Source organism: Wolbachia endosymbiont (group A) of Cephus spinipes (assembly GCF_964026895.1).
GTDB classification, from domain to species: Bacteria; Pseudomonadota; Alphaproteobacteria; order Rickettsiales; family Anaplasmataceae; genus Wolbachia; species Wolbachia pipientis.
Map to the genome: position 1 here is coordinate 115,344 of NZ_OZ034713.1, position 461,373 is coordinate 576,716.

407 protein-coding genes, 13 tRNA genes, 3 rRNA genes and 12 pseudogenes (2 of these 435 running past the window's edge) are annotated in these 461,373 nt (G+C 35.1%); 243 read left to right on the forward strand and 192 right to left on the reverse strand.

Features of this window, described 5'->3' with window-relative positions; genetic code table 11:
* Positions 1-1,130, forward strand: partial view of an acyl-CoA carboxylase subunit beta gene (locus tag AAGD59_RS00590; RefSeq protein ID WP_341812931.1) — the 3' portion only. Its footprint begins 397 nt before the window's first position; 1,130 of the gene's 1,527 nt are visible here — the last part of the coding sequence; its start codon lies off the left edge, out of view; the stop codon is at positions 1,128-1,130.
* 53 nt (positions 1,131-1,183) lie between these two features.
* Here the strand turns inward: AAGD59_RS00590 and AAGD59_RS00595 are convergent.
* A tRNA-Thr gene (locus AAGD59_RS00595) sits at positions 1,184-1,256 on the reverse strand.
* 247 nt (positions 1,257-1,503) lie between these two features.
* Between AAGD59_RS00595 and mutM the strand changes: the two genes are divergently transcribed.
* Positions 1,504-2,319, forward strand: a complete 816-nt coding sequence (mutM, locus tag AAGD59_RS00600) for a bifunctional DNA-formamidopyrimidine glycosylase/DNA-(apurinic or apyrimidinic site) lyase (protein WP_015589411.1) — start codon at positions 1,504-1,506, stop codon at positions 2,317-2,319.
* Positions 2,320-2,335: 16 nt separating this feature from the next.
* Entirely contained in the window at positions 2,336-2,929 is a 594-nt protein-coding gene (gene pdxH, locus AAGD59_RS00605) for a pyridoxamine 5'-phosphate oxidase (protein WP_015589412.1), read from the forward strand.
* Between the two features lie 3 nt (positions 2,930-2,932).
* Here pdxH and AAGD59_RS00610 read toward each other — a convergent pair.
* Positions 2,933-3,009 (reverse strand) — tRNA-Met (locus AAGD59_RS00610).
* Between the two features lie 62 nt (positions 3,010-3,071).
* Between AAGD59_RS00610 and AAGD59_RS00615 the strand changes: the two genes are divergently transcribed.
* The 3 genes from AAGD59_RS00615 to AAGD59_RS00625 all read left to right on the forward strand — a co-directional run bounded on the left by AAGD59_RS00615 (position 3,072) and on the right by AAGD59_RS00625 (position 7,919).
* Positions 3,072-5,225 (forward strand): ComEC/Rec2 family competence protein, encoded by a 2,154-nt coding sequence (locus AAGD59_RS00615; protein WP_015589413.1) that lies wholly within the window; start codon positions 3,072-3,074, stop codon positions 5,223-5,225.
* A 61-nt stretch (positions 5,226-5,286) separates the two neighbouring features.
* A complete protein-coding gene (locus AAGD59_RS00620) occupies positions 5,287-6,984 on the forward strand; it encodes a hypothetical protein (protein WP_141456661.1) in 1,698 nt (565 codons plus the stop codon).
* A complete protein-coding gene (locus AAGD59_RS00625; RefSeq protein WP_041573544.1) occupies positions 6,975-7,919 on the forward strand; it encodes an RluA family pseudouridine synthase in 945 nt (314 codons plus the stop codon). The genes AAGD59_RS00620 and AAGD59_RS00625 overlap by 10 nt, the downstream gene beginning before the upstream one ends.
* 11 nt (positions 7,920-7,930) lie before the next feature.
* Here the strand turns inward: AAGD59_RS00625 and AAGD59_RS00630 are convergent, their stop codons facing one another.
* The 5 genes from AAGD59_RS00630 to AAGD59_RS00650 all read right to left on the reverse strand — a co-directional run bounded on the left by AAGD59_RS00630 (position 7,931) and on the right by AAGD59_RS00650 (position 10,419).
* Positions 7,931-8,281 (reverse strand): diacylglycerol kinase, encoded by a 351-nt coding sequence (locus AAGD59_RS00630; RefSeq protein WP_007549043.1) that lies wholly within the window; start codon positions 8,279-8,281, stop codon positions 7,931-7,933.
* A 97-nt stretch (positions 8,282-8,378) separates the two neighbouring features.
* Positions 8,379-8,567, reverse strand: coding sequence for a hypothetical protein (locus tag AAGD59_RS00635; protein WP_041573545.1), 189 nt, complete (start codon positions 8,565-8,567; stop codon positions 8,379-8,381).
* Positions 8,545-8,889 carry an EndoU domain-containing protein gene (locus AAGD59_RS00640; RefSeq protein WP_227738569.1) on the reverse strand — a complete coding sequence of 115 codons (345 nt, stop codon included), beginning with the start codon at positions 8,887-8,889 and terminating at the stop codon, positions 8,545-8,547. Before AAGD59_RS00640 ends, AAGD59_RS00635 begins: the two co-directional genes overlap by 23 nt.
* Positions 8,886-9,173: a hypothetical protein gene (locus AAGD59_RS00645; RefSeq protein ID WP_012673373.1), complete on the reverse strand. Its 288-nt coding sequence runs from the start codon at positions 9,171-9,173 to the stop codon at positions 8,886-8,888. Before AAGD59_RS00645 ends, AAGD59_RS00640 begins: the two co-directional genes overlap by 4 nt.
* Positions 9,174-9,222: 49 nt before the next feature.
* Positions 9,223-10,419 carry a phosphoglycerate kinase gene (locus tag AAGD59_RS00650; RefSeq protein WP_015589416.1) on the reverse strand — a complete coding sequence of 399 codons (1,197 nt, stop codon included), beginning with the start codon at positions 10,417-10,419 and terminating at the stop codon, positions 9,223-9,225.
* Positions 10,420-11,470: 1,051 nt separating this feature from the next.
* Between AAGD59_RS00650 and AAGD59_RS00655 the strand changes: the two genes are divergently transcribed.
* From AAGD59_RS00655 to AAGD59_RS00685, 7 genes are all read left to right on the forward strand, one after another.
* Positions 11,471-11,992 carry a cytochrome b gene (locus AAGD59_RS00655; protein ID WP_265027904.1) on the forward strand — a complete coding sequence of 174 codons (522 nt, stop codon included), beginning with the start codon at positions 11,471-11,473 and terminating at the stop codon, positions 11,990-11,992.
* A 5-nt stretch (positions 11,993-11,997) separates the two neighbouring features.
* Positions 11,998-13,026 carry an NAD(P)H-dependent flavin oxidoreductase gene (locus AAGD59_RS00660; RefSeq protein WP_015589418.1) on the forward strand — a complete coding sequence of 343 codons (1,029 nt, stop codon included), beginning with the start codon at positions 11,998-12,000 and terminating at the stop codon, positions 13,024-13,026.
* Positions 13,027-13,148: 122 nt separating this feature from the next.
* On the forward strand, positions 13,149-14,372 hold the full coding sequence (locus AAGD59_RS00665; RefSeq protein WP_265027905.1) for a hypothetical protein: 1,224 nt from the start codon (positions 13,149-13,151) through the stop codon (positions 14,370-14,372).
* A gap of 94 nt (positions 14,373-14,466) precedes the next feature.
* Positions 14,467-14,841, forward strand: coding sequence for a hypothetical protein (locus AAGD59_RS00670; protein ID WP_022626145.1), 375 nt, complete (start codon positions 14,467-14,469; stop codon positions 14,839-14,841).
* Between the two features lie 44 nt (positions 14,842-14,885).
* Positions 14,886-17,240: a type VI secretion protein gene (locus tag AAGD59_RS00675; protein WP_265027906.1), complete on the forward strand. Its 2,355-nt coding sequence runs from the start codon at positions 14,886-14,888 to the stop codon at positions 17,238-17,240.
* On the forward strand, positions 17,221-20,007 hold the full coding sequence (locus AAGD59_RS00680) for a hypothetical protein (RefSeq protein WP_265027907.1): 2,787 nt from the start codon (positions 17,221-17,223) through the stop codon (positions 20,005-20,007). Before AAGD59_RS00675 ends, AAGD59_RS00680 begins: the two co-directional genes overlap by 20 nt.
* A gap of 121 nt (positions 20,008-20,128) precedes the next feature.
* Positions 20,129-20,566: a hypothetical protein gene (locus AAGD59_RS00685; RefSeq protein ID WP_265027908.1), complete on the forward strand. Its 438-nt coding sequence runs from the start codon at positions 20,129-20,131 to the stop codon at positions 20,564-20,566.
* A gap of 54 nt (positions 20,567-20,620) precedes the next feature.
* Here the strand turns inward: AAGD59_RS00685 and AAGD59_RS00690 are convergent, their stop codons facing one another.
* Positions 20,621-21,112, reverse strand: a complete 492-nt coding sequence (locus tag AAGD59_RS00690; RefSeq protein ID WP_015589424.1) for an SH3 domain-containing protein — start codon at positions 21,110-21,112, stop codon at positions 20,621-20,623.
* Positions 21,113-21,182: 70 nt separating this feature from the next.
* Between AAGD59_RS00690 and AAGD59_RS00695 the strand changes: the two genes are divergently transcribed.
* Positions 21,183-22,511 (forward strand): pyruvate dehydrogenase complex dihydrolipoamide acetyltransferase, encoded by a 1,329-nt coding sequence (locus AAGD59_RS00695; protein ID WP_265028054.1) that lies wholly within the window; start codon positions 21,183-21,185, stop codon positions 22,509-22,511.
* 69 nt (positions 22,512-22,580) lie between these two features.
* On the forward strand, positions 22,581-23,405 hold the full coding sequence (locus tag AAGD59_RS00700) for a hypothetical protein (protein ID WP_015589426.1): 825 nt from the start codon (positions 22,581-22,583) through the stop codon (positions 23,403-23,405).
* 45 nt (positions 23,406-23,450) lie between these two features.
* On the opposite strand, the gene AAGD59_RS00705 is transcribed toward AAGD59_RS00700, so the two are convergent.
* From AAGD59_RS00705 to ndk, 3 genes are all read right to left on the reverse strand, one after another.
* Entirely contained in the window at positions 23,451-24,671 is a 1,221-nt protein-coding gene (locus AAGD59_RS00705) for a P-loop NTPase fold protein (RefSeq protein ID WP_015589427.1), read from the reverse strand.
* Between the two features lie 3 nt (positions 24,672-24,674).
* Positions 24,675-25,280 carry a recombination mediator RecR gene (recR, locus tag AAGD59_RS00710; protein ID WP_010963080.1) on the reverse strand — a complete coding sequence of 202 codons (606 nt, stop codon included), beginning with the start codon at positions 25,278-25,280 and terminating at the stop codon, positions 24,675-24,677.
* A gap of 1,040 nt (positions 25,281-26,320) precedes the next feature.
* The gene (gene ndk, locus AAGD59_RS00715) at positions 26,321-26,740 is read right to left on the reverse strand and encodes a nucleoside-diphosphate kinase (RefSeq protein WP_015589428.1); all 420 of its coding nucleotides are present in this window, start codon (positions 26,738-26,740) and stop codon (positions 26,321-26,323) included.
* Between the two features lie 113 nt (positions 26,741-26,853).
* On the opposite strand from ndk, the gene AAGD59_RS00720 reads away from it, so the two are divergent.
* From AAGD59_RS00720 to AAGD59_RS00730, 3 genes are all read left to right on the forward strand, one after another.
* Positions 26,854-27,675 (forward strand): hypothetical protein, encoded by an 822-nt coding sequence (locus AAGD59_RS00720; RefSeq protein WP_015589429.1) that lies wholly within the window; start codon positions 26,854-26,856, stop codon positions 27,673-27,675.
* Positions 27,676-28,623, forward strand: a complete 948-nt coding sequence (hemH, locus tag AAGD59_RS00725; protein ID WP_010082099.1) for a ferrochelatase — start codon at positions 27,676-27,678, stop codon at positions 28,621-28,623. It begins immediately after the preceding gene.
* Positions 28,624-28,693: 70 nt separating this feature from the next.
* Positions 28,694-29,491, forward strand: coding sequence for a hypothetical protein (locus tag AAGD59_RS00730; protein WP_006280195.1), 798 nt, complete (start codon positions 28,694-28,696; stop codon positions 29,489-29,491).
* A 3-nt stretch (positions 29,492-29,494) separates the two neighbouring features.
* On the opposite strand, the gene gshA is transcribed toward AAGD59_RS00730, so the two are convergent.
* A complete protein-coding gene (gene gshA / locus AAGD59_RS00735; protein WP_015589431.1) occupies positions 29,495-30,655 on the reverse strand; it encodes a glutamate--cysteine ligase in 1,161 nt (386 codons plus the stop codon).
* Between the two features lie 115 nt (positions 30,656-30,770).
* Between gshA and hslV the strand changes: the two genes are divergently transcribed.
* Together hslV and hslU are read left to right on the forward strand one after the other, a co-directional pair.
* The gene (gene hslV / locus AAGD59_RS00740) at positions 30,771-31,325 is read left to right on the forward strand and encodes an ATP-dependent protease subunit HslV (RefSeq protein WP_006280198.1); all 555 of its coding nucleotides are present in this window, start codon (positions 30,771-30,773) and stop codon (positions 31,323-31,325) included.
* A gap of 1 nt (position 31,326) precedes the next feature.
* Positions 31,327-32,817, forward strand: a complete 1,491-nt coding sequence (gene hslU, locus AAGD59_RS00745) for an ATP-dependent protease ATPase subunit HslU (RefSeq protein WP_006280200.1) — start codon at positions 31,327-31,329, stop codon at positions 32,815-32,817.
* A 68-nt stretch (positions 32,818-32,885) separates the two neighbouring features.
* Here hslU and AAGD59_RS00750 read toward each other — a convergent pair whose 3' ends face one another.
* Both AAGD59_RS00750 and AAGD59_RS00755 read right to left on the reverse strand, forming a co-directional pair.
* The gene (locus AAGD59_RS00750; protein ID WP_015589432.1) at positions 32,886-33,827 is read right to left on the reverse strand and encodes an FKBP-type peptidyl-prolyl cis-trans isomerase; all 942 of its coding nucleotides are present in this window, start codon (positions 33,825-33,827) and stop codon (positions 32,886-32,888) included.
* Positions 33,820-34,611: a polyprenyl synthetase family protein gene (locus AAGD59_RS00755; RefSeq protein ID WP_265027909.1), complete on the reverse strand. Its 792-nt coding sequence runs from the start codon at positions 34,609-34,611 to the stop codon at positions 33,820-33,822. Before AAGD59_RS00755 ends, AAGD59_RS00750 begins: the two co-directional genes overlap by 8 nt.
* Before the next feature lie 145 nt (positions 34,612-34,756).
* On the opposite strand from AAGD59_RS00755, the gene acpP reads away from it, so the two are divergent.
* From acpP to thyX, 5 genes are all read left to right on the forward strand, one after another.
* Positions 34,757-35,017, forward strand: a complete 261-nt coding sequence (gene acpP / locus AAGD59_RS00760; RefSeq protein ID WP_006279836.1) for an acyl carrier protein — start codon at positions 34,757-34,759, stop codon at positions 35,015-35,017.
* Positions 35,018-35,030: 13 nt separating this feature from the next.
* Positions 35,031-36,302 carry a beta-ketoacyl-ACP synthase II gene (gene fabF / locus AAGD59_RS00765; protein WP_015589434.1) on the forward strand — a complete coding sequence of 424 codons (1,272 nt, stop codon included), beginning with the start codon at positions 35,031-35,033 and terminating at the stop codon, positions 36,300-36,302.
* Between the two features lie 251 nt (positions 36,303-36,553).
* Entirely contained in the window at positions 36,554-37,378 is an 825-nt protein-coding gene (locus AAGD59_RS00770) for a CPBP family intramembrane glutamic endopeptidase (protein ID WP_022626149.1), read from the forward strand.
* Between the two features lie 155 nt (positions 37,379-37,533).
* On the forward strand, positions 37,534-38,811 hold the full coding sequence (gene murA, locus AAGD59_RS00775; protein WP_006279833.1) for a UDP-N-acetylglucosamine 1-carboxyvinyltransferase: 1,278 nt from the start codon (positions 37,534-37,536) through the stop codon (positions 38,809-38,811).
* A 9-nt stretch (positions 38,812-38,820) separates the two neighbouring features.
* On the forward strand, positions 38,821-39,675 hold the full coding sequence (gene thyX, locus AAGD59_RS00780) for an FAD-dependent thymidylate synthase (protein ID WP_015589436.1): 855 nt from the start codon (positions 38,821-38,823) through the stop codon (positions 39,673-39,675).
* Between the two features lie 72 nt (positions 39,676-39,747).
* Here thyX and AAGD59_RS00785 read toward each other — a convergent pair whose 3' ends face one another.
* Complete coding sequence (locus AAGD59_RS00785; protein ID WP_265027910.1) at positions 39,748-41,532, reverse strand: hypothetical protein; 1,785 nt, start codon at positions 41,530-41,532, stop codon at positions 39,748-39,750.
* Positions 41,533-41,676: 144 nt separating this feature from the next.
* Here AAGD59_RS00785 and priA point away from each other — a divergent pair, with 144 nt between their 5' ends.
* Positions 41,677-44,019 (forward strand): primosomal protein N', encoded by a 2,343-nt coding sequence (gene priA / locus AAGD59_RS00790; RefSeq protein ID WP_015589438.1) that lies wholly within the window; start codon positions 41,677-41,679, stop codon positions 44,017-44,019.
* A 9-nt stretch (positions 44,020-44,028) separates the two neighbouring features.
* Here priA and petA read toward each other — a convergent pair whose 3' ends face one another.
* The 6 genes from petA to AAGD59_RS00820 all read right to left on the reverse strand — a co-directional run bounded on the left by petA (position 44,029) and on the right by AAGD59_RS00820 (position 50,346).
* On the reverse strand, positions 44,029-44,628 hold the full coding sequence (gene petA, locus AAGD59_RS00795) for a ubiquinol-cytochrome c reductase iron-sulfur subunit (RefSeq protein ID WP_015589439.1): 600 nt from the start codon (positions 44,626-44,628) through the stop codon (positions 44,029-44,031).
* An 86-nt stretch (positions 44,629-44,714) separates the two neighbouring features.
* Complete coding sequence (gene gyrA, locus AAGD59_RS00800) at positions 44,715-47,423, reverse strand: DNA gyrase subunit A (RefSeq protein WP_141456691.1); 2,709 nt, start codon at positions 47,421-47,423, stop codon at positions 44,715-44,717.
* 52 nt (positions 47,424-47,475) lie between these two features.
* A tRNA-Val gene (locus AAGD59_RS00805) sits at positions 47,476-47,548 on the reverse strand.
* 840 nt (positions 47,549-48,388) lie between these two features.
* On the reverse strand, positions 48,389-49,264 hold the full coding sequence (locus tag AAGD59_RS00810; RefSeq protein ID WP_174516848.1) for a tetratricopeptide repeat protein: 876 nt from the start codon (positions 49,262-49,264) through the stop codon (positions 48,389-48,391).
* 168 nt (positions 49,265-49,432) lie between these two features.
* The gene (locus tag AAGD59_RS00815) at positions 49,433-49,822 is read right to left on the reverse strand and encodes a DUF1284 domain-containing protein (RefSeq protein WP_006279825.1); all 390 of its coding nucleotides are present in this window, start codon (positions 49,820-49,822) and stop codon (positions 49,433-49,435) included.
* Positions 49,819-50,346 (reverse strand): biotin transporter BioY, encoded by a 528-nt coding sequence (locus AAGD59_RS00820; protein WP_015589442.1) that lies wholly within the window; start codon positions 50,344-50,346, stop codon positions 49,819-49,821. Before AAGD59_RS00820 ends, AAGD59_RS00815 begins: the two co-directional genes overlap by 4 nt.
* Before the next feature lie 85 nt (positions 50,347-50,431).
* Between AAGD59_RS00820 and AAGD59_RS00825 the strand changes: the two genes are divergently transcribed.
* Both AAGD59_RS00825 and dapF read left to right on the forward strand, forming a co-directional pair.
* Positions 50,432-51,019, forward strand: coding sequence for a nitroreductase family protein (locus AAGD59_RS00825; RefSeq protein WP_077188423.1), 588 nt, complete (start codon positions 50,432-50,434; stop codon positions 51,017-51,019).
* Complete coding sequence (gene dapF / locus AAGD59_RS00830) at positions 51,000-51,788, forward strand: diaminopimelate epimerase (RefSeq protein ID WP_006279822.1); 789 nt, start codon at positions 51,000-51,002, stop codon at positions 51,786-51,788. The genes AAGD59_RS00825 and dapF overlap by 20 nt, the downstream gene beginning before the upstream one ends.
* An 8-nt stretch (positions 51,789-51,796) precedes the next feature.
* On the opposite strand, the gene sucD is transcribed toward dapF, so the two are convergent.
* The 8 genes from sucD to hemF form a co-directional block, all read right to left on the reverse strand.
* Positions 51,797-52,672, reverse strand: a complete 876-nt coding sequence (gene sucD / locus AAGD59_RS00835; protein ID WP_015589444.1) for a succinate--CoA ligase subunit alpha — start codon at positions 52,670-52,672, stop codon at positions 51,797-51,799.
* 3 nt (positions 52,673-52,675) lie between these two features.
* The gene (gene sucC, locus AAGD59_RS00840; protein WP_015589445.1) at positions 52,676-53,827 is read right to left on the reverse strand and encodes an ADP-forming succinate--CoA ligase subunit beta; all 1,152 of its coding nucleotides are present in this window, start codon (positions 53,825-53,827) and stop codon (positions 52,676-52,678) included.
* Between the two features lie 37 nt (positions 53,828-53,864).
* Positions 53,865-54,065, reverse strand: coding sequence for a 30S ribosomal protein S21 (gene rpsU / locus AAGD59_RS00845; RefSeq protein ID WP_265027911.1), 201 nt, complete (start codon positions 54,063-54,065; stop codon positions 53,865-53,867).
* Positions 54,066-54,264: 199 nt separating this feature from the next.
* Positions 54,265-54,338, reverse strand: a tRNA-Pro gene (locus AAGD59_RS00850).
* 209 nt (positions 54,339-54,547) lie between these two features.
* Complete coding sequence (locus AAGD59_RS00855; RefSeq protein WP_341812932.1) at positions 54,548-55,234, reverse strand: 16S rRNA (uracil(1498)-N(3))-methyltransferase; 687 nt, start codon at positions 55,232-55,234, stop codon at positions 54,548-54,550.
* 28 nt (positions 55,235-55,262) lie between these two features.
* Positions 55,263-55,334: transfer RNA gene (locus AAGD59_RS00860), tRNA-Glu, on the reverse strand.
* Between the two features lie 68 nt (positions 55,335-55,402).
* Complete coding sequence (locus AAGD59_RS00865; RefSeq protein ID WP_227738571.1) at positions 55,403-56,614, reverse strand: ankyrin repeat domain-containing protein; 1,212 nt, start codon at positions 56,612-56,614, stop codon at positions 55,403-55,405.
* Between the two features lie 81 nt (positions 56,615-56,695).
* Entirely contained in the window at positions 56,696-57,520 is an 825-nt protein-coding gene (gene hemF / locus AAGD59_RS00870; RefSeq protein ID WP_341812933.1) for an oxygen-dependent coproporphyrinogen oxidase, read from the reverse strand.
* A 160-nt stretch (positions 57,521-57,680) separates the two neighbouring features.
* Here hemF and AAGD59_RS00875 point away from each other — a divergent pair, with 160 nt between their 5' ends.
* The 3 genes from AAGD59_RS00875 to AAGD59_RS00885 all read left to right on the forward strand — a co-directional run bounded on the left by AAGD59_RS00875 (position 57,681) and on the right by AAGD59_RS00885 (position 61,945).
* Positions 57,681-60,164 carry a response regulator gene (locus AAGD59_RS00875; protein ID WP_265027912.1) on the forward strand — a complete coding sequence of 828 codons (2,484 nt, stop codon included), beginning with the start codon at positions 57,681-57,683 and terminating at the stop codon, positions 60,162-60,164.
* Between the two features lie 90 nt (positions 60,165-60,254).
* Positions 60,255-61,097: a ParA family protein gene (locus AAGD59_RS00880; RefSeq protein WP_006280226.1), complete on the forward strand. Its 843-nt coding sequence runs from the start codon at positions 60,255-60,257 to the stop codon at positions 61,095-61,097.
* On the forward strand, positions 61,094-61,945 hold the full coding sequence (locus AAGD59_RS00885) for a ParB/RepB/Spo0J family partition protein (RefSeq protein ID WP_006279814.1): 852 nt from the start codon (positions 61,094-61,096) through the stop codon (positions 61,943-61,945). The genes AAGD59_RS00880 and AAGD59_RS00885 overlap by 4 nt, the downstream gene beginning before the upstream one ends.
* A 116-nt stretch (positions 61,946-62,061) precedes the next feature.
* Here AAGD59_RS00885 and AAGD59_RS00890 read toward each other — a convergent pair whose 3' ends face one another.
* The 3 genes from AAGD59_RS00890 to AAGD59_RS00905 form a co-directional block, all read right to left on the reverse strand.
* The gene (locus AAGD59_RS00890; protein WP_265027790.1) at positions 62,062-62,697 is read right to left on the reverse strand and encodes a transposase; all 636 of its coding nucleotides are present in this window, start codon (positions 62,695-62,697) and stop codon (positions 62,062-62,064) included.
* Positions 62,681-63,010 carry a transposase gene (locus tag AAGD59_RS00895; RefSeq protein WP_141456678.1) on the reverse strand — a complete coding sequence of 110 codons (330 nt, stop codon included), beginning with the start codon at positions 63,008-63,010 and terminating at the stop codon, positions 62,681-62,683. Before AAGD59_RS00895 ends, AAGD59_RS00890 begins: the two co-directional genes overlap by 17 nt.
* Before the next feature lie 904 nt (positions 63,011-63,914).
* The gene (locus tag AAGD59_RS00905) at positions 63,915-64,529 is read right to left on the reverse strand and encodes a hypothetical protein (RefSeq protein ID WP_015589452.1); all 615 of its coding nucleotides are present in this window, start codon (positions 64,527-64,529) and stop codon (positions 63,915-63,917) included.
* Positions 64,530-64,682: 153 nt separating this feature from the next.
* On the opposite strand from AAGD59_RS00905, the gene AAGD59_RS00910 reads away from it, so the two are divergent.
* The 17 genes from AAGD59_RS00910 to rnc all read left to right on the forward strand — a co-directional run bounded on the left by AAGD59_RS00910 (position 64,683) and on the right by rnc (position 82,800).
* Positions 64,683-66,187: ribosomal RNA gene (locus AAGD59_RS00910) — 16S ribosomal RNA — on the forward strand.
* A 100-nt stretch (positions 66,188-66,287) separates the two neighbouring features.
* Positions 66,288-66,665 carry a succinate dehydrogenase, cytochrome b556 subunit gene (sdhC, locus tag AAGD59_RS00915; protein ID WP_015589453.1) on the forward strand — a complete coding sequence of 126 codons (378 nt, stop codon included), beginning with the start codon at positions 66,288-66,290 and terminating at the stop codon, positions 66,663-66,665.
* Entirely contained in the window at positions 66,662-67,018 is a 357-nt protein-coding gene (sdhD, locus tag AAGD59_RS00920) for a succinate dehydrogenase, hydrophobic membrane anchor protein (protein ID WP_010963113.1), read from the forward strand. The genes sdhC and sdhD overlap by 4 nt, the downstream gene beginning before the upstream one ends.
* 84 nt (positions 67,019-67,102) lie before the next feature.
* Positions 67,103-68,341 carry a hypothetical protein gene (locus AAGD59_RS00925; RefSeq protein ID WP_141456696.1) on the forward strand — a complete coding sequence of 413 codons (1,239 nt, stop codon included), beginning with the start codon at positions 67,103-67,105 and terminating at the stop codon, positions 68,339-68,341.
* A 112-nt stretch (positions 68,342-68,453) separates the two neighbouring features.
* Positions 68,454-69,743, forward strand: a complete 1,290-nt coding sequence (locus AAGD59_RS00930) for a sugar phosphate nucleotidyltransferase (RefSeq protein WP_265027913.1) — start codon at positions 68,454-68,456, stop codon at positions 69,741-69,743.
* Between the two features lie 133 nt (positions 69,744-69,876).
* On the forward strand, positions 69,877-71,106 hold the full coding sequence (locus AAGD59_RS00935) for a lipoprotein-releasing ABC transporter permease subunit (RefSeq protein WP_012673387.1): 1,230 nt from the start codon (positions 69,877-69,879) through the stop codon (positions 71,104-71,106).
* Positions 71,099-71,830: a hypothetical protein gene (locus tag AAGD59_RS00940; RefSeq protein WP_015589456.1), complete on the forward strand. Its 732-nt coding sequence runs from the start codon at positions 71,099-71,101 to the stop codon at positions 71,828-71,830. The genes AAGD59_RS00935 and AAGD59_RS00940 overlap by 8 nt, the downstream gene beginning before the upstream one ends.
* Positions 71,827-73,047, forward strand: a complete 1,221-nt coding sequence (locus tag AAGD59_RS00945) for a hypothetical protein (RefSeq protein ID WP_007548692.1) — start codon at positions 71,827-71,829, stop codon at positions 73,045-73,047. Before AAGD59_RS00940 ends, AAGD59_RS00945 begins: the two co-directional genes overlap by 4 nt.
* 198 nt (positions 73,048-73,245) lie before the next feature.
* A complete protein-coding gene (gene atpG, locus AAGD59_RS00950) occupies positions 73,246-74,118 on the forward strand; it encodes an ATP synthase F1 subunit gamma (RefSeq protein ID WP_010081973.1) in 873 nt (290 codons plus the stop codon).
* An 18-nt stretch (positions 74,119-74,136) separates the two neighbouring features.
* Positions 74,137-75,471 carry a TldD/PmbA family protein gene (locus tag AAGD59_RS00955; RefSeq protein WP_010081974.1) on the forward strand — a complete coding sequence of 445 codons (1,335 nt, stop codon included), beginning with the start codon at positions 74,137-74,139 and terminating at the stop codon, positions 75,469-75,471.
* Positions 75,472-75,645: 174 nt separating this feature from the next.
* Positions 75,646-75,897 carry a cold-shock protein gene (locus AAGD59_RS00960; protein WP_006279919.1) on the forward strand — a complete coding sequence of 84 codons (252 nt, stop codon included), beginning with the start codon at positions 75,646-75,648 and terminating at the stop codon, positions 75,895-75,897.
* A 35-nt stretch (positions 75,898-75,932) separates the two neighbouring features.
* Positions 75,933-77,159, forward strand: a complete 1,227-nt coding sequence (locus AAGD59_RS00965) for a DEAD/DEAH box helicase (protein WP_015589458.1) — start codon at positions 75,933-75,935, stop codon at positions 77,157-77,159.
* Positions 77,160-77,362: 203 nt separating this feature from the next.
* Positions 77,363-79,669: an AAA family ATPase gene (locus AAGD59_RS00970; RefSeq protein WP_265027914.1), complete on the forward strand. Its 2,307-nt coding sequence runs from the start codon at positions 77,363-77,365 to the stop codon at positions 79,667-79,669.
* 64 nt (positions 79,670-79,733) lie between these two features.
* Positions 79,734-80,630, forward strand: a complete 897-nt coding sequence (locus AAGD59_RS00975) for a class I fructose-bisphosphate aldolase (protein WP_041573616.1) — start codon at positions 79,734-79,736, stop codon at positions 80,628-80,630.
* 5 nt (positions 80,631-80,635) lie between these two features.
* Positions 80,636-80,707 (forward strand) — tRNA-Cys (locus tag AAGD59_RS00980).
* Positions 80,708-80,837: 130 nt separating this feature from the next.
* Positions 80,838-81,914: a quinone-dependent dihydroorotate dehydrogenase gene (locus tag AAGD59_RS00985; RefSeq protein ID WP_015589461.1), complete on the forward strand. Its 1,077-nt coding sequence runs from the start codon at positions 80,838-80,840 to the stop codon at positions 81,912-81,914.
* A gap of 187 nt (positions 81,915-82,101) precedes the next feature.
* Positions 82,102-82,800, forward strand: coding sequence for a ribonuclease III (gene rnc, locus AAGD59_RS00990; RefSeq protein ID WP_006279914.1), 699 nt, complete (start codon positions 82,102-82,104; stop codon positions 82,798-82,800).
* Between the two features lie 338 nt (positions 82,801-83,138).
* On the opposite strand, the gene AAGD59_RS01000 is transcribed toward rnc, so the two are convergent.
* The 3 genes from AAGD59_RS01000 to AAGD59_RS01010 all read right to left on the reverse strand — a co-directional run bounded on the left by AAGD59_RS01000 (position 83,139) and on the right by AAGD59_RS01010 (position 86,012).
* Entirely contained in the window at positions 83,139-83,681 is a 543-nt protein-coding gene (locus AAGD59_RS01000) for a hypothetical protein (RefSeq protein WP_006279913.1), read from the reverse strand.
* Positions 83,682-83,790: 109 nt separating this feature from the next.
* A complete protein-coding gene (locus AAGD59_RS01005) occupies positions 83,791-84,321 on the reverse strand; it encodes a phospholipase D family protein (RefSeq protein ID WP_015589462.1) in 531 nt (176 codons plus the stop codon).
* Between the two features lie 857 nt (positions 84,322-85,178).
* Positions 85,179-86,012, reverse strand: coding sequence for a hypothetical protein (locus AAGD59_RS01010; RefSeq protein WP_015589463.1), 834 nt, complete (start codon positions 86,010-86,012; stop codon positions 85,179-85,181).
* 151 nt (positions 86,013-86,163) lie between these two features.
* On the opposite strand from AAGD59_RS01010, the gene AAGD59_RS01015 reads away from it, so the two are divergent.
* Genes AAGD59_RS01015 through AAGD59_RS01030 form a run of 4 tightly spaced genes read left to right on the forward strand, consistent with a single transcriptional unit; the run spans position 86,164 to position 88,442 of the window.
* Positions 86,164-86,802: an HAD family hydrolase gene (locus AAGD59_RS01015; protein WP_015589464.1), complete on the forward strand. Its 639-nt coding sequence runs from the start codon at positions 86,164-86,166 to the stop codon at positions 86,800-86,802.
* Complete coding sequence (locus tag AAGD59_RS01020; protein WP_015589465.1) at positions 86,802-87,287, forward strand: RDD family protein; 486 nt, start codon at positions 86,802-86,804, stop codon at positions 87,285-87,287. Before AAGD59_RS01015 ends, AAGD59_RS01020 begins: the two co-directional genes overlap by 1 nt.
* A 59-nt stretch (positions 87,288-87,346) precedes the next feature.
* Positions 87,347-87,823, forward strand: coding sequence for a bacterioferritin (gene bfr / locus AAGD59_RS01025; RefSeq protein ID WP_007549093.1), 477 nt, complete (start codon positions 87,347-87,349; stop codon positions 87,821-87,823).
* Position 87,824: 1 nt separating this feature from the next.
* A complete protein-coding gene (locus tag AAGD59_RS01030; protein ID WP_015589466.1) occupies positions 87,825-88,442 on the forward strand; it encodes an SURF1 family protein in 618 nt (205 codons plus the stop codon).
* A 30-nt stretch (positions 88,443-88,472) separates the two neighbouring features.
* Here AAGD59_RS01030 and AAGD59_RS01035 read toward each other — a convergent pair whose 3' ends face one another.
* Both AAGD59_RS01035 and AAGD59_RS01040 read right to left on the reverse strand, forming a co-directional pair.
* Positions 88,473-90,191 (reverse strand): monovalent cation:proton antiporter-2 (CPA2) family protein, encoded by a 1,719-nt coding sequence (locus tag AAGD59_RS01035; protein WP_141456699.1) that lies wholly within the window; start codon positions 90,189-90,191, stop codon positions 88,473-88,475.
* A 5-nt stretch (positions 90,192-90,196) separates the two neighbouring features.
* Positions 90,197-90,769, reverse strand: a complete 573-nt coding sequence (locus tag AAGD59_RS01040; RefSeq protein ID WP_015589468.1) for a thioredoxin family protein — start codon at positions 90,767-90,769, stop codon at positions 90,197-90,199.
* Positions 90,770-90,877: 108 nt separating this feature from the next.
* On the opposite strand from AAGD59_RS01040, the gene tmk reads away from it, so the two are divergent.
* A complete protein-coding gene (gene tmk / locus AAGD59_RS01045) occupies positions 90,878-91,468 on the forward strand; it encodes a dTMP kinase (protein ID WP_015589469.1) in 591 nt (196 codons plus the stop codon).
* Here tmk and AAGD59_RS01050 read toward each other — a convergent pair.
* From AAGD59_RS01050 to AAGD59_RS01065, 4 genes are all read right to left on the reverse strand, one after another.
* Positions 91,461-92,129: a hypothetical protein gene (locus tag AAGD59_RS01050; RefSeq protein ID WP_007548786.1), complete on the reverse strand. Its 669-nt coding sequence runs from the start codon at positions 92,127-92,129 to the stop codon at positions 91,461-91,463. The genes tmk and AAGD59_RS01050 overlap by 8 nt on opposite strands.
* Before the next feature lie 154 nt (positions 92,130-92,283).
* A complete protein-coding gene (ftsH, locus tag AAGD59_RS01055; RefSeq protein ID WP_012673393.1) occupies positions 92,284-94,122 on the reverse strand; it encodes an ATP-dependent zinc metalloprotease FtsH in 1,839 nt (612 codons plus the stop codon).
* A 12-nt stretch (positions 94,123-94,134) separates the two neighbouring features.
* Complete coding sequence (gene tilS / locus AAGD59_RS01060; RefSeq protein WP_015589470.1) at positions 94,135-95,430, reverse strand: tRNA lysidine(34) synthetase TilS; 1,296 nt, start codon at positions 95,428-95,430, stop codon at positions 94,135-94,137.
* Between the two features lie 177 nt (positions 95,431-95,607).
* Complete coding sequence (locus tag AAGD59_RS01065; protein WP_010081889.1) at positions 95,608-96,087, reverse strand: OmpA family protein; 480 nt, start codon at positions 96,085-96,087, stop codon at positions 95,608-95,610.
* A 275-nt stretch (positions 96,088-96,362) separates the two neighbouring features.
* Between AAGD59_RS01065 and AAGD59_RS01070 the strand changes: the two genes are divergently transcribed.
* The 9 genes from AAGD59_RS01070 to AAGD59_RS01110 all read left to right on the forward strand — a co-directional run bounded on the left by AAGD59_RS01070 (position 96,363) and on the right by AAGD59_RS01110 (position 105,936).
* Entirely contained in the window at positions 96,363-97,784 is a 1,422-nt protein-coding gene (locus tag AAGD59_RS01070) for a carboxypeptidase (RefSeq protein ID WP_265027915.1), read from the forward strand.
* Positions 97,785-97,807: 23 nt separating this feature from the next.
* Positions 97,808-98,884 (forward strand): rod shape-determining protein, encoded by a 1,077-nt coding sequence (locus AAGD59_RS01075; RefSeq protein ID WP_141456703.1) that lies wholly within the window; start codon positions 97,808-97,810, stop codon positions 98,882-98,884.
* A 202-nt stretch (positions 98,885-99,086) separates the two neighbouring features.
* Complete coding sequence (gene mnmA, locus AAGD59_RS01080) at positions 99,087-100,190, forward strand: tRNA 2-thiouridine(34) synthase MnmA (RefSeq protein ID WP_015589473.1); 1,104 nt, start codon at positions 99,087-99,089, stop codon at positions 100,188-100,190.
* Between the two features lie 883 nt (positions 100,191-101,073).
* A complete protein-coding gene (locus AAGD59_RS01085; protein WP_015589474.1) occupies positions 101,074-102,297 on the forward strand; it encodes a hypothetical protein in 1,224 nt (407 codons plus the stop codon).
* 62 nt (positions 102,298-102,359) lie between these two features.
* The gene (gene ppa, locus AAGD59_RS01090; RefSeq protein WP_012673395.1) at positions 102,360-102,875 is read left to right on the forward strand and encodes an inorganic diphosphatase; all 516 of its coding nucleotides are present in this window, start codon (positions 102,360-102,362) and stop codon (positions 102,873-102,875) included.
* A 389-nt stretch (positions 102,876-103,264) separates the two neighbouring features.
* Positions 103,265-103,355, forward strand: a tRNA-Ser gene (locus tag AAGD59_RS01095).
* A gap of 176 nt (positions 103,356-103,531) precedes the next feature.
* Positions 103,532-104,677: a SurA N-terminal domain-containing protein gene (locus AAGD59_RS01100; protein ID WP_141456704.1), complete on the forward strand. Its 1,146-nt coding sequence runs from the start codon at positions 103,532-103,534 to the stop codon at positions 104,675-104,677.
* A 103-nt stretch (positions 104,678-104,780) separates the two neighbouring features.
* Complete coding sequence (locus AAGD59_RS01105) at positions 104,781-105,401, forward strand: hypothetical protein (RefSeq protein ID WP_015589476.1); 621 nt, start codon at positions 104,781-104,783, stop codon at positions 105,399-105,401.
* On the forward strand, positions 105,385-105,936 hold the full coding sequence (locus AAGD59_RS01110; protein WP_015589477.1) for a 5-formyltetrahydrofolate cyclo-ligase: 552 nt from the start codon (positions 105,385-105,387) through the stop codon (positions 105,934-105,936). The genes AAGD59_RS01105 and AAGD59_RS01110 overlap by 17 nt, the downstream gene beginning before the upstream one ends.
* A 44-nt stretch (positions 105,937-105,980) precedes the next feature.
* On the opposite strand, the gene AAGD59_RS01115 is transcribed toward AAGD59_RS01110, so the two are convergent.
* Entirely contained in the window at positions 105,981-107,015 is a 1,035-nt protein-coding gene (locus AAGD59_RS01115; protein WP_015589478.1) for a hypothetical protein, read from the reverse strand.
* Positions 107,016-107,151: 136 nt separating this feature from the next.
* On the opposite strand from AAGD59_RS01115, the gene elbB reads away from it, so the two are divergent.
* Positions 107,152-107,859 (forward strand): isoprenoid biosynthesis glyoxalase ElbB, encoded by a 708-nt coding sequence (elbB, locus tag AAGD59_RS01120; RefSeq protein ID WP_022626165.1) that lies wholly within the window; start codon positions 107,152-107,154, stop codon positions 107,857-107,859.
* A 175-nt stretch (positions 107,860-108,034) separates the two neighbouring features.
* The gene (locus AAGD59_RS01125; RefSeq protein ID WP_039963709.1) at positions 108,035-108,343 is read left to right on the forward strand and encodes a hypothetical protein; all 309 of its coding nucleotides are present in this window, start codon (positions 108,035-108,037) and stop codon (positions 108,341-108,343) included.
* 2 nt (positions 108,344-108,345) lie between these two features.
* Here AAGD59_RS01125 and AAGD59_RS01130 read toward each other — a convergent pair whose 3' ends face one another.
* The gene (locus AAGD59_RS01130; RefSeq protein WP_141456705.1) at positions 108,346-110,181 is read right to left on the reverse strand and encodes a peptidoglycan D,D-transpeptidase FtsI family protein; all 1,836 of its coding nucleotides are present in this window, start codon (positions 110,179-110,181) and stop codon (positions 108,346-108,348) included.
* Positions 110,182-110,201: 20 nt separating this feature from the next.
* Between AAGD59_RS01130 and ispH the strand changes: the two genes are divergently transcribed.
* The 4 genes from ispH (at position 110,202) to hemA (ending at position 119,456) form a co-directional block, all read left to right on the forward strand.
* Positions 110,202-111,131, forward strand: a complete 930-nt coding sequence (gene ispH, locus AAGD59_RS01135; RefSeq protein WP_015589482.1) for a 4-hydroxy-3-methylbut-2-enyl diphosphate reductase — start codon at positions 110,202-110,204, stop codon at positions 111,129-111,131.
* A 1,521-nt stretch (positions 111,132-112,652) separates the two neighbouring features.
* Positions 112,653-114,548 carry a molecular chaperone HtpG gene (htpG, locus tag AAGD59_RS01140; RefSeq protein ID WP_141456863.1) on the forward strand — a complete coding sequence of 632 codons (1,896 nt, stop codon included), beginning with the start codon at positions 112,653-112,655 and terminating at the stop codon, positions 114,546-114,548.
* A 38-nt stretch (positions 114,549-114,586) separates the two neighbouring features.
* Positions 114,587-118,189, forward strand: a complete 3,603-nt coding sequence (locus AAGD59_RS01145) for a hypothetical protein (protein WP_341812934.1) — start codon at positions 114,587-114,589, stop codon at positions 118,187-118,189.
* Positions 118,190-118,253: 64 nt separating this feature from the next.
* Positions 118,254-119,456: a 5-aminolevulinate synthase gene (gene hemA / locus AAGD59_RS01150; protein ID WP_174516755.1), complete on the forward strand. Its 1,203-nt coding sequence runs from the start codon at positions 118,254-118,256 to the stop codon at positions 119,454-119,456.
* Here the strand turns inward: hemA and AAGD59_RS01155 are convergent.
* From AAGD59_RS01155 to AAGD59_RS01170, 4 genes are all read right to left on the reverse strand, one after another.
* Positions 119,448-120,146, reverse strand: a complete 699-nt coding sequence (locus tag AAGD59_RS01155; RefSeq protein ID WP_015589485.1) for an inositol monophosphatase family protein — start codon at positions 120,144-120,146, stop codon at positions 119,448-119,450. The two genes, hemA and AAGD59_RS01155, sit on opposite strands and share 9 nt — an antisense overlap.
* Before the next feature lie 8 nt (positions 120,147-120,154).
* Positions 120,155-120,721 (reverse strand): elongation factor P, encoded by a 567-nt coding sequence (gene efp, locus AAGD59_RS01160; RefSeq protein ID WP_012673415.1) that lies wholly within the window; start codon positions 120,719-120,721, stop codon positions 120,155-120,157.
* Between the two features lie 62 nt (positions 120,722-120,783).
* Positions 120,784-121,290, reverse strand: coding sequence for a ribosome maturation factor RimM (rimM, locus tag AAGD59_RS01165; protein ID WP_015589486.1), 507 nt, complete (start codon positions 121,288-121,290; stop codon positions 120,784-120,786).
* A 15-nt stretch (positions 121,291-121,305) separates the two neighbouring features.
* The gene (locus tag AAGD59_RS01170; RefSeq protein WP_015589487.1) at positions 121,306-122,481 is read right to left on the reverse strand and encodes an aspartate aminotransferase family protein; all 1,176 of its coding nucleotides are present in this window, start codon (positions 122,479-122,481) and stop codon (positions 121,306-121,308) included.
* A 66-nt stretch (positions 122,482-122,547) separates the two neighbouring features.
* On the opposite strand from AAGD59_RS01170, the gene AAGD59_RS01175 reads away from it, so the two are divergent.
* The 3 genes from AAGD59_RS01175 (at position 122,548) to recF (ending at position 125,723) form a co-directional block, all read left to right on the forward strand.
* Positions 122,548-123,975: a sensor histidine kinase gene (locus AAGD59_RS01175; RefSeq protein WP_015589488.1), complete on the forward strand. Its 1,428-nt coding sequence runs from the start codon at positions 122,548-122,550 to the stop codon at positions 123,973-123,975.
* Between the two features lie 184 nt (positions 123,976-124,159).
* Entirely contained in the window at positions 124,160-124,627 is a 468-nt protein-coding gene (gene bcp, locus AAGD59_RS01180) for a thioredoxin-dependent thiol peroxidase (RefSeq protein WP_015589489.1), read from the forward strand.
* 16 nt (positions 124,628-124,643) lie between these two features.
* Positions 124,644-125,723 (forward strand): DNA replication/repair protein RecF, encoded by a 1,080-nt coding sequence (recF, locus tag AAGD59_RS01185; protein ID WP_015589490.1) that lies wholly within the window; start codon positions 124,644-124,646, stop codon positions 125,721-125,723.
* Positions 125,724-126,532: 809 nt separating this feature from the next.
* On the opposite strand, the gene AAGD59_RS01190 is transcribed toward recF, so the two are convergent.
* The 3 genes from AAGD59_RS01190 to AAGD59_RS01200 form a co-directional block, all read right to left on the reverse strand.
* Positions 126,533-126,853, reverse strand: a complete 321-nt coding sequence (locus tag AAGD59_RS01190) for a TrbC/VirB2 family protein (RefSeq protein ID WP_012673416.1) — start codon at positions 126,851-126,853, stop codon at positions 126,533-126,535.
* 207 nt (positions 126,854-127,060) lie between these two features.
* Positions 127,061-127,417 carry a TrbC/VirB2 family protein gene (locus AAGD59_RS01195; protein ID WP_015589491.1) on the reverse strand — a complete coding sequence of 119 codons (357 nt, stop codon included), beginning with the start codon at positions 127,415-127,417 and terminating at the stop codon, positions 127,061-127,063.
* Between the two features lie 20 nt (positions 127,418-127,437).
* Positions 127,438-127,758 carry a TrbC/VirB2 family protein gene (locus AAGD59_RS01200; protein ID WP_015589492.1) on the reverse strand — a complete coding sequence of 107 codons (321 nt, stop codon included), beginning with the start codon at positions 127,756-127,758 and terminating at the stop codon, positions 127,438-127,440.
* A 135-nt stretch (positions 127,759-127,893) separates the two neighbouring features.
* On the opposite strand from AAGD59_RS01200, the gene AAGD59_RS01205 reads away from it, so the two are divergent.
* Both AAGD59_RS01205 and AAGD59_RS01210 read left to right on the forward strand, forming a co-directional pair.
* Positions 127,894-128,709, forward strand: a complete 816-nt coding sequence (locus tag AAGD59_RS01205; protein ID WP_015589493.1) for a YihY/virulence factor BrkB family protein — start codon at positions 127,894-127,896, stop codon at positions 128,707-128,709.
* Entirely contained in the window at positions 128,696-129,451 is a 756-nt protein-coding gene (locus tag AAGD59_RS01210; RefSeq protein WP_174516753.1) for an SDR family oxidoreductase, read from the forward strand. Before AAGD59_RS01205 ends, AAGD59_RS01210 begins: the two co-directional genes overlap by 14 nt.
* 132 nt (positions 129,452-129,583) lie before the next feature.
* On the opposite strand, the gene AAGD59_RS01215 is transcribed toward AAGD59_RS01210, so the two are convergent.
* Complete coding sequence (locus tag AAGD59_RS01215) at positions 129,584-129,757, reverse strand: hypothetical protein (protein ID WP_167471214.1); 174 nt, start codon at positions 129,755-129,757, stop codon at positions 129,584-129,586.
* Between the two features lie 138 nt (positions 129,758-129,895).
* On the opposite strand from AAGD59_RS01215, the gene carB reads away from it, so the two are divergent.
* From carB to AAGD59_RS01230, 3 genes are all read left to right on the forward strand, one after another.
* Positions 129,896-133,351, forward strand: coding sequence for a carbamoyl-phosphate synthase large subunit (gene carB / locus AAGD59_RS01220; protein ID WP_341812935.1), 3,456 nt, complete (start codon positions 129,896-129,898; stop codon positions 133,349-133,351).
* A gap of 376 nt (positions 133,352-133,727) precedes the next feature.
* On the forward strand, positions 133,728-133,988 hold the full coding sequence (locus tag AAGD59_RS01225; RefSeq protein ID WP_010082049.1) for an IS110 family transposase: 261 nt from the start codon (positions 133,728-133,730) through the stop codon (positions 133,986-133,988).
* On the forward strand, positions 133,939-134,322 hold the full coding sequence (locus AAGD59_RS01230; RefSeq protein WP_227738574.1) for a hypothetical protein: 384 nt from the start codon (positions 133,939-133,941) through the stop codon (positions 134,320-134,322). The genes AAGD59_RS01225 and AAGD59_RS01230 overlap by 50 nt, the downstream gene beginning before the upstream one ends.
* A gap of 175 nt (positions 134,323-134,497) precedes the next feature.
* On the opposite strand, the gene AAGD59_RS01235 is transcribed toward AAGD59_RS01230, so the two are convergent.
* The 9 genes from AAGD59_RS01235 to AAGD59_RS01275 form a co-directional block, all read right to left on the reverse strand.
* Positions 134,498-135,478: an SGNH/GDSL hydrolase family protein gene (locus tag AAGD59_RS01235; RefSeq protein ID WP_010082050.1), complete on the reverse strand. Its 981-nt coding sequence runs from the start codon at positions 135,476-135,478 to the stop codon at positions 134,498-134,500.
* Between the two features lie 140 nt (positions 135,479-135,618).
* The gene (rpoD, locus tag AAGD59_RS01240) at positions 135,619-137,571 is read right to left on the reverse strand and encodes an RNA polymerase sigma factor RpoD (RefSeq protein WP_265027919.1); all 1,953 of its coding nucleotides are present in this window, start codon (positions 137,569-137,571) and stop codon (positions 135,619-135,621) included.
* Positions 137,572-137,709: 138 nt separating this feature from the next.
* The gene (locus AAGD59_RS01245) at positions 137,710-138,021 is read right to left on the reverse strand and encodes a cation:proton antiporter subunit C (RefSeq protein WP_006279706.1); all 312 of its coding nucleotides are present in this window, start codon (positions 138,019-138,021) and stop codon (positions 137,710-137,712) included.
* A complete protein-coding gene (locus AAGD59_RS01250) occupies positions 138,018-138,437 on the reverse strand; it encodes a Na(+)/H(+) antiporter subunit B (protein ID WP_006279705.1) in 420 nt (139 codons plus the stop codon). The genes AAGD59_RS01245 and AAGD59_RS01250 overlap by 4 nt, the downstream gene beginning before the upstream one ends.
* Positions 138,430-138,957: a DUF4040 domain-containing protein gene (locus tag AAGD59_RS01255; protein WP_015589497.1), complete on the reverse strand. Its 528-nt coding sequence runs from the start codon at positions 138,955-138,957 to the stop codon at positions 138,430-138,432. Before AAGD59_RS01255 ends, AAGD59_RS01250 begins: the two co-directional genes overlap by 8 nt.
* A 1-nt stretch (position 138,958) precedes the next feature.
* Entirely contained in the window at positions 138,959-139,246 is a 288-nt protein-coding gene (gene mnhG, locus AAGD59_RS01260; RefSeq protein WP_006279703.1) for a monovalent cation/H(+) antiporter subunit G, read from the reverse strand.
* A gap of 6 nt (positions 139,247-139,252) precedes the next feature.
* Positions 139,253-139,498 (reverse strand): monovalent cation/H+ antiporter complex subunit F, encoded by a 246-nt coding sequence (locus AAGD59_RS01265; protein WP_007548527.1) that lies wholly within the window; start codon positions 139,496-139,498, stop codon positions 139,253-139,255.
* A gap of 28 nt (positions 139,499-139,526) precedes the next feature.
* On the reverse strand, positions 139,527-139,934 hold the full coding sequence (gene rpoZ, locus AAGD59_RS01270; RefSeq protein ID WP_007548528.1) for a DNA-directed RNA polymerase subunit omega: 408 nt from the start codon (positions 139,932-139,934) through the stop codon (positions 139,527-139,529).
* Between the two features lie 60 nt (positions 139,935-139,994).
* Positions 139,995-140,291, reverse strand: a complete 297-nt coding sequence (locus tag AAGD59_RS01275; protein WP_012673420.1) for a helix-turn-helix domain-containing protein — start codon at positions 140,289-140,291, stop codon at positions 139,995-139,997.
* Between the two features lie 436 nt (positions 140,292-140,727).
* On the opposite strand from AAGD59_RS01275, the gene purE reads away from it, so the two are divergent.
* The 4 genes from purE (at position 140,728) to AAGD59_RS01295 (ending at position 147,613) form a co-directional block, all read left to right on the forward strand.
* Positions 140,728-141,219 (forward strand): 5-(carboxyamino)imidazole ribonucleotide mutase, encoded by a 492-nt coding sequence (gene purE / locus AAGD59_RS01280; RefSeq protein WP_015589499.1) that lies wholly within the window; start codon positions 140,728-140,730, stop codon positions 141,217-141,219.
* A gap of 7 nt (positions 141,220-141,226) precedes the next feature.
* Complete coding sequence (gene mutL, locus AAGD59_RS01285) at positions 141,227-143,044, forward strand: DNA mismatch repair endonuclease MutL (RefSeq protein ID WP_141456850.1); 1,818 nt, start codon at positions 141,227-141,229, stop codon at positions 143,042-143,044.
* Positions 143,045-143,925: 881 nt separating this feature from the next.
* Complete coding sequence (locus AAGD59_RS01290; protein ID WP_141456848.1) at positions 143,926-146,580, forward strand: 2-oxoglutarate dehydrogenase E1 component; 2,655 nt, start codon at positions 143,926-143,928, stop codon at positions 146,578-146,580.
* Positions 146,581-146,824: 244 nt separating this feature from the next.
* Positions 146,825-147,613 carry a hypothetical protein gene (locus tag AAGD59_RS01295; protein ID WP_015589502.1) on the forward strand — a complete coding sequence of 263 codons (789 nt, stop codon included), beginning with the start codon at positions 146,825-146,827 and terminating at the stop codon, positions 147,611-147,613.
* Positions 147,614-147,743: 130 nt separating this feature from the next.
* Here AAGD59_RS01295 and AAGD59_RS01300 read toward each other — a convergent pair whose 3' ends face one another.
* The 3 genes from AAGD59_RS01300 to AAGD59_RS01310 all read right to left on the reverse strand — a co-directional run bounded on the left by AAGD59_RS01300 (position 147,744) and on the right by AAGD59_RS01310 (position 150,741).
* Complete coding sequence (locus tag AAGD59_RS01300; RefSeq protein ID WP_141456846.1) at positions 147,744-148,340, reverse strand: TIGR02217 family protein; 597 nt, start codon at positions 148,338-148,340, stop codon at positions 147,744-147,746.
* Positions 148,341-148,393: 53 nt separating this feature from the next.
* A complete protein-coding gene (locus AAGD59_RS01305) occupies positions 148,394-149,761 on the reverse strand; it encodes a hypothetical protein (protein ID WP_255498570.1) in 1,368 nt (455 codons plus the stop codon).
* 221 nt (positions 149,762-149,982) lie between these two features.
* Complete coding sequence (locus AAGD59_RS01310) at positions 149,983-150,741, reverse strand: DsbA family protein (protein WP_015589505.1); 759 nt, start codon at positions 150,739-150,741, stop codon at positions 149,983-149,985.
* Positions 150,742-151,072: 331 nt separating this feature from the next.
* Here AAGD59_RS01310 and AAGD59_RS01315 point away from each other — a divergent pair, with 331 nt between their 5' ends.
* The 3 genes from AAGD59_RS01315 to AAGD59_RS01325 all read left to right on the forward strand — a co-directional run bounded on the left by AAGD59_RS01315 (position 151,073) and on the right by AAGD59_RS01325 (position 153,881).
* The gene (locus tag AAGD59_RS01315; RefSeq protein ID WP_007548541.1) at positions 151,073-151,225 is read left to right on the forward strand and encodes a hypothetical protein; all 153 of its coding nucleotides are present in this window, start codon (positions 151,073-151,075) and stop codon (positions 151,223-151,225) included.
* Between the two features lie 10 nt (positions 151,226-151,235).
* On the forward strand, positions 151,236-152,315 hold the full coding sequence (locus tag AAGD59_RS01320) for a Fic family protein (RefSeq protein WP_341812936.1): 1,080 nt from the start codon (positions 151,236-151,238) through the stop codon (positions 152,313-152,315).
* Positions 152,316-152,402: 87 nt separating this feature from the next.
* Positions 152,403-153,881 carry a UbiD family decarboxylase gene (locus AAGD59_RS01325; RefSeq protein ID WP_015589507.1) on the forward strand — a complete coding sequence of 493 codons (1,479 nt, stop codon included), beginning with the start codon at positions 152,403-152,405 and terminating at the stop codon, positions 153,879-153,881.
* A 785-nt stretch (positions 153,882-154,666) separates the two neighbouring features.
* Here AAGD59_RS01325 and ubiA read toward each other — a convergent pair.
* From ubiA to AAGD59_RS01350, 5 genes are all read right to left on the reverse strand, one after another.
* Positions 154,667-155,524, reverse strand: coding sequence for a 4-hydroxybenzoate octaprenyltransferase (gene ubiA / locus AAGD59_RS01330; RefSeq protein WP_015589508.1), 858 nt, complete (start codon positions 155,522-155,524; stop codon positions 154,667-154,669).
* 3 nt (positions 155,525-155,527) lie between these two features.
* Positions 155,528-155,926: a ribosome-binding factor A gene (locus AAGD59_RS01335; RefSeq protein WP_015589509.1), complete on the reverse strand. Its 399-nt coding sequence runs from the start codon at positions 155,924-155,926 to the stop codon at positions 155,528-155,530.
* A 9-nt stretch (positions 155,927-155,935) separates the two neighbouring features.
* Entirely contained in the window at positions 155,936-158,260 is a 2,325-nt protein-coding gene (infB, locus tag AAGD59_RS01340; protein ID WP_265027920.1) for a translation initiation factor IF-2, read from the reverse strand.
* A gap of 9 nt (positions 158,261-158,269) precedes the next feature.
* On the reverse strand, positions 158,270-159,832 hold the full coding sequence (nusA, locus tag AAGD59_RS01345) for a transcription termination factor NusA (protein WP_015589511.1): 1,563 nt from the start codon (positions 159,830-159,832) through the stop codon (positions 158,270-158,272).
* A gap of 88 nt (positions 159,833-159,920) precedes the next feature.
* Positions 159,921-162,995: an efflux RND transporter permease subunit gene (locus AAGD59_RS01350; protein ID WP_265027921.1), complete on the reverse strand. Its 3,075-nt coding sequence runs from the start codon at positions 162,993-162,995 to the stop codon at positions 159,921-159,923.
* 175 nt (positions 162,996-163,170) lie between these two features.
* Between AAGD59_RS01350 and AAGD59_RS01355 the strand changes: the two genes are divergently transcribed.
* The gene (locus AAGD59_RS01355) at positions 163,171-163,911 is read left to right on the forward strand and encodes a hypothetical protein (protein ID WP_015589513.1); all 741 of its coding nucleotides are present in this window, start codon (positions 163,171-163,173) and stop codon (positions 163,909-163,911) included.
* A 3-nt stretch (positions 163,912-163,914) separates the two neighbouring features.
* Here AAGD59_RS01355 and AAGD59_RS01360 read toward each other — a convergent pair whose 3' ends face one another.
* Positions 163,915-164,652, reverse strand: coding sequence for a glutamine synthetase (locus tag AAGD59_RS01360; protein WP_015589514.1), 738 nt, complete (start codon positions 164,650-164,652; stop codon positions 163,915-163,917).
* Between the two features lie 322 nt (positions 164,653-164,974).
* Between AAGD59_RS01360 and dnaA the strand changes: the two genes are divergently transcribed.
* Entirely contained in the window at positions 164,975-166,357 is a 1,383-nt protein-coding gene (dnaA, locus tag AAGD59_RS01365; protein WP_010962298.1) for a chromosomal replication initiator protein DnaA, read from the forward strand.
* A gap of 27 nt (positions 166,358-166,384) precedes the next feature.
* Here the strand turns inward: dnaA and AAGD59_RS01370 are convergent, their stop codons facing one another.
* Positions 166,385-167,659, reverse strand: a complete 1,275-nt coding sequence (locus tag AAGD59_RS01370; RefSeq protein WP_341812937.1) for a metallophosphoesterase — start codon at positions 167,657-167,659, stop codon at positions 166,385-166,387.
* 190 nt (positions 167,660-167,849) lie between these two features.
* Between AAGD59_RS01370 and AAGD59_RS01375 the strand changes: the two genes are divergently transcribed.
* The 8 genes from AAGD59_RS01375 to AAGD59_RS01410 all read left to right on the forward strand — a co-directional run bounded on the left by AAGD59_RS01375 (position 167,850) and on the right by AAGD59_RS01410 (position 176,100).
* Positions 167,850-167,937 (forward strand) — tRNA-Leu (locus AAGD59_RS01375).
* 29 nt (positions 167,938-167,966) lie between these two features.
* Entirely contained in the window at positions 167,967-169,049 is a 1,083-nt protein-coding gene (locus AAGD59_RS01380; RefSeq protein WP_015588756.1) for a GTP cyclohydrolase II, read from the forward strand.
* Positions 169,050-169,121: 72 nt separating this feature from the next.
* Positions 169,122-169,802, forward strand: a complete 681-nt coding sequence (locus AAGD59_RS01385; protein ID WP_015588757.1) for a virB8 family protein — start codon at positions 169,122-169,124, stop codon at positions 169,800-169,802.
* Complete coding sequence (virB9, locus tag AAGD59_RS01390) at positions 169,789-170,589, forward strand: P-type conjugative transfer protein VirB9 (protein WP_015588758.1); 801 nt, start codon at positions 169,789-169,791, stop codon at positions 170,587-170,589. The genes AAGD59_RS01385 and virB9 overlap by 14 nt, the downstream gene beginning before the upstream one ends.
* Positions 170,590-170,605: 16 nt before the next feature.
* A complete protein-coding gene (locus AAGD59_RS01395) occupies positions 170,606-172,102 on the forward strand; it encodes a TrbI/VirB10 family protein (protein WP_015588759.1) in 1,497 nt (498 codons plus the stop codon).
* Position 172,103: 1 nt separating this feature from the next.
* The gene (gene virB11, locus AAGD59_RS01400) at positions 172,104-173,096 is read left to right on the forward strand and encodes a P-type DNA transfer ATPase VirB11 (RefSeq protein ID WP_141456834.1); all 993 of its coding nucleotides are present in this window, start codon (positions 172,104-172,106) and stop codon (positions 173,094-173,096) included.
* A gap of 30 nt (positions 173,097-173,126) precedes the next feature.
* Positions 173,127-175,130 (forward strand): type IV secretory system conjugative DNA transfer family protein, encoded by a 2,004-nt coding sequence (locus tag AAGD59_RS01405; RefSeq protein WP_077188467.1) that lies wholly within the window; start codon positions 173,127-173,129, stop codon positions 175,128-175,130.
* Positions 175,131-175,251: 121 nt separating this feature from the next.
* Positions 175,252-176,100, forward strand: a complete 849-nt coding sequence (locus AAGD59_RS01410) for a P44/Msp2 family outer membrane protein (protein WP_141456832.1) — start codon at positions 175,252-175,254, stop codon at positions 176,098-176,100.
* 164 nt (positions 176,101-176,264) lie between these two features.
* Here AAGD59_RS01410 and prmC read toward each other — a convergent pair whose 3' ends face one another.
* Complete coding sequence (prmC, locus tag AAGD59_RS01415; RefSeq protein ID WP_010962305.1) at positions 176,265-177,104, reverse strand: peptide chain release factor N(5)-glutamine methyltransferase; 840 nt, start codon at positions 177,102-177,104, stop codon at positions 176,265-176,267.
* Positions 177,105-178,218: 1,114 nt separating this feature from the next.
* Between prmC and rpsL the strand changes: the two genes are divergently transcribed.
* From rpsL to AAGD59_RS01475, 12 genes are all read left to right on the forward strand, one after another.
* Positions 178,219-178,593, forward strand: coding sequence for a 30S ribosomal protein S12 (gene rpsL / locus AAGD59_RS01420; RefSeq protein ID WP_006279787.1), 375 nt, complete (start codon positions 178,219-178,221; stop codon positions 178,591-178,593).
* A gap of 5 nt (positions 178,594-178,598) precedes the next feature.
* Positions 178,599-179,078: a 30S ribosomal protein S7 gene (gene rpsG / locus AAGD59_RS01425; RefSeq protein WP_007549313.1), complete on the forward strand. Its 480-nt coding sequence runs from the start codon at positions 178,599-178,601 to the stop codon at positions 179,076-179,078.
* A gap of 21 nt (positions 179,079-179,099) precedes the next feature.
* A complete protein-coding gene (fusA, locus tag AAGD59_RS01430; RefSeq protein ID WP_141456828.1) occupies positions 179,100-181,175 on the forward strand; it encodes an elongation factor G in 2,076 nt (691 codons plus the stop codon).
* Positions 181,176-181,186: 11 nt separating this feature from the next.
* The gene (gene tuf / locus AAGD59_RS01435) at positions 181,187-182,359 is read left to right on the forward strand and encodes an elongation factor Tu (RefSeq protein WP_010962759.1); all 1,173 of its coding nucleotides are present in this window, start codon (positions 181,187-181,189) and stop codon (positions 182,357-182,359) included.
* Between the two features lie 13 nt (positions 182,360-182,372).
* Positions 182,373-182,445: transfer RNA gene (locus AAGD59_RS01440), tRNA-Trp, on the forward strand.
* Between the two features lie 19 nt (positions 182,446-182,464).
* The gene (gene secE / locus AAGD59_RS01445) at positions 182,465-182,665 is read left to right on the forward strand and encodes a preprotein translocase subunit SecE (protein WP_022626186.1); all 201 of its coding nucleotides are present in this window, start codon (positions 182,465-182,467) and stop codon (positions 182,663-182,665) included.
* Positions 182,655-183,491: a transcription termination/antitermination protein NusG gene (nusG, locus tag AAGD59_RS01450; RefSeq protein WP_015588764.1), complete on the forward strand. Its 837-nt coding sequence runs from the start codon at positions 182,655-182,657 to the stop codon at positions 183,489-183,491. The genes secE and nusG overlap by 11 nt, the downstream gene beginning before the upstream one ends.
* Before the next feature lie 2 nt (positions 183,492-183,493).
* The gene (locus AAGD59_RS01455; RefSeq protein WP_015588765.1) at positions 183,494-183,934 is read left to right on the forward strand and encodes a 50S ribosomal protein L11; all 441 of its coding nucleotides are present in this window, start codon (positions 183,494-183,496) and stop codon (positions 183,932-183,934) included.
* 4 nt (positions 183,935-183,938) lie between these two features.
* A complete protein-coding gene (gene rplA / locus AAGD59_RS01460; RefSeq protein ID WP_015588766.1) occupies positions 183,939-184,592 on the forward strand; it encodes a 50S ribosomal protein L1 in 654 nt (217 codons plus the stop codon).
* Positions 184,593-184,604: 12 nt separating this feature from the next.
* Positions 184,605-185,123, forward strand: a complete 519-nt coding sequence (gene rplJ / locus AAGD59_RS01465) for a 50S ribosomal protein L10 (protein WP_015588767.1) — start codon at positions 184,605-184,607, stop codon at positions 185,121-185,123.
* 26 nt (positions 185,124-185,149) lie between these two features.
* Complete coding sequence (gene rplL, locus AAGD59_RS01470) at positions 185,150-185,551, forward strand: 50S ribosomal protein L7/L12 (RefSeq protein ID WP_015588768.1); 402 nt, start codon at positions 185,150-185,152, stop codon at positions 185,549-185,551.
* A 58-nt stretch (positions 185,552-185,609) separates the two neighbouring features.
* Positions 185,610-194,123 carry a DNA-directed RNA polymerase subunit beta/beta' gene (locus tag AAGD59_RS01475; RefSeq protein WP_174516863.1) on the forward strand — a complete coding sequence of 2,838 codons (8,514 nt, stop codon included), beginning with the start codon at positions 185,610-185,612 and terminating at the stop codon, positions 194,121-194,123.
* A 6-nt stretch (positions 194,124-194,129) separates the two neighbouring features.
* Here AAGD59_RS01475 and dusB read toward each other — a convergent pair whose 3' ends face one another.
* Both dusB and AAGD59_RS01485 read right to left on the reverse strand, forming a co-directional pair.
* On the reverse strand, positions 194,130-195,092 hold the full coding sequence (gene dusB, locus AAGD59_RS01480) for a tRNA dihydrouridine synthase DusB (RefSeq protein ID WP_012673040.1): 963 nt from the start codon (positions 195,090-195,092) through the stop codon (positions 194,130-194,132).
* A 5-nt stretch (positions 195,093-195,097) separates the two neighbouring features.
* Positions 195,098-197,020, reverse strand: coding sequence for a C48 family peptidase (locus tag AAGD59_RS01485; protein ID WP_265027923.1), 1,923 nt, complete (start codon positions 197,018-197,020; stop codon positions 195,098-195,100).
* A gap of 143 nt (positions 197,021-197,163) precedes the next feature.
* Between AAGD59_RS01485 and serS the strand changes: the two genes are divergently transcribed.
* Positions 197,164-198,441 (forward strand): serine--tRNA ligase, encoded by a 1,278-nt coding sequence (gene serS, locus AAGD59_RS01490; RefSeq protein WP_141457322.1) that lies wholly within the window; start codon positions 197,164-197,166, stop codon positions 198,439-198,441.
* Positions 198,442-198,475: 34 nt separating this feature from the next.
* Positions 198,476-199,747 (forward strand): phosphoribosylamine--glycine ligase, encoded by a 1,272-nt coding sequence (purD, locus tag AAGD59_RS01495; protein WP_015588772.1) that lies wholly within the window; start codon positions 198,476-198,478, stop codon positions 199,745-199,747.
* 636 nt (positions 199,748-200,383) lie between these two features.
* Here the strand turns inward: purD and AAGD59_RS01500 are convergent.
* Positions 200,384-202,510: a hypothetical protein gene (locus AAGD59_RS01500; RefSeq protein WP_341812938.1), complete on the reverse strand. Its 2,127-nt coding sequence runs from the start codon at positions 202,508-202,510 to the stop codon at positions 200,384-200,386.
* Between the two features lie 449 nt (positions 202,511-202,959).
* On the opposite strand from AAGD59_RS01500, the gene AAGD59_RS01505 reads away from it, so the two are divergent.
* The 3 genes from AAGD59_RS01505 to gatC all read left to right on the forward strand — a co-directional run bounded on the left by AAGD59_RS01505 (position 202,960) and on the right by gatC (position 205,399).
* Entirely contained in the window at positions 202,960-203,826 is an 867-nt protein-coding gene (locus tag AAGD59_RS01505) for an ankyrin repeat domain-containing protein (RefSeq protein WP_006280296.1), read from the forward strand.
* Positions 203,827-204,129: 303 nt separating this feature from the next.
* Positions 204,130-205,056: a ribose-phosphate diphosphokinase gene (locus tag AAGD59_RS01510; RefSeq protein WP_015588775.1), complete on the forward strand. Its 927-nt coding sequence runs from the start codon at positions 204,130-204,132 to the stop codon at positions 205,054-205,056.
* Positions 205,046-205,399 carry an Asp-tRNA(Asn)/Glu-tRNA(Gln) amidotransferase subunit GatC gene (gene gatC / locus AAGD59_RS01515; protein WP_015588776.1) on the forward strand — a complete coding sequence of 118 codons (354 nt, stop codon included), beginning with the start codon at positions 205,046-205,048 and terminating at the stop codon, positions 205,397-205,399. Before AAGD59_RS01510 ends, gatC begins: the two co-directional genes overlap by 11 nt.
* A gap of 41 nt (positions 205,400-205,440) precedes the next feature.
* On the opposite strand, the gene AAGD59_RS01520 is transcribed toward gatC, so the two are convergent.
* The 7 genes and pseudogenes from AAGD59_RS01520 to AAGD59_RS01550 all read right to left on the reverse strand — a co-directional run bounded on the left by AAGD59_RS01520 (position 205,441) and on the right by AAGD59_RS01550 (position 212,577).
* On the reverse strand, positions 205,441-206,703 hold the full coding sequence (locus tag AAGD59_RS01520; protein ID WP_015588777.1) for a Tol-Pal system protein TolB: 1,263 nt from the start codon (positions 206,701-206,703) through the stop codon (positions 205,441-205,443).
* 5 nt (positions 206,704-206,708) lie between these two features.
* Positions 206,709-208,343: a ribonuclease J gene (locus AAGD59_RS01525; RefSeq protein WP_341812939.1), complete on the reverse strand. Its 1,635-nt coding sequence runs from the start codon at positions 208,341-208,343 to the stop codon at positions 206,709-206,711.
* A gap of 331 nt (positions 208,344-208,674) precedes the next feature.
* Positions 208,675-209,793, reverse strand: coding sequence for a molecular chaperone DnaJ (gene dnaJ / locus AAGD59_RS01530; protein WP_265027925.1), 1,119 nt, complete (start codon positions 209,791-209,793; stop codon positions 208,675-208,677).
* Positions 209,794-209,875: 82 nt separating this feature from the next.
* A tRNA-Arg gene (locus AAGD59_RS01535) sits at positions 209,876-209,953 on the reverse strand.
* Between the two features lie 66 nt (positions 209,954-210,019).
* Positions 210,020-210,943, reverse strand: a complete 924-nt coding sequence (locus tag AAGD59_RS01540; RefSeq protein ID WP_015588779.1) for a hypothetical protein — start codon at positions 210,941-210,943, stop codon at positions 210,020-210,022.
* 214 nt (positions 210,944-211,157) lie between these two features.
* Positions 211,158-211,430, reverse strand: a pseudogene (locus AAGD59_RS01545) (hypothetical protein); the annotation flags it as partial.
* Positions 211,431-211,629: 199 nt separating this feature from the next.
* Complete coding sequence (locus AAGD59_RS01550; protein WP_015588780.1) at positions 211,630-212,577, reverse strand: IS110 family transposase; 948 nt, start codon at positions 212,575-212,577, stop codon at positions 211,630-211,632.
* Positions 212,578-212,796: 219 nt separating this feature from the next.
* On the opposite strand from AAGD59_RS01550, the pseudogene AAGD59_RS01555 reads away from it, so the two are divergent.
* Positions 212,797-213,201, forward strand: a pseudogene (locus AAGD59_RS01555) (IS4 family transposase); the annotation flags it as partial.
* Positions 213,202-213,208: 7 nt separating this feature from the next.
* Here AAGD59_RS01555 and AAGD59_RS01560 read toward each other — a convergent pair.
* Positions 213,209-213,794: pseudogene (locus AAGD59_RS01560) on the reverse strand (DUF6444 domain-containing protein); the annotation flags it as partial.
* Between the two features lie 430 nt (positions 213,795-214,224).
* Between AAGD59_RS01560 and AAGD59_RS01565 the strand changes: the two are divergent.
* From AAGD59_RS01565 to AAGD59_RS01600, 8 genes are all read left to right on the forward strand, one after another.
* Positions 214,225-214,857, forward strand: coding sequence for a protocatechuate 3,4-dioxygenase (locus tag AAGD59_RS01565; RefSeq protein WP_197907334.1), 633 nt, complete (start codon positions 214,225-214,227; stop codon positions 214,855-214,857).
* A 96-nt stretch (positions 214,858-214,953) separates the two neighbouring features.
* Complete coding sequence (locus AAGD59_RS01570; protein WP_010962337.1) at positions 214,954-216,456, forward strand: leucyl aminopeptidase; 1,503 nt, start codon at positions 214,954-214,956, stop codon at positions 216,454-216,456.
* A gap of 371 nt (positions 216,457-216,827) precedes the next feature.
* Positions 216,828-218,015, forward strand: a complete 1,188-nt coding sequence (locus AAGD59_RS01575) for an MFS transporter (RefSeq protein ID WP_141456806.1) — start codon at positions 216,828-216,830, stop codon at positions 218,013-218,015.
* 60 nt (positions 218,016-218,075) lie between these two features.
* Positions 218,076-218,381, forward strand: a complete 306-nt coding sequence (locus tag AAGD59_RS01580) for an integration host factor subunit alpha (protein WP_006279881.1) — start codon at positions 218,076-218,078, stop codon at positions 218,379-218,381.
* On the forward strand, positions 218,381-218,707 hold the full coding sequence (locus AAGD59_RS01585; RefSeq protein WP_006279880.1) for a MerR family transcriptional regulator: 327 nt from the start codon (positions 218,381-218,383) through the stop codon (positions 218,705-218,707). The genes AAGD59_RS01580 and AAGD59_RS01585 overlap by 1 nt, the downstream gene beginning before the upstream one ends.
* 45 nt (positions 218,708-218,752) lie before the next feature.
* Positions 218,753-219,349: a murein hydrolase activator EnvC family protein gene (locus tag AAGD59_RS01590; protein ID WP_006279879.1), complete on the forward strand. Its 597-nt coding sequence runs from the start codon at positions 218,753-218,755 to the stop codon at positions 219,347-219,349.
* A 12-nt stretch (positions 219,350-219,361) separates the two neighbouring features.
* The gene (leuS, locus tag AAGD59_RS01595) at positions 219,362-221,812 is read left to right on the forward strand and encodes a leucine--tRNA ligase (RefSeq protein WP_265027926.1); all 2,451 of its coding nucleotides are present in this window, start codon (positions 219,362-219,364) and stop codon (positions 221,810-221,812) included.
* 118 nt (positions 221,813-221,930) lie between these two features.
* Positions 221,931-222,536, forward strand: coding sequence for an OmpA-like protein (locus AAGD59_RS01600; protein WP_015588785.1), 606 nt, complete (start codon positions 221,931-221,933; stop codon positions 222,534-222,536).
* 518 nt (positions 222,537-223,054) lie between these two features.
* Here AAGD59_RS01600 and AAGD59_RS01605 read toward each other — a convergent pair.
* Genes AAGD59_RS01605 through AAGD59_RS01615 form a run of 4 tightly spaced genes read right to left on the reverse strand, consistent with a single transcriptional unit; the run spans position 223,055 to position 224,098 of the window.
* Positions 223,055-223,219, reverse strand: a complete 165-nt coding sequence (locus AAGD59_RS01605; protein WP_010082072.1) for an IS3 family transposase — start codon at positions 223,217-223,219, stop codon at positions 223,055-223,057.
* Positions 223,212-223,373 carry a DDE-type integrase/transposase/recombinase gene (locus AAGD59_RS06895; RefSeq protein WP_010082071.1) on the reverse strand — a complete coding sequence of 54 codons (162 nt, stop codon included), beginning with the start codon at positions 223,371-223,373 and terminating at the stop codon, positions 223,212-223,214. The genes AAGD59_RS01605 and AAGD59_RS06895 overlap by 8 nt, the downstream gene beginning before the upstream one ends.
* Before the next feature lie 3 nt (positions 223,374-223,376).
* Positions 223,377-223,811 (reverse strand): IS3 family transposase, encoded by a 435-nt coding sequence (locus tag AAGD59_RS01610; RefSeq protein ID WP_141456787.1) that lies wholly within the window; start codon positions 223,809-223,811, stop codon positions 223,377-223,379.
* Positions 223,796-224,098, reverse strand: a complete 303-nt coding sequence (locus AAGD59_RS01615; RefSeq protein WP_081600753.1) for a transposase — start codon at positions 224,096-224,098, stop codon at positions 223,796-223,798. The genes AAGD59_RS01610 and AAGD59_RS01615 overlap by 16 nt, the downstream gene beginning before the upstream one ends.
* A 136-nt stretch (positions 224,099-224,234) precedes the next feature.
* Here AAGD59_RS01615 and AAGD59_RS01620 point away from each other — a divergent pair, with 136 nt between their 5' ends.
* The gene (locus tag AAGD59_RS01620; protein ID WP_141456804.1) at positions 224,235-224,942 is read left to right on the forward strand and encodes a pyridoxine 5'-phosphate synthase; all 708 of its coding nucleotides are present in this window, start codon (positions 224,235-224,237) and stop codon (positions 224,940-224,942) included.
* On the opposite strand, the gene AAGD59_RS01625 is transcribed toward AAGD59_RS01620, so the two are convergent.
* From AAGD59_RS01625 to rplM, 3 genes are all read right to left on the reverse strand, one after another.
* Positions 224,935-225,246, reverse strand: coding sequence for an HU family DNA-binding protein (locus AAGD59_RS01625; RefSeq protein WP_006279876.1), 312 nt, complete (start codon positions 225,244-225,246; stop codon positions 224,935-224,937). The genes AAGD59_RS01620 and AAGD59_RS01625 overlap by 8 nt on opposite strands.
* Before the next feature lie 146 nt (positions 225,247-225,392).
* Positions 225,393-225,848, reverse strand: a complete 456-nt coding sequence (gene rpsI, locus AAGD59_RS01630; RefSeq protein WP_007548415.1) for a 30S ribosomal protein S9 — start codon at positions 225,846-225,848, stop codon at positions 225,393-225,395.
* Positions 225,849-225,858: 10 nt separating this feature from the next.
* Entirely contained in the window at positions 225,859-226,317 is a 459-nt protein-coding gene (rplM, locus tag AAGD59_RS01635; protein WP_010082596.1) for a 50S ribosomal protein L13, read from the reverse strand.
* A 129-nt stretch (positions 226,318-226,446) separates the two neighbouring features.
* On the opposite strand from rplM, the gene AAGD59_RS01640 reads away from it, so the two are divergent.
* The 3 genes from AAGD59_RS01640 (at position 226,447) to AAGD59_RS01650 (ending at position 228,920) form a co-directional block, all read left to right on the forward strand.
* The gene (locus AAGD59_RS01640; protein WP_006279873.1) at positions 226,447-227,670 is read left to right on the forward strand and encodes a TolC family protein; all 1,224 of its coding nucleotides are present in this window, start codon (positions 226,447-226,449) and stop codon (positions 227,668-227,670) included.
* Between the two features lie 19 nt (positions 227,671-227,689).
* A complete protein-coding gene (locus tag AAGD59_RS01645; RefSeq protein ID WP_010082598.1) occupies positions 227,690-228,265 on the forward strand; it encodes a PopZ family protein in 576 nt (191 codons plus the stop codon).
* A gap of 76 nt (positions 228,266-228,341) precedes the next feature.
* Positions 228,342-228,920: an RlmE family RNA methyltransferase gene (locus tag AAGD59_RS01650; RefSeq protein ID WP_015588787.1), complete on the forward strand. Its 579-nt coding sequence runs from the start codon at positions 228,342-228,344 to the stop codon at positions 228,918-228,920.
* Positions 228,921-229,504: 584 nt separating this feature from the next.
* Here the strand turns inward: AAGD59_RS01650 and AAGD59_RS01655 are convergent.
* On the reverse strand, positions 229,505-229,825 hold the full coding sequence (locus AAGD59_RS01655) for a toluene-4-monooxygenase system B family protein (protein ID WP_242049588.1): 321 nt from the start codon (positions 229,823-229,825) through the stop codon (positions 229,505-229,507).
* Positions 229,826-229,981: 156 nt separating this feature from the next.
* Here AAGD59_RS01655 and rplU point away from each other — a divergent pair, with 156 nt between their 5' ends.
* From rplU to ruvC, 8 genes are all read left to right on the forward strand, one after another.
* Positions 229,982-230,284: a 50S ribosomal protein L21 gene (gene rplU / locus AAGD59_RS01660; protein ID WP_015588788.1), complete on the forward strand. Its 303-nt coding sequence runs from the start codon at positions 229,982-229,984 to the stop codon at positions 230,282-230,284.
* 10 nt (positions 230,285-230,294) lie between these two features.
* Positions 230,295-230,564, forward strand: a complete 270-nt coding sequence (gene rpmA, locus AAGD59_RS01665) for a 50S ribosomal protein L27 (RefSeq protein WP_006279564.1) — start codon at positions 230,295-230,297, stop codon at positions 230,562-230,564.
* Positions 230,565-230,573: 9 nt separating this feature from the next.
* A tRNA-Ile gene (locus tag AAGD59_RS01670) sits at positions 230,574-230,650 on the forward strand.
* Between the two features lie 57 nt (positions 230,651-230,707).
* Positions 230,708-231,880: a methionine adenosyltransferase gene (metK, locus tag AAGD59_RS01675; RefSeq protein ID WP_174516991.1), complete on the forward strand. Its 1,173-nt coding sequence runs from the start codon at positions 230,708-230,710 to the stop codon at positions 231,878-231,880.
* A 126-nt stretch (positions 231,881-232,006) separates the two neighbouring features.
* Positions 232,007-232,690: a TenA family protein gene (locus AAGD59_RS01680; protein WP_341812940.1), complete on the forward strand. Its 684-nt coding sequence runs from the start codon at positions 232,007-232,009 to the stop codon at positions 232,688-232,690.
* Positions 232,691-232,734: 44 nt separating this feature from the next.
* Positions 232,735-233,394, forward strand: coding sequence for a TenA family protein (locus AAGD59_RS01685; protein ID WP_265027927.1), 660 nt, complete (start codon positions 232,735-232,737; stop codon positions 233,392-233,394).
* Between the two features lie 47 nt (positions 233,395-233,441).
* A complete protein-coding gene (locus tag AAGD59_RS01690) occupies positions 233,442-234,269 on the forward strand; it encodes a cytochrome c oxidase subunit 3 (protein WP_006279354.1) in 828 nt (275 codons plus the stop codon).
* A complete protein-coding gene (gene ruvC, locus AAGD59_RS01695) occupies positions 234,270-234,758 on the forward strand; it encodes a crossover junction endodeoxyribonuclease RuvC (protein WP_015588791.1) in 489 nt (162 codons plus the stop codon).
* A gap of 44 nt (positions 234,759-234,802) precedes the next feature.
* On the opposite strand, the gene ruvX is transcribed toward ruvC, so the two are convergent.
* Entirely contained in the window at positions 234,803-235,270 is a 468-nt protein-coding gene (gene ruvX, locus AAGD59_RS01700) for a Holliday junction resolvase RuvX (protein ID WP_010082183.1), read from the reverse strand.
* A gap of 1,518 nt (positions 235,271-236,788) precedes the next feature.
* Between ruvX and gatB the strand changes: the two genes are divergently transcribed.
* The 5 genes from gatB (at position 236,789) to AAGD59_RS01725 (ending at position 242,894) form a co-directional block, all read left to right on the forward strand.
* Positions 236,789-238,210, forward strand: a complete 1,422-nt coding sequence (gene gatB, locus AAGD59_RS01705; RefSeq protein WP_015588792.1) for an Asp-tRNA(Asn)/Glu-tRNA(Gln) amidotransferase subunit GatB — start codon at positions 236,789-236,791, stop codon at positions 238,208-238,210.
* Between the two features lie 73 nt (positions 238,211-238,283).
* On the forward strand, positions 238,284-239,417 hold the full coding sequence (locus AAGD59_RS01710) for an ATP-binding protein (RefSeq protein WP_265027928.1): 1,134 nt from the start codon (positions 238,284-238,286) through the stop codon (positions 239,415-239,417).
* A gap of 154 nt (positions 239,418-239,571) precedes the next feature.
* Positions 239,572-240,918, forward strand: coding sequence for an IS110 family transposase (locus AAGD59_RS01715; RefSeq protein ID WP_341812900.1), 1,347 nt, complete (start codon positions 239,572-239,574; stop codon positions 240,916-240,918).
* 155 nt (positions 240,919-241,073) lie between these two features.
* On the forward strand, positions 241,074-242,297 hold the full coding sequence (locus AAGD59_RS01720) for an ankyrin repeat domain-containing protein (protein WP_265027929.1): 1,224 nt from the start codon (positions 241,074-241,076) through the stop codon (positions 242,295-242,297).
* 9 nt (positions 242,298-242,306) lie between these two features.
* The gene (locus AAGD59_RS01725; protein ID WP_265028055.1) at positions 242,307-242,894 is read left to right on the forward strand and encodes an ankyrin repeat domain-containing protein; all 588 of its coding nucleotides are present in this window, start codon (positions 242,307-242,309) and stop codon (positions 242,892-242,894) included.
* 32 nt (positions 242,895-242,926) lie between these two features.
* Here the strand turns inward: AAGD59_RS01725 and AAGD59_RS01730 are convergent, their stop codons facing one another.
* The 6 genes from AAGD59_RS01730 to AAGD59_RS01755 all read right to left on the reverse strand — a co-directional run bounded on the left by AAGD59_RS01730 (position 242,927) and on the right by AAGD59_RS01755 (position 247,358).
* Positions 242,927-243,346, reverse strand: a complete 420-nt coding sequence (locus AAGD59_RS01730; protein WP_015588794.1) for a DedA family protein — start codon at positions 243,344-243,346, stop codon at positions 242,927-242,929.
* 6 nt (positions 243,347-243,352) lie between these two features.
* A complete protein-coding gene (cysS, locus tag AAGD59_RS01735; RefSeq protein ID WP_265027930.1) occupies positions 243,353-244,726 on the reverse strand; it encodes a cysteine--tRNA ligase in 1,374 nt (457 codons plus the stop codon).
* A complete protein-coding gene (locus AAGD59_RS01740) occupies positions 244,719-245,375 on the reverse strand; it encodes an exopolysaccharide biosynthesis protein (RefSeq protein ID WP_015588796.1) in 657 nt (218 codons plus the stop codon). The genes cysS and AAGD59_RS01740 overlap by 8 nt, the downstream gene beginning before the upstream one ends.
* Positions 245,376-245,465: 90 nt before the next feature.
* Positions 245,466-246,122 (reverse strand): exopolysaccharide biosynthesis protein, encoded by a 657-nt coding sequence (locus AAGD59_RS01745; protein ID WP_010962397.1) that lies wholly within the window; start codon positions 246,120-246,122, stop codon positions 245,466-245,468.
* A 166-nt stretch (positions 246,123-246,288) separates the two neighbouring features.
* Positions 246,289-246,456: a twin-arginine translocase TatA/TatE family subunit gene (locus AAGD59_RS01750; protein WP_006013840.1), complete on the reverse strand. Its 168-nt coding sequence runs from the start codon at positions 246,454-246,456 to the stop codon at positions 246,289-246,291.
* A gap of 128 nt (positions 246,457-246,584) precedes the next feature.
* Complete coding sequence (locus AAGD59_RS01755; RefSeq protein ID WP_141456795.1) at positions 246,585-247,358, reverse strand: ABC transporter ATP-binding protein; 774 nt, start codon at positions 247,356-247,358, stop codon at positions 246,585-246,587.
* A 147-nt stretch (positions 247,359-247,505) separates the two neighbouring features.
* Here AAGD59_RS01755 and AAGD59_RS01760 point away from each other — a divergent pair.
* A tRNA-Arg gene (locus AAGD59_RS01760) sits at positions 247,506-247,582 on the forward strand.
* Positions 247,583-247,676: 94 nt separating this feature from the next.
* Here the strand turns inward: AAGD59_RS01760 and uvrC are convergent.
* From uvrC to def, 10 genes are all read right to left on the reverse strand, one after another.
* Entirely contained in the window at positions 247,677-249,494 is a 1,818-nt protein-coding gene (uvrC, locus tag AAGD59_RS01765) for an excinuclease ABC subunit UvrC (protein WP_174516859.1), read from the reverse strand.
* Complete coding sequence (gene glyS / locus AAGD59_RS01770; RefSeq protein WP_015588799.1) at positions 249,478-251,595, reverse strand: glycine--tRNA ligase subunit beta; 2,118 nt, start codon at positions 251,593-251,595, stop codon at positions 249,478-249,480. Before glyS ends, uvrC begins: the two co-directional genes overlap by 17 nt.
* Before the next feature lie 3 nt (positions 251,596-251,598).
* The gene (locus AAGD59_RS01775) at positions 251,599-252,438 is read right to left on the reverse strand and encodes a glycine--tRNA ligase subunit alpha (protein ID WP_015588800.1); all 840 of its coding nucleotides are present in this window, start codon (positions 252,436-252,438) and stop codon (positions 251,599-251,601) included.
* Positions 252,439-252,482: 44 nt separating this feature from the next.
* Positions 252,483-253,241, reverse strand: a complete 759-nt coding sequence (locus tag AAGD59_RS01780) for a phosphatidylglycerophosphatase (protein WP_138265045.1) — start codon at positions 253,239-253,241, stop codon at positions 252,483-252,485.
* Positions 253,242-253,387: 146 nt separating this feature from the next.
* Positions 253,388-254,383, reverse strand: a complete 996-nt coding sequence (gene hemB, locus AAGD59_RS01785) for a porphobilinogen synthase (RefSeq protein ID WP_265027931.1) — start codon at positions 254,381-254,383, stop codon at positions 253,388-253,390.
* Positions 254,376-255,401 carry an NADH-quinone oxidoreductase subunit NuoH gene (gene nuoH / locus AAGD59_RS01790; RefSeq protein WP_015588803.1) on the reverse strand — a complete coding sequence of 342 codons (1,026 nt, stop codon included), beginning with the start codon at positions 255,399-255,401 and terminating at the stop codon, positions 254,376-254,378. Before nuoH ends, hemB begins: the two co-directional genes overlap by 8 nt.
* Positions 255,385-257,433, reverse strand: a complete 2,049-nt coding sequence (gene nuoG / locus AAGD59_RS01795) for an NADH-quinone oxidoreductase subunit NuoG (protein WP_141456792.1) — start codon at positions 257,431-257,433, stop codon at positions 255,385-255,387. The genes nuoH and nuoG overlap by 17 nt, the downstream gene beginning before the upstream one ends.
* Before the next feature lie 5 nt (positions 257,434-257,438).
* A complete protein-coding gene (locus AAGD59_RS01800; protein ID WP_006279675.1) occupies positions 257,439-257,651 on the reverse strand; it encodes a hypothetical protein in 213 nt (70 codons plus the stop codon).
* Between the two features lie 941 nt (positions 257,652-258,592).
* Positions 258,593-259,414 carry a uracil-DNA glycosylase family protein gene (locus AAGD59_RS01805; protein ID WP_015588805.1) on the reverse strand — a complete coding sequence of 274 codons (822 nt, stop codon included), beginning with the start codon at positions 259,412-259,414 and terminating at the stop codon, positions 258,593-258,595.
* Positions 259,404-259,943 carry a peptide deformylase gene (gene def, locus AAGD59_RS01810; protein ID WP_015588806.1) on the reverse strand — a complete coding sequence of 180 codons (540 nt, stop codon included), beginning with the start codon at positions 259,941-259,943 and terminating at the stop codon, positions 259,404-259,406. The genes AAGD59_RS01805 and def overlap by 11 nt, the downstream gene beginning before the upstream one ends.
* A 138-nt stretch (positions 259,944-260,081) precedes the next feature.
* Between def and ftsA the strand changes: the two genes are divergently transcribed.
* From ftsA to map, 3 genes are all read left to right on the forward strand, one after another.
* Positions 260,082-261,320 (forward strand): cell division protein FtsA, encoded by a 1,239-nt coding sequence (gene ftsA, locus AAGD59_RS01815; protein ID WP_015588807.1) that lies wholly within the window; start codon positions 260,082-260,084, stop codon positions 261,318-261,320.
* 41 nt (positions 261,321-261,361) lie between these two features.
* On the forward strand, positions 261,362-261,763 hold the full coding sequence (locus AAGD59_RS01820; RefSeq protein WP_015588808.1) for a nucleoside triphosphate pyrophosphohydrolase: 402 nt from the start codon (positions 261,362-261,364) through the stop codon (positions 261,761-261,763).
* 149 nt (positions 261,764-261,912) lie between these two features.
* The gene (gene map / locus AAGD59_RS01825; RefSeq protein ID WP_265027932.1) at positions 261,913-262,695 is read left to right on the forward strand and encodes a type I methionyl aminopeptidase; all 783 of its coding nucleotides are present in this window, start codon (positions 261,913-261,915) and stop codon (positions 262,693-262,695) included.
* A 27-nt stretch (positions 262,696-262,722) separates the two neighbouring features.
* On the opposite strand, the gene AAGD59_RS01830 is transcribed toward map, so the two are convergent.
* Positions 262,723-263,970 carry an MFS transporter gene (locus AAGD59_RS01830; RefSeq protein WP_265027933.1) on the reverse strand — a complete coding sequence of 416 codons (1,248 nt, stop codon included), beginning with the start codon at positions 263,968-263,970 and terminating at the stop codon, positions 262,723-262,725.
* 220 nt (positions 263,971-264,190) lie between these two features.
* Here AAGD59_RS01830 and rsmH point away from each other — a divergent pair, with 220 nt between their 5' ends.
* Together rsmH and AAGD59_RS01840 are read left to right on the forward strand one after the other, a co-directional pair.
* Positions 264,191-265,072: a 16S rRNA (cytosine(1402)-N(4))-methyltransferase RsmH gene (gene rsmH / locus AAGD59_RS01835; RefSeq protein WP_015588811.1), complete on the forward strand. Its 882-nt coding sequence runs from the start codon at positions 264,191-264,193 to the stop codon at positions 265,070-265,072.
* The gene (locus tag AAGD59_RS01840) at positions 265,069-265,380 is read left to right on the forward strand and encodes a hypothetical protein (protein ID WP_010962410.1); all 312 of its coding nucleotides are present in this window, start codon (positions 265,069-265,071) and stop codon (positions 265,378-265,380) included. The genes rsmH and AAGD59_RS01840 overlap by 4 nt, the downstream gene beginning before the upstream one ends.
* Before the next feature lie 636 nt (positions 265,381-266,016).
* On the opposite strand, the gene AAGD59_RS01845 is transcribed toward AAGD59_RS01840, so the two are convergent.
* A complete protein-coding gene (locus AAGD59_RS01845; RefSeq protein WP_015588813.1) occupies positions 266,017-266,316 on the reverse strand; it encodes an NADH dehydrogenase ubiquinone Fe-S protein 4 in 300 nt (99 codons plus the stop codon).
* 145 nt (positions 266,317-266,461) lie between these two features.
* Here AAGD59_RS01845 and AAGD59_RS01850 point away from each other — a divergent pair, with 145 nt between their 5' ends.
* Together AAGD59_RS01850 and pth are read left to right on the forward strand one after the other, a co-directional pair.
* A complete protein-coding gene (locus AAGD59_RS01850) occupies positions 266,462-267,073 on the forward strand; it encodes a 50S ribosomal protein L25/general stress protein Ctc (RefSeq protein ID WP_010962412.1) in 612 nt (203 codons plus the stop codon).
* Positions 267,073-267,621, forward strand: coding sequence for an aminoacyl-tRNA hydrolase (pth, locus tag AAGD59_RS01855; protein ID WP_265027934.1), 549 nt, complete (start codon positions 267,073-267,075; stop codon positions 267,619-267,621). The genes AAGD59_RS01850 and pth overlap by 1 nt, the downstream gene beginning before the upstream one ends.
* Positions 267,622-267,623: 2 nt before the next feature.
* Here the strand turns inward: pth and AAGD59_RS01860 are convergent, their stop codons facing one another.
* On the reverse strand, positions 267,624-268,586 hold the full coding sequence (locus AAGD59_RS01860) for an IS481-like element ISWpi4 family transposase (RefSeq protein ID WP_015588815.1): 963 nt from the start codon (positions 268,584-268,586) through the stop codon (positions 267,624-267,626).
* A gap of 443 nt (positions 268,587-269,029) precedes the next feature.
* Positions 269,030-270,178 carry a 2-octaprenyl-6-methoxyphenyl hydroxylase gene (gene ubiH, locus AAGD59_RS01865; RefSeq protein ID WP_341812941.1) on the reverse strand — a complete coding sequence of 383 codons (1,149 nt, stop codon included), beginning with the start codon at positions 270,176-270,178 and terminating at the stop codon, positions 269,030-269,032.
* Between the two features lie 364 nt (positions 270,179-270,542).
* Between ubiH and AAGD59_RS01870 the strand changes: the two genes are divergently transcribed.
* Entirely contained in the window at positions 270,543-271,463 is a 921-nt protein-coding gene (locus tag AAGD59_RS01870) for an Rpn family recombination-promoting nuclease/putative transposase (RefSeq protein ID WP_341812942.1), read from the forward strand.
* Here the strand turns inward: AAGD59_RS01870 and AAGD59_RS01875 are convergent, their stop codons facing one another.
* From AAGD59_RS01875 to AAGD59_RS01885, 3 genes are read right to left on the reverse strand one after another with little or no spacing between them, the layout of a single operon-like run.
* Positions 271,464-272,504, reverse strand: coding sequence for an Mrp/NBP35 family ATP-binding protein (locus AAGD59_RS01875; protein WP_015588818.1), 1,041 nt, complete (start codon positions 272,502-272,504; stop codon positions 271,464-271,466).
* Between the two features lie 7 nt (positions 272,505-272,511).
* Positions 272,512-272,922 (reverse strand): hypothetical protein, encoded by a 411-nt coding sequence (locus AAGD59_RS01880; RefSeq protein ID WP_174517022.1) that lies wholly within the window; start codon positions 272,920-272,922, stop codon positions 272,512-272,514.
* Complete coding sequence (locus AAGD59_RS01885; RefSeq protein WP_039963646.1) at positions 272,919-273,194, reverse strand: HNH endonuclease signature motif containing protein; 276 nt, start codon at positions 273,192-273,194, stop codon at positions 272,919-272,921. The genes AAGD59_RS01880 and AAGD59_RS01885 overlap by 4 nt, the downstream gene beginning before the upstream one ends.
* Before the next feature lie 194 nt (positions 273,195-273,388).
* Here AAGD59_RS01885 and AAGD59_RS01890 point away from each other — a divergent pair, with 194 nt between their 5' ends.
* The 4 genes from AAGD59_RS01890 to AAGD59_RS01900 all read left to right on the forward strand — a co-directional run bounded on the left by AAGD59_RS01890 (position 273,389) and on the right by AAGD59_RS01900 (position 274,432).
* Positions 273,389-273,691 (forward strand): transposase, encoded by a 303-nt coding sequence (locus AAGD59_RS01890; protein ID WP_081600753.1) that lies wholly within the window; start codon positions 273,389-273,391, stop codon positions 273,689-273,691.
* A 71-nt stretch (positions 273,692-273,762) separates the two neighbouring features.
* Positions 273,763-274,110: an IS3 family transposase gene (locus AAGD59_RS01895; protein ID WP_081600752.1), complete on the forward strand. Its 348-nt coding sequence runs from the start codon at positions 273,763-273,765 to the stop codon at positions 274,108-274,110.
* 3 nt (positions 274,111-274,113) lie between these two features.
* Positions 274,114-274,275 carry a DDE-type integrase/transposase/recombinase gene (locus AAGD59_RS06900; protein WP_010082071.1) on the forward strand — a complete coding sequence of 54 codons (162 nt, stop codon included), beginning with the start codon at positions 274,114-274,116 and terminating at the stop codon, positions 274,273-274,275.
* A complete protein-coding gene (locus AAGD59_RS01900) occupies positions 274,268-274,432 on the forward strand; it encodes an IS3 family transposase (RefSeq protein WP_010082072.1) in 165 nt (54 codons plus the stop codon). Before AAGD59_RS06900 ends, AAGD59_RS01900 begins: the two co-directional genes overlap by 8 nt.
* Positions 274,433-274,523: 91 nt before the next feature.
* Here AAGD59_RS01900 and AAGD59_RS01905 read toward each other — a convergent pair whose 3' ends face one another.
* The 3 genes from AAGD59_RS01905 to AAGD59_RS01915 form a co-directional block, all read right to left on the reverse strand.
* Positions 274,524-275,927, reverse strand: coding sequence for an NAD(P)H-dependent flavin oxidoreductase (locus AAGD59_RS01905; protein WP_015588855.1), 1,404 nt, complete (start codon positions 275,925-275,927; stop codon positions 274,524-274,526).
* Between the two features lie 684 nt (positions 275,928-276,611).
* Positions 276,612-277,199 carry a dephospho-CoA kinase gene (gene coaE / locus AAGD59_RS01910; protein WP_006280338.1) on the reverse strand — a complete coding sequence of 196 codons (588 nt, stop codon included), beginning with the start codon at positions 277,197-277,199 and terminating at the stop codon, positions 276,612-276,614.
* 311 nt (positions 277,200-277,510) lie between these two features.
* Positions 277,511-278,689 (reverse strand): ribonuclease D, encoded by a 1,179-nt coding sequence (locus tag AAGD59_RS01915; protein WP_141457325.1) that lies wholly within the window; start codon positions 278,687-278,689, stop codon positions 277,511-277,513.
* Between the two features lie 133 nt (positions 278,690-278,822).
* Here AAGD59_RS01915 and AAGD59_RS01920 point away from each other — a divergent pair, with 133 nt between their 5' ends.
* Positions 278,823-279,221 (forward strand): hypothetical protein, encoded by a 399-nt coding sequence (locus tag AAGD59_RS01920; RefSeq protein WP_007548550.1) that lies wholly within the window; start codon positions 278,823-278,825, stop codon positions 279,219-279,221.
* 989 nt (positions 279,222-280,210) lie between these two features.
* Here the strand turns inward: AAGD59_RS01920 and mutS are convergent.
* The 3 genes from mutS to AAGD59_RS01935 all read right to left on the reverse strand — a co-directional run bounded on the left by mutS (position 280,211) and on the right by AAGD59_RS01935 (position 284,386).
* Entirely contained in the window at positions 280,211-282,721 is a 2,511-nt protein-coding gene (gene mutS, locus AAGD59_RS01925) for a DNA mismatch repair protein MutS (protein ID WP_141457327.1), read from the reverse strand.
* Positions 282,722-283,199: 478 nt separating this feature from the next.
* On the reverse strand, positions 283,200-284,018 hold the full coding sequence (locus tag AAGD59_RS01930) for an ankyrin repeat domain-containing protein (protein ID WP_141456816.1): 819 nt from the start codon (positions 284,016-284,018) through the stop codon (positions 283,200-283,202).
* 185 nt (positions 284,019-284,203) lie between these two features.
* Complete coding sequence (locus AAGD59_RS01935; protein ID WP_006279522.1) at positions 284,204-284,386, reverse strand: hypothetical protein; 183 nt, start codon at positions 284,384-284,386, stop codon at positions 284,204-284,206.
* Between the two features lie 397 nt (positions 284,387-284,783).
* Here AAGD59_RS01935 and AAGD59_RS01940 point away from each other — a divergent pair, with 397 nt between their 5' ends.
* On the forward strand, positions 284,784-285,491 hold the full coding sequence (locus AAGD59_RS01940) for a TerC family protein (protein ID WP_038199715.1): 708 nt from the start codon (positions 284,784-284,786) through the stop codon (positions 285,489-285,491).
* A 32-nt stretch (positions 285,492-285,523) separates the two neighbouring features.
* Here the strand turns inward: AAGD59_RS01940 and guaA are convergent, their stop codons facing one another.
* From guaA to AAGD59_RS01955, 3 genes are all read right to left on the reverse strand, one after another.
* Positions 285,524-287,086 carry a glutamine-hydrolyzing GMP synthase gene (gene guaA, locus AAGD59_RS01945; RefSeq protein ID WP_265027937.1) on the reverse strand — a complete coding sequence of 521 codons (1,563 nt, stop codon included), beginning with the start codon at positions 287,084-287,086 and terminating at the stop codon, positions 285,524-285,526.
* 968 nt (positions 287,087-288,054) lie between these two features.
* Positions 288,055-289,839, reverse strand: a complete 1,785-nt coding sequence (locus AAGD59_RS01950; protein WP_006280151.1) for a ribonucleoside-diphosphate reductase subunit alpha — start codon at positions 289,837-289,839, stop codon at positions 288,055-288,057.
* Between the two features lie 58 nt (positions 289,840-289,897).
* The gene (locus AAGD59_RS01955; protein ID WP_265027939.1) at positions 289,898-290,974 is read right to left on the reverse strand and encodes a methyltransferase domain-containing protein; all 1,077 of its coding nucleotides are present in this window, start codon (positions 290,972-290,974) and stop codon (positions 289,898-289,900) included.
* Between the two features lie 335 nt (positions 290,975-291,309).
* On the opposite strand from AAGD59_RS01955, the gene AAGD59_RS01960 reads away from it, so the two are divergent.
* A 23S ribosomal RNA gene (locus AAGD59_RS01960) occupies positions 291,310-294,075 on the forward strand.
* Between the two features lie 66 nt (positions 294,076-294,141).
* Positions 294,142-294,248: ribosomal RNA gene (gene rrf, locus AAGD59_RS01965) — 5S ribosomal RNA — on the forward strand.
* 85 nt (positions 294,249-294,333) lie between these two features.
* Here rrf and AAGD59_RS01970 read toward each other — a convergent pair.
* The 3 genes and pseudogenes from AAGD59_RS01970 to rpmH all read right to left on the reverse strand — a co-directional run bounded on the left by AAGD59_RS01970 (position 294,334) and on the right by rpmH (position 295,161).
* Positions 294,334-294,597: a hypothetical protein gene (locus AAGD59_RS01970; RefSeq protein WP_141456820.1), complete on the reverse strand. Its 264-nt coding sequence runs from the start codon at positions 294,595-294,597 to the stop codon at positions 294,334-294,336.
* Positions 294,598-294,683: 86 nt separating this feature from the next.
* Positions 294,684-294,959: pseudogene (gene rnpA / locus AAGD59_RS01975) on the reverse strand (ribonuclease P protein component); the annotation flags it as partial.
* A 67-nt stretch (positions 294,960-295,026) separates the two neighbouring features.
* Positions 295,027-295,161, reverse strand: coding sequence for a 50S ribosomal protein L34 (rpmH, locus tag AAGD59_RS01980; protein WP_006279898.1), 135 nt, complete (start codon positions 295,159-295,161; stop codon positions 295,027-295,029).
* A 107-nt stretch (positions 295,162-295,268) separates the two neighbouring features.
* Here rpmH and pstC point away from each other — a divergent pair, with 107 nt between their 5' ends.
* The 4 genes from pstC to AAGD59_RS02000 all read left to right on the forward strand — a co-directional run bounded on the left by pstC (position 295,269) and on the right by AAGD59_RS02000 (position 298,849).
* Positions 295,269-296,357, forward strand: a complete 1,089-nt coding sequence (gene pstC, locus AAGD59_RS01985) for a phosphate ABC transporter permease subunit PstC (RefSeq protein WP_038199744.1) — start codon at positions 295,269-295,271, stop codon at positions 296,355-296,357.
* Between the two features lie 101 nt (positions 296,358-296,458).
* Complete coding sequence (gene atpD / locus AAGD59_RS01990) at positions 296,459-297,886, forward strand: F0F1 ATP synthase subunit beta (protein ID WP_015588864.1); 1,428 nt, start codon at positions 296,459-296,461, stop codon at positions 297,884-297,886.
* A 12-nt stretch (positions 297,887-297,898) separates the two neighbouring features.
* On the forward strand, positions 297,899-298,243 hold the full coding sequence (locus tag AAGD59_RS01995) for a F0F1 ATP synthase subunit epsilon (protein WP_265027940.1): 345 nt from the start codon (positions 297,899-297,901) through the stop codon (positions 298,241-298,243).
* 387 nt (positions 298,244-298,630) lie between these two features.
* Positions 298,631-298,849 carry an ankyrin repeat domain-containing protein gene (locus tag AAGD59_RS02000; RefSeq protein ID WP_010962434.1) on the forward strand — a complete coding sequence of 73 codons (219 nt, stop codon included), beginning with the start codon at positions 298,631-298,633 and terminating at the stop codon, positions 298,847-298,849.
* 176 nt (positions 298,850-299,025) lie between these two features.
* Here the strand turns inward: AAGD59_RS02000 and AAGD59_RS06905 are convergent, their stop codons facing one another.
* The 4 genes from AAGD59_RS06905 to AAGD59_RS02015 form a co-directional block, all read right to left on the reverse strand.
* Positions 299,026-299,211: a DDE-type integrase/transposase/recombinase gene (locus tag AAGD59_RS06905; RefSeq protein ID WP_338062968.1), complete on the reverse strand. Its 186-nt coding sequence runs from the start codon at positions 299,209-299,211 to the stop codon at positions 299,026-299,028.
* 447 nt (positions 299,212-299,658) lie between these two features.
* Positions 299,659-299,793 carry a hypothetical protein gene (locus AAGD59_RS02005; protein ID WP_007548509.1) on the reverse strand — a complete coding sequence of 45 codons (135 nt, stop codon included), beginning with the start codon at positions 299,791-299,793 and terminating at the stop codon, positions 299,659-299,661.
* Positions 299,790-299,924: an IS3 family transposase gene (locus AAGD59_RS02010; protein WP_007548354.1), complete on the reverse strand. Its 135-nt coding sequence runs from the start codon at positions 299,922-299,924 to the stop codon at positions 299,790-299,792. The genes AAGD59_RS02005 and AAGD59_RS02010 overlap by 4 nt, the downstream gene beginning before the upstream one ends.
* Positions 299,925-299,996: 72 nt before the next feature.
* Complete coding sequence (locus AAGD59_RS02015; protein ID WP_041573502.1) at positions 299,997-300,707, reverse strand: class II aldolase/adducin family protein; 711 nt, start codon at positions 300,705-300,707, stop codon at positions 299,997-299,999.
* Between the two features lie 280 nt (positions 300,708-300,987).
* On the opposite strand from AAGD59_RS02015, the gene AAGD59_RS02020 reads away from it, so the two are divergent.
* The gene (locus AAGD59_RS02020; protein ID WP_015588891.1) at positions 300,988-301,611 is read left to right on the forward strand and encodes a hypothetical protein; all 624 of its coding nucleotides are present in this window, start codon (positions 300,988-300,990) and stop codon (positions 301,609-301,611) included.
* On the opposite strand, the gene tsaB is transcribed toward AAGD59_RS02020, so the two are convergent.
* From tsaB to AAGD59_RS02035, 3 genes are all read right to left on the reverse strand, one after another.
* Complete coding sequence (tsaB, locus tag AAGD59_RS02025; RefSeq protein ID WP_265028045.1) at positions 301,606-302,190, reverse strand: tRNA (adenosine(37)-N6)-threonylcarbamoyltransferase complex dimerization subunit type 1 TsaB; 585 nt, start codon at positions 302,188-302,190, stop codon at positions 301,606-301,608. The genes AAGD59_RS02020 and tsaB overlap by 6 nt on opposite strands.
* Complete coding sequence (locus AAGD59_RS02030) at positions 302,190-303,320, reverse strand: cation:dicarboxylate symporter family transporter (protein WP_015588889.1); 1,131 nt, start codon at positions 303,318-303,320, stop codon at positions 302,190-302,192. Before AAGD59_RS02030 ends, tsaB begins: the two co-directional genes overlap by 1 nt.
* A 138-nt stretch (positions 303,321-303,458) precedes the next feature.
* Positions 303,459-304,448, reverse strand: coding sequence for a ribonucleotide-diphosphate reductase subunit beta (locus tag AAGD59_RS02035; RefSeq protein WP_265028046.1), 990 nt, complete (start codon positions 304,446-304,448; stop codon positions 303,459-303,461).
* Positions 304,449-304,579: 131 nt separating this feature from the next.
* On the opposite strand from AAGD59_RS02035, the gene AAGD59_RS02040 reads away from it, so the two are divergent.
* On the forward strand, positions 304,580-304,918 hold the full coding sequence (locus AAGD59_RS02040) for an outer membrane protein assembly factor BamE (protein ID WP_006279908.1): 339 nt from the start codon (positions 304,580-304,582) through the stop codon (positions 304,916-304,918).
* Between the two features lie 204 nt (positions 304,919-305,122).
* Here AAGD59_RS02040 and AAGD59_RS02045 read toward each other — a convergent pair whose 3' ends face one another.
* The gene (locus tag AAGD59_RS02045; protein ID WP_015588888.1) at positions 305,123-305,743 is read right to left on the reverse strand and encodes a hypothetical protein; all 621 of its coding nucleotides are present in this window, start codon (positions 305,741-305,743) and stop codon (positions 305,123-305,125) included.
* Positions 305,744-305,914: 171 nt separating this feature from the next.
* On the opposite strand from AAGD59_RS02045, the pseudogene AAGD59_RS06910 reads away from it, so the two are divergent.
* The 3 genes and pseudogenes from AAGD59_RS06910 to recO all read left to right on the forward strand — a co-directional run bounded on the left by AAGD59_RS06910 (position 305,915) and on the right by recO (position 307,867).
* Positions 305,915-306,938: pseudogene (locus AAGD59_RS06910) on the forward strand (PDDEXK nuclease domain-containing protein).
* Positions 306,939-307,014: 76 nt separating this feature from the next.
* Positions 307,015-307,161 (forward strand): hypothetical protein, encoded by a 147-nt coding sequence (locus AAGD59_RS02060; RefSeq protein WP_007548499.1) that lies wholly within the window; start codon positions 307,015-307,017, stop codon positions 307,159-307,161.
* Positions 307,145-307,867 carry a DNA repair protein RecO gene (gene recO, locus AAGD59_RS02065; RefSeq protein ID WP_141456877.1) on the forward strand — a complete coding sequence of 241 codons (723 nt, stop codon included), beginning with the start codon at positions 307,145-307,147 and terminating at the stop codon, positions 307,865-307,867. Before AAGD59_RS02060 ends, recO begins: the two co-directional genes overlap by 17 nt.
* A gap of 815 nt (positions 307,868-308,682) precedes the next feature.
* On the opposite strand, the gene AAGD59_RS02070 is transcribed toward recO, so the two are convergent.
* The 10 genes and pseudogenes from AAGD59_RS02070 to AAGD59_RS02115 form a co-directional block, all read right to left on the reverse strand.
* Positions 308,683-310,065 carry a PleD family two-component system response regulator gene (locus tag AAGD59_RS02070; RefSeq protein ID WP_015588886.1) on the reverse strand — a complete coding sequence of 461 codons (1,383 nt, stop codon included), beginning with the start codon at positions 310,063-310,065 and terminating at the stop codon, positions 308,683-308,685.
* Positions 310,037-310,333 (reverse strand): hypothetical protein, encoded by a 297-nt coding sequence (locus AAGD59_RS02075; RefSeq protein ID WP_010082258.1) that lies wholly within the window; start codon positions 310,331-310,333, stop codon positions 310,037-310,039. The genes AAGD59_RS02070 and AAGD59_RS02075 overlap by 29 nt, the downstream gene beginning before the upstream one ends.
* 4 nt (positions 310,334-310,337) lie before the next feature.
* On the reverse strand, positions 310,338-315,089 hold the full coding sequence (locus AAGD59_RS02080) for an NAD-glutamate dehydrogenase (RefSeq protein WP_174516771.1): 4,752 nt from the start codon (positions 315,087-315,089) through the stop codon (positions 310,338-310,340).
* Between the two features lie 27 nt (positions 315,090-315,116).
* Entirely contained in the window at positions 315,117-317,678 is a 2,562-nt protein-coding gene (clpB, locus tag AAGD59_RS02085; protein ID WP_015588884.1) for an ATP-dependent chaperone ClpB, read from the reverse strand.
* Positions 317,679-318,647: 969 nt separating this feature from the next.
* A pseudogene (locus AAGD59_RS02090) lies at positions 318,648-318,893 on the reverse strand (PD-(D/E)XK nuclease family transposase); the annotation flags it as partial.
* Positions 318,894-318,955: 62 nt separating this feature from the next.
* Positions 318,956-320,785: a translational GTPase TypA gene (gene typA / locus AAGD59_RS02095; RefSeq protein WP_015588882.1), complete on the reverse strand. Its 1,830-nt coding sequence runs from the start codon at positions 320,783-320,785 to the stop codon at positions 318,956-318,958.
* A 97-nt stretch (positions 320,786-320,882) separates the two neighbouring features.
* On the reverse strand, positions 320,883-321,479 hold the full coding sequence (pyrE, locus tag AAGD59_RS02100) for an orotate phosphoribosyltransferase (protein ID WP_015588881.1): 597 nt from the start codon (positions 321,477-321,479) through the stop codon (positions 320,883-320,885).
* A gap of 3 nt (positions 321,480-321,482) precedes the next feature.
* Positions 321,483-322,667 (reverse strand): dicarboxylate/amino acid:cation symporter, encoded by a 1,185-nt coding sequence (locus tag AAGD59_RS02105; protein WP_015588880.1) that lies wholly within the window; start codon positions 322,665-322,667, stop codon positions 321,483-321,485.
* Between the two features lie 198 nt (positions 322,668-322,865).
* Complete coding sequence (locus AAGD59_RS02110) at positions 322,866-324,191, reverse strand: dihydroorotase (protein WP_141456873.1); 1,326 nt, start codon at positions 324,189-324,191, stop codon at positions 322,866-322,868.
* Positions 324,192-324,305: 114 nt separating this feature from the next.
* A complete protein-coding gene (locus AAGD59_RS02115; RefSeq protein ID WP_015588878.1) occupies positions 324,306-325,547 on the reverse strand; it encodes a hypothetical protein in 1,242 nt (413 codons plus the stop codon).
* A gap of 312 nt (positions 325,548-325,859) precedes the next feature.
* Here AAGD59_RS02115 and AAGD59_RS02120 point away from each other — a divergent pair, with 312 nt between their 5' ends.
* From AAGD59_RS02120 to secF, 3 genes are all read left to right on the forward strand, one after another.
* Positions 325,860-327,812, forward strand: a complete 1,953-nt coding sequence (locus AAGD59_RS02120; RefSeq protein WP_341812943.1) for a heme lyase CcmF/NrfE family subunit — start codon at positions 325,860-325,862, stop codon at positions 327,810-327,812.
* A 173-nt stretch (positions 327,813-327,985) separates the two neighbouring features.
* Positions 327,986-330,040, forward strand: a complete 2,055-nt coding sequence (locus tag AAGD59_RS02125) for a hypothetical protein (protein ID WP_174516768.1) — start codon at positions 327,986-327,988, stop codon at positions 330,038-330,040.
* A 206-nt stretch (positions 330,041-330,246) separates the two neighbouring features.
* A complete protein-coding gene (gene secF, locus AAGD59_RS02130; protein WP_141456869.1) occupies positions 330,247-331,122 on the forward strand; it encodes a protein translocase subunit SecF in 876 nt (291 codons plus the stop codon).
* Between the two features lie 6 nt (positions 331,123-331,128).
* Here secF and AAGD59_RS02135 read toward each other — a convergent pair whose 3' ends face one another.
* Positions 331,129-331,632 carry a TIGR02281 family clan AA aspartic protease gene (locus AAGD59_RS02135; RefSeq protein ID WP_015588875.1) on the reverse strand — a complete coding sequence of 168 codons (504 nt, stop codon included), beginning with the start codon at positions 331,630-331,632 and terminating at the stop codon, positions 331,129-331,131.
* Between the two features lie 134 nt (positions 331,633-331,766).
* Here AAGD59_RS02135 and yidC point away from each other — a divergent pair, with 134 nt between their 5' ends.
* From yidC to nusB, 3 genes are read left to right on the forward strand one after another with little or no spacing between them, the layout of a single operon-like run.
* Positions 331,767-333,476, forward strand: coding sequence for a membrane protein insertase YidC (gene yidC / locus AAGD59_RS02140; protein ID WP_341812944.1), 1,710 nt, complete (start codon positions 331,767-331,769; stop codon positions 333,474-333,476).
* The gene (locus tag AAGD59_RS02145; protein ID WP_015588873.1) at positions 333,454-333,882 is read left to right on the forward strand and encodes a 6,7-dimethyl-8-ribityllumazine synthase; all 429 of its coding nucleotides are present in this window, start codon (positions 333,454-333,456) and stop codon (positions 333,880-333,882) included. Before yidC ends, AAGD59_RS02145 begins: the two co-directional genes overlap by 23 nt.
* Positions 333,882-334,364, forward strand: coding sequence for a transcription antitermination factor NusB (nusB, locus tag AAGD59_RS02150; RefSeq protein WP_015588872.1), 483 nt, complete (start codon positions 333,882-333,884; stop codon positions 334,362-334,364). The genes AAGD59_RS02145 and nusB overlap by 1 nt, the downstream gene beginning before the upstream one ends.
* Positions 334,365-334,482: 118 nt before the next feature.
* On the opposite strand, the gene AAGD59_RS02155 is transcribed toward nusB, so the two are convergent.
* The 4 genes from AAGD59_RS02155 to yihA form a co-directional block, all read right to left on the reverse strand.
* A complete protein-coding gene (locus AAGD59_RS02155; protein WP_015588871.1) occupies positions 334,483-335,121 on the reverse strand; it encodes a hypothetical protein in 639 nt (212 codons plus the stop codon).
* 78 nt (positions 335,122-335,199) lie between these two features.
* Positions 335,200-335,661 (reverse strand): dUTP diphosphatase, encoded by a 462-nt coding sequence (gene dut / locus AAGD59_RS02160; protein ID WP_015588870.1) that lies wholly within the window; start codon positions 335,659-335,661, stop codon positions 335,200-335,202.
* Positions 335,662-336,053: 392 nt separating this feature from the next.
* Positions 336,054-336,965 carry an acetylglutamate kinase gene (argB, locus tag AAGD59_RS02170; protein ID WP_015588869.1) on the reverse strand — a complete coding sequence of 304 codons (912 nt, stop codon included), beginning with the start codon at positions 336,963-336,965 and terminating at the stop codon, positions 336,054-336,056.
* Positions 336,966-336,969: 4 nt separating this feature from the next.
* The gene (gene yihA, locus AAGD59_RS02175; RefSeq protein ID WP_015588868.1) at positions 336,970-337,563 is read right to left on the reverse strand and encodes a ribosome biogenesis GTP-binding protein YihA/YsxC; all 594 of its coding nucleotides are present in this window, start codon (positions 337,561-337,563) and stop codon (positions 336,970-336,972) included.
* Between the two features lie 98 nt (positions 337,564-337,661).
* Here yihA and prfA point away from each other — a divergent pair, with 98 nt between their 5' ends.
* Positions 337,662-338,741 (forward strand): peptide chain release factor 1, encoded by a 1,080-nt coding sequence (gene prfA / locus AAGD59_RS02180; RefSeq protein WP_015588867.1) that lies wholly within the window; start codon positions 337,662-337,664, stop codon positions 338,739-338,741.
* A 27-nt stretch (positions 338,742-338,768) separates the two neighbouring features.
* On the opposite strand, the gene AAGD59_RS02185 is transcribed toward prfA, so the two are convergent.
* Positions 338,769-339,932, reverse strand: a complete 1,164-nt coding sequence (locus AAGD59_RS02185; protein ID WP_010962461.1) for a multidrug effflux MFS transporter — start codon at positions 339,930-339,932, stop codon at positions 338,769-338,771.
* Positions 339,933-340,405: 473 nt separating this feature from the next.
* Between AAGD59_RS02185 and AAGD59_RS02190 the strand changes: the two genes are divergently transcribed.
* From AAGD59_RS02190 to rmuC, 5 genes are all read left to right on the forward strand, one after another.
* Positions 340,406-341,335, forward strand: a complete 930-nt coding sequence (locus tag AAGD59_RS02190; RefSeq protein WP_141456821.1) for an AEC family transporter — start codon at positions 340,406-340,408, stop codon at positions 341,333-341,335.
* Between the two features lie 209 nt (positions 341,336-341,544).
* Positions 341,545-341,679, forward strand: a complete 135-nt coding sequence (locus AAGD59_RS02195; protein WP_007548354.1) for an IS3 family transposase — start codon at positions 341,545-341,547, stop codon at positions 341,677-341,679.
* Positions 341,676-341,810, forward strand: a complete 135-nt coding sequence (locus AAGD59_RS02200) for a hypothetical protein (RefSeq protein ID WP_007548509.1) — start codon at positions 341,676-341,678, stop codon at positions 341,808-341,810. Before AAGD59_RS02195 ends, AAGD59_RS02200 begins: the two co-directional genes overlap by 4 nt.
* Before the next feature lie 447 nt (positions 341,811-342,257).
* Positions 342,258-342,443 (forward strand): DDE-type integrase/transposase/recombinase, encoded by a 186-nt coding sequence (locus AAGD59_RS06915; RefSeq protein ID WP_338062968.1) that lies wholly within the window; start codon positions 342,258-342,260, stop codon positions 342,441-342,443.
* A 256-nt stretch (positions 342,444-342,699) separates the two neighbouring features.
* On the forward strand, positions 342,700-344,031 hold the full coding sequence (gene rmuC, locus AAGD59_RS02205; protein WP_007548651.1) for a DNA recombination protein RmuC: 1,332 nt from the start codon (positions 342,700-342,702) through the stop codon (positions 344,029-344,031).
* Between the two features lie 36 nt (positions 344,032-344,067).
* Here the strand turns inward: rmuC and AAGD59_RS02210 are convergent, their stop codons facing one another.
* On the reverse strand, positions 344,068-345,396 hold the full coding sequence (locus AAGD59_RS02210; RefSeq protein ID WP_041573564.1) for an IS4-like element ISWosp9 family transposase: 1,329 nt from the start codon (positions 345,394-345,396) through the stop codon (positions 344,068-344,070).
* 97 nt (positions 345,397-345,493) lie between these two features.
* On the opposite strand from AAGD59_RS02210, the gene AAGD59_RS02215 reads away from it, so the two are divergent.
* The 3 genes from AAGD59_RS02215 (at position 345,494) to argS (ending at position 349,026) form a co-directional block, all read left to right on the forward strand.
* Positions 345,494-346,066: a hypothetical protein gene (locus AAGD59_RS02215; protein WP_265028049.1), complete on the forward strand. Its 573-nt coding sequence runs from the start codon at positions 345,494-345,496 to the stop codon at positions 346,064-346,066.
* 86 nt (positions 346,067-346,152) lie between these two features.
* Positions 346,153-347,226, forward strand: coding sequence for a hypothetical protein (locus AAGD59_RS02220; protein WP_341812945.1), 1,074 nt, complete (start codon positions 346,153-346,155; stop codon positions 347,224-347,226).
* Positions 347,227-347,319: 93 nt separating this feature from the next.
* Positions 347,320-349,026 carry an arginine--tRNA ligase gene (argS, locus tag AAGD59_RS02225; protein ID WP_015589069.1) on the forward strand — a complete coding sequence of 569 codons (1,707 nt, stop codon included), beginning with the start codon at positions 347,320-347,322 and terminating at the stop codon, positions 349,024-349,026.
* Positions 349,027-349,184: 158 nt separating this feature from the next.
* On the opposite strand, the gene AAGD59_RS02230 is transcribed toward argS, so the two are convergent.
* The 3 genes from AAGD59_RS02230 to AAGD59_RS02235 form a co-directional block, all read right to left on the reverse strand.
* Positions 349,185-349,349: an IS3 family transposase gene (locus AAGD59_RS02230; protein WP_081600772.1), complete on the reverse strand. Its 165-nt coding sequence runs from the start codon at positions 349,347-349,349 to the stop codon at positions 349,185-349,187.
* Between the two features lie 238 nt (positions 349,350-349,587).
* Positions 349,588-349,941, reverse strand: coding sequence for an IS3 family transposase (locus tag AAGD59_RS06920; protein ID WP_095866555.1), 354 nt, complete (start codon positions 349,939-349,941; stop codon positions 349,588-349,590).
* 1 nt (position 349,942) lies between these two features.
* Complete coding sequence (locus AAGD59_RS02235; RefSeq protein ID WP_265028051.1) at positions 349,943-350,227, reverse strand: transposase; 285 nt, start codon at positions 350,225-350,227, stop codon at positions 349,943-349,945.
* A gap of 198 nt (positions 350,228-350,425) precedes the next feature.
* Here AAGD59_RS02235 and AAGD59_RS02240 point away from each other — a divergent pair, with 198 nt between their 5' ends.
* Entirely contained in the window at positions 350,426-350,569 is a 144-nt protein-coding gene (locus tag AAGD59_RS02240; RefSeq protein ID WP_153296793.1) for a hypothetical protein, read from the forward strand.
* Between the two features lie 27 nt (positions 350,570-350,596).
* Here the strand turns inward: AAGD59_RS02240 and AAGD59_RS02245 are convergent, their stop codons facing one another.
* On the reverse strand, positions 350,597-351,769 hold the full coding sequence (locus AAGD59_RS02245; RefSeq protein ID WP_010962676.1) for an NADH-quinone oxidoreductase subunit D: 1,173 nt from the start codon (positions 351,767-351,769) through the stop codon (positions 350,597-350,599).
* A 275-nt stretch (positions 351,770-352,044) separates the two neighbouring features.
* Here AAGD59_RS02245 and AAGD59_RS02250 point away from each other — a divergent pair, with 275 nt between their 5' ends.
* The 5 genes from AAGD59_RS02250 (at position 352,045) to folD (ending at position 356,314) form a co-directional block, all read left to right on the forward strand.
* Positions 352,045-353,223: an aspartate aminotransferase family protein gene (locus AAGD59_RS02250; protein WP_015589068.1), complete on the forward strand. Its 1,179-nt coding sequence runs from the start codon at positions 352,045-352,047 to the stop codon at positions 353,221-353,223.
* A gap of 88 nt (positions 353,224-353,311) precedes the next feature.
* Positions 353,312-354,595 carry an HlyC/CorC family transporter gene (locus AAGD59_RS02255; RefSeq protein ID WP_015589067.1) on the forward strand — a complete coding sequence of 428 codons (1,284 nt, stop codon included), beginning with the start codon at positions 353,312-353,314 and terminating at the stop codon, positions 354,593-354,595.
* A gap of 13 nt (positions 354,596-354,608) precedes the next feature.
* Positions 354,609-354,875, forward strand: coding sequence for a DUF2312 domain-containing protein (locus tag AAGD59_RS02260; RefSeq protein WP_010082293.1), 267 nt, complete (start codon positions 354,609-354,611; stop codon positions 354,873-354,875).
* A complete protein-coding gene (locus AAGD59_RS02265) occupies positions 354,868-355,443 on the forward strand; it encodes a UbiX family flavin prenyltransferase (RefSeq protein ID WP_006280027.1) in 576 nt (191 codons plus the stop codon). Before AAGD59_RS02260 ends, AAGD59_RS02265 begins: the two co-directional genes overlap by 8 nt.
* Entirely contained in the window at positions 355,427-356,314 is an 888-nt protein-coding gene (gene folD, locus AAGD59_RS02270; RefSeq protein WP_141456891.1) for a bifunctional methylenetetrahydrofolate dehydrogenase/methenyltetrahydrofolate cyclohydrolase FolD, read from the forward strand. Before AAGD59_RS02265 ends, folD begins: the two co-directional genes overlap by 17 nt.
* Positions 356,315-356,689: 375 nt before the next feature.
* Here the strand turns inward: folD and AAGD59_RS02275 are convergent, their stop codons facing one another.
* Entirely contained in the window at positions 356,690-357,001 is a 312-nt protein-coding gene (locus AAGD59_RS02275; protein ID WP_041573519.1) for an NUDIX domain-containing protein, read from the reverse strand.
* Between the two features lie 1,219 nt (positions 357,002-358,220).
* Here AAGD59_RS02275 and AAGD59_RS02280 point away from each other — a divergent pair.
* Entirely contained in the window at positions 358,221-359,309 is a 1,089-nt protein-coding gene (locus tag AAGD59_RS02280) for an IS481-like element ISWpi2 family transposase (RefSeq protein WP_015588908.1), read from the forward strand.
* 109 nt (positions 359,310-359,418) lie between these two features.
* Here AAGD59_RS02280 and AAGD59_RS02285 read toward each other — a convergent pair whose 3' ends face one another.
* Both AAGD59_RS02285 and AAGD59_RS02290 read right to left on the reverse strand, forming a co-directional pair.
* On the reverse strand, positions 359,419-361,860 hold the full coding sequence (locus AAGD59_RS02285) for an ankyrin repeat domain-containing protein (RefSeq protein WP_341812946.1): 2,442 nt from the start codon (positions 361,858-361,860) through the stop codon (positions 359,419-359,421).
* Between the two features lie 62 nt (positions 361,861-361,922).
* Positions 361,923-363,647 (reverse strand): ankyrin repeat domain-containing protein, encoded by a 1,725-nt coding sequence (locus AAGD59_RS02290; RefSeq protein ID WP_141456897.1) that lies wholly within the window; start codon positions 363,645-363,647, stop codon positions 361,923-361,925.
* A gap of 685 nt (positions 363,648-364,332) precedes the next feature.
* Between AAGD59_RS02290 and AAGD59_RS02295 the strand changes: the two genes are divergently transcribed.
* The 3 genes from AAGD59_RS02295 (at position 364,333) to AAGD59_RS02305 (ending at position 379,587) form a co-directional block, all read left to right on the forward strand.
* On the forward strand, positions 364,333-365,568 hold the full coding sequence (locus AAGD59_RS02295) for a hypothetical protein (protein ID WP_265028005.1): 1,236 nt from the start codon (positions 364,333-364,335) through the stop codon (positions 365,566-365,568).
* 101 nt (positions 365,569-365,669) lie between these two features.
* Complete coding sequence (locus AAGD59_RS02300) at positions 365,670-379,403, forward strand: ankyrin repeat domain-containing protein (RefSeq protein WP_341812947.1); 13,734 nt, start codon at positions 365,670-365,672, stop codon at positions 379,401-379,403.
* 28 nt (positions 379,404-379,431) lie between these two features.
* Complete coding sequence (locus AAGD59_RS02305) at positions 379,432-379,587, forward strand: hypothetical protein (protein ID WP_265027959.1); 156 nt, start codon at positions 379,432-379,434, stop codon at positions 379,585-379,587.
* 127 nt (positions 379,588-379,714) lie between these two features.
* On the opposite strand, the gene AAGD59_RS02310 is transcribed toward AAGD59_RS02305, so the two are convergent.
* Complete coding sequence (locus AAGD59_RS02310; protein WP_265027960.1) at positions 379,715-380,608, reverse strand: Rpn family recombination-promoting nuclease/putative transposase; 894 nt, start codon at positions 380,606-380,608, stop codon at positions 379,715-379,717.
* A gap of 97 nt (positions 380,609-380,705) precedes the next feature.
* On the opposite strand from AAGD59_RS02310, the pseudogene AAGD59_RS02315 reads away from it, so the two are divergent.
* The 5 genes and pseudogenes from AAGD59_RS02315 to AAGD59_RS02335 all read left to right on the forward strand — a co-directional run bounded on the left by AAGD59_RS02315 (position 380,706) and on the right by AAGD59_RS02335 (position 385,579).
* Positions 380,706-381,614: pseudogene (locus AAGD59_RS02315) on the forward strand (helix-turn-helix domain-containing protein).
* Positions 381,615-381,776: 162 nt separating this feature from the next.
* The gene (locus AAGD59_RS02320) at positions 381,777-382,433 is read left to right on the forward strand and encodes a RadC family protein (RefSeq protein ID WP_265027961.1); all 657 of its coding nucleotides are present in this window, start codon (positions 381,777-381,779) and stop codon (positions 382,431-382,433) included.
* A 102-nt stretch (positions 382,434-382,535) separates the two neighbouring features.
* Entirely contained in the window at positions 382,536-383,669 is a 1,134-nt protein-coding gene (locus AAGD59_RS02325) for a hypothetical protein (RefSeq protein ID WP_265027962.1), read from the forward strand.
* 67 nt (positions 383,670-383,736) lie between these two features.
* Positions 383,737-384,651 carry a helix-turn-helix domain-containing protein gene (locus AAGD59_RS02330; RefSeq protein WP_265027963.1) on the forward strand — a complete coding sequence of 305 codons (915 nt, stop codon included), beginning with the start codon at positions 383,737-383,739 and terminating at the stop codon, positions 384,649-384,651.
* Positions 384,652-384,676: 25 nt separating this feature from the next.
* Positions 384,677-385,579 (forward strand): helix-turn-helix domain-containing protein, encoded by a 903-nt coding sequence (locus AAGD59_RS02335; RefSeq protein ID WP_265027964.1) that lies wholly within the window; start codon positions 384,677-384,679, stop codon positions 385,577-385,579.
* Between the two features lie 38 nt (positions 385,580-385,617).
* On the opposite strand, the gene AAGD59_RS02340 is transcribed toward AAGD59_RS02335, so the two are convergent.
* The 17 genes from AAGD59_RS02340 to AAGD59_RS02420 form a co-directional block, all read right to left on the reverse strand.
* The gene (locus tag AAGD59_RS02340) at positions 385,618-386,547 is read right to left on the reverse strand and encodes a patatin-like phospholipase family protein (protein WP_265027965.1); all 930 of its coding nucleotides are present in this window, start codon (positions 386,545-386,547) and stop codon (positions 385,618-385,620) included.
* Between the two features lie 20 nt (positions 386,548-386,567).
* On the reverse strand, positions 386,568-386,792 hold the full coding sequence (locus AAGD59_RS02345) for a hypothetical protein (protein ID WP_151807986.1): 225 nt from the start codon (positions 386,790-386,792) through the stop codon (positions 386,568-386,570).
* Positions 386,793-386,933: 141 nt separating this feature from the next.
* The gene (locus AAGD59_RS02350; RefSeq protein ID WP_320157620.1) at positions 386,934-387,362 is read right to left on the reverse strand and encodes an ankyrin repeat domain-containing protein; all 429 of its coding nucleotides are present in this window, start codon (positions 387,360-387,362) and stop codon (positions 386,934-386,936) included.
* Between the two features lie 151 nt (positions 387,363-387,513).
* Positions 387,514-388,479 carry a phage late control D family protein gene (locus AAGD59_RS02355; protein WP_265027967.1) on the reverse strand — a complete coding sequence of 322 codons (966 nt, stop codon included), beginning with the start codon at positions 388,477-388,479 and terminating at the stop codon, positions 387,514-387,516.
* Positions 388,476-388,685, reverse strand: coding sequence for a tail protein X (locus AAGD59_RS02360; protein ID WP_406833161.1), 210 nt, complete (start codon positions 388,683-388,685; stop codon positions 388,476-388,478). Before AAGD59_RS02360 ends, AAGD59_RS02355 begins: the two co-directional genes overlap by 4 nt.
* Entirely contained in the window at positions 388,682-389,029 is a 348-nt protein-coding gene (locus AAGD59_RS02365) for a phage tail protein (RefSeq protein WP_265027968.1), read from the reverse strand. Before AAGD59_RS02365 ends, AAGD59_RS02360 begins: the two co-directional genes overlap by 4 nt.
* On the reverse strand, positions 389,029-391,305 hold the full coding sequence (locus AAGD59_RS02370) for a phage tail tape measure protein (RefSeq protein ID WP_265027969.1): 2,277 nt from the start codon (positions 391,303-391,305) through the stop codon (positions 389,029-389,031). The genes AAGD59_RS02365 and AAGD59_RS02370 overlap by 1 nt, the downstream gene beginning before the upstream one ends.
* Positions 391,306-391,414: 109 nt before the next feature.
* Complete coding sequence (locus AAGD59_RS02375; protein WP_010405430.1) at positions 391,415-391,672, reverse strand: phage tail assembly protein; 258 nt, start codon at positions 391,670-391,672, stop codon at positions 391,415-391,417.
* A gap of 340 nt (positions 391,673-392,012) precedes the next feature.
* Positions 392,013-392,213 (reverse strand): hypothetical protein, encoded by a 201-nt coding sequence (locus AAGD59_RS02380; RefSeq protein WP_007303020.1) that lies wholly within the window; start codon positions 392,211-392,213, stop codon positions 392,013-392,015.
* A gap of 61 nt (positions 392,214-392,274) precedes the next feature.
* On the reverse strand, positions 392,275-392,781 hold the full coding sequence (locus AAGD59_RS02385; RefSeq protein WP_253303050.1) for a phage major tail tube protein: 507 nt from the start codon (positions 392,779-392,781) through the stop codon (positions 392,275-392,277).
* An 11-nt stretch (positions 392,782-392,792) separates the two neighbouring features.
* Positions 392,793-393,980: a phage tail sheath subtilisin-like domain-containing protein gene (locus tag AAGD59_RS02390; RefSeq protein WP_265027970.1), complete on the reverse strand. Its 1,188-nt coding sequence runs from the start codon at positions 393,978-393,980 to the stop codon at positions 392,793-392,795.
* Complete coding sequence (locus tag AAGD59_RS02395; protein WP_264685697.1) at positions 393,973-394,524, reverse strand: hypothetical protein; 552 nt, start codon at positions 394,522-394,524, stop codon at positions 393,973-393,975. The genes AAGD59_RS02390 and AAGD59_RS02395 overlap by 8 nt, the downstream gene beginning before the upstream one ends.
* 10 nt (positions 394,525-394,534) lie before the next feature.
* Complete coding sequence (locus tag AAGD59_RS02400; RefSeq protein WP_265027971.1) at positions 394,535-395,986, reverse strand: hypothetical protein; 1,452 nt, start codon at positions 395,984-395,986, stop codon at positions 394,535-394,537.
* Complete coding sequence (locus AAGD59_RS02405; RefSeq protein WP_149168981.1) at positions 395,983-396,186, reverse strand: hypothetical protein; 204 nt, start codon at positions 396,184-396,186, stop codon at positions 395,983-395,985. Before AAGD59_RS02405 ends, AAGD59_RS02400 begins: the two co-directional genes overlap by 4 nt.
* A gap of 4 nt (positions 396,187-396,190) precedes the next feature.
* On the reverse strand, positions 396,191-397,375 hold the full coding sequence (locus tag AAGD59_RS02410) for a hypothetical protein (RefSeq protein ID WP_265027972.1): 1,185 nt from the start codon (positions 397,373-397,375) through the stop codon (positions 396,191-396,193).
* Positions 397,376-397,387: 12 nt separating this feature from the next.
* Positions 397,388-399,334, reverse strand: coding sequence for a DUF4815 domain-containing protein (locus AAGD59_RS02415; protein ID WP_341812948.1), 1,947 nt, complete (start codon positions 399,332-399,334; stop codon positions 397,388-397,390).
* Between the two features lie 6 nt (positions 399,335-399,340).
* The gene (locus AAGD59_RS02420) at positions 399,341-400,027 is read right to left on the reverse strand and encodes a hypothetical protein (protein ID WP_264686082.1); all 687 of its coding nucleotides are present in this window, start codon (positions 400,025-400,027) and stop codon (positions 399,341-399,343) included.
* A 251-nt stretch (positions 400,028-400,278) separates the two neighbouring features.
* Between AAGD59_RS02420 and AAGD59_RS02425 the strand changes: the two genes are divergently transcribed.
* The 8 genes from AAGD59_RS02425 to AAGD59_RS02460 all read left to right on the forward strand — a co-directional run bounded on the left by AAGD59_RS02425 (position 400,279) and on the right by AAGD59_RS02460 (position 409,272).
* Positions 400,279-400,767, forward strand: coding sequence for a sigma-70 family RNA polymerase sigma factor (locus AAGD59_RS02425; protein ID WP_265027974.1), 489 nt, complete (start codon positions 400,279-400,281; stop codon positions 400,765-400,767).
* A gap of 52 nt (positions 400,768-400,819) precedes the next feature.
* Positions 400,820-401,623, forward strand: a complete 804-nt coding sequence (locus AAGD59_RS02430) for an ATP-binding protein (RefSeq protein WP_265027975.1) — start codon at positions 400,820-400,822, stop codon at positions 401,621-401,623.
* Positions 401,624-401,646: 23 nt separating this feature from the next.
* Positions 401,647-402,456, forward strand: coding sequence for a helicase RepA family protein (locus AAGD59_RS02435; protein ID WP_265027976.1), 810 nt, complete (start codon positions 401,647-401,649; stop codon positions 402,454-402,456).
* 26 nt (positions 402,457-402,482) lie between these two features.
* Positions 402,483-402,986, forward strand: a complete 504-nt coding sequence (locus tag AAGD59_RS02440; RefSeq protein WP_265027977.1) for a hypothetical protein — start codon at positions 402,483-402,485, stop codon at positions 402,984-402,986.
* Positions 402,987-403,023: 37 nt separating this feature from the next.
* Positions 403,024-403,476, forward strand: coding sequence for a hypothetical protein (locus AAGD59_RS02445; RefSeq protein ID WP_265027978.1), 453 nt, complete (start codon positions 403,024-403,026; stop codon positions 403,474-403,476).
* A 61-nt stretch (positions 403,477-403,537) separates the two neighbouring features.
* Positions 403,538-405,691 carry an AAA family ATPase gene (locus AAGD59_RS02450; RefSeq protein ID WP_265027979.1) on the forward strand — a complete coding sequence of 718 codons (2,154 nt, stop codon included), beginning with the start codon at positions 403,538-403,540 and terminating at the stop codon, positions 405,689-405,691.
* A gap of 1,241 nt (positions 405,692-406,932) precedes the next feature.
* Positions 406,933-408,351, forward strand: a complete 1,419-nt coding sequence (locus AAGD59_RS02455; protein ID WP_265027980.1) for an AAA family ATPase — start codon at positions 406,933-406,935, stop codon at positions 408,349-408,351.
* A 69-nt stretch (positions 408,352-408,420) separates the two neighbouring features.
* Positions 408,421-409,272 carry a BRO family protein gene (locus AAGD59_RS02460; RefSeq protein ID WP_047759514.1) on the forward strand — a complete coding sequence of 284 codons (852 nt, stop codon included), beginning with the start codon at positions 408,421-408,423 and terminating at the stop codon, positions 409,270-409,272.
* Positions 409,273-409,746: 474 nt separating this feature from the next.
* Here AAGD59_RS02460 and AAGD59_RS02465 read toward each other — a convergent pair whose 3' ends face one another.
* Both AAGD59_RS02465 and AAGD59_RS02470 read right to left on the reverse strand, forming a co-directional pair.
* On the reverse strand, positions 409,747-410,862 hold the full coding sequence (locus AAGD59_RS02465) for a hypothetical protein (protein WP_265027981.1): 1,116 nt from the start codon (positions 410,860-410,862) through the stop codon (positions 409,747-409,749).
* Positions 410,828-412,000, reverse strand: coding sequence for a hypothetical protein (locus tag AAGD59_RS02470; RefSeq protein WP_265027982.1), 1,173 nt, complete (start codon positions 411,998-412,000; stop codon positions 410,828-410,830). The genes AAGD59_RS02465 and AAGD59_RS02470 overlap by 35 nt, the downstream gene beginning before the upstream one ends.
* 277 nt (positions 412,001-412,277) lie before the next feature.
* On the opposite strand from AAGD59_RS02470, the gene AAGD59_RS02475 reads away from it, so the two are divergent.
* The 32 genes and pseudogenes from AAGD59_RS02475 (at position 412,278) to AAGD59_RS02630 (ending at position 440,550) form a co-directional block, all read left to right on the forward strand.
* Complete coding sequence (locus AAGD59_RS02475) at positions 412,278-412,745, forward strand: Holliday junction resolvase (protein WP_341812888.1); 468 nt, start codon at positions 412,278-412,280, stop codon at positions 412,743-412,745.
* 102 nt (positions 412,746-412,847) lie between these two features.
* A pseudogene (locus tag AAGD59_RS02480) lies at positions 412,848-413,468 on the forward strand (ParB N-terminal domain-containing protein); the annotation flags it as partial.
* Between the two features lie 590 nt (positions 413,469-414,058).
* Positions 414,059-415,531: a group II intron reverse transcriptase/maturase gene (ltrA, locus tag AAGD59_RS02485; protein WP_264378235.1), complete on the forward strand. Its 1,473-nt coding sequence runs from the start codon at positions 414,059-414,061 to the stop codon at positions 415,529-415,531.
* A 155-nt stretch (positions 415,532-415,686) separates the two neighbouring features.
* Positions 415,687-416,292 (forward strand): annotated as a pseudogene (locus AAGD59_RS02490) (DNA-methyltransferase); the annotation flags it as partial.
* Positions 416,293-416,305: 13 nt separating this feature from the next.
* A complete protein-coding gene (locus AAGD59_RS02495) occupies positions 416,306-416,791 on the forward strand; it encodes a hypothetical protein (protein WP_341812949.1) in 486 nt (161 codons plus the stop codon).
* Between the two features lie 19 nt (positions 416,792-416,810).
* Complete coding sequence (locus tag AAGD59_RS02500) at positions 416,811-418,295, forward strand: ankyrin repeat domain-containing protein (protein ID WP_281508714.1); 1,485 nt, start codon at positions 416,811-416,813, stop codon at positions 418,293-418,295.
* Positions 418,292-420,127, forward strand: a complete 1,836-nt coding sequence (locus tag AAGD59_RS02505; RefSeq protein ID WP_341812950.1) for a phage terminase large subunit family protein — start codon at positions 418,292-418,294, stop codon at positions 420,125-420,127. The genes AAGD59_RS02500 and AAGD59_RS02505 overlap by 4 nt, the downstream gene beginning before the upstream one ends.
* Complete coding sequence (locus AAGD59_RS02510; protein WP_253309294.1) at positions 420,117-420,332, forward strand: gpW family protein; 216 nt, start codon at positions 420,117-420,119, stop codon at positions 420,330-420,332. Before AAGD59_RS02505 ends, AAGD59_RS02510 begins: the two co-directional genes overlap by 11 nt.
* A gap of 26 nt (positions 420,333-420,358) precedes the next feature.
* Complete coding sequence (locus tag AAGD59_RS02515) at positions 420,359-421,390, forward strand: YhcG family protein (RefSeq protein WP_253309293.1); 1,032 nt, start codon at positions 420,359-420,361, stop codon at positions 421,388-421,390.
* Entirely contained in the window at positions 421,390-422,796 is a 1,407-nt protein-coding gene (locus AAGD59_RS02520) for a phage portal protein (RefSeq protein ID WP_341812951.1), read from the forward strand. Before AAGD59_RS02515 ends, AAGD59_RS02520 begins: the two co-directional genes overlap by 1 nt.
* The gene (locus AAGD59_RS02525) at positions 422,796-423,839 is read left to right on the forward strand and encodes a S49 family peptidase (RefSeq protein ID WP_341812962.1); all 1,044 of its coding nucleotides are present in this window, start codon (positions 422,796-422,798) and stop codon (positions 423,837-423,839) included. The genes AAGD59_RS02520 and AAGD59_RS02525 overlap by 1 nt, the downstream gene beginning before the upstream one ends.
* Positions 423,840-423,916: 77 nt before the next feature.
* Complete coding sequence (locus AAGD59_RS02530) at positions 423,917-424,285, forward strand: head decoration protein (RefSeq protein WP_077188124.1); 369 nt, start codon at positions 423,917-423,919, stop codon at positions 424,283-424,285.
* Positions 424,286-424,310: 25 nt separating this feature from the next.
* A complete protein-coding gene (locus tag AAGD59_RS02535; RefSeq protein ID WP_341812952.1) occupies positions 424,311-425,315 on the forward strand; it encodes a major capsid protein in 1,005 nt (334 codons plus the stop codon).
* Positions 425,315-425,626: a hypothetical protein gene (locus AAGD59_RS02540; RefSeq protein ID WP_265028035.1), complete on the forward strand. Its 312-nt coding sequence runs from the start codon at positions 425,315-425,317 to the stop codon at positions 425,624-425,626. The genes AAGD59_RS02535 and AAGD59_RS02540 overlap by 1 nt, the downstream gene beginning before the upstream one ends.
* A 19-nt stretch (positions 425,627-425,645) precedes the next feature.
* The gene (locus tag AAGD59_RS02545) at positions 425,646-426,137 is read left to right on the forward strand and encodes a phage tail protein (RefSeq protein WP_406833201.1); all 492 of its coding nucleotides are present in this window, start codon (positions 425,646-425,648) and stop codon (positions 426,135-426,137) included.
* The gene (locus tag AAGD59_RS02550) at positions 426,134-426,607 is read left to right on the forward strand and encodes a hypothetical protein (protein WP_265028036.1); all 474 of its coding nucleotides are present in this window, start codon (positions 426,134-426,136) and stop codon (positions 426,605-426,607) included. The genes AAGD59_RS02545 and AAGD59_RS02550 overlap by 4 nt, the downstream gene beginning before the upstream one ends.
* Positions 426,594-427,058 carry a phage baseplate assembly protein V gene (locus tag AAGD59_RS02555; protein WP_038251007.1) on the forward strand — a complete coding sequence of 155 codons (465 nt, stop codon included), beginning with the start codon at positions 426,594-426,596 and terminating at the stop codon, positions 427,056-427,058. Before AAGD59_RS02550 ends, AAGD59_RS02555 begins: the two co-directional genes overlap by 14 nt.
* A complete protein-coding gene (locus AAGD59_RS02560) occupies positions 427,055-427,309 on the forward strand; it encodes a PAAR domain-containing protein (RefSeq protein WP_038250997.1) in 255 nt (84 codons plus the stop codon). Before AAGD59_RS02555 ends, AAGD59_RS02560 begins: the two co-directional genes overlap by 4 nt.
* Positions 427,310-427,311: 2 nt before the next feature.
* The gene (locus tag AAGD59_RS02565; RefSeq protein WP_265028037.1) at positions 427,312-427,647 is read left to right on the forward strand and encodes a GPW/gp25 family protein; all 336 of its coding nucleotides are present in this window, start codon (positions 427,312-427,314) and stop codon (positions 427,645-427,647) included.
* A 2-nt stretch (positions 427,648-427,649) separates the two neighbouring features.
* On the forward strand, positions 427,650-428,450 hold the full coding sequence (locus AAGD59_RS02570) for a baseplate J/gp47 family protein (RefSeq protein WP_341812953.1): 801 nt from the start codon (positions 427,650-427,652) through the stop codon (positions 428,448-428,450).
* 75 nt (positions 428,451-428,525) lie between these two features.
* Positions 428,526-429,598, forward strand: a pseudogene (locus AAGD59_RS02575) (IS481 family transposase).
* Positions 429,599-429,907: 309 nt separating this feature from the next.
* Complete coding sequence (locus AAGD59_RS02580) at positions 429,908-431,074, forward strand: phage tail protein (RefSeq protein WP_265028039.1); 1,167 nt, start codon at positions 429,908-429,910, stop codon at positions 431,072-431,074.
* Positions 431,075-431,242: 168 nt separating this feature from the next.
* Positions 431,243-431,953, forward strand: a complete 711-nt coding sequence (locus AAGD59_RS02585) for an ankyrin repeat domain-containing protein (RefSeq protein ID WP_265028041.1) — start codon at positions 431,243-431,245, stop codon at positions 431,951-431,953.
* Positions 431,954-431,990: 37 nt separating this feature from the next.
* Positions 431,991-432,446, forward strand: a pseudogene (locus AAGD59_RS02590) (ankyrin repeat domain-containing protein); the annotation flags it as partial.
* A 110-nt stretch (positions 432,447-432,556) separates the two neighbouring features.
* Positions 432,557-432,832, forward strand: a complete 276-nt coding sequence (locus AAGD59_RS02595; protein WP_252153916.1) for a hypothetical protein — start codon at positions 432,557-432,559, stop codon at positions 432,830-432,832.
* On the forward strand, positions 432,741-434,393 hold the full coding sequence (locus AAGD59_RS02600; RefSeq protein ID WP_265028042.1) for a recombinase family protein: 1,653 nt from the start codon (positions 432,741-432,743) through the stop codon (positions 434,391-434,393). Before AAGD59_RS02595 ends, AAGD59_RS02600 begins: the two co-directional genes overlap by 92 nt.
* A 917-nt stretch (positions 434,394-435,310) precedes the next feature.
* Positions 435,311-437,317 carry an ankyrin repeat domain-containing protein gene (locus AAGD59_RS02605; protein WP_341812954.1) on the forward strand — a complete coding sequence of 669 codons (2,007 nt, stop codon included), beginning with the start codon at positions 435,311-435,313 and terminating at the stop codon, positions 437,315-437,317.
* Between the two features lie 328 nt (positions 437,318-437,645).
* Complete coding sequence (locus AAGD59_RS02610) at positions 437,646-437,957, forward strand: hypothetical protein (protein ID WP_015588824.1); 312 nt, start codon at positions 437,646-437,648, stop codon at positions 437,955-437,957.
* A 136-nt stretch (positions 437,958-438,093) separates the two neighbouring features.
* Positions 438,094-438,642, forward strand: a complete 549-nt coding sequence (locus AAGD59_RS02615) for a head-tail connector protein (RefSeq protein WP_015588823.1) — start codon at positions 438,094-438,096, stop codon at positions 438,640-438,642.
* A 291-nt stretch (positions 438,643-438,933) separates the two neighbouring features.
* Complete coding sequence (locus tag AAGD59_RS02620) at positions 438,934-439,344, forward strand: DUF3168 domain-containing protein (RefSeq protein ID WP_015588822.1); 411 nt, start codon at positions 438,934-438,936, stop codon at positions 439,342-439,344.
* Positions 439,319-439,708: a phage tail tube protein gene (locus AAGD59_RS02625; protein ID WP_174516995.1), complete on the forward strand. Its 390-nt coding sequence runs from the start codon at positions 439,319-439,321 to the stop codon at positions 439,706-439,708. The genes AAGD59_RS02620 and AAGD59_RS02625 overlap by 26 nt, the downstream gene beginning before the upstream one ends.
* 65 nt (positions 439,709-439,773) lie before the next feature.
* Positions 439,774-440,550 (forward strand): hypothetical protein, encoded by a 777-nt coding sequence (locus AAGD59_RS02630; RefSeq protein WP_265028043.1) that lies wholly within the window; start codon positions 439,774-439,776, stop codon positions 440,548-440,550.
* A 403-nt stretch (positions 440,551-440,953) separates the two neighbouring features.
* Here AAGD59_RS02630 and AAGD59_RS02635 read toward each other — a convergent pair whose 3' ends face one another.
* From AAGD59_RS02635 to AAGD59_RS02655, 6 genes are all read right to left on the reverse strand, one after another.
* The gene (locus AAGD59_RS02635) at positions 440,954-441,118 is read right to left on the reverse strand and encodes an IS3 family transposase (protein ID WP_010082072.1); all 165 of its coding nucleotides are present in this window, start codon (positions 441,116-441,118) and stop codon (positions 440,954-440,956) included.
* Positions 441,111-441,272 carry a DDE-type integrase/transposase/recombinase gene (locus AAGD59_RS06925; RefSeq protein WP_010082071.1) on the reverse strand — a complete coding sequence of 54 codons (162 nt, stop codon included), beginning with the start codon at positions 441,270-441,272 and terminating at the stop codon, positions 441,111-441,113. The genes AAGD59_RS02635 and AAGD59_RS06925 overlap by 8 nt, the downstream gene beginning before the upstream one ends.
* 3 nt (positions 441,273-441,275) lie before the next feature.
* A complete protein-coding gene (locus AAGD59_RS02640) occupies positions 441,276-441,710 on the reverse strand; it encodes an IS3 family transposase (RefSeq protein ID WP_141456787.1) in 435 nt (144 codons plus the stop codon).
* A complete protein-coding gene (locus AAGD59_RS02645) occupies positions 441,695-441,997 on the reverse strand; it encodes a transposase (RefSeq protein ID WP_081600753.1) in 303 nt (100 codons plus the stop codon). Before AAGD59_RS02645 ends, AAGD59_RS02640 begins: the two co-directional genes overlap by 16 nt.
* 170 nt (positions 441,998-442,167) lie before the next feature.
* The gene (locus tag AAGD59_RS02650; RefSeq protein WP_141456814.1) at positions 442,168-443,340 is read right to left on the reverse strand and encodes a porin; all 1,173 of its coding nucleotides are present in this window, start codon (positions 443,338-443,340) and stop codon (positions 442,168-442,170) included.
* Positions 443,341-443,402: 62 nt separating this feature from the next.
* Positions 443,403-444,218 carry a hypothetical protein gene (locus AAGD59_RS02655; protein ID WP_015588853.1) on the reverse strand — a complete coding sequence of 272 codons (816 nt, stop codon included), beginning with the start codon at positions 444,216-444,218 and terminating at the stop codon, positions 443,403-443,405.
* 233 nt (positions 444,219-444,451) lie between these two features.
* On the opposite strand from AAGD59_RS02655, the gene AAGD59_RS02660 reads away from it, so the two are divergent.
* Positions 444,452-445,237 (forward strand): enoyl-ACP reductase, encoded by a 786-nt coding sequence (locus tag AAGD59_RS02660; protein WP_015588852.1) that lies wholly within the window; start codon positions 444,452-444,454, stop codon positions 445,235-445,237.
* Here AAGD59_RS02660 and secD read toward each other — a convergent pair.
* The 6 genes from secD to rsmA form a co-directional block, all read right to left on the reverse strand.
* Positions 445,234-446,742, reverse strand: a complete 1,509-nt coding sequence (secD, locus tag AAGD59_RS02665; protein ID WP_265028044.1) for a protein translocase subunit SecD — start codon at positions 446,740-446,742, stop codon at positions 445,234-445,236. The two genes, AAGD59_RS02660 and secD, sit on opposite strands and share 4 nt — an antisense overlap.
* Positions 446,743-446,989: 247 nt before the next feature.
* Positions 446,990-447,175: a DDE-type integrase/transposase/recombinase gene (locus AAGD59_RS06930; protein WP_338062968.1), complete on the reverse strand. Its 186-nt coding sequence runs from the start codon at positions 447,173-447,175 to the stop codon at positions 446,990-446,992.
* 447 nt (positions 447,176-447,622) lie between these two features.
* A complete protein-coding gene (locus AAGD59_RS02670) occupies positions 447,623-447,757 on the reverse strand; it encodes a hypothetical protein (RefSeq protein WP_007548509.1) in 135 nt (44 codons plus the stop codon).
* Positions 447,754-447,888 carry an IS3 family transposase gene (locus tag AAGD59_RS02675; protein WP_007548354.1) on the reverse strand — a complete coding sequence of 45 codons (135 nt, stop codon included), beginning with the start codon at positions 447,886-447,888 and terminating at the stop codon, positions 447,754-447,756. The genes AAGD59_RS02670 and AAGD59_RS02675 overlap by 4 nt, the downstream gene beginning before the upstream one ends.
* Positions 447,889-447,951: 63 nt before the next feature.
* On the reverse strand, positions 447,952-449,445 hold the full coding sequence (guaB, locus tag AAGD59_RS02680) for an IMP dehydrogenase (RefSeq protein ID WP_065095043.1): 1,494 nt from the start codon (positions 449,443-449,445) through the stop codon (positions 447,952-447,954).
* 116 nt (positions 449,446-449,561) lie between these two features.
* Positions 449,562-450,374 carry a 16S rRNA (adenine(1518)-N(6)/adenine(1519)-N(6))-dimethyltransferase RsmA gene (gene rsmA / locus AAGD59_RS02685; RefSeq protein ID WP_015588849.1) on the reverse strand — a complete coding sequence of 271 codons (813 nt, stop codon included), beginning with the start codon at positions 450,372-450,374 and terminating at the stop codon, positions 449,562-449,564.
* 78 nt (positions 450,375-450,452) lie between these two features.
* Here rsmA and AAGD59_RS02690 point away from each other — a divergent pair.
* Positions 450,453-450,525, forward strand: a tRNA-Thr gene (locus tag AAGD59_RS02690).
* Between the two features lie 24 nt (positions 450,526-450,549).
* Complete coding sequence (locus tag AAGD59_RS02695) at positions 450,550-451,278, forward strand: triosephosphate isomerase (RefSeq protein ID WP_015588848.1); 729 nt, start codon at positions 450,550-450,552, stop codon at positions 451,276-451,278.
* A gap of 223 nt (positions 451,279-451,501) precedes the next feature.
* Here the strand turns inward: AAGD59_RS02695 and dprA are convergent, their stop codons facing one another.
* A complete protein-coding gene (gene dprA / locus AAGD59_RS02700) occupies positions 451,502-452,590 on the reverse strand; it encodes a DNA-processing protein DprA (RefSeq protein WP_015588847.1) in 1,089 nt (362 codons plus the stop codon).
* A gap of 61 nt (positions 452,591-452,651) precedes the next feature.
* Here dprA and AAGD59_RS02705 point away from each other — a divergent pair, with 61 nt between their 5' ends.
* The 8 genes and pseudogenes from AAGD59_RS02705 (at position 452,652) to AAGD59_RS02740 (ending at position 460,018) form a co-directional block, all read left to right on the forward strand.
* Positions 452,652-453,026 (forward strand): ferredoxin family protein, encoded by a 375-nt coding sequence (locus AAGD59_RS02705; RefSeq protein WP_141456813.1) that lies wholly within the window; start codon positions 452,652-452,654, stop codon positions 453,024-453,026.
* A 193-nt stretch (positions 453,027-453,219) separates the two neighbouring features.
* Complete coding sequence (locus AAGD59_RS02710) at positions 453,220-454,005, forward strand: hypothetical protein (RefSeq protein ID WP_015588845.1); 786 nt, start codon at positions 453,220-453,222, stop codon at positions 454,003-454,005.
* An 89-nt stretch (positions 454,006-454,094) separates the two neighbouring features.
* Entirely contained in the window at positions 454,095-455,048 is a 954-nt protein-coding gene (locus AAGD59_RS02715) for a D-alanine--D-alanine ligase (protein WP_041573499.1), read from the forward strand.
* Positions 455,029-455,787, forward strand: coding sequence for a cell division protein FtsQ/DivIB (locus tag AAGD59_RS02720; RefSeq protein WP_341812955.1), 759 nt, complete (start codon positions 455,029-455,031; stop codon positions 455,785-455,787). The genes AAGD59_RS02715 and AAGD59_RS02720 overlap by 20 nt, the downstream gene beginning before the upstream one ends.
* Positions 455,788-456,726: 939 nt before the next feature.
* On the forward strand, positions 456,727-457,833 hold the full coding sequence (locus tag AAGD59_RS02725; RefSeq protein ID WP_010082605.1) for a D-alanyl-D-alanine carboxypeptidase family protein: 1,107 nt from the start codon (positions 456,727-456,729) through the stop codon (positions 457,831-457,833).
* 99 nt (positions 457,834-457,932) lie between these two features.
* Complete coding sequence (locus tag AAGD59_RS02730; protein WP_010082606.1) at positions 457,933-458,247, forward strand: DMT family transporter; 315 nt, start codon at positions 457,933-457,935, stop codon at positions 458,245-458,247.
* 16 nt (positions 458,248-458,263) lie between these two features.
* On the forward strand, positions 458,264-458,608 hold the full coding sequence (locus AAGD59_RS02735) for a DMT family transporter (protein ID WP_006279756.1): 345 nt from the start codon (positions 458,264-458,266) through the stop codon (positions 458,606-458,608).
* Positions 458,609-458,874: 266 nt separating this feature from the next.
* Positions 458,875-460,018: pseudogene (locus AAGD59_RS02740) on the forward strand (transposase).
* Positions 460,019-460,159: 141 nt separating this feature from the next.
* On the opposite strand, the gene putA reads toward AAGD59_RS02740, so the two are convergent.
* Positions 460,160-461,373, reverse strand: the end of a protein-coding gene (putA, locus tag AAGD59_RS02745; protein WP_341812956.1) for a bifunctional proline dehydrogenase/L-glutamate gamma-semialdehyde dehydrogenase PutA. 1,927 nt of this gene lie beyond the right edge of the window; the window shows 1,214 of its 3,141 coding nt (coding positions 1,928-3,141); the start codon falls outside the window, past its right edge — the gene reads right to left on this strand; its stop codon occupies positions 460,160-460,162.

Sequence of the window (461,373 nt, forward strand, 5' to 3'; positions counted from 1 at the left end):
CCAGAATTCAGGAAGGAGTAAATTCTCTTGCTGGTTATGGAGAAATTTTTCAAAGAAACGTAAATGCATCGGGTGTTATACCACAAATTTCTTTAATTATGGGCCCATGTGCAGGAGGTGCAGTTTATTCCCCAGCATTAACTGACTTTACTTTCATGGTGAAAAACAGTTCATATATGTTTATAACCGGGCCAGATGTAGTAAAAAAGGTTACCTACGAAGATGTAAGTTTCGAAGACCTCGGTGGAGCAAAAATTCATACAAGCAAAACAGGAGTAGCGGATTTTGCATTCAATAATGATGTTGAAATGCTGCTAAAAATGCGTGAATTCTTTACTTTCTTACCAGCAAATAATCAAGAATCACCAAAATCTGCATCAATCTGTAATGATGTTGACGACATTGATGAATCCTTAAACACTCTAATTCCTACCAATCCTAATACTCCTTATGATATGTATGAACTCATTGAAAAAGTTTGTGATGAAAGGAATTTCTTTGAACTGAAACCTGATTTTGCTCGTAATATCATAACTGGTTTTGGTAGAATTGGAGGAAATACTGTCGGTATTGTTGCAAATCAACCTATGCACCTTGCAGGATGTTTGGATATTGATTCTTCAAGAAAAGCTGCGAGGTTTGTAAGGTTTTGTGACGCATTTAACATTCCGATCATCACACTTATTGATGTTCCAGGATTTTTGCCGGGTACAAATCAAGAATACAATAATATAATACAACACGGAGCGAAACTGCTTTACGCTTACGCTGAAGCGACCGTGCCGAAAATTAGCCTTATCACTAGAAAAGCGTATGGTGGTGCATACATTGTTATGAATTCGAAACATCTAAAAGGTGATATAAATTATGCCTGGCCAACTGCTGAAATAGCTGTGATGGGCCCTGAAAGTGCAGTTGAGATTATATTTCGACACGAAAAAGATCAGCAAACGTTAATTAAAGAATATAAAGAAAAATTTGCTAACCCATTTTTTGCTGCATCATATGGATACATTGATGACATTATAGTGCCAAGTAAAACAAGGTATCACTTTTGTAAAGCATTAGAGCTACTCAAAAACAAGAAGGTAGAAAGGATATGGAAAAAGCATGACAACTTACCTCTGTAACTTTCTTCTAAGCCTTGCTTACAAGTTATGCAATATTATAAGTATAATCAGTGTGCCGTTACCAAGACTCGAACTTGGGACCTCGTCATTACCAATGACGTACTCTACCACCTGAGCTACAACGGCAAGTTTATATATTATGATAATGAATAACACAAAAAAGAATAAGGAAAAAGAAGAGGAGAAAAAAAGATTAGCGAAAGCTTTAAAGCAAAATATTTTGAAAAGAAAAAAGCAGCAACAGAGTAGACAGAGAACCCTTTCAAAACTCGTTTGTGGTGAGGAATTTTTAGGAGAAAGCACCGCAGAATACTCGAATGTATTTGAGAACGACAAAATTACCATCAGAAACTTAAGTTTTGAAGGAGGTATCATGCCAGAACTACCGGAAGTGGAAGTAATCTCTAATTTTTTGCTTGATAAAATTAAAAACAAGCAAATCAGTAATGTTATAGTGAATAATTGGAATTTACGTGCCCCAATAACAAAAAATATTGATGATATGCTAAAGGGCAAAGTCATACGCAACATCAAGCGTAGAGGTAAGTATACCATCTGGAATACAGATGGTAGTGTGGCTGTAATCATACATCTTGGCATGAGCGGAAAGCTTATATATGCTGACCACGATCAAATGCGGAATAAGCATGATCACGTGGTATTTTTATTTTCTGACAATACTTCAATAATTTTTAATGACCCAAGAAGATTTGGATTAGTTATCGTTTTAAATAAAGAACAAGAAACGGATTTTTTTAGCGATTTTGGAATAGAGCCCCTCACGGATGAATTCAGTGGAGACTATTTACAGGAGTTGCTGAAAAACAAAAAAGTGAATATCAAATCAGCGTTAATGGACAATAAATCAATAGTTGGCGTAGGCAACATATATGCTTCTGAGAGCTTGTTTAGAGCCTGTATATCACCACTCAGGTCAGCAAAAAACTTGACCTATAGAGAGTGCGAAAAACTTGCTGCTGAAATAAAAAATACTCTGAGTGATGCAATTGCTGCAGGCGGTTCAACACTGAAAGATTATGCACAGCCATCTGGATCTGCTGGATACTTTCAAAATAACTTTTACGTATATGGTAAAGTTCAAAAACCTTGCAAGATTTGCAATAATATCATAACACTTATACGACAAAATGGCCGTAGCACTTATTTTTGCAACGCGTGCCAGAATTAAGATTTTATTTTTTGATATGATATTTTCACTTGAAAAAGATCCATTTGATTTGTTTTCAAAGTGGTACAAAGCAGTACTTAATTCTCCGTGTGAACAACCAACTGCAATGACGCTAGCAACTTGTAGCAAAGACTGTATTCCATCTGCAAGAGTGGTATTACTAAAGGAATATAGCAAAGAAGGTTTTGTGTTTTTCACTAACGTAAACAGTAAAAAAGGGAAAGAATTGACTGAGAACCCCAAAGCTGCGTTAGTGTTTCACTGGATAGAATTTTCTAGGCAGGTAAGAATTGAAGGAGAGGTTAAACTTCTAAACGATGAAAGAACTGACAAATACTTCTCTTCTCGAGCACGTGATAGTCAAATTAGCGCATGGTGCTCAAAACAATCGAGCATTCTGAAAGATTGGCAAGATTTTGAGCAAGCTATTGAATTGAAGAATAAAGAATTTTATGATCAAAAGGTCCCTCGTCCTGATTTTTGGGTGGGATTTTGCGTAATCCCAAAAGTAATTGAATTTTGGCAAGAAGGTGAATATAGGAAGCATATTAGATTTAGATACACTCTTGTTGAGGGAAGCGATTGGAAAGTGGAACAACTATATCCTTAAAAATGGTTGCGGGAGTAGGATTTGAACCTACGACCTTCAGGTTATGAGCCTGACGAGCTACCGAGCTGCTCCATCCCGCGTCGTTGCTTATTTAGTTATTATATATACAAATAATGAAAAAAGAAAAATAAAATTTCACCACATGCAAATATCGACACACTTATTAACTTTTCTTGACATAATAGTTAGTTATATACGTAACAATCTGCGCAATGAACAATATAACTTGATACTGTGGTTTCCTGTTTTTCAGTGTGTAGGAATTCTAACCTATTTTTCCCTAAGTTTTGAACCAAGCTGCATATCTATTTTTCTTTTGCTTTTACCCACACTAATTTTGATTGCAATATTGTATAAAAGGTACGCGATATTGTGTATCGCTTTAATAGCAGTGCTCATAGGATTTACAGCTAGTAAATTAAGAACAGCTTTAGTTGATACTCAAATTCTTGATAAAGAGAGATATGTAAAAGATATCGTTGCCACAGTGAAGGATATTAACGACAGGGGCTCATATAAACAATTTCTGCTTTCTGTTGAAAAATCCCCTACTATCTCAAAATCCTCTCCTGTCATCCCAGCGCCCCCTTTTGTCATCCCAGTACTTGATACTGGGATCCAGAAAAAAAAGATATGGATTCCAGCGTCACGCGCTGGAATGACACCGGATAGAGCTCTAGATAACATCAGAATATCAGTTAGAACCAAAGTGGAAAAAGGCATTAAAATAGGCGATCAAGTAAAATTATCAGCAAAACTCTTCCCTCTAAAGATTGCGCCCTCGGAGTATGCATACGATTTTGCAAGAATAGCATATTACCAGAAAATAAGTGCAACAGGCTTTGCAACAAGCAAAATAGCCCTGCACAAAAAGGCTGAAGCAAGGAAATTTCAAGAATATATAGAATCTTTCCGTCAATACATTTATGAAAACCTGCAGCAAAATATCAAGAAACCACATGCGGATATAATCTCTGCATTACTGATCGGTAAAAAAGATGGCATAGATCAAAAAACTATGGACGCGATACGAGATTCAGGTATAGCACATTTGTTTGCCATATCTGGTTTGCATTTATCATTCGTTGCTGGTCTGTTTTTTGTAGTGTTTCGTAATTTATTCGCAATATCTGAAACTTTGACTCTTAAGTATAACACCAAGAAAATATCTGCATTCCTTACTATCTTGCCAACCACGTTTTATTTGTTGATTACCGGTATGCAAATTTCTGCTCAGCGTGCCTACATCATGGTGATTTTAGTACTCGTTGCAATAATGATAGAGAGAAAATATCGAGGGTTAATAGCAATTGCGTTTGCTGCTTCAGTGATACTCTCAGTAGAACCAGAAGCAATTTTAAAGCCTGGCTTTCAGATGTCATTTTCTGCTGTTTTGGCACTGGTTGCCAGTTATCAGATCAATGCCAACAAATTATTCAAAATAAAAATAATGAAATATTTTGTGTCGATAATGATCAGCTCAGTAATAGCAAGTTTAGCAACTGTTCCGTATACGATATATAATTTTAATTATTTTTCAATTAGTGGCATTATCACAAATTTAGTTGCTATACCGATAGTTACATTAATTATTATTCCACTTGGAATAATCTATGTTTTTTTGATTCCTTTGGGTATTGAGTGGATTATAGCGCCACTTATAGAGCGCCCAATTGACAGCATTTTGTATATAACAAACGCTATCGCTAGTCTTCAGTATTTGGTTATTCCCATTCGTACTTTTCCTGCCTCATCAATTATTATAATAACATTTGGGTTATTGTGGCTGTGCTTGTGGGAAAGAAATTGGCGTTTTTTGGGATTTTTTTTTATTGTACTAGGTATTTGCTTTAGCGCTGCATATAAAACCCCCGACATCCTAATAAATGCTGATAATGTTGCTGCAAAGGAGAGTGATAACTTACTATATTCTCTCACTAGAAAAAGCAGAAATTTTGTTATCAAAACGTGGGCAAAGCAAAACGGACAGAACCAAATTTTGAATCATACAAAATATAGCAATCCAGATAAAAGACTAAAGTATGGCTGCATATATAATAAAGGAAATAATAAATTAGTGCTGCTAGCTTATAAAAAAGAAGATATTTCAGAAAATTGTGATAAAGTTGATTTAACAATTCAATTAAGTGAGTTTGACTATTCAGCTTGCAACGCTAAAATTATTAAACATGCTGATCTAGAAACGTATGGCACACATTCTGTTTGGTTAACAAATCGTTACGTAAAGATTAATACAGTGCGCTCCAATAGGCCTTGGCACATGTTGAAAAATTAAGAAACTTGATTTTAAGGTTTGGTTAATGTATACCTAAATAAGTTTAAACTAGAAAAATGTTATGGTTACAGACACTCAAGATCCTTTCAAAGACTATTTTGATTTTTTAGGATTTAGAAAACTTTCTGACCAGCCCAGTAGAATTTTGAGCTCTATAAGAAAGTATTCTGGTACTATATCGATAGCAAGTACCATTGCTACTCTTATAGCATTTACTGCCTTTTCTATTCAGCCTGTTACAGTAAGTATTGCTGGGTTTGCGTTCACGCCAGCACCTCTTGCCTTTATTCCTCTTATAGTTCTCTTATTTACTGCTGTTATAAACTTTATAAATACACAAAAAATAAAAGAGAATGAGATAGATAAAAAAGTAGGAAACTATCAAGTTGATGAACAGTACAGCCAGATTGTTCAAGAAGCCGAAAAAATTGAAATTGTAACAAATTTAGATAAAAAGGGGGAAAAGCTTTCAATAGTTTTACCAATTTCTAAGACGCAGAGAGAAATACTAGAAGATATAGAAGCAGAAAATAGAAATAGGATTCTCTTGTTTACTGGATCATATGTATTTGGTACTATTATAGTAGTTTCAGCAATATCACAATCCATTAATGCTCCAATAATATTAATAGCTTTATTAGTCGCTATTCTTTTATGCATCATATCAACACTTAGCAATCTAATAAGTAATAGCGTGGATCATGAAAATCATACTATTAGAAAACACAGTTCTTTAGGTCTTCTATTTCCATACTGGTCTGGAAAGGGCATGATTGTATCAGTAGTAGAAAATAAGCTTGGTAAAAGGGAAAATGAACTAATATCTCTAATGAAAAAACTACTTAGTCCGCTTTGCAACTCATTTGACAGTAACCTTAAAAAAGCTTGCGATTTACTTGATAATAGTCTTTTAAAGCCTGCAAATATTAACATTAAAGAAACGCTTGATCACCTAAAAAAAATCAGAGAAGACATCAAAAAAGATTTAGATTGGCTACATGCAGAAATTTCAGAAGTTTTAAATAACACTAAAGAATTGACAAAAAAAGCACATTCACTAGATATTGAAGGTACTTTTTCTAGGTTAGAGAATGCTATTAAAATTGCTGAAGATAAAATTGAACGATTTGAACCAAGCCGCTTTGTAGGCTGGCTTCAATCAACTACGCAGTCTAATAATAACGAGTTCCTTAGCATGCTAAAAAAGTTAAAAGAGGATACAGAAAAGGAAAAAACGGAATTGAAGAAGCAATTAAACGTAGTAAGGAATGAATTAGAAGAAATAAAAAAGAAGCAAGCTCAACCAAGTACGCCTGATTTAGAAGCTAACAATGGAAATAATACTAATAAATTATTAGTATTAGAAAATAAAGTCAAAGAACTACGTGACACAGTTAGAAAGTTAGAGCTGGAAGCAGAACAAAATAAGCTGCAGCAAAAGAAGGAAAAGTTAGAGCAAAAAAAATCTGAACAAGAAAAAACAGATGAATGGAAAGAAAAAATCAACGGCAAACCAAGTGACTTTCTATATTATTTATTAGAATCTATTAAGCTGGAAGAAAAAGATAATAAAGAAAAAAAGGTTGAGGCAACATTACGAGATTTTGATAATAAAGTTACAATCTACTGGAAAGATGGCTCTCAAACAATTTGCCATATTAAAAAACAAGGTGATCTGCAAATTGAGTCTAGTGCAACAATGTTTACAGACCCAAATGTTCAAGCAGCATGGGAAATGGCGCGGGGTAAATCACTATAGATCACTCAATAATAACCTTAAGTGTTAATAATGATAAAGAGAAATTAAGGTTAGACACCTATATAGCTGAAAAATGCAACATATCACGCAGTAAAGCTCAAAGATTGATACAAAATGAGCAGGTGAAATTACTTGGCATACCGATAATTAATAATGATCACATAGTAAAACCAGGTGAAGAGTATATAGTACATCTCGTTCAACCTGACATATCCACATCAATTGAGCCTAATTATGACATAAAACTTGATATCGTCTATGAAGATGAGGATATTATAGTTCTGAGTAAACAAAGTGGATTAACAGTGCACCCAGGTGCTGGGACAAACAATGATACGCTTTTGAACGCAGTTATCGCTCACCTTAATGTAAGACCAGGAATTGTTCATAGACTCGATAAAGATACTAGTGGGCTAATGGTAATTGCAAAAAATGAAGCAGCCCATAGTTTTTTGTCTGAATTGTTATCGAATCGCAAAATAAAGCGGGAATACTTAGCAGTAGTTTGGGGAACATTATCTTCTCAGCAAGGCACGATAAAAACTAACATTGCTCCCAAACGCGGTAATAAAGAAATGATGTGTGTAACAAAAATCACAGGCAAATTAGCAATCACTCACTATTTAGTGCAAAAAGTTATAGGACAAGTAAGCCTCGTTAAATGCACTTTAGAGACAGGCAGAACACACCAAATTCGAGTCCACATGAGCCACATAGGACATTCCATAGTTGGTGATCAAGTTTATGGAAAAAATAGTAGTAAAAGCACAAAATATGCTAAAAACTCTAGTTTTATTCGTAATTTCAATAGACAAGCACTACATGCTTATACACTGGGCTTATATCACCCCAAAAGTAAGGGATACATGGAATTTGTCTCTGATTTACCGCAAGATATAAAAACTTTAATTGGTGAGTTTGACAACATATCTTAATAACATTCGTATTAACCTATCAATATTATCATCCATGTTATCAGGAAGTTAATTAATGAAAGAAAAACTGCTGCACTACCTAGATCTTTCACCTTTTTTGAAAGTATGTGTTGTTCACTGGAAATACGCTCAATTGTCGTTTCAAAAGCAGTGTTAACAATTTCCACAATTAACACCAGGAATAGGCTGCTTATCATTACTGCACGTTCTAGATTACTTACATCCAAAACAAACAAAATTGAGACACATACTATAAAAAGCAGTAACTCCTGTCTGAACGCAATTTCTGATATAAAAGCTGATTTTATTCCTTCACAAGAGTATTGAATTGCTTTTATTAGACGAATAATGCCCTTCTTCATTATTATTCACAAAACCCTTTAATCAAAATTTTAACTCATTTGGATTTGCTACACCCTATAGCATTTTTATCATTTGTTTACCCTATTGGTTTTGAAATTAAGATTTACCGCAACTACAATAAGTACTCTTATCATCACATTTTGGTGTTAAGTCAGGATAGAACGTGAGTATAGCATCATTCTTTCTTACAAACACTGATTGATAATCGTCATCTTCCATTTCATATAGACACATTCCATCTTTTCCTAATTCCTTAAACGCCTTAGTTGCAGAAATTATCGGCATGAAGGTTATATGCGTATCCATTTGGGCATTTAACTTTCACTTCCCCATCCTTACCTAAATATTTCATTCCAAATGTATAAACTGGCGGCTTAATATCTGATTTATTGCATAGGGACTTATCATTCCAAATTGCACCTGCCCATTTATCTTCTTGAGCTTCAACATATCTACCTACAAAATGCATACCACCTAGTTTATCGTTTGGCTCACCACAAAAAATATGTCCAAACCCTATAGTTTCTTTTTCACTTTCACTATTTGTAAACCAAATGTTAGCCAGTTCATCTTTAAGTAACTCCAAATCCGCATCTGGCGTAATCACTTATATATTCCTTTCACTACTTCTTGATGCTGCGGACAACTAAGTAAAATTTTGAAATCTTCTTTATCTGGATGTGCTCCCCAATCTCCACAAACTTTCAACACTCCTCTATCGAAGTCAGTTAATTCTGAAACGGTGGCTGGTTGTGAACTGAAAAATGGTTCAAAATTGACTTCAACATTTTCTTCTACATAGCCGGTGTGAAAATAATGATCCTTAATATAAAAAATAAATCCTATTATTGGTATTATTAAACACAAAATTAGTTTAACTGTCTTCGACATAATCACGTTCACAAAAAAGCTAGCCTATAAGAAATAATTTAAAAAAGTTTTAATCTAATCGTTTTTGCAGAGCAGCAACTCCCGGCATTTCATCGCCACTTAACCAATCTAAAAATGCTCCTCCACCAGTGGAAACATATGTAAAATCCTTATCGGTAAGGCCTGCAGCGCTTATTGCAGATAGACTATCGCCTCCCCCTATTATGCTGGTTAACTTTCCTTTGTGCGTTAAGTCACTTACGATTTTCATTACCCCTATTGTACCACTTGCAAAAGCTGAATGTTCAAAAACACCAATAGGTCCATTCCACAGCAGAGTCTTACTGCTTGCTATTATACTGCTTATTGTACTCAAAGTTTGTGGTCCGATATCCAAAATTATATCACCGTCCAAAATGGACTCAGTTCTTCTTGAAATACTAGTGCTGTAATCAGAGTTTACTGCAACCAGAACGTCTTCTGGCACAACTATTTTGCAATTGTTTTTATTTGCTGTTTCAACAATATTATGTAGAAGGTCGTCAACACCATTTTGAAAGAAAGATTTCCCTATATTTACTTTGCTAAATGACAAAAAATTATTGGCTATTGCACCACCTAGAACTAGGTAATCAACCTTTTCTGTTAGCTTCATAAGCACTTTTATTTTAGTTGATATTTTAGCTCCCCCAACTATCGCAGTAATAGGTTTAGCTTTAAATGATACAGCTTTTTCAAGATACTTTAGCTCATCTTGCAAGCAAAATCCCGCATAAGAAGGTAAAAATTCTGTAATGCGTGAAATAGAAGCGTGAGCTCTGTGAGAGCAAGAAAATGCATCATTTACATATATATCCGCTAGAGATGCTAGTTGTTTGGCAAAATTTGAGTCACTTTGCTCTTCCTCTTTATAAAATCTTAGATTCTCTAGTAATATTATATCTCCTGCATCCATAACACTTACTGCTCTTTGTACTTTTTCACCAAAGCAATCGTCAATGAATTTCACTTTTTTATTTAGTAACTGCGATAAAGTGTCAATTACATTTTTTAGCGACAGATTATTGTCTCTGGCCTTTGGGCGTCCAAAATGTGATATAATAATAATCTTTGCACTCGCATTCACTAAATACTGAATAGTAGGCAATGCTCTCAAAATACGAGTGACGTCACGAATTTCTCCATCTTTTATAGGAACATTGAAGTCAACTCTGAGTAAGACGGCTTTATTGTGAAGATCACAATTTTCTATACTAGGTATACTCATTGTAAAACTAAAGCTATAAAGTCACTATACAGCAGTTTGATCTAAAGTAAAGTTTTAAGCTTACGAACGTTTAAGGAAATTTGCATGCCAAACGCTTGACACTGGAACCTTATCGTCATGCCGCCACGAACCGTCATACCGCTGCGGCGCTAACAAGAGATCCCGCTAACACGTAGCGGGATGACGAATTACTTAACCATCATCTACACCGTCATACCGCGATTCATTCGCGGTATCTCAAAGCATAGATCCCGCTAACACGTAGCGGGATGACGAGGTCATGCCACCGCGCGAACCGTCATACCGCCACGAACCGTCATACCGCCGCAGACCGTCATACCGCGATTCATTCGCGGTATCTCTTAACATAGATCCCCTACTATACCTTAACATAGATCCCGCTAACACGTAGCGGGATGACGGTTGTCGTTTAGCTATAAATATTTAAGAAATTTACTAAATGAAAAAAAAGGCAAAAGAAGCCCTGAGGTTATTATCCGCTTTAAAATATTGGCGTTTTTTATGTTTTAAACGCTTGACAAGCGAGATTCAGCCGCTTTTAATTGCAACTAACCTACGCTGCAAATGTTTAAGAAATTTACTAAGCAGAAAAAAAGACAAAGAATCCCCGAGTTAGCTAGTCTTTTACTATCTCTGTCGAGTATTGGCATTTTTTGATGTCTTGTAACGCTTTATAAGCGCGTTCAGCTTATTTAGATAAAAATCTAGATGTAGATGAAGTTTTGTAAAGACATACAGTATCTATATACTGCAAAAAATTGAACATAAGACGCCGATACATTAAGTAATCCTTACCTTTTAATCTGCAGATTGGCGAAAGCAAATACAATAGCTTCAGTTTCATGATAAGGGCGCTGGCGAAGGGTGTCAAGTAAGTTTTTCGTTTAATCCGTTTCTTGATTTAGGTGCCCTTGACTTCCGGCTGGGTCGAATTTGTATAGCTACATTGTTGGTAAATCTAAATTGCTTTAATAATTTTGATTGAAAAATAGTTTTTCTATTATATAAATGCTACTTTAGAGTAATCAAAATGGAAGAAAATAAATATAGCCTAGGTTTAAGAGTTATCCATTGGTTGATGGCTGTTTTTATTATCGGTATGCTTTGCTCTGGACTTTATATGAAAAGCTTACCACTTAGCAATGAAATTAAGTTCAACATATACGCTATTCATAAGGCTTGCGGTATCACTATTCTTGGATTAATCATAGTACGCATATTTTTTCGCGTCTTTACTTATGTTCCACCACTTCCAGCAAATTTTTCTCGGTTTGTAATCAATATAAGTAAAGCAGTGCACTTTGGTTTGTATTCTTTAATGGTGCTAATGCCACTATCTGGCTATGTCATGTCTTCTGCTTCTGGCAAACAGATCAAATATTTTTTCCATATCCCTTTGTTGATTAATCAAAACAAAGATCTAGCTAACACGGCTAACGAGCTACATTCGATGCTTGCATATTTTATGGTACTCTTTATAATCTTACATATACTTGGCGCTTTGAAGCACACATTTATAGATAAGCAAAACATTTTTAAACGTATGATATAGGTTATATGTTAAGTAGCCTCTGGAAAAAAGGAACAGATTTTCTTGGCAGTGAGTTTGCTATAATGGGTGGTGCTATGAGCTGGGTTTCAGAGAGAAACTTGGTCTCAGCAATCTCAAACGCTGGTGGTTTTGGTGTGATTGCATGTGGTGCAATGTTCCCAGACTTACTGGAAAAAGAAATCATAGAGACACAAAAATTAACTAACAAGCCATTTGGTGTAAACCTAATTACTATGCACCCAAAGTTGAGTGAGTTGATAGATGTGTGTATTGAAACGAAAGTGAGCCATATAGTGCTTGCCGGTGGACTGCCAACAAAGCCTAATATAGAAAAAATCAAGGGTGCAGGCATTAAAGTTATGTGCTTTGCACCAGCATTAAGCCTTGCGAAAAGGTTAGTAAAAATGGGAGTAGATGCATTAATAATAGAAGGAATGGAAGCAGGTGGGCATATAGGTCCAGTGAGCACTTCTGTTCTTGCACAAGAGATATTGCCTCATTTTAAAAATGAACAAATACCAGTGTTTGTTGCAGGTGGAATAGGCAGAGGCGAAGTGATAGTTAATTACTTAGAAATGGGAGCAAGTGGCTGTCAAATAGGCACATTATTTGTCTGCACTAATGAGTCAATTGCCCACAAAAATTTTAAGGAAGTGTTTATTAAATCGGCCGCACGTAATGCAATACCTTCTGTACAGATAAGTGCTGATTTTCCTGTAATTCCTGTAAGAGCTATAGCCAACAAAGCAAGTGATGACTTCATGAAGCGTCAAAAAGAAGTTATTGATGAATACCAAAAGGGCCAGATCTCAAAAGAAGATGGGCAGCTTGAAATAGAAAAATTCTGGGCTGGAGCTTTAAGAAGAGCAGTAATTGATGGAGATGTTGAAACAGGATCTCTAATGGCTGGCCAAAGTGTTGGCATGGTTGATAGGGAAAAGCCTGTAAAAGAAGTAGTGAATATGTTAGTTCAACAAGCAAAGAATCATATTAATAGCAAATCTGTAGAAGTAGAAAGCCCAGAAAGCAAATAGTTAAGCGACCTTCCAATAAGCAAGTTGCCGCAATTATTTATAATATGGCATAATTGCCCAGTTTTAATGTAAAATTAACGCTAAAGAGGTATCTATACATTTTGTTATGTATGGAGGAGTCTATGCTAAGTTCTAAAAAAGATATTAACCAACAATTGCACGACACTATATACAAAAAGGTAACAAAAGAAAATCATAAATATGGAAGCCCACAAAAGGGAGATGGAGCTATCAAAAAATGCATAGAGTTGTTCAAGGAAGGAGCTAGTCCTGAGGTATTAACTGAATTAGAAAAATCGCTGAGAGAACAATTAGAAAAATCACCAGAAAAACAAGAGGAATATCAAAAACATTATAAGTATTATATCGAAAACTTTCTTCCTGCATTGAAAGATGAAGTAATAAAATCAGAAGAACTAGCTGTACCTACAGTATTTAACAATGAAAGAGAACAATCACAAAGACCACAAACAATAAGAGGAAAAATAGTAAAAACAATTTTGGATATTACTAACAGGAGCAGCAGTGTAAGCTCAATACCAAATGCTGTTGAAGAAAATATTGAAGATCAAATGCAGCTAAAACATATTGAAGAGCAAAACAACACACAAGAAACACCCTTGAATGTAGCTGAGAAAAAAAGTGGTGATAATAAAATACTTAGTAATTCAGATGTTGCAGAGGAAGTGTTTGAAAAATATAGCAAGGTTGTGAAAGAAATAGAGGAGAAGAAAACTTCTAAACTCAGTAGTGGCAATGACTCAGATAGTGGAATAGACTCACCTAGAACGAGTAAAGAAAGTTTGAAATCACCAGTAAGTAGCAGAAGGAGCAGTTTAACTTTAGTAACAAGCACTTCATCTGAGGAAAGTTTAAACTCAACATTGAGCTCTGTTGAAGGAGATAATGGCTTACAACCAGAGGGTGGAGAAAAAACTGAGTTATTAGAATCAAATTTGGAATCCCCAAAAGAAAACGAGACTCAAGTGCAGCCAGAGCAGACTGTAAAAAAAGAGCCAAAAATGCAAGAAAATGAAAACTCAGATGGTCAAGCAAATCCAGATCAAGTTAAGAAAGATATCCTACTTAAAAACCAACCCAATAACAGAAATCTTCACGTTGCACTTGTAGCAGGTTGTGCTCTCTCCACAATAGGGTGCATTGTTGCAGGAGCAATGACATCAGGATTGATAGGAGCAGGACTACTTGCTATGGTTGCAGTGCTTGCTATAGCAGCAGTAGCTGAATTGCATTCAAACTTCCTATCAAGTAAATTAACATCCATTAATGTGAGTCCTCTTGTTGATGATAAGAGCTTACAGCATGTTCACAGCGGTAAAAATTAAATATGTGTTACTTGTAGTGGATAAGTGAATTCAGTTCTTGCCTATTGATATAAAAGTTGTTATATTTGAGGAATGTTTAAAAGGTGTTTAGTTGATGCGCATTCAATTGAATAAAGTTTTGGTTTTTATAGCCTTATTAAGTTTCATTTTTGCATCATATTCTAGCGAAGCAAGTTCGGCGAGTGATGAATTAAAGGGTATACAAGAAACGGTAAAAAATTTTATTTCTTCATTTTCAGTTAAAGATACTGTAGAAAATATGAGTCCTTCAACAATCATAGGGTTGTGTATAGCTGCAGTGATACTTGCAGTAGTGTTCAGAGGTCTAATCTTTTTTATGATAATGTTTGGTGTACTGGTCCTGATGTTCGGTAGTACAGAAAAGGCAACAGACTACTTAAAAGAAAAATTTAACTTTGCAAAAGATATAAAATTACAATCCGATAGCGAAAAAAAAGATAAAAATTAAGATAGTATTTTTATCTTTTTTAATTATCTTTATTGAATACGCATATGCAGTTAAAAGTACCAACAGTTAACTCTAAGCTTAAAAAAAAGAACAACTTAGCATTACTAGAAAGCATTGATTTAGATTTTGTTCCTTATGCTTGTCATTACGATGAAGAAACCATACTAACAAAACAGGGAGAATTGTTAAAAATAATCAAGTTAGAAGATTATTCTTCTGTTGATAACTACAGCGACCTCAGAACTGAAATTAGAAAAAGCATATCAAAAAATATTAATAGCCTGTGTTTTACCGTTTGGATTCATACCGTTAGAAAGCGCAATAAACTGAGCTTGAAATGGAATAAAACTGAAGACTTCTCTGACAACCTACATTCAACGTGGTTTAATAAACTAACTGATAGTAAATTACAGTATATAAATGAACTATACATTGTAATATTGTTTAGCGATTTTGGCAAGCATACTAATAATTCGTTTTTTTTCAATAGAATAAAGAATAAGCATAAGTTGTCTTTACAAGAAAGCCATCAGGAGTTGCAAAAGATAACTGACGTAATTCAAAATGATTTAGGACCTTTTGGAGCTAAAAAACTGAGTCTAAGGTTTAGTGAAGGTAAAATATATTCTGAAATGATAGAATTTCTCCACTATATTGTTACATTAACGCACAAAGATTATCCAATACATGAAAGGGACCTGTCGCAATATATTAGAAATTTTAAAATAGCTTTTGGTTTCAATACGTTTCAAACAATATTTGAAAATCAACAGAAATTTGGCTCTATTTTCAGCATAAAAGAATACCGGGAAATCTCTTTAGGTAATATAGATAGATGCTTGCAGCTTGAATCTGAATTTATCATTACAGAAATAATGATATTTACTAGTAATAACAAAGCAATAAAAGAATTTAAAAAACAAATCAACATGCTGCAAATTAGTGAGGATAATACCTTACTTAAAAGCTCAGGAATTGAAGAAATAATAGAGCTTGAAAAGACCTCTAGTATAGACTTCTGCCAACAGAAAATTATTTTTACAATATTTGCAGATGATAGGAATAAGTTAGCTGAAAGTATTAGTGATTTATCTTCTATAATGTCATTAGTTGGCTTCATGATGTTTAGAACTGATTTACATATGGAAAGTCATTTTTGGGCACAACTTCCAGGCAATTTTGCTTTTATTACGCAACCGAAAAATATCTTAACAAAATACGCTTGCAGCTTTGCTATGCTGCACGATTTTACGTCAGGTACATTAAAAGGAAGAAGGTGGAAAGAAGCGGTAATGATTTTTTTCTCAAAAAAAGGAAATCCTTACTTCTTTAATTTTCATGGAAAAAGAAATAATGGCCATACTACGATACTCGGAGCTCCAAATTCAGGCAGAACTTCACTCATTAATTTTCTATTATCAGAATCAAGAAAGTTTAACCCAAGAATTGTCATATTGGATAACACTGGAAAATCAATAATTTTTACTAAAGCAGTGAGTGGTAAATATTACATAATCGATTCAAAATATAAGGACAAAAGCCTAAAATTTAATCCACTAAACATTGAAGATAGTGCTTCCAATCGCAATATGTTGGTTGAACTGATCAGAAGAATGGTAGCCGATACGAGCTTGGTGGACGTAGAAGAAAAGATAAGAAAAATTGTGGATTCTATATTTGCTATACCCAAGGAATCACGTTCTATTTCACAAATTTCTGAGGTGCTCTTGCTCCTTGGGGGTAAGATAAGTAGATGGTGTGACGATGGTGACTTTGCTTACTTATTTCAAGATGGTAATGAATCAGATATTGACTGGGAAACAAAAATTATATCTCTCAACACCGCAAACCTTACAAAACAAAAGGAATGTATGTCCGTGATACTTTACTATTTTTTATATTCTTTTGAGGCAAAATGTGATGGCTCGCCTGCAATACTTGTTTTGGATGAAGCATGGGAGATAAGTAATATTTTTCCTACAGAGAAAGAGTTTGATAACTGGATGCAAAGAATGACGGAACTAAATGTTGTAGTAATCCTAAGTACTGAAAATTTAAATCTCGCATTTGCTAGCAAATTTACTCAATATTTAGATAAACATGTTGATACAAGAATCTTGATGCCGAACGTCAATGCAAATAGATTATACATGAAAGCATTTTCTTTATCAAAAGAGGAGCTGAATATAATTCTGCAGACGCCAACGCAGGAAGGTTTATTTTTGATAAAACAGTATAAAGGATTAGTAACTTTAAATTTAGATTTAAAGAATATGCAAGAAATACATGTACTTTCAGCTAACAAAGAGACGATAAAGTATATGTACGAGGCAATAAAGGAAAAAGGAGAAGAAGTTAATGAGTGGTTACCGGTATTTTATGAGAAGTGTAAGGCTTAATTTCTTATTGATATTTTTTTTGATACTTGGTCTTTCGTATCAAGGATATGCTGATTGTCCAACATTTGTAGAAAGTAATACTTGGTTGGAAGCAATAGTTGGTGGAGATTGGGTAAAGGAAATTAAGGTGCAAGCAATAAAAGATCAAGGAGTTGATGGTTACTTTAATCCCAAAATTAGAGTATGTGCTTATGATGGACAAAGTTATTGTTATGACTTACAAAGTGGGGAATCCTGCCGCCAGATATATGGAACGCAAGGTACAGGAGCTGGAGTTTCTGCTGCAGCTTTTATCGACTGGGAAGGAGATAAAACAAAAGCTGGAGGAGAAATTGCTCGGGGTCTTAAATGGGAATGGGCAGACGGTGTTACTGATGAGGAAAAAAGAAGATTCGCTAACTCTCCTAAAATATGTGCTTGCAGTCAAAAAGGGGCTTGTATGTCAGGAATTTCTTCATGGGGTTCTAGAGTATTTTCGGGTGAGAATATTTTCCGTCCTGGGGAGATGGAAAAAGTCTGTGATACCTGCTACCAAACGGCAGTAAAATGTGCTCCTGTGCCACTTGCACCTAGCCCCCCTCCATTCTGTGAACAACTTGCGATGTCACCTCCACAAGTTAGAATTGTTCCTATAACAAATGAAGATAATGATTACTTCGATCCAAGAGTTGGGGTGATAATTAGCGGACTGGAGGAAAGAAAAGAGTTAGGTTTTCCACACGTTGTTTCAAATAATGAGAACATTCCAAATCACTCATATACTGTTACAGATAAGGATACTCACTATTACTTCAAAACCTATAGAAAAAAGGGCCAGCTCTGTGCTGAATACCTTGGAACTCAAAGTATAAATGAACAAAATCCACGGTTCGTCCGCTGTTTTCCTGCACCACCTGCTCCAGAACCTGAGATAGTGGAGATAGTAAATAAAAATACATTGAAAGTAGAAATGAAGATGAGTGAGAGCACTTGTGCTAAAGCACATGGAACCTATAGTAATGGTTCCTGTACTTTTAATGTTAATACTGACCTCAACCATCCTATAAACATTGGCCCCCTATCTTTAAAAGTAGTAAAACCAGCAATAGTAGCAAAAACAACTGATAGTAATATTGATAATATTATAGAAGGTATATTAGAAAGTAATCCGCAACAATTTAAAGTTCTGAAAGAATATGGCTATGTTCCTGATGTGCAAATTAAATGTTCTAAAGGCGGAAGTTTTTATAGTTTTAATGATTTTGAGAAAAAGTTAAAAGACAAATCTATTCAATGTGAATTTAATAACTCTGGGCAGCCGGAAATAGAAGTAAAGTATAAAGGAAATTCTAACAGTAAAATGCTTTGTCTTTCTGGATGGCAGCCAGAACCAGAGGAGTTTGTTCTTAAAAGAGAAAATAAAATAATACCACTAAAATTAATGGGAACAAGATATACTAAATACAATGCTGTTTACTCCAAGGAATCAAATCAGTTCTATTATCTTCCAAGCAAGGAAAATAAAAGAGCCGATCTCTTAAACAGAGATCAGAGTGAGTTAGATAAAATAATATTCAATAAACAAGGGTATGTTTTCTTCCCTGATGAAAATGAGCAGAAGAAGAGAGAATGCAGTTACTGTGTAAAAAGAAATGATGAGATAGACGATACATTTAAATCTAGTAAAGGACTGAAAGTAGTATACAAATTGACGGATGTAGAGCATAGAGAAAAATGTAATCAAGGTGATGATGGTTGTATCTGCTTTACTGGAACATGCAGCCGTTCAACACGATATGTAGACAAAGAAAACACTCAACCTTTTTATACAAAGATTTCACAAAATACAAATGGCGTTGTCACACAACAAGAAGCACCAATTAAAGCAAACAGAACGGAGGTCTTTTACGCTGATAAATTGTGTAGGTTCGATTTAGAAGGTCTCAAAGAGAAGTTAAAAGAGATAATCGAGAAACAACTGGAAAAAGAGAAACAAGAACCGGAAAAAAAGAGCGAAAAGTCCCATGTTTTTGGAAGTGGAGATTATGATGTGGATGGCTCACAAATAACATCTAGCCGTGTTGAAATAGAAGTGTGGGGATGTGGTGAAGCAGGTCACATAAAAGATACACCTTACACTTACACACCTAATTCCACTGAAAGTAGAGTAGGAATGCCAGGAGATTATATTAAAGCTGAATTGGAAATTGATCTTGATTATCCTATAATTAACATTAAAGTTGAACAGGGAGGAGGTAACAGGGAAAAGGAATATACAGATAAGGATGGGGGTCCTATTTTTATAAGAAAGTGTCGTTTAGGTAAACAAGAGTGCAAGGATTTAATCACTATGGGAGGCGGAGGCATCTATAAAATATATGAGTATAAGGATTATACCGAACCAATAATTGATGATAGTGTAAAATTAAAAGAAAAAACCACAACAACAGGATTGCGGGTTACTGAAGATAATAAAATAATATATATAGAAAATGGTGAAATCAAGCATGAAACAGTAAATTGTAGCAAGGGTTTTGGAAGCAGTAAACCTGGTGCAGGTGGTTGCATTGATAAAAGCAAAAGAATTTATGGTAAAGGCTCTGCAGGGCAGGTGAAGGTAACGCCTATTATAAAGGGATTTGACATAAACATAATAAATGATGCTATTGAAAAAATGATAGGAAATCGATATGATCCCGGGGAGGTTAGGGATTTTTCGAGGAGTGAGTTTGACACGAGTTTAACTAAGATGATTGAAGAGGAACTCAAAAAAGAATTGTTAAGGTAAAAAGATATAACTCTGAAAATTATGCTCTCGTTTTAATAATTAATTAAAGTAAAGCATGTAGTAAATGGTGTAATTGCTGTATCTTAACAAAAAGGTATAACGAATGTAAGGAGGGTACTTTATGTCTCTAAAGAATAAAATTTCTGAGCTAATAGAACAACAATTTAGCATTAAATACCATGACAATTATTTGGCTTACGCTATACATAAGTGGGCTGCAAGCGAAATATCTAATTCCATTGCTTTTTGCATAATTGGTTGTGGAAATTGCAAGATTGGATATCAAGATGCTGCAAATTCGTTCAACATAACAAAAGAAGAAATTGAACAAGGTAATATTGCAAGCATAGAAAGTAGAATAAAAAGTGAAGCTGAAAAATCAGGTAGCGAGTTTTCTGAGTTGATTTCTAGAGTGGATCAATCGCTAAGAGAACAAAGTGAAAAGTCTATTGTACAAATTTTAGATTCATCCGCTGAGGAGATGTTAAGGAGTTTCTGTGATAGCCCTGTACAGTCTCCAGAGCATGAAGAAGTCAGTGCCATCCTCTGCTTCACATGAAGAGCATGCTACAGAAGGCCTAGAAACTAGTGTTAATTCAGATCTTTTGTCAACCTAATCAACCCCATATATATGTTTTTTTTGTACCCATGCTTTGCGTTTTGGGGTAGAAAGAAAACACCACTCTTCGTTACACTTTTCTATTTTCATTACAACAAATTTGTCTATTTTTATAGTAATCTTGCTGTCTACACTCTGTTTTTGATATCCATAAGTATCTTCTTTTACAATCGCGTAGCGCTTATCACTAAGAAGATTGCCTTTTATCCATCCGCAGTCTTCATCTATATCGCAGACCTTTTTCCAACTCTCAAACTCTTCTATCACTTTCAGGGGCAGATTTTTGCAAGTGTATATCCATTTTACAGGATAGTGAAACCCTGGCCCCGTTCTCATGTTGATCTTATTTGATTTGGTTGAAACAAAGTTGTTAGCAAACAAGCTATGGCTAAATAATAAAAACAATAGGATAATAGTACTGAACCAAGATCCCAGTGTCACGCACTGGGATAACGTGAGGGATAGTGTAACAGACTTATTCATCATAATTCACGATTAGGTTGACATAAGATAAAGAGTAAATTAAAAATTGAATAGATCTTTAAATGCAAAATCAATGCCTATAGAAATATTAATGCCTGCTCTTTCACCGACAATGAGCAAAACTGGAGGAAAAATTGTAAAGTGGCATAAAAAAGAACAAGACAAAGTTGAAGTAGGCGACGTAATTGCTGAGATAGAGACTGATAAAGCCATAATGGAGTTTGAATCTGTAGATGAAGGAGTTGTAGCAAAAATTTTAGTAACAGAAGGAACAAGTGGCGTGCCTGTAAATCAACCAATAGCTTTAATGCTGGAAGAAGGGGAGGATGAAAATGCACTTAACAACTATACCTCAACTTCCATCAATAGTGCAGTTAAAAAGGAAGTGACAAAATGTGCTGTTGATAATCAAAAATCAGAACACCAAGATTTAAACGGAAAGCCAATAAGTCATTCTTCGGTGTCATTCCAGCGCGTGACGCTGGAATCCAACCTCTCAATGTCATCCCAGTGCTTGACACTGGGATCTAGAAAAGAAGAAGATACTAAGACAACAGAAGGTAGAATAAAAATAAGCCCATTAGCTAAGAAAATAGCTCAAAATGAAGGGGTTAATGTGCAGCAATTAAAAGGTACAGGACCATACGGTCGCATAATTAAGGCTGATGTGTTGGAGTTTTTAGGCAGTGGTATACATACTGAAAGTCCTGAGATAGTTGAAGTAAGCAACATACGCCAAGTGATAGCACAGCGCCTGACTGAATCCAAACAGAATGTTCCACATTTTTATTTAACTGTAGACTGCCAGGTTGATAAGTTAATATCGTTAAAAAACGAGATTAACTCAGCAGATGAAAACAATAAAGTAACAATCAATGACTTAATTATCAAAGCTGTGGCTTTTAGCATGAAAAAATTTCCTGATATAAATTCTTCGTGGATAGATAATAAAATACTTAAATACTCGAATGTAGATATCTCAATCGCTGTGGCACTTGAAGATGGGCTAATTACTCCTATAGTAAAAAATGCTGATAAAAAGGGTATTTTATCTATATCAAAAGAAGTGAAAGATTTAGTAAGCAGAGCAAGATCTGGAAAATTGAAACCTGAAGAGTTTCAAGGAGGAGGGTTTACTATCTCCAACTTAGGGATGTTTGGTATAAAAGCCTTCAGTGCTATAATCAATCCGCCGCAATCTTGCATTATGGCAGTTGGTGCATCTAAAAAACAACCAATTGTTATGAATGAGAAAATAGAAACAGCAGAAATAATGACAGTAACGTTCTCTGTTGACCATAGAGCAGTTGATGGGGCACTCGGAGCAAAGTTTTTAAATGCCTTTAAGCATTATATAGAGAATCCTCTGGTGATGCTTATTGAAACTGCGGTAATCTATTAGCATTGTTATTACAAAATTAATACCTCTAAGTTTATACTTTTATTAGTTAATAGGTTTAGAGGTAAAAAAATGAATACTACAGTAGAAAAAAATAATCCAAAAATTTTTCCTCAAAATGAAGGAAAGATTAACTCAAAAGGCATGGTTGCCCCACCTGTTCCTCCGAAATCTTCCCAAGCTAAATTTGCTGGAATAAAAGCAATTTTTGAGCGAAATGTACCTCATTCTCAAGCAAATGATAGTAATGAAACAGTGAGTAGCAATCTTGGAAGAACATTTGGCCCAACAATGCAAAAACTCATGGAAGACAACATTCATAGCACTCCTAACAAACAACGCCGCAATTCAGGGGATAGTGGTATCAGTGATATTAGTAGCAGCACTTCTGATGATGAGGATAGAACAATAAAAGATAAAATGATGGAAAATGTTAAGCAGGATAACCATCAAAAAAGCTTTGATTTACATAAAGTACAAGCAACTGATGAATTAGAAACCGTAAAATTTCTCAAAACGCTAAGCAAGAAAGAAAGAGAAAAACTTGGTTTTTCTCCTAAACAGCAAAATAACCAAAAGGTTGAGACTAGCAAAAAAACTTATAATCCACTTGATTGGAATCCAATCTATCAAGGTAAAAAGCTCTTTAGCTTAGGCAATATGTCGAGTAATTCGTCTTCATGTAGTGAAAAAAGCAATATTTCAGATGTAAGCGATAAGTCTAATAATTCAAACATTGTTAGATGTAATATTACTAGGAGTAACAGTAAGGAAGACCTTCGTAAACCTGATGCTTCACATAATGACAAATCTGCAGGTAAAAAATTATCTAATGTCAATGTAAGCGAATTAATCAGAAAGTTTGAACAAGGTAATGACATAGTAAAAGGGCGTTAATCAAATGTTACCCTATCTTTGTATATGTGAAGGTAGGGTATCTTTTCAAAATAGTATATCCTTTATAGCTTTGTTAATTTTTGACTCCCTCTCTGCAAAAGCAGTTTCTAGAGAGGTTTTAAGTTTTTCCCATTCTTCTTGACCATTTAGAACTAAAGATTTATATTCATTTTCAATTTTTTCCAATGCTCTTTGATATGAAAAACCTAATTCCTCATATATATCAATATTTATCGATTGCAGTATTACCAAAAATGAAAACAAATTCGGATCAGGTAATTCTTCTCTTGTGTGATTCAGAAGACACAGCTTTATTTTTTTTACGCAGTATTCTATTGTTTTTAACGATAGTGACAGGCTTTCTGCATAAAATATAAAACTATCTACAATCAAATTTTTTGACTTTTTCGGTAATTTAATATTTTCAAATAGTTCTTTTGTAAATTTTTCTATCGGTTGTTTTGGCAAATGTAAAGAGAGATCAGTAAAAGATTTTAGGTCAAAATTTGGTCCAAGTATTGTGCTGATTGCTCTTTGTACATTACTCTTATCTTTACTTACAGGAATAATGAAAACCAGCCCCTCCACATCAAGCATATACTTTATAGATTCCAAAAAATCGACAACGAATTTAGGACGGCACACATCAAGATTATCCACCATTATATAAATGTTTTTGTCTTTTCTGATTTTATTAACCACATCCGCTAACTGTGTTTTAAAATCTCTAGTACTCTCTTTTCTTCTTTGGAGAAGACTTAATTCACTCAAGACAAAACCTATGTCTTTTTTATCAGCCTCTTTTGCAGCATCAAGAAATACTGAAAGCATAGCAAGTGGAGATTTACTGATCAGCTTTCCTAGTGTGTTTAGAGAAAATAGCTCTTGGTTTATGTTCTTGAACTGTTGTATAACACTTCTTTTTACTTTATACGATACAAATAAATCTTCAAATAGGAAATTTAAAAAAGAAGGCAGTGGTTGGTCCAATGCATTGATATCCCATGCACTATAATAAGCTGCAATTTCATTTTGCTGTTTTAACTCTTTTACCCATTCTTTCAAAAAAAACGTCTTGCCCCATCCATCATATCCTTCCAAAGATATTATTGTAAAAGACTGATCAATTGTTTTAATTATATTGTTAAATTTACCTGAAAATTGCTTATAGTTTAGACGGTCATTTTCCCAAGCCACCACTTTAAGTGGTGGCGCTATTTCTTTCTTTTTGAATGTTATTAGCGATATAAGTTTTTTTAAGCACATGTCTTATTTTATATTTAACTCATATTCTTGTCTTGAAGTAAGTGCTATCCTCAGCGTTCCTTCATCAAGATAGTCAATTTCTCCGCCCATTGGTATGCCGCAAGCAAGACGTGATATTTTCACATCCAAATTTTTTAGCAATTCAATTATATATTGTGCAGTAACTTGACCCTCTAATGTCGGATTAATTGCGATAATTATCTCTTCAATTTTAGACTCTGTCACTCTTTTCAGAATAGTATCAAGGTTGAGTTCTTTTGGACCTATGCCATTTATCGCAGACAATCTGCCCCCCAAAACATGGTATAAACCTGAATATATATTTCCTTTTTCAAACGCCCATAAATCACCCAATTCTTCTACTACACACAGTAACTTAGTGTCACGTTTTGGGTTAGTACAAATAGAACAAGGTGATTTAGTATCTAGATTTCCGCAAACTTCACACTCTATTATAAGATCTGCTAGCTCTTTAATCAAAGATGCAAGTGGTAGCATAACTTTTTCTTTGTTTTGGAGTAAATGTATAACTAACCTGCGTGATGATGATGGCCCTAAACTTGGCAATTTAGAGAAAGCATGAACTAGATTCTTTATGTTAACGTTCATTCAATAAATTCAGAATAGGCAGTCAAATGGTAACATCAAACCCTTTGTAAAGAAAGTGGTAAGTTTCTCTTGATCCACTTTGATTAGCTATAGAAAAAATTTTTTACTCTAACGCAAAAAATTACTTCCGCACACTTAAAGCCTGATTATAATAGACTTCTTGCATAACCCAAACTAAGTAGAAAAAGGTATCATCCGAGTAGCTCTCCTTTGTCATCCCAGTGCCCAGACACTGGGATCCAGGAATTTTATTAAGTTTGTAAGCATAAAAGTATAGCTAACGTGAGCTCTACGTCATACTGCCGCGAACCGTCATACCGCGATTCATTCGCGGTATCTCGGCCGCTAACAAGTAGCGGGATGACGGTTGTCAGGCTAGCTGTCATCCCAGTGCCCAGACACTGGGATGACAAAAAAAGGAGCACTGGAATGACAGCAATCTACGTCATACCGCGATTCATTCGCGGTATCTCAGCCGCTAACAAGAGATCCCGCTAACAAGCAGCGGGATGACGGTTGTCGTTTAGCCATAAACATTAAGAAATTTACCAAATAAAAAAAAAGGCAAAAGAAGCCCTGGGGTTATTATCCGCTTTAAAATATTGGCGTTTTTTATGTTTTAAACGCTTGACAAGCAAGATTAAGCTGCTTTTAATTGCAACTAACTTACGCTGCAAATGTTTAAGAAATTTACTAAGCAGAAAAAAAGACAAAGAATCCCCGAGTTAGCTAGTCTTTTACTATCTCTGTCGAGTATTGGCATTTTTTGATGTCTTGTAACGCTTTATAAGCGCGTTCAGCTTATTTAGATAAAAATCTAGATGTAGATGAAGTTTTGTAAAGACATACAGTATCTATATACTGCAAAAAATTGAACATAAGACGCCGATACATTAAGTAATCCTTACCTTTTAATCTGCAGATTGGCGAAAGCAAATACAATAGCTTCACTATCATGATAAGGGGGCTGGCGGAGGGTGTCAAGCAAGTTTTTTCGTTTCTATGTTGTCAGCTACTTGGATGACGCCAATCTGAGTTGACTACACCAACTCACATTCAGCAAAAAAGAAAGCTATCTCCTTACGAGCATTTTCTAGACTATCTGAGCCGTGAACTCTATTTTCACTAATATCATCAGCAAAATCACCCCTGATTGTGCCTTTATCTGCCTGCTTTGGATCGGTAGCTCCCATGATTTGTCTGTATTTACTTACTGCATTTTCACCAACTAAAACTTGAACTACCACAGAACCAGAGGTCATAAACTCTACTAATTCCCCAAAAAAAGGCCTATCTTTATGAATTTCATAAAACAGCTCTGCTTGTTTTTTTGTTAGTAACATCATTTTTTGTGCTGTGATTTTCAGCCCAGATTGTTCGATGTAGGAATTTATATTGCCTGTAATATTATTTTTTACTGCATCAGGTTTTAATATCGAAAGTGTCTTCTCAATTGCCATATTATTCCCTTATATAAGATTGTATATTTATGGATTCATTTTATTGCAAATTTTGATTTGATAAAAGTAGTTTTTTATTTATAGTTAAGAATAAACCATCAAGGAGGTATTGTATGGGTGAATGTTGTAAAAATAACACTACTAAACAAGCTGAGCCTACCACTAAAAAACAAGCTAAATCTACTACTAAAAAATTAGTAAGTAACTTTAAGTCATCACTTTTTTGTGGAACAAAAGGATTTTTAACTTTTAATTTGGCCTTTTTAAGCTTTTTGGAATATAGCTTACATCATAATACAGAATTAAAAAAAGGTGCTGCTTTTGCAATGAAAAGAAACACTATTCCATTTCTTGAAATGGCTATCATAGTGCCATTTGTTTGTTTTGCACTGCCAGCTATGCTAGGCAGTATGAGCCTCATGCAATGCGCACTTTTATGTGCTTCCTTAATGATTGCCACATGTTTTATTGTCAGAACTTTTCATCTGCGTGAGAAGTTAATGGAAAAAATCACTAACCATAGTAGAAAAGAAATAGACGCGGAATTTAAGAAAGATACTATAAAATTTCCTATCTTTGATCAAAATAGAAAACACACCGAGTATAATTCGCCTAACTCAGGGCGACTACTGGATGAAACAAGTAGCACCTCTCTTTTCGTTAAAGTTTTACTTTTTCCCCTCAAGGTTCTTCTGAATGTCCTGCAAAGTTGTATAATGCTATCTTTAGCTGCTGTTGAACTTCTTGAAACGGTACCAAGTCTTTTTGTCGATACATTTTTCGATTGGAACTTCACATCTACCAAGAGTAACCTGAAGAGATCAGGCCACTTATTGTATGCCAGTGTAAGAAATTTAGTGCCTATAACTAAATTTGATGAGTGTGTAGCTAATTTTATAGGCACCCCAGAAGTAACTTGTTGTAGTAGTGCGTAGGTGAAAAAGGCAGTTATCTTATTTAATCTTGGCGGGCCTGATTCACTAAATGCGGTCCGTCCTTTTTTATTCAACCTTTTTTATGACAGGAGAATAATCAATCTACCGAATCCCTTTCGGTTTCTTTTAGCAAAGTTTATATCTGCGAAACGAGAAAATACTGCACGAAAAATATACGAGGAAATTGGAGGTAAATCGCCAATTCTAGAGAATACAAAAATGCAAGCTAATGCTTCAGAACTAAAATTAAACGAAAATAGAAACCATGTACACAAGGTATTCATCTGCATGCGCTATTGGCGTCCATTTGCTGACGAAGTTATTGAAAGTGTAAAACAGTTTGATCCTGACGAAGTAATTCTGCTGCCACTGTATCCACAATATTCAACTACCACAACTCTGTCATCCATCGAGAATTGGCAAAAAAATGCTAAACGGTATGGCCTAAAATGCAATACAAAAATGATTCACCGTTATTATGATAACCAAGATTTTATTGAAGCTCACACTAATCTGATAGCTAAGTACTATAAATTGGCTAGAAAAATCGGTAAACCAAGAGTCCTATTTTCAGCCCATAGCTTACCTCTTAGTATCATTAAAAAGGGCGACCCTTACGCTTCACAGGTAGAAAGAAGCGTAGAGTTAATAGTAGAAAAGTTAGCTATCAATAACTTAGATTGGTCAATATGTTATCAGAGTAAGATTGGTCCTGTAAAATGGCTAGAGCCAAGCACTGAAAGTGAGCTATTACGCGCAAAAGCTGATGGTGTACCTGTAGTTCTATCACCTATATCTTTTGTTTCTGAGCATTCAGAAACTCTAGTTGAACTTGATATAGAATATAAAGCAATTATCAAGGATGGATATTACTTTCGTGTGCCAACTCTCAGTACCGATCCCTTGTTTATAAAATGCTTAGCCGATTTGTGCATAAATCTCCCTTAAAGTCCTGATTCATAGGGCTTTTCTTTTAGGATTTTATGTGATAGAATAACAGGAAGTTATTAACTATTTCATGCCAAACAAGCTAAAAAAGAAATCTAACATACTCGCACAAAGGGTGCATGATATTTATGATCATGATTTCAGGAAGGTAATCTGCATCACAACAGGTTTAACAGCCCTATTGTGTAAGATTTCACTGCAATTTTGCTGCGAGTTCATTGACAATAATAGATCCAATATCTTTCTTATACGGAATGTTGCTCGACTAGTAAAGTTTCCGACATCTATTCTATACATTGCCCATTCTGCATTTACTCTACAGGATCTAATTAAGGATTACAGAAACCCTGAGAGTAAAAAAGAGCTGGCAAAAATTGTGGGTAAATCGGCTAATCTTGCAAGCAGCACCATAGAAGCGCTAATGATGTTGAAAATCATCCATTTTTGCACTGGAAGCAATACAGACATAATAAGTTATATTAACTTAACCTCAACGATCCTATTTTTGTTCATTTCAGAACCTATAAGCTATTATTATACATGCAAGGAATATCTGGATAATAAGGATCCTGAAAAGTCTGCTGAGTGTAAGAAGGACCTTATTATTAGCACATTAACTTTGTCGTTAGGTTTATTAAACTTCATATTAAGAAGGATAGAGACTCCAACTATACCAATAAACTTAGGTAATGGTATAATCTATAATTTCAACTTAAGCGTAACAGTCAGCATAATATATAGTGCAGTATTTCTTGCAGTTCAGCTTGACAAATTGTTTCAACAACCTGTCAATGATGATCCTTCCACTGAACTTGATGATGTTCATAATATAAACGGTCATTCTAATGACAGCACTGTAGAGGTATAAGAATTAGGGATGAAAAGATTTTATTTCTACTGCCAACGCTAGTACTGCTAATTTGCTAACAATACTCCAAAGTGATAGAATTTTACCTTCTACAACCTGGCTAACATCATGAAACTCACAGTCAGTGGCATTCAAGCTAGAATATACATCTTTTCTGCTATTACATCGGTATAAGTAACATGTTGGAGTATCTCCTATATAGTATATTAGCGGTTCTGCAGAACTGCTTTTAAACATGTCAATGGTTGGTACACCTTCTTGTATAATAACGCTATTGATTGCTATTCCTTCTTTTATCTTTTTCATTTTATGACGCTTTTTTTTATTGAGGTTTAATATTTCCTCTCCACTTGTTGCTGTTATAATGCCCATCCCATATGTGCCATTGCTTGCTTTGATAAAAACGTAAGGTTGTGTTTTTATTTCATATTCCTCATATTTTTTTTGCACTAGAGATAATATTTGGTCAACTTTAGTTGCTACTGCTCCTAGTGACAAATCATCATCAAAATCAACTCCATCACAGCTCTCTGTAAGCACAGAAATTAGCCATGGGTCTATTTTAAATTCGCCACAAAACTCAGATGCTAATTCTTGATAGATTTCAAAATACTTAAATTTCTGCCTGCTATGCCAACCGTATAGTGGGCTTGGTACTATATCTTGCTTTACGTCTTTCAGCGTGTCTGGAATGTGGCTCGTCATATCACGGTTCAGTATAATAACATCAGGCACAAATCCTGAAGTTGTCTTTAGCAGAGAGTTTTCTTTCACAACAGTTTCATACTGTTCTATTAAATTGTATACTTCATTATATAAAAGGCCAATTCTAGTCTCAAAACCTGCGAGTTGTAGTATTTTCTCTATAACAAATACGTTTTCTATATACATTTTATTGCGTGTATAATTTTCCGGTATTATAAGAACCTTTTTGTATTGATGTCTTTTAAAATAGCTTTTTATCAATCTTGCTGCCATCGTTCTTGATTCTTCACTTAAGTTATTGAACCCCGCAGGAAATAAATTAGCGTCTACTGGAACGATTTTATAGCCAGAGTTTCTAAGATCTATAGAGCTATAAAATGGCGATGTAAGGCCATTAAATTTTGCTTCGAACCAATTATTTATACTTTTTTCCAAATCTGGGTGAATTATGTTTTGCATCTGCACTTTAAATGTTATAAGGAAGGTATTATATTATAAGCTATAGTTGAACATATTTAGTAAATTTGACTAAAGATTAAAGTATAATGAGATTCTTATTTAAAGTGATAGAAAAATGATTCAACACGATAACAATAAAATGTATGGCACTACTATATTATCAATTAGAAAAGATAAAAGTGTAGTAGTAATAGGTGACGGACAAGTTTCACTGGGCCACACTGTTATAAAATCTGGAGCAAAAAAAGTTAGGCGTCTTTCTGGTGATTCCGTAATTGCTGGATTTGCCGGGGCAACAGCCGACGCATTTACTCTTTTTGAAAGATTAGAATCTAAACTTGACAAGCACCCAGGGCAATTAATGAGAGCATGTGTTGAACTTGCAAAAGACTGGAGAATGGATAAATATCTGAGGAAATTAGAAGCTATGATGATCGTTGCAGATAAATCTATTTCATTAGTAATTACGGGAACAGGTGATGTTCTTGAACCTGAAGATGGAGTCGCAGCTATTGGCTCTGGGGGAAATTTTGCTCTATCTGCAGCAAGAGCTTTAATTGACATTAAAGGAATATCAATAGAGGAAATTGCGAAAAAGGCTATGAAGATAGCTGGCGATATATGTGTTTATACAAATCATAATGTAGTTATTGAAAAGATAGAGGAGTGATATGTCTTCCAAGCAAAAAACTTTATGCACCAATTTTTCCAATCAGCCCATAACCCTTTCAGAAGGGCGGTCTTGTAGTAGTGACACCTACGATGAAAAAGATAACCTCTATAAAGATACTAAGAGTGGTTTTGATTCAAATGACAGCGATGTTCAAGTTAATGACAGCACTCAAGTTTTGTTAGATGACCTGCCACCACAGAAGATAGTTAAAGAATTGGACAGATTCATAATCGGACAGGATGATGCAAAGCGTGCTGTTGCTATTGCGCTCAGAAATCGTTGGCGTCGCAATCAGGTTCCATTTCCATTGCGTGATGAAATCATACCTAAGAATATATTGATGATCGGTCATACAGGGGTTGGTAAAACTGAAATAGCTCGTCGCTTAGCAAAACTTGCCGGTGCACCGTTCATAAAAATTGAGGCAACGAAGTTTACTGAAATAGGGTACGTTGGACGTGACGTTGATTCGATAATACGCGATTTAGTTGATGCAGCAATAGTTTTAGTTAAAGAGAAAGCCCGTAAAGCCTTAGCTAAAAAGGCTTTAATTTTAGCTGAGAAAACAATAGTAAACTCTATGGTAGGCGAAAATGCAACCGAAGAGAGTAAAAAAATTTTTAGAGAAAGGTTGAGGAATAAAGAGTTTGAGGACGGAGAAGTTTCTATTAACGTCAGAGAGAGCAAGAGTATGTTACCTACTTTCGATATACCAGGCATGCCAGGTGGGCAAGTTGGTGTGATGAATGTAACAGAAATAATGGGCAAGATGTTTAACGGGAGCAAAAAAACAAAAACTATTACGGTGAAGGTAAAAGAAGCGCGTGAAATATTAATTAATGAAGAAAGTGAAAGGCTAATGGATGAAGATAAGATAATCAAAGAAGCCATTGATCTTGTTAGTAATGACGGTATAGTATTTTTGGATGAAATAGACAAAATTGCAGCGCGTACAGAAGTAAAAGGTGAAGTAAACAGAGAAGGAGTGCAACGCGATCTGTTACCATTACTTGAAGGAACAACTGTTACAACTAAGTATGGCCATGTAAAAACAGACTATATATTATTTATTGCATCTGGTGCTTTTCATCAGTCTAAACCATCTGACCTCTTACCGGAATTGCAGGGCAGATTACCGATCAGGGTAGAACTTAAGGCACTTACTCAAGAGGATTTAATAAGAATATTAAAGGAACCAGAATCTAGTTTGTTAAAGCAGTACATAGCTTTAATGAAAACAGAAAATGTGACACTTGAGTTCACTGATGATGGTATAAAAACCATAGCTGAAATAGCGTTTACAGTTAATAGGCAAGTGGAAAATATAGGCGCAAGAAGGCTTCACACTGTCATGGAGAAGCTTTTAGATGAAATAAGTTTCATTGCTTCTGAGAAAAATAGCGAAAAATTCATTATAGACAGCAAGTATGTAAAAGATAAACTTGAGTCAATTTCGAAGCAGCTTGATTTATCTAAGTTTATACTTTAGGAAAAACGAAAAGCCTACTTTAAGTAGTATAGAGAGTGTTCAGAAGATTAGCCAGTAGACCTAAAATTTCAGCTATATTCTTTAGGCTGTTTTTCAACAGTAGAATGGTGTGCTGCGACCTCTTGCTTAACATCTAAGCTTAAGTCAATTATTGAGATATTTTTTTCATCATAATCTATGTCTTTTATTAACATATCGTCAGTAATAGTCAAAAGGTCAGGCGGAGAAAGAATAGTTCTTTTATTACCAGCTCTCATTCCCACAACTCCAAGCTCTATAGCAAGTGGTATTTTTTTATCGCCAACCCTAAATTGCACTGTTTGATCTTTGACTATATATTCCCCATTATGCTCCTTTACGCTATATTTAACCGATATCTCATCACCGCACCTTACTTGTTTTCCAGTCTTGTTAATTAAGTCATTAAAAACCATCAGATTATTTACTGAGTCGGGATATTTATCCTTTACTTCGATCAGTTTGACGTAATAAGAATTAAAATTCATTTTGTTCTCATTGGCAATAGTAACTACACGCTCTCCGCCTTCTTTCATACCTATTGCCCCTAAACTCACTTCTTTTAGGTCATCTTGACCTATTTTCAAAGTAACATCAGAAACTTTGCTAGGGAGTGTTGCTGAGTTATTATTAGAAATTTTATATATTTGCAATAGGACTTCCAGGCCACAAAAAGCCTTGCTGCCACTGCCTTCAGTAATTTCATAAAAATTTATCGAATCCTCTTCTTTTTGCTGCGTCATTTCTTCTAAATATTCTGTTAGCCCATGCTTTTCAATATAGCGGTCAAGTGCTGATTCAAGTATTGGCTTCACTAGGTAATATGCTATCGTCTGTATCAAACCACCATGCGTGGCATTTATCTCATAAAGCTTGTCCTTTTTTTCCGGTTTACCTTTGTTTATATAGACAATAGTAAACACAAAAGCAGAAGTTAAAGTGAGAATCATTACTACGGAAATAAGCATTTGTAATATAATTTTTCTAACCATCTTTCTTTACTTGATTCAATAAATCATATAAATAATTAGTATCCCCTGAAAGCGCACTCAAATTATCCAAGCCTTGTTTAAAGAGGCCGTCTATATAGTCCTCTACTTCACTTTTACCAAGCACAGACATTAGGTTATTTGTTTTATCTTGTTCGTAGTCTTCAATATCATCCTTAGCTTGAAAGATAAGCCCTAGGTTTATCCCGTAGTTATATAACGCTCTCCGTTGTTCATCTGTAGCACCCCCTATTATAGCACCTATTTCACATGAAGCTGCAAATAGTTTTGCGGTTTTCATCAAATGAATTTCTTTTATTTTGTTAAAATCTGTGTCAATACCTAAAGCCTGTCCTCCCACCATTCCCCTAATTCCTATTGCTTGAGAGAGCACTTTTATGATCTCACAGCGTTTCTCATTTAACGAAGATAATACCTCAAAAGCCAGAGTAAGTAGTGCATCTCCGGCAAGCACTGCTGTTGCTTCATCAAATTTTTTATGGCAGCTTAGCTGGCTTCTGCGAGTATCACTGTTGTCCATGCACGGTAAATCATCGTGAATTAGAGAGTAAGCATGAACAAATTCAATTGCTGCAGCAACTGATATTACTTTTTTAGCTTCCGCGTTAAACACTTGCGATGAAGCTATGACTAAAAAGGAGCGTATATGTTTTGCAGGAGCAAGGAGTATATAACGCATAGCTGATATAAGCTTATTCTCGCTATTTTCGGGTAAGAGTTTGTTTACTTCTACAATAAGCAAATTTTTTGTTGTTTCGTCTAGCATTTTTGAATTGTTAATTGTTTAGCACGTAACGCTAGCCAGCTAGGGCAGTAGAAAACTTTGCTGTAGTTTACCAGTTATAAAAGATATTGCAAACATAAAAATTTTTTATAACATCAAAGAATAGGTTATTTTTTTGGTAAGAAATGTGAATAGCGAACTAGCAAAGAGCACTAGAGAAGACATAGAAGAAAAAGTGAAAAAGATTATACTAGAGCACATTAGTAAGGATGTAGAGAAATTCAACAGCTCTTCAAAGCTTTCGGAGCATGGTACGGACAGTTTAGATGCAGTTGAAATCATCATGGCGGCAGAAGAAGAGTTCGGGATAGAAATTCCAGATGAAGACGCACAAAAAATGGAAACTATGGAGCAAATAGTTGAGTACATTAATAATAAAAAAGGCTAATAGTTAGTGTTAAATGAGCAGAAGAGTAGTAGTCACTGGTGTTGGTTTAATCACTCCACTAGCAGCAGATGTTGACAACACTTGGTTAAGGCTAATAAAAGGTGAATCCGGCATAAAAGCAATCAATACGGATAGATTTGACTCTTCTGATCTTGCTTGCAAAATTGCAGGGCAGGTGCCGTTGCAATCAGACAACATTGAGCACCATTTCAATCCACTAGATTATATTTCTGAGAAAGACTCAAAAAGGACAGATCGTTTTATCCATTACGGTATTGCAGCAGCTATTCAGGCAGTAGATGATTCATTAATTTTGGAAAGCCAAAATATCAATCGGGAACGTGTTGGTGTGACTATTGGCTCTGGTATAGGTGGTCTTCCGTCAATTCAGGAAAATGTTATTACCATGCAGGAAAAAGGGCCCAGACGTGTCAGTCCATTTTTTGTCCCTGCAAGTCTAATAAATTTGATATCTGGCCATATTTCTATTAAATACGAATTTACAGGTCCAAACGATTCAGCAGTAACCGCATGTGCAACAGGTGCGCATGCAATCATAAACTCAGCAAGAACTATAAAACTTGGTGAAGCGGATGTGATGATTGCAGGTGGAGCAGAAAGTGCACTGTGTAGAGTTGGAATTGCAGGTTTTGCATCTATGAAAGCGTTATCAACTAAATTCAATGATAAACCCAAAGAAGCTTCCAGACCATGGGATGCAGAACGCGATGGTTTTGTTATGGGTGAAGGAGCAGGTATATTGGTGTTGGAAGAATACGAACATGCAAAAAAAAGGGGAGCAAAAATATATGCTGAACTGAATGGATATGGACTCACAGGAGACGCACACCACATCACTGCACCGCATCCAGAAGGAAGAGGCGCATTTAAAGCAATGCAACTTGCTCTTCATAGTGCACAAATTAATCCCAATCAAGTAGGGTATATCAATGCACATGGAACTTCAACACCACTTGGAGATAAAATCGAAGTGATAGCAATGAAAAAGTTGTTCGGCGATTACGCTTATAAAATACCCGTTTCTTCAACTAAATCCTCTACAGGGCACTTGCTTGGTGCTGCAGGAAGCGTTGAGGCAATATTCAGTATTCTTGCATTAAATAATGGGATTATTCCACCAACCTTAAATTTACACAAGCCTTCAGAAGGATGTGATTTAAATTTTGTACCGTTTAAAGCTCAGGAGCATAAAATTCAATATGCACTTTCTAATTCGTTTGGTTTTGGTGGCACTAATGCATCGCTCATATTTGGACAAGTTTAGTTGATGTCACCCCAGTGTCTTCCTCTTGTCATTCCAGTACCCTCCTCTTGTCATGCAAGCAGCTCTCCTACTGTCATCCCAGCACGTGACACTGGGATGACAAACGGTTGTGAAATGGAATACATATAAAAATTAAACTATCAATAGCAATTCAAAAAGAAAAAATATTCTATTCATCCCTGAAGAAGTATTTTATTGACAATTTATGAATAAAGATCAATAATGCAGAAAAGGAATTGATGGGCGTATGCATGAATTTAACCACTATTAATTGTACATTATTTGTTGTAATTACATATTTTTTGACGTGCATTATAGCTTGGTGCTTACCTTTCAAAGACATAACATTATTAACAACATTTGTTCCGGCTTCAGTTGCAATTTTGCTAACCATTTATAATAAACAGAAGGTAAGGGATCTTTTTAAACTTAGTTCGCCAAAAAACTGTCTATTAGGGTTTATACTTATTCTGGTAAGTATGCTAATTTCCAATGGTCTTTTGTCAATTTACTGCGGTTTTTCATTTTTCCGAGAGTCTTTTACGTTAGACCGTGTAAAGGATTTGAGTGCAGTTTTGAGTCCATTAGTGATGTTATTTGTTTTATTATCAACCTTTGTGATGTGGATCATTATGTCTCTTGGTGAAGAGATCGGTTGGCGTGGCTATCTTTTGAAAAATCTTAAAAGCAAAATATCAAATTTTTATATCAGAGCAATTATTGTCGGTATTATTTGGTCAGTATGGCACATACCAACTTATGTGGTTGCTGGCTCAGCTTTGTGGAAGGATGGCTTTACATTCCCGACTATTTGTGCTTATACCCTTTATATTTGTGCAATGTCTATAATGTTTACCTGGTTGTTTGAAAAAGACAACTCGATTTGGCCAGTAACTATTGCTCATGCAACAAATAATCTTGTGTATAGTGTTTTGAGCATTCTAATGCCGTCTCCTCCTCTGTCAACTTTCGATGCAGTAATTCGCCTTACATTAGGAGCAGCTGGTTATTTCATTGTTGCAATTGGTGTTATTTGGTTTGATAAAGCTCGAGAGCGTCATTTGAGTAATTCATAGTATAAAATTTCGGGGGCAATTCGCATCAGGTGTCATGCAGGTAGCATGACACTGGGATGATGAGGAAGAAAAAGCAAATTTTGCCTTTTACGGTCAATCTATTATACTTAGTAAGACTTCAATAAACTAATGAATTATACTTTATATCTAATTAAATGCACAAGATATTAATAAGAAATAACTACAAACCTTTGGTCGGAAAAATCAAGATTAATGGCTCAAAAAATGCTGTTTTACCAATAATGGCAGCAAGTCTATTAAGTAGCTCCCCGGTAATTTTGCATAATGTACCTGATTTAATTGATGTGCATCTAATGTCTAAGTTGCTTGAAAGTCTTGGAGCAGAAGTGAACTTTATGCACAATAAAAATTATAAAGCGAACCATACTTTGAAAATTGACTGCAGCAATATCAACAATCACGTGATGCCATATAAAACCGCAAGTAAGCTAAGAACTTCTTTTCTAATATTGGGTCCAATGCTTAGCAGATTTGGCAAAGCGAGAACAGCATTTCCTGGTGGATGCAACATTGGAAAGCGTCCCGTTGATATGCATATTAAAGCATTAGAAGAAATGGGAGCTAAAATTGAAATTGACGGCTATAATATAATTGCAACAGTGAAAGGAAAGCTACAAGGAAAAGAAATCACATTTGAGAAAATAAGTGTTGGCGCAACAGAAAATGTAATAATGGCAGCAACATTTGCAGAAGGAGTGACAACAATAAACAATGCTGCAACTGAGCCGGAAGTTCTTGATTTAATAGATTTTCTGAAGAAAATGGGTGCTGATATTGAAATTGATAATACAAAGGTCATAATAACAGGAGTTGAAGCACTAAATGGATGTGTTCATAAAATAATACCAGATCGCATAGAAGCAGGCACCTATGCACTAGCTGCTATAATAACCGGTGGTAAGTTGGAGTTGGAAGGAATAAATCTATCTGATATAAGGTGTATTACAAATGAGTTGGAGACTATAGGAGCTATGGTTGAACTGTATGATGGAGGCATTGTTATTTCCAGAAAAAATGGCTCTATTAAGTCTGCTAACGTTGCGACAGATCCATATCCCAATTTTCCCAGTGATATGCAACCACAACTGATGTCTGCAATGTGCATCGCTGATGGGATATCAGTAATTGAAGAGAACATTTTTGAAAACAGATTTACACATGCAGATGAATTGAGAAAGTTAGGTGCTAATATCAGCATCGAGAAAAGCAAAGCTACTATAAGTGGAATAAAAAGCTTATCTGGAGCTAATCTATATGCTACTGACTTAAGATCAACAGCAGCTTTGGTGCTTGCTTCTTTGGTAGCCGGTGGAGAAACTATAATAAACAATTCACATCATTTATGGAGAGGATATGAAGCAATGCATGAAAAACTCAATTCATGTGGAGCTGATATCTCCATTTCGTCTTGAGGATATTTTATGAATGAAGCAACCAAACGAACTATAGTAAAAGAAATAGATGCAATCTTATATGAAGAACATAAGGTATTAGACCATGGATTTATTCGAGTAGTGGATTATATGGGCTCTGATAGCGCTATAGTTCAAGCTGCTCGTGTTTCTTATGGCAAGGGAACAAAACAGATAAGTCAGGATGAAGCACTTATAAAGTATTTAATGAGACATCATCATACAACTCCATTTGAAATGTGTGAAATTAAGTTTCACGTGAAACTTCCAATTTTTGTTGCAAGGCAATGGATAAGGCATAGAACTGCAAATGTGAATGAATATTCAGCAAGGTATTCAATACTTGATAATGAATTTTATACACCTAAACCAGAACAAGTTGCAAAACAATCTGACAATAATAAACAAGGTAGCGGGGAAGCTTTTGATCCAGATACCTCAAAGGAAATAATAGATTCTCTAACAAATGACTCTAATTTAGTATATTCTCATTATGAAAAATTTATTGAGCAGGGGCTTGCAAGAGAAATTGCCAGAACTAACCTAATGCTTAATTACTACACGCAATTTTATTGGAAAATAGATCTGCATAATCTCCTTCATTTTTTGAAGCTTAGAGCTGATAAGCATGCCCAATATGAAATCAGAGTTTATGCAGAAGTTATGCTGGATATAATAAAAAAATGGGTTCCACTGGCCTACAATGCCTTTGTTGAATATTGCCTAGAATCAGCCTGTATTTCAAGAACTGGTCTAGAAATAATTCGCAAATTAATTAAAGGGGAAAACGTTACTAGAGAAGAAAGTAATATTGGTAAAAGAGAATGGGGCGAGCTGATGTCTATACTTGATAAACAATCTTAAAGATAAAGGCATACGTGTCAATCTCCTCTGTCAGTTAACTCTCGTTCACCAGATTGAATCTTGCTTTTTACATCACATTAACTCATCACTTTTATAGAACATCTCATTAAAATCATTTAGAGTTCCAAAATCCTGACCCTTGATAAACAGGTGATCATTAGCAACATGTGCTTCATCAAGAGTAAACAGCTCGTAATGATGATTGTGAGCGGGCCTAACAATTTCATTATATAAAACCATTACTTGTTCGTAGTTATATCCATCGCCAGCATGATATTTACCACGTACGGTATCATAAAAATTCTTTACATCATCATATGTCACTTGCAGCTCCACCTTATACTTTCCCACTTCAAGAGGACTTCCTGTCTTTATTTTTAAGGGATGTTGTGAATTTGCAACACTGTTAGAAGTTTCTGCTTCAATATCAGAATTTTTATCCATATTTTCTATCACACTTGCCATAACAGTTTCTTGTTCATCTTCTGTTGGTTTTGTTTGTTTTTCAGTCTTATTACTGCTACTGTCAGTTTCCACAGTTACTTTTTTTACTTCTATATCTTTTTGAGCTTTCTCATTACTTTGCTTGTGTATTTCATCTCCATGCAATTTTTCCTGCAGAGCTTTTTTCGTATCAGCATAATCATCACGATTGCTTTGCAAAGCTGGTTTATAACTGCTGCTATCATCCGCTTGCATTTGATCTATATAGTTAGATTCTTCTTCCTGTATAGTATTTTTTGCGTTATCCTCACCAACCGTTCCTTTCTCCCCAGACTTGGCTTCACTCTCTACCACAACTTCTTCGTCTACTTGCTCATCATCAATTGTAAATTCAGTACCTATCTGATTGCTATCTTCCTCCAATTCATTAGATAATTTTTCAGATAGCTGGTCACCACTCAAATATGGTTCCTTTGAATATTTAGCATAATTATGGGGATCGGTTCTGTTTTCTGAATAAAACCCACTTTCAAAGTCTGAGTAGGAGCTTTGATTGAGCACAAAAAATAAGTTTTCATAATTAACCAGCATATCACTATCAGGGCTAACAAAATTTAAATATTCATCGCCTTCCCATTCTGGGTGGTGTCTATACTCTGCTATGTAGTATTTACTAGAGTCGAGAGGTATCTTGTCACCTTCTTCCCCATCAAGTTGTAAAACTACTGCTGAATGCCCATTACCTAAATCATTACCTTTTACCACTTTGAATATTTTAATCTCATCCTTTTCTACAAGTTCTTTTAACTCCTCGTTCTTTTCATTTAACTCTTCCTCCCTTTGTCTTTCTGCTTCTCTTTCTCTTGCCAATCTTTCTGCTTCTTCATCAGCTTTCTTCTGCAGTTGTGAGAATACATTTTGTAATATATCTTGTGTGGTTAAGCTATTTGTGTTGCTTAAAAAATTATCTAACACATTTGATGCAATTGGTGACAATTCACCGTGATCATCAAATACTTTTTCCTTTGCTTTATTATAGTGATTTGGGTTATAGATTGCATACAGAGGATAAAAACCATAATCTGCAATTGACGCTCCGTCAGGTGATAGTTCCATTGAGAATCCATAGTAATTAAGTGGAAGATTGGAGGTTAAATATTTACCGTTATCATCCCTAACGTGTAGCTCACTTCTACCATTGTGCTCACTATATTTGTTGTAGTAGATATAAAAATTCTCATGGTTAAGATTGAAGTGATCATCTAGATTATCGAATTGAATTGTACTGCCAAGCTTCTCCCGCAAAAGATTTTTGCTTTCATCTGTAAGCTTTATATGTGCAGAAAAGTAGTATCGATCTATAGGTTTGCCTTTTTCTATTTCAAAGTTCAAAGTAATCTTGTCGTTGACCATTGGTAGCCTCCACAAATTCTATAAATCATTTTATTTATCAATCATACGGTCTGTACTATGAAAAATGTGTTAAACGTTAAGATTTTCTCTGTACCGATTCATCTATATTGCCAGGCTTAATAAAGTTACAAGCTCTTTAAAACAATGTTAAACTCAATCACTATGGCAAAAACAGTTGACGTATTACTATCACTTCCAATTGATCAGTTATTTTCATATGCAATTGAGGAAAATACTGAGATTTTACTTGGAGATTACGTAGTGGTGCCATTTGGCAAAAAACGCTTAATCGGAATAGTTTGGAAATACAGTGATAAAAGTAACCGAGAATTAAAATTTATTGAGCAAAAAATCGATTTACCAAATATTAGACCAAAATTGATTGCATTTGCAGAGTGGGTTGCACAATACAATTTAATACCTATTGGTATGCTTGCCAAAGTGATAATGGGAGGAGTGTTAAAAGTAAATCACATAGATAAATTGGTTTGTGTTGAACAAAAGCAGGAAACAAGTGAAATAAGTTGCCAATTAAGCCCTGAACAGCAGATAGCTAGTGATAAAATAATAAGCAATTTGAACGAGTATTCAGTGACTTTGCTTGACGGTGAGACAGGATCTGGAAAAACCGAAGTTTATCTCTCTGTGATTGCACAATTGATTAAGAATTACACTGCCGTTCCAAATGCTGCTCAGACTTTACCATCCCAGTGCCCAGAGACACAACTGTACGAACATTGTGATTTGGGTCTACCAAGAGGGTGTTATCCGAGTAGCCTGACACTGGGATCCAGTTTTTCATATAACCTCATTACAAATGTTTATTTTAACTTAAAACCAATACCTAATTTACAATCAAAATTCCTGGATTCCAGTGTCAAGCACTGGAATGACACCTTTATACTCAAGGCAAAACCCACTGTAACATTTAGCATACCGTCTTTGCCACGTACTAGTATGACACCAGAATATGTTGAAATGACATCAGGAGAAGGTAATACACAAATTTTAATCCTCCTACCTGAAATTGTTTTAACTTCACAATTGGTAAATCGTGTTCGCGGTCAGATATCAAAAAACTTAGTTGAATGGCACTCAGGGCTCACTCCAAAAACTCGCCGGAATAATTGGCTCAATATAGCAAATGGAAATGCGCAGATAATTATTGGTGCACGGTCAGCGCTTTTTTTGCCTTATAAAAACCTAAAATTGATTATCGTTGATGAAGAGCACGACTCATCTTTTAAACAAGAACAGGGAATTATATATAATGCTCGAGATATGGCGATAATCTTAGCCAAATTTGAAAATATTCCGATTATTTTATCATCAGCTACTCCACTGCTTGAAACGATTCATCATGTTAAAAACGGGAATTACAATCATGTAAAGCTAACTAAGCGATTTGGTGGTGCAGAATTGCCACTCATTAAAGTAGTAGATATGAGGAACAACAAGCAATGGATCTCCTCTGAGCTTTTTGAAAGCATCAAACAAACCATAGAGAAAAAACAGCAGGTTATGCTTTTTCTAAACCGCAGAGGGTATGCACAACTGGCAATTTGTAAAAAGTGTGGATATAAAATTTCCTGCTTAAATTGTGCTGTTTGGCTTACATATCACAAGAAAAAAAATGCTCTTTTGTGCCACCACTGCTCTTATCAATTGAAACTTCCAGAAAAATGCTCTAATTGCCAAAGTGAACAGCCATTGTCCCTCTACGGCATAGGAATTGAAAGGTTACTTGAAGAAATGGTGAAATTAATACCAAACGCAAAAACTGCGATGATAAGCAGCGATCAGAAGTCGGTTAGTAACATCATTGATTTAGTGTTAAAGGAAGAGGTGAACATTATAATCGGCACACAGATAATTGCTAAGGGGCACAATTTTCCCAAATTAACTTTGGTTGGAGTAATAAATGCAGATTTGAGCCTCGAAAATTCTGATTTAAGAGCAGCGGAAAAGACGTATCAATTATTGCACCAAGTTGCAGGCAGATCAGGAAGGTTTAATGAAAAAGGAATGGTAATAGTGCAAACTAATAATCCTGAAAGTTCAATAATAAAAGCATTGCTGCATCAAAAAAGAGACTCATTTTATGAAATCGAACTTAAGTCAAGACGCGAAGCCAAAATGCCACCATTTAGCAGATTAATAGCGCTTATAATTTGTGGTAAGAATCAGATTGCAACACAAAAAGCAGCGAATGAAATAGTAAAATCTCTTCTTTGTTATCCAAGTAGCTTAACTACTTGTATCCAGGAAAAAAATGTAGGTGTAGACAAAAAGGAATTTGAAATTCTTGGCCCATCACCAGCAGCAATAAATTTTTTAAATAATAAGTATCGGCATAGGGTATTATTAAAAATACACAATAAACACAGTTTATCTATACAAAAAAAGCTGAAATATTGGATTAAAAATTGTAACTTGAATTCGAGTATTGCAGTGATAATAGATGTTGATCCTGTGAGTTTTTTTTAACGAGTTCCGTTAAGCCTTCTTGCCAATTACCACAACATTCTCACTGGGAAAAAAATAATCAGGTACAGCCATATTTTTCGGTGCAGGACCCCCAATCACTCGGCCTGATGTATCATAATATGAACCGTGGCAAGGACAGAACCAACCATTACCATCTCTTGTAGCGTGGTCAACCGGTACACACCCAAGATGTGTACATATTCCAAGCATAATTAACCATTCGTCTTTTCCTTCGTATACTCTCTGCTCATCTAATTGAGGATCCCTCAAGCTCTTCACATTCACAGCTCTTGCAGCCTCAATTTCTTGCTTTGTGCGTCTACGAATGAATACTGGTTTACCTTGCCACTTTACTTTTACTCCGTGTCCTTCCTGAATTCCAGACAAATTCACCTCCACTGTGGAAGTTGCTAGAACTTCAGCAGAAGGATTCATAGATTTAACCAGTGGCCAAAGTCCGCTTGCAGCTCCTATACCTGCCATAGCGCATGTAGTTAATGTTATAAAATCTCTCCTACTCTTATTTTTAGTAAGGTCTTTAACAGGAGGTGTTTTTTTATCCTCTTTGTTTGCCAGTGGTTTTTTATTTTTAGTTAAATTTTTGTCCATTGATCTTTACTTAGCCATAAGTATATATTTTAATTTAAATACTGCGTATTAATCAACAAAAACTTGCGCTTTTTGTTTAACCTGTACTACGGTTGAGAAGAGATAGAGTTTTCAACTTCAAAAATACTATCTTCAGTGGAATCAGGATCTTCAATTTTCGCTACTGACACCACTTTTTCTCTACTTTCTGTTTTAAACAGAGTGACTCCTTGAGTGCTGCGTCCTGCAATTCTAATCTCATTGACCGAAATGCGAATTAACTTTCCTTTATCTGTAATAAGCATTATATTATCACCCTGCTCAACTGGAAAACTAGCAACAACATTACCGTTTCTGCTAGTAGTAAGAATATTGGTGATACCAACACCACCCCTGTTAGTTACTCTATATTCATACGCAGAAGTTCTTTTACCAAAGCCATTTTCAGTAATAGTTAATATAAACTCCTCATTCACTGCAAGTTTTAAGAATAATTCGTTATCTATTCCTAAATCATTCAAAGTCTTTTCCAATTTAGAATCAATGGAGTTATTAATTGCAGTCCCCAGTCTTTTTGCAAGTGGAACTTTTAAGTAAAGTTCTTTTGTTTCTGTTGCTACACCTATCCCATTTAATATGGTCATGGATATCACGCTGTCATTCTTTACAAGTTTGATACCTCTTACGCCATCTGAATTGCGACTCTTAAATTGACGCACATCACTTACAACAAATCTGATACTTTTTCCAAGCGTTGTTGAAAGTAAAACATGGTCAATTTCATTACATACCTTAACCGATACTAATTTGTCTCCTTCATCGAGCTTTATTGCTATTTTTCCATTGCTTGGAATATAGTGAAAGTCCGCTAAGGAGTTACGCCTTATGTTTCCATAGGCAGTAGCAAAAACTATGTTTTGATTTTCGTCATTTTCACTTGGCAATGGCATGATATTAGTTATAGTTTCACCATCGCTAAGCGGAAATATGTTAACAAGTGCTCTTCCACGTGCGGTTGGCTCTGCAAGAGGTAACTTATAAACTTTTAATCTATAAACTCGACCAATGTTAGAAAAGAATAAAAAGCTAGTATGGGTATTTCCAACAAATAATTCTGTGATTACATCCTCTTCTTTTAATCCCTGTCCTAGCTTTCCTTTTCCACCACGACGCTGAGTTCTGTAGTGAGAAAGTTTTACACGCTTGATATAACCATTCATAGTTACGGTTATCACCATATCCTCTTGTGGAATTAGATCTTCAGCTTCAATGTCCGCGTCTGACTCTTCTATTGAAGTTTTTCGCGGCACAGCAAATCTGTTCTTTATTTCTTGTAGATTGTTTTTTATTTCTTTCATCAACTTCTCTCCTGAGCCAAGAAAAGCGATATATTCTTTTATCAGGTTGATCATTGAACTTAGCTCAGCTTCTAATTTGTCTTTTTCAAGGCCTGTTAAACGCTGCAGTTTCATATCAAGGATAGCTTTAATTTGTAGCTCAGTTAATCTATACACTCCATCTTTCAAAAAACTTGCGCTATCTGAAATCAACTCGATAATAGTGTTGATTTCATTCGAAGTTTTCCATTCTTTATTTAAAAGTTCTCTACTTGCTTCCGCAGGATCTTTTGCACCGCGGATGATTTTTATCACTTCATCTATGCTGAGGACCGCAATGTAGAGCCCTATATATATATGAGCTTTTTCTCTCGTTTTTCTTAGACGAAATTCTGTTCTCCTGATTAACACTTCTTTTCTAAAATCAATAAAGGCCTCTATGATTTCTTTCAATGACATCAAAGCAGGCCTGTTGTTATTGAGCACTAAAGTGTTAACACTAAAACTACTTCTTAGTGGAGTTAGCCCCAATATTTGATTAAGTATAAAACTTGCTTCAGCATTTCTTTTGAGGTCAATTACTACTCTAATACCAGACTTATCGGACTCATCCCTAATTTCTGTTATACCATCAATTCTTTTTTCTTTTACAAGCTCACCTATCTTCTCAATTAATTTTACTTTATTTACCTGGTAAGGTATTTCATCAATCACTATTGCTTGCCTATCTTGTGGCAGATCTTCTATATGAGTCTTGCCTTGCACAACAATTGATCCACGACCAGTTGCAAATGCTGATCTTATTCCAGACCTTCCAAGAATTGTTCCCCCAGTTGGAAAATCCGGCCCTGGCATCACTTCAAGTAACTCATCCAAAGTAACTTCAGGATTATTTACATATAATATACAAGCATCTATTATTTCTCCAAGATTATGAGAAGGAATATTGGTTGCCATACCAACTGCAACACCACTTGCACCGTTTACCAATAGATTCGGAAACTCTGCAGGCAGCACAACTGGTTCTGTTTCATTTCCATCGTAGTTTGGCCTAAAATTAACTGTATCTTCATCAATATCATTCAGTAAAAAGTGCGACACTTTTTGAAGTCTTGCTTCTGTGTATCGCATTGAAGCTGGTGGATCTCCATCTATCGAACCAAAGTTACCTTGCCCATCAACAAGTGGTAAAAGAAGAGAGAAATCTTGGGCCATTCTAACCAAGGAATCGTAAATAGCTGCATCACCATGTGGGTGATATTTCCCCATTACATCCCCAACTATACGAGCTGCCTTTTTATATGGCTTACCGGCATCGAATCCAGCTCTTGACATTGCATATAATATGCGCCTGTGAACAGGTTTAAATCCATCCCGCACGTCAGGTATAGCCCGGCTTATGATAACGCTCATTGCGTAGGAAAGATAAGAATCTTCCAGCTCTTTTACTATTGAGATTGGTACTATATTATCCTGCATTTTCTATACTTTAATTGAAGTAATTAATAATACTAACATTCAGTTAAGCAAATGGGCAATGACAGACTTGAACTGCCGACCTCCTCGGTGTAAACGAGATGCTCTACCAGCTGAGCTAATTGCCCCTTTAGATCTAATTCTATAGCTCAATATTATTATTGTAAACAAAAATAGCAATAAATTGTATCCGTTCAGCAGAGTGGCAAAATAGGTAGACAAGGTGATCTAAAAAGATAATCATAGAGTAAATGTGAGGTAAGTCCTTACAATAAATGGTGTCATCCAAGTAGCCGACACTGGGATCCAGAAAAAAGAATGGTGTCATTCCAGTGCTTGACACTGGAATCCAGCTTTTTCATAATCATTAAAACGTTGTATTTTTACATAAAACAGCTATTTTTATGCTCGCCAACTTAATAAAATTCCTGGATCCCAGTGGGCTTTGTTGCATCGCTAGCTATGATGGATTAAAGATAAAAAAGATAGGGAATATCAGTAGCTTATTATTCTGGTATTTATAACAAGAACGGTCAATGAATACCTAAATTTGAGTAAAAGAAATTTCACTACCATTTACCAATCCGGCTAAAATTCAAGAATTTCAATGCTTTAGCTATTTTCAATAGAATTAAATTTATTAATATAAATAACAAATTACTATTCTTAAATTTGATCAGATTGATTGCAAAAAAACAAGATTTTCAATAGGTTGCTTATAATCCTAACTATAGTTAGCCTTTCATAAGTAGCGATGCAACAAAGCCATCCCAGTGTCAAGCACTGGGATGACACCCTCCTGATGGGCCAAAATCACAATGTTCGTACAGTTATGCATTTGTTGTGCAAATTACCTTTGCAAACAAATGTTCGTACAGCTGTGTGTCACACACTTTGCTTCAATATTTGCACATTAGCCACTCCCTTGAACAGATACGATAAATTAGCTTTAGGTAAGCTATAAGCTTTTATGAAATCTTTGGGTGCGTGCTGTGAAGTTTTATAAATTTTAGTCTTGCTGTCACTTTGTATAAAGGTATTTTTTCACTCACATCTTTCGAAGTTGTAGCCATGTTTAACAACTTTAAGTAGAATATTGTAGCATTTTGAAAATCTGAAAGTTTATCTAGAATAACAGCTAAATTATAAGTATAAAAAATATTGTTTTCATCGAGGGAAATAGCAGTTATCATATACTCTTTACCTTTTACATAATCCTCCTTTTTCATATAGATCAGACCTAAATTTGCTAATAAAGGAGCATAATTTTTATGTATATCATACAATTTTAACATTTCACTCAACGCCAGATCAGGATCATATTGTGAGATTATCGTCAGAAAATTTTTTAATATGTAAGGGTTACTAGGGTGTTCTTTTAACAGTCTTGTGTAAATCTCTACAGCTTTTTTGTATTCTTTATTAGCGTAATAAATATTTCCCAATCCAATTAAAGCATTTTTATGATAAGGAAACTTTGCGATAATCTGATTAAGGAGAGAAATAGCTGCTTCATTATCTCCTGATTCAAAGGAATCTTTTGCTTTTTTTAAAGTAGAGTATATGTCAAAACTCTTGCCAGAATTCTGCGAAATTTTGATATTAAATTTGTCACTTTTTCTCTCAATAACATCAAAATCTTTATATTTTTTATCAGCTTTTATATGCTTGACAACACTATCGAAGGCCTTTTGTATCTCCAAATTTTCACTAGCATAGGTAACAGAAGACCTCCATAAAATCACAACGCAAATTAACATGCAGATAAACATAGGTCCTAGTGTTGTGGCATTGGCTGCAGCGTGTAACCAGTAAACCTTATTTCTTTGAGCTATGCGTAACACATTACAAATTCATAAATGCTAAATTACCTATCTCATACAATAATAAAGATATTATTAATTAGCGGGACGAACATGCTGTGTAGCTTTTCAGAATGCATTTATCTTTTGTCTTCCATATTTCGCTTTATTTCCACAAAAATGCTTCAATTTATCTTAACATTTTGTCAACTACCTTTGTAGATTTAAAAGGGCATTTTTACATATTCCATATGGCTGCCAGTTGCACCCCTCACATGCGTACTCGAATTTCTTTAAAGACATTTTCTCCCTAATCTTTTTTACTGCCTCATTCCAAGTTAAAGTCTCGCCAATTTTAATTCCTAAAATTTCCATATGCCTTCTATCTAGCTCTAAAACTTTAGCTTGTGTGGTGCATTTACCTTGTTTAGTCTGATTTGGACAAGCACTACAGATATTATCAAGGTTACCAACTACTTCGATTTGAGTACTAATTACTTTGCTTGCTATCCTTTTATAATTTTCTACAAAACCCTGAGAATACCCATATCCCCGAAACGCGAGGGTGCACATGAAATGATGAGGGCGAAATTTTATCATTTTTTCAAATATTGCAAAGCTGCTACAAGTAGAAAAATTTTTATCAAACCAGGAAGGATAAATGGTAAAACACCCACCATTATTGCTTGTCCCAGACCCAAGTAAACAGCAAGCCAACTAACACCACAAATAAAGATTACAACTGTACCAGCCAGACAACTTAAAGAATTACATACAAATGATTTATACTTAGAGTTCAGTAATTCATTTACTTTGCTCATTACCATAACAGCAGCTAAACAGCCAATTAAATATCCACCGGTTGGTCCAAGAAGAGCGTGATAACCACCAGAAAAATTCGCAAGAACAGGCAATCCTGCTGCACCAAGTGATAGATATGTAAGCACAGAATAGAATGCTGTTCTGCGGTTAAATTTAAGCCCAATAAGCATTACTCCTAAAGTTTGCAATGTGATAGGCACAGGCTGCAATGGTATGCTTATTTGAGCCATCAAGAATAAAAGTAAAACGCAAGACAATATTTCAGCCAGTGTTGATCTGCTGCTAGATTGTGTTATAAACATACCTTCCCAATAAAAATAACTTATTAAATGTAATATATGTGTATGAGAGGTTTTGCAATTTAAATTTTGCTTATATTGTGCTACAATGAATTATTTATGCACTATTAAATTAAAAATGATGAGTAAACAAGATCTATTATCGTTGATGAAAGCAAGACACAGCGGACGTTCATACGATCCTACAAGAGCAATATCTCAGGAAGACATGGATATTTTAATGGAAGCTGTAAGGCTGACTCCCTCATGTTTTGGTGATGAACCCTGGAGATACGTAATATGCAACAAACAGAACAATCAAAGCGTATGGGAAAAGCTGCTAAATTGCCTTGATGAATCTAATCAAAAATGGGCAAAAGATGCACAAGTGTTAATCATATCTTTAAGTGCTAAAAACTTCCGTAAACAAGGTAAAGGAGAAAATCTTTGGGCTAATCATGATACTGGTGCAGCAAATTATGGACTTATGTTACAAGCTGCAGTTATGAACTTAATGGCCCATCAAATGGGTGGATTTGATAGAGATAAAATAGTGAAAGAGTTCAATATACCCAATGACTTTAACGTAATGTCAGTGATAGCGGTTGGTTACGAAGAAGAGGGTGCTGAAACAAGTAAGAAGAAAAGAAGACCAATAGAAGAAATATTTTTTTATGATGAGTGGCCAAAATTCTGAAAATTTTATCAAAATGCACGGCACTGGTAACAATTTCGTTATCATAGACTCACGTTCAACAAACAATTTAGACTGGAACCATAGACAAATTGCTGATCAAAGCAGTTGTGATCAAGTGATAATTATAACAATGTCTAATGCTGCAGACTGTTTTATGCATATCTATAATGCTGATGGCAGTCGAGCTGAAATGTGCGGAAACGCAGCACGCTGTGTTGGATATTTGATAATGTCAGAAAAAGGTGCTGAATACTCCATTATTGAGCTAACAAGCAAACGCATTTTAGAGTGTTTTAAAGTGGGTGATAAATCCATAAAGGTTAACATGGGTAAACCTTTGCTAAAATGGCATGAAATTCCCTTGTCTACTGAGTGTGACACTCTTCACTTACCTATAGAGCTTGAAATGCTAAAAGATCCTGTTGCAGTAAATATTGGCAATCCTCACATAGTTTTTTTTGTTGATAACATAAGTGAAATACCATTGCGAAATTTAGGACCAAAGCTAGAAAATCACGCATTATTTCCTCGGAAAATTAATGTTAGTATTGCACAAGTTGAAAAGTCTGGAGAAATAGCTTTAAGAGTTTGGGAAAGAGGTACAGGCATTACTGCATCATGCGGTAGTGCAGCCTGTGCAGCACTTGTTGCATCCACACTACGTGGATATCTGGTTGCCCAACAGACTTCAGTAAATTTACCAGGAGGCAAGTTATTAATCGAATGGGCAAATAACGTATTCATGACCGGTGATATAGGGTTTTTGTGACCCTAATTCTAGTGATGCATTACTTCCAATACCTTCTTACCAATTACTGCAGGGGTTTCAGCAATTGCAATCCCGGCACTCCGCATAACTTCTAGTTTTGCACCAGCACTTCCACCGCTGGAGGAGATGATTGCTCCAGCGTGTCCCATACGTCTTCCTGGAGGTGCCGTTTGGCCTGCTACAAAACCAACGATTGGCTTTTTAGTTTTTTCTGTTTTCACAAAATGTGATACATCTTCTTCTTCGTTTCCACCTATTTCACCAATAACTACAATACCATGAGTATCGTCATCTTTTAAAAAGAGCTCCATACAGTCGACAAATGTCATACCATGAATTGGATCCCCCCCAATTCCGATACACGTGGATTGACCAAGACCAACAGCGGTTGTTTGTGCTACTGCCTCGTAAGTTAAAGTTCCGGAGCGAGACATAATTCCTATGTGTCCACGCTTATGGATATGGCCAGGCATAATTCCTATTTTGCATTCTTCAGGTGTAATAATTCCCGGACAGTTGGGACCAATCAATCGACTTTTTGAGCCGATAAGCGCACGCTTAACTTTCACCATATCAAGTATAGGAATGCCCTCTGTAATACAAATTATCAATTCTATTTTTGCATCTATTGCTTCAAGTATTGCAGCAGCAGCAAATTTAGCAGGTACATATATAACTGTAGCATTTGCACCGGTTTTTTCTTTGGCTTCTGCTACAGTATTAAAAACCGGTAAATTAAGGTGAGTGCTACCACCCTTTCCAGGAGTTACACCTCCCACCATTTTCGTTCCGTAATCAATTGCTTGCTCTGAATGAAATGTGCCTTGTGCACCAGTAAAACCCTGGCATATTAATCTTGTATCTTTGTTTACTAAAACGGACATGCTTTATTTTACCTCTTTTACTATCTTTTGTGCAGCATCACCCAGTTCATCTGCAGCAATAATATTTAATCCTGACTCTTCTAAGATTTTTTTTCCTTCTTCAAAATTAGTACCTGATAATCTAACCACTAGAGGAACTTTAATGCTCATTTCTTTTGCAGCCGCAACAATTCCACTTGCGATAATATCGCAACGCATTATACCACCAAATATGTTAACCAGAATTCCTTTTACGTTGCTATCAGACAATATGATTTTAAATGCTTCAGTTACAGTTTCTTTACTCGCTCCACCACCAACATCCAAAAAGTTAGCAGGCTCTGCTCCGTAGTATTTTATTATATCCATTGTTGCCATAGCAAGACCTGCACCGTTTACCATGCAACCAATACTGCCATCCATTTTGATGTAACTGAGCCCATATTTTGAAGCCTCTATCTCTTCTTTCACTTCTTCATCATAATCACGAAGTTCCATAATTTCTGGGTGACGATATAAAGCATTGTCATCGAAATTAATTTTCGCATCGAGCGCAATAAAATCTCCAGAATTTGTTTCAACCAGTGGATTAATTTCAATTTGGCTCGCGTCAGTTGCAATAAACGCATCATATATTTTTTTTGCAATGTTCGATATCTTTTCTATTTGTTCTGGACTCAAATCAAAACTGCTGCTTAACTTGCTGCTATCAAAACTTGTAGCAGAATCAATATCAAATTTCACAATTTTTGCAGGAGAATTTTTCGCCACTTCTTCAATGTCCATTCCACCTTCTGAGGAAAATATGAATATTGGCCTACTGAGCTTCGGGTCGATTACCAGGCTTAAATAATACTCTTTCTTAATGCTTGAGCCTTCTTCAACGTACACTTTTCTTACTTGCTGCCCGCTTGGCCCTGTTTGATGAGTAACTAAAGTCATACCAATCATGTCCTTTACAAACTGTTGAGCTTCTTCAACTGACTTTGCTAGCTTTACGCCACCGGCTTTACCCCTACCACCTGCATGAATTTGAGCTTTAACTACAAACACGTCAGATTTTAATTGACTTACTTGAGTCTTTACTTCTTCCGCAGATGTAGCAACAAAACCTTTTGGCACTGGGACATTAAATTTATGCAAAACTTCTTTCGCTTGATATTCGTGAATATTCATAAAATAACCAATGATAAACTATTAACCTGAGTACAAACTACCAACCATAACGCTGCCTTCTGCACTCTTGTTGGTACCTCTTTTTTTTAGCTTCAGCTTTCTTTTTAGCTCTTTTTTCTGATTTTTTTTCATGATATTGTTTTTTCATTTTCAACCCTCTTCCTTCCTTTTGAATTGTTTTTTTCAATACTGGAAGAGCTCTCTCTACATCACCATAATGGACTGATACTTCTATCAAACTCTATACCTCCTTCGGTAATCATTTCAAAATCTATTTATAAATTAGAAAATTAACATTGTCAATTATTTTATAAACTTGAGCGTTAAAATGTAATATGCCATAATTTACATGGTGAATAATGTCATTCCAGTGTCAGCTACTTGCTTACTGATGGAGATTACTCTTATGTTACAGCGTTCTTACAATTATACTAACATCGGGGCGGAGAGATTTGAACTCCCGACCCTTTGGTCCCAAACCAAATGCGCTACCAGGCTGCGCTACGCCCCGACTTCTTTACTCAGAGTATCAATAACTCAGGCAAAATGCAAGATTCATTTGTTTACTTTAGAAAAAATATAATATGAGATTTAATATTATCTTAGAATATGTTTTTTATTAGCTCCTCTTTAACAACAGACTGCTTCGTAGAAAGTCTACAGGGTTTTTGTGCGCGCAACACTGAACCAGATTTCTTTATCTTAGCCATATTTAAAAATCTAGCTACACCAATTGGTGAAAGTTAGTGCAGCAACCACAGCGGTATCGACTCTTAAAATTCTTTTTCCTAGACTCAATTTTTGACAAAACTTATCGGCAAGATCAAGTTCATAAGATGAAAAACCACCTTCAGGGCCAACAATAATAGCAACATTTTTCTTACCTTTCAGCACTTTATCAGCTTTACCTGTTTCATCACATAAAACAAAATTTTTACTCTGGGAATCAGGTAATTCGCAAAAGTTAATAGGAGGCAAAATCTCTGGTATACTCATCCTACCGGATTGTTCCGCTGCTTCGATTGCTTGTAATTTTGCTCTACTTAGGTTAATGTTTTTTACTACTGTACGTTCCGTTGAAATAAATTGAATGCAAGTTATTCCCATTTCAGTTGCCTGTCTTACTATGTTGTTCAAAGCAGCACTTTTTACCATGGCACAATACAGGTATAAATTTTCCTCATATTGCTGTTGTTTGGCACATTCTTTGAGTGTAATTTTTGTCAATTTACGCGATATATTAACTACTTCTCCTAACCATTCTCCATCTTTTCCATTAAAAAGAGAGAGATTATCATACTTCTTAAGCCGCATTAAATTGCAAATATAGTGACTTTGTTGTGGATTAAGTGCTAAACTCACGCCTTGTGATAAAGCTTCTTCAACATAAAGCCTAATTTTTCCCATTTAAAACTTTAATTATATTCTATTTGAGTGACTCTTACGGGATTTGAACCCGTGTTACCACCGTGAAAGGGTGGTGTCCTAACCACTAGACGAAAGAGTCAACTTGAATCTAACTAGGTTATATCGATTACATATATAAAGTCAATTCAATTATTTTGAATCACATAGTTAGAGGGATATATCAGTAATCTTATATCGACAGCCTCCTATTACTCCATGCTCAATACTCACTGAACCTATCTCAGATTTAGGAGCTAATTCTAATTGTTGTTCAACTTTTGTATCGGAATCATAGCCAGAATCGTAGCCAGAATCTCTACGCTCATATTTCTGCCTTATTTCTTCTACACTAAAGCCAGCCTTGGTCTTAATTTTTTGATCATTAGTCTGTTGCTGACTTATCGACTTATTAGCACTTAGCTCATTTAGCTTCACTTGCCAATCATTCACTTTATCTTGCACTAACCCATGGCAAGTTCCAGAATTAGCTTTTATGTCTTTTGCTTTTCTTTCTGCTCTTTTCTTGGACAAATCTACCCTAGCATAAATAGGTTCTGACGACTGTTCTGGCTCTTTCTGTTTTAGGCTAGCAGGCTTTTTTTGTTCTGAAAGATCATCTATAGTGCAATAAATAGGTTCTTCTGATATACTCAAATAACCACTATCTTCCAATGATAAATTTTCAGTGGATTTTTTATGTGAATCATATATTTCAGCATAAATAGATTCTTCTGATACACTCAAATAACCATTCTCCCCTAATGAGTTACTAACCTTAGCATCATACACCTCAGCGTAAATTGGCTCTTTTGAAGGCAAAGCATCATAATTAGTGCTCTTTGGCTTATACTCAAAAGTTCTAGAAGGTTTTTGAGGTGGTATTACATTGTTGTTCACCTCAGCGTACATAGTTATTGGCTCATATTCAGAGGTTCTAGGAGGTTTTTGTTGTATAGCTTCAACATTCAAATCATCTGTAGAATAATACTCTGCGCCTTTTCCTAGTAAAAAGGAAACTGTGGGGTGAAGAATTATCTCTGCTGGTAAGTTTTTCTCACTATCCAATTTTAGATTTTTTGATTCTGCTAAACTCTCAATAACACGAATTATAACATTCTTTCCATTCTCATCTATTGAGTGGATATCAGCTCCACGATTAATCAGCAATTCCATTATTTTGTGATCTGTAGCATGTCCTAAAGCCTGATTTAAAGCTTGATTATTATTTATATCAAATGATCCTGTATTCTTGAGAGACATAGTCTTTGAAAAGAATTTTCTAAAACTATTTAATGCATCATAGAGAATTAGAGTCAGTTTAACACCTTTTATGTCATTGTTTTTGACAGATTTAATTAAAAAATTATCTATTATGCCCATGATTATACCCCCTATATAAAAGCTCACTATCATGGTGCAATTTTAAACTATGATGATTTATTTTCTACTAATAGCAGCTCTCTATAACCACTTAACAAGTGGTGGCATTGACATCATAATTGCATCTGGATTGCCGTCCGTCATTAAACCAAACCTTGTGCCACGATCGTATAACAGATTGAATTCTACATATCTGCCACGTTTTATTAATTGATTTTCTCGTTGTTCTTTTGTCCAAGATTTTTGCATATGTTTACGTATGACGTGCGAATAAATTTCCAAAAAGGCTTCACCTACTGCTTTTGTGAACTCAAAATCGTTTTCCCAGTTGCCAGAACTCAGATTATCATAGAAAATGCCACCAATGCCACGTGGCTCTTTTCTGTGTTGTAAGAAAAAATAATTGTCACATTGCTCTTTAAATTTTGGATAATATCCGGTGTCAAATCTATCACATGTCATTTTGATTGATTCATGAATATACTTGCAATCTTCTTCATTTCTATATATTGGCGTAAAATCCATTCCTCCACCAAACCATTGTTTTGAAGTATATATCAGCCTTGTGTTCATATGCGCTGCAGGGATAAGGGGCGATTGCATATGAGACACTAAAGATATACCGCTTGCCCAGAACTCTCCGTTACTTTCACTTGCACCAGGAATTTCATTGATGGCTGAATCTGCAAATTTTCCGTGTACTTTTGAAACGTTTACTCCAACTTTTTCAAAAACATTACCAAAAATAATTGTAGATTCACCACCTCCACCACCTGGGCAATCCCACTTTCTCTTTTCGATCTTTGGCTCTGCGGATGATTGTTTTTCAATTAATAAGAAAGATTCTATGATCTTATCTCTTAGTGCACAGAACCATTTAAATGCTTGTGTTCTTTGTTTTTCCATAATACCCTCTCGCTAGCTTATTAACATTGTTATATCTGATATTTAAGGAACTTAATTAGATTTGGATGATAATTATCTATCAAAGACGTTAATAAATCTATAATAATTAAATCAATATAATAAAACATTTTCGTATGTACAACAATGCCAAGTAACAATAATGAGTAAAAGATACATAGATAACAAAAAAGAGAACAGGGTTGACTTCATACTAAGAAATTATGGAATGTCAATTGTTGTGATGGCAGTTATTATGCTCTTACCTCCAGTAGCAATATCGATACTCTACTTTTTTGATATATATAGTCAGCATATTAATATAGAGATTAATTTATTAGTTAGCATTCTAACAACTCTCTTTATGATGTATAATGTAAAACGCTACAGATACCTACTTAATACTATAGAATTTCAAAATGCAATATTTGCAAATGCACTAAATCATAATACAGAATTTTGCCTTATTTTACATAAAGATGAGGGTGTTATTTATGCTGATGCAAGGTTCTACGAAAGGTTTAAAGATCATATAATAGATGATGACATTACGTTAGGCAAGATTCTTGAAATAGGAGATGTTTCAGAAGCAGACAAAAAAGTACTCTATCATGCACTAAAAAATAACTCTTCTGTACAGGTATGCATTTCCTTAAACAAGAAGAATAGAGTATCTAACTTTCTTTTGCTCTTTGAGCCAATACCAGATAATCCCCAAATTGCTATAAATAGTAATAAGATTTTAAATTTATCATTAGTGCCAATAGCAAGGCCAGATGGGTATTTTGTGTTAAAAGCAACACAGATAAACAAGGAGCAGATATATGAAGAGTTAATAGAAAAACACAGTATAGGAACTTACATTGCAAATGCCAAAGGAGTGATTTTATCTGTAAATAAAAGATTTTTAGACATATTTGAACTGAAAAAACTGGAAAAAGGTAGCTCAATCAGTGATTTTATATCTCAATCTAAGTATAACAATACAATAACCGATAATGAAATTTTGTTTTTTACTATAAGTGGTATTCCATTCAAGGCTTATATGAGCACTGCTATATTTTGTGATAAATACAGCCATAGCTATATATATGGCTTTATAACACCAACCGAATCAAATCTTGTTGATTATCAATTACACCCTTGTTTTGCAAATTCATCAATTGCTATTGCACAATGTGACATAAACGGCAACTTTGTAAAGAAAAATACGGCACTAATAAAGCTTGCAGGGTCAGATAATAATTCAATCTTTACATTGATATTGGATAGTTATCATGTGAAAATACGTGAATATTTTTCGAGTAATAGAATAAATAATGCGTCCTTTGATGTACAGCTCAACGGCGGTAATAACATAAAAATATATTTCAATAAGTTTCTTCATAATAAAATGATCTTCATACTTTGTTATTTTATTGACAATACTGAACACAAAAACCTAGAGATAAAGCTTGAGCATTATCAAAAGATGCAAGCTATAGGGCAGTTAGCAGGTGGTATTGCGCATGATTTCAACAATATATTGACTGGGATAATAGGATTTTGCGATTTGCTTTTACTCCAACACTCAGCTGGTGACCCATCTTTTGGAGATATAATACAGATACAGCAAAATGCAAAGCGTGGATCAAATTTAGTAAGACAATTGCTTGCTTTCTCAAGAAGACAGACCTTGCAGCCAAAAATTATTGATGTAAATAATACTATAGCTAATCTTTATGAAATGATAAAAAGATTAATAGGTGAAAATATAAAATTTAATATTTATTATGGTAGAGACTTGGGTGCTGTTAGGGCTGATCAAGGGCAATTAGAGCAAGTTATACTTAACTTAGCAGTCAATGCTAGTGCTGCTATGGAAAAGGGCGGAGAATTAACTATACGAACCTTTAATCAAAAGATTGACTCATTAAATTCTACACCTCAGGATATGTTTTCTCCAGACAAGGAAGCGATTGAACATGGAAATTATGTTGTGATTGAAGTAATTGATACTGGATGTGGAATGACGAGTGATACAACTGAAAAGATCTTTGATCCATTTTTTTCTACCAAAGATATTACCTCTGGTACAGGTCTTGGCCTCTCTACTGTATATGGCATTATTAAACAAACTGAAGGATACATCTATGTTGCTAGCAAAGTAAATCATGGAACTAAATTTAGCATATTTTTGCCCATGGTTTACATATCAGATGAAAATGATAGAGAGGAAGATAGTGAAGAAACAGAAAAACCGGTAGTAAGTGAAATTAAAGGTAATGGTATAATTTTATTAATCGAAGATGAAGATTCAGTAAGGGAATTCATCTCTAAAGCACTCAAAAGAAAAGGATTTGATGTAATAGAAGCAAGCATAGGCAGCGAGGCGCTAGAAATAATCAGTAAAAAAAGTCAACACATAGATCTTATAATCACTGATGTAATTATGCCAGAGGTGAGCGGCCCAGAAATAGTTAAAGAAGCATTGATCCATAGGCCAAATATCAACGTTATTTTTATTTCTGGGTATGCAGAAGATGCTTTTTTAAAGAGTGATGACATCAATATAGAAGATTTTCACTTTTTGCCAAAACCATTCACTCTGAATGAATTAGGAAACAAGGTTCAAAGTGTGTTACACAAAGCAAAAAAGACAGTCTAATTTTAGTGTGGTTAACAACAAAAAAATTTTCTAATGCAAAAGTTTCTTGCATATATACAATAGAATTATTTTATACATAAGATAAAAGGCGTGAGCAAGATTATTGCAATAGTAAATCAAAAGGGTGGAGTTGGCAAAACCACAACTAGTATAAATTTATCGACAGCCTTTGCTGCTGTGGGAAAAAGCACTTTATTGGTAGATCTTGATCCTCAAGGAAATGCTAGCACCGGGCTCGGGATTTCTTATCGTAGTAGGGAAGAAAAAAATATATACAAAATACTACTAAGCAGCGAAAATAAATTGATAGAATCGGCAATTTTCAATATAAAGGAAATTCCAAATTTATCACTAATTTCGTCAGTAGTTGATTTATCAGCTGCAGAAATTGAATTATCGCAACTTGAGCGAGGAAAATTTGTGCTAAAAAGCGCATTAGAGAAGATACGCGATAATTATGAGTATATAATCATCGATTGCCCTCCATCACTTGGGCTTCTAACCATAAATGCTTTGACTGCTGCTAATTCTATTATTGTCCCTCTTCAGTGTGAATTTTTTGCTTTGGAGGGATTAAGCCATTTAGTTAAAACTGTAGAGCTGATAAAAAGAAATAACCTAAACCCTTTTTTGGCAATAGAAGGGATAGTGTTAACAATGTATGACAGGCGCAACAAACTCAGTGAACAGATTAAAAACGATATTTGCCAGTATTTAAATGATAAAGTATACAAAACTATCATCCCATTGTATGAGACTGTTATTCCACGTAACGTACGGTTATCAGAAGCGCCTTCTCATGGAAAACCTGCTATTGTGTATGATCTTAAGTGTCCTGGTGCACAAGCATATATAAGTTTGGCAAGGGAAATTTTAAAAAAGCACGCGAGCAGTTGTAAGGAGAAGAAACTAGTAAGCGAGGGCGTAGTATGAAGGATGATAGACGCCTCGGCAGAGGTCTTGCCGGCCTCATAGGCGATAATTATGATAATAAAGAAGATCGACAAGAGCATTTGCCTATTTCATTACTGCACCCAAGCAAATTTCAACCGAGGAAACATTTTGACGAGGAGTCATTAAGAGAACTTGCAAATTCGATAAAGAAAAGTGGCATTATACAGCCTATCGTGGTACGCAAAGATTCAAATGATGATGGTTATGAAATAATAGCTGGAGAACGTCGTTGGCGAGCAAGCAAGATTGCAAATCTTGATAGTGCACCGGTTATCATAAAAGATCTGAGCGACAAGGAATGCTTGGAAGTATCCATTATTGAAAACATACAAAGGCAAGATATTAATCCAATAGAGGAAGGTGAAGCTTACAGAAAACTGATAGATGAGTTTTTCTATACACATGAGGAATTAGCTTCAGCTATAGGCAAAAGCCGCAGCCACATAACCAATATGATTCGGATGTTGTTGCTCCCTGATAGGGTGAAAACAATGATCAATGAGAAAAAATTGTCTATGGGTCATGCAAGAGCGTTGATTAATGTTGAAAATGCGGAAAGTATTGCAGAAAAAATAGTTTCTCAGGGCTTAAGCGTTAGACAAACTGAAAAACTGATAAAGGACCTACATCAAAACAACAATCAAAAAGAGCAGAGATATACTAGAAATCAAGATATGACAGTAATAGAAGGCGCTATATCTTCTCAACTTGGTTTAAAGATCAAAATTAATGACAACAATTCTAAGGGTAAAGTTATGATACGGTATGATAATCCAAATGAATTGGATTTGATATTGAAAATTTTGAATAGGAAACTTGAGGCATAGCTAGTAGTTGGCTAGCAAAGCAACAAACCAATATCAACTGTTGGTGTCATGAAAGTAGCTGACACTGGGATGGCTTTGTTGCATCACACTTTATGAGATGGTGATTTATGGTAAATTCATGTAACTATCTCAAATTTAGCCATACCAATATCAGTGAATTTATTAAGCAAATAGCATTTGATTAGCAGTTCTTTTTCTCGATTTATCTCAGATTTATTCCTCAAACTAAATCCGAATATTTGCTTTAATCTTGAGAAAAACCCTTCAATATAAGATCTTTTCCCATAATTTACTTCTTTTTTCCATTCTTTCATGCCATCTTCACCGTATAATTTTATTAACCTAATAGCAGCATTCCTGTCAGACATATAATCTATTTCTGGATGTTCTGCCGCATTGTTTATTGGTGGAATTTTTGTCTTTATATCATATTCGTTACACAACTTATAAAACTTGTGCCTATCACATGCTCTATCTGCATATAGTGCTTTTATGGCATGCTGAAAATCAACTTCTTTTAGCAAATCACAAGCTCCATAGTGATCAGAGTAGACACCGTTACTGTATTTTACAGCTATGGCTTTTTTGTTGTTTATATTCAACATTACGTGCAATTTTCTCGTTTGCTCATAGCCACGATATTTTCTGTCAGTGCTATTTTCCTTGCTGTGACCAGGAGTGTTGTTGTATATACTAATTCCTGTACTGTCTATAGCAATTTCGATATCTTCCATATTATTTTCTGCAATCATTTATCTTAATATTAAGTTTCTTAAACCTTCTTGATGCTTGTGAATAGCTGATAACTGCCAAATCTCTTCCTATTTGTTGCAAATACCCTTTTATAAACCCGACTGTTTGTCTTAAACCAATTCTAAAGAAACTGACGATTATATGCACCAAAATCACAACTTTATCACTATAAATATAGTTGCCGCCCTGCATTTTTGGACAATTCTCGTACCAATTTTCTATGGCGTCATTGATATAACAAAAAATGCTTCCTCTTTCTTGGAGAAATTTGTTATATTCATGGCAGTTACTGACTCTCATTTTTTGTGGCATATTTTTTCTTCAACAGTTAAATGGCTATTTATAATGAATTTTGTCAGTAACTGCCAGTTCTTTTCACTTGAGCGATGCAACAAAGCCCACTGGAATCCAGGAATTTTATTAAGTTGGTAAGCATAAAAGTATAACTTCTACGTCATACCGCCGCGGTATCCGCTAACAAGCAGCGGGATGACGATTGTCAGGGTAGCTGTCATCCCAGTGCCCTGACTACTTGGATCCAGGAAAAAGAATGGTGTCATCCCAGTGCGTGACACTGGGATCCAGAAGACTTAATTTCAACCAAGTGGCTGCATAATAAAGGCTGGATTCCAGTGTCACGCACTGGGATGACACCCTAGTAGAAATCGTTTTTGTAATTGCAACATTCGTGCAATCTTTAGCCATAAATATTAAGAAATTTACCAAACGAAAAAAAAGGCAAAAGAAGCCCTGGGGTTATTATCCGCTTTAAAATATTGGCGTTTTTTATGTTTTAAACGCTTGACAAGCAAGATTAAGCTGCTTTTAATTGCAACTAACTTACGCTGCAAATGTTTAAGAAATTTACTAAGCAGAAAAAAAGACAAAGAATCCCCGAGTTAGCTAGTCTTTTACTATCTCTGTCGAGTATTGGCATTTTTTGATGTCTTGTAACGCTTTATAAGCGCGTTCAGCTTATTTAGATAAAAATCTAGATGTAGATGAAGTTTTGTAAAGACATACAGTATCTATATACTGCAAAAAATTGAACATAAGACGCCGATACATTAAGTAATCCTTACCTTTTAATCTGCAGATTGGCGAAAGCAAATACAATAGCTTCACTATCATGATAAGGGGGCTGGCGAAGGGTGTCAAGTAAGTTTTTTCGTTTCATCCGATGCGCTGCCAAAAGCTATGCAAAAAGTCCAATGAGTTAACTCCCATATATCCTGAGTAATTCTTGTGCATTAGCTTTGATTAGGATAGGGCATTTTCTATCATTTAATAGGGAACGCAATATTTCAGTTGCACCCTTAACGTCGTTATTGTGTATCTTTACTACAGCAATAGCTTCTTGGCTTGAATAAGGATACACTGCACTTGATTCTAAATTATCAATTTTATCTTTATTTATTTTTTCACCGTTGGAGTGAAGTAAGCTCATTACTTCTAAATATTGTGCTAACTCACGCAAAACATTAGGAGCATCTTTATCATCTGCCAAATCATTATAAATAGATGCTGTGTCTGTTGGCATTGAATCTGAGATATGATTGAATGCGCGTTCAAAATTTGCTAAATACTCCCAATTTGAATCTATTTCTTCTAGCAGCGGCTTATTATCTTTTTTTAAGAATAATACTTCGTAAAACTTGTCACCTGCAGTTATAGATTGTTTTGTGTTATCAATGTTGCGCAATAAGTATAATGTGATGCCAACTAACATTGGCGCGAGTGCAAGCAGAAAGATGTATTTTTTCATGGTAATATTCCAAATAGTTATATATTTATACATTAATGCTTTTGATTTGCAAAAACATATTGACATAGTGATTATATCACATAATAATATTCTTAAAGTTGTTTGAATAGTTGGAGATTAAAATATTTCTAAAGTAGAAATAAAGACAGCAGTATTAAGCTAAATTATTTTTTGTCGGATTTATCCGATGTACCCTCAACCTTTTATAGGTTGAAGTCTAAATTTGAGAGTTTGATCCTGGCTCAGAATGAACGCTGGCGGCAGGCCTAACACATGCAAGTCGAACGGAGTTATATTGTAGCCTGCTATGGTATAACTTAGTGGCAGACGGGTGAGTAATGTATAGGAATCTACCTAGTAGTACGGAATAATTGTTGGAAACGGCAACTAATACCGTATACGCCCTACGGGGGAAAAATTTATTGCTATTAGATGAGCCTATATTAGATTAGCTAGTTGGTGGAGTAATAGCCTACCAAGGCAATGATCTATAGCTGATCTGAGAGGATGATCAGCCACACTGGAACTGAGATACGGTCCAGACTCCTACGGGAGGCAGCAGTGGGGAATATTGGACAATGGGCGAAAGCCTGATCCAGCCATGCCGCATGAGTGAAGAAGGCCTTTGGGTTGTAAAGCTCTTTTAGTGAGGAAGATAATGACGGTACTCACAGAAGAAGTCCTGGCTAACTCCGTGCCAGCAGCCGCGGTAATACGGAGAGGGCTAGCGTTATTCGGAATTATTGGGCGTAAAGGGCGCGTAGGCGGATTAGTAAGTTAAAAGTGAAATCCCAAGGCTCAACCTTGGAATTGCTTTTAAAACTGCTAATCTAGAGATTGAAAGAGGATAGAGGAATTCCTAGTGTAGAGGTGAAATTCGTAAATATTAGGAGGAACACCAGTGGCGAAGGCGTCTATCTGGTTCAAATCTGACGCTGAGGCGCGAAGGCGTGGGGAGCAAACAGGATTAGATACCCTGGTAGTCCACGCTGTAAACGATGAATGTTAAATATGGGAAGTTTTACTTTCTGTATTACAGCTAACGCGTTAAACATTCCGCCTGGGGACTACGGTCGCAAGATTAAAACTCAAAGGAATTGACGGGGACCCGCACAAGCGGTGGAGCATGTGGTTTAATTCGATGCAACGCGAAAAACCTTACCACTCCTTGACATGGAAATTATACCTATTCGAAGGGATAGGGTCGGTTCGGCCGGGTTTCACACAGGTGTTGCATGGCTGTCGTCAGCTCGTGTCGTGAGATGTTGGGTTAAGTCCCGCAACGAGCGCAACCCTCATCCTTAGTTACCATCAGGTAATGCTGGGGACTTTAAGGAAACTGCCAGTGATAAACTGGAGGAAGGTGGGGATGATGTCAAGTCATCATGGCCCTTATGGAGTGGGCTACACACGTGCTACAATGGTGGCTACAATGGGCTGCAAAGTCGCGAGGCTAAGCTAATCCCTTAAAAGCCATCTCAGTTCGGATTGTACTCTGCAACTCGAGTGCATGAAGTTGGAATCGCTAGTAATCGTGGATCAGCACGCCACGGTGAATACGTTCTCGGGTCTTGTACACACTGCCCGTCACGCCATGGGAATTGGTTTCACTCGAAGCTAACGACCTAACCGCAAGGAGGGAGTTATTTAAAGTGGGATCGGTGACTGGGGTGAAGTCGTAACAAGGTAGCAGTAGGGGAATCTGCAGCTGGATTACCTCCTTAGGCTTTGCACATAATTTACCATTTTTAATGATGGTGTTGTTATGTGCTATACTGCTGTCTTTACTTCTACTTTATTTTAATTTCCCGATAACGGAATTTTATGAGTGATAGACCTCTTTCTCCACATTTACAAATATATAAAGTACAAGTTACTAGTTTTTTCTCTATTATGCATAGATTGACTGGTATCTTGCTATTCCTTTTATTAATGATACTTTCTTGGTATTTCATATTACATGTTTACTTTCCTGAGTTACTTATAGTAAGGTACTTAAATGCATTATTATTCACTCCTGTTGCTAAATTAGCTTATGTCTTATGTTTTATAAGTTTTGTATATCATTTTCTTAATGGTATTCGTCATTTATTGTGGGATGTTGGGCTTAATTTAGAAATTACTGGCGTTTCAAGGGGTGCTATACTGCTGACAGTAACGCTACTTCTTTCTACTATGGCTTTTTTATTTATGTTTATATGAGTCAGTCTGGAAATTCAGTACATCATTGGTGGGTTCAGCGTGTTTCTGCGGTAATTTTACTGTTCCTGTTTCCTTGGTTTATCTATTCATTTTCTTGCACATTTTATACTGATAGCTCTTTGTCTTTTAGTGAAAAATTTATTAATCACCCTCTAGAGCTTTTATTTTTTGTTGTATTGTTGTTTTGCATTTTTTGGCACGCAGTTCTTGGAATGCAGGTAGTATGCGAAGATTATATACACAGCGTACCTTTGAGGATTTTTACAATTACATGCATAAAGTACTTATCAAGCATTACTTATATAACCCTCGCTTTTACAATCTTTATCTTCTACAGGCATATTTTCTTGTAAAATCACCGGTGCTGTGTTAATATATTATTAGTGTACTAGTTTTATTATTGAACTATAGCATTATAGCGATTTTGGTTTGACAATATGTTTGAAGCATTAAAAAAGGGAGCAATAGATCTTACACTTAAAGCAAAAGGTCTGCTTACTTCACCTGAATCTCAAGTTTACGTCGAAGACCTTAGAAAGGTAATGATGTATGATGGAAGGAAATGCCAGTATCCAAAAAATTATGATCAAATTGTACAGTCTGCTAAAATCATAGAAAACAGGGATATGCATGGAAATGCTATACTAGATAAAGATAAAAATCCAACCTATAAACTTTTGTATGGTCAAAAAGATGAGAATAGAAAACAACCAAGTTTCAGATTATCTTTAGTTCCCAAAAATGAAGATAATGATAGATCTTATTTTACTATCAATTATATAGACAATCAGGGTAAGCAAATTCCTATAGATTGGTTAAATAAGTCATACTTTGAGCCATTAGGCTTTTCGAGAATGGATTTGAAAAAACACGCGCCAATTTTCGAAGCTCAAAAAACTAAGAATCCTCAATATCCGTTTGAATTAACTAACTCTTCTGTGCTAACTAAAGAGGTGAAAAATAAAGAAGGTAAAGTTCAGGAAGTTGTTGATGAAAAAGGAAGAAATGGAGAATTATTATACACTAGTGATGACAAAAAGCTAAGCACCCATTTTTCAGAAATTAGAGATCAGAATGGTAATCTAGAGCTAGATAAAAGTCTTATATCTGTTCCTATCGTTTTTGCTACAAGCTTGGCTAAAGTTTGTACTAAATTGTTGACTTCTCTTCCTATAAAGTTAGGGAAGTATTTAATAAGCGAACAAAACCCAATTGCAAAGTCTTTTGGTTATCTTTTATTTACTCCTGCAATGGCAATAAAAAATTTAGTGAATATGGGAGCTACTATACTTAAGGCTCCAATTTTATTGTTTGTAGCAAATGAGAAAAAATATGGTGATGCTTACTACACCATGTGGAAACACCAACTGAAAGGATGTTTGGAAGAAGCAAAAAGTGACTTTAATGTTATTAAAGGTGAAGAAAGGCTAAAGCCGGATCATGGGAATCGTGATTCACTAGTGGGCACATGGGATGAGCTTAACGCTAGAAGGCCAAAGAAACAAGGGGATGATAAAGAAGTTAGCAAGAGTAATGAAATACTAAAGAGTCCTGAGGAAGAACAAAATAAGGGTAATGAAATATTAAGTGATAAAAGAAAAGGTCATGTTGAGGAATTACAAAATAGAAGAAATTCACAGCAAGGGCAAGGCGCTACACATGATCACTCTCATTAGCAATTACTTTAAATCAACATTTACTTTCTTTATTAACTATTCCACAACAAAAACTTGCATGTATTTTGCCCTCAGTATAAGATATTAATTATTTAATTAATATCTTAACTAAATGCGCCCTGTAATATTGTGTGGTGGTAGTGGTAGCAGACTTTGGCCTTTATCTAAGCCAAAGCAATTTCAGAAAATATTTAGTCAGAACACTATGTTTCACAACACTTTGTTGAGGCTAAAAAGCGATTATATGCCGCCCATAATTGCTACAAATATACAGTACGAGTCATTAGTGATGGAGGAATTGCATGCACTGCAAGAATATAAAGTGATTTTCGAACCAGTGAAAATTGGAACAACAGCGGCAATATTAATTGCTGCACTTCTCTGCAATGAAAACGAGACAATGTTAATTCTGCCTTCAGAACATTTTATAGGTGATTTGAATAGTTTTTATGCTTCTACTCAAAAAGCGTCTAAGTTAGCCTCTGAAACTAACTCTATAGTCACTTTTGGGGTTAAGCCTCATGAATTCAATTCTGAATACGGCTATATAAATGCAGTATATGATCAGAAAGAAAAATGTCATATAGTGAAAGATTTTACAGAAAAGCCCGAGCGTAAGTTAAGTAACGATCATTATTGGAACTCTGGAATATTTGTGTTTAAAGCAAAACGCTACATAGATGAGATTAAAAAATCTGCCCCGAATCTTTACAATTTATGTTTTAAATATTTCACACCGCAAGAGAGATTTCTGTATTTAAAACAACGAGATTTTGCAGGAATTGAAGGCATATCCATTGATTACTTGGTGATGGAGAAAGCAAAAAACGTTGCAATGATAGAAGCTAATTTCGATTGGTTGGATGTTGGAACTTGGAATTCAGTTTTAGAATTGAGTGAGAAGTTTAGTAAAGAACCGGTGTCATTTCAGCATGTGATTAGAGAAAAAGAACCAGTTTCAACGACAAAAAGTAATAAAAATTTATTGGGTGGAGCTTGTAAGCAACCAAACAAAAGTCTAATTTCATTTATTCATAAAGTTAAGAAAGTAAAGGTGATAAGGAAAGAAGTTAAACCATGGGGATTTTGTAGTATAATTTTAATGAGCGAAAATTTTCTTATAAAATATCTTTTTATAAATCCATTAAGCTGCACTTCTAAGCAATTCCATCACTATAGAGATGAATACCATATAGTGCTATCAGGAGTTGGGTATGTTAGTTTAGAAGACAAAGAATATGCTATAGCAAAAGACCATATGATAGAAATCCCAAGGGAAGTTTCCCATAGGATTGAAAATAGAAGCATAAGCTCTCCACTTGAAATAGTTGAATTTCAGATAGGAGAGCATTTATCTGATAATGATATAGTGAGGTTGGATGATGTATATGGAAGATTTTGAAATTCTAATGTTAAAGATACTCTATAAGCCTGCTAAATTTAAGGAAGCAAAAATCTCTAGTTTTCAAATAAAGAAAAGTCTACAATTATACGAAGTTTCAAAAATATAATGTTTAACCTCAAAATATTTTGTAATGTCCATTGCCTTTGAAATTACTATGGCTGCTTGCTATTTGCGAGCGAAAAATGCCAGATTTTGCTCTATAATGACTTTGTTCTCTATTATCGGCATTGCCCTTGGAGTTGCAACACTAATAGTGGTGATGTCTGTGATGAACGGATTCAGAGCAAAGTTGCTTGACTCAATACTTGGCATTGATGGCCATATTAATGTTTATTTTGATAGGAACATAAATTCAGATTACTACGCAGTTTCAAAATCTATTGAGAGAATTCCTGGTATATTAAAAGCTACTCCTATGACCAATGATCAAGTTATTATTGTAGCAAACGGTAAAATTGCAGGTAGCGTAGTGCGAGGTGTATCAACTAAAGACTTGCTTGATAGTACTGCCGTTACAAATAATGTAATTATAGGTGATGTAAAAAAATTTGATGAAGGAATAATAATAGGAGCACGCTTAGCAGAAGCTTTGAACGTTGACTATGGCGACGAAATTACGTTTATATCATCTGAAGAATTTGATGCATTACTTGGTGAAATGCCGCGAATGAAAAAATATAAAGTTATAGCAATATTTGATATGGGTATGTTTGAGTATGATAATACCTTGATATATATGCCTCTAAAATCAGCACAAGCCTTTTTTAATTATAAAAATAGCATAAAAAATATAGAAGTACTTGTAGACGACGTTACTAGAGCTGATAAGCTGGCAGATGCTATAGAAAAAGAAATAGGAATGGAAGCTGAAAGTTGGCAATCACAGCAAAGCCATTATTTTAGTGCTTTAAAAACTGAAAGAAATGTGATGTTTTTAATTCTCACTTTGATTATAGTTGTAGCAGCGTTTAATATTATCTCAAATTTAATGATGATAGTGCAAGAAAAGAAATCCGCGATTGCAATTATGCGTACATTTGGTGCAACAAGTGGAAGCATTATGCGTATATTTTGCGCTTGTGGTCTATTAATCGGTTTTACGGGAACTTGTCTTGGCTGTATTATAGGTGTCGTTTTTTCTCTCAATATCGAAAGCATTAGAGTGTTTTTAGAAAACATTACTAACGTCAAGCTGTTTGATCCTATGATATACTTTTTTTCAAGTTTGCCAGTGATATTAGTACCCCAAGACGTAGTAAATATTTCTGCACTTGCGTTACTCTTATCATTTTTAGCGACAATTGCTCCTGCGTTGCAGGCAGCTGCACAAGATCCTGCGGAGATACTACGTTATGAATGATACTCAGCAAAAGTACATAGGTTGGTTCTTAATTGTATTGTTATTTACCGGTTACATCACAATAAATAACATAATCTTTTTAAAAATAAATCAGCAAGAGAGTGAAAACAATGTGAAAGCTTTAACGGAAAACATGGATGAATTTAGAATGTTGCTTGAAGTTAATCAATCTAGAATAGAAAAAAAGATATTTGACCTCAAGAGAAGTCAGCATACTCAATGTGAGCAAGGTGATAATAACTCAAGATGTAAGAACCTTGCAAAATTGCTATTACTTGTGGTTAAAATGAAGAATTCGTTATTGCGAGAAGCAAAATTTGATAACCATATAAATTCAATAAAGCCTTTGATATCAGAGCTTGACGATCCAGAGATAGAAAATGCAGTAGATGAATTAGAAAATTTGAAAGAGATAAATACCTTACACGAATTGAAGTTATCTTTTGAAAAAACTATTGATACTATCGATTACAACAAAAGTACATTGTCTAAAAAAATCATTTCAAACTGGATAAAGGTAGACGACCGAAATGATCCATTAAGAGTAAAATTCGCAGAAATTGAGGAGTCAATAAATGATAATGATTGGCAAAATATAACTGTTACAGTAAGCAATTTAACGCATTCAGAATTCAAGCCATGGCTGAATAAATTGAATGGTTTTATTGTAGCTTCTAAGAATATTTCAACAATATATCATCGCTTATTACAATATATCTCATGATTTATTTTATAATTTTCGCTTTTTCGTTTTTATTTGGTATATGGGTCAAGGTAAGTGGTGAAGTAATAAAATTGGAATTAGGCAATTACACTATAAGTATTGATCTATATTTCATTATTTTTACTTGTGTAGTTTTATTATTTTTATTAATTACACTTGTACGCTTTTTTTCCTCCATTTCATCAACATTTGCCAACATAAGAAATAGAAGAAGGGATAGGGAAGAATTGCTTCTCTTTGAAGCTTTCTTTAGCATAGACTTAGACAATATAGAGAATGCCCAAAAGCTAGTTAAAAGTCTGAGTGAGGAGAGCGATAGGTTGTCTTTAATAAAGCTCTTTAACTCAGGTAAGACGGGAAATTACAGCTTTTTCAGTAACGGTTTAACAAATATTGCAAATAAAAATCGTAACTTAGCTCTACTTCTAGCCAATAAGCTGATTGTCCACCTCAAACAAGAAAAAGTAGTCTTTCAAAAATTTATAGAATATTGCTCTAGTTCAATTAACGATAAAATGCTATCTATTCCCTTTCAAATAGAGCATTGCATATTGAAAGAAGATTGGATTAATGCAATTTTGAGGTTGAAGGAAGCAGTTAAGTCCAATATTTTTCTCCCCTTTGATCATAAAGAAATGTTTGCAGTGTTTTATTGCGCTTTAGCAAAGCAATATGAAAGTAAAGGAAATTTTAAGGAGGCTATAAAGTCTTTATTTAGAGCACAACGTTATAGTGCAATTTTTCAGCCCATCAATTATTTAAAGGCAGAATTATATATTAAACTTGGAAAAATCAGAAAAGCTTCTGCAGTGCTAGAGGCAGAGTATACAGTAAATCCTACTCCTCAGTCAGCTAAAATGTACATCAATTTAAATAGTAAAGGTGCTGAAAGACTATACAACTTACGCCCTGATTATTATTTTAGTTACTGTTTACTTGCTTTGTCCTCAATGAGTTCAGGTAAATATGATCTTGCAAGTCAATATTTAGACACTGCTATGAAAAAAGCTAATTACATGTCAATCTACTTTATTGTAATACAACTCAAGGTTACATTGCAAGAACACGACAAGGTAATTTATTGGCTAAACAAGATGGGCTCAGAAGCTTTGCCTGATCCAGGCTGGAAATGTAAAAATTGTAACAGGGAACTAGAACAATGGGATCATAAGTGTTCAAGTTGTAATAGTTTTAATTGTGTTTATTATATATTATAAAATTCCACAAAGTGTAGAAATTACCATTAGGCTACTTTCACATTGATATTGCTGAAGTTAGAGCACTTTCTTAATATAATCCTTATCTCCAAACAATAAACCTGCAAGTTTCTTAGCTAGACTTGGTTTTAATGTCAAAAAAACTTGCTTTTAGACACTAACAGTTATATATTTTAATAAATCAGGGTTGTATACAAAATGAAGAGCTTAAAGGAATTATCCTTAAGAATTAAGAATATTAGGTCTGTACAGAAAACCACGAAAATAATGCAAATGGTTTCTGCAGCAAAGTTGTTACAAAGCCAAAAGAAGTTATTAAATTCAAAATTATATGTATCTAAGCTGCATAACATTATTTTTTCATTAATGCTATCAGTTGATCAAGAATTACTGGCAAAAATTCTAAATGTCAGTAACGACGGTTCTTACCTAGTATTCATTATTGCGTCTGATCGTGGCTTGTGCGGCAACTTTAACTCTTCTATTGTCAAATTTAGTCAAGAGCGTGTAAATAAGTCAATCGCAAATGGCAAAAAAGTAGATATTGTATTTCTTGGTAAAAAAGCTTTTGATGTAGGTAAAAATAGATTTGACTCTAAAAGTATCTTAAAAATTGAAAATAGTAAGGGAATCACGTTAAAGCACGTAGAAGCTTTGGTTGATGGTATAGATTTAAGTAAATACGATAAAGTTAAAGTTTTTTATAGTAAATTCTATAATACCTTCACGCAAAAACCAATGTTGGAAACAATAAAACCATGGAGTAAAGACTCATCCTTGATTGATAGCTCTCTGGCTGGTCCAACAACAGATTACGGCTATGAGTATGAACCACAAAATATTGAATTTATTTTAAAATCTTTGGTTCAAGATTACGTTGTAATTGCTCTTTACTCTGCTTTACTTGAAAGTGCAACGAGTGAGAATAGTGCTAGAATGGTTGCTATGGAATCAGCAAACAGAAACACTAAAGAGATACTGAACAAATTAGCATTGCTTTATAATCGTTCTCGTCAAGCAGCGATTACGACTGATTTAATTGAAGTTATAGGTGGTGCAGAATCTTTATAGAAATCTAAGGAATAGAAAATGAATATATTAAATATTGCAGCAGATATTACTAAACTAATAAAAAAGCAAAATCAAGATGCGGAAGTTACAATATATGAAACTAATAAGACTTCAGTTTCTCAGCGTCTATCAAAAATTGAGCAAATATCACAATCTAAAAATTGCACTGTAGGAATCAGAGCTATAGCAGGTAAAAACAAAGCTGCGTATATTTCTACAAACGATTTGAATAATCTGAGTGATACAGTAAGCCAAGTGGTAGAAATGGCAAAGAATGCGCCAGAAGATCCTTGCATTAATTTTGCTGTAAATGGTAGTAATTATATCTCTTCTGCAGATTTAAGTATCTCAGATAATAATGTTGTAACCGTTGATAACCTAAAAGAAATTGCTGAAGCTGCAGAAAATTCAGCCCTTGCACATAAGAGTATCACTAATTCTGAAGGAGCCTCTTCTTCATACGCTTTAGTGAATACAGTATTATCGACTGTTTCTGGTTTTATTGGCTCGTTTAGTAAATCAACCTTTGCTAATCAGGTCTCTGTTGTTGCTGGAAGAGAAAGTGAAATGAAGGTTGGTTACGATTATGATATAGCATGTAATTTTAGTGATTTAAAGTTGCCAGAGTTAATGGGAAAAGAAGCAGCAAAAAGAGCAGTTGATCAATTGAATTCACGTACAATGAAAACTGGTAAATTTCCAGTTATTTTTGAAAAAAGAGCAGCAAAAGGGCTAGTAAAAAGTTTTGCTTCTGCTATAAATGGGAGCAGTATTATAAGCAACAGTTCTTTCTTGAGGGGTAGTTTAAACGCTCAGATTTTCAACGATAGAATTAATATTATCGATGATCCATTGTTGCCAAGAGGCATAGCATCGAGACCATTTGATGGAGAAGGGATAACTAGCAAGAAAAATATATTTGTAAAAAACGGAATATTACAAAATTGGATTTTAGACTTATACTCGGCTAGAAAATTAGATTCAGAAACAACCGGAAGTGCAACTCGTGCAAGTAATGCTGCAGTTATTCCTGCAGCTAGTAACCTCTACATTGAGAATGGTGATGTATCGTTTGAAGAATTAATTCAGGAAGTGAAAGAGGGAATATATGTAACTGATTTATTTGGTTTTGGTGTCAATTTAATCAATGGCGATTACAGCCAAGGCGCTTCCGGATTTTTTATAGAAAATGGAAAAATAACGTATCCAATACATGAGATTACCATTGCTAGCAATTTGAAGGATATGTTTAGCAATTTAGTCGTTGCAGATGATCTAACTTTTTGTGGGCAATTTAATTCACCAACGATTAAAGTTAGCGAAATGACGGTTGCAGGTTCGCTTAACGATTAAAAAATTTATTTGCATCAAGTACAACAATTGTGTATTATTATCATGTAATGTTAAGAATAGACTATGGAGTATAAAGGTTTAGTTTCAATAGCTAAGCTTAAAGCATTCTCAATCGTAATTTCAAAGTTTTTCATCACATTAGTAATGTTAGTTAATAATTTAGGAGTTGTTTAAATGGAATTTGGTAATGTAAAATGGTTTAATGCCGAAAAAGGCTATGGTTTCATCAAGCCAGAAGGTAAAGGGGGTGACGTTTTTGTACATATTAGCACATTGGAACGTTCGGGAATAAGACCTGAGGCACTTAAAGGAGAGAATAAAGAGAAGGGAATAAAAGGAGAAAGGGTGAGTTATGAGGTTAAAGAGGAGCGCGGTAGAAACGGAGAAGATAAAAAATCTGCAATAAATTTAAGATTGGAAGATTAATCTATTATGAAGTCTTTTAACAGGATTAACGTATTGTGAATAATTTTCATGAGATGGGTCTCCCAGCTTCGCTTAGACAAGCTCTAGATAAAAATAATCTTTTCGTCCCAACTCCGATTCAAATACAAGCGATTCCCTTAGCGCTACAAGGTAAAGATATTCTCGGATCTGCTCAAACGGGGACTGGAAAAACTTTAGCATTTGCTATTCCGTTGGTTGCTAAGTTGCTGAATGAGCCTAACACTGGTTCAGCTTTAGTCATCGTGCCAACCAGAGAGCTTGCGCATCAGGTAACAAATGAGATAAGAAAACTCTTATCTCAAAATTCTGCACTAAGGGTCGCTTTGTTGATTGGTGGTGAGCCTATTTTTAGGCAGCTAAATCAGCTTCAGAAAAAACCACAAATTGTAATAGGTACTCCTGGTCGTATTATAGACCATATTGAGCGTAAAACTTTGATTACTCGCAATGTTAGCGTTCTTGTGCTTGATGAAACGGATCGTATGTTTGATATGGGCTTTGGAGTTCAGATTGAAGAAATTATGAAGCATTTGCCTAAAATAAGGCAAACTCTTATGTTTTCTGCAACTCTTCCTGGAGATATAGTAAAACTTGCTGAGAAGTACCTTAATCGACCAGAACGTATTTCTGTTGATTGTGAGGTTACAACTTCTGTAAAAATTAAGCAAGAAATTGTTTATGCATCAGAATCAGAAAAATATGAAAAGCTTGTTACACAACTATGTCAGCGCGAAGGATCAATCATTATCTTTGTCAAAACAAAGCGAGGAGCGGATCAGCTAGCTAACAGATTGCACAAAGATGACTATAGCGCTTTAGCAATTCATGGTGATTTAAGGCAGCACAAGCGCGAAAGGGTCATTAATTCTTTTCGTCGTGGCCGTAATCAAATCATGGTTGCAACAGATGTTGCTTCTCGCGGCCTTGATATTCCCCACATTCAACATGTTATCAATTATGATGCACCACAATCGCAAGCTGACTATATTCATCGTATAGGTAGAACTGCACGCGCTGGAGCTGAAGGGTATGCGCTATCTTTTGTTACACCTCAAGATAAGAGAAGACTGCCTGTACTGGCAGACAAAGAAGGAGAGCTAAATTTTGATTGTAGTGTGCAATTTAAAAAACGTAACAGCAAAAAGGTCTTTAAAAGGCCAAGTACGTTAAAGACTAAATACGGTAGAAAAAAGATCAATGCATTTAAGAAGAAAAGCAGAGTACTAGAAAAAGCGTATTAAATAGGATTTACCTACAATTTGATAAGCGTAAAACTCGTCATTCCGCTACTCATTAGCGGAATCTATGCTGAGATATTGCGGTGCTATGACGTAGATCCAGAGTGGGATTCAAATTGGCTACAGCGAACTGCTGGATTTCAAATTTTTTAATAATTGTGTGCTATTCATTATATATGAGTTCCCACTTTTAAAGAGAATAGGAGATGATTTCCAAAAACTTAGAGGCAAGTTTGAATAGAGCACTATTCATTGCTTCTAATTTTAATCTTAAATATGCGAAAGTAGAACATTTATTGCTGGCGTTAACTAAAGACGTGGATGTAAATTACGTTTTATCAAGATGTAATATCAGAGCCGATGAAATCATCAGTATGGATAACATTCTATCAAGATGCAATATTAAGGCTAATGATTATAATAATAATATAAAAGGGTTTTTACAAAGCAGTTCTGAATTGATTATCAGTGGAGTTAAACCTAGCTCAATGTTTCAATGCATAATACACAGAGCAATAATACGGGCTCATAGCTTGGGAAAAAAAGAAATAAATGGAGCAAATGTTCTAGTAGAAATTTTGTCTAGGCAAGACTTATACGTTGAAAATCTATTGCAGAAACAAAATGCGAAAGATTCCAATTTGATTTACCATATATCTAATATGAAATACTTGAGCGATATAGATGAATACACCACCAATCATAAAGTAAAACTTGATAAAAATAATGACGCTCCTACTACAGTAAATAAAGGTGAGCTACTAAAAGATGAGGAAATTCTACAAAGTTATTGTAAAAATTTAAATGACTATGCAAGAAGCAAAAAAATAGATTATGTTATTGGTCGTGATTATGAGTTAAATCGCACTATAGAAATATTATTGAGGCGTAGAAAAAACAACCCTTTATATGTTGGAGACCCAGGTGTTGGCAAAACAACAATAGTTGAGGGTTTGGTACTCAAGATCATTGAAGGCAGTGTTCCAAGTGCGCTCAGGTCCAGTATAATTTATGCTTTGGATTTAGGATCACTCCTTGCAGGGACACGCTACAGAGGTGATTTTGAAGAGAGAATAAAATCTATAATAAAAGCAATTGAGGCAAAACCAGGTGCTATCCTTTTTATTGACGAAATACACACTATCATTGGAGCAGGTTCTACAAGTGGTAGCTTTCTTGATGCAGGTAACCTACTCAAACCTGCGCTTGCAAGAGGTACACTGCGTTGTATAGGTGCAACTACATATAGAGAATACAGCGCTAGTTTTGAAAAAGATAAAGCACTAGCGAGAAGGTTTCAAAAAATTAATGTTAAAGAATCTTCTGTTAATGAAACGATAAAGATACTAGATGGCATAAAGCACTACTATGAAGGGTATCATGGAGTATATTATACAAAGAATGCCATTAGGTCTGCGGCTGAACTTTCGCATAAGTATATTACTGGGCGAATATTACCTGATAAAGCGGTTGATGTTATTGATGAGGCAGGGGCATATTGTAAATTGCTAAGAAACAGGGGTAAAATTGTAAATAGTAGAGATATTAAGAATACCATTACTAGAATTACAAATGTGCCTTGTGGATCTGAATCTGATGATTTGCAGAAAGTAAAATCTTTAAAAGCTAATCTAGAGAAGGTGATTTTTGGCCAAGAGCAGGCAATAGAATCTCTTGTTAGTTCTATTAAAATTGCTAAATCTGGGTTGAGAAATTACAATAAGCCTTTAGCAAATTATCTTTTTGCAGGACCAACCGGTGTTGGTAAAACCGAGCTAGCAAAACAATTAGCAGAAAGCATGGGCATGAATCTTATACGCTTTGATATGTCCGAATATATTGAATCTCATACGATATCAAGGATGATTGGTTCTCCTCCTGGATATGTAGGTTATGATCAAGGTGGATTACTCACAGAGTCTGTATCTAACAATCAATATAGTGTTGTGCTGCTTGATGAAATTGAAAAGGCTCATAGCGATATCTATAATATATTGCTACAAATTATGGATTATGGCTGCGTTACAGACACTTACGGACGTAAAGTTAACTTTTCCAATATAATTTTAATTATGACAACTAATGCAGGAGCAGTTGAACGCAGCAAAAGTTTTGTTGGCTTTGGGCATAAAAATTTTAACATTGGTGATAGTGAAAAAGCGATAGAACAGGTTTTTAGCCCTGAATTTCGTAATCGTCTTGATGCGATTATTTCTTTTTCCGACTTAAGTACGGATGTGATTTTGCATATTGTGGATAAATTTGTCCTAGAACTGAAAAAGCAACTGACACAAAAAGGCATAAACTGCTTGGTAGAGGATGAAGTGAAATCTTATCTTGTACAAATGGGTTATAGTAAGGAAATGGGAGCACGTCCGATAGAGAGACTTATTGAAAAAGAGATAAAAAGTTACTTAGCGGAAGAAATACTGAATCGTAAATTAATAAAAGGAAAGAAATTAAGAATCTATATGAATAAAGTAGAAAATAAAATTGCTTTTGATATAGTTTAAAATCCTTGTATTGAACTTCATCTTTGTTACAATCTATAACTTAAATTCAATTTGAATTATAGTGATAAGTGATAAAGTAAAACAAGTCCTAAGCTACTACGAAAGTGAAAACCCTGGGGTAAAAGCAAATCTTACTCGTATTCTCATGCATGGAAAGCTTGGCGGTACTGGCAAGTTAGTGATTCTGCCAGTAGATCAAGGATTTGAGCATGGTCCAATTAAAAGTTTTGAAGTTAACCCTGATGCTTATGACCCACATTATCATTTTCAGCTTGCGGTTGATTCGGGAGTAAGTGCATATGCTGCTCCACTTGGTATGATTGAAGCTGGTGCTGCAACTTATGCTGGAATGCTCCCACTTATTTTGAAACTTAATAGTTCCAACTCTTTACATTCAAAGGATCTAACCTCTGATCAGGCAATAACCTCTTCTGTGAAAGATGCGCTGCGTTTGGGCTGCTTAGCTGTCGGATTTACTATATATCCTGGTTCTGCTAAGTGTTTCGATATGATGGAAGAAGCCCGTGGAATCATAGCTGAAGCCAAATCTTATGGGCTTGCAGTAGTGCTATGGTCTTATCCACGCGGTGAAGGAATTTCCAAAGAAGGTGAAACAGCGGTTGATGTTATTGCCTATGCTGCACACATGGCAGCTTTGCTTGGCGCTAATATAATAAAAGTAAAACTTCCAACTAAATATTTGGAAAGGGAGAAAATAGAAACAGAAAATATTGAATCATTACCTAAAAGAATTGAATATGTTAAAAGATCTTGTTTTGCAGGAAAAAGAATAGTAATTTTTTCTGGTGGCGAGTCGAAATCGGTGAATGACATATGCAATGAAGCGAAAGAAATTAAGCAGGGTGGTGGTAATGGTTCAATCATTGGACGTAACACTTTCCAACGCAAAAGGGAGGAAGCTTTATCTATGCTAAAAGATATAATGGATATCTACACATAAAAAACGGCTGGGTGGCAGAATGGCTTATGCAGAGGACTGCAAATCCTTTTATACCGGTTCAATTCCGGTCCCGGCCTCTTTCATTTTCTATATCTTGTAAAAGTTGCTCAATTCAACAGTAGCTTTAAGTGTGTAACCTATAGAGAAAATTATTCATAAGTAAAATCAATTTCTTTTCAAGTTATGGTTATACTCTTATAGCGTTTCATGGTAAAAAATAAACTAAAAATAAGCAAAGTGTTTTACAAAATGATATTACGTGATTTATTGTTTTTACTGCCGCCCGAAGTTGCTCACTCTTTGGCAATTATGGCATTAAAGAAAATACCTTATAAGAATCCTATAGAGCTACCAGAATCTTTGAGTGTGAATTTTTTTGGTAATAAGCTCAGAAGCCCCGTGGGTCTGGCTGCAGGTTTTGACAAGAATGCAGAAGTTATAAGGCCTATGCTTTCATTTGGTTTTGGATTTATTGAAACTGGTACTGTAACTCGTAATCCACAATATGGAAACAAAAAACCAAGAATTTTTCGGTTAATTAAAGATCAAGGGGTAATTAACAGATTGGGATTTAACAATAAAGGAATAGACTACTTTCTTAAACAAATAGATAAAACCAAGCTTGATGATTGCATTTTTGGCATCAACATAGGAAAAAACAGTACATCAAAGGACCAAATCAGCGATTATGTTGACTTAATAAAGATAGTATATGGAAAAAGCAATTATATAGTGCTGAACATCTCATCCCCAAACACGCCTAATTTACGCAATCTGCACAATAAGCAAGAATTATTGGAATTGTTGAAATCCGTAACTCTAACCCGGAAATCAATTGATAATTCTAAATCCATACCAATAATATTAAAAATCTCACCAGATATAGATCAGCAAACGAAAGAAAATATCGCTGAGCTTGCGTTGGAATATAAGATTGACGGATTAACAGTGAGCAACACTACGATCAGTCGGAATAACTTACATTCCCACCACAACGAGAGTGGTGGGTTGAGTGGCAAACCGCTGTTTAAACTTTCAACCGAGTTATTGAGCGATATGTACAAACTTACTAAGGGCAAAATATTGTTGGTAGGATGCGGAGGAATCTCAAGTGGTGCTGATGCATATAAAAAAATAAAGGCAGGAGCTTCTTTGGTGCAGTTGTACACTGCTCTCATATACCACGGACCTCAAGTTGTAAACAAAATTAATCTAGAACTTGCAGAACTAATAAGGAGAGATGGATTTAGTAACATTAGTGAGGTGGTGGGTTGTATACATTAAACATCTTCTCTGTCACCTAAGTAGCCGACACTGGAATAACATCGATGAATCATTATTCAAATAATGGTTATGCAAGAAGTCTATTAAACTGTATATTTTGGAAGTTGTTGGTATTATTTTAATAAAACAAAACTAATTCTTTGGTATAAAGGTGTGGTAGGAAGTGTTATTCTTTTAAATAATGGGTATGAAGAGTTTGAATGATGCAATATCTAAGATCATTGATTATAAATTTACAAATTATGCAATATTAGAAGAGGCACTAACTCACCCAAGCGTAAATAAAAGGAATAGCAAAAACCAGATTGTAAGCTACGAAAGACTAGAGTTTTTGGGCGATAGTGTTTTGAATATGGTTGTATCTGCCACACTGTTTAAACTATTTCCTGAAGAAAAAGAAGGAGCATTGGCAAAAAGAAAGACGGATTTAGTTTGTGGCAACACCATTGCTAATGTTGCTAAAGAAATAAAATTAGGCAGCTTTATCATCATGAATAATAGTGAACGCTGCAATGGAGGGAGATGTAACTTAAAAAATTTAGAAAACTCGCTTGAAGCACTAATAGGTGCAATTTATATTGATGGCGGGCTTGAAAATGTTGAAAAATTTATTATCCAATATTGGGAAAAGCTAGCTAAAGGCATGCTTGACCCCCCTCAAGATCCTAAAACCTCACTGCAAGAGTGGACTCAGAAAAACAAATTGCCTTTACCAGAGTATGAGCTTGTAAAACAAACTGGACCAGCGCACAATCCTGAATTTACTATATCAGTTTGCATAGAAGATTATGGTAAAGTTTCTGCATGCGCTTCTAGTAAAAAGATTGCTGAACAAAAAGCTGCTGAGTTGATGCTAGAAAAAATTGGAAAAGACGCTTCAGTTTAGGCAAAATAGGCATTAATGTAAATTTTAAGGAAGCTAATAGCGTTTAGGGTAAATGGTCAATTTAAGGAGAAGCATAGTATTATTCATAAAAAAGTTGATCTACCAAAAATCAAGCCTTATGTAGTGGAATATCAATGGCTGTTGTCGGAGATGCGGAAAAAAAGAAGTAGCAAGTTACCAAAAGGTGTTATGCCAGATACATTTGGTCCAAGAGTTGTTTTGTGAAGTTGACAGAGTCAAGGAGAATGAAAGTTTTAAAAAATAGCATATTTTTTAATTATAAAAATTTGATATTAACTGTTGTTGGTTGATTGAGTAAAAACCAGTGAATGGTCACGTTAAAACATATTTTTAAATTTCTGCCAAAATCCTGGTTTATTATCATTAACCTTTGTAAATGTTATATTTAAACTGTATTTCGGATCATTTGGCACGTCGTATTTTATGCTAAATGTTGAAACTTTATCGTTATTGTAAATATGTACATCATCATATGATAGCTTTGTTGTGTAACACTTTACATACTTTTGCTTATCATGCACTAAATCACCTGACTCCCTTTCTAGTTCCACAAATTTCGTTTTTTTCTGACATTCCTTCATTTTTATTAAATCCTTATCTAGTGATATTGAAACTGGCAACGTATTTCCAGCATATTCTTTAGCTAAAAGTTCACTTTGAGGATACATTTTTATTTCCCTGCCAAAATGTGAGTCTATGAAATTATTACTCCAAAATTTATCGCCAGAATGCACGTACTCATCAGTAGCATACGGCACCCCACCATAATTGCATTGAACTTTGTAATCTCCAACACCGTTGTTTTGAAAAAAATCATGAATAGCAGTGTAGCTACCGGCAGCATCATTTATATAATCCATTACTTTATTCCTTAAATTTTTAGTTCATTATATCATAATCATTATGCCAATCAATCAAAAAAGCTCTCCCTTGCTGTTTTTAAAACTGATTTTGAGCAAGCGCTCTCGATTAGTTGGGAGCGTATTTGTAAGATTGTGACATTCGTGCCTCCCAGTTTTTCACATACTGCTGAATCAATTCAGGATAATCTGTAATAATTAATAAATTTTCAGCATTTCCTTTTTTAGCTGTCTTACTAAGGTTAAATGACCCTGTGATGACTTTTTGATTGTCAACAATCATTATCTTATTATGAGCAATCTTTGGCTTATCATCGATCCAAATTGGTACTCCACCTGAAAATAATTCATTTATAACACTATATTTTGAGTAGAGTTGCGATTTATCTAAGATGACTTTAACATCAACACCGCGTTCTTTAGCATTAATCAAAGATTTTGCAACTGTTCCAAGAGTAAATGTATATTCTTGAACTAAGATAGATTTTTTAGACTGATCTATTACGTTGATTATCGGTACAGCACAATCTTCTCCAGGTGAAAAGCAAACCGTAGCTTTTGGGCAGGGCGAAAATATAAAACCCGCATAGTAATACAGAGAAAAACACATTAACAAGAATAAAAAGTGAAAAAGCCTCACAACAACCCACCCCCGGATATACGGCGATAGGCTACATTATAATTTAATCACCTGTCAATAGACTTCTTGCATAGTTTTTGGCAACAACCGTTAGAAACGAAAAAACTTACTTGACAAACTCCGCCAGCCCCCTTATCATGAAACTGAAGGTATTCAGTTATCTTCATCTGTGCAGATTAAACAGCAAGAAAACAACGTAGTTGGCGTCTTATTTTTAATTTTTTGCACTATGTGCACCTTATGTCTTCACAATATTTCTAGGTTTTTACCTACACAAGCTGAAACGCGCTTATAAGTCGTTTAAGACAGTATAGTACGCCAATTTGCAGGATTAGGGAGTGACAACTAGCTAACACGGGGTTTCTTTTGCCTTTTTTTCTGCTTAGTAAATTTCTTAAACATTTAAACTAAGGTGAGTTGCATTTAAAAGCAGCTAAATTGCAGTGTTTAAGACTTAAAAAACGCCAATGTTCTAAAATAGATATTAGCTGGGGCTTCTTTTGCCTTTTTTTTCGCTTGGTAAATTTCTTAATGTTTATAGCTAACATGAAGCTAAGTACGAACTTTGTTAAATACAACAAATGGTGTCATCCCAGTGCTCCTTTTTTTGTCATCCGAGTAGCTGACACTGGGATCTATTTTGCATGTAACTCCAATTGTGTTTTGGCATAAAACGCGACGCGTATTAGACTTATTTGCAAGCAAAGCTTGCTAGATCCAAGTAGTCAGGGCACTGGGATGACATCATAGGGACACTGGGATGACACCCTGACAATCGTCATCCCGCTACTTGTTAGCGGATGAGATACCGCGGCGGTATGACGGTTCGTGGCGGTATAATGAAGCTTGAAAGCGGATCACCTTTCACGACCCGTGTTTACTTCATTCACTTTAGGAGTATTAACAGGCGTTATTGCCGGGTTCTCAAGCTTTGTTGCCTGCTTCAAACCCTCGCTTACACTTTTGTCCTTTAAAATTTCATCAAGCTGCTTACTCTTTTGTTGCTCTTCGTTATTTGACGTATCTCTTTGAGCATCTTCTCTCATGTCATGAGTATTCTCCACACTCTTTTCATCCTCACCCAAAAGTTTTTCTAATATTTTCTTAACAAAGCGCTTCAGAAGACTCAAAAACCCTTCTTCTTTTTGATTTTCTTGTGGTTGAGGCGTGGTATCTTTTTTGTCCGGCTCAGTGTTGAGCTTCTCTTTTACAGAACTCTTGCTCACTGAGGGACTAACGATGTGCTCTGATGGCTGTGTATCTGTTTGTACAGAAGCCTCAGAAGTCTTTTTTTGTCCACTCTGTTCAACACTTTTACCTTCTGTTGTAGTTTCTCTAAGAGTGTTAGCTGCTTCTTGAAATTTTTTGTCATTTTTTAATTCTGCAACTTTTTCACTTGTGAAGATGCCCTTCCCTTTATATTGTTGGTCAAGCTCAGCAATTCTTTCAAAATCTTGACGTGCTTTTTCATCTGCACGTCCTTCTTGACTTTCAAGTTTCTGATTCAATTCTGCAACGTTTTTCATTTTGTTCTCAAGCTCCTTACTTTTCACAGCTTTTAGAGCCTTTGTTCCTTTTGCGATATAATTAACCTTCTCTTCTAATGAAGTACCTTCTGGAAAAGCACCTGGAGAACGTTCAAAGACGTCTTTAAACTTTTTTTCAACACTTTCTTGAGATGTCTGGGCCATACCTATTACCTATTAAAACATATCATATAACCAGTATATTAGCTAATTATATAAAAAACAGTTAACATAACTTGTGGTAGAGCGTCCTATTTATATCTTTTTCATTAAAATGCTATTTATTTATTAACTTAAAATATATAACAATATAGAAATGAAAAACAGCCCATTAGCAGTAGTATTCGATTGGGATAATACCTTAGTTGACACTCAAGATAATATTTTTAATGCTATTAAGCATACCATAAACTCAATGGGGTATAGTAATAAAGCTGCTGATAGAAATTCCCATGAGTCGAGAAAGAGCTATATGGTCAATTTATTTGGCGATCAGTGGAAAAAAGCGAATCAGATATATCAACAATACTTAGATAATGCGCTATTACAAAACATTGCTCTGAATCAAGGAGTAGAGGAAATGTTGCAGACACTGAAAAGCCACAATGTTTATCTAGCAATAGTAAGTAATAAGAAAAATACTAATTTACGTGAAGAAGTTACCTATTTTAAACTGGATTCTTACTTTGAAAGAGTGGTTGGGTCATGCGATACCGCGGAAGATAAACCATCTGCAACCCCACTGCTATTTGCACTAGAAGAGAGTACGTTGCCTATAAATAGAGAAAATGTGTTTTTCGTTGGTGATAGCATCACAGATGTTCTGTGTGCACAAAATGCCAATTGTTTACCTATTATATACGGTCAATCAATAAGCGGTTATGAAGATTTGTTATGTTTTCAACATTTTGATAAACTTACAGATTTTGTAATAAAGTATTTAGAAGATAGGTAATGACAGAGATTGCCAGCATAAAAAGGCGCTTTTGCGCGTATTTAATAGATGTAGCAATTTTATTAATTCCAACTTTATTAATTATACTGCTATTAGAGGATTCTCCGTTGATCTTACATCTATCATACATGTGTGTAAATTGTAGTTACTTCACATATTTTATATCTTCAAAGGCCCAAGCAACTCCCGGCCAACAGTTACTGAATATATATACTATCAATTTAGATAATTCTAAAATAGACTTGAATTTAGCGTTTGACAGAAGCACTTCCCAGTTTTTTCTTCCTTTGTTAAACAGTGTAGCAGTTATCCTTACTGAATTTTTGCAAGATCAGGAAGTATTAGTGAATGTCTTGAGTGCATTGAAAGTAATGATAGTGCTGCTCACTCTCTGCTGGTATCTAGTTGCTTGTTTTTCTAAAAAGAAACAGACATACCACGACATGCTATTTAATACGGTTGTTATCAAAGGAACTATTAAATGAGTTGCTATAACTATCGTTATCATATAAATTATGCTGATGAATTGAACTAAGGGAAGATTATGAATGAAGAGATAGTAAAACATTTGAATAAATTATTGACCAATGAGCTGACTTCTGTACGCCAGTATCTTTTGCATTTTGCGATTCTCAAAAATAATGGAATTAATAGACTTGCAGAAAAGGTAAAAAATGAGCTTAACGAAGAACTTGAACATGCAAACAAGTTGGCAGAAAGAATTTTGTTATTTAAAGGAGTTCCAAATTTTCAGGATACAAACGAAATATCAAAGCATGATGGAAAGTTTACAAAAGACACAATACGGAAAATCTTAGAAGCTAATTTGAAATTAGAGGGAAAAGGTATTAAGGATATCAAAGAAACGATTTCTATCGCTGAGAAAGAAAAAGATTTTGTTAGTGTAATGTTATTAGAAGAGATGTTAAAAAATGAAGAAGAGCACTTCCATTGGATTGAGAAACAGATTGACCTTATTGAACTAATGGGTGTTGAAAACTATTTAAGAACACAAATATAGAGTGTTAAAAAAAATAGTATTTATTTTAATTGTACCTTGCTTGCTCCTTTTTTTATTAGGATTATGGCAAGTATTCAGATTGAACTGGAAGAATAATATTATCAAAAATATGAGTCTTCCAGTTGTTCATCTATTGCCCAATAACGACCTTGAAAAATTTAACTATAGGCATGTCAAGATCGATGGGATTCTAAGTGACATAGAACTATATGTTTTTGCAGGGCAATATGGATATCATGTGTTATCTCCTATGCTACTTACTACTGGAAATTATATGCTAGTGAACAAAGGAATAGTTAAAGAAAAAAAAGAGGAAAGAGCAAAAATTGAAAAAGTAGCTGCAGGTGGAGTTTTATATTGCAATAGCAGTAAAAGCAAAAATTGGTTTATCAAGAACGATACTACTTCGAATACATGGTTTACCCTGAGTACAGAAGAAATTTCCAATGAGTTAGGTATTAAGCTAGAGAAGTGTATATTGTGGCCGAACAATTTTGGCAGCAAAGTAGCTATACAGCCAATGAAGCATTTGGAATATGCAATCACTTGGTTTGCACTTTCCTTAATTTGGTTGATTATGTGCGTAATTTACTATAGGCAAAACCTCAATAAAGCTTGAAGCTTTCTGTACATAAAATTAGAGAAGTAGTTATTCATCTTTATCACTACCAAGGTCTTTTAACATACTGTAATTGCCTTTTCTGAATCTACTTTTTAAAGACATAACTCCACTTTCGCTAATACCACTAAGGCTCAGTGCAGCTCCACCTAGCTGCAATCCTATCTCAGATGTTTCAGGAATAATTTTACTAGCTCCTAGATCTCTATAAACCTCCACATTACTCAGATCTGGTAAGCGTATTACAATATTTACATGCGGAAAATTTGCTGCAACTAAAGAAACAACTTTTTTTATAGTAACTTCATTCTTTATTGAAATAACGAGAGCTTGAGCTCTTTCTATTCCTACCGATTTTAAAATTTCACATCTTGTAACATCTCCAAGATATATAGGAAAACTATCACTTTTTCCTTCTTTGACTATTTTCGATTGAATATCTACAACAACGTAACTTAAATGCTCTGCCGTAAGCATTTTTGTTACCATATATCCCACTCTACCAAATCCAGCAACTATCACATGGTTATAAAGATCTTGTGTATCTGTTTCAACAGCTTCATCATCTAATATTGTTTTCTCAGTGCTAAATGAGTTTGCTATCCAATCTCCAAGCCCTGATAAAAGAGGAGTGAAAGCCATGGTTACTGTAGTTACCATCATAAGTACTTGAGCGATTTCACTTGGTAGCACATTTAGCTCATCTGCTAAGCGAAATAAAATAAACGCAAATTCACCGCCTTGTGAAAGCAGTAACCCAGCTTGTATAGCAGGTGCACTCTTAAACCCAAAAAATCTACACAATATATATATAATAGATGTTTTTAAAACGATAAGGATAATCGATAATAAAGTAATTAGTGGTAACTTATTGAGTAAAAGTTCGGTATTGATGGACATACCAACAGTCATGAAAAATAAGCCAAGAAACAAATCTTTAAATGGCAATACTGCGTGTTCTACTGAGTGTCTATATTCTGTTTCTGCAACTAACAATCCAGCAACAAATGCACCTAATGCTAACGATAAATGGAATTGCTCAGTAATAAATGCTGCTCCTAATACTATTAAAAGCGTTGTTGATATAAAGATCTCATTACTTTCCATTTTAGCAATAACCGAAAATAAAGGTCTAAGCAATAATCTACCAGTTATAAATATCAGCACTAATGCAATAGCTGCTTGCACCAATGAACCTGCCAATGAGCTTATCAGGCTGTGCTCAGAATTGCCAGTAAGTAAAGGTACCAATACTATTAATGGTACCACTGCAAAATCTTGCATTAATAGCACTGCTATCGACAATCTACCAACCTGACTTGCTTGAGAACCTTTTTCTTGCAGAACCTGCAACACTATTGCTGTTGAGGATAGCGCAAGCCCACCACCAATAACTGTTGCTATATTCGTATTCACTCCGAAAGCAAGAGCGATGCACCATATTGCTACCATGGTAACTATAACTTGAAGAGAACCGAACCCAAATACATGAATACGCATAGCGATCAGGCGTTCAAATGTCAATTCAAGGCCTATAATGAATAATAGAAAAACTACACCAAATTCTGCAAGATTATCCATTGCTTCAGCTGAGTGTATCAGATTAAATCCGTGAGAACCAATAACTGCACCTGCAACGAAGTAACCAAGCACTGGACTAATATTCATTTTCCAAAATGCTATGACTATAAACACAGCAGCAGAAAGCAAAATTATAATATCAAACAAATGCTGAGAGCCACTGTGCATGATATTTAACCTGTAGAATTAGACCATTTAATTGAGCAGCCAATACTTGATTTTTGGTCAATTGGAGAATTACCAGTTTCTGCAATAAATTTCATAGCTTGAAATAAGTCACTACTTCCTACTTCATAGCTTTGAACCTTTTCTTTTTTTGCGTTGTTAAAACGTCCACGATAGCAAAGGTTTAAATTGGAATTAAAGCCGAAAAAGTCAGGAGTGCAAACAGCCCCGTATTCTTTAGCTATTTTCTGTGTACTATCAATTAAATATGGAAATGTAAACTTATTTTCCTTGGCAAAATTAATCATATTTTCAAAGGAATCTTCTGGATATTCATTTACATCATTTGGCATTATTGCAATGGTGTTTACCTGATAATCTTTTTTCAATTGATCAACATCGCTTACCAGATTACTAATAATTGACTGAACGTAAGGACAGTGATTGCATATAAACATTACAATAAGACCATTTTTTCCACAACAGTCACTTAATGTATAGTATTTATTGTCTACTCCCAAAAGATTAAAATCTTTTGCAGTAAAACTAAAATCGACTTTAGGAGTATTCAGAGCAACCATAGACTATTATTATACCACATGTAATTTACGGTCTTATTATTTAAATGTCAAACGGTTTCTATGTATACTGTTTGCATATTCTTTTTTAGTATTATAATTATAAAACTTATGTTCATAACTTTCGAAGGAATAGACGGCTCTGGTAAAACAACACAATCTAAGCTACTTGCAAATCATTTTAAGCAAATTCACGGCGAAAATAATGTGGTATTGACTCGAGAACCAGGTGGCACTAACTTTGCAGAAAAGATAAGAGGAGTGTTGTTAACGAATAATATTGATCCTATTTCTGAACTCTTGCTACTTATTTCGATGAGGCGCGAACATATGAAAAAATTAATATTACCAGCTCTTGCAGAAGGAAAAATAGTGATTTGTGATCGGTTTATTGATTCAACTATTGCATACCAAGGATATGGGCTTAGTGTTGATTTAGGGCTAATAAGGGACTTACATAAGTTAGTAGAAATTAAATGTCCAGATATTACATTTATTCTAGATATTGATGTTAAAGTTGGGTTAAATAGAGCAAAAGACAAGAATAAATATGAAGAAATGGATGTTAATTTTTACAATAAGGTCAGAAAAGGATTTCAGGAAATAGCCATAAAAGAGCCCGTTAGGTGCAGTGTTATCACTGGAATTGAAACAAAAAATGATAATCACGTACACAATGAAATTATTGATAAAATCACCTAGCTTGTGATAGAAAATTATCAATTTCAGGTAACATTATTTCATATGAATAACTTTTTGTTTGAGTAGCTAAAAAATCCTGTATTTTGTCTGGATCTTCTTCACTTATCATCTTATATGCCCTTGCGAGGTTCATTAATTCACTTCTATTTTTTTTATTGCTTACTTCAGTAATAGTAAAAAATTGATCAAAATGGTCTAAGAGGTCTTTATTTTTTATTGAAGACACAATATTGTCAATTTCTTTCACATATAATGCAAGTTTGTGTGCTTTACTACGATCTTCAAAACAAAGATTAACAAGCACGTTACGAAACCTATCTTTCGTAGTACTTCTCACTTCTGCTAATAAGGACTTAATATTTTCTTGGCAATGCACTCTCTTTACCGATTCAGCCGGTTCAACCATACCAAGAACATTCTTTACCAAAGATTTTTCTTCACAACTAAATATGAACATGTAATAACCCATCGATAAAGTGAAGAGCAAGAACATAGCCGGAAGTAAAAACGGAGCTAATACATTTTGTGACGCAGGGAAAATAAACCAGGTAACAGTTGCTATTGACACAGTTACAAATAATCCTGATAAACATAATTGTGCTTTTCTTCTATAATTCTGATCAATAACTGTACTTACACCAATAGAAGCTATATCAATCATTACTCACACCTCATTAAACATTAATACTAACTGAATGATAGCATTATTGTGATGAAAATGCAATATTATGAATATTTTAATACAATTTATATTGACAGTTACAATTCTGAATGTTTTATTGCAGCGTTAGCTGATTAGCATTTTTAAGATGAGGTCAACTCTCATAGAGAGAGGATTTTTTTATTTTCTCATTCTTCTCATTTTCCTCTCTAACAATTTTTTTTCCATTTAATATGTCCTTTATTTCATCTCCTGTTAAAGTTTCAAACTCCAGTAGATTTTCGGCAATGAGATCTAAGCCTTTCTTATGCTTGGTCAAAATGTCTTTTGCTTTTTCATAGCAAGAAGATACAACTTTCTTCACTTCTTCATCTATAAGTTTTAACGTATCTTCAGAAATTATCTCAGAACCATGTATGGTTTGTTCGCGATTGTGATAGATCGGGCCTATTTTGTCACTCATTCCCCATTTTGTTACCATAGCGCGTGATAAATCAGATGCTTGTTTTATATCCGAAGATGCACCGCTTGTGACTTTATCGTAGCCAAAAATTAGCTCTTCTGCCACTCTTCCACCCATTGCAACAGTTATATCTGCTAGCATCTTTTCTCTTGTGAGGGACACTCTATCTGTTTCTGGTAGTCTCATAACTAAACCGAGTGCCCTACCGCGTGGAATAATTGTTGCCTTGTGTATAGGATCAGAAGCAGGCATATTAACAGCAATCATCGCATGACCAGCTTCATGGTATGCAGTCAGTCTCTTTTCCTCTTCTGTCATAATGAGAGATCGCCTTTCTACGCCCATCATCACTTTATCACGTGCATATTCGAAATCATCCATGGTAACAATCTTCTTGTTTCTTCTTGCAGCGATAAGTGCAGATTCATTCACCAAATTTGCTAGATCAGCCCCTGAAAAACCTGGTGTTCCTCTTGCAACTGTTTTCACGTTTACATCTGGTGCTATTGATATTTTCTTTATATGAGTATTTAATATCTTTTCACGCCCATTTATATCGGGTAAAGAAATAGTAATCTGTCGGTCAAAACGACCAGGTCTAAGCAGTGCTGGATCTAAGACATCCGGACGGTTAGTCGCAGCAATTATTATTACACCTTCATTAGACTCAAAGCCATCCATCTCAACTAATAACTGATTTAATGTTTGTTCTCTTTCATCATTGCCGCCACCAAGACCAATGCCACGATGTCTACCCACCGCATCTATTTCATCTATAAAAATTATACAAGGAGCATTTTTCTTGCCTTGATCAAACATATCACGAACACGACTTGCACCAACACCCACAAACATTTCAACAAAATCAGATCCAGAAATACTAAAGAATGGCACATTAGCTTCTCCTGCAATTGCACGAGCAAGTAAAGTTTTACCAGTTCCAGGAGAGCCAATCAAAAGGCACCCTTTTGGTATTTTTCCACCTAATATTTGAAATTTTTGCCTTTGTTTAAGAAAATCAACGATCTCTACTAGCTCTTCTTTTGCTTCATCAATTCCGGCAACATCATCAAATGTTACTTTTTTTCCACTAGTCATGAGTCTAGCCCTTGACTTGCCAAAGCTTATAGTTCTGTTGCCCCCCGCTTGTGTTTGTTTAAGAAAGAATAGCAAGAAGCCAATAAAGATAAATGTTGGGACCCATGAGATAAGTAATCCACCAATTACGTTCATGGCAGAATCTCCAGTTGAAAAGGAGAATCTCACTTTTCTATCATGTAAATTTTTTATTAGGTCGCTATATATGACACCGCTTGAATTGAAACTTGAACCGTCCCTGAACTTGCCTTCAATGCTCTGGTTTTTTATGACAATATTTTCTACATCATTGTCTTCTAGTCTAGTTAAAAATTCCGAAAAAGGTATAATTGTTTTACTTTTACCTACATTTCCGCTGAACTGAATATAAGCAACTGAAATAAGAACAATAATTACTAACCAGATCAATAAGCCTTCTAAAAATTTTTTCATTTCTATTTCTAACTAAATACTAATCAAGCTTACCAAATTTTGTTTTATCGTGCTATTAATAATGCATTGAACCTTATCGTCATTGGTATTTTTTCCGTTATAATTTACATCAGGATAAGCAAGCACCTTTCCATCTTTTAGCACTACAGGCAAAGAATAGAAAACTTCAGGGCAGCAGTTGTAATCCTTCAGAAATTCAGGAACTTTTTGTGTTTTTTTTAATGGAGCGATGATAACTGAACACTCTTGATTTCCGAGTATTGTGCAGCTAAATCTGTTATCCCATTGAGTAGGTTCATTTAAAGGTAGGTTTAAGGTAATTTCTTGTATCTTTGACGATTCTCTAATTATCAAGATATTTTCTCCATGTTTTCTTATTTTACACCCAGAAAGTGTACAATTAACATTACTATCCTTTTGCAATATTTTATTAAATATTACGATAAGGCTGTTGTACCTTGGTTTATAATGTTTACTGGCAATTGCCATTATGGAGTAAAGAAGAAGCCTCAAGGCTATTTCCTCTGGCAATTGATAAAACTCACTTAGTTTAATTTCAATATAACCAAGATCATGCACATTAACGCAGTCATTAAACGCAAGGCGTGTGTAGTGCATCAACGCTTTTGCAGCTCTTTTCATATGAAGGGCTGTGAGGCATATTCGCTCTGTTAAAATCTCTTGATTATCACTTGCTTTAAGTAAGTTACGGTATAAAGTTCGCCTGTATTTTAAGTCATAGTTGCTTCTATCTTCGATCCATTTTAACCGATGAAGCTTAGCGTACTTTTCTATTTCACTACGACTAAAATTTAACAATGGCCTAAATATATAAATACCATTTAGGAAAGACTTGTAGTCCATTGATGATAATCCATCTACGCCACTACCTCGCTCTAATCTTAACAAGAACGTTTCTGCTTGATCATCTTTGTGATGAGCAACAAGTAAATATTTAACATTATTATTTTTACACCACTCTGCTAGTAACTTATACCGTGCTTTTCGTGCCTGTAACTGAATATTGCCTTTAATATTTTGCTTCTCCCAATTTAATATGAACGATTCCTTTGCTCCAAGTTCCTTTGCATAACTTACAACAAAATCAGCTTCTTTTTGAGACTCTGAACGTAACCCATGATTTACTGTTAATGCTATAGGAAGTGGAAGCTTGTTTTTTTTTGCCCAGTTATTCATTAAGTGCAGTAAGATTATACTATCTACACCACCTGATACTGCAACTGCAACTTGATTATTATAGAAAGCAAAACTATTAACCACATTTTGAAATAATAACTCTAATTCCATTATGCCTCTTGATGGCCAGATAGTCTCTACGTCATACAGCGACTTATTTGTGGTATATATAGATCCCGCTAACAAGCAACGAAATATGACAAGTTTGTCCTTTTTTGTCTACCCCAGTGCCCTTTCTTTATGTCATCCCAGTGCTTGACACTGGGATCCAGGTTTTAATGCAAGAAACTATTTCTTTATTCCAGAAAATGAAAATTCCACTCTACGATTTTTAGCATGCTCTTTTTCATATTTAGAATTTCTAGAATCATCTTTTACATTAACCAAAGGCTCAGTTTCACCTTTAGAAGCAGTTTTTATTCTGTTTTCTATGTAGGGTGTACAACTAACCATAAATTTTTTAGCTGCATCTGCCCTTCTAGCGCCTAGCGCAAGATTATATTCATGAGAACCACGGTTGTCAGTGTGACCAGTTAAAGTAACCTTCGCGTCAGGGTTATCTTGTAACACCTCCATTACGTCAAGTAATGCATCTGCACTTACTTCAGCAATACTAGATTCATCATAACCAAAGAAAACTCTTTTATCACCTATCTGCTTAACAACAGAATTTATTTTATTTGTTGTATTTGCTCCTTTTTTTGGGCAAGAACTTACACCAGTAAGTAATAAACAAAAACAGCACATTATAACCAGTCTACTCCACATTACTAAACCTCCATAAATTTTAAATAGTGCGTAACTTTAATTTCAGTAGCTAATATCTCTCCATATTGTAATATAGTCAAGAGAAATAAAATACTAAATACTTTTTCTACAACCTTACAATTAATTTTCCTATAATATGCTGGACTCTGAGTAGAAAAATCCAATAAAAGAATAAAAAGTACAATTTTTTATTGTACTTTAAGCAAATATACTTTTAACTTTATTATTAATCTATCACGATGTTAAACAGATGTTTTCTAAAATAATGAACAAATATGAAATCTTATAAGTTTTTAGAGGAAGTATTATATAGGGTAAAGAATATCGAAAATACGCTAAAAGTACTAAACCAAAGCCAATTGAATGCAGAGGACAAAGTTGAACAAATGAGTCTTCTAGAAGAAATCAGACATGAAATTATCTCTCATGACGTAATAAAGGAATCATTAGCAGATGCTCTTGACAACAAAAAGAGTGCAGATGCTTGGCAGCTAAAGTTAATAGAGAGAATACATAAGAGCAACAGTGCTGTTCCTATTGATTTAGTAAAATCTTTGTCCAAAGCTAAAGTTGAATGCCAAAGTTTATGGAGGCTAAACAATTCTGAAGCCAGTAACTTGGAAAAACTAAAAGAACGTTTTACTGATTTAATCACACTCATTCGCGAAGTAGCTTCTATAAAATCGCAGCAATTAAAATGCTCAAAATACGACTCACTGCTTGCTGACTATGACTCTGATATCACAGAAAAGAATATAAGGGAAGTATTCCCCAAGGTAGGCAAATTCTTTAGTGGAAATGTAGATAAAATAATTGAAAAGCAGAAAAAGGATAAGGTTACTAATATACAAAAAGTTGCTACTCAGAAGCAGATTGAACTTGGCTCGTCATGTTTACAGCAAATGGGTGTCGCACTGCATGAGGTTCGTACTTCTTATTACTACCCTATAGATTATGATGAATCTGACTTTTGTTATGGTTTATTTTCTCTTTTACGGCATAGTGGTTATGCAATTTATCAAAAATGTTTAGCGCAAAATTCTATAAGTAGCCCAATTACGAGACATGTTATGTATGAAACTCAAGGGTTATTCATGGAAAGGATGATTGGAACATCCAGAGAATTTATTGAGTTCATTCAACCACACATAAAAGAGAAATTTGCTATAAAAGGCAAAACTAACGAGAAAGTTAGCAGTGTTGAAAATTTGTACTTGATTTTCAATGAAATAAACCTTTCTTCTTTTTTAAAAAATGCAGATGAATTTAGTCTGTTAGCTCATATTATGTTGAGAACTAGGTTAGAACAAGATATAATAAATGGTACATTGGAAGTCAAAGAACTGCATGATGCGTGGCTGGAAGGTATGAAGCACTATAAAATTCCAGTAAAAGCTGAAAATGAGCTAAACACTTATTTTCAAGATGAATATTGGGCAAGCGGTGTTATGGGCTACTTTCCTATAAAAATTATTGCTTTAATTGCTGCTGTGCAGATTTTCTCTTGCGTTAAAAAGAATCATTACGAATCATTAAGTGCTATAATAAAAGGAGATTTTAGTTTACTTATCAGTTGGTTATCTCAAAATATATACAGTGCAAAGTGTGGCCTGGAACTGCTAAAAAAAGTAACAGGTAAGGGTTTAGACGTTGAGTGCTGCATTAGCTACTTATCTGGAAAGTATAATTTGTCTTAATAAATGATTTTCTTGAGTTGCGTATGAATTTTGTTCGAAAATTAACCGAAAAGTTTTGTAGTCTTTTCACTTTCAAAGGTTTATTTGCTAGCGATATTGCTATAGATCTTGGCACTGCAAACACTTTAGTTTATCAGAAAAATCAGGGAATAGTGCTTGATGAGCCTTCAGTTGTAGCAAGAATAAAAGAAAAAGGAAGCTACGTTCCTTATGCTTTTGGTAAAAAAGCTAAAATGATGCTTGGAAAAACGCCTGGAGAAATAGAGGCGATAAGGCCCTTAAAAGATGGAGTCATTGCTGATTTTAAAAGTGCGGAAGAAATGCTAAAATATTTCATACGCAGTGCAAACACAAAATTCACTGTTAATAAACCTAATATTATCATATGCGTTCCATCTGGATCCACGCCAGTTGAAAGGCGTGCTATACAAGATGCAGCAGAAAGTGCTGGTGCAAATGAAGTATTTTTAATTGAAGAACCAATGGCTGCAGCAATCGGAGCTGGGCTCCCGGTTACTGAACCTGAGGGTTCTATGATCGTTGATATAGGAGGCGGTACAACTGAAGTTGCAATTATTTCTTTAGGTGGAATTGTTTATTCACGTTCTGCCAGAGTAGGTGGCGATATTATGGATGAAGCAATAAAATCATATATTCGTGAAAATCATAAATTATTAATCGGTGAAACAACCGCTGAGAAAATTAAGAAAAGCATAGGTTCAGCCAATTTGCCAGGTGAAAATAACAAAGAGGGAATGATAATTAAAGGCAGGGATTTAGTGAGTGGCATGCCAAAAGAAATGCTTTTATCAGAATACCAAGTTGCAGAGAGTTTAATAGAGCCTGTACATCAGATAATTTCTGCTATTAGGACTGCACTGGAGAGCACTCCACCTGAACTTTCTTCTGATATAGTCGATAAAGGAATAATTTTATCCGGTGGCGGCGGATTATTGCGTAACTTGGGCAAAGTTATCAGTGAAACAACAAAACTACCAGTTCGTGTTGCAGATGACCCACTTTGTTGTGTTGCTCTGGGTAGCGGAAAAGTGCTTGAAAACATGGATTATTTTGGCCATGTTTTATTTAAGCAGGATTAAATTATTTTTAAAGGTAGTTCATCGAATTTTATAGCAAATTTTACCTCAAGCATAAAGATGTCATCCAAGTAGCCAACACTGGGATCCAGAAAAATTGACTATAAACAAGTATGCTGTTTCGATGAAATTGTGTAATAGAAACTAGATTCCAGTGTCAGCTACTTGCATGACACCAAGTTTGTGTTTATAAATTAAGGCGATTATGCTAAAAGAATTTGAAATTGAACCTCTGCTAAAAGATAAAGCTCCGCACCAGACCAAGGCTGTTGTTGCAATGTCCGGGGGAGTTGATAGCTCCGTTGCTGCAGCACTGCTATATAACTTTGGGTACCAGGTGATAGGTGTAACTCTTCAACTCTATGGCACCGATGGTGCAAGAAAGGGCGCATGCTGCGCTGGACAAGATATTTATGACGCTAAGCGTGTGGCTGAAAGTGTTGGCTTTCCTCACTATATTTTAAACTATGAGGAAATATTCAAAAAGGAAGTAATAGAGGATTTTGCGAGTACCTATATGCGTGGGGAAACTCCCATACCATGCGTGAGATGTAACCAAACGGTAAAATTTCGTGATCTATTGCAAGTTACAAAAAATCTTGGTGCGGATGTGCTCGTAACAGGACATTACGTGAGAAGGTTAGAAAAAAATGGTGAGGTAAAGTTGTGTAGAAGCATTGATAAAAGTAAAGATCAAAGTTATTTTTTGTTTGCTACAACTCAAGAGCAATTGAAGCTTTTGCGATTTCCACTAGGTGGGTTCTATAAAAGTGATATAAGAAAATTAGCAAAGTATTTTGGCTTACAAATTTCTGAAAAGCCGGACAGTCAAGATATATGCTTTGTTTCCGAAAGCTATAGTAAAACAATAGCTAAATTAGCTCCACAATCTGTACAGAAAGGTAAAATAGTGGATGTTAATGGAAAAGTGCTAGGCGAGCACAGTGGCATAGTAAATTTTACAGTGGGGCAAAGAAAGGGCTTGGGTATCGCACACAATGAACCTCTTTATGTGATAAAAATTAATACAGAAAATAATGAGGTTATAGTAGGTCCGATCAACGTATTAATGCAAAAAAAAATATTGATCAAGGAGTTAAATTGGTTAGAACAACCAAAGGAAGGTATGGAAGTAACTGTGAAGCTGAGATCATCACATGCGGGAAGTTTAGCAACAATACATTCAACTGACGAAAAAAATAAAGCCTGTGTCATTTTAAACGACGATTACTTTGGCATCAGTCCAGGTCAAGCCTGTGTAGCGTATAAAGATGAGCAAGTTATCGGCGGTGGATGGATATGCTCTTAACTAAAAGCTTTAATGCAGAGTGTAAACATACAATAGACTTCTTGCATAACCATATAACATTGGGAATAGAAACAAAAAAACTTGCTTGACAAACTCCGCCAGCCCCCTTATCATGAAACTGAAGCTATTTATTTATCTTCTCTGTACAGATTAAATGACAAAAAAACTCACGTATCTGGCGTCTCATGTTTAATTTTTTGCACTATGTGCACTCTATGTCTTTATCAAATTTCTGGGTTTTTACCTACACAAGCTGAAATACGCTTATAAAGCATTTAAAACATTAAAAAACGCCAACTTAAAAAATGGATAGTGAATAACTAGCTACCCTAGGGTTTCTTTTGCCTTTTTTTCTGTTTAGTAAATTTCTTAACGTTTATAATTTAGATTAGTTGCGGCTTAAAAGCAGCTAAATCGCGGTTATTAAGTGTTTAGAATAAAAAAACGCCATACTTGAAAGTATAATGTAAGTAATTAGCCAACCACGGGGCTTCTTTTGCCTTTTTTTTCATTTGGTAAATTTCTTAATGTTTGTAGCTAAACGACAACCGTCATCCCGCTGCTTGTTAGCGGCTAAGAGATACCGCGAATGAATCGCGGTATGACGGTGTAATGATGGTTAAGTAATTCGTCATCCCGCTACGTGTTAGCGGGATCTATGTTGAGAGATACCGCGAATGAATCGCGGTATGACGGTTCGCGGCGGCATAAAGATAAGTCTCGTCATCCCGCTGCGTGTTAGCGGGATCTCTTGTTAGTGCCGCGGCGGTATAGCTATACCTTTTTCTACTTAGTTTAGGTTATGCAAGAAGTCTAATAACATTTATTGCTATTTTGCCATGTATCCCTTATACTATAAAGTAGAACATTATAGGTTTCAGCAATGATAAAAGAAATTGAAGAACTAATAAAAATTGTTGGTAAGGGTAATTTATTAGAGACGTTATTTATTTTTTTAGGTAGCTTTCAACATGCTGACTTAGGTCGTTTTATGGATCACAGAAATCATTTTGGTTTGTCTGAATTCATTAGAAAAAAAGAGGAACCATTAGATAAATATTTTAACTTAAAATTTAGTCTACAAGGGCTGTTTTTAATTTATGCTCAAGCTTATCAAATTCTAAGTGAAAACAATAACCTGAATACTAAAGATGTCATAGATAAAATATATGAAGTTATTAAAGGATCTGAGTTAAATGAATATATAAATGAAGTAGTAGATGGAAGAAAATTAGATTTACTTAACATCTTAGCAAATCCAAAGAGAGAACCAATATTTAAAACAGAAGAAGATTTTGAAAATAAAGTACTCATTGGTCTTAGAAAGTTACTAAGTGAAGGAAATACATTAAACAAATATGACAGAGAATTTGCATTAAATAAGTGCGTTATTGGCTGTTACTACTCTATTCATAATATAAAAGTAGATAAAGATATTGCATTGTTGTTTTCCATAGGTAGTTACTATAAAGAACTTTCACCATCTAACAAAACAGTAAGAAGAGAAGTACTAGAGATATGTGAGAATCAGTTAATAGAGAACTATATAGTGCACTTAGCTAGCAAACTACACATGATCGGATTATCAAGTAGAGATAAATATACAATCGACCATGAGAATGTGGATCGGCAAGAGAAAGCATTGAAAATGGATGGATTAACATGTCCTATAAATACAAAAAACACCCTAGAGCAACTGTTAAAAAACCAAAATAGTGATGAATTTGAACAATTAGTAATGAGCCCTGAGAATATATACTACTCAGTGTTGCCAGAAGAGAATGAATATAGGCCAAATCTTATCACCAGCAAGAAAAAAGAAAAAGACTATAAAAACACAGTCTGTAAACTTATTTTAGGTATGTTTATATTGTCTGTTGGGTTATCTGTTGCTGATTATTTCCTTATGGAGCAAAAATTGCTCAACTCAATAAAAAATGTTTTGCCACAAGACAACCTTACTAACCTGATAATTGGTGCGGTGCTTACTATTGTAATAGTATATGCCTTATTTCAATTATTGAAACCACCACAGGAACCACCACTTTCAACAGTCAATAAGATGATGAATGAAAATTTAGGACCGCTCCATGCAAAACAAGCTTAGAACTACATAAATGTAGCAACTTAAAAGTACATATTGTATAATCTTAAGTTAAGAGGTAATTTATGGATTTAAGTAAAATAACAGCGGGACCAAATGCGGTGAATGTGGTAATTGAAATAAGTGCGAATGCTGAGCCTGTAAAGTATGAATTTAATAAAGAGTTTGGGTTGTTACAAGTTGACAGATTTTTGTCTACCTCAATGACTTATCCTTGCAATTATGGGTTTATACCAAATACCTGCGCAGGTGATGGTGATCCTGTGGATGTTTTGGTGCTAACTCAATTTCCCTTAGCATCTAGTGTTTTAATATCGGTGCGTCCAATAGGCGCATTACTCACTAAAGATGAAAAAGGAGAAGATGAGAAAATATTAGCTGTGCCTGTTTCCAGTGTTGATAGCTATTATGACAATATAAAGGACTATTCTGACTTATCTAAAAGCCTACTAGATAAAATTACTCATTTCTTTTCTCATTATAAAGATCTAGAAAAGGGAAAAACGGTAGCAGTTGGAGAATGGGTTGGTGTAGAAGAAGCAAAACAAATTGTTGCAAGCTCTATTAAAAGCGGAAATTAGTTTTTGTTGATTTATAGCTAAAGTGGCTCTACGATTTGAAAAATAACAAATTCGTCATTCCGCTACTCGTTAGCGGAATCTATACCGCGCACAACCGTACGAACATTGCAATATGGCACATAGTAAACGATGTCATCCCAGTGCGTGACACTGGGATCCAGACTTTCCGTAAAAACGTTATATTTTAACATAACACTTATATGCTCACCAACTTAGTGCTAATCAAAATCCTGGATCCCAGTGTCACGCACTGGGATGACAAGAAAGGGAGCACTGGAATTTTTGTTTCAGCATTAGCCATGCATCTGAACAGATACAAATATTGCAATTAAAAGCATTAGACAGGTGGTAGAGGTCTTGGTATTATATAATCTTTAGGTTCTAAACTTGGAAGGGTGGCCGAGCGGCTGAAGGCGGCGGTTTGCTAAACCGTTATACGACCCAAAAGTCGTATCGAGGGTTCGAATCCCTCTCCTTCCGTATACTGTTTTGAGCACGGTCTAAATTCGCTATATTAGCATGTTTTTAGCCTATTTACCAGCGTACCTGATTTTGTTGCAATGGTTTTTATTTCCATTGTCACTGAGATCACTATTAAAAAGTTGGCTAGCATTGACTCAGTATTTATTATAGAATTGGTTATTAACCTTACTTATATGCATAAAATACTAATTTTACTGTTAATAGTGTTGCCACTTAGGTTGCTTGCAATCGAGATTGAAATTGTTGCAGATGTAAATGGTGAGCCAATTTCAAATTTAGATATCGAAAAACGCATCAACTTTATAAATTCATTGTTTGGCACTCAAAGTGTTGATCAAAAAGGAGCAAAGCCTCAAATTCTTAGGGAGCTAATAGACGAAATTATCATTATCAATGAAGCGCAGAGGCTGAATATAAAATTGAGCAACGAGGAGTTAGATAATGCTATCATGTTATTTTTAACCCAAAGTTTTAAACTTAAGGCTAATGAAGTTGATCAATACATAGAGAAGCATAATATAGATCTTGGTATTTTAAGAAAACAAATAAAATGTCAGTTACTGTGGAGCAAAATTATTGAAGTAAGAATTGTGCCATTTATTAATATAAGCGATAAAGAAGTAAATGATGTAAAAAGGCAAACAGAAAAGCCGGATTATCTTATCACGTTCCAAGAGTTTATAATTCCTGATCAAAAAGACAAGGACGTTTATGGTATAGCTGAAGATTTAGTAAAAAAATTACGCAACAGTAATAACCCAGAATCTCCAATAAAGATGCGTAAAGCAACAGTTAATTTAAGTCAGCTAAAAGGAAAACTCAAGAACGTTTTAGAAGGATTAGAAACCAGCGACATAGCAGGTCCATTCAGTTTTAGTGAAGGTTACTCTGTTATAAAAGTAATAGATAAAGTACAACTTAATCATGCACTGCTGGAAAGCACTTTAAAATTAAAACAGATTGTGGTTGAAGGTTCAGAAAGTTTATTAGATAATCTCAAGGAGCAAAAAGTTAATTGTTTAAATTTTGATAAATTAGCAGATAATTTTAAGCTGCCAAACGCAAAAGAATTTGAAATAAAAATGCGAGATTTAAATCCTGATTTACAGATTTTATTTAGTAAAACAAGTGTGAATGAAATAGTAGAATTGAGAGAAAATGGCACTGCAAAGTTGATGATGTTGTGTGATATCAAGAGTAATGTAGCGGGTATAGAAGCAATCAAACAGAAAATGTACCAACAAAAGATTATGATACAAAGCAACTTGTTATTAGATGATATGCGTAAAAATGCAGCTATCAGTTATCGGTATAGTTGAAGTCAGAGAGTGTCCTTGTCTCTGTCTTTGTGTATAGAACTATATAAATTACTTTGTTCTATAAAATTTCAAAAAATTTGAACAAATGTAGTTAAAATAGCACATGAAGAATATAATGCTAATTGGTGGTGGAGTTGGAAATGCAGTGTTATTTTCGATAGGGAAGGCATGTCTTGAAAATAATAACAAGGTTTTGTACTTCGCTGGCTATAAGAAGTTAAGTGATGTATTTAAACGAGCACTGATAGAGCGTGCATCAAATGCAGTAGTTTGGGCATGTGAAGAAGGATTGATAGAAACAAGCAGAGATCAAGATAAATCCTTTCATGGTAATATAGTTGATGCAATAGTCTCTTATCAACAAGGAAGATTAGGTATTAATTTGAACGTTATAGATAAAATTATCACTATTGGTTCTGATAAAATGATGAAAGCTGTGAATGAAGCTAGAAAAACAATTTTAAAGCCATATCTGAAGTCAAGTCATATAGCAATATCGTCAGTTAATTCTCCTATGCAGTGTATGATGAAAGAAATCTGTGCTCAATGTGTTCAGCAACATATAAATAAGGAAACAGGAGAAAGAAGTTTTGTTTATAGCTGCAGTAATCAAGACCAGGATATGGAGTTTATTGACTTTGACTTTTTAAGTGAGCGCTTGAAGCAAAATAGTTTACAAGAAAAACTTACTGCAAAATGGATAGATCATGTTCAAAGATATTAAACAGCACAAAAAGGAAATAAGAGAGCAATATAGAGCTATAAGAAAAGATATTGATGAAAGTTATTCCAGTTATGCAGCAAATTCCCTTATTAATCTCTTTAATCAGAACTTAAGCTACGTTAAAGGCAAAACAATAGCAGCTTACATTCCAATGGACGGGGAAATAAATGTTGTACCTTTGATGCATAGTTTACTCGATTTAGATTATAAAGTAGCAATTCCTAATAAAAATAAGTTACTAAAATTTGAGGAATGGAACAAAACAAATGAAGATGTAATTCCCGACACAATCATTACTCCTGTTATTGCTTTTGATGATCATTTTAATAGATTGGGTTTTGGCGGTGGTTGGTATGATACAATGATAGAAAAACTGCGGCCACTTGGAAAAATATTTATAGGTGTAGCCTATGAGAAACAATATTGTAAAGATTTACCTGTAGAAAAACATGATCAAAAATTGGATATTATAATCACTGAGATGTGTGTTAGATGTGGAAGTGGATTGCTCAAAAAAGTGGATAAAAAGGAGTAGCGTAACCCCACTTTCTGATAGTAATTTTTGCGTAAAAAAATGCATCAACTTGGTCCTGTGATTCCTCCTTCACTAACTCGTGCAGCACTTGAAATACCTAAGTGAGAAGATGGCTTCATTGCTGCAACTTTCTCATCAACAATTTTTTCTACCTCCTCTATTTTACCCTCACCAATGGCCATAATTTTAGATTGAAATTTCTCCATAAGTTCCTCAAGTGCTTCCTTATCACTTTCATAAGTACTAGTACCTTTTTCTCTAAGCTTTTTCATGTCATCTTCTGAAAAATTTTGAATAGTTCCATTCTTTACTAACTCTTGTATAGCAGATCGCTGCCCTTCATTTTGAAGCATGCCTATGACCTTTGCTTTACTCTGGGCGTTTTTTATTTTTTCACCTTCTTCGGACATATTATAGCCTATAATCTCTTGAGCCAAACTGTTGTATAATTTACTAAAGTTATCTTTTTTTGGCCCAACCTCAGGCAATTTATCCCCTAAATTTTTAGATAAACTTTTCACTGCTTTTCCTGCATCAATCGCACCTTCTTTTATTTTTTCCCCTGCCTTTCCTATACCTATTCCTACATAACGTGCTCCAATAGCTACAAGCGCTATTAATGTAGCAAGCACAATAAGCGGAGAAAATGCTACTCCTAATACCATTCCAGCAGAAGCTATTCCTATTTTTTCATTTGCAGAGGCTGATTTAAAATAATTGACTAGATTGTCCAGTGGACCTTTATTATTATTTATAACATTACTTATTGCTTGCTGATTAACAGATTTTAACGCCTCTTCTATTATTTTTGAGTTAACATTTTCAGAAGTTAAATCTTTAAGTGCTTCTTCAATGAGTTTTATAAATAATTCTTTATTTACCTCCTTTTGCAAGCCTTGGTCATTAATTGCTAAACCTAAATCTTTGAGGTTCATCCCTTTAACTTGTTCTGATAGGGTTGTAAATAACTCTTTTTTCCCCTCTTGTGAGGATTGTGCAATACTTTCTATTATATCTGAAATAGCTTTTCTTAGTTCTGGATAGTCAGTGTCAAAAAACATACTATTGCTAGATTCCATATTCAGCTTTGTTGATTATAAATATGCCTAATTATACATACTAATCATTAATTATATTATAATTGATATAACATACCCCTTTCCAAATATAGAATTTGTATTAAAATATCTAGATTATATGAAATCAAGGTACTTTATGGGTGAAAAAAAATTAAAAGCTGCTGTGGTCTTATCAGGGTGTGGTCACCTTGACGGTGCAGAGGTAAGAGAAGCGGTTTTAAGTTTGCTTGTGCTTGATCAGCAGGAAGTGGATGTTAAATGCTTTGCACCTGATATCAATATCACACAAGTTATGAATCATAGAACAAAAGAGGCAACAAAAGAAAAAAGGAATGTACTTGTAGAAGCAGCAAGAATCGCAAGAGGCGAAATATATGACTTAAAAGAAGCCAAAGCTGAAAATTTTGACATGCTAGTTGTACCTGGTGGATACGGGGTTGCGAAAAATTTATCTGACTTAGCTGAAAGTAAAGACATGGTGACAGTAATGCCTGAATTTGAAAGATTAGTTTCAGAATTTTTTGTTACAAAAAAGCCAATAGGAGCGATATGCATATCTCCAGCCATCATTGTTTCAATTTTAAGTAGCAAGATAGGTAAAGAAGAAAGTAAGGTTAAGGTAACTATAGGAGATGACAGAGAACAGTTGATAGAAAGGCTTGGCGGCGAGCACATAAAATGCGATACAGAGTTATCAATAGAAGACGAAGAACATAATGTATTTTCCTGTTCTGCTTATATGCGTAGCGACGAAAGTACATACTCTGTATATCAAGGGATAAAGCATATGATTGACAGCATGGTAAAAAAGATTAACAAAAAAACTAAACAGCCATTCCTATAAGGTGTACTAAATAAGACTTCTCTATTAATCACACAATTAACTGTTGAATTTTACATTTCTAGCTGTATTATGGCTACGTAGCTAAAGTAACTTAGGTTTATCGACGCTTTACTACTTGTTAGCGGTGTGGTGTAGTGGCCATATATGTTTAGTTCTTTTTTTTAAGGTATTTTGTATGTCAGATCTTTTCTATATTGAAACTACGTGTTGTGTGGACGGTCAGTGTGATGTCTATACAGGGGAAGTGAGTTTTAATGATGTCATGTTAGGCAAGTTCAGTCTAAATTCGTGCAGCGGGAAAGAAGCTATGATAAATCTAGACATTATTACATTCGATATTAATATCGCTATTGATGGTCAAAATGGAAAGACAATAAAAAAAGACCTTAAAGGTCTTGAATTTGTAACTAAAGATGATGGTTCTTGGTATATTAATAAGGATTTTGGTAATGATAAATTTGAAATTATAGTAAAGCAATCATAATTTTACATCTCAGGTGTAACATTTAGTATAGGTGCTACTCTATTTATAATGTTTCTTACTATAGGCGCAGCAATTACTCCCCCGGTATGGTGCATCCCTTGAGGCTCATCAATAGCAATTAGCACTATGTACCTTGGGTCAAGCATAGTTAGCACTCCTATAAATGATGCTATGTTTGCATCTTTGCTATATTTACCATCTACAACTTTTTCCGCCGATCCAGTTTTTCCTCCTATTGAATATGCCTTTATTTTTGCTTTTCTGCCAGTGCCATCTGTTACTGCTGCACGTAATAATTTTCTCATTTCCCTGGAAGTTCTTCTTGAGATAATTTGCTCTCCTATACTTCTTTTATTCAACATCAAGGTTGCGTTATGAAATATCCCATTGTTGATTAATGCTGCTGCAGTTTGTGCAAGATGTATAGGAGTTACAGCTATGCCATAACCATAAGATGCTGTTATTAAAGTGTTTTCACTCCATTTATCCGGGATTATCGGTGTGGATTTTTCTGGTATTTCTATTTTCAAAGGAGAAAATAGCTTCATAGCTTTAAAGTATTCTACCTGTTTTTCAATACCTAGTTTGACTGCAATTTTTGCTGCACCAATGTTGGATGATTTTACAAATATATCTTGCACAGTAATTTTTGGAATTTTAGATTTATGAAAATCCTGAATTTTATACTTTCCAATGGTGATTGGTGTTGATACGTCATATAAATCGCTAGTTTTTGTAGCGTTCGCATCAAGCGCTGCGGCTATTGTAAAGTATTTTAATACCGACCCCATCTCATATACCCCAAGACTGGCGCGATTAAACTTTTGTACGTCTTCTGCCTTATTCTGTAAGTTGGGATTAAAATCAGGTAGGCTGACCATCGAGATAACTTCACTATTTCTCACATTTAAAACAATTCCTACTCCGCCAAGTGCCTGATATCTGCTTACAGCTTTAGTTAGCTCTTCATGCACTATGCTTTGCACTCGTGTATCTAAGGATAGTTGAACATATTGATCAGCAGAGCGTGACCATCCCTGTCGGATGACAGAAGATTGTGCAGAAGCTTGGTCTGGTGTCATTCCAGTGCACTGACACTGGAATCCAGTTTTATGCGCAATTTCATCACAAACATTGTTTTTGACATATGTTTCTGGAATCCGTTGTTCATCACGTAATTTGTCAGTATTTTTATATCTGGATCCCAGTGTCACGCACTGGATCTGTTGTGTGGGGAATTGCTGTGCAGGAATTGCTTTCAAGTTGCAACATTCATACAACTGTATATCAGGTACTTGGATAACAGAATGTTGTTTGTTTTTACTTATATACGCCTCAACTCCTGCAATACCATTGCCATCTATGTCAGTGTAACCAAGCACGTGTGAAAATAAATTACTGTGAGGATATATACGCTTTATGTCGTCATAAAAATTTACTCCTGGTACACCAGCGTTTTTGATCGCTAGTAATTCTTTTGGAGTCAAGTGCCGCTTTATCCAAGCAAATTTCTTTTCTGAAGTAAGTACTCTATATAAGTTCTTGTATTCGAGGTCATGCAAAGTAGAACACAGTTGTGCTGCTATACTGTCCGGATTCTTTACTTTGGTTGCATCTATATATAGTGATGTTGTGGGCACATTTGTTGCTATTACCACTCCATTTCTATCTAAAATATCAGGTTGTTTATGTACTATATTATCTTTTCTAAAATTTTCTGAAGTAGTAGGTTGATCAAATGTTAAAGAGAATATGCGAAAAATAATTATTATATAAAATATAAATAATGGTACTATGAAACACAGTGAGCGGAGCTTATTTTTAAGTAATGCTTGCATATTTACTTGATTTGACAAAAATGGAAATCATCTTAGCTGAACCACGAGGTTTTTGTGCCGGGGTAAAAAGAGCTGTGGACATATTAGCTATTACTTTAGAAAAATATAAAAACGAGCGCCAAGTTTATGTGCTACACGAAATTGTTCACAATAAATATATAGTAGAGGACTTTAAGAAACAAGGAGTGGTTTTTGTAAGCAGTATCGAGGAAATTGAAGATAATGAAGGAATACTGATCTTCAGCGCGCACGGAGTATCAAAAAATATAGAAGATGAGGCAAAAAGAAAGGGTATTCAAGTGATTGATGCAACATGTCCTTTAGTTAGCAAAGTGCATAAAGAAGCAAAAAGGTATGAAAACAGTGGTAAAGAATTAATTCTCATTGGGCATGAAAACCATCCAGAAGTTAAGGGAATTAGGGGAAGAGTAAACAATCCTATCACTTTAGTGCAAACTTTGCAGGATGTATATGATTTAAAGGTTAAAGATCCAGATAATTTGTCTTATGTTACACAAACCACGTTAAGCATCGACGATACCCATGAAATTATTGTTGCCCTGAAGCTCAGGTTTCCAAGCATAACAGGTCCAGATTTAAAGGACATATGCTATGCAACGCAAAACAGACAAAATGCTGTTAAAAAGCTAGCTGAAATTGTAGACATGGTATTAGTTGTAGGAAGTAAAAATAGCTCAAATTCAAACCGCTTATTAGATCTGTGCACTGCTAGAGAAAAAAGAGCCTACTTGATTGATAATTACAGATGTGTAAATAAAAGCTGGTTCCAGGGCGTAGAAAAGATAGGAATCACTGCAGGTGCTTCCGCTCCTGACATATTAGTTGATGAATTAATGGACTACCTAAAAGTAAACCTGAGTGTAAAAATTTCAGTTATGCCAGGTGGTATTATTGAAAATGTTCAGTTTAAAATACCGAATCTGGTTTAAAACACAACTTATCTACTAAGCTTCTCTTGAAATCACACAGACCAGCATCTATAGCTAAGACGTCATGCCGCGATTCATTAGACTTCTTGCATAACCATATAACAAACTTTTATTGGGAATAGAAACAAAAAAACTTCCTTGACAAACTCCGCCAGCCCACTTATCATGATAGTGAAGCTATTGTATTTGCTTTCGCCAATCTGCAGATTAAAAGGTAAGGATTACTTAATGTATCGGCGTCTTATGTTCAATTTTTTGCAGTATATAGATACTGTATGTCTTTACAAAACTTCATCTACATCTAGATTTTTATCTAAATAAGCTGAACGCGCTTATAAAGCGTTACAAGACATCAAAAAATGCTAATACTCGACAGAGATAGTAAAAGACTAGCTAACTCGGGGATTCTTTGTCTTTTTTTCTGCTTAGTAAACTTCTTAAACATTTGCAGCGTAAGTTAGTTGCAATTAAAAGCAGCTGAATTTCGCTTGTCAAGCGTTTAAAACATAAAAAACGCCAATATTTTAAAGCGGATAATAACCCCAGGGCTTCTTTTGCCTTTTTTTTCGTTTGGTAAATTTCTTAATGTTTATGGCTAAACGACAATCGTCATCCCGCTGCTTGTTAGCGGGATCTAGAGATACCGCGAATGAATCGCGGTATGACGGTTCGCGGCGGTATGACGTAGGACTGCTGTCATCCCAGTGCCCAAACACTGGGATCCAGTTTTCTTTACAAATTCACCAAAAGTGTTTCATTCTATAACATAAAACCCATACTCACCAAATCTAATGCATTACTTGCAATTAAGTTTCCTGGATCCCAGTGTCTGGGCACTGGGATAACAAAGGAGGACGTTATTCCAGTGCCAAGCACTGACCATTTCTGGTCTCTTAAATTGCAACTAATCTAAGTATTAAAAAATTTACCAAGCGAAAAAAAAGGCAAAAAAAGCCCGATGGTTGGCTAGTTACTTACATTATACTTTCAAGTATGGCGTTTTTTTATTCTAAACGCTTAATAACCGTGACTCAGCCGCTTTTAAGCCGCAACTAATCTAAATTATAAACGTTAAGAAATTTACTAAGCAGAAAAAAAGGCAAAGAAACCCTAGGGTAGCTAATTATTCACTATCCATTTTTTAAGTTGGCGTTTTTTGATGTTTTAAATAGCGTATTTCAGCTTGTGTAGCTAGAAATTTGATAAAGACATGAGGTGCACATAGTGCAAAAAATTAAGCATGATTTACGCCAAATACATTAAGTTTTTTTGTCATTAATCCACTGCAGAGATTGCGAAGATAAATAAATAGCTTCAGTTTCATGATAAGGGGGCTGGCGAAGGGTGTCAAGGAAGTTTTTCGTTTCATCCAATGCGCTGCCAAAAGTTTGTTATGCAAGAGATCCCATAAATTGGGTGTCATAATAACTACACCCACATTAATTTTGGTGTACGTGACCTTGAAAGATCGTGATTCAATACTTAAATTATTAGGGTAGTAGGCAAATAATGGAGCTCAAAATGCATAATGTACAAGAAACTGAAAATTTAAAATTTGACGCTGAGGTAGGGAAAGTACTGAATATAGTGATTCATTCACTTTACACCAATAAAGACATTTTTCTGCGTGAATTAATATCAAATGCATCAGATGCATGTGATAAGTTGCGCTATGAATCTCAACTAAACCCTAATTTGCTAGATTTGAGTGACGAATTAAAAATCACTATCAGCTCCAATAAAGATAAGAACGAGCTATATATCACTGATAATGGCATTGGAATGAATAGACAGGATTTAATAGACAATCTTGGTACAATTGCAAGCTCTGGTACGCAAAAGTTCTTGGATGCGATTAAGAATAGCAAGGATTCAAGCCAAACTGTGGAGCTGATTGGGAAGTTTGGTGTTGGTTTTTACTCAAGCTTTATGGTTGCATCAGAAGTAATAGTAGAATCGAGAAAAGCTGGAGAAGAGGAGTCTTGGATCTGGCAATCCAAAGGAGATGGGGAATATTCAATCAGCAAGTCAGATAATCAAGTCCCTCGCGGAACCAAAATTACGCTCATTATGCATCCTGAAGAAAACGAGTTTTTAGATAAATTTCGTGTTGAAAATATTGTCACTACTTACTCTGATCACATAAATTTTCCTGTTGAATTTATAGACGAAGAAGGAAAAAGTGAAAAGTTAAACAGTAAGGCTGCAATTTGGACTAAGCCAAAAAATGACGTTACTCAAGAGGAGCACAACGATTTTTTCCGCAGTGTTGCCCACGTTGGCGGGGAGCCCTGGATGATATTGCATAATAAAAATGAAGGTGCAATAGAATATACAAATTTGCTTTATGTTCCTTCTATAAAACCTTTTGATTTATTCCATCCAGATAGACGTTGCTCTGTTAAGTTATATGTAAATAAAGTATTTATCACTGAAGATAATGTACAGATCATACCGCAGTATTTACGTTTCTTGAAAGGTATTGTTGATTCACCGGACTTACCTCTTAATATCAGCAGAGAAACGTTGCAGAATAATCGTGTTGTTGAGCAAATCAGGAAATCCCTCACTAAACGCGCGATATCAGAGCTCGGTAAAAAGGCAAAAGAGAATTTAGAGGAGTACACAAAATTCTGGACCAATTTTGGTGCAGTTTTAAAGGAAGGTCTTTGCGAAGCTATGCCAACTGATGAGAGAGAAGCGCTGCTCTCAATTTGCAGATTTAATAGCACCGGTGATGAGAAGTTGATCAGCATTGATGATTATATAAGCAGAATGAAGCCTGAGCAGGAACATATCTATTATCTCACCGGAAATAGCCTCGATTCAGTGAAAAACAGTCCGCAACTTGAGGGATTCGTCAGTAAAGGACTAGAAGTGCTCCTATTTGTTGATCCAGTTGATGACTTTTGGACTAGTGTAATTCATGAATACAAAGATCAGAAAATCAAGTCTGTAACCCGTGCAGATGTTGATTTGGAAAAATTCTCTTCAGAAGAAGATAAGACAGATGAAGAAAATAAATCAAATGGAGAAAAAACTGAGGAAACTATACTGCAATATTTTACCACAGTGCTTGGAGATTCAGTAAAAAGCGTAAAAATTTCCAAAAAATTGACTGATAGTCCCGTATGCCTAGCGGTTGATGAAGGTGCTATGGATCTTCGCATGGAGCGTTTTTTGCGTGAACAAAAGCAGCTAAATTACCGCACGCCAAAGGTGCTTGAAATTAACACTAAGCATCCTGTAATAAAGAGTATAATGAAATCTTATGCTGAAAGTGGTGAAAACCCAACATTGGAGGACATGGTTCACTTATTGTTTTACCAAGCTTGCATCGTGGAAGGCGAAGAGATGGATGACGCGAGCAGCTTTGCTAAGAGACTGAATAATTTGCTTGGCAAGATTTCTGTTTAATGCTATACTTAGCTTAGCTGCTAGTTAGGAGGTAAAACATGTTTGGTTCCAATTTTAGAGACTTTGTATCACAAGATACAACTTCACAGGGCCAATCAAATTCTGAAAGATTAATCAAAAGTTGGCATGGTTTTGAAAAACCAGATTCTGAAGATTCAGGTATTGAAGAAGAGTTTGAAGTTTTAGATAGCGAAAGTCAAGAGATACCAGCTACTCCATGTAGTACATCCCCTGAAGATCTAAGTTTAGAGAATGCAATACTTGCAAACTTTCCTGATGGTTGTGATAGGTCGTTTACTGTAGAGTTAAAAGATGAAGATTCATATGGTATCATTCCTAAAAACTTAACTTTTGCTGAGATTATAAATATCTTAAATCAAGCTATACAAGAAGATAATTGTGAAGAATTAGACAAGGTTGTACAAAATATTGAAGATTATGAAGGCAGGTCTATTACGCTGGATAATGAAAATCTCAAAGATTTCTGTTCAAATCAACTTAATTTGGAGTTACAAAACAGAAGCAACCATCAACATATATATTCAAATGTACTATCACAATATAAATTTGATCAAGAGGGTTTCAAGTATGATTATTCAGTAAAAGAATTGGTACTATTGGCAATTGCAGCTAATGACAAGCTAGTAGAGCAATATCAGGATTTTCTTTTTGCTGAAGAAAACTTAAGTCTTTTACCTCTCCTTGTTGGTAATCAAAAATATATTGAAGCTTTTATAGAAAAATTCCATGGTAACGATGGAGTTTACGGAAGATTAAAAGGTCAAGCTATACAACTTGTCGAACCTAATAAGATTGACTTCTTCTCAGCTACAGCATTAAGAAAAGAGCAAGAATTATTAAATGCAGTTTTTGTCGAATACGTTTTAAGAGATTTTGGACAGGTGTTAAAAACAAGTAAACCTGATCCTTTGTATGGTGTGCTTGAAACAGCGTCTCTGATCAAAAATGAAGAATTCATCACGATAGTGCTGGATGCATTTGAAAGATATATTAATGAGCTAACTAAAAAAGCCTCAACAGAAGAGTTATTAAAAAAGAGCTTTGCTACCTTGTTAGAAACTGCGATAAGTCAAGAACACATATCTGTCATTGAATACTTGTGCAAACGATACACTAATAGTGCAGATCATGCCATTTACGATGTATATAAACAAGCATTTACAGATGATAAAGTTATTACAATACTAAGGCAACAAATCCTGAAAAACATAGGAGCTCGTGGCAGAAAAGAAATTTATGATTTAATTCTGAAAACTGCATTGGATGCTGGTAATATTGCATTTATCGAGCACTTGTGTGAAAAATGTGCTAAATGCAGCAATGATGTTATCGGCTATCTCAATCAAAAATTTAAAAATAACGAATTTGATAACATACACGAATCAATCCTCATTGCATTGTCTAATGTTGAATACACAAACACAGACGTTATAGTCGAGGTGCTTTTTTACACTAAAGAAATCCATCAAAACGTATCACATAATGAGCAAGTGATTAGGCCGGTCATACAGAATATACTGAAAAATGCAACACACTACTCAATAGGCCAAGAAGATTACTCCTTAGTCAAGGAAGTATGTTACTTATGCACAGAAATTGATGCAATTAACATAATTTTTCGAGAGGAGTGTAAGATTTTTAAATCTAGCATAGAAAAGCGCATAGAAGATCTGGAAAAGGAAAACAAATTATTGCAATCTGAAGCTTTACGTGAATATAACAGCCGTCTTCCAGGTATTGTAAATGGATTAGTTCAGACTGCTTGCATAGTGTATGATGAATACACTAAAGATCCAAAAGACAATAAACGTCAAAAGAATATTGATCTAATATTCAGTTTAATGCAAATTAGAAATATTCTGCAATTTTCTATTGATGTGCAAAAATATTCCTGTCATGAACGTCAAGATTTGTGGGATGAAATGTGCCAAACTCCTGGAACTTTTATAATACGAAAAAGAAGTAATAACGTTGCAGATGAATTAGAAATTCCAGTTATAACAAGTGACATTCTATCAGAAAATCCAGGACTTGAAAGTACTGGCAGTCAACAACCACAAGAAAATGTGGACAGACGAGAAAATATTATGAACAATGAAGAGGCTTCAATAGAAGAAGCTATAGATAATGATTATAGGGGGGGTAAAATGTCTAGAGATAAAAAAAGTACAAAGCAGAAAATGTCTAGAAATAAAAACAGCACAGAGCAGAAATTGTTGAATGCTATCTACATTCCTAAGACGATGGAGAGTTACTTAAAAAGGAATAATATAAAAGATGAACCTATTTTGAAGAGTATCATAGACAAAGTAAATGCTGAAATTCAAAAGAAGAAGGAGGAGGAGAAGAACATTATCAATCCAGGTCCTACTAAGAAGCAAAGATGCATTGATCAGAGAAACACACTCTTAAAAACTAGAGATTTTCTTGAAAAAAAGATCAAAAGCATTGGAACTGATGCTAAGGCTGCTGTATCATCAGTAACTGATGTTAGCGCTACTACAAGTAGTCACGAAGCTCCTGTTAATATTGATGATGAGAAAAAACAAGCTCATGCTCAACCTGCTGAACATGTACCAGAAGAAAGTGCAAAACTTAAGGCACAGCCTTCTAATACTCAAGAGCAACAAAAAGTTTCTGAGACTCCAGTTCCAGAACAAACGGATGATATTGAAAGTTTAAGTACACAGGACGCTCTTGTTCTTCAAAGTAAAAGTGCTACCGTGTTATCAATTGATGGTGAGGATAAACAAACTCCTGTTCAACCGGTAGAGTCTGAAAGTAAAGGTGATCAACAAGGTTCACCACCACTTTCACCACAGAGTTCTGCGAGTGGTGATGTTGAAGGTACAGAAGCCTCTGCTAATGCAGCAGTAACTACGCCTGAAGAAGCACGTAGTCTTGTGAGTGATGGTGAGCATGATAAAATCGTGTCTAAAGAGCACCAAGATGATGCACTAGAAAAAGATTTAATAGATTTTTCAAGTGATGATGGCAATAGTCCTCTAGGAGATCCAGTACCTACATCAACTAACGAAATCCCTGGACAAGAAGATGGTACTCAAACTACCACCAGGCAGCAAGAACCGAATCCAATTCCAACACCTACACCGGTGCCAACGCCGAACCTAACACCAACACCGAATCCAATTCCAACACCTACGCCGGCGCCAACGCCAGGACTGACACCGGATCTAACACAAGATCCAATTCTAACACCTACGCTGGTGCCAACACCGAATCTAACACCAACACCGAATCCAGTGCCAACACCAGAACCAGTGCCTTCAGTAGCTAACAACAAATCTGAGCAGGTGAATGATACTCAAACCAATGGCGGGTTGCCTAATAATTCAGGCAAAAATAATGCTATTCCACAAAATACAAAAAGTAGTAAGCTGCCTGTTATAGCTGCTTCTGCACTTGCAATAGCTGGTATTATTTCAGGGGTGGCTGTTGCAGTTTACTTGGAAATGTTAGCGGTAGGAATAGTAGTTGGAGCTTGTTGTCTGGTTGCTGCTGCAGTTATATACTGCTGTACACCTAAAAGCCAAGTTGAAAACAACAAGGTTGACAAACCTTTCAACACGAAGGAAGCATCTACTACCGTATCTGTATAATAAATATTGTAGTTTACCATTTAATAATTTATTATAATTATGTTAATTATCGGTAAATAAGGACTTGGTAAACTACGAAGAAATATTCTTGAATAAAATAAAAGATATAAAAGATGAGGGGCGCTACCGTGAATTTACGCACTTTGCGTCATTGCCAGGTAGGCTCCCCCACATTATGGACTATGAAAGAAATAGGGAAGTAATCGTCTGGTGCAGTAATAACTATTTGGGAATGTCACAAAATGAGAGTGTAATTGCCGCTATCCAAAATTCATCTGTTGGTGCTGGAGGAACAAGAAATATATCTGGTACAACAAAAGAGGTTGTCGAACTTGAAAAATCCTTAGCTTGTTTGCATAAAAAAGAGGCTGCTTTAACTTTTGCTTGTGGCTACCTCGCTAACCAGACAACACTTAGCACTTTATCGTCTGTTATTCCGGGCGTAGTAATTTTTTCAGACGAGAAGAACCATTCTTCGATGATAGAAGGCATAAAATCAGGAAAAAGGCCAAAACATATATTTAAACACAATGATGTTAATCATCTAGAGCAGCTACTTAAGTCTATAGACAAAAAGACACCAAAAATCATAGTACTTGAATCCGTATATTCAATGGATGGTGATGTAGCTCCGCTTAAAGAAATATGCGACCTGGCAGATCAACATAATGCAATTACCTATTTGGATGAGGTGCACGCAGTTGGTATGTATGGTTCACATGGTGGTGGAATTGCAGAAAGAGAAGGCCTGATGGATAGAATAACCGTTATTCAAGGTACACTATCGAAGGCTTTTGGAGTGATGGGTGGGTATATCGCGTCTTCAAAGAGCTTGGTAGATGTAATAAGAAGTTCCGCTCCAGGATTTATTTTTACCACTGCTATGTCGCCTGTTTTAGCAGCGGCAGCAAAGGCAAGCGTTGAACACCTAAAATCAAGCAACATTGAAAGGGAAAAGCAAAAGCAAGTCGTTGAAAAAGTAAAAAACTCACTGAGAAATGCAGGAATTAACTTCATTTTAACAGAAACTCATATAATTCCAATAATAATTGGCGACCCAGAGTTATCCAAAAAAGCATCAAAATTATTATTTGATGAGTATGGAATATACGTTCAACATATAAATTACCCGACAGTTCCAAGAGGAACTGAGCGTTTCCGTATTACCCCTACACCTTATCATACCGATGAAATGATAGAACATTTGACAGAATCTCTTGTAAAAGTTCTCGAAAAGTTGTCTATCTCTGTAGCTTGTTTATCCTAATTTAATATCGCCAGCAATAATCAATCCGTTGTCTTCCGTTAGCCTTCCACCGCTTTCTTGTAGAAAAAGTCTACCGAGCAAGGTTTTATATTTGTTAACTCTAGAGTAAACTATTCCTCTGTGCCTTCCTGCCGCAAGGTATGCAAAGCCTAAAATTGTTGAACCGATGGAGCGTACACTACTATTGCCAGGCAGCAATTTATTTAACAAATTACCACTTACATCTATTAGACCCCCTTCACGGCTTTTCACCCGCATTTTTATATGACGAGATCTAAAGTCCTCAAGAAAAGCACCTTTCTTTTCTTCTGCCCAAAAAGTTTCTCTAAGAGCCGGAGCATCAATTACAGCCGCCACAACTTTATTTTTATGAATGAGACAGACTGATACTGCAAAATAAACCATACAACTGGAAAAGTTCTCCCTGCCCTCTATAGGCATAATAAACCAGGTATAAGTGTCATCTTTTACTTCTTGATCAGTATCATCTTCGGAAATAAACCCATAGTCTCGTTTGTAGTCGTGCAAGCAATCGTATATGGTTTGCTTGGATTTTGAATAAGTTTTATTGATAAAGTCTGCTGATTTAACATTAGAGATTTGTAATTCATTAAAATCGCGCATAAGCTGCCTGGAAGCACTACGCACAGAATCAAGCATCACATTAATTCGTGGTGATGAGATGGACATTCTTCTTTTTACTCTTTCACTCTTTCATAATAGCTGTCATCTGGAGTATATACTACAATTTTATCCTCTTCTTTTATAAACTGAGGCACGTTAACGCGCATTCCGTTTTCCAAAATTGCAGGCTTATAAGAAGCAGTAGCAGTTTGTCCTTTAATAACAGACTCTGTTTCTTTCACAGCAAGTGTAACATAATCAGGCACATGCGCAGAAATTATTTTGTCTTGATAAGCTACAACTTTAATTTTCATGTTATCCTGTAAATAAATTTTTTTTTCTCCCAATAAGTCCAAATTTATAGTGATTTGCTCGTAATTACTTGGATGCATAAGATTTACAATGTTTCCTTCAGTGAAAAGGTAAACATATTCCTCTTCATCTAAAATTGCCCTTCTGATTGTTGCATCAGAACGAAATCTTTCATAGTGTTTTGCTCCGGTTTTGATGTTTTTCATTTCGGCTTGTATGTATGCACCACCTTTACCAGGTTGAGTATGCATAATACCTACAACCAAAAATAATCCGCCGTTATGTTCCAACACCTGACCTGGTCTGATATCGTTAGCTCTTTCTGCCATAATTACATTTTCAATTTGATCTTATAATTATAAATAGCTTTATATAAATATCAAAGTCTTTATTAGTCAATAAATTCTGGTATATTTAATACTATATACCTCCCCTTTATATTTATATGTGGAAATATCTCTTTAGTGAAAGACAGCATAATACGTTTTTTTGTGCTGATAACTAAAATTTCTAATATATCCCCTGAGCCAAAATTATACACAGATTTTACATTGCCATATAATTCATTACTTTCCAGCCTTACTTCCATATCTACAAGGTCACTTTGATAAAATTCATCCTCATCATTTAGCTCTGGTAACTTGCTTCTTTCTATATATAGCTTCTTATTCCTCAAAAGCTCTGCTTCATTACGGGAATTTACTCCACTTATTGTAGCTATTACTAAATTATCACCTATGATGGATACTGAGTCTATTTTATAATTCTCATCACCACTTATTAGCTCACCATATAAGGAGATATTTTTGGGCTTTTCGGTGAAAGTTTTTAATTTAACAGCTCCTTTAATTCCGTGAGGAGAGGTAATAATTCCTAAGCATACCAGATTGTCGTTCATATTAATATCAAGCATCTAATCAGAAGATTTCTCAGATAAATATTGAGCCAGAATCTCAATTCCTTCATCAATCTCTTTTTCAGTGATAATTAGTGGAGGTAAAATTCTCACAACGTTATCTGATGTTACTCCAACAGTGAGTAAACCACGATGACTTAACTCTTCTGCAAATTTTTGATTGTCTGCTTTCACTTTTATTCCAAGCATTAACCCTTTCCCTCTCACTTCTTCTATTATTGGAAATTTACTTGCTAAGTCTTCTAATTTATTTTTTAAATACTTACCTCTAATTTCAACATTTTTCAAAAAGCCAGGACTGAGCAATTCTTCGAACACAGCATTACCTACTGAGGTTGCAAGCGGATTGCCACCAAAAGTGGAACCGTGCATACCAACTGCCATGTATTTAGCAGCATTTTCAGTCGCAAGACAAGCCCCTAGCGGAAACCCGCCGCCTATTCCCTTTGCAAGAGCACATATATCAGGTTCCACTCCTATATGTTCGTATGCAAATAATTTTCCTGTCCTACCAGCACCGCATTGCACGCAATCAAAAAATAACAATATGTCATTTTCATCACACAGCTTTCTTAGTTCTTTCATAAAGACTTCATTCATTACTTTGATACCACCTTGCCCTTGTATTGGTTCTATTAATATAACGCCTATATCACTTGAAATTGCTTTCTTTACACTCTCAATATTGGGCTCGATATTATCACACCAATCAATACAGGGACTCAGTAATTCAGAAAATTTCTGTTTATCGTTTGCAGCACAAGTTAGGAAGGTTCTTCCATGAAATGCACCATGGAATGTTAAAATTCTGTGACGGTTTTTATTGCCTTTTCCGTTTTGATAGACCCTAGCAATCTTAAGCCCACATTCTACTGCCTCTGATCCAGAATTTGAGAAAAATACAGTGTCAGCGAAACTATTGTTTATTAATTTTTCTGCAAAATTATTGGCAGCAGGTATATTATAGGTATTTGATATATGCCATAATTTTTCTCCTTGCAATTTAAGAGCACTAATTAATCGCGAATTAGTGTGACCTAAGCTACTAACGGCTATTCCGGAGTGAAAATCTACGTAGCGCTTACCGTCAATATCATACAAGTAAATATCTTTACCATAAGAAAAATTTATGTTAATAGGAGAATAAACTGGCAAAATAGGAGAAATTGTCATAAAATATTATATGCTAAATTTTATTATTAATAACATAAAAGCCGTTGTTTCGCAATGAGTAAGGATATGTATAAGATAGGTAAATTAATGTTTTCTGCACTGGGAAAAAACAAATACACAAAAGTTATCGCATTATTCTCATCAATTTTTATGATTTTATTCAGTGTGATATATTGTAATTATTTACTAAGGAGTAATTTCCTTTCTTCTTACCGTGATTCAAGTGTAAACTTAAAAAGTGTATTAGAAAATGGTATAATAAAAAAATACCATTATTTACTAATAGAAAAGCATCACATTAAATACAAAAATTTTGACTACATAAACCAACTAGTAAAACTGCGTGCTGAATTATTACAATCAGTGAGCAAAGTAAAGGATTTCAGCTTAATACTGTATGATCAAAACGGCAGAATAATATTCAGTAATTTTAACACTCAAGATTATGATTATGAACAGTTACTTACAAACGATGAAATTGATAAATTATTAAGTAACCAAGAAATACTTTATACTACAGGAAATACATTAACTTCTATTTTCCCTATATTCCATGAAAATAGCGCTAAGCCGTCGTTTTTTTTGAAGATTCTTCGAAGCTACAATAATTCTTATGTTATAGCATATGGCCTATTTTTAATATTTTTAGGCTTATTATTAATAATTTTAATATTAATAATGTTCTATTTGCACTTTTCTAATACCAAAATGCTGGCCAAGCAACATAAAACTAACATTGAATTACAGCAGATAAAAGAGGCATTAGAGCAAGAAAATGCAAACAAGCTAAAGTTTTTTGCAAGCGTTACACATGAATTACGCACACCTCTTAATGCTATTATTGGATTTGCAGAGTTGATCAAAAATGAAACTTTAGGTTCAATGGATAACTCTCAATACAAGGAGTATGCAGACGATATATATAATGCAGGGACACACTTACTTGCCTTAATTAATGATGTGCTCGATTTTTCTAAAGCTGAATCAAGTAGTTTAACAGTAGAAAAAGTGAAGTTTAACCTGAACAAAATAATAGATTCATGCGTAAATATGCTATTACCTAAATTAAAAGAAGCAGGGATTAATTTAAAAAAAGAGATGACTAATAAACAATTATTAGTCATTGCAGATTCCAAGAGAATGAAACAAGTTATAATAAATTTATTATCAAACTCAATCAAGTTTACTCCTAAAGATGGTTTAATAAGAATGGTGATAAAAGAAAATATAGAAAAAAACTTATTAACCATTGAGTTTCATGACAATGGAATAGGAATAATGCAGCAGGATATATATAAAGTTATGTCTGTTTTTGGCCAAGCAGATTCGGGATATAGAAACGAAGGTACGGGCATCGGATTACCGCTAAGCAAGAAATTAGTAGAGTTAATGGGTGGAACTTTTGACATTAAAAGTGAAGCGAAACTTGGTACTACGATAACATTGAACTTCTTTTATGAAGAACAAACATGTGAAGATTCGATTGATTTTTAATAGGATCTATTTGATATGGCCTTACATCAGACGAAAACCACACTTTATCAAAAGCGGCAAGCCGAGAAGGCAGTTATCAATAAGCCCCCTATCAAGAATCTTATCTGTGTTAGCTATATATAAAATTTGATACTCTGACTACAATATACTACTATAGATAGAAGCGTTATTAATGGAGCAAGGTATGGAGTTAGTAGTAGGAAATAATGCACCTGATTTTAGTTTACCAACAGATTCTGGTGAAAATTTATCACTGAGTGAATTTTTTGATAAAAAAAATGTAGCTCTTTATTTTTATCCTAAAGACGATACTCCGGGTTGTACGATGGAAGCAAAAGGCTTTAGAGATAAAATAGATGATTTTTCTTCCCTTGACACAGTGATAATTGGTGTATCAAAAGATAGTGTTAAGTGCCACACTAACTTCAAAGCAAAATACTCTCTGCCGTTTTCTTTAGTTTCTGATGAGAATGCTGAAATGTTGGGAAAATATGGTGTTTGGGTAGAGAAAAGTATGTTTGGCAAAAAGTATATGGGAATAGAACGCACTACTTTTTTAATAGATAAAAAAGGTAAAATAGTGAAGATCTGGAAAAATGTAAAAGTTAGTGGACATGTTGATGAGGTTCTGGAAGAAGTAAAGAGAATATAAACTAAAGAATAGGTTAATGGCTACCCATTGCTACATAAAAAAGCTGAAATTACATAATTTTCGTAGCCACTCAAACTTTGAACTGGATTCAGATGATAGCTCAGTTGTAATAACTGGCGAAAATGGTATTGGTAAAACTAATATACTTGAAGCAATCTCGTTGCTTGCTAAAAGCAATGGAATGAAAAAAGCAAAAGCCAGTGAGATACAAAATAGATTCAGTAATGAAGATTGGGTAGTGCACTATGATTTTTTTAATGGAACGGATTTTAATTCAATTGGTATCGCAAAGAGTTTTGATAAGAAACTAATACAAATTGATGGAAAAACGCAATCAAGTTATTCATCTCTGTATAAGATATCCAATGTAATATGGCTGATTCCACAAATGGACTATGTTCTTCTTAATTCTCCAAGTGACAGATTAAAATTTTTAGACCGTATAGTTTCACTGTTTGAAGAAAATTACACTTGCTGCTACATGAAATATAGAAAAGCTAAACATGAGCGAAGTAAACTATTGAGGGAGAACATTTTGAACAAAAACTGGTTCTCTAGTCTTGAAAACATAATGGCCGTTAATGCAGTTAGTATTTTACATATGCGATCGTCTGTTTTAAAAATATTACAAGATACAATTGATAACCATTCCAGTAAGCTTTTTCCGAAGGCAAGTTTGAAATTCAGCAGCCAGCTAACTTTGGACGATACTGCAGAATATTTTCAGAATCGTCTAAAGGAAAACAGAGAAAAAGATTCATTGACTGGTAGAGTAACCCTTGGTGTGCATAACGATAATTTCCGGGTTTTTTGTCAAAAAAGAAACGTACCAATAAATCTGTGCTCCACTGGAGAACAAAAGTTATTACTGCTTTCTATTATTTTATCCAGTGTAAAAGCAAGGTGTATTCATTACAATAAGGCACCACTTCTTCTACTTGATGATATAATGTCTCATCTGGATAAACATTACAGAAAGGCGTTAATGGAGGAAGTGTTAAGTATTCAATGTCAAACTTGGATAACTGATGTAAATCAAGATAATTTCAATAGCTATCTTTATTCTTTCAAGTTTTTTGAATTATCAAATGAATAGTACCTCTTTCAAAGCTCATACAGGCAACTCCCAATTGTAAATTCCGGCAATTAAACCTCAAACCAAAACATTTCTGTTTTTTTTACTTTAAATTAAATGCAAAAGTTACTTTACAAACTTCGCCAGTCCCCTTATCATGAAACTGAAGCTATTTATTTATCTTCGCAATCTCTGCAGTGGATTAATGATAAAAAACTTAATGTATTTGGCGTAAATTATGCTGAATTTTTGCACTATGTGCACCTCATGTCTTTATAAAACTTCTAGGTTTCTACCTATATAAGCTGAAACGCGCTTACAAAGCGTTTAAGATAGCAAAAAACGTCAAATTGACAAGGGAGAATTTGAATGCTAGCCACCCTAGGGTTTCTTTGCCTTTTTTTTCGCTCAGTAAATTTCTTAATGTTTATAATTTAGATTAGTTGCGGCTTAAAAGCAGCTGAATCGCGGTTATTAAGCGTTTAGAATAAAAAAACGCCATACTTGAAAGTATAATGTAAGTAATTAGCCAACCACGGGGCTTCTTTTGCCTTTTTTTTCATTTGGTAAATTTCTTAATATTCATAGCTAAACGACAACCGTTATTCCGCTGCTTGTTAGCTGATGAGATACCGCGAATGAATCGCGGTATGACGGTATGCGGCGGCATGACGATAAGCCTTGTCATTCCAGCGCGTGACGCTGGAATCTAAACTTTAACTGATATGATTACAGAAAGAGAATTTATTAGGTATTCATAGACACTGAAAGTGGTCAGCTTGACCACTTTCAAGTAAAGAAAACTACGTTTGTGCCTCCAATAATTTCTATTACTTATCCGCTACTGCACCGTCTTTACAAATCACACCTCCTGGTGTTATTTTTGAAACGACTACAGGAGCGCCAAAAAACACAGCAGTGAATGCACCGAGTGCAAAAAGCGCTGGCCACGGCATTCTACCGAATATTGCAAGCAACGCTGCACCAATTATCACTATTGTGATCATTGGTCCACCTATGCCATGAGTATAGCCTATTATCTTGCATATCACTGATGATGTTGTATCACTTGTATCAACAAAAGCATCTGCAGCATTTGCATCAAACGCAAAGGAGAAAATTAAAACCGCAAGTAGAAGAAAATTTTTCATTATACCCTCCAATCATTTCTGTCCTAAGTTAGATTATTCTGCAATTTGAGTAAATGGTAAGGGTTCTAGTAAATTTGTCATCCTATCAGTTTATAAAAATTCCCGGATCTCAGTGTTATTCACTTGGACAACATTTATACAATTGTGGAATAATGGTGCTCCTTTAAGAAGCACCGTTTAGCTAATGCTTTTCTAAATCTGCAGCGCCTATTTTTTACACGCTCCTGTACTTGTATCCCAGTTGGTACCATCAGGGCAAGCAGTTGCACCATTTTTACAAATCACACCGCCTGGTACTATTTTTGAAACAACTACAGGTGCACCAAAAAACACAGCAGTAAATGCACCGAGTGCAAAAAGCGCTGGCCACGGCATTCTGCCAAATATTGCAAGCAATGCTGCACCAATTATTACTATTGTGATCATCGGTCCACCTATGCCGTGAGTATAGCCTACTATTTTGCATATTGTGTTTGACGTTGCGTCATCAGTAACACTGCTAGCAAAAACATTATCAAATGCAAAGGAGATAACTAAAGCCACAAGTAAAAGAAAATTTTTCATTATGCCTCCAATAATTTCTATTACTTATCCGCTACTGCACCGTCTTTACAAATCACACCTCCTGGTGTTATTTTTGAAACGACTACAGGAGCGCCAAAAAACACAGCAGTGAACGCACCGAGTGCAAAAAGCGCTGGCCATGGCATTCTGCCGAATATCGCAAGCAAAGCTGCACCAATTATCACTATTGTGATCATCGGTCCGCCTATGCCGTGAGTATAGCCTATTATCTTGCATATCACCGATGATGTTGTATCATTTTTATCAACAAAAGTATTTGCAGCATTTGCATCAAATGCAAAGGAGAGAATTAAAGCCACAAGTAGAAGAAAATTTTTCATTACGCCTCCGATAATTTCTATTTAATGCTGGATTATCCTTCACTTTGATTAAATTTAAGTAAATGGTGAGGATTTTTTGCTTAAAAGTATCCTTTATTTCATTTAGAATACTTTTCTTGGTTCGTCTATATTACAGTGCTACAGAAATTTTACAGCATCGTTTATTGCCTTTATCGTGCTTTGATTGACACAATTCATAATGATGGAGTGGAGCATGCAGGGTATTTATCATTTTTAATTCTGTTATCAATATTTCCTTTTCTCATCGTTTTAATGGCTGTGGCGTCAACATTCGCAAATTTTTTAGACCAGTACAACATTGGCTGGGTATTTATCATTGATAACATGCCACAGGATATTTTATCATCTTTGATGCCGCGTATTAGGGAGATAATATCAGGCCCGCCGCAAAGCTTACTAACTTTAGCAATTGTAGGTGCTGTTTGGACCGCTTCATCGACAATTGAAGGGCTTAGAACAATACTCAATAAGGCCTATAAAGTTCCGGTTTCGCCGCCTTATATATTAAGAAGAGTACTAAGTATATTACAATTTTTAGTAATCACGCTTATTATAACTCTAACTATAGTGTTTTCTACACTAGTACCAATGCTAATTGATTTTTCCTATCAGGTGCTAAGTTATACTAGGTATTTACTTATTGAATTTGTACTTTTCACAGTAGTCTCTTGGCTATATTTTATGTTACCAAACATAAAACAAAATTTATCAGACGTATTTCCTGGATCTTGTGTAGCTGTTATTCTTTGGACGATTTCTGCTTCAGCTTTTAAGCAATACTTAAAAGCTTCCTTTGACCAACTGGATTTGATATATGGAAGTTTAGGTGGTGTGGTAGTGTCATTACTATTTTTTTATATGCTAAGTTTGATTTTTATATATGGAGCAAAATTCAATTTTCAGCTAAAATATTTCAATGGATCTCGCTAAGGAGAAAGAAATGGGTAAGTTAGAAGGTAAAGTAGCTTTAATCACCGGAGCTTCAGGTGGAATAGGCTCTGCTGTTGCAAAAAGGTTTATAAGAGAAGGTGCATGTGTGATTCTGATTTCAAGATCTCTTGATAATCTCAAGCCACTATATAATGAAATTGAAGAGCTTGAAGAATTTAAAGAAGGCTCTGTGAAACTAATTCAGCTTGATCTTTTAGACTTTGAGAATGTAAAGATACTGACAAACATGATAGAAAGCCTGAAATTATCAGAATCTGGAGCACTTGATATATTAGTTGTGTGTGCTGGAATTTTAGGCAAACTGAACCCCATTCATGACTGTGAGATTGAAGAGCTACAGAACGTAATGAATACAAATTTTACTGCCAATTGGTACTTACTAAAAAACTTAGATCCAATGCTAAAAAAGTCTAATGCTGGAAGAGCGATATTCATGACCTCAGAAGTGACACTTTCTCCTTCCTCTTATCCATATTGGATGCCGTATGCTGCAAGTAAAGTTGCACTAGAAATAATGGTGCAGATATATGCATCTGAGACAAAACATACAAAATTATGTGTAAATGCTGTATACACGGAAGGACCTGTGGGTAGTGAGCAGGCATTTCCTGGATCTGAATTGGTGTCACCTGATAAACTAACAGATAAATTTGTGGAATTAGCTTCTGAAGACTGCGGCATATCAGGAAAAATCTTACCGCTTAGCAAATCTCCCGAATAAATTACCATAGTATCTGCAAAGATACCGTTAAGCCCACAACTGTATGAACATTGTGATTTGAGAGTAATCTCCACTAGGAAGGATGTCATCCCAGTGCCTCTATGGTGTCATTCCAGTGCTTGACACTGGAATCTAGTCTTTATTATGCAGCCACTTATTTAAAGTTAAGTTTTCTGGATCCCAGACTGGGATGACACCTCTGGGCACTGCCGTCATAAAGGAACCAGTGTCAGCTACTTGAATGACATCATTTGCTGTGCAATTTACCTTCAAAAATGAATGTTTGTACAGCTGTGTGTCAAGCACTGGAATCTGCCACGCAAATTGCAATGTTCGTACAGTTATGCGTCAAGCCTAAAAGTAATTAGCTAATAGGTTTAATAAAAATTCACATATACAGGAAAGATTGGTAACATTACTTGAATAGAGACCGTTATTGTAATTATGCCGAAACGCACAGATATAGAATCTATATTAGTAATAGGAGCAGGCCCAATAGTTATAGGTCAGGCATGCGAGTTTGATTATTCCGGAACGCAAAGCTGTAAAGTATTAAAAAGCGAAGGTTATAAAGTCATTTTGGTTAACTCCAACCCCGCAACTATAATGACAGATCCTGAGTTTTCTGATGCGACGTATATTGAGCCGGTACTGCCTGAAATCATAGAGAAAATTATAATTAAGGAGAGGCCAGACGCAATATTGCCAACAATGGGCGGGCAAACAGCGCTCAATTGTGCAATAAAACTTGCAGATGATGGAGTGTTAGACAAATACAACGTAGAATTAATAGGGGTAAATAGAGAAGCAATAAAAAAAGCAGAGGATAGAGAGTTATTCCGCCAATCCATGGATAAAATAGGACTGAAATACCCCAAAAGTATCATTATAAAAAATCAAGAACAAATAAAAAAGGCTTTGGATTACGTTGGATTACCAGCAATCATTCGTTCATCATTCACTCTTGGTGGTGCAGGTAGTGGCATAGCATATAATAAAGAGGAGTTTTTCAATATCGCAGAAAGTGCTCTCAAAATTTCGCCAATAAATGAAGTTCAGATAGATGAATCAATTATCGGCTGGAAAGAGTATGAAATGGAAGTTATCTGCGATTGTAAAGATAACTGCATAATAGTCTGTTCGATAGAAAATGTTGATCCGATGGGAGTGCACACCGGAGATAGTATTACGGTTGCTCCTGCTTTGACTCTGCGTGATGCTGAATATCAACAAATGAGAAATGCATCTATAGCAGTGCTGAGAGAAATTGATGTTAGTGCCGGCGGTGCAAATGTTCAGTTTGCAGTAAATCCTAAAGAAGATGGAAGCCTCGTTGTAATTGAAATGAATCCAAGGGTTTCTCGCTCTTCTGCACTTGCTTCGAAAGCAACAGGCTATCCTATTGCAAAAGTTGTAACCAAACTTGCTATCGGCTATTCGCTCGATGAAATACGTAACGACTGCGCTCCAATAATACCAGCAGCATTCGAACCAGTGATTGATTATATCGTCACTAAAATTCCTCGATTTGAGTTTGAGAAATTTAAGGGGAAGAATTGTGAATTATCAACCTCCATGAAATCAGTGGGAGAAGTGATGTCTATAGGCCGCACTTTTAATGAGTCACTACAGAAAGCTTTCCGTTCACTTGAAACTGATTTTACAGGACTTGATGAAGTATTTCCTGAGAACATTGATATTGATCACATAAAATCTCAATTAGCAAAATTGCTACCAAACAGATTACTGATTGCTGCTGACGCAATGCGCCACGGAATTAGCATAGAAGAAATAAATTCGATTACAGGATATGACTTATGGTTTCTGCAAAATATACAGCAAATCATCTTGGCTGAACAAAAAATCAAGGAAAACGGCCTTCCTGAGACTGCATATGAAATGTTAGAGATGAAAAAAATGGGATTTTCAGATGCAAGATTAGCAAAGTTAAGTAATAGACCTACCTCTGTCATTCCAGTACCCTCTAATGTCATCCCAGTGCGTGACACTGGGATCCAGCCAGCGTTACACGCTGGAGATCGAGTAAAACAAATCGAAGAAATAAGAAAAAAATTTGGCATTAAACAAGTTTATAAACGCGTAGACACCTGTGCAGCTGAATTTGAATCGAGCACTGCTTATATGTATGGCTGCTATGAGGGTGATGTTGAAAATAAAACGGAATGTGAGGCGAATATTTCTGACCGAGAAAAGGTTGTCATTTTAGGAAGTGGTCCAAATCGCATTGGTCAAGGTATTGAGTTTGATTATGCATGCGTACATGCAGCTTCTGCCGCCAAAGAAATGGGGTATGAAACAATAATGATCAACTGTAATCCCGAAACTGTCTCAACTGACTACGATACCGCTGATCGTTTATATTTTGCACCACTCATTGCAGAGGATGTGCTTGAAATACTAAGTAAAGAGCAAGAAAATGGCACACTGGTTGGTGTAATAGTTCAAATAGGCGGTCAAACACCTTTAAAGTTAGCCAAAGTGCTTAACGAGAGAGGTTTCAAAATTCTGGGAACTTCGTTTGATTCTATTGACCTTGCAGAAGATCGCATGAGATTTAAAAATCTTGCTTTGCAACTTAATTTAAAACAACCTGAAAATTCTATCTGCCATTCAGTAGAAGAAGCGTTAACCAACGCAGAAAAGGTGGGGTTTCCACTAGTAGTCAGGCCATCATATGTCCTCGGCGGTCAGTCTATGTCGATTAGACACGATACTCAGAGCTTCAAAGAGTATGTCTTGAATCAAACCAAAATTTTTGAACACGGATCGCTGCTTCTTGATAAATTTTTAGTCAATGCAGTTGAGGTTGACGTTGATGCTGTATGTGATGGGGAAAAAGTTTTCATTGCAGCGGTCATGGAGCACATTGAAGAAGCTGGTATCCACTCTGGCGATTCAACATGCTCAATACCGACAAATACATTGAGTGACGAAGTAATAAAAGAGATTAAGCTACAAACTGAAAGAATAGCATTAGCATTAAAAGTGAAAGGTCTGATAAACATTCAGTTTGCTGTTCAAGAGAATAGACCTCTTGCAGAACCTGTTTGTGATGAGAAATCTTTAGGAAAAGTGCAGATGAGCACCACAGAATACTCGAATGTATTTGAGGAGCGCAGACAAGCTTTGACGACAAAATTGCCTTCAGAAATCGAGTTATGCAAGAGGTCTAGTGATGTATACATACTTGAAGTGAATTTAAGGGCTAGTCGCACAGTTCCTTTTATTTCCAAGGTAATCAATATTCCTATTGCAAAGCTTGCCACTCAGGTTATTTTGGGTAAAAAATTGAATCAGGAAAACAAGCCTTTCAATCATTTTGCAGTTAAAGCTGCTGTTTTTCCATTTACCCGCTTTGCAGGAGTGGATACTTTACTTGGTCCTGAAATGAAATCAACAGGAGAAGTGATGGGAATCGACTCATCTTTCGAAGCTGCACTTGCAAAAGTGCACATGGCTGCAGGATACAAGTTACCAACAGAAGGAGCAGCTCTGGTTTCAGTAAAAGATGATGATAAAGAGTATATATTGCCTGTTGTACGAATGTTGAAAGAACTGAGTTTTGAAATATATGCCACCAAAGGCACAGCTTCGTATCTGAACAATAACGGCATTGCTGCACAAGCTGTAAATAAAGTAAGAGAAGGCAGACCCCACATAGTTGATATGCTCAAAGATGGAAAAATAAATCTAGTGATCAATACCTCAAAAGGTGTGAAATCAGTTTCAGATAGCAAAGATATCAGGAGAACTGCTATTTTGCAAAATATAGCTTACAGTACCACAGCTTCTGGGAGTAAAGCGTTAGTGCTTGCAATTCAATATGTAAAGAATAGCAAATTGGAAGTGAAATCATTACAGCAGATACAAAACGGTTAAATATTAAAACTAGAATAATTCACTCTCAAAATGCTAAAGAGAACATAATAAAAAGATGGAAATTTTGAAGGAAATAGTATACCTAAAGAATCAACTAGCGTAATTGAACAGCCAAATGCTACAACGAATACTCCACAATCTTACCTAGAGGACACTTCCCTTATATGTTAAGAACAAGTCTTTATAAATATCAAAGTAGTGATATTAAAGACACACAGAGAAGAGGAACCGTCACGCCCCTTGATTATAAGAATCGTTGTTCAGCAAGGTTCTCTTCTCTGGTTTATTATACTGAAAGTTCCGAACAACTGATTGAGCTTTTAGGCTCGTATATAAGGCTGGAAAATGCAGTATATGTTATTATTACGGAGGAATTATGAATTCATCAAACATTATTGCTGGCATTGATGTTAGCAAAAGTAAATTAGATCTCCACATTCACCCACTTGAGCATTATAAAATATTTGAAAACAATGTACAATCCATTGATGAAATGCTGGACTTTTTACGTTTGCATAATGTAACCAAAATTGGTCTTGAGGCAACTGGTGGATACGAAAAATTATGTGCCTATACTTTACTAAGCAATGGTTTTGAAGTGTACGTCATTCAACCAAGGTGGGAGAGACTATGCTAAAAGCCTTGGTATTACTACAAAAACTGATAAAATAGACTGCAGTATCATCTCACGTTATATTAATAATACAGATATGCGTGTTACTCCTTTAACAGTTAGTAATGGTAATATTGATTGCTTGAAACAAAAATTATCTCGTAGAAACCAACTTGTAGAAATAGCAAAAATACAAAAAACCCAAATCCAACAGGTAACTGATACATCTATAATCAAACAAATAGAGGAACTTCTTGCAATTTTACGTAATCAAATTAAAACTTTAGAAGATGAAATGATTACATTTATCGATCAAAACCAAGAGCTTAAAAGAAAATATATATCAATAACTATATAGTAGCGGGATGACGGTTTTTCAAATTGTCGGTAAATCTAAGTCAGTTTAGCTATAGGCAGCAATTTTCTGTATTTATTTTAAATTGAAGAAAGCTCAAATGAAAGATCGTGTTTTGCTAAAAATCACAGAATGCAGTCTGGTTACTATTTAAAAGGATATGTTCAAAAAAACTGTGTCAAATCAACTCATACACTTCATTACCAACTTCATGATGAAGTTCCGCAGTTGGATGGAAATAATCAAAAAAGAAATAATCCTTTAGTGTTTCTTTGCTACACCCAGGGTTATAGTGAACGTCAAGTTCCCCTTTAAATATCAACTTTAAGAGTATTTTTATATTTTCTTTAAATCTCCCAACTTGGTCTGCAATGTTCGATGTGCATGCATCTTGACAATTTAAACCTTTGCTCTTGTATTCGCTAAACATACTTCTCATTTTAGAGTTAAGATCAAATGCTTTTATTTCAAGATTTGTACTTTTCTTCATATAATCTAAGCCTTTAGCCAGTTTTGCATTGAAACTCTCCGTGAGCTTTGTAGCTAGTTCCCTTGCTTCTTCATCTCTATTAAAAGCTGGTATTGAGCCAACTTCAGGTGCATTTGCAACAACTACATGCTTAACACCATGTTCATTTAGAACCTTAAGTGCATTACATATTTCACTCACTGCTTGTTCCAACACTTCTTCCGCTTTAGTATCGTCATAAGCAGTGGCAACCATAACATCATTTCCGCCGATTATGATGCAAAATAAATCTTCTTTACCTATATCTGGATGATGTTTAATTACCGCATCTAGCTGGTTAGCTAAACGAAATTTATTGAAGAAATAAGAAAAAATAGGGTCAAAAATTTCAGATGCTGTTGCATATGAAACTGCGTAATTCTGACCTTGCTGTTCGTGGCATCTCCCAAAAAATGAATAACTCCACCCAGGTTTAAATTCATCTAAATCTAAATATTTTGCTATATATTCAACAGCAGTAGGGCCATTGCTAAAAGATCTTCCTTGATAAAAAGGATCATCAAATTTTACGCTTTTTGCAAAGGATAAATTATTTAAAATTCCAATGATTGCGCCATTATCGGATAAGCTATCACCCAGAACATAAAAATTTCTATACTTTGAATTAGAATTGTCATTTTTGTTTGTCATAATATTTACCGTAGATTAGCATGTTGTTTCATTAGATTCATAGAAAAAGAAAAATAGCGGTGAAATTATACAACTTTGGCCTAACTTGCTCTCCACTTTTTCCGGGCAAAATCAGCTTCTTCTTAACTTGACACGTATACTTAAAAGAACCCTCTAAGTTTTCTAGCACGGCTTGGATGTTTCAACTTGCGCAGTGCTTTTGCCTCTATTTGCCTAATTCTCTCACGTGTTACATTAAAAATTTTTCCTACTTCTTCTAAGGTATGTTCCTTCCCATCTTTACCAAGGCCAAAACGCATTCTTAAAATTCTTTCTTCCTTTGGTGTTAAAGTTGCAAGAACATTGGTTGTAATGCCACGCAAGTCAGCAAGTATTGCAGCATCCTCTGGCCTGGAGACTCGCTTGTCTTCTATACAATCACCAAAGGTACTACTATCATCTTTTCCTGTTGGAGCTTCAAGACTTACTGGATCCCTTGCTATTTTCATAACTTTGCGTATTCTTTCCAGTGGCATTGTCAGTTCTACACTCAATTCCTCTAACGTCGGCTCTCTTCCCATCTCATGAGTCATCTTTCTTAATGCTCTGTTGATTTTACTGATAATTTCCACCATATGAACTGGTATTCTAACTACTTTAGACTGCTCAGGTATTGCTCTAGTGATTGATTGTCTTACCCACCAAGTGCCATAAGTTGAAAATTTATATCCACGTTTGTAATCAAACTTATCCACGGCCTTCATAAGACCAATATTGCCTTCTTGTATCAAATCAAGCAGATCAAGGCCTCTTTTTGAATACTTCTTAGCAATGGAAACTACTAGCCTTAAGTTAGCCTTAATCATTTCTTGCTTTGCTTCAGAGACTTCTCGTTCGTGTTTTTGTATTCTCTTGATTAGCTCCTTAAATTCTTGTACGTTATCTTCCTGTATATGCTGCTTAATACCGTTCAAGGTACTAGCTATATGTTCAGAGTTATCGTCTATAAACCTTAAAAATTTGTTTTTTAATTCACCTGTAAAAGAGGACTGATTTTCATTGATCTTTAAAAGACTTATCTTTTTCAATTCGTGCTTTAAAAGCACGTCATCATAAACTTTATAGAAACTTTCTCTATCGATATCGTATTTTCTAGCCTCAGCAATAAGATTAGCCTCTTCAAGCGTAATGGATCTATTTATCTTATAAAGTTCTTGTGTAATTCTGGCAACAGCAGCATCACTTAACTTAATTTGTAATGCTATAGACCATATTTGATTATACAAATTTTCTAGCTCATTAGAGAAATTTTTAGAATTTTTTCTTAATATCAACGCTTCATTTGTTAAAGTAATTATCTCATCCAATGCAACTATGACCTTTGGCAATAAGTCACTTTCCATTTCAAGAATAGAAACATTTAAATTGACTGAACTTATATCTTCATTATTACCGTCTTTCTCATCATCACTTTTTTTACTATCTTTCTCATCATCACTACAGTACTCAGCATCTTCAGAAACATCCTCAGAATCCTCAACATCTTCAGCACTTTCTTCACTCTCTTCACTTTCTTCTTTGGGTACCACATTAAAATCAGAGTTATAAATTGCATCCAGATCTATAATTTCTCTCAGTAAGAGAGCTCCATTACTTAAATCATCACGCCATACTTTTATCACCTTTAATGTTACTGATGTTTCAATTATTGCACGTAACATGTTATGCTTTTCAGATTCAATTTTTTTTGCTATCTCGATTTCATCTGCCCTTGATAAAAGCTTTACGGAGCTCATGTCTTGTAAATAAATCCTCACTGGATCATCATTTTGTACTAAAGTTGCAGTAACATTTGGCGATGTGTCATCATCATCAAGTTTACTATCATCACTGTTGGAAGGAATATCTTCTTTATCTTCGCTACTTTCAAGCACATTAATTCCGGAATCCTGCAATAAAGATATAGCATCATCTATAAAGTCAGACGAAAAATTTTCATCTGATAATTTATCATTTATATCATCAAAGGTGATAAAACCACCCTTTTTTATACTCTTAGTTACCAGATCTTTGATAATTTTTTTCTTATCTTCTGCATCATTAATAGTTGACATCATTACCTTTATAGTTTATAATTTTATTTCTTATTAACAAACAAACTTACAACGAGCAAGTCTATAATTTTACTTTTAACTTGTGGCTATTTGTTACTTCATATAGTTTAAGATACTGTTAATTTATGTACACTTGTCTTAATCGATTGTTCCATACTTTTCTTCCATTTTTACTGCTATGGATAATCCAACTGAAAATGTTGCAATTCCAACCACTATAGCAGTAAGCATTAAAACATGGGGTATAGGATTGCTATATGAATAAAAATTTGAAACCAATATAGGAGGCAAGGAACTTTTTATATATCCTAGAGATATGTAAAATAACAAAACAGATGCTTGGAAGACGCTTACCCCTATCATTTTCTTGATTAAATTTTTATCGTTTATAATAATATATAAACCTAGCACCATTAATACAATAATAATCGTATAATTATATAAAGTCATTGTTTTTTCCTACGAGCAAAATTTATATATATAATTAACATAGAGGAGCAGACAGTAAATGCTACACCTAATTCCACCAAAAAAATACCTAATTTTTGACCGGTTCTATTATTGGTTAACAAGATATCATAAGATAAAAAATTTTGGCCAAGTAAAGTTGTTGCAACGCCCGTTCCTCCATAAATTAAAATACCTAACACGTTAGTCAATCTAATCACAGAATAAGGTATTGCTTTTAGAGTTGTAGATACACCAAATAGCATTGAATATAATATTATCCCGGAGGCAATAATTATTCCTGCTTGAAAACCTCCACCCGGAGTGTAATCACCGTGAAATTGTATGTATAAACCAAATAAAATGATAAAAGGTATCATCAAAAATGTTACTGCATTTAATATCGGATCTTTAATCATTTTCTTTTTCTTCTTTTAATATCAACGTTATACAAAGCGCAGCAGTAAAAACTACTATAGTTTCTCCAAACGTGTCATAACCACGAAAGCTTGCCAAAATAGCTGTCACTATATTAGGAATACCGGTAGCTTTTTCGGTATTTTCCACATAATAAGGAGCAACATGCAAGTGGATCGGAGCATTGTGGCTGCCAAAATCTGGCAATTGAATCATAAAATATGACAAACATACAGCCAGAAATAACATAAAAAAAAGCGTTATAGGGTTATGAGATAGATTTACTTTATGATTCTTTATCAAGGAGAGTGCTGCAAACGTAAAAACTGTACTGAGCCCCGCACCAACAGAAGCTTCAGTAATTGCAACATCAGGTGCATTCATAATTAAGTATATAAGCGCAATCAGTGAACTAAATACACACATTAGAACAGCACTTACGACTAAATGTCGCGAGAAAACTATAAAAACCGTAACTGTTAGTAACAACAAAAGTAACACTACATTTAATATTTCTAACACCTTAGCCTTCTTTAACAGTTTTTTTCTTAACTTTATAATGAGTGCGCGCTAAAATATAGCTATTAGTTGAGTTAGCTACCCATATTATAAAAATTAATAATACTATTTTAACAGTATTGATTGAAAATCCATTCTGCAAAGCAAAACCAATTAACAATAACGTTGCACCGCTAGAATCTGTAATACCTGCTGCATGTAACCTAGTATAGAAATCAGGAAATCTGATCACCCCTATATTTGAAATAATTATCAAACAAATACCTAAAAATATGAAAATGGATCCTATCATAAATTATCAAAACAACATTAATCTCATTAGTGCTATAGTTGATATAAAGCTAACGCTAGCATACAACAATGCTATATCAATTAAAAAAAAATTATTCAGAATGATTGATATTGCTGTTATAAGTACAACTACTTGCGTTGAGAAATTATTGAACGCTAAAACCTTATTGTACACATCATTTGACTTAGACACTATGCAACACAACATTACACTCATACAGAACAACAGTGTATAGATAGCAATGCAAATCATTTAAAGACTATGTAACTTCAGTAGATTTCTAAACGGATACTTCTTCATCGCCATCTTGATCATTTATTTCATCATCTATTTCACCATCCACTTCATAATCTTGGCTTTCTTGACTTGCATCAAGGTCTGTGTTATCAGAAAAATTTAATAAATTCGCTAGCTTACTTGTATTACTGCTGTAAACATTATTCATATTTCCTTTCATGTATTCCTTGCATCTACCTACCAAAAGGCTAAACAGCTCATGAGTATCCACCTGTTTTCCTGCTATTTCATGTAAGGAAACTATGGTATTTTTATGACCTTTAAACTTAGCTGCTTGAATTGGATTACTTGCCCCTGTATTTAAATCATGTGTTCTTTGACTTGCCAACAGAACCAATTTGAAACGGTTACTTACCCGTTCTATACACTTTTCTACAATAGACTCAGCCATAAGATACTACCTTAATAAGTTTTATACTATATCACAAAAAACAAGTTGTCAACTTTGTATCTATTGCGATTCAACTTCATGTTTTACTTTTTCTGCCTCAGATTTTATTTCTTGGCTTTCTGTCATCGTGATTGTTATCTCATGATCAAGTTTTTTTAGAAATCCTAACAATCGCTCTAAAGAAAAACCATCTATTTTACCATTTTTAATTTGTGATACCTTTGGCTGATCAATACCAAGTTTCTCAGCTGCAAAAGCCTGAGTCCAAGCATTTTTTTCTACAATTTTATTTATTATATAAAGCAACTTTGTTTTTATTCCTGCACTGTCTAAGTTATTTAACGATATTATTTCCATAATTCTTACACTCACATATCAATTAACTTTATTAAATATTATAACATAATATTTAATATACCAAGATATTAATATCATGTAACTTGTCAATAATTATATGATATCAATATTTAAAACTTTAAGTTGATTATATATTAATATTTTTATCAAATTTCTAGTAATTTTAAATTACCATTTTACCATCAGTCTATCTGAAAAAACCATTTATAGAAAGAACAAGCTAAGATTACAAAGCTTGAAATACAAAAATAATTATTTTATAAATTTATCTTACATAAGAAGTTTATATCTCTATATCTTAATATAAATATTTATTTAAATTTTTAAAATTTCTATTTTAACGAGAATTCTATATATTATATTTATAATATAATTTAAATATTTGTTGCTTTTTAGCTGGAACATTATTTAGTTAGTAAGTAAAATTGTGTTGAATATGACAAAAATAAAAAAAGATATTGCTGTTATTATGGGAAGTGAGTCAGATTACACTACTATGGTCCATACCGTCGATATGTTAAAAGCATTAGAAGTTTCACATGACATATTCATAATATCTGCACATAGAACACCAGAAAGGCTCTTCAATTTTGCTAAATCTGCACAAGAAGAAGGTTTTAAGGTTATTATAGCTGGTGCAGGAGGTGCAGCTCATTTACCTGGTATGGTTGCGTCACTAACTTGTTTACCAGTTATCGGCGTTCCTGTGCATAGTAAACAATTAAATGGGCTGGACAGTCTACTCTCTATAGTTCAAATGCCAAAGGGTGTTCCAGTTGCAACCATGTCTATAGGAGAAAATGGAGCATATAATGCTGCCATTACTGCCGTATCTATATTGTCAATTTCCAACAGTGAAATTGCAGGTAGGTTAAAAAAGTGGAGAGAGAAACAGACCAAAGAAGTAAAAGAAAAACCAGTTTCATAATAAATCTATGGCAATAATTCTTTTAGACACAAAAACCATAAACCGTATAGCAGCGGGGGAGGTGATAGAAAGGCCAGCAAGTGTAGTAAAGGAATTAGTGGAAAATGCAATAGATGCTGGAAGTTTAGAAATAGAGATCAAAATAGAAAGTGGTGGGCGTAACCTTATTATTGTGACAGATGATGGTAACGGAGTAGAAAAAAACGATTTAGAACTTGCGTTTATGCGCCATGCTACTTCAAAATTGAGCGACAATGAGTTGATAGAAATCAAGCATCTTGGCTTTAGAGGAGAAGCTCTGCCTTCAATAGCAGCAGTAAGTAGGATAAAATTATCGTCTAAGGCAAGAGAAGCAAATGAAGCATGGTCTATAAGTTATGAGGGTGGAGAGAAAATAGGGGAGCAAACTCCTTACTCTTTATCACAAGGTACACATATTGAAGTACGAGATTTATTTTTTGCCACTCCAAATAGACTAAAATTTCTAAAAACCGAAAGAGCAGAAACTCAAAGCATTGTTGATATTGTAAATAACCTAGCAATGATTAACTATCATATAGGGTTTACTTTCAATTCAGGTAATAAAAAGCTCTTAAAATACGCTAAGCAGACTTCGTTATTTCATAGATTGTGTGAAGTAGAAGAAGAATTTCAGGGCAGTTCTCTGGAGATTAATGAAGAAGAAGACGGCATTAAACTTACGGGACACATCTGTAAACCGACCGTCAATCGTGGTAAGTCAACTCAGATCTATACGTTTGTTAATGGAAGGCCAATCAAAGATAATCTACTTATTGGCGCAGTTAGGTATGCATATCATGATTTTATTCCAAGCGATAGGTATCCTTTCGCAGCGTTACATTTAGAGATACCTTATGATCAAGTAGATGTAAATGTGCATCCAAATAAGTCAGAAGTAAGGTTTCAGAATAAGAAGCTCATATATGAGATAGTGACAAGAGGATTAATTAAAGCATTGTCAAGAAGGATAGGCACCTTTCTAGCGCATGACCAGAAAATGGATTCAACATTGCCAGATCCTTTTGATAAACCTAATGTTCAAAATGAAAGAAGGCCAAGTCCTTTTGAAAATCAACTAATAAAAGAATTTGCTTCTCCAAATGAAAGAGTAAAAAGCTTATCAGAACAGTCAAAATCGTTTGATTATACCGGCATACAGAAATTACCATCACAAGCGGAGACTATGGTTCTAGAAAAAAAGGTGTTAGAGCAAGTTGATTTGATAGAGAGCCACCCGCTCGGGTTTGCACGCTGTCAGGTCTATAATACTTATATTATTGCAGAGGTAAGGGACAAATTGATTATAGTCGATCAGCATGCAGCCCACGAGAGATTAGTATATGAATGCCTAAAACAAAAATCAAGTATAAAAAGACAAAAACTACTTCTTCCTGAAACGGTTGAAATCAAAAATCAAGCCGGAATGGAGATGATTGAAATCTATAAAGATAAGTTATTTGAAATGGGTTTTGATATTGAAATCAAATCAGAGAATAAAGTGATAGTAAAAGAAATCCCTGCAATTTTGGGAGCAATAGATGTGAAAGAGATGCTAATTAACATAATTGATAGATTAACGGAAATAGAAGATACATTGCCAGTAGAAGATAAAGTGAACAAAATATTGGCCACTATCGCTTGTCATGGATCAATTAGAGCGGGTAGAAAAATGAGGTTAGATGAAATGAATGAGCTGCTGAGACAAATGGAAAAAACCCCATATTCCGGGCAATGCAACCACGGAAGACCAACTTATATAGAAATGAAACTCAGTGATATTGAAAAACTTTTTGAGCGTAGGTAATGAGGTTGCCATAAATATGTAACCTCGTCATCCAAGTAGCTCATAGAAACGGATTAAACGAAAAAACTTCCTTGACAAACTCCGTCAGCCCCCTTATCATGAAAGTGAAGCTATTTATTTATCTTCTCTGTACAGATTAAATGACAAAAAAACTCAACGTATCTGGCGTCTCATGTTTAATTTTTTGTACTATGTGCACTCTATGTCTTTATCAAATTTCTAGGTTTTTACCTATACAAGCTGAAATACGCTTATAAAGCATTTAAAACATCAAAAAACGCCAACTTAAAAAATGGATAGTGAATAATTAGCTACCCTAGGGTTTCTTTTGCCTTTTTTTCTGTTTAGTAAATTTCTTAAACATTTATGACTAAAGGTTAGTTGCATTAAAAAGCAGCTAAATCGAGGTTATTAAGCGTTTAGAATAAAAAAACGCCATACTTGAAAGTATAATGTAAGTAATTAGCCAACCACGGGGCTTCTTTTGCCTTTTTTTTATTTGGTAAATTTCTTAATATTTATAGCTAAACGACAATCGTCATCCCGCTACGTGTTAGCGGGATCTATGCTTTGAGATACCGCGAATGAATCGCGGTATGACGGTTCGTGGCGGCGTGACGATAAGCTCGTCATCCCGCTGCTTGTTAGCGGGATCTATGTTAAGGTATGACGGTTAAGTAAGGGATCTATGCTTTGAGATACCGCGAATGAATCGCGGTATGACGGTGTAGATGATGGTTAAGTAATTCGTCATCCCGCTGCTTGTTAGCGGCTAAGAGATACTGCGAATGAATCGCGGTATGACGTATAGAAACTAAAAAAGTTCTTTTTTAAAAAACTTAAGTTATACTTATAAGTATTTGATACTTTTTATAGTGATTATGTCGAGTTTAAGCTGCCTTTATGGTGATAATGCAGAATTTGTGGAAGAAATGTATAGCCGTTATTTGCAGGGTGATAAATCAATCGGGGAGGATTGGTATAGAATTTTTTCAAGCAATTTAGAAGTTAATAAAGCGGAGACCTGCGGTGCACAACATGTAACTAAGGTGGATGATTCAGTTTCTAGTTTAGCAAATTTTTTCAGATCTTACGGTCATTTTTTTGCGGATCTTAATCCGTTATCACCCAATGTGAATAAGGAAGTAGATTATCAGAAATATTCGAATCTATATCCGGCAAGTGACGCTGGAATCTATAGAGATATTTACTGCAAGAACATCGGTTTTGAATTTATGCATATCTCCTCTTATGAGGAGAGGATGTGGCTGCAGGAAAAGATCGAAAATCAAACCTATACGCTGAGTTCACAAGATAAAAAGGAAATACTGAGGCACTTAATTGAATCTGAGATGTTCGAGCAATTTCTCCATATGAAATTTCCTGGATATAAACGTTTTTCTATCGAAGGTGGGGAATCAGCTATCGTTGCAATTGAGAGAATCATTAGTGATTCTGCAGCTTTTAGTATTGAAGAAATAGTTCTTGGCATGGCTCACCGCGGACGACTCAATATTCTAACCAAAGTTATGGGCAAAGAATATGCGGCAATGCTATCTGAATTTCAAGGCAATCTTGCATATCCAGGTGGTCTTGAGGTGTCCGGTGATGTTAAATATCACCTTGGTTACTCTTCTGATCAAACACTTGCCAGTGGTAAGAAAATACATTTAAGTTTATGCCCTAATCCATCTCACCTTGAAGCGGTAAATCCGGTTTTGGCTGGAAGAATAAGAGCAAAACAGAATATAAGATCTGTGCTTGGCATATCAATTCATGGTGATGCGGCTTTCATCGGCCAAGGAGTGGTTGCTGAAACTCTAACCTTAAGCAATATTGAAGGTTATAAGGTAGATGGCATTGTGCACATTGTTATTAATAACCAAGTTGGTTTTACTGCTAATCCGTGTTGTGCGCGATCCTCTTTTTACTGTACTGATGTAGCAAAATCAATAGAAGCTCCAGTGTTTCACGTTAATGGAGATAACCCAGAAGCTGTGAGTTTTGCTACAAGTCTGGCGATGGAATATAGGCAGAAATTTAAAAAGGACGTAGTGATTGACATAATATGTTACCGCAAATATGGCCATAATGAAGGTGATGAACCGAATTTCACTCAGCCACTCATGTATAAGGTAATATCAAAGCATAAAACTCCAGGAACACTGTATGAAGAGAAGTTGATCGCAGAGAAAGTATTAAGTGGTGATGAGGTAAATAAATTGCGCAGTGAGTTCAGGGCAAAATTAGATAAAAGTCTTGCTGAATCAGCGGCTTATACTCCAAAAAAAGCTGACTGGTTCGGTGGAGTGTGGTCAAAATTAAGAAGAGCAAAGTTGAACGATTTGAGCGAATACTACACGGATTCTGGTGTTCCGCCAGATGAGTTGAAAAAATTAGGTGTACATATAAATAGCAACATCCCAAGTAGCTTTAATATTAACAATAAGGTTAGAAAAATACTTGATGGCAGAATAGACAGCATAAATTCCGGTAGTAATATAGACTGGGCAACTGCCGAAAGTCTTGCGTTTGCATCACTGCTCACAGAAGGAATAGGAGTGCGTTTATCAGGACAAGACTCTGGTCGTGGAACTTTCTCGCACCGTCATTCAAGGCTTGTTGATCAGGTAACAGAAGAAGCGTTTATTCCGCTAAACAATATAAATGAAAAGCAAGCTCACTTTGAGGTCATAGATAGCGCTTTATCAGAGTATGCTGTAATGGGCTTTGAATATGGATATAGTCTTGATTCCCCGTATTCACTGGTGCTCTGGGAAGGGCAATTTGGTGATTTTGCAAATGGTGCACAAATTATGATCGACCAGTTTATCGCATCTGCAGAAACAAAGTGGTTGCGATCAAGCGGTCTAGTTTTATTGCTGCCTCATGGTTATGAAGGACAGGGACCTGAGCATAGCTCCGCACGTATAGAGAGATTTTTGCAACTCTGCGCAGAGGATAATATGCAGGTAGTTAATTGTTCCACTCCGGCGAATTACTTCCATGTCTTACGGAGACAAATGCATAGAGACTTTCGCAAGCCTTTAGTAGTGTTTACACCTAAATCACTACTGCGTCATAAAAGAGCAGTTTCTAACCTATCCGATTTTGAAGGAAAATTCCTCACGGTGATTCCAGAATGTAGAAAAGGTTTAGTTTCAAGTGATAAAGTACGAAAAGTTGTAATATGCAGCGGTAAAGTTTATTACGATATAATTGAAATGCTTGAAACACAAAAAATAAACGATATAGCAGTGATACGTTTAGAACAATTCTATCCGTTTCCTGCAGATAAACTAAGTAATGAACTTGAAAAGTACAAAAACGCTGAAATTATATGGTGTCAAGAAGAACCAAAAAATATGGGAGGATGGTTTTTTGTCAACCCATTGATAGAAGAAGTGTTGTCCAATCTCGATATTCAAGCAAAAAGACCTAAGTGTATCGCGAGACCTGCTGCTGCATCTCCTGCATGTGGTTATGCTAGTGTCCATGCTCAGCAACAAGAGGAGATTTTAAGACAGATCGCTTAGTATTTACAGTTATTGAAGCAGAAGTGGTGCTATAAAAGTAGCTGACACTTGAATCCGGTTGCATCACGCGCTGCAGCCAGGCGCAATAGAAAACGCATTACACCAATAAAGCCCTTTTGGTACTCAAGCAAATATAAAAGATTTTTATTCTATTAAAAAAAAATAATTTTTATTAAAATTTTCATTTATTTTTATTTAAAAAGTAAACATTATTAATATTTACTTTAACTAATATAGGATATATATGAATACAAAAATATTTGAGATGTTAATAAGGAGAACTGGTCTACGCAGAGATAGCAAAGCTGAGATCATACAGTTAAATAGAAATGAAAAAGCTTTCGTAGATGAGGATAAAAAATCTATCGAATTAGCTGAGGCCATTTTTGAAGAGAATAATATGTTTCATTTCCGCAAACCAGGTCCTGCTATGGATTACATTTTGCACAAATTAATAAATGATAGGAAGCTTTTCGAGGAAATGAAAGATAGAGGTACAAGTATAATACGTCTTTTTTCTTTGTTATCAATGTATCATGGTCGTCTCAATTGCTGTGTTATAAGAAAAGGAGGGTGTATTACTGAGTGTGGCATACTTGATTACGCTGGCACCTATCCAGAACTAGTGCCTTTAGAGGACTTTATACTTATTGAGCCTTGCTCGTACCTCGAGTACACTGTGCTTGATAATGATAACATCAGAAATAGGTTAGCTAGAGACTTGACTGAAGACAAAACAAAATTAGATATCTTTTTGAATGGAATTTTAGCAACAAAGAATTCGGATTTAGTATTATCTTGTATTAACAAGATAGAGGTTCTTAATGAGGAAGATAGATATTTTGTTAATCGCTTACAGAAAAACAACATGCTAGACTACATCTTAAACAAAGATGATACAACACTTGCAAAATCAACTCTAAAGGAATTGTTGAAGCTTTCTATTTTGCAGGAAGGAGAAAGCACTAAGCTAGAATCTCCCCAAGCTTCAAGTGTAAATGTTAGCAAAGCTCAGCAACATTGTAGTATATAGCTGGTGATAAAGTTTAAAATAATTGCATATACTAAGGCTCATTTAAATATAGAGCCTCAGTGGTGCTTAACTTTTTTAATTGATGGTGACTAGTAGCCCTACTATGATGTAGATCTATGCTCGCTTACAGCTAAAATTTCACCTCTATTAGTGGAATGTTATTCCAGCTATTGCTTCCATAGTCATCAATAGAAGCGTTTAAGTAATCTGTATCAAAGCGCACGGGCACATCAAATTCGAAGCTCGCAGTGATTATTGCATCTTTTACTGGCGGTTTCATGAATGTTATTTCTCCCGTTGAATAATTTACTGAATATTCACTCTCTTCTTTACCATTTAAATAAATCTTTACTGTCCCATGTACTGGCTTTTTGATCATACGTATATGCTTATCTTCCCCACTTACATAAGTTTTGATTAGCTGAAAAGTCGTTTTTTTGTTATCTCCTATACCAATCTCTTGGTTGATGGCTATAAAATCCGACCAATCCTTAAAACGAAACCCTATTGCTTTACCTTTTCGTGCATGAAAAAATGTTATTAGTTCTAGTAGCTGCTCGTTTGATCTGACCCCGTAAGCTATGTTGTATCTAGTGCGTGCATGAGACCAATTGATGTTGCGCTGTTCACAACCGTTATGAGTTGTTACAACGTCAGTGGAAAATTCCGGTCCTCCAGCGGAACCATAAGATATATTTTCTGGAAATCTAATTTCTGTGAATGACATATACCCTCCTGTAGAAATAAAGTTGAGTTGATGTAGATAAAGTAGGAAAAATCTTAAACTTTTGAAATTGCTTTATTAATAAGATCGTGCATTTTTAATCCCACCTTCTCTAAGAAAGTGTGGGCATTATCTTCTTGACCTTTTCCTAACTCGCTTTTCAGTTCGTTAATGTCTTTATGACTCTGCGTTAATTGATATACACAAACACATGCAGCGACTAAAGCAGTTCCAGCAAGACATGCAAAAGGAATTGCTTGAGTAATGATAGCAGCTATAGCAGATGCTGTGAATGCTATAGCTGTTATTACAGTAGCTATTACATAAATAGCCTCTTTCCTGTAACTATTGATTAATTTTTTTTGTATTTCTTTTTGTTGTGTTTTTTGTTCTTGCTGATGAGAGGAAGGGATTTTTTTATCTGTGTAAATTTGTAAAACCGGCGCACTAGTGTTGGTATTAATTATTTCTTGTTGTACTTTTTGCTCTGATTGATTAGAAGTAGGAATTTCTCTATCCGTATAAACAGTCGCACTAGCGCTGGCATTAATTCCTTCTTGTCGTGTTTTTTGCTCTAGTTGATGAGAAAAAGGGATTTCTTTATCCGTATAAACAGTCGCACTAGTACTGATATTAATTATTTCTTGTTGTACTTCTTTCTCTGATTGATCAGAAGTAGGAACTCTTTTACCTGTGCCAAGAATTGCTTCACTAGAAACTTGTTGATCTTCTTTTATATCTTCAGAAATTCCACTAAGGAGTGGTACAAAATGTTGCATGTAATTCACTACTCCTACAGTTTTTTTACTATTATCTATCTTTAATTGATCAAGATTCACACCTTGTATAAAAACTTCTAGATCATCATCATGTGCTGTAATTTTAGTTACTGTAACTTTTTGACTATCTTCCTCTATTGAATAAATATCAAGCTCCACTTCATACTTATCACATATCATTCTCCCTTCAATCCCTGGGCGACCCCATATAGGTAGGCTAGCTTCTGTAGCCATACTTCTAATATCTTTTAAATATCTATCAAAAGATGCAATATTGTCTGGTATAATATTGTTCTGGTTATCTTTCATTACATTTCCATTTGAACCTATCATAGGTACAGCATATCCTTCAGCAATATTTTTTGTTATTTCATCAAAAACCCATCGTGAGTCCTTTTTGTTTTCAGCATAATCTGCACAATCTTTTCTTAATGATTTTGCGGTAAAACGATGACCAGGTTTTAACTCATTCAACCCTTGAGCCACGGAGTCAAAAAAGCAATCCCCTGTCTTTAGAGCAGCCCCTATCTTTAGTTTTTTAGAATAAGCACTCTTTAAATTATGCAATAAATTACTTGATTTTTTCTTTTCTTTGATTTGTCGAAAAAGAGCAATTGGTTCTCTTGTATAATTAGGTTCTTTCATATTGTAACTCCAGAATGGTAATTATATATTGAGTTTAACACTTTTTAATGGATTAGTCAATCTTTGCAGGCTGAGGTTATGCTTGACTATAGGCATCACCTGCTTTTCTTGAGCTACTGTGTCACTTCTACGTGCCGTTACTTATCACACCCACAGTTACTATACTCAGGTTCATTTGAGTTGTCAAGCAAAAAAAAATAAAATTTTATGGCAAATTGAAACTAGCCTTGCTTGTGACTTAATTCATCTACTTTTTTGCGTAGTATATTTAAATCAGTTGCTCCTACAAACAGACTATCCCCAATTATTAAAAAAGGTGTACCACCTACTCCCAAATCTCTTACTAGAAGCCTACTGTTGTTTATCATTTGCTCAATTTTGTCCGCGTTATCTTTTATGGAATCATTAAAATCGTCCTCATCAATCCCTATGCTTTTCACTATATCCAATATGCTTTCGTCTGAAAATCCTCCTTTGTGACTTAAAGCAGAATAGTGAAAATCGAAATATTTTTCTTTATCAATAAAGTAAACAGCTAAAGCGCTTTTTGCTGCCCTTAAAGAGTCATTACCAAGTATTGGAGCATCCCTAAAGATATACTTAATTTTACCGTCGTTAATTAACTGCTTTATATCATTCTTCATAGCTTTGCAATATCCACAAGAATAGTCAAAGAAGCCTACAGCTATAACACTACTATTTTCATTTCCTGAGTAAGGATAAGCGGAGTCGAATATTTCATTTTTGTACTGTAAAATTTTACCTTTAGTCGCGTTATCTCGAGCAGCGTAACTACTTTTAATCGACTCCTCTTTGAGAGTTTTTACGATCTTATCAAAATTTCTACTGATATAATCATCTAATCTCGTACTTATTTGGTCATCGGTTAGGGTTTGACCGCGGTGTGAAAGCCAATTGTTTATTACTGGTAAACTTGCTACTGCCAGTATAAGAATCAATAAAAACGATATTCTAGACATATACTTATTAAAGAACCTACAATATAAAACTTTTAGTACACATTTATCTATATATTAAAAGAAGCATCTAATGTTAATATATAAAAACATTTATATCAAGTGTATTTTATAGTCAGTTTTGCCTCGAATACAAACTTTACGTACAATGATTAGGTATATTGTCACAAAGTTCATCAGAAGACTTGATAATGTAGGTGACCAAACTACCCCCAGAATAGCCAATTATGAGATGCTCTATCTTTTACCGCCGCGCTGTAAACATGGCGGTAAAACAAAGTTGATAATTTTATTCCGCTGTGTATAATTTCAACAAACTCCGCGGAATAAACATATGAGTGAACCAATAATTGGCAGAGAAAAAGAAATAGCTATTCTACAAGACAAACTTCTTTCTCAATCAGCCGAATTTATTGCTGTTTATGGTCGGCGTCGTGTAAATGTTGTATTATCTGCATTTTATCAGCATAATATAGAAGTAATGTAATGCAGATATTATGCCGATGCCAAATTATACGATTACTTCTAAAATTGCTAATTGCCTTATGAGGATTGAAGCAGCAAAAGAAAAAGTGTTACATTTGCCACTCACTGTATCGATGCTCTCGTCCCTTCGTGAAACTGCACGGCTTTATACCACACACTATTCTACTATGATTGAAGGAAATCGACTTGAGCCTAAACAGATTGAAGAGGTTTTAAGTGGTAAAAGCCACTTTCCAAAATATAGGAGAGATGAAAATGAGGTTAAAGGATATTATGCAGCTTTAACCCAAGTTGAACAATGGGCAGCGAGAACGATCCCTATTACTGAGAAAGCCATTCAAACGCTTCATGCCCTAGTAATGGCGAGTGGAAAATCTAAAGTGAAGCCAACCTCTTATCGTGATGGTCAAAACGTTATTCGTGATAGCCGTACACGTGCAATAATTTATATGCCCCCTGAAGCAAAGGATGTACCAAAGCTCATGAGCAGTATGATTGATTGGATTCGTGACAGTGAGCAAGTGCCTTGCCCAATTATTGCAGGTATTGCTCATTATCAATTTGTAACAATTCACCCTTACTATGACGGTAATGGTCGTACTGCAAGATTGTTGACTACATTAATTTTATACCTTGGTGGATATGACCTAAAAGGGCTTTATTCATTGGAAGAATATTATGCTAAGAATCTAGGAGCTTATTATGAGGCAATCAGTGTAGGTCCATCGCACAATTATTATATGGGACGAGCTGAAGCAGATATCACTAAGTGGGTGGAGTATTTCGTAGAAGGTATGGCAAATTCATTTGAGAACGTTTTACAACGTATAAATGAAGAAGAATACCACACTGATCAGACTGATCTTATACGTAAACTTGATCCTAAACAACGCAAAGCTCTTGAGCTCTTCCAGGAGTTTTCCGCTATTACAGCTAGTCAGGTTGGCGAACTATTTAATTTTAAGCCTCGTACTAGTGCGCAACTTTGTAAAAAGTGGGTGGAAATGGGGTTTATCAAGATTGTAGATTTTTCCAATAGAGGAAGGAAATACAAACTTAGTAAGCAATATGAAGATTTGATCTCAAATTAACTGAAAGCTCGCTAGACAGTGCATAGGTCAAATTTCAATAAAGTGCTTGAAAACTAGATATAAACTTAAAATTTTAAAAACTGGAATATGTACAACAACTTACGCGACTTCATCAAAGCCTTAGAAGAAAAAAAAGATCTGATTAGGATTAAGGAGGAAGTTTCAACAGTTCTTGAAATGACAGAAATTCATCGCAGAGTTTTGTCAAGCAAAGGGCCAGCGATCATTTTTGAAAATGTTATCACAGAAAATGGCAAAAATTCGATTCCAGTTTTGGTGAATTTATTTGGTACTATTAAGAGGATTGCATTGGGGTTGAACATAAATCCTGATGAACTAAGAGATCTTGGTAAACTTTTAGCATTTTTGCAATCACCTGAGCCGCCAAAAAACTTTAAGGATGCTATAAAAATGTTTCCTTTGTTGAAAGTCGTGTTATCGATGCGAAGTAAAGTCGTGAGCAAGGCTCCATGTCAAGAGGTAGTGCTAACCGGAGATGAAGTGGACCTAAGTCTACTGCCCATTCAAACATGCTGGCCAAATGAACCTGCACCACTTATCACCTGGCCGATTGTGGTAACAAAAGGACCCACGAAAGAAAAGCAAGATAATTTTAATCTTGGAATATATCGTATGCAGGTTATAGATAAAAAAACAACACTAATGCGTTGGCTTGCACAAAGAGGTGGCGCAACTCACCACAAACGATGGAAAGAGAAGGAACAAAATATGAAATTTCCTGCTGCTGCTGTGATCGGTAGTGATCCTGCAACGATTATTGCTGCAGTAACTCCAGTGCCAGAAACATTGTCAGAATACCAATTTGCTGGACTGCTGCGAAAGAAGCCGCTTGAGCTGGTAAATTGTAGGACTATTCCACTTCAAGTACCAGCTCACGCGGAAATCGTTCTGGAAGGCTATGTGAGTTTGGATAGATATCAAGACGAAGGGCCATACGGAGATCACACCGGCTACTATAATTCTGTTGAGCAATTTCCTGAATTTAATATTACTGCAATTACTATGCGTAAAAACCCGATATATCTTAGCACTTTCACTGGCAAGCCACCTGATGAACCATCGATTCTTGGTGAAGCACTCAATGAAATTTTTGTGCCCATTCTTATCAATCAATTTCCAGAGATAGTGGACTTTTATCTGCCACCGGAAGGTTGCTCATATAGAATAGCGGTAGTGTCGATAAAAAAATCCTATCCAGGGCAGGCAAAAAGAATTGTTATGGGCATACTTTCCTTTCTAAAGCAATTTTTATACACGAAGTTTATTATCGTTGTTGATGATGATATAAATATACGTGATTGGAAGGAAGTGATGTGGGCAATGTCAACGAGGATGGACCCTGTGCGTGATACAATCATGATAGAAAATGCACCTATTGATTATTTAGACTTTGCTTCCCCTGAAAGTGGACTTGGAGGTAAAATGGGATTTGATGCGACAAATAAAATCCCGCCTGAAACCAAACGAGAGTGGGGAAAGAAAATTGAGATGAGTGAGGAAATAGTAAGAAAAGTCACGGAAAAGTGGGAGGAATATATGGACTAGACTTCTTGCATAAAAGCAGAAAAAAGTTTGGCGTTTTTTATAATGCCGTAATTAGCATTAACTGATAATTGTGATTTAAGTTCGTCACAGTGCCCTTTTTTTGTCATCCTATAGCTATACCGCCGCGGTATCTCTTAGCCGCTAACAAGTAGTGGGATGACGAGCTTATCGTCATCCTGCCGCGAACCGTCATACCGCGATTCATTCGCGGTATCTCAGCCGCTAACAAGCAGCGGGATACTTAGGGATGACGGTTGTTGTTTAGCTGTAAATATTAAGAAATTTACCAAATGAAAAAAAAGGCAAAAGAAGCCCTGGGGTTATTATCCGCTTTAAAATATTGGCGTTTTTTATGTTTTAAACGCTTGACAAGCGAGATTCAGCCGCTTTTAATTGCAACTAACTTACGCTGCAAATGTTTAAGAAATTTACTAAGCAGAAAAAAAGACAAAGAATCCCCGAGTTAGCTAGTCTTTTACTATCTCTGTCGAGTATTGGCATTTTTTGATGTCTTGTAACGCTTTATAAGCGCGTTCAGCTTATTTAGATAAAAATCTAGATGTAGATGAAGTTTTGTAAAGACATACAGTATCTATATACTGCAAAAAATTGAACATAAGACGCCGATACATTAAGTAATCCTTACCTTTTAATCTGCAGATTGGCGAAAGCAAATACAATAGCTTCAGTTTCATGATAAGAGGGCTGGCGAAGGGTGTCAAGCAATTTTCGTTTCTGCGAGTACCTGAGTTTATTGACTTCATTAGAGCCAAAACTCTTGAGACCTAGGTGATAATTCTATCTAAAAGGATGCCAAAAAAGAGAAGCAACCCTACGTAGGAATTATTTTTAAATATGGACATGCATTGACTGGGATCGTCAGGATTGAAATTTTTGTATTGGCGGTGAAATATGAACCCTACGGCAAGTAGAGCAATATAAAAAATGTTATTTAATGATGATAAAATACCAGCATATAGCCACGTCATAAGAGATATTAAATAAAATCTTTTCAACCAAGATTTTGTTGTATCACCAAAATATAATGCGGTAGATTTCATCCCGAGTTTTTCATCATCTTTTTTATCTTGATGGGCGTATATGGTGTCATAGCTAAGTGTCCAAAAGACGCATCCTATATAAAACAGCAAGGATTCTATACTGATCTGGTTTGTTATTGCTGCTGAGCCCATGAGCGATCCCATATTGAAGGTAAACCCTAAGAACAATTGTGGCCACCAAACATACCGCTTTAATAAAGGGTAAGTAGCTATCATACACATTGAGATTATTCCAAGTATAAGTGTAGTTTTATTAGTTAATAATAAGATTACCAGGTCAATAGACAGTAGCAGTGAAAGTAAAGCTAAAGCCTGCTTTATGTTTAATGCACCACTTGCAAGTGGCCTATATTTTGTTCGTTCAACGTGCGCATCTATTTTTCTATCGAAGATATCATTGATTATGCACCCTGCGGGTCTCATTAAAAATGCACCTATAGTAAACAAAACAAGGAGAAAAAGAACCTGATACGATAGAGAAGTTGAGGCTAAAAGAATACCGCTCAAACTGGGAAATAGCACAAGCCACAAACCCGTTAAACTGTGCAACCTCATTAATGAAAAGTAACGATTGAAATGCATTAATTAAGTGTGATTATGTAATATTTTGCTTACATTAACAAAATTATCGAACGCTAAGTCAGGCTTGAAAACTAGTTCAGGTATAAATCGCAAATCAACATAACACAGTATAGATTTACGTATTGACCATGCAGATTGGTTCATTTCATTAACAACGGTGTTAAGATCACAATTATTCTCAGAAGGATCTCCAGTGCGTCTTTTTTCTGGATCTAAGTAGTCAGCTACTTGAATATTCAATGAAGATAACACAATATATACATCTGCTTTTTTCAAATCTTTACTTAATTTTACGTCAGATACCGCTACATTTTTATTGAACACCTTACCTTCCATTAGAATTCTTGATATTGCTCTATGCAATACCGATGCTATCTTTAGGTTTCTAATTTCCTTTTTCATATCCAGCTACTATAACACCCTTTCTTCTTGCACTAATTGATAAGCTTCCAAAATATCTCCAACTTTAATATCGATATTACCCTCTAGTGATACTCCGCATTCAAAGTTTACACCTACTTCTTTAACATCATCTTTAAATCTACGTATTGCTTTTAACTTTCCTTCATGCACCAATTTGCCACCACGCACTACCTTAATTAAAGAATCTTTTTTTATGACTCCATCACTTACATAACATCCAATGATATTACCAGCTTTAGATACATTAAATATTTGCCTTACAGATGCAGAACCAACACGAACCTCTCGTGTAACAGGCTTTAACATTTTAGTTAAATACATTCTCATGTCGTCAATGAGCTCGTATATTATGTTATAAGTATGTATTTCTATACCTTTTTGTTTTGCCAAGTCCCTTATTTTTGAGTCCACTTTTACATTAAAAGCTAAAATTACTGCACTTGATGCTTCTGCAAGCAGCACATCTGAATCTGTTATCCCTCCTACTGCTTTGTGTAGGATATTTAATTTCACTTGGTCTTTACCGAGTTTATCAATTGAACTTGATATTGCTTCAATAGAACCAGTTACATCGCACTTTAAAACTACAGATAGTTCTTCTGTTTCGCTGTTATTACGACTGAATATATCTAAATTATTGTCGCCCAAATCTTCTTTCTTTTTCTTGATTAACTCTAGCCTGTATTCAACAATTTCACGCGCCTGCTTTTCAGAATTTACAACAACAAATTTATCTCCAGCATTTGGTACACCATTTAGACCAGTAATTTCAATTGGAGCGGAGGGTAGTGCTGCTTTTTCTCTTTGACCAAGGTGATTAACCATACTACGTACTTTACTGTATGTTGTACCAACTACCAATATATCACCAACCTTTAACGTTCCTTCCTCAACTATCAATGTAGCTGATATTCCTTTCGCTTTATCTATTTTGGATTCTATTACCCATCCAAGTGCTCGACAATCTTCTATTGCTTCTAGCTTCATTAATTCAGCGATTAACAAAATCGTCTCTTCTAGTTTATCTAAATTAGTTTTCTTTTTTGCTGATACTGGCACAATCATAACATCACCACCAAGCTCTTCAGGAATGAGATCATATTGAGGTAAGCTACTCATTACTTTCTCCACATCACCAGGCTCAGATTTATCAATTTTATTAATAGCAACTATAATAGAAACATTTGCTGCTTTTGCATGATTTATTGCTTCAACTGTTTGTTTCATGATTCCATCGTCAGCTGCAACTACTATTACAACTATATTAGTAATATTGGCACCACATGCACGCATCGCAGTGAACGCTTCATGTCCTGGTGTATCAATGAAAGTAATTTTTTGCTTATCTTTTGTTATTATTTGATAAGCACCTATGTGTTGAGTTATGCCACCTGACTCTCTTTCTGCAACATTAGATTCACGAAATGCATCGAGCAATGAGGTTTTACCATGATCGACGTGTCCCATAAAAGTGACGATTGATGGTTTAGGTTTTTTAGGCAGGCTTTCTCTGCCTTCTATAAAAAATAAATCTTTTTCTCTGTTGGTATCGCTCACTCGTTTAGCCGTATGATTAAATTTTTCCACTATTTCACATGCTATATCTGGATCCACCAGATCATCTACTCTATAACTCTCACCGACTTCTTCTTTGAACATTTTTAGCACACTCTTGCTATCTTCTGCCATGCGAATAGATAACTCCCTGATAGTTATTTTGTCTGGTATAATAACTTCTCTTGATATATTTTTACCCTTAGTAAACTTTGACTTTCTACCTCTTATACCAAACCTTTGCTTAAATACAGGGGGTTGTTCAGTTTTTTCATCTATTGCCTGTGCAATTACCAGTTTAGAATGCTTAGAATATATATCTTTGTTGACTTTAAAAGACTTTTTATCGTTGTCCTCATGGTCAATACTATCTTCTTTTGGTTCAACTAAGTGGGTATTACTTAAAACTTGCTTATTTATTTCCTTAGATAAAGCGTCCGCTTCATTTTTCTCGTCAATCTCTTTATTGCTGTCTTCTTTTGCTGTTTTCTCTTTTTCTTCTCTCTGATTTCTTTCTTTCAGCAAAGCAGCATTCTGCACAGCATTAATGCGGAAAATTTGTTCTTTCTCTGTTAAAGAACCTAATTTACTCTCGTCAAATAAATTATGTTCTTCTGCATCATGAGATTTTTTTCTTCTTTTTTTTACTACTGTAGCTCCAGTACTTGGGCTAGCTGAAGAGTTTAAATTGAGGTCTAATTTAAGCTTGCTTAAACCTTGGAGCGTTAATTTTTTATCACTGATATCTTCATTATTCATATTATTTTATTATATTAATCCAAGCTTTTTACGTGCTTCTATGATTATTGAATCTACTGTATCTTTTAGATCTTCTTTGCTATCGGATGAGGAAGAGAGTATGCTGCAAAACTCATAACTTGATAAATCTGCTATGTCCTCTAAAGTCTTAATATCATGCTTACTAAGAGCAATTTTATTGTCTATTGATAAAGTTAAATTGATTACATCATCCTCCATACCTAAACTTTTTAGCTCTTCTATTTTTCTATCATTTTCTGCTTTCAGGTACTTATTTGCTCTATTGTGAAGTTCGTTTGCAATATCTTCATTAAAGCCCTCTATTGAAGCAAGCTCTTTAATTGAAGCGCTAGATATGTCTTCTACACTTGAAAAACCTTCTGTTACCAATAGCTGACCCATAATCTCTTCTAAGTTTAAAGCTTCAGCAAATAAAGCTGAACATTGACTAAGTTCTTTACTTCGCCTTTCTGATTCTTGCTGAGTGCTTAATATCTCAATTTTCCATCCAACAAGCTCTGAAGCTAATCTTACATTCTGGCCCTTTTTTCCTATCGCTAAACTCAATTGATCTTCAGCAACTATTAACTCTATGCAATTTTCATTTTCATCAATAATAACCTTCGATACTTCTGCAGGAGTAATGGCTTTAATAACAAATTGACCCAAATCTGAGGAGTAATTTATAACGTCAATTTTTTCACCATTTAATTCGTGTATAATAGTTTTTATTCTATCTCCCTTAACTCCAACACAAGCACCTACTGGATCAATGTTCTTGTCGGGAGAGAAAACGGCAACCTTAGACCTTGAACCAGCATCTCTAGCTATACCTTTAATTGTCACTAATCCGTCAGCAATTTCTGGTATTTCTTGATTTAATAATGCCTCCAAAAAGCCTTCATGAGTCCTAGAAAGAATAATTTGACGTCCATCATCAGAGCGCTTAACAGTCTGTATGTAAGCTTTAACCTTATCACCTTCACGAAATGATTCACCACCAGTTAAATTTCGCAATGGAAGATATGCCCTAGTGCCATTTATGTCTATAATAAGATCTGAATATTCTACTTGTTTAACAATACCATACCTTATTTCTCCCACCTTATCTTTAAATTCCTCATATTGCTTTTTTGACTCTTCATCTTTAATTATTTGAGCAATCTTTTGCTGGGCAATTCTTGCTGAAGCAAGATCAGTGTTAAGAGAGAGTAATTCACTAACAGTATCTCCAACTTTTGCATCTCCTTTTATTAATTTAGCTTGTGTAAGCGTAATTGATTCACACTCGGTATTCTCTTTTTCATTTGATTCATCATCAATAACTTTTAGTTTTCTATATGAAGTAACTTTGCCTGTGTTTCTATCTATATCAACTACAATTTTACTTTTGCTACCATATTTTTGATGAGCCACTGCTTCTATAGCACTTTCTAGTGCCTTTATTACAACATCAAAATCTAAACCTTTTTGAAGTGAAAGCTCTCCTGCTGTTTTTATTACATCAAGGCTTCCAACTATGTTATTCTTGTTACTTTTCTGCTTAACACTGCTTTTACGATTAGCAATCATAATAAATAAATCCAATGTAATTAGTTATAATTATAGCTCCAACGGGCAAAGAACACTATCTTAAATGTTAAATGATTGCTAATTTAAGTCAAGTTTTTTCATGTTTTTGTATAACAAGCAACGCAGGAGTAAAGAATAAAGTTAAAACCGTTGCAGCCAATATTCCACTTGCTATGGTTGTTGAAATGTCAACCCACCACTGGCTTGATGGAGCATCATATGTGATTTGTAGCGTAAAAAAATTGATATTTAACCTGGTAATCATCGGTATTAAACCAAGAACTGTGGTTGCAACGGTAAGCAATATTGGCCTAACGCGAGAAATTGCAGCGTTTATTACACATCGCTTGATGTCATTTTTGTGTACCTTAATTTGGTGATGAAAGGCATCAAGCAATAGTATGTTATTATTTACTATAATTCCTGCCAAAGCAATTATCCCCACTCCACACATAACAACTACGAAAACTTGTTGGATAAGAAAGAAAACAAAAAACACACATGTTGTGGATAAAAACACTGCTGTCATTACGATAAATGTATGGTATACATTATTAAACTGTGTCACTAATACCAATATCATTAGTGTAATCGCTAATATAAAAGCCTTTAACAAAAATGCTCCTGATTTTTGTTGATCTTCTTTGTCGCCTTTAAAATCAATTTTTACTCCCTTGTCCCAATCCTGGGCAATAGAATTCTGAATGAACTTTACTCTTTCATCAACAAGATAGCCAGTATCAACGTCAGCAGAGATTGTCACTGTGCGTAATCCATCAATCCTGTTTAGTTTGTTTACCTTTTTTTCGGGAGCATATTTTACTATATTGCTCATAGGATACGGGCCATTAACTGTATTGATAAAAAGATTGTCTATAGTCTTCATGTTGCGATCCTTTCCAGGGAAACGGAGTACAATATCGATTTCTTCATCCGTGTTATTTGGTCTATATTTTCCAATCAACACTCCATTTGTAACCATCTTTATAAAATCGCCAATGGTTGCAACACTTACTTCAGAGCTTGTAGCCTTATTCTTATCAACACTCATATTCCACTCTATTTCAGGTGCTGATCTGCTATCTTGAATATTTATAAACCCGGATGAAGGTTGGTTCATAATTTCTAGAATTTTCTCTGCTGCTAAATTCAAACTGGATGCACTCCCGCTGAGGTTGATTTGTATTGGCTTGTCAGCCGACGGTCCTGGCTTTTCCTCTTGAACATTAATTATTATTCCTTTCATGTCTTGCACACTGCTCCTTATATCATTTAGTATGTGCTTAGCTTTGCGCCTGAAGCGCCAATCCATAAGTTCTAGTTGTATTCTGGCGATAACGTTGTCTGAAAATGCTCCTGATCTAGCATAAGAAACATGAATTTCTTTTTCAATGCTCAAAATGCGTTCTTCCACTTCTTTGAGTATCAGATCTCGTGCTTTGGCTGATAAGCTTTCTTTTGCTTTAACACTGATTAAAATATTATCTGAATCCACTTTCGGAAAAAACTTTACTCCAGGACCAAAAGTAAAGTACAGCACACTAAATGAAAACAAAACGAATACAGTAGCACATACGAATTTTTTAGGATGATCCAAAACCTTCTCTAGCATTCGTACGTAAGCTCTTATTATAGGCCCAGCATTTTTTATTTCACCACTTTCGATAGCATTCATTTTTTCAATTTCTTCCTTTGAAGTTACTGATGGCTTTCCAAAGATTGCACCAAGTGTTGGTATAAAAACCAGAGCCATAATGAGCGATCCGGTTAAAGTTAAAATTATTGTAATTGGTATATACTGCATGAATTTTCCCACAGTATCAGGCCAGAGTAGTAAAGGAAAAAACACTGCCAATTTAGTTAACGTTGATGATAAGACCGGATAAAACATATCACGAACTGAAGTGTGAAAGGCTTCTACTTTGCCCATTCCGCAGATCATCTTTCTATCGGCATATTCGCTGATCACAATTGCATCATCAACCAGCATGCCAACAGCCATAATAAAACTGAAGAGCACAACGATATTTAAGGTTATACCCATAAAGTAAAGAGCTATTATCCCAATGAGAAAGGAACCGGGTATCGAGAGTGCCACAAGAATAGCAATCCTTGTTCCCATAGAAAGCATCATTATGATCAATATTAACAACACAGCAAATATTATGCCGTTTTCCAAGTCATCAAGCACATCGCGGACGTTTTTTGACTGGTCGTTTAAGTACACCACTTTTAAATTTTCAGGTAATTGATCTTTTGCCTTATCCATTAAGTATTTTACTTGATTTACTGTGTCTATTATGTTTTTTCCGTTACGTTTTGAAATTTCTAGCACGACACTAGGTAATCCATTAATGCGAGCAAACCCTTGGTGATCTTCAAACCTAGGGTATACTTTTGCTATATCTTTTATTCTCAAAACTGCATCGCCTTGAGATCTAATAGGAATATTCATAATATCTTCTATATCTTTTAGTAATCCTGATATTTTAATCGAATATTTACCGGTGTCATTTTCCAGTGATCCAGCTCCCACTAGTCTATTATTGCTTGATATAGCTTGGAATATTTCGTTTGATTGAATGTTATATTTTGTTAGAACTGTGGGCTCAATTATAACTTCCACTGTTTCTTTACGCATACCCGCCACTTCAACTTTGAGAACATTTGGCAGAGATTCTATTTCTTTCTTTAGCTTGCGTGCTATTTCAGTTAAGGCTCTTTCTGGCAAATTACCAATTAAGCCGACATTGAGTATCGGAAATAAGCTCAAGTTTATTTCATTGATTATCGGAGATTCCGCTTCAACAGGTAACTTCGATTTTATGTTTGAAAGCTTTGAACGAACATTATCGAGCACTTCTTTATTATCATACTCTGTTCCAAATTCGAGTATCATGTGAGCACCATCATTAGTTGCAAAAGCTCTCAATTCTCTTACACCTTCGATGGATCTTAGTTCATTTTCTATAGGAAGCACTAATAGCTTTTCACTATCTTGAGCAGAAATCCCAGGAAGTCCAACAAACACGCTGATTATAGGAATCTGTATATCAGGATTGCTTTCCCTTGGCATTTTTACATAAACGTATGAACCGAAGATAAAAATTACTATAAGTAATAATACCACCGCCCTGTTTCGCTCTATGAGTAAGCTCTGCATGTTGAATGTTAGCTGAATATGTGTGTTTGTACAATATTATAGTCGAGATACATTGCATATTAATTAATCCTTGTGTAGCTTTAAAACTTTATGCAAATAATTAAAATTTTCGCAAAATTGCAAGTATAAGAAAATTCCTGTATAATAATTCTAGAACAGTATTTGAGAGGTTATTATGGTGGCAATTCTAAATATAACAAAAGGCAAAAATAAAGTTATTGTGTCTGGATTAGCTGGAGCTTTATCAGCTTTAATATTTTTAACAGCAATCCACATTGCCGCAAAGATAGCCATTATCGTTTCTGCTGCTGCAGTTACTTACTTATTACTTTCGCTGATTCATAAAATAAGAACTAAAAAAGAACAGCCTGAAATTACTGGTGTTTCAGGAGAGAAAGTTTCAGAAGATGAAGGGTATAGCAGTGTTGATGAAGGTGAAGAAAAAGATACCGCAAAAGAACCAGAAAAAACTGAAACTGAGTTAGAAGAAGAAATAATAAGGAAAAGAGCACAAGAACGCATGGAGAAAGGATCACTTGGTGGTCCTATAAATGCGTTTGGCGAACCAATTCATGTGACTATAGATGCTGAAAATAGTAATCCTGTTGATTATACAAAAACTATGGTAGTGCCTGAGGAAATTATTCTTAGCATGCTAAATGATAAAACTCTTACACAAAATAACTCTAGCTCTATAAAGAATCAGATGAAACCTCTTCCTGAGCACATGGATGTGCCTGGTAATCCACTTCCTGGGCAAGTGTTAAGCAATCTAGAGCTTGAATCTAAAAGCACGCAGAAACTATCTGCTTTAGACTTGCTATTACAGTGCAAAAATGTAGATAATGATGTAAAAAAAATGCTAAAACAGCCAATTACCCAAAAGGGGTTTAACGGATTAGGATTTGATAGATAGTTGTTATATTAACCTCTCCATCTCATATTGAGGATCAGATGCAATGCCGTAGACCCTATTTGGCGGAGCAATTTTGTTCTCTATACCAAAAACCATACCTTCAATTATTGCTGTGAGTACTTTTTCAAGGTCACAATCTGCTCCGGGAACGCGGTGCTCTAGGCGGCATCTTTTGAAATCGTTGCCAAAATAGGGAATTCTTATCGCAGCAGTTCTGTTATTTACTCCCCAACTAATCGTAGTTGGAGTGTGAATATCCGGATACTGAAATCTTAAATATGAATCATCATTTGGAGCAAAAAACAACATATGTTTTTTCATCATTGCACATAATCCACCAATACTATGAATCAGATAGTCACTGTACTTTTGCTCATTGATATAAAATAAGTTACCGTTATTTGAATTCACGAGATTAACATGCACATTTAATGCACTGCCTGCTCTATCCAAATAAGGCTTTGCTTTAAAAGAAACATTCCCACCTAGTTTTTGTGCTGTTTCAGTAAGTGATTGTTTTGCTAACTCAAAATGCTTAATTAAATTGTAGGAGTTCGTATAACAACCACTTTTTATCTCATACTGATGTGTAGAATTCTCCTTCTCGCAAGAAAATTCAAGAGATGCTATTTTATTTTTGATGCTATTCAGAAATAAGTATTCTTTTTCTATTCCTTCAATGTAAAACTCTAGTTCAATACCTAATACAGCATAACAACTCAAATTACTTAATATAATCATAAATTTGCTTCAGTAAATCTATATTAGGTTAGCTATATTTATATGAATACTTTACTTATTTGCCAGTAAATTTAACATCTTATTTATACATAATGTATTACTGTTTTTGCATGCTTCTAATCCTCGATACAAGCGACATTTACAAATTTTTCATTTTTTTGAAATAAAAATGATCAATTTTAATGTTTTTATACCCTTTACAACCCATCAAAAAATCACCATAATTTTTAGTATGTATTAAGTAGTATTAGCTTTTCATTTTGCAGTAGGCTATTGATTATCTTATATTTTTCTAATTATTGCTTTTTTCTTGGTGTGGTATATGAACTTAACTAGCCCTAAGGTTTCTACTATGTTTTTTGATCAGATTATTACAGTAACGGATCACAATGTTACTTGGGAAAAAATCCAAAATTGTCTTTATAATCTTTATGGAGAAGCAACATATAATAGCTGGCTGAGTTCACTAAAATTTGTCAGTAGCAGAAATGGGGAAGTTCTTTTATCCGTGTCAACAAGGTTTATAAAAGAGTGGATTACAGTTCATTACATGAAAAAAATATTATCATTATGGCAAAGCGAAGATAAAAGTATACGTTCTATTGATATTCAAGTAATTGAGGAGAGGAATTCAAATTTTAATGTTATACTAAAAAACAGAGAGGAAAGTAATCATAATCTTGGTTCGCCGCTGGATCCAAGGTTCACCTTTGATAATTTTGTAGTGGGAAAGCCAAATGAATTAGCATTTACGGCGGCAAAGCGTGTGGCAGAATCTATAGATCCAATATTAGGCAGCAATCCTTTGTTTCTATATGGTGGAGTGGGACTTGGTAAAACACATCTAATGCATGCTATAGCTTGGCACATAGTCAATTCCCCATCAGCAAAAAGAAAAGTGGTGTATTTATCAGCAGAGAAATTCATGTACCAATATATTACAGCGCTGCGAAGCAAAGATATTATGTTATTTAAAGAGCAATTTAGATCAGTAGATGTATTGATGGTAGATGATGTGCAATTTATCAGTGGTAAAGATAGTACACAAGAAGAATTTTTTCACACTTTCAATGCATTGATAGACCAAAATAAACAATTGGTTATATCAGCTGATAGGTCTCCTAGTGATCTTGATGGAGTGGAAGAAAGAATAAAATCACGACTCGGTTGGGGGTTGGTGGCAGATATTAATGAAACAACTTTTGAATTAAGGCTTGGTATATTGCAGGCAAAAGTGGAGCAGATGAATATGTATGTTCCGAAAGATGTCCTAGAGTTTTTAGCAAGGAACATAAAATCTAATATAAGAGAATTAGAAGGAGCATTAAATAAGGTTACCCATACCTCATTAATTGGAAGAAGTATGACGGTAGAATCAGCTAGTGAAACCCTAATCGATCTTCTTAGGTCAAATCATAGGTCAGTCACAATAGAAGAAATACAAAAGAAAGTAGCTGAATTTTTCAATATAAAGGTTGCAGATATGCAATCCAATAGAAGGCTTCGCAGTCTTGCAAGGCCAAGACAAATAGCTATGTATTTTGCCAAAAAATTTACGCAAAAAAGCCTACCAGATATTGGGAGAAACTTTGGTGGCAGAGACCATGCTACTGTTATACATGCAGTAAAACAAGTAGAAAATTTTATAAAGACCGACTCAAAATTTGCTGATGAAATCAATCGATTAAAAAAAATGTTTAAGTAGCGTTTTTAAAATAGCTAATAACAAATCCTAAAATGAATCGACTATAGTTTTAATCCGTTTAAGTTTAAAATCTTCTGTTAGCTTCGCAGAATACATTTCCTTATTGTGTTGATTATAGAAGGTAAATTCGTGATCATCTAAATTTAGTATTGCAAAGCCAAAGCCAAAAAAGTTTCTAACCTCGTGTGCTAAGTAGTTTTTACCATTTAAATAGTCAAATTCTACATTTTGATAAACAGATTCTTGATCTTGAGCGTGTAATGATGCACCACCGTTTCCAACTATAATTTGGTCTGGAACATTATCCATTAATAAAATCTGGGCTATATGAATGTGGCCAGAAACTATGGTAGTAACATTGCTTGGAAATTTATCTCCAAAAGCTTCGATTTGTGTAAGATTACCATGGCTTTTTAATGTCAAAAATTCTTTTTTTGGAGATCTCCAAAGCGGTTTATGAGTTAAAAACCACATGGGCTTGTCAGAACTATTTTGTATCAATTTATCAAATTGCCTCTCAAAAGCATCAATTGTGCTTTGGGTTGTAAAAATATCCTCACCGGATGAAGAGTCGAAGATAAAAAATTTCATCGGTCCAGCATCTAAGGACCAACTAGAAACGAAGTTTCCACATTTTTCAGACGAAAAGGGGTATGAATCTAGATACCTGAACCATCCTTCATAAGCTCTATCACAACTCTCATGGTTTCCACGAACAAAAAGGAAAGGGGATTGTGATAAAATATCCTTTGCAGGCTCAAACCAATCAGCGTACCAAACTTCTTTATTGTATCCATAAATATCGCCACACTTTTTTGTATTTCTACATTTTGTTTGTCTATAATGATAATCACCAACATGGATAATTAAATCTGGTTTATGAAGGGCGATTGAATCTAAATTTTTTTTTAAAGGCCAGCTATCTACCGAATTACATTCCTGCTGAAATAACATATTTATTCTACAGCCCGTGTCACCAATGAAAGCAATTTTATTAACCTTTTTTGGTAATATAGGAACCCGTAGATTCTCAATACTAATGTTTTTGGCACTTGTTTGTACTGTCAGTTCACAAACTGTTTCGTTATGATCACCATTGTTAATTGAGCTGCGATTCAGCATTTCTGTTTCCTCGCCATCAACATAAACAATGGGACACATGTCATTGTCCGTAATTGTGCGTATGCTTAGTTTATTTTCTGGGATAACTTGAGACCATGTGTATAATATTTGTGCATGGACGAAATGAAAGCTAGTTATAAGAGAGAGAGCTAAAAAAATAAAGATATTAGCTATATTCATTTGTATAAAAACCTAAGTTAAAAATTAGTAGTAAGGTTATCTTAAATGATTAAAATTTATAATCACAAAATTCATAATCAAATTATACAAACAATTTCTAAATTATTCTAGTATCAGATTGACACTCTAGATGAAAAATTCTAAAATGATTAAGTAATTTAAAATAATTATATAAAAACTAGAATATAGTGCGGCCGTGGTGGAATTGGTAGACACGCAGCGTTGAGGTCGCTGTGGCTCATAAGGCCTTGGAAGTTCAAGTCTTCTCGGCCGCACCAGTTTTTATCGCTGTTTAATATGGGTAAAAATGTTTATAGGAAATCAGAGTAGCAATAAGGTAGAAAGAGCTATCAGCGAAATCAGGCGCGGTCGGCCAATTGTAATATATGATGAAAGTAATTACCTATTGTTTGCTGCTGCTGAGGCTTTAGAAAGAGATTTATTTAATCAATACAAGCTTACATCAAGTAATGTATATGTTACTTTAACTTCAAGTAAGGTAAAATACATATCTCAGAATAAAGAACATAACAGCAAACGTCTGTTGGTGAATAATTTTGATGAACTGCTCTATTTAATAAACTGTTCAAAGGAAGATTGCATAAAAGAGTTGCAATGCTCAAAGACAATAGATGAATGTGCTATTGCCTTGCTTAAGTTCTCAGAATTATTGCCATACGCGTTAGTGGCTGATATGACTTTTGAGAATAACCATGAAATGCGAAATTGGTGCGAGAAAAATGACGTTATTGCACTGGACACGTCATTCATAAATAATTTTCAAGAAAATCAGGATGTATATGAAGTGTGCAAAACATCATTATTTTTAAAACAGACTCAAGAAGTAAATATCATATCTTATAGAACCGAAAGTGGTGGAAGAGAACATCATGCAATTATCATTGGCAATCCAGATAAAGATGACGAACCATTAGTGAGAATTCATTCTTCGTGCTATACGGGTGACTTGTTAGATAGCTTATCATGCGATTGCAGAAGTCAGTTACATCAAGCAATTCAAATGATAGCTGACTTTGGAAGTGGTATTATATTGTATTTGATGCAGGATGGAAGAGGTATTGGTTTAACTAATAAGTTAAGAGCATACAGTATGCAAAGAGAACATAACCTTGATACTGTTGATGCAAATAGAATATTGGGTTTTGAAGATGATGAAAGGAGTTTTGTTGTTGCAGCTAAAATGCTTAAGAAATTGAACATTAACAAAATCCAATTACTTACAAACAATGATAGGAAATTGTCAGAATTGGAAAGTAGTGGTATAGAGGTTACAAAGTGTCTACCACTTATTGTGGAACGTAATAAATATAACGATTCATATATGGAGACAAAGTTTGGTAAGCTAGGCCATAAGTTAAGAGTTTTTTAGCTTTTTTGTTGTAACTACTTTGTTAATTTGCTATGTTTATTAACACAAGTTAAGATTTTTAAGAATATTAAAATGCTAAGATTTTTTAAGCGAGAGAAAAGTACTGAATCGTTAGATAAGGATATAAATTGGAATTCAAACCGCTACAGCACAGTTATTGCTCAAAGGAATATTCTACTTTTATTTGCGTTAATATTATTAGCAACGATCTCTATCAGCATATTAGTCATATTTAAAATTAGCACAAGTAGCACTATTGAGCCATTTGTTATAGAAATTGACAAGAAATCTGGAATAGTGCAATTGGTTGATCCTGTCACAGTAAAGCAGTATTCTGCAGATGAAGCGCTGAACGATTATTTTATTTCAGAGTATATAAAAGCAAGGGAGGTTTTTGATCCATATCATTATAATTATAACTATTATACAAAGGTGAGGTTGTTTTCCTCATCTAATGTGTATAATGAATTTAGAAATTATATAGGATCGCAGAATATGGATGATCTTTTTAATTTATATTCAGATACCAAAAATGAATTTAAAATTCGCTCGATTCAAAAATTGGGTAACGATGCTCTTCAGGTGAGGTTTTTTGTGGAATTTATACGGAAAGATGGAAGTTCCACAAGAAAAAATAAGATAGTTATTATGTCATATAGATATGCATCGCTTGAAATGAATGATCAGCAAAGATATATTAACCCATTAGGGTTTCAAGTTATTTCATATAGAGTAGATGATGAATATGTATAGGATATTATTAGTTTTAGTTTTACTTGTAAGTAGCAATTTAAACGCATCCATTAATTATAATGAACCTATTTCTGTAGATAGTAGAATAAAGACTTTTGTGTATAGCCCTAATGAAGTATTTACGGTGGTTTTTAGTCAGGGTTACTATTCTTATATTGAATTTGCGGAAGGAGAAAAAGTTAAAAATATCGCTGTTGGTGATGCATCAAGTTGGAAAATTAATCCTTATGACAATAAATTGCTTATCATGCCATTTGAAGTTAGTAGCCGCACTAACATGATTATTACGACAACTAAAAAAAGAAATTACATTTTTGATTTAATCTCAAGGCCAAACTACGATAAATACCTGGACACTAATGCTAAGAAAGTGGATCACGATTATTCTGCTGAAAAGGATATATCTTACGTAGTACGTTTTTATTATCCTCAAGAAGAAGGTGAATTTGATGTTGATTTAGATGAGGTTTCTTTACCTACTCAAATGCAGTATACTACAGACAAGCTAGAAAAAATAATACAAGAAAATGATACGAAGTATAATTATACATATATTGATGAAGGTGGTAATGCGGATATAGTTCCGATTGAGTTATTTGATGATGGTTATTTAACCTATTTAAAATTTAGAAATAATAATAAAATACCTCAGATTTTTGTAGAAGGGGAGGATAAACCTTGTAAAAGGCTGTTATTTGATGATTATGTTATAATAAAAGGGGTACATAAAAAGCTATTTATGCGTTATGAAGATGATGAAGTTGAAATTATAAATAGGTCACTTTAGCTGTGGTACATGCAATATGAATAAAGAAAGGCGTAACAATTCAGAAGATGAGTCAGAAATAGAGAACAAGGTAGTAACAGTTGGCTCTAATCAAGGTCATAGGGCATTGATGGTTATGATTTTAGTGCTTCTGGTTGGTGTAGTGTATTATTTCTATTTTAGTCCTTCTCATAAAGAGGATTCAGAAGTTATTAAAAAAGAGGAAACAAAGCAAAACGTTCAAGAATTTAAAGGAAAGTTGGAACAAGTTCCAGATAATGTAATAGTTCCAGAAAGAATAATAACCGATTCCTTACCACCCTTACCTCCTCTTCCTACACCACAAATCGTACCAGAAATAAAACAAATTAAAAAAGAAGAAGAGAAACCAAAAGAAACCCCTGTGTCAAATATACCTATTTTGCCAAAGCCAAATTTTCCTTCTAGTAATGTTATTAGCAATTTACCTACCTCGTTTCCTACAATAGGGGGCGGAGGTTATCCTAGAGACAGACGTAGTGCACAAATGTTAACAATTTCAGGTAGTAGTGGAGAGAACAAGGCTGCTGATGCTATTTTATCCGACACTTCAGCACAGTCGAGCAAAGCTACCAGAGTAGGAAAGCTTGGTTTAATGATTACTCAAGGTAAAATTATTGATGCTGTTCTTGAAACTGCAATAAATTCTGATCTGCAAGGAATGCTGCGTGCTATGGTGAGTAGAGATGTTTATGCAGAAACTGGTGATACAGTTTTAATACCTAAAGGCTCAAGATTGATAGGTAGTTATTCATTTGACTCGAATGTTGCTAAATCTCGTGTAAATATAAACTGGAATAGAGTGATTCTGCCACATGGAATAGATGTTGCCATCTCATCACTTAGTACTGACGAGCTTGGTAGAGCAGGGATAGCGGGAATAGTTGATAATAAAATAGTAAGTGCGTTATTCTCTTCAGTGGCACTTGCTGGTGTTTCAATTAGTTCGGCTGTTATAGGGCAAAAGGCTTCTAATCTTATCGATGCGCTAACTGCCATGGATGCAGTGAAGTCTATTACTGCAACTGAAATAGATATTTCTTCTCTCAAAGGGGCTATTGTTGAGAGATTGGAGGATGCTATAAAAACTGAAGTTGGGAAGGTAGGAGACGAAAAATGGAAATTGGGTCTTAGGGCTATTGAAAAAATTCGGAATGCTAAAAGTGATCAGGATTTACTGAGAATAATAAAGGAAGAAATAGTAAGTGTGATAAAAAGTTCTGGAGCTAGTGGAGTTGATGCAATTACTAGTGACAATATCGGTATAACTTTAGACGATGTACGTCAACTGTTGAGGCAAACTCAGAAAAGAAGCAAATCTGTTTATGATGAAGCAATCGGGAAATCAATCAATGATTTTTCTAAAGACATGCGAGATATAGTGGGCAGATATACAGATAAAAAACCAACTATTTATGTTGATCAAGGCACTGCATTGAAAGTATTTGTTAACCAAGATATAGTATTTCCTCCACAGGCAATATTAAATCAATGAAATGAACTATGCTGCACTTGATACATATTTGGAGCCATTACAGGGCATATTTCAAGAAGAAGGCGTAAATGAAATATCAATAAATAAGCCAAAGGAAGTATGGATTGAAAATCGTGGTGAAGTAAGGTGTGAAAAATTAGAAATATTCGATCTTAACCATTTGAAATCTCTTGGCAGACTGATTGCTCAAGCTACAGAACAAAAGCTTAGCGAAGAAGCGCCGTTACTTTCGGCAACATTACCAAATGGTTATCGTATACAGATAGTATTTCCGCCAGCATGTGAGCCTGATAAAGTAGTCATGTCGATTCGTAAGCCTTCTAGCATGCAATTAGCACTCGATGATTACGAAAAAATGGGGGCTTTTTCTGAAACTGTTACAGAAGCAACTGATAATCCAGTTGACCGTCATTTGGATTTACTGTTAAGGCAAAAAAAAATAAAAGAGTTTTTAGAATACGCTGTAATAAGTAAGAAAAATATTATAATTAGTGGTGGAACTTCCACTGGTAAGACTACTTTTACTAATGCTACTTTGCGTGCTATTCCAGATGAGGAAAGAATTATTACTGTTGAGGATGCAAGGGAAATCGTTTTGAACGATCATCCCAATAAAGTCCATCTAATTGCCTCTAAAGGAGGGCAGGGCAGAGCAAAAGTAACCACTCAAGATTTGATAGAAGCGTGCTTACGTTTAAGGCCAGACAGAATAATAGTTGGTGAGCTCCGTGGAGCGGAAGCTTTTAGTTTTCTTAGGGCGATAAATACTGGTCACCCTGGATCAATATCAACCCTTCATGCGGATAGTCCAACAATGGCCCTTGAGCAAATAAAACTGATGGTTATGCAAGCAAACCTTGGCATTCCTCCAGACCAAATTATACCATACATTAGAAATGTGATTGATATTGTTATTCAGCTAAAAAGAACCGGTGGGGGCAAAAGAAGCATTTCTGAGATATTATTTACTAGATCTGCGAGCGAAAATGCTTAAATTTATACATAAGTTAAGGAAGAGTAGTTTATGAGTAATGGAAATCACCTACGTAATATTCTCATAGGAGGTGTAGTAGCTTTTAGCGTACTTGAGTTTTGCTTCTATCTATCTGGTATATTGTTTGTTCTGTTTGCTGATGGTCCGGATGCTGTGGATTTTAAGGCAATTAATCCTAGTTTGACGCCTTTCCCTCAAGCTCTTTGGCCAACGATTTTTGATCATATACAATATTGTTGGCATCATCCAGAGTTATATAGCCTTGAGCTCAAAATCACATTAATTATATCTTCTGCACTGCCTATCATTGTTTTAATGATTATCTTATGGAATTTAAGAGAAAGGATAATTGAGTGGCGACCATTTAAAAAGAAGGAATCACTTCATGGAGATTCGCAGTGGGCATCAGAGAAAGACATACGAAAAGCAGGATTAAGAAGCAAAAAGGGATTATTGCTTGGTAAAGATAAAAGAGGATACTTCATTTCTGATGGGTTTCAGCATGCATTGTTATTTGCACCTACAGGTTCTGGTAAGGGTGTTGGCTTTGTAATTCCTAATTTATTATTTTGGACTGACTCGGTAATTGTACACGACATAAAATTAGAAAACTATGAAATAACAAGTGGTTGGCGAGAACGACAAGGACAAAAAGTATACGTATGGAATCCAGCGCAGCCAGATGGAATAAGTCACTGTTACAATCCATTACAATGGATTAGTGAAAAACCTGGGCAGATGGTTGACGATGTGCAGAAAATAGCTAACCTAATCATGCCTGAACAAGACTTTTGGCAGAATGAAGCAAGAAGCTTATTTGTTGGAGTGGTATTATACTTACTTGCTGCACCAGAGAAAGTTAAATCTTTTGGTGAAGTTGTGCGTACGATGCGTAGTGATGACGTGGTTTATAATCTTGCTGTTGCTCTTGATACAATGGGTAAAATACTACACCCTGTAGCATATATGAATATTGCAGCTTTTTTACAAAAAGCTGATAAAGAAAGGTCAGGTGTTGTATCAACCATGAACTCATCACTTGAATTGTGGGCAAACCCATTGATTGATACTGCAACTGCGTCAAGTGATTTTAATATTCTAGATTTTAAAAAGAAGAAAATTACAGTTTATGTTGGTTTAACTCCTGACAACTTGACTAGGCTCAGGCCTTTAATGCAGGTTTTTTACCAACAGGCAACTGAGTTTTTATGTAGAAAATTGCCATCGGATGACGAGCCTTATGGCGTATTGTTTTTAATGGATGAGTTTCCTACACTTGGAAAAATGGAGCAATTTCAAACAGGTATTGCATATTTTCGTGGTTATCGAGTTAGGTTATTCTTAATTGTTCAAGATACTGAGCAGCTCAAAGGAATATACGAAGAAGCAGGGATGAACTCCTTTTTGTCAAACTCGACTTACAGAATAACTTTTGCAGCCAATAATATTGAAACAGCTAATTTAATATCGCAACTTATAGGAAACAAAACTGTACAACAAGAATCGTTGAATAAGCCTAAATTTTTAGATTTAAATCCTGCTTCAAGGTCATTACATATCTCTGAAATACAGAGAGCATTGCTATTGCCTCAAGAAGTTATTATGTTGCCACGTGACGATCAGATAATTTTAATAGAGTCGACTTACCCAATTAAATCAAAGAAAATTTTGTACTACAGTGATACCACCTTCACAAGAAGGCTGCTCAAACAAACTCGTGTGCCTACACAAGAACCATATGACCCAAACAAAGTTCTTTCTGCCGCTGCGAGCAAAGATAAGGTTAATAACGAGGGGAATAATGTTCTTGAGGGACCTAATTCAGTTGATTATCCTGCTGAAACTAAAACCGAAGATGCAGTATATGATGAATCAGATGAATTTGCAGACGAAGATATTGATGATGAAGATATCGACGATAAGTTTGAAGATGATGACGAGGAAGATGAGGATAGGAGCGATGATGGGTTTGATGACGAAGAAGAGGAGGATGAATTTGAAGATGAGGATAAATTAAAAAATGACGAGAAGTAAGGTTAACTTTGCCTATTTTTAGCTCAGAAAAGTGCAAGTTATGCAAATAATTAGCTTTTTCATATTAAGCCATTTTTAATTAATTAGTATTAGATTAGCTATTTTAACTAGGGGAGTAGTAATGATTAGTAAAAAAACATTAGCAGTTACAGCATTTGCTTTATTGTTGTCACAACAATCTTTTGCAAGTGAAACAGAAGGGTTTTACTTTGGTAGTAGGTATTACGGTCAATATTTAAATAACACAAGCGTACTAAAAACAAGCACTACAGGTATCAAAAATTTGTCTATAAATGACAGGGGTGCTCAGAACACAGAAGGTCAGTCACTAAGTGAGTATAAAGGAGATTATAATCCACCTTTTGCTGCAAATGTGGCATTTGGTTACACAGGAGAATTGGGTAACAACAGCTATAGGGCTGAATTGGAAGGGATGTATTCTTCTGTAAAAGTGGATAATATTGGTTTAACAAGTAGCCAAATAACTGTTTCATACCTAAAGGAGACTGGTGAGGATCCTAATAAAGAAACTTATCTCTATAGTGCTGCAGTTAGTCATGACCAAATTGAGAACATATCTGTAATGGCAAATGTTTATCATCATTGGAAAAGTGACCGTTTCTCTTTTTCTCCTTACGTTGGTATTGGGATCGGTGCAACAAGAATGACGATGTTTGAAAAACCGTCAATAAGACCCGCAGGTCAATTAAAAGCTGGCTTTGACTATCGCATAAACGAAGATGTAAATATGCATATCGGATATAGAGGTTTTGGTGCTATTGGTAGCGATATTAAGCTTACAGCAAAAAGGTTAGGACAAGTGGTAGACGACCCTAATAATGATAAAAAAAAGAAGCTTAATCCTAGCTCAGGTAGCAAAGTAACTGAGGAAATAAATATAGGTAATCAACTATTTCACACACACGGTATAGAGGCTGGTCTTACTTTCCATTTTGCCAGCAAAGCTTAAACATGTTGCCCTTTAAAAAATGCATAAAACCGTTCCTGTCGTCCTATGGCTTGACCATAGGATCTAGTTAAATATAGATCCAAGTAGTCACGCTACTTGGATGACTAGGTAGAGGGTACTGGGATGATATAGGATAATATGGGATGAAGGCAAAAAAACATTAGCTATGTTCTTTTCACAACAATGCATCTCTTCATTCCCGCTAAGTCATATACATATTCCTGAAAAGCTAATTCGTATGAGGGGATTATTTTGTCAATATTGCTTTGATCTTCACCTATCTCCAATATCGCAAACCCATTTTTTTTAAGGCACTTTCTCAATATTGGAAAAATGCTCAAATAACAGCTCAAACCATCAATACCACCATCAAGGGCAATTCTTGGTTCCTTTTGCACTTCAGCTTGCAAGTCTTTCAATTTGCTTCTTTTAATATATGGAGGATTACTGATTATAAGATCGAATGAACCTCTGCACTCTGTCCACGAACTTGGAAATATTTTGGCTCTGCTGAGAAGATCATGTTTTTTTGTGTTCTGATAGGCAACTTTATATGCTTCCAAGCTTTTTTCAAAACCGACGCCAACAGCATATTCATACTCACTAAGTACGGATATCAATAAACAACCTGTGCCTGTACCAAAATCTGCAATTTTTAGTTTCTGTTTTTTGTTTGGGTAATATTTTAACACTGCTAGGATTATTGTTTCACTATCTGGCCTTGGATCTAAAACATGCTGGTTAACTATAAAATTTTTACTCCAGAATTCACGATTACCTATTATTTGCGATATTGGATATCTTTCCGCTCTTTTTTTTGTTAATTTCCAAAATAAAAGTTCTTTCTCCATCGGCACTTGATCAGCATGGTTCACAATTATAAATGATCTTTCCACTCCAAGTACGTGCTGCATGATGATTTCACAATCTAAATGTGGTGATTCAACTTTATGTGACGATAATAACTCCGATCCTTCTTGAATTAAAGTGCTGATTGTTTTCATTATTCTAAAAATATGTTTCTTTCAGCCAAAAATAGCAAGATGAGCTTCCAGTTTAGGGTAGCTGCGCTAAATCCCAGTGTCAAGCACGCAGCTGTACGAACATTGCAATTTGCAGATCCAAGTAGCTTGACTACTTGGATCCAGCTAAGTTGGTGAGCATAAAAGTATAGCTAATGCGAGCTTTACGTCATACCGTCACGGTATCTCTAGATTCCGCTAACACGTAGCGGGACGACGAGGTCAGGGTGTCATCCTAGTACCTTCTCCTGTCATCCCAGTGCCCTGACTACTTGGATCCAGGAAAAAGAATGGTGTCATCCAAGTAGCCTCCCTCCCCTGTCATCCCAGTGCCCAGACACTGAGATCCAGAAAAGTTTGCTTGTAAGCAAGCAAACTAGCACAGAAAGTGGTTACAACATTTTCGATGAGATTATATGGAAAACTGGATTCCAGTGTCAAGCACTGGAATGACACCTTCCTGCTCAGTTCATGTTGCCATAAATATTAAGAAATTTACCAAGCAAAAAAAAAGGCAAAAGAAGCCCTAGTCATTGTCTATTTTCAGTATTGGCGTTTTTTAAGTCTTAAACACTGCAATTTAGCTGCTTTTAAATGCAACTCACCTTAGTTTAAATGTTTAAGAAATTTACTAAGCAGAAAAAAAGGCAAAAGATATCCCGTATTAGCTAGTTGTCACTCTCTAATCCTGCAAATTGGCGTACTATACTGTCTTAAACGCTTTATAAGCGCGTTTCAGCTTATATAGGTAAAAACCCAGAAATGTTGTGAAGACGTAAAGTGTGCATAGTGCAAAAAATTAAAAATAAGACGCCAATTACGTAATACTGTTGTCATTTAATCTGCACAGATTGAAGATAAATGAATACCTTCAGTACCATGATAATGGGGCTGGCGAAGGGTGTCAAGTAAGTTTTTTCGTTTCTACTGAATGACAGTTGTGGCTTGGGAGGTAGTGCAAGAAGTCTACTGATGGCTTTCAAGGCAGTTGAGCTTAATTATTAGAGTAGTAATGTTTATTTTTATATTGACTATTGAGGTTTATTATTTTATAACTAAAAACTTAGTTATTTTAATGAGCTTGAGTTTATAACATATGCCTACGATAAATCAATTAATACGTAAGGGTAGATTAGGATTGACCCATAAGAAAAAGGTACCAGCTTTGGGAGAAAGCAACCCTCAAAGGAGAGGTGTTTGCACTAAGGTGTATACTACAACTCCTAGAAAGCCTAACTCAGCACTCCGTAAAGTAGCCAGAGTAAAAATTAGTGGGTATGGTGAAGTGACGGCTTATATACCTGGTGAAGGTCATAATTTACAAGAACACTCTGTTGTTTTGATACGTGGTGGGCGGGTTAAAGATTTGCCAGGTGTGCGTTATCACATAATAAGAGGTGCCCTTGATCTGCGTGGTGTGCAAAATCGAAAGAAAGCTCGTTCAAAATATGGTGTAAAGAAATCTGGTTAAAGTTTATGGCTCGTCGGAATAAAGCAAAAAAAAGAGAAATAAGTCCTGATTCGCGTTACGGCAGTGTTTTGCTGATGCGTTTCATTAATACAATCATGAAATGTGGTAAAAAATCTACTGCAGAAAAGATTATCTATGACGCTTTGTCTTTAGCTGAAAAGAAAATAGGCGAAGGTGGGTTATCAATTTTTGAGACAGCAGTAGGAAATGTTACTCCTTCTATAGAAGTGCGTTCTCGACGCATTGGTGGTGCAACTTATCAAGTACCTGTTGAAGTTCGACAAGATAGAGCGGTTTCTTTAGCGTTAAGGTGGATTGCTAAAGCAACTTCTGCTGCTCGAAAAAAGAGTGGAAAAACCACTGTTGATTGTTTGCAATCTGAAATACTGGATGCTTATAATAAACGCGGTGGTGCGTTTAAGATGTGCGAAGAAAAATATAAAATGGCTGAAGCTAATAAGGCATTTTCTCATCTTCGTTTTTAATGTTAGCTAATTAATTGTGATATGGAAATTGGAATATCTAAATACAGAAATATAGGGATAATGGCTCACATAGATGCTGGTAAGACTACCACAACAGAGCGTATTTTATTTTATACTGGTAAGCAAAATAGAATTGGTGAAGTGCACGATGGTGCAGCTTCTATGGATTGGATGGAGCAGGAAAAAGAGCGTGGTATTACAATCACATCTGCTGCAACAACATGTTTTTGGAATGATCATAGGGTCAATATAATAGACACTCCTGGTCACGTTGATTTCACTATTGAAGTTGAGAGATCTTTAAGGGTTTTGGATGGTGCAGTTGCTGTATTTGATGGAGTTGCTGGAGTTGAACCTCAATCTGAGACAGTGTGGCGTCAAGCTGATAAATATAGCGTTCCTCGTATCTGCTTTGTTAATAAGATGGATAGAATAGGGGCAAATTTTTATCGATGTGTTGATATGATAAAGACGAAGCTTGGTGCAGCACCTTTAGTTATTCATTTACCAATAGGGAGTGAGAAAGATTTCAAAGGTATAATTGACCTTATTTCTATGAAAGCCATTATATGGCAAGAAGAAACGTTGGGCGCTAAATTTTCTTATGAAGATATTCCTTCTGATTTGCTTGATAAGGCTCAAGAATATCGAAATCTTTTATTAGATGCTGCAGCTGAGATGGATGATGAAGCGATGAATACTTACTTTGAGTCTAATGATCTGCCAGTGGATTTACTGAAAAAATGCGTGAGAAATGGGACCATTAAAGGAAAATTTGTTCCTGTGTTATGTGGATCAGCTTTTAAAAATAAAGGCGTACAACCACTTTTAGATGGTGTAGTTGACTTTTTACCTTCTCCTATTGATGTTGATGTAATTGTTGGAATTGATCCTAAAGATTCAGAAAAGAAAATTGAGGTCAAACCTTCAGAAAAAGAGAAATTTGTTGCTCTTGCATTTAAAGTGATGACGGATAAATTTGTAGGCAGCTTGACGTTTATCCGTATTTATTCTGGTAAATTAAAGTCTAAATCTACCGTTTCAAATGCGTTAAAAAACGAAACTGAAGGGATTGGCAGAATGTTACTTATGCATGCAAATAACCGAGAAGATATAACTGAGGCTAGGGCTGGAGATATAGTTGCTTTAGTTGGGCTAAAGAAAACAACCACCGGAGATACTTTATGTTCTGTTGATTTTCCTATATTATTGGAGCGTATGGAATTTCCTGAGCCTGTTATTGAAATTGCTGTGGAACCTAAAACCACTTCAGATCAGGAAAAATTAGGTATTGCTCTAAATAGGTTGGTTGCAGAAGATCCTTCTTTGAGAATGTCAGTAAATGCGGAAAGTGGCCAGACTATATTGAAAGGCATGGGTGAGCTCCATCTTGAGATTATTGTTGATAGAATGAAGCGCGAATTTAACGTTGAGGCTAACGTCGGTGCTCCTCAGGTTGCATATCGTGAAACTATCACTAAATCTGTTGAAATTGATTACATTCATAAAAAACAATCTGGTGGAGCTGGTCAGTTTGCTAAGGTTAAAATAAAATTTGAACCTCTTGAGCCTGGTTCTGGGTTTCAATTTGAAAGTAAAATTGTAGGTGGTGCTATTCCAAAAGAGTATATTCCTGGGGTAGAAAATGGCTTGGAGTTGATAAAAGAAGGTGGTGTAATTTCGGGATTTCCGTTGATTGATTTTAAGGCTACCCTTCTTGATGGTGCTTTTCATGAGGTTGATTCTAGTCCTTTAGCTTTTGAACTTGCTGCTAAAGGTGCTTTTAAAGAGATGGCAAATAAAGCTGGTCCAAAAATGCTGGAGCCTATAATGAAAGTTGAAATCATTACTCCTGAAGAATATATGGGTGATGTTATGGGTGATATAAATAGTAGAAGAGGAAATGTTGCTGATATGCTCGATTTAGGTAATAATAGTAAAATAATTACTGCTTCGGTACCTCTTGCAAATATGTTTGGTTATATCAACGTTTTGCGTTCTATGTCTCAGGGAAGGGCGCAGTATAGTATGCATTTTTCTTGTTATGAGCAAGTGCCACAATATGTGGTTGATGAGTTAAAGTTAGAGTATAATTAAGGGTAATAATTATGACAGCAATAGTGGAAGCATTTGGAAAGCCGCATGTAAATGTGGGAACAATAGGACATGTGGATCATGGGAAGACGACGTTAACAGCGGCGATAACGAAGCATTATGGAAATTTTGTAGCGTACGATCAGATAGATAAAGCGCCAGAAGAAAGGAAGAGGGGGATAACGATAGCAACAGCGCATGTTGAGTATCAGACGGAAAAAAGGCATTATGCACACGTTGATTGTCCTGGACACGCTGACTATGTAAAGAACATGATAGTAGGTGCAGCACAGATGGATGCGGCGATATTGGTAGTGTCGGGGGTTGATGGGCCAATGCCACAAACGAGAGAGCATATATTGCTGGCGAAGCAGGTAGGTGTTGGATATATCGTGGTGTATATAAATAAAGCTGATGTTGCTGATGCTGATATGATAGATTTAGTAGAAATGGAAGTGAGGGAATTACTGAGTAAATACGGATTTCCAGGGGATGAAGTGCCTGTGGTGGTTGGTTCAGCGCTCAAGGCGCTGGAGGATGACAGCAGCGAATATGGAAAGAAATCAATAGACAAATTGATGGAAAAGTTAGATGAATATGTAGCGGTTCCACCAAGGCCTGTGGATTTACCATTTTTATTGCCAATCGAAGATGTATTTTCGATATCGGGGCGAGGAACAGTGGTAACAGGAAGAATAGAGAAGGGAGAGATAAAGACGGGAGAAGAGATAGAGATAATAGGTCTGAAAGCGACGCAAAAGACGATATGCACAGGTGTTGAGATGTTTAAGAAGTTGCTGGATAAGGGAAGTGCAGGACTCAATGTAGGAATATTGTTAAGAGGAACAAAAAGAGAAGAAGTGGAGAGAGGGCAAGTATTAGCGAAACCGGGGACGATAACACCGCATAGAAAGTTTAAGGCGGAGGTTTATATATTAAAGAAAGAGGAAGGAGGAAGGCATACACCATTTTTTGCGAATTACCAGCCACAGTTTTATTTAAGGACAACGGATGTAACTGGGAGCATAAAATTGCTAGATGGGAAGGAGATGGTAATGCCAGGAGATAATGTGAGTGTAGAAGTAGAATTGCAAGTACCGATAGCAATGGATAAGGGATTGCGTTTTGCGATAAGAGAAGGCGGTAGAACTGTTGGTTCTGGTGTTGTTTCTGAAATTTTGGAGTGAGAGTTTGAGTTATAGGAGTGTAGCTCAATTGGTAGAGCGCTGGTCTCCAAAACCAGAGGTTGTAGGTTCAATTCCTATCGCTCCTGCATTAATGTTGTGGTGGAAATGTTAAAAAGTTTGTGTGGTTTTTTCTGTGATATAAAGCAAGAAATACGAAGAATTGCTTGGGTAAAGAAACAGGAGGTGTTGTCATCTCTATTTGTTGTAATGATTGTTATATTATGCTTTTCGATTTTCTTCTGTTTTGTGGATTTTATGTCTCTTTACGTAATTAAGGCTTTATTTGGAATTATTTATGGAATGTGAATATAAATGGTATATCATTAAAGTTGATTATGGATATGAGCAAAACATACGCGAATTGGTAAGTAATGCTGTTTATTTTAAGGAAGTGTTTATTCCTTATCAAACGGTATGTAATTCAAAGTCTGATATAAAAGAGTTATGTGAAGTGTATGTATATATGCATCTGTGTGATGAAAGCAAAAATATTTTGAATCAAACGCCTGGATTCTGTAGTGGCGAATCTGGTGATTTTGAGATGATTTCAGATGATGAGATAAGTTTAAAGTGTAAAGAATTTAATAGATATAAATGGTATATCTTGAGAGTTGCTTCCAATTGTGAAGAGAAAGTGCGCCAACATATATTGGAAAATTCTATGAGATTGGGTGTTAATGATTACTTTAAGGAAGTTTTTATTCCATATGAAGAGCTAAGTGAAATAGAGTTAAAATCTAAGAAAATTGCTACACGAAGGAAATGCTTTCCTGGTTATGTCTTTTTATACGTGAATTTATGCGATGAAGTATTGAATTTTATCAATAATATACCAAAATCTCTTAAGGTTTATGGATTTTTGAAAAATGGTAATATTCCAAAGGTAATTTTGGATGATGAGATTCACTCAATGTGTAATGCACTTTATAATGCTCAAGAGACAAAGAAGTTAGGTTATGGTTATGAAAAAGGTGAAAAAGTGAAAATTAATGATGGTCTTTTTCAAAATTTTACTGGTAAGGTAAATATGGTAAACGATGAGAAAAAAATTATTAATGTGGAAGTATCGATTTTAGGTAAGCCGACAATAATAGAGCTTGATCTGGCTCAAGTAGAGAAAATAGAGGATTAATTATGAGTGTTGTAGTTGCTAAGATTAACTTACTTATGGAAGCTGGAAAAGCAGTTCCAGGACCAAAAATTGCTTCAGTACTTGGTCCGCGTGGTATACCTGTTCCTAAGTTTTGTGAAGCTTTTAATAAAGTTACTAGCGCTGCTAACGCTAATTATAAAGTAGGTGATTTAGTAACAGTGCGAATTTCCATAAAGGATGATCGCTCTCATGATTTTACTGTCAGCGGTCCTCCTGTGGCTTATTTACTTAAGCAGGAAGCTAAATTAAGTAAAGGTTCTGGTAATCCTGGTAAAGAATTAGTGGCTAAATTACCTATGTCTGCTATAATTAAAGTGGCAAAGTGCAAGATGGTTGATATGAAAGTGGATAATGAAGATTCAGCAGTGAAAATGGTTGTAGGCACTGCAAAATCTATGGGTATAGAAGTTGTGGAAGGTTAGGTAAATGAATACATATAATGGTAATCCTAAGCAGTGTTTGGAGAAGATTGTTGAGTCTGCTTCAGCAAAATTTAATGAATCAGTTGATGTTGCGGTCAATCTAGGCGTAGATTCATGTAAATCTGAAGAGCAGGTGCGTGGTACAGTAGTTTTGCCTAAAGGTATCGGGAAGAATATTAAAGTAGCTGTTTTCGCTCAAGATAAACATTTATTAGAAGCTGAAAAAGCTGGTGCTGATATTGCAGGAGGAGAGGATTTAGTTGAAGAAATAAAAAAAGGTAGAAAATTAGATGTTGATTGGTGCATTACTACTCCTGATTTTATGGCAAAAATCACTCCTATTGCAAAAGTATTGGGTGCTAAAGGGCTGATGCCTAACCCTAAATTTGGTACTGTGACTTCTAACATTGCAGAAGCTATTAAAACCATTAAGTCTGGTCAGATAAAATTTAGAACAGATAAAAATGGTGTTATTCATGGTAAATTAGGAAATATTAAATTTGATATTGATGACTTGCTAGAAAATTTAAAAGCCTTTCTTAAAGTAATTAAAGATAATAAACCTATTTCTGTGAAAGGAGTTTACTTTAAGGGTGTTTTTTTAAATTCAACTATGGGTAAAGCTTATAAGATAAGCAAAGTGGAAGATATAATTTAAGGGAGCGATACCGTGAAGCGTAAAAATAAGGATGAATTTATACAGAACACAATAAACGTATTTGTAAATAATGATTTCTTAATATTAGTAAATTTTAAATCTATAAATGCTAATGATTCATTAATCCTGAGGAATAACCTGAAGTCTATAACAGGTGGGGTATTAGTAGTTAAAAATACTCTGGCTCGCTTGGCTTTGGAAAGGACTGGCAAATTTTCTTATTTATCAGGCAAATTTTCTGGTCCTGTTGCTATTATATACTCTAGTGGCATAGTAGAAGCTGCAAAGTTAATAGTTGATTTTGCTAATGCTAACAAAGAAAAAATGTCTGTGATTTGCGCGGCTCATTTAAATGAATTGTTAACAGTGGAAGATGTTAATAAACTGGCTAAGTTGCCTTCTCTGGATGAATTGCGTGTTAAAATTATGCGTTTAATATCTTATGATATTCCTGCTCGATTGGCGTTGTCTATTAATTCATCTTCTATGAGGCTTATGAGAGTTTTGGATTATTATAGTTCTAAAAAATAAATTTATTGTTAAGTAAGGTGGTAATTATGAGTAATGTAACAAGTGATTTGGTTGATAAAATATTATCTTTAAATCTATTAGAGGCTTCTGAACTTGTAAAAGTTCTAGAAGAGAAAATAGGGTTGCCTGCTGGTTCTTTTCTTGGTGGAGCTGTTGGTGCTGGGGCGCCTGTTGGCGATAATGCTGCTGCTCCTGCTGCTCAAGAGAAAGTTGAATATAAAGTTGTGATTAAAGAAATTGATGCGAGTAAAAAAATAGGAGTTATTAAAGCTGTGAGAGAGGTTAATTCTACATTGGGTTTAAAAGAAGCAAAAGAGTTGGTTGAATCTTTACCTAAAGATTTGACTGCTAATGTTCCTAAAGACGAAGCAGAAAAAATCAAGCAAAAACTTATTGAAGCAGGAGCAACTAAAGTGGAGCTTGAATAATATTTAATGTATTAATTTTATATTGATATAGCTCTTTTAATTAGTTTGGGGTATTTTAATGGTTGATTCTTCTTATATGTACGCTTCTGGTGCTTTTGTTCCTAGAGTTTCTTATTCTAGGTCGATTGATTTAAAAGATTCTTTATTGGATTTGGTTAAGGTTCAAAAAGAATCGTATGATTCATTTACTCCTCAGAATAAGGGTAATGAAAGACTTGAAGTTATCTTTCATACAATCTTTCCAATAAATGATCCTTTGCGTAGGGCTACTATTGAGTTTATAAGTTGTAGGGTGGATGATCCTAAGTATGATGAATCTGAGTGTATAAAGCGTGGTGTAACTTTTTCTGCTCAGGTTATTGCTTCTATACGTCTTGTTGTTATGCAGGATGGTATTTCTCTTGATGAATATAAATCGATTAAAGAGAGTGGAGATCATTCTAAACTTGCAACCGTTGTAAAATCTATAGAAGAGCAGAAAGTCCACTTTTGTGGGTTGCCTATGATGACTGATAAGGGCACTTTCATCATTAATGGTGTGGAAAAAGTTATCGTCTCACAAATGCATAGGTCTCCTGGTGTATTCTTTGATAGCGATAAGGGAAAAACTTACAATTCTGGTAAATTGATCTATTCTGCTAGAATTATTCCTTATAGGGGTTCTTGGCTTGATATTGAATTTGATGTTAAAGACCATTTGTATTTTCGTGTTGATAGAAAAAGAAAATTGCCAATCTCAGTTTTATTAAAGGCGTTGGGTTTATCAAATAATGATATACTCGATAGATTTTATGAGAAAATAAAGTATGTAAAACATAAAGATGGTTGGAAAGTGCCTTTTGTTCCTGATAAATTTAAAGGAGTGAGGCTGCCTTTCGACTTAATGGATATTGAAGGTAATGTGCTGCTTAAAGCTAACGTTCGTATTACCTCAAGACTAGCTAAAAAGCTATATGATAATGAATTGAAAGAGTATCTGGTTCCTTTTAATTCTATATGTGGTTTATTCCTCGCAGAAGATTTAATGGATAGTGCTAGCTCTACGAAAATTTTATCTGCTGGTGAATCTATAAAGCTGGAAGACATAAAGAAGCTTGAGTTATTATCTGTAGATGAAATATCAGTGTTGAACATAGATAATTTGTTTGTTGGACCTTATATATTAAATACGCTTTTCTTAGATGAAAACATGTCTTATCAGGATGCACTATATGAAATATATAGAGTTTTGCGTCCTGGTGAAGTTCCTGTTTTAGAGATAGTAGAAGAGTTTTTCCGTAATCTTTTCTTCAGTCCGGAATATTATGATTTGTCTAACATTGGTAGGTTGAAGCTTAACTCTTACCTTGGATTAAATTATGATGAGGATTTAACTGTTTTAACGCATGAAGATATTATTGAAATTGTGAAAAAAATAGTATTGTTACGTGACGGTCAAGGATCTGTAGATGATATTGATCATTTAGGAAACAGAAGAGTAAGATCAGTTGGAGAGTTTATAGAAAATCAATTTAGAACTGGGTTGTTGAAATTGGAACGCGCAATAGTTGATTCTATGTCCACTTCTAGTTTAGATAAAGTTTCTCCATCTGATTTTATTAATCCAAAAGTGTTAACTAATGTCTTAAGAGATTTCTTCAATTCTTCTCAATTATCTCAATTTATGGATCAGACTAATCCGTTATCTGAAATAACACATAAAAGAAGGTTATCCGCGTTAGGTCCTGGCGGTTTAACAAGAGAACGGGCAGGATTTGAGGTGCGTGATGTTCATCCAACTCATTATGGAAGAATTTGCCCTATTGAGACTCCTGAAGGGCAAAATATAGGGTTAATCAACAGCTTAGCTATATACGCGCGTATTAATAAATATGGTTTCATTGAAAGCCCTTATAGAAAAGTAGTCAATAGGGTTGTTACTGATCAAATTGAGTATCTTTCTGCTATAGACGAAGGCTCACATCATATAGCTGACACTAGCGTAAAGCTTGATGAAAATAATTGCTTTGTTGATGACATGCTATACTGTAGATATGCTGGTAGCTTCGTCATGGTAAGTAGCGACCAAGTTAGTTACATTGACGTATCTCCTAAGCAGGTAATATCAGTTGCAGCTTCCTTGATTCCATTTTTAGAAAATGATGATGCTAATAGAGCATTAATGGGCTCAAATATGCAACGTCAGGCCGTACCTTTATTGAAGCCTACCGCTCCTCTGGTTGCTACTGGTATGGAGTCTTTTGTAGCTTCTGGCTCTGGTGCTGTAGTTTTAGCAAAACGCGATGGCATAGTTGATAGTTCTGATAGTAACTCTATAGTTATACGTGCTTTTGATAAAGAAAGGGTTAACTACTTGGACGTAGATATTTATCATCTAAGGAAGTTTCAGCGTTCTAACCATAATACTTGTATTAATCAAAGACCGCTAGTGTGCGTAGGTGATTATGTTAAAAAGGGTGATGTAATAGCTGATGGTCCTGCAATTAACAGTGGTGAGTTGGCGCTTGGTAAAAATTTGCTAGTCGCTTTTATGTCTTGGCAAGGTTATAATTTTGAAGACTCTATTATTATTTCTAGTGAAGTTGTTAAAAAAGATCTCTTTACTTCTATTCATATAGAAGAATTTGACTGTGTTGTACATGATACCCCTTTAGGATCAGAAAAAATAACTCGTGCTATACCTGGTGTTAATGAAGAAAATCTATATCACTTGGATGATAGTGGTATAGTGAAAATTGGTACAAGAGTTGGTCCAGGCTATATTCTGGTAGGTAAAGTTACACCTAAACCTTCTCTTTCATTGCCTCCTGAAACGAAGTTATTAATGACAATTTTTGGTGAAAAGTCATTCGATTGTGCGGATTCCTCTTTATATACATCTCCAGATGTTGAAGGGACAGTAATTGATGTACAAGTCTTTACACGCAGGGGGGTTGAAGAAAATGAAAGGGCATTACTCATCAAACAAAAAGAGATAAATGACTTTGAGGAAGAGCGAGATTATATAATCAATGTTACTAGTGAATATTTCTATGATGAATTGAAGAAACTTCTTATTAATTCTGGTTCTCAAGATCGAGAAAAATTTGACTCTATTGAACGTGAGCAATGGTGGGGTATAGGATTAAAAAACCAATCCATTTCTGAGCAAGTTAAGAGCTTAAAAAAAGATTTTGATGAAAAAGTATCACATGCAATAGCACAGTTTAAGCGAAAAGTAGAAAAATTACATGAAGGTTATGACCTGCCTCAAGGTGTGTCGATGTCAGTAAAAGTTTTCATTGCTGTGAAACATAGTCTGCAACCAGGGGATAAAATGGCTGGTAGACATGGAAATAAAGGTGTGATTTCTCGAGTTGTGCCAGTGGAAGATATGCCTTATTTGGAAGATGGTACTCCTGTTGATATTATTCTTAACCCTCTTGGTGTTCCTTCACGAATGAATGTAGGGCAAATACTGGAAACGCATGTAGGTTGGGCTTGTAGAAAATTAGGGGAAAAGGTAAGTAATATTCTCGATGAGATCAATAAGATCAAAAGTGCTTTTTGCAAGGGAATTAGGTCCCTTAACGATGATAATTTTACACAATTTGCAGTAGCATACCTTGATAATAAAAAAATTGAAAATATTGATGATGATGAAATAACGGCTTCTGTTTTAAATACACCTAATAAGAATGCACTAAATGACGAGTTGAATGAGTTAGTAGAGAACTATTTGAACTCTTGTAAAAGTTCATACAGCAATTTACGTAACTTCCTGATTGAGGTTTATAGCTATGGCAGTAACGTATCTATCTGTAATGATATTCGTAATATTAGTGATAATAATCTCATTGAATTTGCACGCAAATTACGTGATGGCGTTCCTGTTGCTGCACCTGTATTTGAGGGTCCAAAAGATGAACAAATAGCAAAATTATTTGAACTTGCTGGTTTAGATAACTCTGGACAAGCTGTATTATATGACGGTTGCAGTGGTGAAAAATTCGACCGCAAGGTTACAGTTGGTTACATGTACATGCTTAAGTTGCACCACTTGGTTGATGGTAAAATTCATGCGCGTTCAGTAGGGCCTTATAGTTTGGTTACTCAACAACCTCTTGGAGGAAAATCTCATTTTGGTGGTCAGCGTTTTGGTGAAATGGAATGTTGGGCATTACAAGCCTATGGTGCTGCTTATACTTTGCAGGAAATGTTAACTGTGAAGTCTGATGATATTAATGGTAGAGTTAAGATTTATGAATCGATAATAAAAGGTGACAGTAATTTTGAATGTGGAATTCCTGAATCCTTTAATGTGATGATAAAAGAACTACGTTCTTTATGTTTAAATGTAGATTTAAAGCAAAATGATGTAGTGATTGAAGATATATCTCACACTAACATTGCACAACCTTTTAATGAGGTTAGCATATCGATTGCTAGCCCTGAAAGTATTAAGCGTATATCTTGTGGTGAGATAGAAGATGTTTCAACTGCAAATTATCGTACGTTCAAAGTTGAGAAAGGTGGATTATTTTGCCCTAAGGTTTTTGGCCCTGTCAATGACGATGAATGTTTATGTGGAAAATACAAAAAAAGAAGACACAGAGGTCGCATATGCGAAAAATGCGGAGTAGAAGTTACATCTTCTAAAGTAAGAAGAGAAAGGATGGGTCATATAGAGCTTGCATCTCCTGTTGCTCATATATGGTTTTTGAAATCGCTTCCTTCAAGAATTGGAGCATTATTAGATATGTCTCTCAGAGATATTGAGAATATTTTATATAGCGATAATTATATCGTAATAGATCCTCTTGTTTCGCCTTTTGAAAAAGGTGAGATTATTAGTGAAAAAGCTTATAATGAAGCTAAAGATAGCTATGGGATCGATAGTTTTGTAGCTATGCAAGGTGTTGAAGCTATAAGAGAGTTGCTAACGCGCCTTGATTTACATGAAATTAGGAAGGATTTAAGACTAGAATTAGAATCTGTTGCTTCTGAGATAAGAAGAAAGAAAATTATAAAGAGATTGCGTATTGTTGAAAACTTCATTAAATCTGGAAATAGGCCTGAGTGGATGATACTTACAACTATACCTATTTTACCACCTGATTTGCGTCCTTTGGTATCGCTTGAGAGTGGTCGTCCTGCAGTTTCTGATCTGAATCATCATTATAGGACTATTATTAATAGAAATAACAGGTTGAGGAAATTGTTGAGCTTAAATCCTCCTGAGATTATGATTCGTAATGAAAAAAGGATGTTACAAGAAGCAGTTGATTCTCTTTTTGATAATAGTCGTCGTAATACTTTGGTAAATAAAGCTGGTGCTGTTGGATATAAAAAGTCCATTAGTGATATGTTAAAAGGAAAACAGGGTCGTTTTCGCCAGAACCTCTTAGGAAAAAGGGTAGACTACTCTGGACGTTCTGTAATAGTTGTTGGTCCAACTTTGAAACTAAATCAGTGTGGATTACCAAAAAGAATGGCTCTTGAACTATTCAAACCTTTTGTTTACTCAAAGCTTAAGATGTATGGTATGGCTCCAACTATTAAGTTTGCTAGTAAGTTGATAAGAGCAGAAAAACCAGAAGTTTGGGATATGCTTGAAGAGGTAATAAAAGAGCATCCTGTTTTGTTGAATAGAGCGCCTACGCTACATAGACTTGGTATTCAGGCTTTTGAGCCAATCCTTATTGAAGGCAAAGCAATACAGCTTCATCCGCTTGTCTGTACGGCGTTTAATGCTGATTTTGATGGTGATCAAATGGCAGTGCATGTGCCAATTTCATTGGAAGCTCAGCTTGAAGCTAGGGTGTTGATGATGTCCACTAATAACGTTTTAAGTCCTTCTAATGGCAGACCGATTATAGTTCCTAGTAAAGATATAGTACTTGGTATATATTATCTGACTTTACAAGAACCTAAGGAAGATAATTTACCATCTTTTGGTGCTTTTTGTGAAGTTGAGCATTCCTTGAGTGATGGTACTTTACATATTCATTCTAGTATAAAGTATAGGATGGAGTATATTAATAGCAGCGGTGAAACTCACTATAAAACTGTTTGTACAACTCCTGGCCGTTTAATATTATGGCAAATTTTTCCTAAGCATGAGAATCTAGGCTTCGATCTAATAAATCAGATATTAACAGTCAAGGAAATAACTGGTATAGTTGATTTGGTATATCGTAACTGTGGTCAAAGTGCTACAGTGGCATTTTCTGATAAATTAATGGTACTTGGCTTTGAGTATGCCACATTTTCTGGTGTCTCTTTTGGTCGTTGTGATATGGTTATACCTGAAACTAAAGCTACACATGTTGATCACGCGAGGGGTGAAATTAAGAAATTCTCTATGCAATATCAAGATGGGCTAATAACTAGAAGTGAGAGGTATAACAAGGTTATAGATGAATGGTCTAAGTGTACGGATATGATAGCTAATGATATGTTAAAAGCAATATCTATATATGATGGAAATAGTAAGTACAACTCAGTGTATATGATGGTTAACTCTGGTGCAAGGGGTTCTACTTCACAGATGAAACAGCTAGCAGGAATGCGAGGGCTCATGACCAAACCTTCTGGTGAGATTATAGAAACACCTATAATTTCTAATTTCCGTGAAGGATTGAACGTATTTGAATACTTTAATTCTACTCACGGTGCGCGTAAAGGTTTAGCTGACACTGCACTTAAAACTGCAAACTCTGGATACTTAACTCGTCGTTTAGTTGATGTATCTCAAAATTGCATAGTTACAAAGCATGACTGTAAAACAAAAAATGGTCTTGTTGTGAGAGCTACAGTTGAAGGAAGTACTATAGTTGCATCTCTAGAGAGTGTTGTGCTGGGTAGAACAGCTGCAAATGATATATATAACCCAGTGACAAAAGAATTATTAGTAAAAGCAGGGGAATTAATTGATGAGGATAAAGTAAAGCAAATCAGCATTGCAGGTCTTGATGTTGTAAAAATTAGATCGCCTTTAACTTGTGAAATAAGTCCTGGTGTATGTTCTTTATGTTATGGAAGAGACCTTGCAACTGGTAAAATTGTTTCAATAGGTGAAGCAGTTGGTGTTATAGCTGCTCAATCTGTTGGAGAGCCAGGTACTCAGTTAACGATGCGTACTTTTCATATAGGTGGAGTAATGACTAGAGGCGTTGAATCCTCGAATATTATAGCTTCTATTAATGCTAAAATAAAGTTAAACAATAGTAATATAATTATAGATAGAAACGGAAATAAAATTGTGATAAGCCGTTCCTGTGAAGTCGTGTTGATTGATAGCCTTGGTAGTGAGAAGTTGAAGCACAGTGTACCTTACGGCGCTAAGCTTTATGTAGATGAGAGTGGGTCAGTAAAAATTGGCGATAAAGTTGCGGAATGGGATCCTTATACATTGCCTATTATCACGGAGAAGACTGGTACAGTGTCTTATCAGGACTTAAAAGATGGAATTTCGATCACTGAAGTGATGGATGAATCTACAGGAATATCAAGCAAAGTAGTAAAAGACTGGAAATTGCATTCTGGTGGAGCTAATTTACGTCCTCGTATTGTGCTGCTTGACGATAATGGTAAAGTAATGACACTCGCAAGTGGCGTTGAAGCATGTTATTTTATACCAATCGGTGCAGTGCTCAATGTACAAGATGGCCAGAAGGTTCATGCAGGTGATGTTATTACAAGAACACCAAGAGAGTCAGTTAAAACTCGTGATATTACTGGTGGTTTACCGAGGGTTATAGAGTTATTTGAAGCACGTCGTCCTAAAGAGCATGCTATTGTTAGTGAGATAGATGGCTATGTAGCGTTTTCTGAAAAAGACCGTAGAGGAAAATGCAGTATATTAATTAAACCTGTAGATGAACAAATTTCTCCAGTTGAATATTTGGTATCAAGAAGTAAGCATGTAATAGTCAATGAAGGTGATTTTGTACGTAAAGGTGATCTATTGATGGATGGTGACCCTGATCTCCATGATATTTTACGTGTGCTTGGGTTAGAAGCTTTAGCGCACTATATGATTTCTGAAATACAGCAAGTTTATAGATTGCAGGGTGTTCGTATAGACAATAAGCATTTAGAGGTGATCTTAAAACAAATGCTACAAAAAGTGGAAATTACTGATCCTGGTGATACTATGTACTTGGTTGGCGAAAGCATTGACAAGCTGGAAGTTGATAGGGAAAATGATGCTATGAGTAACTCTGGCAAACGGTCTACTCATTATCTTCCTATTCTGCAGGGGATTACTAGGGCAAGTCTTGAAACTAGCTCCTTTATTTCTGCTGCCTCTTTCCAAGAGACAACAAAAGTACTTACAGAAGCAGCATTCTGCGGGAAGAGTGATCCTTTAAGTGGATTAAAAGAAAATGTTATAGTAGGAAGATTAATTCCTGCTGGTACAGGTTTGATTATGAATAAGATCAGAGCACTTTCACTTTGTGATAATGTGGATAAATATGAAAAATATTTTGATATTGAAACTTATGACGAGGAATGGTTGATGGATAATGGTTGTCATTTACACTCTGGTGAGGAAGAGAGCGTAGTGGCATACGATCAGTCGAATTGAGTACAGCTAGTGTGTCTCTTGACCAAAAAAGCCAATAATATTTTCTTTCACTTCTGTGCTATCTGTCATGTTATTTACTCTCACACGAAATTCAGATGAGCCTTGAAGCCCGCTACTGTACCAACCTATGTGTTTGCGGGCCATCTTTATTCCTGTGTCATTTCCATAGTACTCAAGAATATTGTCGTAATGCTCGAGTATGATGCTTAATCTCTCTGAAGCTGTTGGCTCAGAAGTTTCACTTCCACTGAGAAAGTTCATTGCTTGATTAATCAGCCAAGGTTTACCGTAGGCACCACGACCTATCATCACTCCGTCTGCTCCAGATTCTTTGAGAGCATTCTGAATATCATTTAAATTTTTAATATCGCCATTTACTATAACTGGAATTTTCACTTGCTCTTTAACATTTCTAACGAATTTCCAATCTGCTTGACCATTATAAAGCTGCGCTCTTGTTCTTCCATGCACAGTGATCATTTTTGCTCCTAAGTCTTCGGCAATTTTCGCAAGTCTCGGGGCATTGCGATTTTCATCGTTCCATCCAGTGCGCATTTTCACCGTAACTGGCATATTCACTGCTTTGACCACAGCTTCAATTATCTCAGCGGCTTTTTTCTCATCACGCATTAGCGCTGATCCTGCATAACCGTTTACAACTTTTTTAACAGGGCAACCAAAGTTTATGTCTATAATTTTTGCTCCCATGTCCTCGTTTAATTTTGCAGCCTCCGCCATAACATCTGGCTCACACCCAGCAAGCTGCACAGCAGTTAATGCATCGACTTTTGCTTTTTGCAAACTCTGGCGAGTTTGCATAATCATAGCTCTGCTTGCGATCATCTCTGAAACTAACAAACTTGCACCAAGTTTCTTCACAATACTTCTAAACGGATAATCAGTCACTCCAGACATTGGAGCTAAAATAACTGGAGAATCAATTGTCAAATTTCCTACTTGTAGGGACATATATTCTATGTGTTCAAACCTAGCGCATTTACACATACTGTTACAACACTTTGTATAGCCGAACTTACTTTTTCCATAAGAGAAGGCTCTACCTCTACTATCTCAGCTCTCTCATAATGACCAGGTGCCAAGTATACCGTTTCTTGTTCTTTATTTCCCCATAGCTCGTTGTTCTGCTGATAACCTTCATTTATCATTCCCGCATTTGGCAGAAACAATGTATTTACATCATTACCATTATTTTTATAGTAGACGTCAATTTCAATATTAGCCAGCGAAGCTAAGATAGAAATTTCTTCTATGAAAACATGGTAACTTTGGCTGCTGATTGCCTCTAGATAAGATCTATAAATGGATTTGCCATTGAGAAAAGAATTTGCTGCAGTATCACTATTATAATTTCTATCATATTTTCTTTCACTAATATTGAGATTACTAGCACTAATGCTTCTTAAATCACCTATAACTTCATTTTCTTTTAATGTTGTAAGACAACATAACTTTTTTATTAATTTATTAGTCTTTTTTTTGATCTTCTCTACCCGTCTGTTTGTATGCTGAACCAAATCTTTTATTGAGTCCGACATACCAATCAAATGATTTGGATTTTCTAAGAATGCACCAAAAACTTTCTGCATCTGTCCCTTCAATAACTCAGGCATCCTTGGATCATTCAAAGAGTTAAATTGACTTAAAAATTTGTGCCATTCCATTCTCATATCTTGTGCTTTTTCAGTTTTATATTGACCAGAGCTATTATCACCAAATACCGCATGGAAAAAGCAGTTGCCATCACCTGTAGTATTATATTGAACAATTTTTGTTTGCTTACTTTCTACTGAATCTAAACTTACTCCGCTATCTTTACGACTTATATTTCCTGGACCACCTAATACAGGGCTTGGCGTGCCAGCCCTGCTTTGTTCATCCTTTTTCAACGCTTTTGCAAATTCTTTTCTCTTCTCTATTAATTGCTCTGAACTAAGTTCATATTTTAGCTGATCATCAATTTCATCAAACGATTTGCCTGCTTTCAGCATATCTGTAATTTTCTTAGCATTCTCTAAGGCAAATATTCCACAATTATACTTATCATCTTGTTGTTTAGCTTTTGAGTTTCTAATACTACTATTGTTTATTCCTAGAGTTTTCTGTAGCGCACTTGATACCTCTTCTGGTAATGGTTCACCAAATGAATCGCAATAATATGCTCTAAACTTTTTACTCTTTTCATCATGAGAAATAACCAATGTTACCCAATGATTGTTATTTAAGTTAAGAATTGAAGATAATACTAAATTGTTATCCCCTTTTACTTTATCTTTATATTCTTGCAATCGGTTCCCCAGAAAAGATGTAAGATTATCGAGGCAAGAAAAGAACACTCCTTTGGAAAATTCCCTGTGACCTTTTTTACGATATGGCATCCATCCATAGTAACTTTTTGCAATCTCTGCAATATCAAAATTACTTAACCAAAATTTATAATCTTCTTTTTTATTTGTCTTATATACAAAAGAATCCTTATTTTCTTTGCAGTCAAAAATACCACTATCCCTATCAGGAGTTTTCGGTCTTGCTTGCTTTTCTGGAGTCTTGCCTTGCAAATCTTGTAGTTCTGTATCTTTTTCTTCACTCTTTTCCCCCTTTGAAGCTCTTTTTCCATTAATATAGTTCTTCGCTAAGTAAAATAAAGGTTCAACAACCATTTTGTATGCTACTGTAAGAATTATTCCCATTAAAACCCAAACTACGGGGTTAGAGATGAGCATAGCAAGTGGAAAGGTCAATAGAGGGGATCCTATTACCGCCCCTAAACAGCCAGCAGCGAATGTGGCTGCTAGGCATACACAAGTAGCGTAGATAACGAATTCCTCACCAGCAAAGTCAGTGCTCTCTTTCTGATTATTTTTTGTAATACCCAACATACTACACCCTATGAACGCTAAGTTAATTAAATTTTAACAAATTCTAACAAAAAAATCAACCATAATAATTTTAGTAGTATGAGAATATATTGAATATTAAGAGCTTTTGGAGTACAGTAACAATGTTAGTAATAGCACAATATATGCACGATATAGAATATATACGCAAAAACCCTGAAGGATTTGAAAAGGCAATGAAAAGCAGGGGAATTAGAGAATCTACTGCGGAAGAGATATTAGAAATCGATCACGAGAAAAGATCATTAACCACTAAACTGCAGGATTTGAATAGGCAGCGCAATGAAATCACAGAGGAAATAAAAAAGCTTAAAATGAGCAAGAGCCCCTGTGAAGAGCAAATAGAGTTGTCAAAAAGCATCACAAATGAGATAGAGGCAATCAGCTTAAAAGAACAAGCAGAAAAGGATAAGTTAGTGAATGTTTTATCTAACTTGCCGAATATTCCTGCGCAAGATGTGCCAATAGGCGCAGATGAGAACTCTAATTTAGAGGTGAGAAGATATGGAGGAAAAAGACAGTTTGATTTTACAGCAAAATCTCATTATGAGCTCGGGGAAAAGTTAGGTTTAATGGACTTCGAACAAGCGGCGAGAATTTCCGGATCAAGATTTACGATATTAAAAGGACAGTTAGCTAAGCTTGGACGAGCGCTAATAAATTGTATGCTTGAAATGCATGTTAATGAATTTGGCTATACTGAGGTGTACCACCCGGCTTTGGTGAAAAACGAAGCTATGTATAATGTTGGTCAGCTACCGAAATTTTCTGACGATTCGTATTTAACTACCGACGAATTGAGGTTGATTCCCACAAGTGAAGTGTTTTTAACAAATTTAGTTGCTGACAAAATAATGGAAGAAAAAGAACTGCCTATTCGCTTTACTGCATATTCGGAGTGCTTTCGTAAAGAAGCAGGTAGTGCAGGTCGCGATACCAGGGGCATGATAAGGCAACACCAATTTGGTAAAGTGGAGTTGGTAAGCATCACAACTGAAGACCAATCAAATGATGAGCTTGAGCGTATGACGAGTGTTGCTGAAGAGATATTAAAAAAATTAGAATTGCCATACAGAGTAATGCTGCTTTGCAGTGGCGATATGGGTTTTGCTGCACAAAGGACTTATGACATAGAGGTATGGTTACCTGGGCAAAATAAATATAGAGAAATATCAAGCTGCTCAAATTGTGGTGCATTTCAAGCAAGAAGGATGAACGCTAAATACTCTTCAGAAACTGATAAAAAGATGAAAAAATATATTCACACTTTAAACGGCTCAGCTTTAGCTATAGGAAGAACGATTATTGCCATAATGGAGAATTATCAAAATTCTGACGGGTCGATTGCAATACCAAACGTGTTGCAAAAATACATGAGTAATGATACTGTTATAAGCAAATAATAATTTTGACATATAGAAAAGCGAGGAAATAAAGATGAAGGTTCTGGTTATAGGTTCTGGTGGGCGTGAGCACGCTCTACTTTGGGCTCTAAAAAAATCTCCTATCTTGACTGAGTTATATGTAACTCCTGGTCGCCAAGCTATGAAAGATCTTGGGGCTCTTGTGGATGTAAATATTCAAAATTCAGTAGATGTTACACAATTTTGCAAGAGAGAAAATATAGAGTTGGTTGTTATTGGTCCAGAACAACCAATAATTGATGGGCTTGCTGATGATTTAGTTGCAGAGGGAATAAATGTTTTTGCTCCAAGTCAAGCAACTGCAAAACTTGAGGGATCGAAGTCTTTCACCAAGGGACTATGTAAACGATATGGTATACCAACTGCCAAGTACGAGTGTTTTGTTGATGAAGGGTTAGCTAAAGATTTTGTACGTAGCAATAAAATAAAGTTTCCACTTGTAGTGAAAGCAAATGGAATTGCAGCAGGAAAAGGGGTGGTTATATGTAATACAGAAAGCGAAGCTTTTTCAGCAATAAATTCAATGCTAGTGGAGAAAAAATTTGGTGAATCAGGTGAAGAAATAATCATAGAAGAGTTTTTAGTTGGAGAAGAAGTAAGTTTTTTTGCTCTTATTGATGGGTTGAAAGTAGTAACTCTTGGGTGTGCAAAAGATTATAAGAGAGTTGATGAAAGTAATGAAAGCCAAAATACTGGAGGTATGGGGTCGTACTCATCACCTTCAATTATAAGTAAGGACATGGAGCAAAAAATTATCCAAAAAATAATATACCCTACAGCTCAAGCATTGGTTAACATGGGTACGTCTTATAAAGGAGTACTCTTTGCTGGTTTAATGATTTGCAAAGATAGCCCAAAACTTCTCGAGTATAACGTTAGATTCGGTGATCCAGAAACGCAATCTATATTACCTAGATTTGATTCAAATTGCGATTTGTTAAAATTGATGTTGTCAGTTGCAGAAGGAAAGTTAAATGTCAAAATGGTGGAACTTAACAACAAATCTACAGTTTGTGTAGTTGTTGCAAGTAAAGGCTATCCGGGTGATTATCAAAAGGGAGAAGTAATTAAAGGATTAGATAAGATTGAAAGCATTCCTGGTGTGTTGGTGTTTCATGCTGGTACTAAATTCGATGAAAGTGGTAACTTAGTTTCCGATGGCGGAAGAGTGCTAAATATAGTAGCAGAAGGGAGCACTATAGAGGAAGCCAAAAGTAAGCTGTACTCAGCATTAAATTTTTTAGAATGGCCAGGGGGCTTCTTCAGATACGATATCGGTAGTTAATGTTAGCTGTCGGTTAGCAGGTGGTTCACAGAAACGAAAAACTTCCTTGACAAACTCCGCCAGCCCCCTTATCATGAAACTGAAGCTATTGTATTTGCTTTCGCCAATCTGCAGATTAAAAGGTAAGGATTACTTAATGTATCGGCGTCTTATGTTCAATTTTTTGCAGTATATAGATACTGTATGTCTTTACAAAACTTCATCTACATCTAGATTTTTATCTAAATAAGCTGAACGCGCTTATAAAGCGTTACAAGACATCAAAAAATGCCAATACTCGACAGAGATAGTAAAAGACTAGCTAACTCGGGGATTCTTTGTCTTTTTTTCTGCTTAGTAAACTTCTTAAACATTTGCAGCGTAAGTTAGTTGCAATTAAAAGCGGCTGAATCTCGCTTGTCAAGCGTTTAAAACATAAAAAACGCCAATATTTTAAAGCGGATAATAACCCCAGGGCTTCTTTTGCCTTTTTTTTCATTTGGTAAATTTCTTAAATATTTATGGCTAAACGACAATCGTCATCCCGCTACTTGTTAGCGGGATCTAGAGATACCGCGGCGGTATGACGTAGGGAAACCTTTCTTGGGTTAGCTATAAAACTAATCAGCATCTTGTTTAGCACATATAAATTAAGTTTCACAAATATAGTGCTAAACCTTGAAAATATGTTATAGCTACTTCTTCCAATTTAGTGGTGGGTTTTGACAGTACACATGTTATTTTACTAGCTACCAACTCAAGTGTCACAGAAGTTGCAATCATTTTAAATGTCACAGAAGTTGCAATCACTGCATTTATATTCTGTACTTTAACATTTACTCTACTTTCTATTAGAGGCTTTACCCCCCCTACATCATTACGTACAGCAGTATGATTTATTTCATTTTTAGTTCCACTACTATGCTGCAACAAGATATCCCCATTAACTTTTATTTCAACATTTTTGTCACTACTACCATTGTTAAAATTTAATCCCTCATCTCTTCTACTTTGTCTTTTTTCTTTTAATTTTAATTCAGTTTCTCTTTCATCAAGTACGGAAACGGTAGGAAATGGGATGTGAGTTTTTTCCTGACCATCTTGATTTATAGCTCTTGTTGTATTAAAAGCTTCGTTGCTTTTACATGATATTGTATAAGTAAGTGGTGTGTAGATTTTTTCTTCACTATCTGGATATTTTATAGTTATTGTTGCATTAAGAATGTCTTTCAGAATATCGTTTTCTCTAGCTATGTCTAAAATTTCTTGAATAACTTTGCGATCATGTAATGCGGCAAGTAACTTATCAGTTACTTTTTGATTATTTTTATGTTTTATGGTTATTGTTGTGTTAAGAATGTCTTTCAGAATACCGTTTTCTTTAGCTACTCTTAACATTTTCTCAACAGCTATACTATCTTTACGTAGTATAGCATAAGTAAGCGGTGCGCAAGTTTCTTCATGACCATCTGGACATTTTATAGTTGTTGTTGCATCAAGAATATCTTTCAGAATACCGTTTTCTTTAGAGATTTTTAAAATTTCTTCAATAGTTTTGCTATTTTTACATGATATAGCGTAAGTAAGCGGTGTGTAAATTTCTTCCTGACCATCTAGATATTTTATAGTAGTTGTTGCGTCAAGAATGTCTTTCAGAATATCGTTTTCTTTAGAGACTTTTAAAATTTCTTCAATAGTTTTGCTATTTTTACATGATATGGCGTAAGTAAGCGGTGTGTAAATTTCTTCTTGACCATCTAGATATTTTATAGTAGTTGTTGCGTCAAGAATATCTTTCAGAATACTGTTCTCTTCAGCTGCTACTAGAATTTCTTTAATAATTTTGCCATCCTCCCAGAACATAGCATGAGCAAGTGGTGTGTAAGTCACTTCCCGGCTATCTAAATGTTTTATAGTTATTGTTGTGTCAAGAATATCTCTCAGAATACCGTTTTCTTTAGCTACTCTTAACACTTTTTCAACAGCTATACTATCTCTACGTAGTATAACATAAGCAAGTAGTGTGTAAGTCACTTCCCGGTCTAGATATTTCATGGTTGTTGTTGTGTTAAGAATATCTTTCAGAATACTGTTCTCTTCAGCTGCTACTAGAATTTCTTTAATAGCTTTGCTATCCTTCCAGAACATAGCATAAGCAAGTGGCGCGTAAGTCACTTCCTTGTTATCTGGATATCTTATAGTTGCTGTTGTGTTAAGAATATCTTTCAGAATACCGTTCTCCTTAGAGACTTTTAAAATTTCTTCAATAGCTATACTATCTTCACATAGTATAGCATAAGCAAGTGGTGTAACAGTTGCTCTCCGACCATCTGGATATTTTATAGTTGTTGTTGCGTTAAGAATATCTTTCAGAATACCGTTTTCTTTAGAGACTTTTAAAGTTTCTTCAATAGTTTTGCTATTTTTACATAATATGGCATAAGTAAGTGGTGTGCAAGTTTCTTCCTGACCACCTGGATATTTTATAGTTGTTGTTGCGTCAAGAATGTCTTTCAGAATACCGTTTTCTTTAGCTACTCTTAACATTTTCTCAACAGCTATACTATCTTTACGTAGTATAGCATAAGCAAGTGATATAATAGTTGGTTCTTTACCCCGATGTTTGCTTACTTCCGTAGTAAGAATCCTTTGTTTTTCCTTTTTAGATATTTTTTCTAGTTCTTCAGCAATGCTACTTTTTTTGCCTTTTATTTTTGATGCTAATTTTAAAATATTTTTTTCATCTTTCTCTTTCAATTTCGAATCGTTTACCTGATGAGTCATTTTTTTTCTCAAGGTCTTTCTTATTAAACTAAGTATAACATTTCCTCTCTTCGTGGTTATAATATTTGCTTTTATGAATCAGTTGTGTTGATAATGTATTAATTGCATAGTTCAGACATTGTTTTATAAAGCAAAATTTTAGTAGACCACCTTACAAGAACGTTTCTTGCTAATTCTGAATCCGAAAAAAGGACGCAGTAAAGTTATTTGTAAGGGAAGAATGAAACTTGTAGCTATAGCTAAACTGACTTACGATAATTTGAAAAACCGTCATCCCGCTGCTTGTTAGCGGGATCTAGAGATACCGCGGCGGTATGACGGTTCGCAGTGGTATGACGGTTCGCGGCGGGATGACGATAAGCTCGTCATCCCGCTACATTAATATTGTATTAATAAAAACTTAATAATAATCCTTAATAATATATGAACTAACATGTTCGCAATTTCGTATGACAGAGGAAACAAAAGATGGATATGCTTCCTTATATGTTGCAATTCAGGAAGGTAATATTGAAGCTGCAGAACTACTAATAAAGTGTGGCACAAACGTCAATGATCATTATGAACGCAATCGTACGCCACTGCATATTGCCATCGGACGCAAACAATTAGAAATAGCAAAATTGCTAATAAAAAATGGAGCAAACGTTAATGCAAAAACTCAAAATCATGGTAAAGATGATCTAACACCAATGCACTTTGCAGTTTTTGCAAATACGCCAGAATTTATAGAATTACTAGCTAGCCATGGTGCATTGATTAATGAAAGAGAAAGCACCGAAGGGTATACTCCTCTTCACTTTGCTGCTTTGTATGGGAACAAAAATATAATACAAGCCTTAATTGATAAGGGACAAGATATTGAAGATGTGGACAATAATGGGCGAACAGCTCTGTTTTTAGCTGCTAGGCAGTGCACTGAAGCAGAAGATGATAGCAGAATAGAAATTATCAAGTATTTGATAGACAAGCTCAAAGCAGATGTAACAAAGAAAGACAATAATAACAATGCAGTACTCTTTCCTGCCGCTAATAATTGCCCTGGAAAAGTGGTAGAATTCATCATTGAGCAATATATAAAAATCTTTGAGTTAGAGAATTTTATCAACCACAAAAATAATGATGGAATGGATGCTTTGGATATTGCGCTGAATAGTGGAAACGAAAAAGCTATTGAAGTATTAAGATCATATGGAGCAGATATCAAGAATAAGGTAGATGGTAGCATTCAAAAAATTACTGCAGAAAAACCAAGTAGTACCCTAGACAGAGCAGAAAGTGCAGAGGTAGCACCTCCAATTAAGCAAAGAGTATAAAACTTTTTATAAAGCGATTATAAATTTCAGTAAGTTGCAGAGGCTCTACAATGGGAAGTGTAGTATGTTAGCAGATACAAATGACTAGATAAATTATATTTCATTAAAGTCATTTATCTTGAAACATAAGCAGGATTTTGTATAGTTGTTTCAATTTGGGTCTGTATATTGAAACAATGCGTGAAAATGACAGGTCATTGTACAAGAGATACCTAATTCGCCGACAAGAATACTAGATAAAGAAACTTACATTTCAATTATTTTACAATTTCTGTATAATCTTAAAAACTCAATTAGTGCGTTATGAAGATAATAATAGGTAATGCTAGTAAGGAATTAGGGGAATCAGTAGTTAACCGGCTAGATGTTCAACCATCCTCTGCTTGGATATCAAAGTTTACCGATGGCGAGGTAAATGTAGAAGTAGCAAATGATCTGTATAATCAAGAAGTATACATAGTACAATCTCTTTCTCCCCCTGTGAATGATAACCTTATGGAGCTTCTGCTTATAATTGATGCAGTAAATAGATTAGGAGCCAAAAGGATAGTAGTAATTATTCCTTATTATGGATATAGCAGACAAGATAGAATTATCAAAAACAATAATATGCAATCTGCTTTAAGTGCTAAATTAGTTGCAAATCTTATTCAAACTGCAGGTGCAAGTAGTGTTGCAGTTATTGATTTGCACTCAAGTCAAATTGAAGGATTCTTTGATGTACCGGTAACTAATTTGAACTGCTTTGAAGCATTTGTTGACTCTATAAACACGGAAAATTTGGCAATTGTTGCACCTGATGTTGGGGCAATTGGCAGAGCACGTGCTTTTGCGAGGGCTTTAGAGGAAAAGTACAAGATAGGGTTAAGTGATAAGATTATTGTAGTAGATAAATATAGGGAGAAAGCAGGCACATCTCAAGTAATGAACATAATAGGAGAAGTTGCAAACAAAAATTGTGTCATTGTTGATGATATAGTTGACTCTGGTGGAACGTTGTGTAATGCAGCTCTTGCTTTAAAAAGTTACGGAGCAAAGTCCGTAACTTCATGCATCACACACGGTGTGCTTTCAGGAAGTGCAGTTGAGAAAATCTCTTCCTCTTCTTTAGATAAATTAGTGATTACGGATACCATACTTCACAAACTTGAAAAAACTGGTAAAATAGAAGTTGTTTCGGTTGTAAATATTTTAACTCACTTCATCCAAGGAGGTAGAAATGCCAGCTAAGTCAACAGAAGACGTTATTACTTCACTAATAGAATTTGCAAATAAGAGAAAAATAACAATTACCAAGGAAGAAATGCTTAAAATTGCACAGCTTGTAAGGATTAAGTTATCAAATGACGAGATTGATCACTACTCCAAAGAACTGACAATGCTGGATTGGATACACGATACTTTATTGCAAGTTAATACTGAAGGTGTTTCTCCTATGCGTTATGGCAGCATAGACAAGGACATTCATGTACGCGATGATGTTATAAATTCTCAAAACATTAAAAAAGAGATATTGTCCAATACAAAACCTGAGCATGGGTATTTTGTAGTGCCAAAGGTTATAAGCGATTAAAGTAAAATAAGGCTCATATCAAACCTATAATAGATCTACTTTCAAAAATAAGACCAATCCGGTAAAGAAGCATTTGTGGGAGTGGAAACCATTTTTTGATTTTTCTTTACTAAGTCTACTAAATATAGTTTAGAGTTGCTTGGTGATTCTGTTCTTGTAAAAATGATTTCTCTACCATTTGGTAGCCATGCCGGGGATTCAATTTTATGCCCCTCTGAAAGCAGACGTTCTTCTTTGCCATCTGGCTTCATAACTCCTATGTAAAATTTTCCTGACTGAATCTTTGTAAAAGCTATCAGATCTCCTTTTGGCGACCAAACAGGCGTAGCATATCTTCCACTTCCAAAACTAATTCTTTTAGGTTTTTTACTTTTGTTAGTAAAATCGATAACGTACAGTTGCTGACTCCCACTTATATCAGAACTAAAAGCCATATACTTTTGATCTGGAGAAAAAGAGGGAGAAGTGCTTATAGCTGAACCTTTAGTAATTTTTTTTGTTCGTTTACTACTTAAATCCAAAGATAATATATTCGTTTCACCACCCAATGAGTGGGAAATTAAAAGAGATTTACCATCGGGAGAAAATCTTGGTGCAGAAACAACTCCTTCAAATGCGCTGATTATTGATTCAGTGTTATCTTTTAAATTTTTTAATATTATATAACTTTTACCATTTGCGTACGAGATATAAACAATACCCTTTCCATTTGGTGAGAATCTCGGTGTTGACACAAATCTATCGCCATTTGTTAAGTATTTTATATTACTTCCATCTTGATTCATCACAGCAATTTTACGCACAGATTTGTAGTTGCTATCTTTTTCTTCAGCGATATACGTGATTTTTGTGTTGAAGTGCCCTTTCTCACCAATTAATCTATCATGTATCACATCCGAAACGAGGTGACCAATTTTTCTCCAGTCTTTTGCTGGAAAAACAACTGACTGAGTAAGTAATTCTCTTTTTGTAAAAGTGTCAAATAAACGAAATGATAGCTCTAATGCACTACCAGATATTTCGCTTAAACTTACTGTGACTACAGTATCGCTTTTCCAAGATTTAGATTCAGCTTCCGCGCCACGTTTTACATTAAATAAGCCACAATTAGATAAATTTGTTCCTATTACCTTTGCAATATTTTCGCTTAATTCGCTTTCCAACGCTGTTTTACATGTACATTTAGATACAACAAGACCAATGTTACCAACACTGCTTTTTTTTATATCAACATATAAAGCAGCTTTTGTAAAATAAGGAATAAATAACGAAATAAATAACACCAGATGAACGAATAGCTTCATTCATTTCATACCTGTTCTATCTGAACCTCAATTATAGGCCTTTTTAGTAAATATTCCTTTAAGATACTCAATATTGAACTTTCAATCTTATTTTTAATTTTTTTTGTTGGCTGCAAACTAAACAACGACTCAACTTTCTTGACAATTTTCTGTATGGTAGCTGCATCTTCTAGCACTTCAAAAACACCAGGTACAAATACTTTTGGTTTAGCAAGCAATTTATTTTTCTTGTTTACAACTGCTGTTACCACAATAACTCCGGCATCTCTCATCCTTTTACGCATTTTTATAACACTGCTCTCCGGATGACGTAGCAGCATACCATCAATACCAAAGTAGTCAACATCAATTGAATCAACTTTTTCTCCGTTCTCCAAATTAACAATATCACCTGGTGCAATCATTATTGCTTTTGCCACACCGCACTCTTTAGCAAATTTTACATGTGCATGCGTGTGAATATATTCGCCGTGAACTGGAATAGACATCTTCGGTTTTATTAAAGAATACATTTCCTTTAGCTCTTCTCTTGTTGGATGCCCAGAAGCATGAACATGCTCTGTTTTTTCAGTAATAACTTCTACCCCCATCTCAATAAAGGCATTGAGCATGTTGTGCGCACGAGTTTCATTTCCAGGAATGATTTTTGACGAAAAGATCATGGTATCACCTTGCTGCATTTTAAATGCTTGATGACTCTTAGCAGCAAGTCTTGCGGTAGCTGCCAATGGCTCACCTTGACAACCTGTGCAAAGTAGCACCAGTTCTTCCCTTGGAAAATTTACTGCTTCCTTTGCTTCAAGAAACTGAGGAGAATCAGTTAAATAACCACTATCTTGCGCAACTTTCACTATTCTCCATAAAGATCTACCAAGTAAAACTACTTTTCTATTTAGTGCTTTTGCAGCTTGGCTTATCGTTTCAATTCGTGCCACATTTGAAGCGAATAGCGAAACAGCAACTAATTTTTTAGACCGCTTTATTATGTTATAAATATTATTATAAATTTCACCTTCTGACTCAGGGTGATGCTTGCTTAATATATTGGTTGAATCGCAAATTGCTGCAAGCAGGTCACCTTTATCGCCAATTTCTTTTAGACGCTCCATATTAGAAGTTAATCCAACAACAGGTTTTGGATCAAATTTCCAGTCTCCGGTATGGAGTGCACTACCCATTTCAGTGCTAATTAATATTGAATTTGCCTCAGGAATTGAATGAGTTACATTTATAAACTCGACGGTAAAAGGACCCAAATTTATGCTGCCATTTATGTCTACCTCTTTTACAAGCACTATACCTTCCAATCGAAATTCTTTTAGTTTTTCTTTAAGAAAATTAACCGTAAACTTTGTTGTATATATGGAGCACTGCAACTCTTCCCACAAGTGGGGCACTGCACCGCAGTGGTCCTCATGTGCATGTGTAATTATTATTCCAAGTAAATCTTTTTTTCTTTGAGCAATAAAATCTATATCAGCAATGAGCAGCTCAACACCTGGCATAGTTTCATCTGCAAAACCAACACCAAGGTCGATCATAATCCACTTACCTTGGTAATGATATAGGCTAACATTCATCCCGATTCTTCCTACTCCCCCAAGCGGAAGAAATAAAAACTCATTTTTGTTTATATTCATTAAATTTAAATTATTAAAACCTGAGAATAGCAAAACTTCGACCTTAAATAAAGAAATTTATTGCTTTTACATAGTTTTATAGCTAACCCAAGAAAGGTTTCCCAACGTCATACCGCGATTTATTCGCGGTATAGATTCCGCTAACGAGTAGCGGAATGACGAATTTGTTGTTTTTCAAATTGTAGGTAAACCTAAGCCACTTTGGCTATAAGGAGCTAAGAAGTTTCTATTGGCTAATTATTGTTAAGTTTTCCATGAGTGAGATCAAAAAATTGCAGGATTAAATGAAAACCCGTAAACAGTTACCCCTTTATGTCATTTAGCAGATTTCTTATTTTTTTTTTACTTTACTAAAAAACCCTTCAGATTGCTGTTGTACACTTGCATTTTCCTCTTCTTCAAGCGCTTTTAATAGTTCAATTTGCTTTTTAGTTAAATTTTTTGGATTTAAAGTCTCAACTATTACCTGTACGTATAAATCACCACGAGCATGTGAGTTCATATATGGCATACCCTTTTCCCTACAACGTAGTTTGGTACCAGTTTGAGTGCCTTCAGGGACCTTTACTTTTATTTTAGCTCCATCAATTGATTGAATATCGATTTCACCACCAAGCACTGCTAGTGTCATTCTTATAGGCACTTTACAGTGTAAATCTGCTTTATTTCTAGCAAAGATTTTATGGAAAATTATTTTCACGTATACGTATAAATCTCCACTTTTTCCACCTTTTGTTCCAGCTTCTCCTTTACCACTTATCCTTACCTTAGCTCCTTCTTCTATGCCTTTTGGAATTGAAACGGATATATTTACTTCATCTCTTCTACGTCCACTTCCACCACATTTCTTACATTTGTTTTGTATTATTTCTCCTTTCCCATAGCATGTAGTACATGTTCTTTCGATGGTAAAAAAGCCTTGTTGAGTTCTAATCCTACCGCTTCCCTGGCATGTGTGGCACTGAACTGGTTTAATTGCTCCTTCGCCACCTGTGCCTTGGCATGTATCACATTTTACATTTGTCACATAATGTATAGGCGCTTGTATTCCTTTAAATGCATCTTCTAAGGTAATTTCAAGATCATAACGTAGGTCTGCTCCAGATACTCCTGTTGTACTTCTTTTTGCTCTCGATCTACTTGCACCACCACCGAATCCTCCACCAAAGAAGTCATTGAATATGTCGCTAAAATCTCCTGCAGAGCTAAAGCCTTGAAATCCACCAGAAGCACCTTCGTGGCCATAACGGTCATAGCCTGCCCTTTTCTCAGAGTCAGACAGAACTTCATATGCAGCTGTTACTTCTTTAAATTTTTCCTCTGCTTCTTTATTGCCAGGATTTCTATCAGGATGATATTTTAACGCTAATTTTTTATATGCTTTTTTTATCTCATCAATATTGGCATTTCTGCCTACTTCCAGCAGATCATAGTAGTCTTTTTTGCTCATATATAATAGTTTAGTGTTTAACCTTTAAAGATAGGTATTACATATATTAATTTCAAGTGTGACTTCTGTTTCCTATAAAATGTGGTGCACCCTGAGCGACTTGAACGCCCGACCTTTTGATCCGTAGTCAAATGCTCTAATCCAACTGAGCTAAGGGTGCTTTCACAAAGTTAACTTTAGCAGGTTTTGTAGCTTGATTCAATTAATTTGGCTAAAAATAAAACTGTTAATTTTTATCACGCGTGAACCCCTTACAATTCCCAAACTTCTGTTGCAAATAAGGATTATCAAATGCATTTTGAGGAGGAGCAGTTGGAGTAGTATTAGGATCTTGAGAAAAGTAAGGAGGTGGTGCATCATAACGAGAAGAATCTCCATAACCATGCCCTTGTTTAAGATAGCTATCTACCGCTCTTTCAGCTTTCTCGATATTTTCTGATTCTTCCTCATGCTTCATATGAAAAGCTAAACCACCAGTAAAACACACAAGAGAATTAACGCCAAGGATAACTAAACCCCACACTGGTAAGACTGGGTAAACAGCACAAGCTACCAAAGCTGCCAAAGAAACAGCGCCAACCGCAAATTCTATATTTCTGAACGTTTTAAATTTACTATCCAGGTAATCTATTTTTTCTTCTTTTCTAGCCACTTTTCTGCTGCTGTTATACCAAAAACACATACCAGCATGGAAAGCAACACACACAACTGCAGCTACCATACCTAAAGCTAATAACTTTCTATTGTCTTCTGAGTCTTTTTTCTTATCTTCTCTGCTTTGATGGCTACCACTACTGAAACCAGGGTTATTTATAACTGTAGTATGACCACCAAACAGGCTGCGAAGTAGTAAATAATCCCAAAAATCTAAACCTCTATCATTGTATACATGTATATGTGTAGTCTGAGAGCCTGTAGGTTGTGCGTTATTCCCTGCGTTATATTGATCATTTCTGCTTCCTGTATCGTGCCTATTGCTTGAATTTGGATGTGTAAATTCTTCATACACATTTTTAAAATTCTCCTTGCTCCAAGTTAAATTCGGTGTATTATTACAATACTGTAGAAACCCTTCAATATTATTATTATTACCTAATTTCTTTATATAGGCTAACGCATACCTTTTTAAAACACTATCACTTGCTACCATAAATACCCTCTTAAGTTAAGATTAAATTAATAAATATTTATTATAACAAGATAACATCTACTTGTCAACTTGAGCCTGATTCAAGTATCCGTTCAGAGTGTGGCAGAAGAACTTATTCAAATAAAGTAGGTGGTAAAATATAAACATTTTATAAAGTGAAAAATGGACTTTTCAGACCACTGCCGAGCTAAAAAAGCCCTGAAAAACGTGATACTTAGGCTACTTCTTGCTTAAGCTGTACAATTTCAGCTTGAGAAAGGCCAGTGGATTCAGCTATTAAATTAACAGATACACCAGCTTTAAGTAAATTTTTTGCAACTTCGATTTTTCCTTTCTCTATACCTTCCTCAAGTTTGTATTCAAGAATGGCTTCTTCTTTCCGCAGATCCATTATTCTTTCTTCATATGCTACTAAATCTTTCTCATTCCAGCAAAACTTGTCTAACTCATCGTAGGCTAACTTTATTATTGGTGCTTTTTCTGCTATCAACTATGTTTTTTAAAAATTTTTTTATTTGTGTAATTTTGCAAATTATATGGGCAATAAAAACCCGTTTGTCATAGAAATAGAATTTTATATCAAACAGCTACCACAGCAATTTCTGCTTAAGCTAATGAATATGTGCTTTAAGTCTGTGTGGACGCACATATTCATTAGCCAATTTTAGTTACCGTTGTGAAGATTTTTAAGTATGCAAATTAATTGCTTCTTTAAGTCTTGTATTAGCAATTACTATAATTTTACGCATTAGGGCTGTTATAGCCACCATCTTCTTCTTACCACTTTCAACAAGCTTAGAATAAAAGGCGCCAAGTATAGATTTTGACCTTGTAGCAGCCATAGCGGCTGTAAAGAGCTTTGAACGAACGTTACTTCTACCACCTGTAATCCTTCGGTAACCAACAGCTTTACCACTTTCTTTTGGATGCGGTGCAACTCCGGCAAGACTTGCTACTTCTTTTCTGTTTAAGTAACCAAGCTCTGGCATTAAACACAAAAAATCTTGTGATAACTTTTTACCTATTCCAGGAACTGTTTTAAGAATTTTTTGGCGTTGTTGTAATTCGCGGCTTTCATCAATAATCTTTTGTATAGTATCATTGAGTTCGTTTATTTGACTATCGAAAAACTCAATGGTCTTTTGACAGCTTTCTTTTATATGATCATTTTCCGGTGCTTCAAGTCTGCATTTTTCTTGAGTTCTCATTTGCGTAATATCATCACGACGTTGACAAAGTGCAGCCAAAGTTGATTGTTCTGTAGAGGTAGGTACAAATAGAGAGATAGTTCTATGGCGTTCAAATCCATATTGAGCAAGAGCTCTTGCATCTGATCTATCAGACTTTGCTAAAGCTCCGTGAGATAAAATAAAGCTTTTTACTTTACGAGTATTAGCTCGATGCACGGCAATATTTTTGTCGGTAAGAAAATGTGATAAGCCAAGCTCATATTTCCCTGTATTTTCTAAAGTCACTAAAGCATTAGGTAGAATATCTGAAAACTCTTGAAATAATTGTTGCCAACCAGAAGCATTATTATCAAATTCGACAGCATTCTTCTGTTTGTGAATTGCAACGACATTTTTAAATTTTCCGATGTCAATGCCAATAAAATTTTGATAAGATGTAACCATAATAAACCTCGATAGTTTTAGTTAATTTAAGATTGTAAACGGGTGCATATATATGTCCCAAGCAACTATTCAAACGTATCGAGAGATAGGGCTAGCGTACCTTGATACCAACGGTTGTAATACCAATTTCCTTTCGGTCGCGCACGCCCGCTATTCCTAGTGAGCAGGGTTATCTTTCTCTCTTATCTCTTTTATATCACGTTTTTAACTTACAATTTCCTTAGATGGAAAATAGAGATATTACATAAAATTTTAAATCCGGTCTCAAAGTTGAGGAATGTAGACTTGGAACAGCAGAAAGATTAATGAGGTATTTAACAGTCATGAGCATTATTGCTTGGAGAATTTTCTTTATTACATCAATTGCAAGAACTAACCCAACATTACCATGTACTGCCTTATTAGCTGAGGAAGAATGGAAAGTTTTATATGTTAAAATACACAGGAAACCATGTCCAAATATAGCCCCTACTATAAAAGAAGCCGTTTCGTGAACTTGGAGGTCATTTAGCAAGAAAAAGCGACCCAAAACCAGGACCAATTACTCTTTGGAAAGGGTGGAGACGTCTCTTTGATCTAGCAGAAGGATGGCGACTTGCTCACGAACCTCATATTTGTGGGTAATAGTAAGATTTGATATGCTGCCAACACTTATGTTCAAATTAAAAATGTCATTTATGATACTAGCCACTTCACGCTTTGAGTTTTTGTAAAATCCGCTGAGTGCTGCAATTATAGACTTAACCCTTGGACCAAATGTATCTGGCGTAACACCTTCTGGTAACTTGCTACTTTTTCTTTTTCTGCATCTCCAACAACGACCATGTTCCAATTACTACATAAGGCCTAATTTCCGGAAGATCAACTTTTTGGTGAACATAAGGTTTTTCGCATATTACAAGCTCTCCTCCGCATTCGCAAATATTAGGCAACTCTATTTTTACTACTTTATCCGCTTCCATTGTGGCATGAAAATTTCCTTTATACCCAACCTGATCGCCAACATTCCTTTCGCTTTTTGGCTTGTCCTTTTTTGTTTTGTACAATTCTTTAGAGCTCGGTAGAGATGAATTTTTCGAGTTTAAACCAAGCCTTTCCTTTAATTCAGCGTTCTCTATCTTTAAAGCTTTATTTTCTGCTTTTAAGTTTTCTATCTCTGCTTCCAGTTTTTCTATTTTTTGCTGTAAATTTTTGCAAAGTTCTAAAAGGTTTACCACATTACCTCACTTTTGCTCTATGATTATCTTTTTAGATCACTTTGTCTACCTTATTCTACCACTCCGCTGAACGGATACAATTTACTAAACAGAAAAAAAGGCAAAAGAAACCCCGTGTTAGCTAGTTGTCACTCTCTAATCCTGCAAATTGGCGTACTATACTGTCTTGAACGACTTATAAGCGCGTTTCAGCTTGTGTAGGTAAAAACCTAGAAATATTGTGAAGACATAAGGTGCACATAGTGCAAAAAATTAAAAATAAGACGCCAACTACGTTGTTTTCTTGCTGTTTAATCTGCACAGATGAAGATAACTGAATACCTTCAGTTTTATGATAAGAGGGCTGGCGGAGTTTGTAAAGTAATTTTTTCGTTTCTATTCCCAATAAAAGTTTGTTATATGGTTATGCAAGAAGTCTATTATAAATGAAATGAATGTGAAAAATATCTTATTAGCGTTTTTAGTACAAATGGTATTCAGTTTGCCGCTATTTGCAGCTGATCCTGTTTTGCTCAACTGCATTGAAACTCCAGAAATATATGACCTTGATGCAAGGCCAAAAAATTTTAACTCTTCAAACAATTTAAGAAGAAAACCTGGTTCTCCAAATAGTGCAATAGGGGAATTAATACACATAGTGGGTAGAATTACTGATATAAACTGCTTACCAATACAAAATGCTGTAGTTTCTATATGGCACGCGAATTCACGCGGCGTGAACCATTACGATAAGAATATAGAGGATGATCTGAATTTTGCTGGATCAGGAAGGTTTGTAGTGAATAATCTTGGCTATTATAATTTTATTACGATAGCACCTGGTAAAATTGGTGATAGAGCTCCACATATCAACTTTCTAGTTCAACATCCGGATTTTCCAGAATTCACAACGCAAATGTTTTTTGCTGACCATAATTGCGCTGATCCTGTTCTTGAAGATTTTGTTAGTAATGGGCTTGCAAGCCTTCTCATAACACCATTTACTTACAGTGATCAGGTCATAAAAACCTATACGTTTAACATTACCTTGGGCGGATATAATAAGTTCTCTAATAAAAGATAAAAAACCTTGCATGTAAGGGAGTCCATAGTAAACTTAAGTGTTATTGTACTTAGGATGTATATGAAAAATATCTTACTGATGTTTTTGCTATGTTTTATGTACAGTTTACAATTATTTGCAACGGAGATACCAGCAATGAAAATAACAATTTCTAAAATTTCGCCCGATTTTAAAACAATAGTAATGGGTTTATTTGAAGACAACGAAACCGTAAATGATGGCGGAGTTTTGCAAGGAAAACAGGTCATAGATAATATAAAGCAATTTAGCGATTTCAATGGAAGTTTTGGTGAATTTTTCTCTACTGCTTTGCCAGAAGAAAAAAATGTTATAGTTGTTGGACTGGGTAAGAAGGATGAATGGAATGAAAATAAAGAATTAAATATTGGTGGTAAAATATATTGTGAGCTAAGCAGATTAAAAATTAAAAAAGCAGCGGTTTTAATCGAAGGTAGTGCAGCAAATGTTGCATATGGTGCGTTTCTGCGTAGTTTTAAGTTTGATAAGTATAAAACTAAAAAGGATGAGAAAATTACAGAGGTAGAGGAGATTACCGTATTAGTAAAAGATGAACAATTAAGTAATGCTGAAAGATCATTTGAGCACTTAAGGCAAGAAGGTGAGAGTATATTTCTTGCGCGCTCTTTTATAACAGAGCCTCCTAACATTCTATATCCAGAATCCTATGCTGATCATATAAAAAAAGAACTTACTAAGCTTGGCCTTGAAATCGAGGTGCTTGATAAAAAGCAGATGGAAGAGAAAAAAATGGGAGCCTTGCTTGGAGTTGCACAAGGAAGTAGTAAAGAACCAAAATTAGTAGTGATAAAATGGAATGGAGCTTCTAAAGAACAAAAGCCTATAGCTTTTGTTGGTAAAGGTATAACGTTTGACACTGGTGGAGTATCACTCAAACCTTCACGTGGTATGGAGTCGATGAAATATGACATGGCAGGCTCTGCTACTGTGGTTGGGGTGATGCATGCTTTAGCAGGACGAAAAGCAAAAGTAAATGCAATTGGCGTGGTCGCACTTGCAGAAAATGCAGTGGGTGGTAATGCTCAAAGACCAAGTGATGTAGTAACTTCAATGTCTGGACAAACAATAGAAGTGTTGAACACCGATGCAGAAGGAAGGCTCATACTTGCAGATGCTTTATGGTATACGCAAGATAGATTCTCACCAAAATTTATGATTGATCTTGCAACTTTAACTGGTGCTATAGTGGTTGCACTTGGAAATAACGAATATGCTGGTCTTTTTTCAAATAATGATGAATTAGCAAACCGTCTGATTGATGCAGGAAATGAAGTAAATGAGAAGTTATGGCGTTTTCCTATGAATGAAACTTATGACAAAATTATTGATTCACCGATTGCTGATGTTCAAAACATCGCTCCTGCAGGCTCTGGTGGAGATAGCATAATGGCTGCACAGTTTTTACAGCGTTTTGTGAATGAAACTTGCTGGGCACATTTAGATATCGCAGGCACTGCTTGGCACGAGAAAGGTACTGACATTTGTCCAAGAGGAGCAGTAGGTTTTGGTGTAAGGTTACTTAATAAGTTGGTTGAGAAGTACTACGAAGCCAATGATTAAAGGTCTTTATACTGGATTTATGGCTTAGCTACATGAACGTTTATTTTCGAGGCGCAGCAAATGAAAGTAGCTGATACATATTTCTTTTTTTCTGGATTCCAGTGTCAGCTACTTTCATGACACCCTGACAACCGTCATCCCGCTACTTGTTAGCGGCTGAGATACCGCGAATGAATCGCGGTATGACGGTTCGTGGCGGTGTGACGATAAGCTCGTCATCCCGCTGCTTGTTAGCGGGATCTAGAGATACCGCGGCGGCATGACGTAGGGAAACCGTTTTTTGGGTTAGCTATAACAGTAGTCAGGAAACAATAGCTTAAAAAGAGACTTAGTGTTAAATTTCTAATAGATTACTTATAAAAATAAATCTTATGGAAAGCAGAGCTAAGGCTTGGTTCATTTGGCTGATTAGTAACTTGGTTGTTATATTCAGCAACATGCAGATAATTTATACCTTTATAAGTGTAAATCTCGAAAAGGAACTTGGACTTACAATCGCGCAAGTTGCACTGGCTAATTCAGCATATACTTGGACTTTCGCCATCTTACAATTTTTTAGTGGAGCAACGTTTAATGTTTTTTCCAGTAAAAAAATTTATTTTTTCTCGTTATCAACTATGATCTTGGGGTTTTTTGTCCTTATTAATAGTGACAATTTCTCCCATTTGATTTTGTCTCAAGTGTTGATTGCAACTGGAGCATCATTTGGTTTTATTGGTGCTGCTCACACAAGTAGCATATGTTTTTCCGCTGCCCAATTTGGACTAATGTTTTCACTAGTGCAGACAATTTCAAGCCTTTCTGCTTTGGTAATTCAAATACTGTTCTCTAACTTGCTTGCCGAAGATGCATATTGGAAAAATCTGATTGTATGCATAATACTATTTGGTGTGTTGATATTTGTACTTACGCTTTTTTGTCCAAACACACTTCCAGAAAGCAGCTCAGAAAAGCGCACAATAAAAAGCTCTATGAAGACAGTAATGTGCTCTATATTAACAGTGCTAAAATTAAGAGATATCTGGATAACTTCAGTGGTGGGTGCTATTACTTTTGGAACATTTTTAGCACTTAATACCTTGTGGGCTCCAAGGTTACTGGGCAACTCAGAACTCAATGCAATGGAGTCAGGTATAGCAACTGCAATACTATGGCTTGGTCTTGCAGTTGGTGCTCCAATTGCAGATCGAATCTCAAACTTATTTAAAAATAGGAAACATGTAATTTCTGCTTTTGCTTTATTGCAAGGCGTCTCAATTATTATTTTACTATACAGCCATTTAACAGTCCACGTTGTGTACTTTTGTATGTTAATGTTCGGGTTTTTTGCGGGAGGACATATGCTTAATTTTACTGTCGGCAGCGAGATTGTGAAACGAAAATACATCAGCACATCATCATCCATTATCAATGGATTTATGTTTATTGGCAGTGGAGTTATAGTGTCAATGTTAGCACTTTTTACAGATCATAAAATGGCACTTTTTGCAATATTTGCGATATTGATAGTTGCCGGTATTTTAAATTATGCAACAAAAGAGACATACTCTAAAAAATAAAGTAGCTGAATCTCGAGTCGATTGCTATATTATATTTACGTATTGTAATATTTATCAATAATGGATCACGTTACAACAAAAGACACAACAGTAACTAAGGCAACGATAGCTGGAGATATAAACCAAGAAATAGGATTATCAAAGGAAGACTCTGTTTCGATAATAGATGATATATTGGACGAAATAAAGACAAGCTTGGTAAAGGATGGAATAGTAAAAATATCGTCATTTGGAACATTCTTGGTTAAGAAAAAGAAGGAAAGACCAGGAAATATACCAAATACATCGGAGAAAGTGATGATTCAGGCAAGAAATTCAGTTTCTTTTAGGCCTTCAAAAATTATAAAAAAATCAATCAATAATTAATGAACAAGGAAAAATTATTTTATACGATTGGGGAAGTAGCTGAAGAGCTACATTTGGAACAGCATGTTTTGAGATTTTGGGAAGGTCAATTTCATCAAATTAAGCCTACAAAGCGTAAAGGAAGAAGGCTATATGATCGCAAGTGTATAGAGGCCATAAAGAAAGTAAAATACATGCTATATGATAAAGGATATACAATAAAAGGAGTGCAAAAAGAATTTGGTAATGATATAAAAGTCACAAAGAATTTGTTGCAAGAACTCACCGATTTGAGGGACTATTTAACTAGTAAAATAAATAACGAGGAAAGTAACAAGCAGGCGTGAAACACTACGTCTCGCTAAAATTTTGGAGTTTTGTGAGAGTTTAAAATGTGGCATATAGCCTCATTTCTTATGTTATTAGCAATATTAATAGGCTGTGGCCTGCAAAAACCTGCACCTGTGCTGCTTAAAGGCGAAGAATTTTACGGAAAAAGAGATCTGGAATATACAAGAGAGTACCATTTAATTAGGGAGCCTTCAGTGCAAAAAGAAAGTAGAAAAGCCATCATAAATAGGATATACAAAGATAACAATAATACACAAAATGTGGGGGTAAATTGTAAATTTGTAATGCCAGTTAAAGGTTCAGCTACCTCTTCTGATGAAATGTGTAAGGATGGCATAAAAATTGCTGCTCAAAATGGAACGAACGTAGTTTCCTCTGCACCAGGCAAAGTGATATATGTAGGCAAAGGGCTGAGATGGTATGGGAATTTAATTATAGTGGAACACAAAGATAATTACATGACTGTGTACTCCTATTTAAAAAACATACATGTTGAAATTGGCGATAAAGTAAAGCAAGGTCAAGTAATTGGATCTGCAGGTAAATCAAGCACACAAGATAAAGATCCACAGATGTGTTTCACAATACGACATAATGGCCAAGCGGTTGATCCTTTGATGCATATGAACTGTAATTGAATTTGGATTTATATGAAATATGATTTTAAAAGTGTTGAAAAATTTTATCAAGATAAATGGGATTTTTCTGTAAGCAAGAGTGGTAAACAAGAAAAGTGTTACGTGTTGGAAATGTTTCCATATCCATCTGGTAAAATTCATATGGGACACTTACGTAACTATGCAATAGGGGATGTGATAGCGCGTTACAAGAGAGCTAATGGATTTGAGGTTTTGCATCCAATTGGCTGGGATGCGTTTGGATTACCAGCTGAGAATGCAGCAAGGGATAACAATATTAGCCCCGAAACATGGACAAAAGAGAATATAGATAATATGCGTACACAGTTGAAATCTATAGGTCTTTCTTATAATTGGGAGCGTGAACTCTCCACATGTGAGCCTGATTATTACAAACACGAACAAAAATTTTTCCTGGATTTTTTAAAGCATGGGCTTGCCTATCGAAAAGAATCATGGGTTAACTGGGATCCAGTGGACCAAACAGTGCTTGCAAATGAACAGGTGGTTGATGGAAAAGGATGGCGGTCAGGCGCCGTTGTTGAAAAACGTAAGTTATCCCAGTGGTTTTTAAAGATTACTGATTTCGCTAAAGATTTACTCAAGTGTCTGCAAAGTTTGAAAAATTGGCCAGAAAAAGTCAAAACAATGCAGGAGCGTTGGATAGGAAAATCTGAAGGGGTAACTATAGATTTTGAAATAGTTGGCTTAAATAAGAAATTAAAGATTTTTACAACTTCTCCTCATACTTGGTTTGGAGCTTCTTTTTTTGCGGTAGCAGCAGAACACCCTATTGTGCAGGATCTTAAGGACAAAGAAATACGAGACTTTATCGATGGCATGAAAGCAAAGGAGGAAAATGACGAAAAAATAGGAGTTTACACCGGATTAAACGTCAAGCATCCATTTCTTGATAAGGAATTGCCGCTTTACATAGCGAATTTTGTGTTGATGGAATATGGGGAAGGCGCGATTTTTGGGTGCCCTGCACATGATCAGCGTGATTTTGAATTTGCACAGAAATACGATTTGCCGGTTATTCCTGTTATTTGTGAAAAGGGTGCACAAGCCATAGTGACTCTAGAAGAAGCCTACACTGGCGGCGAAATAATGTGCAACTCTGAATTCTTAAATGGATTGACGGTTAGTGAAGCAAAGGAAGTAATCATTAAAAAGCTCAAAGAAAAAGGGATAGGTGAGAAAACAACAAACTATCGTTTACATGATTGGGGAATTTCGAGACAACGTTATTGGGGATGCCCTATACCTATCATATATTGCAGAGACTGCGGAACTGTTCCAGTACCAGAAAAAGACCTTCCTGTAGTTCTACCAACAGATGTGGAATTTACAAGTGGTGGTAATCCGCTTGATAAACACCCAACTTGGAAGTTCGTTGATTGCCCAAAATGTGGAAAGCAAGCAGAGCGTGAAACTGATACATTCGACACCTTTTTTGAGTCTTCCTGGTATTTTGCTGCATTCTGTAGTGAAGATAAATCAATAGACAAAGATGCATGTAATCGTTTTATGCCTGTTGATTATTATATAGGTGGGATAGAGCATGCAATTCTGCATTTGCTTTACTCACGATTTTTCTGCCGTGCTTTAACCAAATGTGGCTATTTTGATATTAAAGAGCCTTTCTCTACTTTAATCACTCAAGGAATGGTCTGCCATGCAACTTATAAAGACGAAAATGGTAAGTGGCTATTTCCCGCAGAAGCAAAAGAGTTGATTGCACAAGGAGCTAAGGTTCAAGTTGGAAAAGTCGAGAAAATGAGCAAATCGAAAAAGAACACAGTTGATCCAAATTTTATCATAGAAAAGTATGGTGCTGATACTGCCCGCTTGTTTGTGTTGTCTGACACTCCTCCAGAGAAAGATATGGAATGGTCCGATGATGGTGTGGAAGGTTGTTCTCGTTATGTAAATAAATTGTGGCGTATGGTCATGCAGCTTAAGCCTGTGAATATGCACTATGATAACAAAAGTGTTACGGGTGGACTTCTAGAGTACAGAAAAAAAATTCATAAACTCTTACATGGACTTACAGATGACTTGGAAAACTGCAGATTAAACTGTGTAGTGGCAAAATTTCGTGAAATGACGAATTTAATAGCTGAAATAGACGTAGCAGCTGGAAAATCTCTTATTAATGAAGGTATATGCATACTAATCAGAGTAATCGAACCATTTATGCCGCATTTAGCTGAAAGCCTATGGCAAGAAATAGGAGGTCAACCTTGGCCAAAAGCTGATGAATCATTATTAGTTGACGATACGGTAACTATAGCAGTGCAGATCAATGGAAAGTTGCGTGCGACAATCGAAGTGGCAATTAACTTACCTCAAGAAGAATTGAAGAAAATAGCGATAGACTCTGTGTCCAGTAAGATCGATCAAAACAAAGTTCGCACTGTATATGCTGTACCAAATAAGATAGTAAATATAGTTATATAAAAAATCCGTAGCGCATCTTTGACTTCATGGTTATACTCTTTTTAACATGCGATTATATCTTTTTTAATATAAAGGATATATACTTATGCATTATATATTTTTTTGTATGAGGAGTTATATGAAAATGAAAAGATTATGTGCTTTAGCTGTGTTGCTCACTTCATCTCTAGCAGGTACAGCTAATAATAGTGCAAGTAAGTCAGAAGATCAGTATTATGCAGGTTTAAACTTTGGTGCTGGATGGGGTGGTGGCTTAAAAATAAAACCTAGCGTTGTTTTTGGTTATCATCATGACAAAAACTCTAAGTTTGAACTTGAGGTTCTCACTGACATAAGTGATATGTTTGGTAAAGAAGAAAAGAAAATGGGGGCTAGCTTATTAGCAAATTACCGTTATTACCCTAACCTTGATATTGATCCCGTTAAGCTATATGTCAGCGGAGGTTTAGGAGGATACCTACAAGTAATACCTTTTGGCTTTGGTAACAGTGGTACAAGTGAACCTGCAAGCAAAGATATTGAAGCTGCTGGAGAGAAGGCATCTGTAGTAGATAAAATACTGGGTTCTATTTCCTATAAACTAAAGGTCGGTGTTGATTATGAAATTGCTCCACAGATAGTTGGTACAGTTGGTATTACCGCAGGCGGGCAACTAAGTGGCTTTAAACCACCAGTACAAATACCGGACGCGATTCTAGAAGTAGGAATACGTTATAATTTTTAATGCTGCTACTTAGTTCATAAAGGTAGAGGCAATGTTGAGGATGAAATAAACAGCATTAAAAAAATCTGGAAATATATGAGATACTTTTCGAATATGGTTTTGAACGCTGACTATAGATTAGAAAAATAACAAGAAAAAGGGTAAACATACTGTAATTGCTGTTGAATGATGGAGTCCATTATTTTAGCACGAAGTAACGAATTCAGTAGAATAAGTTCTTCAAAAATAATTTAAACTTTTATTAGTAGGAGCAGTCTCATGGAATATTATAGCGATCTCACTAAAAGAAACTTTTATAAGTATCGTTGATGAGAAAGGAAAAATTGTTAAGGAAGAAGTTGTTGCAAGAGAAAGTAAGGCAATAGCTGAATTTTTTCTTGGTCAAGGCAAAAAATATGAATCCATGGGAATAGAAAGTGGACAGTTGTCAATTGACCTTACCCAGAAAAAGTGGAGAGAAAGTGTGGAATGTTTTTTACAAAAAGAATGATGCATCAAATTGTTCTGGAATGCAATAGTTAATAGTGACGTTGTTTGTTATAAAAAATTTCTATGTATTCAAATATTGCAGTTCTAGTTTGTTGAGCAGAGTGTTGTGAAGTATCAATAAGTATTTCTCTTTTCAATGAGCTAAAGAAGCTTTCTGCAACAGAATTGTCGTAACAACAGCCTTTATTACTCATCTATATTCTTTACAGCTAAGAGATATTGATACCCTTGCGCAGTATATTGTGAACCTTGGTCACTGTGCAGCAGTAGATTTTTAACAGGTTTACGCCTATTAATGGCCATTAATAAAGAGTTCATAACCAATTGTTTATTTATTGCACTACTCATTAACTACCATACGTGAGAATTATTGCTGCCAAATATAGCCATCCCTCCTTGGTTTTGATGTAAGTAATCCCATACTTTATTTGGTTGATCAACAATAAAGTTTTGATCTAGTATATTGGGAGCTACAGCTCTATTATCTGTTTGTTGTTTTTTAATTTTAAACTTTCTTCTCAGTATAGCCCTGATGTCATTTTTCTGCATAATACTTTGCACCGTTTTCAAATTGCAACTTTTACCCAAAGCCTTCAATTCAGCATAAATTTTAGGAGCTCCATATCTACATTTAGAAACTTGATATATTTTTTGAATAGCTTCGAGTAGCTCTTTATTTGCTGATTCTCTACTGCTTATTTTTCTTGTAGTCCACTTATAGTAGCCACTAGCAGAAAATCCTACATAATTCCTGTACTTTATAGCAGTTACTATATAAAAAAATATTTTACTCTTTTTGACTGGCCAGGGCTTTTTTTTAAATGTCTCTTTCCCTTGTTACTCTTGCTTTGTAAATCAAACCTCTCTTTGTCGTAAGGAGCCATGTTACCTCTACCTGGAAATGCATCTGCTGCCGACTTTTTTTCGTTGTGTTTCTTTATCCATTTTCCTAATAAACCACCCTTTATTCCTAAATCTCTTGCTATTTTTGTAATTGTTTGACCTGCCTTTCTTTGTTCATTTGCCAGTTTAACAGCTTCCAATTTGAATTCTGCTGTATATTCTCTTACCATTTCTAATCCTCCAAAATTTTATTTTACCCAAAAAAACTCTTTTCTTTCTCTCCACTTTTTCTGGGTAAGGTCAAACAATGACTATGCAAAAAAACTAATAACATGTATAATCTATAAATAATTTCTGAGGTAGATTGTGAAACTAGGTGTTAATATCGATCACGTTGCAACCCTCCGCAACGCACGCGGAACTTCTTATCCAGATCCATTGAAAGCAGCAGAAATAGCCATTGACGCTGGAGCAGACTTTATTACTGTACACTTACGAGAAGATAGAAGGCATATTAGAGATGAAGACGTATTTAACCTAAAAAAAAGCATTAGCACTGAGTTAAATCTTGAAATTGCAGCCACGGAAGAAATGCTTGAAATAGCAAAAAAGGTAAAACCCTATTCGATTAGTATAGTACCAGAAAAAAGAGAAGAATTAACAACCGAAGGTGGCCTGGATATCGTGAATATGCACAGTAAACTTTCTAGTATAATAGAGGAAATGCATAGCTCTAGCATAAAAGTCTCACTGTTTATCGATCCAAATATTGATCAACTAACATATCTTGAAAAGCTAGGGACAAAACCTGACATAATAGAAATTCACACAGGGGATTACTGTGATAATCCATCAGAAAAAAAGTTACAGTTAATTACTAATGCTGCAGAGTACGTCAATAAATTAGGAATAGAATGCCACGCAGGACATGGCATAACTTATAAACACGCTAAGAAGATGACAAGAATACCTCACATCTCAGCTCTTAACATAGGCCACTATTTAATTAGCGAAGCTGTATTTTACGGCTTACACAGCGTAGTAAAAACAATGAAAATGACAATGTCTAACTAACTGCTGCTTTTTCCTTCTCATTTAAAATACTTAAAAGAGTTTGGCTTGCTTTAAATTTTACCCTTGTCTTTTTAGGAACAGTCATGATCTCACCACTTTGGGGGTTACGACATTGTTTTTCCTGACTGATAGCAGTAGAAAATGTTCCTATTCCATGCAAACGTATTTCACCTTTCCCATGCAGCTCATTCTTTATTATTTTAATAAACGCATCATGAATCTTGCTCAAATCAGATTTTGTTATATCTATATTCTGACTAGAACAATCTTCCTTTAATTGTTTTATTATATCTTCTTTACTCATAAATTACCTTAATATTGAAAAAATCACATAAATAGCATATTATGTTGACACCGATAGTCAACTAAATTCATCACAAAAATAGAGGATATCATACATTTTTGCAAATATTTGTATAATACTTACAAAAAAACACCACTATAAAATAACTATCTCTTAGAAAATTGACACTTTTTCCGAGCTTTATGTTGACCATATTTCTTACGTTCAACAACACGTGAATCTCTAGTTAAGAACTCACCATTACGTAATATAGAATGCAAATCTTGGCTTACGCTACTTAAAGCTCTGCTTATTCCATGAGCTAGAGCACCTGCTTGACCAGATAGCCCTCCACCTTTTACAGTTGCAAATACATCATATTTATCTAACATAGAGGTTGCAACAAATGGCATTTTTACTGTTTGGCACACTGACTCTCTTTTAAAATAAGAAATTAGATCGCCTTTTTTGTTAACACTAAATTTTCCACTCCCCGGCTTTATCCATACTCTTGCTACAGATTCTTTTCTTCGGCCTGTAGCATATAAACGACCAAGCGAATCAACTGCTGATTTAATTGTCTTTTCTGACCAATCATTGTTATTTATTGTAGAACTCTTCATTTTTACTCCATTACTTTTTATTTTTACGATTCAAAGAGGCAAAATCTATCTTTTCAGGTTGCTGTCCTTGATGCTTATGCTCTGAACCAGAATAAACATACAAATTTTCAAAGCGTCTACGTGCCATAGGCCCATCATCAAGCATCCTTTTCACTGCCATTTCTATTACACGCTCAGGAAATTTGCCATTTAAAATATTATCTGGAGTAGTTTTCTTCAAACCACCAGAATAACCTGTATGCTTATAGTAAATTTTATCTTTAAGCTTCTTTCCGGTGAAATGCACCTTTTCTGCGTTGATAATAATTACATTATCGCCACAATCCATATGAGGTGTATACTCAGGTTTATGCTTTCCACGTAATAGTGTCGCTACAAATGCTGCAAGCCTCCCTACCACTAATCCTTCTGCATCTATGACAAACCACTTTTTATTGATTTGTTTCTCCTTTAAGAAAAAAGTCTTCATTATTTGATCCAACAATAGTAAGCTATGATATACTTAATTTCTCAATAGTGTCAACAATATTAGTTATTGATTATTAAAGTAATTTATGTTAGTAATTGAGCTGCGCAACCAATATGCATAGGAATTAGAATGTTTCGATTGATTATCACACTTGCGATCATTTTTAATACTATAAGTTGCTATGCAACCGATGTGGGAGAAGTGATAAGCAAAGCCATCAAAAATAGCTCAAAAATAAAGTCTCAATTTTACCAATATAAAAGCGCAGAAAAACACTATAAATCTTCTGGGTTAGCTGGATTTTTACCTGACATTAATTTGCAATACAATTTCGATAGTAACTTTAATCTTGATACATCTGAAAAAAAACTTACATTGCGCCAGAAATTAATCGATGGCGGTGGTACCTTTGCCACATTCAGTCGATCAAGCCATCTTCTCAAAGCAGAAAAGATGCGATTTCAGCAATTAAAACAAGAGCTTGCACTTAATGCTGTGAAAGCATATGTTAATGTTTTACAAAAGACAGAAATATTAAAGCTCAGAGAACATAAAGAACGCGTTTCTTTGGAACATTTGTCAGCTATGAAAAAACGCTTTTCCCTTGGAGAGGTAACCAATGCTGAAGTTTTGTTAGCAAAAGCAAAATTTTCGTCTTCTATATCCGAAAGAGTTGATGCTGAAGGTAAATTAAAGTTGGTAAATATTGCTTATTATCATTTGATTGGCGAAGATGCTGATGACCTTTCTGAAGCTAATGATAAACTACCTTCTGTTCCAGAGCTAAATGAATGTTTACAGTTAGCAAAAACCAATAATTTATCTCTAAAAGCAGCAGTTTATCAAAAAAGAGCAGCCGGAATGGAAGTGATTGCTGAAAGCTCCAAGTGGCTTCCTTCTTTAAATCTAAGTGCAAGCAAAAATTTTGGGGAGGATGGTATGAAGGTAGACAAACTATTAGAAAATGTTCATGTAGTTTTTACTCTTGATGTTCCAATCTTTAAGAGAGGAGTTAATGCTTTTGGTGTCAGTAAAGCTAAAATGGATGCAAAAAAATCTACCTACGATTATTATGAAACGGTAAAAAATATAGAACAAGCAGTTGTAAATGCTTGGAATAATGTGTTGACAGCAAAGGCCATTATCAAAGCAAGTCAAGAAGCGGAAAAAGCAGCAGCTCTAGCATTGGAAGGAGTTGAGCAAGAAGTAAACTTAAATTTAAAGAGTACATCTGACCTTTTGGACACTGAAGATGCATTATTTAAAGCACGTTCAGACTTAGTTGAAGCAAAAAGCAATTATGTGATTAGTGTTTACAACTTGCTTTTTATGATAAATAGTATAGACCTCTAAATTTAATGGTATTAGCACTATGCATGATGAACAAGGCAATCAATCTGTAAAAGATATCCTAGAAGATATAAAAAAAGCTATATCGGGTAAAAACGCGAGTAACGATAAAGCAGAAATAAAGGATGAAAATGATGATGTGCTATACCTTGAGGAAGAGTATCCAGAAGAAATAGAAGAAGATGGCAAAAAAGAAAATAATGAAAAAGAGGACATTGATAATGATGACCAAAGTGAGGAAATGGCTTGCAACAATAACCAATTTAATGGCCATAGCTACAATTCAGAAGAAAAAAAAGATATTTATTTGTACGATAATATCCAAATGAGTAATAACAAAGCGAGTAATAGCGGCTTACAAGCGCAAAATAACGATCATCTAATTTTAAAAGAGAATATGGAAGAGATCAAAGCGTTGCTTGGAAAAATGCAAAACGAATTACAGCATAAACAACAAAAAAAAGCGAACCTTACTGTTGAAGAATTAGTTACATCTCTTTTAAAACCTCAGCTCTCAGAATGGCTGAATAAATATCTACATGCACTGGTAAAAGAAGTAGTTGAAAAAGAGCTTAAAGATATAATCAATAATAAGTAGGGTATTAGCAATAAAAACTAGAGTAAAGACGGCTAGAGGCAGAAAACTATCTTCAACAAGGTGGCTACATCGTCATTTGAATGATCAGTATGTGCAAAAAACTAGCAAGGATGGTTATAGGTCACGCTCAGCATATAAGCTGGTAGAAATGGATAACAAATTTAAATTATTCCAAGAAGGGCAAAAAATTATTGATCTTGGTGCTTCTCCTGGTGGATGGTCACAAGTTGCATCTCAGAAAGGTGCAAATGTGGTTGCTCTTGACATAAAACCAATGAACGCAATTAATGGAGTAGAGTTTATACAATGTGATATTATCAATGAGTTTGAAATTTTAAGAGAAAAATTCAAGGATCAAAAATTTGATGTAATTTTATCTGACATGGCGCCCGAATCTTGTGGTTTAAAATCGTTGGATCATATCAGAATTATGCTTTTATGTGAGGCAGCGCTCAATTTTGCAAAGCATTTCTTGAGCCATGGTGGCACGTTTGTAGTAAAAATTTTCCAAGGAGAATCTGATAAAGATTTTTGTAACGAGCTAAAAAAAATGTTTAAAACAGTAAAATACTTTAAACCAAAGTCAAGTAGATCTGAATCTACAGAAATGTATTTGGTAAGTTTAGGCTTTATTGGCAGCAGACTTTCTATATAATATTAATCCAGGTAGCCCACAGAAACGAAAAAACTTCCTTGACAAACTCCGCCAGCCCCCTTATCATAACAGTGAAGCTATTGTATTTGCTTTCGCCAATCTGCAGATTAAAAGGTAAGGATTACTTAATGTATCGGCGTCTTATATTCAATTTTTTGCAGTATATAGATACTGTATGTCTTTACAAAACTTCATCTACATCTAGATTTTTATCTAAATAAGCTGAACGCGCTTATAAAGCGTTACAAGACATCAAAAAATGCCAATACTCGACAGAGATAGTAAAAGACTAGCTAACTCGGGGATTCTTTGTCTTTTTTTCTGCTTGGTAAATTTCTTAAACATTTGCAGCGTAGGTTAGTTGCAATTAAAAGCAGCTGAATTTCGCTTGTCAAGCGTTTAAAACATAAAAAACGCCAATATTTTAAAGCGGACAATAACCACGGGGCTTCTTTTGCCTTTTTTTTCGCTTGGTAAATTTCTTAATATTTATAGCAACATGAATTGGGCAGGAAGGTGTCATTCCAGTGCTCCTTTTTTTGTCACCCGAGCCCCTATGATGTCATTCCAGTGCCTCTATGATGTCATTCCAGTGCTTGACACTGGGATCCAGTTTTCCATATAATCTCATCGAAAATGTTGTAACCACTTTCTATGCTAGTTTGCTTGCTCACAAGCAAACTTTCCTGGATCCCAGTGTCTGGGCACTGGGATGACAGAAGAAGGAGGCGCTGCCGTCTTGGATGAAAAGGCTGGATTCCAGTGTCAGCTACTTTCATGACATCATCATAAGGTAAACCAGTGTCAGCTACTCGGATGACAGGAGAAGGGGCTACTTGAATGACGGTGTCGGTAAACTTAGAGCTATAATAACTATTTGCCTTTTTTCTGCTTAGGTTATGCAAGAAGTCTACTGTCTGAGAAAAAGTAGATAAAGGGTGAAGAAAGATAGAAGTGTTTAGATAGCTTAAAAAGAACGTTAAGTCATGCTTTTTATTTATATTGACAGCGTATATGACATCGTTTACGATTAAAGTTAATAACAATAATTTATATTTATCATGTTTGCAGTAATTGAGACTGGTGGAAAGCAATATTTAGTAAAAGAAGGTAGTATAATAAAGGTAGAGAAGTTAGAAGCTGAAGAAAAAAAAGAGGTGGAAATCAATAAGGTGATTTGTATTTCAAATAATGGCTTATCTTATTCATCTAATGCTACTGTTAAAGCTGAAGTGTTGCAGCAGTGCAGGGGGGAAAAAATTATAATCTTTAAGAAGAAAAGAAGAAAAAATTACCGTAGGAAAACTGGTCATAGGCAGTATATAACTGTTCTTCGTATAAATGAAATTAGTCTTCAAAAGTAAGAGGTAAGATATGGCAACTAAAAAATCAGGTGGTAGTTCCTGTAATGGTAGAGATTCAGCGGGTCGTAGGTTAGGAATAAAGAAGAATGGGAAGGTTATTCCTGGTAACATAATTGTGCGCCAAAGAGGCACAAAATTCCATCCTGGGAAGAATGTTGGTATAGGTAAAGATCATACGATTTTTGCTAAAATAGAAGGCTGGGTCAGCTTTAGAAGGTCAGCAAATAAAAAGACTTTTATTGATATCGTGCCTACAGATAATATGAAAGCTTCAGCTTGAATAAATCATGGGTCTGTAGCTCAGGTGGTTAGAGCGCACGCCTGATAAGCGTGAGGTCGGAGGTTCAACTCTTCCCAGACCCACCATTTAGTAGTTACTAACTGTGTTTTCTATAGCGGTTTTGATATTGTATAAGCAAAAACATGAGTTTATATAAAAATTTAGTAACCAGTGAATCAGTGGCGGCTGGTCATCCAGATAAAGTAGCAGATCAAATTTCAGATGCAATACTTGATGAGTACCTTTTTACTGATCCTTTTGCGCGAGCTGCAATAGAGACTTTAGTCACCAAAGATAACGTTATTATAGCTGGGGAAGTGTTTGGGCCTAACATCAAAAATAGCAGGATTGAAAGTATTGTACGGAATACAATAAAAGATATTGGTTACAAGCACGATGGGTTCCACTGGAGAAAAGTGAAAGTAAATATATTGCTGCATGAGCAATCAAATGACATTGCAATAGGGGTGGATCAAGGTGCTGGAGATCAGGGCATAATGTATGGCTATGCAACAACAGAGACAGAAAACCTTATGCCGGCACCCATTTTTTATGCACACTCGATTCTGAAAAATATCATGAGCGCAGTTAAAGAAGCAAAACTTGGTCCAGATGCAAAGTCACAAATCACTTTGGCATATGAGAATAACCTCCCGGTACGTGCTGAAAGTATTATTGTCTCGATACAGCACCCTGAGAATTTGGATCAATCAAAAGTAAAAGAAATAATTTACCCTTACATAGTTTCATCTTTACCTGAAGGATGGATGTGTCCTGAGGAAAATCTCTTAGTCAATCCAACTGGTAGATTTGTTATTGGTGGGCCAGTTGGTGATTGTGGATTAACCGGACGAAAAATTATGGTTGATACTTATGGGGGTTATATTCCACACGGTGGAGGGGCATTTTCCGGAAAAGATGCAACTAAAGTTGATAGATCTGCAGCTTATATGGCAAGATACCTTGCTAAAAATATTGTCTTTGCAGGTTTGGCTGAACGTTGTCTTGTGCAGCTTTCTTATGCAATTGGTGTATCAAAACCTACTTCATTCTATATTGATACATTTGGTGCGAATAAGGTAGAGGAAAGAGTAATTAAAAAGTTTATCGAGAATAATATAGATTTATCAACAAAAGGCATAATCAAGCATTTATCGCTTAATTGCCCTATATATAAACGTACAGCCTGTTATGGACATTTTGGTAAACAGTCGGAAAGGGACGGTGGATTTTCTTGGGAAAACATGGACTTATCTGCTGATCTTTGTAGAGAATTCAATATAGAAGGTAATAGTAAAATTTCTTTAGATTGCTAAAATTTTTGATTTACAGCCTCATATTTATATACTAGCTTATTGTTAAAGCATAGCACGCTTTTTCATAATAATTATACCATATTAGTAATAATTTTTATATTCAATTTTTATTGTGAGGCTTATAAAGTGTATAACGAAATAGAAGGAGAACTGTACAACGTAATTGTAAAAGAGTTTTCTGATCTTATTGATAAAATAAAAGAACACCCTTTTAATGTTGAATTGATAAATAATACATTAGATTATGAAAAATTCAAATTCTACCTTCAGCAGGATTTTCTGTATTGTATAGATTGCGCTCGTGCTTTTTTAATTGTTGCAGCTAGAGTTGATGATATTGAAATGATGAGTAGTTTAATCAATTTGGCACAAGGAGCATTTTATGTTCGAGAACAGTATAAAAAATATTTTGAAGATTGTGATCTATCTGATGATCACAAAAAGTCAAGAGCTTGTTCTGCCTTTACTGACTTTTTCATGAGTGCCGCATATCACAATTCTGTTAATGAAGCTTTAGTAGCATCTTATTCTTGCTTTAACATATACCAAATCGTTATACGCCATATGGTAAATGAGATAACAACTAAGGGGGTTAAAAATAACAAATACAAAGAGTGGATCAACATTTATAGTAGCGAAACAGTAAATGCTGTAATTGATGAGGTTACTGATATTACAAATAAGCTATATAAAAAAGCTAGTGACTGTGAAAAAAAGAGGATGTATGAGTTTTTTAAGAAAGGGCTGGAATTAGAAATGATGTTTTGGGATGAGGCATATTACTCTAATATATCTAGCAAAGAATATTAGCAGCGGATTATTTACGTTAACTTGATCTTTTATCGATAACTACAGTGTTCAGTGGCATAATTAGGAGCTGTTACGGGTCAAATCTTTTAAAGGATATAATTGAGCATCCTTTTAATGTTGAGTTAGCGAATAACACCCTAAATATAGAGAACTTCAAATTCTATGCTCAACAAAAGACGTTGTTCTTAGGTGATTATATTCGTACCACCTTAATTACTGCATCCAAAATGGAAGATTATAGTAGTATTATCTCGCTTGCTGAAGTAGCCCAAAGAGTAGTGACTGTTAATAGAATGTTATATGACTACTACTTTACTATGTACGGTATAAGTTGCGAAAAGAAATCTCTTGAGTGTTTTAATTTCACTAATTTTCTTTTATCCATCTCGCATAGTAATACCTATGAGGCTATGACGGTTTTGTATTCTTGCATGTTTATATACGAGACTGTCGTTGATAGCATGAAAAATAGATTCAAGAAAAATAATAGATATAGGGATTGGTTTAATTTTTGTTACAGTGATTCAGTAAAGTCTGGATGCATTATTTTGGAAAATATTGTTGATGGATATTGCAGCAGAGCAAGAGAAAACGAAAAGAGCAGAATGCTTGAGTTGTTTAGAATAACTGCACAATTTGTGTTAGATTTTTTGAACGGTGCATATAATTTTTCAAGATTCAATCAATTTCCTAAGGAACATTGACAATTTTAAGCTAATTTGTATCCTTAATAAGTATTTTTTAAAATGCTATGAAAAGTAAAGAACATGATTTTCATTTAGTGGATCCAAGCCCTTGGCCAATTGCTGTATCAGCAGCAATTCTTATTCTTGCACTTGGATTAGTTGGCGCGCTTCATAAACAAATTGTCGGAATGTTTTGTTTAGTTTTGGGAATCTCCGCAGTATCAGGGGTGCTGTTTTATTGGTGGAGAGATGTAATAAGGGAGGCCATTTATGACAAATGTCACACTGCCATTGTAAAACATGGACTCAAATTTGCAATGTACTTGTTTATTCTCTCGGAGGTCGTATTTTTTATAGTGTTCTTTTGTTCATTCTTTAAAGCCTGGCTTGATCCAGTTTTTTTATTTGAGGCGTTTTCTCCTGCAAAAAAAGTTGAATGGCCCCCTGAGGGAATTTTGCCACCTGATCCGTGGTCACTACCATTCATGAATACATTAATATTATTGCTTTCTGGTACAACAATTACTTGGGCAAATCACTCTTTACTTAAAAATGATAAAAAGAGCATGATTAAAATGCTGTCCATAACTATATTGCTTGGAGTTTTTTTTATAATAGTGCAAGCAATAGAGTATCATGAAGCGAGTTTTTCTCTACAAGAAACAGGAGAAAAGCTTATTTATACATCCAATTTTTACATGATTACCGGTTTTCACTGCGCACACGTTATAATAGGAATAATATTTTTATCAGTGTGTTTATTTAGAGCACGGAAAGGCCAATTTACACTTCAGGACCATTTGTGCTTTGAGTTTGCCTCCTGGTATTGGCACTTTGTAGATGTAGTCTGGATATTTTTATTTTTGTTTGTCTATTGGTTAAGCGTTTATTAAGTGGTTAAAATAATAGGTCTAGATCCAGGAATAAGCAAGACTGGGTGGGCCATTATCAGCCTGAACGAAAAAAATAATATTGAATTTTTGGGCGGCGGTACCATATCAACTGATGGTAAATTGGGTACAGGTGAACGCCTACATACAATTTTTGAACAATTAAAGAAAGTAATTTCCCTATACTCTCCGAATGAAGCTGCGGTGGAGAAAATTTTTGTTAATAAAAATCCTAAATCTTCACTAACTTTAGGATATGCAAGAGGGGTTGTAATTTTAGCGTTAAAAATAACAAAGCTAACTATGAATGAATATGATGCAAACTATGTAAAAAAAAGCATTACCGGAAATGGCCATGCTGATAAGGATCAGATGATATTTATGGTGAAGCAAATAGTTAAAAATTTGAGTATAAAATGCCACCATGCTGCTGACGCTCTTGCTGTAGCAATTTGTCATGCTTATACGAAAGGTTCTTGTTTTGTTGAGTAACTTTTATATGGGATTCAGTTTGAAGATTTCCAGATCTGGAAAAACTATTTGATTGTATTTATCTTGTCTAACGTTCGTTGCAAAATAATACATGCGGAGATTTTATCATCTATTTTTTTCGATTTTGTGATTGATATTCCAGTAATTTTTAGTGTATGAGTTGCGATAGATGTTGAGAAGCTTTCGTCTTGTAAGTATATATTTACTTTATATTTTTTTATTATTTTATTTGCGAATTGGATTATAGTTTTACACCATTTAGTTTCTTGCTCGTCCATTTTTAATGGTAGTCCTATTACCATTGATCCAGATTCATTTTCTTTGAATATTCTATGCAGATAACCTAAATCTTTGCTCATATTTTTTCTGTGATATATGCTATGAGCTGTGGCTATGAGCTGTGTTTTATCGCTAAATGCTATGCCTATTTGCTTTTCTCCCATGTCAAGGCACATTATGCGCTTATCTTTTGGAATAGACTTTAGAAACTCATCTGGATTTCTATGTAGCATCTATTAGACTTCCTTTAAAGTGACCTTACCAAAAAAGTGGAGAGAAAGTTAAGAAAATTTTTTACAAAAAGAATAATGAATCAAATTGCTCAGGAATGCAATAGACTTCTTGCATAACCCAAACTAAGTAGAAAAAAGGTATCATCTAAGTAGCTGACACTGGTTTCCATCCAAAAGGGCAGTGCCCCTATGATGTCATTCCAGTGCTTGACACTGGAATCCAGACTTTAATTGTTATACTTGTAAATAAGTCTGGTGAGAATAGACGTTCATCTCAAAATGCAGTATTTTTGTTGAAATAGCTCAACTGGATTCCAGCGTCACGCGCTGGAATGACACCTTTGTGTTTGCATAGCTGTACGAACATTGTGATTTGAGAGCAATCTCCACAAGGGAGGATGTCATTCCAGTGCCCAGACACTGGAATCCAGGAAAAAGAATGGTGTCATCCAAGTAGCTGACACTGGGATGGCTTTGTTGCATCGCTACTTATGAAAGGCTAACTATAATTAGGATTATAAGCAACCTATTGAAAATCTTGTTTTTTTGCAATCAATCTGATCAAATTTAAGAATAGTAATTTATTATTTATATTAATAAATTTAATTCTATTGAAAATAGCTAAAGCATTGAAATTCTTGAATTTTAGCCGGATTAGTGAGTGGTAGTGAAATTTCTTTTACTCAAATTTAGGTATTCACTGACCGTTCTTGTTATAAATACCAGAATAATAAGCTACTGATATTCTCCACCTTTTTTATCTTTAATCCATCATAGCTAGCGATGCAACAAAGCCCACTGGGATCCAGAAGACTTAATTTCAACCAAATAATAAAGGCTGGATCCCAGTGCTTGGCACTGGAATGACAGCAATCCTACGTCATACCGCAATTCATTCGCGGTATCTCGGCCGCTAACAAGTAGCGGGATGACGGTTATCGTTTAGCTACAAACATTAAGAAATTTACCAAACGAAAAAAAAGGCAAAAGAAGCCCCGTGGTTGGCTAATTACTTACATTATACTTTCAAGTATGGCGTTTTTTTATTCTAAACACTTAATAACCGCGATTCAGTTGCTTTTAAACCGCAACTAATCTAAATTATAAACGTTAAGAAATTTACTAAACAGAAAAAAAGGCAAAAGAAACCCTAGGGTAGCTAGTTATTCACTATCCATTTTTTAAGTTGGCGTTTTTTTATGTTTTAAACGCTTTATAAGCGCGTTTCAGCTTATGTAGGTAGAAGTTTTATAAAGACATAAGGTGCACATAGTGCAAAAAATTAAACATGAGACGCCAGATACGTGAGTTTTTTTGTCATTTAATCTGTACAGAGAAGATAAATAAATAGCTTCAATTTTATGATAAGAGGGCTGGCGAAGCTTGTCAAGTAATCTTTTGCATTTAACCCGTTTCTATGGGTAAAACAATCTGCATACCACTTAGCTAACATGAGTTTTGTTTTGACTTTTTGTGCTAATTTTGCAGAATATTAAGATTATCATTTAAATAAAATACATGACGAAAGAGGATTGGGAAGCGGTAATTGGGCTTGAGGTACACGCTCAAGTTTCTTCTAATACGAAGCTATTTTCTAGCTCATCAACGGAATTTGGTGCTGAGCATAACACTCAAGTTTCTCTAGTTGATGCGGCAATGCCAGGTACGCTGCCAATACTAAATTATTACTGCATAGAGCAAGCAATACGCACTGGTCTTGCACTTTCTGCAGAAATTAATAAGTATTCTTACTTTGATCGGAAAAATTATTTTTATCCTGATTTACCACAAGGTTACCAGATAACTCAGTTTTTTGAGCCAATAGTTAAAAACGGTAGAGTATTTATCAACGACAATGAAAAAGAAATAAGAATTGCGAGAATTCATTTAGAGCAAGATGCAGGAAAGAGCGTTCATGAGGAAAGCAGAACTTATGTAGATTTAAATCGTGCAGGGGTTGCTTTAATGGAAATTGTTTCAGAACCAGATCTCCGTTCATCTGCAGAAGCTGCAGAATGCATGAAAAGATTGAGGCAGATTTTGCGTTACATTGGTTCGTGTGATGGTGATATGGAAAAGGGATCACTTCGTTGTGATGCAAATGTTTCTGTTCGCCTAAAAGGCAGTAGTACATTTGGCACTCGTTGTGAAATAAAAAATCTGAACTCGATACGTTATATTGTGCAAGCTATAGACTATGAAATACAAAGACAAATTGAAATTTTAGAAAGTGGAGAAGAAATAAGTCAAGATACCTTATTGTTTGATGTCGCTTTGGGAAAAACAAAAGTGATGCGAAACAAAGAAGATGCAAGCGACTATAGATACTTCCCTGAGCCTGATTTATTACCTGTTGAGGTAAGCCAGGATAAAATCGATTCTATTAAATCATCTTTACCTGAGTTGCCAGAGCAGAAAAAGCAGCGATACATTGAAAAATTAGGTATCAACGAATACGATGCAAACGTCATTACTTCCGATAAGGCGATTGCTGATTACTTTGAGGAATTGATAAAAAAACATGATTCAAAGCTCGCGGTCACCTGGTTAACTGTAGAGCTTTTCGGTCGTTTAAATAAAGCAAATATTGATATTGTGAGCTCCCCAATCAAAGCAAATGCTTTGTCCGAACTCTTAGATTTTATCGTTGATGGAACAATCTCTGCTAAACTTGGTAAACAAGTTTTTGATATTATGTTTGAAACTGGCAAACCTGCATCTCTCATCATAGAAGAGCAGGACCTAAAGCAAATAACCGATAGAGGTCAAATATCAGAAGTTATCGACACAATCATCAATAGCAACCAAGATAAAGTTCAAGAATACAAAAGCGGTAAAACAAAATTATATGGTTTCTTTGTTGGTGAAGTCATGAAATTCACCAAGGGAAAAGCCAGCCCTGATGTTGTGAATTCAATTTTGAGTGAGAGATTAGAGTGAGGTGCCTGTAAGATTATCCTGCTTGGCGGTTAAGCGCACCTTTCATGGTATTATGTATCAAGCGAGATGGCTAATGCTGTTTCCTAAACATGCAGTAGATAGAGAGTATTCTTTCCGCCTATTCACAGAGAAAAAATCAGCTAAGGATTTTGATGATATTGTTCTTCGGTATGAACAAGATGGGAAAATAGTACATAGATTCATACAAGTCAAGCACAGGCAGGGTAGGCACAAAAAGATCAGCATAGGTGACTTATTAACACCGGGAAAGGATGGTGCGTTTGGCTTAATAAAATATCTCATTGCTTATTTAAAGATCAAAAGTAGTGGAGAGTTTGAGGGTGAAATAGAGGATTTTGTCATTATTACAAATGATGATTTTGATTCCGCGGATTCGACATCGCATCCAGTAAGAAAGCTGAGAATGATGCCGAGTGGGAAGAATAAAGGAAAGGAAATTTCAGTCATAAGAATAGACACACAAGATGAGTTTCTGGATGTAGGTGATGGTGTAAGATATAAATTTGATAATAGTATTATCTCATATTTGCAGGAAAATAAGGATTTTGTAAAGCGTGAGGTAGGTAGAGAAGTCAGCAATAAAGAAATAGAAGACTTTTTAAATAAATTAGTATTTGCAGTCAATTTGCCAAGCGGAACTGAACTTAGTGAAATTATTAAGAGTGAATTGGGCAAGGAATTCAGCAATACTGATGCAAAGCACTTTTACAGCCGTTACCAGGAAGAAGTGCTGATTTTGCTGGAGAAAGAAGAAGAGGAGTTTCTATCATATGAGAAAGCAAAAGCTCTTCTTGAAGAAATAAGAGAGGAAATTTTAGGAGCGGTTTGGTTTGATGTAAGAGGTCCAGTCAGACTATTTACAGGAAGAGATGAGGATTTGGGAATGCTACATGATTCGCTACAACGCAATCCCAAAGGTGCTGTAATTTCATACATAACGTCTATTAGTGGTCCTGGGGGGATGGGAAAAAGCCAGTTAGCTAGAAAATATGCTTGTAAATATAGAAGATATTATGACGACAATGTTATATGGATAGACGCTGAAAACTTTGAAGCTATGAAAGATTCTTTCTTAAGGTTAGCATCGGACAGATATAAAACCTGTCAAACCAGAAAGAAACTCCTATTTTCTACTTTTTTGAATATAATTTTACGGAGAAGCGCTTCTGCAGTTATAGCCGAATAGGCAATGGTGCCTTAGTGCCCGTAGGTTAGCATGGTTTTGGAAGGAACGATCAAACCACTGATGGAGTCTTTGAGACTACCTCGATTAGAAGAGCGTATAATTCAACCGTTCCAAGCTGAAGTGCTTTTCAACTATTATATGATGGAGGTTAGAAATGGCAAAAACAAAAAGTAAATTAGAGGTAATGAACCCTGATGCGGCAGGAATAGATATTGGTTCATCTGTGCATTATGTATGTGTACCAGAAGGAAGAGATAAACAGAATATACAAAAATTCTGCTGCTTCACAGAAGATCTTTATAACTTAGCAAAGTGGTTAAAGAGGTGCAAAGTTACTACAATAGCCATGGAATCAACAGGAGTGTATTGGATCCCTTTGTTTCAAGTACTTGAATCATATGGATTTGAAGTAAAATTAGTAAACGCAAAATATGTTAAGAATGTGCCTGGAAGAAAATCTGATGTTCAGGATTGCCAGTGGTTACAACAACTGCATAGCTATGGACTGCTTCAAGGGTCATTTAGACCAGATAATCAAATTTGTGTATTACGCAGCTACACTAGACAAAGAGATAACCTAATAAAAAGTGCAGCAGCACACATTCAACGTATGCAAAAAGCGTTAATTCAAATGAACATTCAATTGCATAAGGTGATAAGCGATATAACAGGAGTTACTGGCATACAAATTATTAAAGCAATACTTGAAGGTGAAAGAAATCCAGAAAAATTAGCTGAATTAAGAGATGGACGAATAAAAAATGATAAATCTACCATTGCAAAAGCATTAGCAGGAGACTATAGAGAGGAACACCTGTTTACACTAAAACAAGAGTTTGAGCTATACAATATTTATCAGGAAAAAATAGCAGAATGTGATAGAAGTATTGAAGGATATTATAAAACATTTGAGACAAAGTCAGGTGGGAACAAGCTATGTAATAAAATAAAGCGTAAGTCTACAAAACATGGGCCAAACTTTGCTATACACGAAGAACTGCATAGAATTACAGGTAGGGATTTCACAAAAGTTCCAGGACTTGATGTAGTAACCATACAAACAATAATTTCAGAAACTGGCATAAACCCTAATAGATGGCGGACAGAAAAACACTTTTCATCGTGGTTAGGGCTCAGCCCTGCCAATAAAATTACAGGAGAAAAAGTGTTTAGCACAAGAACGCGTAAAGTCATTAATCGTGCTGCAAATGCATTTCGAATAGCTGCTCACTGTGTATCAAGAAGCAACAGCGGAATAGGTGCGTACTGTAGAAGAATAAAGAGACGACTAGGTGCACCAAAAGCAATCACGGCTACCGCAAGAAAACTAGCATGCATTTTTTATAGTATGCTAAAGTATGGGCAAGAGTATGTTGAAAAAGGAATGAACTATTATGAAACACGTTACAAAGAGAGAGTTAAAAAAAACTTGATCAAAAAAGCACAGGAATTTGGCTACATCTTAGTTCAAAAAGATGAACTGGTTGAGGGAGTTTCTTAGAAGCTAGAAATAGATTAGGTATTTCTCCCAAAGATAAGTATGGAAACGACAAAACGATAGAAACTATTGTTAGAGAAGTATATGCTTTCTTCGCAAGAAGGAGGAGCCTGTTCATTTTCGATAACGTTCAAGAGTACAAAAAGATAAGTAAATTTTTGCCATTTTCTTTATCTCCTGATCTTAACAAGCCTCATATTTTGATTACCTCGCATGATCAGGAACTGGAAAAGGGAATAGACGTTATAAAGCTAGGAGAATTGGAACAAAGAGACGCTATAGAGTTTGTTAAAAAAGGATTTAATATACTAAAAAAAGATAAATCGCAAGATCGGGAGATAGAAAATTTGGTAAGAAGGTTGCAATGCTTTCCTTTAGCTATACAACAAGCAATATCATATATCGAAGATCAGAGAATAATAGAGAAGTTTAAAATTAGTGATTACCTAAAAGAGTATGAAAAGAAAGCTAAGAAGTTGCTTAAGTCTAAAATATTTCAAGGAATTGATAATAACTATACTAAAACAACTTTTACAGCTTGGGAAGTTACGATGGATAAAGTAAGAAGTGATGAACAATATGGACCATTAGCTTCAGAGATTTTAGATGTTTTGGCTTATTTTGCACCTGATAAAATCGCTAGAGAAATATTCTTAAATTCGGTAAGTGATTATAAGAAAAAGCAGTTAAAGCTAGCCATCCGTTTACTTGTGAGATATTCCATGGTGGGCGGTGAACAAAACCAAAGTGTATTAAATGTCCATAGGTTAGTACAGGAAGTAACAAGATTAAAATTACAAGAGAACCGACAAGAAGAGAAAACCCTCAGAAAGGCTCTAGAATTGATAAACAGTGGTGATTTAGCGAAAGATAGTAAAATTCATGTTGCATCTATTTGGGGATATGCAAGTAAACACGGTAGGTTGATTGATGACTTTTACAAAGATACTAATTTACATTTGCTTGTTGAAAATGATGATTATAAAGCGATTAAAAACTTATTAGCATATATAAAGAAAAAACATCAAGATAAGCTTAGTGAGATTGTTAATGCTAAAGATGGGTGTGATATTGCTCCATTGCATTTAGCTGCTGGAAATGGGAAATTGGACATAGTAAAATACCTGATCAATAAAGGTGCTAGTATTGATGTTAGGGACTGTTTTTACCAAACGCCATTATACTGGGCTGCTAAGAGTGGAGAGTTAGACATGGTAAAATATCTTGTAAATAAAGGCGCTAGTGTTGATATTGAAGATAGTTATGGCTGGACTGCGTTATACTGGGCTGTTGAGAATGAAAATTTTTATATAGCAGAATACCTTATAAAAGAAAAAGGTATTGATGTTAGTGCTAGGTACAGCAATGGCAAAACTATGTGACATGAGGCTATTAGGTTTGCGAAACTGGATGCGGTGAGGTACCTAATTGGTAAAGGAATTGATATTGATATCAAAGACGGATATGGCGGTACTCCATTGCATTGGGCTGCTATCAGAGGAAAGATTGATATGGTAAGATATTTTATAGAGCAAGGTGCTGACGTTAATGCTAAAGATAATGATGATCTAACGTCGTTACACTGGGCAGTTTTATACGCGAACTTGAAGGTAGTAAGATGTCTTGTTGAAGATGGTAGTGATGTTGATGCTAAAGACAAACGTGGCTGGACACCATTGCACTTGATTGCCAAGAATAACCGTCTATTATGGGGGGATGATTTGAATGAAATGTTGGGAACAACAGAATACTTCATTCAAAAAGGTGCTGATGTTAACGCTAAGGATAAAGACGGCAACACACCACTACACCTCGCTGCTATGAATGGAAAGATTGATGTAGCAAAAGTACTACTAAAACACAACGCCGATGTTAACGCTAAAAATAATGAAGGAAGAACAGCATTACATTATGCCACTGATTTCAATCATAGGGACCTTGTGGAGTTACTTTTAGCTCATGGTGCATCCATCCTATGACTTGGGCTTTAATGGCTGTAGTACTATAGCTGTTATACGCCAAAAGTAAGTATTAGATATAACAAATAGAGGAAATTAGATAGAATGATTAAAGGGGCAAGGATATAAAGGTTTAACTTAAAATAACCTGATAAAATTTGAATCACACTTCCAAGTGCCGGCACCCATGAAAGTAATGTAACTGCACAAATCAGTAGATTTTTTACGATTTTTGGTGTTTTATGCTCGTTCTCTAGTTTGCGGTATGATTTTCGTATAGAGATTGTTATTCTACCTAAATACCAGTTAACTATTCCACCAAGGCTTGATCCTAGTACTCCAAAAAATAACATAAGTAGTGGAGTGTAATACGACCTGAAATAAAGCATGGTATTGAACACAAAACCTTGATGTATGGGTAAAACTAACGACGATACTAGACTATCTGTGAATAACAGGAAGTAGTTTTCCATATGAGTTTACCAGGTTGTTGTACCATCTTCATTGTCAGAAATTGTAATCCCCATTTGTTTCAACTGGTCCCTTATTTTGTCTGCAGTATTATAATCTTTATTTTGTTTTGCTGCTCTTCTTAAATCTATCAATCTTTCTATTTCTTGATGACTCACACCAGCAGTAAACCACTCTTGATAACTTGACTCAAGAAGACCAATAAATCTGGCGCTCTTAACAAAACTCTCAGTTAATTTAAGCTTTTCACTTTCATTACTCATTTTGTTAATTTTTGCAGCCATTTCATGTAATATAGCTAGAGCTTCAGGAATGTTTAAGTCGTTTTTTAAAGCGTCTATAAAATCTTTAGAAATCTCTGCGTTACTTTCATCAATACTTATTGTATCTAAACCACGTAATAACCGATTAAATTTATTTAAGGTTTCCTGTGCATCAGAAATAACGTTTTCTGTCCAATCAAGTGGTTTTCTGTAGTGAGTTTTGAGCAGTGCATAGCGTATTACTTCACCCTTTATTCCACTATCTAGCAAATCTCTTACTTTGACTATATTAAATAAGGACTTGCTCATTTTCTCTTCATTTACTGTAAGAAAGCCGTTATGTATCCAGTATTTTGCAAACATTGATCCAGCAAATGCAGACTTACTCTGTGCAATTTCATTTTCATGGTGAGGAAATTGTAAATCTATGCCGCCACCATGAATATCAAAATCTTTGCCAAGGTAAGCATATGACATTGCTGAGCATTCTATATGCCATCCAGGTCTGCCCTCTCCCCATGGGCTATTCCAATAACTTGAAAGTTTGTAGTCAATATCATTTGCAGGCTTCCACAGCACAAAATCTCCAGGGTGCTTTTTATTTTCATTAACTTCAACTCTGCTACCTGGAACCAATTCATCAGTTTTTTTTCCTGATAAAGCACCATATTCATGGTAAGATTCTATATTAAAATACACGTGTTTGTCAGATTCATAAGCGTGGCCTGATTGCAGCAAATGTTCAATTAATTTTATAATGTAATCTACGTTTTCCGTTGCTTTTGGTTCGTATGTTGGTTTTTTACAATTTATGCTTTCCATATCATCATGAAAAGCTTTAATGTAATATGTGGTTATACTTTCTATGTTGCTATTTTTTTCACTTGCTGCATTAATTATCTTATCATCAATGTCGGTTATGTTACGCACATAGGTAACTTTGCCATAACAAAACTTAAGTAGCTGAAATAACACATCATACACAACAACAGACCGTGCATTGCCTATATGTGCTGTGTCATATACTGTTGGTCCGCAAACATACATTTTCACATGATCTTTATCGATAGGTGTAAAAAGCTCCTTTTTTTTTGTTAAGGTGTTGTAAAGCCTAACCATATACGAAGCTTTTGAGAAAAGAAAATGCCCCAATGATAAGTTGTGGTCCTTTGACTACTACAACAAGAGTAAGCAATAACCCACACAATGATATTAGAACTCCCAATATGGATAGAAACCCATCTTTACTCATGATACCAAGCGAAATAAGAGTCGTACCAATTGCAGGAATGAAGTTAGTAAGAGGTAGTGGAAGAGCTATTGATAACGCACAAAGCAGCATTATAAAAGCTAAAATTTTTTCACCGGGCCCATAGAAAATAAAAGACATTCTTGGTCTCATGAACTTTTCTATTTTTTTTAATGCTGGAGAAGTTTTCTCTACCACAAAAGCTAGTGTTGAACGCTGAAAAGACCTTCTTTCCAACCAATGCGGCATCCAAGGAGAATCAAATCCAAATAGAAGCTGCAGTGAGAATAAGATTAAAGGTATAGAAAGAATAGTTGTATAACCAGGTGGAACCGGTATAGGCACCGATAGCGGCAAGGAGAAGATGATTATTAAAATACCAAAACCACGCTCATGCAAAGCTGTTTTAATGTCAAACAAAGTTACTTTATCGCTATCATTGTTATTGGTATCTGCAACTTCTTTTAGAATATCAGAAGCTAATTTATCACTTTTAGTCAACTTATCATTTTTTGACACGAAAAACCTTTGATAAAAATAATTCTTAACACAATTATTGTTTTATTTCAATATGCATTATTCATTTTGCGCTAGTAATTCGTTCTTTTGTTAAAGTGTTGTAAAGCTTTTAAGAAGAGAAAGTGCTCCGGTTATAAGTTGTGGTCCTTTGACTATTACAACAAGAGTAAGCAACAACGCGCACAACGATACTAAAACTCCCAATATGGATAGAAACCCGTCTTTACTCATAATGCTAAGTGAAATAAGAGTTGTGCCAATTGCAGGAAGGAAGTGAGTAAAAGGTAATGGAAGAGCTATTATTATTGCACAAAGCAACATCATAAAAGCCAGAATCTTCTCACCAGGCCCATAGAAAATGAAAGACAGTCTTGGCTTCATGAATTTTTCTATTTTTTCTAATACAGGGGAAGTTTTCTCTACCACAAGAGCTAGTGTTGAACGCTGAAAAGATCTTCTTTCTAGCCAACTGGGCATCCAAGGAGAATCAAATCCAAATAGAAGCTGCAGTGAGAATAAGATTAAAGGTATAGAAAGAATAGTTGTATAACCAGGTGGAACCGGTATAGGCACCGATAGCGGCAAGGAGAAGATGATTATTAAAATACCAAAACCGCGCTCATGCAAAGCTGTTTTAATGTCAAACAAAGTTACTTTATTGCTATCATTGTTATTGGTATCTGCAACCTCTTTTAGAATATCAGAAGCTAGTTTTTTATCTTTAGTTAGTTTCTCACTTTTTTGCACAATTATCTTTTAATAAAATATTCCTCCTAAGCTAACATAGTTGTTGCTGTATTTCAATATTTGTTATTTATTTCATACCAATACTTCATCTCTTTCATTCTTTAACCTGACTAAGTTTTTAAACAGATGACATGCACTAAGGTGCATGTCACGAAGTATGAGGACGCTAACGATCTGGTTCGTTAGACGATAATTTTTCTGAGTCCTTAAGCTCCTGTTTAAGGTTTTTGATGCCTTTTCCTAAATCACCCATAACTTGCGGTAATCTGCCTGCACCAAACAGAACTAAAATTATTATTAAGACTAGAAACAATTGCCATGGTCCTAAACTCATTTTCACCTCCATTTAAAATATTGACCTTTAAATATTAAAACTTGACTGAAGTCAAGTAACACATAGATTATATCACCTTTATTTAATTATAAATCAAGGTTTTTTAATTATTTTATAACAATTCCAGACTAGATTATTTTCTTGCAGCGAATAAGTGGAAACTTTTCGCTTAACTGTAGAGTAGAAGAGAGCTCACTAAAAAACTTTGCTAGCGTATCATCTTGAGGCCTATGGTATATATCGCTAGAAACTCCTGATTGAATAATTTTACCATTTTTCATTACGTAGATAAAATCTGCAACTTTCAATGCTTCTTGCGGGTCATGAGTTACCATTAGCACAGGGATATTTTTACTTCTAAAAAGGGACAATATATGTTGTCTTATTCGGCACTTGAGCAGTATATCTAAATTAGAAAATGGTTCATCTAACAACACAACATCAGGGTTTTGTGCCATCACTCTTGCTATTGCAACTAATTGTTGCTGTCCTCCAGATAAGGCGTTAGGGTACATATTTTCGTATTTTTCTATATTGAGTAACTTCAAAATTTCCAATGCAATTAGGTGCTTTTCTCTCTTGGAAGAGCTGCGGATAGCAAAGGTTATATTTTCTACTACTGTTTTGTGAGGAAATAATGCAGAATGCTGAAAAATCAATCCGATATTTCTATGCTCTATAGCGACTGATGCCTTATTACTTGCAACTAACCTATCATTTATAAAAATAGTTCCAGATTTTGGATTTTCTATCCCCGCAATTAATTTCAAAATTGTTGACTTGCCACAGCCAGAATGCCCCAATAAACATGCAACATTTCCTTTCTTTACTTTAATGTTTATATTGCTTAAAGCAAAGTCGTTTTGATTGTTATAGAAATAACCAATATTGTTAACTAGCATTAATCTTACTTAAACCATGTTATTAAATATAATAGCATTATACTCAAGAAGTACAGAAATGTTTTTTGTCGTCATAAATTGGTTATGCAAGAAATCTAGAAAAGAAAGGATTTTTTGCTATAACTTTACATGAATGGTAGGAAACACGGGACTATAGCTCAGCAGGATAGAGCGTTGGACTCCTAATCTGAAGGTCGTGCGTTCGAATCGCACTAGTCCCACCACATTAAATTTCATGGAGATTTTTTTTCACAAATACGCACACCTTTTTTTGCGGTTTTAAGATATAAATTCCCTAATAATAAAACGGGTTTTGTGTCATTCCAGTACTCCTCTCTTATAATTTACGTGTTTAAGAATGACTTCTGCTAAACCTTTACTAATTCCAGGTACGTTTTGAATTTCAGCCAGAGAAGCTTTGCTTATATTTTTCACTGAACCAAAATAAGACATCAACGCTTTTTTTCTTTTGTTGCCAATGCCGGGTATTTTGCTTAATTGTGAAACTATAAACTGTTTATCGCGTTTTTTTCTATGTGAAGTTATCGCAAAACGGTGGGCTTCATTACGCAGCGATTGTAAGTAAAGCATGACTTTGCTGTCATTTGCCAGACTGAATTCTTCCCTGCCCAGCATATAAAATCTTTCATTTCCTGCGTTACGATCAGGACCTTTTGCCATACAAGCAAAAGGAACGTTTATATTCAATACTTCCAGTACATTCTGTACTATGGAAACATGTCCTGGTCCACCATCAATCAGTAAAAAATCAGGTATTATGCCTTTTATATTGCCGGAGAAACGTCTGGTTAGCACTTCCCTCATCATTTTATAGTCATCGCCTGAAAATTTTTCCTTTATAGTAAATTTTCTGTACTCACTTTTTAAAAAACCCTCCTGCCCTGCAACAACCATTACACCAATTTGTTGGTTTCCAAATATATGGCTATTGTCATAAACCTCAATACGCTTTGGAATATTTGGTAACAAGAAGATTTTGCTAAGCTCCTCAAGCTTTTCTAGGTTATTTCTATAATCGATAAGCTTCTGCTCTAAGCTATGCTGAGAGTTATCATAAACAAATTTCAATAAATCACGCTCTTTTTTATTCTTTGCATGCAGAACTTTTACTGGCTTTTGAGCAACCTTATATAGTGCTTGTTCTATAATTTCCTTATCCACAATAGAATCTGGAACGTAAATTTGTATTGGAGGTATGTTAGCTGAATTATAAAAATTGACCAAAAAGGTGGATAAAATTTCATCATTTGAGTGATCACCACAGTTCTCGGCAAAGTAAGGAGTGCTGCCGTAGTTGTCTTTATTTCTGAACGATAACACACTAATACATGCTAGATCCTCTTCACGTACAATACTGAAGAAATCTGCATCTTTTTCAAAAGAAAAATCCGTGTGCTGTATTTGAATTTGCTCAAGAAACTTTACCCGATCTCTATATATAGCAGCAAGCTCATAGTTTTCTTCACTGCTGCACTTTCTCATTGTGAAAAGTAACTGTTCTTTCACTTCCTTATTTCTTCCAAGCAATGTATTTCGTGCCTGTTTTACTGATTGGCAGTAGTCGTCTTTTGTGATTTTGTTTATGCATGGTGCTGAGCAGCGCTTAATTTGATATTCAATACATGGTCTTTTTGTTGAGGAAAAGTATTGATCTGAACATACTCTTAGGAGAAAAGCTTTTTGCAATGACAATATAGTTTGCTTAACAGCAGCGGCAGATGTAAAGGGACCATAATAATGAAACTCATTTTTCTTAAATTTGCCTCTATATTTTGCTATTCTTGGATAATCGTGCTTGGAAATTGTTATATAAGGATAAAATTTTCCATCCTTGAGCACAATATTATAAAGTGGTTTCAATGATTTTATTAGCTGTGCTTCAAGAAGCAGTGCTTCGATTTCATTCTCAGTGATGAATATTTCAACCTTAATAACCTGTAAGAGCATAACTCTAATTCGTTCAGAAAGGTTTTCGAATTGAAGGTAGTCGGATAATCTCGACTTTAAGTTTTTTGCTTTTCCAACATATAAAACTTTATTCTTATCTCCAACCATCTTATACACGCCACAGGACTGTGGAGATGATTTGATTTGTTCTTTATATTGCCTGAGCATTTATCCATTGCTTAACCTGTATGAGGTTAAAATCTGCTACTAAATGAAAGATGGAAACTACATTTTCAAGCAAAGATAATCTGTTTCTCCTCAGTTTATCAGAATCACAGTTAATCTTTACACTGTCCATAAACTGATTGATAAACGGAGCAAAACCAGCAAGTTCATCAAGTGCTACATTAAAGTGGTTATTTTTTATCGCTTGTTTTATGTTTTTACAAGCAGTTATAGCACAATTTGATAGCGCAATTTCTTCACTTTCAATCAAAAACCTCTTACCGTAAGATGCACTATAAGTAGTGCCATCACTTTTTCTTACTTTGCTCATCATGTTACTGACTCTTTTGTAAGTGCTTAGAATCTGTTCACCTTCTGGCGTACTAAGATAACGATCCAATATAACAGTTTGCTTTTCTGCTGTCAGCAGATCATTAATATCGATTTTATATAGTATTGAATCTACGACATCTTGTCTTATATCTCTATTTTTTAAAATAACCTTGAATCTTTCTAAGCAGAATTTAAATACTAATTCTGAAATTTGTTTTCTATTTGGCTTATCAGCTGACGTTGTATTTTTATTAAATAGAAGTTTTGAATATAAAGATACTGACTTGTCTATCAATAGCCTAATTGGAACATGCAAATTATTTTCAAGTATTGTCCTAATTATACCAATTGTCATTCTCCGCAAACTAAATTGATCATACGAACCAGAGATTTTTTCACCTGCTGCAATTAAACCAACTAAGCTATCCACTTTGTCTGCAATTGACACAGCAATTGCTGAAGGGGATTTAGGGCATTCTTGCTCCGATCTGATTGGCTTATAGTGTTCAGTTATAGCTTCCACTATTTCTTTATCTTCTTGAAAATAAGAAGCATAATATCCACCCATTACTCCTTGTAATTCTGGAAACTCTCTTACTATCGATGTTGCCAAATCAGCTTTTGCCAAATATGCAGCGCGTTCAACTTTTATCAGCGAAGCATGTGGAATAAATATAGCTATATACTTTGACAGAGCCGTAATACGCTTTACCTTTTCTCCAACGCTGCCAAGAGAAGCATGAAATAATATCGAACCTAATTTTTTGACATAATAATCTAGATTTTCCTTTTTATCTTGAGATATTAAAAATTGGGCATCAGCAAGACGTGCTTCTAATATTCTTTCGTGCCCTTTAACAACTTCACCATTGTTGACGTTGACAACAGTGACAAAGTGTGAAATTCTCTTTCCATTACTTAAAGCAAGGTATTTTTGTTGTGTATTAACTATACTAAGTATTACTTCCTTCGGTAATCCAAATGACTTTTCTTGATTTACTTCACCAAACAGCACGATTGGCCACTCTATAAGCCCTGTCAATTCATTTAGTAAATAATCATTTTTCTCAAGTTGTAAATTCTGCTCTTTTGTGAATTTATTAATCTGATCTAGTATAAATTGCTTTCTTTTGTCCATTTGGAGAATTACACTGTTTTTTTCTAGCAATTCAAAATAGTCTTTAGGTGCTTTAACAGTTAACGCTGTACCACTTGAGAGAAATCGATGGCCATATGTTGTGTTAGATGCTGTGATCCCTGCAAAAGACACAGGTATTATTTCGTCATTTAAAATGCATAAAATGTTTTTAATTGGCCTAACCCACCTTTCTTTTCCTTTGCCCCATCTCATACTTTTTGGCCAAGAGAAATTTTTTAATATTTCTCCTAGTTGATTTTTAAGAAACTCTTGAATGTTAAATGAGCAGCTTTCTCTTTTAATGAAGTAAAAATCCTCATTATTTACTTTTCGAACGAGCAAATCTTCTTCATTTTTCTGATATTTTCTTAAAAAACCTTCGATAGCACTTTTTGGTGCGTTAATGTTTGGTCCCTTAACTTCGTTATTGGAATCCTTTAGCTCCAAAGCATTTATGTTGTCGACAAATAGGGTAATGCGACGTGCTGTTACAAAAACCTCCATTGATGTAAATTTTACATTATTTTTGTTAAAAACATTGGCAATACAGCTCTTAACTTGAGTTACAGCTACATTCTGCATTCTCGGTGGTATTTCTTCTGAAAGGCACTCAAATAACAACTGCAACGACATACGCTATTTACTCATGTACAATTCACAACATTTTTTTGTCAGCTCTCTAACTCTACCAATATAAGCTGTACGTTCATTCACACCAAGCACACCTCTTGCATCAAGCAGATTAAGTAGGTGACTAGTTTTAATACATTGGTCATAAGCTGCCATTGGTAGCTCCTTTTCAATAAGGAACTTGCACAATTTTTCCGTATCTTCGAATTGCTGCTGTACCACTTTAGTATCATAATAATCTAATGCTAGATAAGAAAATTCATATTCTCTTTGTTTAAAAATATTTCCGTAAGTTACACCGTTATCGTTCCAAATTATATCGTAAACATTATCTACACCTTGTATGCACATTGCTAAACGTTCCAACCCATATGCCACCTCACCAGGAATCATCTTGCAGTCAATCCCTCCAACTTGCTGTATATAAGTAAGCTGTGTTACTTCCATTCCATTGCATGTAACTTCCCATCCAAGTCCTGATGCACCAACACTTGGGTTTTCCCAATCATCTTCAACAAACTTAATATCATATTTTTCTGTAGATATGCCAAGAACTTTTAAGCTATCTAAATAGACGTCTTGTAAATTATTACCAGATGGCTTTATTATAACTTGATATTGGTAATGTTGATACAAACGATTAGGATTATCACTATAGCGCCCATCTGCTGGCCTAATTACTGGTTGTAGATATGCAATTTTTGCCGGTTTTGTATCAATTGCAGACATAATTGTTGCAGGATGTAATGTGCCAGCACCAACTTCAGATGTGTATGAGTGAAGTATAACACATCCTTCACTAGCCCAAAAATCTTGTAACTCTTTTATTATACTTTGTAAGTTCACACAAATTTCACACTTTTTATACTAAATATATAAATAAATAAGTACTATTCAATACCTATTTTTTTAACAGTATCATGTAAATAATCACCTAAAACTGCTGAACTTTCCCTCACATACTGAATTATGCTTTTATTTAGGACAATTGCATCATGCATAGTTAAATCGCAGAATATAAATGCTGTTAAATACAGTAAAATCACCGCATAAAATGTGTGAAAAATCCCCTCAAATGTAATTGACATTGCATTATTATAGCTGAGCTGTATTGAACTTATTGGCCATGGTTTTATCACTTCTACGACATTAAAAAATACGTAAGGTATCATAAGAAAAAAGAAAAAGTGCATAAAATCATTAAACCAAAATGGGCATTGAAACATCTGCTTACATATATTCCCATAGAGTTTACTTACAGCATAATAAATCGACATCATTGCCGGCATTGAAAGTGCTACAGTCAGTACTTGCCCTGACGCTATTTGTATTACTATTTCTTCACCACTGTTTGCTGAAGGGTCTTGAGCATGAAAAATAAATATTCCAATTAATTGCATTACTAACATAACTATTGCCAATTTTGTAAAAACAGCAGCTACGACTATTCCTGAGTCTGGCATTTTATATAGTAAGTATTCGCCTCCATATGTAAGAATTAATATAACATCGACAATAAATAATATTAAAAAAGAAGACCAATAGTTCTGCCAACTTGGTAAATATCCTATTCCTAAAAGAGAGCTTACTGTTTTAGCAGGAAAAACCTTGCCTAGCATCTTCCCCAAAAATTTAAAAAAAATCCCCATGTTCTAAGTAACACTTGGTTTATATTATTTATAATACTGTATTGTAATAGACTTATCAATAGCTTAAAACATGTATTGGAAGATTTTAGGTAATATGCAGCAACAGTAGAAGAACGTGCGCCAAAAATTTAATAATTTTATAGGGCTTATGCATTTAAATTTTTTGCAATATCAAGTGCAGCGTAAGTGAATATTGCACTTGCACCCGCACGTTTGAAACCAATCAAAGATTCATAAATCACCTTGTCATAATCTAGCCAGCCATTATTTGCAGCAGCTTTTATCATTGCGTACTCACCGCTTACTTGGTAAGCAAAAATCGGAAAATTAAACTTATCACTTGCTGTTTTGATAATATCCAAATATGGCATACCTGGTTTAATCATAATAAAATCTGCACCTTCATTTATATCCATTTCAATTTCGCACATTGCTTCGCGCGCATTTTTATAATCCATTTGATAACCACTTTTGTCTATAGAATGTGATAGCCCACATGAACCAACGACTTGCCTGAATGGAGCATAGAAGCTAGAGCAGTATTTTACTGCATAAGATAATATTAATACGTCTTGAAAATTGTTATCATCTAATGATTTTCTGATTCTTCCTATTCTACCATCCATCATATCAGAAGGAGCAACTACATCACATCCTGATGCTGCTAAAGCAAGTGCTTGCTTACATAATATCGACACGGTTTCATCGTTTTCTACATCCATCTGATTATCTTTTAAAATGCCGTCATGGCCGTGAATAGTGTATGGATCCAATGCAATGTCTGCAATAATACCAATTTCAGGTACCTTTAATTTTACAGCACAAATTGCTCTGCAGATTAAGTTGTCAGAATTATATGCTTCCTCAGCGTTTTCAGATTTTAGTTTACTATCAACTACAGGAAAAATTGCAACAGCATTAATTCCTAAATCTTTAGCTTCCTTAACTATAGACACTAATCCATCTATTGAATAACACTTTACATCTGGTAAGCCAGAAATTGGTTCAGTTGTTTCTTCTCTGTCATGAACAAACAGAGGAAGAACCAGATCGTTTACTGATAAACTATTTTCACTTGTTAAATTGCGAACCCATTTGCTCGAGCGCCTGCGTCTTAATCTTGTATTTGGGAAATTAAACATTGGATCCAGGCAAATTCCCAGTAAAGAGCAACACCCCTGAAATGAGTATTACCCAAAGCACCGATATTGGTAGAAATACTTTCCAACCAAGGCGCATTAGCTGATCATATCGATAACGAGGTATTGTTGCTCTAATCCAAATAAATACGAATAAAAGTATAATTATCTTCAAAACGAACCAAATTAAACCTGGAATTTTATAAAGCAAACCAAGTTCTAACGGAGGATACCATCCTCCTAGAAAGAATATCGTCATCATAGCACTTGCTAGAATCATATTTGCATATTCTCCAAGAAAAAAGAGGGCAAAAGGCATGGATGAATATTCAACGTTATATCCAGAGACTAGCTCTGCTTCAGCTTCTGGTAAATCAAATGGGTGACGATTAGTTTCTGCAAGCAAAGAAATAAAAAATATTATTCCTATAGGCATTAGTAGTAAATCAACCCAAAATGGCATATTGTGTTTCGCTACCACCATCTCTCCAAGATTTAATGTTCCAGTGGTAATAACGACTGCAGCAACTATTAAGCCTATTGAAACTTCATATGAAATCATCTGAGCAGCCGACCGTATAGCACCAAGAAATGCATAATTAGAATTGCTTGACCAGCCTGCAATAATTACGCCGTATACTCCCAGCGACGATATAGCTAGCACGTAAAGCACTCCAACATTAATATTTGCTATAACCTTAGGAATAACTACTTGCTGGCCATTTTCTACAATTACTTCAGCACCAAACGGTATAACTGCCCAGGCAATTAATGCCAAGATAAAGGTAAGCATTGGAGCCATAATGAACAGTATGGTGCTCGCTCTAAATGGTATTATCGGCTCTTTAATCAGTAGCTTAATAGCATCTGCAAATGGCTGCAATAGCCCAAAAGGTCCAACTACACTCGGGCCGTGCCTCAGTTGAATTGCAGCAAGGACCTTACGCTCAAAGTATGTCAAATATGCAACTGAAAGTAGTAGCGGTACTAAAATAAATAAAATATTAACTAGCGTGTTCATAAAAAGCTTTAGTACAATCTGCCATTATTTTTGAAGCGCGACTTATTGAATCCGTCATATAAAAATTACACTCCTTTAAAGTAAAAGGTGTATTACTTAAATTTATTTTACCATTGCTGATTGGTACCCATGTGTTTTTTATCACTTGATCAGCATTTCTAAACTGTGGACCGATAGTATCTAATTTTTTTCTCACGTCAAATAAACTATCATATGGTAAGGAGAGATCCAAATATTGCGAGAGATTTTTAATAATTAACCAGTCCTCCTTTGCTTCACCTGGAGGAAATACAGCTAAATTTGTTCTTTGCACTCGACCTTCAGTGTTTACATAAGTTGCATATTTTTCTGTATATGCAGCACCAGGCAAGATAACATCTGCCACATGTGCACCCTTATCACCGTGATGACCTTGATAAATTACAAATGTGTTTTCTAACTTTGATGTGTCAATTTCATCTGCACCAAGAAGATAAACAACTTCTATTTCACCACTTTCTGCATGTTCCAATATTTGATTAATATCCCTTTCGCCTTTTTTAGGAACAAACCCAATATCTAGCCCACCAACTCTTGCTGCAGCTTTATGCAGCATATTAAAGCCATTCCAGTCATCTCTGACCATGTTAAATTTTTCTGCAATTTTGCCAGCTAGAACTAGAACTGATTCAGAATCGTCTCTTACTAATGCATCTTGACCGATAATCAGCATAGGGCTCTGAGCAGCACTCAGCAGCTTACAGAACTTATGATTTCCATTTGCTATTTCACTCAAAATATCAGGATTATCGCCCAATTTCTCAACATGATACAAATATTCAATGTTAGGACCAACACTTGCAACAGGAAAGTTGCCCTGTAAATATCTCTTTCTCAATCTTACGTTAATGATCGGTGCTTCTATCCTTGGGTTTGTATTTATAAGCAGACACAAATCCGCATTCTCTATACCTTCAATAGTGGTATTGAACACATACGATCCACGATTATTTGGTATAAGTTTTGCACCATCCTGCCTGCAATCTATATTTCCCGAGCCGAGCTTCTGCATCATTTCTTTAAGTAGAAGCATAGACTCACAATCTGCTAAATCACCTGCAATTGCAGCTATTTTATTTGATTTTGTATTCTTTAATTTCTTTGCAGCAACAGTTAATGCCTCATTCCAATCAACTGGGGCTAATTTACCATCTTTTTTTATATAAGGTCGATCAAGACGCTGAACTTTTAGTCCATCATAGGCAAAGCGGGTTTTATCTGATATCCATTCTTCATTTACCTCTTCGCTCAGCCTTGGTAATATCCTCATAACCTCCGGGCCACGATAACCAACTCTAATTGCGCTACCCACAGCATCTAGCACATCTATAGTCTCACAATGTGATAGCTCCCATGGACGCGCTGTAAAGGAGTAAGGCTTTGAAGTTAAAGCTCCTACCGGGCAGAGATCTATGATATTTCCAGATAATTCAGAACTAATATGCCTTTTTATGTAAGTGCTAATCTCTACATTTTCTCCCCTTCCGATTCCTCCAAGTTCATTTGTACCTGCAACATCAGACAAAAATCTAACACACCGAGTGCAATGAATGCATCGATTCATCGCAGTCTCAATCAGTGGTCCGAAGTGTTTTTTTGGCACAGCCCTCTTATGCTCATCAAGTCTGCTGGTTCCTTTCCCATAAGCCATCGTGATATCTTGCAAATCGCATTCACCACCCTGATCGCAAATTGGGCAATCAAGCGGGTGGTTAATTAGCAAAAACTCAAGCACACCTTCACGTGCTTTTTTAACCTTAGGGGTATCAGTGTGAATAACCATCCCTTCTGCAACTGGCATTGCACAAGAGGCTACTGGTTTTGGAGGTCCACCCTCCACTTCAACCAAACACATTCTGCAGTTACCAGCAATTGCTAAACGCTCATGATAACAAAAACGTGGAATTTCAACGCCCACGACTTCACAAGCTTGAATTATAGTGAGCCCATGCTCTACTTCACATTCCTTAGAATTAATAGTAACTTTAACCACAACTATTATACAGCTTCCCACTTTATAGGATTGCCGCTTACCTCATCTTCAACCAGATTGCCGTTGTCATATTGAGCAGACATATAATTCATGCGCGAATCACGATCTATATATCTAACAGGTTTTACCGGTTTATCTTTATACATTTTTTGCTCAGCTTTCTTACGCTGAGTAGGGTTATTTTTACTAGCTGTCTTTGCTTTCCCACCTGCTGCCATATAAACTCCTAAAAACTTTTCATTCTATTTTAACACTTAAGTATATAGCGTCAATATTTAATAACTTTAAAATTTCAATAGATCTCTTATTATAATCATTTTACAATCATTGTTTAAATAAAAAGTTACCCCTTGATGCCATTCCAGCGCATGACGCACAGCTGTACGAACATTGCAATTTGCAGGCAATTTGCGTGGCAGATTCAAGTAGCTGACACTGGTTCCCATCCAAGACAGCAGTAGCCCTTTCGGTGTTATTTCAGTGCTTGACACTGAAATCCAGGTTTTGATTGGATACTGAGTTGGTAAGCATAAAAGTGTAGCTAACGCGAGCTCTACGTCATACCGCGATTTATTCGCGGTATCTCAAAGCATAGATCCCGCTAACACGTAGCGGGATGACGATTGTCGTTTAGCTATAAACATTAAGAAATTTACCAAACGAAAAAAAAGGCAAAAGAAGCCCTGGGGTTATTATCCGCTTTAAAATATTGGCGTTTTTTATGTTTTAAACGCTTGACAAGCAAGATTAAGCTGCTTTTAATTGCAACTAACTTACGCTGCAAATGTTTAAGAAATTTACTAAGCAGAAAAAAAGACAAAGAATCCCCGAGTTAGCTAGTCTTTTACTATCTCTGTCGAGTATTGGCATTTTTTGATGTCTTGTAACGCTTTATAAGCGCGTTCAGCTTATTTAGATAAAAATCTAGATGTAGATGAAGTTTTGTAAAGACATACAGTATCTATATACTGCAAAAAATTGAACATAAGACGCCGATACATTAAGTAATCCTTACCTTTTAATCTGCAGATTGGCGAAAGCAAATACAATAGCTTCAGTTTCATGATAAGGGGGCTGGCGGAGTTTGTCAAGGAAGTTTTTTCGTTTCTAACGATTGTTAACATGCTGCAAAAAACTATGCAAGAGGTCTACCACTTTATTAGGTATTTGTGCAGTTATTGGTGTTATCAAGATACTCCCTAATCTTCTTCAAGTCCTCCCAGGCTAAACGTTTTTGTGCCGGTTGGCGAAGTAGGTAAGCTGGATGAAATATAGCGGCTGTGGTGATTGAATTGGACAAATATTGGTTAGTGTACGTATGAAATCTGCCACGCAAATTCGATATAGTTTTTGTGCTGTCAAGAAGGCTATAACATGCGATTCCCCCGACCAAAATTAAAATTTGTGGTGAAACTAGTGCAACGTGTTTTTCGACAAATGGTCTGCACATATCAAGCTCTAGGTCGGTTGGCTTTCTATTGCCAGGTGGGCGCCAAAATACGGTATTGCTTATATAAACTTTGGTGCGATCAAGATTGATTGCATTTAACATTTTATCGAGCAACATTCCACTTGCACCACAAAATGGTATGCCTTGAAGGTCTTCATTTGCTCCTGGAGCTTCACCAACGAGCATAATTTTTGCATTTGGATTACCATCGGAAAAGACAGTATTAGTTGCAGTTTTTTTTATCTCACAACCTTCAAATGACTTTACTGCACTTCTTAATTCATCCACACTACCACATTTACCTGCAAGTTTCCTTGCTTCAATTATCCAATCACTTGGAAACATGTCTTTTCCATCTTTAGTGTCACCCCAGCGCGTATCTGCATCTTTCTTCTGGGTCCCAGTTTGGATAACAGAGGGTTGCACACTCTCTTTGCTCTCCAATTTTTTTTCCTCTTCACCCTCCATTAGTGTGCAATCAACGCCCACTTCATGGTAAAATTTTAATAATTCTAGGTCTTTATTGCTCATATTGCTTTTTAATCTTTTGTGCTTTTGTCATCGCCATATCATACTTTAATTTAGATAAATGTCTAATATATAATATGCCGTTTAAGTGATCTAATTCATGCTGAATACACCTTGCAAGCCAACCACTAGCTTTTAGTGTTTGTTCTTCATTATCTAAGTCTTTATATTTCACAGTTAGATACTTTGGACGCTTAATTTCATGACTTTGCTCTGGAATTGAAAGGCATCCTTCCTTGAGAATTACTTGTTCATCGGATAATTCTGTAATCTCAGGATTAATCATGTAAAATTTGCCAGTTGAGCCATATCCTGCTGGCTCATTTTCAATTGTTTCTAGCTGAATATCCATAACAAAAATTCTCTTTAACACTCCAACTTGCACTGCAGCAAGGCCAAGACCTTCTGCATCATACATAGTTTCGAACATGTCGTTTACTAATTCTTTAATTTTATCGTTTATATCTGTTACTTCACTGGCACGTGTGATTAGTCTTTCATCAGGGGCAATTACAATTGGTAATATGGACATAAAAATTATCATTCTATGTTTTACTTTTCCTTTTGTCCAGAATTTAGTGTATATTAAAATGTTGCTATATCTATAATAGAAATATAAATTATTAAAGAAAGCTACAATTTAAATGAAATTGCGTAATAAGGTTAACTAATGTACTCTGCAGTAATAGCAAAACCAAAGAGAAATGTTTTTGCTGTTTTAGACATAGGTACAACAAAAATTATCTGTCTAATCGTTAAGATAAATGGCAACTTCAGCTATAAAGTAACAGGAACGGGTTATAAGATTGCAGAAGGTGTAAACGGTGGATCAATAACTAATGTAAAACACGCAAATTACTCCATCTCATCAACTATAGGTTTAGCTGAACAAGTATCAGAAGAAACCATAGATCAGATATATGTGAACATTGCTGGATGTGGCATCTCATCTTTCAATGTACATAATGAAATTATTGCAGCTAACCATGAGATTTCTGAGCGTGATATAAGACGTTTAGTTTTTCAAACATTTGAGAAATATATTGAAGACAATGTTATCATTCACAATATACCACTAAAATATCACTTAGATGACATGACTGACATAAAAGAAGTTGGTGGATTGTACGGAAAAAGACTATCTGCTGATGTTAATGTTGTCACTGCTTCGCGTCCAGCGCTTACCAATATTGAAAACTGTATTACCAATAATGGTGGATTAAATATGGCAGGTTGTATTGCTTCTGCATATTCTGCAGGTCTTGCGTGTCTCAGTGAAGATGAAAAAGAGCTCGGGACTGCTATTGTTGATATAGGCGGTGGGTGCACTGCAATTGGAATTTTCAAAAGAGGGAAACTTGTGTATGCAAGCAGCGTTCCAATTGGTGGCGTTCATATCACTCGAGATATTGCTTACGGGCTATGCACAAGCATAGAACGTGCAGAGTATATAAAAATACTGTATGGTAGCACTATCGTAACTTCAATAGATGAGAACGAATATATTACAGTCCAAAATAGTGAAAATGATGAACCTACTCAAGTATTCAAATCTGAGCTTATTAACATCATAAGACCAAGAGTTGAAGAAATACTTGAAATGGTAAGAGAGCAATTTCAAGAGCAGAAAGATCCAATTAATAAAGTAGTGATCACAGGTGGAACTAGTCAACTTACAAGCATGAAGGAAATTGCAGGCTATATATTCAATAAACAAGTTCGAATTGGGTCCCCTGAATCTCTCAGTGGCCTTGATGGCGAATATGATAAAAATCCTGTATTTTCTGCTGCTATAGGTTCTATAAAGCTAATAGTTGACACTTTTTATAAAAATAACTCTGGTATGTTAGGACAAGATGGTAAAATGAGTAAATTGTATAATTGGGTTAAATCAAAAGTTACAGTTTAATTTTACTGAATGAAATTCTTATATCTATCAAAGGAAACATTATGAATAAAAAACATTGTTTCAAAATTAATAAATTGGTTCGTGATCATACAACTGAAATTATACGTTCCCATGGAATTATTGTTTATGAGAGGGTGATGGAAAAAGATGAATACATTGAACGTCTCAAAGATAAACTTTTAGAAGAAGCAAAGGAAGTTATTGCCTCTAAAACTCCAGATGAAAATCTTGAAGAGTTAGCCGATTTACTTGAGGTCATACATGCATTAGGCAAAGAAAGTGGACTATCAATAGAACAAATTGAAGAAAAGCGTATCTCTAAAAAACAAGAGAGAGGTGGTTTTGAGAATCGTATCTATAATACTTACATTGAGGTGAATTCTAAGAGCATCGATTACTATCACAAAAAACCTTCAGATTATCCTGAGATAATAGTTGTATAGTTCAGATTATTAAATAGACTTCTTGCTTGACCACCTTTCATACAAATGACTTGACGCTAGGATCCATAGGGCTTATTTTCATAATACGCAAAGTTATTACATTTATGTACTGCAAGTAAGCGTACCAATTATAATAAGACATGGAAAATATGAACATAACTATACACTCACAAGAAGATTTTGAATTTATGCGCAAGGCTGGCAGGCTTGTTGCTGAAACTCTTGATTTCATTGCACCGTACGTAAAGGTAGGGGTGACAACTAATGAATTAAATGATCTATGCCATGACTTTATAATTAATGCAGGTGCAATTCCAGCACCACTAAACTATAGGGGGTATCCAAAATCAATTTGCACTTCAAAAAATGCAGTTGTGTGCCATGGTGTTCCCGATGATAAACCGCTTAAAGATGGAGATATTTTAAATATTGATGTCACGGTGATTTTAAATGGTTGGCATGGTGATACAAGTCGCATGTTTTGGGTTGGCAAACCATCAATCAAAGCAAAACGTTTATGTGATGCTACTTATAATGCGTTGATGGAAGCAATCAAACAAGTTAAGCCCGGCAATAAGTTAAATGAAATAGGGCTTGCTATAGAGAAATATATTAGAGATTTTGGATATTCTATCGTACGCAGCTACTGCGGACATGGTATAGGAAAAGTCTTTCATGCTCCACCAAATGTAGTGCATTTCTATGATCAAGATGAAGATCTTGTCTTAAAGGAAGGTATGTTTTTTACAATAGAGCCAATGATTAATGCTGGAAAACATGAGACTCTGCTCAGTAAACTCGATGACTGGACAGTAACAACACGCGATCTTTCACTTTCTGCTCAATTTGAGCATACACTTGGAGTGACAAAAGATGGTGCTGAAATATTCACATTATCACCTAAGAATTGGCATTTCCCACCTTATAATTAGATTTTTTTAAATTCTGCTATACTGCAACTATACTTGGTTTACTTTGGGTGATTTTGAAGAAAGCTCACCCTTAATTTGCGATATAGCAACTAGCCCAATTAATGCACAGAAAATCATGTAAAAACTAGCTGAAGTCTCTTGTCCTGTAACCTTGATAATTGTTGTGCATATAAATGGTGCAAGGCCGCCAAAAAATCCAGCAGCTATATTTCTTGATAAACCAAATCCACTGTACCGAACCTTTGTTGGAAATAATTCGCACATAAGTGCACTGACAGGACCAAGCGATGCAGCTATTGGAATTATAAAAAGAATGTGTGCCAGCAAGTAATTGCTACTACATAACATTGAAAAAACTGGATAACTCACTATTACAAAAGCTATAAATGCAAACTTCATAACTTTTTCTCTTCCTACCTTATCAGAAAGTATTGCAAACAATACTGTCAATCCTCCGAGCGCAATTTGACTCAGTATTTCCACTATATGATTAAAATGAGTATTTACTGTTAATATTTTATTCGTAAGCGCATTGAAAAATACCAGATATATGTAAAGAGATGAGTTTTCAACTATATCAACCCCAACTGATATCAGAAAAGGTTTTTTATAGCTATTTAATAACTCTTTTAATGGCAATTTAGATGGATTTTTCTGTCTTTTATACTCTGGGCTTTCATCAAGTATATATCTCATATATATGCTAATTAATCCCATTGCTAAACTGAAAATGAAAGGTAATCTCCACCCCCAAGATTCAAAATCAGATACTTTTTTGCATATGAGTACCGCTATCAAGCTTAATACTGAACCAAAAATTGCGCTTAATACTTCAATGCTGCCAAAAAATCCTTTTTTGTTTTTAGGAGCATGTTCTATTAAAAATGGTGCATTTCCTGCTTCTCCTCCAAGAGATATACCCTGCAATAACCTTAAACAAACTACCAGCATTGATGCTAGTATTCCAATGCTTTGATAACCTGGAACAAAAGCAATTAATACGGTTGATAGAGTCATTAATATAATCGAGAGCAATAAGGCAACTCTTCTGCCATGCTTATCACCAATGTGACCAAATATAGCAGCACCGACTGGTCTCATTAAGAAACCCACTGCAAACACTCCAAAAGCTTTCAATACGCTGGTTAGTTGATCATCCGATGGAAAAAACACACTACCTATTATGTTTATTAAGTGGCCAAAAAGCATGTGGTCATACCACAATAAAGTGTTACAAATCAAACTTGAAAATATTACTTTTGTTATTTGCTGCATAATTTTCTATACTTTGTTTAGTATTTAGTAATATACATTACTTTTTTTTATATAATAGAAAAATTTGAACATCATATTAATAATAGCATCTTATTAAATCTTAATATTTTTATATCATTGACTATATTCAAGTGTTTTTATATTATTGCCTATATACTTCCATATGTTTTAGTGGGAAGTTATTTTTATTTGTATGCACAGAGTCTCTTGATGGAGCACTATGACACACACTCCAGTTTTGTTAAAAGAGATGCTATCACTACTATCACCGCAGGATGATGGTATATATGTGGACGCCACATTTGGAGCTGGAGGGTATAGCAAAGCAATATTGGAGTCAGCTGATTGCAAAGTATATGCAATTGATAGAGATGAAACGGTAACTAAGTTTTATGATGATTTAAGCATTAGATATCCCGATAGAATAAAACTATTTATTGAGAAGTTTAGTAATGTTAAAAATTTATTAGATAGCAACAATATTGAAGGTATCGATGGAATAGTTTTTGACATCGGAGTTTCATCTATGCAGCTTGATAACGGAGATAGAGGGTTCTCATTTTTACATGATGGTCCACTCGATATGAGTATGGATAACTCTTCTTATATAAACGCTTCAACGTTTGTTAACGCTTTACGCGAAGAAGAAATCGCAAATACTATATATAACTACGGAGGCGAACGTCATTCTCGCAAAATCGCAAGAGCAATAGTAAATGCACGGAAGAAGAAAACTATCAAAACTACATTTGAGCTTGCGGATATTGTACGTTCTGTGGTGTTTCGTGGAAAAAGCAAAATTGATCCTGCAACCAGAACATTTCAGGCAATCAGAATATGGGTAAACGATGAGCTGGGAGAACTTGAAAAGGGCATTAAAGCTGCATCTGAGATTTTAAGTGAGAATGGCAAATTAATTGTCGTCACCTTTCATTCCTTAGAAGATCGTATAGTCAAAACTTTTTTTAAAGATTTATGTGCTACTGATTGCAAGACATTCTCTCTTCTAAATAAAAAAGTGATCGAAGCAAGTATAGAAGAAGTAAGTGCAAATCCGCGTTCACGCTCAGCAAAACTAAGAGCTATACAGAGGTTGTCATGAGAACTTTCTGCATCATCTCAATAGTTATGTTTTTTCTTAGCATTGTAGGACTATTTAAGGTAAAATTACATGTTCAGTCATTAAATAGAGAGCTAATAAAAATAAAAAGTGAAATTAATTTAGTGCAAAGTGATATGAAAGTTTTACAAGCAGAATGGAGCTATTTGAATAATCCAAAAAGGCTTGCAAGTCTTGTAAAGAAATACCTGAAAAATAACTCTTTAATACTGGCTAGCCAGGTTAAAAATCTTGACTCTTTAAATGGCCGCAGTGTGCTAGCACAACTTAAAATCCATGATCAACAGTGAGATTAAGTCTTATTTTTTACAGATGAGCACATCACAATAAAACTTACTTTGTATCCGTTCAGGATAGCGGCAAGGTAGTATAACCATAGAGTAAAAGTGAGTTTACAACAAATGGTGTCATCCCAGTGCTTGACACTGGGATCCAGCCTTTCCATAATCATCAAAAACATTGTATTTTAACGTAAAACAGCTATTTTTATGCTTACCAACTTAATAAAATTCCTGGATCCCAGTGGGCTTTGTTGCATCGCTAGCTATGATGGATTAAAGATAAAAAAGATAGTGAATATCAGTAGCTTATTATTCTGGTATTTATAACAAGAACGGTCAGTGAATACCTAAATTTGAGTAAAAGAAATTTCACTACCACTCACTAATCTGGCTAAAATTCAAGAATTTCAATGCTTTAGCTATTTTCAATAGAATTAAATTTATTAATATAAATAACAAATTACTATTCTTAAATTTGATCAGATTGATTGCAAAAAAACAAGATTTTCAATAGGTTGCTTATAATCCTAACTATAGTTAGCCTTTCATAAGTAGCGATGCAACAAAGCCATCCCAGTGTCTGGGCACTGGGATGACAAAGGAGAGCAGTGTCAGCTACTTGCATAACACCATTTGTTGTGCAACTTACTTTAGTATGAAATTGCTTGCGTAAGATTTTGGCAGCCTCTTAACATTTTTTGGCATTTCAATTATGTATTTAACGTTGCGTTTTTTTGCGTAGAATACTGCTTTTTCAAGAGAATCAAACTTTAATACAATCTGTTTTTTTGGATCTTTTGAGCCAACCCACCCCATTAAAGGTTCAATGTAGTAAGAGCCAGATTCAATTTTCAGGTGCCAGAAATTTGTATTACCTAAACCAGATTGTGTTGCAGTTTTTGTTGGTTTATAAATCCTAAAAACTACTTTATCATCAATGCCCATAGTTCTTGTTAAATAAGCTTAAATATATATCTAAATAAATCCTTTCACAAACAATTAGTATGAAAGAATGAAGTTTGAAATAAATATTTTTATGTTATATTATTATTAAATTATATTAAAAGGATTAGCTGAATAGGAGTAACCGATGACGCAACAGGAAATAGTAACAATTAATGCAGAGTTACGTGATATAACAAAAACAAAAGCGATGCATTCTCTAAGGAAGAAAGGAAACATCCCTGGAATAATATATGGAAAGGGCCATGATAATGTAAATTTGACATTGTCTGCAAAGGAATTCACGAAGCAATATAAATCAGGTTCTCTTTCTGCACATTTGATAGAGCTGAATATTTCGGGCAAAAAGGAATATGCTCTTGTTCGCGATATCCAATTGCATGTAGTAAAGGATACTGTGCAACATGTTGATTTTCAATTTGTTGATAAAGGCAGTGAAATTAAAATAGACATACCTCTATCATTTGTGAATGAAAGTAAAGCCCCAGGGATCAAGTTAGGTGGAGTGCTTAATGTTTTGTGTCGTTCTATTGCTGTTAAATGCTCTCCTGATAAAATACCTCAGGTTATTGAAGTTGATTTATCCGGTAAAATGATTGGCCAGTCTATACATATTAATGATGTAAAATTACCAGAAGGTGTTAAGTTTGTAGCCCATGAAGAAGAAAATTTTACCATTGTTACAATTTCTGCTGCCGATAGTGACGTTGAAGAACCTCAAGCAGAAACAGAGGAATAGTGCACCTGATAGTTGGGCTTGGTAACCCTGGTAGTCAATATGAGTTAACTCATCATAATATCGGCTTCATCGTAGTTGATACAATTTGCAAATATTGGAATTTCCAGTCGTTCTCTAAAAAAGCCGATTATCTAATAACCTCTGGCATAATTAATGATAATAAAATCATGTTAATAAAGCCTTATTCATTTATGAATAATTCAGGCATCCCTGTTGCAAAAATACGAAATTTTTACAAATTATCGCTAGATAATGTTGTTGTCATACACGATGACGCTGATTTGGAACTTGGAAGAATAAAAATAAAGAAAGGTGGTAGCTCTGCTGGACATAATGGACTTAAATCCATAGATAGTTTTATTGGCAACGATTATTGGCGCTTGAGATTTGGAGTGGGTAGACCTGAAGATCAAAGAAGCTTAGCAGATTATGTGTTATCAAAATTTTCAAATTTTGATAATGTTACTTCCTTAGTGGAAAAAATAGCAAAAAATATACACTTAATGCTGCAAGGAGATAATACAGCTTTTATCAATTTGATTGTATAATATTACGAAACACAGGGAGTGTATGGTCCCAGAGTGTGATGGTGTGGATTTAGTATGAACAATTCAGGAGATTTTGTCCACTGTAAAGATATAAACTCAAAAGGTGTAAGACCCTTAAGAGTTTTGAGTCTTTTAGCATAATTGTAGGCCATAACAAAGTCATAAAGATGCTCTTTGAGTTGCTGGTGAGACTGATAGTAATACTTCTTAACAGTGGCATTCTTTAAAGTTTTGTTCATACGCTCAACTTGCCCATTTGTCCAAGGATGGCTAACTTTTGTTAGACGGTGTTCAATGTCATTTTCTTCACAAGCTCTATCAAATATATGTTGAAAAGCGTATTTATGGCGTTTTTGGTTGGTAAATTGTACACTGTTATCTGTCAAAATAGTGTGGATTTTATATGGTAAAATTTTAATCAAATTACGTAGAAACTCAGCAGCTATAGGTTTTGTAGCACTTTTATACAACTCAACATACGTAAATTTGGATGTTCTATCTATTGCAACAAACAAATATAACTTTCCTTCTTCTGTTCTGACTTCTGCAATATCAATATGGAAATAGCCTATAGGATATTGTTTGAATTTCTTTTTTGGTTTAACTTCGCCATCAACATCTGGTAGTCTGCTAATGCTGTGCCTCTGTAAGCAACGATGTAGACTAGAGCGAGTCAAGTGTGGGATTGAGGTTTGCAAAGCGTAGAGACAATCATCTAATGGCAATAGAGTATGCTTACGAAATGCAACAATTACAGCCTCCTCTTCTAAAGTTAAAACAGTTGATCTTGCATGCTTCGGACCCATATCAGCGTCTTTGGCAAAAGACCGTTTTCTCCATTTAATGATAGTTTTTGGATTAAGGTTATAGTACCTGGAGAGTTTTGCTATGCTCTCTTTACTATTTTGTATTGCTCTACGAATTGTCTCTGTTGTTTTGGCGCACCCATGTAATATTTGTCCCATAATTCCTCCTTTGATGGTATTGTTTTCTCATATTTTATCATACCATCACACTCTGGGACCATACATCCCCCCCTCCCCCCCCTAATTCCTATATCAAACCTTTCTTTACTAGATTATATAGTCAATATAAAAAGCCATATAAAATTGCTTCCACTGCTGCCATGAGGAAATTGCTTATTCTTGCTAACTCTTTAGTCAGAGATGACAGGGTTTTTACTGAGGAATATAACTCTCTGTCTGTTTCTATCTAAGAGCCAGCATAGCTGTGGATAAGTACTTTTATCTGTATAAACGTGCTTATCCACAGCTACATCAATTTTTCTATTGACTTTTAACACAACTGCTGAACAGATACATTCGTCATCCCGCTACGTGTTAGCGGCCAAGATACCGCGGCGGTATGCCGTGGGAAACCTGACTTGCATTAGCTATAAAATAGTGATTTATATAAATCCCATAGCATGCCGAATGAAGCGTTTTTTGAGGAAATTTGAATTTTCAACTGCAATCAAGCCAAGATTTCTTAGTGCTTTAGCGCAGAATATTCTGTTGGAAAACATCCTATTTAATCCATCAGTTGCAAGCGCCATTGTAAAATTATCAAAGTATCTGTTACGTGAAATTTTCTTTAATAAATAACTACTGCCAACATCAATACCAGATGCTTTTGCGGCAACTACGTGCTTTATAATACTTTCTACATCTCTAATTCCAAGATTAAGCCCTTGACCTGCAACTGGATGAATTGAATGTGCTGCATCGCCGATAAGCAAAACTCTACCCTTATATAACTTTTTTGCAAAAGCAAAACTTAAAGGATAAAGTTTTCTTTCACCCTCTAATTTTATCTCTCCTAAATAAGAACCAAATCTTTTTTTAAGCTCTATAATAAATTCTTCTTCAGACAGATCCATTAGCATTTTTGAAATTTCAGATTTTTCTGTCCAAACTATCGAAGAAGTATAGCCACCCTTCATCGGTAGAATTGCAAATGGACCGCCAGGAAAAAAACTCTCTACAGCTAAGTTTTGGTGATGCAGTTCATGCTTTACATTAAATACTATGCTACTTTGTTTATAGTCAAATTTCACTGTCGGCATAGAAAATAACTCTGGTAATTTAGAGTGTTTGCCTTCAGCGCAGATAAGTAGCGATGATATTAATTCCTGGTTATTATCAAGAATAACTTCCACATATCCTGAATCATAAGCAATTGTTTTATAGGAATGTGGAGAGTATATATTTAGTTTATTCAGAAAATTATTGTTGATTGCATTCCATATAGCAGCATTGTTAATAACATAACCCATTGGTTCTTCACCAACCATTTTATGATTGTAATGCACAGTAACCGCATCTAATATGCATATATCAAGTATTGGCTCAGCTTCGCTTTCTATAAACTGCCAAATCCCTAATTTTTCCAATATTTTTTTCGAGCCTTGAGAAATAGCAAATGCTCGGTTGTCATCTACTACACGTGGCAAACTATTTTTTTCAATTACAGCTACAGACACAGAGTTACAACTGAGGCCAATTGCAGTAATAAGACCAAGTAACCCACCACCTGAAATGATTACATCATAATTCATTTTATTTACGCTAATTGTAAAATTATATTTTATCTATTTTGAAAATAGTTTAAACAAACTTTATAGACAAAGACCTATAGCTAACCCAAGAAAGGTTGTAACCAGACTGCATTCTGTGATTTTTAGCAAAACACGATCTTTCATTTGATCTTTCTTCAATTTAAAGTAAATACAGAAAATTGCTGCCTATAGCTAAACTGACTTAGATTTACCGACAACCGTCATCCCGCTACTTGTTAGCGGCTAAGAGATACCGCGGCGGTATGACGGTTCGCGGCGGCATAGCTATAGCTATCTTCAAAAATATGGTTGAATAATTGTTAATAATAGTGTATAATTATTAATATTTTTAAGCACTTTGGCTATGGCTTTATCTAAGTTTCTCGACCCTAAGCTGGATTTAACCTTTAAAAGAATCTTTGGCACTGAAAAAAATAAGAATATTCTCATACATTTTTTGAATGATATTTTAGGGTTTACCGAGATAAATACTATACAAGAAGTGGAATTCCTCAGTACTATAATGGATCCTGAAATTGCCTCTGATAAGCAAAGTATAGTTGATGTTCTTTGCAGGGACTCTAGTGGGGCTAGGTATGTGATTGAAATGCAGCTCACTCGCGATAAAGGCTTCGAAAAACGAGCTCAACTATATGCTGCTAAGGCTTACTCAAGGCAAGCTGATAAATCTGGTAAGTACATTGATTTAAAGAAGGTTTTCTTTATTGCTATTTCTAATTGTAATTTATTTCCTGATAAGCTTGATTATATATCCAGCCACACTATAAGAGATGAGAAAACCAATGAGCATGACTTAAAAGATTTTCAATTTGTATTTATTGAACTACCTAAATTTCCTAAGAATAAGGAAGAACAGCTAGAAAGCATAGTGGATCGTTGGTTATTTTTCTTCAAATATGCAGATGAAACTACGGAAGAAGACTTAAGGAAAATAGCAGAAAAAGCACCAATAATAAAGTTAGCCTACGATGAATTAGACAGGTTTAGCTGGAATGAAAAAGATTTAGTAGCTTACGAAGAAAGAATAATGGATCTACGGAAAGAAGAAGCCATTCTTGAATACAGACTTGATCTTGCTACTGAAAAAGGCAAAAAAATTGGTAAAGAGGAAGGCAAAATTGAAGGGAAAATCGAAGTCGCAAAAGCAATGCTGGCTAATAATGTTGATGTTAACACTATTGTCAAGTTTACTGGCCTTTCTATTAGTGAGATTGAAGAATTAAGTGTGAACGGTTACCCCTACGTCATACCGCCGCGGCGCTAACTAGTAGCGGAATGACGGTTTTTCAAATTGTAGAGCCACTTTAGCTATAACATCTTTAGCAATACCTTCATAAATCCCTGCTAAATCTTCACTTAACATTAAAGGATTTCCACAATCAGAAGCATGGCATATTTGTGGATCTAGAGGAACTCTGCCTAGAAGTTTGATGCCCAGCTCCTCAGACATTTTTTTTGCACCGTCTTTTCCAAATATGTATATTTTTGAGCCGCTTTGAATGAAATAACTCATATTTTCTACAATGCCAATAACCGGTACGCTGAGCTTTGTAAACATATCATAAATTTTGCGAGCATCGATTAAAGAGAGCTCCTGTGGAGTTGAAACTATTATCGCCCCAGTTAAGTTAAAATTTTCCATAAGACTTAAATGCACATCGCCAGTTCCAGGTGGTGTATCAATTATCAAATACTCTATATCGGACCATTTTGTTCCCATTAGCAGACTATAAAGTGCTTTTGTAATCATAGGTCCGCGCCATATTGCTGCACGATCTTTATCGATAAAATAGCCAATTGAAATAGTATGCAGTCCATACTTTTCTATAGGCATTGCTTTACTATCCTGTATTTCTGGCTTTAATTTTTCAGCGCCAAGCATTTTAGGAATTGAAGGACCATATATATCTGCATCAACCAGCGCAACTTTGTGTTTTAACTTTGCTAATGAGAGAGCAAGATTTAGCGCAACTGTGGACTTGCCCACACCGCCTTTACCAGAGGCCACAACGATTATATTTTTCACTCCTTCGATATGTAATTTAGCTTTTTGTTGCCCAGTTTGTTTTTGACAAGTAGCAACCACGGTCACTTTTGTCACCCCCGGTATAGCTTTAACAGCTTGCTCACAATTTCTTCTTAATTCTTCATTTGCTTGCGTGTTACCGGCAACTTCAAGCACAAAACCAACATCTTGACCTTTAATAATAATTGAGGATATTATGCCAAGAGCGATCACATCTTTACCGCTTTTTTGCTCTATGACTTTTTTTAAGTTCTCTCTTACAATTTTTTCGTTGATCATTAGCCTTTTAGGTGATTTCTTCCTGAAGTCGTTTAATCTCAGCTTGAGGAAGGCCGGTTGTCTGAGAGATAATATCAATAGAGATGTCAGCCTTAAGTAGGTTTTTTGCTACTTCAATCTTTCCTTCAATCTTTCCCTCATCAAGTTTTTTAGCGAGGATGCCTTCTTCTTTCAGCAGATCCATTATTCTTTCTTCATATGCTACTAAATCTTTTTCATTCCAGCTAAACCTGTCTAATTCATCGTAGGCTAACTTTATTATTGGTGCTTTTTCTGCTATTTTCCTTAAGTCTTCTTCCGTAGTTTCATCTGCATATTGTTGTCTAAGTGAAGAAGGTCGCCCCTCCTCACTCGACTTCAAAACCGTACGTGAGACTTTGAGCCTCATACGGCTTCTCTCTAATTTGGTGCTTTTCATGCACACCTCCTGTGTAATTCATCGTGACAATGTCCATGTAACAAAGATAAGTTTGTGATCATATTGTTTCGTCTATTCTGGTCTTTGTGATGTATTTTTATTGTATCATCACTTTTAAACCATAGTCTACAATTATCGCATTTACTTTGGTGCAACCTCAATAATTTTATTACTCCTAGTGGCTTATCTGGTATTTTTCTCAGACGTTTACCCCAATATACCCAATCACCATCATATGGGGATCTGGTTTTTTGCACTTTGTTTAATAACATGATCGCTGTGTATAGTAAGACGTACCTTGTTACTTGTCATAAAGCGCCAGTTTTCGTTATTATACTTCTTAAAGTACTTTCTTTTTATCCAGCATTTCCCTTTGTTTGGGTGCCTAAAGACTGACCTTACCCAGAAAAAGTGGAGAGAAAGAAAAGAGTTTTTTTGGGTAAAATAAAATTTTGGAGGATTAGAAATGGTAAGAGAATATACAGCAGAATTCAAATTGGAAGCTGTTAAACTGGCAAATGAACAAAGAAAGGCAGGTCAAACAATTACAAAAATAGCAAGAGATTTAGGAATAAAGGGTGGTTTATTAGGAAAATGGATAAAGAAACACAACGAAAAAAAGTCGGCAGCAGATGCATTTCCAGGTAGAGGTAACATGGCTCCTTACGACAAAGAGAGGTTTGATTTACAAAGCAAGAGTAACAAGGGAAAGAGACATTTAAAAAAAAGCCCTGGCCAGTCAAAAAGAGTAAAATATTTTTTTATATAGTAACTGCTATAAAGTACAGGAATTATGTAGGATTTTCTGCTAGTGGCTACTATAAGTGGACTACAAGAAAAATAAGCAGTAGAGAATCAGCAAATAAAGAGCTACTCGAAGCTATTCAAAAAATATATCAAGTTTCTAAATGTAGATATGGAGCTCCTAAAATTTATGCTGAATTGAAGGCTTTGGGTAAAAGTTGCAATTTGAAAACGGTGCAAAGTATTATGCAGAAAAATGACATCAGGGCTATACTGAGAAGAAAGTTTAAAATTAAAAAACAACAAACAGATAATAGAGCTGTAGCTCCCAATATACTAGATCAAAACTTTATTGTTGATCAACCAAATAAAGTATGGGATTACTTACATCAAAACCAAGGAGGGATGGCTATATTTGGCAGCAATAATTCTCACGTATGGTAGTTAATGAGTAGTGCAATAAATAAACAATTGGTTATGAACTCTTTATTAATGGCCATTAATAGGCGTAAACCTGTTAAAAATCTACTGCTGCACAGTGACCAAGGTTCACAATATACTGCGCAAGGGTATCAATATCTCTTAGCTGTAAAGAATATAGATGAGTAATAAAGGCTGTTGTTACGACAATTCTGTTGCAGAAAGCTTCTTTAGCTCATTGAAAAGAGAAATACTTATTGATACTTCACAACACTCTGCTCAACAAACTAGAACTGCAATATTTGAATACATAGAAATTTTTTATAACAAACAACGTCACTATTAACTATTGCATTCCAGAACAATTTGATGCATCATTCTTTTTGTAAAAAACATTCCACACTTTCTCTCCACTTTTTCTGGGTAAGGTCACTGACTCAATACCCAGTCAATATCCTTTCCACCAGTTCTTTTACTGCCGGTACGTAGCCATTCTCATAAAATGGATCTTGCTTAAATTTGTACACATTGTGCCCGGAAAACATGAGTTCGTTCTCAATATCACCATCGTGTATAACGTTTTGCAGTGTTTTTTGTATGCAAAAACTACGCGGATCTGGCTTTCGTCCTGTTGAATGGTCACCATGATCTTTCCAATTGCTAAACAAACAATGGCTCAAACATCCCATACAATTGATTTGATCTTCTCTTATTTGTTTAAATTTATCTGGCGTCACAAAAATAACAGTTGAATCTGGGGTTTTCATTGCTTCTGTGTACCCTGCTTTAGTCCATGTATTTGCCAGTTCTTTGTCTTTTGCAGTAAGGTAGATCTTTCTACCTCTGCTACCCATTGCAAATTCATTATTAAATTCTTCGCTAGCATTTTCTGAAAACTTTATTTGACGTGAATTCCGTTCCTGCAACTCACGTATGAAGTTATTTTTTACTGCAGATGAGTAAAACCCTGTTGGACTGAATTTATTTAAAAATACATCACCTTCTTCTAAAGTGAGTAGCTTCTTTTTCCACTCTGCAGAAATTGGGCTTTCTTTCGTCAAAAGTGGACGAGTGCCAAACTGAAAAGCTATTGGTCCAATTTGCAGATTGTTAAACCAATGTTCCCAATCTTTCAAATGCCACACTCCTCCTGCCATAACAATTGGTGTTTCTGAAAGACCGATCTCGTTCATGAAAGATCTAAGCTCTGCAACTCTTTCAAATGGAGCCTGTGGTAGCTCTGGATCTTCACTGTTACTGAGTCCATTGTGCCCTCCAGCAAGCCATGGATCTTCATACACTACTCCACCAAGCAAATAGGAAGATATTCTTTGGTAAGCACGCTTCCATAATGCTTTAAAAGCACGCACCGATGAGATAATAGGGTAATAATAAACCTGATATTTAGCTGCAATTTCTCCAAGCCTATAAGGCATACCAGCACCGCAGGTAATACCATGAATCAAACCTTTCGCTCCTTCTAATATGCCATGAAGCACGCGTTCTGCTGCTCCCATCTCCCAAAGTACATTCATGTGTATTCTTCCATGACCTTTTGATATTTCATTTGCTATTCTTGCCTGACTAATTCCAGCTTCAATACTATACTCAATCAATTCACTATGCTTTTCATTTCTTGTTTTGCCTTTATAAATTAGTGGCACTAACTTGCCATTATCATCAATAAGCTTAGCATTTGCACCAGAAAATGTACCCACAGCATCTGCTGCAGCAAATGCTCCGCTTGATCTTCCATCACTAACTGCAATGCCTTTGCCGCCCTCGATGATTGGCCACACTTCCTTTCCTGAAATTACTATCTTTTTTATCTTATTTTTCAAAACTTCCTCGCAATCTTTCACTCTATTTTACTTAATTACTAAAAAAATGATAGCTGTTTATTTTTTCTTGTATCATTAAAGCTTCTATAGCTACTCATGCTGTTGTAGTTTGAGAGCAGTTCCCATCGGAAGGGTGTCATTCCAGTGCTTGACACTGGAATGGCTTTGTTGCATCGCTAGCTATGATGGATTAAAGATAAAAAAGATAGGGAATATCAGTAGCTTATTATTCTGGTATTTATAACAAGAACGGTCAATGAATACCTAAATTTGAGTAAAAGAAATTTCACTACCATTTACCAATCCGGCTAAAATTCAAGAATTTCAATGCTTTAGCTATTTTCAATAGAATTAAATTTATTAATATAAATAACAAATTACTATTCTTAAATTTGATCAGATTGATTGCAAAAAAACAAGATTTTCAATAGGTTGCTTATAATCCTAACTATAGTTAGCCTTTCATAAGTAGCGATGCAACAAAGCCCACTGGAATCCAGTTTTTGATCAAAAATGTTGCTATAGTGCACAATCAATTTTCCTGGATCCCAGTGTCTGGGCACTGGGATGACACCATAGGGGGCTACTTGGATGACAGGGGAGGGAGGCTGCTGGGATCCTGACAACCGTCATCCCGCTGCTTGTTAGCGGGATCTAGAGATACCGCGGCGGTATGACGTAGAGCTACGTGTTTAGGTTTAATGAATCCACTATATCTTTTACTTGAGAAAAAACATACTCTTTGCTTACACTGGTATCGATAATAAAGTCACTCATCTTCCTTTTCTCCTCAATAGATAACTGAACATCGGAGATTAGATTAAGCTTTTCTTTATCTATGTTGCGTTCGTTAAGTCTTTGAGCTTGCACAACGCTATCTGCATGAACAAAAACAATAAGGTCGCAATATAAATAAAATTTTGTTTCTAATAGAAGTGGCACATCTAAAACTAAAAGTTTTCTATCGATCTTTTTTTCCTTGGCAATAAAAAATTCTAATTCACGCAGCACAGCAGAGTGAACCAAAGATTGAAATTGTTTCCAATTTTCATCGTAGGCTAAGAAATATTTAGACAGTACTGTTCTATCTATTTCACCATTTACTACCACTCCAGGAAAATTTTTCTCTGCATAACTTATTATGCTTTTATCCACTTTATAAAGTTGGTGTACAACAGAATCAGCATCAAATACAACAGCACCAAACTCTTGAAAGCAATTAGCTACAAAGCTCTTTCCTACCCCAATTCCGCCTGTTAGACTTATAATCATATAACAAAATACATTCGACTTCTTTTGAAACTATAGCTAAGGTTTCTCTATATATATTAACTAGATTTTCTAGATCCCAGTGTCAAGCACATAACTATACGAACATTGCAATTTGTAGGTGGTGTCATCCCAGTCTGGGATCTAGCTTTTTGGTAATTTTATCGAAAATGTTTGCTCGTTTACAATCAATTTTCCTGGATCGAAGTAGTCAAGGCACTGGGATGACACCCTACTTAACCGTCATACCGCCGCGGTATCTCTTAGCCACTAACACGTAGCGGGATGACGATTGTCGATAAATCTAAGTTACTTTAGCAACAGTTATTCTCCACTAAATTACTCTGAATTTTGGTTATATTATTTGCGGATTTCACTGCTGAAATCTCAAATTTTGAGCTTGTGTTCAAAAATGATTCAACTGACCTGCCAAAAAAATCATATCTCCATCCCTTGAATAATTTATCTGTCTGTCTAGATATTGACCCGGTTAACTCATCTTTTGAAGAAACTAATTTCCTTGATATGTTACTTTCTTTACATTTACTATCTAAAATAATTGAGAGTATATCAAGTACAGATTTATCATAATTACTCGATAAGGTGTTGTTTTGCTGCATCCAATTTCTCTCATTTTCATTAAAAATATTCACAAACTCTAGTAAATCCGCATCTTTTATATTTTTTGTATTCCTCTTGAGATCATCTAAAATCTCATCAACATGCTCTACATTTTTTTCAATAAAATCAGCTATTACAGCATTATTGATTATTTTATTACGGTTCATATTATAGCGCTGTGCTAAGGTTTCTTGCCACTCACTAACTGCTTTAACAGTTAGTATCAATCTTGGATTTACTTCATAATTAAATTTAATCCTCTTCCATGCATCTTTTGGGCTATGTAAATACTTATTTATATCAACTATTGATTCCATCTCTTCTTGAAACCAACCCATCCTATTATTTTCTTCAAGTTTATTGCACAATATTTGGTATAGGTCATATAGGTGTACCACGTCGTTTACTGCATAATCTAACTGATCTTCGGACAACGGACGCCTTAACCAATCTGAATTTTTAGCTTTAATTTTATCCAGTGCTATTCCTTGATATTGCTCCACTACTTTTGAGTAACCAATAAAGTCATGATAATAATGACAAAACATAGCAGCAACTTGGGTATCAAAAATGGGAGTGGGAATACATTTAAATACAGTGAGTAAGGATTCTATATCCTGCCGGCAGCTATGAAACACTTTGGTTATCCCCTGATTTAGCATTATTTTCTTAATGAATGATAAATCAATTTCTGGCACTAATGCGTCTACAATAAAACTCTTCTCTCCGTAAGAAATTTGAATTAACGATAATTTTGGGTAGTAGATTAAATTATTTCTAATGAACTCCGTGTCAACTGCTATAAATTTTGGCTTTTTTGCTATCAACCCCTCACATATGTCCTCCAGCTCCGACGTTGTATTAATTAACATATGTTTTTTATTCAGTGGTTCTACTTTACTACTTATATTAAATTTTGCAATTAGAGTCACTACGAAATTAGTAATGGAGCTTGCTAGTTACTTATAATATTATAAAGTGTTTGTTATGTAGTGGTGAAGTGTTATGGTAGATTTTATAGACCTTTTTCAAGGAAGTAAAGATTTTACGATGTGCATGCACAACGGTTCAGGGGATGCAATATATAATCGATGTATATCTGCTGTAAGAATGGACCCGCCATGTATGCATGGTGAATCTATTCAAGGTTTGTTTGAAAGTTCGTTTGAACAAGGTGTTGTGACTGTTAGAGTGAACTTAGACTTAGAAACTTTAAATGTAGTGGTATATAAATCTCCTCCAACTTCTGATAAGCTTGACGCATTTTCACTAGCATATCAAATAGACAGATATCACATAGATGAGAATACTATAGTTTTTGATGAGAAAGTAAATACAATAAAATTTGATATATCAAATCCTTTAAAACATAAATTTATTACATTTGAGATTTTTAAAAGATAAATTATAATTCTGGTTCATTTATAAAAGGCTAGACTTAACGTGCCAGGCAGGAATTAACTGAAAGAAAAATTGAAGTAGCAAGAATTGATCTAGTTTGATATTACTAATATAGTAAATCTCTGGATATATAATAAGAACTAGATTCCAGCGTCACGCGCTGGAATGACAGGGCTATAGGTATCATCCAAGTAGCCTCTTTCTTGTCATCCCAGTGTCCTGACACTGGTTTCCATCCAAAAGGGTGTCATTCCAGTCTGGAATCCAGATTGGACACTGAATTGGTGAGTGTAAAATTCTACGTCATACCGCCGCGGCGCTAACAAGAGATCCCGCTAACAAGCAGCGGGATGACGGTTGTCAGGCTAGCTGTCATCCGAGTAGCCTCCTTTTTTTGTCATCCCAGTGCCCAGACACTGGGATGACACCCTACTAGCGGAAGTTACTCTCAAATGTTTGTTCATGTTAGCCACAAACATTAAGAAATTTACCAAATGAAAAAAAAGGCAAAAGAAGCCCTGGGGTTATTATCCGCTTTAAAATATTGGCGTTTTTTATGTTTTAAACGCTTGACAAGCGAGATTCAGCCGCTTTTAATTGCAACTAACTTACGCTGCAAATGTTTAAGAAATTTACCAAGCAGAAAAAAAGACAAAGAATCCCCGAGTTAGCTAGTCTTTTACTATCTCTGTCGAGTATTGGCATTTTTTGATGTCTTGTAACGCTTTATAAGCGCGTTCAGCTTATTTAGATAAAAATCTAGATGTAGATGAAGTTTTGTAAAGACATACAGTATCTATATACTGCAAAAAATTGAACATAAGACGCCGATACATTAAGTAATCCTTACCTTTTAATCTGCAGATTGGCGAAAGCAAATACAATAGCTTCACTATCATGATAAGGGCGCTGGCGAAGGGTGTCAAGTAAGTTTTTCGTTTCTATAGCTACTACCACGATTGTATAGGTAATTCTTCACTTATAATAATGATTCAAGCCTTCAGCTCCTCAAATACCTCACTTGCTCTATTTAAAACAGAATCAGGAAAACCAGCAAGTTTTGCTACATGTATTCCATATGACTCATCTGCAATGCCTTCAATTACTTCATGTAGAAAGATAACCTCTCCGTTCCACTCTCTTATTTTTACACAAAAACATTTCACGTTCTTCAAGTATTTGCTTACTTTAGTTAATTCATGATAATGAGTTGCAAAAATGGCGCGGCACTTATTTACATTGTGAATATGTTCAATCACCGCCTGTGCAATAGATAATCCATCATACACCCCTGTGCCCCTACCAATTTCATCAAGTATCACCAAGGAACGGTCCGTTGCCTGATTTACTATCGTTGCTGTTTCGATCATCTCTACCATGAAGGTAGAATAACCAGCTGTTATATTATCCGTTGCGCCAACCCTGCTGAATATCTTGTCAATCACTCCAATATGTACACTCTCTGCTGGCACAAATGACCCCATGTGAGCTAAAATTGCAATGAGAGCGTTTTGCCTCAAGAAAGTGCTTTTTCCAGCCATATTAGGACCAGTAATTAGATGTATACCAGCTAAATTGATGCTATTTGCAATGAATTTATCGTTAACTTCAACCACTGGATGTCTTCCGCTACAGATATTGAACTCTTTGCTGTCATCAATAATGGGTTTTACGTAATTATTTTGCACTGCAAGCTCTGCAAACGCGGTTCTAATATCAAGTTTTGCCAAAGCATTTGCAGCAAGAGCAATTTTTTCAGACTCTTTAGCAACTTCACTACACAGTTCACTAAAAATTTTCATTTCTAAGCCGATTGCAGCATCACGTGCCGTAAGAATTTTATTTTCTAGTTCTTTCAATTCATTAGTAGTGTAGCGCATGCTATTTGCTAAGCTTTGCCTATGAATAAATATATCCGAAGTTATTTTGTGATTTGCTGATACTTCAACGTAATAACCGAGTATATTGTTGTGCAATATTTTGAGTGCGGCAATGCCAGTTAGGTCGCGATAAGATTCACGGAGCTTAGTTACCAACTTGTTACTGTTGTTCAATATATAAGATAACTCAGATAATTCTGAGTTGTATTTTGGGTAGATAAACCCTCCCTCTTTCACGGAACTGAGATTATTATCAAGTATAGCACTATTTAGCAGTTCAAATAGGTCTTTATGATTACCAAGGCTCTTATGTATTGTGCTGAGTTCACTCTCGTCACTACTTATCACCTGAGTAGTAGACACTGGTTCCTTTTCTCCGGTCAAGCACTGGAATGACATCTGAGAGTTAATTTCTGATTTTTCACTTAAACAATAATTATGCAAGGTAGACAGAAACTCAGACAACTCTAAAGTCTTTCCTAGGCCTATTTTCAATAGGTTCATATCCTTTGGTGAACCACGCCCTAGTATTAAGCGCGATAAAGACCTCTCAATATCTGGAATGTTAGATAATATCTCTCGTATTTTTCTGCGTGGCTCATGATTATTTACAAAAAATTGAGCGGTGCTGAGCCTCAAATTGATTGCCTTGGAGCAAGCAAGGGGTGAAGCGAGCATTTGTTTGAGCAGGCGTCCACCAGAAGCTGTAACTGTATGATCAATAACTGAAATTAGTGAACCTTTCTTTTCACCAAATTGAGTTGAAAACAACTCAAGATTTCTCCTTGCTGAAGCATCAATAAGCATGAAATTTTGTTGCTTATAGGTTTTTGGGAATTCAAGCCTTGGAATGGAGCCCCTTTGCGTTACTCTGACATATTCAAGCAGTGCACCACACGCCATGATTTCTACTTTGCTGAAATTTCCTATACTCCCAAGTTCCCTGATTTTATAAAACTCGCATAACGTTCTGTGAGATTTACTATACTCAAAAAAACTCTGTGCGTGTTGCGTAATTGATATTTTATAATTTTTTAAAATCGATCTAATTTTTTCATCCTCAGTGAATTTTTCAGAAATTAATAATTCTCTTGGTGATATACGCAATAAATCACTATCTAGAGCTTTCAAACTCGTTAAAGTGTGAAAAAATTTTCCCGTCGATAATTCAAGCCAACTAATAGCATATTCGTCATTTTGTTCAACTATGGACGCGAGATAATTATTGCTTTTATCCTCCAGTAGTGAATCTTCTATAATTGTACCTGGAGTTACAACTCGCACTACATCACGTTTTACTATGGATTTATAGCCCCTCTTTTTTGCTTCATCAGCAGTTTCTAATTGGTCACAGATTGCTACTTTGAATCCTAAATCTATTAGCTTGTGTAGGTAAGATTCACTACTGTGTGCTGGCACTCCACACATTGGTATTTCTTGCCCACACGAATTACCTCTCTTAGTGAGCACTATATTCAGCAATTTCGCAGCTTTAATAGCATCATCGAAAAACAATTCATAAAAATCTCCTAGCCTATAAAATAGCAGATGATCTTTGTATTGAGCTTTCAGGTTCAAATACTGCTCCATCACAGGGGTGTTTTTTTCTTTTACGAAGCTCATAATATTTTTTAATATATTGTATTGATAAACGTTATTATAGATTATATTGCACATGTGGATAACATAAATTTTAAATAGGTGTATAGAGGGAAAAATTTAAAACAATTAAATTTCTTGGATCCAAGTAGTCAGGACACTTGGATGACATAAAGAGTAGGAGTATTTGATGACAAAAAAACAAAAAACGCAGTTGTCATTCCAGCGCGTGACGCTGGAATCCAGCTTCTATGCAACCTCATCAAAAACATTCATTTAGTGTAAGATCAGCTACTTTCCATGCTAGTTTACAAGCAAACTTTTCTGGATCCCAGTGTCAAGCACTGGGATGACATCATAGGGGCGCTGGGATGACACCCTCCTTGTGTGTATTATAGCTAAAGTGACTTACGACAATTTGAAAAACGACACATTCGTCATTCCGCTACTAGTTAGCGGAATCTATACCGCGAATGAATCGCGGTATGACGTGTTGCTTGGGTCAGCTATATGTAAGTTGTGGCCCTTCTTTATTATTTTTATTAGCGGCAGTTGTATCATCAACAGATATTTCAGAGCTAACAGTGCTAATAGTTTTTTCTATCGCTTTAGCCTGTTCATAGTCTTGACTCAAAAAATACATGGCCAGTCCAATAGCTATACTAGCAACAAGAGAAGATGCTATCATTACACCTAGTATCATACCACCAGAAAGACTTACTGCAACACACACACCAGCTCCAAGTACAACACCAAGAAAACCACCAATTATTACGCCAGGCACCAAACTGCCTACCATAGCGCTTTCTTTTTTCGTATTAGCTTGTTTTTTCATACTTTTAATAAGCACTTCTTTTGTTTCTCCTTGAGCTAAATCTAAAGGAATTTTATTATCCGCGTTTTGTATCAAAGGATTTGCACTATATGTAACAAGAAGGGTGATTATTTCTTCAGTTTTATTACCTATAACTGCATGATGTAGTAATGTATTTCCCTCTTCATCTTTAAAGTTTATATGAGTACGAAATTCTTCATCTAGATTTCTTATTGGGTTGTTTTTTGCATATATCCCAGATTGTATTGCTCTATCTAAGCATTGTATCACTTGTTCTAGTGATTGCTCGCCAGGATTTTGTATAAAATGAAGCAGAATTTCGTGTACTATCGCTTCCTTTGTAGTTTTTGGGCATCGTAAAGCGTAATTAAATGTCTGTGTAGTAATAACTTCTTCTTTTCTTTTTTTAAGAACAACCCTTAAATCTTCAATCGCCTTTTCACCATCTTTTATTCCAAGAATTATTGAATCCAAATTATTTATCATGCTATCCTCCTTGGTTTGATTGCATTGCTCATTAATAAATAATATAATAAATCCTGCTAAAAGTCAAGCAATTAATTAATAAGTTAATATAATCCTCCAAAAGGAGCTCCTTACTTTTTGTTCAGCATGTCCATTGGATCAGACTCTTTAAGCTTGCTGTTTGCTGAATTTATTCATCACAATAGCTACAATGTGCTATCGAAGTTCTCTGTAATCTTAGTTGGTTCTTCTAGAATATTCAAAATATCAGTTGCACAATAAACCCGATCTCTCTTTCCTTGAGAAGTTTGTGAAACGATGCCTAAATCTTCAAGCTTTACGATTGCTCTTTGGGCTGTTGTAAATACGACACCTAAGTTTTCAACCACTTTCCTTATAGTAAAGTAAGGGTTTAAAGACTATTAACTAAATCATTGTCCCATTCAAATTTTGGTGGCAAGGGGCTTGGTATAAATGCCTGATAACCAGCGAATACTTTGCCTGATGGTGATCCTTTAATATACATTCATTCAACCTAGCACACTATTTTTATAGTATATATTATTTTCAAATAAAGTCAAAAATGAAAATAAGGCTTTATCTTATTTGCGTGCATGAAAATAAGAAACTCTCTTATTATTGATTTTGCTCAAAAACGAAAATAGAAGAAGCTGCTGAACTTTATATATCCTGTTTTTCTGGAGAACTGCTATAAAACTTCTGAGTGAAGTCACTTAATTTTTACACATCTATTGTAGAGTAAGAAGAACCGAATTTGAAACAAAAATGCTAACTGATGCTTGGACTTTACTGACACTTACACTACTTGAAACTATACTTAGTGTAGACAATTTAATCTTTATTTCTCTAGCAATAGATAAGGTACCAAATGCGCTGAGAGAAAGAGTGCGCCTTATGGGCCTTGGATTAGCACTATTAATGCGTTTTGTAATACTATTTTTTACATCATCTATATTGTCAATGCAAAAACCTATATTTCACACTGCATCAGCAAGGGATTTACTTATGATCGCAGGGGGATTATTCCTTATTGTTAAGAGCTCTATGGAGTTACGGGATGACATCTTTGTATGTAAGAAAAATAAAAAGAAAGCAAACGTTAAATCAAAATTTTTTTTAGTTGTGCTACAAATTATATTAATAGATTTAGTTTTTTCGGTTGATTCGATATTAACTGCTATAGCACTAACTTATAACATGGTAATAATTGCTACAGCATTTACATTTTCCATGCTAGCAATGCTGTTTTTATCAAGTTATACCGCCCAGTTAATCAAATCTAACCCAGGGTTAAAAATAATCGCCATTTTATTTATTTTACTTGTCGGTGTGTACCTCATACTTCATGGATTTCATATAGAATTACCAAAAGGATATTTGTATTCTTCATTTATGTTTGCACTGCTTGTGGAAATTATAAGCAAAATAAAGAAAATTAACCGTCATACCGCGATTCATTCGCGGTATCTCTAGATCCAGCTAACAAGCAGCGGGATCTTTTTGATTTACTCCCACTCAATAGTTGCGGGTGGTTTAGAAGTGATATCATAAACAACTCTATTTACTCCGGGAACATTATTAACAATTATACTGCCAACATTCTGTAAAAAATCCCAAAATACTAGCAAGTGTTGATCCTTATTTTCAAATGGAAATGCATCAGCTGTCATACCATCAGATGATGTTACAGCCCTTAAAGCACAAACATATCCATACGTACGACCATCTCCCATAACGCCTACAGTTTTTATTGGTAATAATACAGCAAAAGCTTGCCATATCTTATCATATAGATCGTAATTTTTCATCGTATTAATATATATTTCATCTACTTCTTGCAATATTTGCACCTTTTCTTTATCGACTTCACTTATAATCCTCACTGCAAGTCCGGGTCCAGGAAATGGATGTTGAAATATTATCTTGTCTGAAAGCCCAATTTCCTTTCCAAGTAGCCTTACCTCATCTTTAAAGAGGTAACGTAAAGGCTCCACTAACTTCAGATTCATCTTTTCTGGCAACCCACCAACATTATGGTGAGACTTAATTGTACTAGTGTTGTCTGAGGCATGCCCTGACTCAACTACATCAGAGTAGATGGTACCTTGCATCAAAAAATCCACATCACCTATTTTTTTTGCTTCTTCTTCAAACACTTCAATAAAAGTGTTACCGATAATTTTTCGTTTTTCTTCTGGATCAGTTATTCCCTTCAATCTACTCAAAAATAAATTTGATTTATCAACGTAGTTTATCGGAATCTCTTTCAACATAGCAATGGTCTGGTTCTTGCGTAACAACCCAGTATCGATAAAAATACAGTTTAATTGTTTTCCTATAGCTTTATATGTGAGAGCCGCTGCAACACTTGAATCAACCCCACCACTTACTGCAGCGATTACTTTTTTCTCTCCTACTACATTTTTGATTTTTTCCTTTTGCTCCTCAATAAACGACTTCATTGTCCAGTCTCTTTCGCAATTTGCAATATCCAAGAAGTTAGAGAGCAATTTACTGCCATTTGTTGTGGGCCTCACTTCAGGATGGAATTGAGTACAGTAAATCTTTCGCTGTTCGTTAACAATCATTGCAATTGTTTGATTTATCACACCTGATGCGATAACAGTAAATCCCTGTGGTATAGTATCAACACTGTCCGCATGGTTCATTAATACATCCACTTCAGAATTAACATCCCAGGTATCCTTTACAATGGGGGATTCTTTTAGTATCTTGATTTTAGTTCTACCAAACTCCTGTTTGAAACTCTCTTTTACTTTTGCTCCAAAATAATGACAAATGAGTTGCTGTCCATAGCATATTCCAAGTATAGGAACGCTTGTTGCCTCATTAAGTTTTATAATTTCATGTACTACTCTACTTGTTTCAGAACAATCATCATTTACAGATTGTGGTCCTCCAGAGAGAATAAACCCATTGAATTTTGATATTGTTTCAAAACTGATGTTGCTTGGAAATATCTCACAATAAACGCCCATTCCTCTTACTTGTCTTGCGATAAGCTGTGTAAACTGTGAACCAAAATCAATAATGGCAATTGCTGACAATTTGCTCCTCCATATTATTTAAAATGATATCTGATAATAAAGAAAATAATGGAGTAAGTAAACCAAGACCTGTTTAAAAGCTTTAACGCGTGGTACAAGTTAGCTATATAGCTAATTTTCCTACACCATACCGCTGCGGCGCTAACTAGTAGCGGAATGACAGCAATCTACGTCATACCGCCGCAGTATCTCAGCCGCTAACAAGTAGCGGGATTATCTTCATGCTGCCACGAACCGTCATACCGCGATTCATTCGCGGTATCTCAGCCGCTAACAAGAGATCCCGCTAACAAGCAGCGGGATGACGAGGTATAAACTTTATCGTCATGCCACCGCGAACCGTCATACCGCGATTCATTCGCGGTATCTCGGCAATAGATCCCGCTAACAAGTAGCGGGATGACGATTGTCGTTTAGCCATAAATGTTTAAGAAATTTACCAAATGAAAAAAAAGGCAAAAGAAGCCCCGTAGTTGGCTAATTACTTACATTATACTTTCAAGTATGGCGTTTTTTTATTCTAAACGCTTAATAACCGCGACTCAGCTGCTTTTAAATGCAACTAACCTTAGCTATAAATGTTTAAGAAATTTACTAAACAGAAAAAAAGGCAAAAGAAACCCTAGGGTAGCTAGTTATTCACTATCCATTTTTTAAGTTGGCGTTTTTTTATGTTTTAAACGCTTTATAAGCGCGTTTCAGCTTATGTAGGTAGAAGTTTGATAAAGACATAAGGTGCACATAGTGCAAAAAATTAAACATGAGACGCCAGATACGTGAGTTTTTTTGTCATTTAATCTGTACAGAGAAGATAAATAAATAGCTTCAATTTTATGATAAGAGGGCTGGCGGAGTTTGTCAAGAAAGTTTTTTCGTTTCTATTCCCAATAAAAGTGCGTTATATGGTTATGCAAGAAGTCTATTTACCCATTTGCTTAACTTTCTCTCTACTTTTTTGAGTAAGGCCGCTATTGGCATGACAGACATTCATCGTAGTCAATATCTGTTTTTTGTTGCAATATTTCACTTTTTTTGAATATGTCATGCGAGACCTTATCGGCTCTCTGCATTGATTGTGATCTGCAGTAATATAAGCTCTTCAATCCTTTTTTCCAAGCAAGCATGTGTATTTTGTGCAAGTAACGTTTATGTACGTTGGCAGGTAAGAACAGATTTACTGATTGAGATTGACAAATATACGAAGTTCTATCACTTGCATGTTCTATAATCCATCTTTGGTCAAGCTCGTACGCTGTTTTAAATGTCAATTTTTCATGCTCACTAAGAAAATCTAAATGCTGAACGGAACCCTCGTTTGTTGAAATTGAAGACCATATTTTATCATTGTCTTGATTTTTTTCTGCTAATAGTTTTTGCAAGAATTTATTTCGCACTACAAATGAGCCTGTAAGTGTCTTTTGTATGAATACGTTTGCTGCATATGGTTCTATTCCAGGAGAGGTATTACCTGCAATAATGGAGATCGAAGCAGTAGGAGCAATAGCGAGTTTGTGTGTAAACCTTTCCATTAGATCAACTTCTTTGGCATCAGAACATGCTCCCTTTTCTTCTGCTAATTTTTTAGAAACTATATCTGCTTGCTCGCGTAAATACTTAAATATTTTTTTATTCCATTGTTGTGCTGTTACTGATTCAAAAGGAACCATTTTGCTTTGTAAAAATGAGTGAAAGCCCATCACACCAAGACCAATACTGCGTTCTCTGGCTGCAGAATATTTTGCTCGCTGCATTTCATTCGGTGCTTTATTTATGAAATCTTCCAATACATTATCAAGAAAGCGCATTATATCTTCTATGAAGAGTTTATTGTCTTTCCATTCTTCGTAGTACTCAAGGTTTACGGATGATAGACAACACACAGCAGTGCGTGACTTATTCAGGTGATCATAACCTGTGGTTAAAGTTATTTCACTGCATAGATTTGACATCTTGATGTCTAAGTTGAGCTTTTTGTAAGATTCTGGCTTATTGTTATTTGTTGCATCAAGGAAAATAATGTAAGGTTCTCCAGTTTCAACTCTTGCTGTTAATATTTTGATCCATATATCCCGCGCTTTTACAGTTGAAATAACCTTATTGTTGTGAGGGCTTATTAAATTCCATTCTTGATCATTCTCAACAGCCTGCATAAATTTATCTGTTACTATTACAGCATGATGTATATTTAACGCTTTGCGATTTGGGTCACCGCCTGTTGGCTTGCGTAAATCTAGAAACTCTTCTATCTCCGGATGAGATACAGGAAGGTAGACTGCTGAACTTCCTCGCCTTAGGGATCCCTGACTAATTGCAAGCGTTAGAGCATTTTGCACTACAATAAATGGAACAATTCCTGATGTTTTGCCGCTACCCTTTACGCTTTCGCCTATTGAGCGTAAATTTCCCCAATAACTACCTATGCCTCCTCCACGTGCAGCAAGCCAAACATTTTCATTCCATAGATCAACTATTCCCTGCAAGCTGTCTTCGGTTTCATTAAGAAAGCAAGAGATAGGTAACCCTCTCTTAGTGCCACCATTGCTGAGTATTGGTGTTGAAGGCATGAACCACAAGTTGCTCATGTAGTCATAAAGACGCTGCGCATGTTCTTTATTATCAGAATAGTAATTAGCAATACGTGCAAAGAGGTCTTGATAACTTTCATTTTCTATTAAATACCTGTCTGATAGAACTGCTTTTCCAAAGTCGGTTAATTTGCTGTCCTTTGCGTAATTAATGGTAATGTTATTCATAAAGTTCCTTTTATTCTTTTATTATATATAGATACTTAAAAGTCATTTTGAGCGATTTTTAAGTTAGGTTTTTCGGATTTTCTTGTTGATGCTGTAATGCAAACAAGATACCGTCAACCTGACTGCCATATATTTTACAGTAACTCATATAACTTATTTGCATATTTATTTCTTTTGCAACATGTTGAACATAACTTTCTGAGTGACGAAAATAGTCTCCTTTATTTACAAAGTCAATACCTTCACCTTCCTTTCTTCTTATTAAACATACAATAACCCCTTTTTTGCTCGTAGATCTTTTTGCTAATTCCAATTCTTCTTGAAAGTCATGTAGATAATGTAGCACTTCAGCAAAGATAATTACATCATACTGCTGGTTTTTCTCTTGTTTAAGAAACTCTTTCATTTCCATATGTATTAATTCATTGTAAACAGGCTTACCTTTTATAAAGCATCCTCTTGCGATATTTAGCATTCTACTTGAAATGTCAATTCCTATTATATGGTTTCCAATACTATTTATTTTCAAGAAATGACCACATATTCCAGTTCCACAACCAAGGTCGAGTATATTGAGCTCAGAAGTGGAGTTGTTGAAGATTTTTGTAATTATCATGTGTACAAGTTCATGCCCTCTATATTGTTTGGCAATCAACCAATGCTCAACAAAATATTCACCTGTGTAATCAAAATATTGTCTTATGAGGTTTTTTGGCAATTCTGTAATAGGCGCTGAGTTTGTCATTTTTTTTATATAGTAAGACGCCTCCTCGTGGTCATTATCTAATTTTAGTGCCCTTGTTAAATAATTATAAGCTTTGTTAGTATTCCCTACCGCAAAATGACACCTTCCGATGTTATACCAGACTATAGGTAAATAGGGGTAAAATATGCTAATTAACCAAAATCGTAACTTTGCATCTGATATGCTACCTTTATAAAAGTGATATAAACCGATTTCAATGTTGGTGTTTAACAGGTTCTTAGATTTTTTAAGAAGCACTGTCATTTCTTTATGAAGAGTATTATATTTATTCACAATGAAGTGTTTTACTTTCTTAATATTTAATACGCCAATGAGCTTAGACATACAATTTAAAGCAACGTTTTTTATAAAAGAGAGATTACTTTTCATACGTTAGAAATACTCCGAATGTTTGTTATCATTTTTAGGCAATTGATTTTAACACATTTTATCTTACAAAATATCTTTTTTATTAATTTTTACTGTATATATAAGTTTACCACATATTTCTCAGATTATACTGTTTAGGATTGCTAGTATATTGTTGTTGATAATATAAGTAAATGTTTTGTGCAAAAAGGCGTTGACATATTATTTATTAGGTTATAACATATAAAAGATTAATTTAGTTTTTAGATGTTTGACAAGTTTTATGGTAGAGATTAATTTAATCTCAATTCAATTTTAATAATATTTAACTCTGCATATTCTGCATATAGTCGGATAAATAAATTATTAAGAGCACTTGATGGATGCCTTGGCGTTAAGAGGCGATGAAGGACGTGGCAGGCTGCGATAAGCTGTGGGGAATTGTCAACAAATTTTGATCCGCAGATTTCCGAATGGGGAAACCCAACTAGTTTAGCTAGTTATTACGTACTAAGTATGTAAAGCAAACTTGGTGAACTGAAATATCTAAGTAGCCAAAGGAAAAGAAATCAACCGAGATTCTGTTAGTAGTGACGAGCGAAAGCGGAAAAGGCTAGTGATTTAAGAATAAGAATTAGAATACTCTGGAAATAGTAACCATAGAAGGTGATAGTCCTGTATAAGTAGAAAGTTTTTAAATCCTTGAGTAGAGCGGGGCACGTGAAATCCTGTTTGAATATGGGGGGACCATCCTCCAAGCCTAAATACTCCTTAACGACCGATAGTGAACAAGTACCGTGAGGGAAAGGTGAAAAGAACCCCGGGAGGGGAGTGAAATAGAATCTGAAATCAAGTGCTTACAAACAGTTGGAGCTCTATATCAATTTATTGATATTTAGAGTGACAGCGTACCTTTTGCATAATGGGTCAGCGAGTTAATCTATGAAGCAAGCTTAAGCCGTTAGGTGTAGGCGTAGCGAAAGCAAGTCTGAATAGGGCGTTTTAGTTTTATGGATTAGACCCGAAACCAAGTGATCTAGTCATGACCAGATTGAAGGTGTGGTAAAACACACTGGAGGATCGAACCAGTTAATGTTGCAACATTATTGGATGAGTTGTGATTAGGGGTGAAAGGCCAATCAAACTTGGAAATAGCTGGTTCTCCGCGAAATCTATTTAGGTAGAGCGTTGTATGTATGTTGTTGGGGGTAGAGCACTGGATAGACTAGGGGGATTCACCGTCTTACCAAATCTAACTAAACTCCGAATACCAACAATTAATTATATAGCAGGCACACTACGGGTGCTAAGTCCGTGGTGAAGAGGGAAACAACCCAGATCACTATCTAAGGTCCCAAAATTACAGCTAAGTGGGGAAGGAAGTAGAAAAACCATTACAGCTAGGAGGTTGGCTTGGAAGCAGCCATCCTTTAAAGAAAGCGTAACAGCTCACTTGTCTAAATAAGTTTTTCTGCGCCGAAAATGTACCGGGGCTAAAGCTGTATACCGAAGATGTGAGTGCTTATTGATTTCGATCAATAGGCGCGGTAGCGGAGCGTTCCGTAAGTCTGTGAAGGTGGTTTGTGAAAACTGCTGGAGATATCGGAAGTGAGAATGCTGACATAAGTAGCGTAAAAGAGTGTGAAAAACACTCTCACCAAAAATCTAAGGGTTCCTACGTTAAGTTAATCTGCGTAGGGTTAGTCGGTTCCTAAGGCGAGTCCGTAAAGGAGTAGTCGATGGCAATTAGGTTAATATTCCTAAACCTCTTAAGTGTGACGGGTTTCGTATTTGTATAGATCTTATTGGATTGATCTATGCTTAAAAGAAGCTCCAGGAAATAGCACTTATATTTATGAGGCCGTACCGCAAACCGACACTGGTGGATGAGTAGAGTATACTAAGGTGTTGAAAGAATGATGTTGAAGGAACTCGGCAAATTATACCTGTAACTTCGGAAGAAGGGTAACCTGCTTTTAGGCAACTATGAGTAGGTGGCACAAAATAGGGAGTAGCGACTGTTTACTAAAAACACAGGACTCTGCAAACACGTAAGTGGAAGTATAGGGTCTGACGCCTGCCCGGTGCTGGAAGGTTAATAGGAAGGGTGCAAGCTCCGAATTGAAGCCCCAGTAAACGGCGGCCGTAACACTGACGGTCCTAAGGTAGCGAAATTCCTTGTCGGGTAAGTTCCGACCCGCACGAATGGCGTAACGATTTCTCCACTGTCTCCAACATCACTTCAGCGAAATTGAATTCCCCGTGCAGATGCGGGGTACCCGCGGTTAGACGAAGAGACCCCGTGCACCTTTACTATAGCTTTACATTGCTATTAAAAGTGTGATGTGCAGGATAGGTGGGAGACTTTGAAGTTATGGCGCTAGCTATAATGGAGTCAACCTTGAGATACCACCCTTTACACTTTTGATATCTAACTATGTTTCATTATCTGGAACTAGGACATTGTATGGTGGGTAGTTTGACTGGGGCGGTCGCCTCCTAAAAAGTAACGGAGGCGTGCGAAGGTAAGCTAGAGCTGGTCGGAAATCAGCTTGATAGTATAATGGCATAAGCTTGCCTGACTGCGAGGCTGACAAGCCAAGCAGAGACGAAAGTCGGTCATAGTGATCCGGTGATTCTGTATGGAAGGGTCATCGCTCAACGGATAAAAGGTACGCCGGGGATAACAGGCTGATGGTGTTCGAGCGTTCATAGCGACGACACCGTTTGGCACCTCGATGTCGACTCATCACATCCTGGGGCTGAAGAAGGTCCCAAGGGTTCGGCTGTTCGCCGATTAAAGTGATACGTGAGTTGGGTTTAGAACGTCGTGAGACAGTTCGGTTTCTATCTGCCGTGGGTGAAGGAAATTTGAGAAGGTCTGACTCTAGTACGAGAGGACCGAGATGGATATACCTCTGGTGTACCAGCTGTTATGCCAATAGCATCGCTGGGTGGCTATGTATAGATGGGATAATTGCTGAAAGCATATAAGCAAGAAACCCTCTTCAAAAAGATTTCCCAATTAAGGCCGTGGAAGACTACCACGTTGATAGGCTAGGTGTGGAAGCATGGTAACATGTGAAGCTAACTAGTACTAATAGCCTGATTGATTTATTTGCTTTCTATATGTGTGTATGCAGTGTTAAATATTAAGTTAAAATTGTTAAGTTAGAAATTTTTATTGACTTGGTGGCTATAGCAAAAATGAACCACCCGATCTCATCTCGAACTCGGAAGTGAAACTTTTTAGCGCTGATGGTACTTGAAAAGGGAGAGTAGGTCGCCGCCAAGTTTATAAAAATTTCTTTGTTAATTAGACAGTAGGTATACTTATATTTTAACTTTCTTGTTTTGTTACTATTCTTTAAGTTTTTACTTTAACTATGATATCTTTTTTTTCTTATATGTTCTTGGTCATTTTCTACATTATTTAGCATTGTTCCTACTTCCCCTAATTGATTCCCTTTTGAAGGAGAATTACTGATTTCTGGTAATATTACATTACCTCCCACTTTTTTAAATAATTCTTCTTGTTGGCGAAATGCTGACCTCCAATCTGTTCCTGTTCCTTTAGGAAGAAATAAGAATTGATACATCTGACCAAAGCCTGTGTTATTTACCTCTTTTATATGCTCTACCATTCATCACACCCATTAACTATTTTTAAAAATTTTACCTATATTATCATAAAAAATATAGTTGTAAATACCTTAATTGAGATTTTTTTTTATTTTATCTTTTTTAAGCAAATAGTTAGATCTTTTTGTAAATTTTTATAACTTGCTTGCATAATGTTTCTATGAGTTAGTATTATGTAGTAGTGCCCTATATTACTTATATTTAAAATGCTAATTTTAGCAAGCATTCGTAGTTGCCTTTTTATTTTATTTCTTTTTGCTGCTTTTCCGGTTTTTTTACTGATAGCCAGACCTACTCTAATAGTATGAATGTACTTTTCAGGTTCTCTTTCTTTTATAGCGTACAGTGATATATAAAGCCCACGATAAAAAAGACTGTTGAGTGCTAACTTATTTTTGAAAGCAGAAGAAAAATCTTTTTTTTTATACTTACTATGCGCATAATTTGTTACACCCTAATGAACGGCGCCTATTAAGGATTTTTCTTCCAGCTCTTGTTGCCATACGTGAACGAAATCCGTGTCTGCGCTTTCTTATCAAATTTTTTGGTTGAAATGTTCTCTTCATTGTTTTTATATTAATATAATTATTTATTTTAAATTGTTTTACTTTATTGTCAAATAATGGTGAACTTGTATGACATTTTCGTAGAATAAAATTTGATGCATGGAAGAATGAATTCGGTGATAGTCATACCTGTCTTACTAATCCTTTTATTTTGTTTTAGTAGGTTTCAAGAAGTAAATAAGGTTAAATCTTATCTATATCTTAGTTGTGTATGGATGCTAACTTGGTTGTTAGTATTCTATAATAATTGTTTTGTAACTTTTATTTCTATAGCGTTACTTTTTTTCATGCTTGCTTTTATCTTTAAAAATAAAAGAAATAAGATAATAAAACTTTCGTTATTTGTGGCTTTGGCCATATCATTTTTTATCACTTTATTTATAATGCTGTCTATTTTTATTCAATCCATTAGTTTTTTTAATAAAGTAGCTATTTCAGAATTCTTGTTTTGCTTGAAATGGGGCCACAATGTAGTCACTATCAATGAAGAGAAGATAGGATGTTTTGGTATAGCGCCGCTTTTAGTTGGTACATTACTTATAACTATTATAGCAATGTTAGTTGTCGTTCCGCTTGGTTTATTTTCTGCAATATATATTAGTGAATATGCGAGTGAGAAAGTGCGTTATATTGTTAATACAACTTTGCAAGTTTTGTCTGCTATTCCTACGGTTGTATATGGATATTTCGCGGTTGTGTTTTTGTCTTTCTTTATAAAGCAGGTAGCAAATTTTTTTGGTTTAAGTATACACTCAGAAAGTGCCTTAGTTGCCGGTTTATCGATTGGGATAATGATTCTTCCTTTTATTATTTCTTTACTCGAAGATGCCATAAGATCTGTTCCAAAAAGCTTGCGTTATGGCTTCATGGCACTTGGTGCAACTCCAGCGGAAACTATATGGCATATAACAATACCTTATGCAATGCCTACAATTTTAAGTGCAATTTTATTGTCAATTTCAAGAGTGATAGGTGAAACAATGATTGTGCTAATGGCTGTGGGAATCAACGCAAATTTGACTTTTAACCCTCTTAATTCAGTTACTACCATTACCGTGCAGATCGCTACATTACTTACCGGAGATCAGGATTTCAATAGTGTACAAACTCTTGCTGCTTATGCGCTTAGTTTAGTATTGTTTATTATTACTTGGCTATTAAATGCATTTGCATTGTTTGTAATGAAGCGTAACTAGTAAGCGTTTTAATGTTGCAAAATTTCTATTAATAATATAAAATTTATTTTCTTTAGAAGTTCTTTTATGGAATTATAGTGTTAGGTGATAAAAATAAAGAGATGAATATAGGTAGAGCGATTAAGGTAACTCAAGCAGTTGTTGATATAAAATTTGAAGGTGAATTGCCTAAAATATTTAATGCTTTAAAAAGCAAACTAAAATATAAGGATAAGGAGCTGGTTTTAGAAGTTTCGCAGCATATAGGTGACAATATAGTTCGTTGTATTGCTATGGATAGCACAGATGGCATGTCAAGGGGGGATGAATTTGTTGATACAGGTGCACCAATATCGGTGCCAATTGGGCGTTCAACTTTAGGAAGGATTTTTAATGTTGTTGGAGAGCTTATAGATGAGTGTGGTCCACTGAAGGGAAAGTATAACTTAGAGCCTATACACAGAGCACCTCCAAGTTTTACTGAACAGAGAATACAGGAAGAAGTTTTAGTTACGGGAATAAAAGTTATAGATCTTCTTGCACCTTATCTTAAAGGAGGAAAAATTGGCTTATTTGGTGGAGCCGGTGTTGGTAAAACAGTCCTAATAATGGAATTAATTAATAATATAGCAAAAGCTCATAAAGGATTTTCTGTGTTTGCCGGGGTAGGGGAGAGAACGCGTGAAGGTAACGATCTTTATCACGAGATGATCACTTCAAATGTAATAAATATAAATGAGCATGAAAAATCTCAAGCTGTTTTGGTTTATGGTCAGATGAATGAGCCTCCTGGAGCAAGGGCTAGAATTGCTTTAACAGCACTTACTATGGCAGAGTATTTTCGTGACCGTGAAAACCAAGATGTTCTATTTTTTGTGGATAATATCTTTAGATTTACACAAGCTGGTTCTGAAATTTCTGCTTTACTTGGAAGAATACCGTCAGCTGTTGGTTATCAGCCAACCCTTGCAACTGATATGGGTGCAATGCAAGAAAGAATAGCTTCAACAACTTCTGGCTCTATTACTTCTGTGCAAGCTATATATGTTCCTGCGGACGATTTAACTGATCCAGCCCCAGCAACTACATTCTCTCACCTTGATGCAACCACAGTGTTGTCAAGGCAAATAGCTGAAATGGGAATATACCCTGCTGTTGATCCACTTGATTCAACTTCTCAGTCTTTATCTGCTGAAATCATTGGTGAAGAACATTATAATGTAGCTTCTGAGGTGAAACGTATATTGCAAACTTATAAATCGCTGCAAGATATTATCGCAATACTTGGTATGGATGAGCTATCTGATGAAGATAAAATTATTGTTGATAGGGCTCGTAAGATTCAGAAATTTCTTTCTCAACCTTTTCACGTTGCAGAAATATTTACTGGCATGCCTGGTAAATTTGTTTCACTTTCTGATACTGTTTCCAGTTTTAAAGGGATTGTTGAAGGCAAATATGATCACTTACCAGAGGCTGCTTTTTATATGGTGGGGAATATAGATGAAGCAATAAAAAAGGCTGAATTAATACAAGCTGAAGCTAAATAAAAGTTAAAGATTATGAATACTTTTAAAGTGCAATTTTTCTCTCCTGATGATCAAATTTCATTCAGTGGAGTGGTTTCTCTTTCAGTAACTGGGCTCGAAGGGGAGCTTATGATTTTAGCTCACCATGCTCCTTACTTAATTTATTTATTGCCTGGTATGATTACTGTTAAAATGAGTAACCAAATAGAAAAGAAGGTTGTAATTGATAGTGGCGTATTAGAAGTTGCAAATAATAGTTGTAGCATTATAACAAGTCAAATTCAGGTTTTTGATCGTGCAATTCATGATGAGAAATCGTTTAAAAATAAGAGAATTAGTATATATTTAAGTTATCTTGATGAGAAGTTTCTTTCTTAGTTATTTTAGGCAAAAAGTCAATTATCATTCAAGTGGCTATAAGATTTTTGCTCAGGGGGCTCTTTTTTGTCATCCCAGAAACCCCGGGGTGTCATCCCAGTGTCGGAGTACTTTAGGTGTATGATCCCAGAGTGTGATGGTATGGGACCATACACCTAATCAAATAAAAATTAAAGAAGGAGAGTTGGTTGTAACGGTTGGAGATAACGACTTTGTTTTACCTGGAATTTACGTTGGATAAACTACAAAAAATAACAGGTAAAAATCAACGTAAATTTAAGATAAATCGATTTTATTAGTATTATCAAATCAAAATCTGTTTTTAATTAATCAATAATACTTTTTTACATATTTTCATCCCCTTTCATGGATTTTTTAATTTTATAGATGATATCTAATATTATTAGAAGCATTGTAAAATATCTTATGAGAAAAGTTATAAAATATATTAGCATTATTGGTATTGCATGTTTAGTATTGTTATTTTTTATATCTAATGTGGAAACACGCGTAAAAACACAGGAAGAACAATTATTCCTAGCTGTAGAAGATGGTAATGCACAAGAAGTAAAACTATTACTCAAAAATGGTGCAGACCCAAATTGACCTTACCCAGAAAAAGTAGAGAGAAAGTTAAGACGTTTTTATCATGAGAATAAATTGTGCAGGAATGCAATAGTTAATAGTAGAATGTCTACGTTATTTGTTACAAAAGATTTCTATGTATTCAAATATGGCAGTTCTGGTTTGTTGAGCGAGAAGTATCAATAAGCAGCTCCCTTTTAAGTGAACTTTTCTGCAACAGAGTTATCGTAACAACAGCCCTTATGGCTCATGCTGGAAATGATGTTTTTTGTATTCAATAGAAATTGGTAATTTTGAGAGGTATACTGTGACCCTTGATCGCTATGTAACAGCAGATTTTTATCGGGTTTGCGTTTATCAACGGCCATCAATAAAGAATCTATAACTAATTATCATGTTACTCATTAACCACCATGCGTGAATATAGGTCAATTATTGCCGCCAACAACCTTCTTTAGTTTTTATGTAGGTAATCCCAAACTTTATTTGGCTGATCAGTAGTAAAATTTTGATCCAATGTGTTCGGAGCCACAACTCGGTTGCTTATTTGCTGTTTTTTATTTTTGAACCTTCGTCTAAGCTTGGTTTTAATGCCATTTTCTTGCATAACACTTTGTACTGTTTTAATTTTTGCCTAAAGCTTTTAATTCAGCGTGAATTTTAGGGGCTCCATATCTGCATTTAGAATGCTTGATGTATTTTTTGAATATCTGCTAGAAGCCCTTCTTTTGCTAATTCTTTACTGCTTTTTTCCTTAGCAACCAATACCACCAGTACAAAACCCTACATAGTTCCTGTGTTTTATAGCAATTTCTATATAAAAGAATACTTTACTCTTTTTCTTTGCCCAGGGCTTTTTTTAAGATGTCTCTTTCTCTTATTAGCTCTTTTTTTAGATCAAATCTTTCTTTGTCATAAGGAGCCTTTGCCTGGAAATGCGTATGCTCCAGACATTTTTCCATCATATTTTCTTACTTAACATACTGCCATCTATACCTAGATCTTTTGCTATTTTTGTACTTGCTTGACCTGTTTCTTTAACCAGCTTAACAGCTTCTAATTTGAATTCTGCTGTATATTCTCTTCTATTTGTCATATTTTGAAAAAACGTTTTATTTTACTCCAAAAACGTCTTAACTTTCTCTCTACTTTTTCTGGGTAAGGTCACTTACAACTTACTTTTAATTAGTCTAACCCATGCGTGCCAATCCCTCTCACCAAGATTGCTTTCAAAAGATAGGAGATCCTTTACAGCTTTTGAGCAAATTTCTTCACTTGGAATTGATAACTCCTTATTCATTGCTAACGTTAAACATTGAGTTTTGCACGCTTGTTCTAAATGATACGTGTAAAACATTGCTTCTTGTATACTCCGACCACACGTTATAGATCCATGATTACGCATTAACATGACAAAATTTTCTTTCAGATCAGCTATTAACCTCTTTCCTTCTGTATCGCTAAGTGCTAGGGAATTATAATTATGGTAAGAGATTTTATTGTAAAAGTGCAGTGCCCATTGACTTATAGGAAGCAGCCCATCTTTGAGAGAAGAAACCGCTACAATAGAAGGTGTATGCAAGTGAAAAATTGCTTGAATATCTTTCCTTGCTTGATAAACAAAACCATGAATTATATAGCCAGTTCTATTATATTGATATTCTTTGCCTTCAACTACATCTCCATCAAATGATACTTTCATTAACGAACGTTCATCTACTTCATCAAAACGCATACCAAACGGATAAATATAAAACGACTTTTGATCTTCAGAACGCACTGAAAGGTGAGTATATGTATGATCATCGAACTTAAGGTAGGACAAAATCTGATAGGCATAGACTAGATCCCTTTTTACTCTGCTCTTTGTTAACAACACAATCCTCTGTTAGAATCTTCTGAAGGTTTATACGCGAAAAGAGACTTGTAGTAAACTAATAAGTCTATGCCACTCTGTCTTGCTTTCTGAATACCAAACACTTTTGTGTTGTAGCTTGCTTAAAAATAGTTATCGTTATTATAGAGTTTATATACAGAATTTATGTTTTTAAATTACACAATATCTTAACTACAAAAATAATTTTCTATATAATATTTCATATGTTTTAAAGCTTCATTTTTATGTTATTATAAATGTAAGTTTCAAGATTGAAAATAATATGGTAAATATTAACACAAAAAAACAGCCAGCAGGATTTTTCATATATCTCTCTGGTCTTTCGGGAAGTGGTAAACTTTCCACAGCAATAGAATTATCTAATATGATAGACGCATTAATTGTAAATAGCAAGTTCTATAACAATGTTCAAGCTTGCTCTATATACGATGGTGTCTTTGAACGTGATCCAATACCTAAAGAAGTTCAAGATAGAATATATGGCATTATGCAAATTATGCTTCAGGTAATAGAAAATTATCCGATTCACTCAAAAAATTACATATTTATTGATGAGTTGATGGAAAATAATGACCAGAACATGAGGATGTATGATTCAATAGTAAGGCTTAGTAAAAAAATGGGCACAGAAATCCTTCCTGTAGTACTCAGGTGCGATCTACTGACATTACAAAAGCGTATTGCATTAAAAAGGCAAAGAAAAAATAGGAGGGTGATTAATGTAAATAACGTTATAGAGAAATTGAGGACTAACGATTCATTTATACCACCGAGTGCCATAGAGATAGAAAATTCAAATATGAGTATAAAAGAAGTAGCTCAAGAGATAGTAAACCAGATGCACAAGCTTAGCCAAATTGCGTGTATGCAAAAGAATAATCTATAGCAATTTCATATACTGAGGCTCATTTAAATATAAAGCTTCAACTTCGTTTAATTTTTGCTTGTTCTTCAGTCTATAATGAACTAATAGTCCTGCATGGCTAGCATTTAAATTGCAATCCATATGTGTAATGCTTGTAGCGTGACCAGGGTCACATGCTGCAGTTGGACCAGACAGCGGCAATAAATTGAAATCAAATAACTGCGTATAAAACCCTTGAGCATTTTTGATTATAGCTCTGATATTTTTTTTGCTATTTTTACAAAGCAAAGATATTGCATAGGCTTGAACTTCCAGCGCACTAACTCCATATAACGGCTTATTTGTAGCAAGATTTATACCTTGTGCTGCTGATATACCAACTCTAATTCCAGTGAAACTTCCTGGTCCAACTACTACCGCTAAATGGTCTATTTTATCGTAGTTATAATTGTGCTTATTAAATAAAGTATTTAAAGTTTTAAAAAATGATTCTGCATGACTATTGCTGGCGGAATTGCGCTCTATAAAACAATTACCATCATAATCAACTATTGCTATTGAACTACCAATACCTACAGTATCAATCGCTAAAATAGACATTACTTAAGCTTATCATAGAGTTTTGCAAACATCATAGTAAAGGCACCATTACCCATAACATTTGCTGAAGTGATTATTGGATCAAACACTATATACAATGCTGTAATTAACGAAAGCATTTCTGGAGAGAATTTGAGATGTTTCTCAAGAATAGGTAGCATTACCATAATTCCTCCTGCCGGCACTGCCACGATAGCAAACTTAAATAACAAAAAATAGAGAAGAAAAGTTACATAATCTATTGTGAATAATGAATAACCGGAGGCAATTATCATTGATAATATTATAATAAAAAAGCAATCACCTACTAAATGAAAGCTAGCAGTTATTGGTACAACAGACGATGCTATGTCAGGTTGCTTTACATTTTTTTTGCTTCCTTCAAGAGTAAGCGGCATAGTTGCATTACTAGACATTGTGCTCATTGCAGTAATAAATGCCGGTATCATATTGCCTATACTAGCTATCCAGCTTGTAACCTTGAATGAATTTGCTGCTCCATATAAGAGGAAAACATAAAGGTAGGTTGCAGATGCTATAATAATGAAAATTATTGAGTAATCCTTAAATATTATAGATAAAACTTGATCATGCTGCATTTTTAAAGCAAGCCCAAGTACAAATATTGGAATAATCGGCGTCAAAAACGTTTTCAAAATAAAGAGAGTTAAATCTAACATTTTGTTCGAAAGCTCTTTGCTTTTCTTGGGTAGCAATGTGGACACTACTATGCTGGATACAAATCCACAAGCAAGGGCATAAAAATTAGAAAGGAGTAGCGGCAGCCTAAACGACCATAAAGGAACAATTGTTTCTTCATACGTTATATCTTGTATTGAATAAGTGTTTTGTATGATAAAATGCCCAACAGAATAAGCTATTAAACTTGAAGCCAGATTCGATAAGAAGATCATTATAATAAGTAATAATATAAACTTTATAGCTGACTGCTTAAGATTGTTAACACTGCTAAAGATTAACGCAAAAATAACAAAAGGCATTATAAATAGCAAAACCTCTTTTATACTAAGGCTCACTGAGTACAAGAAGGTTTTTATTTCCATTGGAACTAAATGACCAAAGAATGCAGCTGAAGTGATGACCGTGAGTAAGATTAGTAGTTGTAGCACGTTCTTATATACCAATGTTCTATGGACATATATATGGTAAGTTAGTTGTTAAGTAAAGCAAAACTGCCTAAACTGCACAGCAAATGGTGTAATGAAAGTAGCTGACACTGGAATGACAAAGAAGAGTGAAATTAGCACTCACTTATTATTCGTGTCGTTTTCAGTAAAAGCCTCCTCCCATGTGCCTTGAGTTGCTGCACGGCTATACTCTGTTACTCTATTTTCAAAGAAATTCGTATGTTCCACGCCATTTAGTATTTCATCAAGCCACGGAATAGGATTATCATTGACATCATATATGGACTCAAGACCTAATTGCATTAACCGTCTGTTTGCTACGTAGCGTATGTAATTGCGCACTTCTTCTGCGGATAGTCCTTCAACATCTCCTAAATCAAAGGCAAGCTTTATGAATTCGTCCTCAAGTTCAACGATGGTGCGACATGCAGAATATAATTCCTCTTTAAACTCGTTGTCCCAAATTTCATTATTCTCTTTAATAAATGTATTAAATAACATGATAATTGAATTGGTGTGCAAAGTTTCATCACGGGCTGACCAGGCGATTATCTGCCCCATTCCTTTCATTTTTCCAAAACGTTGGAAATTGAGCAAAATTGCAAATGATGTAAATAACTGCAACCCTTCAGTGAATGCACCAAACACTGCTAGAGTTTTAGCTACATGTTTTTTATCGTGTTTTTTGCTTTCCTCGAATTCCAACATATATTCATATTTCTTTCTCATAGCATCATACTTTAAAAATGCTTGATACTCACTTTCTGGCATGCCAATTGTGTCTAAAAGATAAGAATAAGCTGCAATGTGTATGGTTTCCATATTGGAAAAGCTTGCAAGCATCATGCATATTTCTGTTGGCTTAAATATATTTGAATAATGCCTCATGTAGCAGTTATTTACTTCAATGTCTGCCTGAGTAAAAAATCTAAAGATCTGGGTTAGTAGATTTTTTTCTACACTTGAAAGTTTAGTTTTCCAATCCTTCACGTCATCAGCGAGCGGAACTTCTTCAGGTATCCAATGGATTCTTTGTTGCTGCAGCCACGCATCATACGCCCAAGGGTAATTAAAAGGTTTGTATATTGGATCTGCTTCTAACAATGACATAAGACACCTATTATTTTCTAAAGTAAATATTATATTAAGTGATATTGAGAATCAGTCAATTTAACTTTTTTGAAATTTGACGGCAGATAATTTATTAGTGTATTATAGCTTCAAGTAATTTATCAACAGAAATGCGAGTATTAATATCTTTTATTTTATTATTTACAGTGAGCTGCACTCACACTATTCACAATCACGGAGCTCCTGGCATTAGTGTTGAATTGTGGAGCAAGATAAAAGTAGGTGACGATAAAGAAAAAGTGGTTCACACTTTAGGATCACCAACATTAGTATCAAAGTTCGATGACAATGTTTGGTACTATGTCTCATATAAAATTAAACAAGCCAATTTTTTAGGAAAAAGGAAGTATAGTAGTAAGTCTCTGCAAATTTCATTCGACCAGGACGGTAAAGTTGAAGATACAAAAGAAACTGACATCTTAGAGAGATCTTTGGCTGTTTCTGATTGAAAGTTTGCTCAGATCTTCCTACGTCATACCGCGGTTCATTCCATAACTGTACGAATATTGTGATTTTAGTCCACTAGGAAGGATGTTACCCAAGTAGCATGACACTTGTATCTGGAATCTATTTTGTACGCAATTCCATCATTGAATTACATTTTCGTGTGAAATGTGACGTTCACAACATTCATGCAGCTGCAATTACTTTAGCTATAGAATAAAGTCTAGTGTTACTTCACGCCAAATGTGGTGGTGCTGAATAGGCAAGCCGGTTAATGGGCTACATTTATATACTGCACGCATTGCGTTATCTGCTATCGACCTGAAAAGTGGATTATCTCGATAGGAACTACTGTCTGCTATATCGGCCATAATTATCTCACCTTGACTGGATAATAATAAGTTGATTTTTATACTAAAATTTTCTTTGTAAGCTATGCTTTCAGGAATGCTCCAGCATTTTGTAAGTTTGTCTCTTATAGAGTTAATAATTTCTGTTACAACTAATTCATCCTTTTTGCTCTCAACGCTTTTTTCGTTTCCTATTTCATTCTTTGCCTCTTTAACATCCCTTCTTAGTTTCTTCTCTACACTTTTTTTTCTTTTTGGAACAGGAATAAATTCTTTACCCTCGTTAATAATGACTTCTTCTTGCATTTCGATAATTTGCCTCGGTTGTGCTACAACAGTGTGCCCAACTGTTTCTTTTTTCCTTTGTGGTATAGAAACAACTGACGTATCATTCGTTTGGGCTTTTGTTGAAGGTAACGAAAAAAGCAGAAAACCACATGAAGATAAAAAAAGAATGTAATTAGAATAGAAAAAACGCATATGTTAAGCAGCTTGTTTTACTGGTTTAAAGCTAATATTGCATGTAAAGTCAATATATTTTAGTTGATGGACAAGTTTGAAGTAAATAAGGAATCCCTTCAAAGTTGCAGGCAAGCGAAAGATTGCCTTCTCGACAGACAAAGAATTGTATAATGGATTAAAAGGAACCGTATGACAAAAATTATAGGAAAAGAATATACAGAATTTTTAGAGCAGTTGAAAGATCGTATTGCAACAAGCCGTTATAAGGCAGCGCTTGCAGTAAATAGTAAGCTTATCTTGCTCTACCATTATATTGGAACAGAAATCTTAAAACGGCAAAGAGAACACGGCTGGGGAGCTAAGGTAATTGATCAATTAAGTAAGGATTTGAGAAGTACATTTCCAGAAATGAAAGGCTTTAGCACGAGAAATCTGAAGTATATGCGTAAGTTTGCCGAAGAATATCCTGATGTTGAATTTGTGCAGGAGCCTCTTGCACAATTAACTTGGTATCACAATATCACTCTTTTGGAAAAAATAGAAAGTCATGAAATAAGATTATTTTATGTAAAAAAAGCTATTGAACATACGTAACATTATGGTGATGCAGATAGAACTTGGACTACATAAACGTCAAGGAAAAGCAATAACTAATTTTAAAGAAAAATTACCATCTCCACAATCCGATCTAGCACATTACACATTAAAAGATCCGTATATTTTTGATTTTTTAAGTATAGGTAAGGATTCTCATGAAAGAGAAGTAGAAAAAGGACTCGTAGGGCATATGGAAAAATTTCTGTTAGAACTCGGTGAAGGATTTGCATTTGTTGGTAGACAATTTCATTTAGATGTTGGTAATAAAGACTTTTATATTGATTTATTATTCTATCATTTAAAGTTACGTTGCTTCGTAGTGATTGAACTAAAAGATAAGGATTTTAAGCCGGAATATGCTGGTAAAATGAATTTTTATCTTTCTGCAGTTGATGATTTACTGAAGCACTCGACAGATCAACCTTCTATAGGGTTAATCTTATGTAAATCTAAAGACGATGTACTTGCTAAATATACACTCCGAGACATGAACAAGCCAATAGGGCTAGCAGAATATCGAATAACTGAAAATCTACCAGAGAACATAAAAACAGCTTTACCGACGATAGAAGAATTAGAAGCTGAATTATCCAAAATTTCAGACGAGGAAAAGTAATGTTACTAAAATCATTCAAACAATTATTTAGCAAACCAAAAGCTCAGTATGAAATGCATCAGGCTCAGGAAGAAGAGTGGCAGCCAATAACTTACTCTCTCATAGCCTTGAAACTTTGGAAGCAAACAGTAACGGAGTAAGTGATTTTTATGGATTACACGCTCTAGGTGCACTATCCTATATATCATACGGTCAATACACTCTAAATGAGATGGAAAGATGAAGGCATCATTATAGCTGCTAAAAAATACGGCGATAAAAACTTAATTCTTTCTCTGTTTACAAAAAATCATGGAAAGCGCAGGGGATTAACTAAGCTAACAAACAATAGCAATTATAAGTTTCAGATAAGTAATCTATTACATGCAGAATGGAGTGCTAAGTTACCTGAAAATCTAGGTTTTTTTAAGTGCGAATTAATCGAATCTCCATTCCATCATTTCTTTCAAGATAGGTTAAAAAGCATTACTATTGTTTCTTTCTCCTCTATTTTAGAAAAAGTGCTTCCAGAAAGTGAACCCTGTGCCGTGCTGTATGACAATTTTCGATATTTCATCGATGTAATTAAACACAACAATCAGTCTTGGCAAAGCCATTATCTTAACTTAGAGCTTCTGCTTCTTACGCAATTGGGATTCAAATTAGACTTATCCAAATGCGCTGTAACAGGTGTTAAGGAAAATTTACAATTTATTTCTCCAAAAACTGGTAGAGCAGTGTCAAAAAAAGTAGGAGATTATTATGCAGATAAACTCCTACCTTTTCCACAAATGTTGCATGATGTATACAATAATACCCTACAAAACAGCTACTCATTCCAAGAATTTCAGTTAGGACTGAAAGTCACAGGATATTTTTTAAATAAGTATCTATTTTTGCAGTTAAACGTGAAATTTCCAGAGCTGAGAAACCTCATGTTGTCGCTTTAATCTTAGCAGTCCTACGTCATACCGCGATTCATTCGCGGTATCTCTTAGCATAGATCCAGCTAACAAGTAGCGGGATGACGAACTTATCGTCATGCCACCGCGAACCGTCATACCGTGATTTATTCACGGTATCTCTTAGCATAGATCCAGCTAACAAGCAGCGGGACGACGGTTGTCAGGGTGTCATCCCAGCGCCCCTATGATGTCATCCCAGCGCCCCTATGATGTCATCCCAGTGTCCAGACACTGGGATGGCTTTGTTGCATCGCTACTTATGAAAGGCTAACTATAGTTAGGATTATAAGCAACCTATTGAAAATCTTGTTTTTTTGCAATCAATCTGATCAAATTTAAGAATAGTAATTTATTATTTATATTAATAAATTTAATTCTATTGAAAATAGCTAAAGCATTGAAATTCTTGAATTTTAGCCGGATTAGTGAGTGGTAGTGAAATTTCTTTTACTCAAATTTAGGTATTCACTGACCGTTCTTGTTATAAATACCAGAATAATAAGCTACTGATATTCTCTACCTTTTTTATCTTTATCCATCATAGCTAGCGATGCAACAAAGCCCACCGGGATCCAGAAAAATTTGCTTGTGAACAAGCAAACTAGCATGGAAAGTGGTTACAACGTTTTCGATGAGATTATATGGAAAACTGGATTCCAGTGTCAAGCACTGGAATGACAAGGTATAAACCTTATCGTCATGCTGCCGCGAACCGTCATACCGCGATTCATTCGCGGTATCTCAGCATAGATTCCGCTAACTAGTAGCGGAATGACGGTTGTCGGCAAACTTAAGCCACTTTAGCTATAGCCAGTAACCACTCTATTTCTACCACTGTTTTTTGCTTTATATAAATATTTGTCGGCACGTACTATAAATTCTTTAATATTGTCAAGGTCAGATTCTTGCATTTCTGCAATTCCAATGCTCACAGTTACATCGTGGGTTGTATTTTTATCCGCAAGTATAAAAGGTTTTTTAGCAATAATTTTGCGTATTCTTTCCGCAATAGTATACGCATCTGATGTATCGGTATCTGGCATTACAACAACAAATTCCTCACCACCAAATCTAGCTAACAAATCTGTCACTCTAATATTTTCAGAAATTCTTCTCTGTATTTGCTTTAAAAGTTCATCTCCAGCACTATGCCCAAAACTGTCATTCACCATCTTAAAATAGTCTATATCAAGTATCATAAGAGACAACCTTCTATCCTTTTCCACAGAGTCCTTAACAATGTTTCTTAAGTGTGCATCAAAATATCTTCTATTATAACAGTTAGTTAATGGGTCCTTTATAGACATTTCCGCATTATTAAATAAATTCATTCTCAAGGCATCTTGATATCTTTTGCGTTTCACTTGCGAATTAACCCTTGCTATTAACTCACCCTCATCCAAAGGTACTGTTAAATAATCATTAGCACCTACATCAAGTGCTTTTACTAAATTGTTTTTATCATAATCCTCAGAAAGAATCAGAATTGGTGTATAACGTGTTTCCACCTTACTACGAAACTCAGAACACAAACGCAAGCCGTCAGTTTTTGAAAATTGCATATCAGAAATGATCAGGTCGTAACCATTCTCAATACCAACCTTCAATGCTTCTATTGGATCACTCAGTATTTTAATTGACCTAAAGCGTTGCTTTAATATATTATATATCTGCTCTGCTTGATGAACATCCTCATCTATAACAAGTATGTTAGCATCAAAAATCTGATTGGAATAATCCATAATACTGTTTCCTGCGACTCCACCAATCTCAGCGTTAGTTTCTCCTCTCAAACGCAATTCATCGATAATCATCTTTAAGCGTGTGAGAGACTTAATTCGTGCAGATAAAGCAGTTTTGTTTATTGGTTTAGTCAGAAAATCATCCGCGCCAGCATTAATACCTTGCACTCTATCATGAGTATCATGCAGCGCAGTTACCATAATTATTGGAATATGGGTTGTCAAGGGATCACTCTTTAGCTCCTTACAAACTTCAAAGCCATTCATCTTTGGCATCATGATATCAAGTAATATAATATCAGGCTGCTGCTTTGCTACTAAATCTATAGCTTCTTCACCATCATGAGCTACGATAACCGTATAGTACTCTGCTTTTAGTCGAGCTTCTAAAAGCTTGACATTAGATAGTACATCATCTACTACCAGAATCTTCGCTGTCATTATCTTTAGATGTATTATCTATATCGTAAGTAGGATAAAGCTTACCATTTTTACCAACTATGTAATTTACTTTCTCAGTATTACACTCTTTATATAAGTCTTCAATTCCGGCATCCTTCAATAACCTTCTGGCTTTTAACCTTACAATTGTAAAATACCTATATATAGTCTTAATAAAATCAATAAATACAGGTACCTTATTTTTATCAAGAACAATTATGCTCACTAAAGCTACAACTAAAATTTCTGAAAGACCTATATTGAACATTTTCCTATGAAGCAAGTACTTTAATCCTTCTGATTATAAATATTAATTTGCTTAAATCAAGTTTAGAAGCAACCATCTCATCTAAAAAACTATTATAACGTTCTATGTAGTCCTTATCATCACAAGCCCAGGTTTGAACCTTATCTTCGGGGTTATCAGTAGCTTTTATGACTTTAACAGCTAGCTTGTGATGGTAATTGCTTAAATCGTCCAATAAATCATTAACTAAGCTGCGATCCCAATAAGAAGAGCGGCTTTTCATCTTGATGGCAATTGTTCTAATCAGATCGAATCTTAACAGCGACTTTAACTCAAAGTATATTTTACCAGCATCAAGAATGGACAAAGATGTCTGTTCAGCAACAGATATAATGTCCAGTGCATAAGCAAGAACGCATAGATCAGCAACTTTTTTTGCTAGATCTTTATTTATATTAAGTTCTACTAAAGAAGTTGATCCATGGCTATAGATCTTTAATAGGTGTTCATCTAAAACATCAGTTAAGTTCTGGCCTAAAGTTTCAATTGCATCTTTAAATTTTGTAACATCATCCAATTCTACAAAGCTAAGCTTGCCAAGATTTTTCACTAGCCAAAATGATACTCTGCCAATAAATTTCTGCACGTTCCTCACTATTTGTAAGTATGAGTTAACATCAATTTTTCCATCCAATTCATCAATTTTCTGCCACAGGCTGTTTAAATCATACAGGTGGTTAACAACAATATATATGTTAACCGCTTCTTGTATCTTAATTCCAGTGTTCTCAGCCAAATTATTGATGAATATACAGCCCATTCTATTCACTACATCATTTGCAATGCAAGTAGAGATAATTTCTCTACGAAGTTGGTGTTTTAATATGAAATCCTTAAACTTTGTTACCATCTTTTTAGGAAAATAACCTAGCAAGTAGTCATGAGATATAAGATCTTTTTCAGACAGATCGGAATGTATAATTTCATTTTTTATTGCTGTTCTAGCATAAGACATTAGAACAGAGAGCTGAGGAGAACTGAAACCTTCTGCACCAGTTAACATCCTTGCTATCTCTTCTTCAGTTGGAAGAAATTCTACGCTTCGGTTTAACAGCCCAGATTTTTCTAAACTGAGCAGTAACCTGTGGTGCTGCTCCAATCTCTCTTTAGCTTGCAAACACTCAAGAAGTAATGCTTTTGTTTCAATTTTGTTGTGGTTCTCAAGCACTTTGGATGCAACTTCATCCACCATACTTGCCAGTATTTCATTCCTTTTTTCTAAAGAAATACCCCCTGCTTTCATAGCTGAAACAAATGCAATCTTAATGTTAACTTCAAGGTCCGAACATATCACTCCGGCTGAATTATCAACAAAGTCTGCATTGATATATCCACCTTTTTCAGCATATTCTATTCTTCCAAACTGTGTACAACCAAGATTTCCACCCTCTATAAACATAGAAGCTCTAATATCTTTACCATTCACTCTTAACTCATCGTTTGCTTTGTCACCGACCATGCTATGATTTTCACTCTTTGCCTTAACAAACGTGCCGATTCCTCCATTCCATATGAAGTCCACTTTTGCTTTCAACAGATATCTAATCAAATCACTTGGAGGTAGCATATCTTCTGTTATATCAAAGCACTTTTTTATTTCTTGAGAAATGTTTACTTGCTTACTGCTACGCTCAAATACTCCTCCACCCTGAGAGATCAAATCTTTGTTATAATCCATCCAGGTTGAAAATGGTAACTCAAAGAGACGTTTACGCTCTGTGAAACTCTTTTCTGCATCAGGGTTTGGGTCAACAAAAATATGCATATGGTTAAATGCGCCGATTAAATGTATATTTTTTGAAAGCAGCATACCGTTTCCAAATAGATCGCCAGCCATATCTCCAATCCCAATTACAGTTACATCTTGGTAAATATCCTTATTCATTTTCCAAAAATGCCTCTGTGCTGCAATCCATGCACCTCTTGCTGTGATACCCATCTTTTTGTGGTCATAACCTGCTGATCCACCAGATGCAAATGCATCACCAAGCCAAAAATTATACTCAGAGGCTATTTGGTTGGCATAATCAGAAAATGAAGCAGTGCCTTTATCTGCCGCAACCACCAAGTATGGATCGTCTTCATCATACCTAATCACATCCTTTGGTGGAATTATTTTACCATCAACTACATTATCAGTAATATCAAGCATTCCTCTAATGAAACTCTTATAGCACTCAACACTTTTCTCTCTTAAAATATTCTTATCTTTATAAGCTTGCTTTATTACAAACCCACCCTTTGCACCAACAGGGACAATAACCGCATTTTTTGTCATCTGAGCTTTCATGAGCCCCAAAACTTCAGTGCGAAAATCTTCCGTCCTATCCGACCACCTTAAGCCACCACGGGCTAATTTCCCTCCTCTTAGATGTATCCCCTCAAAAAGGTTTGAATAAATATACAATTCACGATACGGACGAGGATCAGGTAAACCATTTATTTTACTTGAGTCAAATTTTGTAGATAAATATGGTTTATCGTCTTGATAATAACTGGTCCTTAAAGTAGCCATTATCAAGTTAAATATCGAGCGCAAAACGTAATCATGTGAAACATTGCTGATCTCTTTTAGAAGTTCCTCAATTTTTTCTCTGACAATGTCCGTAGTTTCTGCTCTATCAATGTCTATGTTAGGATCAAATCTTGCATGAAATAGTTGTATCAAATACTTTACTATTTTTGGATGCTCTGAGACTACCTTTTGGATATATTCTGGATTGTAGTTAAATGACGTCTGCTTTAGGTAAGCACTTAACGCTCTAACCAGAAGCACTTCTTTCCACTTGAGCCCAGCAATAATGATCAAACTATTGAAATAGTCATTTTTAATTTCCTTGCTAAACACTTTCGCAAGTGTTATTTCAAATTGCTCTTTTAGAGTAATGTTGTCTATTAATTCATCGACTCTTGACAACACAAAATGGTGTATCCATATTCCGCCGTTAATTTCTATGTAATAGCCATTATGAGATAGAATCTTAGCTCCCAAATTCTTAGTAATTCTTAATATCTTCGATAATTCAAGACCTCCATTGCTCGAAGTGTAAACCTTTAATTGATAATTAAGATTGTCACGAGTAAGTCTTAAATCGACCTCGCTAACTCTTTTTTTCCTCACTATCTCCAATTTTTTCATATCGTAATATGCGTCATGAGGTTCGAAACTCTCTTGATAGCTTATTGGAAATGCCTTGCAATAACGGATGAATATATCCTCAACAGTGCTAAAAGTATTATATAAATTGTCTATAAAACGATCTTCCCATTTTTCCGTAATGTTCCTTAATTTGTTTTCGATACGCAAAACTTCATCATCAGGAATACTAGCGTTTTTAGCCTTTAGCACCACGTGCAATTTCATTAAGTCATATTCGTTTATAATGTGGTGGTTATAAATATCTGAACTTTCTGCATTTATCTCATCCTTCAATATATTGCTTATCTTGAGCATTAGCCTGGAGCTAGCATAACGCATCGGTATCAGCACTATACAACTAGTAAACGCTCCCTTACTTCTTAAGCATAACTTGACTCTTGGTCTTATTGCAAGGGACATAATAGAAGTACAAATTTGAAATAATTCTTTCTCATTAGACTGGAACAATTCATCACATGAGAATACTTGTAAAATATAAATTAGAGCTTTGTTATTGTGGCCCCCGGTTACAAACCCTGCACTTTTTTCTATAACTTTAACTTTATCTCTTATTATTGGAATAGTTCTAATATCTTGGACCTCCGCTACAGAAGTAAATAGCCCGAAAAAACGCCGTTCCTTTACCACATTACCCTGGTCATCAAATTCTTTTACTCCTATACAATTCATGTATGTACGCCGATGGACTATTGAGATTAGATCTGATCTCAATATGTATAGGGAATCAAGGTTTGCAGAAGGAATCAACGTACTTTGACCTACTCTCATCAGGCCAAGGTCCTTTTTGCTGTCACAGACGAGTTTTTCATCTTTACCAGCAATATATTCTTGATAACCTAGAAATACGAAGTTATTATTCTTTAACCAAACTAGAAAATCTTTTTGCTCTTGATTTCGGTCTGGTGTCATTCCAGTGCGTGACACTGGAATCCACGTGTCCTTTTCCTGGATCCCAGTATCAAGTACTGGGATGACAGAAAGACTTGCCTCATCAAGTTTCTTGAGCATTAAGTGCCAATCTTTCACAACGCAATTAACCGCTTTCAGCGTTTTCTGTAGAGATTCTTTTAATGTATCAACAAAGCTGTCACTTATACCTTTGATAATTACATATATGACTGACTCTTTGACTCCATTGCTTTCTTCCAAAGAGTAAATCTCGTCTATTAGGCCATCTTTTCTTTTAATGTTAATTATGCTGTTGCTGTAATAGCATATGGTTAAATTGTGCGATTTAATAGTTGCAATAACAGAATCAACCAAAAATGGCATATCATCGTTTGTTATCTTAATCGTGGTAAAATCGCCTTCTATTCCTGGTATATCATCTATATTGCTTACTACTAACTTACTTTCATCTTTCTCTTTTTGAGAAACAAAATTGTAAGCATCGTTTACAATATATAGCAAAAACTTATCATTGGCTTTTAGGTCGCTTTTATAAACAAAACTATAAAAATACTTAATGAATTTTTTAATTTTTTCTTTATCTTGCTGATTTTCTTGATCAGCTAGCTTAAATAAAGACTCAGTGTCAACATTATGATCTATACACATTTTTTTTAACAAAAATACACAGTGAACTTAAACCTTTTTAACTAAGATTTCATTATCAAGAGCGTACACTATTAGCTCATCATTTTCTACTACTTCCCCTGATAAAACTAATTTAGCTAAATTATTTTGAATACACTCTTGTATAACCCTTTTTAAGGGCCTTGCTCCATATTCAGGGTCATAGCCAGTTTGTGCTATTAGTTCTTTAGCTTCCTGCGACAAACTTATACTCAGTTTACGCTTAGCAAGTGTTTTTTGTAAATAAGAAAATTGAACATCTATAATTTTATAGATGTCATCTCTGGTTAAACTGTGAAATATAATAATTTCATCCAGCCTGTTTAAAAATTCTGGACGAAATGTTGATTTAACTATTTGCATCACTTCATTTCTTACAGAATCAACATTCCCTTTTAGCATTATCTCAGCGCCAAGGTTAGAAGTTAAAATCAGTATGGTGTTGCGAAAATCAATTAATTTACCATGACTATCAGTGAGTCTCCCCTCATCCAAGATCTGTAGCAATAGATTAAATATATCTGGATTTGCTTTCTCGATTTCATCAAACAGAATAACCTGATATGGCCTTCTTCTTACCGCTTCAGTTAATCTGCCACCTTGTTCATAGCCAACATACCCTGGAGGCGCGCCAATTAGCTTTGAAACAGAATGTTTTTCCATATATTCTGACATATCAAAACGCAGAAGCGCTGATTGATCGTCAAACAGAAATTCAGCTAAGGCTTTCGCAAGTTCGGTTTTACCAACCCCGGTTGAGCCTAAGAATAAGAATGAACCAAAAGGTCGATTAGTATCTTGCACCCCAGAGCGGGAGCGCCTAACTGCATTACTTATCGCTTCTATTGCATCTTTCTGCCCTATTACTCTTCTTCCTATTTCATTCTCCATGTTGAGAAGTTTTTCCTTTTCGCTGTGCATCATGTTATCAACTGGAATTCCTGTCCACTTTGAAACAATGTTTGCAATATCATCTCCAGTCACTTCTTTCTTTAAGAAACTATCAGTAACCTTTTCCTGATTTTTTAATTCATTCTCAAGCTGAGGAATCACACCATACATCAGCTCTCCTGCTCTTCCCAAATTCCCACTACGCTGAACTAATTCCAACTCTTTTCTAGCGTTATCTAATTTTTCGGCTGTTTCTTGTATTCTAGCTATTTTATTCTTTTCCATCTGCCATTTGCTGTTCAAGTCAGCAAATTTACTGTTTAGATTTTCGATCTCTTCATTTATCTTTTTTAAACGCTGTTTAGAATTTTCATCACTTTCTTTTTTTAAAGCCTCTGCTTCAATCTTTAGCTGTATAACCTTTCTCTCAAGTTCATCAATAACTTCAGGCTTGCTATCCATTTCAATTCTCACCCTGCTTGCTGCTTCATCAATCAAATCAATTGCTTTATCAGGTAAAAACCTATCTGTTATATATCTATTGGACAACGTTGCAGCAGCAATTATTGCACCATCTGTAATTCTTATACCATGATGCACCTCATATCTTTCCTTCAAACCCCTGAGTATTGAAATGGTATCAGTTTCAGTTGGTTGAGAGATAAACACAGGCTGAAAACGCCTTGCAAGTGCAGGATCTTTTTCTATATGCTGACGATATTCATCTAAAGTTGTGGCTCCTATACAGCGAATTTCTCCACGCGCAAGAGCAGGCTTCAGCAGATTCGAGGCATCCATTGCACCACTTGTTGCTCCTGCTCCAACTAAAGTGTGCAATTCATCGATGAATAATATAATTTTTCCCTCCGCTCTCGAAATCTCATTAATCACTGCTTTTAACCTTTCCTCAAACTCTCCTCTAAACTTAGTGCCAGCAATTAGTGCTCCAAGATCCAAAGCTAAGACCTTTGCATCATGCAAACCAAGTGGCACATCGTTTGCAACAATTCTATTTGCAAGCCCCTCAACTATTGCAGTTTTTCCAACACCAGGTTCACCGATCAGCACTGGATTATTTTTTGTCCGCCTCAGTGATACCTGCATAGTTCTTCTGATCTCTTCATCACGACCAATTACAGGATCAAGCTTTCCTTGCATAGCAAGCTCTGTAACATCTTTTGTATATTTCTTTGCCGCGTTTAATTTTTCCTCACTGTTTGGCGAGTCCGCACTGCTGCCTTGTCTCATTTCTGCAATAACTGAGTTCAGTTTTTGTAGAGTCACACCATTCTCTGCCAGAATTTTGCCTACAGTATCATCTTTTTGTGCAGTGAGGCCCTGTAGTAAACGCTCAACAGCAACAAATGAATCTTTATTTCTTCTTGCAATACCAATTGAATCTTCAAAAACTTTTGCTATTTCTCTTGAAAGTTGAAGGCCACCACTTCCTGGACCTTCAATTACTGGCAACTTTTTTATTGCGCTATCCACAGCATCAGAAATACTTTGCACACTTCCACCACAAGCGTTTATCAAATCCTGAACTAAACCTGATTCATCTTCAAGCATCACTTTTAGTAAATGCTCAGGCATAAAAATCTGATGCCCAGCTCCCAACGCTTTCATTTGAGCACTTTGAATTAGACTTTTTGCTTTTTCGGTAAATTTATTTAAGTCCATAACACCAGTTAAATTCGTATTTGCTGATGTATATAACAACTGATTTCATAAATTTAAACCTAAAGTTGTTTATTGTTAGGTATGAAATTTAAAACTTTCTTAAAAAAGGAACTATCATAGTAACCATACAAATATCTTGTATCTCAAGACCTTTGGTTTTTGTTGCTGAAAATGGTTGTATTATTTAAGTTATTAACAATATACAATACTAAGTTAATGTAATTTATTTGGAGATGACAGGAAAATTTATTGTAACTTTATATTCTAAATAGAATAAAGTTCTTTTGTTAGTATTGTCCTTTTTGTAAAAAATATTCCTAATTTCTTCATCATTTCTGTGGGTAAGGTCATCTGCTTCTCTACCTCAAGTGGTTAACAAAGTTTCTTGTCACGAGGGACCAAATGGAAATCTGCTCGTTTTCACGCGAATTAATGTTACAAATTCTATACATTTCGTTACAAAATGGCATTCGCTTTCTCCATTATCCTTTACCTGCATTTTCATCAGCGTTCCTTGCGGTTTGCTTGCCATATAGGCGGAAATACAGGCTTACCCTGTTCCTTCTGTCATACAACAGTGGGTTAGGTGACTTCTCTATACCGGTGATTTGCGTACATCCAGAAATGAAAAATGTCACATTACCTTTTGGTCGGAGCTTATCAGCATCTTTAGCTCTTTAATCGTTACGATACTTATGAAGCTTCACTTACGTTCACCATACCACTAAGCCTAGCTCTCCAACCACATGATGCTTGTAGTTTATGCTCCTTTCACGATTGAGCATCTTCTTTTTCAAGAGGAGGTTCATTGTCCGCATCGCTTGGCACCAACCGGTTACCCGATTCGCACTGATGCGTAGACTCAGATGGCAAAACATCTGGTTTAATAAGTTTTAGAACTCTTTTAGTTTCTTTCTGAAGGAATTCCTCTCCTTTTAAACAATATGACCTAAGACTTTCAGGTCGCACCATTTCAATAATTAGCTGGGTTCCAGCAGAATCAGTACAGAAAACATCAACAATACTTTGTTTTTTAGAGGCAATCTCAGCATCCATGATAGTGCTGAGAAATTCTATTTCTTCTATTTCATCTTTGCCAGCGAAGCCCAATATATCATTGAGAAAGTGAATGAGAATATCTTTATTTTTCTCAGTGCCAAATATTCTCTTGAACGCGAAATTGTTTTTTGGATCGAGAAATTTCGAAAAGGCCATAATTAAATACAATTAGGAGACGAATAATTATACACTATTTTTCGCAAATGTTCAACCTCTGATTACTCCTTATTCTTTGCCCTTCCTGCACGCTTACGTTCATTTGGATCAAGGAATTTCTTGCGTAAACGTATAGATTTTGGAGTTACTTCCACCAATTCATCATCATCTATATACGCTATCATATCCTCCAGTGTCATTATCTTTGGTGGAGTGAGCTTTATAGCTTCATCACTACCTGAAGCTCTTACGTTTGTTAATTGCTTACCCTTTAACACATTTATCTCCAAATCATTGTCACGGCTATGCTGGCCGACAACCATGCCACAATATACCTTATCCTGTGGCTTAATAAACATAATTCCCCTGTCTTGCAAATTGAAAATTGCATATGCCACAGCCTCACCCTTATCTGTAGAAATTAAAACTCCATTGCGCCTTCCAGAAATTGGACCTCTATGTGGAGCATAACTGTGAAATAAACGGTTAATTATGCCTGTGCCACGAGAATCAGTTAAAAACTCTCCTTGATAACCGATTAATCCTCTTGATGGCACTAAAAACGTTAATCTTGTCCTGCCATTACCAGAAGGTCTCATGTCAGTTACTTCACCTTTACGGAAGCTGAGTTTTTCCATGATGATTCCACTATATTCATCATCTACATCAATTACTACTTCCTCTATAGGTTCAAGTTTTTTACCGCCTTCTTCTTTAAATAACACGCGAGGGCGTGATACCGAAAGCTCAAAACCTTCTCTCCTCATATTTTCAATTAACACTCCAAGCTGTAACTCACCACGCCCACCTACTTCAAATGCTTCACCGCTTGGTGCCAAAGTCACAGTAATTGCAACATTTGTTTCTGCTTCCGCATATAAACGATCCTTTATAGCAGTTGAAGTAAGCTTTGTACCTTCTTGCCCAGCAAAAGGTGAATCATTAACGCTCAGAGTAATCGCCATTGTTGGCGGATCAACTGGAGTTGAGCTTACTGCAGTTGTAACTTCTGGTGCTGCTATAGTATCTGAAACCGAAGCTTCCTCAAGTCCTGCAATTGCAATTATGTCTCCCGCCACAGCTTGTTCTACTGGAATGCGTTTCAAGCCAGAAAATGAGAGCAACTTAGTTAATCTTCCTCGTTCAATTACTTTGCCATCGAGGTCAAGCACCTTAAGATCTGAATTAACTTGTGCAACACCCTGATAAACCTTTCCTGTCAATATTCTGCCAAGAAACTTATCAGACTCAAGTAGAGTGACCAACATAGCAAAAGGTGCATTTTGATCATAAACAGAAGGTTTTATATAATCTATAACCGTTGAAAATAATGGGCTTAAATCTTTTCTTTCATCAGAAAGCTCCTTAGCACACCAACCATTTCTACCTGAAGCATACAACACTGGAAAATCTAGCTGCTCGTTGGTTGCATCAAGGTTAAAAAATAACTCATATATTTCATTTAGTACTTCATCAATTCTGCTGTCTGGTCGATCAACCTTATTGATTATCACAATTGGCTTCAAATTTGCTTTTAGTGCTTTTGAGAGCACAAATTTTGTTTGTGGCATTGGACCTTCTGCAGCATCGACCAGCAGCAACACACCATCTGCCATGCACAATACCCTTTCCACTTCCCCACCAAAGTCCGCGTGCCCTGGCGTATCAATAATATTGATCTTTTCATCGCCCCACATTATTGATGTGCACTTTGCAAGTATTGTAATTCCGCGCTCACGTTCTTGGTCGCCACTATCCATAACTCGCTCTTGAACTTCTTGATTCTCACGAAACGTGCCACTTTGTTTTAACATGTTATCGAGTAAAGTAGTTTTCCCGTGGTCAACGTGTGCGATTATTGCTATATTTCGGATCGATTTAAATTCGTTCATTTTCTATCATTTCAAAATTAATTTAGTAATAAGTATACATAAAATACACTTAGAGTAAATAACTAAAGCTGTGCTGTGCTTCCAAGATATTATAGGATTACTTTGTTAAATATTCTCTACTCCCAGGTTTTGTTATGGGTAGTTGTTTTAATTCACTTGGAAGTTCTTCCTCGCTGTAGTTTTTGATGTTCAGTTCAATCAAAGATATGACAGGAAAAGGCAGTTTCGTTTCACTATTTCTCTTTATCAAAGAAGCTTCAGCAACAACTTTACCTCCTTCCCCTTCTGCACATTCCACTGCTTCAAGCGAAGATTTACCTGTGGTTATCACATCCTCAATAAGTAATATTTTTTCACCTTTTTTAATTTCAAATCCACGGCGTAATTCAAACTTGCCATTAACGCGCTCGCAAAACATTGTCTTTATTCCAAGCTGCCTGCCAATCTCATAACCCACAATTATTCCACCAATTGCAGGAGATAATATTAAATCTATGGAGCTATTTAATTCTTTTTTTATTTTATCTGCTAATAATGCGCAAACTTTCATGGCTCTGCTTGGATTTTCAAAAATCTTCGCACACTGTATGTATGTGCCACTATGCAGTCCGGATGATAAAACAAAATGCCCATGCAAAATTGCTTCTGCTTCTTTAAATTCTTTTATTATTAGGTTATTTTCGTCTAATATCATTTTTTAAGTTTCACTATTACATTCTTTATTAATTATCTGAGTTATGCAAATATCAGACCACACATTTATTGCAGTTTCAAACATATCGATGATTGTATAAATAGGCAAAATCAGTCCCATAATATGCAAAGGAACATTCATCGATACGAGATAACTGGTTGCCATAAAATAGCACCCCATAGGCACTCCAGCGTTACCAATTGCAGCCCCTGTAGCTAAAAAAATCCATATCAACATTTCGCTCAAGGAAAATGCGTATCCGTTCATTTCTGCAACAAACATTACAGTGATTAGTATAAATGCAGCACATGCATTCATATTAATTGTTGTGCATATTGGTAAAATAAAAGACGACAATTTCTTTGGCACCTTTAGCTTGTTCTGCACACATTCTATAGTTGTTGGCAATGTTGCACTGGATGATTTAGAGAAAAATGCGAGCGTCAACGCTGGCATAACCCCCCTTAGCGTTTGAATTGGTGATATGCCTTTATACCACATAAGTAGCGGTAAGATCAGAAATGCCTGCACAAAATTTGCAGACATTATGCAAACAAAATACCATAAAAGATTGTAGAACTCGCTACCACCTTTTAATTCATGCAAAAAACATGTAATAAAAGACCAAACAGCAAGCGGAATAAATTTTAATAACCCTTGAGCAATTTTAAGTAGTGTATCAAAAAGTGCAGAGAATATTTGATGTAATATATCCTGCTTTTCTTTTGAAAGTGAAATAATAGCTCCGCCCATCAAAAAAGCGATTAATATACTACCAATAATGTTATTCTCAAGAAAGACTTGCACAAAATTAGAAGGAATGAGTGATTTTAAATATGAAAAATAACTGTGGTTATTGCTGTTAACACTCCCTATTGTATTACTTATGAAATTTTTTCTTGCTGGATCTATTAACAAATAAAACGATAATGCAACAAACGCAGCTATAATAGTTGTAAGCAGCGTATAAAATAGTGTTTTCTTAACTAAGGTTTTAATTTCAATTGAGTCTTTGAGTCCTGAAATTGTGGAAACTATAGATAGAAAAACTAAAGGTAAACTTATTAATTTCAACAAACTAACAAATATGTCACTAAATAGCTTTGCTATTTCAAATATAACTTCGTTGTTTAAATAGTAAGCAACTATTGCAAGCAGTATAGAAAAAAGTATTGCAAACTTGTGCATTGAAAATAAAACTTCAAAGTAACATTATACAATAATTTTGCTGTTTTGGAATCAGATTGATAGACAAAATAACTTTACAGATTAGGGAAAGATAAGAGGATGTGTTTATTCGGAGACAGTGTAAGATTTCTTAATTTAAATTTAGGTGCACTTAGCCCATTCTGGTGATAACAAATTGGAATAGATAAGATATGATAACTAACTCTTCTGCGAGTATATAGTTTTGCCGGACACAACAGTACGTACTACGTGTCCTTTTACTTTGCGACCATCGAAAGGAGAATTCTTTGATTTACTAGCAAAGTTGTCAGTTTTAATTTCCCATTCATGATTGAGGTCAACTAAAATTAAGTCTGCAGCAAGGTTTTTTTGTATACGACCACGTGGTATGTGTATTATATCTGCAGGCTTATATGTCAATTTTGCGAGCACATCAAGTAGACCCATTTGCCCACTGTGATAGAGTTCAAGTGAAAGGGGCAGCATTGTTTCAAGGCCAACAATACCAAATGCAGCATTTTCAAGTGGCAGATCTTTAGAACTACGATCATGCGGAGCATGATCGGTTGCAATGCAATCAATCACACCTGTCTTTAAACCTTCAACCATAGCTAAACGATCTTCTTCAGTGCGAAGTGGCGGGTTCATTTTTGCAATTGCCCCATGTTGTTTTACTATATCTTCAGTCAAAGTGAAGTGATGAGGGGTTACTTCGCACGTAACATTTAATCCCAAATCTTTTGCACGTTTAATAGCATCAAGTGAATCTTTTGAAGAGACATGTAGAATATGGTAGTGCACATTCTCCATATCTTTCATGAGCAGTATATCGCGACTTACCATAACCGATTCTGACGCACTTAAGATCCCCTTTACTCCCAATTCTTCAGAAATTTTACCTTCGTTGATTGCACCACCTGCTGATAAATTTAAATCTTCTGCATGTTGAGCAATAGGAACACCCAGCATACTTGAATAAAGCAGCGCCTGTCTCATAATCATTGGGTTCATAACTGGCATGCCATCATCAGTGAACCCAACCGCACCTGCTTCCTTTAAAAGTGCCATTTCAGTCAACTTTTCTTCCGAAGTGGTGATTTTAGCGTAAAATTCAACGTTTACATGTGAAGTTTCAAGTGCTCTATATTTCAAATATTTAGCCAAAACAACGCTATCAATTGCTGGAATAGTGTTTGGCTGACAAACTACAGTTGTAACGCCTCCTGCAGCTGCAGATTTGCTACCTGTATATATAGTTTCTTTATGTTCCTGCCCTGGTTCACGAAAATGTACGTGAATGTCAATAAGGCCTGGCATTAGAACAAGCCCTTTACAGTCTATTGTTTCATCGACCCCACTTGTTGAAAATAATGATTCGCCAAAATCAACAATTTTATCCCCTTCAGTCAATAGCGAACCTTTTATATCAAGTTTAGTTTCCGGGTCGATAATACGAGCATTAGTATACGCAATTTTATAGCCTTCCTTTTGCCCTGTTTGTAACAAATTCCAAGTCTGTGTCATTATATTTGAGTATCGATTATGCAATAAATCTAAAGTTTTTTTAATAAAACACAACCAAATTAAAACACAGACTAAGAGCTGTCTTGAATTAAAATTATCCCAAAAACCCCGCCCTTATAACCTAGTTAGCTCAGTTTTAACGTTAATGTGTGAAACTCTTAGCTCTGTTGGAGGATTTTCCAGTTGAATATCTAGCTCATTCTGCATGTTCGATAAACAAATTAAAGCTGAATCAAAATCTTCATCGAACTGTTTTGCTTCATGTATACCATCGATTATTTCCTCTAATTCTTCCACATCATCCATTTCTTGCGGCGCACTTTTTAATATCGCTTTTATTTGGTTTAAGTTTTGACGAATTTTCTCCTGATATCCAACAATTCTCTCTTGATATATGTCAATCATTTTTTGACATGCGTTGCCTCTAAATGGATGTTCTTTTTTCTCTTTTATGTAAGAATTTTGAAAGTCTTTACAGTTAAGGATTGCTTCTCTATGTTTTTTTATGTCATTAATTGCGCTGATTATCGACTTATCTATTTTCTTTAAATTTTCTTCCCGTTCTTCTCTTTTAATTATACTTTTGGATTCATTTTTTATCTGGTTCATTTTGTCATACAGGTTTCTGCATCCTTTGTAAGATACCATTGGTTGTAATATTCCTTCTTTTACACCTTTATTGTAAAAATTCTTCAACTCATCACTTGATAGTATTGTTATAGCATCTTCCCTTTTACCTTGTGATTTAGGATACTTTTTATTCAATGAACTAACATGATTTAACAAGAAATCTTTAACTAGCTCTTCCTTTTTAACTTCAGCTAATTTTTCTAGTGTTTCTATATATTTTAGAACTTCCGCAAAGAGCTGTCCACCAGATGGAGCAAATCCTTGAAGTGGTTTACTCTGAGCTTTATAAAAATCGGTTTGTAAAAAATCTTCAGCTTGTTTTTTTATTACTGAAAGTTCATTAAAGGCTTTTTCTGGATTGATTTTTCTCAAAATACTAATAGCTTCTCTAATCGCTTTTTCTCTCTTTTTATCACCTTGTTTTTCATTTAATATTAGACGTTCAGCTTTGGTAAAAGCATCACCGCGATCACTCTTTGCAATGTTACAAACGATGCTTTTTACAACTTTTTCGGTTGCTGCATAATCTATTTCTTTTGCAAAGCAGTCAACAAATGATTGCCAAACTTTTTTATTAACAAGCTTACTTGTCTTATTTTCAAAATCTTCTATATCTTTGAATCCTAAAATAGTATAGAGATTTTTTTCGATTATTGGTTCGGCATGTTGTTTTGCCACTTTACCTTTTATATTGAATGGAAATTTACTAATCTTAGTTGTACCCACAATGTTACCTCAATATTAACGCTATCTATAAAAGTATAAAGATTTAATATTTAATTTTTAACTAATACTAGCACAGCTAACTATGGGAGCATTATGCTATAGCTGACCCAAGAAAGATTTCCCTACGTCATACCGCGATTCATTCGCGGTATAGATTCCGCTAACGAGTAGCGGAATGACGAATTTGTTGTTTTTCAAATTGTAGGTAAACCTAAGCCACTTTAGCTATAGCATCAATAGCAAGTGTCAATTAACACTTTAACTTCTTACTTGTCATCAGTAATATTGTTTATATAAAAACTATAATTTTTTATGCCTGAACTTGGGAATATATTGCTATTGCTAGCCTGCTTATTGTCTTTGACATATTTGTTTTTACCGCTTAGTTCTTGTCGGTTTATTACCACTGCCATATTTTTTTGTGTATCAACATCAATGGCTATTTTGATCTACTGCCACATTACAAATGATTTCTCACTCGAAAACGTATACTACCACTCACACACAACAAAACCTTTGATCTACAAGATTTGTGGTGTTTGGGGAAATAAAGAAGGATCTATGTTGCTTTGGACCTTAGTGCTTACCTTTTACCTATTTCTGATGGGTATTTTTATTGATAACGGCAGTAAATTGAAGAAAGTATCCTTGATCACCCAAGGCTTGATTTGCTTTTGTTTTTTACTGTTCACTTTACTTGAATCCAGCCCCTTCACTAAAATGCCAGGCATTGAAACAGATGGACTGGGTTTTAATCCGATATTGCAAGATATAGGCCTTGCTATTCATCCACCGATATTATATTTGGGGTACCTTGGGTTTAGCGTTCCTTTTTCGCTCTCTATAGCTGGATTAATTGCAAAAGTTGAAGGAAATGTTTGGGCTAAAATTGTCAGGCCTTGGGTACTTATTTCTTGGTCGCTGCTCACTTTGGGCATCAGCTTGGGTAGCTGGTGGGCATATCGCGAACTTGGGTGGGGTGGATTTTGGTTTTGGGATCCAGTGGAAAACGTTTCTTTGATGCCGTGGCTAATTGCAGTAACGCTGACACATTTGTTGCTCGTGGTACGGAATTTCAATGTTTTAAAGAACTTTGCTATTTTACTTACGCTTACAACTTTTATATTGAGTGTGACTGGAACATTTCTAGTCCGCTCAGGAATACTCACCTCAGTGCACACGTTTGCAGATGACCCAAGGTATGGACTGTATATATTAGCGCTACTTGGTGTAATTACAGTCAGTAGCTTAGTAATATTTGTAGTGTTTACGAGAAAAAATCACACATCTGCAATGTCATTCCAGTGCGTGACACTGGAATCTGAAAAGAAACTTGCTACTCAAGTGACAGAGGGTAGAAGACTCTTTTCACGCCTTACGATGATGCTGATGAACAATTTATTATTCATCACTGCCTTTTTCATTGTGTTCGTTGGCACTTTATACCCTACAGTGCTCGAATATTTAACCGGTGAATTAATTTCAGTTGGAGCACCATATTACAATTCTTTATTTAATCCTATTGCACTGGCTATTCTAGCCCTCACGATAATTGGGCAATACTGCAGTTGGCAGGGAAATAGTCTATTGCCAATATTCCGCGAATATAGATTTTCATTCTGCAGTGCTGCAGCTATTTTGCCGTTTATCTTTCACATGGAGCTAATAATTGTGCTATCAATTACTATCTCCATAGCATTATTAATCTTTGTTTTAGAAGCATACAGTAAAAGAATTCGTTTATTTAAGAGCGAATCAATTTTATTAGCAAAAAAAGTTTCTAAATCCTACTATGCAATGATGGCAGCTCATGCTGGAGTGGCAATTCTAGTGCTTGGTATAGCATATTCGGTTGGTTGGCAGGAGAAAAAAGAAAATTACTTAAAAATAGGGGATAGCATAACAGTCAATAAGTTTAAAGTTACTTTACGAAATATTGAGCTAATAAAAGAAAAAAATTTCCATGCAGTGAGGGGTACAATGGATATCAGGAATTTGCTGAATAATAAGATATTAGGTGAGATAAACCCTGAATATAGATTTTACCTTGTGGAAGGTCAGAAAAATGTTGAAAGCAGTATCTACCACAATTTATTTTCTGATATTTATGTTGTAATTGGAGAAATTGATAAGAGTAAGAGCAAAATTGCAGCTAAAGTGCACTATAAACCTGGAATGTCTATAATCTGGTTTGGATCCTTTCTTATCGCTTTTGGTTCGCTCCTTGCTGCTTTTCCTTTTAGTGGACGAGCAAGGATTGTCTAGCTGTCGTGGATTTATTAACAACGCTCCTAGGTCCAGAGTGCAACGTATGAGAAATTACCGAGCTATAGATACTGATTTGCAAAGGTTAGAACCAAAGAAAGTTATATTTTTTTATTGACAGACCTATATATTACGATATTCACTAAGGGATTAGTGAGTAATGGTTATACAATATGAATGGTGGGGTATCAGGCAAGGAAAAAGTTATACGCACTCCTTTCGATTTTAAGGAGCCTTACAGCGATTGGCGTCAAATTTTTAAACGTCCTAATCAACAGTATAACCCTTCCAACTATGATTCGTCGAGCGAAATAAATGAACACGATATAGAAACTCAAAAGATTGAAGAAGGTGATGGCCATGATTCAGGTATTAGTTCCGATGATGAGGATGACCGGACAACTTATACAGCAGTACAATTAACTAATGATTCTCTTGATAGCCAAAGATATACAGGAATATGCATTCCAACACCAACTGATGGTTGGGTAGGTGAAAATAATCATCAGACTGGTTTATCAGGTAATTTGCCAAACGGAAGTAATAATCCACAAATTTTTGAAAGTACTGATTCAGTACAGCTAGATAATATTGTTTTTAGCAATCTAATTCAGCTTTCCTTGATTAGTCAAGAGCATAATTCTACCTGCAATGATCATGTAATTTGTGATTCAGGTCACAATTCTGACGATGAGGATCAGTTTAAACTGTTGTACGAAAAGGAGAAAATAGAAGCACAAAATAATCAAAAATATACAGAAAATGTATGTAATCCAACAAATGGTGGTTTGTTAGGTGAAAGTGATAATCAACAGATTTCTGAAGATACAGAAATAACTTCTGATTGTAATCCAGATGATTCAGATCCAAAAGGGAATGAGGGCTATGGTTTAGATGGTTCTTGTGAAAGTAAAGAAAATTTGACAAAGGGCGCTGACGGTAGTAATCAGACTTTTGAAGGTGAACAGAAAAGCTCAGAATTTCCGAAAGTTGACAATTGGTCAGATAGTGATGGGAACTCAGAAGATAGTTCGGACTCAAAAAAGGGTTCGTACTATAGTTCAGGTAATCTTGATTCAATGGAGTTAACAGATGATTTGGATTCAGAAAATGATCGGGACCTAGAAGATGATAATCCTTTTCTAAAAGACTCACTTTTTATGAAACTAAAAATGTCGTTAACTCAAAGTAAACAGGATCTGATTGATAAATGCTGTGGGGAGGTGAGAGGTATAACAGAACAAAATGAACAAAAAGATATAAAAAATACTCCAGAAAGTATTAAGTGCATAGTAGCTAAATACTTAGAAAAAGAAGTAATGTTAAATTTAAAATGTAGTTGTTGTAACAAAACTGTAACAAATACAGTATTTGAAGAAATAAAAGATCTTACTAGTGGTAGTCATATAAGTAACAGAAGTAACACTTTTGTATTTGATAACTTTCCCTATCAAAGTAAAGATAAAAACTGTAACAAAGAAAGTAAAGGTCAAAACTGTAACAAAAAAAATGAAGTGTCCGAAGAGGACATTATCAAAAGCATTGTTAGTAATTTATTGTTAGAAGGTGGGAAAGTAAAACGCCATAATTTTTTCGATGGGAATGAGTTTGAGCAGATAGTTACTTGTAATGGATTTGATGATGGTCTTTCTGAGAAATGTAAGGAAATTGAAAGCAAGCTAAAAGGTTTAGCATATGAAAGTATTGTAAACAAAAGCAAGCAGACTCAAAATGTATTAGGAGTAGACAAGGATAATAGATATTTTTGTATAGAGTACTCGCAAGATAGTATTGTTGAAGTTGCAGAAATCCTAAACAATGAAAAAGCCAAAGACTTAAATTTAAGAGTTGGCATACTCAAAATTGGAGAAAGTATAGTAAGAGTTGAAAATGTAGAAGAAATAGGGGGAAAAAGAAATTACATGGATGTCTCAAAAGGTGGTATTGAAATGTCTTTTACTACTGAGGTAGGAGAGATAAGTATTTATCTAAGTCCTAGTGAGAAAGGCAGCAATAAAATAAAAGTGGAGATTGATGGGGAAAACAGAGCAAGGTTTAATGAGTTAAAAAATAGGGGAAAAAGTTTAGGGGAAAACTGTCTTTTAGGAGGAAAAAGTGTTGAGGAAGCTATAGAGCATGAAAGTTTTGAAAGATATGGCAGTGTACCTAACACTGCTATGAAGGAACCTAGCTTAGGTTGCGTTGCTAACATAGCAAGGGGGGGATAAGCTTGCAGAGATAAAATGATGGGCCAAATTGGCAGTATTTTGCTCTTGTAATGTACTTCAAAATTGCAAAGTTTGCACTAGATAGAACTTAATTGACAGACAAGAATAACTGACAGAAAAATTTACATAGTCAAACAATCACAAAATAAACTAGTGAACTTTTTGAAAAGTATATAGAATTCAAATTATTACTTTAATTAAAGAAGATGGCACTTAGACTCATTCCAGATAACCTCGATATCAAGTTTAGTAAATATAGGGATTTGACTGCATTAATTAGCATTGTTCTTATCATCTTTTCAATATTCACTGTTGTGCTGCGTGGAGTGAACTTAGGCATAGACTTTGCAGGCGGGATTTTGATAGAGATAAAATCTTCAGATGAGAATCACTCTATTCTCGATGCATTAAAAGAAAATGGTTTTACAGTGCAAAGTTCAAAAGCGGGTGATAATTTAGTCATGCGTTTTAAAGATGAAGGAGATGAAGATAAAATCAAAAAGATAAAAAGCATACTAGAAGAAAAGCTGGGGAGCTCAATAAGCTATCGTAAAATAGACTATGTTGGCCCACAAATAAGCTCAACACAAATATTTGAAGGAATGTTATCCATGTTGATCGCGATTGTTGGAATATTTTTTTACGTTTGGTTTAGATTTAATTGGCAATGTGGATTCAGTGGAATAACAGCACTGATTCATGACGTGATTTTAACTGTTGGTTTTATTAGCCTAACTGGCATTGAGTTTAATATTTCATCAGTTGCAGCTCTCCTTACTGTCATTGGTTATTCAATCAATAACTCAGTAATTATATATGATCGGATTCGAGAGTATCGCAGGAGTGGTAAAAGTGGGCGGATGAGTGAGGTAGTAGATGCAAGTATCAACACTACATTATTTCGCACTATATTAACTTCTGGTACAACCCTTCTTGCTGCTCTTCCTTTGGTATTAATCTGCACAGATGCAGTGAGAGACTTCAGCTTGATCATTTTTTTTGGTATTTTGATTGGCACTTGTTCTGCAATATTTATTTCTGCTCCTATATTGACCTACAGAGCTTTGATAAGTAGATTGTAGAAGTGTTTAGTCGCGGTATAATATCAACTTATTATCTCTTATAGTGAAATGAAAATACCTTAAAAAGCTCATTCCAAGTAGTGAATGAGACATAGAATGAGTGTTAACGCTTGCCTGTACATCATTAATCAAAAAATTTCCTATTTTAACTTGAGGTATTTGGACCACTCCAGCTTTTATTTGACCTTTCGCAGTTTCATATATTTTAAAATCCTGAACGTTTTGTAAGTTAATACCAGCATGTAATGCGTCTTTTTGTGATAGAACAATATCGGTTGCTCCAGTATCAAGCAAAAACGTTATATTGCTATCATTGACTTGAGCCTGAATATAAAAGTGTCCATCGTATGATTTCGTAAATTCGATACTTCCACTATTTTGAATTCTTCCTTTATATGGTAAAAAAGTACTGAGAAATCTGTCGCTTAATTTGTCCCTTTGTGAATCAATAAGCATTGCAGTAGTGGCTATTATTAGTAACCAAATAACTAGATTTTTTACCGCGTTCATATTGTTAAAATTTGAAGCTATTAAAATAAATTTTAAAGATTAGCGTTAAAAGTTATTATTAAAAATAAGTAAATTTCATTGTTTTAGTACAATATTTAGTATACACTTTAAGAAGATATGTTTGATTTAATTTCATGTCAGAAGCAAAAAGTTTAATTTTGGCAGCTATCCTTTCCATGTTAATCATGGTGTCTTGGCGTATTATTTATGATAATTTTTTTAGTACAAACCAAAACCAGCCATTGATTGAAAATATTGAACATATCGAATCTTTTAACGACCTTGCTCCTATAATATACCAAAATCGTTCTGAAATTATTAATTCTACTCGAGAACAGAGGGTTAGTTTAACCAATAACATGATTAAAGGATCAATTTCTCTGAAAGGTGCAAGGTTTGATGACTTAATTTTAACTAATTACCACTTAGAACCGAATTCTTCTTCTCCACAAGTGGTGTTACTGTCACCTGCAGAATCAAAAGATGTATATTTCGCAGAATTTGGGTGGCTCGATCCGAATAACAAGATTAAAGTTCCAGATTCTAAGGCAGTTTGGCAAGCAGAGAAACTCAATCAAAAAGAGGTCAATTTATTTTGGGATAATGAAAATGGCATTGTGTTTAAAATGAAAATTAGCCTTGACGATAACTACATGTTTAAAATTGAGCAGATTGTTGAAAATAACACAAAAGATAATGTAGTTTTGGTTCCTTATGGTAAAATTAACCGTAAACGTGACAATATCAACGAATCTTATTGGATATCCCATGAAGGAGTACTGGGTGCATTTGATAATAAACTGGAGGAGTGGACGTATAAGGATATCTCCAAGAAACATTTAATAAAAGCAAATACAAGTGAAAAAAATTGGTTTGGTTTTGCTGATAAATACTGGCTCACAGCCATCATACCTGAAAAATCTGATAAAATAAATGTAAGCATTAAACATACTAACGCTAATGATATTGATAAATTTCAAGTAGATTTTGTTAAGTCTTATAAGAGTATACTTCCTGGTGCAAGCACTTCTAATGTGAATTATTTTTTTGCTGGAGCAAAAAAGTTGAATTTACTGGATTCTTATAAGGATACTCTCAATATACCTTTGTTTGATAAAGCTGTAGATTTTGGTGTTCTTTACTTTATAACTAAACCAGTGTTTTTACTGCTTGAATACTTTAACTTCGTTTTAAAGAATTTTGGCTTAGCAATATTATTGCTGACTTTAGTAATCAAACTTTTGATGCTTCCCTTATCTAATAGATCATATGTTTCAATGTTCAAGGTGAAAAGCTTGCAGCCTGAGCTAACTCGTGTAAAAGAGTTGTATAAAAATGACAGCTTAAAGCAGCATAAAGAGACAATTGCATTGTTTAAGAGAAACAACGTAAATCCAATGTCGAGCATTTTTCCCATGCTAATACAAATACCGGTATTTTTTGCTCTATATAAAGTATTATTTGTTACTATAGAGATGAGGCATGCTCCTTTTTTTTTATGGATTAAGGATCTTTCAGCTCCTGACCCAACGAACATCTTTACATTATTTGGGTTGTTTAATTATAACTTTCCTATTTCTATAGGCATTTTACCTATAATTTTCGGTGCCACCATGATAATTCAGCAGAAGCTAAGTGAGAAAGATCAAACCAGTAAAGATGATATTCAAGTAAATGTTATGAAGTTTTTACCTTACATTTCTGTCCTTATTTTTTCTTCTTTTCCTGCCGGCCTGGTAATATATTGGATATTCAGTAATATTATAACTCTAATTCAACAATCATTAATAAAGTTGTTTTTAACAAAAAAAGTGGTAGTAAATGTCGAGAATACTAATAGTTAATTCGATTTATTATACTGAAATAGCGAACCTTTTGCTTGAAGGTGCAATTGATAAATTAAAAGGCAGTAATGCCAGTTACGATGTAGTTGAGGTTCCTGGTACATTTGAGATACCAGCTACAATTCTTTTTGCAGTCAAGAGTGGGCATACTAATTATGATGGTTATTTAGCTCTTGGGTGCGTAATTCGCGGTGAAACCGATCATTATCAATATGTTTGTAAAGGAGTAATTGAAGGCTTAAATGCAGTTGTTATGCATTATGCAATGCCCCTTGGTATGGGCGTAATTACCGCTGACAGCAAAGATAAAGCACTAGTTAGAGCTGATAAAAACAAAAAGAACGTTGGTGGCCATGCAGCCTCAACTGTTTTGCATATGATAGATTTACACAATAAATTAAAATAATGGAGGAAAAACCAGTAGATAAAAAGTGGCGCATAAAAAGAAGCACGGCAAGATTTCTTGCTGTACAAATTGCTTATTCAAATATTTTCGTAGGTTACAACAAAAGCACTTTTAAACTGGGAAATTGTGAGCTTAAGGACTACATAAATAAGTTGAAAGATATATTTGAATGTGAAGAATTTGAACATCAGTTCTTAGAAAACTTGTTATATAAGGTTATAAAAAGCAGTGAAGAATATGATAAAATAATAGAGTCTTATTTACACCCAAGTTGGTCCCTTTCACGGTTAAATCTTATAAGCTTATCTATTTTGCGTGTTGCAATATGTGAGTTAGCTAATTGTGATACGCCAGTTCCAGTTGTCATTAATGAATATACTAACATTGCATCTGATTTACTTGATAAACCAAGCGAAATTGGTTTTATTAATGGGTTATTGGATAAGGCAAAAGATGCAGTTAAATTAAATAAAAATCCTTAGCAGCTTCTCACAACTATATAAAAGTTTATTTTTTAAGGCAATTCCCATTGAGTAACTGACACTAAAAAATAAAGAGGCAGACTTAGCCTGCCTCTTTTACTTCACTTGGCCATACTGTCTATTTTCCTTGTTGTTGAGAAGCAACTTGTTCAACAATAAGCGAGCCTAAATAAGTGTTAACTCCTTTATTCTCATTTTTGTTTAAACCTAATGTTTTATTCCATTCTGTTTTATCTACTGTCTCGAACTTACCTTCTTTGTTTTTCACTTCTAGTGAATTTATACCTAAGAATACAGTATCACCAAACTCCGCTTTACCATCACCAATTTCACCAGTAACATAGTAATTTTTGCCTTCTAAGCTGAAGTTTATACGATATTTATCTTTTATAACCTCACCTTTTTCATTCTTGTTTTGGTTATTTGCTTTTATATCTTCATGCACTTCTTTTGTTACTTGTAACATTACTGTACCATCCTTAATAACAATCTTCGGAGCTTTCAACTCAGATGTTTTATTGTTTTTGCTGATAGCGTATATTGCTAGACTAGTTAGTGCAACAGCAACAATTGCTAATATACCGATTCCAAGTGGTGTAGCTGCAAAAGCTGCAAGTGGAGTAAGCATGCAAGTTGAAGACACCCAATATGGTGCTGAAAGTGCTATTGCTGCGCCTATGACATACAAAGAAGTAAGTGCAACAAGTGCAGTATTTGTTTTGTGAAATTGACCACAGTGATTTTGAAAAGTTAGCATAAACGACCTCGTTTAATAAAATATTAATATGCTTAAATTGTGTATAAAAAAATTGTCATAGTCAAGCTTTTTCGTAAGTTACCTACCACTTGAGCCAAAGCCCCCTGCATTGCGACCGGTTTCTTCTGTGCAGAACTCTTCTCTGTCATCCCAAATTACCTGAGATACCGGAGAAATAAGGATTTGTGCGATTCTATCTCCTCTTTTTATTTCGTATGGTTGATTACTTAGATTAATTAGGCAAATTTTAACCTCACCTCGATAATCAGAGTCTATAGTGCCCGGAGAGTTTAAGACAGTGATTCCATGTTTTGCAGCAAGACCAGAACGTGGGCGTACTTGCCCCTCAAAACCGTTTGGTATTGCAATCACAATTCCAGTTGGAATAAGTAATCTCTCAAGTGGATTTAAAACAGCAGAGTCATTCAATGCAGCATAAAGATCCATACCAGCACTCTGCGTAGTTGCATAACATGGAAGAGACAAGTCTTCTCCGTGTGATAATCTTTTTATTTCTACTTTAATTTTACTTCTTTGCACTCCAATTTACCATCTATGAAGACTCAATTATAGCATGTAAATTGTATCTGCAAAAGTGATAAATGTAAATGATGTCATTCCAGCGCGTGACGCTAGGCCATAAAATTCCTTGACAAGTTCAGTGCTCCTTTTTTTGTCATCCCAGTGCCCCTATGATGTCATTCCAGTCTGGAATCTAGTCCTTATTATGCAGCCACTTGGTTGAAATTAAGTCTTCTGGATCCCAGTGTCTGGGCACTGGGATGACACCCTGACAACCGTCATCCCGCTACTTGTTAGCGGGATCTAGAGATACCGCGAATGAATCGCGGTATGACGTAGATTGCTGTCATTCCAGTGTCAGCTACTTGAATGACACCCTCTTGGTATTCGTGTAGTTGTAAGCAGTATAGCTATAAATCACTCACAATCGATATGCTTGCATTACTCTCAGTAAATAAATCAAGCATAATGTTAGGTATTCTACCATCAACTATGTGAACAACTCCAGCACATTCCTCCGCCATTTTAACGTATGCCATAAGCCTTTCAATAAATTTTTCCCCTTTAATTTTCCCACAATCAATCGATGCATTTAAATTTTTAACAGATATCTTCCTGCCACCAATTTTATCTATTTCTTCATCTGTGTCACTCAAGATTATCATTTTAGATGCAGAAACTGCGATTGCGATTGCGCTTGCAGTGCTATCGGCATCAATATGATATGTTTCCCCATCTTTTCCATGACCAATTGGTGCAATAACTGGTATAAAATCTGATTCTTCAATAAAAAATAATATATCAGGATTGATTTCAGTGGGTCTACCGATGAACCCCATGTCTAATATCTTTTCGATATTATTTGATCTATCTTCTCTAAGCGTAGCGGTTATTTTTTCGGCTTTAATTAAGTTACCATCTTTTCCACATAATCCAATAGCTGAACCACCAGCAGAATTTATATACTGAACAATTTTTTTATTAACTGAACCACACAGTGCCATTTCAATGATTTTCATAGTGTCTTTGTCTGTAAGTCTGATACCATTCACAAACTTACTGTCCATACCCAGCATTTTTAACACCGAGTTAATTTCATATTCTCCGTCATGAATTATTACCGGATTTATACCAAGCTGCTTCAACAAGACAACATTATGCACAAAAGTATTAAATAGTGTTTCATCTAAGATTATTGTACCACCGCATTTAATGACAAAAGTCTCGCCTACAAAGCTAGGTATGTTAGATAGCACTTCAAGTAATATTTCTGCTTTTTGTTCAAATGATACCTCACCCTTTAAAAATTCGCTACTCTTCATTTTTTTATCTTGTAAACTTGAAAAACTCATCTCTTACCTTGGTTATTTTATGCTTAACACGGATGCTCATTTGATGAATTGACACATTCTCATTATTAATCCATTTTTGAATATCTTCTATAACAGCACCTAAGCTTTTTTGACTTACTTTATCTATTTTTGTTAGCACAATGTTAAAGTTAATGTTATTATATATTAACCAATAAATGAAGTCTTTGTCTATTTCTTTTAATCCTACCTTGCTATCTATCAACACAAACACTCTTCTTAGATTTCTTCTTTGAATTAGATAATACTCAATTAAGTTTAAATATTGTATAATTTCCTCCTTACCTGCATGAGAATAACCATACCCTGGCAGGTCAACAAGCCTGAACTTATCATTGTACATAGAGTAAAAATTTATTTGTCTAGTGCATCCAGGTTTAGAGGAAACTCTGGCAGCTTTTTTGCTGTTTATCAGTAAGTTAATCAGACTGGATTTTCCTACATTTGATCTACCAGCAAACGCAATCTCTGGAGCCGATTCATCTGGTAATGTTTTTATGTCCGAAGCTCCAAATATGAAATTGCAGTTTGATGTTATCTGTTTTGCCATTATATTCAACTAGAAGGTAGTAGGTATATTATAGTGTTATTGCTTGATATAAGAAATTTTTTATTTCAGTATATATTACTTAGCTAGATCTGTGCTATATGGATATGGAAAATAATTTACAAGACTTAAAGAAAAAATTTAATGATATAGAGAGGAATTTGGAAAATCCTACCAATTTAAGTCAAAAAGAATTCATTACCCTTTCAAAGGAATACTCTGAGCTCAGGCCAATAATCAAGATAATTGATGAATATAACACGCTGAAAGAGGAAATTTCAGACTTAGAAGAAATAATGAAAGATGAAAACAGCGAAGGTGATATAAAAGAGTTAGCAAAAGAAGAATTTTTCGAAAAGCAGAAGGTATTATTACCAAAAATAAAAGCAAAATTAAAGTTAGCATTACTGCCCAAAGATGAAGATGACTCAAGAAATGCAATATTAGAAATTAGAGCAGGTACAGGCGGAGAAGAAGCAGCATTATTTGCAGCAATGTTATTTCGTATGTATCAAAAATATGCAGAAAGAAGAAATTGGAAGTTCGAGCCAATAAGCATTTCTAATACAGGTATAGGTGGCTATAAGGAAGCTTCTGCACTCATTAATGGAACAGAAGTTTTTGCAAGGTTGAAATTTGAATCAGGGGTGCACAGAGTACAGAGAGTGCCAGAAACTGAATCCTCAGGAAGGTTGCATACCTCTGCCGCTACTGTTGCGATATTACCTGAAGTAGAAGAAGTTGACTTTAAAATAGAAGAAAAAGACTTACGAATAGATGTTTATAGATCCAGTGGTCCTGGAGGGCAATCAGTGAATACAACTGACAGCGCAGTAAGGGTCACCCACTTGCCAACAGGGATAGTTGTGATACAGCAAGATGAAAAATCGCAGCATAAAAATAAAGCTAAAGCGCTCAAAGTATTGAGGGCAAGGCTATACGAAATTGAAAGACAAAAAAAAGAAATGGAAAGGTCAACAATGAGGAAAAGTCAGATTGGCTCTGGTGATCGTTCCGAGCGCATAAGAACATATAATTTCCCACAATCAAGAATAACAGACCACAGAATTAATCTAACTTCACATCGGCTAGAGCAGATTATAAAAGAAGGCGAACTAGATGAATTTATTGAGGCATTAATCTCACGTAATGAAGCAGAAAGATTGGCAGGGGAAAGTTAGCAGCCTACAATGGAATATCTTTATTAATTACATAGGATCTTTTAAACGCAATAGATAGACAGTAAAAACAAGTTCTAGTACTATCGCGGATAAAACAAGAACAGCTACACTAATTGTTTGACCATTGTAAATGTAGCTTGTTAAGCCGATAAAAATAGCCATGATAAAAGCTCTAATGAACGAGACTGCAGAAGAAGCTGTGCCTTTAATTTCAGGGAAAACATTTATTGATGCATTAAAAATCACTGGCTGGAAAATTGCACAACCGATAGAAAAAATAATCATAGACAGTGTTACTAAGTAGAAAGAGTGGGGTACAATTATACTGAATATTACAAGCAATAGAGACCCAATAGCACCCACGCTCGTACCAGAAATTACACACTTTATTGCTCCAAGTTTCTGCAAGATTTTGCCAGCAAATAGACTGATGAGTGAGAAGCACCCAACTATTGCACCTTGATGTAGTGCATAAATAGTGCTAGATAAACCAAAAGTCTTCATATACAGAAAAGGTCCACAAGTAATGAATGACATATACGCAGCAGAAAAGAGGCTTGACATCAAAGACAACGTAACAAACCTCGGATTAGATAGTAGTTTTCTGTAATCTTTCATCGTTTTTTTTAAACTGAAAATATCGCGGTTCTTTTTTGTTTCTGGTAACGCTAAAAGCAGCAAAACCCAAGAGATCAAACAAAGTATTGCAACAGTTGCATAATTACCACGCCATCCTACAATTTCATTGATGAAACTGCCTAACACTGGCGCAATTGCCATGACAACTGTAAGAACAGAATTCATGATTCCAATAAATTTCACCGCTTCGTCGCCTTTGTAGCTGTCTGCAACGATTGCAAACACAACTACAGATGTGCTAACACCAATGCCCTGAACAAAGCGAGAGATTAAAAGCCAAAAAATCGACGGTGCAAAAACACAACCAACAGCGCCGATTAATAACAAAGTGTTACCTATGATCATAATTCTCCTTCTGCCATAGCATTCAGACAATGGACCAAAAAACAACCCTCCTATGCAAAAGCCTAGGAAATTATAAGCAATAGTTAATTGAATTATGCCTTCCGGTACGTTAAAATAGTGCACCATATCAGGAAAACTAGGTACGGAAATGTCAATTTCAATGAACTTGGCAATGAGAGACAGGATTAACAGAAATGGTAGTAACATTTGAGATTTTTAATTAATGAATAAAAATATCACATTTAAAGCGTTGAAAGAAAACATTTTTTACTGTTATTAAAATGGTTAGAAACACCTCATGTGAAGGAATGGTGGATAAATTGGACACTAGGGTTAATTAAAGAAAAATATGACAACTATGTTAAAGCTCTTACTCTCTGTCCTAACTTTACTTATTTCCTCTTACTTTTTCAACAGTCCGTCTAAATTACTACAAGCAGTTTAATTTTTAGTAAATATGTCATTATTCAAAAATATGCAAGAAGCTTTATAGAAACTTAACATAATTTTATCATAAAAATGTCATTCTTAAGTCCTATGTAAAAACGAATTTTGGCACCAAGTGAATCTTTTTTAATTAACTATGAGCTGGATAAATTGGAAAATAAATTTTGTTTACTTTTACAATACCTTAAGATCTAATATAACTTTATCAGTCAAAAGTATCACAATAGGCTAGTATGTTCTTTACTCTTTTCCTAAAAATATTACCTATTTATATTACGATATTTATTGGTTATTTAGCAGGAAAATGTCTTAAAATTGATAGAAACACTATATCTCAAATACTCTTTTATATAGCTAATCCAATAGTGATTTTATATGGAGTTTCTCATACAGAAGTTAATTTAAAAGTAATTTCTCTGCCGATTTTGATATGGTTTATAGGTAGCACTATGTCCTTATCAGTGTATTATCTTTCTTCTTTTTTATTTAAGGATAACACGAGAAACATATTAGCATTTAGTTCGGGCAGCACAAGTATGGGTTATTTTGGCCTGCCGATTGCCATGGCTTTATTTGATGAAGATTCAGTATCTGTATATGTTGTTTGTTATATAGGAATGGCGCTATTTGAAAACAGCTTAGGATTTTACATAGCTGCAAATGGTATTTATACCGCAAAAGAATGCATATTAAAGTTGTTCAAACTTCCTTCGCTTTATGCGATGGTTCTGGGCTTCTTTTTAAGTATATACGATATACAAATACCTACTTTTTTAACAGATGTTATGATGAACATTAGAAGTACATTTGTCACATTAGGAATGGTGCTACTTGGAGTGAGCATTGCGAATATTGCAAGCTTTAAAATAGATTGGAAGCTTGCTTTGATCACTATTACAGCAAAGTACGTATTCTGGCCACTGTTTGTTTTAGGAATTGTCCTTTTAGACAAGCATGTTATAGGTATATACGATGAGAGCATATATAAAGCACTGATGTTGCTGGCTATTATTCCAGTTTCTGGGTCCAGTATAATACTTGCTAATATTTTGAATTATCAACCAGATAAAGCTACTCTGTTGCTTCTAATCAGTACTGCAGTGGGACTGTTTTATGTTCCACTAATAATATCATTATTTTTTACTAAACTTGTTCCTTTTTGATCAAAAAATTAAGCGCTTGCACAACCATTATTTGGGTAACAACACAAGACATTGATAAAACTTGAATTTATAGCTAAAGCAACTTCTACAATTTGGTAACCCGTCATCCCGCTACTAGTTAGCGCCGCGGCGGTAAATTGACCTTACCCAGAAAAAGTAGAGAGAAAGTTAAGACGTTTTTGGAGTAAAATAAAACGTTTTTTCAAAATATGACAAATAGAAGAGAATATACAGCAGAATTCAAATTAGAAGCTGTTAAGCTGGTTAAAGAAACAGGTCAAGCAAGTACAAAAATAGCAAAAGATCTAGGTATAGATGGCAGTATGTTAAGTAAGAAAATATGATGGAAAAATGTCTGGAGCATACGCATTTCCAGGCAAAGGCTCCTTATGACAAAGAAAGATTTGATCTAAAAAAAGAGCTAATAAGAGAAAGAGACATCTTAAAAAAAGCCCTGGGCAAAGAAAAAGAGTAAAGTATTCTTTTATATAGAAATTGCTATAAAACACAGGAACTATGTAGGGTTTTGTACTGGTGGTATTGGTTGCTAAGGAAAAAAGCAGTAAAGAATTAGCAAAAGAAGGGCTTCTAGCAGATATTCAAAAAATACATCAAGCATTCTAAATGCAGATATGGAGCCCCTAAAATTCACGCTGAATTAAAAGCTTTAGGCAAAAATTAAAACAGTACAAAGTGTTATGCAAGAAAATGGCATTAAAACCAAGCTTAGACGAAGGTTCAAAAATAAAAAACAGCAAATAAGCAACCGAGTTGTGGCTCCGAACACATTGGATCAAAATTTTACTACTGATCAGCCAAATAAAGTTTGGGATTACCTACATAAAAACTAAAGAAGGTTGTTGGCGGCAATAATTGACCTATATTCACGCATGGTGGTTAATGAGTAACATGATAATTAGTTATAGATTCTTTATTGATGGCCGTTGATAAACGCAAACCCGATAAAAATCTGCTGTTACATAGCGATCAAGGGTCACAGTATACCTCTCAAAATTACCAATTTCTATTGAATACAAAAAACATCATTTCCAGCATGAGCCATAAGGGCTGTTGTTACGATAACTCTGTTGCAGAAAAGTTCACTTAAAAGGGAGCTGCTTATTGATACTTCTCGCTCAACAAACCAGAACTGCCATATTTGAATACATAGAAATCTTTTGTAACAAATAACGTAGACATTCTACTATTAACTATTGCATTCCTGCACAATTTATTCTCATGATAAAAACGTCTTAACTTTCTCTCTACTTTTTCTGGGTAAGGTCACCTCTTTAGGTGCTCCTTTTTTCTTTCTTATACACACAAAAATCATATAGAATTGTAAATACAGCTTTTTTATTCTGATGCTTTTCAATTCTATAGCTCTGGTTGTCTCTCTATTACTATTTTTCTACATTATCGTAAAAAAACTGAGCGAAAAGAAAGCAAACCTTGAGGGTAATTTATGTAAATTAGAGCAAGAACTTCAAGAAACAAAGCAAACTTTGCTTACGAAGAATGAAGAAATAGTTGATTTAAGGGTCAAAAGAGCAGAACTTGAAGTAACTCTGCAAAAAGAACGTGAGGAAAAGAAAAAGGAAATAGAATTACTAACAAAAGCAGAGGAGAGATTAACAAACACTTTTAAAGCGCTCTCTCTTGATGCTTTGCAAACAAATAACAATAATTTTCTGAACTTAGCAAAGGAAGTAATCGATAGTAAATTAAAAGAAACGGAAAGCGATTTCAAAAAAAGACAAGCAACGATCAACGAAGTTGTAACTCCAATAAAAGAAAAATTAGAAAAATTCGATAATGAAATACGTGAGCTAGAAAAGGAGAGGGTAGGGGCCTATGAAGGTTTAAAGGAGCAAATTGGAGCGCTGATGAACCAAACTTCCAACCTTGCTAATGCCCTGAGGAAACCTCACATTAGGGGCAAATGGGGTGAAATGCAACTCAAAAGAGTGGTAGAAATGGCAGGAATGATTGAGTATTGCGATTTTTTTACTCAGCCGTCAGTGATTGATAAAAACGAGGATAATTTATTGCGTCCTGATTTAATAATCAAAATGCCATCTGGAAAGCAAATAATAATAGATGCTAAAGTGCCGCTTGATTCTTACATGGATGCTATATCACAAAATGATTTGCAAATACAAAAGGAGAAATTAAAGAACCATTCCCTGGCAATAAAAAAACACATAAATGACTTGGGTAAAAAAGAGTATTGGAATCAATTTGAAAATACGCCAGAACTTGTGGTGCTTTTCTTAACAGGGGAGGGGGTTTTTAGCGCAGCACTGGAATATGAGCCTGCTTTGATAGAGATTGGAGTGGAAAAAAAAGTGATCATTGCAACACCGATCACTCTAATTGCGTTGCTGAGAGCAATAGCGTATGGATGGAAGCAAGAGATGATAGCTGAAAACGCAAAGAAAATCAGTGAACTAGGTCATATTTTATATGAGCGCATTTGCACAATGGGTGAAAACTTTGATAATTTGCGCAGGAGCTTAAAAAGTGCTGTTGATCATTATAATAAAACTGCTGGCTCTCTTGAAGCAAGGGTGTTTCCTGCTGCTCGAGAATTCAATAAGCTTGGTATACATGCAAAAAATAAAAGTTTAAGTGCTGCAAAGGAATTAGAGTCTTTACCACGCAGTTTACATACTGAGGGGCTGAAAGTAGATTAGGCATCTTAACAGGGAATGTTCAAAAAACCATACGCGTCAAGTTAAGGAATGTAGAGAGCTTAAAGTAGATACCCTGGTCTTCCTATATCTGTCTTTCAAAGAAAACTTTGACCAGATTATAGTAAGCTTTTTTAGAAAAATTTTTAAATTATTGACAATATTGTTTAATATCAAAAAGAGCTCTCTAACCCGCCTTTTCAATTCAATAAATGCCTTTGTTAAACTGAGCTCCGTGTTCTTTTTTAGTTTTACACAGCCAATCATTCCGTGAAATACGAGAATAGCACATAATTTTGCGTATAGCTCGCACAATACTCTAAATGGATTTGTCTTTCCTTTTAGTTTATCAAGATTGATATGACTTTTATATAGTTTAAATAGTAATTCGATTTGCCATCTTACTCTATAAACCGTCAATATTTGTTCAGCATTAATTTTACTCTCTGGAACATTAGTTATAAATATTGACCAATCTAATAACTTTTGATTCTTTTGAGAAGATGTATATCCATGTGACTTTGCTAATTTATTAGCCTTTCTTCTTCTAGCCATAGACTGTTCTTCAGTTAGCTTTTGACATATAATTCTTACCTTAATTTTTACTTCCTTTCCTAATAATACTTCTTTTTCTGAAGATAATTGACCTTCCAAATACTCCAATAGCTCTATTTTTTGATTTGTTTCTATATCATATATATTGGTATCAGACTTATAACGACTAACAAAATATGCACCTGCTTCATCAATCTGTTTAAAAGAACTAGGCACAAAGTAGCCCAAGTCAAATATTAGCAAATCATTGGCTGATAAACCGTTCAGATAATCCCTATAACCTTGATCCGACCTTATTCCTTCCATAAAATTTAACTTATCTAGCGCTTGATTCAGGTAATCAAAGACTAACTGTAGCTTTATTCCTGATTTGGTATTATTCTCACAATCTCTATAGCTACTGCCATATCCTTTGTACATATCTTCCATGCTACTGGGCAGGCTAATGTAGCTGCTATCCAATAATTTAACGCTTCCAAATTGCTGTAAAATTTTGCAATCAATCTGTAGACTTTTTTTAAATAAACACAAAGCTTCGTTATACATTTTTTTCATGAACTCAACTGCTTCTTCACTAAACCTAAAATCTAAACCCTGTTTTGTAATTTCTATCGAGTCTTCATTTAGCAATTGGCACATTGTTTCTATGCTGCAATCATCAACTCCTATGTTACCAAAAACCATAGCTTTTATGAATGATGAGCCATTAAGTTTTCTCTTTCTTTTTATAAAACCTACTGCAATTGATATTTCGTCTGCTTTTTCATTAAAGAATTCATTGAGGTCTTTTGATAAGCAAGCTATTCTGTCCATTGTAAGTTCTCTCATTCATATATCCAAGAGAATTTATACCTTATTATTTTCCTTCACTCTATCAACTTTACTTACACTTTTCCTTAACTTGACGCGTATGGCTTGCATAACTGACCCACGGTACCATCATAACTTTGACCCACGTTGCCATAACCGCTTTGACTCGCGGCATGATGGACTCGAATTAAATATACAGCTTCCCGAATTCGATTTAAATATACCACCTTGTCCTGATACTGTTTGTCCCCCTGCTCCTGCTTGTCCTGCTTGTCCTGATACTGTTTGCCCCCCTGCTCCTGCTTGCCCCCCTGCTCCTGCTTGTCCTGCTTGTCCCCCTTGTCCACAAGTTAAGCCTGAACCTGAATCTAAAACAATCGTTGATTTTTCAAAGCTTGCAATAACGGTCAACCCAATAACTGATGATATTCTTGATATTGAGACCAGAGAGCCAACAGGCTACAAGTTTAAAGAATGTGCAAAAACTATTCAGAATGCTAAAAACAACCTTCAGGTTATAGATGGTAAACTTGTGGGCAGTTGTGAAAACAATTCTGAATGTGATAAATGTGTAGAAGTAATAAACTCTTCTATATTAGATGCAAAAAGTGCTGAAGCCTTTTTTTCTACCCACAATATGTCAGTGTTAGAAGGCACTGTTCATATTATATAAAAGTAATACAGTGTGTACATTGTTAGTACACACTTCCATCTTATGGTTAATTTTTTAATAATTTTATTTACTAATGGAGATATTTTATGCCAACGAATACTTTTTCTTGTCCGAATCAAAAAAATGCAAATCATGTACGTATATTGCCACTTGATACGTGCTATGTCAGTGATATGTTGAAAATTAATTTGTTCACAAAGTTGGATGATTGTAAAGTCAATAAGGGTAAGTTGATTTATGATAAATGTGGTAAAGATCTTAAGTGTAAGATTGATGATAAGACTATGAATGAACTGAAAAAATGTTTTAAGTTTGAGATTGATGATAAGACTAAGAATGAACTGAAAGAAAATATTAAGAATGAACTGGAGAAAGGTCTTAAGTTTGAGATTGATGATAAGACTAAGAATGAACTGAAAGAAAATATTAAGAATGAACTGGAGAAAGGTCTTAAGTTTGAGATTGATGATAAGACTAAGAATGAACTGAAAGAAAATATTAAGAATGAACTGGAGAAAAGTCTTAAGTTTGAGATTGATGATAAGACTAAGAATGAACTGAAAGAAAATATTAAGAATGAACTGGAGAAAGGTCTTAAGTTTGAGATTGATGATAAGACTAAGAATGAACTGAAAGAAAATATTAAGAATGAACTGGAGAAAAGTCTTAAGTTTGAGATTGATGATAAGACTAAGAATGAACTGAAAGAAAATATTAAGAATGAACTGGAGAAAGGTCTTAAGTGTGAGATTGATGATAAGACTATGAATAAACTGAAAGAAAATATTAAGAATGAACTGGAGAAAAGTCTTAAGTTTGAGATTGATGATAAGACTAAGAATGAACTGAAAGAAAATATTAAGAATGAACTGGAGAAAGGTCTTAAGTGTGAGATTGATGATAAGACTATGAATAAACTGAAAGAAAGTATTAAGAATGAACTGAAGAAAGGTCTTAAGTGTGAGATTGATGATAAGACTAAGAATGAACTGAAAGAAAATATTAAGAATGAACTAAAGAAAGAGAAAGAGCCTGATGATGTTAAAGAACCTGATGATGTTAAAGAACCTGATGATGTTGAAGAGCCTGATGCTGGTAATGATGGTTACAGCGAAGGTATGGCTTTCTCTTACCATGGTTACGGCAACGACTTAATATAAACTCTGATCCAGGAAGATAAAATAGTTAAGATAAACCTTCAACTAGTCCCACTTATTCACTATACTGCTATAGATTTTATAGCAATATAGTGAATGAACATTTTTAAGCAGATTTCCTCTCTAATCTTTAGTAAATTGAATGAGTTGAAACAAAGGGGTGTTATAAGCACAAGTGCAGCAAACTTTATCATAGAGCCTCCAAGCAATAGAGTCCATGGAGACATTTACACAAATGTTGCTATGGTGCTTGCAAAGCATGAAAAGAAGAATCCCATTGAAATTGCAGAGGTTTTAGCCAAAGAATTTGAACTTTTTGATGAAGTTGCAAAAGTGGAAATAGCAGGCTCTGGTTTCATCAACATGCACTTAAAAATAGAAGTGTGGCATGGAATTTTAAAACAAATAAATGAGCTAAAAACAGAGTTTGGCACCCTAGATATAGGGAACAATCAGGCCATCAATGTTGAATTTGTATCTGCAAATCCAACTGGTCCACTGCATATTGGTCATGCAAGAGGGGCAGTATTTGGTGACGTTCTGGCAAATTTATTGAAAAAAGTTGGTTATAAAGTTACTAAGGAATACTATATTAATGATGCTGGAGCACAGATAGATACGCTAATTCGGTCAGTGTATTTGCGATATAAAGAAGCTCTGGGAGAAAAAATTAGTGTTGAAAAAGGTTTATACCCAGGTGAATATTTAAAACCGATAGGGGAGGGGCTGGCCAAAAAATATGGCGCAGAGCTTCTAGAAAAGCAAGATAATCAAGTGATTAGAGACTATACTTTAAGTTCTATCTTAGAAATTATAAAGGAAGACATGAACTTACTTGGAGTAAATCATGATGTTTTTACTTCAGAGTATGAGCTACAAAAAAGTGGCAAAATTGAAGAGAGTATAAAGATATTGTCTGACAAGGGTCTAGTGTATGAAGGGTACCTGGAGAAACCAAAAGGCAAAGAAAGCGAAAATTGGACTTCCAGAAAAGAGATGCTATTTCGCTCTACAAAATTTGGTGATGACGTTGACCGTGCATTGAAGAAAGAGGACGGCAGTTGGACTTATTTTGCCTCGGATATCGCTTACCATTTTGATAAGATATCGCGTGGTTTTAACAATATGATCGTAGAGCTTGGTAGTGACCACGGCGGTTATGTCAAAAGACTCAAAGCAGTCGTCTCTGCGCTCAGTGATGATCAAGCAAAAATAGAGGTAAAACTGCATAATATTGTGAATTTTTTCGAGAACGGCAAACCTGTTAAGATGTCCAAAAGATCAGGAAATTTCCTCACAGCAAGGGATGTAGTGGAAGAAGTTGGCAGGGACATAACTCGTTTTATAATGCTAACACGCAAGAATGATATGGTCTTGGACTTTGATTTTGCTAAAGTTAAAGAACAGTCAAAAGACAACCCTATTTTTTACGTGCAATATGCGCATGCTCGTGCTCATTCGTTAATGCGTAATGCTCCAAAAGAGCTCCCAACAGCAGATCCTTCACTTTTAAGGACAGGTGGAGAGCTCTTCCTCATAAAAACCTTAGCAAAGTGGCCAGATGTGGTAGAAATTGCAGCAAGGCTTTGTGAGCCACACAGAATTACTTTCTACTTACTTGAAGTTGCAGAAGCGTTTCACGTTTTATGGGGGTATGGCAAGAGTGATTTAAACATGCGTTTCATACTGGAAGACAACTTAAACCTCACCGCTGCAAGAATGTTTCTCGTGCAAGCCTTAGCGCACGTCATCGCTTCTGGACTTTCTATCTTCAATATAGAGCCTTTGGAAGAGATGAGTTGATTTTTTTATGCAAGATTGTTTTTTCAACGAATAGAGAAGTTGACAAAATTAAGTAAAAATGTTATAGTTTATTGACCTTACCCAGAAAAAGTGGAGAGAAAGTTTGGAATGTTTTTTACAAAAAGAATGATGCATCAAATTGTTCTGGAATGCAATAGTTAATAGTGACGTTGTTTGTTATAAAAAATTTCTATATATTCAAATATAGCAGTTTTGATATGCTGTTTAGAGTGCCGAGAGGTGTCTATTGGTAACTCCCTTTTTAGAGAACTGAAGAAGCTTTCCACAACAGAATTGTCGTAACAACAACCTTTATGACTCATCTATGTTTTTTATGGATAAGAGATATTGATAACCTTGCAAAGTATATTGTGAACCTTGATCACTATGTAATAGTAGATTTTTGGCAGGTTTACGCTTGTTAACGTCCATTAATAAAGAGTCCATAACCAATTGTTTATTTATTGAACTGCTCATTAACTACCATGCGTGAATATAGATCGATTATTGTTGCCAAATATAGCCATCCTTCTTTGGTTTTTATATAAGTAATCCCATACTTTATTTGGTTGATCGACAATAAAGTTTTGGTCTAATATATTGGGAGCTACTGTCCGTTTGTTGTTTCTTAATTTTAAATTTTCTTCTCAATATAGCCTGAATACCATTTTTCTGCATAATACTTTGCACTGTTTTTAAGTTGCAACTTTTACCCAAAGCCTTTAATTCAGCATGAATTTTAGGAGCTCCATATCTACATTTAGAAGCTTGATATATTTTTTGAATATCTGCTAATAACTCTTTATTTGCTGATTCTCTACTGCTTATTTTCCTTGTAGTCCACTTATAGTAGCCACTAGCAGAAAATCCTACATAATTCCTGTACTTTATAGCAGTTACTATATAAAAAAATATTTTACTCTTTTTGACTGGCCAGGGCTTTTTTTAAAATGTCTCTTTCTCTTGTTACTTTTGCTAACTCTTTCTGTAAATCAAATCTCTCTTTGTCATAAGGTGCTACATCTGGAAATGCATTTGCCGCTGACTTTTTTTCGTTATATTTCTTCATCCATTTTCCTAATACACTATCCCTTATTCCTAGATCTCTTGCTACTTTTGCAACTGGTTGACTTACCTTTCTTTGTTCATTTGCCAGCTTAACAGCTTCCAATTTGAATTCTGCCGTATATTCTCTTGCCATTTCTAATCCTCCAAAATTTTATTTTACCCGAAAAAACTCCTTTCTTTCTCTCCACTTTTTCTGGGTAAGGTCAGTTTAGCTATAGGCAGCAATTTTCTGTATTTATTTTAAATTGAAGGAAGCTCAAATGAAAGATCATGTTTTGCTAAAAATCACAGAATGCAGTCTAACAGTGAACGGTTACGCTTTTAATCGAAAATGTTGTATAGTACACAATCAATTTTTCTGGATCCAAGTAGTCAAGGCACTGCCTTTGTGTTTGAGGCAAAATCGGCTATAACACTTAACATACTGCCTTTGCAAACAAATGTTCGTACAGTTATGTGTCAGCTACTTGCATGACGCCATTGCCTGAACGGGTACCAATGATTACCTATCAATCTCACCAAAAACTATATCGAGTGAGCCAATAATTGCTGCAACGTCAGCAAGCATGTGTCCTTTTGCCATAAAGTCTAAGGCTTGTAAATGCGCAAAGCCAGGTGCTCTTATTCGGCACCTATAAGGTCTATTGGTACCATCTGAAACTATATACACTCCAAACTCACCTTTTGGTGCCTCAACAACTGCGTAAGCCTCACCTTCTGGTACGTGATATCCTTCTGAATAGAGCTTAAAATGGTGAATCAGAGCTTCCATAGATTTTTTCATCTCTGCTCTTGACGGTGGAGAAATTTTTCTATCTTCAGTTTTTATTTGCCCTTCAGGCATTTTCTCTATGCACTGCTTCACCAAACTGATAGATTGCCTAATCTCTGCCATTCTAACTAGATAACGGTCATAACAGTCGCCATTTTGGCCGATCGGTATATCAAAATCTAGTTGATCATATATCTCATATGGCTGGCTTTTTCGCAAATCCCAAGCAAGCCCAGCAGCGCGCAACATTGGGCCACTAAAGCCCCAATCAAGTGCCTGTTTAATTGATATTTCACTAATTCCTACAGTGCGTTGCTTCCATATCCTATTTTCTGTTAAAAGTTCATCAACATCGTCTATATATTTTGGAAATTGCTCTATAAACTTTGCAATATCCTCAATCAAATCTTCTGGAACATCTGCTGCAATTCCACCTGGCCTGATGTAAGCTGCGTGAAACCTTGCACCTGAAGCTCTTTCGTAAAATTCCAGTATTTTTTCTCTTTCTTCAAAGAGCCATAAAAGAGGGGTCATTGCTCCAACATCAAGTGCTTGAGAAGAAACGTTCAGTAAATGATTTAGTATTCTCGTCAGTTCACAAAACAAGACACGTAAATACTTTGCCCTAATTGGCACTTCACATTGCAACAATTTCTCCACACAAAGTGAATATGCATGCTCTTGTGACATTGGTGATACGTAATCAAGGCGATCAAAATAAGGCAAAGCTTGAAGATACGTTTTATGTTCTATTAATTTTTCAGTACCGCGGTGCAGAAGCCCAATATGGGGATCTGCCCTCTCGATCACTTCACCATCCATCTCTAAAACAAGACGCAACACTCCATGTGCAGCTGGGTGCTGAGGTCCAAAATTTAACATCATTGTCTTTAGATCGGGCATGTCCAGTAGTTTAAGATATTAAAATTGTATAGGCTAAAGTGCGCTCAAAGTCAATAAACTTCTTGCATAGGCTACAACTATCATTCAATAGAAACAAAAACTTTTACAATGGCTAATAAGTGTTGGTAAAACCAAGTCACTTTAGCTATAGAATGACAAAAAAGGTTTGCATTAGCCAAATTTTTAGTTGAAGTAGCATAAGAGGTTAAAGGAAAAGCTTTGTGTTAATGGATTCATTTCAGGTATAGTATAGATAACACCACAATACTTATAAAATGGATCATGTTGTTAATGCGTATAATAGACTTGACACTCCTATAGTTAGGGGAGAAGGGGTATATCTTTTTGATAGAGGTGGTAAAAAATATTTAGATTTTGCTGCAGGTATTTCTACAACTTCTTTAGGGCATTGTCATCCATACATTACAGATAAGCTGAAAGAGCAATTGAGCTCACTATGGCACTGCTCTAACATTTTTACTATTCCCGAGCAAGAAAGGCTTGCCGAGCGTTTAACAACTCTTACTTTTGCAGATAAAGTTTTTTTCTGCTCAAGTGGGCTTGAAGCAACAGAAGCTGCAATTAAGTTTATTCGTCGTTATTTTTACTTGAAAGGGCAAGCAAAACGTAATCGTATTATTACAATTGAAGGAGGGTTTCATGGCCGCAGTATTGCTGCAATTTCTGCTGGAGGCAGTGAAAAATCACGCGAAGGTTTTGCTCCGCTTCTTTCTGGTTTTGATAAAGTGCCAAGAAATGACATTAAAGCTTTGGAGAAAAAAATCAGCGATGAGACAGCTGCTGTGTTTTTAGAGCCCATACAAAGTGAAGGTGGAGTATATCCACTAGACGTAGAATATCTTCAAAAAGTAAGGGAAATAACAAAAGCTCAAGGAATAATTTTGTGCTTTGATGAAGTGCAGTGCGGATATGGACGCATCGGTTCTTTATTTCATTATCAAAATGTCGGCATTGAACCTGATATGCTAACCTGTGCGAAGGCTATGGGTAACGGTTTTCCTGTAGCTGCATGTTTAGTGAAAGATTATATAGCAGAAGCAATTACTCCAGGAACTCATGGATCAACCTATGGTGGCAATCCACTTGCCATGACTGTTGGTAATGCAGTGCTCGATATAATGCTAAAAGAAGGCTTTTTTGATCATGTTAAAAGAATTAGTAAATATTTAAAAGAAAAGCTGTTGCTTTTAGCTAAAGAATTTCCTGAGATGATTTTAGAAGTTCGTGGAGAAGGGTTACTAATGGGAATAGAACTAGCAACTCTTGTAGCTGATAAAATTATTAGTCGATCTCTTGATAAAGGTTTAATAATAACTAGGGTTTTAAACAACAAAGTAGTAAGGGTAACCCCACCACTTATCATTGAGGATGAGCATGTGAACGCAGCGTGTAATATGCTTTATGATTTGTTTTTTAAGATTAAAGGTATATAAAATTCGGCAATATAAATTCAGGCTTGCAAATGCCTCTCATAACATGTAAAATTAATTTTATTTTTTATCACAATAACATCGTACTTTAATGGATTGGTTATTGGTCTTAGTATCATCAGCAATTTTTGTTTTGTTAGTTTTATCGTTTTTGTTCTCAGGAGCAGAAATAGGCTTAACCTCAATTAGCCGTTCTCGAGTTAATAAGCTAAAGCTAGACGGTAACAAAAAAGCCAGGGTAATAGATCGCTTATTAAATAGGAAAGAATTGACAATAGGAACGGTATTGCTCGGCAATACAATTATTAATATTACTTGCTCTGCTTTATTTACAGCAATATTTATCAATCTTTTTGGAAATGAGGGCATTCTCCTATCAACAATTATAATGACATTTTGTATTTTATTGTTCTGCGAAGTTCTACCAAAAACTTATGCTATTCAAAATCCTGAAAAATTTGCATCATTTTCTGCTTATTTTGTATTGTTTTTTGTAAAGATTTTTTCTCCATTGACACTAGGTATTCAATTTATTGTTAACCTCATCCTAAAATTATGTGGGCTGCATAAAGATAAGGAAGTGATATCTGCAGCGGATGCAATGCGTAATATGATTACTCTTCACCGCAGTGAAGGAACTATGTTGCAACAGGATTTAGATATGCTAAGCAGCATACTTGATTTGGCTGAGACAGAGATATCACAAATTATGACCCATAGAAGAAACCTATTTTCTCTTGATATAGATCGGAATAAAGAAGAGTTAATAAGAGAGATTTTAACCAGCAGTCACAGTAGAGTACCTTTATGGCAGAAGGAACCAGATAACATTGTAGGTGTAATTCACGTGAAAGCTCTAATAAATGCTTTGCGTGAAAAGAATAATAAAGCGGAAGGAGTTGACATTACCCAAGTTATGTCAAGGCCTTGGTTCATACCAGAAAGTACACCGCTCAGCGTGCAACTTCACAACTTCCGTAAGAACAGGAAACACCTTGCATTTGTTATTGATGAGTATGGAGCACTGCAGGGAATTGTAACTCTTGAGGATATACTGGAAGAAATAGTTGGAGAAATTTCGGATGAACATGATTTGATTACGGAGAATTTTATAAAGAAAATATCTGATAATATGTATCACATAGAAGGAAAATCTACTATTAGGGACATTAACAGGCAGTTATACTGGAATCTCCCTGATGAAGAAGCTACAACTCTAGCAGGTATGATTGTGAATGAAATAGAGCGCATTCCTGACGAAGGCGAGGAGTTTTCCATGTATGGTTTTCGCTTTAAGATTTTAAAAAAAGATAAAAATATTATTACTGTTGTTGAAGTGCAAGTAAAAACTGGTAATATTAGTGGCAGCAATTAATTAGTGGAGTTTCATGGAAGATACAGTAAAAATAACGGCTGAAGAGTTGAAGGGTTACATAGAGAGAATCGAAAAACTTGAACAAGAAAAGAGGGATGTGCAAGATCACATTCGTGATGTATATGCAAAAGCCGCAGATGAAGGTTGGGATATAAAAGTGATGAAACAAATTATTAGGCTGAGGAAGATGGATGATGATGACAGAGAGGAACAAGAAATATTGCTTGATACCTATAAACGTGCATTGGGAATGAGCTACGAAGAAGAGTTAAGTGAATAGCAGAATTGTAATTGGAATAAGTGGAGCATCTGGTTCTATTTACGGTGTGCGTATTTTAGAAGCGTTGAAAGACGTCGATTATGAAACTCATTTAGTGATAAGTCGTGCTGGGAAAATAACTTTAGCTCACGAGATTAAAGAAAAACTTGAAGATATTACATCACTTGCAGATTTTTACTATTCTGAAGAAAAGATTGGAGAAAAAATAGCAAGCGGCTCATTTAAAACCTCAGGGATGATTGTAGCACCATGCTCTATGAAGACAATGTCTGAAATCGCATCAGGTGTTACTTCCAATCTATTGACAAGGGCTGCAGATGTAACGCTAAAAGAAAGAAGAAAGTTAGTTCTTATGGTGCGAGAGTCACCACTGCATCTTGGGCATTTACAAAATATGTTAAAATTAACGGAGATGGGAGCAATTATTGCTCCACCAGTACCAGCTTTTTATATTAAACCAAAATCGTTGGATGATATTATTAATCATTCTGTTGGCAAAGTATTGGATTTATTTGATATCAAATTACCCGACTTTAAGGAGTGGCAAGGAAGTGACAATTATTATTGATGGTAAAAAAATAGCAAACGACCTATGTGAGAGGCTATCACAAAAAATTGATATTTTAAAGAGAGAGTATAACATTTTTCCTTGCCTGAAAGTAATTCTCGTGGGCAGCAATCCAGCAAGTCAGGTTTATGTTCGCAACAAACAGAAAAAAGCAGAATCAATAGGCATAAGTTCTGAGACCATTGTTTTGCCTGATAATATTTCAGAAGATGAATTAATTGAAAAAATCAATGAATTAAATGAAGATCCATCTGTGCATGGCATTTTAGTGCAATTGCCTTTACCAAATCATATTAGTGCAAGCAGAGTAATTAACACAGTAAGTGTTGAAAAAGATGTAGATGGCTTTCATGATGAAAACGTTGGCAAATTAGTTAAAGGTGAAAAAAACTGCCTTATACCTTGCACTCCTAAAGGTTCTTTGCATTTAATTAAGTCAATTGAAGAGAACCTTTCCGGTAAAAACGCAGTGGTAATTGGTAGGTCAAATATCGTGGGCAAGCCAATGTTTTACCTGCTATTGCAAGAAAACTGCACTGTCACCATCTTGCATTCACAAAGCAAAGATTTAGCTGAATATTGCTCTAAAGCGGATATAGTAGTTGCAGCAGTCGGAAAGCCAAATTTTGTTCAAGCAGACTGGATAAAGAAAGGTGCAATAGTGATCGATGTTGGCATAAATAGCGTTAACGTAGGAGAACAAAGTAAGCTCGTAGGTGATGTTGACTTCGGGGGAATAAAAGAAAAAGTCAAAGCTATTACCCCAGTACCCGGGGGCGTTGGCCCAATGACCATTGCATTTCTAATGATGAACACTGTTATTGCTGCTTGCTTGCAGAAGGGAGTTGATGCTTCTAATTTCATTAGTTGAGGTATGAAGAGGAAGCTGTATGAAGATAGAATGTACCACATCTCACAATTAATAAAAAATTGAGATTTTTGAAATTCCTCGGTAGTCAAATTTATTAAATATTTAGGATCATCATCTATTCTTTTTTCTCTACAAGTATAGCTAAAGTGGCTTAGGTTTACCTACAATTTGAAAAACAACAAATTCGTCATTCCGCTACTCGTTAGCGGAATCTATGCTGAGATACCGCGGCGGTATGACGTAGGGAAACCTTTCTTGGGTTAGCTATAGTTAGTGGAATTGCAAAGTTTCTAGGCATAAAAAGCTTTGAACCTAATATATGAGCCAAACTTGATTTTCCAACCGTAGATACACCTGTAATAAAAATAATAGTCTTCATTTTATGAATTTACTTGCTATATGAACTATCGGAGAAATTTTTTTATAGTTTATAGTATCTATACTTTGCCATATACAACCATCAGAATCTTTTCCATCAGATTCTCGCTTTATTTCTCCTATGATTTCAATTTTGTATAAAACTGCTATATGTTTTAGACATTTATTTACATTGTCTTCATTATAATGATATAGGCTAGTAACTGTTTGGATTTGGTCGTATTGTTTCACTAAACAACCTGTTTCTTCTCTAATTTCTCTTACAAGTGCCTCTTCAAGCGTTTCAGCAATTTCTACCTGGTAAATCAAACAACCCTTTATAAGGACCTCGACTTTTTTTCACCAAAACTATACTTTTAGGTTTTAAAATTAAACCGTATACGCCTAAGTGAGAGTGATAAATAATATCATCTTTCATTAAATCAAAAATATTAGAGTTAATATAATAATTTAAAAAATCAATTATACAAAATAATGTATTATAAATACAATTACTCAATATAAAAATTCCACTTAACAAATTTATAAAAGTATAGCTTCTACGTCATACCGTCACGGTATCTCTTAGCATAGATCCTGCTAACAAGTAGCGGGATACTTAACCGTCATACCGCCGCGGTATCTCTTAGCCGCTAACACGTAGCGGTATGACGATTGTCGTTTAACTATAAATATTTAAGAAATTTACCAAATGAAAAAAAAGGCAAAAGAAACCCCGTAGTGCGAGTTTTGACTCTCTAATACTTTAAATTGGCGCTATAATAATGTGCTGACGCTTAGTTTAAGCGCGATTTGGCTGAATGTAGAAAAATTTTAAAAGACATGCAGCCGCTATAATGTTATGTAATCCGCCAAAAGATACCCTGAGTTTTTTACTGAATTTTGTCATTGAGCCTGCAGGTCAAAAACAAGTTTTGAGTCATAAATACCCTTAATGCCATGACGTGTATAATAATGTTACAAAAAATAATATCATAGAATTCAATAGGATAATCCCTAGAGAATTACTCATCTACAAAAAGCCAAATCGTGTTAATGCTGTTTAGATGTAAAAGATAAGCTAAATCTTTACAGGGAATTTAAAACAGTAGAATACCTTTGATTGAAAAAAAGAACCAAACTAGGCAACTTAACCGGTTTGCTATTTCAACTACTACAACTAAATCAATAAATCTTAATAGGGGGAAAAACATCATGAGTGCGCCAAGAAGTGCGTAAAGTTCAGTTGGTGAAAATCCAACCCAGGCAAAGCCTAGCCAGCAACCTGGAACGAACCATTATGCTGCGTAAGGTGACGAGCGTAGTAAAGCTAGTGGAAGGTGTAAAAGACAAGATTTGATCTGACAGACAAGAATTAATTGACAGAAGAATTGAGGTAGTCAAAACTAATATCAGGCTCTTGTGTAATGCTACTAATATTTTTCTGAAAAGCAATATATTTGCTATCAAGAAAAGTGTATTAAATAAGACTTGACCTGACACTTTAAAAAAGTAAGTTAAAAATAATAAAAATAAAGGAGTGTTAGATATGAGTACAATACAGACAAAAATATTAAAACCAAAGCTAGGATTATTAGAACTAGCAAAACAACTAGGAAATGTGTCTCAAGCATGCAAAGTGATGGGATACTCAAGAGATACATTTTATCGCTTTAAGGAGTTATATGAAAATGGAGGAGAGGAAGCATTACATGAAATAAGTAAGAAAAAACCGCTATTAGCAAACAGAGTTTCCGACGATATAGAAAGAGCAGTGATTGGTATAGCAACAGAATTTCCAGCATATGGGCAAGAAAGAGCTGCAAATGAACTGAGAAAAAGAGGTATAATAATTTCTCAGGGAGGAGTAAGGTCTGTATGGCTAAGAAATGACCTTGAAACTCTCAAAAAGAGACTTAAAGCACTAGAGACAAAAGTAGCTCAAGACGGAATCATTTTAACTGAAGAACAACTTGCAGCTTTAGAAAAAGTGAAAGAACAAAGGGAAGCTCATGGTGAAATTGAGACGCAACATCCAGGTTATTTGGGTTCTCAAGATACCTATTATGTGGGCAATATCAAAGGTATAGGGCGCATTTATCAGCAAACTTTTGTTGATACTTATTCCAGAGTTGCAATGGTTAAACTTTACACGGACAGAACAGCTATTACAGCTGCAGATCTTCTCAACGATAGAGTTATTCCATTTTTTGATGAGCAGAAAATTCCATTATTACGCATTTTAACTGATAGGGGTACGGAGTACTGTGGCAAGCCCGAAAATCACGCTTATCAGCTTTATTTGGGCATAGAAAACATCGATCATTCTAGAACTAAAGCCAACTCTCCACAGACTAATGGCATATGTAAAAGGTTTCATAGAACCATGCAAGATGAGTGTTACAATATCATCTTTAGAAAGAAAATCTACAGTTCTTTGGAAGATCTACAGATTGATGTTGATCATTGGTTGCGTTCTTATAATGAGACAAGACCTCACTCGGGTAAATATTGCTATGGCAAAACGCCTATGCAAACTTTTCTTGATAGCAAATATATTGCTTTTCAGAAAAATATTAGTAGCATTACACAAGAGCCTGATATTAGTTTTGACTACCTCAATTCTTCTGTCAGTTAATTCTTGTCTGTCAGATCAAATCTTGTCTTTTACAGGCTGAACAGATACAAATAAGACAAATTTCTCAAAAAATCTTTTAAAATGTTAACTTAACATCACCATCACTTCATTATAGAGAACGGCCTACTGTTTCTTCAAGACTTGAAGCTTTTCTCATTTTTTCGCGCTTTGCCCAAGGGCCCACTTTTGTTGCATCAGATTGACTAATTGTTTCAGAACGAATCAACTCTCCAGATCTAGTAAAAAAACCTCGTTCAATAGCATCACGTACTGAACACCCACCAAGCAAACATTTTTCCCCTATTCGTTCCTCACAATTCTGTAATTTTTTCCACTTTTCTTGATCTTCTACTTCTACCTTTATTAGATTTTGCTTATCAGGGTATAATCTCACTTCCAACTCTCCCAAGCCAGTATCGAAAGTCAATACTATATTACTACCATCTGCTAGGCCTACATAATTCCTTATAGCGTTTTCCGTTATAATTTCTACCTCACTCTTACCTATCTTTATTATATTTCTTCCGTATTGTACACCTTCCTGAGTGATACCTAAACCCCTTGCTCCATTTGTAATCTTTGCAACATCTACTTTACTATCCTGTGAATATTCAAGACAGAGAGTAGAGTTGTCGATTTTTACGTCTCTTACCTTACCACTTGTTGCGCTTTGAACGATTGTTATGAAATCTAAAGCACGATTCTCATAATCTGCATAAGCGTTTTTCATATTAGCTTTGTGGCTTTCAAACTCTTCCAGTTCGTCAATTACATATATACTGCTTATGTTGTACAAAATTGCCCCTTTTGATATCAATTGACATACTATACCACTAGCAACCTCTATATTCCTTGAACCTTCGGAACTCTTTCTTAATTCACTAATCTTTCTTATCACAAAATCTGTAAAACTATATTCCTTTTCATATACCTTTCCGTATATACTACCCTGGTTAGGAAAGTTCAGCCTTACCCCAAGTTCTATAGCTTCGTTTACAACGCGTTTTAACTCATCTATATCTTTGGATTTATTTACCCTACCCAAAAATATTTTCAACTTTTCCGACTGATCTAATATTAAATCATCCCATAGAGTTCTAAGCTTAGGCAAACGTTTTTTGTCCTTCCACTCTTCGTAATCAATCGCTCCTGCTTCTAGCAGCAACTTTTTTGCTTCTTTGAAATGAGTTTCATTACCATAACAAGCCTCCCTAATCTTTTGAAAAACTCGAGACTTTCCTTCGCAATCACGGAGATTGAGAATCTCTTTAAGACCTTCATTTCCTTTGTGCTGATTGAAAAACTTTCTTAGTCGATTAGTGTTAAAGCTATGACCGCAAACACCTTCTAAATCATTTTTTGCTTCCAATTGCTCCTGAGTTAAAAAGATCTGTTCTAAAAGATTCACTTCAAAAGGTTTTTTGTTAATAATTACAATGTCTAGAGGAGTTTTTCCTTGTCTGTCAGGTTGACTACGTGCTCCTTTTTTCAGAAGCAAAGGTATATTTAAAGTATTATAATAAGCAGCATAGTGCAAAGGTGTTTGCCCTTCACTGTTAACTATGTTAGGATCAGCACCAGATTTTAAAAGTAAAGTCATAAATGCACTAACTGCACAACCTATGTCTTTTTCCACTGCTAAATACTCCATACCTTGTATTACATGTAGTATTGTCAATTTGGATTCTCCCCTTTGAAGATTGAGAACAGCTTTTAGATCATCACCTTTGTTATCGTGTAAAAAGTCCTCAAACCTTGTAATGTCACAAAATGGAAAGTCTGTAAGAAGATTTAACAGTGCCTTATTCAAATTTTTTTGGTTATCTTTTAAATCAGGTACGTTGAAAGACCAATCAGATATTAAATTTTTGAATTTTTCCCTTTTAATAATAGAGGTCAAAGAGCTGTTATCACTAAGCAGCAACGAGTATTTAATTGACTCATACTTATCATCTACCCGCCCCTCCTTCTGTTCTACCTTTACCTCCTTTAAATACTCTGTATCATCATCTTTAATGCGTTTAGCTAGATCCTTTAAAAATTCAATATCTCTGTTTTCCAGTAAAGGGAATGCTCCCTTCTTCATGAGAATCGAGACCATTTGTGTACTTCGTCCAGCTAAGTATAATGGAGTGCGCCGTTTTTCATCTAACGCATTAACATCAGCCCCATTGTTTATAAGATACTCTACTATTTTTATTTTTTGGCTCAAGACAGCATGATGTAGAGGAGTGCTTCCGTCATTATACTTCTTATTAACACTTGCTCCATTTTTTATTAGGATCTCTACCATTCTTGTGTTCCCTTGTGAGATAGCATAATATAATGGATCACGATTGTACGCATCAATTGTGTTAACATCAGCTCCTCCTTTTATAAGGGTTTCTACCATTTGTTTGTTGTTTTTTAAAACAGCAAAACTTAATTGGCACAATGTACCTGGATCTACTTGTTTTAATCTCTCTTCTATTTTACTAACTACATTACTCTTACTTAAACCAACATCAGCGTTAGCAGTACTTAATACTTCCTGCAATTTATTCAATTCCATAACTCCACCTCGGTTAAAAATACTACGCACCATTTTTACACGCATGACATAAAATGCAAGAACTAATATGACATGCAACATTCGTCCTTAGGCATTTGAGGTAAGCTTTGCCTATTCACTTCACATTCATTTAGCCTACTACTAGGCTTTAATACTGCATATGTAATGCCACCAGCAATGGCCCCAACAATCAATGCAGCAGTAGCTGATATTGATAAACTAAGATGAATAGCAATACATCCAATAGCTACACTTGTCAACATGGTCATTATGCCTACACAGAAACTGGTCTTTATTGCTCTATTAGTTATAGTTAGGTGTTTATTTTCTGTCACTTTTTGATACTGTATCACATTTTTATTGTCAGCCAGACTTCCCGAGGTTTTGGGACACTCCCTTACTCGAAGACTAAGATACTTAACTATATCTTTGTAACCATTGGAATCCGCCAAATCGGAAGGAGTCTCACATCTAAAGTTTTTTACATCAATAGTAGCCTTTTCTTCCTCTACAAGATATTCAACTATATCGTAGCGATTCATTCTAGCAGCTTCATGTAATGGAGTATCGCCATTTTTTTTGCTTACTACATTAACATCAGATCCCTTTTCTAACAGAGCTTTAACTATGCCTAAATAGCCCACCTCACAAGCAATATGCAAAGCAGTGCATCCTTCTTCGTTTCGTGCTTCAAAACTAGCTCCTTTGTCTAACAAAAATTGAACTACTTTCAAACGACCACATCCAGCAGCTTCATTTAAAGCAGTATCGCCGTCATAGTTTGTTGCATTAATATCAGTACCTTTGTCTAATAGAGCTTTAACGATTTCTAAGTAACCCTTTCGAGCAGCAATATGCAAGACACATTTGAAACTATTCTTTCGTATGTCAGCATTATTCATTTTGCCCAATAAAAACTGAACTATTTTCAAGTTTCCCCCTATAGCAGCACAATGCAAAGCAGTGCAGTCTTGATAACCTCGTATCTCAAAACTAGCACCTCTTTTTAACAGAAATTGAACTACTTCTAATTTGCCTGCTTCAGCAGCAATATGTAAGGCAGTGTCACCATTATATTTTTGCGCATCAACATCAGTACCATTATCTAGCAGAAATTGAACTACGTTTAAGTGACCCATCTGAGCAGCGACATGCAGCGCAGTAGCGCCTTCATCGTCTATTACCTTAAAACTAGCACCTCTTTTTAACAGAAATTGAACTACTTCTAATTTGCCTGCTTCAGCAGCAATATGTAAGGCAGTGTCACCATTATATTTTTGCGCATCAACATCAGTACCATTATCTAGCAGAAATTGAACTACGTTTAAGTGACCCATCTGAGCAGCAATATGCAGCGCAGTAGCGCCTTCATTGTTTTTTACCTCAACAGTAGCCCCTTTTTCTAACAGGGCTTCAACGATTACGAAGTGGCCCTTGCTAGCAGCAAAATGCAAAGGCGTGTTACCATCGTTGTCTTCTGTCTCAACGCTAGCTCCTTTGTTTAATAGATCTTGAACTTTCTCTAAGGAACCATGAAAAGCAAAATTAAGTAAGTCAGTATGTATATTACTTTCGTGTACACAATGCTCATCTGTTTTTAAGTGACTATCGAGCGTAGCTAAATATGAATACGTAATATTTTGATTAACTTGATAAATTGGTATTGTCTGTGTTGCATAAAAACCTTGTTCTTTTGACCGCTTTTCTATTCCATCAACCATACTGTTCTCTTCTAAATCTGCTTGAATATTTATTGGATTAGATACTTCTTCCAATTGATTACCCATAACACTACCTTAACTTAAAAACTTATGTTTTAATTATTACACAATTATTATAATTAGCAATAGTTTTATATTTTTTCAGAATTACAAATTTATTGTATTCAGATATAGGAAAATACCTTTTGTCTCTAAAAAACATTGCAACCAAGTATTACAAAGATTTCAATTATTTACTTCTTCAAAGATCCCAAAAAGATCGTATCTTTGTGAGAACAAGCTACGTAAAAGTAGGGTTATGAAAATAGGAACTTGCAATCTTTGCAACAAAGTCAGGGAAATTAGTTCGTATGTGGATTTAGCGAAAGTGAGCCAATGTAGCTGGTTTTGGCATATAATAAAATTATAATATAAAAAAGTTCGCACAGATCATTTGGTAGACCAACTCATCCCAAAACAAACTCTTCTCTCAATAGCTGATTTTGAGTGCTAGAAATAGTTATTTTGCTTGAGATCTTAATAATATATTTTGCTAAATTAATATTGATTTACTTGCGGAAGAATAATGAAGACAAGCCCATGACGAAACAAAATTCAAAATAAATAAAATGTCATATATTGAGTCTATTAAGGGTCTTTTGCCTAAAACTACTTTGGGTTAGAAAATTTTTCTATACATAATGGTAATTGACAAAGTTTTAAAGGTAGAGCAACATGTCTAAAATATATTAAATCTTGTTAGGAGGTAAGTATGGGTTACGAAAATGTACAAAAGGTATTACTAACTTCCATTAAAGAGGATGATCCTCATAAAGGGCTTAAAGAGTTAGAGATTAAAAGATGGTGTATTGCATATCAGACATTGCTGAATAAATGGGATAGCACAATAATACCACCCCTTTTTAAGAAAGTTTTAGAAGATGAAACTTGTTGGAAGATAGAAGATGCTTCAGGACAAATTAGACTCAATAGGTATACTTTCGGGGAAAAATTGTTAGCCTTGAAAACTTTGGATGGGCAAAGAAGTCTTATTAGACCCTTTGATCGCTATAGAATTGCCTGCTGGTGTTGTTTTGAAGACGAGATAAGAGCCATTTTTGAAGAATTTAAATTAACATTAGGTAGTAAACCAGTAGAGAGTTTAGTTAAGGGATGTGATAAAGGGGCTTTAATGATCTATTGGTCACATGCTATGAATAACCAAGAACATCAGTTAGAACTAAATAATGAGCATCCATACGTTTATGCTTTTAAATGCGCAATGCTAGAAAAGCATGTTGAAGCTTTGGAATTCTTCTGGGATAAGTTACAGTCAATTGATTCTGTATCTCCAAAAAGGAAAGAAGATTTATTAATGGAAGTAGCATATAATAAAGGACGTTTTTCTACTGATGATGTTGGAATGGTTGATTTTTGTCTACGTCATCTTGATTCTAACAGATATCATGAATTATTAAAAAGAGATTTTAAACAGCATGGGTGTTATTATACTTTAAGTATATTAAGAAGAAACCATTCTTTCGAAAATGCCAGAAAGCTGTTTGAACATTTAAAGCCAGAAGATTTATCTCCTGAAGCTTATAGTACATCAATGTTTTCAGCATTAAACTCGCTTGTTTCTGCACCAGGTGATAATTTTGTTAAATCTGGCAGTGATATGCTTGCCTCTATGTGGAATTGTCCTGGCTTTGATGCTCATAGACAACACTATTTACATAATCTAAGCATAAGATTATCATCCAGAGATTTAATTGTTCATCTTATCAAGGACAACAAAGCTACTAAAGTAGTATCAGAAATTATCAATTCTCTTAGTCAGGAGCAAATGCAGTCTATTATGGAACGCAACAAGTCAGAGTATGAGGTGTTTATTAGAGTTAGAAACACGCAATTGGATTGTGGAGCAGGTGATAGTCAGTTACCAAGTTCATCATTAGATGTAGAATCTGTAAAACAGGAAGTTACTGATATTAGAAGCAAAGTATAGTATTTCTGTTTTAGGAAATTCAGTTACTTAGACTTAAACGAAAGCATGCAAAGAGCTTAGTGAGGATAAAATTTGTAAAGGGTTAAAATCGGGGGCTAGTTATGGTTAATAACAATCAACAGCAAGAAAAACCACAAGGTTTCGAGTTAATTGAGTTGCTTTTGGGGAAAGTAGATTCTTCAACTTCTAATGCAGTAGATCAATCTTTTGAAGCAAGATATCAGTCGTTGGTTGATCAAATACAATCTTATTTACATTCTAGTGAAAAGCCTGGCTTTTTTCCCCATAGATTCTTAGGTTCTTTTTCTAGTGTATTAGATACTAAACTTAATGACAAGCTAGGCATAAAAAAATTGCACTTTCGTTTTGAGGGAGCAAGAACTTTAAAGGTTGTAGCAGAAACAGAGTCCAAAACACATGTTTTTATTTTCACTGAAGATATAGAAGCTCAACATTCTAAACAAACAAATACTAAGAATTTCGAATTCACCACAGGTGAGTGGAAGAATGTGATGGGTAGAGATTATACTAAATCAGATGCGCGTAAGCTTCAAATTGATGTAATAAAAATCTTGAAAGATAAGTATGAGTTAGTAAAAAGCAAACCTAAATCAGACAAAGATGTTAAATCAAAGAAGTTATACTTATATCTGAAAAGTGATGGTGTGTTAGAGTATAAAGCTAAGAATGTATATGGTAATGTTAAAACAATTGAGATTAGTCGTGATCAACTAAAAGGTAAGGTTTTCGATGAAGTCAAGCAATTTCTAGGTAAGCAAGGTAAAGATCTTAGTGATGATGCCAGGAAGGAGTTATCTAGAATGACTTCAGAAAAGGGATATACCTTAAAGAGTGATGGAGAAGATGAAAAAATAAATATTAAGGTAGAAAGTAAAAAGAAAATTGTAGATCAACCCATTGAGCCTACAATAAAGTTTCAGGAAGTGACAAAAAAGTTAGGTAAATCTGTCTATCTAGAAAATTATATTGAAAAGCTTGTTAATCCAGATGCAGAAATAGATCAAGTTCAGGATAATCTTAAAGAAATTCTAACTTACATAAAAGAAGTTCATACTAATTTAAATTTACAAGGTAATGTTTATGGTATTAAAGCTCGCGAAGCCGATCAACATGGCTTTGTAGCAGGAATATTTGATAACTTTCGATATCGTGATAATACCAAACTCTATCTGGAGCAGTTTGCTGGGGGAGGTTACGCTGATATTGTTTTGCTTGTTCGTGGGCCTAATCGTGCTGTTGATTCAGTCCCAATTCTTATTGAACTCAAGGCTGGAACTGAAGGACAAGTTGATCCAAGTGATGCGCTGGAGCAAGCTAAAGGTTACATTGAAGGTTTTAGACCAAATAAGATGAGGATTTTAACCAATGCAGATAATGCTATTGCTGTTGGGTTGAATTTAGATAATGCGGAACCGTTTAAAACTGAAGTAAAACCTATTAAACAACCACCAGCTCCTTTGATGGAGGAATTTATCGAACTAGTTGGCGAGTGGGATAATCAATCAATTTCTGAGGAAGTTTTTAAGCGAAAGGTAAAAGATTTGTTATCAAGCGAATACCATACTTTTCCAGCGAATAAAGAAACAAAAGATCATTACTATTTCAGTAGAGATATACTAGGTCAATCAATTTTAATCAACAAGATTGGTCAAGATCAGGGTAACGTAAAAAAATATATATATTCATACAATGAGTATTCGCTAAATTGGTCTCAGGGAACAGAATACACTTTATCTAAAAGCCCTGTTACAACATTAATATTTGTTCAAGGTAATGAAGGGCAAGAGAAAACAGCATTCATTTTTCATATCAGAGAATCCAATACGAGAGAATTTTATGCTGATAAAAAAATTCCAGTGCTGGACATACCCGGAATAGGAAGAGTAGGCAATGTCATAGAAATTAAAATGAGTCTCAAAAAATATGAAACAGGGTTATCTTTTGAAGAACTTTTTGAAATAGAACAGATAAGTAAGTATAAACCAAATGGTGCCGATCAGCAATTTACAGGTAGTTTTCTTAAGATACCTAATTCTGATGAATTAAAGGGAAAACTTGATCAAGCAATTACTTCTCAACATGCTTCTGACGTTGAGGCTTCATTGCAAGCCTATAAAGTGTTGCTTACTGAAGTAGCAGATATGATTTACCCTATTAAAGATTTGATTACTAATGAAGCAAGATTGCAAGCTGTGCTTAATGGTTTACTTAGTAGCTACAGTGATTTGAAGCTAAAAGAGACTTCTGCGAAACAAGAGGATTCTGCAAAAATTGTAATTATACCTGAATTTCAAGTAGGAGCAGGTGGTCGTGTTGATATGGTAATTCAAGGTATTGGTCCTTCACCTCATGGTACTAAAGAATATACTCCTATAGCGCTGGAATTTAAGCTTATAGATAAAAACTTAGACGAAGAAGGAATGAAAGAAGAAGTTGATAAATTAACACAAGAACAAAATGTTAGATATGCTAAAGGGGCGGCACTGAAAGCAATCACAGATAGTGACAAAATGCTTTTCATGGGAGTAGTTGTTAATGTGAAAGCTAAAGATAAAAATTCTTTAATATTAACAAGTAATAAGTTTGTTCCTGCTCTAGTAGTTCATAGTTCTATTGACATAGCTAAGAGAAAACATTTAGAAGGAATACAAGAAGTAACCCAGAGACTCAAAGATATGGGTATACAAGAAGAGAACCTAAGTACATTAGAGTCTGCAACAGCAGAAAAGGATTATCATTACTGGCTTCAACAACACGATATAGCTGATATTGCAAGAATAGAATATGGCTATGGTACTGATGGGGCTAACACATTGTTTGAAGTAGTGGGATCACCGAAGCATATAGCTAATCAATTACAACAGTTTCAGAATAGCGTAGCAACAAGAGGTGAAAAACGGCCATTAACTTTAATTGTTAATTTAGATAATAATCACTGGGTTACGTTAGTCATTTCCCATCAAAATGGGCAATATAATGGACACTATGTAGACTCGTTGGGTAATGATATTCCAGGTAATATTCGTCAAGTTCTAAAACGTGCTCGAATTACCGTTAATGACGTTTCTATTGCTCAACAAACAGATGGTCACAATTGCGGCTTATGGGCATTAGAAAATGCTCACTCCCTAAACCAAATGATAGCAAATGGCTATGATTCCGATTGGGTTAGAGATCTGTTACTATTTAATCGAAATGAAGCATATTTTCAAGAACAAAGAGAAAATATTTCAGATAGATTAAGTATAGATCCACAACGTATAGCTAACTTAGATGAAGCTATACTTGCTGAAACACAAGCAAATAGGAAGAAATTCAACCTAAACAGTTGTGTAAGGTCTGGTGGTAGAAGCAAAAGAAGTGTCAATCCTTGTTTATTTTCAAAGGGTGATGTAGAAAAGTTTAGTAAAGGAAAGGTAGATGAAAATAATGTAGACAAAACTATAATTGATAGTGAAAAGTTCCTAACTTATGTTAAAAATAGTCAAGATGAAGCAAAAAACGCTCAACTAGTAGAGTTTGTTGGAGATAAAAGTATTGAAGGTGATCGTAAGTATTTACTTGATAAGGTTGTTGGAGATCAAGGGTATGAACGCTATGTTCAGAATGAACGTGTTAAGAATTTGCATGGAGATATCTCACAGCAAGCTAGCAGTGCAACAAAAGGCTCAAAATTAAAAGGCAGGTTAATGAATGCTGCTGGTGGGATACAATTAATAAGAGGGATCCATGGTGCTATCGTATCTTGCAAGGAAGGGACAGCCACAGATTGTGGATTAAATCTAGGCGGAATAGGATGGTCTTTTGCATCTCAACCGATTGAAAATGTAATGGTTAAAATTACTCCAAAAGTTGTAGCATCAGCTGAAAAGGTTGTGGGAAAAATTATACCAGGTACTTTAGGTAAACAGACAAAATTTGCTATTCGAGTTGTGGGAGTAAAATTTGGAAGTACAATAGCAAGAGGTACAGCAGGAGCTATAACTGGCGTCTTTGATATTGTTGATATAGGCATGTCAGCAAACAATCTTGTTGATTGTAAAAAAAGAGAGAATAGTGATAATCCATGTGGAGAGAAAGAAATAAGAGATAATATAGCAACTATATCTTTTTCCACTATATCGTTTATGTCTGGTGTTGCTCTTACAGCACTTGGTATGCCTGGAATCGGCATTGCAGTTGGAGTTGCATTGATGGTAGCTTCCGGAGTTTATAGTGGTGTTAGCAATATCGTGGAGTACGAGAAAAAGTATGATACAACCCATGATGAAAATTGGCGTATTTTTTGGCATACATTTGCTTTTCAACCTGTACCACAAGATGTACAACATCTTGCAGCAAGAAAGGAAATGGTTAATAGTCTAGCTAAAGGAGTTTGGAAAGCTTTAAATAATGACCCTAGTAATGTTGTTGCTTATGGTATTGGTCTTGGAAAAATAAACGGTAATACTCTTCGTCCAGATTATGCAACGATTATGATGAATAGGAAAAATGCCAATACACAAGATCTTTCGCGTGTTATACCTGATTATATTGAAGGTGCTAGCATGATTTGTTTGCCACACAGTACTAGTCAAGATTACGAAAAGGGTATTAAAAGCTCAGTTCCATCGGCTAAGTACTATTGTGATAATGCAATGGTTATTAGCCATGATAAGAGAGTAAATATGATGCAAAAGGACAAAACAATTATTTATGATTTAAGCAATGTGGACAGAGGTACCATCGTTGGAAGTAACGAGTGGAACAATAATTTTCTAATTGGCTCAGGTACAGCAAACATAACTGGTGGTAGTAATAAGGTAGTAAATAGGTTTGTTGTAAATAACGTTGACTTCTCAGGTAAAACTATTGGTGGAAGTAACTCTGTTAATATACTTGATTTGAGCCAATTGAAAGATACAGTTATAGGAGTGAATGTTAACTATCGTTTTAAGCCTAGTGCCTCTGGGTCATTAAAGGCAAGAGTAAATGGTCGTTGGCTAATCAATGATCAAATTGATAATAATGGCATCTTTAATTACTACTATGTTGGAAGAAAGAACAAGGTGGATGAGATTTCGTGCATGGGTTACTCTGAACACTTTACAGGAATCGATGATCGTGACGTTATCATAGATAGTAGTGGTGGTTCTAATAAAAATGAGAAAGATGTAGTTGAAAATTGTAAAAAAGTAATTATTTCGCCGTATACTAGAGTCAAAGGTAGAAAAAGCAATTATACTTTTTACGTAAAAACTGCAGACTATAAGGGTAGGGGGTTATATTCAGAAATTGACGTAGATGGAACAGGAACTGTAAGTTTTCCTGAATTTGATTTATTAAGTGATTGTGATCAAATAACTTACTCTAAAAATAGTAATACTTTATCTTTGAAAATAAATTTTGGTAAAAATAATCAATTTACCCTCGATATAAAAAATTATGTTGAACAAAGCAGTAATAAACCTCACTTTGCACTAATAGACAAAAATGGTAGTAATATTGTTCCTAAGATTGAAAGATCAGACTCATCAACTATAAAAATTACTTCATTTGAATTACATTCAGAACATTCCTTAGATAATTTTGACGATGTTGCAAGTTATTATAAGAAAATTCTAAACAATAACAAGGATTACAAAGTCTTTAGTGTTATCAGAGATAGAGTACAGAATCAGGGTAATAGTGCAGTTCTACATATGGTTTTTGGTTCTCTGGAAGATGATGTAATAAACTTCGATCAAGGAACTATGTTTGCTAGGGGAGGAGGAGGAAGTGATGTGTATTTTATTAGCAATGATATAAATAGTAGAGAAGTTAAAATTGATAATAACTCAAGTGATAAAAAACTAGATACACTATTTATGTCGGCAGTTGAGAAAGATTTTTCAATCCAGCAATGTGATCTGTATTTAAAATACAATAATAGTAACATTCGAGTGAAAAATTACTTTCAAGATCCTAATTATAGGCATCTTATAGTTATGAACAAAAAAGGAGAAACTTTTATCCCCAATATACAATCAATGTCTTGTTCTCCCTCTTCTTCGGGAAAGGGTAAATTAGCTCCTTTTTTACAGGCTACACAAACTCAGAATATGTTTTTGTTACCTAAAGATTTTCAAGGTGATCATGTAGTAATAGATTCCCGTCTTGAAGATATTGAAAAATATAAAGATAAAGATGACCTCTTATTAATAAGAGAAAGTGAAATTCCTTTTATTATTAGAATAGAAGGGTTTTATACTGATCGAAGTAAATGGGAGAATATTTCTTATTCTTTATGGAATAATAATGACCTTTTCCTATCTTCTGGCTTATTAGAAAATGTTGATAATGTAGTGGAGTATAAGGATAAACTTAGAGGTGATTATGAAAGAATTGTAAAAGAATATATTGAAGACTTTAGTGATTCTACTAGTATCATTCAGCACAATCAAAAATTAGAAAAAAATATCTCTATTTCTGTAGGACAAGATGAGGAACGAATAGGAGTAATGGTACTAAAAAATATTACTCCGGATCAGGTTGAAGTTTCTAGTAGTGGTACAGATCTGATATTTCGTGATAAGAAGTCTAATCATACGATCAACATAAACAATTGGAATAATTCTGAATCTTATAGAATTTCCACATTGGAATTCGATCTGGGTTTAGAACCAATAACAATCCGTAAGTTAGATAGGTTTAGTTTGCCTGAGGTAAGAAAAATACAAGCTTTAATTGATAAAGCTTCAGAAAATTATCAAAATAGAAGTAAATATACCCCTAAGGTAGAAAATGACTTTAAATGTTTAATATCAGTTGACGATTTTGAAAGAGAAAATAGAGATCCAACACATCAATGTCTTGGTTTTCCTTTACTGCAGGATCGGGTTAGCTTTACAGAAAATAGCTGTAGTTTAGAACAAATTGAGGAACTAAAAAATATAACGTCAAGTAGTAATCAGATTTTAACATTGCTTGAAAAGTTAGAAAACAACCTTTTGCTGAATGGTTATGATTCAGACATAATAGATCAGTGCAATAAGTGGATGATAACTTCAGGATTGGGGGTATTAAAACCGTTGGTAAGCACAGCAGTTTATGAAGGTAAAGAGGATGAAGTTAAAGTTCTTCTTGATAAAACTGCTAAAAAAAGTACTGCTGATGTTGAACATAAAAATCAGTGTTCACAGAACTGGACGGCTTTGAATTATGCTGTTTACAACGGTAATGTGAAATTAAGTGAAAGTGTATTTAAATCATTTTTAGAGAAGAAAGGTGACATTAATGCCTTAACTAGTTGCAACGATGATAATTGGGCGCTTTTACACTATGCTGTTCATTACGGCAGTCTTGATATGGTTAGCTTTCTTGTAGATAAGGGTGCTAACGTTGAAATTAGAAGTAAGGAAGGTAAGACACCTCTGCATTTGGCTGTTGAAGAAGCCAAGCAAAACATAATTAATCTTCTTCTTGATAGAGGTGCTGATATCGAGGCTAAAAACAACGATGGTAGAACACCTCTGTACTTAGCTGCTTACAATAATGACTCAGGTGTAATTGAACTTCTTTGTAGCAGGATCAAGACTAAAAGTAATGACGCATTTAAAATGATAAAACAGGTTGAATTTTTAAAGAAGGAAGTTGTTAACCAAGCAAATATTCCATCTAATGCAAAAAGATTGATAGGGTCTTGTATAAGTAGTTTAAGAGATTCAATAAAAAATGCAGGAAAAAAGATGCTAAAGGACGGTATGCTAAATGATCTTAATGCTTCAACCATTAAACTTGTGGATGGAGTGTATAATTTTGATAAAAAGTTATTTGGTGAGGCAATTAAGGAAGCTGTAAATGACGTATACTGGCAGGTAGGTGTAGAAAAAGTATTAAGGTTTATACGCAGTCACCGTTATATTGGTCAGTTTATTCCAGGTTATATAGCTGTGTTTGACAAAATACCAAAGAATGATGGTGCAATGTTTAAATTAGCTTATTATATTAAAGAGACAATGGATATGGGTAACTATTCTAAGGTCAATTCAGAAAAAAGATCTGATCTTGAAAGGCTAAAAAACAAATTACCAGAATCAGTGAAGAATTTGGTATTTTCGTCAGAAGTATGTATTAAAAATGTTAAGTATGATGAATATTTGTATGCTGCTAGCTATGCCCCGTATGACAGGTATAGACGTAGGGTATTTACTGGGATTTCAGGTGGTAGAGTAAAAGCAGATGAATGGAAGATTGAAAATAGTGGCAATGGTTTTTATATAAAGAATATTGTGCGTGGAGAATATTTGTATGCTGCAGATTCCTATAAGTATGACAGCTATAGACGATACGTATTTACTTGGCATACAAAGGGGCGAGTAGGAGACCAAAGTCAGTGGAAAATTGAGCTTGATGGTGGCAATTGTCACATAAAGAACGTTCAATATGGTGAATACTTGTATGCTGCAGATTCTTATAAGTATGACAGCTATAGACGATACGTATTTACTTGGCATACGCAGGATCGAGTGGGAGATCAAAGTAGGTGGAAAATTGAAGATTGTGGATCTACTCGCAATAGACGTAGTATACAAGAATCAAATGGTTATAATCAAACTGCAGTAGACGATAAGTCGATATTGACTGAAGAAAATAGTCAGCAAATAGCAAGTAGAATATCTGCTATAGTTGAAGATGTTGAAAGGCAAACCTTTTTAAATCAGTCAAAAAATAAGTTAGATTTAGATAGTTATTTAAATAATAGAGGGAGAAGCAATGCTGCGGATTCTATGAGGAGAGATGTATGTAGTGAACTCAATGCAAGTGGGAGAAGAAATATTGTTCTAAGCGGAAACGATGTATGTGCAATTACTTCAGGTTATGAAACACTTGATATCGAAAATTTCCCTATTCAAGAGGTAGTCATTAATGATGATGTCAATGGAAAGAAAAGTTTAAGAAGTATATTAGATTTACGTCAGTTGGTGCAGCAAGTAGATAGGGATTTGAGTATAAAACCGATACCAACGGTTATTAAAGACAAAAATGATTTGTTAATTAAGTTATCTATATCAGCTACCAGCTTGCAGCAAGATGTAATAACAGTTAGGCTGAAAGATGCCCTTGTAAATAAGTGGTATAAAAAATTACAAATTGTTTTTGATAATGCAACGATGGAAATAGATGATAGTTTATGTTTAAAGTCTTCGTTCTTTATTTCTGATGAGAAAATTATTGTAGTAACACCTCAAGACGTGGAAGAAAAGAATAAACTAATCATATCTAAAAAAGCAGGGCAGTATACCTATCTTCATGATAAATATGATTTGATAGTTACCAATGCCTTTAATGCTGATATAGAGGCAAGTGAGTTGTGTATTATACGTTTTAAAGATTTCTATAAAGAACCTAAAATGGAAACATTATCTATAAAATTTGCTGACAAAGAAATATTATTAAGTAACGAAATAGATAAAATACGTAATTCAGATAGTATTGATGAATTAAATAATGTGAGTTCTATTATTAATTCACAAGAGAGCTCTATACCTTTAGAGGCTCCAAACAGTGGAGACATAAATGCTCAAGGTAAACTTGGTAGGACATCTTTGCATCTTGCTTCCGGAACTGGTGAATGTGATAAGGCCAAACTTCTTCTTGACAGAGGTGCTAATACCGAAGTTCAAGACGAGTTTGGTTACACACCAATATTTCTTGCTACTCAGTCAGGAAAATGGAGTATAGTAAAGCTCCTCCTTGATAAAGGTGCTAATATTGATGCTCAAGATAAGGAAGGTCATACACTTTTACACTTTGCTGCTCAAAAGGATAATTTAGATATGTTTCAATTCCTTCTTGACAGAGGTGCAAGTATCGAAGTTCAAGACGGGCGTGATTGGACACCGATACTTTATGCTGCTCAGTCAGGTAAATGGGGTGTGGTCAAACTTCTTATTAGTAAAGGTGCAAAATTTAATAATGAGATAACGTATCAGGGAACGCCTTTACATTTTGCTGCTCAAGGGGGTAATTTGGATATAGCTCAATTTCTTCTTGATGAAGGTGCTGTCATCGAATCTCAAGACAAAGATGATAAAAAGCCTTTAGATCTTGCTGTTGAAGCAGGAAGGTTGAACGTAGCAAAACTTCTTCTTGATAGAGGTGCTAGTGTCAATGCTAAAGATAAGAATGATAGAACACCTTTAGACTTAGCTACTAAAGGAGATATGATAGAAATTTTGAAGAAGGCGGAGTTGGATCAAGGGTTATTAATTAATGCAAGGGATGGTAATCTTGATAAAGTAAAAGATCTTATCGCTCAAGGTGCAAATTTAGAGACTAAAGATAATACTCCTCTACATAATGCTTGTAGTAATGGTCACTTGAAAGTAGTAGAATATCTTATCGAAAGGGGAGCTAGTTTAAAGGCTAAAAACAAAGATGATAAAATACCTTTAGAGTTGGCTGAGCAAAAGGGTTACACAGATATAGTAGAAATGATAAAGAAGATGCAATTGGGCTTAGATGAAAAATTGTTATCTGCAGTAAAAAATGATGATCTTAATGAAGTTGAGGATCTTGTTGGCCAGGGTGCTAGCTTAAAGGCCAAGGATAGCAATAATAGCACTCTTTTACACTATGCTTCTTGTAATATTAACTTGAAAGTAGTAGAATATCTTATCGAAAAGGGAGCTGATTTAAAAGCTAAAGATAGTAACGGTAAAACTCCTTTAGACTTAGCTACTGGAAAGAATTGCACAAATACAATAGAATCCTTGAAACAAGCACAATCAGATTTGGATAAAAAGTTGTTGACTGCAGTGCAAGATGACGATCTTAATAAAGTTAAAGGTCTTGTAAGTCGAGGTGCTGGATTGGATACTAAAGGTAGTAATGATTGGACACTTTTACACTTTGCTGCTTTTAGTGACAAGTTTGACATAGTTAAGTTTCTTTTTGATAAGAACGCTAATATTAAAGCTAAAGATGTGTATGGCAATACACCTTTACATGTGGCTGCTCAGTATGATAGTAAGCTTGAAATAGTTGAATTTCTTTTAGACAAAAATGCTAGCAGTATTAATGATGTAAATAATAATGGTTCGACACCTTTGCACATAGCTATACAAGGAAATAAACCAAGTACAGTCAAGCTTCTTCTTAATAGGGGTGCTAGTATTAAAGTTAAAGACAAACGTAATAGAACACCTTTAGGTTTAGCTGATCAAGAAGGTTATACAAATATAGTGGAGATGATAGAGCAAGTACAATCGGATTTAGATGAAGGATTGTTGACTGCAGTACAAGATGGTAATCTCAATGAAGCTGAAGGTCTTGTTAGTCGGAATGCTAATGTTAATATTACAGATATATACAGTTGGACACCACTACATTGGGCTGCATTTGAGGATCGTTTAGAAATTGCAAGGTTTTTGATAAAAAAAGGCGCTGATATTAATGCTGCAGATAAAGGCCCTTATGGTAAAAAGCCTGTGCATGTTGCTATTGAGAACAATAGTAAAGATATCATAGGGTTTCTTCTCAGCAAAGGAGTGAGTATTAATGATACTGACAAGCAAGGTTATACACCACTGCACTATGCTGCATGGAGAGGACGTTTAGAGATTGCTGAGCTTCTCGTTGATAAGGGAGCTAGTATCAATGCCGCAGACGCCTCTACTGCTGGTAAAAAACCTATACATGTTGCTGCTGAAAATAATAGTAAAAGTATTATAGAGTTTCTTATCAGCAAGGGGGTAAACGTTGATGAGGCTGATAAAAATGGTTGGGCACCTTTACACTATGCTGCTAAGTTTGATCAATTAGAGGTTGCAAAATTCTTGATAGAAAAAGGAGCTAATATCAATGCTGCAGATACTTCTACTATTGGTGAAAAACCTATACATGTTGCCGCTGAGAATAATAGTAAAAATATTATAGAGTTTCTTATTAGTAAGGGAGTGAGTGTTAATGATACTGACAAAGATGGCAGAACACCGCTGTACTGGGCTTCTTGGAATGGTCGTCTGGATGTAGTAGAGTATCTTATAGGTAAAGGAGCTGATATCAGTGCTAAAGATAAGGATGGTAGAAACCCGCTAGATGTGGCTAAAGGTCACCAATATGATAATGTTGTAGAGTATTTACAACAAGCAGAATTACGGCTAAATAAACAATTGTTGACTGCAGTACAAGATGGTGATTTTGCAAAAGTTAAAGATCTTGTAAGCCGAGGTGCTAGCTTGGACGCTGCTAACATTGATGCTCAAGATAAGGATGGTAAAACACCTTTGCATTTTGCTGCTCAAGAAGGTAATCTGGACATGGTCCAGTTTTTCCTTGGTAGAGGTGCTAAGATTGAAGCTAAAGACATATATGGATGGACACCTTTACACTTTGCTGCTTCTAGTGACAAGCTTGACATAGTTAAGTTTCTGTTTAATAAGAACGCTAATATTAAAGCTAGAGATATCTACGGCGATACGCCTTTACATGTGGCTGCTCAGTATAGTAATAAGCTTGAAATAGTTGAATTTCTTTTAGACAAGGATGCTAATGATATTAATGATGTAACTAATGACCGCTCTACACTTTTACATGTAGCTGTCGAGGGAAACAAATTAGATACAGTCAAATTCCTTCTTGATAGAGGTGCTGACATTGGAGTCAAGAATGTTCATAACCAAACACCTTTGGAATTGGCTATTCAAAAGGGTTACACAGATATAGTTAAAGCTTTGGAACAGGAACAATTAGGTAAAGAGTTATTTACTGCTGTGAGAGAATTTAGTCTTCCTAGAGTTAAAGAGCTTATCAGTCGAGGAGCTAATGTTGATACTAAAAACAAGAATGGTAAAACACCTCTAGACGTTGCTATTAATACAAAGAACGTTCTTGAAGAGGATCATGAATCTCTCAATAATTCATTATTGCTCACCCAACAAGGTCATATAGTGAGAGTTTTAGAACAGGAGCGATTACGCAGGAAGTTGTTTACTGCTGTAAGAGAAGAAAATCTCCCTAAAGTTAGAGAGCTTATTGGTCAAGGGGCTGATGTTGATGCTAAAAAGGATGGTAAAACGCCACTGGATATTGCTAAAGAGAAGCTAAGAGAACGTGGTAAAAACGAAGAATGTAGTGATATTGTGCAGTGCTTAGAAAAACTCAATCAGAAAAGAGGAGAAGCTGTACAACGTAAACGCCGTCATTTACTGAGTGAGTCCCTAGGTTCGAGTAATCAACCTGAGGTAGCAGCAAGTAGTGGTACAAGACCATCTTCATGGATAAATAATTGTATTTCCTGGGCGAAAAAATTAGCAGCTAGCACTTTCTCTGTAATTCCTGGATTACCTGCTCAATACAGCATTGCGAGTAAAAATGATGATATTAATAAAAAAGGTGAGAGTCACAATGCACCAAAAAGTATATCAGCTGTTGTTTGGAATGATTTCCTAAATAATGAAAATATTGCCCTTGCAAGTTGTGTTGCAGATGCATTAGATGATACTCCAAGTAGGCGCTATCAAAACTTAATAAGCAAAGGAGTAGAAGTTGTACCAAGTAGAAAAGTTGCAGTTGAGTTTGCTCTTAGAAAATTCGATTTATTTGTAGAAGGTAAAATAAGAAATCTGGGCTCAAAAGAACAAGCTAGAATACGTGTTGAACTTAAAGACACATATCCAGAAATAACAGCAAGTCTTGAAAGAGGAGTTGAATTTAGTGGTAATGTTGGGTTAGATAATGTTTTAGAAAAGTGTAAGAAGTGCTTTTGTACAAATGTCCTACCAAAGGATAAAGTATCAACTTGTCTTTCTGATATAGGAGTAATTAAGCTTGTGAATAACCTCAGTAGGTAGATTAAAATATGAGAGATGGAGGTATAATATGCCAAGTAGTGGAAAATTTAAAGTGAGGGTAGCCAAAATAATTAGGGAAACAACCAGTAGCAAGTTTGATAGTCTTAATACTAAAATGGATGAAGTAGACATTATTGAACTTACAGCACGTAGCTTTGATATAGAAGTTTGGGTAACGTTATGATAGTAATTTATATAATTCTATGTGCAATCTTCATAGCCATTTTAGATAGTTCACTAGATTCTTAATTAGGGGATATGTCTAACTTAGAAAAGGTTTTCATAAATGTTAAAGTGAATAAGTAGGAGTATTATGTTTTTTCTTTGAGTTGTGAAATTTCAGAATGAGAGAGACCAGTAATTTGAGCTATAACATCTATAGAAACACCGGCCTTGAGCGAGTTTTTTGCTACTTCAATTTTACCTTCAATTTTACCTTTTTGATGGCCGATTTGGATGCCTTCATGTTTAGCATCATCAAGTTTTTGTTCCAAGATAGCAGCTTCTTTCTGTAAATCCATTACCCTTTCTTCATAAGCTAATAGGTCCTTCTCATTCCAATGGAACTTATCTAATTCATCATATGCTAGCTTTATTATTGGTGATTTTTCTGCTATTTTTCTTAAATCTTCATCAGTTGTTTCTTCTGCATATTTAAAGAAAAATAGCCAACGATCTACTACATTTTCTAGCTGCTCTTCTCTACTTTTGGGAAACTTTGGTAACTCAATGAAGATAAATTGAAAATCTTTTAAGTCATGCTCATTAGTTTTTTCATCTCTTATGGTATGGCTAGATATATAATCAAGCTTATCAGGAAATAAATTACAATTAGAAATAGCAATAAAGAAAACCTTCTTTAAATCAATGTACTTACCACCTTTATCAGCCTGCCTTGAGTAAGCCTTAGCAGCATATAATTGAGCCCGTTTTTCAAAGCCTTTATCACGAGCGAGCTGCATTTCCGCAATATACCTATTTCCGAGAGAATCCTTACAGAGGACATCAACGATGCTTTGTTTATCAGAAGCAATCTCAGGATTCATAATGGTGCTGAGGAACTCAACATCCTGAATAGCATTGACTCCAGTAAAGCCTAAGATATCATTCAAAAAATGGATAAGGATATTCTTATTTTTTTCAGTACCGAAGATTTTCTTAAATGTTAAATCTAATTTTGGATCGAGAAACTTCGAAAGAGCCATGACAAATTAACCTAAAAAGCATTAATAATTATACACAATTGTGAAGAAATGTTCAACCTTTTTGATTTATGTTAACCTGTATAATATTTATTTCTGTATGGCAAAGCATACTACTACTATCTCTCTAAGATACCAAATAGCACAAAAAGTAAGGAGCTGGAGGTTAAAGCGAGGTTATACTCAAAAAGATTTAGCGGGAAAAATTGGCGTAACGTATCAAGTAGTACTACAATATGAAAAAGGAACACGTAAAATTTCGATTGAGAAATTGTATGCTATAGCAGAAGTGTTATCGGTTGGCATCATAGATCTTATTCCTGTATCAAATGAAAAAATTTGCCTTAAAAACGAAGAAGAAGAGATACTAAATCTAGTAAGAGAATATAAAAAGATTAACGGTCAGGAGTTACGTAGGATGTTTTGTTTACTAACCAAATTTGTCCAAATTAGCGAGAAAAGTAGTAAAAAAGCAGAGAAGGTGAAAATTGCAAAGGGTATGGTTAAAGCAGGAATTTCTGTTGATATTGTTTCACAAGCAATTGGCCTCTCTGCTAATGAGTGTGTTGAAGAAAAAACAGGTTCTATATACTACCAAATAGGAAAAAAGATAAAAGAATGGAGGGCAGTACGGGAATATACTCAGAAGGATTTAGCAGAGAAAATGGTTACAACACGTGATGAAATAAGTAACTATGAGCAAGGAAGGGTTGCTGTTCCACTTATATGAAATGGCAGAGGCGTTATCGATTAATATTGTAGATCTACTTGAGCTAACAGAAGATGCAGATGATAAAGTGGTACCTGATTTAATAAAAGAATACAAAAAGATTGAAAGCCAAGTAATGCACTAATAAAATCTATGTTTGAAGGCATACGGATTTGTGAGGAGAAAATTAGAGAAGAAGAAAGAATCAAAATTGCAAAAGATTTAGTAAAAGAAGGAATTTCTATTGATATTATTTTGCAAACAACAGGCCTCTCTTTAGGCGAAATTCAACAAGTTTAAAATAAATATCTATTAATATCTTTACTTCTTGATGAAAAAATAAGTAAAAAAGATTGAGAAATTGATTTGACTTCACTCAAAAGTTATGGCTCTATGCCAATGCTGATAAAAAACAGCAGTAAATATTTAAAAAAAGTTTGTTGTTAGTGAAAGGTAAATTATATGAATAAAAGTAAAGAAGAAATCGAATTCAGAATATTAGAAAGCAAAGGCAAAGCACTACTTGATCGTGAAATAATGGAAACGTTTCTAAGTGCAGTACATGAAAGGCCACAAGCTCAAGAAATTGCTAAAAATCTGGTGAATACCTATGCAGGAGTAGGAAGGATTTTAGGTCGAGAAATGGACGACCTGAAAGTTATAGAAGGAGTAACTGATTCTGCAGTAGCAATGATTATATGCGTTAAAGAAACACTAGAAAGGGTACTGAGAGAAAAGCTTAAGAGTAAGCCAATAATGGACTTACAAGGGCTAGTAGAATACTTGAACGTAAGTATAGGTCATGCAGAGAGGGAATGTGTAAAAATACTGTACTTGAATAAAAGGCGCCAACTAATCGGAGAAGAATCCTATATTGGTGAAATGGAAAAAGCACCAGTGTACATAAAGGAAATTATAAGAAAAGCATTAATAAAGAATGCAACATTAGTAATAATGTCACACAACCATCCTGGGGGACGCTTAGAACCATCAGAAGAAGATCAAGAAGTAACGAAGAGCTTAGCAGCAGCATGTAGTACTGTAAGCGTTAGATTATTTGACCATATTATCATCACAAGTGGAGGCTATTTTAGTTTTAGAGAAAGTGGATTGTTATAGCAGAAAGTATTTGCAAATCTACTCATTATAATTTATACTGAGTAATAGAATGTATAAACTAAGATTTATATACTTAAAAAGTATTTTTAATATGGGGGTTATATGACTAGTAAAGACAAGTTATTGAAGAAAATATTTGGTGCTCTTGAAGGCGTTGATATAAAGCAGTCTAAGTTTGTGAGCAAAATTAATAATCAGAAGGAGATAAAACCGGAAGATACAATGCCTTTCCCTAGCAGAAACGTTCACGAAAACAAAATCAACTATGGAAAAGGACTTGACTACATATATGGCACAAAACCTTTGAGTAATCAAGCAGATTATCCAGAAGGGTTGAATCCATTTGCTTCAGCTTTGCAAAAAATAAAGCCAAGTGCAGAAAAGTTGAGCTGGCTTAAAAGTGCTGTGGTAAGAGCAAAAAGTCCAAATGAACTGCACAAGGTTGTAGACGAAGCACTAGCTGCTGGAGCAAGGCTAAATGCATGTAATGATGGGGAATGGAGTTTCGCAGAGTATGTAGTATTAGGTACACATTTTCATAAATTTGATAAGGTTGATCGTAAAAAGGTAATACGTAAATTAATGTTAAGCGGTGCAGAGTTTCATGATACTCTACTACAGAATAAACTGATAGGTGAAATCTATAATGAGCTACAACCAGAAGTTCAGCCACAGATAGATGAGAGACTAGAAGAACTAGAGAAAGCTGGCGAAAGTGCTGTTCAAGAAGGAGAATTAATAGATATCGAGATAGACAATACAACATCGTATATAGAGTTCTCTGAAAATAGTAAGATAGAAGTAGCCAAAATATTAGAAGCAAACAGAAAGTTAGGAAGTAATATTTTAAAAATTGGTAATGATGCAGTTGAGGTTAAAAGCGAGAAGGGAGGTACAAGAAATTACGTTGATGTATCAGGTGGAGGCTCTATTGTATTAGAATTTCCTACGAGCACTGGTAAGCTTAATATCATATTGTGCCATGATGTAAAAAAATATGATCAAGTACAAGTCAGAGTAGAAAACAAGGAAATGTGGGCTGAGTTACAAAAAAGAGGCGAAGAAATAGGAAAAAACTGTCTCTTTGGAGGAGTGAAACTTAAAGAAGCGGTAGAAAGAGGTAGTTTCACTAGATGTGGCATATGGAGTGAAAAGCAGAAGGAAGTAAGTGAAAAATTGTTTTCATGGGCAGACAAAGTACGTGAAAATAGTAAAGAAACTTGTAGGGCACTTTAATTTAAAGGTTCCAGAGTCTGGCTATTATATCTGGAGCCTTTGAGCTATAATAGAAAATATTATATGCATGGTTGTTTTCGTGGAAAAAAGTCTAGACTGTGAAGTAGGGGAAAAAGTAAAAAATTGGAGGTTAGAGAGAGGTTATACTCAGAAGGATTTAGCTGAGAAAATTGGTGTAAAGTATTGGGTGATACTGCAATATGAGAAAGGGAACCGTGGAATTTCAATCGAAAGGTTGTACGCTATAGCAGAAGCATTGTCAGTAAGTATTACCGATCTCATTCCTGAATCAAAGGAGAAAATCCGCCTTAAAAATGAGGAAGGAGAAATATTAAATCTAGTAAGAGAATATAAAAAGATTAATGATCAGGAGTTACGTAGAATGTTTTGTTTGCTAACCAAATTTGTCCAAGTTAGTGAGAAAAGTAGTAGAAAATCGGAAAAAATAAAAATTGCAAAGGGTTTGGTTAAAGCAGGAGTTTCTGTTGATATTGTTGCAAAAACAATTGGTCTGCCTGCTGATGAATGTATTGAAGAAAAAGTTGGTTCTATATACTGCCAAATAGGAAAAAAGATAAAAGAATGGAGGCTAGTGAGAGAGTATACTCAAAAGGATTTAGCAGAGAAAATGAGTACAACCCGTCACGAAATAAGCAACTATGAACAAGGAAGGACTGCTGTTCCACTTGATAAATTATATGAAATGGCAGAAGCATTATCGATTAATATTACGGATCTACTAATAGAGGAAGGGAGTAAAGTAAAAAATGAGCTACCTGATTTGATTAAAGAATACAAAGAAATTGAGAGCCAAGAATTACGTAATGCACTAATAAAATCTTTGTTTGAAGGCATACGGATTTGTGAAGAAAAAGTAAGAAAAGCGGAAAGAATCAAAGTTGCAAAGAATTTAGTAAAAGGGGGAATTTCTATTGATATTATTTTGCAAATAGTTGGTTTATCCGCTGATCAAATTGCATGAAAATTTATTTTTAAGTAAGGTATATATGTTTGTTTTTGTAAGAGATGTTAGTTCTATACACTACAAAATAGGGCAAAAAATAGAAGATTGTAGATTAATGCAAAGGTGTACTCAAGCAGAGTTAGCAAGTAAAATCGAATTAGCATATAAAGAAGTAACCAATTATGAAAATGGGTATATTCCTATTCCGATTGAAGTACTATATGTAATAGCAAGAGTACTGTCAGTTAATGTTGTAGATCTATTACCTAAACCAATAACAGTAAGAGAGTATGAAGATGAAGACGAAGAAATATTCTATCTAACGAAAATATATGAGAATCAAAAGTTAGGCAAAATAGTACCTTCATTAGTCAGGTTTGTTCATATTAGCGAGAAAATCAATCAAGAGGAGGCAAGATTAGAAGTAGCAAAAAATCTAGTTAAAGAAGGAGTTTCAGTTGACATAATTTCCCAAGCAACCGGCTTATCTATTTACGAGTATGATAATACAGAGAAAGAAGTCTGCACTGATTCTATATATTACAGAATAGGGCAAAGAATAAGAGAATGGAGGTTGATAAGAAGATATACTCAAAAAGATTTGGCGGATAAAGTTGGTTTAACACTCAAGGAAATACACGAATATGAAAGAGGGTATACTGCTATAACATTTGATAAATTATATAAAATATCAGATGCATTATCAGTGAATATTAAAGTTCTGCTACCTAAAACAAATGAAGATAGTGAACTACTTAATTTACTAAGAAAAACTAAAGAGCAAGAATTAGTGAAGAAATTTTTATCTAGGGATATGAAGAATAGCAAAGAGAAAGTTAAAAAAACAGAAAAGATCAAGGTTGCGAAAAATCTAGTGAAGGCAGGCATTGCTATTGATATTATTGTGCGAGCAAGTGGCCTAACTGCTGATGAGTGTGAAAATTGAATTGTGTTAAATAATATATAAGATATAAGTAAAAATAGTTATATATTTAATATTTCTATACAGAATTTTTCTATCACTTTCTTATTGTCCTCTATCATTGCATTTGCCTCCTCCTGCAGAGATTTGATATTTTTTGATGTAATATTATCCATGTCAGGTGATGCTATTTTTAATTGCGATTGTATTCGTATATATTTATCACCTATAACTTGATCCAACTGATAATTTACTGCATCTAAACTTGAAGCAAACATCACATGTAGTAGTGGCTTGATCCATCCTATTTTTCCAAATCTCCTTGAATTAGCTATGCTTCTATCTGTTCTACCAGTACCTAGTGATAACAGTATAATCTCATCATTTGGAAACAATTTCTTACCACTTGCATATGCGCAAGCCGCTGGATTATTGGCAAAAACCCCTCCATCCACTAATACCATTTCCTTTTGGTTGACTTTTAAATATTTAGGTGCAAAGTAAGTAGGTGCTGCAGTTGCTGCTCTTAATACATCCCTTAATTTAATAAAATTCCTATCCTCTTTCCAGCTTTTGAAGAAAAATGGGCAGTTATTGTGAATATCGTAACTCGTAATCAACACATTACTTAAAGTGTTTTTAAAGACATCATCGCCAAAATATTTATGAAGTACATACTCAATATTTTTATGTGGGTATTGTGTACAGTTAAACCAAGATAATATTGATCGCCTGAAGAATGAAGATTTAAAAATATATGACCCGTATTCTTGGTAAAACTCAACTAAATCATTGGCTGAATATTGAGGGTTTCCTTGTTTATCTTTTTTACATAATCCTGCTATAACAATTCCACCGGTTGAGGTTCCTGCCATTAAGTGAAAGATTTCAGCTACTCTCTTTCTTGTTCTTTTTTCTATTTCTGCTAGAATAATGGCAGGAATGATTCCTCTAATTCCACCTCCATCAACGGATAAAATATATTTAATCATTATGAATTTAGGTAAGGGTATTAAGATTTAATTTTTCCGCTTAGAACGTGTAATTTAAACTCATCCAATTCCTCAGAAAGATTTTTCACCCTTTCCTCAAGTACTAATACTTTTTCCATTAAACCATATTCAATAAGTTTATCGTGAAATTGTACCCTTGAGTCTAGCTTGGATAACCACCATATCAATGCTACGGTTTGGATTAATATGGTAATAATTACTGTAATTGGGATTTTTTTTAGCATATTTTTTACTGGTTATAAAATAATTGCAAATTACTGATAAAAGAAGAAATATGTTCAGTTTCTATATTTTGCTGTGGTAGTCACTATTTGAATTCGTATTGCTCTTCTGCAGATCCTTATGACTCCAATATATCTTTGATATTATTTGCTATTTTTGAGCGAGCCTTCTGCATTGGAAAGTAGTTTTATTACTTCTCTGTATTGCTTGTTTTTATCTTTATTACGTTCTTCTGATATTACAGCCATGCTTCTAGGTGTTCTTCCATCTTTAGCTACAGCACTAGGATCTGCTCCTTTGTCTAATAAAAATTTAACAATTTCCAAACGTCCTTGATCTGCAGCATAATGCAGCGGTGTCCATCCCTCATACCCCACAGAAGCGCCTATATCAGCTCCTTTTTGCACTAGAAAATCCACAACTTCTAAACAACCTGCCTCTGAAGCATAATGTAATGCTGTTAATTTAGGAACCTGCACATTAACATCTAATAGATTTTCTACCAAAAGTTTTACAACCTCTAAGTTACAATTTTCAGAAGCAATTTGTAGTACTGTTTTATAATTACTCACAGCTTTACTCTTTGTATAACAACATGTAACAACAACACATATAACTGTTATCATCAGCCATAGAAAATTTATCTTATTCTTTATGTTCTTACTTATTTTGTTCATGTCTAACATTTTTTTAGAATTAAATAATCATTTGCTTAAGTTTCATTTAAATAGCTTTGCTCACTTTTGCCTCTACTATAGTTTGATATCCTCTATTATTCAGAATATGTTCTGCCCTGCTGATTACCCATTCACCTTCAATTTCCTGACAAAATCCTGAAAGGCTGATCTTAGCTTCTGCAAATAATTCTGGATTACCAGGAACAGTTACATTTAAACTTGATATACTACGCTTTAGTTGTTTTAACTTCGCTGCTGCTGCACTAATTGCTGATTCTGCGGTAGAGTAAAGCGTTTGCATGGTATAACTTGGATCATCATTTCCCACTTTCTCTTCTATAGTTTCTCCCTTCTCATAACTGTGCCATTTTGCAATAACAGATCCATATTTGTTACGCACATTAAAATTTACCTCCCAATTTATAATATCTTTAGGTGTAAGTACTGTTGTGCCTAACATCTTTCCAGTCGCTGATCTTGCTTCTCCCTTCGGAATAAAAATTATATATCCTCCTGCTGGTTTTACTAGTGCATCATATTTTTTGCCTAATCCTTCCAAAAAACTCATGTCGCTTTCATCTGCTTGAATGGTATGTGGTATAAATATATTTTCAAATCTTTCAGCGACTTTACCTTCATACCCATGTTCTTGTGCTATTTCTTTAATCAAATCTCCCAAGGTAATGTCTTTCCATTCCTTTGATTTTCTTTCCTTTAATGATCCTCTTAAACTTGCAGCGTCACATTTTATTCTTAAAGTTTGTGGTGGACTTTGTATTGTAATTTGATTTGCCTTATATACCCCCATAGGTAATAAACCTGTTTCTTTATATCCTAGAAAAACCTGTAAATTACCCTTAAGTTCTAAAGCGCTAGAGCTATAATTAATACATATCTCAGCTTCGTCACTTGTAGTACCTGATCCATCAGTGACACGTAGTAATATTAAACTCTTTTTTAAAACCTCTGTTACTGGGTTATTTTTTGCTACTATATCAAAGTCTGGTGTCATTCATCTAAAATGTTTATAACAGATTCTTTCGGTATTTTTTGAATTTTAGGAAGCTTAATTCTTAATCCAGCGGGCAAAAAACTTCCATGTTCTGCAAGACCTGGATTTTCAAGCAATACTTCCTCTACTGCTCCACTACTGTATCCATAATGTTTCCAGCAAATTTCATCTAACATTTCGTTTTCTTTCGTGTAATAATAAATCACTTACTGTAACTTTTTAACTTCAAAATAAACTCAACTTTTCTCGGTTTTCCATCAGGAAAAAATAATATCTGTTTTTCTTCTACATTAGTAATGACAAAATTCCCAAGTATACTTCCTGAATTATCAACCAGAACGTGCGGTTCTTGAGTATCACGTATATTTTTTAGCTGTTCTAAGCCATTACTCTGATAACGTGGATAAATCACTCCTGTCAGATCAATACATTCAATTCCTGAGCCAATGTTTTGTAGCAACGTTTTTTCAATACATTCAATTGTATACCACCTTTTTTCTTTACTGTATCTTAGGCTTATTGGTTCAAGCTTACATTTTCCAAGCAACATCAATGTAACTCTTCAACTATATCAAAAAGTGCCCCACGTGCTTGTTCTCTAAATCGTTCTATTACTGAATCAGCAACACTGCGCACATCTTCAGATTTAATGTTGATATTAAACGTTTGATAGAATGCTTGGTTATATACTTTCGATTCGCTATTTTCACATCTACTTTTCTTGAATGCTTTCTCAACTTCTTCTTGTTCTATAGCTCTTTTTTCTTCTATAACACCTTTAACTTTAAAACTCTCAAAATTGCCTTTACTATTTTCTGAAAATTGTTTGATAGCACTATTACTTGTCAATGGGTTTCCGTTACTGAAAATGCTATTTTTAGAAAGCCTATTAACAACATTTCCATTATTTTCAAATTTTCTAATCGGACTATTCTCAGCAAATATGCTACTAACTTTATTTCCTATCCATGAAAAAGTTTCTCCTATGGGTTTAATGAGTGATTTCCACAAGCTAGAGAAAAAGTCTTTCACCTTTTGCCAGTTAGCTATAACAAGAGCTGCACCAGTAACAAGTCCAGCAACTAAAAGTCCTATAGGGTTAGCGAGTGTTATTGCTCTTAGTCCTGTTACTACTGCAGGAAAAACTGTAGCTGATAAAAATGAAAATACTCCAAGTAGGTTTGCTTTCAGACTAAAAATCGTACTTCCTAGCAATGTAAATCCGTATCCTAGTCCTACTGCTACAATTTTTAAACTTATCAAGGCTGCTACAGTACCCATGATCGCCGTGGTTAAAGTTGGATATTTTTCTGCAAACTCTGCTATATATCTAGTTTTTTCTTGTAAAAATTCAGCTATAGATTTTAAAGTAGGCAACATCACTGAGCCCAGGTTCATACCAACTTCAGCTATTGCATTTCGAAGAAGTCGTAATTTATTAGCTGTAGTGTCTGCACGATTTTTGAATTCTTCTTGTAGAGAGCTCTTGTACTTTTCTGTATTAGCCAATAACTTTATTGCATCCTCATACTTATTAAAACTTCCAGCTAATAATGCAATATCATCTTGATATTCCTGACCGAAAAGTTTCATAAGGATTGTAGAACGTTCCTGGTTATCCATTTTCTTTAGAGTTTGAAAAAAATAGAGTAATGCTTCTTCGCCGTTTTCGCTTATTCTTTGTACTATTTCTTCTGCAGTTATTCCCATTTGCTCTAATGCTGCTTTAAAATCCCCTCCTTGTTCTTCAGCAGTCTGAAGTTTACTAAGTAGAGCATTTATAGCAGTTGCAGCTTTTGCTGGTTGTTTACCTAAACTAACGAAGGCATTTACTAAACTACTTGTTTCCTTGATGTCAAGACCAAATTGTTTTGCAGTACCACCAACTATTGCTAGAGCTTCAACCATATCTTTTGCTTTGGCAGCAGTGTTATCTGATAAGTGATTGATTACATTACCAACGTATTCCATTTTACTAACATCAATTCCATAAACGTTAGAGAGTTTAGCTATAGAATCACCTGCTTGCTCTGCAGACATATCAAATGCTGTAGACATTTTTGCCACTGTTTCTGTAAACATAAAAAGATCTTCTTTCTTGATACCAAGTTGACCACCACTTGCAGCTATTTGTGCCAGTTCTGCGGCTGATAATGGTATAGTACGTGACATCTCTTTTAACTTCTTTGCAAATTTAGTTGCTTCATCCGTCCCTTTTTTAAAATCTACCACTTTTGTAACATCAGCCATAGCACTTTCAAAGTCAATTGCAACTTTAACTGGAGCTGCAAGCGTTAGCCCTAGCCCAATAGTCTCTATAATTTGTGACTTAAAATGTGCTTTGCTTGCTAAAAAACTTTGGTGACTACGTATTACAGACCCAAGCTTACCATACTTACCTTTTAGCACTTCAATAGAAGAACCAAGTTTATATTGATCACTTACTAATGACTTAATATTTCTTCCACTTTTTCTTACTTCTTCATTAAATGAATGCAAAGCATCTCTCTTTTTCAAATATGCTTCTTTTGCTTTTATTGCAGAGGTTTTGGCCTTGTCAAATTCTGCTTTTAAAGTTTTGCTCGGTTTCTCTATTGCCTTCATTTGTTTAGCTAAAGATTTTACTTGATCTTCAAAGCCTTTCCATGACCTCTTGCTAGTCAAAACATCATGACCTAACTGCTTAAACTTTGATACTGATTTTAAAGATGAGTCAAGCTTTCTTATATTCTCACCAAGATGAGTAAGTTGACTGCTACTTCCTTTTATTACAGTACTGAAACTGCCATCTAAAACTGCTCCGATTTTTATAGATAATGTTGACATTGTACCTTCCTCGCTGCTTTATGCCATAAGATAAATTCATTAATCTCCATATCAAGTATTTGTTCAACCCCGCCTCCTACAACAGAGCTGAACATTAATACTTCTAATCTCAAGTTTTTTGGATAATCGGTGAAAAAAAATCCTTTAATACCTCTTGAATTTTCACATAATCAGCAATATCTAACTCTTCAATTGCTTCTTTTGCAACTGATGTCAAATTGGCAGTCAAAGTTACTTCTTTACTAAGGTCACTACCATTTAAGCGTTCAATTGCAAGATAGTCTCTAACTTTTGGACGTCTAACAGTAAGTTCTGAGACAGAAATTCCATCAACTGTTATTGGGTTATTAAGTGTTATAGCTTGCATGTTCCTCCTTAAAAAGTTAATTAAATAAAAGTCTATATCGGCTTTTACATAACTAATTTCTTTGTATGGTGCTATAAATAGGATTAGCTTTGATAAGAATCTTTTCTGTGTTCAATTGAAGTAATAACTACTGTATGTTCTGGTACATCTATATAATAAAGTATACCTCACCCGTAGACTACGTTGTCCACTTAAGTTATGCTTTAATGGCTTTCCAAGTCCAATTGGATCAACTGTTAGACGCTCCATTATTGCCTTCTTAATCATTAACTTTACTTTTGCTGGAAGAGCCGGAATGTCTTTCTTTATAACAGATTCTGAATAGTCTATATTGTAAGGCTTAATCCCAGAAGGCATCTTGATGTTTAACCCTCTTTTCTTTATAGCGTTCGTCAGCAATCTTAGATAATTCCATATCTTCAATTTCTTCTTCCATTAATTCAGTTAATAACTTTAAAACGGACTTGTCTTGAGATTGTGCTACACTAACAAGTAAACCAGTTAGCTGCTCTATGGAATTTGTATGAGCTTTAGAATCCATATTAACTATATACCTACAACTTCTTATATTTTAACATTTTTATGTAATTTTGTCAACCATATTAGATCCCTAGAATCGTTTGTAGCAAGGCCATTTGATCAACGCCATTTATCTTTCTAATCATATTTTCAGCATCGATTTCTATCAGCTCATTACCGCCTATAGTAAGTTTATAGTAATGGGCAGCTACAGTACATTTCAGCGTTGCTTTCTCAGCAGGTTTCCAGTTACCAAAATCAAATTCTTTAAAAATGCCTCTTAAATTGATTATTACTGCTCCAATATCATTACTTCCACTACCTTGCATTCCACCTCTGAGCGTCAAAGATACCGAATTTCCATTTATCAACCCAAATAGCCGAAAGAGCTCTGTATCGTATTCAGCAAAAGTGAAATCTGCTTCAAGCTTTTCCATGCCCATGTCAATATTTATTGGAATATCCATACCACCAGCACGGTACTCTTCTGTTTTTATGGTAAGCTTTGGTAGCGTAATTTCATCTATTTTTCCTGCATAACCACGACCATCTACAAATACGTTAAAATTTCTCAGTATTTTGGGTAACACTTCGCTTTCTCCTAACTTATTACACTATTATTTACAAGATGGGATCTGAATATTATTTGCTCAGCTGGATATGGCGGTGTAAACTCAAAATCAAAAGACACTTTTCCGCTTGCAATATTTGCCGGTGTATTGAGTTCGGGAGTTGCATAACATTTTCCACTGATAATTGCTCCTTGCGCTTTTAAACTTGCAAGGTAAGAATTCACCCCCTCAATCACATCATCTATATAAGTTTTTGTGATATTGCGATCAACTGCCCAGAGATGAGCTCGAAGTAAACTATCGTTAATTAAATCTGCAGTGCGCCTTACTGATAGAAAAGCCCATTTCGAATCGTTTGAACATGTTCTATTTCCCCAAAGCCTATAGCCATTTTGATGAATTATCGTTGTTACTTCATTTTCATTTAAATGGTTTGCTCTACAATTTGTATTACCGAGCGTAAAATCAATAGGCCTGCTTGTTCCAACAATACCATTTATCTCTTTATTTGAAGGTGAGTGCAAAAATCCTTGTTCGCTATCTACTTTTGCTATTAAACCAGCTACAAATGGGCTTGCTGGCAAGGTTCCTTCTTTTCCTTCAATAAATACCTTAACCCAAGGGTCAACTACGTAAACTCTTGAGCTGCGTACACTTTTTCTCCATTTTATTGCTTCTTCATCATTAGTATTTGGTCCATCTGCAACAATAATTGCTCTTAATTTTTCTGCTATGGAAATTAAAGCACTCACTACTGGATTTACTCCATCTATTTCGGGTAACTGATGAGTAAACTGAGGTGCAATTAATATTCTTGGAGCAATATGAACTATGCTTTCACTACTGAGGAATGCCTCTATCCCTTGATACTCTCCAGTCTCTTTATCAACACCGCCAATTATATTTTGGATAGTTTCACTTTCTTTGAGCTTTGAATCGCTGTTTTCACTTTCTTTAACTCGAATAACTACTACTGTTGCACCAATCTGGGAAAATATTCCATTTATTGCAGAAGGTAAACTGCCACTCTTTCCGAGCTTTGCTGCTTCCTTTAAGCTTCCTGCAACTAACACTGGTTTATTTAGCGGAAACTTTTGCTCATCAGCTTCAGGTGCAGTACCAATTACACCTATCACTGATGATTTAGCTGTACGTACTGTCTTTGCTCCTGAGGTTACCTCAATAACATTTACTCCGTGTAAAAATTCTTCAGCCATTTCTTTGTATCTTTTGTTTAAAATCGTTTAGTAAGTTCTCTAGCTCATTTTTACTTTTGGCTTCTGCAATTTTCTTCTTGGTAATGTCTTCCAACTCTTCACATTTAATTATTTCTTTTACTGCTTTTTTTGCTTTTTCTTCAATTATTCTTGCCATTTCAATAACTGTAATACCACGGACTTTTGCTAATGGTTCTATAATTTCTGTATCCTTTTTACTTATAGACTCTGGTGCTGCTAGAATGCTTTTTGCGGCTTTTTCTTGTATTTGATACGATTTAGCTTTTTGGTGAGAATTTCCAGCGTATTCGTTAGTATAGTTATTAAAATAAAAACGAAGTGCAGAAAGTTTCGCATTTTCCAATAACTCCAGCTCAATATCTTCCTTATTCCTTTCAACAATTTTCTCTCCTTCTGTTAAACAATAACTTTTTTGCCAGTCAAAATTCTTTGGTGCTTCATACCAATCATTTCCAGTTGGCTTGTTTTCAAGTGTTGTTGTTTCAATCTGCTTGTGGTTTTCAAAACGTATATAAATAGTCACAAATTCCTCCTCATTGCCATATTTGATCAGTTCGTTCTAACCCTGGACATTGCCAACCCCTGAGCGTCCTTTCCACATCTACCTCAAGCCCTGTGGTGAGAAAATTGCTACGTATGTTATAAATCCCCCACTGAATAAATTGACCATAGTTGTGTACATAATTTGATGCAAGCATACCTTGACTAACTTGTGTTCTGGAATACAGATAAGATGATGTGTAAAGTAATATTGCAACTGTTTTTCCTGCTGGAATCTCCACATTACCAGATCCGGCTAACTTGCTATCAGAACTCGTGTATTGGTAAACATTTTTCCATACTATTTTTGAAATACTTGATTTATTAGAATTAGTGTTATCAGGAGTTCCCACAAATAATCCTGCTCCCCCATACTCCGTACTAGAATAAGATGATCCAACAAATTCCATTGTCTTATTTATGTTCACATTGGTTGTATTTTTTACAAATACTACTCCAAGTGCAGCATACGGATAATAGTATATCTCATCATAACTACCAGAAAAACTTTTTGTGCATAACTCTCCGTAAATAAATGTTCCTTTACTTCCCTCTATAAAACTTAGTTGTCTTGGCCGATAAAAACTAACGTAATCTGTATTGTACGTATGGCTACCTGCTAGTAGTTGTAACATATAGTCAGTTTTTGTTATATCACTACTCCACTTTCCAAGCTCTGTCGTAAAAGTTCCGTGGCCAAAATAATTATTTTTTCTGCCAAGTACACCAAATAAGAAAGGTAATGACCCTGGTTCAACCATGTTGCGCTTTCTTATTTCATTTATAAGAGACACTTTTAACTGTTCATCCCGAGTTTTTACCTCATTTATCAGGGATGTTTTTAATTGGTTATCACGAGTTTCTATTTCCCCAATAATTGATGAGCCAGATGGTACATTATTAACAGTACGAAAATCTTCTACTAAACCTTTAAGACCATCTTTATGACTATTACTAATGCTATTTATTGCTGCAATATTGGCATTCTTTCTCGTATCAAGTAGCGATAAATTTGTTGTTCCTTTTTCATCAATTCTCTTTAATAACTGCTTCTCTGATTCAGAGATCACTGCTAAAGAACTAGCTTTTTTATTATCCAGATCAGTTAAGTGTTTTTTTGCACTATCAAGAAGTTCTTTTAGCTTACCATCAGTCATCTGTACAATTTCAGAAACTGCACTTTTGTCGACTATTGATTCCAATGCTTTAGCAAGATATGCTAATTGATCTGGTGTACTGTTTGCTGCTAAATCCTTAAGCCTCTTTTGTAGTGCATCAATTATCTCTTTTACCTCAGTCATCTGCACAATGTCAGCAATAGCTTTTTTATCTGCTATCAATTCCAGCGATTTTGCAAGATATGCCAGTTGATCAGGGGTAGCATTTACAGATAGATCTTTCAGTCTCTGATGTAATGCATAAACTACTTCTTTGGCGATAGTCATCTGTTATTACTCCAAAAATTCAAAAAATTCTCAAAATTCAGTCGTTCAAATGCTTTTTGAAGATCGTTGTATTTACTTTCCCTCTCACTCATATCTTCATCTATTTTTTCTACCGCTTTGCGAATACGTACCACATCTTGCACAGCAATATTCTCTGGATGTGGTAAAGGATATCCGCGCCTCGTTTCATTATTTGGCATTTTTTTACGTTATAACAATCCGCAAGTTTTTTACCTTTGGCCGATAGACAACCGTTCCACTTAAAACCAATTTTATCCTTGTCTCATTAGCATTAAAGTTTGTCAGTACATGAGTTCTCTCCACCCAGTTTTCTCCAATTGGTTTTCCTGATGTTAAATTTACTAATTGCCAATCCACGTTTTTTTGTACATATGCTTTAACATCTGCAGTGCCAGGTATCAGCGCATCATATGTTATGGTAATCTTAGTGTTAGCTCCTGCTGTAATGCTCCTAGTTACATAATCTCCTTTTTCCCCTATATTACCCATAACTAGCTGTAACCCAGGATATAGCACTGGACTTTTTTCTCGCCCTCCTTTTAGGCTTGCTTTTACCGTTAATTCCCCATTTATTCTTTCACGCAGTGCGAGCGGTAAGTTATCAGACAAAAAGTTTTCTCTTCCCTCTTCATCTGTTAAGATAAATTCTACATTGGTATCAAATGCTACTTTTTCGACGTTCGTCAAAACAATTAAATCTGAAGTATTGTTTGCAGTAACTTTACCAAGATCAATAATGTGAGAATTTTCAGTAAACTTCGCTGCTAAAAGCCTAAAAGTTAGATCTAAATTTTGATGTGGTGTCCAAGTACTTGCGTTGCTAGATGAAAGTAATACTCCTACTTGATATGGCTGACTTGTTACCCAACGGCTATTTACTGCATCATATTTGCCAAGCTCTGCTATTTTTACTGCAGTATCTGCATCATCAGTGAGTAGAACTATTGCATACTCTTGTCCTGCATGGCAAAACACTGGTAACCAAGTAATACGTGTTGCTGTGCCATCTATCTTTATATCTTTTGGCTCAATATAGCTTTCAGCAATGACAGTCTGCGAGGGCATTCCCACTGCTGTTTCTCTAATCTGCACAACAACACGTTTTTTGCCTTTATTTATAAACCATAACTCTAGACCTCCTATGTGCCTACTCTCATTTAAAGTAAATGTTTGCGCTAAAGGATCAATTCTTCTTGCTGCGATAACTCTTCTTCTTTCTTCTATGGTAATTGTTTTTTTACCAGTATAAGTTGCTTCTCCATAGCTTCCTTTATCACCATAAAACTGTACTAATTTAGTACCTGCTGGAATATTTGCCGGTATCTTCACCTTTCCCTTTAATTTTCCTTGGTTGTTAGCTGTTAGCATATTTTTCACCTCTTATGCCATAGGCTGAATGACAACACCATCGAACTTTATCTCCTTAAGCTTCTCACTTGGCTCAAAACCTTCAATTTCAAAATTCTGTACTGCTTCTCTCATAAATTCAGTTTCGTATGAAGTACTTGACAGCAGCTCTGTCGTTTCTTTAACATTAAATACTCTTGTTACTGGACTTTTCCAATTCGTGGTAACCTCTGTCCAGTGGTCAATGTTTTTATTTAGAGTAATTTGCGCCGGGACTGGATCAAAAGCTTGATACGGGTTAATCTTTTCTCCTTTAGTCTGTAAAAGCTGCTCCAGTACCGGTTCAAGTTTATAAGGTATAAGATAAGGTTCTTTACCTCTTTCAACATCAATAATTTCCACATCTATAGGTAAAATTAATTCTTTGTTTACTATTGCTGCAGACTGCGAAATTCCTTGATCGCGCATATCATCATCAAAGAATGAATCAACAAATACTCCTTTTTTGGTGGTAGGTTCTCTTGAATTTGCATCACTGCGTAAACGCTCCTGTGCAACAAGAGCATAAAGATCATTTATTCCTTTTTTCATTGCTTCAAGCTCATTCATCGGTACAGCATGAATAGCATTATTCACTGTTTTTACCCCTTCGCCTTTTTTCCACGTCTGATGAATGTAGCAGAGCAAAAGTTGTCCAGAGGGCGCTTTAGGCATCGATGGTCGCCAAGGGTGAGAAATTCCTTTTATTCTCCTTACCACCCCTTTGCTATCGATAGTAATTAAATCAAAGCGGGGCATTTTCCAGGTATAATCTATCAAAACCAAGCTGTTATCAACTGCTCCTTTTACTTTACATCCCTGTTCACTTATATCTTCAGGGCTTACATGAGTGCGACAGCGATAGGTTATTAGGTAACTACTTCCAGGAGCTGGTTCTTTACCTGGTAATGACCAATCAACATTTCCTGCATTTAACTTATAGTCTATACTATTTTCATAAATAACATTGCCTTGTTTAACTTGAATAATCTCAAGTACTGCAGAGTCAAGTATCGGATCAATAGCCCCAGAGTATGAACCATGAGTAACAGTAATGGTTTTTTGAACAGTTATATCTACTTTTTTAATTTCACTTATTGGAAAATCATTAACCTTCAGTTCCATTACTCTTTGGCTATTTGGCTGAAAAGTATGTGGTTCTGATTCAACTGATTTTATATTCGGATCTTCATCAAAAGAAACACGAATACTGTGAGGTAACTCAATTTCATAACCATCAACATGAGCTTTACCCTCATTAATCACAAATATTTCTTTTTTACCTTTTTTTACCCCTTCTTCTCCCTTTTCTTCTTTGTGGAGGAACATCACTTCAAGACCATTTACGACGTAGGAACCATTTGCCTCTTTGTCATAACGAGCAAGAGCGGTAGTTACTATGTTTGCTTGTGGAGGTGGTGAATGTTCTATTAATACTCCATTTTCAATATTGTAAATTGGGTAAAATTCGCCATTTGTAGAGTTAACAGTAACACTTTCTACTTGGTATCCCCAAATGATGGAAACTTTAAGCCTTGCAGCTCCTACTTCCTGATAGTTTCTTGTACCAACTGCAGGATCACAAAGATTTGCGTCCTCAAGTTCTGTAATCGTAGATTCTACGTAATAAACACCTATACGCACTATGGTACTCAGTGGAATAACAAACTCTTTTGCCTCTACCTTTCTCACCGCTCCACGCAGATAGATTTTTCCTCCTTCAAGTGTAACTTTACCAGTTTCTCTATCTATAATACAATTGCTTCCTGTTATAACATCACCATCACGAAATATTGCATCACCTATGCCTTTAAGCTTAGAAAGAGCATACTCCTGAGTCTCATTTAATTCTGCTGACTGTAGACCTCTTCCTGCTAGAAACAAGCTTTTTTCGTATTCTTTGTCAGGATTAAAACGGTTATAATAGGTGTTTAAAGTCATTTTATTCTAAAAGGTTACAACAAATGAAAAAGTTTCCCGAGTTGCAGATGTTCTGATAAGTGGTACGGTGTGTTCTAAAACTAACAAAATCCCAGGATTTTCCACGTCTTTTGGCTCGAAATATCTCTGTCCTTCAGGTAATCCTTCTTTTATTTTAGTACCAACCATAACCCCTAATTCCCGTATAACTTGATTTGCTGCGTCCGTGAAATCGAAAGTAAATTTAAGGTAGAGATTGTTGGTTGGTACAGCGGAAGATTTAAACCTTCCAGAAGGAGTTATAAGTTCGCCGTTTTCATCACCTTTGCAGAAGAGAACTTCGTCTGCAGTACGTCTGCCAAGTTCATTGAGTAGTTTTTGAGAAGTAATAGGCTCCGGTGGTGTGCTTTGAACGTACTCTATAGTAACTGTACTATTCTCTACAATAGAGCTATTTTCTGTGCGCTGAATAACACCAGTACTACTCTCAACTATATAATCAATACTTGGCTGATAAGTTGTTTGTCTGATAAAAATTTTTACGTCTTTAATGGGATGGTGATCAAGCTTGATTTCGCTATCAGCTGCAAAAGTTTTTTCTACTTTATGATTGCTTTCCCAACCTGCATCACCTGTTCCCCAGGCAAGATGTATCGGCTGCTCTTTTATACTTGCTGCTATTGCTGCTCTTCCTGATTGTGTAAGAATTGACACCTGTGATGAGTTTGAAAGGCTTATATAATATATATTCAGGATTTGAAAAATTTTTGTCCAAAAAAAATGAATTTTTGCCTAATTTTTTGTTGCAGTATTATTTAAAAATCGAACTGTATTATTCTCGAAAAAAAACAATAGAATATCAATAGGTTAAAAATTGCATCTGTATTATTTATTTTTGCCCCTGTCCTACAAAGTGGACCTGTAAGTTCTCATCCTTAAAGCATTAATTGTTTTAGGGAAAAGTTATGAAACTAAAAACTGCCATAGTTGTTCAAAATATACGGTATCAAGCTAAGAGATTAAAACTTTTTGAATGCTTTGCTCATGAAACTCATGAAGATCTTGAGCAAGAACTTTTCTGTGAAATTTGGACTTATCTTGATAGATATGATGAAAGTAAAGGTAGCTTTAACACTTTTGTAGCAAGATTAACTGAACGTCGTGCCAATAACTTATTGGAGAAACAACTATGTATGAAGCGCAATATTAATAACTATGTCAATATTGAGAAAACAGAAGCTTTTGAAGATGAAGTAGCGAAACGTACTGATGTAGATTACATGATTTCAACGCTACCAAGAAAGATGCAAAAGATATGCGAACAACTCAAGTACTTTAACTTATATGAAGTTGCTAAGATGAACAACATATCAAGAACTACTTTAAATACTATGATAAGAAAAATACGTATAAAACTCTCTTCCATCTACTACAAGGGAAAAAAGAAAAATTGAACATAAATTCTACCTTTCCTGAATATATAACATATACCATTGAGGTGAATAAATGACTTTTAAAATTTTAAACAATAATGAAAGATTGAAAACAACTACAGGCATAAAAGTAGTAATTTTTGGTCCTTACGGTATTGGTAAAACCAGCCTCTTAAAGACTATAAGTGAACCAACACTATGTCTTGACTTTGAATCAGGTCTGCTTGCTGTTCAAGATTGGCAGGGAGATTCTATTAGTGTTCGTACTTGGAATCAAGCTCGTGATATTGCCTGCCTAATTGGTGGTCCAAACCCTGCACTAAAGTCTGATCAAGCGTATAGCCAAAAACACTATGAGCACGTATCAAGTAAATACAATGAAGAGTTTTCTAAATATCGATGTATTTTCATTGATAGCATTACTGTAGCATCACGTCTTTGTCTCTTATGGGCAAAAATGCAACCGGAAGCTTTTTCTGAGAGAAGTGGAAAGCAAGACATGAGAGCTGCTTACGGAATACTTGCGCAAGAGATGATGGCATGGCTCAATCAGTTTCAGCACATTCCAAATAAAGATATCATTACCGTTGGTACTTTAGGTCAATATTTAGATGACTTCAATCGTCCAACATGGCTACCTCAATGTGAAGGGGCTAAAACTGCTAGTGAGATTCCAGGCATTGTTGATGAAGTAATCAGTATGGTTGGAATCAAGAAAGATGATGGTACAGAGAAACGTTCATTCGTCTGTCAGACTATTAACTCTTGGGGATACCCAGCTAAAGATCGAAGTGGCTGCCTGAATATGGTTGAAGAACCACATTTGGGTAAATTACTTGCGAAAATTAAAGCCAAAACTTTGGCTCCTATTGCTTAATTAAAAATTGGAGAACAATTATTATGGAACAAAGCTTTTTCAATATCGGTCAAAAAATTCCCTTTTTCAGTGTGAAAGAATACTTGAATGATCAATCGCCAATACCAGAAGATATCATCTGCCCTAGAATTTTAACGAAAAGAGGTTTATTGGTACTAGGTGGCCCACCTAAAATCGGCAAAAGTGACTTTTTGATCTCTTGGCTTGTTCACATGGCTGCTGGTAGATCATTTCTTGGTATGACACCAAATAGACCTTTAAAAATTTTCTACATGCAAACTGAAATTGAGTATGAATATATGAAAGAACGGTTGCAACAACTTCAACTGGATAACGAACTTTTGAATGTAGCTGCCAATAACTTAATTATCACGCCAAGAGTGCAATTATCATTTAGTAGTGAAGAAATAGATGAAATTAAAAATGTTGTCAAAGAGCGTTTCAAACCTGATATTATTGCGATTGATCCTCTTCGTAACATTTTTAACTCAAGTGAATATGGCAATGAAAACGACAATAGCGCTATGCTATTCTTTTTGCAAAAAACACTTGAAAGACTGAGAAATGTTATCAATCCAGATTCAGGCATAATACTCACTCACCATACAAAAAAACTCTCTAAAAAAATGCTAGAAGAAGATCCATTTCAAGGCTTAAGCGGTGCTGGTTCTTTGAGGGGATTTTATAGTACTGGTATGGTGATGTTTGCTCATGATGAGGAAAGCACTGTCCGTCAAATAGTATTTGAGCTTCGTAATGGTGAGCGTGTAGCAAATAAGCTTGTTGATAAGATAGATGGTCGTTGGAAGCTTGCAGACCAATGGAGTAACTGATTTTTACTTAATTTATAGGAGACAATATGTTATCAGATTTTTTAACTGATTTTAATACTGCAAAAATACAGAGTAGTTTGATACCCAAAGGTACAATAGTTAAGGTAAAAATGGCAATAAAGCCTGGAGGTTATGAGAATTGGTTCACGAAAAGCTACACTACTGGCAGCATCTATTTAAACGCTGAATTTACTATCACTGAAGGTCCATATGCAAAACGCAAGATTTTTCAGATTATAGGTGTCAAAAGTGGCAAAGCAGAAGGTGAAGAAGACATCTGGGGAGAATCTGGACGTTCTATGCTTAGAAGCATTTTGGAGTCAGCACGAAATATTCATGCACATGACACTTCAGAGAAAGCAGTTACTGCTAGAAAAATCAACTCTATAGCTGATTTTAACGGGTTAGAGTTTACTGCAAAAGTTGGTATTGAAGCCGACAGTAGATACGGGAACAGGAACAGAATTGCTACAGTTGTTACTCCAGAACGGCAGTCTGATCCTCAGAAAGGGGACTGGATACCCTTCTAGCAAGCAAAAGAATTATTTTTTATATTAGAGGACTCTTATGAATAAATTTCAAAAAACACTATTAATTAATAATCTTAAAGAATGTCTATCTTATTTATTGTCTGACAATCATGAAACAGCAGATGATCTTTCTAAGCGAGATGTAGCTAAACTTTTGACTTCAGTTATAAATGATATAAATCTTGCTAAAGATTTACTAAATAAGACCACTAAACAGCGTTGGAGAAGAGAGTATGATACTATTTTGCAGTTAATTGATAAGAAGTCACATGGAGGAGTTCCTTATGCTAAGAACTCGTTTAGTTACCTTTTTGAATATAAATTTGGCCTTAAGGGTTGTCATTCTATTCGCAAACATATTAACACTTTAGCTGCTGCTGGTTATATTAAATTTTATGAGAAAGAAATACCAGAAAGTAAAAGGCGAATCAAAGTTATGAAAGTAGTTGCAAATTTAAAAACGGCAAATCCATACCAACAAAATTCATAAAACGGACGCTGAGCTTAGTCAAACTTCAAATTAATTAAATTATAAACATATTGGAGATTGTATGGATACATATTGTGATTTTAATACAGCAGCTCCACTAAAGAATGGAAATTATAAGCCATTAGAGGAGAAAGAACAGTTAAAAGATCAACTTCTACTAAATATCAGGTCTTGTCTTTCATACCTATTACCAAGAGGAATTTTTCGTGGTGATAAGTTTTATGTAGGCAATATACAAGGTGATAAAGGCAAGAGTCTAGTAGTAGAATTAAGTGGCAATGAAGCTGGCCTATGGCATGATTTTGCAACAGGAGAAGGTGGTGACATTATCGACCTTTGGGCAGAAGTGCATAGAAAAAGTACTAGAACAGAGTTTACTGAAGTAATGGACTCTATAGCTGAATGGCTTGGTCATTTTAAAAAGATCAAAACTGACAAAACTGCAGGTAATCCAACTGCATATTGGGATTATTACGATGAAAACGGCCAAGCTATTGTTAGGGTCTATCGTTATGATGATAATAATGGAAAGCGATATCTTCCTTTTGATATAAAAAAATCTGACTTTGGTGCACCGAAGATAAGGCCACTCTATAATATTCCAGGTATTTTGAAATCCGATAAAGTTATTTTTGTTGAAGGGGAAAAATGTGCAGAAGCGCTGATAGAGAAAGGAATAACTGCAACAACAGCAATGTCTGGAGCAAATGCACCTATTGAGAAGACAGATTGGACTCCACTTAAAGGTAAACACATTATTATATGGCCAGATAATGATGAACCAGGTAAACGATATGCTGAAAATGCTGCAAAAAAGCTTTTAGAGATCGGAGTTGCATCACTTGTTAAGCTTAAGATACCACAAGATAGGCCGAAAGGTTGGGATGCTGCTGATTGTGTAAAGGAGGGTATAAGCATTGAAGAATTTTTAGCTTCAACTCCTTTACTTACTATTGATACCCCATCTACTGACATTCCAAATACTTCAAATATGAAAAGTTTAGAAAGATCTACAAAACAGCCGCTTAACATTTTAGACTGGAGTGTGAGTCGTTATTTAGGTTCAGTACCAATACAAAGGTTTCTTGTTGAAGGTTTATTTCCTTTAGGTGTTACCTCAATAGTAGCTGCTATGGGAGATACAGGTAAAGGTATGCTACTCCTTGACTTGGCACTTAAGGTTGCAAGTGATGCAGATCAGATATGTGGTTTTGGTTCCCTTGTTACAGAGCATGGATCAGTAGTGATTTTTTCAGCAGAAGATGATGCAGGTGAGATACACCGTCGTCTTGATCGTCTTGATCCTGGTAGCAAGAGAGCAGAATATCAAAATCGATTATTTATTATACCTATTCCAAATACGGGAGAGCCCTTTTCTATAGTGAAAAGCAACATGCGTGGTAAATGTCCTGAAACTTCAGATAAATTTGAAGACATCTGTAGACAATTAGATAAAGTAAAAGATCTAAAACTAATAGTATTTGATCCACTAGTATCATTTGTCCATGCTAATATAAACTCAGACCCAGAAATGGGATATTACGCAATGGGGTTACTTGCAAACTTAGCAAATGAAACAGGAGCAGCTGTAATTGTAGCACATCATATGAGAAAACCCAAGTGCAGTGAACCGATTACGACTGTGGAACAGGCAAGAGATGCGATAAGAGGTACAACTGCACTTGTTGATGGAGTTAGGTGTTCTTTTGCATTATGGCCTGCTTCAAAAGAGCATCAGAATACTGTGTTTAATACATTAAAGGTTAGTAAAGTTAATAATGCAGTATACCAAGGAGCTATAGTTAAGTCTAATGGAGCAACAGATAGGAATATAAGAACTTACTTACGCTCCTCAACTGGCTTGCTTGAGGATATATCTGAGGAATTTAAGCTTGGAAAATTATCTGATGAATACTTAAAAAAGATACTGATGCAAGCTATTGCAGTGTCAGCAGAAGAAGGTCATCCGTTTACTCATACAGGTGGACCAGGAGTGTTTCAACAACGGCATAGATTACCAGCTGCATTTCATAGTGTTAGTAGGCATAGACTTGAACGTTTAGCACAGGAACTATTAAACGAAAGAAAAATAGTAAAAGGTATGGCTACAAACTCAAAAGAGGATAAATGGCTTGATATCAAAACTGGTTCTTTTGCCAGAGGAGAAGGTAAGTTTAAGCTAGGTGCAGGAAGGTTTGAAATAGGTAACTTCTAAAAAATATTTAAAGCTCACTTATGAAAGTTTTGTGGGTTCATTTTGTCTCTCTGAAAGTAAGGTTTTAAGAACAAAAAATGAATTCCACACGACCAAATTTCCATGATTTCCGGAAAATTTATCAAGATTTGGAAATTAGAGTATATTCACACTTAAACTATTGAAATTCGTTGATTTTTAGCCATCTAATATAAGAAATATTACGTTTCCATTTCCAAAAAATTTAGCTAATTTGGTAATACTCAAACCCGCTACAGTGGCTGATTTCCACTTTCCGAGAATCTTATATATTATATATATATAAATAATAATAAATGATATAATAATAAACTAATATAAAATACAATAACTATAGTAATGGTTCATAATAGCTTTTAACTAGTAAGCGAAAAGAAAGAAGTTTGGAAAGGTTGCCACAAAACATTATTAAGATATTTACATTTAATGAAAGATACAATTAGCGCGGTTTTAAAACGATTCTACGACTTCAGGGTAGAATTATTACCACCAAAATCTAAGTTACTCATGTAGGGTAGCTTAAAACTCGATTACGAGGCATTTCTAAATTATTTTTTATCTAAAACTTTTATTTATTACAAAAAACCCTACAGTTAGTTTATCGTGTTTTTTGTTAGTTGCAAAGAAAATCTTTCAAACCTAAAGAACAAATGGTTAGTAGACTTTTTGAAACGTTATTTTTGCAACAGCCAACTTATGTCACTTCTATCATAGAGAGGGTAACAAAACGCTCCTACCCTTTAAAACGCTTTAGGAGGTCCTTACAACACTATTTGTAATTTAGATTGTGATAGTTCGTCTTTTTTAAATTAACGCGTGTAGCCTCCCTAAAAACTCGAATAAAAGGCATCTTTAGTAACCCAACTATTGCAAAGTAAACTTACTAGTAAGTTTAACACATTTTTTACACTTTACAAAGAAAATTCTTCAAAAAAGATTGAACGACTTGTGGTGAGTATAAGGGGTTAATGGAGACTTTATGAAAATACAACAACTTTTATTGCAAATCTCTGAGCAATTAATTGCAAAACTCTCAGTAATGAAATTAGCAAATTGTAGAGGTAGCTCAAGGAAAAAAGTTTGAAGTTACTGCCATAGAAGAAGAAACAGAAGCTCGTAAAACTTGATTGCCCCTTAAAATGGAGACAAAGATCTAAATTTATTTATTTACGTCTCCAATTTTATCTAGTATAACGGAGACAAAGATTTATATTTCGTATTTTATGTCTCCATCATTTATTGGTAGGCAAACTGAGTTAAAACAACTACTGGAGCTTACAGAAAAAAATACTGCATCTTTTGTAGTAGTCAAAGGAAGGCGTCGTATAGGAAAAAGTCGTTTAATTCAAGAGTTTGGTAAGTATTTTGAACAATATTACTCCTTTATAGGTTTGCCACCAGAAAAGCATACTACAATGTCCTACCAACTTAATGAATTTTCTAGACAAGTTGCTAGACAATTTAATACATCTTTTGCTAGGTATGATGACTGGAGCGATTTACTATGGGCAGTTGGTGAACGTCTACTATCAGGAAAAACATTATTGCTGTTTGATGAAATTTCTTGGATGGGCTCAAAAGATCCAACCTTTTTAGGAAAAATAAAAAATTTTTGGGATACGCAGCTAAAAAATAATAACAAGCTAATTTTCGTTGTTTGTGGATCAGCTTCATCCTGGATCGAGAAAAATATACTTAGTAGTACTGGTTTCGTAGGGAGAATATCGTTAACTTTAACACTCGGAGAATTATCGCTTTCTGATTGTAACGAATTTTGGCCAAAAAATATTTCAGCATATGAAAAGTTTAAGGTGCTTGCAGTAACTGGCGGAATTCCAAAGTATTTAGAGGAGGTAAATTTTAAGCATAGCGCTGAAGAAAATATTAAAAGGCTTTGTTTTACAAAAGGTGGGTTTTTAGTTGAAGAATTTAATCAAATATTCTCAGATTTATTCATGCGAAAAACGGCTTTTTATAAGCAAATAGTCAGAGCTCTTTCTACTGGAGCTAAAGAACAAGAAGAAATTTGTGCTACTTTAAATATCGTAAGACATGGACGCATTTCTGAGTATCTATATGAACTTGAGCTTGCTGGTTTTATAGCAAAGGATCATACTTGGAGTATAAAAACTGGTACTGATTCACGACTCAGGAGATACAGACTTCAAGATAATTATTTAAGGTTTTATCTAAAATATATCGAAAAAGATCTAGGGAAAATTAGTCGTGACACCTATTCTATAGGGTTCTTACCAGAGTGGTATACAATTATTGGGCTTCAATTTGAAAATTTGGTGCTGAACAATAGAAAGAATATACATAATATCTTAGGAGTTGATGGAATAATAAGCGAGAATCCATTTTTTCAGAAGAGAACGCGTAATAGTGCAGGTTGTCAAATTGATTATATGATTCAAACGAAGTTTAACACTCTCTACATTTGCGAAATCAAATTTTCAAAAGATAAAATTGGTCATTCAATAATACAAGAGGTACAAAAGAAAATAGATGCACTAAATCGTCCAAAAGGATTTTCATGTCGTCCAGTCCTTATCCACGTCAATGATGTAAGTGATGATGTTATAGATAGTGGTTACTTTTCACACATCATTGATTTTGGAAAATTATTGAATTGTAAGTAATGTTTTTTCTGACTTAAAAATAATGTCTTTTTAGTTTTTACGTTTATTCTTAACTTATAGAGGTTGCTTATGACTGATACTTTAACTTTAAAAGAAGGAGATATTGAAACTACTGCTTTTGATAATAGCAGTTTTACTAGAGTACTACATGATGGAGAGTGGTGGTATGTAATAACAGAAGTAATAGCTTTTCTGACAGGTAGTAAGAACCCATCTGACTATCTAAAAAAGATAAAAAGCAGAGATATAGGGCTTTCTGAAGGATGGGGACAATTTGTCACCCCCCTTGAAATTAAAACAAAAGGTGGTAAACAGAATGTTAATTGTACAAATGTTGAGGGGTTGTTTCGTATTTTGCAGTCTATTCCTTCCAAAAGAGTTGAGCAATTTAAACGTTGGCTTGCAAAAGTTGGGTATGAAAGACTACAAGAATATGAAAACCCTGAACTTGCACTCAAACGAATCTATGCCGATTATGCTGCAAAAGGGTACCCTCAAGAATGGATACAAAAGAGAATAGAATCAATAGCTGTCAGAAATCAACTAACAAAAGAATGGGGTAATAGAAATATATCTGACCACAATAACAAGTATATTGAAGGTAGGGAATACGCAATATTGACAGACGTAATTTCTGAGGGAACATTTGGAGTAAAAACAAAGCATCATAAGGAAATAAAAGGCTTGAAGAAACAGCCTTTAAGAGATCATATGACGCCGATTGAGCTAATTTTCAATATGCTAGGAGAACAGGCTACAATTGATGAGATAAAGGATAAAGATGCGCAGGGTTATAATAAAAATTTAGAGGCGGCAAAGGAAGGAGGTAAGAACGCAGGCACAGCAAGAGAGGCATTTGAAAGAGCTAGAGGTGTGAAAGTCGTTTCTTCAGATAACTTTTTAAAGAGGATTAAAGATTAAAGTTCTCACTATGAGAAATCTCTGAATTTTATGATTTAAAACGTTTTAGAAGGCTATTATAGCGTTATTGATAATTTAGATAGTTTGTTTTGTATGCTTTTACCAAAAACTCATGTAATTTCTGAGCTGCATTAAAATTATTTAAACTTTTTTTGAGAAAATCCCGGAAAAAGTAGTAAGAAATCCGGTATATATTAGTATAGGGGCATTGAGTGTAGATGTGCTTCAAACACAAAAGTCGGCAAACGGACAGAGTAGAAAAGATTGAAGAAAGCAAAAGAAATTTAGGCTTTTGGTAAGTTACATAATTGAGAATTTGTATTTTTTTAGATGAGACAAAAACTGTATTTTAAAGCTAGATGTGACTTCAGGGTAAAATACCAACCAAAGAACGCTTCTTTAAAACTTGATCACAAGCCTTGTCACAAATTTTACTTTTTCCATTATAACATCTTTTACTTCTCTTTAACACAGTTAACGAACTACTTTTATCAGCACAGTGAAAGGGTTAATATGGTAGCCATAATCTTTACGCGATGATCCAGGCCAACCAACTGTTTGAATCACATCATTACGTTCGATGTTTAGTCCTAACTTTTTAGCTAAGGTGGTTTTTATTGTCCTTTGGATTGTGTTTAGTGGTTTTCTGATGTGATGTTCTGGATCTGCTTCTGGATCAAGATTTAGGCGCTTTTCTATTTCAGTTATGCTAAGCAACATGTGTTTTTCAGGAGGTAATTCTTTTTTACAATCATGCAAAAATTGTTCAAATAATATGCGAAAAACCTTCATACATGCTACAGCTTTCTTATTTAGAATCTCTATATTGTTTACGTAAAGTGAGCCCTCTATCAATTGCAACTTTAGTAATTCCTTCTCTTTAGGAGGTTCAATTAGATTAAGTGAAGTATGCAAAATTTGCATTGAAGTATTTGGTATTAACTCTGGTACTCCTCTTTGTACTGCTTCTTGAAATACTTCAATTAAAGTCTGATGCTGAAAGAAAAGGTCAACCATTTTTACTATGGGCAAATCAAGAGGTATGTTTGATGGATTTTTTCTCAGTATTATTAATACAGTTGGATTAGCTTTAAGCTTATCTATCGTTAAGAATGTTGGATTGGTGCAAAAATCAAGTATGATTAAACTTACAATCTTACCTTGTCCACCAACATGATAAACTCCACTTTCCACTTTTTGCCACATAAAATTTGTATCACTTAGCTGACCTTCAAACCAATTCATAAATTTCTCTGGGTTTAAATATACAGATAAGCGATGAAATCTTTGCTTCTTGTAGGTATTAGGTAAAATATCACGGTTGCAATTTTCACAAATTATGTTATCGCATGCTTCGTTAAAGTCCTCATCAATGAAAATCTCATTGTTACAGTATGGATCAACTATATTTGGCCAATCTAATTTATCTTGTCTACGAGAGCAGATAATGTAAGACCTCTCTTGCATCTGAATTAATTTAAGATCTGACAAATACCTTGCTGCTTTGATGTAATTTTGATTTGGATTAACCCAAGAGCTGCCAGAATTAAGAAGATCAGAGATTTGCTCTTGGCAAGATTGTAAGACCATAAAATTGTTTTATGTATGCTTTAAAATCCTCTCTTTCCCTTTTATTCAGAGGATGTTCAGAGTAGTAAATTGCTATATACTCATCACTTCGCTTGAAAAATAAGCCTATCTTTTTGCCTTGAAATATTACTTTAATCGACTCTATAAATGGCACTATGTCTCCTACAAATGGCTTTAAAACATGCAATTCCGGTGCAATAGGATCATATGGAGCAACAGTCAAAGTGATATTAGTATAGCTGTAATTGAAACGATTTGACTGAAACTTTAACTCAAAAACACGAATATTTGAATCAGATTCATTAATACAAGTTTCTATAAATTTATGCACCTGTTCCGCGAAGTTTTTATCCTGCACATCTACAAAAATACATTCGCAGCCAAAGTAACAACTTGCAATGCTATTTGCTATTTCTATAGCTTGATCAATATTTCTAGCACCAAGATCTACCTGAGTGCCATTTAGTAGAAAATCCAAAATCATCCACTCTGCCTTATGGCCATGAATGACTTTGTTTGAATTTAACAACAAATCTATATCGCTAGCTTTTCGTATTAACACATATAAACGATTCTGATGATAGAAGAAACCTTGTAGTTGATTCTCGAAACTGTCATTTCTCTTAATGTTATCTTCTTTCAGTATTTGTTGTATGATTTCCTCTGAGATAAAGTCTTTAAATGGAGTACTTGGTCGTCTTGGTATTTTTTGTAAGGCAAAAGACATGAAACTCTTTCTTTGTATTTTTTCAAAGTGATAGACAGACTTTAAAAGATTGTAATCTGCATGAAACAGTAGAAACAGCAAAGACTTCTTATCATATTTATTATTATTTTTTACAAGGTAGGATTTCATGAGTTCTGTAGTTAATGCAGATCTTGCAATTTCACTGACAGTAACTTCTAGTTTTGCACGGTCAAAACAGGTAATCAAGTAGTAAGTAACGAGAGAATCGGAATAATTAGCAATCACTTTACGTTTGTATTGTACAGATGTATTATCGTAGCTTTCATCATCAAAGAGTTGAGCATTTAATTTATCTTTAAAGGAGTTTTGAAAAATAATATTTAATTGCTTACCAGAAAGTGAATCTATCCAAGACTGACGTATTTTTGTATTGTGAAAACGATCAAGCAAATGGTTAACAGGGACTTCTAAATCATCTTCCTAAAATTTACGATTTGGATAAATGTTCATAAGAAACTAACCACACCATAATAGCATAATAGACTATTTAAATAGTTAAGATAGAAATCTGAAAGTCTTGACCAATAATTATGCAAGGGCTGTTTACTGATTTTTAACCAAGCTTTTTCTAAAAAGTTTACTTAAGAAGAAGATTTTTTGGACAAAATTTTTTCAAATCCTGAATATATATTATATAGCACTCTAGCGAAACAAATTCTGAATATAAATGTCAATCCTAACACTCGACCTCGGCAAACAAACGGGCTGGGCAATTCTAACAGATGGAATAATTGAAAGTGGAAGCAAAAGTTTTCATGGTAGCCGGTTTAGCGGAGGTGGAATGCACTTCTTAAAATTTCGTAGCTGGCTAAATGAAATGAAGGAAAAGTTCTCAAACATTGAAGCAGTGTATTTTGAAGAAGTAAGAAGACATCTAGGAACTGATGCAGCTCATTGCTATGGTGGTTTTCTTGCAGTGCTGTCTGCTTGGTGTGAAGAGAACAATATTCCCTACCAAGGTGTTAATGTTAAAACTATAAAACGCTTTATCACAGGCAAAGGCAATGCAAGTAAGAGTGAAGTTATTGAAGCGATACGTGAAAAAAGTTTTTCACCTCGAGATGATAATGAGGCTGATGCTTTGGCATTAATGTTCTATGTTAGTAAAGATTTTAACATATTAAAAATACCATAAAAGTGGGTCCTTTCGGCCATAATGGCGGGTTTGGTGGGTCAGACCCTAGGCCTTCTCTAGCGTCAGATATATTTTGAATATTAACTTTTTAATTATTAAGATATGAATTTAGCAATCCACTACTATCCTACTCGAAACCTAGTTGAATATGAGCGTAACCCACGTAAAAATGACGATGTGGTCAACAGAATGTGTGCTTCAATCAGGGAATTTGGCTTTCGTATTCCAATAGTTGCAAAAAGCGATGGAACTGTGGTTGATGGTCATTTAAGACTTAAAGCAGCAAGAAAGCTTGGTATGGAAAGTATTCCAGTGGTTTTAAGTGATAATTTAAATGAACCACAAACCAAAGCTTTTCGATTACTGGCCAATCAATCAGCTAATTGGGCAAAGTGGGATGATGAGCTTTTGAAAGTAGAAATTCAAGAGTTAGAAGATTTACAGTTTGATCTTAAAATGACTGGATTTGAGCTAGAAAAAGTTCAACATTTCCTTGATGATTTAGATAGTGAAAAAGAAGATCTTTCTGACTTGGTTGGTGATGAAAAAAGGGTAGAAATAACAAAACCAGGTGATTTATGGATTTTAGGTGATCATCGAATCTATTGTGGTGATAGCTCTTTAGTTGAATCATATAAAGCGGTATTAGATAATAAAATGGCAGATATTACCGTATGTGATCCTCCATATAACGTTGATTACGTTGCGACGCGAAGGCGTCAGAAGTAGCTGTTTCTCAGGATTTTCTAGGTTTTCTTAGAAAGATCAAGAAGAAACCGTCCGTGTTGCCGGATGAATCTAGGGGCATGAATTAAGTAGCTGCCCTGACAATGTAACAAAGCATTATGCGGGATACAAATTGCAAAAGGCGTATTCTCCCTCAAACCATACAGAGGGTAAGTGCTAGATAGTGAATAAGGTGAAGGTAACTGAACCTGTGATAAAGACCGTAAACGTTGACAAGCGAAAGCGGTTGATACGCTTGGGCCAAAAGGCATTGGAAGCAGGAGGAACATCTCGTAGTTGTGTTCCCGTAACCTATAAGCTTCTCGGTCGACAGCAGGCACCTAAGTTCACAAGCTACTTTTGGGGAAGCGTGGAAACCCTGTACTTGCTCCCTACCATAGTGGGGACAGCAAACTGTAAGGAATGCTTATGGCAGTGCAGGTTTGGGATGTCGGAAAAAGCAAAGGTCTCACTGTAATGGTGGGAATACCAGTTGAAACATTACTGGACATAAAAGTGTGCCCACGTCCGATAGGTCTTTCTTTGTAAGAGATTTTGGAGAACTTTTTATATATGAGGAAAAGCAAATGACAACACTGACATATTCAGCGATTGGTGCATCCTCTACACCTACAATTACATGGGAATCTATTAATTGGACTAAAGTGATAATAGGTGTCAAAAAGCTCCAGATGCGTATTGCAAAGGCTGTTCGAGAAAGAAGGTACGGCAAAGTGAAAGCTTTGCAATGGATATTGACACATTCGTTTACTGCAAAACTTTTGGCTGTTAAACGAGTCACTCAAAATCAAGGAAAAAACACCCCTGGGGTTGATGGCTTAGTTTGGCGCACACCGCAACAAAAGATCAAAGCTGTTCAATCGTTAAAGCGTCGAGGATATTGCGTCCAACCGCTCCGACGAGTATGGATTCCAAAAAGAGCAGGAAAAAAACGTCCTTTGGGAATACCAACTATGAAGGATCGGGCAATGCAGGCTCTTTATCTGCAAGCACTTGAACCAGTTTCAGAATCAATTTTAGATCGTCATGCCTATGGTTTTCGGCATAAAAGATCAGCTGCTGATGCTATTGACCAATGTTTTAAAACGTTGTGCCAAAAAGTATCGGCACCATGGATCCTAGAAGCAGATATCAAATCTTGTTATGACTCCATTAGTCATGCATGGCTTTTAGAACACTGCCCTATGGATAAGAAAATTCTGAAAAAATGGCTGACAGCAGGATACATGGATAAGAACACTTTTTATATCATTAAAGAAGGTACTCCTCAAGGAGGGATCATCTCTCCTACACTGATGAATATTACCCTTAGAGGCTTAGAAAAGACAGCCCAAAAATCTGCCTTTTGGCGCGATAAGGTTAATACTACCGCCTACGCTGATGACTTTATTATTACAGGAAGATCGAAAGAAGTCCTTGAAAACAAAGTAAAACCAGCAGTGTGTGCCTTTTTGAAGGAGCGTGGATTGGAATTCTCAGTAGAAAAAACTAAGATTACTTCCATTGATGAAGGATTTGATTTTCTAGGATTTACGATTCGAAAGTATCGAGGAAAGCTCTTGATCATGCCTTCTAAAGCAAGTATCAAAGAGTTCCTAAAAATGATCCTGGAAACCATGAGACTTCACAGCACAATAACAACGGAACAACTTATCTACACCTTGAATCCTAAGATCAGAGGATGGACAAATTATTACCGTCATGTTGTGTCAAAGAAAGTGTTCAACTATGTCGATCATAAGATCTTTGGTGCGCTTTTGAGATGGATTAAAAGAAGGCATCCAAATAAAAATTTTCAATGGAGAAAGCAGAGATACTTTTGCACCATTGGCAATAATAACTGGACCTTCTTTGCTAAGTCTTCAAAAGATAAAGGACAAGGTAGCATGGTAACTTTAATGCAAGCTGCCTCAATTCCGATTGTGAGACATGTCAAAATAAGAGCAGATGCTAATCCCTATGATCCAAAGTTTAATTCATACTTTTTCAAGCGAAATCTTGAAAGAAAGAAATACCAACATTGTATTAAGGAGAAGTAATTATGACGAAACTTGAGAACCAGTCTTCTATCGATAACAGCCGGGCAAATAAATCTGCCTTTGAAAGGCTTGAGCCGTATGACGGAAAACTGTCAAGTACGGTTCTTAGGGGGAAAAGGAGCGGCAACGCTTCTCTTTCTACCCGGCGTAGCAGTCAAGATAAAAAAATATTAAACGATAATCAAGGTGAAAAGTACGAACTTTTTCTCTACGACATCTGTTCCCATATTTTAGCATATACGAAAGGTGCAATTTACATCTGCATATCATCATCAGAGTTTTCAACTTTGCAAAAAGTATTTGAGGAAGCAGGAGGAAAATGGTCAACATTTATCATTTGGGCAAAGAATCACTTTACGCTAGGAAGATCAGATTATCAAAGACAATACGAAGCAATGCTTTATGGATGGAAAAGCGGCAATAAACGTGAGTGGCATGGAGGAAGAAATCAAAGTGATCTGTGGTTTTATGATAAGCCAACGCACAATACACTACATCCAACGATGAAGCCAGTAGAGCTAATGGAGAGAGCAATAGTTAATAGCAGTAGACCAGGAGACATAGTACTTGATCCATTTAGCGGATCTGGAAGTACACTGATTGCATGTGAGAGAACAGGAAGAATTTGTAGGACAATAGAGCTAGATTCAAAATTTGTAGATGTAACCATAAAACGTTGGCAAATATACACAGGTAGGAAGGCAATTCTATCTGGTACTGACAAAACTTTTGCACAAATTCAAGAAGAAAAACAGCAATAAAGGGGCAAAAAAAGTGGAAAAGATCACACAAACGGAATGGGCAAAAGAACTAGGAGTTTCAAAGCAATATGTCTGTTATTTAGTAAAAAAAGGAATAGTTGAGTTGGAGGATGGTTTGATCAATAGAGAGCAAGCAAATGAAGCGGTAGCAGCAATAAGAGATCCAAGTCAGCCACTGAGGAGGAAAAATCCAGAAAACGAAAATACAAGTAACCTTTCCACAATGTTGCTTAAAACTCGAATAAAAAATGAAATGGAACGAGGTAAACTACTTGAGGCGAAAGCTAAGGCTGAGATAGGAGAACTTGTAGCAGTAGAGGAAGTAAAGCGCGATGCATTTAACGTAGCAAGAGTTGTCCGTAATAATTTGCTTAATATTCCAAATAGAGTTTCAGCACTACTTGCATCACTGAGTGACACTGAAAAGATTCATATGGCTCTAACTGAAGAGATTACAAACTCATTACAAGAATTATCTAACACTAAATTTCAAATATAAAAAAGATTTTGAATATAAAATGGCTGATAACTTAAGTTTAGAGTTAATAAAGTGTCTCATTAATCAACCTGGATTAGATGTTAATGTCAGAGGATTAAATGGAAAGACACCACTACATTGTGCTATAGAATTTGATGAATTAAGCATGGTGGATTTGTTACTCACGAAGAAGAATATTAATCCTTTTGTGGAGGATAATGAAGGTAAAACATCTCTTGATTACGCCAAAGAAGGGAAAAAAGCAGAAATATTACAAGCGTTAATTAGTAATAAATACGGATCAGAGCAAGATAGCTTACTTCACTTAGCTGCAATGATAGGTGAAATTAATGCAGTTAGATATTTGATAAGAAAAGGTATTGACGTTAATGTACGAAATGCTCTGCATCATACGCCATTACATCTAGCAGCAGGCATAGGACATGAAAATGTTGTCAAAGTTTTAGTGGAAGAAGGAAGCGCTGAAATAGATGTCTTTGATGCACGAAATCAGACACCAATGCACTATGCAGTTAATAACAAGAAGTTGGAGATAGTAAAGTTACTGCTAAAGCTTGGAGCAGATGTAAATAGTGCGCGCATGGGACAAAACTCAATGAAATTGTCACCTGTTCATATAGCTGTAAGTAATACTAATTACGATGAAAGAGATTTGTGTTTGGATATCCTCAAATGCTTAATAAATGCTCCTAATTCTGGGGTCAATTTGCAAGACTACGAAAATAAAACACCACTACATTATGCTGAAAGACTTAAAACAATAGAAGTTTTACTAACGCGAGAAGATATAGATCCTCTGGTAAAAGACGATAGCGGTAAAACACCATTTGACTACGCTAAACCTGAGATAAAGAAGGCTTTGATGAGCAACAAATATGGATCTGAAAAAAATAGTTTATTACATTTAGCTGCACAAAGAGGAGATATTGAGCTTGTAGAGTCCATTTTAAAAGAAGAAGTTGATGTTAATATTTCAAACAACAAAGGTCTATCACCGATTTACCTTGCTGCAGAAAAAGGACATTTACATGTAGTAAAATTACTACTGAAAAAAGGAGCAAATTATACACCTGTTTTTCACTTAGCAATCAAATCAAACAATTTAGAGTTACTTAAAGTTTTGTTTACTGAAAAAAATGGAGCGTTACTCTGCAGAGACACCGTTATTAATTTCCCAACCCTTCATAACAAATATGTAGTACAGAGAGAAATAGCAGATAAAAGGATAAAAAGACATAATAATATTGTCTGCATCTATATTCCAATTAGTGCAATAGCAGTAGCGGCATATATAGGTTTAACAGCAACAACAATAAGCAGTGCAATCATTTTTGCAACAATAACAGGGATATTTGCGCTCATTATAGCAATAATGATAAGTGAGATGAGCAAAAGATATATAGAAAATGAATTTCAGAAAAAGATGTTTATGGAACTGGAGGAGTGTAGTTCTACTGTTAATGACGTTGAGTTAGAACCAATTACTAGTAGATGCAGACAATGATATACGCTAGAGCTTTTTCTGAAGGTTTAAGACCAGATCCAGAGCTTAAAGTATCAGAGTGGGCGAATGAGTATCGAGTTTTAGCTCCAACTGCAGCATCAGAGCCAGGTAAATGGAGAACAGAAAGAACTCCTTATTTAAAAGAAATAATGGATTCACTTTCTCCTTCTTCACCTGCAGAAAAAGTAGTATTCATGAAAGGAGCGCAGATTGGGGGAACAGAAGCTGGTAACAATTGGATAGGCTATATCATCGATCAAACACCAGGGCCAATGTTAGTAGTACAGCCAACAGTTGAAATGGGAAAGCGTTGGTCAAAAGGAAGATTTGCGCCACTGATTGAAAGTACGCCATGTTTAAAAAGTAAAGTAAAAGACCCAAGGTCAAGAGATTCAGGCAATACTGTACAAAGTAAGGAATTTCCAGGTGGAATAGTAGTAATAACTGGAGCAAATAGCAGTGTAGGCCTCCGATCTATGCCAGTAAAATATCTCTTTCTTGATGAAATAGATGCCTATCCAGGAGATTCGGGAGGTGAAGGAGATCCAGTTTTACTCAGCATAGCCCGTACTAATACATTTGCACGGCGAAAGATTTTTTTAGTATCAACGCCAACGATTCATGGAATAAGCAGAATTGAGAAGGAATTTGAAGCTACAGACAAGAGATATTTTTTTGTACCATGTCCGCATTGTAATTATTACCAAATTTTAAAGTGGTCACAAATAAAATGGGAAGATAAAAATCCAAATACAGCACACTATATGTGTATAGAATGTGGTGAAAAGATAGAAAATCATCAAAAGACAGAGATGCTAGACCGTGGAGAATGGAGAGCTACAGGGGCAAAAGAAGGGGAGAAAAAAGGATTTCATCTTTCAAGTCTTTATAGTCCAGTAGGCTGGTATAGTTGGCAACAAGCAGTAGAGGACTTTCTCCATGCAAAGGAAAGCGAACAATTACTGAAAGTTTGGATAAATACCACACTTGGAGAAACTTGGGTAGACAAAGGAGAAGTACCAGACTGGAAGCAATTATTTAACAGGAGAGAATTTTTTCCCGTAGGCACAGTGCCTAGGAGAGAAGTGGTACTTACTGCAGGAGTTGATGTCCAAAAAGATCGTTTAGAAGTAGAAGTTGTAGCCTGGGGAAAAAGCCGCGAAAGTTGGTCAATAGACTACCAAGTATTTGAAGGAGATACAGGAAGTGGGGAAGTATGGGGAAAACTTTCGGAGCTCCTCAATCATCATTTTATCGGTGAAAATGGTCTTGAATACATGATAAGTATGATGGCAGTTGATGCCGGGTATGCAACGCAGGAAGTGTATAATTGGGTAAGAGGTCATCAAGGCTCTGGAAGAGTAATGGCAGTAAAAGGTGTAAATAAAGCACTAGTACCACTTAGCAGCCCAAGTAGAGTTGATATAACAGTTGGTGGTCAAAAGCTAAAAAGAGGAATAAAGCTCTGGCCAGTAGGAGTATCAATATTAAAGTCAGAGCTTTTTCAATTACTTAATATTTTAAAAGATGGTGAAGAAACACCGCCAGGATATTGTCATTTTCCGGAGTATGCACCTGAATATTTTAAGCAGCTAACGGCAGAGCAATTAGTCAGCAAAGTGGTAAAAGGATACACCAAACAAGAGTGGCAGAAGGTAAGAGAAAGAAATGAAGTACTGGATTGCCGAATTTATGCGAGAGCAGCATCTATTGCGCTTGGAATTGATCGTTGGCCAGAGAGTAAATGGAATAGTTTGAGTGGAAAAATAGAAAGTAAAAAACCTAAAAAAGTAAGACAGAGTAAGTGGCTTGGTAATCAAAATGTACAGTGAAGAATATTTAACTCAAGTTGAGAAAGCAATTCAAAAACTGCAAAGCGGAGAAAGAGTTGTCTCAATTGCATATGGTGACCATGTTGTCCGTTATGCAGAAGTAGATATAAATGATTTACTAAGCTTAAGACAACGTATTAAAGCTGAACTGAAAACCGTAGCCAAAAGAAAGATTATTTTTTCAACGAGTAAAGGGATCATATAATAATAAAAATCGTTGAAAGGAATTTTATGACAAAAGTTATAGCAAAAGAATACACAGAATTTTTAGAGCAGCTAAAAGAGCAGATTGCTACTAGTCGTTATAAAGCAGCATTAGCAGTAAATAGCAAACTCATTGTGCTTTATCACTATATTGGTACAGAGATCTTAAGGCGCCAAAAAGAACATGGTTGGGGTGCTAAAATCATAGATCAGCTAAGTAAGGATTTAAGAAGCGCATTTCCAGAAATGAAGGGGTTTAGTGCTAGGAATCTTACGTATATGCGCCAATTTGCTGCAGAATATCAAGATACTGAATTTACGCAGCAGGTTGCTGCACAATTGCCTTGGTTTCATATTGTAGTTATTTTAGATAAAGTAAAAGATCGAAAAGAAAGACTATTCTATTTTCAAAAGGCTATAGAGCACGGTTGGTCACGTAGTATAATGGTGATGCAAATCGAACGTGAATTGCACAAACGTCAAGGAAAAGCTGTTACTAACTTCAAAGATAAATTACCTTCTCCGCAGTCAGATTTAGCACATTATACATTAAAAGATCCATATATTTTTGATTTTTTGAGTATAGGAGACGATGCTCACGAAAGAGAAGTAGAAAAAGGTCTTGTAGGCCATGTGGAAAAATTTCTGCTAGAGCTAGGGGAAGGATTTGCATTTGTTGGTAGGCAATTTCACTTAGATGTTGGAAATAAAGACTTTTATATTGATTTATTGTTTTACCATTTAAAGTTACGTTGCTTTGTAGTAATCGAGCTAAAAGACAAAGATTTCAAGCCAGAGTATGCAGGTAAAATGAATTTTTATCTTTCAGCCGTTGATGATTTACTAAAGCACGAAACAGATCAACCATCTATAGGATTAATTTTATGCAAGTCAAAGGATAACGTACTAGCTAAGTATACACTGAAAGACATAAATAAACCGATAGGGTTGGCAGAATATAAAATTACTGAAAATCTACCAAAGAATATAAAGGCAGCTTTACCAACAGTAGAAGAGCTAGAGGCTGAGTTATCCAAAGTTTCAGATAAAGAAAAGTAATGCTACTCAAATCATTCAAGCAACTATTCAATAAACCAAAACCAAAAAGTTCTGCATGGGACGCTGCAGGATCAGGAAGAAGGATAATGTATTGGCAAGGAGAAACAGGAAGCATAAACAATTTGCTGTCTCAAAGCCTTGAGCACTTACGTAGTCGATCACGTGATATGGTGAGAAAAAATCCATATGCAGCAAATATCATTGATACAATAGTAAGTAACTCTATTGGAACAGGAATAAAACCACAATCAAAAGCAAGAGATGCGGAATTTCGAAAGAAAGTGCAAGAATTATGGCTAAGATGGACAGATGAAGCAGATAGTAACGGAGTAAGTGATTTTTATGGATTACAAGCTCTAGTATGCAGAAGTATGATAGAGGGAGGAGAATGTTTTGTACGACTCCGAACAAGAAAGCTAGAGGATGGATTTTCTGTACCATTACAACTGCAAGTACTTGAGTCTGAACATTTAGACAATAAAACAAATCAAACTTTAGGAAATGGTAATGTAATAAGAAACGGGATTGAGTTTAACAGACTTGGGCAAAGAGAAGCATACTACCTATTTAAAGAACACCCTGGTGAAAGTACGTTTGGAGAGTCAGTGAGAGTACCAGCAAACGATGTTTTACATATTTATAGACCATTAAGACCTGGGCAAATCAGAGGGGAGCCTTGGCTTTCTAATATACTGCTGAAACTTTATGAGCTTGATCAATACGATGATGCAGAATTAGTGAGAAAAAAGACAGCGGCGATGTTTGCAGGATTTATTACGAGACTCGATCCAGAAGCAAATATTTTAGGAGAAGGTGAAAGTAATGAGCAAGGAGTAGCACTATCTGGCCTAGAACCTGGAACAATGCAGCTTTTAGAGCCAGGAGAAGACATAAAATTTTCAGAGCCGTCAGATGTTGGAGGAAGTTATGAAGCGTTTATAAGACAGCAACTCAGGGCAATAGCGATTGGTACAGGGATAACATATGAGCAGCTAACAGGAGATTTAACCGGCGTTAATTATTCATCAATTAGAGCAGGATTAATAGAGTTTCGTCGTCGATGCGCTATGCTGCAACATAACATTATGGTATTCCAATTTTGCAGACCAGTATGGAATAGATGGCTAGAGTTAGCAGTACTTTGTAGAGAACTCTGTATAGATGAAAAAGTAGTAAAAGCAGCGAAAGAAGAAGTAAAATGGATACCACAGGGATTTGATTGGGTGGATCCACTGAAAGACCAGCAAGCACAGCAAATGGCAGTAAGGAATGGATTTAAGAGTCGATCGGAAGTAGTATCAGAAATGGGTTACGATGTAGAAGAAATTGACCAAGAAATAGCAGAAGATCAAAAGCGTGCAAATAGTCTCAACTTAATGTTTGACTCTGATTGTAAAGGATTATGATGCTCTTAGGAAAACCATTAATGCTTGAACCAAGGAGTTTTGAGCTCTTGTCATTGAACAATCAAAAACATCCCACATTTAAAAACATAAAGCACTCCATCAAAAATAATGTAGAAAGAACTGCAATTATATCAATTCATGGAATTCTGACGAAAAAACCAGGCGTGTTTGATGGTTTTCTGGGAATGACATCATATGAAAAAATTCATGAAGAGATAGAGAGTGCTTTAGGAAATAAAAGCATAGAGACGATTCTACTTGATATAGATAGCCCAGGAGGAGAGGTAAATGGAGTATTTGACTTAGCTGATTTTGTCTATAGTGCAAGAGGAAAAAAGAGGATAATAGCGATAGCAAATGATGATGCATATTCTGCTGCATATGCTATAGCTTCTAGCGCTGAAAAGATTTTTCTCACCCGCACTTCAGGAGTTGGGAGTATAGGAGTAATAGCAAGTCATATAGATCAAAGTAAATTTGACGAAAAACAAGGTATTAAGTACACCGCAATTTTTGCTGGTAGTCGAAAGAATGATTTAAATCCGCATGAGCCAATGACGTCTGAAAGTCTGGAAAGCTTACAAAAAGAAGTAGATCGACTATATGAAATGTTTTTGCAGCTAATAGCAAGGAACAGAGGTCTTTCAATTGAAAAGATTCGATCAACAGAGGCAGGGCTATATTTTGGGGAGAAAGCAGTAGAAATAGGCCTTGCAGACGGAATGACAATTCTTTCATCTATTAATAAAAACAGGAGTATTACTATGAATGAACAAACTACAACTGACCTAGAAACTGATAATTTGACTAAGTATCGTAATGAAGTTCTTGAATTAATACGGTTATGTAATCTATCACGAATGCCAGAGAAAATAGAAGAATTTATTGAGGAAAGCGTAAGTGTTGAGCAAGCCAGGGAAGTTTTAATGGAACTGCTAGCAGAGCGAACGAAGAAGACAGAAATACTGAGTGCAATACCACAGAATTCAGGAGAAGAGTTGATGATGGAGGTAGCAAGGACTAGAGCGCAATCAAGTATTTAAGTTTTTTTATAACCGCCGCGTACAACAATTACAAACATGGCGGTAAAACTAAAGGAGAAAATAAATGAGGAAATTTTATGAGTTGTATAATCGAACAAAATAATCTAGGTGACTTATTAAAGTATGAGGCATCAAGTCTATATTCAAGAGACCAAATAACGGTAGCCAAGGGACAAAATCTTAAACTTGGTACAGTTGTTGGTAGTGATAAGGATAACATGATTAAGATAATAAATCCAACTGCAACAGATGGTACACAAACAGCAATAGGTGCGATAGTAAGTGATGTAAATGCGACAGAAAATGCCAAAGCAGTAATCATTACACGTATAGCAATGCTAGCAGATCATGCAATTGTGTGGCCAACAGGTATCACTGAAGAGCAAAAAGCTGCAGCAATAAAGCAACTTGAAGGACGAGGGATCATTGTCCGCAAGGGAGTGTAACTTAAATTAATAAGGGGAAAAAAGAATGCAAAATCCATTTACAAATACAGCATTTAGCATGACGGCACTAACAAATGCGATAAATATATTGCCGATAAATTATGGACGAGTTGAAAATTTAAATTTGTTTCCAAGTAGGTCAGTAAGATTTAGACATATTACCATAGAAGAACATAATGGAGTTTTAAGCCTATTGCCAACGCAAATTCCAGGAGCACCAGCAACAGTAGGTAAGCGTGGAAAGAGAAAGGTAAGAACGTTTACGATTCCACATATTCCTCACGATGATGTAGTGCTGCCAGAAGAAGTGCAAGGAATAAGAGCATTTGGATCAGAAAGTGAACTAAAAGCGCTGGCAGACGTAATAACTGACCATTTACAGCTAATGAGAAACAAACATGCAATAACATTAGAGCATTTGCGTATGGGAGCGCTGAAAGGGATTATTCTGGACGCAGATGGGTCAGAGCTATTAAATCTATACAACGAATTTGAAATCACACCAAAAGTAGTAAATTTTGCACTAGGAACAGCAACAACAGATGTCAAGCGTAAGTGTCTGGAAGTACTCCGGCATATAGAAGATAATCTAAGTGGTGAATATATGACTGGAATTCATGCCTTGGTAAGCCCTGAGTTTTTTGATGCACTAACTTCTCATTCTAAAGTAAAAGAAGCATATGAAAGATGGCAAGAAGGAGCGCTACTTCGGAATGATATGAGGTCAGGATTTACGTTCTGCGGAATCACATTTGAGGAATATAGAGGGCAAGCAACTGATCCTGAAGGAACCGTGAGAAGATTTATTGACAAAGATACAGGTCATTGTTTTCCAGTAGGAACAGCGAGCACATTTACAACATATTTTGCACCAGCAGATTTTAATGAAACAGTAAATACTCTTGGACAGCCACTATACGCAAAACAAGAGCCAAGAAGATTTGATAGAGGGACCGATTTACATACGCAGTCAAATCCTCTGCCAATGTGCCACAGACCTGGAGTGCTAGTAAAAATTAGTTCTAGCTGATGAATATAGGAAAACTATTGAAAGATTGTTTTGAGCATTTAGGAGTGGAAGCCATATACTGTAATAAAAATAAGGAGGCGATTCGAAAAATAAAAGTGCTAATTAAACGTCCTGAGACTACGTACTCTCTAGGTGCAGATGGAGCATTAACTCAGCAAATTGCTTCTATAGAAATACGTGATCAGGACGTTACTTCCTTTAGCATAGGTGATTATATCAAGATTGAAAAAAGGTTCTACAAGATTTTTGAACCACCGTTAAAAGATTCTTCGAGTGAAATATGGAAAATTGAGGCAATAGAAAGTGTTTGATATTAAAATTAGTAACAATATTAATGAAATAGTCTACAATATTGACGAAAAAGAGCAGAAAGTAAAACTGGCAGCTATAAAAGCGTTAAACAAAACGGCACTATGGTTAAAAGCGCAAGCAGCTAAGGAAATCAGTGAGGAAAAGAAGATAAAATTGACGATAATGAGAAGAAGGCTAAGAATTTTTAAGGCGAAAACTAGCAGATTAGACGTGTTAATTAGAGCAAATCTCTATGACATTAGAGCATCGACAATTGGCAAAATACAAAAAATAAGAAGAGGATCGAAAGTAGGAAAGCATGAGTTTATAGGAGGATTTGCAGCAGTTATGCCAAAAGGAAATAGCGGTATTTTTAAGCGTGAAGGAAGAGCAGCATTGCCAATAAAGGAAGTTAAGTTGCCACTAGAACCTGAGGCTTCAAGGATAATAGGGAATCTTGTTAATTATGAAGTTGAAAAGGTATTTAAAAAATTCTTCCACCGCGAATTAAGTGACATTACACCTATATGAATTGGCAAGATTTACATCAAGCAATTTGCAGCACACTGAAGGAAGAAATACCGGCTATACAGACATGTGAAATTTATCCAGCAATAAGGAAAGAATTATTAGCACCAGCGGTATTTGTGGAACTTAGCAGCTTTGAAAAAGGAAGTGATCCAGGAACAGAAGAATTAGCTCTGAAAGCAAGGTTTGAAGCACGAATTGTGATTGATAGCACAATAGAAAATGCAGCTATTATTGTCAGAACATTAGCAGCAGAAGTAGCAAGAGTAGTAAATAAAAATACTTGGAACGTGAAAAATGTTTCACCAGGAGAGTTTATCTCTGCGGAAATTGACGGATTTAGGCCGGAGTTAGATGCATATTTGGTGTGGATGGTTGATTGGAGTCATCAGCTTCATTTAGGTAAATCGATATGGACAGAAAATAAGATTAAGCCACATACGATTATAATAGAAGAAAATGTTAGAGAGTAATTTTGCTATTTCAGAGCTGCAAAGAAAGTTAGCAAACATTGTACGAATAGGAGTTGTAAAAGAAGTAGATTATGAGAAAGCAAAAGTAAGAGTGAAGATAGGAGAACTTTTAACAGATTTTCTTCCATGGATAACTTCTAGAGCAGGAGAGGAAAGAAGCTGGCTACCACCAAGCATAAATGAACAGGTAGTAATATTGTCACCATTGGGAGAGTTATCATTAGGAGTAGTACTTCCTGGAATATATCAACAAAAGTACTCTGCACCAGAAAATAAAAAAGAGGTGAGTAGCTTAACATTTCAAGATGGAACAAAGTTGTCATACGATAAAGATAAACATCATTTAGAGATTGAAGTAGTAGACAAAATAACACTGAAAGTTGGGGGATCAAGTATAGAAATGACAAAAAGTGGAATAAAACTGAAAGCAGAAAGGATCGACTTAAATTGAACAAAGGAATAGTGAGGTTAGGAGACTACTGTGGAGAAGCTATACCACATTTCTGCATTAGCGGAAGTAATAATGTTTTTGTAAACGGTAAGTCAATATGTAGACAAGGAGACAGTTTTAGTGAAGGAAAAGTAATGATTCAAGGATCAAAAACAGTGTTTGCAAATGGTCTTAGTGTAGGAAGAGTAGGAGATATAGTTTCATGTGGGTTTAAAGTAATAAAAGGCAGTGAAAGCGTCTTTGCAAAATAGAAATGAAGGGTATGGATGCTAAAACAGGAAAAACGTTAGAAGGAATAGAGCACTTAAAGCAGTCGATAATTGATATACTGACCACTCCTATTAACAGTAGAATAATGAGAAGAGATTATGGTTCAAGACTATTTGAATTAGTAGATAAGCCAATAAATAGGGATTTAACTTTGGAAATCTATGCAGCAACAGCAGAAGCACTGGGGAAATTTGAGAAGAGATTTAAGTTAGAAAAAGTAAAAATTACAGAAGTAAAAGAGGGAAAAGTAACGCTTGACCTAGAAGGATTATACTTACCAAGTGGGAAAAACATTCGCTTTGATGGGGTTGTAGTATAAAGATGCAGCAGACTAACATTATTGAGCCACTGAACTTCGAAGAAATTCTGTCTCGGATGAGGGAAGAGTTGGTGAAGTGTGATGCAAGTTTTACAGCATTAGTAGAAAGTGACCCAGCGATGAAGGTATTAGAAGTAGCAGCCTGGAGAGAGCTTTTGCTGAGACAAAGAATAAATGAAGCGGTAAAAAGCAATTTACTCAAGTTTGCAAGGGGAGAAGAGCTTGATAATTTAGCTGAGTTTTATGGAGCAGAGAGGCAAGATGGAGAAGAAGATGAACGCTTCAGAAAAAGAATCAAGGCAAGAATAGTTGGCTCAAGCACAGGAGGGAGTAAAGAGCACTATCGATATCATGCCCTGTCAGCAGATAGTAGAGTAAAAGATGCACTAGTGGAATCAACTATACCAGGGAAAGTACAAATTTCAATCTTATCAACACAATTATCCACAACTGGCATAGCGTTAGAAGAGCTACTTGAAATTGTAAAAAAGCAGGTTACTAGAGATGATATAAGGGTGTTAACAGATACGATAACAGTAATTGGTTGCAATATTACGGAAATAGATATTCACAGCAGAATGAGCATAAGTCCTGTAATATCGAAGGAGGAAATTAAGAAGCAGTTTATTCAGAAGTTTGAATTAGCAAAAAGATTAGGGTGGAGTGTGACAAGATCGTGGATAATAGCAAATTTGTTTGTAGAGGGTGTAGAAAACGTAGAATTAATCGAGCCAAGAGAGGATGTTGTGGTTCTGGGGAATGAGTGTGCAGTGCTTGGCTACGTCAAGTTAGATAGGATTTAAAATGTATTAAACAAGATTTGATCTGACATTTTAAAAAAGTAAGTTATAAAGTAATAAAAGAAAGGAGTGTTAGAAATGAATATAATACAAACAAAAATATTAAAACCAAAACTAGGTTTATTAGAGCTAGCAAAACAGCTCGGGAATGTATCTCAAGCGTGCAAGGTAATGAAGAGATACGTTTTATAGATTCAAGGAGTTATACGAAAATGGAGGAGAAGAGGCATTACATGAAATCAGCAAGAAAAAACCGCTATTTGCAAACAGAGTTTCCGAAGATATAGAAAGAGCAGTAGTAAATATTGCAACAAAATTTCCAGCATATGGACAGCAAAGAGCTGCAAATGAGCTGAGAAAAAGAGGTATAATAATTTCCGAAGGTGGTGTGAGATCTGTATGGATAAGAAACAACATTGAAACGTTCAAAAAAAGACTTAAAGCCCTTGAAGCGAAGGTTGCACAAGATGGCATAATTTTAACTGAAGAGCAACTTGCAGCTTTAGAGAAAGTGAAAGAACAAAGGGAAGCACATGGTGAAATTGAAACAGAGCATCCTGGTTATTTGGGTTCTCAAGACACTTATTATGTAGGCAATATCAAAGGTATAGGAAGGATCTACCAGCAAACTTTCATTGATACCTATTCAAGGGTTGCTATGGCAAAGCTTTACACAGACAAAACTGCAATCACTGCCGCAGATCTTCTTAATGATAGAGTCATACCATTCTTTGATGGACAAACTGTGCCATTATCCCGCATTTTGACTGATAGGGGTACAGAATACTGTGGCAAACCAGAGAATCATGCTTATCAGCTTTACTTGGGAATTGAAAACATTGATCATTCAAGAACTAAGGCCAATTCTCCACAAACTAATGGCATATGCGAGAGGTTTCATAAAACTATGCAAGATGAGTGTTACAATATTATCTTTAGAAAGAAAATCTACAGTTCTTTGGAAGATCTGCAGATTGATGTTGATCATTGGCTGCGTTCTTACAATGAGACAAGGCCTCATTCAGGCAAATATTGCTATGCCTATGCAAACTTTTCTTGATAGCAAACAAATTGCTTTTCAGAAAAATATTAATAACATTAAACAAAAGACTGATATTAGTTTTAACTACCTCAATTCTTCTGTCAGTTAATTCTCGCCTGTCAGATTAAGTTGTGTCTAGTACATTTAAAACGTATTTTTTTGTTTTGTGCCAGTGAGGGGATTGCGTGCAATAAGTGGTTTAAGGTTTACTGGATCCAATGTTAGGGAGACGAAAGTATTGATTTTCTTCCAGAAGTTGTAATTTGTTTTTTAAAGTATGGATAATATGGTCAAATATTATGGAAAGTGTTTTCGATATTAAGAACATCTTTATTTTTGATCAGTTCTGAAATGATCTCTTGCTTACTCATAAGCTACCTAAATAAAGGAAATTAAAGCAACTTGAAAGAAAAGACAAATGAAAAGTTTATTGCCGCCAAACGCAACAAAGCAAGAGCAAGCACTGGTTGATGCAATAGATTATAAGGTTGATCCAAGCTGTATCAGAGGGTTTAAGTTCAACCTGAAAGAAGAAACGTTGCCGTGGTTGATTGAGGAATATGAATTTGGGGAAATTCTACGTTGGATAAAGGATAAAAGAAAAGCCGTAGTAGAAGGAGTAAAATTTCAAAGACTGAGAGGAACCCCAGCGTCACTAAAAATAGCACTAAAATGGGCAAATATAGAAGATATTACAATTATCGAGGAGCCACCTGGTAAGCACTTCTTTGAGCTGCAGATAGGAATAAAGAATGTTCCAAATAACTTTTTTGTAGACGCGGTTGTAGAACTTGCAAAACTATCATTACCAGCAAGATCACGGCTAATGAGAATTTTTAATGACCACTACAACGTTGACAGGTTTATTTTAGATGAGAGTGTATTTGGCAGCTTATTATCAGATTACTCAGGTACAAAGGTTGAAAAAGATGGACCAGTATTATCGTTTGGTAGAAAGAACGCATTTGAGCTAAAAGTCTTAAATCCAAGTTTTAAGTTTAGCACTTTTCGTGTTCATTATGAGCAAGCGTTTAGTAATGATATATATCGGTTAGATGTAGCAGTACTTGGGGAAACAGAGCCTCACACAAGGGATTATAAAGGAATCTATGAAAGAGATCATTTGTGGTACAACTTAAAAGCACTATATCCATTACCACAGAATTTATTACCAGAAATAAAGTTTGCGAAAGCACAGATAGTATTATCTGATAGTTGGAGATTAGGAGAAATAAATGCGTGCTTTCCAGTTAGTAGCGTAGAAGAAAAAGGAAATAAATTTGTATTGGGAAACGATAAACTTTCAGGGCAACATTGGAGTTTAAAACACAAGCCAATTTTAGAAAGGTTTAGCGTTACTCACTACTACAAAGTAGAAAACTATACAGATCAGAAGATTACAAAATATGGTTTAGCAGAACACAATATTAAGTATGAAAACGATTTAGATTCAGAGCAAAAAGATTCGATACATGAATTAGAAAAGCACATTTTAGTGTTTTACCCAGGAGTACTTAGGTGGCACGAACATCGACATTTGCACAGAAGTTGGAAAAATAGTCGAATAATATCTCTAATAAGTTAAGTACTTATATTTAGATACTCATATATTATATTAATAATAGGTAAAAGTGTATGAAATAAAAAGAAAAAGACTTGCTTTTTTATGCTAAAACGGACATGACTTGAATAGCAGCAGGTAAACATAAGAAATTTATCTGGCGCTAGAAAAGCTAATTTTGTGAGGTATGAAATGAGTTTTAGCAAGAGTAAGTTTTTTAAAGAAGTATCAAGTAACGGATTTAAAGACATTAATAAAAGAAATGAAGAAGGAGAGACGATATTGCACCAAGCAGTAGAAATCTCTGATTACAAAACAGTGAGGTTGTTAATAAAAAAAGGAGCAGAGGTAAATGCAAGAGATAAAAATGGTTATACACCACTACACTGTGCAGTATTTGCAAAAAGCTTAGAAAATGTAAAAGTGCTGCTAAGGGAAGGAGCAGAAGTAAATGCTACTCAATATGTCAGTGGATGTACGCCACTCCACTATGCGTGCAAGATGGGAGGAGCAGGAGTTGAAATAATAAAAGAGCTGGTAAAGGCAGGGGCTGAGGTTAATCAACTGAATAAATATGGCGCAACACCAATGTATTACATCTGGGAAAGTGAAAAGTATTGTTCATGGAATAGCGAAGAGAATGAAAAGGCGAGTAAGTTTCTGAGAGAACAAGGAGGAATAACAAAAAGTAGAGAACTGACGTGTTATGGAATAGAGGGGCTAGTGGGAGAAATAGCAGATATGTTGAATGGAAGCTACATGCCGGAGCTAAAAATAATAGAGATAGGAGAAATAAGGAAGAGAGACAAATCGCTAATAAAGAAAGAATGTCAAAATTTAGCAAGCAAAATAATGAACCAAGTGAACGAAATGATAGATGAGGTAGTGAGAATGAAAGCTTAAAAAAGGGATTTCAATTTAAAGGAAAGGTGAGGTAGTTATGAGTAAAAAAGAGAAAGAGGAGTCACTATTAGAGAACTCATATAAAAATATTTATGCAAGAGACGAGAATGGAAGAACAGCTCTGCATTATGCAGTAGACGCAAAAACAGTGAGATTATTAGTTGAAAAAGGAGCGAATGTGAATGCAGAAGATGTGAAAGGATACACAGCACTGCACCTAGCGGTAACGGAGAAACGTCTAGAAATCGTGAAGGAATTGATAAAATCAGGAGCAGACGTAAATGCTGAGGAATATGGAAATAAATGCATACCTCTACACCTTGCGTGCATGGTAGGTGAAAAAGAAATAGTGGAGGAGCTGGTAAAAGCTGGAGGAGAAATAGAGCAAGCGGATAAATTTGGAATGACAGCGATGGATTATGCAAAAAATAGTAAAGAGATAACTGAGTTATTAAAGGAAGAAATAGACAGAATTGAAGAATTATTTAAAAAAATGAGAACCGTATCGGAAAGCACAACTGCAGTTGGCAAAGGAAGGGCTAGACCAAATTTGAAGGCTGTAGCTGATAAAAGTTGGTCTTTTTCATAAGAGTAAATGGATTGATGGAAAAAAGGAGTGGTAAGGCTCCTTGCACTACAAAAACATTTGCAGGAGAAACTATGAGAAAAAGAACATTAACTTGCCGATACGAGCCAGATGAATTAGCGGAACAACATCTAGCAGAAGCCTATGAGCTGTTACTTAGGTATGCGGTAAAAAGAAAAAATGAAAAGGAGATAAAGAAAAATGACAACAGTGGCCTTATATGCAAGAGTTTCATCGAAGAGTCAAGCGCAGAACAATACAATAGAGAGTCAAATTGCCGAGCTCAAGCATAGAATTGCTGCAGATAAGCATGAGTTATTGAATGAGTATGAATTTAAGGATGATGGGCTTAGTGGGTGGAGTTTAGAACGTGAAGGTTTAGATGCATTACGTGATAAAGTAGGAGAAGATCAAATTGATAAAATTTATATTCATTCACCTGACCGATTATCAAGAAAATCTGCACATCAAATGATATTACTTGATGAATTTGAAAAAGCAGGAGTAGAAGTAATATTCTTAAATCATAAGACTGAAAATAATCCAGAGTCTAAATTGTTATTGGGAATGCAAGGATTAGTGGCAGAATATGAGTGTACAAAGATTATGGAACGTAGTCGTAGGGGAAAACTCCATAGAGCAAAAAAAGGCTGTGTAAGTGTAATTGGCATTGCACCTTTTGGTTATAATCGTATAAAGCATGTAGATAGAGAAAAGACAAAGTTTGAAATAAATGAAGAGGAAGCAAAAATAGTAAAGCAGATATTCATGTGGGTAGGGCAAGAGAGAATAAGTATAAGGGAAGTGGTACGTAGACTAAGAGATAAGTCAATTAGAACAAGAACTGGAAAGAAGGTGTGGTGTCCAATAATAATTTGGAAGTTATTAAGAAATCCAGCATATAAAGGACAAGCAGCGTTTGGTAAATTAAAGAGGGTTGAAAGAAGAGAAAGAAATAAACAAAAGGTTTCTATCTGTCGCACAGATGAGGACAGCTGGATTTATATACCAGTACCAAAAATAGTTGATGAAGGGTTGTTTAATAAAGTACAAAAGCAACTGGATGAAAATAGAAAAAGAGCAAGGATACAGAGAGAGGGAGGAAAAAAGAAATATCTATTACAAGGTCTAGTTGTGTGTCAAAACTGTGGATATGCGTATAGTGGTGCACAATGTGGAGTTGAGGGAAAGAAGTTTAGCTATTATCGCTGTAGTAGTACTATACGTATTAGTGATGGTAGGGAGAAGTGTACTAATAAATTGGTCCGTACAGATATGTTAGAAACAGCTATATGGGAAAAAGTGAAAAATTTACTAAAAAACCCAGAGATAATAAAAAATGAGTATCACCGTAGAATTGCAGAAAATAAAAATGATGAATCATCAGATAAGAAGTTTGCAAGAAGGGAAAATCAAATAAAACAAGGCATCGAAAAGTTAATGGAAGACTATTATAGTCAAGAAAATGTAGGAGATAAAGGATATATAAGTGAGGAAGAATTTAAACAGACGATGAAAAGAATGAGGGAACGCTTAAGAGGGATAGAAGAAGAGAAGAAAAAGGTAGTTGATCAAAAAGCAATAGAGAAGGGAATGAACCTTATCATCAACAGTATAAAGAGTCTTTATACTAGTATAAAATCGAACTTGGAACAGCTAGATTGGCAAACTAAGCGTGGTATCATTAAAGCATTAGTAGAACGAATTCAGATTAGTCATGACCAGGTAGAAGTGGCATTTAGAATCGAAGAACCAGCCCAGGATGGAGAGATTTTTAATTTGCAACATTGTACTGGACGTCATAACAGTGAAGCTATTGTATTTGCTTTCGCCAATCTGCAGATTAAAAGGTAAGGATTACTTAATGTATCGGCGTCTTATATTCAATTTTTTGCAGTATATAGATACTGTATGTCTTTACAAAACTTCATCTACATCTAGATTTTTATCTAAATAAGCTGAACGCGCTTATAAAGCGTTACAAGACATCAAAAAATGCCAATACTCGACAGAGATAGTAAAAGACTAGCTAACTCGGGGATTCTTTGTCTTTTTTTCTGCTTAGTAAATTTCTTAAACATTTGCAGCGTAGGTTAGTTGCAATTAAAAGCAGCTAAATCTTGCTTGTCAAGCGTTTAAAACATAAAAAACGCCAATATTTTAAAGCAGATAATAACCCCAGGGCTTCTTTTGCCTTTTTTTTTATTTGGTAAATTTCTTAATATTTATGGCTAAACGACAACCGTCATCCCGCTACGTGTTAGCGGGATCTAGAGATACCGTGACGGTATGACGGTTCGCGCGGTGGCATGACCTCGTCATCCCGCTACGTGTTAGCGGGATCTATGCTTTGAGATACCGCGAATGAATCGCGGTATGACGGTGTAGATGATGGTTAAGTAATTCGTCATCCCGCTACGTGTTAGCGGGATCTAGAGATACCGCGAATGAATCGCGGTATGACGGTTCGCGGTGGCGTGACGATAAGCTCGTCATCCCGCTACTTGTTAGCGGGATCTGGAGATACCGTGACGGTATGATGAGGGAGAACAGTTAGCGGATGAGATACCGCGAATGAATCGCGGTATGACGGTTCGCGGTGGCATGATGTAGGACTGCTGTGACACCATTATAGAGTGAACCAGTGTCAGCTACTTGCATAGAAAATGTTTATGACTAATTTTTAGATCAAACATGGAATTTCGACAAACTTAACTTTTTTGTGAGACTGTTCAACAATAATAAATAAATTGAGAGGAAAGGTTACGGCAATGGAAAAGAAAAAGTTTTTTGAAATAATAAATGAGGTAAGCAAGAGTGAAGGTTTAAATGAGAATAATTTACTTGAAAGAATAGGAAGTGAGCTAAAAGATGCAGACTCAATAGTATATAGCACTTATAACAATTTGAAGATAGATAAGATGTTCAGTATATTAGATTCAGACAAAATTGTAAATTATATGTTGGTACATCTTGCTGTGGAATGTAACAGTGTACCAATAGTAAAACTCCTACTAGCAAAGGAAGCAAAAGTTAATGAACCAATATATGAACTTGATGAAGCTAAGTCTAAGCTAACTGCTTTGCACATTGCTGCTTTGCATGGTCATCAAGAGATAGCTCAGCTTTTATTGAACAATAACGCAAATCCTTCACTAAAAGATAGTCAAGGCCGAACTCCAAGGGATATTGTCGGTGATGTAAAAGGTAAAAAGGCTATAATAAAAATGTTAGAGGAAGGAGAACAACGTTATGCTGAGACAAGAGCTACGAGAAGACAACCTTATAGACAAGGCACTTTACCGCAGCCTAATAATAAAACTCCAGGAGATTCAGCTATGGGCGGAAATAAAATAACTGCTGCAGTGCAAGCATGGAACGCAAGAGATCAGAAAGAGAACAACGGAATTACACCAAACAGCAGAAAAATCTATGTACAAGATGAGGATGAACAGACTTCTTCAAACTCAATCACTAATGAAAACAATATAAACAAAGTAGATGATACATTAGAAAGAGAACTGGCTAAAAGAGATGCTGTGGCGCAAAAGTTGCAAGAGGCAGAACAAAGACTTGCCAATAATCAGAAGCGCATAGAACATAATGACTTGCACAGTCAACATCCAGAGCAGTATACTACATATAATGGGGAACAGACCTTTTTAAATAAAAGTAGTAGTGACGACAGTGGAATATGTTTTGATGGAGATGGATCTGAAGCTTTAGGCCAATCTATATTAGAAAATGGAGAAGACATTGATGCACAAGATAAAGATGGCGTGACCCCTTTACATTGGGCTGTTGCAGATAACAATAAAGAATTAGCAAAACTTTTGATAAAACATGGAGCAGATGTTGATGCACGAAATAGAGATAAACATACCCCTTTACATTATGCTGCTGTGCATGGTTATGTAGAGATTGCAAAGTATCTAATAGATAATGGAGCAAATGTTAATGCACAAGATCAAGATGAACATATCCCTTTATACTTTCCTGTTACAAATGACAATAAAGAATTAGCAAAACTTTTGATAAAATATGGAGCAGATCGCTCATTGATAAAGGATGAAGACCTAATAGATAGACTAAACAGTATGTGTGATCAGCCATCTGAGGTTGTACCTAGTACCTTTTCTCATTCCAAAACACACAACGCAACGGAAACTCCAGAAAAAGCAGAAAAGGTTGAAAAACGTAAAGCTAAGTTAAAAGAATTACGTACTCAGCTAAAGGATGAGCAGAAAAAGAATGAATTGCTAAAACAAAAAATACAAGATCTAGAAAGTAAAAACACAACGCTTAATAGTGAATTAGAAAAAACAAAAACTAAAACAGACGAAGTACCATTAGAAAAAGCGCAAAAGGAACTAACAGAATTGAAAAGTTATATCACTGGACATGGAGCTAGGCTGGACACACTGGAGAAACTCAATGAAGAGAATGAATCACTAACACAAAAAATAAAAAGTCTGGAGAATGAAAACACACCACTTGAGGGTGAACTGGGCAAAACTAAAACAAATGAAGTGTCACTAGAAAAAGTAGGAAAAAGACAATTTTCCCCAAAAGTTGCCTACGCGAGCCTTGCAGCTATGTTAGCAGTAGGTGCTGCTCTTAGTATTGCTTCCGGATTGTCTGTTCTATTAATAGTTGCAGCTTCTGTGGTATCTGCACTGATAGCCGGTGGCATTACATACACAATATCAAAACCCATCGCTCCTGACACTGAATTGAAAGAAGTGAATATTCAAGGTTCAGCACAACGGTGTTTGTAAAACTTAGCACCTACATCTGTACGAACATTGCAGTTTGCAGGTGGCAGATGCAAGTAGCTGCACTGGAATCTATAACTAACCCAATAAAGGTTTCCCAGCAGTCCTACGTCATACCGCCGCGAACCGTCATACCGTCACGGTATCTCTTAGCATAGATCCCGCTAACAAGCAGCGGGATGACGAATTTGTTGTTTTTCAAATTGTAGGTAAACCTAAGCCACTTTAGCTATAGTAAAAAGTATTTGCAAGTTACACAGTAGTGTGAATTTTTTACTTCGGTAGTTTTTCATTGTCATTATAATCATAATAGTAGTTGAGTTTAATTGATATGAAAACTTTTACGAAAAATTTTAAAAATAACGAAAAAAAGCTAGAGGAGTTTAATAAGGAAATTGAAGATATAACAACTATAGCTCAAGATAAATTTGCACATGAACTTGAGAACATCGCATATGACAGTGTGCAGAAATTTCGCAGTCTGCTTGCTAAAGAGTTAAACTCCACCTTCAATAATATTCATTCTCAAAATGTCAATCTACTAAAATCTAGCCTAGTTGAATATGCTATAAGTTCAAATTTTATCAACAAAAAAGGAGAAACAGCTTTAATACGTTCTCTTCTTAATATATTCATACGATAAAGCACTCAGAGTTGTTGCTGCGCCAATCTAACTTAATGTTGCATGCAAGCTGCATAGCTAAAGTAAGTAAGATTTGCCCCATGCTATCACGAGGTAAACCTTACTTATTCTAGCTATATCAAAAAGGAGGGTTATTATGTCAATAAGATCTACTTCACCAAGAATATCTGTGCAACGTAAATCTAAGCCTGAATCTTTTCCAGTTACTTTAGAAGAGGTTAAATCTTTTTTACGTATTGAGAACAACCAGGATGATAAGTTGATTTCAGATCTAATTTTTATGGCAACTGATTATGCTGAGTGGCATATGGAAAAGTCACTAGTAAAGCAAACATGGCAAGTTTCATATGAAGATTATGTACCTCGTAGGATCTATTTAAGCTATGGCCCTGTGAGTAAGATAGTATTGGCTACTGCAATGATGTCTAAAAATCAAGAGAAGAGAACACTTAAGTATTATTTTAGTGATGTAGGGGGCTACGTTGAGTTTTTCAATTGTTTGAATGCAATAAGAGTTGATGTTGTATACGAGGCTGGCTATGACAATGTTCCTGAGCAGATAAAACTAGGTATTATGCGGCATGTTTCTGCTCTTTACAAAAATCGTGAATCGGAGGTAAGTAGCCATTTATCTGAAGTGAAGAAGGTATATTCTCCGTTTCGCGAACCAAAGGTTGTGTTGTAGCTCTTTCTTGTCATCCAAACTGGGCTACTACGTCATACCGTTACGGATAGATCCCGCTAACAAGCAGCGGGATGACGAGGTATAAACCTTATCGTCATACCGCGATTCATTCGCGGTATCTCTTAACATAGATCCCGCTAACAAGTAGCGGGATGACAGCAGTCCTACGTCATACCGCGATTCATTCGCGGTATCTCTTAGCATAGATCCCGCTAACAAGTAGCGGGATGACGAGTTTGTATCGGGAAATGCTGCTTATGTTTTAGCTATATATCTTTACGAGGATTCATTATGGAAAAAATTCAAGCTATAAATGAGTTGTACAATAGCATTTATGCAGCACTAAAGGCAAATTCTGATTTAAGAAAATATGTTACTAACATTTATGACTACTTACCTAAACAGGTCACCATTCCTTACCTGAGATTGCGCGCAGTGAATTATAGCAACCTGCATATGCTGTCCAATTTTGCTACAAAGGCAAGATTTTCATGCGACATATATACTTATCATATAGACAGTATGTTTGCCATTATAAGGCATATTAACTTGATACTTAAGAGCATTGAAGGTTTTAGTAGTGAGGTCATTTTAGAAAGTAATTGTGCTATGGATCAGCACGATGAAATTTTACATTCAACAATTAATTTTGATATTTTAATAAAAGGAGGTGATAATGAGCAAATTACAGCTAAAAATTAAAGATCATGACAATAATTTTATTGTGTTAAATAATATACGAAACCTAAGGTTTACTTTGCGTAATAACAGAGAAGAGGTAAAAGATATTTCTTCTTTTGGCTGGAGAAAAGTATTGGATTCTGCTGGAAGCAGACATATTACGATAAAAATTAATGGAATTTTAGACTCTGTATTAGCTGATGAATTATTACGTAATTCTGCTATGCTAAACTCTAATAATGATTATGAAATTAGTTTTAAGGCTAAGGAAAAGATAAGGCTTAGGTGTTCAGTTGAACTGTATGAGAGGTATTATGACCCCGCTGCTTTTGACAGTTTTACTGTAATTTTAGCGAGTGCTGAAGTTGTAAACGCTTTTCATTAATGTTAATTTAATTTTTTCATATACAATAGTAACTGGTGAGAATTTTAACTAAATTAAAAAAAATCATGAACGACAAAGACCTTTTCGAGGAAGACGGTGATAATATTGAAGAAAATAACGATGATAAAAGAGAGAGAAGTTTAGAAAATGAAAATCAGCAAAATCAAGAAGAACAACACAAAGAGGAAGATAAGCAATACATAATACAGTATATTCAAGACTATTTGAAAGTTTTTGAGGATATTCTAAATCAGATCGACGAAGGAATTGATAATTTAGATAGTTACGAAAGGACTATGCAAATAAAGCGAAGCATAGACAGGCTCATAGAGACTTTATATAGTCAGGCTGCGTCTGAAGATATTGATGCAGAATTTGAAACCACAAAGCATACTCGCGATAAATCAGAACCTATGAAAAGAGTTAGAGAGAAAAGAAGGAAGCAAGCGATAGAAGAAGTATTAAGTAGCATGTTTGCCCAGCAACAAAAGGAGCTAATGAACGCTAAACACTTAAGTCATGGACATGAAACAGCACATGATGATGAAGCAAAGAAACGAGTGAAGTCTTCAATCAGGGGAGTGTTGTTTTCGGTGATTGCTCATAGGATGGATCCAAGAAGGAGGGCAGGGGAAACTGCTGACGATAACGAAAAGCAAGCTCATATACATGGCAGGGAAGCAGTTGGTGGAGCTTTAGGTGCATTGTTAAAAACGTTTTTAACAGCGGTTGCTGCTATTGTGCATGAAATTGCTAAACCACTTCAGAAACAGGAAACATCTTTTGCAAAACAAGTTGAAGAAAGCAGAAACGCAGATTCACAAAAGGGTCGATCTGTGTAGATTTCTCCTTGTAATAATCTTTCGATTCTACTGTCTGTTAATTCAAATTAGGGTTATAAAATTTTAGAAGCCAGCTCTTATATAACCAATTTATAGCAAGAAATTACGATACAAAAATCAGCGTCCGTTAGAAAATAAACATAACACAGGGTGATAGAGTTGCCCCTATCCATAAGCGTCAGTTAAGCTCAAAATTGTAAGCTTAAAATATGGTTGAATAATTATTAATAATAGTATATAATTATTAACGTTTTTCAGGCATTTTTGTTATGGGTGCGCCAAGTAAGCGTTTAGAATACAATTGGTGAAAATCCAACTGACCTTACCCAGAAAAAGTGGAGAGAAAGTGTGGAATGTTTTTTACAAAAAGAATGATGCATCAAATTGTTCTGGAATGCAATAGTTAATAGTGACGTTGTTTGTTATAAAAAATTTCTATGTATTCAAATATTGCAGTTCTAGTTTGTTGAGCAGAGTGTTGTGAAGTATCAATAAGTATTTCTCTTTTCAATGAGCTAAAGAAGCTTTCTGCAACAGAATTGTCGTAACAACAGCCTTTATTACTCATCTATATTCTTTACAGCTAAGAGATATTGATACCCTTGCGCAGTATATTGTGAACCTTGGTCACTGTGCAGCAGTAGATTTTTAACAGGTTTACGCCTATTAATGGCCATTAATAAAGAGTTCATAACCAATTGTTTATTTATTGCACTACTCATTAACTACCATACGTGAGAATTATTGCTGCCAAATATAGCCATCCCTCCTTGGTTTTGATGTAAGTAATCCCATACTTTATTTGGTTGATCAACAATAAAGTTTTGATCTAGTATATTGGGAGCTACAGCTCTATTATCTGTTTGTTGTTTTTTAATTTTAAACTTTCTTCTCAGTATAGCCCTGATGTCATTTTTCTGCATAATACTTTGCACCGTTTTCAAATTGCAACTTTTACCCAAAGCCTTCAATTCAGCATAAATTTTAGGAGCTCCATATCTACATTTAGAAACTTGATATATTTTTTGAATAGCTTCGAGTAGCTCTTTATTTGCTGATTCTCTACTGCTTATTTTTCTTGTAGTCCACTTATAGTAGCCACTAGCAGAAAATCCTACATAATTCCTGTACTTTATAGCAGTTACTATATAAAAAAATATTTTACTCTTTTTGACTGGCCAGGGCTTTTTTTTAAATGTCTCTTTCCCTTGTTACTCTTGCTTTGTAAATCAAACCTCTCTTTGTCGTAAGGAGCCATGTTACCTCTACCTGGAAATGCATCTGCTGCCGACTTTTTTTCGTTGTGTTTCTTTATCCATTTTCCTAATAAACCACCCTTTATTCCTAAATCTCTTGCTATTTTTGTAATTGTTTGACCTGCCTTTCTTTGTTCATTTGCCAGTTTAACAGCTTCCAATTTGAATTCTGCTGTATATTCTCTTACCATTTCTAATCCTCCAAAATTTTATTTTACCCAAAAAAACTCTTTTCTTTCTCTCCACTTTTTCTGGGTAAGGTCAGTTTACTGGCCTCTCCATGAGTGAGATTGAAAAATTAAGTGGAAATCTGTGAACGGTTACCTTGGATGACAGAAAAGAGTGTTGGAAGGAGGCAATATTAAAAACTTAATTTCAGTCCAGCCAAGAACACATAACCAGAGTTGTTATTTTCTATTTTAGGCTCTTTTGTACTAAACTTTACAATATCGAAATAGTATGAAGTACCTAAAAAAAGAGAATTTTCAAGACTTAAAGCATATGATGTTAACTCGTTTGTACCTTCGCCTGCAATATCCCTACCACTACTAAAATATGTTAAGCTCGATTTGTAAGAATCAGAACGGTAAGCGATACCTGCATTCATATAATACGTATTATTTGTTTCAGGATTACGCTTCTCACCAGATTTACCACCATTACCATACGAAAAAATGCAATCAAGATCGAACAATTTTAGCTTCAAACCAAAATTCCAGTGTAGTAATTGATTGCGGCATTCATAATTTTTAGAAGTCCCATCTGAGCAATCAGTTAAATTTTCTCTTGCAAATTCACCAGTTAAGGCAGTAGTAAAACCTATATCATCTGACAAGCTGTTTTTATAGGAAAGGCCAGCAGCAATTAAATTGCTGTACTGTAAGTTATTTTTTCCTGGAACATAACTGAATCCGAGTTGAAAGTTATAGATTTCAGGGGAGATGTAGTTAATTGATGATTGTTTTAACCCTAGTTCGAGTTCATTATAATCGCTATAAATATTGGGCTTGACCCAGAACACCTTGTCTTGATCATATCCAGGGTCACCATCTTTTTTATGATCACCGCGCAAATTTGCATAGTTTGTCCAATGACCATTTACTCCTCCAGCAGCTGCATAAATTTTTGAAGTGTTAATTAACATGCTCTGACCAACTAAACTTCTTTTACCATATTCAATTGATCCAAGTTCCTGGTTTTTTATGATAAAATACCATTCCTCCATGTCTAACTTTTCTATGTCTAACGCTTTTAGGTTTGCAATACCAGAAACCCCTGCCTTAACATTAACCCCCATTTGAGTATTTGGATAAACTTGCTGTAAATAAAGAAAGCGCAAGTATGAATAACTTGAAGTTTTATCCTTAGGCTTAGCATTGAAAGAATCTCTGTTGAAGGCGTAGCCGAATCTCAAATCTATTTTTCCGTCTAGTTCTGCATAAAATATTTCCTTATCCAAAATTGTTTTAGAGCTAGCACTATTCTGCAAAAACAATGATGAAAGCAGTGCTACCAGGTAGTACTTTAACTTCATAAATAACCTTAAATCTTTATAAAAATTTAAGTTTAAACTCAATATAAATAAAAAACAACTTTTCAGAAGGCACCGCTGGTAGATTTTGCTGCCTGTTTTTGAGCTATATTCCCATAAATTATTGATACACTTGGTAATTTTTGCATTAATAACTGCTTATTAATGGCAGAATGTATACGATTAATTATTTTAGATGTACTTTTTACATCGCAGTTAATCAAAACAAAAAGCACTTTATTCTCATCAATATACCCTAGAAAATCATCACTACGGCAATTTTTATAAAAATGTTCTATGACAACTTTCAGTGCATCATTTGTCTCGCTACAGCTACTATTTAAGCCAATTATTCCTATAGCTGCATTAATTTGATGTTGAAAGGCGAAATTCAATATAAGGTATAACTCTAAAATAGTGGACTCATTGCCCGGTATATCGAATAAGTCATGGTTTTTATATTTCTTACCCATTAGATATTCATCTCTAAAGATTCCTAATTTATGGGACAAACTGATATCACGTATTAACAGCTCATAATTTATTTTATTACTGGCAAATTGTGCAGTGCGGAAAACTTTTACTTTTGTCCTGATATCTTCTCCTTTAGCATCAGTTAAGGAAAAATCTATCACTTTAGGTAATATATCAAGTAAATCGTGCCCATTTTCGGTATACTCTAAATAATTCTTCATGTCGTCAGCTGCTCTTGCACTTAAAATATTGATTAACGGCTTATTAAGTAAATTCCCTTCCTCGTATTTTAACAAATTCCTTGCGGCTTGATTGAGCCCTAAAATTAACACGTTTTTTTTCTTATTATCCTGACAAACAGATACCACAGCATCATCTTTTCTTCTTGCAGTTATGAAATCATCCATACTTTCATTCTATACAGCGTATTTATAAGTATAATAAGATTATATTAAGATTTACTTACTTATTGATATGCTTAATTAGGTATAGACAAAATGTCATACGGGATGGCTTTGTTGTAGAAGAATCAAGATTACTGTTTATAGACTTCAAGTTACTGCAAAAAATATTTTAAAACATAGTGATATCTTGACTTTACCTAGTTAATATTCCAAATTATAAAAAAACAGATAGTTCTATGACGACAAGTCTATTACAAGGCAAAAAGGGATTAATAACCGGAATAATAAATAAGAGATCGATAGCATGCGGTATAGCAAAAGCTCTCTCAGAGCACGGGGCAGAACTTGCAATCACCTACCAGAACGAAATAATAAAAGAAAAATTATTACCAATAGCAGATGAATTAAATGTGGAGCTAATACTACACTGTGACGTTTCAAATGAAAAAATCGTAGATAACGCTTTTGAAATAATAGAGAAAAAATGGGGTACTCTTGACTTTTTGGTGCATGCAATAGCATTCTCCGATAAAAATGAGTTAGATGGTAAATATGTCAATACTTCACTGAATAACTTCCTCAATGCAATGCATATATCGTGCTATTCTTTCACTGCTTTAGCACAAAGAGCTGAAAAAATGATGTCAGGTGGTGGTAGTTTGCTTACTTTATCTTATTATGGCGCTGAAAAAGTTATGCCAAATTATAACGTTATGGGTTTATGTAAAGCAGCACTTGAAGCAAGTGTAAAATATATAGCATGTGATCTCGGGCCACAAAATATCAGAGTAAATGCAATTTCCGCTGGTCCAATCAGAACTTTAGCATCTTCTGGAATAAGCGATTTTCACTTCATATCAGAATGGAATAGAAATAATTCTCCGCTCAGACGCAATGTTACAATAGAGGATGTTGGCAAGGCAGCGCTATACTTATTAAGCGATTTAAGTAGTGGCACTACTGGAGAAATTTTGCACGTTGATTCAGGATATAACGTTGTGGGAATGAAGGTAGTTGACTAACAAAGCACTAGTTCCTTCGGGTTCATACACAACTCTATCAGGAGTTTTGTGACTGTGATTGCAGAAAACATCGAACATAAAATTCCTATTGATAAAGTGACAGAAAAGCCTCTAATTGCTCCACTGCCAATAATGAACATTATTCCTGCAGCAATTAATGTAGTGATATTTGAATCCAGTATTGTCTTTATAGCGTTTTTAAACCCTTCTTCAATAGCACGTTCCACTCTCTTGCCAGATTTTATTTCCTCACGAATTCGCTCAAATATTAAAACATTTGCATCCACCGCCATACCGACAGTGAGTGCAATACCGGCAATTCCAGGTAAAGTTAGAGTTGCTTCAAGCAGAGTGAGAATTGATAATATAAGAATTACATTAGAAAAAAGCGCAACAGAGGCCAATACACCTAATTTACCGTAAGTGATGATTATAAATAAAGCCACGGCTATAATAGAGATTGTTGCTGCCATTTCCCCTGCCTTTATTGATTCTTCTCCAAGACTTGGGCCAATGTTTTTTTCTTCAATTATTTTAAGTGGTGCTGGCAGTGCTCCAGATTTTAAAAGTATTGCAAGTTCGCTTGCTTGTTTTTCAGTAAAATTACCGCTAATTTCTCCCTCTCCATTTAAAATTGGCTCACGTATTGTAGGTACTGTTAAGACTGTGTTATCCAGAACAATTGCAAAAGGTTTTCCCACATTTTCTTTAGTGATTTTTGCGAATCTTTTACTCGCTATGCTGTCAAATTTAAAATGCACTGTTGGTTTACCTAAGTGACCAAATCTAACTGATGCGTTAACCAGCGAATCACCACCTATTTCAGTTTTGCGGAATATTGGATAAGAATTACCTAAAGAATCCTTGAGCATGACAGTGGTTTCATGGTCTATATCCTGCACCTTGGCTATGTTAGTGTTTGCCAAATGAAAAGCTAGCTTAGCAGTTTTGCCAAGCAGAGATTTTATCTGCTTGGTATCTTCTACTCCAGGCACCTGCACTAATATTTTATTCTGCCCTTGTTTTTGAACGCTGACTTCCTTTGTGCCAAGTTTGTCCAAACGGCGCTGGACATTGTTTATTGATTCTGCAGCTACTTCACTGATCAAAGAATTTTTATGATGGGGTTTATACGAAATGAGAATCGAAGAATCTTTTCTATTTAGCTCTAAATTTGGATTTATCGCATTAATCAACACAGATGCTTTTTTATAATCATCAATATTATTTAAAGTTATAACGCTATTTTGTACGTTAGATTCAATATTTTTTGTTAGCAATGTCTCTTTTATTTCGTTAGCTAGCATGCTTAGCTTTTCCTTAAAATAGAAGTCTAAGTCTATGTTTAAAAGCAAAGATGCCCCTCCTTTCAGGTCAAGGCCTAAGTTTATTCTTTTTTTCGAAATAAAAAGCTTATTATCAAAGAAATTTGGCAGTGTTATGTATAAAGCAAATAAACAGATGCATAATACTGAAAAAGATTTGACTATAAGTCTGTTATACATAAGTTGTATGTTTAAAATTGTAATAATTGATTGTAAGTTAAAAATAGATTTTTGTAAAATTCTCTATTTGACCTTACCCAGAAAAAGTAGAGAGAAAGTTAAGACGTTTTTATCATGAGAATAAATTGTGCAGGAATGCAATAGTTAATAGTAGAATGTCTACGTTATTTGTTACAAAAGATTTCTATGTATTCAAATATGGCAGTTCTGGTTTGTTGAGCGAGAAGTATCAATAAGCAGCTCCCTTTTAAGTGAACTTTTCTGCAACAGAGTTATCGTAACAACAGCCCTTATGGCTCATGCTGGAAATGATGTTTTTTGTATTCAATAGAAATTGGTAATTTTGAGAGGTATACTGTGACCCTTGATCGCTATGTAACAGCAGATTTTTATCGGGTTTGCGTTTATCAACGGCCATCAATAAAGAATCTATAACTAATTATCATGTTACTCATTAACCACCATGCGTGAATATAGGTCAATTATTGCCGCCAACAACCTTCTTTAGTTTTTATGTAGGTAATCCCAAACTTTATTTGGCTGATCAGTAGTAAAATTTTGATCCAATGTGTTCGGAGCCACAACTCGGTTGCTTATTTGCTGTTTTTTATTTTTGAACCTTCGTCTAAGCTTGGTTTTAATGCCATTTTCTTGCATAACACTTTGTACTGTTTTAATTTTTGCCTAAAGCTTTTAATTCAGCGTGAATTTTAGGGGCTCCATATCTGCATTTAGAATGCTTGATGTATTTTTTGAATATCTGCTAGAAGCCCTTCTTTTGCTAATTCTTTACTGCTTTTTTCCTTAGCAACCAATACCACCAGTACAAAACCCTACATAGTTCCTGTGTTTTATAGCAATTTCTATATAAAAGAATACTTTACTCTTTTTCTTTGCCCAGGGCTTTTTTTAAGATGTCTCTTTCTCTTATTAGCTCTTTTTTTAGATCAAATCTTTCTTTGTCATAAGGAGCCTTTGCCTGGAAATGCGTATGCTCCAGACATTTTTCCATCATATTTTCTTACTTAACATACTGCCATCTATACCTAGATCTTTTGCTATTTTTGTACTTGCTTGACCTGTTTCTTTAACCAGCTTAACAGCTTCTAATTTGAATTCTGCTGTATATTCTCTTCTATTTGTCATATTTTGAAAAAACGTTTTATTTTACTCCAAAAACGTCTTAACTTTCTCTCTACTTTTTCTGGACTACTCCGAATCGGTTGACAAATTGGACGTTTGATAAGCATAATTTGGAGCTTCTTGTGTAATGACTATATCATGAGCGTGACTCTCTCTTAATCCTGATGCAGTAATAGTAACAAATTTACAATTTTTTTTCATCTCTTCTATATTCCTATTACCAGTATACCCCATTGCAGCTTGCAATCCGCCAATCAATTGATGGATTACTCCTGAAGCTGGACCTTTGAATGGAACTCTTCCTTCCACTCCTTGTGGAACTAATTTGAGTTTTGAATCTTTATCTTGAAAATAACGGCTAGCTGAACCTCGTTTCATTGCACTAATAGATCCCATTCCTCGATAGCCTTTATATGCTCTGCCCTTATACATAATAATCTCACCTGGGCTTTCGTCAGTGCCAGCAAAAATCGAACCAATCATCACAGAGTCAGCACCAGCTGCAATAGCTTTTGCAACATCTCCTGAGTATTTTACCCCACCATCAGCAATTAGTCTGACGTTTCTTGCTCTACACGCCTCTGCAACATTCTTGATTGCAGAGAATTGTGGCACACCAACACCTGTAACTATTCTGGTTGTACAGATTGATCCTGGTCCTATTCCAACCTTCACTGCATCAACACCCGCATCAATCAACGCTTCAGCAGCCTCCTTTGTTGCAATGTTTCCGCCAATTAATTGCGTATTAGGATACATCTTTTTTATTTCCCTAATGGTATTGATAACGTTTTCGGAATGACCGTGAGCAGTATCCACAACAACTACATCAACTTCTTCTCCGATCAAAGCTTCACATCTGTCTATACCATCTTTTTTACCAGTGCCAATTGCAGCGGCAACTCTGAGACGCCCTTTACTGTCTTTACATGAATTTGGGTATCTATTGTATTTTTCAATGTCTTTAACCGTAATTAAACCTATACAACAAGAATTTTCATCTACGACCAAAAGCTTTTCTATTCTATTTTCATGCAACAATTTCATTGCTGAGGCACTATTCACTCCCTGCTCCCGCACTGTCACTAACTTATCTTTTGTCATCACTTCGGAAACTTTTACATTCATGTTCTGGTCTTCAATAAATCTCACATCTCGGTTAGTTAAAATTCCAACTAACTTGCGTTGATCGACTACAGGAATGCCAGAATAATTGTGCTCTCTCATTAATGAAATTGCTTCCGCAACTGTTTTATCCGGTGAAATCGTAATTGGGTTATACACGATCCAACTTTCATATTTTTTCACCCTTCTTACTTCTAAAACTTGTTCATCTATTGATAAATTCTTATGTATGCAACCTATCCCTCCATGTTGGGCAATAGCTATTGCAAAGCCCGATTCAGTAACAGTATCCATTGCAGAGGATATGAGAGGGATATTTAGTTCTATACTATTTGTTAAATAAGTTTTTGTATCTGCATCGCAAGGCAATATATTAGAATAGGCTGGCAAAAGAAGTATATCGTCAAACGAATAACAAGCTTCCATTTTTTTCATAGGCTTTATTTAAAGCTTATACGCCAATTAATTAAATTGCAATAGGCAAAATTAGCTAGGAGCCTTTAATTGTATAGCTCTAACTGTTTTTAGGAGATAGAAAAGCTATATAGTTGCTAATACATTTTATTGCAAAATAAGCATTCTACATTATTTGCCAGCAAACAAAACTGCTCAATAGTTAAGTTTTCTGGACGCTGGTTTCCGCTCAATTTAGCGTTTTCAAGGACAGTTTCAGCGTGGTTCGTTATATTTTGCAAGCTATTTCTCAGCATCTTTCTTCTTTGAGAAAAAACAGCACGTGTTAATCTTGTTAAGGTTTCCAAATTTACTGCAAATTTTGGGATAGGCAAAGGATTTACTGTAATTACTGAAGAATGTATTTTTGGTCTTGGAAAAAACTCTTTAGGTTCAATATCAAATTCCTTTTTTATATCACATAGTAACTGGCTTAGCACTGATAAGGAACCATAATCTTTAGAATTGGGTCTTGCCGTAATGCGATCTGCTACCTCTTTTTGAAACATTAATGTCAAGTTCGTAAAAAATTTTATATTATTTAACCACTTTAAAAATAACACTACCGAGATATTGTAAGGCAAGTTAGCAATAACTTTAACTGGACGTTCTATCAGCTCTTCTTCTATAACGTGCAGTGCATCTGCTTCTATAATTTTATACTTTCCTTGATGCTCATTTAGCAGTTGATCATGGTGTTTTACTAAATCTCTATCTTTTTCTATAGAAAGTAGAGACTTTGGATTATGCACCAATATTTCTCTTGTTAATGCACCATATCCAGGACCAATTTCAATGACATTAAAATTCTCCAGACTACCAGCTAAAGCGACTATTTTTTTTGTTATCTCACTCGATAAAATAAAATTTTGCCCTAGACTCTTTTTTGGCTTCAGTAAAAATTTTTTCATATTATTTTCATTATACAGTATTTTAAAAATTAGTTGACTAAAATTCATTGATAATTGTATATTATTAATGTGTTTAACGCCGGCTTAGCTCAATTGGTAGAGCAACTGACTTGTAATCAGTAGGTTGTCAGTTCAAGTCCGACAGCCGGCACTCTCACTCATATAAGTAAAGTTGATGTCCTTTTTAATAGTAGCAAATTGGAAAATGAATGGAATGCGTTCTTCATTTGTTGACTTTATAGGCAAACTTAACAACAAGAGCAACGAAATTACCTCTAAGCTAGTGATTTGCCCTCCTTTTACATCATTTCCAAGCAGTATAGAGTTGAACAATAATATTAATATAGGAGCACAGAATTGCCATCATAAAAAGTTCGGTTCTTACACAGGTGAAATTAGTGCAGAAATGTTAAAAGAACTAGGGTGTACTTACGTAATACTTGGGCATTCTGAAAGGGCTAATGAAAAAGATAGTGAAATAAAACTTAAGTCGGAAATAGCAATAGAATCAGGCTTACACCCAATTATCTGTGTAGGTGAAAATTCAGAAGATTATAAGAATGAAAAAACAAAAGAAGTAATAGAATATCAATGTAAAAACCGCTTGCCAACACACGGTGAATATACCGTAGCATATGAGCCAATATGGGCAATAGGCACAGGTCATGTGCCAAATAATGATGCAATTGCTAAGGTGATAGAGGTAATAAAATTGTGTACTAGTAAAAAACACATTATATATGGTGGTTCAGTCAGTTCAGAAAATATAGAAAATTTGCTCAGTATCTCAAATTTATCAGGAGTTTTAATTGGCAGTGCAAGCTTAGATTTCGATCACTTTTATAAAATTATACAACAAGTTGAAAAAAAGTTTTCTCTTATCAATTCTAAAATCAGCAACTAAGAATCCTATAACAAATGACATCATTTCAGTGTCAAGCATATATAGCTAACCCAAGAAAGGTTTCCCTACGTCATACCGCGATTCATTCGCGGTATCTCTAGATCCCGCTAACACGTAGCGGGATGACGAATTTGTTGTTTTTCAAATTGTAGGTAAACCTAAGCCACTTTAGCTATATCTGTACGAACATCTAGTAAAACGACCTAGCTATAGCTAAAGTAATCTAGAAAATTAACGATATTTTATTCCCCGGGGAACGCTCTATTCTGTTTTCCAACTCTAGTTCCAAAAGAGCCATTAGAGCTATGTTGGTAGAAAGTCCGCTTGCTAATATAAGTTCATCTATATCAACAGGTACAGAGTTAATATGATCAACTATAACAGATTTTGCCTGTTGTAATTTTTCTTGTTTTTGGTTAACAGCATAGTGCTCAACATCAAATAGTTTTTTTTGCTGCGGAGGTAGACTAAACCTAATACTCTCTATTATGTCATCAGCGGATTCGATAAGCTTAGCACCGTTTTTAATTAAATAATTACTACCACTACAGCGTGAATCTAAAGGGAAACCAGAAACTGCAAACACCTCTCTCCCTTGATTTAAAGCAAAATCTGCTGTTATTAGAGAGCCAGAACGTTTCGATGCTTCAATCACTGCAACACCTAGCGATAGGCCAGATATAATTCGATTCCTCTGAGGAAAATACTGAGGCTTTGGTTTAGTAGCAAATGGAAGCTCAGTAATTACTAACCCACCGTTCCCAGTGATTTTTTTGTATAGATCAAAATTCTCTTTTGGATACACCACATCAATTCCGCTTGCTGTAACAGCAATAGTGGGATGATTTTTGTATATTACACTGTTTGCTGCAGTATCGATTCCTTTTGCAAGTCCAGAAACGATAACAAAACCAGCTTCGCTTAAATCAAGTGCCAACTTATTGGCAAAATTTCTTCCATTCATTGAAGAGTTACGCCCACCGATTATTGCAATTATCTCACGGCTTAATAATGATATATCACCAAGCGCAGTTATTACAGGAGGACAACTAGAGATATTTCTTAAAAGATCAGGGTAATCTGGGTCACATGCGGGTATAATTTTAGCTCCAATTCTTTCTGCATTATTGATTTCTTCTCGTGCATCTTGAATGCCATACACCTTATTATTAGCCACCCTATTGAGATATTTTAGCACCTCATCTAGCGATCCATGTGTTCTTAGTATACTAAAAAACTTTGTTGGTCCTATAGTTCTAGCCAAGCTTAACCATACTTCTAATTCTTTGTTGTTCAATTTATTTATCTTCATAAAAGGCTTGAATTTCTTATCAATTTAGTGTACCCAAGATAATGCAAATATACAGTGTTTTATGACGCATTTTGTTACAGATAAATGCATAAAATGTAAATATACGGACTGTGTGGAAGTATGTCCCGTTGACTGCTTCTATGAAGGTAAAAACATGCTCGTGATTAACCCAGATGAATGTATTGATTGCGGAGTGTGCATACCTGAGTGTCCAGTAGATGCAATTGTAACTGATGATTCCATAAAAGATATTTTAGAACTAGATGAAGAGTTACTGAACAGTGAACAAAAAATCTTCAAATCATTTTACAACATAAACGTAGAATACTCACAAAAATGGCCAAATATCACAGCTAAGAAGCAACCTCTCTATACAGCAGAAGAGTATAAGGAAAAAAAGGATAAAACAACTTATTTTGAGGAAAATTTAGAATAATACTGCTGAAGGAAAAGAAACTTTTTGTATTTCAGGGTTATTGTTTTTGGTTGCTGAAAATAGTTGCGTTATCTAAGTTGTTATGCTGATAAATTAGTATCGATTAATTTAAGGATTAAGGAAAAAGGCTTATTGACTTTTGAAATATTTGATTATAAAACTAGCTGTTAGCATTAAATCTTGGGGGTAAGTTATGAGTATAAATAAAAGAGAAACCATTAAAAAGATTGAAGGGTTACTTTTTCAAGCGAACGGTAATCTTGAAAAAACATGTGATCTATTATCAACAGTAAAGTTAACCGAAGATGATATTAAAATATTGCTGGAAGAGATGATAAAAGAGTATTATAGCTTGTTTAAAAAGATTTCTTGGAGTTGTGGAATTACTGCAGGCGGTGCACAAGATGCCAACGCAAGCAGCTTCAACGAAGCTTATAAGTTAGGTTCAAAAGAGTTAGCATTGGCAATAATGTCAGATTTTAAGAAGTCTTATGATCAAGAATTATTCAAGAAATATAAAAAGGAAGAAATGTCTTATCCTGAAGGAGAAGGAGTACAATTTATTAGAGAATTAAGAGTTCTAAGTAGAATACTTACTATATCTTTAATAAGGAAACTTGATGAAGTTTACAAGTTTACTCCAGAAGAAATTGAGCGTTTGAAGGAATATATATTAGTTAGCAACTATGATACAAGCAAAAGTCTTTCTGATATAGACAAATATATGCATGCACTATCTGCCTTAATTAGAAACCCCTCACTTGATACAAAAAAGATATTTGAGCTAAATAATCGAATGATAATACACACTACAGCCTTAATTGATTTAGTAACTAGTGGAGTAGTGAAAAAAGAAGAAGCAAAAGAACAATCTGCTGAGGATTTAGAAAAGCTTGTCTGTGAACAGTATAAAGGTGCAGCAAACACGCCAGTACCGTTGCCGAGCACGCTATTTGAAGTGGATAAAAAAAGTGCTTAAAGGAAAGTAAGAAGGTCTTATAGTTAGCCAAAGTAGGTATTTAATAAGCTTAATGTAACCATTATATATGCTATATAGTAAAACATAGAATGCTTATGGTTCCAACTATAGCAATTTTAAGTGGTGGGTTTTCTTGTGAGAGAGAAATATCGCTTATGAGCGGAAAAGCAGTAAAGAAGGCGCTCGATAGCCTTTCATATAATGCAATAGAAATAGATGTTGACAGTAACATTGCTGAAAAGCTTAGAAAAATTAATTCGGGCCTTGCTTTTATCGCTCTGCATGGACCTTATGGTGAAGATGGCTGCATTCAAGGTTTATTGGAGATTTTAGGTATAAAATATACACACTCAGGAGTTATGGCTTCTGCTGTTGCTATGAATAAAGTGATGTCAAAGCATATATTTCGGTCCCTTAGTATCGACACTCCAAAAGGTTATGTAATTAGCCGAGAAGATCTACTAAAAAATAATATTAAAATCGATTATCCGTACGTCTTAAAACCAATTAATGAAGGTTCAAGTATTGGAGTGTACATAATTTTCTCGCACGAGGATTACTTAGAACTGAAAGATAATAGTTCTACTATAATGGAAAAGATGATCGTAGAAGAATACATACCGGGCATAGAGTTACATACTGCTGTATTGCTGGATGAAGCAATTGGCACTATAGAAGTACGACCAAAAAATAAATTCTATGATTATGAAGCAAAGTATACAGATGGATTTGCAGAACATATATTTCCCGCTGAAATTCCTAACAATATATATAAAATGACCTTGGAACACGCACTGAAAGTTCATCAATTTTTAGGATGCAAAACTATTTCCCGCTCAGATTTCCGTTATAATCCCAAAAATAACACTTTAAAAATGCTTGAGATTAATACACATCCTGGGTTTACTGAGTTATCGTTAGTGCCAGAAATTGCAAAATTGGCAAAAGGAATCAATTTTAATGAATTAGTTAAAATTATTATTGAAGATAGTTTGCAGCACAAAAATATTAGGGATTTAAGTCATGTTGAGCAGTATTACTAGAAGCCAAAGGAGTTTTTTGCGTAAGTGTGCCTTGGTTATTATCACAGCACTTTTTCTTACGCTAATACTTTACAGCTCACTTGATAAAATAATAAATCGATTTAATTACTACTTTACTTGGTATAATGACTGCCTATCTAGTTTATTACTCAGTAGTGGATTTTCAATCGACGAAGTAGTCGTGAGCGGCAATAAATTTACAAACAAAAAGGATATTCTAAGTTTGACAGATAGAACGCAACCTATCCTGTATATATCACTTTCAAGACTTGCCGGTAACATACAATCCGTAAGCAGGTGGATAAAACACGTAAGAGTTCACAGAATTTTGCCCAATACTCTACACATTAATATAGATGAGCATAAACCGTTTGCTCTCTGGAAAGATAATAACAAAACCTCGGTAATTGATTTTGAAGGTAAAGTGATCGTAGATGACTATCTAGTAGATGATCTTGTTGTAATTAAAGGACAAAACTCGTTATCAAACCTAGAATTTGTTAGAGATGTGTTGGAGAGTAAAACTCAATTAAGAGACCACATTTCTTCTTTTGCTTATATAGGGAATAGAAGATGGAATATCATACTTGATAACGATTCCACAGTAAAACTGCCTGAAGATAACCCTTATAGTGCATGGGACTATTTAAACCACTTACACAATACAACTGATTTTACTTTCAGCGATTGGAGTATTATTGATATGCGTATTACTGATAAAATTTTTGTGAAGAGGTGATCTGCTGTCATCCAAGTAGCCCCTTTTCCTGTCATCCCAGTGCCCAGACACTGGAATCCCGCCGCGAACCGTCATACCGCGATTCATTCGCGGTATCTCTTAACATAGATCCCTTATTTAACCGCCATACCTTAACATAGATCCCGCTAACACGTAGCGGGATGACGAGGTTATCGTCATGTCACCGCGAACCGTCATACCGTCACGAACCGTCATACCGCGATTCATTCGCGGTATCTCTTAACATAGATCCCGCTAACACGTAGCGGGATGACGAGCTTATCGTCACGCCGTCGCAAACCGTCATACCGCCGCGAACCGTCATACCGCGATTCATTCGCGGTATCTCAGCCGCTAACAAGAGATCCCGCTAACAAGCAGCGGGATGACGATTGTCGTTTAGCCATAAATATTAAGAAATTTACCAAATAAAAAAAAAGGCAAAAGAAGCCCCGTGGTTGGCTAATTACTTACATTATACTTTCAAGTATGGCGTTTTTTTATTCTAAATGCTTAATAACCGCGATTTAGTTGCTTTTAAACCGCAACTAATCTAAATTAGAAACATTAAGAAATTTACTAAACAGAAAAAAAGGCAAAAGAAACCCTAGGGTAGCTAGTTATTCACTATCCATTTTTTAAGTTGGCGTTTTTTTATGTTTTAAATGCTTTATAAGCGCATTTTAGCTTATATTAGGTAAAAACCTAGAATTTTATAAAGACATAAGGTGCACATAGTGCAAAAAATTAAACATGAGACGCCAGATACGTGAGTTTTTTTGTCATTTAATCTGTACAGAGAAGATAAATAAATAGCTTCAGTTTCATGATAAGGGGGCTGGCGAGGTTTGTCAAGGAATTTTTATGCAAGAGATCTATTGAAATGCCCCTGTAAAATTATACTATTAATTAGTACACTATAAATTTAAAATTATAGATATGTTAAGCAGATTGGTAATTTTGCTATTAGTTTTTATACTTCCTTTTTCTTCATACTCATACCAGTTTAGAACCAAAGCAAAGCAAGCAGTAGTCTTAGATTTAGCTTCAGACTCATTCATTTTTGACCATAATTCTGATGAAAAAATGGCCCCATCTTCAATGAGCAAGCTAATGACTTTATATATAGCCTTCGATTATCTAAAAGCTGGAATAATACACATGGAGGATAAATTTCGAGTAAGTAGAAAAGCGTGGGAAAGGAGAGGCTCTTCCATGTTTTTGAAAGAAGGTCAATCCGTTACGGTGAGGGAATTACTTGAAGGAATTACAATAGTCTCAGGCAATGATGCCTGCATAACACTAGCCGAGGGCATTGCAGGATCAGAAGAGAATTTTGTGGCTGAAATGAATGAAGTTGCACAAAATTTGAATCTGAATGACAGTCATTTTGTCAACTCAAGCGGGTGGCCAGATGAAGATCATTTTATGAACGCAAAAGACTTGGTAATGCTGGCAAAAAGGATTTTCACCGATTTTCCTGAATATTATGATTTATTTTCCGAACAATATTTGACATATAATGAAATTGTACAAAAGAATAAAAATCTTCTACTTTTTCACGATATTGGGGTTGATGGCTTAAAAACCGGTTATACAAATGCTGGTGGTTACGGCATTGTAGCATCTGCAAAACGAAATGATAGGAGAATTTTTGCTGTCGTAAATGGTTTAAACACTGAGAAAGAGCGAATAGAAGAAGCAAAAAGATTGATACAATACTCCTTAAATCATTTTAACACTAAGAAAATATTCGTTAAAGACAGCGTAGTTGAGGAAGTAAATGTTCTCTATGGAAAAGATAGAAAAGTGCCTATTACAGTTGCAAACGATGTTACCATAACTTACAACCGCAAATTGCATGACCAAATTAAGGTGCGTATTGAATATAAAGATATGATACCTGCACCCATTAAAAAAGGTCAAGAAGTGGGCAAAGTTTTTGTAGAAATACCAGGTATTGAGCAACAAACTACACCACTTTATGCAGCAAATGACGTGCAGGAATTGAATTTCGTAGAAAAGTTTTTTAGGATGTTGTTTTAAGTTTGATATTAAAGCAATTCCGAAAGAGAGATCTATTGCACTTTAGTGTAGTTTTAACTAACAATTTCTGTTACAATACAAGATTGAAATGTTACGAAAATGTGCTGGTTGTATTTGTTGCTGTCTAGTATCCTAGAGATACTGTGGGCTGTAACGCTAAAGTTTAGTAACAGTTTTACTAAAGTTGTGCCTTCGATTGCAACATTGGTAATTATGATCATTAGCATTTACTTTTTATCTCTTGCAGCATGCTTTCTACCTATTAGGGTATGCTATGCAGTTTCCTCTGGAATATGCACAATTGGAATAACTATAATTGGTGCAACCACTTTCACAGAGAATATTAATTTATCTCAAGTTTTATGTATCGTTTTAATTGTAATAGGAAGCATAGGGCTGAAGCTCTCTATTTAAACCTAAAAATTTATGCATGAATTGGATATATTTACTCTTATCGTCACTAATTGAAGTGTTCTGGGTCATAACACTTAAGCATAGTTATGGATTTACTCATCTCGTACCATCAATAATTAGCATACTCTCCATGGCTCTTAGTACATATTTACTTTCGCTCGCTACACGTTCTATACCTATCGGAGTATGCTATGCAATTTGGACTGGAGTGGGCGCTATAGGAGCTTCGATACTTGGAGTTTACCTATTTGATGAACCAGTTAATTTATTCGAAGTAATATGCTTTATTTTAGTTACATTCGGGATTATAGGATTAAAATTGTTTGATACTGCAAAACAAACTGTTGATAAAATGGAATAAAAGATCCCACTGGGATGAAAGAAGCAGATACTCCATATTGTCATGCAAATTGGAATCCAGACTTTTTTCTATATAGCATGGTGAAGACGGGAAACCGTAACCGTTCACACAATGGCGTCAACTTAAGGAAAAATATCAGCGATAGTGTATAAAATTTCTCTCTAAATTTTTTATCATTAAATTATCCAAAGAGTGCAAGGGACAGCACTTTTGTTTCTGTTTTATTTCAACAAAGAAGTCTAAAATGTGTCCTTTTTAGGTGAAATATGCAAAAAGGAAAAAACCTTATTCTACAAATTAAAAATATAATATACTCGAAAACTTTTCAGAAAATCCATTGTGTTGAGTTTTACACGAACAAGAAAACTTCCTTTTTCGACAGTATTTTCTATGATTTTAAAGTTAGTTAAAAAAAGTTTGGGAATAGAATGTGAACTTATGGAGCCATTGACATGTACCCTCAAAGCAAGCTTTTTCTAAAGCAAGGTATAAGATTTGCCATACAGGCTTTCAAGAATTTAAGCATCCAAACAGCCTATCAGGATGAACCTGAGTTGGAGAGGCTATAGACTTATTGCAGAAGATGGTTCTGGTATGAGATTACCCAGCTCTGGGGAAATTGTATCCGAGTTTGAACCAAATGGAACAACAGGCACCATTGGCAATTTGTTTGTTGATTTGTGTACTTCGCTAATTTGTAGTGCTCGTCTTGCAGCTTGGAATATAGGTGAACAAACGTTGGCGGCAGAGCAATTACCCGAAGTTATCACTCAAATGCGTTTATTAAATCAAGAGAAATTATTATTTATCTATGATCGTCTTCAGTAAAATTCATTCAGCAGCATTATGATTTGGAAGTAGATTTTATTTTTCGCTTGCAAAAAAGAAATTATAGTAAGCTATGGGAACGCTGGCGAATTAGATTTTGATTTTATATTAGAAAATGAAAAGCTAAAAAATAAAATGAAAGGACAGAAAGTAAGAGTTATAGTGCTGACATTAGCCAACTGAGAAACAGAGTTTTTGACCGAGACTTTGGAGCAAAGCTTATGTGTTAAGGTGGCACATAGAGGAGTGCTATAAACGACTCAAAGTAGGAGCAGAGTTAGAGAATTTTTCTGGAGAGGCTGTATTACAAGAATTTTGGGCAAACTTGGTCATGTGCAATATATTATCGCTTCATATGTGTGATGCACAAGGGCCTTGGAACCCAGATCAAATTACTGAGTATCGTTTAAATTTTTCAGTTTTATTTGGTGTAATGAGGCAGAAACTCTATCAGGTACTTATTGCGCCAAAAAACTTTCAAGCCCTTTTTAAGTATACGCGCTAAAGTTAAAATCCGACCGGGACAGCCGCAATAAAGTAGATAAGCCTAAACGCCATCATGTCTTTAGGAGAGTTTGCTAATGAAAGTTCTTAAGTTGACGCCATTGGCTGAACGGATACGATTTATTTCAGTGCATGAGCTGGTCCTTTTCGGATTTTAGCGCTGTGTACATAACTGCACGAACGTCTAGTTTAGGGGTAAGAAAAATTAGGGCCCGCAAATTAATCCAAACACATAAGTGTAGTGTTAACACCAAATGCTGTAGTGTTAACACTTACAACTTTTTCTGTAGAAAAACGCTGTAAATAATGAGGACCACCAGCTTTTGGCCCAGTGCCAGATAGTCCTCTACCACCAAATGGTTGTATCCCAACTGCTGCACCTATCTGGTTACGGTTGATGTAGACATTTCCAACTGATATTTTTTTACTTATAGTGTCAATTTGACTTTGTATACGACTCTGCAAAGAAAACGTAAGCCCATATCCAGTACTATTTATATCACTTATAACTTCATTTAATTGTGACTTGTTAAAACGTATGATATGTAAAATAGGACCAAATACTTCTTGCTTTAATTGCGAAATTTTTTGTATCTCATAAATATATGGAGGAAAGAAATAACCATTATGAGAATTTGTATCCATGGGTACTTTAAATAACAGATTTGAATCTTTATCCTCTGACATTTTTTGCGTATGTTGAGTGAGCATATCGATAGATGCTTTATCAATTATTGGACCAATATCAGTACTAAGTTGTATTGGGTCACCAATCTTGAGTTCTTGCGCTGCACCGCATATCATTTTTATCTGCTTCTCTGCTATGTCCTCTTGAATAAACAGCACTCTAAGCGCAGAAGAGCGTTGGCCAGCGCTGCGAAACGCAGAAAGCAAAACATCCGTAGTCACTTGCTCTAAGAGAGCAGAGCTATCAACAATCATAGCATTTAATCCGCCAGTTTCAGCAATAAATGGCACAATAGGACCATCCCTATTTGCAAGCATTCTATTAATTATTTGAGCGGTTTGTGTTGAACCAGTAAAAGCTACACCGGAAATTCTATTGTCTGGAACTAATATTTTGCCTAAATATCCACCATCCCCAGGAATGAGGTGCAACACATTTTTTGATATCCCAGCTTCATGTAGTATCTTAACAGCTTCATAGGCAATAATCGGCGTTTGCTCTGCCGGTTTTGCCAGCACTGCATTACCTGCTGCAAGTGCAGCTGAAACCTGCCCAATGAAGATAGCGAGCGGAAAATTCCACGGTGATATGCATAAGAAAACTCCTCTGCCTTCAAAAAAGATGAAGTTATCTTCACCTGTTGGCCCTGGCAATTTTCTCCAGTCGCTCAGTTCATTTTTTGCTATCGTTGCGTAGTAACGTAAGAAATCCACTGCCTCTCTTACTTCCGCTATTGCATCAGATA

Excerpts from the sequence above, each read along its gene's own strand:
- mutM (WP_015589411.1), top strand. The coding sequence starts at position 1,504 with ATGCCAGAACTACCGGAAGTGGAAGTAATCTCTAATTTTTTGCTTGAT.
- pdxH (WP_015589412.1), top strand. The coding sequence starts at position 2,336 with ATGATATTTTCACTTGAAAAAGATCCATTTGATTTGTTTTCAAAGTGG.
- AAGD59_RS00615 (WP_015589413.1), top strand. The coding sequence starts at position 3,072 with ATGCAAATATCGACACACTTATTAACTTTTCTTGACATAATAGTTAGT.
- AAGD59_RS00620 (WP_141456661.1), top strand. The coding sequence starts at position 5,287 with ATGGTTACAGACACTCAAGATCCTTTCAAAGACTATTTTGATTTTTTA.
- AAGD59_RS00630 (WP_007549043.1), bottom strand. The coding sequence starts at position 8,281 with ATGAAGAAGGGCATTATTCGTCTAATAAAAGCAATTCAATACTCTTGT.
- AAGD59_RS00635 (WP_041573545.1), bottom strand. The coding sequence starts at position 8,567 with ATGCCGATAATTTCTGCAACTAAGGCGTTTAAGGAATTAGGAAAAGAT.
- AAGD59_RS00645 (WP_012673373.1), bottom strand. The coding sequence starts at position 9,173 with ATGTCGAAGACAGTTAAACTAATTTTGTGTTTAATAATACCAATAATA.
- AAGD59_RS00650 (WP_015589416.1), bottom strand. The coding sequence starts at position 10,419 with ATGAGTATACCTAGTATAGAAAATTGTGATCTTCACAATAAAGCCGTC.
- AAGD59_RS00655 (WP_265027904.1), top strand. The coding sequence starts at position 11,471 with ATGGAAGAAAATAAATATAGCCTAGGTTTAAGAGTTATCCATTGGTTG.
- AAGD59_RS00660 (WP_015589418.1), top strand. The coding sequence starts at position 11,998 with ATGTTAAGTAGCCTCTGGAAAAAAGGAACAGATTTTCTTGGCAGTGAG.
- AAGD59_RS00665 (WP_265027905.1), top strand. The coding sequence starts at position 13,149 with ATGCTAAGTTCTAAAAAAGATATTAACCAACAATTGCACGACACTATA.
- AAGD59_RS00670 (WP_022626145.1), top strand. The coding sequence starts at position 14,467 with ATGCGCATTCAATTGAATAAAGTTTTGGTTTTTATAGCCTTATTAAGT.
- AAGD59_RS00675 (WP_265027906.1), top strand. The coding sequence starts at position 14,886 with ATGCAGTTAAAAGTACCAACAGTTAACTCTAAGCTTAAAAAAAAGAAC.
- AAGD59_RS00680 (WP_265027907.1), top strand. The coding sequence starts at position 17,221 with ATGAGAAGTGTAAGGCTTAATTTCTTATTGATATTTTTTTTGATACTT.
- AAGD59_RS00685 (WP_265027908.1), top strand. The coding sequence starts at position 20,129 with ATGTCTCTAAAGAATAAAATTTCTGAGCTAATAGAACAACAATTTAGC.
- AAGD59_RS00690 (WP_015589424.1), bottom strand. The coding sequence starts at position 21,112 with ATGATGAATAAGTCTGTTACACTATCCCTCACGTTATCCCAGTGCGTG.
- AAGD59_RS00695 (WP_265028054.1), top strand. The coding sequence starts at position 21,183 with ATGCCTATAGAAATATTAATGCCTGCTCTTTCACCGACAATGAGCAAA.
- AAGD59_RS00700 (WP_015589426.1), top strand. The coding sequence starts at position 22,581 with ATGAATACTACAGTAGAAAAAAATAATCCAAAAATTTTTCCTCAAAAT.
- AAGD59_RS00705 (WP_015589427.1), bottom strand. The coding sequence starts at position 24,671 with ATGTGCTTAAAAAAACTTATATCGCTAATAACATTCAAAAAGAAAGAA.
- recR (WP_010963080.1), bottom strand. The coding sequence starts at position 25,280 with ATGAACGTTAACATAAAGAATCTAGTTCATGCTTTCTCTAAATTGCCA.
- ndk (WP_015589428.1), bottom strand. The coding sequence starts at position 26,740 with ATGGCAATTGAGAAGACACTTTCGATATTAAAACCTGATGCAGTAAAA.
- AAGD59_RS00720 (WP_015589429.1), top strand. The coding sequence starts at position 26,854 with ATGGGTGAATGTTGTAAAAATAACACTACTAAACAAGCTGAGCCTACC.
- AAGD59_RS00730 (WP_006280195.1), top strand. The coding sequence starts at position 28,694 with ATGCCAAACAAGCTAAAAAAGAAATCTAACATACTCGCACAAAGGGTG.
- gshA (WP_015589431.1), bottom strand. The coding sequence starts at position 30,655 with ATGCAAAACATAATTCACCCAGATTTGGAAAAAAGTATAAATAATTGG.
- hslV (WP_006280198.1), top strand. The coding sequence starts at position 30,771 with ATGATTCAACACGATAACAATAAAATGTATGGCACTACTATATTATCA.
- hslU (WP_006280200.1), top strand. The coding sequence starts at position 31,327 with ATGTCTTCCAAGCAAAAAACTTTATGCACCAATTTTTCCAATCAGCCC.
- AAGD59_RS00750 (WP_015589432.1), bottom strand. The coding sequence starts at position 33,827 with ATGGTTAGAAAAATTATATTACAAATGCTTATTTCCGTAGTAATGATT.
- AAGD59_RS00755 (WP_265027909.1), bottom strand. The coding sequence starts at position 34,611 with ATGCTAGACGAAACAACAAAAAATTTGCTTATTGTAGAAGTAAACAAA.
- fabF (WP_015589434.1), top strand. The coding sequence starts at position 35,031 with ATGAGCAGAAGAGTAGTAGTCACTGGTGTTGGTTTAATCACTCCACTA.
- AAGD59_RS00770 (WP_022626149.1), top strand. The coding sequence starts at position 36,554 with ATGAATTTAACCACTATTAATTGTACATTATTTGTTGTAATTACATAT.
- murA (WP_006279833.1), top strand. The coding sequence starts at position 37,534 with ATGCACAAGATATTAATAAGAAATAACTACAAACCTTTGGTCGGAAAA.
- thyX (WP_015589436.1), top strand. The coding sequence starts at position 38,821 with ATGAATGAAGCAACCAAACGAACTATAGTAAAAGAAATAGATGCAATC.
- AAGD59_RS00785 (WP_265027910.1), bottom strand. The coding sequence starts at position 41,532 with ATGGTCAACGACAAGATTACTTTGAACTTTGAAATAGAAAAAGGCAAA.
- priA (WP_015589438.1), top strand. The coding sequence starts at position 41,677 with ATGTTAAACTCAATCACTATGGCAAAAACAGTTGACGTATTACTATCA.
- petA (WP_015589439.1), bottom strand. The coding sequence starts at position 44,628 with ATGGACAAAAATTTAACTAAAAATAAAAAACCACTGGCAAACAAAGAG.
- gyrA (WP_141456691.1), bottom strand. The coding sequence starts at position 47,423 with ATGCAGGATAATATAGTACCAATCTCAATAGTAAAAGAGCTGGAAGAT.
- AAGD59_RS00815 (WP_006279825.1), bottom strand. The coding sequence starts at position 49,822 with ATGATAAAATTTCGCCCTCATCATTTCATGTGCACCCTCGCGTTTCGG.
- AAGD59_RS00820 (WP_015589442.1), bottom strand. The coding sequence starts at position 50,346 with ATGTTTATAACACAATCTAGCAGCAGATCAACACTGGCTGAAATATTG.
- AAGD59_RS00825 (WP_077188423.1), top strand. The coding sequence starts at position 50,432 with ATGAATTATTTATGCACTATTAAATTAAAAATGATGAGTAAACAAGAT.
- dapF (WP_006279822.1), top strand. The coding sequence starts at position 51,000 with ATGAGTGGCCAAAATTCTGAAAATTTTATCAAAATGCACGGCACTGGT.
- sucD (WP_015589444.1), bottom strand. The coding sequence starts at position 52,672 with ATGTCCGTTTTAGTAAACAAAGATACAAGATTAATATGCCAGGGTTTT.
- sucC (WP_015589445.1), bottom strand. The coding sequence starts at position 53,827 with ATGAATATTCACGAATATCAAGCGAAAGAAGTTTTGCATAAATTTAAT.
- AAGD59_RS00855 (WP_341812932.1), bottom strand. The coding sequence starts at position 55,234 with ATGGGAAAAATTAGGCTTTATGTTGAAGAAGCTTTATCACAAGGCGTG.
- AAGD59_RS00865 (WP_227738571.1), bottom strand. The coding sequence starts at position 56,614 with ATGGGCATAATAGATAATTTTTTAATTAAATCTGTCAAAAACAATGAC.
- hemF (WP_341812933.1), bottom strand. The coding sequence starts at position 57,520 with ATGGAAAAACAAAGAACACAAGCATTTAAATGGTTCTGTGCACTAAGA.
- AAGD59_RS00875 (WP_265027912.1), top strand. The coding sequence starts at position 57,681 with ATGAGTAAAAGATACATAGATAACAAAAAAGAGAACAGGGTTGACTTC.
- AAGD59_RS00885 (WP_006279814.1), top strand. The coding sequence starts at position 61,094 with ATGAAGGATGATAGACGCCTCGGCAGAGGTCTTGCCGGCCTCATAGGC.
- AAGD59_RS00890 (WP_265027790.1), bottom strand. The coding sequence starts at position 62,697 with ATGATTGCAGAAAATAATATGGAAGATATCGAAATTGCTATAGACAGT.
- AAGD59_RS00895 (WP_141456678.1), bottom strand. The coding sequence starts at position 63,010 with ATGCCACAAAAAATGAGAGTCAGTAACTGCCATGAATATAACAAATTT.
- AAGD59_RS00905 (WP_015589452.1), bottom strand. The coding sequence starts at position 64,529 with ATGTCAATATGTTTTTGCAAATCAAAAGCATTAATGTATAAATATATA.
- sdhC (WP_015589453.1), top strand. The coding sequence starts at position 66,288 with ATGAGTGATAGACCTCTTTCTCCACATTTACAAATATATAAAGTACAA.
- sdhD (WP_010963113.1), top strand. The coding sequence starts at position 66,662 with ATGAGTCAGTCTGGAAATTCAGTACATCATTGGTGGGTTCAGCGTGTT.
- AAGD59_RS00925 (WP_141456696.1), top strand. The coding sequence starts at position 67,103 with ATGTTTGAAGCATTAAAAAAGGGAGCAATAGATCTTACACTTAAAGCA.
- AAGD59_RS00930 (WP_265027913.1), top strand. The coding sequence starts at position 68,454 with ATGCGCCCTGTAATATTGTGTGGTGGTAGTGGTAGCAGACTTTGGCCT.
- AAGD59_RS00935 (WP_012673387.1), top strand. The coding sequence starts at position 69,877 with ATGTCCATTGCCTTTGAAATTACTATGGCTGCTTGCTATTTGCGAGCG.
- AAGD59_RS00940 (WP_015589456.1), top strand. The coding sequence starts at position 71,099 with ATGAATGATACTCAGCAAAAGTACATAGGTTGGTTCTTAATTGTATTG.
- AAGD59_RS00945 (WP_007548692.1), top strand. The coding sequence starts at position 71,827 with ATGATTTATTTTATAATTTTCGCTTTTTCGTTTTTATTTGGTATATGG.
- atpG (WP_010081973.1), top strand. The coding sequence starts at position 73,246 with ATGAAGAGCTTAAAGGAATTATCCTTAAGAATTAAGAATATTAGGTCT.
- AAGD59_RS00955 (WP_010081974.1), top strand. The coding sequence starts at position 74,137 with ATGAATATATTAAATATTGCAGCAGATATTACTAAACTAATAAAAAAG.
- AAGD59_RS00960 (WP_006279919.1), top strand. The coding sequence starts at position 75,646 with ATGGAATTTGGTAATGTAAAATGGTTTAATGCCGAAAAAGGCTATGGT.
- AAGD59_RS00970 (WP_265027914.1), top strand. The coding sequence starts at position 77,363 with ATGATTTCCAAAAACTTAGAGGCAAGTTTGAATAGAGCACTATTCATT.
- AAGD59_RS00985 (WP_015589461.1), top strand. The coding sequence starts at position 80,838 with ATGGTAAAAAATAAACTAAAAATAAGCAAAGTGTTTTACAAAATGATA.
- rnc (WP_006279914.1), top strand. The coding sequence starts at position 82,102 with ATGAAGAGTTTGAATGATGCAATATCTAAGATCATTGATTATAAATTT.
- AAGD59_RS01000 (WP_006279913.1), bottom strand. The coding sequence starts at position 83,681 with ATGGATTATATAAATGATGCTGCCGGTAGCTACACTGCTATTCATGAT.
- AAGD59_RS01010 (WP_015589463.1), bottom strand. The coding sequence starts at position 86,012 with ATGGCCCAGACATCTCAAGAAAGTGTTGAAAAAAAGTTTAAAGACGTC.
- AAGD59_RS01015 (WP_015589464.1), top strand. The coding sequence starts at position 86,164 with ATGAAAAACAGCCCATTAGCAGTAGTATTCGATTGGGATAATACCTTA.
- AAGD59_RS01020 (WP_015589465.1), top strand. The coding sequence starts at position 86,802 with ATGACAGAGATTGCCAGCATAAAAAGGCGCTTTTGCGCGTATTTAATA.
- bfr (WP_007549093.1), top strand. The coding sequence starts at position 87,347 with ATGAATGAAGAGATAGTAAAACATTTGAATAAATTATTGACCAATGAG.
- AAGD59_RS01035 (WP_141456699.1), bottom strand. The coding sequence starts at position 90,191 with ATGCACAGTGGCTCTCAGCATTTGTTTGATATTATAATTTTGCTTTCT.
- AAGD59_RS01040 (WP_015589468.1), bottom strand. The coding sequence starts at position 90,769 with ATGGTTGCTCTGAATACTCCTAAAGTCGATTTTAGTTTTACTGCAAAA.
- tmk (WP_015589469.1), top strand. The coding sequence starts at position 90,878 with ATGTTCATAACTTTCGAAGGAATAGACGGCTCTGGTAAAACAACACAA.
- AAGD59_RS01050 (WP_007548786.1), bottom strand. The coding sequence starts at position 92,129 with ATGATTGATATAGCTTCTATTGGTGTAAGTACAGTTATTGATCAGAAT.
- ftsH (WP_012673393.1), bottom strand. The coding sequence starts at position 94,122 with ATGAAAAAATTTTTAGAAGGCTTATTGATCTGGTTAGTAATTATTGTT.
- tilS (WP_015589470.1), bottom strand. The coding sequence starts at position 95,430 with ATGGAATTAGAGTTATTATTTCAAAATGTGGTTAATAGTTTTGCTTTC.
- AAGD59_RS01065 (WP_010081889.1), bottom strand. The coding sequence starts at position 96,087 with ATGTGGAGTAGACTGGTTATAATGTGCTGTTTTTGTTTATTACTTACT.
- AAGD59_RS01070 (WP_265027915.1), top strand. The coding sequence starts at position 96,363 with ATGAAATCTTATAAGTTTTTAGAGGAAGTATTATATAGGGTAAAGAAT.
- AAGD59_RS01075 (WP_141456703.1), top strand. The coding sequence starts at position 97,808 with ATGAATTTTGTTCGAAAATTAACCGAAAAGTTTTGTAGTCTTTTCACT.
- mnmA (WP_015589473.1), top strand. The coding sequence starts at position 99,087 with ATGCTAAAAGAATTTGAAATTGAACCTCTGCTAAAAGATAAAGCTCCG.
- AAGD59_RS01085 (WP_015589474.1), top strand. The coding sequence starts at position 101,074 with ATGATAAAAGAAATTGAAGAACTAATAAAAATTGTTGGTAAGGGTAAT.
- ppa (WP_012673395.1), top strand. The coding sequence starts at position 102,360 with ATGGATTTAAGTAAAATAACAGCGGGACCAAATGCGGTGAATGTGGTA.
- AAGD59_RS01100 (WP_141456704.1), top strand. The coding sequence starts at position 103,532 with ATGCATAAAATACTAATTTTACTGTTAATAGTGTTGCCACTTAGGTTG.
- AAGD59_RS01105 (WP_015589476.1), top strand. The coding sequence starts at position 104,781 with ATGAAGAATATAATGCTAATTGGTGGTGGAGTTGGAAATGCAGTGTTA.
- AAGD59_RS01110 (WP_015589477.1), top strand. The coding sequence starts at position 105,385 with ATGTTCAAAGATATTAAACAGCACAAAAAGGAAATAAGAGAGCAATAT.
- AAGD59_RS01115 (WP_015589478.1), bottom strand. The coding sequence starts at position 107,015 with ATGGAATCTAGCAATAGTATGTTTTTTGACACTGACTATCCAGAACTA.
- elbB (WP_022626165.1), top strand. The coding sequence starts at position 107,152 with ATGGGTGAAAAAAAATTAAAAGCTGCTGTGGTCTTATCAGGGTGTGGT.
- AAGD59_RS01125 (WP_039963709.1), top strand. The coding sequence starts at position 108,035 with ATGTCAGATCTTTTCTATATTGAAACTACGTGTTGTGTGGACGGTCAG.
- AAGD59_RS01130 (WP_141456705.1), bottom strand. The coding sequence starts at position 110,181 with ATGCAAGCATTACTTAAAAATAAGCTCCGCTCACTGTGTTTCATAGTA.
- ispH (WP_015589482.1), top strand. The coding sequence starts at position 110,202 with ATGGAAATCATCTTAGCTGAACCACGAGGTTTTTGTGCCGGGGTAAAA.
- htpG (WP_141456863.1), top strand. The coding sequence starts at position 112,653 with ATGCATAATGTACAAGAAACTGAAAATTTAAAATTTGACGCTGAGGTA.
- AAGD59_RS01145 (WP_341812934.1), top strand. The coding sequence starts at position 114,587 with ATGTTTGGTTCCAATTTTAGAGACTTTGTATCACAAGATACAACTTCA.
- AAGD59_RS01155 (WP_015589485.1), bottom strand. The coding sequence starts at position 120,146 with ATGTCCATCTCATCACCACGAATTAATGTGATGCTTGATTCTGTGCGT.
- efp (WP_012673415.1), bottom strand. The coding sequence starts at position 120,721 with ATGGCAGAAAGAGCTAACGATATCAGACCAGGTCAGGTGTTGGAACAT.
- rimM (WP_015589486.1), bottom strand. The coding sequence starts at position 121,290 with ATGAACGACAATCTGGTATGCTTAGGAATTATTACCTCTCCTCACGGA.
- AAGD59_RS01170 (WP_015589487.1), bottom strand. The coding sequence starts at position 122,481 with ATGACAATTTCTCCTATTTTGCCAGTTTATTCTCCTATTAACATAAAT.
- AAGD59_RS01175 (WP_015589488.1), top strand. The coding sequence starts at position 122,548 with ATGTATAAGATAGGTAAATTAATGTTTTCTGCACTGGGAAAAAACAAA.
- bcp (WP_015589489.1), top strand. The coding sequence starts at position 124,160 with ATGGAGTTAGTAGTAGGAAATAATGCACCTGATTTTAGTTTACCAACA.
- recF (WP_015589490.1), top strand. The coding sequence starts at position 124,644 with ATGGCTACCCATTGCTACATAAAAAAGCTGAAATTACATAATTTTCGT.
- AAGD59_RS01190 (WP_012673416.1), bottom strand. The coding sequence starts at position 126,853 with ATGAAAAATTTTCTTCTACTTGCGGTTTTAATTTTCTCCTTTGCGTTT.
- AAGD59_RS01195 (WP_015589491.1), bottom strand. The coding sequence starts at position 127,417 with ATGAAAAATTTTCTTTTACTTGTGGCTTTAGTTATCTCCTTTGCATTT.
- AAGD59_RS01200 (WP_015589492.1), bottom strand. The coding sequence starts at position 127,758 with ATGAAAAATTTTCTTCTACTTGTGGCTTTAATTCTCTCCTTTGCATTT.
- AAGD59_RS01210 (WP_174516753.1), top strand. The coding sequence starts at position 128,696 with ATGGATCTCGCTAAGGAGAAAGAAATGGGTAAGTTAGAAGGTAAAGTA.
- carB (WP_341812935.1), top strand. The coding sequence starts at position 129,896 with ATGCCGAAACGCACAGATATAGAATCTATATTAGTAATAGGAGCAGGC.
- AAGD59_RS01225 (WP_010082049.1), top strand. The coding sequence starts at position 133,728 with ATGAATTCATCAAACATTATTGCTGGCATTGATGTTAGCAAAAGTAAA.
- AAGD59_RS01230 (WP_227738574.1), top strand. The coding sequence starts at position 133,939 with ATGGTTTTGAAGTGTACGTCATTCAACCAAGGTGGGAGAGACTATGCT.
- AAGD59_RS01235 (WP_010082050.1), bottom strand. The coding sequence starts at position 135,478 with ATGACAAACAAAAATGACAATTCTAATTCAAAGTATAGAAATTTTTAT.
- rpoD (WP_265027919.1), bottom strand. The coding sequence starts at position 137,571 with ATGTCAACTATTAATGATGCAGAAGATAAGAAAAAAATTATCAAAGAT.
- AAGD59_RS01245 (WP_006279706.1), bottom strand. The coding sequence starts at position 138,021 with ATGACTTTATATAATTATACGATTATTATTGTATTAATGGTGCTAGGT.
- AAGD59_RS01250 (WP_006279705.1), bottom strand. The coding sequence starts at position 138,437 with ATGATTAAAGATCCGATATTAAATGCAGTAACATTTTTGATGATACCT.
- mnhG (WP_006279703.1), bottom strand. The coding sequence starts at position 139,246 with ATGATAGGATCCATTTTCATATTTTTAGGTATTTGTTTGATAATTATT.
- AAGD59_RS01265 (WP_007548527.1), bottom strand. The coding sequence starts at position 139,498 with ATGATTTGCATTGCTATCTATACACTGTTGTTCTGTATGAGTGTAATG.
- rpoZ (WP_007548528.1), bottom strand. The coding sequence starts at position 139,934 with ATGGCTGAGTCTATTGTAGAAAAGTGTATAGAACGGGTAAGTAACCGT.
- AAGD59_RS01275 (WP_012673420.1), bottom strand. The coding sequence starts at position 140,291 with ATGGAAATAATATCGTTAAATAACTTAGACAGTGCAGGAATAAAAACA.
- purE (WP_015589499.1), top strand. The coding sequence starts at position 140,728 with ATGACAAAAATAAAAAAAGATATTGCTGTTATTATGGGAAGTGAGTCA.
- mutL (WP_141456850.1), top strand. The coding sequence starts at position 141,227 with ATGGCAATAATTCTTTTAGACACAAAAACCATAAACCGTATAGCAGCG.
- AAGD59_RS01290 (WP_141456848.1), top strand. The coding sequence starts at position 143,926 with ATGTCGAGTTTAAGCTGCCTTTATGGTGATAATGCAGAATTTGTGGAA.
- AAGD59_RS01295 (WP_015589502.1), top strand. The coding sequence starts at position 146,825 with ATGAATACAAAAATATTTGAGATGTTAATAAGGAGAACTGGTCTACGC.
- AAGD59_RS01300 (WP_141456846.1), bottom strand. The coding sequence starts at position 148,340 with ATGTCATTCACAGAAATTAGATTTCCAGAAAATATATCTTATGGTTCC.
- AAGD59_RS01305 (WP_255498570.1), bottom strand. The coding sequence starts at position 149,761 with ATGAAAGAACCTAATTATACAAGAGAACCAATTGCTCTTTTTCGACAA.
- AAGD59_RS01310 (WP_015589505.1), bottom strand. The coding sequence starts at position 150,741 with ATGTCTAGAATATCGTTTTTATTGATTCTTATACTGGCAGTAGCAAGT.
- AAGD59_RS01315 (WP_007548541.1), top strand. The coding sequence starts at position 151,073 with ATGAGTGAACCAATAATTGGCAGAGAAAAAGAAATAGCTATTCTACAA.
- AAGD59_RS01320 (WP_341812936.1), top strand. The coding sequence starts at position 151,236 with ATGCCGATGCCAAATTATACGATTACTTCTAAAATTGCTAATTGCCTT.
- AAGD59_RS01325 (WP_015589507.1), top strand. The coding sequence starts at position 152,403 with ATGTACAACAACTTACGCGACTTCATCAAAGCCTTAGAAGAAAAAAAA.
- ubiA (WP_015589508.1), bottom strand. The coding sequence starts at position 155,524 with ATGCATTTCAATCGTTACTTTTCATTAATGAGGTTGCACAGTTTAACG.
- AAGD59_RS01335 (WP_015589509.1), bottom strand. The coding sequence starts at position 155,926 with ATGAAAAAGGAAATTAGAAACCTAAAGATAGCATCGGTATTGCATAGA.
- infB (WP_265027920.1), bottom strand. The coding sequence starts at position 158,260 with ATGAATAATGAAGATATCAGTGATAAAAAATTAACGCTCCAAGGTTTA.
- nusA (WP_015589511.1), bottom strand. The coding sequence starts at position 159,832 with ATGATTGCTAATCGTAAAAGCAGTGTTAAGCAGAAAAGTAACAAGAAT.
- AAGD59_RS01350 (WP_265027921.1), bottom strand. The coding sequence starts at position 162,995 with ATGCAGAGCTTACTCATAGAGCGAAACAGGGCGGTGGTATTATTACTT.
- AAGD59_RS01355 (WP_015589513.1), top strand. The coding sequence starts at position 163,171 with ATGGTGGCAATTCTAAATATAACAAAAGGCAAAAATAAAGTTATTGTG.
- AAGD59_RS01360 (WP_015589514.1), bottom strand. The coding sequence starts at position 164,652 with ATGATTATATTAAGTAATTTGAGTTGTTATGCTGTATTAGGTATTGAA.
- dnaA (WP_010962298.1), top strand. The coding sequence starts at position 164,975 with ATGAACTTAACTAGCCCTAAGGTTTCTACTATGTTTTTTGATCAGATT.
- AAGD59_RS01370 (WP_341812937.1), bottom strand. The coding sequence starts at position 167,659 with ATGAATATAGCTAATATCTTTATTTTTTTAGCTCTCTCTCTTATAACT.
- AAGD59_RS01380 (WP_015588756.1), top strand. The coding sequence starts at position 167,967 with ATGTTTATAGGAAATCAGAGTAGCAATAAGGTAGAAAGAGCTATCAGC.
- AAGD59_RS01385 (WP_015588757.1), top strand. The coding sequence starts at position 169,122 with ATGCTAAGATTTTTTAAGCGAGAGAAAAGTACTGAATCGTTAGATAAG.
- virB9 (WP_015588758.1), top strand. The coding sequence starts at position 169,789 with ATGAATATGTATAGGATATTATTAGTTTTAGTTTTACTTGTAAGTAGC.
- AAGD59_RS01395 (WP_015588759.1), top strand. The coding sequence starts at position 170,606 with ATGAATAAAGAAAGGCGTAACAATTCAGAAGATGAGTCAGAAATAGAG.
- virB11 (WP_141456834.1), top strand. The coding sequence starts at position 172,104 with ATGAACTATGCTGCACTTGATACATATTTGGAGCCATTACAGGGCATA.
- AAGD59_RS01405 (WP_077188467.1), top strand. The coding sequence starts at position 173,127 with ATGAGTAATGGAAATCACCTACGTAATATTCTCATAGGAGGTGTAGTA.
- AAGD59_RS01410 (WP_141456832.1), top strand. The coding sequence starts at position 175,252 with ATGATTAGTAAAAAAACATTAGCAGTTACAGCATTTGCTTTATTGTTG.
- prmC (WP_010962305.1), bottom strand. The coding sequence starts at position 177,104 with ATGAAAACAATCAGCACTTTAATTCAAGAAGGATCGGAGTTATTATCG.
- rpsL (WP_006279787.1), top strand. The coding sequence starts at position 178,219 with ATGCCTACGATAAATCAATTAATACGTAAGGGTAGATTAGGATTGACC.
- rpsG (WP_007549313.1), top strand. The coding sequence starts at position 178,599 with ATGGCTCGTCGGAATAAAGCAAAAAAAAGAGAAATAAGTCCTGATTCG.
- fusA (WP_141456828.1), top strand. The coding sequence starts at position 179,100 with ATGGAAATTGGAATATCTAAATACAGAAATATAGGGATAATGGCTCAC.
- tuf (WP_010962759.1), top strand. The coding sequence starts at position 181,187 with ATGACAGCAATAGTGGAAGCATTTGGAAAGCCGCATGTAAATGTGGGA.
- secE (WP_022626186.1), top strand. The coding sequence starts at position 182,465 with ATGTTAAAAAGTTTGTGTGGTTTTTTCTGTGATATAAAGCAAGAAATA.
- nusG (WP_015588764.1), top strand. The coding sequence starts at position 182,655 with ATGGAATGTGAATATAAATGGTATATCATTAAAGTTGATTATGGATAT.
- AAGD59_RS01455 (WP_015588765.1), top strand. The coding sequence starts at position 183,494 with ATGAGTGTTGTAGTTGCTAAGATTAACTTACTTATGGAAGCTGGAAAA.
- rplA (WP_015588766.1), top strand. The coding sequence starts at position 183,939 with ATGAATACATATAATGGTAATCCTAAGCAGTGTTTGGAGAAGATTGTT.
- rplL (WP_015588768.1), top strand. The coding sequence starts at position 185,150 with ATGAGTAATGTAACAAGTGATTTGGTTGATAAAATATTATCTTTAAAT.
- AAGD59_RS01475 (WP_174516863.1), top strand. The coding sequence starts at position 185,610 with ATGGTTGATTCTTCTTATATGTACGCTTCTGGTGCTTTTGTTCCTAGA.
- dusB (WP_012673040.1), bottom strand. The coding sequence starts at position 195,092 with ATGTCCCTACAAGTAGGAAATTTGACAATTGATTCTCCAGTTATTTTA.
- AAGD59_RS01485 (WP_265027923.1), bottom strand. The coding sequence starts at position 197,020 with ATGTTGGGTATTACAAAAAATAATCAGAAAGAGAGCACTGACTTTGCT.
- serS (WP_141457322.1), top strand. The coding sequence starts at position 197,164 with ATGCACGATATAGAATATATACGCAAAAACCCTGAAGGATTTGAAAAG.
- purD (WP_015588772.1), top strand. The coding sequence starts at position 198,476 with ATGAAGGTTCTGGTTATAGGTTCTGGTGGGCGTGAGCACGCTCTACTT.
- AAGD59_RS01500 (WP_341812938.1), bottom strand. The coding sequence starts at position 202,510 with ATGACTCATCAGGTAAACGATTCGAAATTGAAAGAGAAAGATGAAAAA.
- AAGD59_RS01505 (WP_006280296.1), top strand. The coding sequence starts at position 202,960 with ATGACAGAGGAAACAAAAGATGGATATGCTTCCTTATATGTTGCAATT.
- AAGD59_RS01510 (WP_015588775.1), top strand. The coding sequence starts at position 204,130 with ATGAAGATAATAATAGGTAATGCTAGTAAGGAATTAGGGGAATCAGTA.
- gatC (WP_015588776.1), top strand. The coding sequence starts at position 205,046 with ATGCCAGCTAAGTCAACAGAAGACGTTATTACTTCACTAATAGAATTT.
- AAGD59_RS01520 (WP_015588777.1), bottom strand. The coding sequence starts at position 206,703 with ATGAAGCTATTCGTTCATCTGGTGTTATTTATTTCGTTATTTATTCCT.
- AAGD59_RS01525 (WP_341812939.1), bottom strand. The coding sequence starts at position 208,343 with ATGAATATAAACAAAAATGAGTTTTTATTTCTTCCGCTTGGGGGAGTA.
- dnaJ (WP_265027925.1), bottom strand. The coding sequence starts at position 209,793 with ATGAGCAAAAAAGACTACTATGATCTGCTGGAAGTAGGCAGAAATGCC.
- AAGD59_RS01540 (WP_015588779.1), bottom strand. The coding sequence starts at position 210,943 with ATGGTAGCAAGTGATAGTGTTTTAAAAAGGTATGCGTTAGCCTATATA.
- AAGD59_RS01550 (WP_015588780.1), bottom strand. The coding sequence starts at position 212,577 with ATGGTTACATCTTATCAAAATTTTATTGGCATTGACATCGGAAAATTT.
- AAGD59_RS01565 (WP_197907334.1), top strand. The coding sequence starts at position 214,225 with ATGAATGTGAAAAATATCTTATTAGCGTTTTTAGTACAAATGGTATTC.
- AAGD59_RS01570 (WP_010962337.1), top strand. The coding sequence starts at position 214,954 with ATGTACAGTTTACAATTATTTGCAACGGAGATACCAGCAATGAAAATA.
- AAGD59_RS01575 (WP_141456806.1), top strand. The coding sequence starts at position 216,828 with ATGGAAAGCAGAGCTAAGGCTTGGTTCATTTGGCTGATTAGTAACTTG.
- AAGD59_RS01580 (WP_006279881.1), top strand. The coding sequence starts at position 218,076 with ATGGATCACGTTACAACAAAAGACACAACAGTAACTAAGGCAACGATA.
- AAGD59_RS01585 (WP_006279880.1), top strand. The coding sequence starts at position 218,381 with ATGAACAAGGAAAAATTATTTTATACGATTGGGGAAGTAGCTGAAGAG.
- AAGD59_RS01590 (WP_006279879.1), top strand. The coding sequence starts at position 218,753 with ATGTGGCATATAGCCTCATTTCTTATGTTATTAGCAATATTAATAGGC.
- leuS (WP_265027926.1), top strand. The coding sequence starts at position 219,362 with ATGAAATATGATTTTAAAAGTGTTGAAAAATTTTATCAAGATAAATGG.
- AAGD59_RS01600 (WP_015588785.1), top strand. The coding sequence starts at position 221,931 with ATGAAAATGAAAAGATTATGTGCTTTAGCTGTGTTGCTCACTTCATCT.
- AAGD59_RS01605 (WP_010082072.1), bottom strand. The coding sequence starts at position 223,219 with ATGAGTAATAAAGGCTGTTGTTACGACAATTCTGTTGCAGAAAGCTTC.
- AAGD59_RS06895 (WP_010082071.1), bottom strand. The coding sequence starts at position 223,373 with ATGAGTAGTGCAATAAATAAACAATTGGTTATGAACTCTTTATTAATG.
- AAGD59_RS01615 (WP_081600753.1), bottom strand. The coding sequence starts at position 224,098 with ATGGTAAGAGAATATACAGCAGAATTCAAATTGGAAGCTGTTAAACTG.
- AAGD59_RS01625 (WP_006279876.1), bottom strand. The coding sequence starts at position 225,246 with ATGAGTAAAGAAGATATAATAAAACAATTAAAGGAAGATTGTTCTAGT.
- rpsI (WP_007548415.1), bottom strand. The coding sequence starts at position 225,848 with ATGAAGAGTTCTACAATAAATAACAATGATTGGTCAGAAAAGACAATT.
- rplM (WP_010082596.1), bottom strand. The coding sequence starts at position 226,317 with ATGAAGACTTTTTTCTTAAAGGAGAAACAAATCAATAAAAAGTGGTTT.
- AAGD59_RS01640 (WP_006279873.1), top strand. The coding sequence starts at position 226,447 with ATGTTTCGATTGATTATCACACTTGCGATCATTTTTAATACTATAAGT.
- AAGD59_RS01645 (WP_010082598.1), top strand. The coding sequence starts at position 227,690 with ATGCATGATGAACAAGGCAATCAATCTGTAAAAGATATCCTAGAAGAT.
- rplU (WP_015588788.1), top strand. The coding sequence starts at position 229,982 with ATGTTTGCAGTAATTGAGACTGGTGGAAAGCAATATTTAGTAAAAGAA.
- rpmA (WP_006279564.1), top strand. The coding sequence starts at position 230,295 with ATGGCAACTAAAAAATCAGGTGGTAGTTCCTGTAATGGTAGAGATTCA.
- metK (WP_174516991.1), top strand. The coding sequence starts at position 230,708 with ATGAGTTTATATAAAAATTTAGTAACCAGTGAATCAGTGGCGGCTGGT.
- AAGD59_RS01690 (WP_006279354.1), top strand. The coding sequence starts at position 233,442 with ATGAAAAGTAAAGAACATGATTTTCATTTAGTGGATCCAAGCCCTTGG.
- ruvX (WP_010082183.1), bottom strand. The coding sequence starts at position 235,270 with ATGCTACATAGAAATCCAGATGAGTTTCTAAAGTCTATTCCAAAAGAT.
- gatB (WP_015588792.1), top strand. The coding sequence starts at position 236,789 with ATGACGAAAGAGGATTGGGAAGCGGTAATTGGGCTTGAGGTACACGCT.
- AAGD59_RS01710 (WP_265027928.1), top strand. The coding sequence starts at position 238,284 with ATGCTGTTTCCTAAACATGCAGTAGATAGAGAGTATTCTTTCCGCCTA.
- AAGD59_RS01715 (WP_341812900.1), top strand. The coding sequence starts at position 239,572 with ATGGCAAAAACAAAAAGTAAATTAGAGGTAATGAACCCTGATGCGGCA.
- AAGD59_RS01730 (WP_015588794.1), bottom strand. The coding sequence starts at position 243,346 with ATGGAAAACTACTTCCTGTTATTCACAGATAGTCTAGTATCGTCGTTA.
- cysS (WP_265027930.1), bottom strand. The coding sequence starts at position 244,726 with ATGGTTAGGCTTTACAACACCTTAACAAAAAAAAAGGAGCTTTTTACA.
- AAGD59_RS01750 (WP_006013840.1), bottom strand. The coding sequence starts at position 246,456 with ATGAGTTTAGGACCATGGCAATTGTTTCTAGTCTTAATAATAATTTTA.
- AAGD59_RS01755 (WP_141456795.1), bottom strand. The coding sequence starts at position 247,358 with ATGCTAGTTAACAATATTGGTTATTTCTATAACAATCAAAACGACTTT.
- uvrC (WP_174516859.1), bottom strand. The coding sequence starts at position 249,494 with ATGCTCAGGCAATATAAAGAACAAATCAAATCATCTCCACAGTCCTGT.
- glyS (WP_015588799.1), bottom strand. The coding sequence starts at position 251,595 with ATGTCGTTGCAGTTGTTATTTGAGTGCCTTTCAGAAGAAATACCACCG.
- AAGD59_RS01780 (WP_138265045.1), bottom strand. The coding sequence starts at position 253,241 with ATGGGGATTTTTTTTAAATTTTTGGGGAAGATGCTAGGCAAGGTTTTT.
- hemB (WP_265027931.1), bottom strand. The coding sequence starts at position 254,383 with ATGTTTAATTTCCCAAATACAAGATTAAGACGCAGGCGCTCGAGCAAA.
- nuoH (WP_015588803.1), bottom strand. The coding sequence starts at position 255,401 with ATGAACACGCTAGTTAATATTTTATTTATTTTAGTACCGCTACTACTT.
- AAGD59_RS01800 (WP_006279675.1), bottom strand. The coding sequence starts at position 257,651 with ATGGCAGCAGGTGGGAAAGCAAAGACAGCTAGTAAAAATAACCCTACT.
- AAGD59_RS01805 (WP_015588805.1), bottom strand. The coding sequence starts at position 259,414 with ATGAGCAATAAAGACCTAGAATTATTAAAATTTTACCATGAAGTGGGC.
- def (WP_015588806.1), bottom strand. The coding sequence starts at position 259,943 with ATGTCCATATTACCAATTGTAATTGCCCCTGATGAAAGACTAATCACA.
- ftsA (WP_015588807.1), top strand. The coding sequence starts at position 260,082 with ATGTACTCTGCAGTAATAGCAAAACCAAAGAGAAATGTTTTTGCTGTT.
- AAGD59_RS01820 (WP_015588808.1), top strand. The coding sequence starts at position 261,362 with ATGAATAAAAAACATTGTTTCAAAATTAATAAATTGGTTCGTGATCAT.
- map (WP_265027932.1), top strand. The coding sequence starts at position 261,913 with ATGAACATAACTATACACTCACAAGAAGATTTTGAATTTATGCGCAAG.
- AAGD59_RS01830 (WP_265027933.1), bottom strand. The coding sequence starts at position 263,970 with ATGCAGCAAATAACAAAAGTAATATTTTCAAGTTTGATTTGTAACACT.
- rsmH (WP_015588811.1), top strand. The coding sequence starts at position 264,191 with ATGACACACACTCCAGTTTTGTTAAAAGAGATGCTATCACTACTATCA.
- AAGD59_RS01840 (WP_010962410.1), top strand. The coding sequence starts at position 265,069 with ATGAGAACTTTCTGCATCATCTCAATAGTTATGTTTTTTCTTAGCATT.
- AAGD59_RS01845 (WP_015588813.1), bottom strand. The coding sequence starts at position 266,316 with ATGGGCATTGATGATAAAGTAGTTTTTAGGATTTATAAACCAACAAAA.
- AAGD59_RS01850 (WP_010962412.1), top strand. The coding sequence starts at position 266,462 with ATGACGCAACAGGAAATAGTAACAATTAATGCAGAGTTACGTGATATA.
- AAGD59_RS01860 (WP_015588815.1), bottom strand. The coding sequence starts at position 268,586 with ATGGGACAAATATTACATGGGTGCGCCAAAACAACAGAGACAATTCGT.
- ubiH (WP_341812941.1), bottom strand. The coding sequence starts at position 270,178 with ATGAATTATGATGTAATCATTTCAGGTGGTGGGTTACTTGGTCTTATT.
- AAGD59_RS01870 (WP_341812942.1), top strand. The coding sequence starts at position 270,543 with ATGGCTTTATCTAAGTTTCTCGACCCTAAGCTGGATTTAACCTTTAAA.
- AAGD59_RS01875 (WP_015588818.1), bottom strand. The coding sequence starts at position 272,504 with ATGATCAACGAAAAAATTGTAAGAGAGAACTTAAAAAAAGTCATAGAG.
- AAGD59_RS01880 (WP_174517022.1), bottom strand. The coding sequence starts at position 272,922 with ATGAAAAGCACCAAATTAGAGAGAAGCCGTATGAGGCTCAAAGTCTCA.
- AAGD59_RS01885 (WP_039963646.1), bottom strand. The coding sequence starts at position 273,194 with ATGTTATTAAACAAAGTGCAAAAAACCAGATCCCCATATGATGGTGAT.
- AAGD59_RS01890 (WP_081600753.1), top strand. The coding sequence starts at position 273,389 with ATGGTAAGAGAATATACAGCAGAATTCAAATTGGAAGCTGTTAAACTG.
- AAGD59_RS06900 (WP_010082071.1), top strand. The coding sequence starts at position 274,114 with ATGAGTAGTGCAATAAATAAACAATTGGTTATGAACTCTTTATTAATG.
- AAGD59_RS01900 (WP_010082072.1), top strand. The coding sequence starts at position 274,268 with ATGAGTAATAAAGGCTGTTGTTACGACAATTCTGTTGCAGAAAGCTTC.
- coaE (WP_006280338.1), bottom strand. The coding sequence starts at position 277,199 with ATGATTATAAGTCTAACAGGCGGAATTGGGGTAGGAAAGAGCTTTGTA.
- AAGD59_RS01915 (WP_141457325.1), bottom strand. The coding sequence starts at position 278,689 with ATGTTAATTAATACAACGTCGGAGCTGGAGGACATATGTGAGGGGTTG.
- AAGD59_RS01920 (WP_007548550.1), top strand. The coding sequence starts at position 278,823 with ATGGTAGATTTTATAGACCTTTTTCAAGGAAGTAAAGATTTTACGATG.
- mutS (WP_141457327.1), bottom strand. The coding sequence starts at position 282,721 with ATGAGCTTCGTAAAAGAAAAAAACACCCCTGTGATGGAGCAGTATTTG.
- AAGD59_RS01930 (WP_141456816.1), bottom strand. The coding sequence starts at position 284,018 with ATGATAAATAATTTGGATTCAATAATTCTTGGAATAAAAGATGGTGAA.
- AAGD59_RS01940 (WP_038199715.1), top strand. The coding sequence starts at position 284,784 with ATGCTAACTGATGCTTGGACTTTACTGACACTTACACTACTTGAAACT.
- AAGD59_RS01950 (WP_006280151.1), bottom strand. The coding sequence starts at position 289,839 with ATGAATAACATTACCATTAATTACGCAAAGGACAGCAAATTAACCGAC.
- AAGD59_RS01955 (WP_265027939.1), bottom strand. The coding sequence starts at position 290,974 with ATGAAAAGTAATCTCTCTTTTATAAAAAACGTTGCTTTAAATTGTATG.
- AAGD59_RS01970 (WP_141456820.1), bottom strand. The coding sequence starts at position 294,597 with ATGGTAGAGCATATAAAAGAGGTAAATAACACAGGCTTTGGTCAGATG.
- rpmH (WP_006279898.1), bottom strand. The coding sequence starts at position 295,161 with ATGAAGAGAACATTTCAACCAAAAAATTTGATAAGAAAGCGCAGACAC.
- pstC (WP_038199744.1), top strand. The coding sequence starts at position 295,269 with ATGAATTCGGTGATAGTCATACCTGTCTTACTAATCCTTTTATTTTGT.
- atpD (WP_015588864.1), top strand. The coding sequence starts at position 296,459 with ATGAATATAGGTAGAGCGATTAAGGTAACTCAAGCAGTTGTTGATATA.
- AAGD59_RS01995 (WP_265027940.1), top strand. The coding sequence starts at position 297,899 with ATGAATACTTTTAAAGTGCAATTTTTCTCTCCTGATGATCAAATTTCA.
- AAGD59_RS02000 (WP_010962434.1), top strand. The coding sequence starts at position 298,631 with ATGATATCTAATATTATTAGAAGCATTGTAAAATATCTTATGAGAAAA.
- AAGD59_RS02005 (WP_007548509.1), bottom strand. The coding sequence starts at position 299,793 with ATGATGGAAAAATGTCTGGAGCATACGCATTTCCAGGCAAAGGCTCCT.
- AAGD59_RS02010 (WP_007548354.1), bottom strand. The coding sequence starts at position 299,924 with ATGACAAATAGAAGAGAATATACAGCAGAATTCAAATTAGAAGCTGTT.
- AAGD59_RS02020 (WP_015588891.1), top strand. The coding sequence starts at position 300,988 with ATGGTAAATATTAACACAAAAAAACAGCCAGCAGGATTTTTCATATAT.
- tsaB (WP_265028045.1), bottom strand. The coding sequence starts at position 302,190 with ATGTCTATTTTAGCGATTGATACTGTAGGTATTGGTAGTTCAATAGCA.
- AAGD59_RS02035 (WP_265028046.1), bottom strand. The coding sequence starts at position 304,448 with ATGTCATTGTTAGAAGCAGATCCAATATACAAACCTTTTAATTACCCT.
- AAGD59_RS02040 (WP_006279908.1), top strand. The coding sequence starts at position 304,580 with ATGCGAGTATTAATATCTTTTATTTTATTATTTACAGTGAGCTGCACT.
- AAGD59_RS02045 (WP_015588888.1), bottom strand. The coding sequence starts at position 305,743 with ATGCGTTTTTTCTATTCTAATTACATTCTTTTTTTATCTTCATGTGGT.
- recO (WP_141456877.1), top strand. The coding sequence starts at position 307,145 with ATGAGATGGAAAGATGAAGGCATCATTATAGCTGCTAAAAAATACGGC.
- AAGD59_RS02070 (WP_015588886.1), bottom strand. The coding sequence starts at position 310,065 with ATGACAGCGAAGATTCTGGTAGTAGATGATGTACTATCTAATGTCAAG.
- AAGD59_RS02075 (WP_010082258.1), bottom strand. The coding sequence starts at position 310,333 with ATGTTCAATATAGGTCTTTCAGAAATTTTAGTTGTAGCTTTAGTGAGC.
- AAGD59_RS02080 (WP_174516771.1), bottom strand. The coding sequence starts at position 315,089 with ATGTGTATAGATCATAATGTTGACACTGAGTCTTTATTTAAGCTAGCT.
- clpB (WP_015588884.1), bottom strand. The coding sequence starts at position 317,678 with ATGGACTTAAATAAATTTACCGAAAAAGCAAAAAGTCTAATTCAAAGT.
- typA (WP_015588882.1), bottom strand. The coding sequence starts at position 320,785 with ATGAACGAATTTAAATCGATCCGAAATATAGCAATAATCGCACACGTT.
- pyrE (WP_015588881.1), bottom strand. The coding sequence starts at position 321,479 with ATGATATTAGACGAAAATAACCTAATAATAAAAGAATTTAAAGAAGCA.
- AAGD59_RS02105 (WP_015588880.1), bottom strand. The coding sequence starts at position 322,667 with ATGCACAAGTTTGCAATACTTTTTTCTATACTGCTTGCAATAGTTGCT.
- AAGD59_RS02110 (WP_141456873.1), bottom strand. The coding sequence starts at position 324,191 with ATGACACAGACTTGGAATTTGTTACAAACAGGGCAAAAGGAAGGCTAT.
- AAGD59_RS02120 (WP_341812943.1), top strand. The coding sequence starts at position 325,860 with ATGCCTGAACTTGGGAATATATTGCTATTGCTAGCCTGCTTATTGTCT.
- AAGD59_RS02125 (WP_174516768.1), top strand. The coding sequence starts at position 327,986 with ATGAATGGTGGGGTATCAGGCAAGGAAAAAGTTATACGCACTCCTTTC.
- secF (WP_141456869.1), top strand. The coding sequence starts at position 330,247 with ATGGCACTTAGACTCATTCCAGATAACCTCGATATCAAGTTTAGTAAA.
- AAGD59_RS02135 (WP_015588875.1), bottom strand. The coding sequence starts at position 331,632 with ATGAACGCGGTAAAAAATCTAGTTATTTGGTTACTAATAATAGCCACT.
- yidC (WP_341812944.1), top strand. The coding sequence starts at position 331,767 with ATGTCAGAAGCAAAAAGTTTAATTTTGGCAGCTATCCTTTCCATGTTA.
- AAGD59_RS02145 (WP_015588873.1), top strand. The coding sequence starts at position 333,454 with ATGTCGAGAATACTAATAGTTAATTCGATTTATTATACTGAAATAGCG.
- nusB (WP_015588872.1), top strand. The coding sequence starts at position 333,882 with ATGGAGGAAAAACCAGTAGATAAAAAGTGGCGCATAAAAAGAAGCACG.
- AAGD59_RS02155 (WP_015588871.1), bottom strand. The coding sequence starts at position 335,121 with ATGCTAACTTTTCAAAATCACTGTGGTCAATTTCACAAAACAAATACT.
- argB (WP_015588869.1), bottom strand. The coding sequence starts at position 336,965 with ATGAAGAGTAGCGAATTTTTAAAGGGTGAGGTATCATTTGAACAAAAA.
- yihA (WP_015588868.1), bottom strand. The coding sequence starts at position 337,563 with ATGGCAAAACAGATAACATCAAACTGCAATTTCATATTTGGAGCTTCG.
- prfA (WP_015588867.1), top strand. The coding sequence starts at position 337,662 with ATGGATATGGAAAATAATTTACAAGACTTAAAGAAAAAATTTAATGAT.
- AAGD59_RS02185 (WP_010962461.1), bottom strand. The coding sequence starts at position 339,932 with ATGTTACTACCATTTCTGTTAATCCTGTCTCTCATTGCCAAGTTCATT.
- AAGD59_RS02190 (WP_141456821.1), top strand. The coding sequence starts at position 340,406 with ATGTTCTTTACTCTTTTCCTAAAAATATTACCTATTTATATTACGATA.
- AAGD59_RS02195 (WP_007548354.1), top strand. The coding sequence starts at position 341,545 with ATGACAAATAGAAGAGAATATACAGCAGAATTCAAATTAGAAGCTGTT.
- AAGD59_RS02200 (WP_007548509.1), top strand. The coding sequence starts at position 341,676 with ATGATGGAAAAATGTCTGGAGCATACGCATTTCCAGGCAAAGGCTCCT.
- rmuC (WP_007548651.1), top strand. The coding sequence starts at position 342,700 with ATGCTTTTCAATTCTATAGCTCTGGTTGTCTCTCTATTACTATTTTTC.
- AAGD59_RS02210 (WP_041573564.1), bottom strand. The coding sequence starts at position 345,396 with ATGGACAGAATAGCTTGCTTATCAAAAGACCTCAATGAATTCTTTAAT.
- AAGD59_RS02215 (WP_265028049.1), top strand. The coding sequence starts at position 345,494 with ATGGCTTGCATAACTGACCCACGGTACCATCATAACTTTGACCCACGT.
- AAGD59_RS02220 (WP_341812945.1), top strand. The coding sequence starts at position 346,153 with ATGCCAACGAATACTTTTTCTTGTCCGAATCAAAAAAATGCAAATCAT.
- argS (WP_015589069.1), top strand. The coding sequence starts at position 347,320 with ATGAACATTTTTAAGCAGATTTCCTCTCTAATCTTTAGTAAATTGAAT.
- AAGD59_RS02230 (WP_081600772.1), bottom strand. The coding sequence starts at position 349,349 with ATGAGTCATAAAGGTTGTTGTTACGACAATTCTGTTGTGGAAAGCTTC.
- AAGD59_RS02235 (WP_265028051.1), bottom strand. The coding sequence starts at position 350,227 with ATGGCAAGAGAATATACGGCAGAATTCAAATTGGAAGCTGTTAAGCTG.
- AAGD59_RS02240 (WP_153296793.1), top strand. The coding sequence starts at position 350,426 with ATGTTGTATAGTACACAATCAATTTTTCTGGATCCAAGTAGTCAAGGC.
- AAGD59_RS02245 (WP_010962676.1), bottom strand. The coding sequence starts at position 351,769 with ATGCCCGATCTAAAGACAATGATGTTAAATTTTGGACCTCAGCACCCA.
- AAGD59_RS02250 (WP_015589068.1), top strand. The coding sequence starts at position 352,045 with ATGGATCATGTTGTTAATGCGTATAATAGACTTGACACTCCTATAGTT.
- AAGD59_RS02255 (WP_015589067.1), top strand. The coding sequence starts at position 353,312 with ATGGATTGGTTATTGGTCTTAGTATCATCAGCAATTTTTGTTTTGTTA.
- AAGD59_RS02260 (WP_010082293.1), top strand. The coding sequence starts at position 354,609 with ATGGAAGATACAGTAAAAATAACGGCTGAAGAGTTGAAGGGTTACATA.
- AAGD59_RS02280 (WP_015588908.1), top strand. The coding sequence starts at position 358,221 with ATGAGTACAATACAGACAAAAATATTAAAACCAAAGCTAGGATTATTA.
- AAGD59_RS02285 (WP_341812946.1), bottom strand. The coding sequence starts at position 361,860 with ATGGAATTGAATAAATTGCAGGAAGTATTAAGTACTGCTAACGCTGAT.
- AAGD59_RS02290 (WP_141456897.1), bottom strand. The coding sequence starts at position 363,647 with ATGGGTAATCAATTGGAAGAAGTATCTAATCCAATAAATATTCAAGCA.
- AAGD59_RS02295 (WP_265028005.1), top strand. The coding sequence starts at position 364,333 with ATGGGTTACGAAAATGTACAAAAGGTATTACTAACTTCCATTAAAGAG.
- AAGD59_RS02300 (WP_341812947.1), top strand. The coding sequence starts at position 365,670 with ATGGTTAATAACAATCAACAGCAAGAAAAACCACAAGGTTTCGAGTTA.
- AAGD59_RS02305 (WP_265027959.1), top strand. The coding sequence starts at position 379,432 with ATGCCAAGTAGTGGAAAATTTAAAGTGAGGGTAGCCAAAATAATTAGG.
- AAGD59_RS02310 (WP_265027960.1), bottom strand. The coding sequence starts at position 380,608 with ATGGCTCTTTCGAAGTTTCTCGATCCAAAATTAGATTTAACATTTAAG.
- AAGD59_RS02320 (WP_265027961.1), top strand. The coding sequence starts at position 381,777 with ATGAATAAAAGTAAAGAAGAAATCGAATTCAGAATATTAGAAAGCAAA.
- AAGD59_RS02325 (WP_265027962.1), top strand. The coding sequence starts at position 382,536 with ATGACTAGTAAAGACAAGTTATTGAAGAAAATATTTGGTGCTCTTGAA.
- AAGD59_RS02330 (WP_265027963.1), top strand. The coding sequence starts at position 383,737 with ATGGTTGTTTTCGTGGAAAAAAGTCTAGACTGTGAAGTAGGGGAAAAA.
- AAGD59_RS02335 (WP_265027964.1), top strand. The coding sequence starts at position 384,677 with ATGTTTGTTTTTGTAAGAGATGTTAGTTCTATACACTACAAAATAGGG.
- AAGD59_RS02340 (WP_265027965.1), bottom strand. The coding sequence starts at position 386,547 with ATGATTAAATATATTTTATCCGTTGATGGAGGTGGAATTAGAGGAATC.
- AAGD59_RS02345 (WP_151807986.1), bottom strand. The coding sequence starts at position 386,792 with ATGCTAAAAAAAATCCCAATTACAGTAATTATTACCATATTAATCCAA.
- AAGD59_RS02355 (WP_265027967.1), bottom strand. The coding sequence starts at position 388,479 with ATGACACCAGACTTTGATATAGTAGCAAAAAATAACCCAGTAACAGAG.
- AAGD59_RS02365 (WP_265027968.1), bottom strand. The coding sequence starts at position 389,029 with ATGTTGCTTGGAAAATGTAAGCTTGAACCAATAAGCCTAAGATACAGT.
- AAGD59_RS02370 (WP_265027969.1), bottom strand. The coding sequence starts at position 391,305 with ATGTCAACATTATCTATAAAAATCGGAGCAGTTTTAGATGGCAGTTTC.
- AAGD59_RS02375 (WP_010405430.1), bottom strand. The coding sequence starts at position 391,672 with ATGCAAGCTATAACACTTAATAACCCAATAACAGTTGATGGAATTTCT.
- AAGD59_RS02380 (WP_007303020.1), bottom strand. The coding sequence starts at position 392,213 with ATGGATTCTAAAGCTCATACAAATTCCATAGAGCAGCTAACTGGTTTA.
- AAGD59_RS02390 (WP_265027970.1), bottom strand. The coding sequence starts at position 393,980 with ATGGCTGAAGAATTTTTACACGGAGTAAATGTTATTGAGGTAACCTCA.
- AAGD59_RS02400 (WP_265027971.1), bottom strand. The coding sequence starts at position 395,986 with ATGACTATCGCCAAAGAAGTAGTTTATGCATTACATCAGAGACTGAAA.
- AAGD59_RS02405 (WP_149168981.1), bottom strand. The coding sequence starts at position 396,186 with ATGCCAAATAATGAAACGAGGCGCGGATATCCTTTACCACATCCAGAG.
- AAGD59_RS02410 (WP_265027972.1), bottom strand. The coding sequence starts at position 397,375 with ATGCTAACAGCTAACAACCAAGGAAAATTAAAGGGAAAGGTGAAGATA.
- AAGD59_RS02415 (WP_341812948.1), bottom strand. The coding sequence starts at position 399,334 with ATGACTTTAAACACCTATTATAACCGTTTTAATCCTGACAAAGAATAC.
- AAGD59_RS02425 (WP_265027974.1), top strand. The coding sequence starts at position 400,279 with ATGAAACTAAAAACTGCCATAGTTGTTCAAAATATACGGTATCAAGCT.
- AAGD59_RS02430 (WP_265027975.1), top strand. The coding sequence starts at position 400,820 with ATGACTTTTAAAATTTTAAACAATAATGAAAGATTGAAAACAACTACA.
- AAGD59_RS02435 (WP_265027976.1), top strand. The coding sequence starts at position 401,647 with ATGGAACAAAGCTTTTTCAATATCGGTCAAAAAATTCCCTTTTTCAGT.
- AAGD59_RS02440 (WP_265027977.1), top strand. The coding sequence starts at position 402,483 with ATGTTATCAGATTTTTTAACTGATTTTAATACTGCAAAAATACAGAGT.
- AAGD59_RS02445 (WP_265027978.1), top strand. The coding sequence starts at position 403,024 with ATGAATAAATTTCAAAAAACACTATTAATTAATAATCTTAAAGAATGT.
- AAGD59_RS02450 (WP_265027979.1), top strand. The coding sequence starts at position 403,538 with ATGGATACATATTGTGATTTTAATACAGCAGCTCCACTAAAGAATGGA.
- AAGD59_RS02455 (WP_265027980.1), top strand. The coding sequence starts at position 406,933 with ATGTCTCCATCATTTATTGGTAGGCAAACTGAGTTAAAACAACTACTG.
- AAGD59_RS02460 (WP_047759514.1), top strand. The coding sequence starts at position 408,421 with ATGACTGATACTTTAACTTTAAAAGAAGGAGATATTGAAACTACTGCT.
- AAGD59_RS02465 (WP_265027981.1), bottom strand. The coding sequence starts at position 410,862 with ATGGTCTTACAATCTTGCCAAGAGCAAATCTCTGATCTTCTTAATTCT.
- AAGD59_RS02475 (WP_341812888.1), top strand. The coding sequence starts at position 412,278 with ATGTCAATCCTAACACTCGACCTCGGCAAACAAACGGGCTGGGCAATT.
- ltrA (WP_264378235.1), top strand. The coding sequence starts at position 414,059 with ATGACAACACTGACATATTCAGCGATTGGTGCATCCTCTACACCTACA.
- AAGD59_RS02500 (WP_281508714.1), top strand. The coding sequence starts at position 416,811 with ATGGCTGATAACTTAAGTTTAGAGTTAATAAAGTGTCTCATTAATCAA.
- AAGD59_RS02505 (WP_341812950.1), top strand. The coding sequence starts at position 418,292 with ATGATATACGCTAGAGCTTTTTCTGAAGGTTTAAGACCAGATCCAGAG.
- AAGD59_RS02510 (WP_253309294.1), top strand. The coding sequence starts at position 420,117 with ATGTACAGTGAAGAATATTTAACTCAAGTTGAGAAAGCAATTCAAAAA.
- AAGD59_RS02515 (WP_253309293.1), top strand. The coding sequence starts at position 420,359 with ATGACAAAAGTTATAGCAAAAGAATACACAGAATTTTTAGAGCAGCTA.
- AAGD59_RS02520 (WP_341812951.1), top strand. The coding sequence starts at position 421,390 with ATGCTACTCAAATCATTCAAGCAACTATTCAATAAACCAAAACCAAAA.
- AAGD59_RS02525 (WP_341812962.1), top strand. The coding sequence starts at position 422,796 with ATGCTCTTAGGAAAACCATTAATGCTTGAACCAAGGAGTTTTGAGCTC.
- AAGD59_RS02530 (WP_077188124.1), top strand. The coding sequence starts at position 423,917 with ATGAGTTGTATAATCGAACAAAATAATCTAGGTGACTTATTAAAGTAT.
- AAGD59_RS02535 (WP_341812952.1), top strand. The coding sequence starts at position 424,311 with ATGCAAAATCCATTTACAAATACAGCATTTAGCATGACGGCACTAACA.
- AAGD59_RS02540 (WP_265028035.1), top strand. The coding sequence starts at position 425,315 with ATGAATATAGGAAAACTATTGAAAGATTGTTTTGAGCATTTAGGAGTG.
- AAGD59_RS02550 (WP_265028036.1), top strand. The coding sequence starts at position 426,134 with ATGAATTGGCAAGATTTACATCAAGCAATTTGCAGCACACTGAAGGAA.
- AAGD59_RS02555 (WP_038251007.1), top strand. The coding sequence starts at position 426,594 with ATGTTAGAGAGTAATTTTGCTATTTCAGAGCTGCAAAGAAAGTTAGCA.
- AAGD59_RS02565 (WP_265028037.1), top strand. The coding sequence starts at position 427,312 with ATGAAGGGTATGGATGCTAAAACAGGAAAAACGTTAGAAGGAATAGAG.
- AAGD59_RS02570 (WP_341812953.1), top strand. The coding sequence starts at position 427,650 with ATGCAGCAGACTAACATTATTGAGCCACTGAACTTCGAAGAAATTCTG.
- AAGD59_RS02580 (WP_265028039.1), top strand. The coding sequence starts at position 429,908 with ATGAAAAGTTTATTGCCGCCAAACGCAACAAAGCAAGAGCAAGCACTG.
- AAGD59_RS02585 (WP_265028041.1), top strand. The coding sequence starts at position 431,243 with ATGAGTTTTAGCAAGAGTAAGTTTTTTAAAGAAGTATCAAGTAACGGA.
- AAGD59_RS02595 (WP_252153916.1), top strand. The coding sequence starts at position 432,557 with ATGGAAAAAAGGAGTGGTAAGGCTCCTTGCACTACAAAAACATTTGCA.
- AAGD59_RS02600 (WP_265028042.1), top strand. The coding sequence starts at position 432,741 with ATGACAACAGTGGCCTTATATGCAAGAGTTTCATCGAAGAGTCAAGCG.
- AAGD59_RS02605 (WP_341812954.1), top strand. The coding sequence starts at position 435,311 with ATGGAAAAGAAAAAGTTTTTTGAAATAATAAATGAGGTAAGCAAGAGT.
- AAGD59_RS02610 (WP_015588824.1), top strand. The coding sequence starts at position 437,646 with ATGAAAACTTTTACGAAAAATTTTAAAAATAACGAAAAAAAGCTAGAG.
- AAGD59_RS02615 (WP_015588823.1), top strand. The coding sequence starts at position 438,094 with ATGTCAATAAGATCTACTTCACCAAGAATATCTGTGCAACGTAAATCT.
- AAGD59_RS02620 (WP_015588822.1), top strand. The coding sequence starts at position 438,934 with ATGGAAAAAATTCAAGCTATAAATGAGTTGTACAATAGCATTTATGCA.
- AAGD59_RS02625 (WP_174516995.1), top strand. The coding sequence starts at position 439,319 with ATGAGCAAATTACAGCTAAAAATTAAAGATCATGACAATAATTTTATT.
- AAGD59_RS02630 (WP_265028043.1), top strand. The coding sequence starts at position 439,774 with ATGAACGACAAAGACCTTTTCGAGGAAGACGGTGATAATATTGAAGAA.
- AAGD59_RS02635 (WP_010082072.1), bottom strand. The coding sequence starts at position 441,118 with ATGAGTAATAAAGGCTGTTGTTACGACAATTCTGTTGCAGAAAGCTTC.
- AAGD59_RS06925 (WP_010082071.1), bottom strand. The coding sequence starts at position 441,272 with ATGAGTAGTGCAATAAATAAACAATTGGTTATGAACTCTTTATTAATG.
- AAGD59_RS02645 (WP_081600753.1), bottom strand. The coding sequence starts at position 441,997 with ATGGTAAGAGAATATACAGCAGAATTCAAATTGGAAGCTGTTAAACTG.
- AAGD59_RS02650 (WP_141456814.1), bottom strand. The coding sequence starts at position 443,340 with ATGAAGTTAAAGTACTACCTGGTAGCACTGCTTTCATCATTGTTTTTG.
- AAGD59_RS02655 (WP_015588853.1), bottom strand. The coding sequence starts at position 444,218 with ATGGATGATTTCATAACTGCAAGAAGAAAAGATGATGCTGTGGTATCT.
- AAGD59_RS02660 (WP_015588852.1), top strand. The coding sequence starts at position 444,452 with ATGACGACAAGTCTATTACAAGGCAAAAAGGGATTAATAACCGGAATA.
- secD (WP_265028044.1), bottom strand. The coding sequence starts at position 446,742 with ATGTATAACAGACTTATAGTCAAATCTTTTTCAGTATTATGCATCTGT.
- AAGD59_RS02670 (WP_007548509.1), bottom strand. The coding sequence starts at position 447,757 with ATGATGGAAAAATGTCTGGAGCATACGCATTTCCAGGCAAAGGCTCCT.
- AAGD59_RS02675 (WP_007548354.1), bottom strand. The coding sequence starts at position 447,888 with ATGACAAATAGAAGAGAATATACAGCAGAATTCAAATTAGAAGCTGTT.
- guaB (WP_065095043.1), bottom strand. The coding sequence starts at position 449,445 with ATGAAAAAAATGGAAGCTTGTTATTCGTTTGACGATATACTTCTTTTG.
- rsmA (WP_015588849.1), bottom strand. The coding sequence starts at position 450,374 with ATGAAAAAATTTTTACTGAAGCCAAAAAAGAGTCTAGGGCAAAATTTT.
- AAGD59_RS02695 (WP_015588848.1), top strand. The coding sequence starts at position 450,550 with ATGTCCTTTTTAATAGTAGCAAATTGGAAAATGAATGGAATGCGTTCT.
- dprA (WP_015588847.1), bottom strand. The coding sequence starts at position 452,590 with ATGAAGATAAATAAATTGAACAACAAAGAATTAGAAGTATGGTTAAGC.
- AAGD59_RS02705 (WP_141456813.1), top strand. The coding sequence starts at position 452,652 with ATGACGCATTTTGTTACAGATAAATGCATAAAATGTAAATATACGGAC.
- AAGD59_RS02710 (WP_015588845.1), top strand. The coding sequence starts at position 453,220 with ATGAGTATAAATAAAAGAGAAACCATTAAAAAGATTGAAGGGTTACTT.
- AAGD59_RS02715 (WP_041573499.1), top strand. The coding sequence starts at position 454,095 with ATGCTTATGGTTCCAACTATAGCAATTTTAAGTGGTGGGTTTTCTTGT.
- AAGD59_RS02720 (WP_341812955.1), top strand. The coding sequence starts at position 455,029 with ATGTTGAGCAGTATTACTAGAAGCCAAAGGAGTTTTTTGCGTAAGTGT.
- AAGD59_RS02725 (WP_010082605.1), top strand. The coding sequence starts at position 456,727 with ATGTTAAGCAGATTGGTAATTTTGCTATTAGTTTTTATACTTCCTTTT.
- AAGD59_RS02730 (WP_010082606.1), top strand. The coding sequence starts at position 457,933 with ATGTGCTGGTTGTATTTGTTGCTGTCTAGTATCCTAGAGATACTGTGG.
- AAGD59_RS02735 (WP_006279756.1), top strand. The coding sequence starts at position 458,264 with ATGAATTGGATATATTTACTCTTATCGTCACTAATTGAAGTGTTCTGG.